We start from the raw sequence: 461,373 nt of genomic DNA, 5'->3' as shown, positions 1-461,373 counted from the left end.
ACGACGCTCCTCCCGAACTTCCAGACCCCCGCGTCGATCACCAGATGGTCGAACCCCGGTACCGGCGAGAGCCTGATGACGGTGCCCACGCTTCCGTCCGGCGCCTCCACCTCGTACCCGATGACGCCGTCACCCAGTGCGCCGTCCGTCTGTGCCTGACCCGCCCAGACCGTTTCCACGGTCACCTCCTCCTCCTGGCAGCCGGCCACTTCCGGCTGCCGGACCTTCCGTATGCCCCCGCGAGCGCAGGCGATGCGGTCCGGCCCGGCCTGATACCCGGTCGGACTCACAAAGCCATCTCGTAGGCCCCCGAAAGTGCCTCGACACGGGCCCAGACGCGCGCCGAGCGGGCCTCGTCCACGACGGGACGGCGTACCGCGGCGATGGCCCAGTCCTGCTGCTCCCCGGTCGCGGAGTCCTTGCCGTGCAGTTCGACGGCGTTCGCCGAGAAGTCGCGGACGAGCACGGAGAAGAGCTCGTCGAGCACGTCCTCGTCCAGTCCGGTCAGCCGGGCCTGCTCCAGGATCAGCTGACCGTGGACGACCAGGGCGAAGAGCCGGCCGACGGACAGCAGGAAGTCGAGGTCCCGGCTCTGCCGCTCGTCGGGCGCGACCCGGGCCACGAAGTCGCACAGCGCGTCGGCCTGTTCCCGGAAGCGGGCGACGTTGGGGACGGCGGCGTAGGCGTCGTAGGCCGGGCGCCAGTCGTGGAAGCGCACGGAACCGAGACCGCGGGCCGGTCCCTGCCGGAAGAGGAACGCGTCGTCGGCGGCGTCCAGACGTGTACCCACGGGCGCGTAGCCGGCGGGGTCCAGCAGGTGGTTGCGCATGAACTTGAGGATGAGGGCGAGGTTGACGTGGACCGTGCCCTCCAGCTTCGGCAGGCTGCGGATCTCGACGGCGGCCTGCGCGAAGTAGGTGTCCTTCTCGAAGCCCTTGGCCGCGATGACGTCCCACATCAGGTCGATGACCTTCTCGCCCTCCGTGGTCACCTTCATCTTCGTCATCGGGTTGAACAGCAGGTAGCGGCGGTCGTCGGGTCCGGCCGAGCGGAAGTAGTCGACGGCGCGGTCGCTGAACAGCTTCATGCCGACGAGCCGGACATAGGCGTCGGCGAGCTCCCGGCGCACGTGGGGGAAGGCGGTCACGGGGCGGCCGTAGAGGACCCGGTTGTGCGCGTGGGTGACGGCCTCGTACATCGCGTGCTCGCAGATGCCGATCGAGGCGGTGCAGAGGTTGAACTTGCCCACGTTGACGGTGTTGAGGGCGGCGTCGAAGGCGGCGCGGCCGGTGTGCAGGACGTCGTCGGGACCGACGGGGTAGCCGTCGAGGCGGAACTCGCTGACGTACTTGGAGGAGTCGACGACGTTCTTCACCAGGTGGTAGGCCGGGTGGCGGCTGTCCGCGGCGAAGAAGACGTAGCCGTCCGGGCCCTCGACGTCCGTGCGCCGGCCGAAGACGGAGACGAGGCCGGCGGCGTTGCCGTTGCCTATGTAGTACTTGGAGCCGGTGGCCAGGAAGCCGCCGTCGCCGTCCGGTGCCAGGAGCATGTCGGTGGAGTAGATGTCGGCTCCGTGCGCCTTCTCCGACAGGCCGAAGGCGAACACCTCGCCCTGGGAGAGGAGTTCGGCGGCGCGGTCGCGCGCGGCGGCGTTGTCGCTCTGCCAGACGGGGCCGAGGCCGAGGATGGTCACCTGCCAGGCGTACCAGTAGTCGAGTCCGTAGAACCCGAAGATCTCGTTGAGCGCGGCGATGCGGGCGGTGTCCCAGCGCCCGTCCTCACGGTCCGTGGCGGAGGCGGGGGTGAGGAAGGTGGCGAAGAGGCCCTCCTTCGCGGAGAACTCGAGGAAATCGCCCAGCCAGGCGCGTGACCTGTAGTCCTCGATGATCCGCCGCTTGCCGCGGTCCTCGAACCAGTCGATGGTGGCGCGCAGCAGCCTGCGGGTCTCGGGGTCGAAGTGCGCCGGGTCGTAGGCACGCGGGTTGAACAGCAGGGGGTCGGCCATGGCGGTACGCCTTCCGGGGGTGTGCGGACGGGGATGCGGAACGGTTCAGGTGCGCGGGTCTGCCGCGCCGAGCCTGTGGAGGGTGGCGAGTACGTCGTCGAGCCAGGCGACGGTCATGCGCTCGTACGCGATGCCGCCGCGCAGCACGACGTGCTGGAGCTCCTGACCGGCGTCGAGCGGTGCCGGGGCGTCCGGGCCGGTGAAGTCCCGCAGCTCCCCGGCGAGGTAGTGCGCGAGCCGGTCGCCGTGCACCCGGTGGTGCCGTTCGACCTCGTGGAGGAGCGCGGCCGGGTCGTCGAAGGCCGCGCCCCGGATCTTCACGGCGAGGTCGTGGCGGAGGCTCTCCGGTTCGATGGGCTCGTGCAGCCAGCCGGAGAGGGCGGCACGGCCGGGGCCGGCGACGGAGTACTCCTTCTTGTCGGGCCGGCGCTCCTGCGGGACGTCGCGGACGTCGAGCAGGCCGTCACCCTCCATGCGCTTGAGGACGCGGTAGATCTGCTGGTGGGTGGCGGTCCAGAAGTATCCGATGGACCGCTCGAACCGCCGGGCCAGTTCATAGCCTGAGCCGGGCTGCTCCAGGAGGGAGACGAGGATCGCGTGTTCGAGCGCCATGCCCTGATCGTTCTATGCAACTGGTTGCATAGCAAGCGGCGGCGGCCGGGTGAGACGCTCCTCACCCGGCCGCCGCCGTCCCGGCGTTCGTCAGCGCCCGCCCCACGGCGAGCCGTACGTCTCGGCGAGCGCGCCCGCCTCCTCGGGTGTCAGCAGCCGGGGGGTCCGCTCCCCCAGTGACAGGAGCAGCGCGGACACCTCTTCCAGTTCCACCGCGGCGTCGACGGCGCGGGCCATCGTGGGGCCCGCGAGGACGGGCCCGTGGTTCTGGAGGAGTGCCGCGCGGAGCGGGAAGGGCAGCCGGGCCAGGGCCTCCGCCTGGTCCGGGTCGCCGGGTGGGGCGTAGGGGACGAGGGGGGTCTGCCCGACCCGCATCACGAAGTACGGGGTGAGCGGCGGCAGCGCGCTCCTGGCCGACCACGGCGGGAGGCAGGACACGGCGGTGGCGTTCCGGGCGTGCAGGTGCACGACGGCCCGGGTGGCGGCGTCCCGGCGGTAGAAGGCGCCGTGCAGGGGGAACTCCTTCGACGGACGCGGTCCGTCGAGGTGGGTGCCGTCGAGACCGAGCACGCTGAGCCGGTCGGGGTCGACCTCTGCGAGGTCGGCGCCGGTGGGGGTGATGAGGATGCGGTCGTCGACCCGGACGCTCAGGTTGCCGGAGGAACCCGGGCTGAGCCCCAGGGCCGCCAGCCGGGCGCCGGCGGCGGCGAGTTCGGTGCGGGGGTCGCTCATGCCAGCGCGCTCCAGGCTTCCGTGAAGATGGCGGTGTCGCCGAAGTTGCCCGACTTCAGGGCGAGGTCCACCGTGTGGTCCTGGCCGTGGGCCCGGCCGTCGGCGCGTGCCCAGGTGACGCCGGGGGCGATGGGCGCGCCGATGGACAGGGTGCGGACCCCGAGGGCTGTGACGACGGCGCCTGACGTCTCGCCCCCGGCGACGAGAATGCGCCGGGCGCCTGCGGCGACCAGGGCGGTGGCACATGTGGCGAGGGCGCGTTCGACGAGTTCCGAGGCGGCGGGGCCGTCATCGGGCGCCGTCTGTTCGAGATCGCCGAGGTCGTCGACGGAGTGGATGAGGGGTGGTTTCCCCGGCTCGGCCTCCCAGGACCGGCGCACGAAGCCGACGAGTCCGGCGACCTCACCCGTGAAGTCGGCGCGCAGGGCGGCGATGTCGAGCTTGCGGTGCGGGAGGCGGGCGCGCGCGTGGGCGACCTGGGCCCTGGTCGCCGACGAGGCACTGCCGGAGAGGACGACGCCGGGGTCGCCGGGGCGGGACGCGGGTGTCGCACGGGCGGCTTCGGGGTGCGGGCCGGTGAGCCCGAGGGCGAGGCCCGCAGCGCCGGTGACGAGGGCGAGGTGGGTGGTGGCCGCGCAGACGGTCACCAGGTCCTCGTCGCTCACGGCGTCCACGACGACCAGGGCGTCGGCGAGCTCCGGGGCGTCGAGAGCGGCGCGCAGCGCCTCGGCGCCCTGCCGCACGGTGTCGAGGCCGACGAGGCGGACCGGGTGGCGGGTCTGCGGGGTGAGCAGCCGGCCGACGTGGGAGTCGCGCATCGGTGTGAGCGGGTGGTGCCGCATGGGGCTCTCGTCGAGGAGTTCGTCGTGGACGAAGAGACGGCCCTTGTAGACGGTGCGGCCGGTCGCGGGGAACGAGGGGACCACCACCGTGCGGCGTTCGCCCAGCTCCGCGAGGAATGCGTCGGCGACCGGCCCGATGTTGCCGCGCGGGGTCGAGTCGAAGGTGGAGCAGTACTTGAAGTAGAAGCGCTCGCAGCCGGCGCTGCGCAGGGCGCGCAGGGCCGCGAGCGACGTGCCGACGGCCTCGTCCACCGGCGAGGTACGCGACTTGAGGGCCACCACCACCGCGTCGGCGTCACGCACAGCCGCTCTCCCCGGACCTTCGGAGAGGGACTCCGGACCCACGGTCACCACGGTCCGGTGGCCCCGGGCGACGAGCATGGTGGCGAGATCGGTTGCTCCGGTGAAGTCGTCGGCGATGGCCCCGAGGGTCGGCATCGGACCTCCTTGGGTCGGTGTGCGGTGCCGGGTGGAGATCCCCGGCGTCTGATGTACCTGTGAACTTGTGTGTGAAAAAATGTTAACAGACTTTACGCAGACGATATCTGCTGGTACATCTTGTTAACACGCTCCCGTGTGGCGCTCGTGCCGTGGCCGAGACCGCGTCAGCCGGAGCCGTTGAACCGAGCCGTGCGCCCGTCTAGGAGAGCCAATGAACCTGCATCACCTGTTCGCCGGAACCGGCGACCGGATCGTGCGCTACGCACTGTCCGGAGCCGGCGGCGGCTTCGCCCGGACCCTGCTGGCGCAGACCCCGCGCATCGGCCGCCTGGCCCCCGCCGTCCTGTGCGACCGGGACGTGGAGCGGCTGCGCGACATGCTCGTCGAGCTCGGGTACCCGACGGACCGCATGGCCGTCTGCGCGGACGCCGGCGAGGTCGCGCGCGCCGCGGAGCAGGGGGCCGTCGCCCTGGTGGCGGACGGCGCACTGCTGTCCGCGGCCCCGTGGGACATCCTGGTGGAGGCGACCGGAAGCCCCGCCGACGGCTACGCGATGGCCCGCGAGGCCCTGACCGGCGGACGTCACGTCGCCATGGTCAGCAAGGAGGTCGACTCCGTCGCCGGCCTGCACCTCGCGGATCTGGCCCGCGACAACGGCGTCGTCTACACCACGGCCGACGGCGACCAGCCCGCGAACCTCATCGCACTCGTGACCTGGGCGGAACTGCTCGGCCTGGACATCGTGGCGATCGGCAAGTCCAGCGAGTACGACCTCGTGTTCGACCCCGCCACCGGCTCCGTCACCCAGCTCGACACCACGGTCCCCGCTCCCGGACTGGCCGGGCTGCTCGGCCTCGGCTCCGACGTACGCGCCACGCTCGCCGCCCGCGCGGCCGCGGTGGCCGCCCTGCCGACCGGCGCCACCGCCGACTACTGCGAGATGGCGGTGGTCGCGACCGGCACCGGCTTCCGGCCGGACGTCGAGCGCCTGCACTACCCGGTCGCCCGCATCGCCGAGCTGGCCGACGTCTACTCCCTGCGCGAGGACGGGGGCGTGCTGCACCGCACCGGCGCCGTCGACGTGTTCAGCGCGCTGCGGCTGCCGGACGAGGCCTCGTTCGCCGGTGGCGTCTTCGTCGTCGTACGGACCGGTGACCCGGTCACCTGGGAGACGCTGCGCGGCAAGGGCCACGTGGTCAGCCGGGACGGGCGCTACGCGGCGATCTACCTGCCGTACCACCTGATGGGCGTCGAGACGCCGGTCTCGCTGCTGTCCGCGGTGCTCCACGGCCGGCCCTCCGGCGGCACCGACCCGCGGGCCCACGCCGTGCTCGCCGGACGGACCGAACGCGATCTGCCCGCCGGCACCGTGCTGGACATGGGCGGCCACCACCACGACGTCACCGGCGTCCAGGCCGTCCTCCTGCGTGACGAGGACGCTCCCGCCGACGCGGCTCCGCTGTACCTCGCCGCGCACGCCACGCTCGGACGCGACGTGCGGGCCGGCGCCCTGATCACGCTCGGCGACCTCGCCGACCCGGACGCGGACCTGCTCCACGCCTGGACCTCCGGGCGTGCGTCGCGCGCCACCGGCACCCCCGTCACCCACGCGAGCCGATGATGAGCACCGACCTCCAGAACCTCCTGCTGGGCGCCGCCGCGGTCGTCGTCCTGATCCTGCTGATCACCAAGGCCAAGCTCCACCCGTTCATGGCGCTGGCGCTGTCCGCGCTCGGTCTGGGACTCGCCGCCGGCCTCGGCCCGGGCGACACCGTCGAGCACTTCCAGGACGGCTTCGGCGACGCCCTGAAGAGCACCGGTCCCACGATCGGACTGGGCACCATACTCGGCGGCATCCTGCTGGGCTCCGGCGGAGCGGACCGGATCGCCACCGTCTTCATCGGCGCCCGTCCGGTCAAGTGGATCCCCACGGCGATCACGGCCGCGGCCCTGCTCATCGGGATGCCGCATCTCTTCGACGTGAGCTTCGTGATGCTCGTACCGCTGGTGTACGCCGTCGCCAAGCGCACCGGCACGCACCTGCTGTACGTCGGACTGCCGCTGGCCGCCGGCCTCTACATCTCGCACGGTCTGCTCCCGCCGCACCCCTCCCCGACCCTCGCCGTCTCCGCGTACGGGGCGAACACCGGCCTGACCATCCTCTACGGTCTGATCATCGGCATCCCGATCGCCGTGATCAGCGGACCGCTGCTGACGAGGTTCGCCTCACGGTGGTTCGGTCCGGCCCCGGACCTGGACAAGGGCCCCATACCCGAGTCGAGCCCCGAGCCGGAGAACCGCAAGCGGCCGGCCTCCTTCACCCTGGCCCTGATCACGGTGCTGCTGCCGCCCGTCCTGATGCTGATCGGGACCGTCGGCACCGCGAACACCGCGGAGGGCTCCCTGCCCTACGCGGTCTTCGAGGCGTGCGACTCCTCGGTCATGTCGCTGCTCGCCGCGGTGGTCTTCGCCTTCTTCGCCCTGGGCCTCCGCTCCGGCTTCGGCCTGGGCCAGCTCCAGAAGATGGCGGGCAAGGGACTCGGCCCGGTCGGTGGGATCGTGCTGATCCTGGGCGCCGGCGGCGGCCTCAAGGCGATGCTCACCGCCACCGGCATCGACAAGCTGATCTCCGACTACGCGGTGGACTGGTCGATCCCCCCGCTGCTCCTCGCCTGGCTGGTGGCCGCGCTCCTGCGCATCTGCCTCGGCTCCGCGACGGTGGCCACCGCCGCCGCCACCGGAATCGTGGCTCCCCTGATCGGCGCCTATCCGGGCCTCTCCCCGGAACTGCTGGTGCTGGCGACGGCGTCGGGCGCGGTGATGCTCTCGCACGTCAACGACTCCGGGTTCTGGCTGTTCAAGGAGTACTACCAGCTCTCGGTCGCCCAGACGTTCCGCACCTGGACACTGATGCTGTCCCTGCAGTCGCTGCTCAGCCTCGGCGGAGTACTCCTGCTGAGCACGTTCGTCGGGTCCTGAACGCCGTGCCCTGTTGGGACGGTCCGGGCCCGGACGGCACAATCGAGCAGCGGCCGCGGTGGCCGCGCGAGGAAAGGTGAGAAGCAGTGGCCGACGAAGAGCAGTTGCCCCTGATCCCCGATCAACGGCGCGAGCTCCTGTTGAAGCACCTGCGGCGCGACGGGGTACTCAGCGTGCAGCAGATCACCCAGCTCTTCGGCGTCTCCCACATGACCGTCCGCCGCGACATCGCCGAACTGGAACGCCGGGGGCTCGTGTTCTCCGTGCCCGGCGGGGCCCGGATCGCCAGTCATCTCCGGAGCGAGCCCAGCTTCCAGGCCAAGTCGCTGATAGAGCAGCCGGAGAAGGAGGCCATGGCCGGTGTCGCCGCCGGCCTGGTACAGGAGGGCATGACGGTCTACCTCGACGCGGGCACGACGCTGCTGGCCATGGTGCCGCTGCTCGCACGCCACGAGTCGCTGACGGTCGTCACGAACGACTTCACGACCGTCGACCGTCTGATGGGTTCGTCGCACCTCGACGTCATACACATCGGCGGCCAGGTGGACCCGTCCAACCGTTCGAGCGTGGGCCGGCTCGCTGCCACGACACTGCGTCAGCTCGCGCTCGACATCGCTTTCATCAGCACCAGTTCCTGGGACCTGCTGCGCGGCGTGACCACCCCTTCGGCGGCGAAGGTGGAGGTCAAGCAGGCGGCGATGGAGTGCACGGGGGCGAGCGTGCTGGTCGCGGGCTCGTCGAAGTACGGGACGTTCGGCAAGTTCCGGGTGGCTCCGCTCGGCGCGTTCGACACCATCGTCACCGATGACGCCCTCGCGGAGGCCGCCGCGGAAGGGCTGCGCGCCGGAGGGGCGGACCTGCGGCTGGCAGCCGTCTGAGTGCGCTGCGACCGCCCCCGCCCTCCCACCGGGAGAGCGTGGGCGAAGTCGCGTTCAGACGGCGTCGGCGGCCGTCCCGGTGATGCGCGCCGACTCGTCCCACAGCATCCAGGCCGTGTCCATGTCCTGGCCCCGGACCGTGCCAGGGGCGAGCGCGGTGACGGCGCCTGTCCCGCTGTCGGCCCCCGTGACCACCGCGGTGGTGCCGGAGAGATCGGGCATGTCGTCGAGCGTCCATGAGTGCACACGTCCCGCCTCCCCCGCGCGCGCACCCGCACAGGTCCTTCAGCTCCTCCTGACGAGCAGTCCCGCCGCGACCAGGCCGGCGAGGCCCATGTCCGTGTCGGTGTACTCCCCGCCGAGGAGGTGGTCCGTGAAGGAGTCCGGCGCGAGGGTGAACGGCTCCACGAACTCCTCGGCGTCGGGTGTGGGTTCGGCGACCTTGCGGCAGTCCCTGGCCAACACCGCGTACCTCTCGTGGGTGGCGTAGGACGCCAGGTAGGTCTTGAGGACGACCTCGACCGTCCCCGCGCGGTACCCCGTCTCCTCCAGGAGTTCCCTCGCCGCCGCGTGCAGCACGTCCTCACCGGGCTCGATCATCCCGCCGGGAAGCTCCGCCAGCACCTTGCCGGGGCCGGGCCTGTACTGCCGCACGAGGATGCCCCGTCCCTCCTCGGTGAACGCGACGAGGGCCACCGTCGGCGAGCCCCGCAGGATGTCCCAGTCCGACTCCTTGCCGTCGGGCTGCACGTAGGTGCGGCACCGCACCGTCAGGTACCCGGCGGCCTCCGGCCGCTCGCTCTTCAGCGTCCACGTCATCGCTTCACGACTTTCCGTCACGAAACGGAGCATGTCCAGCCTTCGGTACGGCAAACGGGCGGGGACGGGCGGCGCGCTCCGCCTGTCCGTCAGCCCGGGGAGGCCGTCGGCGCGGTCCCCCCGTCCGAGCCGAGCGGAACGGTCCCGGATCCGGCGGGGGCACGGTGGAGGGCCAGCACGGCCTGGTCGTCCTGGGGCCTTCCGCCGACGTGACGGCGGACGTCGTGGATCAGCACGTCCAGGATCTGCCCCGGCGAGAGACGGCCGCCCCGCGCACGCCGGACGAACACGAGTGGCAGGCGGGCGACCGGATCGTAGAAACGTCCGGTGGCGTCACGGGACTCGGTGATGCCGTCGGTGTAGCAGAGCAGGGTCGAGCCCGCCGGGAAGGGGAAGCTGTCGACCGGGGAGGCCCAGGAACCCAGGTCGCTCATGCCCAGCGGAGGCGCCTCCTCGGACGCCTCGAGGAGCGTGGCACGGCCCAGCGCGTCCATGAGGACCGGAGGCGGATGGCCACGGTTGACCAGCCGTACGGTCTCCAGGTCCTTGGAGAACTCCGCGATCAGAGCCGTCGTGAAGCCTTCCTCCTGCTGCTGGCCGCCGCGCCGTCCGCCCTCACGCAGGAGGGCGCGTTCCAGCCGGGACACCAACTCCGGAAGATCCTCGGACTCGTCGGCCGCGTACCGGAAGGCGCCGAGGTCGGCGCTGACGGCGCTGACCGCCCCGAGGCCCTTCCCTCGCACGTCACCGACCATGACCCGGATCCCGTACGGGGTGCTCTGCACCACGTACAGGTCTCCGCCGATCAGGGCCTCGCTCTCGGCCGGCACGTACCGCGCCTCGATGTGCAGGTCCCCCAGCCGGGACGGAGGCCTCGGCAGTACGGCCCGCTGGGCGACGGCCGCGACGTGCCGGGCGCGCCGGGCGCGGTCGTCCTGGCGGCGCAGGGTGCGGTGGATCAGGACGGCGAGGGCGGTGACGGCCGCCAGGGTGAGCTGGTTGGCCACGCCCGCGCGCCAGCCGAAGGTCCCGTCGATGTGGGCGAGGAACGCGTGGACGATCATCGAGGCGACACCGACCCCGATGATCCCGCGGACGCCGAGGAGCGGTGCCGCGGCGACGGGCGCGGCCATCAGGAGCGGCGCGGATGTCACGTCGTGCGGGGTGACCAGGTCGACCACCACGGCCAGCACGATGAGGCCTACGGGGATCCACCGGGTTCTCAGCAGTTGCGACACTCCCCCAACGCTGCCCGCAAGCGCGGCACTCCGCATCCCCGGGCCACCGCTGTCCGGCGCACATGGCGGGGCTCATGACGGGCACGAGCCTCTTGTGGTCGCGTGACGGGGCGGTCGTCCACCCCAGGTGGTGCTCCCGGCTCGGCACGCCACACCTGCGGAACAATCGCATGTATTGCACATGGAAGTGCTCGTACGGAGCAGCCGGTCCTCATCCCGGGGGAACTCATGCGCCTTCAGAAGACCCGCGTCGTCATCGCCGGTGCCGCGGTGGCCGCCCTGTCGCTCACCGCCTGTACCAGCGGGAACGGCACCGGAACCGACGCGGCGGCGTCCGCGTCCGCGGCTTCCGGATCCGTGGACGCCTCGGCATCGGCGTCGGCGTCGGCGAAGGCACCGACGGGGGCGCCCTCAGGCACCGGCGGCACCGACGGCCCGAGCGCTTCCACCGGGTCCCGGAACGCGGAGGGTCCTGGCGGAGGTGACGCGCAGGCCGCGGCCTCACCCTCAGCCAGGGCGCCGTACGGTGACATCTGCCGGACCGCGGACCTCGCCTTCAGCAGTTCGGGCGGGATGGCGGAGGGCGAGGTGCTGATCAACCTGAAGAACACCGGGTCCTCGTCGTGCTCGATGCACGGCTTCCCCGGCCTCGACCTGAAGGGTGAGGCCGGGACCGTGAGCGCCGGGCGCAGCAGCGGCCGGACGATCCCGACGGTCGAACTGTCCCCCGGGGAGGGCACCAACTTCTCCCTGCACTTCCCGCCGGACACCGGCGGTGGCTCGGGTGTCACCTTCACCTCGGCGATGGTGACACCCCCGGACGAGACCCACTCGCACCGTGTGTCCCTCTCCGTCAGCGTCCCCGTGGACTCCGGCTCCGGCCCCCGCATCACGGTCGACCCGGTCGGGTCGGGCAAGTGACGACGACGGGTTCTCAGGACCGGCTCACAGGCGGCTGCTAGGGTCGGCCCGGACCTTGAATCCTCGATGAGGAGACCGGACATGGTGGGGGACGACGACATCTCCGGGTGACACCCGGATGGATGTGTGACCGGCCGACGGCAGGTGCGAAAGCACCCTGTGCCGCCCGGCCCCCGTGTGTCGTGCCCGTTTCCCGTGCCCGCCCCGGGCGGACGTCCGTCCGCCCGCATTGTCACGCGAGGTCATACCCGTGTCCGACGTACCCACAGCCCTGCTCGCACGCGACGTCGTCCGGTCCTTCGGTACCGGCCGGATCGTCGACGGCCTTTCCCTGACCGCGTCCCCCGGCCACCGCATCGGGCTGATCGGGGAGAACGGAGTCGGCAAGTCGACGGTGCTCCGCCTCCTCGCCGGTGCCGACGAACCGGACGCGGGCAGCATCACCCGACCCGCCGATCTGGGTTTCCTGCACCAGGAGATGCCCTTCGACGCCGCGGACACGGTCGCCGACGTGCTCGACGAGGCGCTGGGCGAGGTACGTGAGGGCCTCGCCGAACTCGAACGGCTCTCGGAGCGGCTGGCCCGTACCGAGGAGGGCTCCCCCGGCCACTCCGCCCTGCTGGACGCCTACGGCCGGCGTCTCGAGCACGCGCAGGAACAGGAGGCGTGGGACGCGGACCGCCGGGCCGCGGTGGTGCTGGAGGGCCTCGGCCTCGGGGGGATCCCGTGGGACCGCACCCTCGGGTCCCTGTCCGGCGGCCTCCGCGGACGGCTGGCCCTGGCCTCCCTGCTGGTCCGGCGGCCTTCGGCACTGCTGCTGGACGAGCCGACCAACCACCTCGACGACGCCGCCGCCGTGTTCCTGGAGGAGCAGGTGTGCGGCCTGCCCGGGGCGATCGTCGTGGCGAGCCACGACCGGGCGTTCCTCGACGCGGTGTGCACGGACGTGATCGACCTCGACCCGGCGGCGGAGGGGCCTGTGCGGTACGGCGGCAACTACACCGCCTATCAGGCCGAGAAGCGCGCGGAACGCGAGCGCTGGGAACGCCGGTACGCCGAGGAGCAGGAGGAGCTGGAGGCGCTGCACCGGTCGATCGGCACGACCACGCACCGGGTCGCTCCGGACCGAGGGCCGCGTGACCACAACAAGATGGGCTACGGGCTCCGGGCCGGCCGGGTGCAGAGCCAGATCTCACGCCGGGTGCGTAACGCCTCCCGGAGGCTGGACGATCTGGAACGGCACCGGATCACGGAACCGCCCCGGCCGCTGCGGTTCCGCCGCACCGCGCTCGCGGGGCCCACGGCGGACGGGACCCTCGTCTCCCTGCGCGACGTACGGGTGCCGGGGCGCCTCACGCTCGACCGCCTCGACGTGACGGCGACCGATCGCCTGCTCGTGACGGGTGACAACGGGGCGGGGAAGTCGACACTGCTGGCCGTGCTCGCCGGACACCTCGCACCGGACGGAGTCGTACGGCGCGAGGGCGGTCTCTCGGTGGGTCTGCTGACCCAGGACACCGTGTTCGAGCGGCCCGACCGCACCGTCCGGGACACCTACTCGCTGGCGCTCGGCGACGAGCGCGCGGACGCGGTGCCGCTGAGTTCGCTGGGTCTGATGGGCGAGGCGGACCTGGGAAGGCCGGTAGGTCACCTGTCCGTCGGTCAGCGCCGCCGTCTCGCGCTGGCCCTCCTGGTGGCGCACCCGCCCGAGTTGCTGCTGCTCGACGAGCCCACGAACCATCTGTCCCCCAGGCTCTGCGACGAGCTGGAGGCCGCCATGGGCGCGGGGCCAGGAGCGATCGTCGTGGCCGGCCACGACCGCTGGCTGCGGAGGCGCTGGCAGGGGCGTGAGCTACGGCTGTGACCGTACGGGAGGACGCTCGGGCAGGGACCTTCGGCGCACGCATACTGGACATCTCGTCCGCATGGCGAGACGCGCTTGCGGAGGCCCTTGCCTGCGGCGTCTCATCGCGCCTGTGCAAACCGAACAGATAACCCCTGATCAACCGGCCTCCGACGACAAGGCGGCGCGCCGCGCCGTCACGGTGTTCCCCGTCCTCGTGCTCGTGGCGGGCGTAGCCGGTCTCGTCACCCCGGGCACGTTCGACGGCTGGACGGAATCGGTTCCGTACCTGCTGGGAATCGTCATGTTCTGCATGGGCCTGACGATGACCCCGCTCGACTTCAGGGGCGTGGCGAAGCGTCCGTGGGCCGTGGCCATCGGCCTGGTCGCGCACTACGTGATCATGCCGGGACTCGGCTGGGCCATCGCCCATCTGCTCGGACTGCCGCCCCAGCTGGCGGCCGGACTCATCCTGGTCGGCTGCGCGCCGAGCGGCACGGCGTCGAACGTGGTGACGTTCCTGGCCCGTGGTGACGTGGCGCTGTCGGTCTCCGTGGCCACCGTCTCGACGCTGGTGGCTCCCCTGGTGACGCCGCCGCTCACCCTGCTGCTGGCGGGCGCGTACCTGCCGGTGGACGCGGGATCGATGATCACGGACATCCTCAAGACCGTGCTGCTTCCGGTCGTCGGCGGTCTGGTCGTACGGCTGGTCGCGGGCAAGCTGGTCGACCGGGTGCTCGGCCTGATGCCCTGGCTGTCGTCGGTGGCCGTCGCCGCCATCGTCTGCGCGGTCGTGGCGGGAAGCGCCGGCGCGATCAAGTCGGCCGCCATGACCGTGCTGATCGCCGTCGTGCTGCACAACGGCCTCGGACTCGCGCTCGGATACGGCGCGGGCAAGGTCTCGGGGCTCGGACGGCCCGCCAGCCGGGCCATGGCCTTCGAGGTCGGTATGCAGAACTCCGGGCTCGCCGCCTCCCTCGCCACCGCGCACTTCAGCCCGCTGGCGGCCCTGCCTGCCGCGGTGTTCTCCGTGTGGCACAACATCTCGGGCGCCCTGGTCGCCGCCTGGATGTCCCATCGGTCACGGCGCGAGGAGTTGGCACCGGCGGTGGCCGGCCCTGCGCCGAAGGCCGCGGTCAGCGAGGAATCCTGACGGGTACGACCCCGCGATCAGCACCCGCCCTCCCGCCCGTCACCACGGGCGGGAGGGCGGGCTCCGTTGCCGTGGCGCGCGGTTTCCGTTGCCGTGGCGCGCGGGTTCCCACGTCTGCGCGGCATCCGTGAACCGGACGGCAAAACACGACACAGGATGTCGCGTTTCGGGTCGAGCATGGTGTCGGAGACCGGCGCCGACGAAGGGCGCCGGCCGTACGCGCGCACAGAACAGGGGAACTCGATGGAACTCATGCCCGGCACATCGGCACCGGACCTCGGCGGAAGGATCGCTCTGGTCGCTGGGGCCACACGGGGAGCCGGGCGCGGCATCGCCGTACAGCTCGGCACGGCGGGTGCCACGGTCTACGTCACCGGCCGCACGACCCGGGAACGACGCTCGGAGTACGACCGGCCCGAGACCATCGAGGAGACGGCCGAGCTCGTGACGGCGGCGGGCGGAACCGGCATCGCCGTGCCGACCGACCACTTGGTGCCGGATCAGGTCCGCGCCCTGGCCGAGCGCATCGACACGGAGCAGGGACGGCTCGACGTGCTGGTCAACGACGTCTGGGGCGGGGAACGGCTGTTCGCGTTCGACAAGCCGGTGTGGGAGCACGACCTCGACGACGGACTGCGGCTGCTCCGGCTGGGCGTGGAGACCCACGCGATCACCAGCCACTTCACTCTCCCGCTGCTGGTGCGCGGGCCGGGCGGGCTCGTGGTCGAGATGACCGACGGGACGTCCGCGTACAACAGCGCGCACTACCGCAACTCGTACTTCTACGACCTGGTCAAGAACAGCGTGCTCCGCACGGCGTTCGTGCTCGCCCACGAGCTGGAACCGCACGGCGGGACGGCGGTGGCGCTCACCCCCGGCTGGATGCGGTCGGAGATGATGCTCGACGCGTTCGGGGTCACCGAGGACAACTGGCGCGACGCGCTGGCCACGGTGCCGCACTTCTGCATCTCGGAGAGCCCGGCGTACGTGGGGCGCGCGGTCGCGGCGCTGGCCGGCGACGCCGACGTCGCGCGCCGGAACGGTCAGTCGCTCTCCAGCGGCGGGCTCGCCCAGGAGTACGGCTTCACGGACCTGGACGGTTCACGCCCCGACTGCTGGCGCTACCTGGTCGAGGTCGAAGGCGCGGGCAGGCCGGCGGACCCCGCCGGATACCGGTGACGTGCCCCACGGGCGGGGGCGTGGGTCGAAGGCGCGGGCAGGCCGGCGGACCCCGCCGGATACCGGTGACGTGCCCCACGGGCGGGGGCGTCGCACCGCGTCCGCGGTGCGACGCCCGCCGCTCAGGCGGAGTCGGCGGCCATGCTCTCGATCAGGCTCTTGGGCCGCAGGTCGGTCCAGTTCCGCTCCACGTGATCGAGGCAGGCCTGGCGCGTGTCCGCCTGATGGGTGACGGTCCAGCCGCCGGGCACCTCGGCGAAGGCGGGCCACAGCGAGTGCTGCCCCTCGTCGTTGACGAGCACCAGGTAGGTGCCGTTCTCGTCCTCGAAGGGATTACTCACCGGTACTCCTCAACTTAGGTAAGGCTATCTTGATTTCCTGATCACCATACCCCGGTCACACCGGGTCGGCGTAGCGAATGCCGGAGTCACGGTCACCAGCGGTGCGCCGGGGCGCCGAGTGCCGAGTGCCGGCGCCCCGCGAGAGGTGACCACGCGTCAGCGGCCGGCGAGGGGCGAAGATCCGGACGGCCGTCCCGCCGTGGAACTGGAACCCCTCTTCCGGCAGGCGGGCGGACCGCCCGAACGCGGCTCCGCGTCCACGCCGGCGTCCGTCCCGCTGACTACTCCGGCCGCCTCCGGTGGGTCTCAGGTATGACCCGGAACCCACAAGGAGGGGGATTCGTGGAACACCCGCTCGCCCCTACCGTCTTGATCAAGGGCGGCAGCCGACAGGCACCGCCCCGGACGGTGTCGAAGACAGGCGAGACAGTGAGCGGGTGGCACGGGTGGATCAGCGCAACCGACCGACGGACAAGGCGTTCGCTCCCGAATACCAGGGAGCCCTCGGCTCGTTGTCGGTGAACTCCTCCCTCACCGACGTACTGGCGAAGGGCGTCGAGGAACTGCGGGCGGCCGAACGTGCCGGGGAACAGCGGGAGATGGCTCGCTGCGGGCTCGCCGTGGCGGAGGCTTGCCGGCGACTGGGGCGGGTGGCGGAGGCCGACGCCGCCTGGAAGTCGAGTTACCGCGCGGCACGTTCGGCCGCCGACGTCGGGGCGATGGCCTGGGCCCTGTGGAGCGGTGGGACACTCGCCCGTCAGCGGGGCTCGCTGGCACTGGCGTACCGGCTGCTGCGCCTCGCGGCCGACCTGGGCGAACGCGGCGGTGATGTGGTGGTGCGCGGCTACTCGCTCGCCGGCCTCGCGGAGACCGGGCGCATCCAGGGCGACTACCAGGCCGTCGGAGAACTGCACGAACAGCTGCTCGCCGAAGCCCGCAGGCGCGGCGAGGCCAGGCACACGGTGTGGGCACTGGAGGGCATAGCCCAGATGCACCGCAACACCGGTTCGTACGACAGGGCGCTCGCCCTCTTCGAGGAGGCGGCCGAGACCGCGGGCCGGGCGGACGACCGGCGGGGCCGGGCCTGGGCACTGCGCGGCATCGCCGATGTGGTGTCCGTGCGCGACGGTGACGTGGAGCGTGCGCTGTCGCTCCTCACGGAGGCGGAATCCCTCTGCAGTGAGATGAAGCTGTCGAGCGCGCTGGCATACAACCACAAGATGCGCGGCAACGTGCACTACCGGGCCGGGCAGTACGCGCAGGCCCGCGACACCTACACGCTGGCACTCGCGGAGTTCCGGGAGATGAACGAGCCGAGGGGAACCGCGCTGTCACGGCTGGGGCTCGCCAAGGCGCTGGCGCGCCTCGGGCGCAATCCGGCGGAGACCGTCGTGGAACTGGCGGAACTGCGCCGGGATCTGGACCGCATCGGCCTGCGGCACGCGCGGGACATGGTCGACAAGGCGACGGCCGAGCTGGGGGTGGGGCCGCTGCCCCATGCCGGGGGCCGCGTGGAGCGGGCAGTGACGCGATGACCTCCCCGACGAGCGTCTGCGCCGGTCCCCCGGCCCCCGGCTCCGCGGCCACGCCCTCGGGCGCCGGGTCGCCGGCGGTCCCGGACGGCGCCCACCGCACCCTCGCCCGCTGCCGTGACCTGGTGCGCCCCTCCCTGTCCGACGCGATCGGGCGTCTGCATCCATGGCAGGGCGAGATGGCCGCGTTCTCCCTGGGCTGGTGCGAGGTCGGCGGTGCGCCCTCCGACGGTTCACGCGAGGGCAAGGGCGTGCGCCAGGCCCTCGCCGTGCTGTGTGCCGAGGCCGCGGGGGCCCCGGGGGAGAGCGCGGTGGCCGCGGCGGTGGCCGTCGAACTGGTCCACACCTTCTCGCTGCTGCACGACGACATCATGGACGGGGACGGCACGCGGAGGCAGCGGGAGACCGTGTGGAAGGCGTACGGCACCGGTCCTGCCGTGCTCGCGGGCGACGCGCTCTTCGCCCTCGCGGTGCAGACCCTCGCCGAGGCACCGGGCCCGCTCACGGCTGCGGCCGTGGGCCGCCTGTCCGAGACGCTGAGCGGCCTCGCACGCGGCCAGGCGGAGGACCTTCTCCTCGCGGCCCGCCCCTGGACGGGGCCCGGCGCGGTGCGGACCGATGAGTACCGGGCCATGGCGGAGCTCAAGACGGGCACACTGCTGGGCTGCGCGGCGGCGCTCGGCGGGCTCCTGGGCGGGGCGCCCAGGCCTGTCGTGGCGGCGCTGGACCGCGCCGGGCGCCACCTCGGGGTGGCCTTCCAGGCCGTCGACGACCTGCTCGGCGTCTGGGGCGACCCGGAGGTCACGGGCAAGCCCGTGCACGGCGATCTGCGGCAGCGGAAGAAGACCTTCCCGGTGCTGGCAGCCCTCGCCGGTGGGGGCCCGCGCTCTGCGGAGCTCGCCGGACTCCTGGACGCGCCGATGCCCCTCGACGATGCCGGCGCCCGTCGCGCGGCCGTACTCGTCGAGGCGTGCGGGGGTCGCGAGGCCACTCTGGACGAAGCCCGTCGTCATCTGGACGGCGCCCGCGCCTGCCTGCGAAGTGTGCCCCTCGCCCCGGAAGCGGCGCGCGAGATCGAGGCCCTGCTCGGGTTCCTGCTCCACCGCCGGATGTGACCGTGCCGGCCGCTCCGCCCGGAGACTCTCCGGACTGGGGCGCGTGACCCGTGGCAGGCGGCGCCGGTGGCCGGTGTGCGCTACCCGAGGAGAGCGGCGACGGTGACCAGGGCCGGGATCGAACCGAGGGTGGACAGCAGGATGGATTCCCGGGCGAGTTGTTCGGCGACGCGGTACTGCGAGGCGTAGGTGTAGAGGTTCTGCGCGGCGGGCAGCGCCGAGGTCACGACGACGTCGAGGAGCGCCGCGCCGTGCAGGTGGAAGACGCCCGCGCCGATGCCCCAGGCGACGAAGGGCTGGACGGTCGTCTTGAGGACGGCGGACAGGACGATCGCGGGGCGGTTGTCCCCGCGGGCGGGTATGCCGCTGCCGCGCAGGGAGATCCCGAAGGCCAGCAGGACCGCGGGGACGGACATGTTGCCGATGAGGGTGAGGGGTTCGAGGGCGGGGGACGGCACGGTCCACCCGGTGGCGGCGACGGCGACGCCCGACAGCGAGCCGACGGCCATCGGATTGCGGAGGGGTGTGGTGAGGCGCTGCAGGAGGGGGCGGGGCTCGCCAGGCCTGCTCAGGTCGAGCACGGTCAGGGCGAGCGGGGTCACGACGATCTGCTGGAACAGCAGGACCGGGGCGACGAGCGAGGCGTCTCCCAGCACGTAGACGGCGATCGGGATCCCGAGGTTGCCGGCGTTGACGTAGCTGGAGCACAGGGCGCCGATGGTGAGTTGTCCCGTGCCCCAGCCGCGGAGGAGCCCCACGGTGACGAAGACGGCGGCCGCGGCGGCCGTCGCGGCCGCGGTGACCAGGAGCCGCTGGGAGAAGACGACCGACAGGTCGGCCTTCGCGAGGGTGGTGAAGAGCAGTGCGGGGGTGGCCACGTTGAAGGCCAGTCGGGTCAGGACCGTCCTGCCGTCCTCTCCCAGGTGCCCGCGGCGTCCGAGGACGTAGCCGATGCCTATGACGACGGCGATCACCGCGAATCCGGTGAGTACTCCCTGCATGGACTTCCTCGCCGATGTACCCGCTCGCTGATGCGCCGACCAGGACTCACCCTACGGTCACCGCGTGTCGGTGCTGCCTCTGGGCCGGGCGGCAGCGGCGGGGGCACGGGCGTCATCCGGACCCGGGGCCCTCCGTGCTCTCACGCAGGACCAGCCGGTGGGAGACCACGCGGTCCTGGGGTGACTGGACGCCGGAGGGCCGGGCGTCGGATGCCTCAGGCCCCTGCGCGGCTTCCTCGATGCGCCGGTGCAGAAGCTCGACGGCGACCCGGGCGACCGCCGCCTTGTCGGGTGCCACGGTGCTCAGCGTCGGCACGCTGAAGCGGCCCCCTTCCACGTCGTCGAAACCGATCACCGCCACGTCCTCGGGGACGCGGAGGCCGGATTCGTACAGGGACCGCAACGCACCCAGGGCGAGCTGGTCGTTGAGGCACAGCAGCGCGTCGGGCCGCTCTCCGGCACGCAGGGCCGCGGCCACCGCCCGGGCGCCGTCGGGCATCCTGAAGTCGTCCACCGGGAGCAGCGCCTCCGGCCGGTGGGCGATACCCGCCCGGGCCAGAGCGGCCAGGTATCCGCGGGTACGCGCCTCCGCGGTCCCGAGACCCGGTGCCTCGACGCCGCCGACCGCGAGGACGGTCCGCCGCCCGAGGCCGATCAGATGCTCCGTGGCCTCGCGCGCCGCCCTCTCGTTGTCGATGGCCACGTGGTCGGCGCCCTCCTCCAGCAGCTCCCCGAGCAGCACGGTCGGAGGCGCCCCGGCCCGGTCGCTGACGTCGTCCGCGGTGAGGGCGAGCGGGCTGAGGATGATCCCGTCGACGAAGTCGGAGCCGAATCCGGCCAGGGCGGCCAGTTCGTGCTCGCGGTCCGCCCCGGTCTGGTGGATGAGCACCGTGAGGGAGAGCCGCTCCGCCTCACGGATGACGTGCCGGGCGAGCTCGGCGAAGTACGGCACGTCCAGCTCGGGTACGACGAGGGCGATGATGCCCGTCCGGCCCTTGCGCAGGTGGCGCCCCGCCAGGTTCACGCGGTAGCCGAGATGGTCGATGGCCTCGCGGACCACACGCCGTGTCCGGTCGGAGACATGGACGTAGTCGTTGATCACGTTGGACACCGTCTTCTCCGACACCCCCGCGTGCCGTGCGACGTCCTTGATCCTGGGCCGTGCCACGCCCAACCTCCCTGGCCTCGAGCGTTGCCGAGTCTATGTCCCGGCCCGACGGAGGCAGACGGAGGCTCCCGGCCGGGATCGTGCCGGCGGTCCAGGTCTCGTCCAGCAGTACCGCCCGAACTCTTTACAGCGAATGTACATCGATGTAAAAAAAGGTGGCCGCACTGTTTCAGCCAGCGCGGCCCACCCACCTGCCGTGTGCGGTGGACCCGTCCGTGCCGGCGGTCCACCGCTGATCCGGCATGAGCGTCCGGCCGTCGAAAGGTCCGCGATGAGTTCTTCGTCCCACCCCCGTGAGGTGCCGGCGGTGCCCGGCCCCGGCCCGGCCCCCGGCATCGGGCGCCGTCGGCTGCTGCGTTACGGAGCGGCCGGTGCGAGCGCGCTGCTCGCCACGGGTCCCCTGACCGGCTGCTCCTCGCGGGCCTCCGCGTCCGACGCCTCGGCACTGAACGTGTGGGACCTGTTCCAGGGCGGTGACGGCATGCTGATGGACGACATGATCCGGGCCGTCTCCAAGGGGTCCGACGGCTTCGAGGTCGACCGCACGATCCTCGACTGGGGGCCGTCGTACTACACCAAGCTCGCCATGTCGGCCGCCGGTGGACGGGCGTCCGACGTGGCGGTCCTGCACCTGTCACGGCTCGCGGGATACGCCCCGGGCGGGCTGCTGGACCCGTTCGACCTCGACCTCCTGGCCGAATTCGGCGTCACCGAGAAGCACTTCACACCGGCCGTCTGGGCACGCACGAAGCACGACGGGGTCGTCTACGCCATCCCCCTGGACGTCCACCCGTTCATCGTGTTCTACAACCGGGACGCCGCGGACCGGGCCGGCCTCCTCGACCCGCAGGGCGAACTCGCCGCCATGGGTTCACCGAAGGCCATGCTGGAAGCGGGCAAGGCGCTGGCGGAGGTGACGGGCAAGTCCGGCATCCTCTTCGGCCACGTCACCGACACCGCACAGAACTGGCGGCAGTTCGCCGCTCTCTACGCGCAGACCGGCGCCGCCTTCACCCTGCCGGACGGTGGGCCCGCCGAGATCGACACCGACGCAGCGATCCAGGTCGTGTCGTTCATGCAGCAGCTCTTCGACGGCCGGACGAATCCCAACAACCTCGACTACAACAGTGCCCTGGCCGGGTTCCTGGGCGGTCGCGGCGGCATGGCCATGCTGGGCGAGTGGGAGCTCCCGACGCTCCGGAAGTCCGGTATCCCGCTCGGAGCCGCGCCCTTCCCCCAGGTGTTCGGCAAGCCCGCCGTCTACACCGACTCCCACAGCTACGTCCTGCCGCACCAGGCCAGTCCCGACCCGGCCCGCCGCAGGGAAGCGCACCGCTACGTCGCGGAGATCCTCAAGCAGAGCCTGACCTGGGCGAGCGCCGGACACATCCCCGCCTACCAGCCCGTGCTCGCCGAACCGGCGTACGCGAAGCTCGATCCGCAGTCCTCCTACGCCGACGCCGGAGAGGTGGCGGTGCTCGACCCGCCGAACTGGTTCGCCGGCGCCGCCTCGAACTTCCAGAACCGCATGTGCCAGCCGCTCCAGTCCGCGCTGCTGGGCAACACCTCCGCCGAGAAGGCGGTGCGGCAGATGGTCCGCGAGGCGAACACGCTGCTGCGGCAGCCCAATCCGGTGGCCTGACCGAGCAGAAGGAGTAACCGACGTGACCACCACCACGCCCATCGGGGCCCCCGCCCCGACCGGCGAGCCGCCCGTCGCCGTGTCCCCGAGGCGCGGCACCGGCCGCCGCGGACCGGGCCCGCTCTTCGTCCTTCCCTTCGCGGTCCCCTTCGCCCTCTTCCTGGTGTGGCCCGTGCTCCAGGGCATCTGGATGAGCTTCACCGACAGTTCCCTCGCGCTGCGCGCCACGTCCTTCGTGGGTCTCGACAACTACGCCGAGGCCTTCGGCGACCCGGACGTGTGGAGCAGTCTCGGCAACACCGTCTTCTTCACCGCCGCCTCCAGCGTCCCCCTGGTGCTGATCGCACTCGCCATGGCACTCCTGGTGCACAGCGGGCTCGCGGGGCAGTGGGCGTGGCGGCTCTCGTTCTTCGTGCCCTACCTGCTGCCGGTGACGGTGGTGACCCTCATCTGGACCTGGCTGTACCAGCCGGACGTCGGCCTCGGCAACGAACTGCTCGGCGCGCTCGGCCTCGAACCCGTCGGCTGGCTGTCCGACGAGTCCGTCGCGATGTGGTCGGTCGCCGCCCTCACGGTCTGGTGGACGGTCGGCTTCAACTTCCTGCTCTACCTCGCCGCCCTGCAGTCCCTGCCCACGGTCTTCGACGAGGCTGCCGCGCTCGACGGCGCGGGTGCCTGGCGGCGTCTGTGGTCCGTGACCCTCCCGCAGCTGCGGAGGACGACGGTCCTCGTCGCCATGCTCCAGATCCTCGCGTCGCTGAAGGTGTTCGACCAGATCTACATCCTCACCAAGGGCGGCCCGAACGGTTCGACCCGTCCGATCCTCGAGTACGTCTACGACGTCGGGTTCACCGGATACCGGCTGGGCTACGCCTCCGCCGTGTCGTACGTCTTCTTCGCCCTCGTCATCGTCGTCTCGCTCGCGCAGCTCCGCCTCTTCCGCCAGGAGGACTGACCGCTGTCCATCACCGCAAGCCCCGTGCGGGCCCGGCGTCTCCCGCCCCGGGAACGGCCCGGCTCCCCCCTGCTCCTCGGCCACGGCAGGCTGCCGCGTGTCCTCGCCGGCACCGCGCTCGTCGTGCTGGCGGCCGTCTGGCTGCTGCCGCTCGTCTGGGCGGTGGCCACCTCCGTCCAGAGTGAGCAGGACGTCGCCGAGCCGGGACTGTCCCCCTTCAAGGGAGCCTTCACCCTGGAGGCCTACCAGCAGATACTCGAGCGCGGGAACGTCACCGTGTGGGCGGCCAACAGCTTCCTCGTGGCCGGACTGGTCACCCTGATCACCGTCGCGGTCTCCACGCTCGCGGCCTACGGCTTCTCACGGGGCACCTTCCGCGGCCGTCGCGTCCTGCTCACCGTCACCGTCGCCGCCGTCATGGTCCCGCCGCAGCTCCTCGTCGTGCCGCTGTTCGAGCAGATGCTGATGTTCAACCTGGTCGACACCTACGCGGCGGTGATCCTGCCCCAGGTGGTGGCGCCCATGATGGTGTTCATCCTCAAGAGGTTCTTCGACGGCGTCCCCCGGGAGCTGGAGGACGCCGCCCGGCTCGACGGCGCGTCCGAGGTCAGGGTCTTCCTGTCCGTCGTGCTGCCGCTGTCCCGGCCGATCGTGGCCGCCGTGTCGATCTTCGTGTTCATCGGCGCGTGGAACAACTTCATGTGGCCGTTCATCGTCACCAACGACCCCGGCCTGATGACGCTCCCCGTGGGGCTCGCCACCGTCAAGGACGCCTTCGGCATCCAGTACGCCCAGGCCATGGCATCGGCTCTGCTGGCGGCGCTGCCGCTGGTCGTGGTGTTCCTCCTCTTCCAGCGCCGCATCGTGAGCTCGGTGGCCACCACCGGCCTCGGCGGCGCCTGACCGTCGCCCTTCCGCCCCTCCGCACCACCCGGGACCGGCCCCTCGCCGCCGGCCCGACGACTCACTGGAGCATGTGTGCCCACTCACTCCGTCCCCCGCCCGGAGTACCCGCGACCGCAGTTCGTCCGTCGCGACTGGCTCAACCTGAACGGCCCCTGGCAGTTCGAGACCGACCGGGGGGACAGCGGCCTCGAACGCGGTCTCCTCACCCGTGACCTGGACGGGCAGATACTCGTCCCCTTCCCTCCCGAGTCCGAGCTGTCCGGAATCGGCGACACCGACTTCCTCGAAGCCGTCTGGTACCGGCGCGTCCTGACGCTGCCGGCCGGCTGGGCCGGGCGCCGGGTCCTGCTGCACTTCGGGGCGGTCGACCACGACACCACGGTCTGGGCGAACGGCACCGAGGTGGCACGCCACCGTGGCGGCTTCACCCCGTTCACCGCCGACCTCGGCGACATCGCGGGCTCGGGGCAGGACGTCGTCGTCACCGTCCGGGCCCGTGATCCCCGCTCGGGTCCGCAGGCCCGTGGCAAGCAGGCGGTCAAGTACGCCAACCACGACTGCAACTACACGCGTGTCACCGGCATCTGGCAGACCGTCTGGCTGGAGCCGGTCCACGAGGCGCACCTGAGGCGTCCCAGGATCACCCCGGATCTGGCCGGCTCCGCCTTCCACCTGGAACTCCCGTTGTCCGGGAACCGTCCGGGCCAGGTGGTGCGCGCGGTACTGAGCGACGACGACGGAGAGGTGAGCAGGGCGGAGGCACGCGCCGACCTGGACCTGGCGCCGCGCCTCCACCTCCCGGTCCCGGCGGACAGGAGGCGCGAGTGGGGTCCGGACGACCCGCACCTCTACGACCTCCGGCTCGAACTCGTCGACGAGCGCGGGGCCGTGCTCGACGCTGTGGACAGCTACGCCGGGCTGCGCGCCGTCGGGCTGCGGGGCAAGGCGGTCACCCTCAACGGGCGCCCGCTCTTCCAGCGGCTCGTCCTCGACCAGGGCTGGTACCCGGACGGGCTGATGACCGCACCCACCGACGAGGCGCTGGTCCGCGACATCGAACTCGCCATGGAAGCCGGCTTCAACGGGGCCCGGCTCCACCAGAAGGTCTTCGAGGAGCGCTTCCTGTACCACGCCGACCGCCTCGGTTATCTGGTCTGGGGCGAGTTCGGCGACTGGGGCTGCGAGACGGGCGGTTCGTCGGGCGACAACCAGCAGCCGGACGCCTCCTTCGTCAGCCAGTGGCTCGAAGCCGTGGAGCGCGACTACTCGCACCCCTCGATCGTCGGCTGGTGCCCGCTCAACGAGACGTACCAGAAGCTGCACGACCGCATCACCGTGCTCGACGACGTCACACGCGCGATGTTCCTGGCCACCAAGGCCTTCGACGCCACACGGCCCGTGATCGACGCGTCCGGCTATGCCCACCGCGTCATGGAGACGGACGTCTACGACTCCCACAGCTACGAGCAGGACCCGGAGGCCTTCCGCCGGCAGATGGCCGGACTGGCCGAGGACGAACCCTTCGTCAACAGCTACGAGAACGGGGCGGCCTACTCACAGCCCTACCGGGGACAGCCGTACTTCGTGAGCGAGTTCGGCGGGATCTGGTGGGACCCGGAGGCCGCCGCCGCCCAGTCCGGTGAGGACCGGACGCTCTCCTGGGGATACGGCGAACGGGTGCGGAACGAGGACGAGTTCCACGCGCGCTTCGAGGGCCTCACCGGTGTGCTGCTCCAGGACCCCGCCATGTTCGGCTACTGCTACACGCAGTTGACGGACGTGTTCCAGGAGCAGAACGGCGTCTACCGCTTCGACCGCGGCACCAAGCTCGACGTGGAACGCATACGGGCCGCCCAGACGCGCCCGGCCGCGATCGAGGAGCAGGACGGCCGCTGACGAGCACCTGACGGAGGCCGCCCCGGACCCGCCGGGGCGGCCTGGACCCGCCGAACCGCCTCCCGCGGGGGCACGTCCATCGCGCGGCGCCGCCCCATGGTGGGGACACGCACCCCGGCGCCCCGAACTGTGGTGTCCCGCCACATACGCCCCCGACCTGCCCCTTCCTACGGTATGGCGACACGGAAACGTCCCCGCCAACTGTCCGGAAGTGGTACCCATGGCCGCCCCAGCAACCGCTCCCCCACCCCCGTCCAACCTTCGCCGCATCGTCGCGGCGAGCCTCGTCGGAACCACGGTGGAGTGGTACGACTTCTTCCTCTACGGCTCCGCTGCCGCGCTGGTCTTCAACAAGCTCTTCTTCCCCGAGTCCGACCCGCTCGTCGGCACCCTCCTTTCCTTCCTCACCTACGCCGTGGGCTTCGCCGCACGCCCCGTCGGGGCCCTGGTGTTCGGTCACTACGGGGACCGGCTCGGACGCAAGAAGCTCCTGGTGCTCAGCCTGCTGATGATGGGAGGCGCGACCTTCGCCATCGGGCTCCTCCCGACGCACGCCACCATCGGTTCCGCCGCACCCGTCCTGCTCACCGTCCTCCGCCTGGTGCAGGGGTTCGCCCTCGGCGGCGAGTGGGGCGGTGCCGTGCTGCTCGTGTCCGAACACGGCGACGCGAAACGGCGCGGGTTCTGGGCGTCGTGGCCCCAGACGGGGGCGCCCGCCGGGCAGTTGCTCGCCACAGCGGTGCTCTCCGCCCTCACCGCGCTCCTGTCCGAGTCCGCCTTCGAGTCATGGGGGTGGCGGATTCCCTTCCTCCTCTCGGGCGTGCTCGTGATCCTCGGGCTGTGGATTCGTCTCTCTGTCGATGAATCGCCTGTCTTCAAGGCGGCACTGGCCCAGGCCGAAGAGCGCAAGGCGGCCGCCGCGCCGGCGGAGAAGATGCCCCTGGTCGCCGTCCTGCGGCATCACTGGCGCGACGTGCTGATCGCCATGGGTGCCCGGATGGCCGAGAACATCAGCTACTACGTGATCACCGCGTTCATCCTCGTGTACGCCACGACCTCCGCGGAGCTGAGCAAGCAGACGGCTCTCAACGCCGTACTCGTCGCGTCCGCCGTGCACTTCGCCGTGATCCCGCTGTGGGGGGCGTTGTCCGACCGGGTGGGGCGCAGGCCCGTCTATCTGGTCGGTGCCATCGGTGTGGCGCTGTGGATGTTCCCGTTCTTCGCGCTGATCGACGGCAGGAGCTTCGGGAGCCTGCTGCTCGCCGTCACGGTCGGACTGGTCTTCCACGGTGCCATGTACGCACCGCAGGCGGCCTTCTTCGCGGAGATGTTCGCGACCAGGATGCGCTACTCGGGCGCGTCCATCGGCGCCCAGTTCTCATCGGTCGCCGCGGGCGCCCCGGCTCCCCTGATCGCGACCGCGCTCCTCGCCGACTTCGGCAGCTCGACGCCGATCTCGCTGTACGTCATCGCCGCCTCGCTGCTCACCGTGCTGGCGATCGTCTGCGCGAAGGAGACCAGGAGCCGGGACCTCACGGAGATCGAGCCGGAGGCCGGGAGGCAGGCCATGGATACCGCGACACCGCCCGCCGACGCCCGGAGCGTCTGAACCGACGCCGCCCCGAAGGGCCCGCCTCCACCGCGTTCCGGGGGAGCCGGGCCCGTCAGGCGTCCGGCGTGCGTGCGAACCAGGTGGGACCGTCGGTGAGGGACTGCTTGATCCGGAAGAGCGAGAACTCGCTCAGCGGCGGTAGGGCGTCGACGTCGAACCAGGCCACTTCCAGCGACTCGTCGTCGTTCACCCGGGCCTCGCCGCCGACGGCCCGGCAGCGGAACGTGATGTCGACGTACTGGCAGCGGTCACCGTTGGCGTACTGCACCGGCTTCAGCGCCTGCGTGAGCACGACCCGCTCGGCGACGCAGCGCACCGCCGTCTCCTCGTACACCTCGCGCTCCGCGGTCGCCGCCGGCTCCTCGCCCGGCTCACCGATGCCGCCGACGACCGACCACTTGCCGGTGTCCGACCGGCGGCCGAGCAGGACCCTTCCCCCGTCGTCGAAGACGACCGCGGTGACTCCCGGCAGCAGGAGCAGCTGGTGGCCGGCGGTGGCCCTGATGTCACGGATGAAGTCCGGTGTACCCATGCGAGGAGCCTACGCCGCGGCCGGCACGTCCCCGGGAGCGGCCTCCACGGCCTTCCGCGCCTTCCGCGTGCGCACCGACAGGGCCGTGGCCCAGCCGAGTCCGCCCAGGGCGAGCAGCACCAGAACGCCTTCCGGCAGAGCCCCCATCCGGGTCGCGGGCGTGAGCGAGGACCGCAGGGGCACCTCGTCGACCAGCGCGTCAGCGGTGAACATCTTCGTCTTCTCCACGATCGTGCCGTCCGGCCGGATCACCGCGCTGACGCCGCTGGTGACGGGCACGACGACGGACCGGCCGTGCTCGACGGCCCGCACCTGGCTCATGGCGAGCTGCTGATAGGTCATCTCGCTGCGTCCGAAGGTCGCGTTGTTGCTCGGTACGGCGATCAGCTGTCCGCCGTCCTTGACGGTGTCGCGCACGGCGTCGTCGAAGGCGGCTTCGTAGCAGGTCACGAGCCCGACCTTGGTGCCCGCGAGGTCGAACACGCCGACCTTGCCGCCCGGGCCGAAGTCCCGCTGCACGCGGTCGACGTCCTTGCTGAAGACGCGTGCGACGGACCGCATCGGCATGTACTCGCCGAACGGCTGGATGTGCCTCTTGTCGTACGTGTCCACGGGGCCGCTCTTCGGGTCCCACTCGATCAGCGTGTTGCGCAGGGGCCCGGTGTCGGGGGTGAGGACGGCGCCGATGACGGTGGGGGCGCCGATGGCCCGCACGGCCCGGTCGATGGCCTCGCGGGCGTCGGCGTTGCGGTACGGGTCGAGGTCCGAGGAGTTCTCCGGCCACAGGACGAAGTCGGGCTGGGGCACCTTCCCCGCCTTCACGTCCCGGGCGAGCTGCTCGGTCCGGTTCGCGTGGTTGTCCAGGACGGCCCGGCGCTGGGAGTTGAAGTCGAGTCCCAGGCGCGGCACGTTGCCCTGGACGGCGGCGACCGTGGCGGTGCCGTCCTCGGGCGAGTCGTCCACGAGCGGGAGGGCCGCCAGTGCCGCGGCGACCGGCGCGGCCACCGTGACGGCGGCGGCAACGACGGCGGAGCGCGGCACCACGCCCGTGGCACGGTGGCGGCGGACCTGCCGGACCGCCTCCAGGAGCCCGAAGCCGCACAGCACGACGGCGAAGGAGAGCAGCGGGGTGCCGCCGAGTGCGGCGAGCGGGAGGAACGCGCTGTCGGCCTGGCCGAAGGCGATCTTGCCCCAGGGGAACCCACCGAAGGGAACGCGGGCACGCACTGCCTCGTCGAGGGTCCAGACGGCAGCCGCCCAGACCGGCCAGTACGGGAGACGGGAGACAGCGGCGACGCCGACGCAGCCGACGGCGATGAACACCGCTTCGGCGAGGGCGAGCGCGAGCCACGGGACGGGGCCGACCTCCTCCCCCGTCCAGTGGAGCAGCGGCAGCATGAAGCCGAGGCCCGCGAGGAGACCCAGGCCCAGTGCCGCGCGCAGCCTACGCGCGGAGAGGACCCAGCCCAGCAGTGCGAAGCCCGGCAGCACCAGCCACCACAGGGGCCGGGGCGGGAAGCTCGCGTAGAGCAGCGCACCGGACAGCACGGCTGCGGCCGGCCGGGCGAGCCGCGGCCACAGCTTCCTGCTGCGGGGCGCGGGGGCGGGCGGCGGTTCGACGGTGGTGACGGTGGCGCTCACCTGCCGGATTCTACGGTGGGCCGCTGTGGGGCCGGCAGCCGCTCCGGCCCGCCGTCTCAGGGGGCCGGGGTCTTACCCGTGGCCGCGAGGTGCAGGCGGTCGCGGATGAAGCGCACGGCTGCCTCCGCGTCGTCCACCGTGACGGTGAAGGTCCTGCCGTCCCCCAGCCGGAGCACCAGTGCCTCCCCGCGGCGCACGACGACGGCCGTGCCCTTCTCGGGCCGCCAGCGGTAGCCCCAGCCTCCCCACTGGCGCGGGGTGACCCTGGGGGCGAACTCCGCGCCCACCACATGGGTGAGCAGGATCCGGCGCCTGGGGAGTCCGGCGTGACCGCAGCGCACCTCGAGGGCGTCCCCGTCGACCTTGACGGCCACGTGCACGAAGGCGAGCGTCCCGAAGAGGATCAGGAGTCCGGCGGCTACACAGCCGATGACGGACATGAGCAGGGGGGCGAATCCGCCACCCCACGCCGAGTCGACGGCCAGTTCGATGCCGAGTGCCAGGAACGCCGCCCCCACGGCCGCGAGCAGCCACTGGAAGCGGTTGGTGGCCCGTCCCGTCCAGACCGTGCTCGGGGCCTGGCTCGAACCGTGCCGCGCGTTACGGGGGTGGTCCGTCATGCCCAGCAGCGTACCCACGTTCCGCGACGCGGGGACGGGGTGCGCGGCCCGGCCAGGTGTGCGCACGGAGTCAGAGCGCGGGGCTGACGGCCCCGAGCAGCAGTCCCTCGGCGTAGGCCAGAGCGGGTACGGGGAGCCCGGCGACATGCCCCGCGAGGAGGACCGTGAGGGTGCCGGTCGGTTCGGCCGACGGAGCGGGAACCGCTCCGACACGGCGCAGCGCCTGCGCGGCGACCGCGTCGGCGGAGCCGTGCAGGACGAGCGGCGGCCGTCCGGCCCGGTCGCGCTCGACGGCGGCGCGAATGCGTTCGGCCACGAGTTCGTAGTGGGTGCAGCCGAGGACGACGTCCGTGACGTGCGACGGGGTGAGTGCCGCGGCTGCGGCCACCGCTCGGTCGATCGCCGTCTCGTCGGCGTGCTCGACGGCGTCGGCGAGACCCGGGCAGGGCACTTCGGTCACGTCCACGGCCCGCGCGAAGTCGTTGATCAGCCCGCGCTGGTAGGGGCTTCCGGTGGTCGCCGGCGTCGCCCAGATGGCGAAGGGGCCCCCGCCCGCGGCGGCCGGCTTGATCGCGGGCACCGTGCCGATGACAGGGAGGGCGGGTTCCAGTTCGGCCCGCAGAGTGGGCAGGGCGTGGACGGAGGCGGTGTTGCAGGCCACGATCAGGGCGTCCGGCCGGTGGGCGGCGGCGGCCTGTGCCACGGCGAGCGCACGCCGGGTCACGTCCTCGGGGGTACGCGGCCCCCAGGGCATCGAACCGGGGTCCGAGGACAGCACCAGATCGGCGTCCGGCCGCAGTCGGCGTACCGCGGCCGCTGCCGCGAGCAGGCCGATTCCCGAGTCCATGAGTGCGATCTTCACCCGGTCACCATAGTCGACAGCCCTTGCGGCACCGCCGGAGTGGGGCACACTTCGACGGATGAGCGCCGTTGCCTGGATCGCCGTTGGTTCGCTGGTCGTGTGGGTGTGGCTGCTGCTGGGCCAGGGGTTCTTCTGGCGGACGGACCAGCGGCTTCCCCGGCGCGGGGATCCGGAGCGCTGGCCCTCGGTGGCGGTGGTCGTCCCCGCGAGGGACGAGGCGGAGGTGCTGCCGGTGAGCCTGCCGTCGCTGCTGGCCCAGGACTATCCGGGAGACGCGGAGATCTTCCTCGTCGACGACTGCAGCGGCGACGGCACGGGGGACCTCGCCCGTGCGCTGTCCGAGCGGTGCGGAGGGCTGCCGCTGACCGTGGTGACGCCCGGTGAACCGGAGCCGGGGTGGACGGGAAAGCTCTGGGCGCTGCGGCACGGAATGGCCCTGGCCCGGCTGCGGAAGCCTGAGTTCCTGCTCCTGACGGACGCCGACATCGCTCACGAGCCGGACAGCCTGCGGGAGCTCGTCGCCGCGGCGGGCGCCGAGGGCGCGGACGGCTTCGACCTGGTCTCCCAGATGGCGAGGCTGCGGGTGACGAGTACCTGGGAGCGGCTGGTCGTGCCCGCCTTCGTCTACTTCTTCGGCCAGCTGTACCCGTTCCGCCGGGTGAACGCGAGGGGGTCGCGGACCGCCGCGGCGGCGGGCGGCTGCGTCCTGCTTCGTGCCGCGGCCGCCGAGCGGGCGCGTGTCCCGGAGTCCATCCGTCAGGCGGTGATCGACGACGTGTCGCTGGCGCGTGCGGTCCGGCGCGGCGGCGGCCGTATCTGGCTGGGTCTCGCCGACCGGGTCGACAGCGTGCGGCCCTATCCGCGGCTGGCCGACCTGTGGGAGATGGTCGCGCGCAGTGCGTACGCGCAGCTGCGGCACAGTCCGGTGCTTCTGGTCGGCACGGTCCTCGGTCTGGGGCTGGTCTATGTCGCGCCGCCCGTCACGTTGGGCGCCGGGCTGCTGACGGGTGATCCGGTGGCCGCGGTGGCGGGCGGGGCGGCCTGGACGGTGATGGCGGGGACCTACGTGCCCATGCTCAGGTACTACCGGCAGTCGCTGTGGCTTGCGCCGCTGCTGCCCTTCACCGCCGTCCTGTACCTCCTGATGACGGTGGATTCCGCCGTGCGGCACCACCGGGGGCTCGGCGCGGCCTGGAAGGGGCGTACGTACTCCCGTCCCGAGGCCGCACCGGAATCGTGAGCCCGGCCGCCGGTGCGGCGGCGGGCCCGGGGATCATTTGCGCCCGGGGGTCCAGTTCATGCCCCAGCCGTAGGCCGCGTCGATGGTCCGCTGGGGGCTCACCCCTCGCTGCGGGACGAGATAGCGGGCCTCGCGCTGCACGGTGAGGTCCCGCCCGTCACTGGTGATCAGTGCGAGCGCGCAGACGGTGGACGGCACGGTGCACTCGTCGAGGGAGAAGTCGATCGCCGCGCCGTTCTGCGGCTGCAGGGTGACCGTGGCGTGCAGATCGGCGAAGCTCCGGGCGCCCTCGTAGATGGTGACGAAGATCAGGACGCGGCGGAGCTGGTCCTTGTGGTCGAGGTTGAGCGTGAGGTTCTCGCCCGTGGAGACCGCACCGGTGCGGTCGTCCCCGTCGAGGTGGATGTAGGGCGGCTGCCGGAGGGAGCCGAAGGCGTTCCCGAGCGCCTGGACGACCCCCTTGCGCCCGTCGGTGAGTTCGTACAGGGCGCAGAGGTCGAGGTCCAGGTCGGCGTGGACGGCGACGGCCCTGCCGAGCTTCGCGCCCCAGCCCTTGAACTGCTTGCGCACCTCCCAGTTGAGATTGACGCGCAGCGCTCCGGACGTGCCGCCCTGTTTCGACAGCGACACCGAAGGGGCGTCCTTCGTCAGCGTGACCTTGGTCAGTCTCACGGCCTGTACGACCGGGGGCGCGGGTGGGGGCGAGGGGGCCGGGCGGGCGGGGGGCTGGGGAGCCATCCGTGCCGGCCGGGGTGGCGGCGCCTGCTGGGGCTCGTCGACGGAGATCCCGAAGTCCGTCGCGAGACCCTCCAGTCCGGTGTCGTACCCCTGCCCCACGGCCCTGAACTTCCAGGCGCCCTGGCGCAGGTAGAGCTCGCCGAGGATGAAGGCGGTCTCGACGGTCGCGTCGGCCGTGTCGAAGCGCGCGAGCTCGGAGCCGTTCGCCCGGTCCACGATCCTCACGTAGAGGCCTGCCACCCGTCCGAAGGTGCCGCCGTCCGCCGAGGCCGCGATCACGACGCGGTCGATCGCCGGCTCGATCCGCGCGAGGTCGACCGCGAGGGTGTCCGTGACGGCTCCCCCGGCCGTCCGCTTGCCCTCGTGGCGCACCGCGCCGGATCCGTGCGACGGCTGGTTGTAGAAGACGAAGTCCGCGTCGCTGCGCACCCTTCCCGCCACGAGGAGGAGCGCCGAGGCGTCCACGTCGGGGGTCCCGGGTGAGGTGTGCCAGCCCAGTTCGACCCGCACGGCCTCAGCCGGCACCCCGACGTTGGTTCCCTTTTGCATCGTCATGCTCGCCCCCATCACGCGTCCGGCCGGCTGGAAAGCCTGCCGCCAACCTAATCCCCGGGACCGCCGGGGCCCACGGCCCCGCGGGGAGCGTCGCCGACGGTCCGCCCGCATCCTCCCCGCGACTCCCCCTTCACACGATCACGGCGCGGTCCGGTTCCGGCCCGTTCCGCCGAGCACCCCCGCGCTCCCCGGAAACACGGTCCACGCCGGCCGCGTACCGGCATCGGCGGCGGGAGCCCGTCGACGGAGGATCAGGATCCGCCCAGGAGGAGCCCCCTGTGTCAACAGAGGCCTCACGCATGTCCAGGCAGGTCGGACCGACAAAAGCAGCGTAAACCGGATAACCCCAAGATTGGGGCTCCCCAACCAGCACATCGTGGGCTTAACTTATGTGTCATGACCTCCCCCCGCTCCACCTACGGCAGCGGCTACTACGCCGCGCCGTCGTTCCCCGACACCCCGATATACGACTCCCTGGTAGCCGAGCGGGGGACCCCGCAGATCGCGCCGATCCGGGTCCCGGCCGCCTACGACACCGGGAACAGTTACCTGCCGGCCCTGCCGTCGGCGCTGCCCGCCCTGCCCGCGGCCCCGTCGCAGCAGACCGGGTCCTACGGCTACCCGCAGCAGTCGGCGCAGCCGCAGTACCAGAGCGCCGGGATGCAGCAGTCGCCGATGATGCAGCCCGCACAGCTGCAGCACGCCCCGGCGCCGTACATCCCGCAGCAGCCGTCGGCGCCCCGCGGCTACCAGCAGCCGCAGCAGCCCCAGCGACCCGGCACCGGTTACGAGGCGATGCGTCCCGCGTCGCCCCGGCCCGCGCCCGCTCCCGTGCAGTCGCCGTACGAGGACCAGTACAACCGGCCGTACCAGAGCCGGGGGTACTGACGGGCGCTGCCGCACACCGTGGGTGACGGCCGGCAGGATGAGGGCATGCCCTCGCCCGAGCTCGGTGCCGTGTACATCCATCCGGTCAAGTCACTGGCCGCCCGTGCGTCCGACGAGGCCGTGGTCGAGCCATGGGGACTCGGCGGCGACCGCCGCTGGATGCTGATCGACGCCGAGAACAGGGTGGTCACCCAGCGTCAGCAGCCCAGCATGGCGATGCTGTCCGCCGAGACCCTGCCCGGTGGCGGGGTGGCCCTGTCCGCGCCCGGGAGTCCGTCGCTGGTGGTGGAGGTACCCGTCGCGGACGGCACCGTCGTCGCTCAGCTGCACCGGAGCAAGGTCGAGGTGGCGGTGGCCGCGGGGGCGGCGCACGCCTGGTTCGGCGCACGCCTCGGTGCGGAGGTCCGGCTCGTCCATCTCGACGCGCCGTCGCACCGCAGGCCCGTCGATCCGGAGTTCGGCCGGCCCGGCGAGACGGTCTCGCTCGCCGACGGCTATCCGCTGCTCCTCACCACGAGCGCCTCGCTGGACGCGCTCAACTCGCTGGTGGCCCTGGGGGACCATCCCGAGGAGGGGCCGCTGCCGATGGACCGGTTCCGTCCGAACGTGGTCGTGGACGGCACGGCGCCCTGGGCCGAGGACGACTGGGAGCGGATCGCGATCGGGGAGGTCGCGTTCCGCGTCGTGAAGCCGTGCGGACGGTGCGTTGTCACGACCACCGACCAGCGGACGGCGAAACGGGGCAGGGAGCCGCTGCGCACACTCGCCGAGCACCGCAGGGACGGCAGGCACCTCCTCTTCGGTCAGAACATGATCCCGGAGGGCACGGGGGCGATCAGGGTCGGGGACCCGGTGCGTGTCCTCGGCTGACCTCCCGGACCGTCCGGTGCCGGAACTCCGGCGGGCGTGGGGGGCGTTGCCGGCGTGAGGTTGCTCTCTCTTCGCCCGTCCGAGGAGGTGTTCGCCGCCCTGTCGGGTTATCACGGAAGGGAAGGGGGTGCATGACTGTGCGAGCGGTTCTGGGAATCCGGCGGTGGCGGCGCAATCCCGTGTGCCGGGCCACCGACCGTCACGAGGCCTGGGTGGCGCTCGCCGCGCTGCTGCTGATGCTGCTCGCGGCACCTGTGCTCGGCTGGAAGGCCGGTTCACTCACGGACGATTCCCTCCGGCGGACCGTGCGGGCCCAGCACGAGCAGCGCCGTCTGACACCGGCCGTCGTGGTCCGCGTGGCCCCCGGCACGTCCCGCTCCGCCCAGGACCCCGAGACGGCCGTCACGGAGGACTCCATGCGGCGTTCGGTGGTCGCCGACTGGCTCGCCCCGGACGGTACGGCACGGACGGGCACCGTGTCGACGGCCTCCACGAAAACGGCCCCCGGCACCCCGATCCAGGTCTGGACGGATCACCGGGGAGACCCGGCGATGCGTCCCATGGACATCTCCGCGGCCCACACGCACGCGGTGCTCGCCGGTATCGGCGTCGCTCTGCTCGCGGGCGGTGCGACGGAAGCGGCCCGCAGACTCGTCGTATGGCGCATGATGCAACGGCGGTACGCCCGGCTGGACCGTGCCTGGGCCGAAGTCGGCCCCGACTGGGGCAGAACGGGTACGGGCAGCTGATCTCCGGGACGCGGGTTTCCCCCTCGCACGCCTGAGGAGGCCTTTCCGTCAGCCGCCCCGTCAACTCACACCCGTCACGCGCGCTACGGTGGACCGGCCCGCCCGACTCCTCGGCAGGCGGGCCGGAGGGCTGCCGGTGGACCGGCGCCACGCGGACAGGTACGAGGCAGCGCACACGGCACGAGGTGGGGGCACAGCAGCACCATGGCACAGGGCACGGTCCAGGTGACGCACACCGGCACATCGCGATGGCGCCGCCGCACGGGCGAATACGCTTCCCTCACCGCCGCCCTGGAGGCCGCAGCGGACGGTGACGTCCTCACCATCGCCCCCGGTACCTACCGGGAGAATCTCGTCCTCCACCGCGCGGTGACGCTGCGCGGGCCCGAGGGGTCCGCCGGGTCCGTACGCATCGCCCCGGCCGACGGCGTCCCCCTGACCGTCCGCGCCTCCGCCGTGGTCCAGGACCTGCACGTGGAGGGCCAGGACTCGGCCGCCCCCGCGCTGCTGGTCGAGGAGGGCGCCCCCGAGCTCTCGGACCTGCGCATCGTGACCAGGTCCGCTGCCGGCATGGAGGTGCGGGGCTCGGCACGGCCCACCGTGCGCCGCTGCACGGTCGACAACCCTGCGGGCGTGGGCATCGCCGTACTCGACGGCGCCGGCGGGGTGTTCGAGGAGTGCGAGGTCGTCGCCGCCGGACAGTCCGGCATCGCGGTGCGCGACGGCGCCCACCCGCGGCTCGAGCGCTGCCGTGTGCACCACTCCTCGGGGGCGGGGCTGAGCGTGACCGGGGAGGGCAGCGGCCTGGAGGCGGTCGGCTGCGAGGTGTACGAGATCAAGGGCAGCGGGGTCCAGGTCACCTCCCGCGGCACCGCGCACCTCACGGACTGCACCGTGCACCGCACGTCGGCCGACGGGGTCACCCTGGACACCGACGCGGTCCTCACGCTGGCCGACTGCGACATCCACGACATCCCGGAGAACGCGGTCGACCTGCGGTCCCGTTCGGTGCTCACGCTGACCCGGTCCACCGTCCGCAGGTTCGGCCGCAACGGGCTCTCCGTCTGGGACCCGGGGACCCGTGTCGACGCCAACCAGTGCGAGATCCACGACAGTACGGGCGACTATCCGGCGGTATGGGTCAGCGACGGTGCCACGGTGATACTCGACTCGTGCCGTGTCCATGACGTGCCCGACGCCCTCTTCGTCCTCGACCGGGGCTCGCGTGCGGACGTCGTGGACAGCGATCTCTCCCAGATCCGCAACACGGCGGTCTCGGTCAGCGACGGTGCCACCGCCCAGCTCGACGACTGCAGGATCCGGGAGGCGTCCACCGGTGCGTGGTTCCGTGACCACGGCAGCGGCGGCACGCTGAACAACTGCACCATCGACTCGGCGCAGACCGGGGTCATCGTGACCAAGGGCGCCGACCCGACCATCGAGAGGTGCACGGTCACCTCGCCCGCGGAGGCCGGTTTCTACGTCTCGGCCGAGGGCCGTGGCACCTTCGACAGCTGCCGGGTCACGGGGAGCGAGGGCTACGGCTTCCACGTGATGGACGGCTGCCGGTCCACCCTGACCCGCTGCCGGACGGAGCGCTGCGCGCGCGGCGGTTACGAGTTCCCCGACGCCTCCGGCGGTGACGGCCACACGGTGGGTCCGGTCGCACAGGACTGCACCAGCGACGAGAGCGGGCTGCGCGGCGCCACTCCCCCGGCCCCGGCGGTCCTCACCGCGACGCAGACCACACCCGGGCTGCTCGGCGCCATGCCGGGTCAGCGAACCTCGGAGCCCGCCGCCGTCGCCCCCGCACCGCCCGCCGAACCGGTACGCGACGCGGGCGCCGTGCTGGGTGAACTGGACGCGCTGGTGGGCCTGGACAGCGTCAAGCGCGAGGTGCGGGCGCTGACCGACATGATCGAGGTGGGCCGCCGCCGCCGGCTGGCCGGCCTGAAGGCGGCCTCGGTGCGCCGGCACCTGGTCTTCACCGGCTCCCCCGGCACCGGCAAGACCACGGTGGCCCGGCTGTACGGGGAGATCCTGGCCTCGCTCGGCGTCCTGGAGCACGGCCACCTCGTGGAGGTGTCCCGTGTCGACCTGGTCGGCGAGCACATCGGGTCCACGGCCATCCGGACCCAGGAGGCGTTCGACCGGGCACGCGGCGGGGTGCTGTTCGTCGACGAGGCGTACGCCCTGTCGCCCGAGGACTCCGGCCGTGACTTCGGCCGGGAGGCCATCGACACGCTGGTGAAGCTGATGGAGGACCACCGCGACGCCGTGGTGGTGATCGTCGCCGGGTACACGCACGAGATGGAACGCTTCCTCACCGTCAACCCCGGTGTGGCGTCCCGTTTCTCACGGACCATCACCTTCAGCGACTACGAGCCCGAGGAGTTGCTGCGCATCGTCGGGCAGCAGAGCGACGAGCACGAGTACAGCCTGGCGGAGGGCACCGGTGAAGCACTGCTGAAGTACTTCACCGCGCTTCCCAAGGGCCCCGCCTTCGGTAACGGACGGACGGCGCGTCAGACGTTCGAGTCGATGGTGGAGCGCCATGCGGGCCGGGTCGCCCAGCTCGCCGAGCCGAGCACGGACGACCTGACCATGCTCTACCCGGAGGATCTCCCCGCGCTGCCCTGAGGGACGCCGCCCGCCTGCTGGGGCACGACGGGCGAGAGCCGTTCCAGGAGGGCGGCGCGTTCGACGGCGAACACCGGGTCGGCCTGGTAGTCCGAATGCCCGAGGATCGGTTCCGGCAGCGGGTGTTCGACGGTGCGTCCGTAGACCAGCGGGTCCTTCAGCGGGCCCCGGTCCACCTCGTGGCCGCCCGGTCCCTCGTCGGTCAGGACCGGGCCGCCGATCGGGTCCGTCGCGCGCCAGAGGTTGCGCCAGCAGTGCACGGACCTCTGGAGCCCTTCGAGGGGGACCCGGCCGAAGTAGGCCGGGAACCACCGTCCGTAGAGCCGCTCGATCGGGGAACCGTAGGTGAGCAGCGCGACCCGGCGCCGCGCGGGGTCGGGGAGCTGCCACACCGCCGCCGCGGCCAGCACGCTGCCCTGGGAGTGCCCGGAGATGACCAGCCTGCCCCGGGTGCTGCCCGTCCACGCGCACATCCGGGAGGAGAGGTCCGGGACGGCCCGCTCGGCGTAGCAGGGCGGCGCGAAGGGGTGTGCGGCGCGCGGCCAGAACGTCCCCACGTCCCAGAGGATGCCGATGGTGCGTCGGGCGGAGACGTCACGATAGGCACGGCGGCCCCAGGTGACGAACAGTATGACCCCGAATCCGGTCAGCCAGGATCCGGTCGACTGAGCGGTCTCGGCGAGCGATTCGACGATGGGCGCGGTGCCGTCCGCGGCCAGACCGGGGACCTCGCCGGTGAGCCAGGAACCGGTCACCGCCGCGATGCCGAGCAGCAGGGTGGCGGCGGAGAGCAGTCCGAGGATCCCGGGGGCGGCATCGGTGAGTGCGGCGGTGGCACGCGCGCGGGCGATCCGCCGGGTGCGTCCGGGCTGGGGGTGCTCCTCCTCGTACTCCGCCTCGATGCGGGGTCCCGTCCGGCGGGCGCGACGCAGGGTACGGACCGCCAGCCAGCCGACCGGCGGGATCAGGAGCAGCAGGAGGACCGGGATGACCGAGGCCTGCCAGCTGAGCAGGACGGGTGGTCCTCCTATGTCGGCTCCCGCACCCATTCCGGGGGTTCCTGGGCCGTCGAGCCAGTCGGCCACCCGCTGGGCGATCCCACCGGTCATCACGCCTCCGAGGGCGCAGGCGAGCATGGCCACCGCAGGGCCGCCGAGGCCCTTCAGGGTGGTGCGCGGCTCCGGGGCACGCCGGTACAGGCTCAGGGCCACCCCGGCGAGCGCCACGACGAGCAGGCCCTGGCCGAGGGCCAGGGCGCGGAACACGGCCTCTCCGGGGAGGGTGCCCGTGGACACCCAGTCGGGACGCGACCAGGCGGAGTGGACGACCGCGCAGAGCAGCAGGACGAGTGCGGTTCCCGGCAGGAAGGTGGTGACGGCCCGGTCGACCCGGTTGTCGAGGCGCCGCTCGCTGCGCCCGCGGTGGCAGACGACCGCGACGACGACGAGGCCGCACAGGACGAGGCCGACCTCGACCAGGTACCCGGTCACCGGCGGTACGGGGCTGCCGGCGGACCGGTCGTGCCGGGCTGCCGTGACCCCGACCGCCGCCGCGACCGTGAGGAATCCGGCCGCGGTGTGCGCCGCGCGCAGCCGGGCCACCAGCCTGCGTCCGTACCAGAAACCCGGCCTGCCGAGGGCCGGGCGGACCAGCGGGGCGCCGGGCCGGACGGCCGTCCCGGTGTCCTCGTCCGTGTCGGCGTCGGCGGCCGTCTCCGTGTCGGCCGGTTCCTCCCAGGTGAGGGGGCGCTGCGACTCGTAGGCGCTCCAGGTGCGGTTGGACAGGTACCAGAGCAGTCCCACCAGCGCGGTGGGCACGAGCGCGGCGACGGCCAGGCGGCGGCCGGGCTGGGAGAACCAGCCGTCCTGCCGGGCGGACAGGAAGCCGATCCAGGAACGCTGCACCGAGCACTCGGGGGTCCCGGCGCACTGCCAGGCCACCAGGTCGAGGGCGACCTCGCAGGCGGCGGCGGTCAGCAGCACGGTGAGGCTGAGGGCGAGGAGCCGCACCAGGACCCCGTAGAGCCGGACGGCCCGGGTGTGCCCCAGGGTTGCGGGCCTCATCCAATGGGCGAGGTTGACCACCATGAAGGGGAGCAGGAGCAGCCACAGGGCCCGGGAGCCGTTGCCCGAGGTGAGGTTGGACCAGCAGTAGGCCTCGGCGACGGGTCCGTCGCGGTGGCGTTCGGGGTGCTGTTCGGCTCCGACGTCCTCGGTACGGCGGTACACGGCGGCCGTGGCGTCACCGGTGATCCTGGTCGTGCGCGGGTCCCCGAGCATCTCCTGCGGGGTGGCTCCGCCGACGCCGTGGACGAGCAGTTCCAGTGCGGGGCCGCCGCTCTGCGCGGCCTCGGCCCGGGGTGCAGGGGGCAATGTCGGTGACTCGCTCTCTGGTCCGTCCGGCTCTCGGCCGGTGGGAAGGGCGCACGGGGTCTGACGTGATGCGCAGTCACCACCATCGCGGACGGGAGGGGCCCTCCGCAGCGGCCCTCACCGAATCTCCCCAGTGGGACGGCCCGTGGGGGTGCGTGGGAGGATGAGGGCGTCCCGCAGGACCGCTGCCGGACCGCGCGGACAAGGGGAAGGGCCGGGGCCCGGCGTTGAGCGACAATCAGAACCTGCTCGCGGAGCAGCGGCGCGCGCTCATCCTCGACGATGTGCGCAGGCGCGGCGGGGTCAGGGTCAACGAGCTGACCCGCAAGCTGAGCGTCTCCGACATGACCATCCGCAGGGATCTGGACGCGCTGGCACGTCTGGGCGTCATCGAGAAGGTGCACGGCGGGGCCGTGCCGGTCGTCGAGGCGAGCACGCACGAGCCCGGTTTCGAGGCCAAGTCGACACTGGAACTCAGCGCCAAGGAGGACATCGCGCGGGCCGCGGCCGCGATGGCGGTGCCCGGCAGCGCGATCGCGCTCTCCGGCGGTACGACGACGTTCGCGCTGGCCCGCCACCTCCTGGACGTTCCGGGGCTGACGGTGGTGACGAATTCGGTGCGGGTGGCCGATGTGTTCCACGGTGCGCAGCGTCCGGCGGCGACCGGCGGGACGCGGGCCGGAGCGGCCACGGTGGTCCTGACCGGCGGGGTCCGGACGCCGTCGGACTCGCTCGTGGGGCCGGTGGCGGACCGCGCGATCGGCTCGCTCCACTTCGACGTCCTGTTCCTCGGTGTGCACGGCATCTCGGTCGAGGCCGGGCTGTCCACGCCGAATCTCGCGGAGGCCGAGACGAACCGTCGCTTCGTGCGGGCGGCCAGGCGCGTCGTCGTGGTGGCCGACCACACCAAGTGGGGCACGGTGGGGCTGAGTTCGTTCGCCGCACTCGACGAGGTGGACGCGTTCGTCACGGACGCGGGTGTGCCTGACGCCGCCCGTCAGGAGATCGAGGAGCACCTTCCCGGCCTGGTGGTGGCGGGTGGGCCGCCGGACGAGTGAGTCCGCCGCCACGAGGCGCGCGCGAGTCCGCTCCGCGCACGGCGGGTGCCGGACGTCCTAGGATCGGACCGTGGCCGTATTCCGTATCGAGCGCTTCACTCCCCTCCCCGCCGCCGAGGCCTGGCGGCGGGTGACCGACTGGGAGCGGCACGGCGGGACCGTTCCGTTCACGTCGGTCACCGTCCCGGTGGGCGGGCCCACCCGTGCCGGAACGGTCTTCGTGGCCCGTACCGGCGTGGGGGCGCTGGGTTTCGACGATCCGATGGAAGTGGTGCGCTGGACCCCGCCCGCCGCCGGCCGGGCCGGGGTGTGCCATCTGGAGAAGCGGGGTTCCGTGGTGCGCGGGCGCGCGTCGATCGACGTCTGCCCGACCGGTTCGGGCTCGCACGTGATCTGGGTCGAGGAGCTGCGTGTGCGGCTGATTCCCCGCTGGGCCGATCCGTTGCTGGCGACGGCAGGCCGGCGGGTCTTCTCCCGGGAGCTCGGCGTCCTCCTGGAGGACTGACGACGGCGCTGCCGGGAGAGGACCGCGGGCCGGGTCAGGACGGCCAGGTGCCGGTGGCCAGGAAGTGGTCGATCGTCCCGGTGTACGGCCGGATGTCCAGGCCCTGCTCGCGCAGCCAGTCGTCCGAGTAGTACTTGTCGAGGTAGCGGTCGCCGGGGTCGCAGAAGAGCGTCACGACGCTTCCCGTGCTCCCCCTCTCCACCATCTCGGCCACGAGTCTGAAGGCGCTCCACAGACCGGTGCCGGTCGAGCCGCCGGCTTTGCGGCCGATGGCGCGCTCGAGCACGCGGACCGCGGCGACGCTGGCCGAGTCGGGCACCTTCATCATCCGGTCGATGGCTCCCGGTACGAAGCTGGGCTCCATCCGCGGCCTGCCGATGCCTTCGATGCGCGAGCCGCAGTCGGCGGTCGCCAACTGGTCGTTGCTGGTCCATCCGTCGAAGAAGCAGGAGTTCTCCGGGTCGGGTACGCAGATCCGCGTGTCGTACTGCATGTAGCGGACGTAGCGACCGATGGTCGCCGAGGTGCCGCCGGTGCCGGCAGTGGCGACGATCCAGGCCGGCTCGGGGTAACGCTCCAGGCGCAGTTGCTGGTAGATGGACTCGGCGATGTTGTTGTTTCCCCGCCAGTCGGTGGCGCGTTCCGCGTAGGTGAACTGGTCCATGTAGTGCCCACCGGTCTCGGCCGCGAGGGCCGCCGACTCCTCGTACAGCCGGCGGGAGTCGTCGACGAAGTGGCACTGGCCGCCGTGGAATTCGATCAGGCGGCACTTCTCGGGGCTGGTGGTCCGGGGCATCACCGCGACGAACGGCACTCCGATGAGCTTCGCGAAGTACGCCTCCGAGACTGCGGTCGAGCCGCTGGAGGCCTCGATGACCGGCTTGCCGCGCCGGATCCAGCCGTTGCAGAGCCCGTAGAGGAACAACGAGCGGGCCAGGCGGTGCTTGAGGCTCCCCGTCGGGTGCGTCGACTCGTCCTTGAGGTAGAGGTCGATGCCCCAGTGTTCGGGCAGCGGGAAGCGCAGGAGATGGGTGTCGGCCGAACGGTTGGCGTCCGCCTGGACCTTGCGCACCGCCTCCTTGAGCCAGGCCCGGTAGTCCGGGTCGCTCCGGTCGACGTCCACGGTGTCCATGACGGCACCGCCGGGTGTGTGTTCACCGATGTCCATCAGTGGTCTCCTTCGGGTGACGGCAGTCCTGCGTGGGGTACTCACGATATTCCCCCCACCTGCACAAACGTTCACTTTGACAGTCCATAGCCCTCCCTTGGCCCTGGTGTTCGAGCTTCCGGGCCCGGAGTGCGGGAACGGATCCCTGTCCCCGCCGAAATCGGTGATGAGGCCTGGTGCACGGGCCCTGTCCGCGGGCAGACTTGCAGAAGCCGGCACAAGGGGGGCGAAGTGGCCGAGACAGAGTTCAGTGCTGCGGATTTCGGTGCGCCGGAGTTCGGTGCGGCAGAGTTCCGTGCGAGCGACGTCAGGATCCAGCGGTGGGCGCGGTCGTTGACCAGAGCGGGCCAAGTCATCGTCAAGGACGGCCGGATCGCGCTGCTGACGAGCAACGGTCGGGAGATCGCCAGCGCCCCGGTGACGGCGGTGAGCGCCGGGAAGCCGTGGTTCCCGGCACCGGACTCGGCGATCGCCCGCATCGACGGGGTGCGGTACCGGCTGACCATGGGCCAGCGCGACCGCAGGCCCGGCGGCGCCGCGCCGGTCCGCAGATTCCTGGAGGCGCTGAGAAGTGCCGCGGGGCGGCGCATCTGACGCTGCGGTCCGGCACGGGCACCGCGAGTTGCGGAGCTCAACCCCCTGGGTCACGCTGGTCACACGTCACTGATGGTGTACCGGCGGTGACAGCGGAAGCCGCCCCCGCCGGGAGCCTCGCAGGGCGGACCACGCATGACCAGAAACAGCAGTCAGCCATCTGCTGGATCCGTTCCTTCGTCTTCTTCCGGACCTATTTCGGGGAGTCGCAGCCGTGATCAGCGAGCCAAGCAGGCACTGCACGGTGGAGCTCCAGGCCCTGCCGTCGCGGATCGGTCAGGTCCGCAGAATCATTTCGGCGCAACTGCGCTACTGGCATCTCGATCCTCTGATCGACCATGCGGCGCTCGGCGTCACCGAACTGCTGACCAATGTCCACCGGCATGCACAGCCGGACAAATCGTGCACCGTCGAGATCGAGCTGCTGCTCGACAGACTGACGGTCTCCGTCCACGACCACGACCCCCGGCTGCCGACCATGGGCATCGCCGATTCGTCCGCCACCTCCGGGCGCGGGCTGGCGATGATCGCCGCGGTCAGCGAGAGCTGGGGCGTACGGCCGAGTCCTGGCGCGGGGAAGGTCATCTGGTTCACCCTGCCCGCACCCTCCTTCACCACCGCCGCGCTGCACCCCCTCCCGGTGTACGGGTCGACGACCGACGGCCCGTTCGGATCGGACGCCGCCGGACCGCTGGAGCCGTCGGGGACACGGACGCGCGCCAGGTCTGCCGTCGTCGGCTGACGGGATCCGGGCCGCCCACCGCACAGGGCGCACCCGGAGCGTGAATGGGCCTACGCAAAGCCCTACCGCTCAGAGCAGGAACGACGCGACGCCTTCCCCCCTCACTGGCTGCACTCCTACAATCACCACCGCGGACACACCGCACTCGCAGGCAAACCACCCGCCAGCCGCGTCCCCCACCTCACAGGGCAATACACCTGGCGCTCGGCCATTGGGCGCTCGTGGGTCGGGCGAGGGTTGTCGGGCGCGTGCTACCGGAAGCCTGCCTCCACGTCCATCAGTGCCTTGACCAGTGGCGCGTAGCGGGAGGTCTGGCCGTTCCCGTACTCGACGACCCACACGTGAGGAGCGTGTTGATCACCCGTGCTCCGGTTCGCATCCGTGGAGTACCCCGCCACGGGACGTTCTTCCACGCAACACGAAGCCCCCTGCGCAGGGTATTCAGGTGATCGACGCAACCCGATCGGTCGTCCACACGGACGAGCGTGCGGCGGAAAGTGGGCCCCACACCGAACGGGGCCTCCGATCGCCGTCCACCTGGAACTGGGCACGGCCGCGACGGACGTGCTGGATCTGCTGTGCGGCGAGCTGGGGGTGGAACCGCGACGGGTGATCCTCGGGCACCTGGGGCGGTTCCCCGACGGCTCGCGCAGTTCGATGTGGCGCGGACGGGCGCGTTCCTGGCGTTCGACGGCCCCTCCCGCGCGCACCACGCCACGGACTGGCGGCTGCCCGAGCAGCTGGCCTCACTCATGGAGGCCGGGTTCGGCGGGCAGTTGCCGCTCGGCGGCGACACCACGGTGCCGGAGACGCCGGGTATGCCGTACCTGTTGCGTCGCCTGCGCCCGCGACTGGCGCGGTCGCTCGGTGACGATGTGCTGGACGCGGTACTCGTCGCCAATCCGGCGCGGGCCTTCGCCCTGGCCGCCGCCTGAGCGGGCCCGCACGGCGGTCGGCGGCGCACTCTCCGGCCGCCGGTCAGGCCAGCGCGGCCAGCGGGTCGTCGAGTACGGGCTGCCAGGCCATCTCGGCGGCGCCCACCAGGCTGTTGTGGTCCAGCGTGCAGGAGAGGATCGGCACGCTGCCGCTGCGGCCCCACAGGCTGCGGTCGGCGACGACGGCCCGGAGCCGCTCGGGGGCGGCCTGCAGGAGGTCGCGGTGCAGCCCGCCCAGGATGATGCGGTCCGGATTGAGGATGTTGACCAGTCCGGCGAGGCCGAGGCCGAGCCGGTCGATCAGCTCCTCCGCTGCGGCACGCACAGCGCGGTCCCCGTACTCCGTGCGCAGCAGGTCACCGGACTGCTTGAGCAGGGACTCCTCGGGGCCCGGCTCCCGGCGGGCCGCGGTCAGGAAGGCGAGGGGGTCGGTCTCGACGTCGAGGCAGCCCCGTCCGCCGCAGTGGCAGGGGCGGCCCTCGGGGTTCACCGTCAGGTGCCCCACTTCCAGGGCGAGTCCCGAACTGCCGCTGTGGAGACGGCCGTCCAGGACCAGGGCACCGCCCACCCCCCGGTGGCCGGTGGCGACACACAGCAGGTGCTGGGCGCCACGGCCGGCACCGTGCCGGTGCTCGGCCAGGGCGGCGAGGTTGACGTCGTTGCCGGTGAACGCGGGGCCGTCGATCCCCGCCGCGCGTACGCAGGCGGAGAAGATCTCCCGGACCGGCGCCCCGGCCGGCCAGGCGATGTGCAGCGGATTGAGCGCCGTCCCCTCGGGTTCGGCCACGGCGGAGGGCACCGCGAGACCGGCGCCGACACAGCGCAGCCCGCTGTCGCGCAGGAGTTGGGCCCCGGCCTCGACAACCTCGCCGAGGACCTGGGCGGGGTCGGCCATGACGGCGACGCAGCCGGGCGCGGTGGCCACGATCCGGCCGCCGAGCCCCACCAGGGCGGCCCGGAAGCCGTCGGAGTGCACCTGGGCCGCGAGAGCGACGGGCCCGCCGTCCTGTACGGACAGACGGTGGGACGGACGGCCCTGCGAACCGGCGGCGGAGCCCGGGCTGGAGTCGACCTCGATGAGCCCGAGGGCCTCCAGCTCCGCGGCCACCGCACCCGCCGTGGCACGGGTGACGCCGAGTTCGGAGGTCAGTACGGCACGGGTGGGGGCGCGTCCCGTGTGCACGAGCTCCAGGGCGGGCCCGAGCGCGCTGCGGCCCCTCTCCAACTTCGTCCGCGTGCTGGTCGGCTTGCCGTTCATGGGGGCGAGTCTCCCATGATCCGGGGGTGTTGCCGACGCTCCGGCACCCCGCACCGTTCACCTGCCCGTCACCGTGACAGCGGCCTTGCGCGCGGTGTCGGGGCCATCCTATGCTCACTTTGTGCCGCGCGTAAACAAACTGCGGACGGCCCCGTCGGGGGGACTTGGCGGAGCCACCGCCCCACTTCCGCCGGCCTGCCTCCGCACCGCCCTGACCGTGTTCTTCGCCCTCGACGGCTTCCTCTTCGCCGGCTGGGTGGTCCGCATCCCGGCCATCAAGCACCGGACGGGAGCCACCGCCTCCACCCTCGGACTCGCCCTGCTCGGCGTCTCCGCGGGCGCGGTGATCACCATGATGCTCACCGGGCGGCTCTGCCGGCGCTTCGGAAGCCATGCGGTCACCGTGGTCTGCGGCGTACTGCTGTCACTGAGCATCGCTCTTCCCGCACGGACGGGTTCGGCTCTCTCGCTCGGCCTGGTGCTGCTGCTCTTCGGCGCCGCGTACGGCGGGATGAACGTGGCGATGAACAGCGCGGCCGTCGATCTGGTGGCGGAGCTGCGCCGCCCGGTGATGCCCAGCTTCCACGCAGCGTTCAGCTTCGGTGGTATGGCCGGCGCGGGGCTGGGCGGCCTGGTCGCGGGCGGCCTCTCGCCCGCGACGCACCTCGCCGCCCTGACGTGCGTCGGCCTCGTCGTCACCGCGGTCACCGGGCCCGCACTCCTGCGCGGTGGGACCGTCACGTCTTCCTCGGGGCAGCCGGCGGCGAACGCCCCGGAGCCGCGGAAGGGGACGAGCGCCCGGGCACGCCGGATCGTGATCCTCTTCGGCGTCATCGCCCTCTGCACGGCCTACGGCGAGGGGGCACTGGCCGAGTGGGGCGCACTGCACCTCAGCCAGGACCTGGGGGCGTCCCCCGGCCCCGCCGCCGCCGGATACTCCCTGTTCGCACTGACGATGGCCGTCGGCAGACTCACCGGCACCACGCTCCTCGAACGGTTCGGACAGACCCGCACCCTCGTGGCGGGCGGGGCGACGGCCGCGGCGGGGATGCTGCTCGGCGCACTGGCCCCGGCCCTCTGGCTCGCGCTGCTCGGCTTCGCGGTGGCCGGTCTGGGCCTGGCCAACATATTTCCCGTCGCGGTCGGCAGGGCGGGCGCACTGGCCGGGCCCAGCGGGGTGGCCGCCGCGTCGACACTGGGGTACGGCGGGATGCTCCTGGGACCGCCGGTGATCGGCTTCCTCGCCGACTGGATCTCCCTTCCGGTGGCCCTCACCACCGTGACACTGCTCGCCGCCACGGCGGCGGTCCTGGGTTACTCGGCCCGCCACGCGACGAACAGCTGAGCGATTGAGTAGGCGTACTCAGGCGCCTCCGGATGCTCCGGAGCACGATGGGAGCATCAGCCATCGACGGGGAGCGGCCATGAAGCACCATCTTTCGATCTCGCGGCACCTGCGCACGCCGGCACGACTGACCTTCGGCAACACGGCTTCGCGGATCTACCTCGGCCTCGTCCTGGCGGTCGCGGTGTTCGTCGCGGTGGACACTCTGTTCGTGTCCCACGACGACGCCTCGTTCGCGGGCGTCTGGCTGTTCTTCCTCGCCGCGCCGACCGTGTTCGTCTTCCTCCTCGGCAGCGCGATGGCCGGGGCCGACGCGGGAGGCCCCGCATGGTTCGTCTATCTCGCCCTGGTGGTCTCCGTACTCGTCCAGGCCTGCGCACTCGGCTGGTTCTCCCGGCTGGTGCAGGGCCCCCGCCGGGGCCACTCGGCGCATCCTCAGGGCGCCTGACGCGGCTCCGGCACGACAGCGACGTGGAGGCCCCCGAGCGTCTCGACCGTGAAGGCGTCCTTGCCTAGGACCCTGCTCGCTGTGAAACTCCGGACATGTCACGACGCACGCAGGCTGAGCGGGACGCGATGACCGTCGAGATCGGCTACGCCTTCTTCAGCGGAGCCCTCGTGGCCGCGGCGACGTTCGCCGGGGTCTTTCTCCCTGCCATGCTCCTCGATCTGCCGAACGGGGCCGAAGGAGTCCTGCTCCGCGTCGGGGCCGTACTCGGAGCACTGGCCTTCGCCGTCCGGGTCGCCCATGTGCTGTGGCGGTTTCCCCGCACGGCAGAAGAGCGACGCCTGCCGTCCGTCCAGCCGAGCCGGCCGGGGCGGACCGGCCCCGGCTCGTAAGCCGGCACGACGAGTGGGGCCCCGCTCCTGGCTCCCGGCTCCCGGCTCCCGGCTCCCGGCTCCCGGCTCCCGGCTCCCGGCTCCCGGCTCCCGGCTCCCGGCTCGAACATCGCGCGGCTGACGTGGCGCCCTGACGGTGAGCGGGCTGACGGTGAGCCGGCGGGCGATCTCCGCGTCGGAGACCCCATGCCGACCAAGGCCATGACCTCCCGCTCCCGTCGGTCAGTTCGTCCGAGGCCGTCGTCGGCTCCGGCTCCTCGGAACGGGCCGCGAACTCGGCGCCCAGCCGACGGGTCATGACCACATTCATCAGCCGCCCGTGCGGCCGGCGGGTCGACCCAGGTCAGCGTGCGGGGCGGCCGTCGAGCAGGCCCACCGAGCGCCCGAGCTCGTGAACGGCGTGCCGGAAGAACTGTTCACGCGCCTCCACCACCCGCTCGAACTGGCCGAAGAGTTCGAAGGAGATCAGCCCGAAGAGCTGCGCCCACGCGGAGACCAGGGCCGTCACGACGGCGGGCGGAAGGCCGGGGGCAAGATCGGCTGCCATACGCACGGCCTCGGGACGCAGTTCGGCGCTCAGCGGAGGGACGGCGAGACCTTCGGCGAGGTGGGCGTCGCGCACGAGACCGATGAAGACCTGGCCCACACGGGAGGCAGGGCCGACGGTGTCCAGCGGAGCGGTGTATCCGGGGACGGGCGAGCCGTAGATCAGCGCGTACTCGTGAGGGTGAGCGAGGGCCCAGTCCCGGACCGCGCAGGCGACCGCCGTCCAGCGGGCGGGGTGGGGGCCCGTCGAACCGCCGGATGCCGTACGGGCCGACTCCGCGGCTTCGCCCACCGCGTCGTAGGCGTCGACGATGAGGGCCGTCAGCAGGTCGTCCCGGCTGGGGAAGTAGCGGTAGAGCGCGGAGGACACCATGCCGAGAGCCCGGGCCACGGCGCGCAGGGAGAGCTTCGCGGCACCCTCGGCCGCGAGCTGCTTCCTGGCCTCGTCCTTGATCGCCGCGGTGACTTCGACGCGGGCGCGTTCCCTGGCTCCTCGAATGGTGCTCATGGCCTCAGTCTGCCACGGGGCGGATCACCGCACACGAACGAGAGCACTGCTCTTGCTTTCGAGCACCGCACTCGTGCACACTGCTCTCAAGCGAGAGCAGTGCTCTCACAACGGCGGGAGCCACCCATGTCGCAGCAGCCCTACTACCTCCAGGCCGGCGCCCTCGCACAGCGTCTGAACGGCGTCATCGGCTGGCTCGCACGCCACGGCGTCAGCCTCCTCGGCTCCGCCGAGATGTCGGTGCGGGGCCGCAGAAGCGGCCGGATGCAGCGCGTCCCCGTGAACCCCCACCACCACGGCGGCGCGCAGTACCTGGTCTCCGCCCGCGGCCACTCCCAGTGGGTGCGCAACATGCGCGTGGCCGGAGGCGGAGAGCTCAAGGTGGGCCGGAAGGTCCACGCCTTCACCGCCACGGAGATCGCGGACGACGAGCAGAAGGCGCGGATCCTGCGCGCCTATCTGAAGCGCTGGGGCTGGGAGGTCAACCAGTACTTCCAGGGCGTCACGGTGAAGTCGACCGACGCCGAGCTCCTGGCCGCCTGCCCCGACCACCCGGTCTTCCGGATCACGGCCGGGAGCTGACCCGGTCCGCCCCCTGACGGTCCATCGCGTGCAGCGCGCGCTGGGCCAGCGGATGCGAGCGGACCAGCTCGGCCAGCGACGTCGTCCCCCGGGTGATTCCGGCGAAGGCGTTCCAGGCGGGGCGGAAGCCCGTCAGCACCGCGTGCAGGAGTCCGGGGCGCCGCTCGAAGAGCTTGAGCATGCGGCGTCCGACGCTCATCTCCACGCCCAGCCCTGCCTTGATCGCGAACGCGTAGTTGAGTGCCTGCCGCCGGGCGTCGACCGCGTCGTGCGACTCCGCGATCCGCACCGCCCACTCACCCGCGAGCCGCCCGGACCGCAGGGCGAAGGAGATCCCCTCCCTGGTCCAGGGCTCCAGCAGCCCGGCGGCGTCGCCGCAGACCACGACCCTTCCGCGGGAGAGCGGCGAGTCCTCACTGCGGCAGCGGGTCAGATGACCGGAGGAGATCGTCGGCTCGAAGCCCGCAAGGCCCAGCCGGCCGACGAAGTCCTCCAGGTACCGCTTGGTGCCCGCCCCGTCGCCGCGCGCCGAGATCACTCCGACGGTCAGTGTGTCGCCCTTGGGGAAGACCCAGCCGTAACTCCCGGGCATCGGACCCCAGTCGATGAGCACCCGGCCCGCCCAGTCCTCGGCGACCGTCTCGGGAACAGGGATCTCCGCCTCGAGTCCGAGGTCCACCTGGTCGAGCTTCACACCCACATGGGCCCCTATCCGGCCCGCGCTCCCGTCCGCGCCGACGACGGCGCGTGCGAGCACCGTCTCACCGCCGGCCAGCACCACGGCGACCGTGCGCCGGTCGGGCACCGCGGTGCCGTGCTGCTCGACCCGCGTCACCGCCACGCCCGTGCGCAGCTCGGCGCCCGCCTTCTGTGCCTCCTCCACCAGACCGGCGTCGAACTCCGGCCGGTTGATCAGCCCGAAGAGCATCCGCTTGGACTTGCGGGTGCGCGCCAGCTTCCCGTTGAGCGAGAAGGTGACCGCGTGGATCCGGTCCTTCAGGGGCAGTTCGAACCCGGGGGGCAGGGAATCCCGCGAGAACCCGATGATTCCGCCGCCGCATGTCTTGTAGCGCGGGATCTCCGCCTTCTCCAGCAACAGCACCCGGCGGCCTGCGACGGCCGCCGCATACGCCGCGGAAGCCCCGGCCGGACCCGCGCCGACCACGACGACGTCCCATACCGAGGACTCCTGCGGTACCGACGACGACTCATCCGGCTCACGTCCGGCGTCTGCGTTCTCGCTGCTCACGATGTGCTTCTGCTCCCGATCCGACCAGTGGCCCCAACTGCTCACGGCATCCTACGGCGCGCCGCGGCCGAACTCCGCTGTGGGAGGATCAGCCATGAATTCGTCGTACACGCAACGCCGCGACCACGGCGTCGCCCCCGGCCGCGTGCACAGCGCGCCATAGTCCTAACGTCGCACCCACGAGGAGCGTGCCCATGACCGCCCGTCCGATTTCCGAGACCGTCGCCTCGCTGATGCCCCGCGCGAAGACGGAGCTCGCCGAGCTGGTGGCCTTCCGGTCGGTGGCGGACCCCGCGCAGTTCCCCAGGAGCGAGTGCGAGGCGGCGGCCGGCTGGGTCGCCGACGCGCTGCGCGCCGAGGACTTCCAGGACGTCGCCCTGCTCGACACCCCCGACGGAACGCAGTCGGTGTACGGCTACCTGCCCGGTCCGGCCGGAGCTCCCACGGTCCTGCTCTACGCGCACTACGACGTGCAGCCTCCGCTGGACGAGTCCGCCTGGCTCTCCCCGCCGTTCGAGCTGACCGAGCGGGACGGCCGCTGGTTCGGCCGGGGTGCCGCGGACTGCAAGGGCGGCTTCATCATGCACCTGCTCGCGCTGCGCGCCCTCAAGGCGAACGGCGGCGTCCCGGTCTCCGTCAAGGTGATCGCGGAGGGCTCCGAGGAGCAGGGCACGGGCGGCCTCGAACGCTACGCCGAGGCACACCCGGAGCTGCTCGCCGCCGACACGATCGTCATCGGTGACACCGGCAACTTCCGTGTCGGGCTGCCCACCGTCACCGCCACGCTTCGGGGCATGACCATGCTGCGGGTGCGGCTGGACACCCTCGAGGGGAACCTGCACTCGGGGCAGTTCGGCGGCGCGGCCCCGGACGCGCTGGCCGCGATGATCCAGCTGCTGGCCTCCCTTCGCGCGGAGGACGGTACGACGACGGTCGACGGGCTCACGACCGACGCGGCGTGGGACGGGCTGCAGTACCCGGAGGGCGAGTTCCGCACGGACGCCAAGGTGCTCGACGGTGTGGAGCTGATCGGCACGGGGACGGTCGCCGACCGCGTCTGGGCGCGGCCCGCGGTCACCGTCATCGGCATCGACTGCCCGCCGGTCGTCGGAGCCACCCCGTCGCTGCAGGCGAGTGCCCGGGCCCAGATCAGCCTGCGCGTGCCGCCGGGCCAGGACGCGGCCGACGCCACGAAGTTGCTGACCGCCCACCTGGAGTCCCACACCCCCTGGGGAGCGCGGGTCTCCGTCGAACAGGTCGGCCAGGGGCAGCCCTTCCGCGCCGACATCACCAGTCCCGCCTACACCTCGATGGCCGAGGCCATGCGGCTGGCGTACCCGGGTGAGGAGATGCAGTCCTCCGGCATGGGCGGCTCCATCCCGCTGTGCAACACCCTGGCCGCCCTGTATCCGGAGGCGGAGATCCTGCTCATCGGGCTGAGCGAGCCCGAGGCGCAGATCCACGCCGTGAACGAGAGCGTCTCCCCCGCGGAGCTCGAGCGGCTCTCGGTCGCCGAGGCGCTGTTCCTGCGGAACTACGCGGAGTCCAAGACGGGCTGACACCTGCCGCGGACTCCGGCGTACGCGCTGAGCGAAGTCGCCCGGAGCAGATTTCCGGGCGACGGGCGGCGTGCCGTCCGTACGTTCACCGCATGGACAGCATCGAGGTACTCCCGCGGTTGCACATGTTCCGTTTCCCGATCGGCCAGGCCTACCTGTGGCGTGACGGCGCGGACCTGACCCTGGTCGACGCGGGGGATGTGAACGCGGCGGCAGCCGTCGAGGGCGGCATACGCGCTCTGGGGCTGGACCCGGCCGGGATCCGGCGGATCGTCCTCACCCACGGCCACCGCGACCACTACGGCGCCGCGCAGGAGCTCGCGGACAGGCACGGCGCCGACATCATGGTCCACCGCCTGGACGCACCCGTCGTCCGGGGCGAGGAACGCATGCCCGACCCCGTCCTGCACGACTGGGAACGGCCCCTGTACGACCACGCGCTGACGGTTCCCGAGGCGCCGCCCACCCGGGTCGACCGCGAACTGGCGGACGGCGACGAGCTTCCGTTCGGGGGCGGCGCCCGGGTGGTGCACACTCCGGGGCACACCCCGGGCTCCATCGGCGTTCATCTGCCACGCCACGACGTGCTGTTCACCGGGGACGCCGCCGCCGGGGTCGGCGGGGTGACGCCGGGGGTGTTCAACACCGACCACGCGCAGGCCGAGGAGTCCTTCCACCGCCTGACCGCACTGCGCCCCGCGGTGCTCTGCTTCGGCCACGGCGATCCACGCCGACGGAGACGCCACTCCTCCCCCGGGCTGAGCACGGCGTGACCCTGCCACGGCGCCCGGGACATGAGCGGCCGGCGGAAGTCCCTTCGGCCGGCATGCGCCAAGGCTGGTTTCCGGCCGGGTTCGACAGGCCTGGCCGGCATGTCGACGGCCGGAGTCGGCGCGGGGTGCAACCGCGAGCCCGGGGGCACCCTGCATTCCATGACCCGTGAGGGAAAGGCCTACTGCCACCTGACCGTGGAGGAGAACCCCTGCCTCTACGGCGATGCGGGCCCGGGGACTGCTCGCCTGGCCCAGGGGCGGCACCAAAGCCCTTCGGGGGATGTGGCCGGCGCAGTGGCAGATGGTTTCGCCGGAGCGTCGGGCGGAGCGGCAGCAGCTACCGCCGACCCGCTCCCGGAGGCACCCACGAAGCGTCGGCGGGGTTCTACGCCCTTTCCCGGAGTGCGGAACAGATGACGTCGGACGCTGTCAGCGGCTGAGGGCGGAAGAGGGCTGTCCCCTTCTCGCTCGCAGCAAAGGAAGGAAGTCGACATGCCTCATGTGGGATGGTTCGTGGAGCAACGGGCGGCCGTCAAGCGGTATCTCCAGTTCGGTGCCGTCTTCGCCGTCCGGATCCCGGCGTGTGCCCTCGTGATCTCCGAGTAGCACCTGCGGCCCGCCCGGGCCGTACTCGTAAGATGCGGTGCCCATGAGGTGCGCGGGAACCGCGTCGATCACCCGCGGGGGGACGTCTTGGAGGAGTTGGCCTGCGTCGCGCCGGAGATCAGGGACCGGCTCGTGGTTCGATTCGGCACCGATGTACTCGGCTGGTGTGACGGGTTGCCGGCTCTCGTCCGTGAACTCGCCGCTCGCTGGGATCTGGATCCTGTCGCGGCGGGTGGCGGAGGCACCTCGAGGGTGTTCCGCTGCGTGCGGCGGAACACCCTCGCCCCGGTCTGGCTGAAGCTCACACCGGAGCCCTTGATCGCCCGCGAGGAGGCCGAAGCCCTGCGAGTCTGGGCGGACAGACCGTCGGTCGTCACGCTACTGGCAGCGGATTTCGCCGCCGGGGCCCTGTTGCTGGAGAGCGTGGAACCTGGAGTGCCGGTGGGGCAGCTCGCCTGGGAACTGCCCGAAGTGGCGGCCCTGCTGCGAGACCTGCGGGTCTCGGCGCCTGGGCCGGGGAAGCATTCGGTACTGCGGCCGCTCTCGCACCGGATCAACTTCCTGTTCGACTTGACCGAGCGCAGGCTGGCGGCGGCCCGCGCGAACGGAGTGGTTGCTCCGACAGGACTCGGCCGGGCCCGGGCGGCGGCCCTCGGACTCGCGGCCACCGGGACCGCGGGGCTCGTGCACGGTGATCTCCATCCGGCCAACGTGCTGTCCGGACCGGGCGCCCGCATGGTGGCGATCGACCCGAGGCCGGCGTGGGGCGACCCGGACTTCGACGCTGTGGACTGGGTGCTTGAGGGGGCTTCAGGCCCAGCCGTGCTGGAGCAGAGGATCGAGGAGCTGGCGGCGCTGGTGCCTGGGCTGTCCCCTCGCCGTGTGCTGGACTGGTGCCGGGCCCTGGCCGCCCTCAACGCGGTTCCAGGACTGTGCGCGGGGCGGGACGACGCACAGACACGGTTCCTCATGACCCTGGCCGGCGGCTGACCCACTCGGTGGCCGTGGACGGATGGGCTCAGCCGTTGCCCGTGACAGGTGAGGACCGTGCCGGACCGGCCGGCGCGAGTCGGAGGTCCCGGTGCACCCCGAGCGCTACCGGCCGCCCACGGGCACCCCGGCCTCGAGGTTCAGCACGGTGGACCGCTCACGGGCCCGCAGCGCCCAGCGCAGCCGCTCGAAGCGCGTCGGCGGGAGCATCCCCGCCGCCTCCTCCTCGGTGACGAACCGCCAGCCGCGCAGCTCCGAACCCGGGAGCAGCAGCGTCGCGGCCTCGTCGCCGCGCAGACGTCCGCCGTCGAACAGGAAGCGAAGACCTCCGTACGCAGGTGGCTTCGGTGCCTCCCAGTCGACCACCAGGAGCTTGGGCACCGTGTCCAGGTGCAGCCCGATCTCCTCGGCGACCTCCCGTATCCCTGCCTGCGCCGGGGCCTCGCCGGGTTCCACCACGCCGCCGGGGAACTCCCAGCCGGGCTTGTAGGTGGGATCGACGAGGAGCACCCGGTCCTGTTCGTCGAAGAGCAGCACCCCCGACGCGACGGTCTCCGCCCGCGGTTCGGGAGTCTGCACGATGCCGCACTCCCTGGCCTCGCCGGTGCGCAGCGCCTCGGCGATCCGCTCGGCCGTCCCGTACGGGGTGAGGCCGCTGGTGTCGATCGTGTGGGCGTCCTGGGACATCCACCCGAGCGCCGCCCGGTAGGGCTCGATGTGCTCATAGGCCCACTGCCGGATCCGCTCGCTGTGCTCGGGATCGTCGGCGCGATCCTCACGTTCGGCGATCCGTCTGCGCAGGATCGTTTCCTCAGGTGAGAGCAGTACATGGCGCACCGGTATGCGCCGCGAGGCGAGTCCGCCGAATATCTCGTCGCGGTAGTCCTGTCTCAGCAGCGTCATCGGGACGACCAGCACCCCGGGGAGTTCGGCGAGAAGCGCCGCGGCGGTGTCGACCACGAGGCGCCGCCACATGGGCAGGTCCTGGAAGTCGGTCACTTCGGCGAGCTTCTTCTGGGGCAGCAGCCGGCGTAGTTCCCCGCCTGTCAGCCCGGGGTCGTACAAGGTGCTGTTCGGGATCAGATCGATCAGTTCGCACGCGGCGTCGGTCTTGCCCGCACTGAACGCACCGTTGATCCAGACGATCACGGTTCCCCCTCTTCCGTAGCCCCCTGTGGCTTGCCCGCAACACCCCGCTCCGGAAACCCGCAGGGGTCATGCGGTTGCGCCGGCGTGTCCGCCGGGGCGCTGATCGAGGAAGGGGGCGGTCGGGTGCGCTGCCGTGACGAGGGGGCGGGACCGCCCTACGGGGCGGCCACGGCTCGCACGCCGTTCGGGGCACCGGGACGGACCGTCGAGGCCGCGGCCGCCGCCCCGACCAGGCCCGCGTCGGCGCCCATCACCGCCGAGGTCACGGTGAGGCCCTGGACGAAGGAGAGCGTGGCGTAGTCGCGCAAGGACGCGCGCAGGGGTGCGAAGAGCACCTCGCCGGCGCCTGCGACTCCCCCGCCGATCACGGCGATGTCGATGTCGGCCAGGGTCGCGGTGGCTGCGATCCCGGCGGCGAGCGCCTGGGCGGCGCGCTCGAACGAGGCGGCTGCCACCGGGTCTCCCGCCCGCGCGGCGGCGGCCACCGCGGCTGCCGTGGTGTCGCCGTCCGGGCCGGGGCGCCAGCCGTTCTCCAGGGCCCGGCGTGCGATGTTGGGCCCGCTGGCGATCCGTTCGACACAGCCGCGCGCACCGCAGGGGCACGGGTCGCCGTCCAGGTCGACACTGATGTGACCGATGTGCCCGGCGTTGCCCGAGGGACCGGGGTGCAGCTTTCCGCCGAGCACGAGGCCTCCGCCGACACCGGTGGAGACGACCATGCACAGCGCGTTGTCGTAGCCGCGCGCGGCGCCGAGCCAGTGTTCGGCCGCGGTCATCGCGACCCCGTCACCGACGAGCGTGACCGGCAGGCCGCCGGTCGCCGAGGCCACTCGCGCCACCAGCGGGAAGCCGCGCCAGCCGGGGACGTTGACCGGGCTCACCGTGCCGGCCGAGGCGTCCACGGGCCCCGCGCTGCCGATGCCGACCGCACGCGCGCGATGCCACAGCGGCGAGGCGGTCAGCTCCGCCAGGACGTCGGCCACCGCGCTCATCACGGCCTCCGCGCCCTCACGTGCCGGCGTCGGCCGTTGCGCCCGCACGAGGAGGGAACCGCCGCCGTCCACCAACGCCCCGGCGATCTTGGTACCGCCGATGTCGAGCGCGGCGACGAGGTCGGTATGCATCGGCTTGGACACTCCGGAGGGGTGAGGCGCAGGACCTGCGACTTCAATCAGATGGCCCTCCTAGTCTCCATTCTCTTGACAACGTTGTCCAGGGCCTATGCTCGACGCCACAGCTACCGACCCCTCCCCGGCACCGACGGTGAGGGAGCGGAACAACCCGTTCCCGACGACAGGACAGCGCACCGTGGCCGAGACCGCCCGCCCTTCCGAGTCCCGCTACGGCAACAGGCCGACCATGAAGGACGTGGCGGCCCGCGCCGGAGTAGGCCTCAAGACGGTCTCACGCGTGGTGAACAGCGAGCCCGGCGTCACCCCCGACACCGAGCGCCGCGTCCAGGAGGCCATCGAGGCACTCGGCTTCCGCCGCAACGACAGCGCACGCGTCCTGCGCAAGGGCCGCACCGCGTCCATCGGCCTGGTACTGGAGGACCTCGCGGACCCCTTCTACGGCCCGTTGAGCCGAGCCGTGGAAGAGGTGGCGCGCGCCCACGGCGCGCTGCTCATCAACGGTTCCAGCGCCGAGGACCCGGAGCGCGAGCAGGAGCTCGTCCTCGCGCTCTGCGCCCGGCGGGTGGACGGCCTCATCGTCATCCCGGCCGGCGACGACCACCGCTATCTGGAGCCCGAGATGAAGGCGGGCATCGCCACCGTGTTCGTCGACCGTCCGGCGGGCCGGGTCGACGCGGACATGGTCCTCTCGGACAGCTACGGCGGAGCGCGCGCCGGCGTCGCTCACCTGGTCGCGCACGGCCACCGCAGGATCGGATTCATCGGGGACCAGCCGCGCATCCACACCGCCACGGAACGCCTGCGCGGGTACCACGCGGCCCTGACCGACGCCGGAATCACGGTCGAGGACCCCTGGGTATCCCTCGGCCCGACCGACCCGGCCCGGGTCAGGGCCGCCGCCGAAGCCATGCTGGCCGGCCCCGAGCCGGTGACGGCGCTCTTCGCGGGCAACAACCGGGTGACGGTGACCGCCGTCCGCGTGCTCGCCGAGTGCGACCGCCGGATCGCCCTGGTCGGGTTCGACGACATCGAGCTGGCCGACCTTCTCGGCATCACGGTCATCTCGCAGGACGCGGCCGCGGTCGGCCGCACCGCGGCGGAACACCTGTTCCGCCGCCTCGACGGCGCAGCTCACGCCCCCGCGAGGGTGGAGCTCCCGACCCGGCTCATCGCACGCGGATCCGGGGAGCTCCCGCCCGCGTGAGCGTCTACGGAGCCGTCACGGTCAGCCCGCCGCGGCGGGGGGAGGCGAAGCCGTCCAGGTCCGCGCGGGTCAGACCGGTGAGCGCCTCGACCTCCGCACCGTCCAGGGCACCGCAGTCGATGCCCCGGAGCAGATAGCCGCTGAGCGCCTTGGCGGTGGCGGGCTCGTCCATGACGTCCCCGCCGGCCCTGGCCACGTAGGCGGCGAGCCGGGACGCGGCCTGGCCGAGCCCCTCGCGGTAGAAGCAGTAGACGGCGGCGTAGCGGGTGGGCAGATGCCCCGGGTGCATGTCCCAGCCCTGGTAGTAGGCGCGGGCCAGGGCTCGGCGGGTGAGCCCGTGGTGCAGGCGCCAGGCGTCGTGGACCTGCTGGGTCGGGCCGACCGGGAGCACGTTCGTGGAGCCGTCGCAGACCCGCACGCCGGTGCCCGCGGCGGCCACCTGCATGACCGCCTTGGCATGGTCGGCCGCGGGGTGGTCACTGGCCTGGTAGGCGGGGCTGACGCCGACGCAGGCGCTGTAGTCGAAGGTCCCGTAGTGCAGGCCCGTCGCCCGGCCCCGGGCGGCGTCGATCATGCGGGCGACCGCCGCGGTGCCGTCCGCCGCCAGGATGGACTGGCTGGTCTCGATCTGGATCTCGAAGCCGAGCCGCCCGGAGGGGAGGCCGTGCGTGTCCTCGAAGGCTTCGAGCAGCCGCACGAAGGCGGTGACCTGTTCGGGGTATGTCACCTTGGGCAGCGTCAGGACGAGGCCCTCGGGCAGCCCGCCTGCCCGCATCAGCCCCGTGAGGAAGATGTCCGTGGTGCGGATGCCCCGGTCGCGCACGGCGACTTCCATGCACTTCATCCGGATGCCCATGTACGGAGCGGCGGTCCCGTCGGCGTACGCCTCGGCGACCAGCCGTGCGGCCCGGGCGGCCGCCTCGTCCTCCTCGGCGTCGGGGCGCGGCCCGTAGCCGTCCTCGAAGTCGATGCGCAGGTCCTCCACCGGCTCGCGCTCCAGCTTGGCGCGTACGCGGTCATGGACGGGCTCCGCCAGTTCCCGCGGGATCCCGAGCACGCCCGCGAGCGCGGAGGCGTCGGGTGCGTGTTCGTCGAGCGCCGCGAGCGCCTGGTCGCCCCAGGCGCGGAGAGTGGCCGGGGTGAAGGCGTCGGCGGGCACGTAGACGGTGTGGACGGGCTGGCGCGTCCCCGGGTCGCCCGGGTAGCGGCGGGCGAGTTCGGCGTCCACCGGCGCGAGGGAGGCACCGATCTCCGCACCGACCGTGCCGGCGAGGCTCGTTGCCACCTTCTCCTGCTGCCCCATGTCCATACCCTCCACGTCTTCAGCAATTCCACTTACCGGAATTTTTAATCCGCATGGTGAAGCTATAAGTCGCGCGGCTCCCGCGTCAATGGTGATCGGAAACAGCCCGGGGCCGCGCGGTGGGATCACCGCGCGGCCCCGGGCCGTCGTTCGGGCAGAGCTCCTGCCGGGTCAGCCCTTGCGGGACTTGACCTCGTCGGTGAGCTGCGGGACGACGGCGAAGAGGTCGCCGACGACGCCGTAGTCGACGAGGTCGAAGATCGGCGCCTCGGCGTCCTTGTTCACCGCGACGATGGTCTTCGAGGTCTGCATGCCGGCCCGGTGCTGGATCGCGCCCGAGATGCCCGAGGCGATGTACAGCTGCGGCGAGACCGACTTGCCGGTCTGACCGACCTGGTTGGTGTGCGGGTACCAGCCGGCGTCGACGGCGGCACGCGAGGCACCGACGGCCGCACCGAGCGAGTCGGCGAGCGCCTCGATGATCGCGAAGTTCTCCGCACCGTTCACGCCGCGGCCGCCGGAGACGACGATCGCGGCCTCGGTCAGCTCCGGACGCCCGGTCGACTCGCGCGGGGTGCGCGAGAGGACCTTGGTGCCGGTGGCCGTGGCGGAGAAGGAGACCGTGAGGGCCTCGACGGCTCCCGCGGCGGGCGCGGCCTCGACGGCGGCCGAGTTCGGCTTGACCGTGATGACCGGAGTGCCCTTGGAGACACGGGACTTGGTGGTGTACGAGGCGGCGAACGCGGACTGCGTGGCGACCGGACCCTGGTCACCGGCCTCCAGGTCCACGGCGTCGGTGATGATGCCGGAACCGATGCGGAGCGCGAGGCGGGACGCGATCTCCTTGGCCTCGGCCGAGGAGGGCAGCAGCACCGCGGACGGGGACACCGCGTCGTAGGCGGCCTGGAGCGCGTCGACCTTCGGCACGACGAGGTAGTCGGCGAACTCCGGGGCGTCGGCGGTCAGTACCTTGACCGCGCCGTGCTCGGCGAGCGCGGCGGCGGTGTCGGCGGCACCGTTGCCGAGAGCGACGGCGACCGGCTCGCCGATGCGGCGGGCGAGCGTCAGCAGCTCCAGGGTGGGCTTGCGGACGGCACCGTCCACGTGGTCGACATAGACGAGAACTTCAGCCATGGGACTTCAATCTCCTGCGTGCGAGGGAGTGCGGGGCGGTGGAGGGAACAGCCGGGGCTCAGATGAACTTCTGGCCCGCAAGGAACTCGGCCAGCTGCTTGCCGCCCTCGCCCTCGTCCTTGACGATCGTGCCCGCGGTACGGGCGGGACGCTCGGCCGCGGAGTCGACCGCGGTCCAGGATCCGCCCAGGCCGACCTCGTCCGCCTCGATCTCCAGGTCCTCGAGGTCCAGGGACTCGACCGGCTTCTTCTTGGCCGCCATGATGCCCTTGAACGACGGGTAACGGGCCTCGCCCGACTGGTCGGTCACGGAGACAACGGCCGGCAGGGACGCCTCGAGCTGCTCGCTCGCGGTGTCGCCGTCGCGACGGCCCTTGACCGTGCCGTCCTCGACCGAGACCTCGGAGAGCAGCGTGACCTGCGGGACGCCGAGACGCTCCGCGAGCAGCGCCGGGAGCACGCCCATGGTGCCGTCCGTCGACGCCATGCCACAGATGACCAGGTCGTAACCGGTCTTCTCGACGGCCTTGGCCAGCACCAGGGAGGTGCCGATGACGTCGGTGCCGTGCAGGTCGTCGTCCTCGACGTGGACGGCCTTGTCGGCACCCATCGACAGCGCCTTGCGCAGCGCGTCCTTGGCATCCTCGGGGCCCACCGTGAGCACGGTGATCTCCGCGTCGTCCGCCTCGTCGGCGATCTGCAGCGCCTGCTCGACCGCGTACTCGTCGAGCTCCGACAGCAGACCGTCGACGTCGTCACGGTCCAGGGTCAGGTCATCGGCGAAGTGCCGGTCGCCGGTGGCGTCGGGCACGTACTTCACACAGACAACGATCCTCAAGCTCACGCCGGCTCTCCTACTGCATCGTCATTTCTGGGCTGCCTTGTTGCACGCAGCATAGGCGCCTCATCGGGCGTTCTCCGGTCGGGACGACCGAGCTCCCGGTCGAATATTACTCGCCAGTACACCCAGTACGTTACCCATAAGCAAGCGCTTGGAACTGTGACGTAGCCAACGGGTCCGGTCCCGCTGCCGACTTGCTCGCCCTCAGTCTCGCAGAGCGGTGAAACGGCCTTGGTGGTAGACCAGCGGCCGGCCGCCCTCCAACGGATCACCGGTCACCACCTCGGCGATCACGATGCGGTGGTCCCCCGCCGGAATCCGGGCCACCACCCGGCAGACCAGCCACGCCACCACTCCACCGAGCAACGGCACACCCTCGGGACCGCTGCGCCAGTCGGTGGACGGTCCGAACCGGTCGGCGCCGCTGCGGGCGAACCTGGCGGCGAGCTCCTCCTGGTCCTCGCCGAGTATGTGCACGCCCACGTGCTCCGCCTCCTCGACCACGGGCCAGCTGGAGGACGAGGTGCCCACGCCGAAGGAGATGAGGGGCGGCTCGGCGGCGACGGAGTTGAGGGAGGTCGCGGTGAAACCGGCCGGACGCGCGCCCGCCGCGGTGATCACGGCGACACCGGCGGCGTGCTGCCTGAAGACGGAGCGGAGGAGATCGGGCGCAGCCGTCCGGGCGGTGCGGAGATCAGGTGAGACCGTCATCGAAAGGTCCTTCTGCGAGAGGCGTACGGGGTCCGCGGTTTCTTCAGACACCCGGACAGCGCGCACTCGCGTGGCGCACGAGGTCGACGTGCACCCGGCCGAAGAGAAGGAGTTCTGGCGGCATAACGTCAGACTGACGATGCGTGGCGTACACAGTCAAGCGCGTCCCGTCATGTGGGAGATGCGTCACGGTCCGTCACATCGCCTGCCCCAGTGCGGCGACGACATCCACCGTACGCGGCTGCCCCACCGCCCTGCGGACGATGCGGCCCTCCGCGTCGAGCACCAGGACCGTGGGGGTCCGGCTGACCCCGAGGCGGCGCACGAGCGTGAGATGCGCCTCGGCGTCGATCTCGATGTGGGCGACACCCTCCACCATCCCGGCCACCTCCGCGAGAGTGCGCCTGGTGGCGCGGCACGGCTGGCAGAACGCGCTGGAGAACTGCACCAGAGTGGCCCGATCCCCCAACTCCGCGCCGAGTTGGGCCGCGCTCAGCGTGCCACCGGTCGTCCGCCCGTCCATCCCGTCCTCCCTCTCGGAGCCCTGCGCAAGGGGTCAGCGTCCTGCGGCCTCATTACATTCCCGGAGGATTCACGTGACGAGAATCTCTCGCCCCGGGCCCTTTGGGGCTGGCCACGGCGTCGCACATGGGGCACGATCGCCACAATGCCGAAAACCTACGGCTGCGTAACTTCCGCCGGGAGAACCCTCCCCAGGCATTGAAGAAGGGTCTTCATCCAGATGGCAGAACTCGTCTATCGGCCGGTCATCGGCGCCGCTCGCACGCTGTTCAAGGCGCTCGACCTGAAGATCGACACCCAGGGTTCGGAGCACATCCCGAAGACCGGTGGCGCGGTTCTGGTCAGCAACCACATCAGCTATCTGGACTTCATCTTCACCGGGCTCGGCGCCCTGCCCCAGAAGCGGCTCGTCCGCTTCATGGCGAAGGAGTCGGTCTTCCGTCACAAGGTCTCCGGGCCGCTGATGCGCGGGATGAAGCACATCCCCGTCGACCGCGGCCAGGGTGAGGACGCCTACGCACACGCGCTGGCCTCGCTGCGCGCGGGAGAGATCGTCGGCGTGTTCCCCGAGGCGACCATCTCGCAGTCCTTCACCCTGAAGAGCTTCAAGTCGGGCGCCGCGCGGCTGGCCCAGGAGGCCGGCGTACCGCTGATCCCGATGGCACTGTGGGGCACCCAGCGACTGTGGACCAAGGGGCGTCCGCGCAATTTCCGGCGCAGCCACACCCCGATCACGATCCGCGTGGGCGAGGCCTTGGAGGCACCCGCCGATCAGTACGCGGGGGCGATCACCCGCCGCCTGCGTGAGCGTGTGCAGGAGCTCCTCGAGGCCGCGCAGCGGGCCTACCCCGTGCGCCCCAAGGACGCGTCGGACACCTGGTGGGTGCCGGCCCACCTCGGGGGTACGGCTCCGACGCCCGCCGAGGCGCGTGAGCGCGGCTGAGCACGCCGCGCCGCGGACGGACGGCTGATACGTCACACCCCGGTCCCGGCCGGCCTCGTCGCCGGCCGGGAGCGCGCCAGATCCCGCGGCGGCGTGCACGGAGGTGAGGGCGGCACGACGATGCGGCCGACCGGGAGCAACGCGTTCCCGGTCGACCGCACAGACATTCGGCTGCTACTGCCGCGCCATCTCCTCCTTGAGCGCCAGCACGAAGGCGTCGACGTCGTCCTCGCGGGTGTCGAACGCGCACATCCAGCGGACGTCGCCGGCCGTCTCGTCCCAGAAGTAGAACCGGAACCGCTTCTGCAGCCGTTCGGTCACCTCGTGCGGCAGCCGCGCGAAGACGGCGTTGGCCTGGACGGGATGGAGGATCTCCACCCCGTCCACCGTCCGTACCCCTTCGGCGAGCCGCTGGGCCATCGCGTTGGAGTGGCGTGCGTTGCGCAGCCAGAGGTCGCCCGCGAGCAGCGCCTCGAGCTGGACCGAGACGAAGCGCATCTTGGACGCGAGCTGCATCGAGAGCTTCCGCAGATGCTTCATCGCCCGCACGGCGTCCGGGTTCAGCACGACGACGGCTTCTCCGAAGAGCGCACCGTTCTTGGTGCCGCCGAAGGACAGGACGTCGACCCCGACCGTGTTGGTGAAGGTGCGCATCGGCACGTCCAGCGACGCGGCGGCGTTCGCTATCCGGGCACCGTCGAGGTGCACCTTCATGCCCCGCTCGTGGGCGTGGTCGCAGACGGCACGGATCTCGTCGGGCGTGTAGACGGTCCCGAGCTCGGTGTTCTGCGTGATCGAGACGACCTGCGGCATCGCCCGGTGTTCGTCGTCCCAGCCGTACGCCTGGCGGTCGATGAGCTCCGGAGTGAGCTTGCCGTCCGGGGTCGGCACGGTGAGCAGCTTGAGACCGCCCACACGCTCCGGCGCTCCGCCCTCGTCCACGTTGATGTGCGCGGACTCGGCGCAGATCACCGCGCCCCAGCGGTCCGTCAGCGCCTGGAGGGCGACCACGTTGGCTCCGGTGCCGTTGAAGACCGGGAAGGCCTCGGCGGTGGGGCCGAAGTGGCTGTGCATGACGCGCTGGAGGTGACCGGTGTAGTCGTCCTCCCCGTAGGCGACCTGGTGGCCGCCGTTGGCGAGGGCGATGGCCGCGAGGACCTCCGGGTGCACGCCCGCGTAGTTGTCACTCGCGAAGCCGCGTACCTGCGGATCGTGATGACGTCGCGCGTCGGTCCTTACGGTTGCGGGGTCAGCCACAGACGTTTTCCGTTCACTTCTCCGGCGGGCCGGTCCCAGACTCCGGCGATGGCCTCGGCCAGCTCCGTGACGTCCGTGAAGCCCGCGAACTTGGCGTTCGGGCGCTCGGCGCGCATCGCATCGTGCACCAGAGCCTTGACCACCAGGATCGCAGCAGCCGATGTCGGGCCCGCGTCGCCCCCCGCCTTACGGAACGCGTCCGCGAGGGCGAGTGTCCATGCCTCGGCGGCCGCCTTGGCCGCGGCGTAGGCGGCGTTGCCGGCGGTGGGGTTGCTGGCCCCTGCCGCGCTGATCAGCACGTACCGGCCCCGGTCGCTGCGCTGGAGGACCTCCTGGAAGGCCAGCGAGGTGGACTGGACGGTGCGGATCAGCAGCTTCTCCAGGAAGTCCCAGTCGGCGAGGCTGGTGTCGGCGAAGCCGGAGCCCCCGCGCCAGCCGCCGACGAGGTGGACCAGGCCGTCGACGCGGCCGAACTCCTTCTCCGTCTTGAGCGCCCATTCCCGCGCGGCCCCGGGATCCAGGAGGTCGACCGTGTCGCCCGTCACGGTCGCTCCACCGTGTGCGTACCGCGCGGCGTCGACCGCCTCCACCAGCCGCTCGGGGTTGGCGTCGGAGGCGACCACGGTCGCACCCGCCTCGGCGAGCCTCAGCAGTGTGGCGCGGCCCGCCGGCCCCGCCGCCCCGGCCACCGCGATCACAGCACCCTCGAGCACGCCGCTGTCGCTCCTGTCCGTTCCGTTCATCGCCACCGCCTCCTCAGAACCCGCGCTCACGCAGCTGCCCGCCCGGCGTCCGCCGCGGTGATCCCCTTGGTCGAGGCGATCACGTGCTTCAGCTTCTTCGAAAGCGCCTCATAGAACATGCTCAGGGGAAACTCGTCCGGAAGCACGTCGTCGACGAGCTTGCGCGGCGGCTGGGTCAGGTCCAGGGCGTCCGGGCCCTTGGCCCAGCGTGATCCCGGGTGGGGTGCGAGGTAGCTCGCGACCAGGTCGTACGCCGCGAACCAGTGCACGAGCTTCGGACGGTCGATGCCGTCGCGGTAGAGCTTCTCGATCTCTCCGCACAGCTGGTTGGTGACCTGCGGGGCGCGGGCCCAGTCGATCTTGAGGGTGTTGTCGGTCCAGCGGACCACATCGTGCTTGTGGAGGTACGCGAAGAGCAGCTGGCCGCCGAGGCCGTCGTAGTTGCGCACGCGCTCGCCGGTCACGGGGAAGCGGAACATCCGGTCGAAGAGCACGGCGAACTGGACGTCCCGGCCCTGACCGAAGCCGTCGGCCTCCAGCTTCACGGCCTCCTTGAAGGCGGTGAGGTCGCAGCGCAGCTCCTCGAGCCCATACATCCAGAACGGCTGGCGCTGCTTGATCATGAAGGGGTCGAACGGAAGGTCGCCGTGGCTGTGGGTGCGGTCGTGCACCATGTCCCAGAGCACGAAGGCCTGCTCGCAGCGCTTCTGGTCGCCGAGCATGTCGCGGATGTCGTCGGGCAGGTCGAGGCCGAGGAGGTCGACGGACGCCTCGGTCACGCGGCGGAAGCGTGCGGCCTCCCGGTCGCAGAAGATGCCGCCCCAGCTGAAGCGCTCGGGTGCCTCGCGTACGGCGATGGTCTCGGGGAAGAGCACCGCGGAGTTGGTGTCGTATCCCGAGGTGAAGTCCTCGAAGGTGATCCCGCAGAACAGCGGGTTGTCGTAACGCGTGGCCTCGAGATCGGCGAGCCACTCGGGCCAGACCATCCGCAGCACGACGGCCTCGAGGTTGCGGTCCGGGTTGCCGTTCTGCGTGTACATCGCGAAGACGACGAGGTGCTGGAGTCCGTCCGCGCGGTCGGCGGCGGGCTGGAAGGCGAGGAGCGAGTCGAGGAAGTCCGGTACGCCGAAGCCGTCCGCGGCCCAGCGGCGCAGGTCGCTGACGAGCGCACGGTGGTAGGCGTCGTCGTGCGGGAGCAGCGGGGAGAGCCGCTCGACCGCGGCGACGACGCGTTCGACGACCTCTGCGGCCGCCGTGACGGAAGGCGCGCCCTCCGCGTCGAAATCGATGGAGCCGTCCGCGGACTGCCAGGGGCGGAACTCTTCCACGGCACTCTTGAGCGCGGGCCATGCCGGGTGCTCCACGACCCTCTGGGCAGCAGCTGTCGCGCCGGTGGCGTTGGCATGCTCAAGAATTTCCGTCATAGCACTTCCTTCACAGGAGAACCTCGCGTCAAGTAACCGTATCCGCGCTCGGCTCCTTCGGACAAGTGGAGGGCAGAAAATTATCCTGCCGCTCCTCATCATCACCGTTATTTTTCCTGCCACACCTTGATGCGACCCCTTGTTCCGCCGGAATGGCAGGGCGGAGCCCGTCCTGCGCGCGCGAACTGGTTCCCTGGGGGTAGGAGCCGCAGGCGAGGCGGACACGTCGGACGGAAGCGGGAGTGCCTTGACTTTTCTCACCATCGGTCATCGCGGGGTCATGGGTGTCGAGCCGGAGAACACGCTGCGTTCGTTCGCGCACGCGGAGCGGGCGGGCATGGACGCCGTGGAACTGGATCTCCATCTGAGCAAGGACGGCGCGCTGGCCGTGATGCACGACGCCGCCGTGGACCGTACGACGGACGGGCGGGGGCTGATCGCCGAGAAGACGATGGCGGAGCTCCGCGAGCTCGACGCCGGGCAGGGCGAGCGGGTGCCCGTCTTCGAGGAGGTGCTGGACGCGATCGGTTCGCCCGTCCAGGCCGAGATCAAGGACGTGGCGGCCGCACGTGCACTCGCCGAGGTGATGCTGCGGCGCGACCTGGCCGGCCGGGTCGAGGTGTCCTCGTTCCACGACGAGGCCGTGGCCGAGATCGCTCAGCTGGTCCCAGGCGTGCGGACGGTGCTCATCGCCAGCCGCTGGGAAGGCGACGTGGTCGACCGGGCGAAGGCGGCCGGGGCGGCGACGCTCGCCCTGAACATCCGCAGGATCACCCTCGAAGTGGTCGAGCGGGCGCACGCGGAGGGCCTGAAGGTGATCGGCTGGGTCGTCAACACCCAGGACCATCTGCGCCTCGTGCGCGCGCTGGGTCTGGACGGTGCGACGACCGACTACCCGGAGATCCGGCGCGCCGGGCGCTTCACCGCCTGATCCGCCCCGGGGGAACCGGCCCGCGCCGCCGCCCCGCCCTCTACAGCTCCTTGACCAGCAGCTCGAACGCGAGGTCGTCGCGCTGCGGGACCCCGAAGCGCTCGTCGCCGTACGGGAAGGGTGTGAGCTCCCCCGTGCGGCGGTAGCCGCGCCGCTCGTACCAGGCGATCAGCTCCTCGCGGACCGAGATCACCGTCATGTGCATCTCGTTCACGCCCCAGCCCTCGCGCGCCGTGCGCTCCGCCTCGGCGATGATCACCTTGCCGAGACCGGCGCCCTGCAGCTCGGGCCTGACCGCGAACATGCCGAAGTACGCTGCCGTCCCCCGGTGTTCGAGCTGGCAGCAGGCGACCGGCCCGCCGTCCCGCTCGGCGACGAGGACCCTGCCCGAGGGGGCCGCGAGCACCTCACGCACCCCCTCCGCGTCGGTGCGCTGCCCCTGGAGGATGTCGGCCTCGGTGGTCCATCCGGCCCGGCTCGCGTCACCCCGGTAGGCGGACTCGACGAGGCGCACCAGGGCCGGCACGTCGTCCTCGGTCGCGTCGCGGAAGGTCAGTTCTGCCCGTGCCGTGGCCGGTGCGATGTCCATGGGGCTCTTCTCCGGTGGTGTGCTGTCGATGGTGCCTTCCCGAGATTAACCCGCCCCTCGACCGCCCCCGCAGGCTCTGGCGCGCTCCCCCAGTACCCCAATGCGCCCCGGTAGGGACTGCCGCCGCGGGGCATCGATCACCTCGGCATGATCGGCCGTAGGGGAGGTGCACCGTGCACGGACCGGCGCTGTCCGGCTGGCTGCTCATGGTGCTGTGCGGGGCCACGGGGGCGTACTGCCTGCTGCGGACCCGCGACGGCACGCCACGGGAACGCGGATCGGCGCGCGCCGAGGCGCTGATGGGGTTCGGGATGGCCGCGATGGCGGTGCCCCCGGCCCTGTTCACGCTTCCGGAATGGATGTGGGTGGTCTACGCGGTGCTGTTCGGCGCCGCCGCCCTGCACGCGGTGGTGCACGCCGGGGGCGGTGGCCACCTGCACCATGTGGTCGGCTCCCTCGCGATGGTCTACATGGCCGTGGTCATGGCGCCCGGCGCTTCCCACGTGGCGCCGGGGGGCCACCTGGGACACGGGGCGGAGGCCGCCGGAGGCGTACCCGCGCTGACGGGAGCACTCCTCGTCTACTACGCGCTCTACGTCCTGCGTTCGGCGGGACGGCTGATCCCCGCGCCGGCACCGGCCGGTGTGCCGGCCGGTGCCGGCGGGGTGCCGGGCCCGTCGTGGGACGCGCGGCCGGAGCTCGCGCTGGCGTGCAGGCTGGCCATGGGGACCGCCATGTTCGCCATGCTTCTCACCCTGTGAGACGGACGGCTCCCTGCCCCGTGTCCTGCGTCACTTGGCGCGCGTGGCCATACCCGTGGCCACCGCCGCCCTCATAGGCTGACGCCCATGTTGGTCTCCCTCGTGCTGCTGCTGCTCGGTGCACTGGCTGCCGTCGTGGCCCCGGGCCTGATGGCGAGGGCCCGATGGCCCGAGCGTGAGCCGGTCGTGGCCCTGTGGGTGTGGCAGTGCGTGGTCGCGGGCGTCCTGCTGTCCTTCGGGCTGTCCATGACCTTCAGCGCGGCTGCCGCGTGGCAGGCGGTGCGCGGTCATGTCTTCGCTCCCGCGCCGCACGCCGTGGTCGAGGCGTACGCCCTCGGGGCGTACGGACCGTGGTCGGCCGTCATCGCGGTCCTGCTCGCGCTCGGCGGAGTATGGACGGCCGCCATGCTCGTACGCGAGATCCACCGGGCCCGGGCCCGCCGCAGGCAGCGGCGCACCGAACTGCTGGTCCGTTCCCCGCTGATGCCGGGCGAGGAGGCCGGCGGCGGGCGTCTCGTGGTGCTGGAGGGCGAACGGCCCGACGCGTGGTGGCTGCCGGGCGCCGCTCCCCAACTGGTCGTCACGACCGCGGCACTCGGTCGGCTGAAGGGCCGTCAGCTCGATGCCGTACTGGCCCACGAGCAGGGGCACGCACGGGCTCGCCACGACTGGCTCCTGCACTGCTCGGACGCGCTCGCGACGGGCTTCCCCCAGGTGCCGGTGTTCGCCGCGTTCCGCGACGAGATGCACCATCTCGTCGAACTGGCCGCCGACGACGTGGCGTCACGGCGCTTCGGTCGACTGACGATCGCGCTCGCCTTGGTCGAACTCAACGAGGACCGCGGTGTGTTCGGCCCCGCGCCCGCCTCCGGTGCCGGGATGCCGCTCAGGGTGAACCGCCTGCTCGGTCCGGTGGAGCGGCTCACCGCCGGCCGCCGTCTGCGGCTGACCGCCGCGGCGGCACTGGTACCCGTGGTGCCGCTGCTGGTCGCATTCGTGCCGGGACTCAGCGCTCTGGGATAGCCTCACGCGCCGCTCGTGGACGAGGATCATCCCCATGCACTCCCCTCCCCTCCCTCCGCGCCCCCGGGCCCGTCTGCTGATCACGGGCCTCGTCTGCTCCTCGCTGTCCCTCGTCCTGCTCGTGCTGGTCGCTGTCCGCTGGTCGCCCCTCATGTCGCTGGACACCACGGTGGCCGAGTCCCTGCACCGCGACGCGGTGACCGAACCGGGACTGGTCCACGTCAACCGGGTGCTGACGGACTGGGTGTGGGACCCCTGGACGATGCGCGTCCTGACGGCTGTCGTCGTGATCGCCCTGTGGTGGCGCGGGTCACGGCTGCTCGCCGGGTGGGTCGCCGCGACCAGCCTGCTGGCCACGCTGGTCCAGCAAGGGCTGAAGGCCGCGGTGGGGCGGGAACGCCCCCGGTGGCTCGACCCGGTGGACTCGGCGCACTACGCGGCCTTTCCCTCGGGGCACGTCATGACCGCCGTGGTGACCTGCGGGCTCCTGATGTGGCTGCTTCGCCTGCACGGCGCGCAGCAGGCCCTGTGGTGGGGTGCGCTGGTGCTCGCCGTGATCTCGGTGGCGGGAGTGGCCTTCACACGCGTCTACCTGGGCGTGCACTGGCTGAGCGACGTGGTGGGCGGGGTGCTGCTGGGAGGGGCGGTGGTCGCGCTCTCCGCGGCCGTATACGCCCAGCGCACCCGGTGGCCGGCCGGTACCGGGGAGAGCCCCTTGTAGCTTCCCCCCGGGGCAGCGAGGATCGGCCCATGCGGATCAAAGGTGTGCTTTTCGACTTCTCAGGGACGCTCTTCCGGATCGAGCCCGTCGACGCGTGGCTGCGCGCCGTCCTGGACGCCCGGGGCACGGTCGTGGAACAGGCCGACTTCTCGCAGTACGCACGTCGACTGACCGCCGCCGGAGCGCTGCCCGGGGGCCCGGCCCCCGAGAGGGTCCCGCCGTCGCTGGCAGACGTGTGGGCCGAGCGCGACAGCGGCGCCGGGCAGCACAGGGCGGCCTACACCGGTCTGGCCCGTGAGGTGGCCCTCCCGGATCCGGGCCTGTACGACGCGCTGTACGAGCGCCACATGAGCCCCGCCGCCTGGCAGCCGTACCCCGACGCGGCGGAGGTCCTGCGCTCGCTGCGCCGCGACGGCGTCGCGGTCGGTGTACTGAGCAATATCGGGTGGGACCTGCGCCCCGTCTTCCGCGCGCACGGCCTGGACGAGCTGATCGACACGTACGTCCTGTCTTACGAACACGGCGTCCAGAAGCCCGATCCGCGCCTGTTCCGCACGGCGTGCTCGCTGCTGGGGTGCGAACCCGCGGATGTGGTCATGGTCGGTGACGACCGCCACGCGGACGCGGGTGCGGCGGCCGTGGGCTGTGACGTGCGCTTCGTCGACCACCTGCCCGTGGCGGAGCGGCCGGACGGACTCCGGGCTCTCGGGCTTCCGGGGCCAGCGGGGTGAGGGCGGGACCCGCGCCGTGCGTGAAGGATTCCGGGAGATGGTGTGAGGGATATCCCTGTCCTCGTAGGGGTCCGACGGCCCGGCAGGGGTTTAGCTTGGTGGCATGTCCCCGTACCCGAACCCGTCCCCCGTCGTCCGCACCGTCTCCGAGGTCAACGAGGAGATCCGCACGCTGTGGCAGCGTTCGGGCGGTCCGCTGTCCCCGGACGACGAGACGGAGTACCAGCGCCTGCTGGTGGAGTGGGCGGCTGTCGCGGGTACGAGTGTGCGGCCGGCCGCCTGAGCCACCGGGCTCCGCGTCCGATTCCGGCGATCCCCCGCATCGCCGGAATCGGGGCTACAGCTTCCCCCCGGGCCGTCCACGGGTCAATGAGACGGACGTGCCCCGCCGGGCGGAGATCTCCCGGCGGGGCACTCGCTCCCACCTGCGCGACGGACCCCGGGACGATCCACGGGGCGACCGCGCGACGGGCCGGTGGATCAGCGGTCGAAGTAGTCCGGCTGCGTCTGCACGTTGAGCTCCTGCAGCCGCACCTTCTTCGCCGGGTCGGTCCGCCGGTCGTCGAGCTTCAGCACGTCGAAGCCCTTGGCGATGTCGTTGGAGTAGATGTAGCCGTTGTAGTAGTACGCCGACCACGGGCCGGCCGTGGTGACCGCGTCCGTGGAGACCGGACCGCGCTCGAAGTACGCGATCTCCTTGGGCTCGGCGGAGTCGGTGAAGTCCCACACGGAGACCCCGCCCTGGTACCAGGCCTGCACCATGATGTCGCGGCCCTTGACCGGGATGATCGAGCCGTTGTGCGCGACACAGACCTCGGTGTCCGCCTGCGGGCGGTCGATCTTGAAGTAGCTGCGGAAGACCAGCTTGCGGTGGTCGCCCCGGCCCTCGATGTCGTAGACGCCGTCGGCCCCGCGGTTCGGGCCGATCTCGTCGTTGCAGGTGGCCGCGCCGCCGCCGCCGAGCTCATCGGTGAACACGACCTTGTCGGCGCCCTGGTTGAAGGTCGCCGAGTGCCAGAACGCGAAGTTCACGTTGTCCTGGACCCGGTCGATGATCTTCGGGTTCTCCGGGTCCTTGATGGAGAACAGCAGACCGTCGCCCATGCACGCCCCGGCCGCCAGGTCCTTCGAGGGCAGAACGGTGATGTCGTGGCATCCGGTGGTCTTCGAGACACCGGGGTTGGTCGGTGCGCCCGGGTTGCCACCGTCCGGGAAGAGGACCGGGAAGTTGACGATCCGGGAGTCCTCGGGGGCGCTGCGCGGCACCTTGATGACGGAGATCCCGTCGTGCGGCGGCCGGCAGTCCGGGAACGTCTCGTTCGGCGAGTACGACGAGACGTACACGTAGACGTTCTTGCGCTCCGGAATGATCGTGTGGGTGTGTGAACCACACGCGGTCTCGACGGCCGCGACGTACTTCGGGTTGCGCTTGTCGCTGATGTCGAAGACCTTCATGCCCTCCCAGGAGGACTTCTCCGTGGCCGGCTGGGTGGTGCTGGCACACGAGTTGTCACTGCGCGAGGAGTCGGTCGACAGGAAGAGCAGGTTCCCGGAGACCGAGATGTCGTTCTGCGAGCCGGGACACAGGACCTGGGCGACGGTCCTCGGCTTCTTCGGGTTGCGGATGTCGAAGATCCGGAAACCGTCGTAGTTTCCCGCGTAGGCGTAGTCGCCCTGGAACGCCAGGTCCGTGTTGAGCCCCTGGAGCGCGTCCTTGGGGACGTTCGTGAGGTGCTCGATGTTCGCGCTGTGGACGATCTCGTCCACACCGGGTATCTCGCCGCTCTCGATGGCGGCCCTGGCCTCCGCCTGTTCACTCACGGAAACACCGCTGCGTGTGGTGGCGGTGTCGCCCGGGTCAGGTGTCGCGGCCGCGGGTCCGGCCGTGAACAGCGTGGCGATGAGCCCGGCCGCGGCTGCCGCCACACCCAGACGTCTGCGCCGCACGCTGGTGGTGTGCAACGAGGTCACTGCGTCCTCCCTTGTGTCCGTTCGTCGAAGAACGGTTATCGGACCCCGGCAGTATCGTCCCTCTCATGTACACACCAACAGATGGCAACAGAGACGTAATGAAAGTTTTTGATCTTTGGCCGGTGGTAGGTGTTAGGACGGTCTGCAACACACTCATGTGCCCATGGAGGTCGCCGTGTTGATGCCCCGTCGGACCGCGCAGGTGCGCTCGGCCGCCCTCGCGGCCACGCTCGTGGCCGCTGTTGTCGCGCTGAGCGGCTGCGACGGAGGCGGCGGCGGGACGAAGGCCGGGGCGGACGAGGGTCCTTCGATCGTGGCGCCCGGGAAGCCCGGCGAGCCGGCCAGGACGCTGTCGGCCGAGGAAGCGGTGAAGGCGGCCGGGGACGACACCCCCAACTCCGCCGACTTCCGCTACGCGCGCATGATGATCGAACATCACGAACAGGCCCTTGTCCTCACCGGTCTCGTCCCCGGACGGGCGGCCTCCTCGTCGGTCGAACGGCTCGCCGAGCGCATATCGGCGTCCCAGAAGCCGGAGATCGGCGCGATGGAGGGCTGGCTGAAGAACAACGGCGGCGACGGGCGAGAGGAGACGCACGACCACTCCGCGATGCCGGGTATGGCCACCGACGAGCAGATCGAGCAGCTGCGCGCCGCCCACGGGAAGGCGTTCGACCGGATGTTCCTCGAGTTGATGATCACCCATCACCAGGGTGCGGTCACCATGGCGACCGAGGCCCTGGCGGACGGAAACAACGTCCTGGTGGAGGAGATGGCCAACGACGTCGTCGCCCAGCAGACCGTGGAGATCGACCGGATGCGCGGGCTGATGACCTGACCGGCACTCCACGGAGTCCCGGACCCGCGCGCCTCTCCCCGCCCCGCCCCGGCGGTGCCATGCTGGAGGGAGCCTGCGGGAGGAGGTGCGCCGTGCTCCGTGTCGCCGTCGTCGGTTCGGGTCCCAGCGGGGTCTACACGGCCCAGGAGCTGCTGCGGCAGTCACGGGTGCCCGATGTGCGGGTGCACGTGCTGGACCGGCTTCCCACGCCGTACGGGCTGGTCCGCTACGGCGTGGCGCCCGACCACGAGAAGATCAAGTCGCTGCAGGGCAGTCTCCGGACGGTCCTGGAGGACGACCGGATCACCTTCGCCGGCCATGTCGAGGTGGGCGGCACCGGCGGGGTGTCACCCGCCCGGCTGAGGGAGCTCTACCACGCGGTGGTCTACTGCGTCGGCGCGGCGGCCGACCGGCCGCTCTCCGTACCCGGTGAGGGGCTGCCGGGGAGTTTCTCCGCCACCGAGTTCGTCTCCTGGTACAGCGCCCACCCGGACGCGGCCGCCGGGGGCTTCGCGCTCCGGGCCCGTTCCGCCGTGGTGATCGGGGTCGGCAACGTGGCGGTCGACGTGGCCCGGATACTCGCCCGCGGCGCGGCGGAACTGCGGGGCACGGACGTGCCGCGGGCCGCTCTCGACATGCTCGGGGCGAGCCGGGTGCGTGAGGTGCACATCGTCGGCAGGCGCGGCCCCTCGGCCGCCAGGTTCACCACCAAGGAGCTGCGCGAGCTCGGTGCGCTTCCCAGGGCCCGGATGGTCGTCGACGGGACGGAACTGGCGCTCGACACGGCGTACGCCGCCGCGGCGGAGGGTCCCGGGGAGCCGCTGCCCGCCGTCGTCCGGCGCAATCTGGACGTGCTGCGCGGGTGGGCGGGTGACCCACCGCCCGCGGCGCCGGACGAGGGGCGCCGCATCCGGCTGCGGTTCTTCCTGCGCCCGGTCGAACTGCTGGAACGGGAGGGCAGGGTGGCGGGGGTACGGTTCGCGCGGACGGTGCCGGACGGCTCCGGCGGCGTGCGGGACACGGGGGCGTACGAGGACATCGAGGCGCAGCTGGTCCTGCGCGCCGTGGGCTACCGGGGGACGCCCCTGCCGGGCCTGCCGTTCGACCCGGCGCGGGGCACGGTGCCCCATGTGGCGGGCCGGGTGGTCAGGGACGGCAGGACGTCACCCGGGGAGTACGTCGCCGGATGGATCAAGCGGGGCCCCACCGGCGTCATCGGTTCGAACAGGTCGTGCGCCAAGGAGACGGTCGCCTCGCTGGTCGAGGACGCGCCGCTCCTCGTCGGCCGGGAGGTCCCCTCCGACCCACTGGGCGCTCTCCGGGAGCAGGGACTGCGGCCGGTGGAGTGGGACGGATGGCTCTCCATCGAACGCGCCGAGTCGGCGCTGGGCCGCTCGCTCGGACGCGGGCGGGTGAAGATTCCCGACTGGTCAGGGCTGCTCGACGCGGCCCGGGGCGGCCCCTGACAGCACCGCCGAGGACGCGTCGGCGCTGCCGCCGAGGCGCTCAGCCTGCAGGTCCGCTCCGCGCAGCACGCTGTCGAGCAGGCCCGGGAAGAGCGCGTCCAGGTCCTCGGTCCGTACGCAGCTCAGTTTGGCCGTGCCGCGGTAGAACTGAGTGATGACGCCGTTCTCCCGGAGCACCCTGAAGTGGTGTGTGGTGGTGGACTTGGACACCGGGAGATCGAAGCGGGAGCAGGCCTGCTCGTCGGCCGCTCCGGCCAGCTGGCGCACGATCCGCAGTCTGATCGGGTCGGCCAGCGCGTGGAGCACGCCTTCGACGCGGATCTCGTCGCGCGAGGGGTGGGCGAGCACGCGAGCGGCGTTCGTCGTCACGGTGGCTCCACTTCGGACGGGGGACTCCATTGTACGAGAGTCGTCGTAGTTTTATCCACGGGCCGCCACCACGAGCCGGACACGGGGGCTGCCGTCGGGCCTCCGGCCGAACTCCTCCAGGGGCAGCAACCGCACCGTGAATCCGGTACCCACGAGGTCGTCCACCACACCGGCGAGCGGGAACGTGCGGTAGTACATCACGAAGGGCGGCCGCCACAGCGCGTTGCGCGCCCGCATGGCCAGGTCGAAGCCGAGCAGCGACCAGTACGCCCGGGAGCCCACCGCGGGCGGGGCGCCGACCGGGAAGACGAACAGACCGCCCGGCCTCAGCGCGGCGTACACCTGGTCGAACAGCACGGGGCGTTCCCCGGGCAGGAAATGACCGAACGCCCCGAAGCTCAGGGCCAGGTCGAAGGCGTGGGCGAACGGCAGCGCCAGGGCGTCCGCCCGGACCCAGTCCACCACCGGGCCGCCGGCGGTCGCGGTGTGCGCGGCCCTGGCGACGCCGAGCATGCCGGCACTGAAGTCGACGCCGGTGACCCGCTCCCGGCAGAGCCCGCGCAGCACGCCCACGCCCGCTCCCGTGCCGCAGCAGACGTCGAGGCCCCGGCCGAACGGCCCGAGGGGCCGCACCGCGTCGGCGACGGCTTCGAGTATCCGGTCCGGAGTCCGGTAGGGCGTCAGGTCGAACTTCGGTGCGAGCAGGTCGTATCCGCGCATCGTCGAGGAGAACGCCTGCACGGCCAGTTCGCGCAACGTGGGGCCCTGGGGAGTGAACATCGCCGCTCAGCGTACCCGCGGACGCGGCATCACACCGCGTAGCCGTACGCCTCGGGCGCCCTGACCTCGCCGCCGAGCGCACGCGCGGCGTTGCGGGCGAAGTAGGGGTCCCGCAGCAGTTCGCGGCCGAGCAGGACGGCGTCGGCGCTGCCGTCGGCGAGGATCTTCTCGGCCTGCACGGGGTCGGTGATCAGCCCCACGGCCCCGACCGGGAGGCCGGTCTCCTTACGCACACGCTCGGCGAACGGCACCTGGTAGCCGGGCTCCACGGGGATCCGCGCCTTCGGCGCCAGTCCCCCGGTCGAGACGTCCAGCAGGTCGACGCCGTGCGCGAGCAGTTCGCGGGCGAAGCGGACGGTGTCGTCGGCGGTCCAGCCCTCGCGGGGATCGTCCACGTTCTCGGTGAGCCAGTCGGTGGCGGAGACGCGGAAGAACAGCGGCAGTTCCTCGGGCCAGACCGCGCGCACGGCGTCCACGACCTCCAGCGCGAAGCGCGTGCGGTTCTCGAAGGAGCCGCCGTAGGCGTCGGTGCGGTGGTTGCTGTGCGGGGACAGGAACTCACCGATCAGGTAACCGTGCGCGCCGTGGATCTCGGCGACCCGGAATCCCGCGTCGAGCGCCCGGCGCGCGGCGTCGGCGAACTGGCGCACGACCTGCTGGATGTCCTCGGTGCTGAGCTCGGCGGGCACCGTGTGGCCCTCGTCGTACGCGACGGGGCTCGGGCCGACGGGCTGCCAGCCCTCGGGGGCGTCGGCGGGGACGGGGCCGCCGCCCTGCCACGGGCGGCCGGTCGACGCCTTGCGCCCGGCATGGGCGAGCTGGATCCCCGGCACGGTCCCCTGGCCGTCGAGGAACGCGGTGATACGGCGGAACGCGTCCACCTGGCGGTCGTTCCAGATGCCCAGGTCGGCGGCGCTGATCCGGCCCTCGGGGCTGACGGCGGTGGCCTCGACGAGCACGAGACCGGTTCCGCCGGCGGCGCGCGACGCGTAGTGGGCGAAGTGCCAGTCGTTGGCCGTCCCCGCGTCGGGGCCGGAAGCCTGGGCGCTGTACTGGCACATCGGTGCCATCCAGACGCGGTTGGGGATGGTCAGCGACCTCAGGGCGTAGGGCTCGAACAGTGCACTCACTAGGGGCTCCGATTCCTCGGTAAGCGACGGGGCGAAGGGGCGGGCCCGGGCGCGCGGGGCCCGGCTCTTGGTACGAGATTCACCGTACTACGAAAATCACCGTACTACGAGATCGACCGTACTACGGCTCGCGTCGAACCATGAATCGGCCGACGGGACGCCCCTCAGTCCTCCGGTCGCAGCCGGCGCCGGAGCCGGATGGCGGCGTCGGCGTCGTACATCTGGCTCCAGCTGCGTCCGGCGCCGGAGGTCCACGTCACCTGGACGTTCGTTCCGTCCGCCCTGACGGCTTCCACCGTCATGAACCGGTCCCCGTCCCGTACGTCGCCCCGCAGCAGGTCACGCGCCTCGACGGTGACGGGCTCCGACTCCCGGGCGCTCTCCGCCTCGCCGGCCGCGGCGACGAGGGCCGCGGCGAGTGCCCTGGCGGCGGCCGGAGTGCAGGACCAGGCGGCGGGTGCCGAGGGGCCGCCGATCACGAGTGACACCTGAAGAGGCCCTTCCGCGGGTCCGGGGGTCACCTCCAGCGTCGCGCCGCGCCCCTGGGGGTCCTTGATCTCGATGCCCATTCCTGTCGCCTCCTCGTCCTGCTCCGGTCAGCTCGGCCGGAGAGTCTCCGGCCGGCCCGGACAGCCGGGGCCGATGCCGCCGTTGCCCATCACCAGGTTCTGGAGTACCACGCTCGGGTCGGCCGCCCCCGAGGCGGGTGTGTCCGAAAGTTTCGGATCCGCCCCGGCGCATCCTTCGAGGGGCACGCCGGGGCGGTCCTGCGGGGGCCCACGGCCCCGACATTCACTTCCGCGCGGCCGGCACACCGACGGACGTGGCGCAGACCATGTGGCGCCGGTGGTCGACGGTGCGCTCGGGCCCGGTGAGACGCAGCCGTACGACGTGCTTGACGTCCGCGATGTCGCTGGACGCGGCGAAGCGCAGCTCCAGGTCGCCGGGTTCGACGATCCGGCGCCCGCCGGCCCCGGTGAACGAGACCAGGTCCGGGTGGAAGCGGAAGCTGACCCTGCGGGACTCCCCCGCCGCGAGCGGCACCCGGGCGTATCCGATCAGCCGGGCCTCGGGGCGCGTGGTCTGGGCGACCGGGTCGTGGACGTAGAGCTGCACCACTTCGGCGCCGTCGCGGTCGCCGGTGTTGCGGACCGTGACCGCGAGATCGGTCTCCCCGTCGGTGGGCAGCTCGGCCGGCGCGTCCGCACCGGCCTCCCAGGCGAACGAGGTGTACGAGAGCCCGTGGCCGAAGGGGTAGAGCGGGGTCGGGTCCAGGTTGCTGACCCCGTTGGCCCGGCCGAGCGGCGGCTGCAGATACGTCCACGGCTGGCCGCCGGGACCGCGGGGGACACCCAGGGGCAGATGTCCGGAGGGGTTGACCCGCCCCGAGAGCACACCGGCGAGCGCCGGCCCGCCCTCCTCCCCGGGGAAGAACGCCTGCACACAGCCGGCCAGCCGGTCCGCCCGCCCGCCGAGCGCGTACGTACGCCCCGTCAGCAGCACCAGGACCACCGGGGTCCCGGTCGCCAGCAGCGCGTCCAGCAGCTCACCCTGGAGACCCGGCAGCGCCAGGTCGGCGGCGTCGCAGCCCTCGCCCGAGGTTCCGCGGCCGAACAGCCCGGCCCGGTCCCCGAGGACGGCCACACACACGTCGGCCCCGGCCGCCAGTGCGGCGGCGCCTTCGATCCCGGAGGTGTCCGTGCCGTCCACCTCGCAGCCCTGCGCGTGGTCGATGTCCGCGCCGGGGAATTCGTCGCGGAGCGCTTCCAGCACCGTCGGTACGACGATGCCCATGGGCGCGTCGGGGTGCTGGACCCCGACGTGGCTGGGGAACGAGTAGCAGCCCAGCATGGCCAGCGGATCGTCGGCGCGGGGCCCCACGACGGCGATCCGTCCGGTGCCGGCCAGCGGGAGGGCGCCACCGGGATTGGCCAGCAGGACGCAGGACCGTTCGGCGAGCAGCCGGGCCAGGGCGCGGTTGCCCGGAGGGTCGAGGTCCACCGTGCCGCGCGCCCGCTCCGGGTCCACCCCGTCGAGCGCGGCGGGCAGGACCTCCCGGTCCGGGTCGAGCAGCCCGAGCTCGCACTTCTGCAGCAGGACCCTGCGCAGGGCCCGGTCCACCAGTTCCTCGGCCACGAGTCCGTCGCGCACGGCGGCCACCAGCTCGTCCCCGTAACTGCGTACGGTGGGCAGCTCGACGTCCACGCCTGCCGTCAGCGCGAGGCGGGCGGCGTCGCCGCGGCCCTCGGCCACCCGGTGCAGGGTCTCGAGGAAGCCGATGCCGAAGTAGTCGGCGACGACCGTCCCGGTGAAACCCCAGGTGTCCCTGAGGAGGCCGGTGAGCAGGGCCGGGTCGGCGGCGGCCGGCACCCCGTCGATCTCGGCGTACGAGTGCATCACCGAGCGGGGGCCGCCCTCACGGACCGCCATCTCGAACGGCGGGAGGATCACGTCGGCCATCTCGCGGACTCCGGCCCGGACCGGGGACAGGTTGCGGGCCCCGGCCGACGCGGAGTAGCCCGCGAAGTGCTTGAGCGTGGCGACGATCCCGGAGGACTCCAGCCCCTGGACGTACGCCGTACCGATGGTCGCGACCAGATAGGGGTCCTCGCCGATGGTCTCCTCGACACGACCCCAGCGCAGGTCCCTCACCACGTCCAGGACAGGGGCGAGGCCCTGGTGGACACCGACCGACCGCATGTCGCTGCCGATGCGGTGCGCCATCTCGGCGACCAGCTCGGGGTCCCAGGCCGCACCCCAGGCGAGCGGCACCGGATAGGCGGTGGCGCCCCAGGCGGTGAAGCCGGCCAGGCACTCCTCGTGGGCGAGCGCGGGGACACCGAAGCGGCCCGACTCCACGATCCTGGCCTGGGCGCGGGCCAAGGAGACGGCGCCGACGCCCGGATCGACCGGGGCGGTGCCGAACGGACGGGTGAGCTGGCCGAGTCCGCGGGTGGTGATGTCCTCGAAGTCGACGGGGTCGACCATGTCGTTCTGGTGGGGTGCGACGCCGCCGCCCTCGGCGTCGGCACCCACCCAGATTCCGTACAGCTGGGCGGCCTTCTCCTCGAGCGTCATCCGGGCCGCCAGGTCGGCCACCCTCACCTCGGGATCGAGCGAGGGGTCGCGCCACGGTCCGTCGGCGGCGGGGGACGGATCGGCCTGACGGGCCTGCGGGGCAGGGTGGATTGCCATGACGGCAGGGGTTCCTCTCATGAGTGCTGTGGTCCGGGGCGGCCTCGGTGTGCTACTTGCCGCCCACCCCCATCAGTCCGTTGATCAGCGCCCGCCGGGCCACGAGGTACACGGCGAAGATGGGTATGACGGAGAGGACGATCGCTGCCAGTACCGCGGGGATGTTCACTCCGAACTGGCTCATGAAGTTGAACAACCCGAGTGTCAGCACGCGCTGCTCCTCCGACTGCGTGAGGATCAGCGGGAACAGGAACCCGTTCCACGCCTGCAGGGCCGAGAAGATCGCGACCGTGCTGATCCCCGCCCTGGAGAGCGGAACCGCCAGCTGCCACAGCATGCGTACGGGGGAGGCGCCGTCGAGGGCCATCGCCTCGTACATCTCCTCGGAGACGTCGCGCATGGTGCCGCTGAGCACGAGGACCGCGACGGGCATCGCGAAGGCCGCGGTGGGCAGGATGATCGCCCACAGGGTGTCGTACAGCCCCATTTCGCCGATCATCAGGTAGAGCGGGACGATCACCGCCTGGGCCGGGATCGCCACGCCGAGCAGGAAGGTGCGGAAGGCGAGCGAGGAGAGGCGGCTGCGGGTGCGCACCGCCACGTAGGCCACCGGGACCGAGAGCACCAGCACGATGGCCACCGTGGCCACGGCCACGATCGCGGTGTTCCCGATCAGTGTGAGGAAGCCGCTGTCCAGCACGGTGCCGTAGTTCTCGAACGTCGGATCCGTCGGGATCGCCAGCGGATCGCCGTTCAGGGCCTCGTCCTGGCGCATCAGCGACGCGGAGACCAGCGTGTAGAGCGGTACCAGGACGACGAGGAGCCAGATCAGCGAGCCGAAGCCGGCCACGGGGTTGCCGCGGGGCCCGCGCCGGCGGGCCGGGCGGCCACGACGCGGCGTGGCGGGTGTCGTGCGGTGCTGCGGCACGGCGGGGCGGGTGTCGGTCGACATCTCGTCACATACCTTCCCTGGTGGACCGCATGGATCCGAAGCCGCTGAGTCGGACCATGAGCAGCGAGACACCGGTGGCCACGACGACCAGTGCGGTGGCGATGGCCGCCGCGTAGCCGAGGTCGTAGGTCTGGAAGCCGGTCCGGTACATCAGGTAGGGCAGGATCGTCGTGTCCGTGCCGGGGCCGCCCTTGGTCATGATGAGGACGGTGTCGAAGTAGGTCAGCGAGCCGACGATCATCAGGACCGACGAGGTCGTCGCCGTGTGGCGCAGCTGCGGCAGCGTGATGTGGAAGAACTGCCGGACCATGCCCGCGCCGTCGATGGAGGCGGCCTGGTAGAGGACTTCCGGGATCTGCCGGGCGCCGCCCTGGTAGATCAGTGTGTGGAAGGGCATGAACTGCCAGCCGCCGACGAACGCCACCACGAGCAGGGCGCCGGTGGACGACCCCATGACGTCGGGATCGATGCCGAGCCAGGGGCCGATCGTCCGGATCACACCGAAGTTCGGGTCCAGCAGGGCGTGGAACAGCATCGCTATCGCGGTGGTGGAGAGCAGCAGCGGGATGAAGAAGATCGCCGACAGGAAGGCGCGGCCGCGCTGACGGCCCGCCGCCCAGACGCCCAGCAACAGGGCGACCGGGGTCTGGAAGACCCAGCTGACCGTGGTGAGCACGAGGCTCAGCCAGGCGGCCTGGCCGAACTCGGAGTCGTTGAACAGCCGGGTCCAGTTGTCCAGCCCGGTCAGGGTCGGGGAGTCGAGCCCGTCCCAGGTGCAGAAGGAGAGGTAGACGGCGATCGCCAGGGGGACGATCGCGAAGACGGCGAAGAAGAGGATGCCCGGGACGGCCCATGCGACCGGCGGGCGGCCGACGTCACCGACGGCCGCCTTCCTGTCCCCGTGCCTCTTCGCGACCGGAGTGTGGTGCGGCATCGTTACCTGGCGGCCTTCATCGCTGCGACGAACTGCTCGGGGGTCGTCTTGCCCGCGAACAGCTTGCTGATCTCCGTGAGAAGTGGCGTGGCGTACTGGGCTTCGAGTGCCTGGTCCCACGAGAGGGTGAAGTTCGGGGCCTTCTGCACCATCTCGTACTGGTCGGAGGCGAACTGCGGGTTGGGTGAGCCGCTCAGCATCGAGGCCGCGCCGGACGTGGTGGGAACGTCACCGTTGTCGACGAGGGCCTGCGCGTAGGTCTGCGACGCCATCGTCTTCAGGAACGCGACGGCGGTGTCCTTGTGCTTGGTCCGGGCGTTGACCGACCAGTAGTTGGTCGGGTTGCCCACCACGTTCGCGGGGTCCCCCACTCCGCCGGCCACCGTCGGGAAGGCGGTCCAGCCGAGGTCCTTCTTCGCGAACTCGGGGGCCTTGCCCAGCTGGGTCGAGTACTCCCACGAACCCATGAGGTGCATCGCGGCCTTGCCCTTGTTGAGCAGGGTGGGTGCTCCGCCGTTGCCGTAGTCGACGGAGTTGAAGTTCTTGCCGAAGGCGCCGTCGTCGACCAGCTCCTCGACGGTCCGTGCCGTCTCGAGCACCGCCGGGTCCCCCCACCCCTGGGTGTCACCGTCCTGGATCTTGCGGAAGACCTCGGGGCCGCCGATCCGGTCGAGCAGGTACTCCATCCACATCAGTTCGGGCCACTTGTCGGAGCCGCCGAGCGCGAACGGGGTGATCCCGGCGGTCTTGAAGGTCTTGATGGCCGCCTGGAGGTCTTCCCACGTCTTGGGCGGCTCGATCTCGTGCTCGGCGAAGAGGGCCTTGTTGTAGAAGAGCATCACGGGCTGCATGCCGCGCATGGGTACCCCGTAGATCTTTCCCTCGAGACCGCCGGCGGTCATGACCGCCGGGAGGAAGCCGTCCTTGAGGGTGGCGTCGTTCTTGATCGTCGACGTCAGGTCCACCAGGTCGTCGGAGTCGACGTACGGCTTGATGGAGCCGCCGCCCCAGTTGAAGAAGACGTCCGGAGCGCTGGGTGATCCCATGGCGCTGCGCAGCTTGTTCACGTAGTCGGTGCCGGGGACCGACACCAGCTTCACCTTGACCTTCGAGGTCTTGTTGAAGGTGTCGACCGCGGCCTGCTGAACCTTGACGGCGTCGTCCCCGTAGACGTAGGCGGTGATGGTTCCGCTGTCGCTCCCGCCGCCTCCCGAGCCGCAGCCGGCCAGCACTCCGGCCATGACCATCGCCGCACCCGCCGCTGCCCATCTCGTCGTACGTGTGCCCTGAGTGAAAATCCCCGACCGCATGACCGCACCCTCTATCGAATGTTTCGGCGTGCATCTCGAATGTTGCCGGAACCGTACGGTCGTGTTTCGGACCAGTCAAGAGGGCGGGAGCAAGGATTTACGAACCCTGTCCGCTCGCGGTCCCGGGGCGAGGGGGAAGCTACGATTCATGCATGAGCCCTGCAAAGGTCCAGCCCCAACAGGAGAAGACGTCCGTCGACGAGTCGTCGGAGAGCACCGCCACGCTGGCAGAGATCGCCCGCGCGGCCGGAGTCTCGGCTCCGACAGTTTCGAAAGTGCTGAACGGCCGCGCCGATGTCGCCCCCGGTACGCGCACGAGGGTGGAGGAACTGTTGCTGCGGCACGGCTACCGCCGCAGGCGTGGTGCCTCCCAGCAGTCCCAGCTCATCGACCTGGTCTTCCACGAGCTGGACAGCGCCTGGGCCATGGAGGTCGTCCGGGGCGTCGAGAACGTCGCCAGGGAGGAGGGCCTCAGCCTGGTCCTCTCGGAGAGCGCGGGCCGGCTCACCCCCGGACAGACATGGGTGGACGGTGTGCTGGCCCGCCGCCCGGCCGGGGTAATCCTGGTGCTCTCGGACCTCGACGCGGCACAGCGCGCCCAGTTGACCAGTCGTTCCATCCCCTTCGTCGTCGTCGATCCGGCGGGCGACCCGGGAGACGACATCCCGTCGGTGGGGGCGGCGAACTGGCAGGGCGGGCTCGCGGCAACCCGGCATCTGACGGGCCTGGGGCACCGGCGTGTCGCAATCATCGGCGGGCCGGCCCGCATGATGTGCAGTCGCGCCCGGCTGGACGGCTACCGCGCCGCGCTGGAGACCTCCGGAGTGCCGATCGACCCCGAGCTGGTCCGGGAGGGCGAGTTCAACCACGAGGACGGCTACACCGCGGCCCTGGAACTGTTGCGGCTGCCCGAACCTCCCACGGCGATCTTCGCCGGGAACGACCTGCAGGCGCTCGGCGTCTACGAGGCGGCGCGCGAGCTGGGGCTGCGGATCCCGGAGGACCTCAGCGTGGTCGGCTTCGACGACCTGCCTCTCACCCGCTGGATCGGCCCGCCCCTCACCACGGTGCGCCAGCCGCTCATAGAGATGGCCGAGACCGCGGCCCGGCTGGTCCTGGACCTCGGCCGCGGCAGGCAGCCGGCGACCACCCGGGTCGACCTGGCGACGAGCCTGGTGGTCCGCAGCAGCACGGCTCCCCCGGCACGCCGGTAGGACACGTGCGACTCCCCGCCCGCTGACCCGGACGCACGGTGGGGCCGGCTCGGAACGGGGCCCGGACCGGTGGGGCGGCCCCGCCCGACGGGCCGGGACACCCGCCCGGCCCGGTGACAAGACCCTCCACGAGCGCTGCGGGCTGCGCCGGTGTCGTCGCTACGGGCCGTTGTCAGTGGCGGGGTGCAGACTGACCCGTATCCGGCACAACGGCGTCTCGGGAGGTCCTGTCATGACCGACGTACTGCTCACCGTGGGCACCCGCAAGGGGCTCTTCCTCGGCCGCAGACGCGGCGGGGCATGGGAGTTCGGTGATCCGCACTTCAACGCCCAGGCGATCTACTCGATCGCGATCGACACCCGCGGAGAGACACCCCGGCTCCTGGTGGGCGGGGACAGCGCGCACTGGGGCCCTTCGGTCTTCCACTCCGACGACCTGGGTGCGAGCTGGGTGGAGCCGAGGCAACCCGCGGTCAGGTTCCCGCAGTTCACCGACGCCTCGCTGGAGCGGGTGTGGCAGTTGCATCCCGCCGGTCCGGAGGCACCCGACGTCGTCTACGCGGGCACCGAACCGGCCGCGCTGTTCCGTTCGGACGACCGCGGGGAGTCCTTCGAGCTGGTCCGGCCGCTCTGGGAGCACCCGACCCGGTCCAAGTGGGTGCCGGGCGGGGGCGGCGAGGGCCTGCACACCATCCTGACCGATCCGAGGGACGCCCGGGCGGTGACCGTCGCCGTGTCCACCGCGGGCGTGTTCCGCACCGAGGACGGCGGTGAGCGCTGGGATCCCTCCAACAAGGGCGTCTCCGCCGTCTTCCTGCCGGATCCCGACCCCGAGTTCGGCCAGTGCGTGCACAAGGTCACCCGTGACGCCGCCGATCCCGACCGCCTCTACCTGCAGAACCACTGGGGCGTGTTCCGCAGCGACGACGGCGGAAAGCGCTGGAGGGACATCGGCACCGGCCTGCCGTCGGACTTCGGCTTCGCCGCCGCCGCACACCCGCACCACGCGAACACGTTCTACGTCTTCCCGATCAACGCCGACGCCGACCGGGTCCCGGCCGGCCATCGCTGCCGCGTGTACCGCACACGGGACGCGGGTGAGACATGGGAGCCTCTGGCCCGTGGCCTTCCGGACGGCGACCACTACGGCACGGTGCTGCGCGACGGGCTCTGCACGGACGACGCCGACCCGGCCGGCGTCTACTTCGGCAACCGCAACGGCGAGGTGTACGCGAGTGCGGACGACGGCGACAGCTGGCAGCAGCTCGTCTCGCACCTGCCGGACGTCCTGTGCGTGCGGGCGGCGGTGATCGGCTGACGAACGGCGGACGGCGGACCGGGCGGCGGACCGGGGGCGGGCCGGGCGGTGGAGTGGGGACGGTGACAGACACGCTGCCCGGCGGGGCGACCTGTCGGGGCGGTGTCCCGCGTCCGGGCTGTTCCGCGCCCGGGAGCGCCACGAGCGCCACCCGGACGGACTCCCGTCACCCGCACGGGGCCTCCCGGATCACGGTTGCGGCGGCTTCCGCCTGTCCCGTCGGCACGGCCGGAAAAGGGTCCGGCCCCACCGGCGGGGGGGGGGTGCCGGTGGGGCCGGATGCTCGCGAAGGCACGGGAGGGGGGTGTGCCGTCAGGAGCTCGGGTCGAAGGGTCTCCTGCCCGCGAAGCGGGAACCTATGCGAGGCGCCGGACCAGGAGCCCGGTGAGTGCGCCGGTCCGTCCGGCGGCGCTCACGGCAGACGCCAGTCCACCGGCTTCTCCCCCGCGCGCTCCAGGAAGTCGTTGGTGCGGCTGAAGGGGCGCGACCCGAAGAAGCCCCGGTCCGCCGACATCGGCGAAGGGTGGGCGGACTCGACCGCGGGCAGGTCACCGAGGAGCGGCCGCACGTTGCGTGCGTCCCGTCCCCACAGCACGGACACCATCGGCTTGCCCCGGGCGGCCAGGGCTCGGATCGCCTGTTCGGTCACTTCCTCCCAGCCCTTGCCGCGGTGGGCGGCGGGTTTCCCCGGGGCCGTGGTCAGCGCCCTGTTGAGCAGGAGCACCCCCTGCTGCGTCCAGGGCGTCAGGTCCCCGTTGGACGGCCGGGGAAGACCGAGGTCGGAGTGGAGTTCCCTGAAGATGTTCTCCAGGCTGCCCGGCAGGCGCCGGACGTCGGGCGCCACCGCGAAACTGAGCCCGATGGCCATTCCCGGTGTGGGGTAGGGGTCCTGACCCACGATCAGGACGCGTACGTCGTCGAAGGGCTGCTGGAAGGCGCGCAGCACGTTCTTCCCCGCCGGGAGATAGGTGCGGCCCGCTCCGATCTCCGCACGGAGGAAGTTGCCCATCTCGGCGATGCGGCCCGCCACGGGCTCCAACGCCTTCGCCCAGCCGGGCTCCACAAGTTCGTTCAACGGTCGCGCTGCCACAGGCGTCACTCTACCGGCCCACACGGCTCCGAGTGATCATGCCGTCCCTCCAGGGTGGCACCGAGCGGTAGGGTGCCGGTCGTCGTCAGTCCTCCACTCCCCCGGAGAGCATGCATGAGGCGCGCAGGCGTTCGTCGGCCGACAGCGGTGTCCGAGACGTGCGGTGACCGAGCCTGGCGGCGGCTTCCGTGAGCGCCGGCAGGTTCGTCCTCGGCGTCGACTCGGGTGGCTCCGGGCTGCGCGTGGCCCTCGCACCGGCGGACACGGGACACGCGGCTTTCACCGCCGTCTGCGCCGAGCCGGTACGGACGGGTGCGGCCGGCATCGACGCCGGACATCTGCTGGAGCAGGTGCTGCCGGCCGTCGGCAGGCTGCTGGAACAGGCGGGCCCCGGGGCGGCCGTCGCCGCCGCGGCCGTCGGAGCGGCCGGAATGGCGACCCTCGGCGGCCAGTTGCGGGCCGTGCTGCCGCAGGCCCTCGCCGACTCCCTGGGTGTACACCGGGTGGCTCTGGCCGCCGACGCGGTGACCGCGTACGCCGGCGCCCTGGGCGGACGGCCCGGAGCGGTCGTCGCGGGCGGCACGGGCATGATCGCGCTCGGCACCGACCTGACGTCGTGGCGCAGGGCCGACGGCTGGGGGCATCTTCTGGGCGACAGCGGAGGCGGCGCCTGGATCGGCCGGGCGGGGCTCGATGCCGCGATGCGGGCCCACGACGGACGGCGCGGCGGTTCGCCGGCGTTGCTGGCCCGGCTCGAGGAAACCTTCGGCCCGGCCACCGGTCTGCCGGGCCTCCTCTATCCGCGTACGGACCGCCCCGCGCTGCTGGCCTCCTTCGCCCCGGAGGTCGGGGCCTGCGCCGCCGACGACGAGGTCGCGGCGCGGATCCTGCGGGAGGCCGCCGGGCATGTCGCCGAGGCGGCGGCCGCGGTGTGCCCCCGCCCCACCGGCTCCCGTCCCGGCGGCTACGACATCGCTCTGACCGGTGGGCTGTTCCGCATGGGCGCGCCTCTTCTCGAGCCGTTGCACAGGGAGCTGGCCCGGCAGGTCCCGCAGGCGCGTGTGGTCCCCGCGGAGGGCGACCCGCTGCACGGGGCCCTGGAGATCGCCCGGAGCCTCGCCGGCCCGGGGCTGCGGCTGCCGTCCCACCCGCAGCTGCTGTTCGTACCGGGAGTAACCTAGGCGATTCGACCGATCGGCTGTCGGGACAGAGCAGGTCAGTCACCCGCTATGCCGCTCAACAGACATATACGGACAGATAACGCCTGACCGCCCCCTCCCCGAACAGAGGGACACCCAAAACCAGTAGCATGCGGCGCCATGAGCACCCCCACTGGGCCCGCTTCCGGCCTGCCTGTACGAATGCCGCGACCTCGCCAGTCCGGACGGCACCGCCGCCCGGAGCCCGTGGTCGCACCTGAGGGCGCTGCCGCGCTCGTTCTCGCCCTTCCCGGTACCCCTTCCCCGGCCTCGCGCAGCCTGGCCGAGGAAGTGATCAGCATCGCCCGTTCCGAGCTGCCCGGTCTGAATGCGCAGATCGGCTACCTCGACGGCGACGACGCCGAATATCCCACCCTTTCCTCCGTACTGACCCACGCCGCCGCCGAGCGCACCGCGCGCTACGAGCAGGCCACCGCCGCGGGCCGCGAGGTCGCCGAGCCCTCGGGCCCGTCCGCCGTCGTGGTGCCGCTGCTCGCCGGCCCGGACAGCGCCATGGTCCGGCGCATACGGCAGGCGGTCATGGACAGCGGCACCCAGGCCGAGCTGACCGATGTGCTGGGTCCGCACCCGCTGCTCGCCGAAGCGCTGCACGTACGCCTCTCGGAGGCCGGTCTGGCCCGCGCCGACCGCGCGAGGCTCTTCACCGTGGCGACCGCGGCCGACGGCATCGTGCTGGCCACGGTGGGCGGCGAGGAGGCCGTGCAGGCCGCCGGGATCACGGGAATGCTGCTGGCCGCCCGTCTCGCCGTGCCGGTCATGGCCGCGGCCCTGGACGTGGAGGGCTCGGTCGCCTCGATCGCTGCACAGCTCCAGAACTCCGGCTCCGTGCAGCTCGCGCTCGCGCCGTACCTGGTGGGCCCGGAGATCGACCCGGGGCTGCTGGACGCCGCGGCCAAGGAGGCCGGCTGCGCGACCGCCGAGCCGCTCGGCGCCTACCCGGCCATCGGCAAGCTCGTCCTCTCGCTGTACGCGACGACTCTGGGGATCACCCCGGCGACGCCGCAGGGCGCCCAGGCGCACTGACGCGCGCCGCACATCCGCCCGGACGGCGACGGGGCGCGGACAGGCAGAACCTGTCCGCGCCCCGTCGGCGTACCGGCACCCGGTCGCGCGGGGGAGGCCGTCAGGCGAAGACCACGCAGGAGGCGGCCGGGACCTCGACGGATCCCGTGTGGGCCGGGATGCCCGTCTCCGCGTCCACGGCGAACCAGCTGACGTTCCCGGAGTGCTCGTTGGCGGCGTACAGCCACTGTCCGGTGGGGTCGAGCGTGAGGTCGCGGGGCCGGCGTCCACCGCAGCCCACGGCCGCCGCCAGGACGGGCCTCTCGGCCGTCTCGTCGAGGGTCAGGACCGAGATGCTGTCGTGCCCGCGATTGGCGGTCCACAGGAACCGGCCGTCGTGCGAGACCACGACCTCCGACGGGTACGTGCGCACGGCGCCGCCCTCGTCGTGGTCGTGCGGCAGCACCGGTGTCTCGCCGAGCGGTTCGAGTACCCCGGCGGCGGCGTCCCAGCGGCACACGGTGAGGGTCGGTTCCAGCTCGTTCAGGACGTACAGGTGTCCCCCGGCCGGGTGAAACGCGAGATGGCGCGGTCCGGTGCCCGGCCGCAGAGCCGTCTCGGCGTGCAGCCGCAGGGAGCCGTCGGCGGGGTCGAGGGCGCAGACACGTACGGAGTCCGTGCCGAGGTCCACGCTCAGCACCCACCTCCCCGAGGGGTCGGCCAGGACCTGGTGCGCGTGCGGACCCGACTGGCGCCCCTCGTCGGGGCCGCTGCCCTCGTGTGTGAGCGGACCGGCGGCAGGACCGGGTGCTCCGTCGTCCTGTACGGGCAGCACGCTGACGCTGCCGGAACCGTAGTTGGCCGTGAGCAGGTGCCCCGCGACGAGGGACAGATGCGTGGGGCTGCTCCCGCCGACCGGCCGTACCTCGCCGATCAGCCGCGGAGTGCCGTCGTCGTCCACGCCGAACGCCGCGGCGGCACCGTCCGAGGTCTCACTGACCGTGTAGAGCACGATGTCGTCCGTTCCCGGGGCGCGGCCGACCGCGAGGAAGGACGGATCGGCCACGGCGTCCGTGGAGGCGAGGAGGGTGAGCGCGCCCGTGTCACGGTCCACGGCGGCGACGGTGATGCCGCGGCCGCCCGCCGAGGTGAACGATCCTATGAATGCCCGCTGTGCGTGGTCGGCGCTCATCGCGCTACCCCTCTTCACGTCCGTCCCGATCTTCCCGGCCGACGGTAGCAGGCAGCGGTTCCCGGCCCTGACCGGAAAGGACGGCCGGGGTCAGGCGCCGATGAGCGGAGCGCGCGGGGAGCTGTGGAGGGGTGCGGCGAGCTCCGCGAGTGCCCTTTCCAGGCTGTGGAGATGGGCCAGCGCGGGTTCGGCTACATGCACGTGCGGAAGGACCGTGTCGACGGCCGCCGCCGCACGGTACCTCCGCACCCGCGACGTCAGCGCCTCCACCGACGCTTCCACGCGCCAGCAGGCAGCGGCCAGACGGGCGTCGTGCGACGCCTCAGGGTCCGCCGCGACGGAGGCGAGCCCGCGTACCTCCCGTACGCAGACGTCGAGCAGCGCGAGCACCTGCCCTGCCCGGGCCCTGCGGGCGCGGAACGGGCTCAGCGGATGCACGAGCGGACCGAGCGACAGCCGTACCCGGCCGAGGAGCGCCTCCAGTTCGGCGACACGCGGAGCGGGGTCCGCGGTCGCCGAGCCGGCGAGCCGCGCGGCGGCCTCGGCGGTGCAGGTGTGCACGCAGCGAAGGGCGCGCTGGATCCAGGCGTCGGTCGTGGCGTGGGTGGTGACCGGCAGGACGAGGAGCACGGCCACCGTCGCGCCGAGCGCGCCGACGCCGGTCTCCACGAGGCGCAGCGCGAGCAACGCGGGGTCGAGGACGCCGAGCAGTCCGTAGAGCGTCCCCGCCAGGACCGTCACCGAGAACATCATCCAGGTGTACGAGACGGCCGCGGTGTAGAAGATCCCGAAGACACCGAGCGCCACGAGCACCGCGGAGGGCAGGGCCGAGCCGTGCAGCGGAGCGATGACGAGCAGCCCGACGGGGATGCCCGCCAGAGTCCCCAGCACGCGGCGGAATCCGCGGACCAGGGTCTCGCCGCGCGACGTGGTGTTGACGAAGACCCACCAGGTGGCACCCACGGCCCAGTACCAGCGCTCCCCGGAGAGGAACTGGCCGGCGAGCAGCGCGAGGGCCCCTCCGACCGCCGCCTGGACCGCCTGCCTGGTGGTCGCCCGGGCCAGTCCCCGCGCGGCCACCGGCGCGAGGGCCGGGGCGGCGGGCAGCCGCCGCTCGTAGCACCAGAGCCCGAAGCGAACGGCGGACGCGGTGAGCAGCGAGAGCAGGACGGCGGCGTACAACTCGGGCAGCTGGCCCGGCAGGGTGTGGAGGAACTGCGTGATGAAGAACGCCATGAAGGCGAACACTCCGAGCGAGTGACCGCGCGGCCCCCAGCGCCTGGCGTAGACACCCGCCCCCATGACCGCGAGGAAGGCCAGATCGCGCGCGACGGGAAGGTCGTGCAGTACGGCGGCCAGAGCGAGGACGGGGAGCCCCACCACGGGCAGCAGGGCTGTCGTGACCGCCTGCCCGCGCACAGTGGGGTCGGTCACCGTGAAGAGGGCCAGCAGCGCCGCGAGGCCGCCGGTGACGGCACCGACGAGCGTGTGCCCGGCCAGGCCGCACGCGGCCACGGCCAGTCCGATACCGAGGACGGCCCTGGTCGCGTGGCGCAGCCGCAGCCGTCCCGGATCCGGTGCCACGAACGCCCTCTTCAGCACAGCTTCCCGCCCCTTCACATGAAAAAGGGCGCCACGGAATCCGCGGCGCCATCGACAGTGCCATCACACCATGGCACCGGCGTCTGGCTCAACAGACGACTGATGCACTGAGCCATTGGTACATCCGATTACTGTTTTCATGGGCCAGAACGCTGCCAATGGCCACCTCGGGCGCCAGGCGTCGCGCCGCGCGAGAGCCACCCGGGACGCGAGGTGCCCCACCGCCCGGGGCAGCCCTGCGCTCCGTCAGCGGCCGTACGTGGTCCGGCACAGGTCGACGACCTCGGCGGACGCGACCCCCCGGCCCGTCGCGCAGACGCTGCGCATGTCGTAGGTGTGCCGCGGCCGGGGCGGGCGGGGCACGTGCGCGCGGCGCGGCGGCTGGGGGCGAACGGGCATCGCGCGTCGTGGCTGGTTCCGTGCCTCGGCGCGGGGCGGCGGCGCCACGACGGCCGCCGGCCCGGCAGGACCACCCGCACCCGCCCCCTTCCTCCGCTTCTTCCCACCGGTGCGCTCCGCCGCCTCCTCCGCCTTCCCCAGCGCGTCATGGACGGCCGGGGGCGCCGCGGGCGGCGTGGACGCCTGCACGGCAGGGGTGTTCCCCGGATGCCCGGAGACCGCGGGTTCGGGCTTCCGCGCCTCGGACCGGACGGAGACACAGCCGGCCGTACTCAGCAGGACGACGAGCGCGAGGGACACGGTCCGCAGGTTCATGCCCTGGTCAACGACGGGCGGCGCGACCGGACACGTCGGGAGCCCCGGGTCCCGTGCGGGCTCCACCGCTCAGTCGGACAGCCCCGACCGGGCGATGTCGAGCGCCCGGTGGATCGTGCGGGTCAGGGGAACGGGGTGCGGGGCCGCACTCCACGCCCATTGCTCGACCCCGACGCGGAGCGCGCCGTTGAGGAGGGTCGCCTGCACCCGTGGTTCGAGATCATCCGGCCCGTGTCCGGTCCGCTCGGCGAAGACCTCGGCGAAGACCATCTCCGCGTCATGGTGCACCTGGAGCCACACGGCGCGCAGGCCGGGCTCCGTGCGGGTGAGCCGGACCAGGTCGCGCAGGGCCTCCGCGTCGGTGTCCGCCGAGGTGTCGGTGAGCGACGACGGCGTTCCGGCGACGGCCTCCGCCAGTGGCCGGTCGCGCGGCCACGACCGCATCAGAGCGGTGACGAAGTCGAGCGCGTGGGTCAGCAGCGGTCGGACGCAGAGCTCCTTGGAGGAGGTGTAGCGCCACAGGGTCCGCTGGGAGATCCCCGCGGCGGCCGCGATCTCGTCGGCGGTCGTCGCGGCCACACCACGGTCGGCGAACAGACGTACGGCCTCCCGGGCGATCTCGAGCCGGGTCGCGGCCTTACGGCGTTCGGTCAGCGGAGGACGCCCGGGGCGGGATCCCTCGCCGGCTGCGGCTCCGTCGGCGGCCGAGGCCCCCACGGCGCCCGGGGCGGGCTCCCGCACCCCTCCGGCCTGCATGGCTTCCACGACTTTCAGCCACCTTCCTTCCGGCTGCGCCCATCGTAGCCATTTCTTTTACGGCTCCCTCCGCCTCTTTGGCACGGCACGCCATTAAAGGTAGCGTGCTGCCCTGCCACCGAACACGAGGAGCATCACGTGAGCGTCACCGTCAGCGGCCCGGGCCGCAGCGTCATCGTCACCGGCGCGGGGTCGGGCATCGGCCGGGCCACCGCCCTCCTGTTCGCCAGGGAGGGCGCGCGCGTGGTGATCGCGGACGTCGCCGCCGCGGCCGCCCGAGCCGTCGCGGAGGAGGTGGAGCAGGCCGGCGGGACGGCCGTTACCGTGATCGGCGACCTCAGGGACCAGGCCGTGGTCGACCGGGTCGCGGAGACGGCCGTCGAGGAGTTCGGCGGGATAGACGTCCTCGTCAACAACGCCGGGATCATGGACAGCATGTCGGCGGCGGCCGACACGGGCGACGACGAGTGGGAACGCGTCATCGGCATCAACCTCACGGCCCCGTTCCGCCTGACGCGGGCCGTACTGCCCCACATGCTCGCCGCCGGGAAGGGCGCCGTCGTCTTCACCGCTTCGGAGGCCTCGCTACGGGGCAGCGCGGCCGGCGCCGCGTACACGGCGTCCAAGCACGGCATCGCCGGCCTGACCAAGTCACTGGCGGTCATGTACCGCGACAAGGGCATCCGCTCCAACGCCATCGCACCCGGCGGCACCATCACCAACATCCGGGTCGACGCCGACCGGGAGGCGCACGGCCCGGGCGCCCTCGCCCCCTACATGGGCAACGTCGGCTCGCCGGCGCGGGCGGAGGAGCAGGCGTCGGCGATCGTCTTCCTCGCCTCCGACGCGGCGAGCAACATCAACGGGGCGGTCCTTCCCGTCGACAACGGCTGGTCCGCCGTCTGACCACCCCCGTCCGCGCTTCCGGTCACATCCAGCCATGACCTCCGCGGCTGCAATATGCATTAACCACATGATGTGTACTATGCACGTCTAGGTTCGAGGGTGCCTCGCAAGTCCCCGGTGGATCGCGGTGAGTCGGTCACGCAGACCCTCGTGGCCTGCGAGACGGCCAGGTGCGCCGCCGCACCCCCGGACCGCTCCACACCCTCGGCCGGCACCGGCCGGCCGAACGGTGCCCCGCACGACGCGATGCCCCGGTCGACGCCGCACCGCCCGCGTGCCGGCGGCCCGACGACGACACCAGCCCTGATCCCGCCCCAAGAGGAATGAGGCCCTGCATGTCCACCCCCCACGCGTCACCCACGCCCGCCGGCCCGGGCCCCGTACCCGGCGCCGGACCCGGCGAACTGCACTTCGACCCGGAGGAGTTGCGCCGGAAGTACCGCGCGGAACGCGACCGGCGGATCCGGCCGGACGGCAGCGCCCAGTACCGTCGCGCCGCCGGTGAGTTCGGCTACTACGACGCCGATCCGCACGCCGACCCGGACTTCTCGCGCGAGCCCCTGCTGGACGCGGTGGACGTGGTGGTCGTCGGCGGCGGGTTCGGCGGTCTCCTCGCCGCGGCACGCCTGCGCCAGGCCGGCGTCGAGTCGATCAGGGTGATCGAGAAGGGCGGGGACTTCGGCGGCACCTGGTACTGGAACCGCTATCCCGGAATCCACTGCGACATCGACTCCTACACCTACATGCCCCTGCTCGAGGAGGTCGGCTACGTCCCGAGGTGGAAGTACGCGCCGGGTGAGGAGATCCGCGAACACTCACGCGCGATCGCGCGGCACTTCGACCTGTACGCCGACGCCTGCTTCCAGACGGAGGCCACCGAACTCCGCTGGGACGACGGCGCGTCGGAGTGGACGGTGGCCACGGACCGGGGTGACCGGATCAGGGCCCGCCACGTGGTGGTGTCCAGCGGGACGCTCAGCCAGGCGAAGCTGCCCGGCATTCCCGGGATAGAGACGTTCGAGGGCCACACCTTCCACACCAGCCGCTGGGACTACGGGTACACCGGCGGCGACCAGGACGGCGGCCTGACGGGGCTCGCCGACAAGCGCGTGGCGCTGATCGGCACGGGCGCCACGGCCATCCAGGTCGTACCCCACCTCGGAGCCGACGCCCGGCACGTGTACGTGTTCCAGCGGACGCCCTCCTCCGTGGACGTCCGCGACAACCGGCCCACCGACCCGGACTGGGCGAAGTCGCTCCGGCCCGGCTGGCAGCGGAGGCGGATGGAGAACTTCCTCCAGGTGGTCACCGGCAAGGCGGTCGACGAGGACCTGGTGAACGACGCCTGGACCAGTACGGCCCGTCTGCAGGAGAAGCTCATCCCGACCGACGCCTACGCGGACGTACCGGCCGAGGAACGCGAGAAGGCCTACGAGATCGCGGACTTCCAGAAGATGAACGAGATCCGCGCACGCGTCGACGCCGTCGTCGAGGACAGCGCGACCGCCGAGAAGCTCAAGCCCTGGTACCGCTACATGTGCAAGCGCCCGACGTTCAGCGACCACTACCTCCAGACCTTCAACCGCCCCAACGTCACGCTCGTCGACACCGCGGACAGTCACGGGGTGGAACGCATCACCCGGAACGCCGTGGTGGTCGGCGGGGCCGAGTACGAGGTCGACTGCATCATCTTCGCGACGGGATTCGAGGTCGGCGTCTCCGGGGTGATGTCGGGGAAGCTCCCCGTGTTCGGGCGGGACGGTGTCCCCCTGCTGAAGTCCTGGGCCGAGGGCCCGAAGACACTGCACGGTTTCTACAGCCACGGCTACCCGAACTTCTTCCAGCTGGGCCCGCTGCAGAACGCCAGCGCGGTCAACTACGTCCACATCCTCGACGAGCAGGCCACACACGTCGCCGAGGTCGTCGCCGAGTCGTACCGCCGCAAGGCCCTGCGCGTCGAGCCGACCGTCGAGGCGCAGGACGCCTGGGTGTCGACGATCCGCCGGAAGGCACCGAGTCTGCACGCGTTCCAGGCGGAGTGCACCCCCGGGTACTACAACAACGAGGGCAGGCCCCGGGCCCGCAGCGAGTCCTACGGCGACGGGCCGGTCGCCTTCCACGAACTGCTCAGGAAGTGGCGCGAGGGCGACGGCATGGACGACGTCCTGGTCGGGGCGGAGTGACCGTGCGCCATACGGACGAGCAGGCAGCCGCATACCCGAGCAGGTTCGACGGGACGCCGGGACGCGGGGGCCGCTACCCGGCCCCGGAGCGACTGAACCCGGCCAACCCCCTGTGGGGTTCCAACGGCATCGCGTTCGGACCGGACGGACGCCTCTACGTCGCCGAGTTCCTGGGGGGCCGGATCAGCGCCGTCGATCTCGCCGGGGGCGACCTCGACGTCGTCGTGCCGGCGGGCGGACCGGTCCGGTCGCCGGACGACCTCGCCTTCGGGGCGGACGGCTCGATGTACATCGCCGACCTGGTCCCGGGCCGCGTGTGGAGGCGCGGCCCCGGAGGCGAGTACTCGCTGGTGAGCGACGAGGTGAAGAACCCCAACGGCATCACCTGTATCGGCGACCGGCTGTTCGTCAACGAGATGAGGCCCGGCGGCCGCCTGCTGGAACTCTTCCCGGACGGCGGTGACCCGGTCGTGCTCACCGAGGGGCTCGCCATGGGCAACGCCATGCAGCGCGGGCCGGACGGATGTCTCTACTACCCGCACATGATCAGCGAGCAGGTCTGGCGCATCTCTCCGGACGGCGGTGTGCCCGAGCTGGTCGCCGATCAGGTGGACCGGCCGGTCGCGGTGCGCTTCGACCGGGGCGGCGTGCTGCACGTCCTGTCACTCGGGCCGGAGGGCAGGGTGACCCGCATCGACCTCCACGGCACCGGGTCCAGGACCGTGCTCACCAGTGGTGTGGAGGGGCTGGACAACGCGGCGTTCGACGCGGAGAACCGGATGTTCGTCTCCAGCTACGCCAGCGGGGGCATCACCGAGATGCGTCCCGACGGCCGGACCCGGGTGATCGTGCCGCGGGGCTTCGACGGCCCCTACGGCGTCACGGTCGGCGCGGCCGGCACCGTCTACGCGGCGGACCACTACCGGGTGGCGAGCCCTCCTCCTCCCGGCGGGCCTGCAACCGGGAGGTCCGGCGACGGCACCCGGGCGGAGTCCGGGGAACCCCGCAGCCACGTCCTGGCGCCCTTCGTCCACGGCATCGCCGCGGACGGCCCGTTCCTGCACCTCACCTCGCAGTTCGGGGACGTCAGGACCTACGACACCGCGCTCGGTTCGATGCGGACACGCGTGGGAGGACTGGACCGGCCGATGGGCGTCGCGGTGGGCCCGGACGGTTCGCTCGTCGTCGCGGAGACCGGCGGCGGCCGGGTGCTCTCCGTCGCCGAGGACGACGAGGTCACCGTGCTCGCGGAGGGGCTCGGCCGTCCGGTCGACGTGGCCTTCGACGCGGCGGGCCGGTGTTACGTCAGCGACGAGCGGGCGGGTGCCCTGCTCAGGCTGGAGCAGGACGCGCCGGCGACCGTGGTGGCCGACGGGCTCGGTGCGCCGCAGGGGCTGACCGTGCTCGGTGACGAGCTGTACACGGTGGAGACGGGCCGTCGCAGGGTGCGCGCGGTCTCCCTCACCACCGCGGAGAGCTGGACCGAGGCGGAGGACCTGCCGGTCGGCGGCCCGCCTGTCGACGCCCGCGAAGGGGCCGGCACCGAGGCGGAGTTGTTCGCCAACGGTCTGCCGGGGCTCGCCCGCCGCTTCGCCGGCATCGCCGCCGCACCGGACGGTTCACTCGTCCTCTCGGCAGACGGCGAGGGCACCCTGCTGCGCCTGACCCCGTCCGGGCCCCGCTGACGGCATCCTGGGCGGGCGGTCCGCGTACGGCATCCGGGGCGGGCGCGCACTCCGCCCCGGGTGCCGTACACCGCCGTCCCGCCCCGGCTACAGTCGGGCGACCGATCACCGAGCCGGGAGGAGCACAGCCGGACATGGCGGTGGACGCCCTCGACACCCGTATCCTCCGGCTGCTCATCGAGCAGCCGCGTACCAGCGTGCGCGAGTACGCACGTCTCCTCGGCGTGGCACGTGGCACCCTTCAGGCCCGGCTGGACCGTCTGGAGCGGGACGGGGTGATCACGGGAACGGGGCCCGCCCTCTCCCCCGCCGCCCTCGGTCATCCGGTGCTCGCCTTCGTGCACCTGGAGGTCACCCAGGGGCACCTGGACGAGGTGGGTGACGCGCTCGCGGCGGTCCCGGAGATCATCGAGGCGTTCTCGACCACTGGGGGCGGCGATCTCCTGACGCGTGTGGTGGCCCGTGACAACGGGCACCTGGAGGACGTGATCCAGCGGCTCATCCAGCTCCCGGGGGTGGTCAGGACCCGGACCGATGTGGCGCTGCGCGAGCGTGTCGCCCACCGGGTCCTGCCGCTGGTCGAGGCGGTGGGGCGAGCGGCGGGCCCTCCCTGACCGCCGTCGGGCATGCTGGGTGCCATGAACACCCCGCGTATCCCGGTACCGCCGGTCCTCTTCGACCTCGACGGCACCCTCGTCGACAGCGAGCCGAACTACTACGAGGCGGGACGCCGGCTCCTGGCCCGGTACGGCGTGCGGGACTTCAGCTGGGAGGACCACACCCGGTTCATCGGGATCGGTACCCGGGAGACCCTCACCGTCCTGCGCGAGGAACACCGCATCGAGGCACCGGTCGACGAGCTGCTGGCCGGTAAGAACGCCCTCTACCTGGAGCTCGCCGGGGCCTCCACCGCGGCCTTCCCGCAGATGCGCGCCCTCGTCGAGCGGCTGCACGGGGACGGGGTGCCGATGGCGGTGGCGTCGGGGTCGTCCAGGGCCGCGATCGCGGCCACACTCGCGGTCACGGGACTGGACGCGTACCTGCCCCTGTACGTGTCCGCCGAGGAGGTGGCGCACGGCAAGCCGGAACCCGACGTGTTCCTGGAGGCGGCCCGTCGGCTCGGCGTGGCTCCGGATGGGTGTGTCGTCCTGGAGGACGCCGTCCCGGGAGTCCTGGCTGCCCACGCGGCGGGAATGCGCTGTGTCGCGATTCCGGAGCCCGAAGCGACGGCGGACGCGGCGGTGTTCGGGAAGGCTGAGCTGCTGTTCCCGGGCGGGCAGGCGGAATTCACCGCCGCCGCGGTGCTCGACTGGCTCGCCGCCGGGTGAGAACAGGCCGGTCCGACGGGCCGATTGGCCGGATCAGGCGCTCCTGGCTCCGGCCGGGCGAGCGGCGCTCCGGGGGACGGATATCCTGATCATGCCGCGCACCCTGACGCTACCCACCCGAGGCGATGAGCCCGACGAGGTCGCCGCCGCGGCAGTCGGAGAGGGCCACAATTCGAGATTGGTGTGCACAGGTGCTGGTTGCTGGGCGGTACCGGCTGATATCCCCCATCGGCCGTGGCGGTATGGGTGAGGTGTGGCGCGCCACGGACGAAGTCCTGGGGCGGGCCGTGGCGGTGAAGCTGCTGCTGGGCGATCAGGCCGATGCCTCGTCGACCGCGCGCTTCCGCCTGGAGGCGCAGACGGCCGCGCGTCTGAGCCACCCCCACCTGGTGGCCGTGTTCGACTTCGGTTCCTGGGAGGACCGCTTCTACCTGGTGATGGAGCTGGTCGAGGGCAAGAGCCTCGGGGACCTGCTGGAGGCCCAGGAGTCGGTCCACCCCGAGCAGGTCGCGCACATCGCGGGCCAGGCCGCCGCCGGTCTGGCCGCCGCGCACCGGCAGGGCATCGTCCACCGTGACATCAAGCCCGGCAACCTGATGCTGGACGCCGACGGGTCCGTGAAGATCGGGGACTTCGGGATCGCCCAGTTCGTGGACGACCCCTCGACGGCGCTGACCACGGCCGGCCACATCGTGGGGACGAGCCTGTACCTGGCTCCCGAGCGGGCGCTCGGCCGTACGGCCGACTCCGCGTCGGACATGTACTCCCTCGGCTGTGTCATCTACCAACTGCTGGCCGGGCAGCCGCCGTTCCGCTCGGACACGGCCACCGCGACGCTGTACCAGCACGTGGACACGCCCCCGGTGCCCGTGAGACAGCGCGGGGTGGACATCTCCCCCGCCTTCGACTCGTATCTGATGGGCCTCCTCGCGAAGAAGCCGGAGGACCGGCCGAGCGCGCAGCAGGTCTCCGACTGGTTCCGTACGGACGCCTGGCGCGGGCGGCCCGAGCCGCTTCCACAGCACGCGCCCGCCGCCCCTCGGTCCGCCGCGCCGCGGTCCGCCGCGCCGGCCGGCCCGTCGCCGGCCCCGGCTCCCGGGGCTCCGGCCGGCGGGGGCCCGTCGACGTACCGGCTGCCGCAGGCCACGGGTCGCAGACGGGCGGCGCCCGCGCCCCGTACGTCCAGATCCGCGCCCCGGACGGGTACCACGCGCCGGATCAGCACGGGTGAGGCCATCCGGCGCCGCCCGCGCGTGGCGAGCGCCGTGGCCGGAACGGTCGCCTTCCTGGCGGCGGTCTATCTGGGCACGATCCTCTTCGCGCCGGACACCGGTGCCGCGGACACCCCGGATCCGGGCTCCACGCCGACGGCCGGGCTCGAGTCGCCCGCGGCGACCGACCCGGCGGTGGCTCCCGCCGGGGACGGCGACGACGAGGACGACTGAGCCGCGGCTCACCAGCGGGGGTGGACCTCGGCGCGGATCCGGCGGTCGTACAGGTCGCTCACCGCGTCCAGGGTGCGCCGAGGAAGCGGCGGGAGCGCGGCGGCGGACGCGTTGGCGCGGGCCTGCTCGACGGAACGCGCGCCGGGGATGACGCTGGTGACACCGGGCTGCTGGATGATCCAGCGCAGCGCGGTCCCGGCCGGGGTGGCGCCTTCGGGGGCGAGCCGGGCGAACTCCGCGGCGGCTGCCACGCCGGTCGCGTAGTCGATGCCGGAGAACGTCTCGCCCTGGTCGAAGGCCTCGCCGTGGCGGTTGTACGCGCGGTGGTCCTCCGGAGCGAAGACCGTGTCCGCGGTGTACCTGCCGGAGAGCAGGCCAGAGGCGAGCGGAACGCGCGCGATGATGCCGACCCCCGCCTCGACGGCGGCCGGGAGGACCTCTTCGAGGGGCTTCAGGCGGAACGGGTTCAGGATGATCTGGACACTCGCCACGCCGGGCCTGGCGATGGCCGTGAGTGCCTCGGCGCACGTCTCGACGCTCACGGCGTAGGCGGCGACGCGCTGTTCGGCGACGAGCGTGTCGAGGGCGTCGTACACGGCGTCCGACGAGTAGACGGCCGTGGGCGGGCAGTGCAGCTGCACGAGGTCGAGGGTGTCGACGCCGAGGTTGGCGCGCGAGCGGTCGTTCCAGGTGCGGAAGTTGTCCAGGACGTAGTTCTCGGGCACTTGGTCGGCGCGGCGGCCCATCTTCGTCGCCACGAAGACGTCCGCGTCGGGCCTGTCCTTCAGATAGCGGCCGATGAGCTGCTCGCTGCGGCCGTCGCCGTACACGTCGGCGGTGTCGAAGAAGGTGACCCCCGACTCGACGGCGGCGTCGAGGACACCGAAGGCGTCGGCCTCCCGCACCTCACCCCAGTCGCCACCCAGCTGCCAGGTGCCCTGTCCTACGACCGATACGTCACGGCCGGTCCTGCCGAGTGTGCGCTGCTCCATGCGCATCATGCTACGTCGGCCGGCCGGGCCGGCGGTGGTGGCCGCCGGCCCGGCCCGTAGCGGGTCGCCCGTACTCAGTCGCTCGTGGTCACGCGGACGTAGTCCACGACGAGTTCTTGCGGGAAGGCCGTGCTGCCGTCCGGGTCGCCCGGCCAGTAGCCTCCGACGGCGAGGTTGAGGATCAGGAAGAACGGCTTGTCGAACACCCAGGCGTTGCCGTTGAGGTCCGCGGGTGTCCTCCGCTGGTAGACGGTTCCGTCGACGGACCAGGTGATCGAGTCGGGGGCCCAGTCCACGGCGAAGGTGTGGAAGTCGTCGGCGAAGGCAGCACCGCCCGGGAGGGTGTAGCCGGCCCCGATGCCCCCCGAGCCGGAGTAGCCGGGCCCGTGCAGGGTGCCGTGGACGGTGCCCGGTTCGAATCCGACGTTCTCCATGATGTCGATCTCACCGCTGTTGGGCCAGCCGACGCTGCCGATGTCGGCCCCGAGCATCCAGAAGGCGGGCCATATGCCCTGCCCGCGCGGGATCTTCATCCTGCTCTCGACGTGCCCGTACGTCGCGGTGAACTTGCCCGAGGTGTTGAGGCGGGACGAGGTGTACTCGCATGTCCCGTACCAGCACTGGTAGTTGCCAGGGTTCTCCTTGCGGGCGGTGATGACGAGGTTGCCCTGGCCGTCGAGGGCGGCGTTGTCGTTGCCCCCCGTGTAGTACTGCCGTTCGTGGTTGTCGACGTTGTCGCCGGTCTCGGTCAGCCACTTGCCGCCGTCGACGGCGGACCCCGCGGGTCCGTCGAACTCGTCGGCGAAGGCCACGGCCTGCGCCGCCCGGGAAGCCGTGGAGGACGCAGCCGTGTGGGGGTCGGGTGCGGCCGAGGCTCCGGCGGGGAGCGCGGTCAATGCCACGGAGCAGCAGAGCAGCGAGAGGGCGGTGTACAGCGTCCTGCGGCGCCTGCGTGAAGGACGGCGCACGTGATGGTGAGGGGAAGCCACGGTCATCACATCATTTCGGGGTGGGGGGATGACACTCCTGTGGGGGGCGCCGGTTCCGCGAAGGAACCGACGGTCATGCACATGACAGATACGCGCCGAGAGGTGAACACGGGACGCGTTCACCCCACGCGAATCTTTCAACACTTGATTTAAGGCAGCGGTTCGAGGCCCCGTCAAGGATCTGGCCCGGACCGGGCCGGTACGGATGGAAGTCCTCACGCCGGGGAACGGACAACCCATGCGCATCCGTACCGAAGCAGCCCGTCCCGTCGCTTTGGTCCTGGCCCTGGCGAGCTGGACGGTCCCGCCCTGCCGGTGCCCGAAGCCGCAAGCCGTTCCCGCCTCGTGCCGGCGGGGGGAGCCGCACACGCCGCGGTACGCACCCTGGACCCGGCGGCCACGGAGCTGCGGGTGGTGGACCGGCCGACCCGTCTCCCGGCGTGGGCCCGTGCCGTCGTCGTGCGGTCCGCCCCCGACGGCGGCACAGTGGAGGCAGGGGCTGTGCGGGACTCGCGCGGACTCGGCCCGGCGGGCACGCACCGTCCGACCGCACCGGCGGAAGGACCAGTCGTGGACAGCGAGAGCACACGGCGTTTCGTGGTGCAGATCCACGACGCCCGGCGCATGCATTTCGACTTCCGGCTCGAGGTGGACGGCGTTCTGAAGTCCTGGGCGGTTCCACGCGGTCCGTCGGACAATCCCAGCGACAAACGCCTGGCCGTGCCGACGGACGACCACCCGCTGGAGTACCGCGAGTTCGAGGGCGTCATCCCGCAGGACGAGCAGGGCAGCGGCACAGTGATCGTGTGGGACCAGGGCGTCTACCGTCCGACCAGCCACGACCTGGCGGGCGCCCCCGTCCCGTTCGCCGAGTCCCTGGAGAACGGGCACGCGACCTTCTGGCTCGACGGGGCCAAACTGCACGGCGAGTTCGCGCTCACCCGCTTCCACATCGACGACGAGGACGGGACCCGGGGTCCGGAGGCCTGGCTGCTGATCAAGGCGAACGACCGGCAGGCCGTGCACGATCGCCCGGGCACCCCCGATCCGTACCACGCCCGCTCGGCCCGTACCGGCCGCACGTTGCACCAGGTCGCCGTGGCGGACCGGGAGGGCGCGGGCTGAGGGATCACGGCGCCTGCCGCCCGGCGTCGGACGCGGTGAGCCGGTCGAGGAGACCGGTGTAGCGGGAGCGCCTGTCGGGCCGGGCCCGGGCGGCGGCGTGCCTCAGTGCGGGAACCGCGGCTGGGCCCATGAGCAGCAGCCCCTCGGCCGCCTCTTCGCGGACCGTCGGGTGCGTGTGGTCGAGCAGGGCGACCAGCGCGGGGACGGCGGGTTCCCAGGCTGCGCGGCAGAGCGTTCTGATCGCCATGCGGCTGATGTCGGGCTGCGGGTCGTCGAGCAGGACGGCGGTGTGGAGCAGATGGGCCGGCCGGTCCAGCATGGTGCGCGAGATCCTGTGCGCGTGCAGGCGCACCCTGGGACGGGGATGGACCAGCAGTTCACCGATGACCTCCCTGAGAGCGGGGTCGCTGTCCGGGCCCCGCCCGCCGTGCTCCTCCGCGAGGCGCGCGAGGGCCCTGCGGATCTGCTCCGGGCCTCCCGTACGGGCGAGGCGGAGCAGCTCCGGCCGCCCGGGGCGGTGGACCGCACCGGCAGGAGGAGCGGCCCGGGGCGCGGGATCCGGCCCTGTGTCCAGGAGGAGTCCGTCGGCGAGGTCGTCACGCCCCTCCGCACGCAGCCGCTCCCGGACGCGCCTCATGTCCGTGGAGCCCAGGATCCGCAGGCCGGCCAGCAGGTCCAGGAAGCCCCACGCGCCCGCGTCGAGCCGGGGGCGCAGACGGTCCGCCAGCACATCCGCGGGCGCCGTGCGCAGAGTCCGGGCGGCTTCGGTCCGAAGGTCCGCGGGCCCGTGCTCCCACCATCCGAGCAGCAACGGGATCAGGGGCACGACGTCCCAGGGCCCGAGGCGCCCGGCCAGACGGACGACCCTGTCCGGGATGATCTGCCCGCTGTCCAGCTCCGCCGGATCGACCGTGGCCAGTGTCCGGGCCAGGCGTGCTCCTGACGGCAGGGGGATACGGCCCCGCAGGTACGCGTCGAGGACCGCGCGGGCCGGCTCCGGCTCCGGCCAGTCCAGGAGCCGGCGGGCGGCTCCCGCTCTCCGGCCGGCCTCGGGCGCGTCCAGCATGCCCAGCAGCCGGACGTACTGAGCGGCGGAGCGTGGCTGGTCGAGATCGCCGTCGCGGACGGCTTCCGGAGCGGGGCCCGCCTTCTCCGCGAGGGTCCACGGTGGCACGTCGAGGGGCTGGAGGTCCGTCATCCGGTCGAGGAGCAGGGAACGCACGCCGTCGTCGCCGGCTTCGGGGAAGACGGCCATGAGGGCCGCGAGCCCCTGCCGCGAGTCCGGCGGACACGGGTGGCCGTCGAGCCGGAACTTCTCCAGCGCGTCGCGCGTACGGAGGGCCGCGCGCAGCGCGGACCTCCAGGTCTCGGCTTCCGGCGAGTGCGGGACCGGCGTACCGAACGCCTCGTGCAGGACGGCCGTCCCGGCGTCCGGGGCGTCGGCTCCGAGGCGGGCCGCCGCCAGGGCCCGGTCCAGATCGGCTCTGACCGGGACGGCGTCGCAGGCGCGGAGCAGCCGCAGCGCCCACACGTGCTGCGGGGGTGGCAGGGCCCGTACGGCATCGGCGACCGCCATGCGTTCCGGGCCGGGCAGCCCGGGCACCACGGCCTGGATCAGGGAGAGGAGGCGCGCCCGGCGCACCGTCTCGTGCGCGAGCCCCTCCACCAGGACCTGGGCCGAACGCGCGAAGAGGGCCAGCTCGCCGGCCGTCCACGGTGCGGGGCACATCCGCAGGACGAAGCCCAGGACCCTGTCCCGGTCGCACTGTGGCAGGGACCGGGCCAGATGGAGCCAGTCCGCCAGCATCGGGCGCAGCTTCCCCAGGAGGGATTCCGGCACATCGCCCGGGGCGTCCGTCACGGACAGGGCGGCCCTGTCGTCCCAGCCGTGGCCGACCAGCGTGGCGGCACGGGATTCAGCGTCGGACGGGAGGGCCTGTGTCGCGATCCCGTGCGCGGCCGACAGCTCCGCGAGATCGGCGGCGGACCCCTCCCCGAGACGGATCCTCTGGTCAGCGACCGCGGCGATCAGGCCGGGCACGACCGGGGAGTCCTGGTCGGCCAGAGCGAGGACCGTGCGGGAGGCGAGGGTTCCGGAGAGGCCCCGCAGCAGCAGCGTGCGCTCACCCGGGTCCTGGGAGTGTTCGGCGGCGGCGAGGACCGTCGCCGTGCAGGCGTCACCCAGCACCGCCCGGAGCGCGGCGACGAGCCCGGTGCGCTGCCCCGGGTTGTCGGTGCGGCCGAGTGCCCGCAGGAGGGCGGGCACCGCGGCGGGCGTCCCGGCGCGCAGCAGGGCCGAGGCGGCGGTCTTCCTGATGTTCATGGTGGGGTGGCCGAGCAGAGCGGTGATCGCCGGCCACGCCCAGCGGGCCTCGGCGTGGCCGAGGGCCAGCAGCGCCTGCCGGACGGTCTGGATGTCGTCGGCCCTGGTCAACGCGATGAGCGTCGCCGACAGCGCCTGGGCGTCCTCGCCCGCCGTGCCGTGCGCCAGAAGCGCGATCACCTGTTTGCGTACGTGGGGGTCACGGTGGCGCAGCAGCCGGTGGACACGCGGGCGGGCGTCCGCGGACGGTGCGCGCCGGAGGACTTCGAGGAGGATCGACTGCTGACGGGCCGGCAGATCCGGCCGGTCCAGCAGGTCCAGTACGGTCCCGGCCAGCAGCGCGTCCCCCGCCTCCTGCGCGTCCCGGGCTCCGAGCAGGTGGACGGGCCTGATCCTGCGCCGCCCGTGCAGCCGGCCGCCCAGAGCGCGTACGGCGTCCACGATCTCCTGGGGGACCACGGGTTCCTCGGCCCGGACCGCTTCCGGGTCCGTCTCCACCGCCTCCCAGGACGCCGCCAGTTCGCTCACGACCCGCAGCAGCAGTCCGGTGACGGCGGGCAGCACGGCTGTGCTGCCGTGGGCCGCGAGCGCGCACAGCGCGGCGACCGGGTCACCGGGCTCCGGACCCGCCGTCAGCAGGGCGAGTTCCCGCTCGTCCGGAGCTCCGAGGTCGGCGGCCACGGCCGGAGGCAGCGCGGCGGGGTCGACCCGGGCGAGGAGGTGGCGCCGGAGGTCCGGGTCGGTGTCGAGCTGCCAGAGGAGTTCCAGCGCCCGGTGGCGTACGGGGCGGAGATAGGGGGCGACGCCTCGGCCGTCGGTGTCGGGGCCGAGCGCCTCGGTGAGCACTGCGACCGTGCGGGGTCCGCCGATGGCTTCGAGCGTGCCGAGGGCTGCCGCCGGGGCTTCGGGCAGCAGGGCGAGCACGGCCTCCTCGGCATCCGCGTGCCGTAGTTCCCGGACGGCGTCGAGGAACGGCGCGGGCCGGAGCGCGGTGGGGAGCAGGCGGGTGACGGCCTCCCCGACGGGGAGGTCCCCTGTTCCCTGCCCGGCCAGGGCGACGAGCAGGGCGAGCCGTCGCGGCCAGTCCGGGGCGTCGGCGGGGGCGTCGACGAGCAGCTCCAGCATGGGACGGCGGCAGGTGTAGAGGACGGTGGCGACCGTACGGGGGTCGATCGTGTGATCGGCCAGCGCCAGGCCGACGACGTCCGGCGTCCGGGCCGCCTCGGGGAAGTGACCGCGCCGGTGGAGTCCCCGCAGGCAGCTGACCGTGGGCCCGCCGAGCAGCAGCGGGTCCTGGGACGCGATGTCCAGCAGCGCGCCGATGTCGTCGCGTTCCGCCAGGTCACCGAGGAGTTCCATGGCCCGGCGTCGCAGGGCCGGAGGCATGCCGGGGTCCGCCGCGGTCCGCGACAGCAGGTCGCCGTGTCCGTGCCGGGCCGCTGCGACGAGAGCCGCGGTCGCTGTCGGCCCGGCTTGGGCGGAGTCGAGGAGCGGTGCGAACCAGGCCGCGGGCAGCGGGTCCACGGCCGCCCAGGGCTCAGCCAGTTCCTCCAGGACGGTGGCCGTGACGGCCGGATGCGCCGGGCGCGTGCCGAGGAGCCCCGCCAGACGGCCCCTGGCGGGACCGGGAGCGAGCAGACCTGCGTGCAGGCCCTGCCGTACCAGCCGGACCGCTTCCGTGAGGAGGGCGGGTACTCCGGTACCCACGAGTTCGGCCACCAGCAGGTCCGGGCGGGGGGCGTCCAGGGCGTCGATCGCGCGTACGGCCTGGAAGAGGGGCTCCCCGGGCTGTTCGTCCCGCAGCACCGAAGGGTTCGTGAGGAGTTCGGCGCGCAGCCAGGCGACCCGCACCCGTTGCTCCAGCGGGGCCGTACGCCAGGCGGGCAGCCGCCGGCCCGGGAGGTGGATACCGAGCCGTCCGTGGAGTCGGGCCAGGAGCAGCGACTCGTCCGGGGACCGGGGAACGTCCCGCGGCAGCAGCCGCGCCAGATCGGCCGCCTCACCGGCCGCCGCCGGGAGCCCTGCCACCCGCTCCGACAGCAGGGTGAGCCCCCGATACCTCGTACCGGCGTCCTCGTGTCCGACGAGCGGTCCGAGCTCGGAGGCCGCGCGGGGGTCCGGGGTCCTGCCGTGCCCCGGACCGCCCGTGTGTCGCTGTGATGTCCGCGCGTCGGCGGAGGTCGTGGTCACAGCCGGATGGTAGGTGCGTGCGCATCGGCTCGACCAGCGAATACCCGGTTCGCGAGCGGGCCTGCAGGCCGGACGGGGTCTGTCCGGCGGCCGTGCCGGGACAGGGCTTGCCACCGTCGGTCAGGGGCGGGCTCCGAGTGCGCCCTCAGGAGTTCTTGGCCGAGGCCAGATGGGCGAACACCACCACGTTGTCCTCGTAGTCCTTCTTCTTCTTGTCGTAGACGCCGCCGCAGGTGATCAGCCTCAGCTGGGCGGTGCCTTTGTCGGCGTACACGCGATCATCCGGGAAGTCCGCCTTGCTGAACGTCTCGACCGAGTCGACCTCGAAGGTGGCGACGACACCGTCCTCACGGGTGATGTCCACCGTGTTGCCCGCCTTGAGGGTGCTGAGCAGCAGGAACACGGCGGGGCCGGTCTTGGTGTCGACGTGGCCCGCGACCACCGAGGTACCGCGCTCGCCGGGCGTGGCACCGTCCTTGAACCAGCCCGCCAGGTTGGGGTCGCTCGCCGGCGGCGCGTCGAGCTGGCCGGAGGGGCCGACCGACAGCGGTGTGAACGGGGCGTCGACCGCGATCGACTTGATCGAGATCCGCTCGGGTTCGGACCGGGGCAGGCCGGAGGGCGCGGCGGACGTGGAGGCCGACGGGGAGGGCGCGGCAGGAGCGGAGGCCGCGGGGAGGGACACCACGGAGGGGGCCGGCGGGACCCCGGCCGACGCGTCGAAGGAGTTGTAGACGAGGAGGAAGCCCAGCCCTACCGCGATGAGGGGCCACAGGAGGGAGCGGCCGATGGCCGGGGAGGCGGAGTCTGGGGTGGACGGCTGCGGGGCGGCCATGCTCATGCTGCCTTTCGCGTGCGGGCGGGGTCTGTACGGGAAAACCGGCGAGGCCGCCGCCCGGGGAGGACGGCGGCCACGCCACGGTTCATTCAGCGGTGCGGGACGCCTGTCAGGCGGCAGTGGCACCCGAGGCGTTGCGACGGCGCAGCTTGTACGCGGCGGCACCGAGCCCGCCGAGCATCAGGACCGAACCGGCGGCCAGGCCGCTGCCGGAGAGCGCCATCGCGCCACCGCCGGTGTGGACACCGCCCTCGGGCTTCTCGTGCTTCCAGGTCTTCTCGCCGTCCGTGTCACTGCCGGAACCGGACTCCTTGTCCTTCTGCCAGTCGTCGGCCGACAGACCCGCGAGCGCGCCACCACCCGTGTGGACACCGCCCTCGGGCTTCTCGTGCTTCCACGAGTCCGGCTTCTCACGGTCGTCGTTGCTGCCGGACTCCTTGTCCTCAGCCTTGTCCTCGTCCTTGTCCTTGTCCTTCTGCCAGTCGTCGGCCGACAGACCCGCGAGCGCACCGCCACCCGTGTGGACACCGCCCTCGGGCTTGTCGTGCTTCCACGAGTCCGGCTTCTCACGGTCGTCGTTGCTGCCGGACTCCTTGTCCTCAGCCTTGTCCTCGTCCTTGTCCTTGTCCTTCTGCCAGTCGTCGGCCGACAGACCCGCGAGCGCGCCGCCACCCGTGTGGACACCGCCCTCGGGCTTGTCGTGCTTCCACGAGTCCGGCTTCTCACGGTCGTCGTTGCTGCCGGACTCCTTGTCCTCAGCCTTGTCCTCGTCCTTGTCCTTGTCCTTGTCCTTCTGCCAGTCGTCGGCCGACACACGGGCGAGCGCACCGCCACCCGTGTGGACACCGCCCTCGGGCTTGTCGTGCTTCCACGAGTCCGGCTTCTCACGGTCGTCGTTGCTGCTGGCGGAGGAGCCGCTGTCCTTGTTCCAGTCGTCCGCCGAGGTCACGGCGTATGCGGCGGGAACGGTGACCGCGAGGACGGCCGTGACGGCGGCCGATGCGAACAGGGTGCGGGCAGAGCGCATGGGTACACAGTCCTTTCGCCACGCCCGCGCTGGCCGGCTGGTTGTCGGCTCATCGGATCACGGGTGCGACGTGATCCACCGTCAGCTGAAATCCGGCGGCGCACCACTCGGGAGGGCCGCATTCGAGCGACGTCGTGGGCCCATCGTGTGACAGGGGGCCAGACGTCACCCGTTGGAAGGCACGCCACGCCGGGTGGAGGTTTGGGCAGAGATGATCTTCGGTGTAGGGGGCTCCGTGATGCTCGTAGGATCGCGGCATGAACGAGATCGCGCCCGAAAGCTGCTGCTCCCCCGGTCGCGGGGGGGCTGACGCCCCGTCCGGGACCGCTGCGACCGGCCCGGTGGCCACGGCGGGACGCGCAGGGCGGGTGGCGGGACCGGTCCCCTCCCCGCCCGCTCCGGGCGGAGCGGCCGGGGACGGCATGGTGCTGCTGCCGGGCGGGTCGTTCCTCATGGGCACCGAGGACCCCGAGGGGTTCCCCGCCGACGGGGAGGGCCCGGTCCGCGAGGTGCGGGTCCCGGCCTTCCGTATCGACGCCCACGCGGTGAGCAACCGGCGCTTCGCCGAGTTCGTCTCGGCCACCGGCCACGTGACGGAGGCCGAGCGCTTCGGCTGGTCGTACGTCTTCGCCGGGTTCCTGCCGGCCGCGCTCCGGCGCGGCGCGGGCCGTCCGGAGGGCACCCCGTGGTGGTGCGGTGTGGAGGGCGCCCGCTGGGACACGCCCGAGGGGCCCGGCAGCGGGATCGAGGACCGCGGGGACCATCCGGTGGTGCACGTCTCCTGGAACGACGCGCGCGCGTACAGCCGTTGGGCCGGAGCACGGCTGCCGACCGAGGCCGAATGGGAGTACGCGGCCCGGGGCGGCCTCGAGCAGGCACGCTATCCGTGGGGCGACGACCTGACCCCGGGAGGTGAGCACCGCTGCAACATCTGGCAAGGGCACTTCCCCACGAAGAACACCGCCGAGGACGGCTATGCGGGCACCGCTCCGGTCGACGCCTACCAGCCGAACGGCTTCGGCCTGTACAACATGGCGGGAAACGTCTGGGAGTGGTGCCAGGACTGGTGGGGCACCACACACCCGGCCGGGCGCCGGAGCGATCCGCGCGGTCCGGGCGCGGGAGACGCAAAGGTGATGCGGGGCGGCTCCTACCTGTGCCACCGCTCGTACTGCAACCGCTACCGGGTGGCCGCCCGCACCCGCAACACCTCTGACAGCACCACGGGGAATCTCGGCTTCCGCTGCGTCCGCACGGCCTGATCCCGCCGTCATTGCGGCAACATGAATATTTTTCCGGGTCATTGACTAAAAAATCGCGCGGTCATCATGCTGGGCGCCATGCACTCACACGGTGGACCTCTCTCGCGACTGAGGCGCGGGCACGAGGAACGCGTACTCGGTCTGCTGCGCCGGCACGGACCCCAGAGCCGGGCCGAGCTCGGACGCCAGGCCGGACTGTCGCGCACCACGCTGTACGACATAGTCGGGACCCTGGTCGCGAGCGGAGCCGTCGTGGCGGCGGCCGCGGAGCCCGGGCCGCGCCGGCGCGGCCGTCCGGTGGAGCACCTCACGCTCAACCCCGCCGCCGGCCAGGCCGTCGGCATCGATTTCGCCCGGCGGGCCGTTCATGTCGCCGCCGCCAACGTGGCACACGAAGTGATCGGTTCGGCGAGCCGTGCCCATCCGCCGGGGCTCTCCTGGGAGCGGCGGGTGGAACTGGCCGAGCGGCTGGTCGCCTCGCTGGCCGGGGGCACCCTCCGGTTGTCCTCGCTCGGCACCACCGGCGCGGTCGGCGTCGGCGTCGTCGGACCGGTGCGGACGGCAGGGGGCGCGCCCGAGGTGCCCTTGGCGGCCCTGGCCGGACTGCTGGGGAAGCGGTTCGGGGCCCCGGTCCTGCTGGACAACAACACCCGGCTCGCGGCCCTCGCGGAATCCACCTGGGGGGCGGCGGCGGGCAGCCAGGACGTGCTGTACCTGCGGCTTTCACACGGGGTGGGCGGCGGTCTCGTCGTGAACGGTTCGCTGCACCGGGGGGCCGACGGACTGGCCGGCGAACTCGGTCACATCACCGCCGACCCCGAGGGCGACCCGTGCGAGTGCGGGGGCAGGGGGTGCCTGGAGACGATCGCGTCGATCGGGTCCGTCCTCGCTTCCTACCGCGCGCGGGGCGGCCGGGCGGACGATGTCCCGACGCTGCTGAGGGCCGTCGAGAACGGCAGCCCGGCGGCGCACGAGGTGCTGCGGGCCGCTGGGACACGGACCGGCGTGGTGCTCGCGGGTGTCACCAACGCGGTCGGTCCGGGCGTGATCGTGCTGGGCGGTGAACTGGCCAAGGCCAAGGACGCGCTGCTGACCCCCGTACGGGAGGCACTCGACGCACACGTCCTGCCGCTGGCCCGTGGGCGCGTGACGCTGCTGCCCGCCGGGCTCGGCGAGGCGGGCGGCGCCCTCGGCGGGGTCGCCCTCGCACTCCACGAATCCCCCCTGCTCGCCCGCTACCCGGAACCGGGCAGCGAAGACCTTCCCGAGGACGCCGCATGAGTTCCACGGAGACTCCCCTGAAGCGGGCCGAACCCGTACGGGGCGGCGCGGGCGACGCCCGCGCGCCCGGGCGCAAGGGCGTCCGCGTCCCCCCGTTCGCACTGAACCTGATCGCTCTGGTGGCCGGCATCGGCCTGTGGGCGTGGCTGGCCTCGCTGGGGGTGCAGGCGCTTCCCGGACCGGTCGCGGTGGCGGGCAGGGCGGGCGAGCTGATCGAGGACGGCACGCTGGCCGACGACGCGCTGGCCAGCCTGCGGCGTGTGCTGACCGGCTTCGCGCTGGGCACCCTGCTGGCCGTTCCCGTGGGCTTCCTGATGGGCTGGTACCCGGTGGCGCGCGGGCTGCTGGAGCCGTACGTCCAGTTCTTCCGCACGGTGCCGCCGCTGGCGATGATTCCGCTGGCCATCGTGCTGCTGGGCATCGGCGAGGTGCCCAAGGTGTTCGTGATCTTCCTGGCGGCGTTCCTGTCGAGCGTCGTGGCCGCGTTCCAGGGCGTCGTGGGAGTCAACAGGACGCTCATCGACGCGGCACGGGTCCTGGGGGCCCGGGACGGGACGATCTTCCTCAAGGTGGTGGTCCCCGCCTCGGCGCCGTTCATCCTCGTCGGGATGCGGATCGGGCTGGGCTCCGCCTGGGGGACCCTCGTCGCCGCGGAGCTGATCGCCGCGCAGGAAGGCCTCGGCTTCCGGATGCAGTCGGCCCAGCTCTACTACGACCTCCCCACCATCTTCGTCGGTCTCATCACCATCGGTCTGCTCGGCCTGCTGATGGACCGGCTGCTGCTGCTCGCCGAACGCCGCCTCACCCGTTGGCAGGAGACCCGTTGAACGCCAAGATCTCCTTCCGGAAAGTCTCCCGGACCTTTCCGCTGAAGAAGTCCACCTTCACCGCTCTGGACGAGGTGTCCCTGGACATCGGTGACGAGGAGTTCGTCACCGTCGTCGGACCGTCCGGGTGCGGCAAGAGCACCCTGCTCAACCTGGCCGCCGGGCTCGCCACCCCGACCTCGGGCGAGGTCCTCGTCGACGGGCGGCCCGTCACCGGCCCCGGACCCGACCGCGGGGTGATCTTCCAGCAGTACGCGCTCTTCCCCTGGCTGACCGTACGCGGCAACGTCGAGTTCGGGCTCAAGCTGTCGTCCGTGCCCTCCGCGGAACGGAGACTGCGGGCGGAGCGCGCCATCGACCTGGTCGGCCTCACCGACTTCGCCGACGCGCTGCCCAAGACCCTGTCGGGCGGGATGAAACAGCGCTGCGCGATCGCCCGCGCCTACGCGGTCGATCCGCAGGTGCTCCTGATGGACGAGCCCTTCGGCGCGCTGGACGCGCTGACCCGGGTCCAGCTGCAGGACCAGCTGCTGGAGACCTGGAGCCGGGACCGGCGCACCGTCCTGTTCATCACGCACGACGTCGACGAGGCCGTGTACCTCGCCCGCCGTGTCGTGGTGATGGCGGCGCGGCCCGGCCGGATCCATTCGGTCGTCGACGTCGACCTGCCGTACCCCCGCACGGAGGCCATCCGCCTCTCGCCCGAGTTCGCACGGATCCGCAACGCCGTGTGGACCTCCGTGTACCACCGGACCCCGGCCGCCCAGGCCGCCTGAGCACCACCCGTCACCCGCTCCCCCAACCTCCCTAAGGAACCCAGCGTCATGCGTCTACCTCAGCGCGCCCTGACGGCGGCCGTCGCCGTGTCGGCCCTGGCACTCTCCGTCACCGGGTGCTCCGGTGACTCGTCCGCCGACGGCGGATCCACCGTCCGCTTCGGCTACATCAGCGACTTCAACGGCGCGAGCCTGCTGGCCATCGCGGACAAGCAGGGGCTGTGGAAGGAGCAAGGGCTGACCCCCGAGTACTCGACGTTCACCAACGGGCCGCTCCAGATCCAGGCGCTCGGGTCGCACGACCTCGACTTCGGATACATCGGCCCCGGCGCCATGTGGCTGCCCGCGTCCGGCAAGGCGAAGGTCGTGGCGATCAACACGCTCGCCCGTGCCGACCGGGTCATAGCCCAGCCCGGCATCACCTCCGTCGAGGACCTCAAGGGCAAGAAGGTCGGTGTGCCCGAGGGCACCTCCGGCGCGATGGCGCTCGATCTCGCTCTGCAGAAGGCGGGGATGTCGGAGAAGGACATCGAGAAGGTGCCGATGGACCCGTCCACGATCGTCTCCGCGTTCGTGTCCGGACAGATCGACGGAGCGGGCCTCTGGTATCCGCTGATCGACACCATCAAGGCGAAGGAGCCGAAGCTCAACGAGGTCGCCAGCACAGCGGACTTCAAGGACCGGGCGTTCCCCACGGCGTTCGTGGCCCCCGCGAGGAGCGACGCGAAGCTGAACGCCAAGGTCGTCGCGGTCCTCCAGAAGGCCAACGACTGGCGCGCCGCACACCCCGACGAGGCCATCGACGCGGCCGCCTCGCTCCTGAAGATCGACCGCGCCAAGGTGGCGGCGGACGCGGCCAACGTGGAGACGCTGTCCACGGCGGACCTGGTGGCCAGGACCGAGGACGGGACCGTGGACGGCTGGCTGGACGGGCTGGGCGAGTTCTTCGTGGACACGGGCCGGCTCAAGAAGGCTCCGGCGGCGGACACGTACTACGAGGGCGACCTCTACACGAAGGCGTACAAGAAGTGAACCTGCTGTTCCTGATGACCGATCAGCACCGGGTGGACACCCTGGGCTGCTACGGCAATCCGCACGTCGCCACACCGAACCTGGACCGGCTGGCGGCCACCGGCACGCGCTTCGACCGCTTCTACACGCCCACCGCGATCTGCACCCCGGCGCGGGCGAGTCTGCTCACCGGACAGGCACCCTTCCGGCACCGGCTGCTCGCCAACTACGAGCGCAACGTGGGCTATCTGGAGGACCTGCGCGAGGACGCCTTCACCTTCCCGGAGGCACTCGCCGCGCGGGACTACCGGTTGGGACTCATCGGCAAGTGGCACGGCGGGACCCGGCGCAACGCCGCCTCGTACGGTTTCGAGGGCCCCGACCTGCCGGGCTGGCACAACCCCGTCGACCATCCGGACTACCTGGCGTATCTGGAGGAGCGCGGGCTGCCCCCGTACCGCATCTCCGAACCGATCCGGGGCACGGCTCCGGGTGGGAACCCGGGCAATCTCCTGGCCGCCCGGCTGCACCAGCCGGTGGAGGCGACGTTCGAGCACTACCTCGCCACCCGCGCCATCGAGCACCTGGAGCGGTACGCGGCCGGCGAGGAGCCGTTCTTCCTGGCCACGCACTTCTTCGGTCCGCATCTGCCCTATCTGCTGCCGGACGCCTACTACGACCTCTACGACCCGGAGCTGGTCGAACTGCCGCCGTCCGTCGCCGAGACCTTCGAGGGAAAACCGCCTGTGCAGCGCAACTACAGCGCGCACTGGGCCTTCGACACCATCCCCATCGAGACGACCCGCAAGCTGATAGCGGTCTACTGGGGCTACGTCACCCTGATCGACGAGCAGATCGGGCGCATCCTCACCCGTCTCGACGAGCTGGGTCTCAGCGAGGACACCTCGGTGTTCTTCACTGCGGACCACGGCGAGTTCACGGGCGCACACCGGCTGCACGACAAGGGCCCGGCGATGTACGAGGACATCTACCGCATCCCCGGAATCATCCGGATCCCCGGGGCCGCCCCGCAGGTCAGGGACGAGCTGGTCAGCTTGACCGACTGCACCGCGACGATCCTGGAACTCGCCGGCTGCGACCCGACCCCGGCGGTGGACAGCCGGAGCCTGGTGCCCCTGGTGAAGGGTGAGGTCCCGGACTGGCCGGACGAGTTGGTCGCCGAGTTCCACGGCCACCACTTCCCGTATCCCCAGCGGATGATCCGCGACGACCGCTACAAGCTCGTCGTCAACCCCGAGTCGGTCAACGAGCTGTACGACCTGCTGGCGGACCCGCACGAGCTCGCCAACCGCTACACGCACCCCGAGTTCAGAAAGGTGCGCACCCGGTTGATGCGGCGGCTGTACGAGCTGCTGCGGGACCGGGGCGACAACTTCTACCACTGGATGACGTCCATGTACGACATCGGCGTCTCCGACTACGACCCGAGCCTCAGCGCCTTCGAGAACGACGGAGAGAACGCCGACACGACCTGGACCGCGACCGCGGGTCCGGGCGGGACACTCACGGAGACCCCATGAGACGCACGCGAAGGACCGTCCGCCCCCGCCTCCTCCCCCGGTGGGCGGCGGGGGCGGCAGCCCTGGTCTGGATGCTCACCCTCGCCTCGGCCCCCTCGCACGGCGCGCAGGCCCGGCCGGCGGCCGCGGCGACGTACACCAACCCGGTCTCCACCGGGGCCGTCGACACGTTCCCCGATCCCGCGATGCTCCGTGGCAAGGACGGCCTCTGGTACGCGTACGGCACCCAGAACCCGGTCATGCAGAGCAAGGGCGAGGACGGGGAGCGCATGCTGCCGATCCTGCGCTCGGCCGACATGGTGACGTGGGAGTACGCGGGCGAGGTGTTCACCCCGGCGGACAAGCCGGCCTGGCACGAGGGATCGCGGCTCTGGGCGCCCGAGGTGCGCTACGCCTACGGCCTCTACCACCTCTACTACTCCGTACCCGGGCGGAACACCGTCGGCCTCGTCACGTCGCCGTCGCCGACGGGCCCGTGGACCGACAAGGGTGCCGTGCTGCCCTCACCGAGCGGCTGCCCGGCGGGCAACATCGACCAGGCGCAGTTCACCGACACGGACGGCACCCCCTATCTGTACTGGGGCAGTTACGACACGATCTGCGTCGCGAGGCTGAACGCCGACCTGACCCGGACCGAGGGTGAGGTCACCCAGGTGGCCCGTGGCCGCCGGGTCGAGGGGGGCTTCGTCGTGCGGCGGGACGACTTCTACTACCTCTTCTACTCCGACGCGGGCTGCTGCGACGGCGCCTACAGCGGCTACCGGGTGAAGGTGGGGCGGTCCGCGAGCCCCACCGGTCCGTTCACCGACGACGAGGGCACCGACCTGATGGCCCTCACGAGCAAGGCGGGCGTGGTCGCCGGGGCGAACGGCAACCGCTGGATCGGCCCCGGCCACAACGCGATCCAGACCGACCTCGCGGGCCAGGACTGGCTGGTCTACCACGGCATACCCGCGGAGTCGCCGGACCTCGCACCGGCATCGAACGGCACCCTGAGGCTGACCCGTCGCCCGATGCTCATCGACCGGCTCGACTGGATCGACGGCTGGCCCGTCGTACGGGCCGGTGCGGGACCGTCGGACGGGCCGACCGCCGCGCCGGTCACCTCATGGGAGGCCGGCGGCACCTTCAACGACGGCGGTCTGAAGGGCTGGCGCGCGGAGGGCGCCCGCACCTCCGGATGGTCCACCGCGTCCGACCCCGCCGCACACGGCTACGCGCGGCACACCCCCGGAGCGTCCGGAACGGGCACCGCGTACCTCCTCGCCGGCGGGCGCGCCCCCGCCGGCCTGCGGGCCGAGGCGGACCTGAAGGTGACGTCGGAGGGCGGCGCGGCGGGGCTCACCGTCGCCTACCGGGACCCCGGCAACAGGATCGTGGCCTGGCTCGACCGGGCTCGGGGCGCTCTCGTCACCGACGTACGCGTGGGCGGCAGAAGCCGTGGTGAACAGGTCACCCCGCTGCCGTCCGGATTCTCGTGGAACACCTGGAACAACGTGTCCGTGGAGATACGCGGGAGGAGGCTGACCGCCGAGGTCACCGGTGACCGGCTGCGGGACCCGGTGGCTCTGCAGTCACGTGTCGTGCCGGCGGGGGCGGTACGCAAGGGTGCGGTCGGCGCGGCGGCGAAGGGCACCGGTGCCGCGGCGGACAACGTGGGTGCGGCAGCCCTGTACCGGCCGGTGACGAAGCGGGTGGCCGTCGCTCCGCCGGGGCGGCTGCTCCCGGACCACAGCGACGAGTTCGACACCGCCACGGTCCCGGGCACGAGTGCCCCTTCCCCCTGGCAGTGGGTACGCGGGCCGGCCGCGGGGGTCTCCATGACGGGCGGCGCACTCTCCTGGCCGACGCAGAACGCCGAGCTGTACCTGGGCGACAACACCGCCTCCGTGCTGCTGCGGGACGCGCCCGAAGGTGACTTCACGGTGGAGACGAAGCTGCGGTTCGCCCCCGACCGGGCGGCCCAGCAGGCCGGTCTCGTCCTGTACGAGAACGACGACCGGTGGTTCAAGCTCGTCCATTCCGTGCTGCCGCTCACCAACGGCAACGGGGCCGTGCTCCACGTCAGCGAGTTCGGGAAGGAGGGCGAGCGCCCCACGACGACTCCGCCGACGGCGGTGGCCAACGCCCCGATGTTCGGGGGCCCCACGGCCGACACCATGTGGCTGCGGATGGCCTACCACCGCGACGCCGCGCACGGGGAACACGAGGTACGCGCGTCCACCAGCCGTGACGGCGTCCACTGGTCCCCGGGCGGCACCTGGACCCTCCCGGTGCGTGGTGCGCTGAGGATCGGCCTGGTGTCCCACAACCGGTCCGGCGCGACGGCGGAGTTCGATTACGTACGGACGTACGCCGCCCCGTGAACCCTCCGCCAATTCCTGAACCCACGCACCGGCGCACCTCACGGACCGCCACCGAGGAGGACGATCAAGAGGGGCGGTCCCCTGGCGCAGTCATCAGTTCTTGTCGGCAACAGGCCCTGAAGCAGCTGTTGTCGCACATCTCTTGACGCGTTCGCAACAAGGGTGGAGTATCTCGCACAGCCGGAGAGAGCGCTCTCCGGCTGTGCGCGTCGTGTACCCGCCCCACGACAGAGGAGACTCCCGTGTACGCACCCCCGAACCTCCACAGACCCTTCGCGCCGACCGGAAGGCGACTCGGTGTGCTTGCCGTCGTCGCCGGCCTCGTCCTCTCGCTGCTGGCCCTGATCCCCCAGTCCCCCGCGAGCGCCGCGGCCTCACTGCTCTCCCAGGGCAAGGCAGTCACCTCGTCCAGCCAGGAGAACGACGGCACCCCCGCATCGGCGGCCGTGGACGGCAGCACCGGAACGCGCTGGTCGAGTACCTTCTCCGATCCTCAGTGGATCAAGGTCGACCTCGGGGTCTCCGCCTCGGTGAGCCAGATCGTGCTGCGGTGGGAGGCCGCCTACTCCACCGCGTACCGGATCGAGTTCTCCTCGGACAACAACAGCTGGAGCACCGCCTACTCCACCACCACCGGCCCCGGCGGCACGGAGACCCTCAACGTCTCCGGCACCGCACGCTACGTCCGGCTGACGGGCACCGCGCGTGCCACCGTCTACGGCCACTCGCTCTGGGAGTTCCAGGTGTTCGGCACGGCCGGCGGCGGCGACCCGCAGATCCCCGGCGGCGGTGACCTCGGCCCCAACGTGCTGGTCTTCGACCCGTCGACGCCCGACATCCAGGGCAAGGTCGACGAGATCTTCAAGAAGCAGGAGTCCGCGCAGTTCGGCACGGGCCGCTACGCCCTGATGTTCAAGCCCGGTACCTACAACAACATCAACGCGCAGATCGGCTTCTACACCTCCATCGCGGGCCTCGGCCTCAAGCCGGACGACACCACCTTCAACGGCGACGTCACCGTCGACGCCGGCTGGTTCAACGGCAACGCCACCCAGAACTTCTGGCGTTCGGCCGAGAACCTCGCCCTCAACCCGGTCAACGGCACGAACCGCTGGGCCGTCTCCCAGGCCGCCCCGTTCCGGCGCATGCACGTCAAGGGCGGGCTCAACCTCGCGCCGAACGGCTACGGATGGGCGAGCGGCGGCTACATCGCGGACAGCAAGATCGACGGCCAGGTCGGCCCCTACTCCCAGCAGCAGTGGTACACCCGCGACAGCTCCGTCGGCGGCTGGGGCAACGGCGTCTGGAACATGACCTTCTCCGGCGTCGAGGGCGCCCCCGCCCAGAGCTTCCCCGAACCGCCGTACACGACACTGGACACCACCCCGGTCTCCCGCGAGAAGCCCTTCCTCTACCTCGACGGAACCGACTACAAGGTGTTCGTCCCCGCCAAGCGCACCAACGCGCGGGGCGTCTCCTGGAACGGCACCCCCCAGGGTGAGTCCATCCCGCTGAGCCAGTTCTACGTGGTGAAGCCCGGCGCCACCGCGCAGACCATCAACGCCGCGGTCCGGCAGGGCCTGCACCTGCTGTTCACCCCGGGCGTCTACCACGTGAACGAGCCCATCGAGATCAACCGGGCGAACACCGTCGCGCTCGGTCTCGGCCTGGCCACGGTCATCCCGGACAACGGGGTGACCGCGATCAAGGTCGGTGACGTCGACGGCGTCAAGCTCGCCGGACTCCTCGTGGACGCCGGTACGCAGAACTCCTCCGTGCTCGTCCAGGTGGGTCCCGAGGGCGCGTCGGCCGACCACTCGGCCAACCCGACCAGCCTCCAGGACGTCTTCGTCCGGGTCGGTGGCGCGGGAGCCGGCAAGGCGACCACCGGCATGGTGGTCAACAGCGACGACACGATCATCGACCACACCTGGCTGTGGCGCGCGGACCACGGGGACGGGGTGGGCTGGGAGACCAACCGGTCCGACTACGGGCTCCGGGTGAACGGTGACGACGTCCTGGCCACGGGGCTGTTCGTCGAGCACTTCAACAAGTACGACGTCCAGTGGTACGGCGAGAACGGGAAGACGATCTTCTTCCAGAACGAGAAGGCGTACGACGCCCCCAACCAGGCCGCCATCCAGAACGGCGACATCAAGGGCTACGCCGCCTACAAGGTGGGTGACTCGGTCACGACCCACGAGGGCTGGGGCATGGGCAGCTACTGCTACTTCAACGTCGACCCGACCATCCGCCAGCAGCACGGGTTCCAGGCCCCCGTGAAGCCCGGAGTGAAGTTCCACGACCTGCTCGTCGTGTCCCTGGGCGGCCAGGGTCAGTACGACCACGTCATCAACAACACCGGGTCCCCCACATCCGGTACGTCGACCATCCCGTCCCAGGTGGTGTCCTTCCCCTGAGGCGGGGTGAGATGAGCCGGTCCGGCTCATCGGGCGGCGTGGGGCCCGGCAGGAGGACTCCTGCCGGGCCCCACGTCATGTCACCGGTCGTGCCCCAGGCTGCCGGAGGCCGCCCGGCGGCGGACGGCGTAGAGGATCCCACCGCCCGCGATCAGCGCCGCCGCCGCTCCCAGCGCGGGAAGGGCGGAGCCGGAGCCGGTCGCCGCCAGGGCGCCGGCCGTCGTCTGTGTGTCGGCCCGCCCGTGGCGGAACCACCGGACGCCGATGAGGACGCAGACCCGCCCGGGGCCGTGTCCGAGCCGCCCGACGTGGAACCGCCGGAGGCCGCCGCACCGCCGGTGGACGTGGAGCCCCCTTCCGGGGAACCGCCCGACGAGGAGCCGCCGGTCGTGCCGTCACCGGCGTCCGCCACGCGCGGGCCCGTCAGACGCCGAAGAGCCGCGCCAGGTGGGCGACGGGCACCGGCCCGCCCGCCGGAGTGGTACGCAGCCCGAGGTGGCCGTCGGGACGTACGAGGAAGACCTCGCCACCCCGCGCGCCGTACACGCGCCGGAACTCGTCGCGCGTGTCGTGGACGACGGGCAACCGCGGGGCGGGGGATCGCAGCCCGGGGGCGAGTACCGCGTAAGCGTTCAGCCGGCCGGGCGCGGTTCGCTCGGCGGAGGCCGCCACCGCGTCGAACGCCATCACCTGGTCCTCGTCGTCGGCGTAGAGCAGCAGGGTGTGCTCGCGTTCCCGGAGCAGGGTGAACAGCCGGACGGGGAAGGCCGCCAGGGCGTACGCGAGTCCGCCGCAGTCGGGCGCACGGTCGCCGGGGGCGGGGCCGTCGGGGGCGGAGCCGTCCGGTTCCACGATGGGGCTGCCCCGGTAGCCGACGAGGAGCTGGGCCTCGCGCAGCAGCGTCGTCGTGGGGTCGTCCGGATCGGTCCGGATACCGCTCCGCGCGTGGCGCAGGGTGCGCGCCACCACTTCCTCGCCGACCGGGCGGCGTTCGGCGTCGTAGCTCTCCAGCAGGCCGGCACCCGCGCGGCCACGCACCGCGGCGGCGAGCTTCCAGGCCAGGTTGAACGCGTCCTGGACGCCGGTGTTCATCCCCTGGGCGCCCGTGGGCGGGTGGATGTGCGCGGCGTCCCCGGCCACGAAGACCCGTCCGCGGCCGTACCTGTCGACGATGCGGTGGCTGATCCGGAACACCGATGACCAGCGCAGCGAGGAGGCGGTCGTGGGGCGGGGGGAGAGCCGGTCGAGCACCGCCTGGATGTGTTCGACTCCGGGTACCGGGCCGTGTTCACCGCTGAGGCCGTGCGCGACGCCGTCCGTGTCGTGCCGTGCGGCCAGGGAGAGTTCGGGCGGCGTCGCCATCGACATCCGGTAACGGCGGTCGCCGGGCAGCGGGATGCACACCAGGAGGTCGTCCGGTTGCCCGTCGACGGCGCGCGAGGCACGGATCGCGTATCCGGCCGGCAGGTCCCAGTCGACCTCGACATCCCCCAGCATGTACTCCTGGGGCAGGGCCGCACCTTCGAAGGACAGGCCGAGCCCCTTGCGTACGACGCTGTGGGCGCCGTCGCAGCCCACCAGGTAGCGGGCCGTCAGTTCCTCGGTGCCGCCCGCGGACAGGGAGAGGACCGCTCCCACCTCCCCGGAGTCCTGCTCGAAGGAGACGAGTTCGGTGCCGCGTTCGACGTGTCCTCCCCGGCGCCGGAGGAGGTCCTCGAGGAGCCGCTCGGTCTCGTACTGCGGGAGGGCGGCGAAGCCGTAGGGCACCTCGGGCGGGAGCTCCAGATCGATCCGCGGGCCTTCCCGGCCGTTGACGTAGAGGAGCTGCCCCTTGAGCGGGACTGCGCTCTCCAGTGCCTCACGGACCATCCCCATCCGGTCCCAGACCTCCAGGGTCCGGGGCTGGACGCCCACGGCTCGCGCGTAGGGAAGCCGTGCGGGGAGACGGTCGACGACGCGGCACGTCACCCCGCGCCGGCACAGTTCGGACGCGGCCGTCAGACCGACCGGCCCCGCCCCCGCGATCAGCACATCGACATCGACCACGGGTACCTCCCAGGCGCGGTGCGTTCAGTCCAAATGCACCACACGAGGGTCGGTATGTCCATTTCATGATGCTCGTGGGCCGGTGCCGGGCGAACCCTCCCGGCACCGGCCCACGAGCCCTCAGGAGACGGTGCAGGCCTCACCGCCCAGCGTGAACGCACCGGGCGCGGCGGCGGCGCCCGTCGACGTGCCGGTGAAGCCGAAGCCCGCCGATGATCCGGGCGCGACCTTGCCGTTCCAGCCGACGTCGGTCGCCGTGACCTTCGCCCCGGTCTGCTGGTGGGAGGCGTTCCACATCTGGGTGACCTTCTGGTCTCCCGGGAAGGACCAGGCCAGCTGCCATCCGTCGTAGGCCGCGCCGGCGGTGTTGGTGAGCGTCACCTCGGCCTGGAATCCGCCGGACCACTGGTTGGTGACCTTGTACGTGACCTCGCAGTCGGCGTCCGCCGGTTCCTCCGGTTCGGGATCGGTGCCGGGGTCCGTGCCACCGCCGCCGGTGTCGGAGGACTCGCCGACCTGGATGCCCCGGCCGTTGGTGGAGACGTAGACCCTGCCGTACACCCGCGGGTCCCCGGTGATCGCCGCGCCGGTCCAGGCCCACTGGTGGGCGTCGTCGTTGATCCGGGTCCAGGTGGCGCCCGCGTCCGTGGACCGGAAGATGCCGCGCACCCCGCCGATCTTCGCGCTGACGAAGACGGTCCGGTAGGCGGCCCCGGTGGCCGCCTTGCCGAAGCCGACGCTGTCGGCCTGCTGCACACCGGTGAACTTGGTGAAGCTCGTGCCGGAGTCGGTGGAGCGCCAGAGGCCGTAGGCGCCGGTGGAGGCGCCACCCGCGAGCCAGATGTCGCCCTCGGAGCCGGGCAGCGCCTTGAAGCGGACGTTGCCCTCGGCCGGGAGGCCGGTCGCCTTCGCGGTGAAGGTGGCCCCGCCGTCGGTCGACACGTAGAAGGTGCCGGCCTTGAACCCGTAGAACTTCTTCGGGTTCTTCCGGTCCGACTCGACCGTCGCCCCCGCGGGGATTCCGGTGGAGGCGGTCCAGGAGTTGCCGTAGCCGGTGGTGCGGTGGACCGCGGCGCCCTCGGGGCTCCAGACGAAGCTGCTGCCGTCCGCCGCGGCGGCGACCGTGCCCCCGCCGGTGACCCCGGAGGGTTCGGAGCCCTGGAACCAGTTGGCGCCGTTGTCGGTGGAGAACCCGATGTGCGGGGCGGCGTCGGCGTTGCCGACCCGTACGACCGTTCCGGGGGACGCCTCCGCGAAGTCCAGGCTGGTGGTGGAGTCCAGGTTCGGCGAGGTGAACATCATCGCGGGCACCGCGTCGAGGTCCGTGTGCCGGAAGCCTCCGATGTCGCCGAGGGCGCTCAGCAGCGGCGCGCCGGAGGGCGGGCTCGCCAGGTCGTTGACGGCCGTCTCCTCCAGGCCCTTGACCATGGGTGTGATCCTGAACTGGCCTCCGGAGTCCCAGGAGGTGAGGTTCTCGGTTCCGTAGACCGTCGCGCCCGTGCCGTACATCATCCGGTTCGAGTCGAACGGGTCGATCTCCAGGGCCTCCGTCATCCAGCCCAGTTTGGGCGCGGTCTCGGGCGGGGAGGGGTTCGCGCCCCAGCTCAGCCATGGCACGGAGGAGACGTCCAGGGTGTAGCGGTCGGCCCGGTTCGGATAGCTCGTGAAGTCCCAGGCCTTCGTCCAGGTGGCGCCGCTGTCCGTGGAGCGGAAGATCTGGGTGTCCGGCCACCATGAGCTGTACGCGGTCGCCATCAGGGTGCCGGGCTTCTGCCGGTCCACGGAGAGGCCGCTGAAGCCGTAGTAGGTGTCGGCCTCGGCGACGGGGCTGACGTCCGTCCACGCGCCGGTCCTGGTGTCGTACCGCCAGACCTGCCCCTTGGCGCCGTCGTACGGGCCGCCCGTGTCGCTGAGCGTCAGATAGAGGTAGCCGGTCCCGGAGTCGAGTACGCCCTTGTGGGCGAGGTATCCGGTCGGCTGGCCGGCGATCCTGGACCAGGTGCCGCCGCCGTCCGTGGAGCGGTAGACGGTGTTCTGCTTGTCGGCGACACCGACGTAGATGTCCTGGGTGGCGCTGCCGGAGCTGCCGGAGCGCTCGTCGAAGGTCACCCAGACGATGCCCTGGTTGTCGTTGCCGTATCCGCTGGTGTCGGTCGGGTCCTGCGCGTAGTCGCCGGGGTTCGGGAAGGCGGTCACCTCGGACCAGGTGACCCCCGAGTCGGTGGACCTCCACAGGCCGTTGCCGCTGGGAGCTCCGAGGAACAGCACGGAGTTCTTGTTGGGGTCCACCGCGAGCCGCTCCCCCATCCCGCGTCCCGGCATGTTGCCGCCGAGCTTGAAGGGCAGCGTGGCCGCCTTCCAGGAGGCGCCGCGGTCCGAGGAGCGCAGGACCGCTCCGTTCGTCGGGTCCCAGCTGTTGGTGTACGTCCCGACGGCGGCGTACACGTTGTCGGGGTCGGCGGTGTCGGAGGCGAGGCTCACCACCCCGGACCATCCCCACCGGTCCCAGTCCACCCAGTCCAGCAGCGGTTTCCACTGCTTGCCCGCCTGGTCCCAGCGGTAGGCGCCGCCGATGTCGGTGCGGGCGTAGGCGAGGTTCTTCTCGGCTCGGTTGAAGACGATGCCCGGCACGAAGCCGCCGCCGTCGATCCGGGCGTTCTTCCAGGTGTAGGTGTCCGCGGCGAGGGACACATCCGATGCTTCGGCCGCGGCGGGGCCCTCGTCCGAGCGTGCGACGGCCGGGGGCGCGGTGACCGCCAACCCGGCGGTGAGGGCAAATGCCGCCAGTAGGGCGGCGATCGGTCTGGCGCTCAAGCGCACGGAAACGTCCTCTCCGAGCTTGTCCGCCGCTCAGCGGCGGTACAGGACTGACACAGAGATGGGAGCGCTCCCATAGAGCATCACGATGGTAGCGCCGCGTGTCGCCCGAGAGAAGGGCGGTGCAGTCGTTTCATCGGATGAATCAACCCACCACCTCTTCGCACGGTGGCGCGGTCGCCCTCCACGACTCCTCACGGAGCACCTGCCGCCACCGGGTCCGCCGCGACCACGAAGCACACCTCCTCCACATATCCGAAGGGTCGGTGACGCGCCGGACACGCGAACCCGGAAAGTGCTTCATAAATACTCCGCCCATTCACCGGAAACACCCACAGGGAATAGAGAACCGCTCATCTTTCACGACGCCGTGAATACCGATACCTCCCGACCCTCTCCGGCATCACTTCTCACTGCGGCCCGAAGTCACGAGGCGGCCGAATCGGGGAAACCTGCACACGGCGTGCGCACACCGATCACTCCTATCGATACAGAACCCCAGGTCCGGATGGGGTACGGGGTCGATTGAGGCAGGAGTGCCCTACTTAGGGGGAGCGAAGTTGCGACGACGTCGAATTCCTCCGGTGAAGCTCGTGAAGGATCTGCCTCCATCGAGCGACCACTTCTGCACGTACATCGATTCCGGCGGGCCGATAACCGCAGATCCGCCTCACCTCGATTGGCTGTACGAGGCGAAGGCATGCTTTGATCCTGGGCCATACGGAGGCCGCGGTACGGGTTTCCGTATATAAGCAATTTCCACACGAAGGGCAGCGCTCATCATGAACTACACCCCCCAGGTCGAGACCGCCGAGATCTCCGACAGCGACCTCGACAACGTCTCGGGCGGCCTCGTGGGCGGCCTCGTGGGCAACGTCACGGGCACCGTCGAGGGCATCGTCCCGGTCTCCGGCGTCGTCGGCTCGGTCACGGGTCTCGTCGAGGGTGCCACCGGCGTGAACACGGGCGCGGTCACCGGTCTGGCCTCCGGCCTGACCGCCGGTCTCTGAGACACGCAGTACCCCGCCGAGCCCCGGAACCCATCGGTTCCGGGGCTCGGTGCCGATCGCTGACAGTGAGGGAAGTTCCGTGCAGTTCCGCCAGCAGGCCCTTTCCAAGCTGCAGTCGCCCGAACAGCTCGACCTTCCGGTGCGGTTCGCCCGCCCGCAGGGCATGCTCGTCCTCTGCGTCACCGTCCTCGTGATGGCCGCGGCCTGCTTCTGGGCCGTGACGGGCTCCGTCGCCAGCACCCTCGACGCACCCGGAATCCTCACGCACACCCGCGGCAGCTACCTCCTGCAGAGCCCGGTCGCCGGACAGATCACCGAGGTCCTCGCCGACGAGGGCGAGACCCTGCCCCGCGACTCCCCCCTGCTGAAGGTCCGCACGGACCGGGGTGAGCGCGTCGTCCGCACGATCGACGCCGGCCGGCTCACGTCCGTGACGGCCACGATCGGCGCGGTGGTCACCACCGGCGCGGACGTGGCGAGTGTCGAGCGGATCGACGGTGCCGACGACCCCCTGGTCGTCCTGCTGTACGTGTCCGGCAGCAGTGCCGCCTCGGTCCCGGTGGGCGCGTCCGTCGACCTGACCGTCCAGTCCGTGCCCGCCCAGCAGTACGGCGTGCTGCGCGGCAGGGTGGCCGCGGTCGGCAGGGCGGCGCAGACGCAGCAGCAGATCACCCGCTTCCTCGGCGACGCCCAGCTCGGCGAGCAGTTCTCCCGGCACGGCCGGCCGTTGGCGGTCCTGGTGAAGCTGGAGCGCTCCGACTCCACGAAGTCCGGCTACCGGTGGTCCTCGGCCGATGGTCCTCCGTACGCGATCGGCTCCATGACCCTGGCCACCGGCTCCGTCCGGCTCGCCGACCAGCGCCCGATCGATTGGCTGCTCCCGTGACCGCACCTCACCCGTCCCCCACCGCACAGCAGCTGCCGCCCCCGGGCCGCGGGAAGCACCGGCCGGAAGGCGGCCGGTCCGGCCGACGGCGTGCGGGCACCGCGCCGAAGTCAGGCCGGGCGAAGACGGTGCACACCCCCACGGTGCTCCAGATGGAGGCACTGGAGTGCGGGGCCGCCTCACTGGCGATGGTGCTGGGTCACTACGGCCGCCACGTGCCGCTGGAGGAACTGCGTATCGCCTGCGGGGTCTCGCGAGACGGCTCCCGCGCCAGCAACGTGCTCAAGGCCGCGCGAAGTTACGGCCTCACGGCCAAGGGCATGCAGATGGAGCCGGCTGCCCTCGCGGAGGTCCGGGCCCCCGCGATCCTGTTCTGGGAGTTCAACCACTACGTCGTCTACGACGGCATGGGACGCCGCCTCGGACGGCGGGGCGTGCACATCAACGACCCCGACAAGGGGCGCCGGTTCGTGCCCACCGAGGACTTCGACACCAGCTTCACCGGCGTCGTCCTCGTCCTCGAACCGGGGGAGGACTTCCGGCGCGGCGGGCGCAAGCCCGGTGTCATGGCCGCGCTGCCGGGCCGGCTGCGCGGCACCACGGGCACGATGCTGGCCGCCCTGCTCGCCAGCCTGCTGCTGGTGGCCGTCGGCGCCACGCTGCCGGCCCTGAGCCGCACCTACATCGACATGTTCATGATTGGTGAACAGACGTCGCTGCTGGGCGTGCTGTTCGCCGCGATGGGCTCCATGGTCGCCCTGACCGTCGTCCTGACTTGGCTGCAGCAGGCGAATCTGCTGCGCGGGCGCATCATCTCGTCCACGCTCGGCAGCGCGCGCTTCTTCCGGCACCTGCTCCGGCTGCCCGTCACCTTCTTCTCCCAGCGCAGTCCGGCCGACCTCGTCCAGCGCCTGCAGTCGAACGACGCCGTCGCCGAGACCCTCGCCCGGGACCTCACCGCGGCGGGCGTGGACGGCATCGTCGTCCTCCTCTACGCCTTCCTGCTGTGGACCTACGATCCGCAGCTGACCGTCATCGGGGTGGGGATCGCCCTGCTCAACGTGGTCGCGATGCGCATCGTCGTGCGGCTGCGGGCCACCGGGACCCAGAAGCTGCGGGCCGACAGCGCACGACTGACCAACACCTCGTACACCGGTCTCCAGCTGATCGAGACGATGAAGGCCACCGGCGGGGAGAACGGGTACTTCCGCAAGTGGGCCGGACAGCACGCGACGACGCTGGAGGAGCAGCAGCGCCTCGGGGTGCCGAGCGCCTGGCTGGGCGTCGTCGCCCCCGCCCTCGCGACGCTCAACAGTGCGCTGATCCTGTGGATCGGGGGCCTGCGGGCCGTCGAGGGGCACATCTCGATCGGTCTGCTCGTCGCCTTCCAGGCCCTGGTGACCCGCTTCACCGCCCCGGTCACCCGGCTCAACGGGGTGGCGGGCCGGGTCCAGGACTTCGCGGCGGACGTGGCCCGGCTCAAGGACGTGGAGAACTTCCCGGTCGACCCGCTGTACTCCCGCCGTGAGCCGGCCGCGAGCACCCGCCGGCTCAAGGGCCATGTGACGCTGGAGGACATCACCTTCGGCTACAGCCCGCTCGACAAGCCGCTGCTCAGCGGCTTCTCCCTCTCCGTGGGTCCGGGGCAGCAGGTGGCGCTCGTCGGGGGCTCCGGCAGCGGCAAGTCGACGGTCTCGCGGCTGATCTCGGGGCTGTACAGCCCGTGGGAGGGCACGATCCGCATCGACGGTCAGCGGCTGGAGGACATACCCCGGGGCGCTCTGGCGGCGTCGGTGTCCTTCGTCGACCAGGACGTCTTCCTCTTCGAGGGGACGGTCCGGGACAACGTGGCGCTGTGGGACCCCTCGGTCCCGGACGAGGCCGTGACCGAGGCCCTGCGGGACGCCGCCCTGTACGACGTCGTCGCCCGCCGCCCCCGGGGCATCCACAGCCGGGTCGAGCAGGACGGCCGGAACTTCTCGGGCGGGCAGCGCCAGCGCCTGGAGATCGCCCGGGCGCTCGTGCGCCGCCCCAGCATCCTGGTCCTGGACGAGGTGACCAGCGCACTCGACGCCGAGACGGAGCGGATCATCATCGACAACCTCCGGCGGCGGGGCTGCGCCTGCGTCGTGATCGCCCACCGGCTGAGCACCGTGCGCGACAGCGACGAGATCGTGGTGCTGGACCACGGGACCGTCGTGGAACGAGGCCGGCACGAGCACCTGGTGGCCGCCGGCGGCCCGTACGCCGATCTGGTCAGGGAGCACTGACATGGCATCCGTTCATCCGCTCGTGGGCGCGGAGGCCCCCGGGCAGGACCCGGTCATCGGTGCGCTGGGAGCCCTCGGCGAGCCGGTCGACTGCACCGGGCTGCGGAACCTTCCGCTGGAAGGTCCCCAGGTGCTGTGGCTCGTCGTGGGTGGTGCCCTCGACCTGTTCGCGGTGGACGCGGCGGAGCAGGGACACTGGCACTTCCTGGGCCGGCTGGAGCCGGGAACCCTCGTGCTGGGCCCGGTCGAGGGCCCGCGGCACACCCTGGTCGGGCGGCCCCTCCAGGAGTGCGTGCTGCGCCGGATCCCGCTGCGCGAGCTGTACCGGCCCGAGTACGACCAGGGGGCGTACGAGAACCAGTACCGCAGCCACTACGACACCGGGGACGCCACGCTCAGCCTGCTGGAGCACGCCTTCTCGCTCGGGGTGGGCCGCAGTCAGCGGGTGCTGTTCGAGGCGCCGCTGGACGGGCGGACCACCGTCGACGGTTCGGTGGGCGACGACGACGTCCTGTGGCTGCCCGTGTCGCCCGGCTGCGTGCAGTACGGTGCCGCGTTCAGCGCCGAGGCCGCGGGCGACCTGCTCGTCGATCCGGCGATGTGGCAGGGGATGGTCAACCAGCAGTACCGCCTGCTGTCGGCGCTGGACCGCTGGATCGAGCAGCTGGAGCGCGCCCACGAGGACAGGACCGCCGCCGGCCTGAAGGCGGGTGAAGCCGTCCGCAAGGAGGCCGACCACGCGCTGCTGACCTCGATCAGCCGTTCCGGGCGTGGCGCCCCTCCCTCGAAGGGTGCGTCGGACGATGCCGTCTACGCGGCCTGCCGACTGGTGGCGCGCGATTCCGGGATCGTCCTCTCGGAACCCGCGACGGGCGGGGCGGTGAGCGACCGGATCGACCCGGTCGAGCGGGTCGCGGTCTCCTCCCGCGTCCGCACCCGGGCGGTGCGGCTGGACGGGCGCTGGTGGCGGGAGAACTCCGGCCCGCTGGTGGGCAGCCGTGCTGCCTCCGGAGCGCCGGTCGCGCTGCTCTGGCGGCGTGGCCGCTACGAGGCGGTGAACCCGCTGACGGGCCGGCGTGCCCGTGTCGACAGCTCCTGTGCCGAGGATTTCGACGAACGCGCCGTGATGTTCTACCGGCCGCTTCCGGAGCAGCCGTTGAACAGGAGGCAGTTGCTGCGCTTCGGTCTGTTCGGCACCAGGGGCGACCTGCGGAAGCTGGTGCCGGCCGGGCTCGTGACGGTCGCGCTGGGATCGCTGGTGCCGATCGCGACCGGCCGGGTGCTCGGTGTGTACGTGCCCCAGGCGCAGAACGCGCTCATCGTGCAGGTGTCGCTGGCCGTCATCATCTCCGGTGTCGTCTCGGCGGCTTTCATGCTGTTGCAGAACCTCACGATCCTGCGGATGGAGGGGCGGATCGAGAGCACGCTCCAGCCCGCGGTCTGGGACCGGCTGCTGCGGCTGCCGACGAAGTTCTTCACCTCGCGCTCCACCGGAGAGCTGGCGAGCGCGGCGATGGGAGTGAGCGCGATCCGCCGGGTGCTCTCCGGCACCGGTCCCGTCGTGGTGCAGGCGGGCACGCTGGGGGTGATGAACCTGGGGCTGCTCCTCTGGTTCAGCGTCCCGCTGGCTCTCACCGCCGTCGCGATGCTGGTGGTCATCGCGGGGGTGTTCCTGACCATGGGCATGTGGGAGCTCCGCTGGCAGCGCCGTCTGGTCGAGCTCGGGAACAAGCTGAACAACCAGGCGTTCCAGACCCTGCGCGGGCTGCCCAAGCTGCGCGTCGCCGCGGCGGAGAGCTTCGCGTACGGGGCGTGGGCCTCGGAGTTCGCCCGCAGCCGTGAACTGCAGAAGCGGGCGGGCCGGATCAAGAACATGACGACGGTCCTCAACGCCGTCTATCTGCCGCTCTGTTCGCTGGTCGTCTTCGTCCTGCTCGCCGGTCCGGCACGGGGTTCCCTCACGGCCAGTGAGTTCCTGACCTTCAACACGTCCGTGACGATGCTGCTGACCGCTGTCACCCAGCTCACCGGGGCGTTCGTGTCCGCCGCCGCCGTACTGCCGATGTTCGAGCAGATCAAGCCGGTGCTCGACGAGGCGCCCGAGGTCCGCGGCACCAGCACACAGCCGGGGACGCTGTCCGGGGAGATCGAGGCCAGAGGAGTGTCCTTCCGTTACTCCGAAGACGGCCCCGTCGTCCTCGACGAGGTGTCGCTGAGTGTCCGTCCGGGCGAGTTCGTCGCGATCGTGGGCCCCAGCGGATGCGGGAAGTCGACGCTGCTGAGGCTGCTCATCGGCTTCGACAAGCCGGCCTCCGGCAGTGTCCTGTACGACGGTCAGGACCTGACGGCGCTCGACCCGGCGGCAGTGCGCCGCCAGTGCGGGGTCGTCCTGCAGAACGCCCAGCCGCTGTCCGGATCGATCCTCGACTGCATCTGCGGCGCCGAGGTCTTCACCCAGGAGGAGGCTTGGGAGGCCGCCGCCATGGCGGGGCTGGCCGAGGACATCAAACGGATGCCGATGGGGCTGCACACGATGATCGCCGGCGGCGGATCGATCTCCGGGGGCCAGCGCCAGCGGCTGATGATCGCCCAGGCGCTCGTCCGGCGCCCCCGCATCCTGTTCTTCGACGAGGCCACCAGTGCGCTCGACAACGAGACCCAGCGCACGGTGATCGAGAGCACCCGGTCCCTGCGGGCCACCCGCGTCGTGATCGCGCACCGGCTGTCCACGGTCCTGGACGCCGACCGTGTGATCGTCATGGCGGACGGCCGCGTCGTCCAGGAGGGCCCGCCGGCCGATCTCCTCGCGGACACGGGCGGGCAGCTCCACGAACTGGTGCGGCGTCAGATGAGTTAGGGCTCGGGCTCCCGCCCTGGTCACGGGCCGTCGGGGACCGGCGTGGCCGACGGCGGGAGCGGCGGGTACGGCGGCCGCGGCGGAAGCCGTGGCCGGGCCGGCGCCACCGTGTGGGGCGGCGGCGGGGGCCCCGAGGGCGGCCGGCTCGGCTGCCGGGGCGGACGTGGTGCCGGGGCCGGAGGTGGCGGGCCCGGCGGCGGGGGCGCAGGGGGTTCCATCACCGGCAGCAGCGGTCCCCCCGCGCGCAGCCGGGCGACGGTCAGTTCGGCGCGGCGCCGGGCGAGCGGGCCGTCGTCGCGCTCGTAGACGAGCCGGACGCCGCGGGGGCCGAGCCCCTGGGTGTCGAGCAGCCGGTAGCCGAGCGCGTGGCCCATCTCCTCGATCCGGCGCTGCCTCTGTGCTGTGACATGACCGGGCAGCAGATCGACGCGGCTACGGCCGTCGAAGCGCGCACGGATCTCGTCGTCCTCCACTTGACCCCACTCCCCCTGAGCCCGGCAGCCCTCCACCGGTGCGGTTCGATCGTCGCACAGCCGGCGGAGGCGCGGGCCGCCTACGGCCGTCGACCGCCCGGCCTGGGGGGCTCCACCGCGTCGCGGATACTGGCGCGTGCTGCCGCGGCGACGGCCTCGGGGGTGATGCCGAACTCCTCGTACAGCCGCTCGTAGTCGGCGGACGCTCCGTAGTGCTCCAGGCTGACGATGCGGCCGGCGTCACCGACCACCTCTCGCCAGCCCTGGCCGACGGCGGCCTCGACACTGACGCGGGCGCGTACTTCGGGCGGCAGCACCTCGTCCTGGTAGGACGGCGGCTGCTCGGCGAACCATTCGCGGCAGGGCATCGAGACCACCCGCACGGCCAGCCCCTCGTCGGCCAGCAGCTTGCGGGCCGCGAGGGCGATGTGGACCTCGGACCCCGTCGCCACGAGGATGACGTCGAGGGTGGTTCCGGAGGCGTCGACCAGGACGTAGGCACCGCGCGCCGCTCCGTCGGCGGACGCGTGGACGCCGTCGGTGCGGTCCAGCACCGGGAGGTTCTGCCTGGTCAGGACGAGGCCGGCGGGGCGGTCCGTGTGCTCCAGGATCGTCCGCCAGCACGTGGTGGTCTCGTTGGCGTCACCGGGACGCACGACGTCGAGTCCGGGGATCGCGCGCAGCGCGGCGAGGTGTTCGACGGGCTGGTGGGTGGGGCCGTCCTCGCCCAGTCCGATCGAGTCGTGGGTCCACACGTAGGTGGCGGGGAGCTTCATCAGGGCGGCGAGGCGGACGGCGGGGCGCATGTAGTCGCTGAACGTGAGGAACGTACCGCCGTAGGGGCGGGTGAGGCTCTGCAGGGCGATGCCGTTGAGTACGGCGCCCATCGCGTGCTCACGGATACCGAAGTGCAGGGTCCGCCCGTAGGGGCCTCCCCCGAACTCGGACGTCTGCCGGTCGGCGGGGACGAAGGAGGGCTCACCGTCCATGGTGGTGTTGTTGCTCCCCGCGAGGTCCGCGGAGCCGCCCCACAGTTCGGGCAGGACCGGCGCGAGGGCGGTGAGCACCTGGCCGGACGCCTTGCGGGTGGCCATGCCCTTCGCGTCGGCCGGGAAGTCCGGCAGGGCGTCGGTCCAGCCGTCGGGCAGTTCCTGCTCCCGCAGCCGGTCCAGCAGAGCCGCCCGGCCCGGGTTATCGGTGCGCCATTCCTCGTAGGTCCGCTGCCAGCGCTCCCGGGCGTCCCTGCCCCGCTGCCCGACCGCCCGGGTGTGGGCGAGGACCTCGTCCTCGACGGGGAAGTACGCCTCGGGGTCGAAGCCCAGGAGCCTCTTGGTGCCGGCGACCTCCTCGTCCCCCAGGGCAGCCCCGTGCGCCTTGCCGGTGTTCTTCTTCGTGGGGGCGGGCCAGCCGATGATCGTGCGCAGCGTGATCAGCGAGGGCCGGGACTGTTCCGCCTTCGCCGCCTCGATCGCGGCGAGGAGCGCGTCGACGTCCTCGACGTAGTCGCCGGTGCGGGTCCAGTCCACGGTCTGCACGTGCCATCCGTACGCGGCGAAGCGGGCCGGTACGTCCTCGCTGAACGAGATGTCGGTGTCGTCCTCGATGGAGATGTGGTTGGAGTCGTAGAACGCCACGAGATTGCCCAACTGCTGGTGCCCGGCCAGCGACGCGGCCTCGGACGCGACTCCCTCCATCATGTCGCCGTCGGAGGCCAGCACGTACACCCGGTGGTCGAAGGGGCTCGTCCCCGGTGCGGCGTCCGGGTCGAGCAGGCCCCTCTCACGGCGGGCGGCCATCGCCATCCCGACGGCAGCGCCCATCCCCTGGCCCAGCGGACCGGTGGTGATCTCGACGCCGCGGGTGTGCCGGTACTCCGGGTGGCCCGGGGTGGCGGAGTCCCAGGTGCGCAGTGCCTTGAGGTCGTCCATCTCCAGGCCGTAGCCGGCCAGGTAGAGCTGGATGTACAGGGTGAGGCTGCTGTGGCCGCACGAGAGGACGAAGCGGTCCCTGCCCAGCCACTGGTCGTCGGCGGGGTCGTGCCGCATGACCTGCTGGAACAGCAGGTAGGCGAGCGGTGCCAGGCTCATCGCCGTGCCGGGGTGGCCGTTGCCGGTCTTCTGGACCGCGTCGGCGGCGAGCACTCGTACGGTGTCCACCGCGCGCAGGTCCACGTCGTTCCACCCGGCCCGGCCGGCCACGGGCAGCGCGAGCCCGGGGTCGCGGGATGCGGTGCTGCCGGAAGAGGATCGCTCGGGCGCCATGGTGTTGTCTCCCTCGGATGTCGCTTCTCGGTACGACGGGGCCGGTCCGTGCGGCTCGCCACCCCTCGCATCCTCTGTTCCCCCGTCGCCGTCCGCACCCGGAGCGGGCCCGACGGTGCGGTGGGTTCGGCGCCGTCGGGCGCGGATGACGCCCGCGTACGCCCTGCCGTCCGGTCGCCTACCCCGGCTGGGCGGGGGCAGCACCTTCGGCCCGCTCGTCGACATGTCCTCCTCCGCGGCGTAGGGGGACACGCGCCGGAAGCCGGACCGGCTCACATCACGGCGACGCGGGAGAAGCGTGCCGCGGTGTGCAGTTCGGACTCGATGTTCCCTGCGGTGAGCCGGAGTTGGGGCAGCACCCGCTCCAGGCATTCCTCGATCGTGCGGCTGCTGCTGTGCATCGCGATGTTGATGGACGCGACCGCGCCGCCGGCCCGGTCGCGCACGGGTACGGCGATCGAGCGGAGGCCGGCTTCGAGCTCCTCGTCGACCAGCGCGTACCCGTCGGCGCGTACACCCCTGAGCACGTCCTCGAGTTCGGTCCGGCGGGTGAGGGTGTGGGGGGCCAGCGGGCGGAGCTCCGCGTGGTCGAGGAGGGATCCGAGCGCGGCGGGGGGCAGATCGGCCAGCAGGACCCGGCCCAGCGAGGTGGCGTAGGCGGGGAAGCGGGTGCCGACGGTGATGTTGACGTTCATGATGCGGCGGGTGGCGGCACGTGCCACGTACTGCACGGCGTCGTCGACGAGGACGGCCAGCGACGCGGAGTCCTGGATCCGCCCCGCCAGCGCGGCGAGGTGCGGCTCGGCGATCCGCGACAGGGTGGTGCGGGACAGCGGCGGATATCCGAGTGCGAGGACGCGCGGTGTCAGCCGGTGGTCCCGGCCGTCCACCGTGACGTAGCCGAGGTGTTCCAGGGTGATGAGGGCGCGGCGCGCGGAGGCGCGCGAGAGACCTGTCGCGTGGGCCACGGCACTCAGCGTCAGAGCCGCGCCGCGGTCGCCGAAAGCGGTGATGACGGTCAGCCCCCGGGCGAGGGACTCGACGAACTCCCGGCCCAGCTCCTGCTTCGAGGCCGCGGTCGACGACGCGAGGGCCCCGGGGGCGGCCGCGACGGCGCCCCCGGGGGGCGCGTCGCGCAGGCGTCGCTCCATCGCCGAAGCGGCGTCGCGCAGTCGGGGCAGGAGGCTTACGCGGAGGTCCTGCGCGGTGTGCCTGCTGGTGTGGCTGACCACGCTGAGCACGCACGCGATGCCTCCGGCGGGGTCGCGCAGGGGCACGGCCAGGGCGAGGAGGCCGGGCTCGATCAGCTGGTCGTCCAGGGCGCAGCCCTCGGTCCGCGCCACGTCCACGCGTTCCCGGAAGTCGCCGTCCGCCGGGCAGGGGGCCGGCGGCAGGGACGGAAAGCCGGAGCCCTCCGGGTCGGAGAGCCGCCTCTCCTCCCACACCTGCCACTCGGCGGGTCCCCAGCCGGTGGCGAAGAGTGCGCCCGGGGCGGTGCGTTCGGCGGGCAGCAGGTCCCCGATGCGAAAGCTCAGGGACATCGCGCGCCGCCGGGTCGCCTGGTGCACGAAACGGACGTCCCCGCGGTCGGGCACCGCGAGGGACACCGACTCGTCGAGTTCGTCCGCGAGGGCGTCGACCCCGTCGCCGAGCAGGCCGGGGATGCGGATCGACGACAGGTAGGCGTTGCCCAGCTCCATCAGTCGCGGGGCCAAGGTGACGGCCTTGCCGTCGACGCGGACGTAACCCGTGCGGGCCAGCGTGAGGGTGACCCGGTCGACGGTCGAGCGGGCCAGTCCGGTGGCGCGCTCGAGTTCGCTGAGGCTCAGGGTGCCGTCCGCGTCGGTCAGCCGGCGCAGGACGGCGATGCCGCGCATGAGCGGGGCGACGGCCTCCGCAGGCACCTGCGTGCCGGGCTGGGCGGTCCGGGTCGGTGACATCTCGTTCTCCGTCGAGTGGGTCCGTGCAGGAGAGACACGGTACGGCGGTGGGCGGCGTCCGACCGCCGCGGGGCGATCTCCGGCCTCCTCCCGCACCGCCGGGCCGTTGACAGGGATCCGGTCCGGGCGGCAAACTCCCGACATCCTAGTGAAGGAAACTTCACTATGCGAACACTAAGGGATGGACGGTTCCATGGACAAGGTGGTCGCGTCAGCGGCGCAGGCCGTCGCCGACGTGCCGGACGGCGCATCGGTGGCGGTGGGGGGCTTCGGTCTCAGTGGTGTGCCGAACGTGTTGATCGACGCCCTGTACACGCGCGGCGTCAGCGGACTCGCGGTCGTGTCCAACAACTGCGGAGCGATGGACACCGGCCTCGCGGTGCTGCTCTCCGCCGGCCGGATCAGCCGGGTCACCGGCTCGTACATCGGCGGGAACAAGGAGTTCGCCCGGCAGTACCTCGGGGGTGAGCTGGAGCTCGAACTCATCCCGCAGGGCACCCTGGCCGAGCGGCTCCGGGCAGGCGGGGCGGGCATCCCCGCGTTCTACACCCCCGTCGGCGTGGGCACGCAGGTGGCCGACGGCGGAATCCCCTGGCGGTACGACGGCGAGGGCGGTGTGTCCGTGGCCTCCCCCGCCAAGGAAGTACGTGCCTTCGACGGTAGCGAGTACGTCCTGGAGCAGGGCATCCGCACCGACTTCGCCCTGGTCAGGGCGGCGAAGGGCGACCGGCACGGCAACCTCGTCTTCAACAGGTCCGCGCGCAACTTCAACCCGCTCGCCGCCATGGCGGGCCGCGTCACCGTCGCCGAGGTCGAGGAACTCGTCGAGCCGGGCGACATCGACCCCGACCATGTGCACCTGCCGGGCATCTTCGTCCAGCGGGTGGTCGCGCTGACCCCGGGGCAGGTCGCGGACAAGAAGATCGAGAAGCGGACGATCACCGAGCGGGAGGCACGGCACTGATGGCCTGGAACCGGAACGAGATGGCCGCGAGGGCGGCGGCGGAGCTGCACGACGGCGAGTACGTCAACCTCGGCATCGGGCTGCCGACGCTGATCCCGAACCATCTGCCCGCGGGTGTGCACGTCGTCCTGGAGTCCGAGAACGGCATCCTGGGCACCGGCTCCTTCCCGTACGACGAGGACGTCGACCCCGACCTCATCAACGCGGGGAAGGAGACGGTGACCGTCCGGCCGGGCGCCTCGTTCTTCGACTCCGCGCTCTCCTTCGGCATGATCCGCGGCGGTCACATCGACACGGCCGTGCTCGGGGCCATGGAGGTGTCGGCCCGGGGGGACCTCGCCAACTGGGCGGTGCCCGGCAAGATGGTGACCGGCATCGGCGGGGCCATGGACCTCGTGCACGGCGCCCGCCGCGTCATCGTGACCATGACGCACACCGCGAAGGACGGCAGCCCGAAGATCGTCGAGGAGTGCACCCTGCCTCTGACCGGCAAGGCGTGCGTCCAGCGCGTCATCACGGACCTCGCCGTGCTCGACGTGACCGAAGACGGGCTGGTCCTGGTGGAGACCGCCCCCGGGGTGAGCGCCTCCGACGTCCTGGAAAGGACGGCCGCCCCGGTCCGTACGGCCGAAAGGGTCGCGTCATGAGCTTCCGCCCCCGCGACGTGTACGTCGTCGACGCCGTCCGCACCCCGATCGGCAGGTAGAACGGGGCGCTCGCCCAGTTGCGGCCGAGTGGCCCGACCTCGACGCCTCCGTACTCAATCCGCGGGGCGGGGCGATCGCGCTCGGCCACCCCCTGGGGGCCTCGGGAGCCCGTCTCGCGGGTGCAGTCGCCCACCAGTTGCGGGCCGCCGGATCCGGGGTCGGTGTGGCGACGCCGTGCATCGGCGTGGGCCAGGGCTCCGCGCTGGTACTGGAGAGGTAGCCCCCGGCCGAGGGCGCGGGCTACCTCTCTGCGAGGCGACGACGGCGAGGTACGGCGGCGGGCGGGTCCGTCCCGAGCGGCGGAACAGGCGTGCCGGATGAATGATGAACAGATGCTGTGGTGCTGCGGGAGCCCTCCGGACCTCTTCGCCGTGCGGAGCGGGGCCCGGCTCCGATCAAGAGGCGGGAGACGCGGGCGCACGACCTACCGCACCGCGTTCCCGGCGGCGGGCCGGGCGCCGCACGCCCGGTTCGCGCCGCCCGTCGGTCCTCAGTACGTGACGGCGTCGCACCAGGCCCGAGGGGTCCGGCGCCCGCGAACAGCGAGGGCCGGCCAATGAGGTCCGAGGACGGGCTGCTGGAGATCGGCTTCATGCGCACGGTGTTCGACAGCCTGGGTGCGGGGGTGTTCGTCACCGATACGAACGGCCGGCTGACCGCGTGCAATCCACGCGCCGGGCAGCTCCTCGGCCGTCCCCAGGACGGCATGCTCGGTCACGACATGCACGACCTGCTCCACCGGGGGCGGGACGGCGGCACGGTCCCACGGAGCGAGTGCGGTCTGCTGGCCGTGCTGGAGAGCGGCCGTCCGGCCGAAGACGCCGGAGGGACCGAGGAACTGTTCCTCCGGGGGGACGGCAGCCTGGTCCCGGTCATCTGGGCCGCCACTCCGCTACGGCACGAGGGGCGCTCGGAAGGCTGTGTGGTGGTCTTCCACGATTTCAGCCTGCACCGTGACGCCGCCGAGCAGACCGCTGCCTATCTCGCCGCCCTGGAGGGCCTCACCGCCAGGCTGACGATGGTGGCGGAGGTCTCGACCGTCCTCATCTCCGCGTCGGACACACCGGAGATGCTGCGCAGACTGGCCGGGCTGCTCGTACCCGACATGGGTGACTGGGCGGCGGTCGACCTGCGCACGTCGGAGCAGACGGGCGAGATGCGGCGCGTCGTCGTGCGTACCTCCGGCGACCAGGACGCGGCCGACGAGCTCACGGGCCTGCTGCCGCCGCTGCCCGAATCCACCCGGTCGGCAGCGGTCCAGGCACTGCGGAGCGCTGAACCCGTCGTGCTGGACACCGCGACCCTCGTGGAGCCACCGGACAGCCCTCTCGCCGGCGCCCACCGCGAGCTGTTCGACCGGCTGGGCGGTGTCTGCGGCGTCGTGGTGCCCCTGCACACCCGTCGGCAGGTCCTCGGCGCGCTGACGGTGGCCCGTGTGGCCCCGGACTCCTCCTACACGGAGGCCGAGGTCTTCGTGCTCGCCGACATCGCACGCCGCGCCGGTCTCGTCATGGAGGCCGCCGAACTCTTCGAGCAGCAGCGTCACGTGGCCGAGACCATGCAGCGCCAACTCCTCACTCCCCTGCCGCAGGTGGACCACCTCACGTTGGCGGCCCGTTACCGGCCCGCCGAGAGCGCCGCCGAGATCGGCGGGGACTGGTACGACTCCTTCCTCCTCAGCGACGGTGTGCTGACGATGGTCATCGGGGACGTCGTCGGCCACGACCTCAAGGCCGCCGCCCACATGGCGGAGGTCCGCAACATGCTGCGCGCCCTGGCGTGGGACCGGACGGAACCGCCCAGCCTGATCATCCGCCGTCTGGACGAGGCCATGACCCATACCAGCGACGCCCCCATGGCCACGTGCGTCTTCGCGCGTATCGAGGGCCCGGAGGGCGGGCCGTGGCAGCTCCATTGGGTCAATGCCGGCCATCCACCGCCCCTCCTGGTCACGGCCGACGGGCAGACCCGGTTCCTCGAAGCCGGTCACGGCCCTCTCCTCGGTCTCAGCTCGGCCCTGCACCTGGGGCTCCGATGGCCGGACGCCCGCGCGGACCTCCCGCCCGAGTCGACGCTGCTCCTCTACACCGACGGGCTCGTCGAGAGCCGCACGCGTGACATCGAGGCCGGGCTGGACTCCCTGCGCAGACACGCCTCGGCCCTGGTCGAACATGACATCGAGGACTTCCTCGACGAACTCCTGGAGCGCATCGATCCCAGCGGAGACGACGTCGCCCTGCTGGTCCTGCGCGTCCCACCGGCCGGCGTCGGGGCCGGTGACGACGAGGCGCCCCCGCAGCACGCGCACAACCCGGCCGCCCCCGGCCGCGGCGCCCCGGGCTCGCGTGTGGAGGACACACCCGTCAGAGACACCTCGGCATCCTGTTGAGGCACACGACGGGCCGTCCGGCAAGGGAGGGCTGGGAACACCTGCGATGCGGGGCCGGGCCTTTCTGATTCCGCACCCCGCCCCTGGAAAGGTCGTCGGTGAGTGCCCGACCGGCCCGCGGGATGCGGGCCACGACTCAGGGGGAAGTCCCATGCACCGGAGGCGCCTCGCCGCAGTCCTGCTCGCCGCCGCACTGACCGGGGCTCTCGCTCCCGTGGCGGTGGCCCGTCCCTCGGACCCGGTGCAACGGCAGCTGGATCCGCTGGTGCGGCGGGACGGCGTGCCCGGCGCTCTCGCGTACGACGGCGGGGCGACCCGCACGGCCGGGGTGGCGGATCATGTGACGGGCCGTCACATACCCCGGGAGCGCGGTCGTTTCCGCCTGGCGAGCAACACCGCGGCACGGCGACCGCCGTCATGCGACTGGTGGCGGCCGGGAGGATCGGCCTCGACGACCGCGCCGGTACCTACGTGCCACAGCTGGCCGGACGGACACACCGTCACCATAAGGCAGTTGCTCAAGCAGACCAGTGGACTGCCTGAGTACACGGCACTGGTCGACTGGTCCGCGGCCGGAGGCCGCCTCCGATCCCCCGTACCTGCGGCGGCGTCTGCTGGGGACACGGCGGCGACCTGCCCGGCAACTCCGTGGGCGGCGGCCGCGCCACGGGCGGACGGGGCACCGTGACCGTCTACACCACGACCTGGGTGGCCGAGGGCGAGAGCCTGAGCCATCTCCAGGGCGCGGTGGACTCGGCACTGTGCGGACGGAGCCGCGGGTGACCTGACGGACGAACGGGCGTGTGGGCGGCTCCGGCCACACCACCGGGCTCGCCCACGCGTTCGCGCACCGGCCGTTACCTGTCGCCGCGGCCCTTGTCCTGCAGTCGGCGCCCCTCGTCCCGCAGGCGCGGGTTCTGCAGGACCTTGCCGTCGGCTTCCATGATCCGTCCGCGCAGCGACCTGAGCGCGGAAGTCATCCTGCCCATGAAGATCTCCTCGGCATTTCGTGCGGGCCCGGTGGGGCCTGAAAGGGCACCCACCGCCCTTCAGGACACAATTTTTCCCGCCCCGCGAGGCCGCTCGCAAGTGCGGGCCGTCACGTGGCCGCCGGCCCGGTGGCCGACGCAGATTGTCCGGTGGTGACCGATCAGTCCGGGAACAGGCGTCCGCCCGCCTGAATGTTCGACCACTGCGATATTGAACATCCAGGAGACATTCACCGAGTGAATGAAACGTATCAATGCGAGGTTCGCATGGATGGTCCCCGGGCATGGCGCCCTTCCGGAAGGGCCGAGGACCGCCGCAGAGCAGGCGTGAAAGTGCCTGCGGGACGCGATGTTCACTGTGGTAGAAACGGACGATGTCAGAGGAGAACCCTGCCGAGGGAGACCACCGGAGATCGTCGATCATCACGGCGCTCCGGGAGGGAGTGCGTCGCGTCGACGACCTGGCGCGCGCCTGCGGTGTCAGCACGATGACCATCCGGCGCGACCTCCAACTGCTGGAGCAGCGGAACGAGATCCGCCGGGTCCGTGGCGGGGCTGTTCCCGTGGACGCCTGGACGTTCGATCATCGCCGCGGGCGTTCCGCCGCGGCCAAGGATGCGATCGCCGCGAAGCTGCGGCCTTTCCTGCCGGACAGGGGCGGCATCGGCTTCGACGGTTCGACGACCGCGCACAGCCTCGCCCGGCTGCTGAAGGAACGACCGGTCCACGACCTGACGGCGGTGACGACCGGCTTCGAGACCTTCCATGAGCTGTCTCGAACTCCTGGCTGCAGGGCCTACGCCACCGGCGGGACGGCTGATCCGCACACCGGGAGTCTGGTGGGCCCGCTGGCGCAGATGACGCTCCAGCAGTTCGCCCTGCACACCTGCTTCCTGTCCGCGACCTGTCTGGACGACTCCATCGGTTCGACCGAGTTCACCGCCGACGAGGCGGCGGTGAAACGCGCGATGACCGCCGTCTCGCAACGTACCGTCCTGGCGGTCGACTCCTCGAAGCTGGGCCGCCGCGCCGTGGCCAAGTGTCTGCCGCTGGAGGAGATCGACATCCTGGTGACGGACATGGATCCGCTGGACGAGCGGCTCGAACCCTACCGGGGCGTGGTCGAGCTCGTGTGAGGTCCGTCGCACGGTGGCGTCGCCCTGCCGGGCCTGGCGGACGGCCCCGGCCCCCGGCCCGCACGCTCCGGCGGCGTGCCGGCCAGGAGGCCGGGCCCTCCTCACTCCTTCCGGGCGGACGCCTTGCCTGCGCCGTCGTTGATGACGGACTGCGATCCGGGTTCGACGTCACCGTCAGCCGAACCGGTGATGGTGACCCCGGCCGGCGTCGCACTGCCCCGGGCACCTCCACGGGCAGGATTCCGGGCCCGTTGACGGAGTCGTCGATGCGCGCGTCGGAGGTCCGCGCTCCCGGCACGGAGCCGCCGCCCGATTTGAACTGGACCCGTCGTAGGTCGAGTCATGGATGCAGGTGTCGCGGATCGTGACGCCGGGGACGTCCTGGCGGGCGGCGAACAGCGTGATCGCGCCGAACTCCCGGACCTCACCCCAGAAGGCTCCGACCGGTGCGGTGGAGGGCGTTGTCGGCGATGAGCGTCTGCCCCGAGAAGGGCAGCGGGCCGTGGCCCGTCGCCGACATGATGCCCGGGTAGTTCATCGTGTCGAGAGGGCGAGGTGCGGCAGCCGGACGTCACGCGCCGCCGCCCAGAACCCGGCCGTCACCAGCTCGACTTGGTCTCTCCCGGCAGAAGGCCGGCGTGCGCCTGCTCGCGCATCCGGATCCGGGACGGCCCGAACTTCCGCGGATGCCCCCGGAGCCGTCCGTCCACGGCGTCCCCGTCGCGGGCACGCGTGGCACCGGCATCACGCGGCTGGCGCCGCAGTTCGCCGACGGCCGTCCGCCGGACCTGCTCCGCCGTCCCGGGGCTGCGGTCGTCCTCCTTCAGCTCGGCGCGCCTGGCCGCGTGGCGCGCGACCGTCGCCCTGCGCTTCCCGTTCTGCGCGATCTTGCTCTTCCTCGCCGTCAGACCTTCCCCCCGCGAGCCCTGATGCGCGCCACCGCCGCCTCGATGCCGATGGCATCGATGGTCTTGATCGCCTTGGCGCCGAGCGTCAGCCGCGCGTACCTGCCCTCGCTCGGCAGCCAGTAGCGCTTGCGCTGCACGTTCGGGTCGAACCTGCGCGGGGTGCGCCGGTGCGAGTGGGAGATCTTGTTGCCGAAGCCCGGCCGGGCGCCAGTCAGTTGGCAATGGGCGGACATGGAAGTTCCTGCCTTTCATCGACATCGGCCTCCTTATTAAAAATGGAAACCATTGCCATATAGTAGCGCCATGGCCCGCAACGAACTACGCCCGATCATCAAGCTCCGCTCCACCGCAGGAACGGGCTACACCTACGTCACCCGCAAGAACCGGCGGAACGACCCGGACCGCCTGGTGCTGCGCAAGTTCGACCCGCTCGTACGCCGCCACGTCGACTTCCGCGAGGAGCGCTGAGCCCCGGCCCCCTCCACGTCGCCCCGATCCGCAGGAACGAAGGAACTCACCATGAAGCCAGGCATGCACCCCGCGTACGGCCCCGTCGTGTTCCGCGACAAGGCCGCCGACTACGCCTTCCTCACGCGCTCCACCCTCAGCAGCGAGCGCACCGTCGAGTGGGAGGACGGCCGCACCTACCCGGTGGTGGACGTCGAGATCTCCTCGGCGAGCCACCCCTTCTACACCGGCACCGCGCGCGTCCTGGACACGGCGGGACGCGTGGAACGGTTCGAACGCCGCTACGGCCACCGCGGGGGCCAGTGATGGAGCACAGCGGGATGCCGCCCGCGATGCTCGCGACGGGCTCCACTCGGACGCCCGTCGCGAGGTGACGGAAGGGCCACTCCGCCAGGTGCCCCGAAGTGTCGCGCCGCACCACGACCTGAGCACCGCGGGCAGCGGCACTGTCCTGCGGACGGTCCGTCGGTCCCTCGCCGACAGCCACGACGCCGGCGCCACAAAAAACACGGATCCGCCGCGGAAGTTCACCTCGGACCGCGGGAAGATCCGCAGCCGCCAGGTCACCCGGATCACGGCACAGCGGCAGCGCCCGGCCGCCACCGCCGTCAAGAACGCGCGGGAGATGGCGCTGCTCCCGCGTTCCGGTCTCCCGCACGTGAACGGCGCCGGCCCGGCTCACCGGCTCAGCACGAAGCACCCACGTCCGCATCGCCTCGAACATGCGTCGGGCGGAGTGCCGCACTACCCGAACCACCAGCCATGGGTTAGGTTAGGCATGCCTAAGTAGCTGCCGATATTGTCTCCCCGCCCGCTCCTCTGGAGAACTTGGATGCGTCCTTCCAACTCCCGCGTCACACAGCCCACCCCCGCCGAACGCGTGCTGGCGATCCTGACCGCGGCCCATTCGATGACGGTGGTGAGCGACGGGCTCGACCCCGTCGAGGTGCACCGGCTCGACGGCACGGCCGCGATGGGCCACATCCATCTGCACGAACCGTCGGAGGACGGCGCCACCCCGCCGGGGGCACGCGTCCCGGTCCGGCTGGAGTTCACCGACATCGCGCCCACCCCCGTACGCGACCGCACGCGCGCCCGAGTCACGGTGACGGGCCTGCTGTCGGCGCCGTACAGCACGGAGGCGACCGAGAGCACCTGCATGGAGTTCGGCCAGGCGGTGTTCGAGGACCACAGGGGCCGCACCTTCGTCACGCTGGACGCGCTGCAGGAGACGGCGCCCGACCCGATCGCCACGAACGAGGCGGCGATGCTGACCCATCTCGTGGACGAACACGGCGAACTCGTCCCCCTGCTCCTGCGCCTCGTGCAACCACAGCCGGACAAGGGTGTGACGCGCGTCCTCCCGCTGGCGATGGACCGTTACGGCGTGACCCTGCGACTGGAGTACCCCGGCACGCACCGTGATGTGCGCCTGTCCTTCGCGAAGCCCGTGGCCCGACTCGACCAGGCCGGTCCCCAGATCCACGCCCTGCTGGCCGCCGCCCGCCGCGCCTCCCACCGCAACCAACTGCTCACCTGAGACGGGCCGGAGCACCGCAGCCGCTTGCCCCGCGCCCCGCGCCCTATGGAGCAGACCTGGCCGCGGGGTGCCGGGCTTCCAGGACGACCGCTGTCCCCACCGCGGCGGATCCAGCGGGGCAGGTCGCACAGGCGAGAGGCGGCGGAGGGGCGTCACCGACTTCTTCCAGCACCCCGAGAGCGAGCTCCCACTCGTCCTGGACGAGGTGGCCCCAGACCTCGTCCAGCGTCATGTCGTCCTCGGTGGCCAACCCTCGGGAACCAGCAGGAAGGCCGCTTCCAGCAGTTCGACGACGTCCATGCCCCCGAGATTCTGCGTCTTGCCCCCGCGAGCCACCACGAGGGGAGGGGGCCGCCGCCCGTGCGACTGCTTCCGGGGAGCGACTCGCCCACCGGCCCGGGCCGCATGCCGGCGTCCGCCTGCGACGGAGAAACGCGTCCGGGGGGTGGCTCATGCCACCCCCCGGATCCGTCGGCACGTCCTCAGGACTGGGGACGGCTGCCGTGGTTCGCGCCGTTCTTGCGGCGGGCCCTCTTCTTACGACGTCGTTTCGAGGACATCGAACCTCCTCATTCGGTAGCTTCCGCACACTGTCCACCGGATTGTCGTCTCCGGCGATCATTGAGCCCCTTACCCACCGGCGCGGCGGCAAACACCCGGCGCGAATGCAGCCGGGTGGCGTACGTCACGGCAGGCGACCGTCCGTTCACTCCGCGCGCCGGCGCCTCCGCACCCCGCCCGGATCGACCCTCCAGCTCCATGGACAGCCGCCGACCTGCTGTGATGTGATCCCTGCGGCGGAACGGCCCTGTCCGGCGCCGCCCATCGGGCGATCCCCGGGGGCGCCGCGCGAGACGAGCCACCTCCTCGTCAGCTCCCGCCACGCCGATCACCCGTGGGTCCACGCGTCGCCACGGCGAGCGCCCGGGTCCGTCCCCCATGCTCGAAAGTTCCGAACACATGCAGAAGACCAAAGCCGCCCTCTGGGAGTTCCTCCAGGGCCTCGGCAAGACGTTCATGCTCCCGGTGGCCCTGCTCGCGTTCTGCGGCATCATGCTGGGCATCGGCTCCTCACTCTCCAGTGAGGCCGTCACCGACAACCTGCCCTTCCTGAAGGCCGAGGGCTTCCACCTCGTCTTCACCTGGATGGCGAACACGGGCCTGGTCGCCTTCACCTTCCTTCCGGTGCTCTTCGCCATGGCGATCCCGCTCGGTCTCGCCCGGGAGGACAAGGGGGTGGCCGCCTTCTCGGGTTTCGTCGGCTTCGCCGCGATGAACCTCGCGGTGAACTTCTACCTCACGGCCAAGGGCGTCGACTTCGAGGACGAGCAAGCCGTCAAGCACTACGGCATCGCCGATGTGCTCGGGGTCCAGTCCATCGATACGGGACTCCTCGGAGCCGTGGCCGTTGGCATCGTTGTCAGCCTTCTCCACCAGCGCTTTCGTACGCAGCGCATGCCTGACGCCCTGGCCTTCTTCGGCGGACTGCGCTTCGTCCCGATCATCTCCGCCCTCGTCCTCAGTGTGCTGGGTCTGCTCATCCCCCTGGTGTGGCCGGCGTTCAACGGCTGGATCACCGCTGTGGGACGGGGCATCGGGCACACCGGTGTCTTCGGGCCGTTCTTCTTCGGCATGGGAGAGGTGCTGCTGCGGCCGATCGGGCTGCACCACATCCTCGTGGCCATGTTCCGCTTCACCGATGTCGGCGGTTCCGGGGCCGTGTGCGGGGACAACGTCTCCGGCGCCCTGAACATGTTCTACGCGCAGCTCGACTGCGCGGGCGCGCCGAACGCCGCCGTGACCGACGCGACGCACTTCCTGTCCCAGGGCAAGATGGCGTCCTACCTGGGCGGTCTTCCCGGCGCGGCGCTCGCGATGTACCACTGCGCGAACAGGAGGATGCGCCCGGAGATCAAGGCCCTGCTCGTGTCCGGCGTGGTGGCCTGCGTGGTCGGCGGCATCACGGAGCCGCTCGAGTTCCTGTTCCTGTTCGTCGCGCCGTGGCTGTACGCCATCCACGCGGTCCTGGTGGGGCTCGGCTTCCTCACGGCGGCCGTGCTGGGCGTCTTCATCGGGAACACCGACGGCAACGTCATCGACTGGGTGGTCTTCGGCGTGCTCCAGGGCTCGGCGACCAAGTGGTACCTGGTGCCGGTGATCGCGGCCGTGTGGTTCGCCGTGTACTACTTCCTGTTCCGCTGGGCCATCACCCGCTTCGACCTCAGGACTCCCGGGCGTGACGAGGAACCGGAGGAGGACGGCGAGGACGGCGAGAGCCCCGCTGAGGACACCGCTGAGGCACCCGTCCGCGAGCTGGTCGCGGGGAAGTACGACGCCGTGGCGATCCTCGACGCGATCGGGGGCGCAGGCAACATACGGTCCCTGGACAACTGCATCACGCGTCTGCGCATGACCGTCGAGGACGCCGCACGGGTGGACGAGGCGCGGTTGAAGAAGCTGGGCGCGGTGGGCGTGATCAAGCTCGACGGCCACACCGTGCAGGTCGTCATCGGGCCGCAGGTCCAGTCGGTGAAGGACGCCATCGCCACGATGATCCCGGTGGGCTGACCATGTCCTCCCCCTCTCCCGCCGGAACCGCTCCGGACGACCCCTACGGCTTCGGCACCCCGGTGGACCGGCACGGCACCTGGTGCACGCAGTGGGACTACGTCGAGGACCGCTTCGGGGTACCGGACCTGCTGCCGTTCACGATCTCCGACATGGACTTCGAGACCGCCCCGGAGGTCCTGGCCGCGCTCCGGGGCCGGCTGGACCACGGTGTGCTGGGCTACTCGCGGTGGCGCCAGGACGACTTCCTCTCGGCGGTCGTCCACTGGTACGCGACGCGGCACGCGACGGCCGTCGATCCCGCGTCGGTCGTCTACGCGCCCTCCGTCGTCTACCAGTTGTCGCAGCTGCTGCGGCTGTGGTCGGAGCCTGGCGACGGCGTGGTGGCCCATACCCCCATGTACGACGCGTTCCCCGCGACCGTGGCGGCCCACGGACGCCGGCTCCGGCCGTGTCCGCTCGACGACTGGGCGGAGCTGGAGCGGCTCCTGGCGCTTCCCGACACGGCCGTGCTGCTGCTGTGCTCTCCGCACAACCCGACGGGCCGGGTCTGGTCGGCGGACGAGCTGGACCGGATGGCGCGGCTGTGCGCGCGGCACGGCGTCGCCGTCATCAGCGACGAGATCCACTCGGACCTGGCGCACGCGCCGCACGTCCACCGTCCGTGGGCCCTCCATGGGGGCGACGGACGGTGGGCGGTGATCACTTCGGCGTCCAAGTCCTTCAACATCCCTGCCTTGACAGGCAGTTACGGGATCATCGGCGACCCGGCCTCGCGCGACGCCTATCTGAGGCAGCTCAAGGAGGCGGACGGGCTCTCCTCCCCCGCGGTGCTGTCGCTGGTCGGTCACATCGCCGCCTACCGGGAGGGGGCGGCGTGGCTGGACGCCTTGCGCACGTACCTCGCGGGCAACCTCGCGACGGTCGCCGAACGCCTGGAGCGGGCGTTCCCGCAGCTCGGCTGGGAACCGCCCCAGGCGGGGTACCTCGCCTGGATCGACCTGCGGCCGCTCGGTGCCGACGACGACGCGTTGCAGCGTGAGCTCGTCGAGGTGGAGAAGGTGGCCATCATGCCGGGAGCGGCCTACGGCGCCCCTGGACGGGTCCGGCTCAATGTCGGCTGCCCCCGGTCCAAGGCGGAGCGGGGGGTCGAGGCGCTGGTGCGCGCGCTGTCCCGGCTCGTCCGATCGCCTACCGGGCTGCCCCCTGCCCGCTTGGAGGCGCCTGATCCGGCCCCCGGCGGTCGTCGCGCCACGACGGGCTGAATCCCGTGTGTTGCTTATCGGCCTGAAACGTGTGTGGGCGGGTAGACGGCCCGGTGTACGAGCTGCGCGGTGCGGCTGATGTGACGGGGGATGGTCATGGGACTGCTGGCGACAACACACGGGACCGAACAGGGCAGGCCGGGGTCCGGCCCGGCTGTCGTGGCGGACAGCGCCGCGTTCGACATGGACTCGGAGCAGATCTGCCGTGCCCGTGACTTCGTCAGGCAGTTCCTCTCCGACGCGCGTTCGCGGGGCGGCCTGGACGTACCGGCGCGAGCCTCGGACATCGCCCAGCTGGTGGTGAGCGAGCTGGCCACGAATGTCTGCAAGTACGCGCCGGGCCCGTGCCTGCTGGATCTCGAGGTGGACGGCGGCATGCTGGGCATCACGATGTGGGACTCCGGCGCCGTACTGCCCGCGGCGGTCGGGGCCGACCCCGCTCGTGCGGGGCAGCACGGTCTGGAGATCGTTCTCGCGGTCTGCCAGAGCTTCGAGGTGCGCCGCGAGCCCGTGGGCAAGCGCGTCCGTGTGCGCATCTCGCTGCTCGAAGGACAGGACGCCGAACCGGCCGGCCCTACACCCTGGTGACGTCCGGCGGCAGCTCGCCGCTCGTCCGTCCGCCGGGTGACGTGCCGCGAGCACCCGGCACTCCTGGGATCGCCTCGCCCGCCTCGGTCTCCGAGACACCGAATCGGGCGTGCACGCGGCGCAGGGACCGCGGGCACCACCAGTTCGCCCTGCCCGCCAACTTCATGATCGCGGGAACCAGGAGCATTCTCACCAGGGTCGCGTCGAGAACGACCGCGAGGGTGAGCCCCACTCCCAGGAGCTTCAGCGGAGTGAGGGGGGAGGTCGCCATCGCCGCCATCGCGATGGCGAGCACGAGCGCGGCGGCCGTGAACAGCCGGCCGGTCTGCTCCAGTCCGTACGCCACGGCGGAGCCGGTGTCACCCGTCCGGCGGTGCTCCTCCATGATCCGGGACAGCAGGAACATCTCGTAGTCCATCGAGACACCGAAGGCGATGCAGAACATCAGCACGGGCAGCAGCGTGTCCGTGGTGCCGGTGACCAGGAAGTCCCCCACCAGCCACTGCAGGTGGCCGTCCTGGAAGACGTGGACGATCGCCCCGAACGTCGCGGTGAGGCTGAGCAGGTTGAGCAGCACGGCCTTGACCGGCACGAGGATGCTGCCGGTGAAGAGGAACAGCAGCGTGAAGATGACGAACACGATGATCGCGGCGGCTGATCCGAGCCGGTCGCCGACCACGGCCCTGGTGTCCGCGAGGGCCGCGGCGTCACCTCCCACGAGCGCGGGACCCGGGGCCGGCACCGCCCTTAGTGCGCGGACGAGTTCGCCGCCTTCCACGGAGAACGGCTCGGCGTCGGTGACGACCGAGAGCCATCCGCCCGCATGCCCCGAGAAGCGTGCGGACGCCGCTGCCGGAGGGGCCGACTGCCGCCCTCCGGCGTAGGAACCCGTCGCGGTGTCCACCCTGAGCACGTGGGAGGCCCGGGAGACCTGGCGGGCGTAGTCGTCGAGGCTCCTCGACGGCGTACCCGTGAGCCCGGGCAGCACGATGTTCGCCATGGACGTCGCCTGGGTGCCGAAGTCGTCGCGCATCACGTCGGTGGCCCGGTGCACGGGTGAGGCGGCACCGAGCGCGCGGTCGTCCGAGAGACCGAACTCGACGCGCTGGAAGGGAATCGCCAGGCACAGCAGCACCGGAACCACCAGGACGACGGTGAGGACCGGCCGGCGCATCACCGTCCGGGCGGTGCGGTGGAAGAGTCCTCGTCCGCCGTCCACACCGGCGGACGGTGACGGGCCACGCCTTCCGACGACCCGGTCACCGGCGACGAGCAGGCACACCGGCAGCACGAGCACGGCGGTCAGCCCTGCCAGGGCCGCGACACTCATGCCCGCGTAGGCCAGGGAGCGCAGGAAGTGGAGCGGGAAGACCAGTAGCGCCGCCATCGACAGCGTGACGGTCAGGGCGGAGAAGAACACGGTCCGGCCCGCCGTGCGCACGCTGACCAGGACCGCCTGTCGGACCTCGCGGCCCGCGGCCAGTTCCTCCCGGTGCCGGGTGATGATGAACAGGCCGTAGTCGATGGCCAGACCGAAGCCCAGCGCCGTGGTCAGGTTGACCGCGAAGACCGACACCTGGGTGAAGCCGGTCAGTGCGTGCAGCAGCGCCAGGGTGCCCACGACTGCGATGCCGCCGACGGACAGTGCGAGCAGGGCACTCAGCATGTTGCCGAAGATCCACACGAGGATGAGCAGGACGAGAGGTGCCGCGATCAGCTCCGCGCGTACGAGGTCGTGCCGGCTCTGTCTCTCCAGGTCGCGCTTCGCCACCGCCCGCCCGGCGGCCGACGCCTTCAGCGGTGCCGCACCGGTGGCGGTCTCCCGGCGGATGTCCTCGGCGGCCGCTGTGGTCGCGTGTTCACCGCCGCGCAGTCGCAGGCTGATGAGCGCGGTGCGCCGGTCGCGGGAGACCAGCGCCGGGTCGCCTTCCGGCCAGTACGAGTCGAGGTGCCGCACGCGTGTGTCGTGACGGAGCCGCTCGGTCAGCCGTCGGCCGGCGGCGGCGGCCTGCGGCTCGTCGACGGAGCCCGGCGCGCCGACGAGCAGGACCAGGTCGGGGCTCCCCGACCGGAAGTGCTCGCGCAGCAGCGAGTCCGCACGCGCGGAATCGGAGTCGTCGGGCGTCCATCCGCCACCGGAGAGCTTCCCGAACACGCCCACCCCGACGACTCCGAGACAGATCGTCACCAGCACGGTCAGCGCGAGGAACGCGTACCGCCACCTCGACAGCAGGTGCACCAGGCGTTCGGGGCGTGTCGTCGGCGGGACGGCCGGAGCGGCGGTGTCGTGCGGTGTTCCGGTCATCGCTCACCGCCGGAGCGGACGGTGACCTCGTCGCCGCTGCGGACGACCAGGACGTGGTGGAGCTGCCCGGACGCGGTGCGTGCGGACCGCAGGTCCTCGCTCACGTCCACGGTGCACGGGTGGACGCCGGCCAGGCGGCCGACGTGGTCCTTGACCGCGATGACCTCCAGATGGTCCCTTCCCCTGGAGCCCGGCGGCAGGCCCATGGCCGCGGCGACCGAGCCCCTGAGCCAGTCCACCTCGTCGATCTCGTCGGCGAGGATCACCGTGACGCCGTCGGTGCGCCTGCACAGGCCCACTCCCGCCCCGGCGCCACGACGGGTCAGGAAGTCCCGGCGTTCGACGAGCGAGGCGCCCGCGAAGGGACCGACCGGCAGCAGGATGTTCACCAGCCGCAGTGCGGCGGCGACCCGGCCGTCCACGCACATCTGGATGTCGACCGCCGACATGGGCCGGGGACTCACCCCGTCGGAGACGAAACCGGCGAACCTCGCCTCGATCTCGACCCGGCCCGTTTCCGGAGGCTCCTCGAACAGCTCCAGTCCGACCAGCCTCAGGGGGTAGCCGACGACGTCCTTACCGATCTCCGGCGACCACCGCCACAGGCCGGCGGACGGAATCACCTGGAGGAGGGCGTCCATCAGCCCCTGGTTCAGGCATCCCCTCGGCACCGCGCCACGGGAGAGGTCGGCGACTCCGGAGGATCCCGCCGTCCCGACGGCCAGCGACGTCAGGTACTGGAACACCGGTCCGTGGAACAGCTCGGCCGAGGCGTACGGATCCGGCTGCACGACGGCGTCGTGCAGCGAAGCGAAACGCTCGGGACGGTGATCCGGCCGGTCACCCGTCGGCACGGTGCCGGTGGCCACCTCCTCGAAGCGGGACAACGCCGGCGTGGCCGCCTCCCGCCACGTCAGCAGCTTCACCTCCAGCCCTGCCGCCGTGTCGGCCACCTCCGTCCGCAGCCGGACCGGGCCGGCGAGCGGGATCCAGCGCCGGAGCCGGACGTCGCGTACGGCGGCCACGGGGCGGCCGGTGTGATCGGCCGCGGCCTGCGCGAGCCGGTCGACGACGGACATCATCGGCAGCGCGGGGACCGTGAAGGTCGGACAGTGGTCGCGGGTCCAGGTGTCGACGTCGGGATCGATAGTCCACTCCGTCACCCCTGGCGGAGTCACCCCTGGCGAAGTGCCCCCCGGCGGAGTGACCCCTGACGAAGTCACCCCTGACGAGTGGCCGCCGACCGGGTTTTTCCCTGATGCGCCGTCAGTGATCGCACGGCCGAAGGGCGTTCCGACCCCGTCCGGTCCGGCGTCGAGCGCCCCCCGGACGTCCTGCGCGGACACGACACGGACACCGAGTCCGCGGGCGTGGTAGAGGCAGACGTCGTCCCCCCAGAGCCGGGCCTCGGCGACCGCGTACGGGCCACGTGCGTCCTCCGCGATCTCGGTGATCTCCAGATCGATCCTGATGAGGGCGTTGCCCGGCGTGATCTGCCCGCGGTACTTCCAGGTCACCTCGCGGTCCGGCAGGACCGGTTCGAACCGGGGACGGGGGACGCCGGCCGTGAGACCCCGCTCGATCAGACAGAACTGGAGCAGCTGGCACATGGCCTCGATGCCGAGCGAGCCGGGCTGGACCGGGTCCTGGAAGAAGTGCGCCTTGAAGAACCACTCACCGGCGTCGACGTCCTTCTCCGAACGGATCCGCCCCAGTCCCTCACGTCCGCCCTCGGGCCAGTAGCCCGTGATCCTGTCGATCATCAGCAGCATCGGGCCGGGGAGCGCCGCCGCGCCGGCGAAGTAGCGGGCCGGGCCCGTCGTGAGGTCCACCGTGCGCTCGCAAGGCTCCTCCAGCGCGGCACGACCGCCCTCCGGGACGGGCAGCCCGGTCTGGTGGTCGAAGGCCGACGGCGGGAAGAACCCGAACACCGTGGACAGTTCGAAGACCTGGACGTCGTCGGCGAAGCACCGGACCTCGAACGCCACGATGATCATCCCCGCGGTCCGCGAGAGCGAGGTCAGCTCGGCCTCGGTACGCACGGTCCGGGTGGACGGCGTGATCTCACCGGTGACCGTCCCCCTCCCGTCGAGGTTACGGAAGAGCAGATCGGTGTCGGTGGTCAGCGGACAGCCCACGTAGGCGGCCAGCCAGCCGCACGGTTGCAGAGCGGTCTCCATGAGCACCGCGAACGGCATGGTCCGCCCCCCGCTCTGCTCGAAGTACCAGACCGCGTCGGGTACGTCGTACTCGACGGCGACCCGGCTGCCCTGCTCCATGCCGCGCTGCGGACCGTGCACCGAGACGACGCGGGTCATGAAGTGGTACGGCGGCCCGGGCAGCCGCGCGATCCTGCGCGTGCCGTCGAAGATCTGGGCGGCTGCGCCGAACGCGTCGCTCGGCCTCCCCCACGCGCAGGCCAGCAAGGACGGGTAGTCGAGCACGAGTCCGTCGGCCCGCACCGCCGTACCGGGCTCGCGATGGCCGACGAGCCCGCCGAGAAGGGCCGGCGGCACCGGGGTTCCGTTCGTCTGCTCCCGGTGTCCGCCGAGCTGCCGCCAGTGCGAGAGGGGCCAGTCCGGCACAAGCCGGAGTGAGGCGTTCCTGCCGTGGAAGGCCTTGACCCCGTCGACGGTGCCGAGGATGTCGGCGTACAGCGTCGGCTCGGGGCCGGACGAGACCCCGTGCACGAACACCTCGTACACGATCCGCCGGCTGGCGGGAGTCGCCTGCCCGCGGCAGTGGGCGGTGCAGGGACGGCCGGCGACCGGCTCGAAGCGCCAGCCGTCCCGGGCGGCGGTGAAACCGAGGGCGGCCAGATGAAAGGCCATCGCCTGCAGACCGGCCTGGAGCATGAGGGTCCCCGGCATGCACGGGTCGTTCTCGAAGTGCCCGTCGAAGAACCAGTCGTCCGGCCGGACGGGGGTCTCCGCACGGAGGTAGCCGCGGCCCCACGGCCCTCCCGCCGGGTCGAACTCGGTGACCTCGTGCAGGAGCAGCAGCCGTCCGCCGTCCGGCCGGGCCGGGCGCACGTGTGACCGGGTGATGTCCCAGCCCGGTCCGAAGCAGTCCGCCGGCCGTCCGTCCGCGAAGGCCCGTACCTGTTCGGCGGTGAAGGAGGACCGTGTGCAGTGCACCGCGGGGGCGTCGAGCGGCAGGTCCGGAGCCGCTGAGGAGGTTGCGGGGTCCCAGCGGACGCCGTCGGTGTCGTCGAGTTCCGCCGCGGTGAAGAAGCCCGCCTGTCCGTCCCGGACACTCAGCCGGAGTTCGTCGCCGACGAAGCAGTCGTAGCGGAAGAAGAACAGGCGGACGCCGCCGTGCCGGGCGTGCCGGTCGATGTGGATCTCGTACCGCAGGGTCTCACCCGCCAGGGGCGGACTGCCGTGGTAGGTCAGTTCGCAGCCGAGCAGCCTGTAGGCCCGCTCCCCGCGGTTGAGCAGGTCGATCCCGAGCCAGCTGATCAGCAGCAGGTCGGCCTGCCCCGCCTCGACCATCAGGCCTGCCGGCATGCGCCCGGTGGGGTCGAGGTACCAGCTGTCGAGTCGGACGTCGGTCTCTGTACGGATGGTTCCGGTGGCGTGTTCCGGGCCGAGTTCGGCCAGGGCCGCGGGGACGGCGTCGATGCCGGTGACCCGGTCGGCGAGCAGCATCGGCGGGCCGGGCATCCTGGTCTGCGGCTCGTACGCGTCCTGCTCGGCGAACCTGGGTCCGAACAGTGCGGAGACGGGCCCCGTGGCGAGGTGTTCCAACTGCGCCCGGTCGAACACGGTCACCGGCGGGGGGCCGCCGGTCCGCCCGCTGCCGACGGTGGGGGGCGGCGGCGCGACAGGCGGCGGGAGCGGTCCGGACGGGGGCGACGCCGTCGCCGCGTGGACGAGCGCGGTGGTGAGTCCGGCCCTGGTCCGCAGGAACGTCAGGTGCGCCTGGAGGTGGAGGGCGAGGACGTCCTGGTGCAGCGCGGTCACGCGCCGGGCCTGCTGTGCGACCAGCGTGCGCAGGTCCGTCGCACGCGGTACTTCGTCGGCGAGGGGGGCGACAGGCCCCGCGACGGGACCGGCGTTCACAGGCACAGGCACCGGCACCGGCACCGGCACCGGCACCGGCACCAGCTGAGGGGCCCTGGCCATGGTGACCACCGGTCGTGCGGGTGGCGGCGAGCTGAGCGGCGGCAAGCTGATCTCCCGGCGGGCAGGGACGGTGAAGGTGGGCACGTCCTGCGTCTGGGGCGGCGCGGCGGCCCGGAGTTGCGCGAAGAGGGCCTCGGCGCGGACGGGTACGCCGGCGGCGACGAGTTCCACCACGGCGAGGTGCAGCTGCCGCAGACCCCTGCCCTCGCCGTCGAGCGCGACGGCCACGTGCGCGCGGTCGCCGAGGGTCCGTCTGATCCATCCCGTGCACAGGCCGCGTGGTCCGTGCTCGACGAACACGCGGACGCCGTCCGCCCAGGCCCGTTCGACCGTTCCCGCGAAGTCGACGGTGCCCATGCCCTGGGCCGTGACGGCGTCGGCGGCGCGCTCGGCCGTCGGGGTGTACGCCCGCGTGGTCGCCCCGCTGTAGAACCGCACCCCGGGCACGGCGTCGGTGGGGCGGTGGTGGAGGTTCCACCAGCGGTCGCGCACCTCGGACAGTTCGGGGGCGTGGGCTGCGAGGTCGTAGTCGACCGGAATGGCGTGAGCGGTCCCGAGCCGTGCCATGACACGGGCGCACGCCTGTGCTTCGCCGCCGACCACACAGACGTCGGGGGCGTTGACCGCCATCAGGTGGACGGCGCGCTCGTCCGCGATCTCCCCGCGGACCCGGTCGAGGGGTGCGGTGACGAGGTAGCTCGCCCACCGGTCACCGTCCACGCCGAGCCGCTCCCAGACGCGGCGTACTCCTCTCATTTCACCGGTGAGTTCGCTGGTGAACAGGCCGCTCTCCCGGGTGTCCCGGTGCAGGGCCTCGGCGTCGCTCCAGGCTCCCAGGCCCACCAGGGCCGCCGACTCCCCGGACGAGTAGCCGACCGCGGCGTCGGGGCTCAGCCCGAGAAGGCCCCGCGTCAGTTCGACGTGGACGGCGGCCAGCCGGGCCGCCCCCCAGATCCGGTCGAGCACCGGCTGTCCGGCATCGGGCTCCGGCCGCGGGGTGGCCTTCCCGTGCGCGACGGCTGCCGCGTCGGCGAGTGCGGGCAGGGCCAGCTGGACCTCGCGGCCCATGCCGGGGTACGCGGCAGACCCGTTGGTGAACACGAAGGCGACCTCGCCGCCCACCGGTCCGGACCGGTAGGCCGCGCCGGGCGGTTTGATCCCGCCCTCGACGAGCCAGCGGCGTACGGCCTCACGCTGCGCCCGTGGGTCGCCGTCGGACACGAAGGCCAGCCTGGCGGGTCCTTCACCGGACTCGGTACCTGACTCGGTACCGGCCTCGAGGGCGGCCAGGACCTCGTGACGGTCGCGTCCGGAGAACACGTGCAGCCGCGGCGCCGGTCCGGCTGCCCAGGCCCCGGCGTCCGCGGCCCGCAGCCGCACCCCCGTCGGAGGCGCCTCCAGCGGTGACACGACCACGTGCGCGGTGCGCGGGCCCGGTCCGGCGACCGCCGGGCCTCCCGCCCGCGGCAGCGCGCGGTGCCGCAGGACGGTCACGGCGACAGCGAGGGCCAGCAGCCCGTGGGCGGCATGGGCCCGGCCGAACAGTCCGGCCGGGTCGAAGTCCGTGTCGTCACCGTCGCCGATCACCAGGTCGGGCTCTCCGGTGGCTCCGTCGTCGAGGAGTGCGAGGACGGTGTCGCCGTCCCGGCGGGCGTCGGCGAGGCGTTTGAGTACTACCGCGACGGCGCCGTCCCCGGCCGGGGCGTCTCGTCCGAGCTCCCGAAGTGCGGCCCGGTGAACCGGTTCGCAGGAGAGGTCGACGGCGCCGACGAGCGCGGCGTCGGCCTCCCCGGCGCGGATCGCGCGCGCGGCGAGGCCGAGTGCGACCAGCCCCGAAGCCTCCTCGGCCGAGACGGTGCAGCCGGGTCCGCCGAGATCGAGCTGTGTGTTGATCCGGTTGGCCACGAGGTTGGGCAGAGTGCCCACGACACGCTCCGTGTCCATGGGGGCGGAGAAGGCGTCCCGGACGCGTTCGGCCGTTCCCGCGTCGGCGGGCCCGCCTGTCTCCTCCAGCCAGGAAGGGGCCCTCCAGCGTGCGGTGGCACGGGCGTTCTCCGTGTCCACCCCGGCTCCGACGAGGACCATGGTCCGTTCGCGCGGCAGGGTCACGTTCCGGGCGGCCTCCCGTGCGGCTTCGAGCATCAGGATCTGCTGGGGCAGCGCCCGCCCGACCGCCAGGGGCGGGAAGCACAGACCGGGAAGAGCCACATCGATGTCCGTGGCCGGACCGCTCGTACCGCGCGTGCCGCTCGGACCGCTCGTGCCGCCGTCGAGTACCGCGCGCCGGAAATCCCCGGTGCCGGCTCCCCCACCGGTCCGGACGGCCAGCGCGACGATCGCCAGCGGCTCGGCGGGCGGTCGACGGGTGCGGGGCGCCAGCGTCACGGCGTCCCCCCTGCCGTCCCAGGCGTCGACGACCAGATGGGCGTTGGCGCCACCGAATCCGAAGGCACTGACCGCGGCCCTGCGGAGACCGGGCCACGGCTCGCTCTCCCCCAGCACCCGCAACGGTGTGCCGTGCAGTGCGGGCAGCTGCTCCTCGGCGGCGAGCGTGGCGGGCCGGATTCCCGCGCGCATCGCCCCGAGCACCTTGAGCAGCCCTCCCATGCCGGCGGAGGCCAGCAGGTGTCCGACGTTGGACTTGACCGAACCGATGGGCACATCCGGGCTGTCCGCGAAGACCCGCCCCATGCTGCGGGCCTCCTCCGCGTCGCCGACGGGGGTTCCCGTCGCGTGGCACTCGACGAGCGAGACGCTGCGGGGTGCGACACCGGCCATGCCGTACGCCTGCAGCATCGCCCGCTCCTGCCCCTCCTGTGCGGGGCTGAGCAGTCCTCTGCCGCGTCCGTCGTTGGACAGCCCGATCCCCCGGACGACTCCCAGGACCGGAGTCCCCCGTGCGAGGGCGTCGCGCAGGCGCATCAGGGCGACGAACCCGGCGCCCTCGCCGGGGAGCAGCCCGTCGGCGTCGCGGTGAAAGGGACGGCTGCGGCCGGTGCGGCTCACCGCGTCGAGGCCGCAGAACCCCACGTGCAGGAACAGGTTGTCGGCGCGGTTGACCGCGCCGGCCACCATGACGTCCGCCGTCCCGTCGTGCAGGCGGTCGCAGGCGAGTTTGACCGCGTACAGGGACGAGGCGCAGGCGGCGTCGAGGGCGAAGGCGCCCGCGCCGAGCCCGAGTGCCCGGGCCGCGAAGTGCGCGGGAAGCCCTGAGGAGAAGCGGTTGCGGGCGTCGGGTCTGTTCCGTGCCGGCCCGTGCAGCAGGGAGGGTGCTCCCTCGGAGAGCCACACGTGCTCGGCGAAGGCCGTCCCCGCGCTTGTCGGGTAGGACAGGTTTCCCAGGACCAGACCCGTGCGGGGCGCCCCCTCCTCGTGTCCGGCCTCCCGCAGCGCCTGCCGGGCGCCGTACAGCACCCAGTGGAACAGCGGGTCCAGGCCGAGGATCTCCTCCGGGGCGACGCGGAACCCCGTCGGGTCGAAGACCGTCCCGAAGTCCCGTACGTAGCCGCCGGCATCGGTCCACGTGCGGTCGAGGTGGTCGTCGACGGTGCCCATGGCCCAGCGGTGCGGCAGTCGCCATCTGCCGTCGGGGACCGGTGAGATGCTGCAGCGGCGTGCGGCGATGTTGTCCCAGAAGGTGTCGGGGTCGAGCGCGTCGGGGAAGACGCACCCCCGGCCGACGACGGCGATCGGGTCGAAGCCCATTACCGGTCTCCTTTCACGGACTCGGACGGTTCCGGGTACACGGAGCGGGGGGATACGGGTCAGGAGGGCCGGCGTACGAGTTCCACGCCGAGGAGCTCGATCCTGGGCGTCCCGTCCGGGTCGATGAGCGCCGCATCGCAGCGCGCCCCCGTCTCGTGCACCTTCACGGCCCGCACCACGCACCGCACGGCGCCCTGGACGGGACCGCGCCGGTGCACCCGGCACTCCGCGACCGCCATCGGCAGGGTCGCGTCCCCGAGCGCCCTGTCCGCCCACAGGAGGGCGAGTTGCAGGGCGCCGTCCGTGGCGGCCGCGTCGAGCTGCCAGTGGTCACCGCCCCAGCCGAGTTCGGTCAGACCGGTCACCGAGGCCTCGGCCCCCTCATCGCCGATCCCGTGCACGGTGCGCAGGGCGTGGAAGCGCGGGCCGTGGAACAGCACCCGGCCGTCGTAGATCACGGTGTGCTCCGGCGCGGTGAGACCCCGCGGTGTGTCCCAGGCCGCCGCCGGCGGGGGGCTCGTCCGGAACTCCATCCGGACGCGGTGGTGCGGTGTGCCGTCCTCGCCTGCGAGTTCGGCTTCCAGGTCCGCGGGAGAGCCGGTCGCCGCCCGGCGGGCGCTCAGGGTGAGCCGATGGCCCGGACCGTCGAGGTGTGGCAGGGCGACCTTGCTGAAGACGCGCAGGTCCGTCAGCACCAGGTGGCCGGAGTCGGGCCGCCAGGCCGCGGCCGCACCTGCGAACCGGTCCAGGGCGACGGCCACGGGCAGGACGGGGACGTCGGCGACGGTGTGGTCGGCGAGGTACGGGCGGGTGTAGGCGTCGACGTGCAGCTGCGCCGCCGCCGGATCATTGCGGGCCGACATGGAGCCGAGGTCGCCCCCGGCCGCGACGACCACCCTGGTGTCGGTGTTCTCGGTGTTCTCGGCGTTCAGCTCGGCGGTGAAGGCCGCGGCGCCCCGCTCGACGGGGATGAGCGGCACACCGGACCGGCCGAAGTGCGCGGCAAGGGCGGGGGTGACCATTCCGCCGTGCCACGGACCCCAGGCGATGGACCGCACCAGGCAGTCCGGCCGCCGGGCTCGCTCGGCGGAGGCCACGTGGTTGAGCACCTCGTTGGCGACGGCGTAGTCGCTCTGCCCGATGTTCCCGAACACCGCGGCCACGGAGGAGAACAGGACGATCGTGTCGAGCGGGTCGCCTTCGGTCGCCGTGAGCAGTGCGCGCAGGCCTCCGACCTTGGTGGCCAGTACCTGGTCGAACTGTTCGTCGGTCTTGTCGGCGATCAGCTTGTCCGCCAGCACTCCGGCGCCGTGCACGATTCCGGTGACCGGGCCCCAGTCGCGGCGTACCTCGTCCAGCGCCGCGCTTACCGCGGCTCCGTCCCGGACGTCCACCGGGATGTAGCGGACCTCTGAGCCGGCGTCCCGGAGGGCGGCGACCGTGGACCGGACCTCGCGGGCCGCGAGGATCCTCCGGGCCTCGGCCCCGATCCCCGCCGGGGTGGACCCGTCGGAGCGTTCGGCGAGGGCTCGGGTGAGCGCGGGCTCGTCGGCCGCCGCCGCCAGGCCCTGGGGGTCCTCGGTGGGCTCGGTGCGGCCCAGGAGCACGATGCGGGGCCGGTGGGCCCTGGCGAGGTCGAGGAGCGCCGCAGCGGTCACCCCGCGGGCTCCGCCGGTGGCCACGACGACGGAGTCCGGGCAGATGCTCGTGGCCGGGCCGGGCACCGCGGGGGCCAGGGTCGCGACCGGGGTGGTGCGGGTGCCGTCCGCGCGCAGGCCGACCTCCGCCGCGGGACCGCCGTCGAGCAGTTCCCCGACGACGGCCTCGGCGACGGCGTCCGCGTCACGTTCCCCGCGCTCGCAGTCGATCGCCTTGACGGTGGCCGCCGTCCACTCCTTGGCAGCGGTCCTGGCCAGGGCGGCGATGCCGCCGAGCCAGGCCCGTTCCGGCCTGCTGCCACGGAGCCCGAAGTCGCCGCCGGTGTCCTGCACGGTGACGAACACCCCGCCCCCGGCGGTGAAGTGCGGCGCGATCGACCTCATGGCGACGAAGACGTCCCGCTGCACCCGCATCGCGGTCTCGGGCGAACCGGCCGGTCCGAGACCGCCGAGGTGCACGACGGCCCGCGCGTCCTCGGGGGCGCGGGGGACGACGGTCGCCGGGAAGCCGCGGCCGGTCAGTCGCGCCGCCACCCTCTCCGCGATTCCGAGGCCGTCGTCGGTCACGGCGATCGGCTCGTCGCCGAGGCCTGCCAGGGTCAGTCCCGGCGCCGGGGTGGCGACCGTGCGCACGGCGAGCCGACCGGGTTCCGCCGACGGGGCGGGCTCCTGCCGGGGCGTGGGGATCGCGTCGTCCGCGACGGACACGCCCGCGCCGGCGGTGGCGGCGGGAGCGGTCGCGGGATCGGCCGGAGCTGCGGGAGCGGCGGTCGTGGCGGTGAACGCGTCGACGATCTGCCGCAGCGTACGGAGTTTCAGGAGCTCTCCGACCTGGCCCTCCTCGTGTCCGCCGACCCGCTCCCGCATGGCGGAGAGGATCTCCACCCGCTTGATGGAGTCCACCCCCAGATCGGACTCCAGCTCCATGTCCACGTTCAGCATCGCGACCGGGTATCCCGTCCGCTCCGCCACCACGGACAGCAGCAGTTCCTCGAAGTCCTCGACGGACATGTCCTGAGGCGCGGCGGGCGCAGGCGGCGCCGGTGCGGTCGCCTCCGGAAGCACGACCGGGTCGGCGTACGTCACCCGCGTCGGGGCGGGTACGGCGGCCACGGGAGGCGCCGGGGGCATAGGGGCGGCGTACGCGGCCGGCAAGGCCGGCGCGGTGGTCTCGGGAAGGAGGGGCGGGGCGGGCGGCGCGACCGGGGCCCCCGTGGGCGTGCCGGCCTGCGCGCCCAGCATCGCGCCGAAGGTCGTCCCGGTCATCTGCAGGAACGCCATGTGGCTGTCGACCAGCATGCGCTGGCAGGCCTCGTGGGCCTGTGCCGTGTAGCGCTGCGCGTTGTCGATCACGGTGAGCCAGTCGGCGTTCGCGCCCGTCGCGACGGGCGCCCAGGCCGCGGGAGCGGGGGCCGGAACGGTGCGGGTGGTGGGCGCGGGTCCGACGGCGGCCGGGGCGGGGGCCGGAGCCGGGATGTGTGCGGCGGGCGGGGGCCTTTCGGGTGCGCGGGGCGGGTTCGGCGGGGGCAGTGCCGCGGCTCCTCCGGCGGGCGGGTAGACCCTGCCCTGGTTCCTGCCGTTGATCTGCACGGTCATCCTGGGCTTGCGCTCCTCGGCTGCTGCTGCGGGCGGCGCGTAGGGCGCCCACATGTGGTCGTGGTCGAGCGGGACGCCCCGGACGGCCAGCCGGCCGGTCGCGTCCTGCAGGGAGGTGATTCCGTTGCGGCCCCTGCGGTCCAGGCCGACGGCGAGGTGTTCCCGGTCACCGAGGATCTGCGTGACGAGTCCGGTGAGCGTGTCGCCGGGGCCGACCTCGACGAACGTCCGTACTCCCGCTGCGTACATCGCCTCGATCCCGTCGCTGAAGAGCACGGGAGACGCGAGGTGGGCGGCGATCCTGCCGCGGATCTCCTCGGGTTCGGTCGGGTACACCGCGGCGTCGGCGTTCCCGTAGACGTCGATGAGGGGCTCGGCGACGGTGATCCCGCGCAGGTGGGCGAGCAGCGGTTCGCTCGCGGGGGCGACGACCGGGCTGTGGAAGGCGGTCGCTGCCTCCAGACGCCGGGTGGTGATCCCCTCGGCGGCGAGTCTCCGCTCGACGGCCTCGACCGCCTCCGAGACTCCTGAGACCACGGTCTGGGCGGGAGCGTTGTGGTTGGCCACCCAGACGTCGGAGGCGTCGCAGCCCGCGATCACCTCCTCGGTCCGGGTCCGTCCGGCCGCCACGGCGAGCATGGCCCCGGGCGCCGCCGCCGCCTCGCGCATGAGCTCTCCGCGCCGACGGGCGAGGCCCACCAGCGCATCGGCCTCCAGGGCGCCCGCCGCGTGCAGCGCCACCAGTTCGCCGAAGCTGTGACCGGCCACGCAGTCCGGCCGCAGACCGAGACCCCGCAGCACCTCCACGAGAGCGAGGCTGTGGACCGCCAGCGCGGGCTGCGCCCACTCGGTCCGGGTCAGCAGGGCCTGCTGACCGGCCCGTTCGTCGTCGCTGAAGGCCGGAGGTGGGAACACCACGCGATGCAGCTCGCGACGGCCGAACTCCGTGGTTCCCAGCCGGTCCCACACCGCCTGGGCCGCCGGCGACAGCATCGCCACGTCCGCGCCCATGCCGACGTACTGGGCGCCCTGGCCCGGGAAGAGGAACCCGATCCGGCCGACCGTCGCGGGACCGGTGGCGTAGTGGACGCCGGTCGGCGTGGAGAAGCTCGTGTCCGGCTGCCGGCCGATCGACGCGAATGCCTGCTCCAGCTTGTCCGACAGGTCGTCGTGGTGTGCCGCGACGACCGCGAGGCGTACGGAGTCGTCCGCGCGGAAGTCCTGCTGGCTCCGCCGCGCGATCTCGGACAGCGGGCGGTCGGTGTCGAGGCGTCGCTCCACGAGGGTGGCCGCCGACGGAGCGCTGAGGAGCACCAGTTCGGTGGGGGCGGTCCGCGTGCGCCAGGCCGAACGTGCCTCGGCCCCGGCGGAGGGCGTGTACTCCTCCAGGGTGACGTGGAAGTTGCTGCCGCCGAAGCCGAAGCTGGACACGGCTGCCCGCCGCGGCCGGTCCGGCGGGTGTACCCAGGGACGCGGCAGGGTGTTCAGGTAGAACGGGCTGTCGTCTATGCCCATCGCGGGGTCGGGCCGGTCCACCTTGATCATCGGCGGGAGGACCTTGTGGTGCAGGGCGAGGACGCTCTTGAGGAGGCCGACGGCTCCGGCGGCGCCCTTGGTGTGGCCGATCTGCGACTTCACCGAGCCGAGGGCGCACCACTGCACGTCCTGCCGGCCGGACTCCTCGAACACCTGCCGCAGCGCCGCGAACTCCGCGGCGTCCCCCGCCCTGGTTCCGGTGCCGTGCGCCTCGACCAGTCCGACGGTCTCGGGGCCGTAGCCGGCGTCCTCGTACGTGCGTCGCAGGGCGCGCGCCTGCCCTTCGGGCACCGGCGCGTAGATCGCACCGCTCCTGCCGTCCGACGAGGTGCCGATCCCGCGGATGACGGCGTAGACCCGGTCACCGGCGCGTTCGGCGTCGGCGAGCCGCTTCAACGCGTACATGGCGATGCCCTCGCCGAGCATGGTGCCGTCGGCCGCGTCCGAGAAGGGACGGCAGTCGCCACTGGGTGACAGGGCGGGCGTCTTGGAGAAGCACATGAAGGTGCCGGCGTCGTTCGAGGCGTCCACCCCTCCGCCGATGACCAGGTCGGCCCGGCCGAGGGAGAGTTCGCTCACCGCCGTCGAGAGGGCCGCGAAGGAACTCGCGCATGCCGCGTCCGTGACGTGGTTGGTGCCGTGCAGGTCGAAGCGGTTCGCGATCCGGCCGGCGATGACGTTGCCGAGCATCCCGGGGAACGTCGACTCCTGCCACGGGGCGTAGTGGCCGGTGATGCTGTCGCAGACGGCCTGCGCCTCGTCCTCGGGGATCCCGTTCTCCCGGAGGGCCTTGAGCCAGACCGGGCGCTGGATCCGCGCGGTCATGTGGGTCAGCAGTTCCGTGGCACCCGCCCCGAGGATCACGGAGACACGGTCGCGGTCGGTCCCACCGACTCCGCCGATGTCGGTGAGGACCTGCTCGGCGACGGTGAGCGCGAGGAGTTGCACGGTGTCGGTGGAGGCGAGGGAGTTCGGGAGGATGCCGAAGGCCATCGGGTCGAACCCGACGCCGGACAGGAAGGCCCCTCTGCGGGCGTAGGTCTTGTCGGGCGCCGTCGGGTCGGGGTCGTAGTGGTCCTCTACCAGCCAGCGGGTGGCGGGTACCTCGGTCATCAGGTCACGGCCGTTCACGACCGTGCGCCAGAAGCCGTCGGCACCGTGCTCGCCGGGCATGAGGGCGCCGATACCGACCACGGCGATCGGGACCTGTCGGGGACGGGAGGCGGACATGCTCTCCACTTCCTTGCTGTTCGGTGCGGGACGCGTCCTCCGCTGTCGGGCGAAGGGCGTGCGGAGTTCGGTCAGGCGAGGCGGCACGGGGTGAAGGCGGACGCCGAGGGCGGCACCGGCACGCCGTAGGTGCGGAGCTGGTGCGCGCGGGTGGCCACGGCGGCGCCTTCGAGCAGGTTGAGCGCGATCTGCACCACGGTGCGCTCGGCGGGGTCCGCCAGAAAGCTGTCCGCGGTCCACCGGTTGAAGGCGCCCATGGCGGGACCGCACCAGATCTGGTAGTCACCGCGCCGGGCGGAGTCCCCGGTGATCGCCCAACGGCTGGAGTTCCCCAGGTACCAGCGGAAGACCAGGGCCATGCGGTGCCGCGGGTCCCGCTCCGCGCGGTCCGCCTCCGAAGGGTCGCGCTCCTGCCAGAAGCGCCGTGTCAGCGCCCACACCTCGTCGACCGGGGCCCGGAACACGTCCCGTTCGAGCTTGGTGCGCAGTTGCGTCGGCAACGCCTCCAGAGAGGGGTGGGCCCGGTACGCCTCGTAGAGGTGACCGGCCCGCTGGGCGAACAGGGTTCCCCGGCGCAGGACCTGGAGCCTGACGCCCGCCTCGAACATGTCGGCGGAGGGGGCCATGATCACATCTGCGATGTCGGCTTCGGCCAGCATCGCCTTCGCGTCGTCCGAGAGGCCGGCTTCCACGGCGACCTGGTTCACCGACCCCGTCACGACGTACTCCGCGCCGAGAGCGAAGGCGGCCGCCACCCCGTCCGGAGTGCCCAGCCCGCCGGCGGCTCCGATCCTGACCGCCCGGGTGTATCCGAAGTGCCGGGCGGTCTCCTCCCGCAGGCCGAGGATCCGCGGCAGCAGGGCGGCCAGGGGCCGGTTGTCGGTGTGGCCGCCGCTGTCGGCCTCCACCGTGAGGTCCTCGGCCACGGGTACCCGGACGGCCAGCGCGGCTTCCTCCGCGGTGAGTTCTCCGCTCTCGACCAGGGGGCGGAGCAGGCCGGGCGGCGCCGGCGAGAGGAAGCGTGCGGCGACCTCGGGCCGTGACACCTTGGCGAAGATCCTCGTGCGCCGCAGGATCCGGCCGTCGGGGTCGCTGCGTAGCCCCGCGGCCGAGCACAGCACCACGGCCGGGGTGAGGTCCATGTAGGCCGACGCGGAGACGCAGGGGACGGAGTGGCGCAGCAGCAGCCGGGCCACGCGGTGCTCCAGACCGGGCTCGTTCGGCGAATGGATCAGGTTCACACCCCAGTTCGGCATTCCGCCGAGCTCCGCGGCGAGTTCACGCACCGCGGTCTCGACCTCGGTGAGACCGAGTCCGCCGGCGCCGAAGAACCCGAGCATCTCGGCCCGCGCCATCGCGACGACCATGCGGGTCGTGGCGATGCCGTTCGCCATCTCCCCTGCGACGTACGGGAAGCGGACACCGTGGGCCTCGCAGAAGGTCCGTCCTCCCAGCCACTCCGGATACAGCGGGGGCAGCGTGCCGACGACGTCGCCCGGGGGCCTGGGCCCCGTCACCAGGCCCAGTTCCCGGCCGGTGGGTCCGGTGACGATGTGCGCGTGGTCCCGGATCTGCCGGACGCTGGCCGCGATCCGTTCCGGGGCGAAGGCTGAGGCGGTGACGGTCCCGTCGGGGCGTGCCAGTACGGACAAGGGTGGGTCTCCCATCAGGAGCAGGTGCGAACCGCGTGTCGGGGGTGCGGGGAAGCGCGGCGGTGCGGCTCAGCGTGCTCCGGTGGTGGAGCCGGTCCGGCTCGTGGTGATCCCGGACGTCAGGTAGTCGAGGTCGACGCGGACGCCCGACGAGTACGGGCCGAGCAGGGTGCGCACGCGGGTGTCGTCGAAACGACGCCGGTGGCTCAGATAGGGCGTGAACCCCGGGTAGAGGTCCACGGCTGCCTCCAGCCGGGCCGGGTCGTCCGGCCGCTTCCCGACGAGCCGCACCTTGACCGGCGCGATCCGCTCCACCAGGGCGGTGAGGACCGTGGTCGCGACGTCGTGGTCGTGGACGACGTGGTAGGTGTCGGCCAGCCCCGAGGGTGGCCGGCTCGCCAGCCGGACCATGACGGCGGCGGCGTGCTCCACCGGCATCAGGTTGAGGTGGCCCCGGGGGTCGCCCGCCAGCCGCACGACCGGACGTCGCCACTCGGGCACGTCCTTGCCGCCGAGCCCGCCGCCACGTGCCGAGGACTCCACGATCCGGGAGAGGAACTGCAGGGGGTGCGCGGGGAGTTCAGGACTCGGTGGCAGGTCCGTGACCAGGACGCCCGGCCGCATGACGACGACCGGCCGCCTGTGGCGCCTCGACCAGTCGCGCACCAGGACCTCTGCTTCGTACTTGGACCGCTCGTAACCGTTCTCGAAGCCGTGGGCGTCGTCCAGCTCGTCCTCGTAGACGACGCCGTCCCGTCGCGCACCGCCCACGAAGGCGGTGCCGATGTGGACGACGAGCGGCCGACGGGCCCCGGCGGCGGCCAACTCCAGGACGTGCCGGGTGCCTTCGACATTGGTCCGGCGAAGACTGCCGAGATCGTCGTCCAGATTGATGTTTCCCGCGCTGTGCCAGATCACGTCCAGCTCGTCCGCGAGACGCCGGTACTCGGCGGAGGGCAGTCCCAGTTCAGGCCGGCACAGGTCGACTTCCACGACGCGAAGCCGGGTGGGAAGCTCGGCGATCAGCCCGGCGGGCGCTCCGCCCAGCTCCATGAAGCGCGTGATCCGCCCCAGCGCACCGCCGGACCCGGCATGCCCGAGGACTGTCAACGAGGGCTGCTGTTCGAGCAGTTCGCGAACAAGGCGCAGCCCCAGGAAGCCGGTGGCCCCGGTAAGAGCGACTCGCACTTTTCAGTAGCTCCAGAGTTCAGAGATCGGACAACCGGTCGCCCTTCCGGGAACCGTGGAACGCGTGAAGTCGCCCGAAATCCCCCCGGCCGGTCTTCCGCCATGGACAACCACCGACACCCGGGCCGGGAAACGGCAGGACGGGCGGGTTCACCTAATTTCACCCGATCGGCCCCGCGAAGGAGGGCCCGCCCTCCTCGAAGTACGCCCGTGCAGAGTTTCGTTACTCATGACGACCGACCGGCTCCACCGCTCTGGTCATTAATTATGAATACATCTTGACAGGGCATCGGCCCGCGCCGACGATGAACCCACTTCACCGAGCCGCGCCCGCAGGAGCCCCCTGTCATGTTGTCGTTGCGTGTACACAAGCCGGCCGCACCGGTCTCCGGGCACCTCCCGATGGGAAGTGCCCCCGGGACCGCGCCCGGTGTGTCGGTGGACAGCCGCCGGGTGCTCCGCGGCGGCGAGGCGTGGATCCCCGTCATGGGAGAGTTCCACTTCAGCCGGTACCCGGACGCCGAATGGCGCGAGGAACTGCTCAAGATGCGCGCGGGCGGCATCGACCTGGTGGCGACGTATCTCTTCTGGAACCAGCACGAGGACAGGCGCGGCGTCCTGCGCTTCGAGGGCGGCCTCGACCTGCGCCGTTTCGTCGGGCTGTGCGCGGAGCTCGGCCTGGCCGTTGCGGTGCGCATCGGCCCGTGGTCGCACGGCGAGTGCCGCAACGGCGGCTTCCCCGACTGGCTCGCGGACACCGGCTGCGCACCGCGTACCGACGACCCGGACTATCTGGCGCTCCTGGAGCCCTACTTCGCCCGGATCTCGCACGAACTGCGCGGCCTCGCCCACGACGAGGGCGGACCGGTCGTCGCCGTCCAGATCGAGAACGAACTGTACGACCGACCCGGACATCTCGCGACGCTGCGGCGCATGGCGGAGGACGCCGGCATCCGGGTGCCGCTGTGGACCGCGACCGGCTGGGGCGCCGCCCGGATTCCCGAGGACGTGCTGCTGCCGCTGTACGGCGGCTATCCGGAGGCGTTCTGGGAGGACGCGCACGAGGGCTGGGCCCGGGGCATGCGCCGCCATTACTTCTTCACGTCCATCCGCGACGACCACGCCATCGGGGCGGACCTCAGGAACTCCGCGCCCTCGGGCTCAGGCCCGGACGACCGCCGCCACCCGTACGCGACCTGCGAACTGGGCGGGGGCATGGCCATCGCCTACCACCGCCGTCCTCTCGTGCCCGCGGAGGACATCACCGCGCTGGCGCTGGCGAAACTCGGCAGCGGCTCCGTGTGGCAGGGCTACTACCTGTACCACGGCTGCTCCCAGCGTCTGGACCTCACGGTTCCCAACCAGGAGTCCCACGCGACGGGTTACCCCAACGACCTGCCCAGGGTGTCCTACGACTTCCAGGCTCCGCTGGGCGAGTACGGGCAGGTGCGGCCGTCGTTCCACCGGCTGCGGCTCCAGCACCTCTTCCTGCGGGACTCCGGGGCCGAGCTGGCCGGGATGCCGCTCGCAGCGCCCGATGCCGGACCCGAGGGGCTCGACGACCGGACCACGCTGCGCTGGGCCGTCCGGTCCGACGGCGAACGGGGTTTCCTGTTCGTCAACAACCACCAGCCCCACGAGCCGTTGCCACGGCACGAGGAGGTGCGGTTCCGTGTCCGGCTGCACGGCGGACGCGACGTCGTCCTCCCGGATCAGCCGGTGACCATCCCCTCCGGGGCGCACTTCGTCTGGCCGGTCGGCTACGACCTGGGGGGCGGTGTACGGCTGGACTGGGCGACGGCCCAGCCCGTCACCCGGCTCCACGCCGGCGGCGTCCCCCTGACCGTGCTCGCCGCCACGGACGGTATCGCCGTGCGGCTCGCCCTCCCCGCCGGGCTGCGGGTCGAAGGCCCGGCCGAAGTGACGGCGGGTCCGGACACCACCCTGGTATCCGTGCCGGAGCCGGGCACGGACGCGGTGCTGACCGTCCACGGGCCGGCCGGCCCGGTGCACGTACTCGTGCTCGACGAGGCCGGCGCCCGGTCCGTGAACCGGGTGCGCGTCTGGGGCGAGGACCGGCTCGTGCTGTGCGACGAACTCGTCCTGGCCGACGGCCCCGAACTGCGCCTGCACACCGCACGCCCGACGGCTTCCTTCGCCCTGCTGCCCGCACCGGCGGCACTGTCCGGCCCCGGGATCGGTTCTCCCGCTGCCGACGGCGCCTTCACCCGGTGGACGCTCGGTCTCCCGCGGGAGACGTACGAGCCCGTGGTGACCTGCGTGCGGGCCGGGGCCGGTACCCCGCCCGCCAGGACCGGCGGCTCCCACCACCGCGCCTCCGCCCCGCGGGACGAGGACTTCGAATCGGCTTCGGTGTACCGGATCTCCGTGCCACGGGAAGTGTTCTCGGGCGGGGGCGAGGTACTGCTGCGCCTCTCCTTCACGGGCGATGCCGCCCGCGCGTACATCGACGGCCGGCTCGTCGCCGACCACTTCTGGTACGGCCCCGAGTGGGAGATCGGACTGCGACGGTTCGCCGCGGAGGCCGTCGAGCACGGCGTGGAGATCCGCCTGCTGCCCCTGGCACCCGGCGGCGAGGTGTACGTCGACGCCTCGGCCCGCGAGGGTCTCGACGCGGCCCTCGGGTCGACCGCGCTGCACTCGGCCCGGCTGGTACCCGTCCACCGGGCGTCCGTCCGTCGCGCCGGGGCCGGCCGTGGGTGAGCTCGGCCTCTCCGCCGGCTCCTCGAGCGCCGGTCCCGACGGCCGGCCCCGCGCTCAGTCCCCGTGCGTGGCTGCCGCGCCGGTCACGGTCTCCGCGTCGGCGCAGGCCTTGTCGAGGAGCGCCGTCATGGCGGCGTGCGCCCCTTCCGGGTCACCGGCCCGGACGGCGTCCAGAACCGCCCGGTGACTGGGCACCGGATCGTCGTCCTGGCGGTGCGTGTGCACCAGACGGTCGCGCTCCCGGAGCCCGGGCTCCAGCAGCAGGTCGAACCGGGCCAGGAGGTCGTTCCCCGTCGCCCGGAAGAGCGCGCGGTGGAAGGCGGCGTCCGCGGCGGCCGCCCCCTCGGCGTCACCCCGTGTCCGGCCCATCGCGGCCAGGGCCTCCTCGAGGGCGAGAAGGTCCCGTTCGCCCCTGCGCGCGGCGGCGTGCCGGGCCACCGCCGGCTCGATGACGGCGCGTACCTCGGCGAGGTCACCGAGCAGCTTCGCACCGTGGCCGCCCGCCACCCGCCACCGGATCACGTCGGCGTCGAGGAAGTTCCACTCCCCGTCGGGCTGGACGAAGGTGCCGCGCTTCTGGCGGGAGTCGATGAGCCCCTTGCCCGCGAGGACCTTCAGCGACTCCCTCATCACGGTGAGGCTGATGTCCATCTCCTCCGCGACGGACCGTACGTCGATGGTTTCGCCCTGCCCGATCCGTCCGGAGACGATCCGGAACCCCAGGGCCTCCACGACCTGACCGTGGATGCCCCTGCCGACGTAGGCCGCCATGGCCCGCCTCCTCGTCCTGGTGAAGCCGCACGGGCGGGTGCGCGGCGCGTCGTGGGGACCGCCACGCCCTGCCGGAACCGGCCCCGGGTGCCCGGCTCCCCGGGACCCGGGGAGCGCTGTGCGAAGCGACACCATTGAAGCACCAGGATATTTCTTATTTAATATCCGTGCTGGTGTTCCAACTGCCCTGGCCGCACCGGGATCAGCGGATCGCGGTGCCCGGTGCGGCGGCGAGCAGGCCGAGTTCGTCGCGGCGCGGCAGCCCTTCCCAGTCGCCGTCCGAGGCGACGGCGAACGCTCCGAGCGTGTTCGCGCGGGCGAGCCGCCCGGCCGGCGGGAGCCCGTCGAGCAGACCGGACAGGTAGCCGGCGCAGAAGGCGTCCCCGGCTCCCACCGTGTCACGCACGGGGACGCGCAGAGCGGGTACGGAATGCCGGACGCCCTGCCGGTCGCGGAACGCGGCACCCTCTCCCCCGCGTTTGACGACCACCTCGCGCACCCCGGCCTCCAGGAGCGCGTCCACGGCTCGCGCCTCCCCGCCGGGTGAGTCGGTGAACGCACCGGTGGCGACGGGGAGTTCGTCCTCCGACGCGATCAGGGCGGTGACGTGCGGCAGCAGCGGCCGAAGCGCCCTGCCCGCCTCCTCCGCCGTCCAGAGCCGCTGCCGGTGGTTCACGTCGAGGGCGACAGTCCAGCCGCGGGCGTGGGCGTGGGCGGCTGCCACGCGCACTGCCTCCAGGGGGCCGGCGCCGAGCGCGCAGGTGATGCCGGTCAGGTGGAGCACCCTGGCGCCGTCGCCGAGGGCGGGCTCGATGTCCGCGGGGGTGAGCAGCGAGGCCGCGGAGCCGCTGCGCCAGTAGTGGACCCGCACGAGGTCCGCGACACGCCGCTCACGGAGCATCGCGCCGGTGGGGGCGGTGGCATGGGTGGCGGCGCGGGCGATGTCGACGCCTTCCCCGCGGAGGGTGCGCAGGGCGAGGCGGCCGGGTTCGTCGTCGCCGACGAGTCCGGCCCAGGCGGCTCGGTGCCCCAGCCGGGCGACGCCGATGGCGACGTTCGACTCCGCGCCGGCGACGGTGGTGCGGGCCTGGGCTCCGACCGCCAGGGAACCGGGGAGTTGGGCGGCGAGCATGGTCTCACCGAACGTCAGGACGTCGACGGGGCCGGACGTCCGTCCCCGGGCGGCGTTCAGGCTTCCTCCCCGGTGCCGGCGGAGCACAGCGCGACGAAGCGGCGGGCGCGTTCGCGGAGGGCGGCCAGGTCTCCCCCGTGCGCGGCGTCGCCGACGAGCGGCGAGCCGACACCCACCGCGACCGCTCCGTGAGCGAGGTACTGCTCGGCCCCGGCCAGATCGACTCCGCCGACGGGCACGATCGGCATGTCCGGGAACGGGTCCCGCAGGGCCTTGAGGTAGGCGGGTCCGCCCAGCGAGGCGGGGAACAGCTTGACGGCGTCGGCGCCCGCGCGGCGGGCGGCGACGGCCTCCGTCGGAGTGAGGGCGCCGGCCAGGACGGGCAGCCCGGCCCGTACCGATGCGGCCAGGGACGCGGTGAGCGCGGGGGTGACCATCCAGCCGGCCCCGGCCTCCTGGGCGCGGGTGACGTCGTCCTCGGTCAGCACGGTGCCCGCGCCGACGACGGTTCCGGGGCCCACCTCGGCCGCGGCCCGGCGTATGACCCCGAGGGCGTCGGTGGTGTTGAGGGAGACCTCGACGAGGGCCACACCCTCCTCCGCGAGGGTCAGGACGGTGCGGAGCGCGGCGTCGGGGTCCGAGCCGCGCACGATGGCGGCGAGGCGGGTGCGCCGGAGCACACCGGCGAAGGTGTCATTGCTCAGAGGGTGCAGGGGGTGCATGTGATTCACGTCCAGAGGTATTGCTCAGCGGCTCGGTCACGCCACCGGCCGGGGCCGGGGCGAGGTCGGGATCACCATTCGGCGAAGGATCCGTCGGTGTGGCGCCAGATCGGGTTGTGCCAGTCCTCGACGGTGTCGTCGGCGGCGCGTACCGCTCGTTCGTCCACGTCGATGCCGAGGCCGGGTGCCGTGCTCCGCAGGAAGTGTCCTTCGTGGAAGTCCAGCGGTGCCGGATCGGCCAGGTAGTCCAGCGGTCCGGCGCCGACGTTGTAGTGGATGCCGATGCTCTGTTCCTGGATCAGGAAGTTCGGGGTACTGAAGGCGACCTGGAGGCTGGCCGCGAGCGAGACGGGTCCCAGCGGGCAGTGCGGCGCGAGGAGTACGCCGAAGGTCTCGGCGAGCGCGGCGATCCGGCGGACCTCGGATATGCCTCCCGCGTGGGAGAGGTCGGGCTGGACGACCGCCACTCCGGCCATGAGGGCGGGGAGCACGTCGGTGCGGGAGAAGAGCCGCTCCCCCGTGGCCAGTGGGACGGGCGATCCCGCGACCAGGTCGCGCAGCCGATGGGTGTACTCGGGGAGGACCGGCTCCTCGACGAACAGCGGGTTGTACGGGGCGAGGTGCGGCAGGATCTTGGCGGCGTTGGCGGCGGTGAACCGGCCGTGGAAGTCCACGGCGAAGTCCCTGTCGTCGCCGAGTGCCTCCCGTGCGGCGGCTGCGCGGGAGACGACCTCGTCGATGTCCCGGGTGGTCGCCAGCCGGTTCATCCGCCCGGAGGCGTTCATCTTCACGGCGGTGAATCCCGCCTCGACCTGCTCCCGCACGGCTTCGGCGATCTGCGTGGGCTCGTCCCCGCCGACCCAGGTGTAGGCCCGTACGCGGTCGCGTACCGGCCCGCCGAGCAACTGGTGCACCGGGGCGCCGTACACCTTGCCGGTGATGTCCCACAGCGCCTGGTCGAGTCCGGCCACCGCGCTGGAGAGGACCGGTCCGCCGCGGTAGAACGACCCCTTGGTCATGGTCTGCCAGTGGTCCTCGATCCGCAGCGGGTCCTGCCCGACGAGGAGTTCGGAGAGTTCCCGCACGGCGGCGCGGACCGTGGCGGCCCGGCCCTCGACCACCGGCTCGCCCCAGCCGACGACACCGTCGTCCGTCTCAACCCGGCACAACAGCCAACGGGGCGGCACCGCGAAGGTCTCGATACGGCTGATCTTCATGTCTCTCCTTGGAACGGCCGGCGGCGGACGGACCGGCCGCTCGCCGGGCACGGGAAGGCTCGGTGGAGGGCGCGGGTCAGGAGGAGGTCTTGTAGGCGCTCCACCCTCCGTCGACGACCAGTGAGGCGCCCGTGACGAAGGAGGCGTCCTCACTCAGGAGGAAGGCGGTCGCGCCGGCGACCTCCTCGGGCCGTCCGAGCCGCCCGGCCACGGTCTGCTCGGCGCTGCTGCGCCGGTCCGCCTCCCCGATCCCGTCCCACGCGCGGGTGAGCACGGGCCCGGGCAGCAGGGCGTTGACGCGTACGTCGGGCCCGTACTCGACGGCGAGTTGCCGGGCCAGTCCGGTCAGTCCGGCCTTCGCCGAGGCATAGGCGGGGCGGCCGGGCAGCCCGACGAGGGCGTGGACCGAGGAGATGAGGACGGCACTGCCGCGGGTCTCGCGAAGGTCGTCCAGGCAGGCACGGAAGCCGAGGAACGCTCCGGTGAGGGTGACGTCCAGCTGCTGGTTCCACTGGGCGAGCGTGGTGTCGTGGGCGGGAGCGACGCGTACGGCGTAGGCGTTGGAGACCAGCGCGGTGACGGGCCCGAACGCTCCGTGCACGGCGTCCATCGCCGAGGCCCAGGACTCCTCGTCGGCGACATCGGTGCGATGGAAGAGTGCCTCGCCCCCGGAGTCCCGGATCGCCCGGGCGGTGCGCCCGCCCTCCGCCGAGTCGATGTCGGCGACCAGGACACGGGCCCCCTCGTCCGCGAGGCGCCGGGCGATGGCCGCGCCGATGCCCCCTGCCGCTCCCGTGACCACGACGGCGCGACCGCCGAAGCGGCCGGCGCCGCCGGACGTCTGCGGACCTGTGGGCTGCATGGGCGGCTCCGGTGCTGCGGCCTGACGGCATGCGGACGGTCTTCGGGTACCTGGGGACACCCGACGGGGTTATTAAATATGAATTATTGACGCCCGCCAAGGGGGCCCGGGGCGCCAAGGAGAGCCGGACCGGGCCGCCGCGCGCGAAACGGCACGGCCGCACCCCTCGCCAGGGGTGCGGCCGTGCCGTGTGCTGCCGGTGCTCAGTAGGCGGAGTCAACGTTGTCGATGGAGCCGTACCTGTCGGCGGCGTAGTTGGCGGCCGCGGTGATGTTGGCGACCGGGTCGGTGAGGCTCTTGGCGGTACCGTCCACGTGGTACGCCTCGAAGGTCGGCTGGATCACCTGCAGCAGACCCTTGGAGGGCGTGCCGTTCTGCGCGTTGACGTCCCAGCCGTTCGCCGCGTGGGGGTCGCCGCCGGACTCGCGCATGATGTTGCGGTGCAGCCCTTCGTAGGTGCCGGGGATCCCCTCGGTCTTCATGATCTTGAGGGCCTTACGGATCCAGCGGTCCAGGTCGTCCGAGTCGGTGGCCTTGCTCACCTTGCTCGCCTTGTGCGCGTTCTCCGCCATGGCGTGCGCCTGCGCGGAGATCCCGGTCGCCGAGACAGCGGCGGCGGACGTGGCCACACCGTGCGAGGCCGGCTCGGCGGCCTGCGCGGGGGACGGGGCAAGAGTCAGGGCCGCTGCTGCGGCCCCGGCGGCACACAGTCCGGAAACGGAGATCCTGCGGATCCGGGCGGTGCGGGCGGCGGGGGTCAGGGACCGGGTGGACGTACGGATGGAAGCTCTCCTTGCGTCGGGGTCAGGGATGCCACGGAGCTGCGGGGCGGACGTGCGCGGGAGTCCGTACGAACGGAACACACGGCGCATCCGGCCGGCCCGGAGCGTCAGCTCCCGTGGGCTCGATCCATGGTTAGCGGCACACCGGGTCGGGGGCAACGACCGGCATTACTACGCTCGTCCGTAGAACGGGACGAAGCGGCCGCTCGAGGCGCCCCGATGCCGCCGCGCCCGGCCCATCGGCCTACTAACGCGCCTCGTATGTGACCTGCGACCTATGGGTGGGCTCACAATTTTCGCCCGGTGCGTCGGCGAGGCGTCGCAGCGAGGTTCCGGTCGCGCCGCGCCTCCGACTCCGGCTGTGTTCACGCGATCAGGGGGCGGTCGGTCCCCCGTCGGCCTGTCACGAGGTGGGCAGCCTGGGCACGCTCTCGATCAGGCGCCGGGTGTAGGGGTGCTCGGGTTCGCCGAGCACCTGGGAGGTGGCTCCCTGCTCGACCACCCGGCCGCGTTCCAGCACGGCGGTGCGCTCGCACAACGAGGCCACGACCGACAGGTCGTGGGAGACCATGACCAGCGTCAGTCCCCGTTCCTGCTTCAGTTCGGCCAGCAGGTCGACGACCTTCACCCGCGTGGTGACGTCCAGTGCGCTGACCGGTTCGTCGGCCAGGAGGACGCGTGGATCGCAGACCGTGGCGCGGGCGATGGCGATGCGCTGGCGCTGTCCGCCGGAGAACTCGTGCGGGTAGCGGTCGACGGCGTCCGCCTGGAGACCGACGCGTTCCAGCGCGGCGGCCACCTTGGGCGCAGCCGTGGAGCGGGTGTCGAGGCCGAGGGAGCGCAGGGGCTCCGCGACGATCGCGCCGACCCGGCGGCTGGGGTCGAGCGAGGAGTAGGGGTCCTGGAAGACGCACTGGACGCCGCGCCGGAAGCGGCGCATCTGCTCGCGGTCGCGCGGGTTCAGGGCGGCCCCGTCGAAGCGGACGGCACCGGCCGTGGGGCGGGCGAGGCCCAGCAGCAGCCGCAGCAGTGTCGTCTTGCCCGCGCCGGACTCGCCGACCAGCGCGAGGCTCTCGCCGGCCTCGACGGCGAGGGACACGTCCGAGACCACGTCGGCGGCGGTCCCCCGGTAGCGCACGGCGGCGTCCTTCAACTCCAGCACGGGCGTCATGGCGCGCTCCTCAGGTCCAGGGCGGACTCCAGTTTCCGGGCGCTGGCGACCAGGGTCCGGGTGTACTCCTCGCGCGGTGCGCGCACGATGTCGTGGACCGCGCCCTGCTCGACGGCACGTCCGTCCTTCATGACCAGCACCCGGTCGGTGACCCGGGACACGACGGCCAGGTCGTGGCTGACGAACAGCACGGCCATCTCCCGCTCCCGGACGAGGCCGTCGATCAGCTCCAGCATCTCGGCCTGCACCGACACGTCCAGTGCCGTGGTGGGCTCGTCGGCGACGAGCAGCTTCGGTTCGCAGGCCAGGGCCATCGCCAGCGCGACCCGCTGGCGTTGTCCGCCGGAGATCTCGTGGGCGAAGGCCCGGGCGATGCGGCCGGGTTCGGGGAGCCGTACCTGTTCGAGGGCGTCGTGCACAGCCGCGCGCAGGTCCTTGCCCTTGAGGCCGGTGCGCCGGGCGAGGGGCTCGGCGATCTGCCTGCCGAGGCGCATCAGCGGGTCCAGCGCGGTCAGCGGCTCCTGGAACACGACTGCGGCGTCGTGTCCGCGGACGGCGGTGAGGCTCTTCTCCGAGGCACCGACGGTCTGGGTCCCGGCGAGCTCCACACTGCCGGTCGAGGTCATGCCGTCGGGCAGCAGCCCGAGCACCGCGAGGGTGGTGAGGGACTTGCCGGAGCCGGACTCGCCGATGAGGCCGAGCCGTTCACCTCCCGCGACCGTGAACGACAGGCCGTCGACCAGGGTCCGTCCGTCGTCGGTCCGTACGGTCAGTCCGCGTACGTCGAGGAGAGTCACGCGCGCCTCCGCCGGGTGGCCGGGTCGAGGGTGTCACGCAGGCCGTCGGCGATGAGGTTCACGCCGATGACGAGCAGTACGAGCAGGATGCCGGGTGCGAGCGCACCGGCCGGAGCCGTGGTGAAGGTGGCCTGGGCCTCCTGGAGCATGCGGCCCCAGGAGGCGTTGGGCGGCGGTGCTCCGAGGCCGAGGTAGGACAGCCCGGCCTCGGCGAGCACGGCGAGGCCGAACTGCAGGGCGAGGTTCACCACGAGCGTCGGCCAGATGTTGGGCAGCACGTGGGAGAGGACCGTACGCGGCCAGGAGGTGCCGGAGGTACGGGCGGCGGTGATGTAGTCCTGTGCCAGCACCCGCTTGACCAGGATGCGCACCAGGCGCGCCACGACCGCGCTCTGCGCCAGGCCGATCGCCAGGACCGCCGAGCCGAGTGTCGCCGAGCGGGCGGCGACGATGAGCATCGCGAGCAGCAGGGTCGGGAAGGCGATCAGGATGTCGAGGAACGCCGAGAGCGTGTCGTCGATCCAGCCCTGGGCGTACGCGGCGAGCACGCCCAGGGTGATCCCGATGACGGCGGCGATGAGGACCGACCCGAGTCCCGCCTCGACGGCGATGCGGGAGCCGGTCATCACCTGGGTGAACAGGTCACGCCCGAGCTTGTCGGTGCCGAGGAGATGACCGTCGCCGGGTCCGGCGAGCCGTCCGCCGGAGGTGTCCTCGGCGTCGTAGGGCAGCCAGAGCAGCGACACCAGGGCCAGGAGCGCGATCAGCCCGGCGAGTACGCAGCCGACCACGAGGGTGACGGAGCGCCGGGAGCGCCGCTTCGTCGGGGCGAGCAGGTCCGTCCCGGTCATCGGGAACCTCCCGAGAGCCGGCCGCGCAGTCGCGGGTCGATGATCCGCTGGGCCAGGTCGGCGACGAAGCCGATCACCAGGACCGCGAGGGTGGACACGAACAGCACGCCCTGGATGACCGGGTAGTCGTGCTGCGCGATGCCGGTGGCGAGCATCGAGCCGAGGCCCGGCAGCGCGTACACCGACTCGACGACGACGGCCCCGAGCAGTGTCGAGGCGAGTTCGATGCCGAGGACGGAGATCACCGGCACGGAGGCGTTGCGCAGACCGTGCCGGCGCATGGCGCCGCCGAAGGAGGAGCCGAGGGCGCGTGCGGTCCGCAGGTAGTCGCTGCCGAGGACGTCGAGGGTGGCGGAGCGGACGTAGCGGATCAGGGACGCGCTCATCACGAGCGCGATGGTCACGACCGGCAGCACGAGGGAGCGGATCGCCTCGGCCGGTTCGGCCCAGCCGTCCTGCGGAAAACCTCCGGAGGGCAGCCAGCCGGCGTTGAGCGCGAACACCGCGATGAGGATCATGCCGAGCCAGAACACGGGTATCGCGATGCCCAGTTGGGAGACCCCGCTGAGCAGCGCGCCGTACCAGGTGTGCCGCTTGTACGCGGCCGTGAACCCGGCGGGGACGGCGACCAGGACGGCCAGGACGAACGCCGCCAGCGTGAGCGGCACGGTGACGTCCAGCCGGGCGGCGACCTCGGGGCCCACGGGCAGTGAGCTGACGAACGAGGTCCCGAGGTCGCCGCTCGCCAGCTGCCCGATCCAGTGGGTGAACTGTTCGGGCAGCGGGCGGTCGGAGCCGATGGCGCGGCGGGCCGCGGCTATCTGCTCGGGGCCGGCACCGACCGAGGTGAGCGCGTTGGCCGGGTCGCCCGGCAGCATGCGAAGCAGCACGAACAGCACCACGCTCGCCAGCGCCAGCGACACGGCGAGGAAGGCCAGCCGGCGCACCAGATAGCGCGCCATCAGCCCTTCTTCTTGATGTCGTAGGCGAAGAACTGGGAGTTCAGCCCGTTGAGGGGGTAGCCGGAGAGCTTGTTGTTCGCGACGACGATCTGCGGGTAGAGGTACAGCCAGTCGCTGGCCGCGTCCTCGGCGGTCTGCCGGTTGACCTTCTTCAGCAGCTCGGTCTGGTCGGCGGTGCTGGAGGCTTCCTCCGCCTGCTCGACCCACTGGGTGACCTGCGGGTTGTCGTAGCCCCAGTAGAAGTCGGGGTTGCCGTACCAGACCAGGTCGCGGTCGTTGACGTGCTCCTGGAGCGTGGCCGAGAAGTCGTGGTTCTTGTAGACCTTCGTGTACCACTCGTCAGGGGTGATCGTGTTGATCTTGACGGTGATGCCGACCTTGGCGAGCTGGGACTTGATGAAGGTCGCGGCCGTGGGGTGCGGGTCGTAGTTGGGGGTGTCGAGCGTGAAGCTGAAGCCCTTGGCGTAACCGGCCTCGGACAGCAGCTTCTTGGCCTTCGTCACGTCGTGGGCGTTGACGTCGGTCAGGTCCTCGTACCAGGGGTCGGTGGGCGGGACCATCGAGCCGATCTGCTTGCCGTAACCGCCCCAGACGGACTCCAGGAGCTTCTTGTCGTCGATGGCGGCGGACACGGCCTGGCGCACCTTGACGTCCGTGAAGGGCTTGGCCTTGTCGTTGAACGCCAGCAGCAGCTTGGTGGTGGAGTCGCCGTCGTTGACCTTGTAGGTGCCGTTGCTCTTGAACTGCTCCAGCGCGTCGGGCGACTGCTCGCTGGTGACGACGTCCACGGCGTTGGTCAGCAGGGCGTTGTTGAGCGCCGAGGCGTCCTTGTAGTAGTGGAAGACGACCTGCTTGTTGGCGGCGGCGTCCCCCCAGTAGCCCGCGAAACGGTTCAGGCTCAGCGCGGATCCGCGGGTCCACTTGTTCAGGGCGTACGGGCCGGTACCGTCCTCGGTCGTCTTCAGGTCCTTCGCCTGGGAGTTGATGATCCAGACGTAGGAGAGGTTGTAGACGAAGGAGATCGACTTCTTGGACAGCGTGATCTTCACGGTCCGCTTGTCGGGGGTGGCTATGTCCTTGACGACCTCGAGGTTGCTCTTGCGGGCCGACTGGGAGTCGTCGGCGAGGACCTTCTCCAGGCTGTACTTGACGTCCTCGCTGGTGAGTTCCTTGCCACTGTGGAACTTCACGCCGTCGCGCAGGGTGAAGGTGTAGGTGAGGCCGTCGGCGCTGGTCTCGTAGTCCTGGGCGAGGAGCTTCTCGACCTCGCCGTCGTCGGTGAGTCTGAACAGGCCCTCGTAGACGTTGCCGTTGAGGGCCTCGGTGACGCCCTGGCCGCCGCCCGCGGTGTTGTCGAGGTTCTGCGGCTCGTAGAGGGAGCCTATGTTGACGACCGCGTCCTTGTCCCAGGTGCCGCCCGAGGCGCTGGTGCCGCCGGAGCCGCCGCATGCGGTCAGGGCCAGGGCGAGAGCGGCGACGGTGGCGGTGCCGTACAGGACGTTCTTCTTGGTGCTCATGGGTCAGGGCTCTTTCGGTGCGGGGAGCTGCGGGGTGATCAGTGCTGGGCGTCGGAGCCGTCGCGGAGGACGGGGAGCTTCTCGCCCGCCTCGACGGGCAGGTGGAAGCGGTTCTGCCGCGGCGGCATCGGACAGTTGTACTGATCGGAGAATCCGCAGGGCGGCACGAAGGCCTGGTTGAAGTCGAGGACGACACGGCTCTCGTCGTCCGTGCGCCGCACGAAGAGGAAGCGGCCGGCCCCGTAGGTGGTGTCGCCGTTGGTCGGGTCCCCGAAGACGAGCAGGAGGGTCCCGTCGTCGTCGAAGGCGCTGAGCGTGTAGGCGCGTCCGTCGACGGTGAGCGTGATGTCACCCGGGACGACGAGGTCACGGCTGCCGCCGTTGTCCCGGATGTGCTCGAAGGCGATGCGCCGGGCGCCGGGGACGGGCGTGTAGGAGGCCTCCAGGACCCAGGCCGGGTCGTACGCGAAGGCGTCGACCCGGTCGAAGGCGCGGATGGCGGGCGCGTCGGCGTCCCAGAAGCGCAGGCCGTGCTCGGGTTCGCCGGTGACCATGTCGGTGCGCCGGAGCGTGGTGACGGTCACGGTGTCCGGCAGGCCCTCACTGGCCTGCTCGGCGTCCGGCACCTCGCCCGCCGGCGCCCAGCGGGTTTCGACCAGGGCGAGATTGCCGGTCGGAGAGGTGAGCGCACGGTGACGCTCGGCACGCCAGGCATCCCACTCCTCCGCCGGGGCGACGGATGAGCGGTCGGGGGACGAGTGGGACACGGCAGTACTCATTCATCTAGGCGAGGGCGGCCCTCACAGCCTGTCTGCACAGGACGTGAATAAGTGGCCAAAGCATCACCTTTATTGACCATAAGCACATCTAATGTCAAACTCTTGCGCCATATTGTGAGACGCGTCTCTCGAAAGGGATGGGGTGTGGCTCCGGCGGAGAGCTGGCGGTGCCGCCACCGCGGGCATTCGCGCACCGGACGGGAGCACCCACCCGTCGCCGGTGCGAGGGGTGGGTGCTCCCGTGGAGAGGTACGTCGCACGCCGGAGCGCCGAGGCCCCGGGCCCCTGTCGTCGGCAGGCCTACCTGACCGGGGTGAAGTCGCGGGCGCCGATGAAGTCGGGCCGGCGGATGGGGGCCGCGAAGGGTTCTTCCGCCGTGTTGTCGACGCTGTTGAAGACGATGAAGACGTTCGACCGGGCGTAGGGGGTGATGTTGTCCCCGGAGCCGTGCATGGCGTTGCAGTCGAACCAGGTCGCCGAGCCGGCCTTGCCGGTGAAGAGCTTGATGCCGTGCCGGTCGGCGAGCTTGGTCAGCACCTCGTCGGAGGGGATGCCGGCGTCCTGCATCTGCAAGGACCTCTTGTAGTTGTCCTTGGGCGTCTCGCCCGCGCAGCCGACGAACGACTTGTGGGAGCCGGGCATGATCATGAGCCCGCCGTTGGTGTCGAAGTTCTCGGTCAGGGCGATCGAGACGGACACGGCGCGCATGTTCGGCAGGCCGTCCTCGGCGTGCCAGGTCTCGAAGTCGGAGTGCCAGTAGAAGCCGGAGGCTCCGAAGCCGGGCTTGACGTTGATCCGGGACTGGTGGACGTACACGTCGGAGCCGAGGATCTGGCGGGCGCGGCCCACCACACGCTCGTCCCGCACCAGCTTCGCGAAGACCTCGCTGAGCTTGTGGACCTCGAAGACCGAGCGCACGCTCTGCGACTTCGGCTCGATGATCGAGCGCTCGTCCGCGCGGACGGCGGGATCGGCGATCAGCCGGTCCAGCTCCGCCCGGTAGACGGCCACCTCGCCCGGGGTGATCAACTGGTCGATGGCGAGGAAGCCCTCATGGTCGAAGGACCGGAGGCCCTCCGAGCTGAAGGGGCCCGGTGTGCCCGGCGCGGACCAGATGACCGGGTCCTGGCGGGGAGTGGTCATCTCGGCGGCGCCGCGCGAGGGGTACAGGTCGGCGCGTACATCGGTGGTCATGGTTCAGCCCTCCTCTGTCAGCAGTGGGTATACACCGTTCTCGTCGTGGTCCTCCCGTCCGGTGACGGGAGGATTGAACACGCACACGCAGCGGAAGTCGGTCTTCGGGCGCAGCGTGTGGTGCTCGTGCCCGTTCAGCAGGTACATCGTGCCCGGCCTGATCCAGTGGGTCTCGCCGGTCTCGTCGTTGGTGAGCTCGGCCTCGCCCTCGGTGCACAGAACGGCCTCGATGTGGTTGGCGTACCACATCGACGTCTCCGTGCCCGCGTACAGCACGGTCTCGTGGAGCGAGAAGCCCACCTTCTCCTTGGCGAGCACGATGCGCTTGCTCTCCCAGGTACCTGAAGCGGACCTGATGTGCCGGTCGGTGTTCTCGATGTCATCGAAGGATCGGACGATCACGGCGCTACGGTGCCTTTCTGACGTACCTCATGGCGGATTGGCGAGGGGGCGTGAACGGTGCCCCGGGGGATACCGGGCAGCGCTCCCGACCGCGGCGGCCCGTGTTCAGGCGGTGTCCCGCACGGCCTTGGCGACGATCTGGAGGCCTTCTTCGAGCTCGCCCGTGGAGACGGTGAGGGGCGGAAGCACCTTCACCACCTCGCTCTCCGGTCCGGAGGTCTCGACCAGCAGCCCCAGCTCGAACGCACGCCTGCAGACCGCGGTGGCACGACCGGGGTCGGAGAACTTCATCCCCCAGACCAGGCCGCGGCCGCGGACCTGCGCCTCGGCCTCCGGGTGTGCTTCCCCGATGGCCAGCAGTGTCTGTTCGACCTGTTCGCCGCGGGCCAGGGTCTGCTTCTCCATCTGGCCGTCGGCCCAGTAGGCGTCCAGCGTGGCGGCGGCGGTGACGAAGGCCGGGTTGTTGCCGCGGAAGGTGCCGTTGTGCTCCCCGGGCTCCCACACGTCCAGCTCACCCTTGAACAGGCACAGCGACATCGGCAGACCGTACCCACTGATCGACTTCGACAGGGTCACGATGTCCGGGACGATGCCGGCCTCCTCGAACGAGAAGAACCCGCCGGTCCGGCCACAGCCCATCTGGATGTCGTCGACGATCAGCAGCATGTCCTGGCGGTGGCACAGCTCCTGCAGCGCACGCAGCCACTCGGCGCGGGCGACGTTGATGCCGCCCTCACCCTGCACCGTCTCCACGATCACCGCGGCCGGCTTGTTCAGCCCCGACCCCTGGTCCTCCAGCAGCCGCTCGAACCACAGGAAGTCGGGGACCTTGCCCTCGAAGTAGTTGTCGAACGGCATCGGCGTGCCGTGCACCAGCGGGATACCGGCACCGGCCCGCTTGAACGCGTTACCGGTCACCGCGAGCGAACCCAGCGACATCCCGTGGAACGCGTTGGTGAAGGAGACCACCGACTCACGGCCCTTGACCTTGCGCGCCAGCTTCAGCGCCGACTCCACCGCGTTCGTACCCGTCGGGCCCGGGAACATCACCTTGTACGGCAGGTCACGCGGACGCAGGATGACGTTCTCGAACGTCTCCAAGAAGGCCCGCTTGGCGGTCGTGGCCATGTCCAGGCCGTGGGTGATGCCGTCACGCTCGATGTAGTCGATCAACGCGCGTTTCAGCACCGGGTTGTTGTGGCCGTAGTTCAGCGAACCGGCACCGGCGAAGAAGTCCAGGTACGAATGGCCGTCCTCGTCCGTGAGCCGTGCACCCTGCGCACGGTCGAAGACCGTCGGCCAGCCACGGCAGTAGCTCCGCACCTCCGACTCAAGACTCTCGAAGACACTCAGGGCATGCGGGTTGTTCGTCGTCATGACACGCTCCTAGTGCGCCGGGCGTCCGGGAACCGGGTATCGGCGGACGGGGCTGCCGACTGGGCCAGCGGTCCGATCCGATAGAGGTGTTCGGACGCGTGTGCGTCAGGGAAGATTCCTGCGGGGAACAGCAGCTCACGCTCCACCGACGCTCCGTGCCGTGCGGCGAAGGAGTGGAACAGCCGGTGTGACGCGTCGTTGTCGGCGCTGATCGTCGTCTCCATCTGCTGGAGGACGCCCTTGGAGCGCAGACGGGCGGTGAGGTGGTCCAGCATCGCTCCGGCCAGGCCGCTGCCTCGCCGGTGGTCGTCCACGGCGATCTGCCAGATGACGAGGCTGCCGGGTAGTTCGGGGCGGAGGTAGCCGGTCACGAAGGCGACGGCCTCTCCGCCTTCGTCGCGGGCGACCACGGAGGTCGCCGCGAAGTCACGACACCACAGCAGATAGCTGTAAGAAGAATTCACGTCGAGCACGCGGGAATCGCGCGCGATTCGCCACGCCGAAGCCCCGTCCTCGATCGTGGGCTCCGCCATTCGGTCCCTCGGCCTCACCATCGGTCCACACCTCCGTCTCACCGCAGTACACAGGGCGGGAATGTTCCCGCGAGAAACGTGTGAATCTCTTCGGATCGAGCAATGGACCAACATATATGCGAAGCGAACTAATTGACAAAAGTACTTTTCGGAAACAAAGGCGGTCGTGATGACAATCGCCTGGTCAGCAGTGTTGCGCCACCACCTCGGAGCGCCGTCCCGAATCATGTTAGACCAGCGGCCCTTTCCAGGCCACAGGAGAACTGTGGCACAAATGTCGACCGAAAGCGCGAGCGTGACGGCGCACTTGACAGGACGACTGCGGCCACTTCGGATGCCAGGCGAGTTGTTTTCACCGCCGGGACAGTTCCGACAGGAACTGAACCCGTCGACCGACTTATCGCGATCAGTACGCTTTTCGGCTCGACGGTGACTCCAGTCGGGTGAGTTTTATCAAGATTTCGAACATCAGCTCGCCTGCGGAATTCCCCCGCCGGATGCCCCTGTTTGCGGGCGTACACCTCCGGCCCTCGCCACCGGCGATCTGCCGATCGTCATGTCCGGACTCGGTCCCCGCGCGGGAGTGGTGGGCGCCGCGCTCCTGGCGAGTGAACTGGCCTCGGCGAGGCACCGGTGGCGGGGGTCGTCGAGAACGGCGAGGTCGCCGGACAGCCCGTGTCCGGTGCTGCGGCCCGAAGCTCACTGGAGCTGGGGCAGGTCTCGTGGCCGGCCCGGGGCGGCACCCGCGCCTGGACGCGGCACGAAGATCTCCGCAGTACCGCCCCGCCGCGCGCTCGCTCACTGAGCCCTGTCCCGATTCCGACGTCGTGGCATGAGATCGGTCGCCACACAGGCGGAGGAAGTGCCGGCGGACGCTCATCCCGTCCGGTCCGAAGGGCCTCGCGGGGCCCTTGGCACCAGGCGCCTCTGCCGCCCTTCGGCGGACCGGTCCCGCGCCGGTCGCGCACGGCCGACGCCCCGCACCGTCCGGTCGCGTCCGCCCCTGGCCTCGGCCGAATCCATTCGGTACCCGGACAAACATCGCGCGGCCGTGATCATCGTATCGAGTTAATGTCGACGGCTTTCCTTGGCCCGGAGGGCGGAGCGGTCATTAGTGTTCTTCTCGATCTGGACGGATTCCCCTCCGCATACCACTTTTCCCTCCTTCTGCCCGATGGCGTCCACATACGTGCGTCACCGACCTGACCAAGGAGAGCGTGCCGATGACTGTTGACTCGAACCCTGAAGTCCGGCTGGAGCTGCCCCGGCAGTCCAGCCTGGGCACGGCGGCTGCCCGTAACCTCGCCGACACCGCCAAGTCCGCCCCGCAGATGCAGGAGATCTCCTCCCGCTGGCTGCTGCGCATGCTCCCCTGGGTGGAGACCAAGGGTGGCGCCTACCGGGTGAACCGTCGCCTGAGCTACACCGTCGGCGACGGCTCTGTGGAGTTCGTCCAGGACGGCGCGGACGTCCGTGTGATCCCGCGTGAACTCGGCGAACTGGCCCTGCTGCGGGGCTTCGACGACGTGGACGTCCTGACCGCCGTCGCCGATCGGTGCGTGCAACGCGACTTCCGGGCCGGCGAGACACTGGTCGAGCGGGGCGCGCCCGCGGACAAGCTCCATCTGATCGCCCACGGGCGCGTCAACCAGACGTCCGTCGGAGGGTACGGCGACGAGGTCGTCCTGGACGTGCTGGCCGACGGCGACCGGTTCGGCGAGAACGCGCTGCTGGACGAGGACGCCCGCTGGGAGAACACCGCGACGGCCGAGACGTCGGGCACCCTGCTCACCCTGTCACGCGCGGACTTCGCGGCCGTGACCGCCACGGCGGAGAGCCTCCGGGCCCATCTCGAGGCATTCGCATCGCTCTCCCACCGGCGGCAGAACCATCGCGGTGAGGCGGAGATCGCGATGTCGGCGGGCCACGTCGGCGAGCAGGAACTACCCGGCGCGTTCGTCGACTACGAGCTGAGGCCCCGGGAGTACGAACTCTCGGTCGCGCAGACCATCCTGCGGATCCACACGAGGGTCGCCGACCTCTACAACGGGCCGATGGACCAGACCGGGGAACAGCTCAGGCTCACCGTCGAGGCGCTGCGCGAGCGCCAGGAGCACGAGCTGATCAACAACCGGGAGTTCGGTCTGCTCCACAACGCCGACTTCAAGCAGCGCATCCAGACGCACTCCGGACCGCCGACCCCGGACGACATGGACGAACTGCTCTGCCGGCGCCGCGGCACCAGGTTCTTCCTCGCGCACCCCCGGACCATCGCGGCGATCGGACGTGAGTTCAACGCGCGGGGGATCTATCCGGACCACGCCGACCTCGGCGGTCAGCAGGTTCCGGCCTGGCGCGGGGTTCCGATCCTCCCCTGCAACAAGATCCCCGTCACCAAGGAGAAGACCAGCTCCATCCTCGCCATGCGTACCGGCGAGGAGAACCAGGGCGTCATCGGCCTGCACCAGACCGGACTGCCGGACGAGTACGAACCCGGTCTGTCGGTCCGCTTCATGGGGCTCGACGAGAAGGCGATCACGTCCTATCTCGTCACCACCTACTACTCGGCCGCCATCCTCGTGCCGGACGCGGTCGGCGTGATGGAGAACGTGCAGATCGCCCGCTGGCCCAGGTAGCGGGACACGCCAGGACGGCCCGGTGCCGAAGCCCCGCGGTGTACCGAAGAGCGCCGGGACACCGCACACCCCCACCAAGGAGCCATGGATGCCCGCACCTGAGCTGCCACCACCACAGTCGAGCCTGCCGGAGGCCGCTTCCCGCTTCGGGGCGCACCTGCTCGCATCCGCGGCGGCCCGCGCGCTGGATGTCAAGGGCGTCACCGGCGGCCTGCCCGGCGCACCTTCCCCGCCCGTCCCGCCCGTGGCCTCCGCAGCCGCCCCTGGCCCGCTCTCCACGTCGGCGGCCACCGAAGCGTCCGCACGGGGCGCCGGCCTGGAACGGATCCTGCGTGGTCCCAGTGGTCTGGGCACGGCCGGCCTGCGGCTGACCCCGCGGGACGAACCGCAGTCGGCGCCGTCCGCACCGGTGGCCACGGCGGAAGGCACACCTGTCCCGGGCCTCTACCACCATCCCGTGCCCGAGCCCGACCCGGTCCGGGTCGAGGAGGTCAGCCGGAGGATCAAGGCCTGGGCACTGGACGAGGTCGCGCTGTACCCCGACGACTGGGAGGAGGAGTTCGACGGTTTCTCCGTGGGCCGGTACATGGTCGGCTGCCATCCCGACGCGCCCACCGTCGACCACCTCATGCTCGCCACACGCTTGATGGTGGCGGAGAACGCGGTGGACGACTGTTACTGCGAGGACCACGGGGGCTCGCCCGTCGGGCTCGGCGAAAGGCTTCTGCTCGCGCACACGGCTCTCGACCCCCTCCACACGACGGAGGAGTACCGGCCGGGGTGGGCGAAGTCGCTCCACGCGGACGCGCCTCGGCGCGCCTACCGCTCCGCCATGGAGTACTTCGTCCGGGCGGCCAGCGCCTCCCAGGCGGACCGGCTCCGGCACGACATGGCCCGGCTGCACATGGGGTACCTCGCCGAAGCGGCCTGGGCCCAGCTGGACCATGTCCCGGAGGTGTGGGAGTACCTGGCGATGCGCCAGTTCAACAACTTCCGCCCCTGCCCGACCATCACGGACACCGTCGGCGGCTACGAACTGCCCGCGGACCTTCATGCCCAGGCCGGCGTGCAGAAGGTCATCGCGCTCGCGGGGAACGCGACGACCATCGTGAACGACCTCTACTCCTACACCAAGGAACTCGACGCTCCCGGCCATCACCTGAACCTGCCCGTGGTGATCGCGGAACGGGAGGGCCTCTCCGACCGGGACGCCTATCTGAAGTCGGTCGAGGTCCACAACGACCTCATGCACGACTTCGAGAGCGAGGCCGCGGCCCTGGCCGGGGCCTGCCCGAGCCCCGGCGTGCACCGCTTCCTGCGGGGCGTCGCCGCGTGGGTCGACGGCAACCACCACTGGCACCAGTCCAACACCTATCGCTACAGCCTGCCCGATTTCTGGTAAAAGAACGGACTCATCTGTGACCCACACCGAACTCGCCCCCACCGCCACCGCCGCCTCGGGCTCCGTGCGGATCCCCCGCCCGGCGTCCCCCTACCAGGGGGACATCGCCCGCTACTGGGACGGCGAGGCCAGGCCCGTGAACCTGCGCCTCGGCGACGTCGACGGGCTCTACCACCACCACTACGGAATCGGTGCGGTCGACCACTCCGCTCTCGGTGACACCGAGGACAGCGCGAGCGAGAAGAAGCTGATCGCCGAGTTGCACCGGCTGGAGTCGGCTCAGGCCGACTGCCTTCTGGGGCACCTCGGTGACATCGGCCGCGACGACACCGTGGTGGACGCCGGCTGTGGGCGCGGCGGCTCGATGGTGATGGCCCACCAGCGCTTCGGGTGCAAGGTCGAAGGTGTCACGCTGTCGGCCAAGCAGGCGGACTTCGCCAACGGCCGTGCGCGTGAACTCGGCCTCCAGGACCATGTCCGCGCACGTGTCTGCAACATGCTCTCCACGCCGTTCGGGACCGGGTCGGCCGCGGCCTCGTGGAACAACGAGTCGAGCATGTACGTCGACCTGCACGACCTCTTCGCCGAGCACTCCCGCGTCCTGGAGGTCGGCGGCCGTTACGTGACCATCACCGGCTGCTGGAACCCGCGCTACGGTCAGCCTTCCAAGTGGGTGTCCCAGATCAACGCCCACTTCGAGTGCAACATCCACTCGCGACGGGAGTACCTGCGCGCCATGGCCGACAACCGCCTCGTGCCGCAGGCCGTCATCGACCTCACCCCCGACACTCTCCCCTACTGGGAGCTGAGGGCCACGTCCTCGCTGGTCACGGGCATCGAGGACGCGTTCATCAACTCGTACAGGGACGGTTCCTTCCAGTACCTCCTCATCGCGGCGGACCGCGTCTGATCCCAGGCCGCCGGGAGGGCCCGACCTTGCGGGGGTCCTCCCGGCGGCCGCACGCGGTACCGTGCGGCCGGACCGTCGCCGCGCGGTCCCACCCGCACGGCCCGCCCGCCCTCCTCCGGGATCAGCCCACGAGGTCCGGGGCGCGCAGCATCTCGGGCGGGACGCCCCAGGCGTCGACGAGGTCGACCGCGAGGGGCCGGACCTTGCGGCAGAGGTCGTTCACCTCACGGCTGATCGCCTTGGAACGCTGGACGGTCAGCCGGCCGTGCTCCATGAACCAGGCCCGGTCCGCCTCGATCGTCGACAGGGCGAACAGGTCGCACAGCAGGCCGAGCGCGACCTTGTTGCCGCCCTCGGGCTGTGCACGCACCTTGTCGACGAACGCCTCCAGCACCAGCCGTTCGACGTGCGCGTGGGCCACCGCGATGACGTGGTCCTGCACCTGCGAGAAGACGACCCCGGGGTTGCGCTTCTGGTCGATCCCGCGCTTGAGCCGCCGGGCCACACCGGCGAGCATGTGCTCCTCGCGGTAGCGGAGCATGGCGAGCTGGTACTCCGAATCGAGCAGACCGGCCTCCTGGTCCCACTCGTCGCCGCCGGGCAGCAGGTCCCGTACCCGTTCGAGCAGTTTGTGCGCCGAGGTCTTCTCGATGACGGTCTCGACGGCGAGGCCGGTGACGTGCCGGACCATGCCGAGCTGGTCCAGGTCCTCGAACTCGCTCGCGTAGTGGGTGAGCAGGCCCTTGGCCACGAGCTGCAGCAGGACGTGGTTGTCGCCCTCGAAGGTGGTGAAGATGTCGCTGTCGCTCTTGAGGGCGGCGAACCGGTTGACGGCGAGATAACCGGCGCCGCCGCACGCCTCGCGGCACTCCTGGACGACCCGGGTGGCGTGCCAGGTACCGAGTGCCTTGGTGCCGGCGGCACGTGACTCCAGCCTGCGCCGCGCGTACGCGTCGTCCTCGATGCCGGAGAAGACCTCGTGCAGGTGTGTGCGCACGACGTCCTGCGCGAAGTGCAGCGCGTACGTCCTCGCGAGGAGCGGCAGCAGACGACGCTGATGCAGGCCGTAGTCGAGGAGCAGCTGCTCCTCGGTGTCCGAGGCGGCGTCGAACTGCCGGCGCCGTACGGCGTACTTCGTGGCGATCGTCAGGGCGACCTTGGCCGCGTTGACCCCGGCGCCTCCGACGCTGACCCGCCCCTGCACCAGTGTGCCGAGCATGGTGAAGAAGCGCCGGTCGGGGTTCTCGATCGAACTCTCGTACACGCCCTCGGCGGTGACGTCCGCGAAGCGGTTCAGCAACGCCTCGCGCGGCACGCGCACCCCGTCGAAGCCGATGCGGCCGTTGTCGACGCCGTTGAGACCCATCTTGCGGCCGTCGTCCTCGATCCGTACGCCGGGCGCCACCTCTCCCCCGACGCGGATCGGCACGACGAACGCGTGCACACCCTCGGACGCCCCGTCCACCTCGAGCTGGGCGAAGACGACGGCGAGCTCGCCGTGGCGGGCCGCGTTGCCGATGTAGTCCTTGCGCGCCTGGTCGCCGTCCGTGGTGATGACGAACTCCTGGGCCGCGGCGTCGTACGTCGCGCGGGTCCCGAGCGCCTGGACGTTGGAGCCGTGCCCGGTCTCGGTCATCGCGAAACAGCCCATCAGCTTCCCGGTGATCAGGTCCGGCAGGTAGGCGTCGTGGTGACGTCCGGTGCCCAGATGCAGGATCGCCCCGCCGAAGAGTCCGAACTGCACGCCGACCTTCACCAGGACCGACAGATCGCCGAAGGCCAGCGTCTCGAACGCGGCGATCGAGGCTCCGATGTCACCGCCCCCGCCGTACTTTCCCGGGAAGCCCATACCGGTCTGACCTGTCGCGGCCATCTCGACCACGAGCTCACGCACCCGCTCGCGAAACGCGTCGACGCCGAGCTCCTCGGCCTCCTCGAGGACCGAGGCATACGTGACCAGGTTGGTCCGGACGAGGTCGCGGATCTCGGCGTACTCGCCGTCGAGCACCTCGGTCAGCGCCCGGACGTCGACCTCGGGCTGCACGTATCCGCTCGCAGCAGTGGATGTTTTGTCAGTGGCCATGCCACTTCGCTACCCCGCCCGGGGACGATCAAGCGGCCGCCCGGGGCCGTCGGAGCCGTACGGGGGAAGCACGGCGCGGCCGGGTGGGCCGGATCGTGCCGTGGCCAGGCGATCGGACGCGGCAGCGTCTGTCATGACCATTGCCGACAGTCACCCGCATCGCTATGTTAATTGCGAATCACATCGGTCGGCGTGACCGGAATCGCGAAGCATCCAGGATCAGCGGTCCGACTTAGGCGCAATACACCATCAGGTCGAGCAGGGAAGCAGGTAAGTAAATGCACAATCTCGACAGGCGAAAGGTCCTCTCCCTCGGTGTCGCACTCGGCCTCGTGGGCGCGGCAGACCCCGCCAAGGCGTGGGCGTGGGCGTCGAGGGACTCGGTGGCCGGCAGCGGCACCGGTGTCGATCCGGAGTACGTCTGGGACAGTGCGACGGACCCGCTGATGGTCTCGCTGCTACGGAACGGCCAGGTTCCGGCGGTCAACACCGCGATGGCGGGGTGGGTGAACAACGGGGACGCACTGCCCGCCGGACTGCCGGCCGAGCTGACCGCGCACCTGCGGACGGTCAACAAGCTGCCGTCCTGGGCGGATCCGGTCAAGCTCGCCCGCGCAGCCGACTTCAACAGGCGCAAGGACACCTATCTGTTCATGCTGTACGGCCTCGGCAGCGGGATCATGAGCACCGTGATCCCGCGCGAGGCCAGGAGCGTCTACTGGTCGGTGGGCGGAGCCGACATGAAGGACCGCGCGGCCAAGACGTTCACGTTCGGCTACGACCTGTCCCAGCTGGACGCCTTCAAGCCGACCGGGCAGTTCGTCGTCACCGCCAACAAGACCCGGCTGGTGCACGGCGCGGTGCGTCACCTGCTGCCTCAGTCGCCCCACTGGCGGGCGGTCACCGACCAGTCGATCCCCATCAGCGCCGCGGACATCCTGGTCACCTTCCACAGCCTGGGAACCTTCGTGCGCAGGAGGCTTCTCGACTGGAAGGTCCCGATGTCGGCCGCGGACCAGGAAGCCTTCCTGCATTCGTGGCAGGTCGCGCTCCATCTGCTCGGTGTGCCCGACGAGTACATCCCCGGGACCTGGGCGGCCGCGGAAGCGCAGTCGGCGCAGGTGCTCACCCCGATCCTGGCCCCGACGCCCGAGGGCCTCGACCTGGCCGAGGTGCTGCTCGGTCTGACGGCGGAGATCGACCTCGGTGTCACCCGCGGGTTCCTGAACGAGTTCGTGCGCTACGTCCTCAGCAACGAGGTCGGCGACTGGCTGAAACTTCCGCGCGACTACGCGGCGGCGGCCCTCGTCCGCACCGTGTGGCCGGCCTTCATCCTGTTCCGCGAGGGCCTGTCGCCCGTCATGCCCGGCACCTTCTACATGTTCGACCAGTTCCTGCGCGGCCTGGCCATGCTGTTCCTCAACAAGGGCAGTTCCACGACCACCACCCCGATCACGATCCCCACGGGGAACAGGCCGGCCGGCTGAGCCCCCGGATCCGGCCCCGCAGGTGCCGCCCCTCGGCAGTCGCGCCGGGGGCGGGACCCGGTTCGCGACCGCGCATCCGTCCCGGCCTGCCGTACGGGAGCGCCGGGCGCGCAGGGTTCAGAAGCCCAGGGCCGCCATGACCAGCGCGGTCACGGCGTCGCGGTGGCCGGGGCTGTCCTGCCACCGCAGCCCGCGGCCCGCCTCGACAGCGACGCCGAACCCCGCGTGCACCAGCACCCTGGCCTGGCGCGGGTCCAGCTCCGGACGGGCCAGCCGCAACTGCTGCTCCCAGACGGCGATGTGTTCACGCTGTGCGAGAACCAGGGACCGCCGCAGGTCCGCCGGCAGACCGACGAGCTCGGCCTCGGCGACGCTGTTGAGCGCGGTGTACTCGAAGCTGTAGGCCACGTAGGTCGCCGCCAGCGCGACGACGGCGTCGTGCGGGCCGGACACCTGGTGGAGGCTCTGGTCCACCGTCCGGGCCAGGAGCCCCGCCGCCTGGAGACACGCGGCCGCCAGGATGTCGACCTTGCCGGAGTAGTGACGGTAGAGCGCCGACGGGGCCAGCCCCACCGCCTCCGCGATCTGCCCGTTCGTGACGCTGGCGAACCCGTCCCGCGCGAACAGGGGAATGGCGGCCGCCAGGATCTCCGCGCGTCGCGTGCGCGGCACCGGGTGGACGACCACCTCGACAGCGCGGGCACTGTCACGGGCCGTCGCCGGATCGGCAGCGGTCACCCTCAGCGCTGACGCCGACAGCAGTTCCTCGGCACGGCGCTGAGCGATCGAGGTGTGATGCATGGTGATCGAGCCGATGGCGCCGAGCGCGGCCATGGCCCGCAGGCGCCCGTCCGGCAGCGGGTGCTCGCGCTGCACGGCCTCGTCCACCCGCCCGATGACGTGCCTGAACTTCGCCCTGAGCTGCCGGCGGTCCTCGTGATGGAGGTACCGGGCCTCCCACCGGTACACCCCGCCCGACGCGCGATGCGCGACGGTGACCCGGGTGACGGCGGTGAGCACATCCGCCGGCGTCGCCCCGGAGGGCACCTCGTCGACGGCGGCGACGAGCCGGTCCGCCATGACGTCGGCGCACTCGGCGAACAGCGCGTACTTGTTCGGGAAGTGCCGGTACAGGGCCGCCGCTGTGATCCCCACACCGGCGGCGATCTTCTCCATGGAAGCCATGTGGTAGCCGCGCTCGCTGAAGACCCGGCCGGCCGCCTCGACGATGAGCTGCTTGCGGTTGCGGGGCCGAGTGGCCGCGGTCGGACCGGCGGTCACAGCCGAACGGGCGGTTGCGGAGACGAGGCCATGCCGATCAGTGAACCACACGTCACCCAGGCCCTCCGCGGTCGGCCGACCAGGCACGTCGTGACCCGGCGTGACGAACGCACAGGTGAGGTTGACGAAACCCGGGGCATAAGTGGCGACAGACGAAGGGAGGTTGCCATGGATGGCAGAAATCTGGAACTTGGCGAGCTTCTGACCGCAGCGGAGTCCGCGCCGCCCGGGGAGTCCGTCGGCGTGATCGCGCACGATCTGCGCAAACGATTCGGGGCGGACCGGGTGTCGTTCCTGTTCGTCGATCTCATGGAGCAACGGCTGCTGCGCCTGACCGCGCCCACCGAGGGCGACATGGAGGACACCGAGGATCCGATCGATCTGCAGGGCACCGTCTACGACACGGTCCTCCGCAGCCAGCGGCAGCACGTGGAGACCGACGGCCAGGGCGGACGACGGGTGATCTCGCCGGTGAGCAATCGCGGCGACTGCATCGGTCTGCTGGAGGTGACGCTCGGGTACGCCGACGACACCGTGCTGGGACAGATCAGCGAAGCGGCTCACGCACTGGCCTACATCATCGTCACGGACCGCCGGTTCACCGACCTGTACCACGCCGGCAGGCGGACCACCAGGACCAGTCTGGCCGCCGAGATCCAGCACCAGCTGCTGCCCTCGTCCTCCTGCTGCGAGGCTCCCCAGTTCACCCTCGCCGCGGGCCTCGTGCCGGCCGACGACATCGGCGGAGACACCTACGACTACACCCTCGACCGGGACACGCTGTACCTGTCCATCACCGATGCGATGGGCCACGACACCGAGTCCGCGTTGTTGGCGACGCTGGTCACGGGTGCGTTGCGCGGAGCGCGCCGCACCGGCTGCGACGCGCTCCACCAGGCTCATAAGGCCCACGAGGCCCTGCTGAGCCACAGCCGCGGGCTGGCCACCGGACAGTTGCTGTGCATCCGCCTCGAAACAGGCATGTGCGAACTGGTCAACGCCGGACATCCCTGGCCTCTGCGCCTGCGGGACGGTGCTGCCGAAGCCGAGGAGGTCCCGCTCGCCGTCAACCTGCCGTTCGGTGTCGCCGCACCCACCTCCTACCGGCTCCAGGAACTTCAGCTGCATCCCGGAGACCGTCTGGTCCTGCTCACCGACGGCATGCAGGAACGCGGGGCAGCCGCTGTCGACCTCGTCCGCCTCGTGAGCGACACCCGTGCCCTGCACCCCAGGGAGGCCGTCCGCAAGCTGACCAGGGCGGTGCTGGACGCCTGCCGGGGCAATCTCAACGACGACGCGACCGTCGTCATCCTGGACTGGCACGGAACCGGCGAAGGCTTCGCTCCCTGACCGCCGCGCCGGACACGCCTGCCGGCGAGGCGGTGGAAGGAGGGGCCCGGACGGGGGGTCCGGCGCCGCGCCGGTCAGCCCGACCTGGGCGGCTTCTGCGTGTCGAAGGCGAAGAGGGTGTTCTCCGCCGCCGCGACGATCACGGCACGACCCGCGACGGTCACGCGCGGACTTGCGCCCTGCTCGCCCGTGAGGCCGTCGACCTGCGGATCCGTGGCCCACAGGGTTTTGCCGCTGTTCGGTGACAGGGCGACCACCCGGCCGGTGGCAGAGCTGAAATACAGTGCGCCGGATCCTGCCACTGGCCCGGACGCGCCCTCCACGCCCGTCTGCCGCGACCACTTCTCCCGGCCGGTCGCGGGGTCGAGCGCCGTGACGAGACCTGCCTGTCCGGCCAGGTAGACGGTGCCGTCCGCCATGCCGGGTGTCCCGGCGTATGTCCTGGCCAGCCGGGAGTACGTGACCTTCCGCGAGGCCGGGTCGATCACCGCCGTCCCGTCGTACCCGGTCAGCGCCGCTCCCTCCATGTGCTGCCGAAGGAGAACGAGCCTGCCGTCGGAGACGCCCATCGGCACGGCGGGCCCGTCGACCGCGATGGCCCGGCCCAGTGCCCCCGACGTGCGGTCGACGGTGTGGAGGACGGGACGGCGCACCTCCACGGCATCCACCTCCGCGTCCGTCGCGCACATGGCGAGGAGCTGTGCGCCCGCCGGGACGGGGGCGCACTGCGTACCCGCCGGGAACGACGTCGTCCAGGTCACGTCACCGCTGTGGGCGTCACGGGCCTCGAAACGGGAGTTGGAGGCGTCGACCGTCACCACGGCGGAGCCGACCACCAGGGCGTCCTGGCTCCGGCCCGTCACGGCGGTCGACTGGGCGCCGGACGGCACGGCCCACAGCTCACGGCCGTCGTCCGCGTCGAGGGCCACCACCTCGCTGTGCGGGTCCTGCGGGGCGTCCTCGGCGGCGAAGCGGTAACCGAGCACCGTGTCCTCGGTGGCACCCACCACATGCATGCCCTGGACGGGGACGCCCGGGCTCTTCGCCGTCCACACCCGGGAGCCGTCCATGGCCCTGATACGGGTCGCGACCACACCGCCGCCCCCGCAGAACAGCGCGTCGCCGCGGGCGACGCACCGGAGTTCGTCGGGGATGTCCTCGCGACCGCCCTGCACGGTCCTGCGCCACGGGCCGAAGCCGGTCGGGAGTGAGGCAGCCGGCGCCGCGACGCGCTCGCCCTTATCGCCGTCCGTGCCGCCTCCGGTGCTTCCCGCCCTCAGTGCGGCGACTCCCCCGCCGATCGCCGCGACGGCGACCGCGGCCGCGAGCACGGGCCGCCACCGGCTGCGCAGACGGCGGCCGACCGAGGTGCCGGCGCCGGCCGGGGCGGGGCTCGGAACAGCCGGAACCGGGGTGTCCTGGGTCACATGATGCTGAGTGACCATGTCACGGGTGCGGCCCGCACCGGCCTCGTGCACGCCGGTCCCACCGAGGTCGTCCGGAAGGTCCCTCAGGAGCACGAGGAGTTCGTCCGCCGAGGGGCGGCCCCCGGGCTCCTTGTCCAGGCACGGCTCGACGACCGCGCGCAGGGCCTTCGGCACGACGCCCAGCGACGGCTCCTCGTGCACCACCTGATACGCGGTGAGGTAGGGGCTGTCCGCGTCGAACGGCCCGTGGCCCGTCGCCGCGTATACCAGCAGCGTCCCCAGGGAGAAGACGTCGGACCGCGGTCCCACACCACGCGGCGCCTGCAACTGCTCCGGCGACATGAAGGGGGGCGTACCGATGACCCGGCCGGTCATCGTCAGCGTCTGCTGGTCCGCGGCGCGCGAGATGCCGAAGTCGATGACGCGCGGACCCTCGGGCGAGAGCACGACGTTCGAGGGCTTCAGGTCACGGTGGACGACTCCCACCCGGTGGATGTCGCGCAGCGCCTCGGCCAGCCCGATGGCGAGCCTTCTCAGCTCCGCCCCGTCCAGCGGACCCTGCTCGGCGATGCGCTGGGCGAGCGTCCGCCCCTCGATGTAGGTCGTCGCCATCCACGGCTGCTCGGCCTCGGGGGCGGCGTCGACCACGGCGGCGGTGAACGCGCCGCTCACCCTCCTGGCGGCCGCCACCTCCTGCCGGAAGCGGATGCGGAACTCGTCGTCCCCGGCGAACTGCTGGTGGATCAGTTTGATCGCGATGGGCCGCCCCGAACTCGTACGGGCAAGGAAGACCGTGCCCATGCCACCCGAGCCGAGCCGGGCCTCGAGCGGATAACCGCCGATCTCGGCTGGATCGCCCATGCGCAACGACACGCCTCCCCACCTCCCGTCCTCCGTGCGCCTCTGCCTGCACGGGCCTGCGTATCCGTCCTGCACACAAACTAACCGCTGGACGGTACGGCGGAGCAGAGAGGGTGACGAACAGGCAGTCCGGAGCCACCCGTGCCGCACGGGAGGAGGGCTCCGCCGGCCGCGTCCGCCGTCGCGAGAACCGGGCACGGACCTGGCGGTGCATCACACACGACTGTCCGGCGCAGTGGGTACGAGCCGGTAGGCATGTGCCGCCTGGTCCCGGCCGGCGCTGAGGCCGGCAACTCGGGTACACGGCCCACCGGGTACCGGACCCACCGTGCCACTCCCCTCCGGCAGGGCCGTCAAGGGCCCTCCTCCGTCGGTCCCGGGCGGCCGTCCGGGTGGCAGGGGCCGACGGTGAAACGGAACGGCAACCGGGTCCGCCGCTCGACGAGGTCGAAGCCGAGCCGTAGGAGGTGGACCGTGTCGGGGGCGCCCTCGTGGTCGGTGGTGTGCACCGTTTCGACGTGCGGGACGCAGCCTTCCGGCAGGCCGAGGTGGGCCCGTGCCTCGGTTCCGGTCCACACCACCGCGTCCGCGCGGAGTTCGGGGTACAGCCGGCTGACGAACACCTCTTCCAGCGGCACCGGGCGTTCCGTCTCCACCCCGTCGACGAGCAGCAGTTCCCCGGTGTCGCGGTGCCAGGAGAAGGCGCGGCGAAGCGCCGTCAGTCCGTGCACCTCGTAGGCGTCGGCGAGGTCGAGGGTCAGCTCCGCACCGTGCGCGTGGACGTGGAGCTCCAGGACCTCGGCCGCCCGGGCGCCGCCCGCGGACTGCTCGCGCGTGTCGACGCGTGGAACGGAGTGCGCGCGCGAGGAGGCGTGCAGGAACGTGTAGCGCGTGGCCTCGTCGAAGTACCCCTTGCGGTATTCGCCCGCGCCCAGGTCGGCGAGCAGGACCTCGCCCCTGGCCGCCAGCACGAACTGGCCGAGGTCGTTGTGGTTGTGCGGCTCGGCGTTGTGGCCGCCCTTGGCCGCGAAGGCGACGCCCTGTCCACGGTCGACCAGCCAGGCGAGGTCGGGGAGGTACGCCGTGGGGGGGCTCGGGCTCCGGCGCGGGGGCGGGGACCGGGGCGCCCCAGCGCAGGGTGCGCGAGAGGTCGGCCCAGTCCCGTGGGAGGTCCGCCCCGCCGTCGGTGGCCTCCACCGCCTCGGCGGGGACCCGGACACCGAGCCTCCGCGCGAGCTGTCCGGCGAGACCGGCGGGCACCCGGGGCCGGTCCTCCCCGTCCGAGAAGGCGGGGAACAGCCCGCCGCCCAGATGCACGGCGCCAGGAAACCTGGCGACGGCCGACACCTTGGGGTGCGCGAGCAGGTCCTCCCCGGTGAACTCCCGCAGTCCTTCGGCGAAGTAGACGAAGTGCGCGAAACCGAACACCCAGTAGCCCACCCCTTCCGCACAGCCCCCGTCGTCGCCGAAGCCACTGAGGTAGGTGAGCTGGGCGCGCCGGCACCGGTCGAGGACACGAGTCAGGCGCGGTCCCGGGTCCCACAGGGCGAGTGCCGCGAGGCCCGCGCAACCGCCGCACACGGCGGCCCAGTTGTGCGCCCAGCCTTCCCACGGAAGCGGACGTCCGTCGTCGGCGAGGAGGGACAGCACCCGGTGGTCCACCTGGTCGCGGACGCGGGCGGCGACCCGGGGGTGGAGCCGGCCGCCGCAGACCCCGACCGTCTCGGCCAGCAGCTGCGCGGTGAGCGCGGCGAACAGGTCGAGGCACTGGTCCATGCCCCGGTCGAGGTCCGTCGCATGCGCCTCGTGGGCGGGCAGCGCCCAGGTGTACTCGTCGCAGACGGACCACAACGCGTCTTCCAGGGGGCCCAGTTCGGCTGCCGGGTCGATCAGGGCCTCGGCGGCGAGAGCTGTCACCAGCGCTCTCCGCCGGAAGTACAGCTTTTCGTAGGCCAGACGGTCGCCGTCGTCGTCGAAGCGGCGGTACGCGGAGAACGGCAGGTCCGGCATCTGCGTGCTCCGCGCGGAGTCCGCAGCCGACCGGATGCGGGCATGCAGCCCGGTCAACGGGTCGGCGTCCGGGGCATGCCGCCGGTTCGGTCCCGGACCGGATGCTGTCGGTGACATCACGCCTCCCCCTCGAGTACGACCCGATCGCCCGCCACGCCTGGGTCGCTGACGGCCGCCATGACCCGGCAGTTGCGCCACACCACGAACAGCGCGCAGCCGGGCAGCACCGCGAGGCCCAGCAGCGGCGCCTGGTTGACGAGCAACAGGACCACGCTGCCCAGCACGAGGTTCATCAGGGCCGGCAGCCCGTGCCGGAGCACGGCGTACGGCGCCAGCAGGAAGAGCCTCCGTCCGACGCTCCCGCCCGCGGCCACCTGCGCGAGTGCGACCGGCCAGGCCGCGGCGGCCACCAGCGCGACCACCACCGCCATCGGCACGACCGCCGTTCCCAGCGCGGATGTCCGCAGCGCCACGACATCCACGGCTGCCACGATCACGAGCAGCACGAAGGGTGCCGAGACCAGCACCGCTCGCCGGTACAGCTGTCGGTAGGCCCGGGCGAACAGCCTCAGCGGCGCCTGCTCGTCCCCGGTCGCCGCGTCCAGGTAGGCGAACGCGGCGGCGAGGGAGGGTCCCGGAAGGACGAGCAGCAACAGCCCGAAGAACACCGGGTGCCGCCACGGCTGGTGGGTGACTTGCAGCGCGGCCAGCAGGGGCAGGTTCGCCACGGCGATGCCGAGGTTGACGACCAGCACGCGGTGGACGTGCGCCCAGATCAACCCCCATGAGTCGTATGGGACATTGAGCCGCGCTCGCGGGCTCGCCCCCGTTCTCCGCATGTCTCAGCCCTTCACGCCGGTCGTCGCGATGCCCCGCACGAAGTAGCGCTGGCCGAGCAGGAACACCGCCAGGACCGGCGCCAGTGAGAGCACGGAACCCGTCATGATCATCGCCGACTCCGCGTCGTACTGCCCGATGAAGGCGCGCAGCCCCAACTGCACGGTCCACAGCCGGTTGTCGGTCAGGTAGATGAACGGGCCCATGTAGTCGTTCCAGGTGTTCACGAACGTCAGCAGCGCGAGGCTCGCGAGCGCCGGCTTGGACAGCGGAAGCACGATCCGCGCCCAGATGCCGTACTCCGTCAGGCCGTCGAGGCGGGCCGCCTCGCTGATCTCGTCCGGGATCGTCAGATAGAACTGCCGCATCAGGAAGACTCCGAAAGCGCCGAACGCCTGCAGCAGGATGAGCGAGGTGTACGAGTTCACCAGGCCGAACTTCTGCATGATCACGTACTGCGGCACCATGTACGCCTGCCACGGCACCGCGATCGTCGCGATGTAGCCGGTGAACAGCAGATCCCGTCCCGGGAAGCGCATCTTGGCGAAGCCGTACGCCGCGAAGCTGCCGGTGAGCACCTGCAGAAACGTGATCACGATGCTCAGGAAGAACGAGTTGCCGAGGTAGGCGGCGAACGGCACCCGCGTCCAGATGGTGGCGAAGTTCTCCCATTTGAACTCTTCGGGGATCCACTGGATCGGCACCGTGAAGACGTCTCGGTCGTCCTTGACCGACGAGATCAGCATCCAGATGAAGGGCAGGAGGACCGCGAGGGCCACCACGGCGAGAAGCGCGTACAGGGCGATCTGCCCGAGGAGCGCCACCGCGCCGCCGCGGGCACGGGGCCCCTCAGGAGGACCTGCGGGAGCCGGGGGTGTGGGCGCACTGCTGTCCTTGCGCAGCACAGTGGTACTCATCGCTCGCTCCTCCGCTGCATCCGGAACTGGATCACCGTGATCACCAGGCAGATCAGGAAGAGCACCAGGGAGACCGCCGAGGCGTAGCCGAAGCGGCCCTGCGTGATGCCCTCGCGGAAGATCAGCTGGGACAGGACGAGGGTGGAGCGGCCAGGTCCGCCCTCGGTCATGACCTGCACCAGGTCGAAGACCTTGAAGCTGGAGACCGTGATCATGACAGTGACGAAGAAGGTCGTGGGCCGGAGGCCCGGCAGGGTGACGTGCCAGAAGCGCTGCCAGGCACCTGCGCCGTCCATGCGGGCCGCCTCGTACAGCTCGGCGGGGACCGTCTGCAGCCCGGCCAGGAACAGCACCATGTAGTAGCCCATGTCCCGCCACACGCTCGTGACGATCAGTGCGGGCATCGCCCAGTCCTGGGAGCTGGTCCACCCCGGTGGGTGGTCGACGCCGAGGAACGTCAGGAACTGGTTGACCGGCCCCGACTCTGGGCTGAGCAGCATGTTCCACACCACGGCGACGGCGACGAGCGAGGTGATGTACGGGAAGAAGAAGGCGGTCCGCAGGACGTGCACGCCGCGCAGCTTCTGGTTGAGCAGCACGGCGAGGCCGAGCGCGACCACGAGGGTGAGCGGGATGTGTCCTGCCGCGTAGTACAGGGTGTTCCGCAGCGCGGCCCAGAAGTTGGAGTCGTCCCACAGCCGCTGGAAGTTGTCCAGGCCCGCCCATTTCGGGGTGGAGTAGGAGTCCCAGTGGGTGAAGGAGATCGCGAGCGCGCCGATCACCGGGACGAGGGTGAGGGCGGCGAAGCCGAGGAAGTTCGGCAGGATGAACGACCAGCCGACCAGGAGGTTGCGCCGCCGCCGGCGCTTCGCGGCGGCCTGGTGGGCCGCGGAGGCGCCGCCGGGCGCGTGCTGGGTGGCGGTGGGCGCGTCGACACTCACTGGACTTCGTCCTTCACACGCTTGTCCATCTCCTTGACGCCCTCGTCCACGGACTTCTCGCCGCTCATGACCATCTCGTGCTCCTCCTTGAGGATCTGGTCGATGTCCGAGGTCTTGTCGCTGACCGGCATCTCCAGCTGCACCGTGGTCGGTTGCATCGTCCTGCGGGACAGCGCGTCCGCCGGCATGCCGTCGACAGAGAAGAAGGTGTCGAGGATCTTGTCGCTGGTGTACGCGGGCGTGACGCCGATCTTCGCGACGGCGGCGGCTCCCTGCGGACCGGAGGCCCAGGTGACGAATTTCTTGGCGGCGTCCGCGTTGCGGGACTTCTTGTTGACGGCGAACGCGGTCGGCGATCCGAAGGTGACGGTCCTGCCGTCCTTCTCGACCTGCGGCATCGGCGCCATGCCCCAGTTGATGTCGTTCTTGCCCTGTGCTTTCTCGGCGAGCAGCGCGGCCGCCCACCACGAGCCCATCGGCACCATGGCGGCCTTGCCGGTGGTCAGCTGCGAGTCGTAGGTGATCTGGTTGCTGGAGGCCGTGGAGAACGGCAGGGTCGCCTTGGCCTTCTGCAGGCCGAGGGCCATCTCGTACTGGTCCTTGAAGAACGAGTAGTCGCCGCCGAGCTGGTCGCCGCCGGTCTGCGCGGAGGAGATCGCCTGGACGACGGAGCGCCAGGTGTGCAGGTAGGTGCCGTAGACCTTGTCGGAGCCGGAGCCCTTGGTGAACTTCTTCGCCAGCTCCGCGTAGCGGTCCCAGGTCAGCCCGGACAGGTCTTCCTTGCCGACCATGTCCTTGTTGTAGAAGAGGACCCAGAAGTCCGAGCGGTAGGGCAGTGCGTAGTACTTGCCGTCGAGGTCGTAGTCGTCGAGACCGGAGTACGACGCCTTGTCCAGCCCGGCCGCCTCCTCGGTCAGCGGCAGGAGCTGGTCACGGGTGGCGTAGCGGGCGTAGTCGGTGACGTTCTTCATGGTCAGGACGTCGGTGGTGTCACCGCCCGCGAGCATGGTGGTGACCTTGTCCGGGTAGTTGTCGGCGAGGATGTCGACCGGCTGGACGTCGATGCCGGGGTTCTCGGCTTCGAAGCCCTCGATCAGGGCCTTGAACTCGGGCGTGGTCTTGTAGTTCCACAGCGCGATCTTCACGACGGTCCTGCCGTCGGACGACGAGGTGCTGTCCGTGCCGCTGGCGTCGCAGGCGGTGGCGGTGAGGGTCGCGGCCACGACCAGCGGTGCGATCCGGGCGAGGTTCTTCGTCAACTTCATTGCGGCGGCTCTCCTTCGAGCGGTTGGGAAGGGTGGGACGAGCGGGGCCGGGGTCAGGCGCTCAGGCCGAGGGCCCAGCTCTCCGCGGAGATCTCGGCCCGCAGCGGCTTGCCGGCGACCCAGCGGTCGAGTTCGTCGAGGACGTGGTCGGTCAGCCGGCCGGTCTCGGTGCCCAGGGACCCGGCGATGTGCGGCGTGATCATCACGCGTGCGAGGCGGCGCAGCGGCGAGTCGGCGGGCAGCGGTTCGGGGTCGGTGACGTCGAGGATCGCGAAGAGCCGGCGGGCTGCGCACTCGGCCGCCAGCGCGTCGGGATCGACGAGTGAACCGCGCGCGGTGTTGATGACCGTGGCGAAGTCGGGAAGCAGGCGGAGCTGCTCGGCGCCGATGAGGTGATGGGTCTCGGGCAGTTCCGGGGCGTGCACGGACAGTACGTGGACCTGCGGCAGCATCTCCTCCAGCGGTACGAGCCTCGCCCCGGCCCGTGCCACCTCCTCCGGGTCGGCGTACGGGTCGGCCACCAGGCAGGTGGTGCCGCGCAGCACCCGCAGCAGCTCGACGACCTGCCGGCCGATCCGCGAGAAGCCGACGACGCCGACGGTCCGCCGGAAGTTGGAGAGGTCACCGTAGCCGGTGACCGAGCCCCAGCCCCCGTACGCGTGCTGCTCGTCGGCGGCGAGGAACGGGACCTTCTTCCCGGCGAAGATGATCGCGGCGAGGGTGTACTCCGCCACCGGCACGGCGTTGGCGTCGGCGGCGCTGGTCACCCGGATCCCGCGGCGCCACACCTCCTGTCCGACCAGGTCGCGCACGCTGCCCGCCCCGTGCAGGACGGCCCGCAGGCGGGGTGCCGCGGCGAGCCGCTGCGGTGTGAGCGCGGGTGCGCCCCACGACGTGATCAGCACGTCGGCGCGGGCCAGGCGTTCGCGCGACCGTGCGTTGTCGAGGTCGTCCGTCCAGCAGGGCTCGTCGAGGGCCACGAGGGCGGCGAGGCGGCGCAGCCGGTCCTGATCGAAGTGTGCTTCGAAGCTGGACCTGCTCATCACGACCAGAGCGCGGGCCTTGGTCTGCATACGGTGCGGGCTCCTCTGCCTCCGGGCGCCCGCTCAAACAGCAGGTGCCATCCGTGTTTCCGGCGAGTTCCAGCCAGAAGACGCTGAGTCAGAGATAGTGGTCACCCACACAGACCCACCAGAGCTCGACCAGAGACGAAACAATCCGTTCAGACTCGAACATCGCCCGGGATCAGCTCCGGACGGGAGGGGATGCGCCATGACGTCGACACGGCTCACCGGGCCCGAGGGGCCCGCGGGATCGGCCACGAGGACGGACCAGCTCTTCGCGCTGCAACGCCGTGAACGGCTGATGGACCAGCTGCGGCTGCACGGCGCTGTTCGCGTACGCGATCTCGCACGGGACCTCTCGGTCAGCGAGCTGACGATCCGGCGCGACATCGCGGCGCTGGCCGAGCGCGGCCTGCTGACCAGGGTGCACGGCGGGGCGACACTGCCCTCCGCCCTGGAGCAGGAGCCGGTGCGCCGGAGGCGGCTCGCGATGCCTGCGTTCACGATCGGGATGGTGGTCCCCTCGCTGGACTTCTACTGGCCGCACATCGTCAGTGGCGTCCGCAACGCCGCTGCGGCGCACGGCGTCAACGTCCAGCTGCGGGGTTCCAGTTACGACCAGACGGAGGACCGGCGGCAGATCGTCCGGCTGACCGAATCCGGACAGGTGCAGGGGGTGCTCCTCGCGCCGAACCTGGAGGGCCCCGGCATGCACGAGATGATCGACTGGATCAGCAAGCTGCCGGTCCCCGTGATCTTCGTGGAGCGCGACACGCCCCACTGGACCCCGACGCCGCACCAGCTCGAATGGGTGCGCAGTGATCACGCGACCGGGCTGGAGATGGCGGTCCGGCACCTGCACGCGCTCGGCCACCGCGATATCGGGCTCGTGCTGTCCAAGGGCAGTCCCACCTCGGCGCACCTCGCCGTGGGGTGGCACCGGGCCTGTGCCGAACTCGGCCTGTCCGACGGCTTCCTGATACGCGAGAGCGTTGCCCTCGATGTCCCGGGACACCGCAGGATCATCGGTGACATCGTGGAAGGCTGCCGCCGCTCCCGCATCACGGCGCTCATCGTGCACAGCGACCCCGACGCGCTCTCGGTGGTCCAGTACCTGACCGAGCAGGGCATCCGCGTCCCCGACGACCTGGCGATCGTCAGCTACGACGACGAGGTCGCCCATCTCGCCGACCCGGCCATCACAGCGGTACGTCCGCCCAAGGCGCTCGTGGGTCGCACCGCCGTCGAGATGATGCTGGCGCGCCTGCTCGAAGGCAGTCGACGTCCGGCCCAGCGGGCGCTCATCCTCCCCGAGTTGGTGATTCGCGCCTCGTCGCTGCCGGCCGCACGCACTCCGTGACCGCGCCCCCGAAGTCGCTGCGGCACGAACCGGCCTGAGCGGCCCCGGCGAGTGTTCCGCCGGGACCGCCCGCCCCGTCGGCAGCCGTCTAGCGCGCTGCACCCTCCTCACGGGCCAACTGGCCGTACGCCGTCCGCAGTCTCCTCGCGAGCTGCTCGACGCCGATGGTGTCGAGGCCGTCCCGCCCGGCCACGGCGGACTTCCCGGCGGCGACGGCACGCGCGTACACGTCCCACGAGGCGGCTGTGTACGACGTGCGCTCCGGCGCCGCGGTCTCCGCGAGGGCACGGCGGATCGGCGTCGTGTCCACCTTGCCCTGCCCCGCGTGGGAGGCGGAGAAGGTGTTGAGGGCGTCGAGGACGAGCGTCCCCGACTTCAGGACGAACCTCACCCGGTGCCTGCCGTCCGGCAGACCGCGCAGCGTGTACGCCGCCAGACGCTTGTCGGTGGCCGCGGTCCTCACGTCCCTGGCGACGAGTACGCCGTCGACGTGGACGTCGAGGACGGCGCTGCCGTCGTTGCCGCCGATGACGTCGACTCCCGTCCCGCGGAAGGGGACGGTGAAGGACGCGCCGGCCGTCGCGCTCGTGGACGTCGAGCGGTACCAGTCCATCGCGTCGCCGTACGAGGCCTTCCGGCTCCACGCGCCCTCGTACGTGACCGCGCTGTCCATGTTGTCCAGCTGCGCACTGGCGTACGGTGTGTAGCCGTCGATCCTCTCGACCTGCAGGTTGTCGAAGCCGGTCTTCTGGAAGCCGCTCCCGAGCTTGACGCGGCCCTCGGTCTGCGGGGTCGGGTCGTCGTAGGTCGCGACCGCCTTTCCGTCGACGAAGGCGGTGACCTGCGCCCCCTTCGCCTCGACGGCGAGGCGGTAGGCGTCGGCCGCCGCGACCTCGCCCCGCGCGCGGGCCGTGCCGTACTCGTAGAACGTCCAGGCCCCGTCAGGGCCGATGCGCAGGTTGTAGGCGGCGTCGCTGATCGCCATGCCCTTCTGCTGGCGCACCCCCAGGGCCGCGAGACCGCCGTCCGGGTCGGGGAAGGAGACGTCGACGGACGCCCTGTAGTTCTCCCAGCGGAAGTCGCCGACCGTGGTGTTGGGGGTGTTCCTGTTCCAGGCGGCGGTGTCCTTCATGGACCCGTCCATGTACTGGTAGAGCACTCCGTCATCGCCCACCTCCCATGCCCCGGTCTGGTCGACCATGTAGCGGGGCTGGTTCCCGCGCGAGGCGAGGTACGGCTGGAGCGTCCCGCCGACTGCGACCTTGCCCTCCTCGTCGTACTCGAAATCGTCCGCGTACAGGTACCCGTCACGGGTGTCGGGGCGCTTGCCGCTCCTGTCGCTGTCGAGGACGGCGCGCTCACCGGACCCGGGCAGGCGCTGCTTCGTGGACGCGTCGGAGCTCTTGTCGAGCGTGGTCAGGGTGGTGACGGACCGCGGCTCCACGGTGTACGTGTACGCGCCGTCGGCATCCGGCCGGATCTCGTCGGCCAGCCGCTTGAAGTTGGCGTCGTAGCGCTGCCCGGCGCCGGCCGCCCGGGTCTCCCACACCTCCATCGTGGGGTCGCTGCCGAGCCGCAGGTTCTCGGCCTTGATCCGGTACGTCTTCGGCTGGTCGCTGTCGTTGACGACGACGGTCGAGAAGTCCTTCTTCCAGGGGTCGGCGAGTGTCATGTAGCTGGGGGCACCGTTGGAGCCGTCGACGTTCTCGGTGCCGCTCACCCCGCTGTGACTGGCTTCGGGAACCGTGCGCCAGATGCCCGCCGTGTTCGTGTCGTTCTCCCAGCCCGTCCTGGCGAATCCGGTGAAGTGCTGCATCACGTACAGCGCAGCGTCGTAGTGGAGATGTCCCGACCACGGGTCGCGTGCGCTGACGAGCTCCTTGTGGCTGTACTGGGCGCCCTCGTAGAAGGAGCCGATCGCCGGCTGGAAGATGTAGTGGGTGCGCTTGGAGTTCGCGTAACTCTTGACGAGACGGTTGGCGACGTCGAGGGCGCTCTGCACGCCGCCGATTCCGGTACTGGCACCGTTCGGGCCCTCTGTGTTGTTGACACGGTATTCGGTGTAGCCGAACGAGGCGGTGCCCTCGCTGTACCAGACCTCCTTGTCCTGGCCGTAGGTGTTGTCGCCGGTCGCCAGCTTCGTGTACGGCAAATAGGTGGGGCTGTCCACGGGCCCCTCGCGCCGGTCCTCCGTGGTGTAGTGGTAACCCGCCGCGTCGACGATCCCGAAGAGATCGGCGTCGCTGAGCATCGCCGGGCCCATGTCGAGGGTGTTGTTCTCGTCGGAGGCGACGATCTTGATGCGGTGGTAGGCCTCGGCGGCCGCCTTCCGCTTCCCCTCCGGAATCCCGTAGCGGTCGCTCGCGAAGTCCGTGTCGCTCACGACCGCGTTCTTGTACCACTTGACGAACGGGATGTCCGGCGAGCGGGTCTCGTTCTTGTCCGGGTCGACATAATCGATCATGTACCCGTACTTCTCGTAGACGTCGAGAACGGTCTCCTTGTACCAGCGGTACATCTCGTCGGTGCCGGTGCCCTTGTTCCATTCCTCCTGGACCCATCGGGGCATTTCCCAGCGCAGGATCGAGACCTTGAGCTTCGGGTTGACCGTCTTGGCGTCGGCGGCCAGTTGGAAGCCCGGGGAGCGGGAGGCGTCGGCGAGTTCGTCGCGGGTGCGCATGGTCGCCGGATCGGCGCCGGTCGAGGTGTTCGTGTCCGTCCCCATCTCGACCTTGACGTGATTGACGAGGGGGTTTCCGCCTCCGAACAGCACGCGGATGAGCTGCCAGTACCGTGCGGGGTGCTCGGCCTTGTAGTCCATCAGCAGATTGCTCGTGCTGTTGCAGCTGAGCACGCCGAGGCCCTTGTACGTCAGGCCGTTCACGTTGTCGGCACGTACGTCGTCACCGTCGACCACGACCTCGACCGGGTCGTCGACCGCGTGCGTGGGAGGTGCCGCGACCAGTCCCGTCCCCAGCGTCACGGCGGCGGCCGCGGCGAGCGCCGCCCATCTCGACTTCTTCTGTGCACGCGTCTTCATTCGCGCGCGCGTCCTCTGTGTACGCATCCAGCTTCGATTCCTTTGCCTCGTCTGCCTCGTCCTGGCTCGGGCGCGGGAACATGACACAACGGGGCCGCTCACGCTCTCTACGGATCACCCGTACACGACCACACTCATTCGCACTCGAACACCGGGGCCGGGTGCCGAGCCACTCGCTCCGTCCTTCCGAAGGGGGCGTTGTCGGTGGGTGCTGACAGGGTGCGGGCATGAGGACTGGCGAGAGTGCCCGAGTGACGCGGATCCTGAGCGGGTTGCCGGCGGCGGCTCGAGAACTGCTGTCGGGAACGAACTGGAAGTGCCTTCAGCATGCCTACGGATCCGGCGAGGACATACCGGCCTCCCTGTGCTCCCTCCTGGACGAGGATCCCGAGGTCCGGTCCGAGGCGTTGGCGGCATTGGACATGGGCGTGCTGCACCAGGGATCGCTGTACACCGTCACCGCGCCCGCGGCTCTGTTCGTCGCCGCGATCCTCGACCACCCCATGAGCCTCGCCGAGCACGAAGGACACTTCCCGTGGGACGACGGGCCGCCGCGCGGCTTGCGGGCCGCCCTGCTCGTCTGGCTGGGGCAGGTCGCCGAGTCGGCCGCCTACGGGGAGGATCCGGTGCGCGACCGAGCCGACTGGCAGTGGGCTCCCTGGCACGACGAGACGCGACGCGAGCGCGACCCGGACGAGCTCGCCGCACTGCACGCGTGCCGGAAGATACGCCCCGCCCTTTACGACGCCGTCGAACCGTTTCTCTCCAGCCCCGATCCCCACGTCCGGGAGGCCGCGCTCCGCGCCGCAGTGCCGCTCCTCTCCGCCCCAGGGCTCGCCGACCGGGTGCCGCGGGCGGCCACGCTGCTGCGGGCACGGCTGGGCGCGGTGTCGGGGCGCCGGGAGCGTGCGAGTGCGGCGCGGGCGCTCGGCGTGTGGGGGATGGACACCGCCGACCTGCTCGCCGACTCCGACCCGGCTGTGCGGGTCTGCGCCGCGCTCGGTCCCACCCATGCTGATCGGCCACGCGATCTCGCCGTCCTCCTCGATGCCCTGCGGGACCCGCGAACGACGGACGGCTGGTTCCCGGAGCCACTGCCCGGGCTCGACGGGTGGTTCCGGTTCACCGTGCTGCGCTCCGCGCTCGCCCTGGCCGAAACCTTCGAGGAGGTGGCACCGGTGGCGGTCGCCATCGTGGCCGCGGGGGGCACGTCGGTCGTCGACTTCGAACGTGGGCCGATCCTGCTCAGAGCCTTTGCTGGTGGCTACGACCCCGCCCACCCGATCTCCCCCGCCCAACGCGACCTGTTGCGGGCCTTCGTGGACACCGACGGGTCGACGGGCGGCGTCGGCGGGAACGTGTTGTGGTTCCGCGCGGCCGGGCTGCCCGACACCCGGGAGGCAATCGCTGCGTTGCTGTGACCTTGCCCGCCACCACACCGTGCGCCCAGGACACTCCCACCTGAGGGCTGAGCGTCGAAGTCGTCGGCCGAGGCCATCTACGGTGCTCGGTGCCGGCCGGCCCTCGACCACGTCGCCCGCGCACCCGACTGGGTCATGTGCGTCGCCGTTGTCCGTCGGGGCCGACCACCGCGCTCAGTCACAGCGCCGACGACGCCCACCGCCCGCGAGTGCCGCACCTGCCGTCCGTGGGAGGGGCGAACGACGAAAGTGGACAAGCACGGGTGTGTACGCGCTGGTGGAGGTCCGCACATCCCCGCCTTTGGTCGCGGAGGTGCGCGACTTTCCGGGACTGCCCCCGGGCGGGAGTGGTCGCGACGATGGTTCCGCAGGCCGGAGACGGCCGAGAGCAGGCGGCACCGGCCGGCGCGAGAGACGCGACAAGAGGAGACACCCCGTGGACACCACGCAGTTGCAGGCGGCGGAGCGATTCGTCGTGCACCAGAAGATGACCGTGATGACCAACCAGTACGTGGTGAGCTCCGCCGGTCCCGACGGGACGGCCGGCGAGGTCGTCGCCTTCGCCGAGCAGGAGCTGATGGCGTTGAAGGAACAGGTGATCGTCTACACCGACGAGTCCCGGGACCGCGTCCTGTGCACCTTCGAGGCCGACCAGGTCACGGACGTCGGCGCCGTCTACACGGTGCGGGGCGAGGACGGGAGCCCCATCGGTTCGTTCCGCGAGAAGACGCTGACCTCCCTGCTGCGCTCGACATGGGTCCTCGAGCAGCCGGGGCTGACGGAGCTCACCGGGCGCGAGCGCAACGCGGCGCTGGCCGTGCTGCGACGGATCTGGGACTACCTGCCGGCCACCGAGTTCGTGCCGTTCGCATGGCCGCGTCACTTCGACTTCACCGAAGGCGGCAGGCGCTGGATGGCGGTCGAGAGGAAGTTCGGGCTGCGCGACCGCTACCGGGTGGACATCGCGAGTGCAGGTCTCGACCGCCGTCTGGCCATCGCGCAGGCCGTCGCACTGGACGCCCTGCAGTGACCTCGCCCGGTCCGTCGGGATCCCTGGTCACCCCGAGGCCAGCTGCTCCGCTATCTCCTTGATCCAGCCGGCGCTCCTCGACGGGTCGTTGAGGCTGTCGGCCCACGCGTCCGGCTCCAGCTTGTGCTTGGCGGGGCCGGACTTGAGAGCGATGAGCAGGGCCCTGGCGGACTCCCGCATCTCGGCCGTCGTGCTGCCGCTCCCGGAGACCTCCGGACCCGCCGCCAGGGCGTAGATCTCGCGGGCCATGGCCTGGCGCTCGCCCTTGGACACCTTCTTCCAGAACTTCAGGGCGTGCTTCAGCGAATCCTTGCGGGAAGCGGCCTCCGCCGGGGTCTCACCCTCGGGTGCCCAGCGCTCGGGGTGGTGGGCCTCTTCGTAGCGCTTCGTGGCGGCGCGGAGCGCCTTGTACATGGTGACGCCGAGGACGAGGCCTGCGCCGGCGCCCGCGAGGCCCCATCCGACCGGGTTGCTCGCCAGTCCCGCGGTTCCCGCCGCGACCGCCGTCACGACACCGGCAGCGGCCTTGACGGACTCGCCCCCGCCTCCGACCGTCTCCTTGCCGATCTTGGTGAGCTGCTTCTTCTTCGCGTACCCCTGGGCCTTGCTCAGCTTTTCGACGTCTCTTTCGGCGCGCTGGAGGCTCTGGGCGGCGTCACGGGCCTCGCCCATCGCCTCCCATGCGGCGTCGATGGCCTCGGAGACGTGTTCCAGCCCCTGGCCCTCATGGTTCCAGTAGGCGTCCAGCGCGACGTAGGCCTCCGCCGCGGCCCAGTTGGCCTGTTCCCGCGACTCGTTCAGCCGGGCCAGGGATCCCGCGTGGACGAGGTGGGGATCCCCCAGCTTCTTGACCTGCTTGTACTTGCGGGCCGCTCCTCCGACACGGATGACGGACCGCATGCCCTTCACCGCGCCGACGGAAGCGCTCGCGACACCACTCACCTCGGAAGCCACCGCGGCGTCCGCAGCCTTCTGGATCTTGGTCACCTCCTTGGCGACGGCCGCGCTGTAGCTCGCCGAACCGGCGGCGCCGACCACCGTGTCGGCCCCCTTGGTCTTGGCCTTCTTCTTCGCCGTGTGGTGGCCGGCCCCGGTCTCGTGCTTCTTGGCGTCCTTCAGGTTCTTGTAGGCGTCCATGCCGTTGACCACGGTGCCGGCGGCCTCCGTCAGGAGGTTCCCGGAGGCGGCGGATGTCCCCGAGGCTGCGACGGAGTGTTTGAGGCCCTCGTTGGCCGCGACGGCGGCCTGCTGGGTGAATCCCGCGTTGGTGGGGGTCTGGAAGCCCTTGACGAAGGTGTCGATGGGCTCGAGGTTCTTCTTGAACCTGTCGAGGAGCCCGGCGATCCGGTCGCGATAGTTCTTCTTCTTCGCTGCGGCGGACGCGTCGCCGTTCTCCGCCGCACTCCCTCCTGCGGTGTCCCGGGCACGTTGCACCACCGCGGTCGCGGCCCGGTTACCGATGCGGGACTGCAACTCGAGGAATGCACGCTCCGTCGAACGAGCGGACGCGCTCCCGGCCCGCACCCCTTCCCCACGCTGCCGGGCCGACGTCAGAACGGCTGCGGACTGACGCGCCGGGGTGCGTCGGATCGGGGTGCTCATGGATGTACCTCTCCTGTGCCGGACCGGGCGAGGCGAAGGTAGCCGTGCCTGGCCAACAGAAGGGGTGCGGCAGGGAAACTCCTCACGGACTCTGCGGGGCGTGGGGTGGTGGACGTGTCGGGCGCCGCACCGCACCACCTGCCACGTCCACAGAATGCGGGCGTCCGCGCCGCGCCGTGAACAGCCCGGCCGACCCGCTCCCACCCGTCTCGGGATACGCCGTGATCGATACGCGTGATCCGTCCTCGGCCGACCGGCTGTCACCTGCGCGTCCCGGGCTGGACTGCGCACCCGCGGTCAACCACCAGCCCGAATACACTGCCGCCTGCATCACACCGGCCGCCGACCGCGCCGTCCTCGACGGGGCCGTCGCGATGGCCTGGACCGCCACCGGCCTCTCCGCGGCCTCGCGGGCGAGCAGATCGTGACGCGTGAGCGGAACCGGTGCACCGAAGGCGGGGCGCATGGCCGGTGAGAGGGCCTTCCCGAACAGCTCATGCACCGGACCTCTTCCTCGGCCGTGTGCCGGCTCCCGGCGCGGACGGTCAGCGGATCCGTATCCTGGCGCAGGCGAACGTCGTGTCCTCGAGGAGCGCAGGAGTGATGGCGACGCCGGTCAGGTGCTCTGCCAAGGCGAACGCGGCCGACGAGGACAGATCGGTCTCCGGAGCGTCCTCGTCGAAGTGGAAACCGATCTTCTGCATGACACCGACGAGCTCGTCAGGTGTGGTGCCCCACCGGTCCTCCGGGAACATCGGGTCGAAGCAGAGCCTCCGGACCCCGTTTTCGGCCCAGAGGAACGTACCGACCGCGTTGATGTTCACGAAGTGGGACACCCAGGTCGCCCCGGCGGAGGCCGGCATGGCTCGCTCCTCGGTGACCCCGAGGTAGCCGTTCGGCTCGATCAGCAGGGTCCAGGAGCCGACGGTCGTCATAGCGACCAGTTGGTGTCCGCCCTCCTCCAGGTCGTACCGGGCGAAGGCCGCGTCGGTGACCGCTGCTATGCCGCGCAAGGAGGGCTCCTCCCTCCCTTCGAACCGGGACACCACCTCAGCCGGTGTCAGACCTCGCACCAGGGTGAAGCAGTACGCCTCGGCGATGTCCGGAAAGTCTTCCTCGAACCATGCGTAGTCAGCTGCGGTCTTCGTCATACCGCAAATCATGGCTCCCCTGACTGACAGTGGAAGGGCCCCGGGTGGTCATCGGAGCGCTGGAGCGCCCGGACACGTCGTGGACCGCGACTGGGGCCGGGCCCCGGGACCGACGACGACACGGACTGCGGCTACGGCTCGGCTCGGCTCGGCTACCGCGGTGTCGCTGTCGGTCCGCTGACATATTCTTCCGGCCACCACACACCGACTCGAAGGACCAAGAGAATTGTCCGGCCTGCCTGCCTTCCCGCTGCCCTTTCACGCTTCCCGTTCCAAATCGTTCGCGACACCCCGAACGCTGCGGGAACTTCAGATGATGCGGTGCAGCTCCCACATACGGGCGAAGCCGGACTGGTTCGAGAAGATGAACGACGCAGAAATCGTCGCCAGATGGACGCGGGAAGCGCTCGCCCAAGGGCTGACTGAAGCGCAGGTTCGTTACGTACTCGCCGAACTCGCGCACTACGCCGCGCTGCGGGACGGACGAACCGGTATCGAGGTGTCCGCCGTCGATGGCGTGTGGCATTCGGACACGCTGATCGACGAGGAGCTCAATTCCCGGCTGCGCGAGGCCGTCCGGATTCTGGAAGAGGTCCCCGAAGCAGAACAGGACTGGCACCCCGGCTCCGGCGGCCAGGTGCTGGACCTGGTTCACCCCTCCCTGTTCTGCCTGGTGAAAGAGGTGAGCGGCGCGCCCGAGCGGGCCTGGCAGAACCCTACTGACCGCTACTCGAAGTACGAGTTCTCGGAGAGGTTCCAGTGGCTCCCCACGGACGTCGACGTCAGCGCCGAGGGCGATGTCGCCTTCCGTTCGTACGTCAACAACATCCATCCCGAGCGTCATCACGAACTGGCCACCGTCCTGCCGGACCTGTTCGCACGCATGCGCCCGCTGCTGGAGAACGTGCTCACCGATCTGCGCCATCCACGGCCCCTGCGGATCAAGGCCGATCCCTTCGGGTGGTACGACTCGGAGCCGGAGTATCCGGACAAGTCCTCCCACGGTGACGATGAGGCCTACACAGAAGCCCTCCACGCGTGGGAGGAGGCCATGGACAGCTGGTGGGAGACCCGTCGCCCGGTCGTCCCGGACGCCCCGGCCTTCGACCCGGCGGAGTTGCCCGATGACTCCGCCCGCGTCGACCTGCGTGGCCGCGGCCTCCAGGTCATCGTCAAGCTCGCCACCATTCGCCTCACCCCGGAGAAGCCCGAATACCCCGGCGGTTCCTGGCATGTCGAGGGGATGCTGAACGAGCGGATCGTCTCGACCGGCATCTACTACTGGGACAGCGAGAACATCACCGAGAGCCGACTGAGCTTCCGGGCGGCACTCGACGACCCCAGCTACGAACAGAATGACGACAACGGCCTGCGCGAGGTCTACGGCCTGGAGAACGAAGACGCTCTGAACCAGACGCTGGGATCGGCGTCGACTCCCGCCGGCCGCTGCCTGGCGTTCCCGAACGTCCTGCAGCACCGCGTCAGCTCGTTCCGCCTCACGGACTCCACCCGCCCGGGGTATCGCAGAATTCTCGCGTTCTTCCTGGTCGACCCGTCGGAGAGGATCGTCTCGACATCCGATGTGCCGCCGCAACAGCCATGGTCCGACACCTCGACCATGACTCTTGAACAGGCGAAGGACTATCGCGAACAGCTCATGCGGGAACGCAAGTTCTTCGTCGACGAGCACAACGAGCAGCTCTACGAGCGCGAATTCTCCCTCTGCGAGCACTGACCTCGGAATTTCGGGTCGGGCGTCATGACCTACCGGGCGGGCGGCGCCCACGGCGGGATCACCGGCAGGTGCCGAACCGCACCATGGCGGCGCCTCCAGACGTACCTGCCTCACGCAGCCTCCGACGACATCGGTGAACGCACGCCTGGGGGAGCTAACTCCACTACGCTATAGCCGAGTTGGGTCACCCGACCATGTTGACGTGAGCGCACCCCGGTGCTCTGATGATCTTGATCTACGGTCCTCGCGGTTGTCCCTGAAGGAGTATTCATGCGTCCCTCCCTGCGGCGTACGGTCACCGGTGGAGCTCTCTCGATGACGTTCTTGGGGGCCGGTCTCGTCACAGCGCCCTCGGCCGCCGCGGCGGCGGCATACAACGGCGCCTGCGGAACCGGGTACTCCGTCGTCAACTCGGCCGCGGTGGGCACAAGGGGGATGACGTACCTGACCTACAGCGCGGCCACCGGGAAGAACTGCATCGTCACCATCCGCAACACGCCGGGTGCGGGCGTCTACATCTACGCGGGATTCCAGCTCGCCGATCAGGGAGACACCGCCGTGGACGATCACGGCACGTACACCAGCTACGCGGGCCCCGTGTACATCAGTGGCAAGGGGGCCTGCATCGACTGGTCCGGCGCGATCGGCCCCGCCCCCGAGCAGTACGTCATCCGGTACGCGACGAACTGCGGCTGATCCATCGGCCTTCGTGCGCAACTGCTCGACCATGGGCCGGCTCAGCTCGATGCCGGTGACCGCGACACCCTGGGCCGCGAGCGGGACGGCCACCCGGCCCGTACCGATGGCGAACTCCAACACGGCTCCCTCGTCCGCGAGTTCGGCGAGAGTCTCTACGGTCGGCCCGAGGGCATCAGGTGCGAACATGCCGGAGCCGGGCGTGTCGTAGCTCTTGGCCGCATCGGCGTCCCAGATCTCGCCCTGTCTCATGCCGCACACGGTCCAGGACGGGCGGGGCAGGTGTCGACAGGCTTTCCCCCGCGCACCGCACGTCGCGCCGCCGCCCACCCAGGGCCGCCGCGCCGCCCTGCACAGTGAGCGTGGAGGTGCCGGGTCTCCGACCACGAACCGGAGGGCGGCACGGAGGCTGAGCTGCCGGCCGGGCGGCGTGGGTCGGTGTCCCCAGCACGCGGCCAAAGGAACCGACTGCACCTGTTGGCGGCGGCGTGTCTGGAACACGCCACGGAACTCGACCCCGAGGTCCGGGCGGAAGTGCAGCAGCGCGCCGGCGCCCTGATCCCGCCCCGCACAGCAGATCAGGCCCGAGCGCTGATCGAGGTCGGCCCGGTGGTGCTGGACCTTCTTCCGCATCCGCCGGACGCGCCACCTGAAGAGAAGCGGCCTGCCGACGAGAGGATCATCGACGAACGGTCGGACGAGGACAAGGCCGCCGTACAGCGGGTAGCCGACGAGGCGTACTTCACGGTCTTCGCCGCCACCCGTATCGCGACCGATGCGGCGATCGACGTGCTCGCCCGCTATCGCGGCTACCACGACCTACGGGTGCGCAATGAACTCGTAGGAGCCTGGAGCCGCTTCGATACCAACATCTACGGTCAGGAGGTCATCGCCCATCTCGGCCCGGATGAACTTTACTTCCCGGTCTCCAACCCGGCCGAGCTCCAAACGATCAGCAGTTTCGGCGGGCGGGCCAGGATCGTCGGCGATTTCACCACCGTCGACTTCCTCAACGGCTGCCGCCAGGCACAGCTCACTCATCTGTGGCTGACCTCGGACATCGGTGACTCCTGGAGGTGGCTGCGTGAATTTCCGCACCTTCACTCCCTGACCATCGAGACTTCGCTGCCCCACCTGGACGTGGCACCCCTGGCATCGGTGCTGCCTCTTCGCACGATTTCGCTGCCAAAGGGAGTTGCAGTCTCCGGTATGGAATCTCTGCCCTCGTCGATGGAGGTTGTGCGCCTGCAGCACGACGTGGAGTGATCGCCCGATCGCGTACCTGGCCCGGGCGGTTTGATCTGCCCGGCGTCACCACCGGGACAGCACCAAAAACACATCGGCCGTCATCGGATTCTGCGGCCTGCCGGAATGCGGTTGTCCGTTCCTTTTTCAGCGGTGGTATTGCTATGTCCGTGCAAGGCGCGCCGCAATGTGGGAGCGATGTCAGGCGCGGAGGCAGCCGACAGCGCCCAGCCGGCGGTCAGGTCTGAGTACCTCCTGGTTGCGCTCGACGAGTGCCGCCAGTTCCGCACCGGCTTGCACTTCAGCCCGGATCCCGTCACCGCCTGGCGTCGGCACCAGGGACTACTGGAGATGCTGTGCTCCCTGGATCCGTAAACCTGACGGTCTGGGTGTGAGGCGGAGGTAGTGTCTCCACACCACACGGCGCGGTAATCCCGTCAGACGCATTCGAGGATCGTGCTGCCCTCGTCCTCCTGCGCGGTGTCCTCGCCGACGGCTCAAAGCCTCCGGCGAATCTCCGTGTCCCGACCTCCCCTCCCCAGCGGCGTACGTCGGTCGTATGCGGGGGCGCGCGAGCAACATCCCTGTGATCAGCACGCCCCAAACAGCACCCGATTCAGGGAGTAGCACTCCTCACCTGCGGAGAAGGAAACGGGAAACAGCATCGATCGCCTTGTCCGTCCGGCTGGCCCTGCCGCACTCTTACCTGCGAACGCCTTCGCCTGGACGGTCGGTCAGGAGAGTCCCGTGCCACAGCCGTCCACCGGGTTCGGCGAGGAGTTGAGAAAGCGTCGTCTGGACGCAGGACTCAGCCTCACCACACTGTCCGGCGCCGTGCACTACAGCAAGGCGCAGCTGAGCAAGGTCGAACGAGGCATCAAGGCTCCCAGCCGGGATCTCGTCCGTCTGTGCGACGCCGTCCTCCAGGCCGACGGAGCACTTGTCGCCCTGGCCATCCGACCTGTCGCGGGCACACCGCTTGTGCAGACTCCCGGCGCGATCGAAGAGGAGGAGTGGACCATGCAACTGTCACCAGATGGCCCGAGCTGGTTTCAGGCCTTAGGACGGCGACAGGTCGTGGGGGCAGGCGCCGCATCGCTGATGAGATTAGGCATGGGCGCCCCGGGACCGGTCGCCCCTGCCGCAGGTGCGGGGATGCTGGAGGCATCCCGCTCTCTGTTCACGCACTACCGGCGTCTGGGGCAGAGCGTCGAGCCCGGGTACCTACTTCCCGGCCTGATCGCCCAGACACACACACTGCGGGAACTGTCCCTGCATGTCGACGACGGCACCCGCCGGGATCTGCTGGCGCTCGGCTCCCGCTACGCCGAGTACGTGGGCTGGCTGATGCAGGAGACAGGCGACGAGCACGCGGCGCTGTGGTGGACACGGCGCGCGGTGGACCTGGCAGCCGCCGGCGGCGACCACGCACTGGGCGGCTACGCATTGGTCCGCAGAGCGCTGATCACGTTGTACCAGGATGACGCGGCACAGACGATCGCACTGGCGCAGCGGGCCCAGAGCGACACGCTGCCACCGCGGATCCGCGGGCTAGCGGCACAACGCGAGGCGCAAGGCCATGCACTGGCAGGCGATCGTGACGCCTGTCTGCGCGCCCTGGACCGGGCCCGCACGCTTCTTGTCCGCAAGGAAGGCGGCGTCGAAACTCCGGTGATCGGCAGCATGCACCTGCCAGACTCGGTCGGCATGGTCACCGGCTGGTGCCTGGTCGACCTCGGCCGTCCACGGGAGGCGGCTGCGGAACTGGACCGGCAGCTTGCCCTGGTCTCTCGGGACGCGGTCCGCACCCAGGTGCGGTACGGGATACGACGGGCTCTGGCCTATGCGTCGGACGGCGAGATCGACCACGCGTGCGCTGTGACGGAACCGCTTCTTGTCGGGGTAGCCACGGTCCGGTCCGCGACCGTCACGATCGATCTTCGGCGTCTCGCCCGTCTCCTGGCTCGGCATCCCACGCACGCTGCCGTACGCCGGCTTGCTCCGCGCCTCGGCACCTTAACGCGCCCTCCCACATCCTGAAGAAAGGCTTTGAAATGACCGATGTATTCATCAACTACCGCACAGGGGACGGCGACAAGACGGCCGCCCTGATCGACCAGGAGCTCTCGCGTCGCTTCGGCAGTGGCCGGATTTTCCGAGCCTCGAAGTCCATCGCTCCCGGTCAGGCATATCCCGATGAACTGCTGACGGGCCTGCGTCGCAGTGCGGTGGTTCTGGCTGTCATCGGCCCGGACTGGACGAATTTCCAGAGCCGGCTGCACGACCCCGAGGACTGGGTACGCAAGGAGATCATGGAGGCGTTCAACTGTGAGCTTGCCGTCGTTCCCGTACTAGACGGCCGGAAGACCGACCGGCTGAACAGAGCCGACCTGCCTGACGAACTGGCCTGGCTTACAGAGATCCAGTCCGTCCCCTTCAGCACACATGACACCGAGGCAGGTCTGAAACGCCTCGGTGACGTGGTGGCCGACATCGTCCCGGGTCTGCGCGACCTGGACCGGGACGCCGTCTCCCCGCCCACACCGGACTCGGTGACCAACTCGATCGGGGACGTGAGCGGCACGGCCGTACAGAGCCGTGACTTCACCGGCGACGTTGGGGGCACCGTCATCAAAGCCTCCACCGGGCCCGTACACACGGGCCAGGGCGACATCTATCAGAATTCCCGCAATGAGTCGGGCGGCCGGCACTTCTCGGGCAACGGGATGACGTACTTCGAGGGCGATCACCACGGTGACATCAGGCACCGGTTCGGTGAAGCCCAAGAACATGAGGGCGACGACCGGTGAGCGAGCGCAGCGGCAGTACATGGGTCACCAGCACGAGCGGGGCCCTGCACAACGGCACAGGGGACATGTACGTCACCTTCGGCACCGACCAGCGGAGCTCGGACAGACTTTCCTTCCGTCGCGTCGCCGATGACCAGCTCGCGTGGCTTCGGCGCGTGCTGGTCGCTCCGCCCGGCATGGGGAACGCCCGCTTCCAACTGGCCGGCACTGGCACTGTGATTCTGGACGGCGCACCTGGCAGCGGCCGGACCTCCACGGCCCGTGTACTCCTACGCGAACACCACACGGACATCGGCGCCTTCCGGGAGCTCTTGCCAGACGAGGAAGGCGAACTGCCCCTCACCGACCCGGAGCTGGTCGGAGCCGGCGACCGCCTGCTGCTGGATATGTCGGCCGCCGAGGCCGTCAGGTGGGCCGCCGCCCAGGCCGATCTCTCCGCCCTCCGCAAGGCGGTACACGAGCAGAAGGCACATCTCGTGGTCGTCATGCCTCATGGGGGAATCATCGACTCCGACCTGCAGCAGTACAGGGTCGAGATTCAGCAGCCATGCCGCAAGCGGGTCCTGCGGCGGCACCTTCGCGTGCATGGGGTGCCGAGCGAGCACTACCTCCGCCCGGATGCCACAGTCACGGACTTCGTCCGCGAGCAGAGGCCGCTGCGAGAGATAGCGGATTTCGCCGACCTGGTACGGCGTGCGCGCGAGGCCGCCGCGTGGGACGAAGGGTTCGCGCAGTGGTGTACAAGTGCGCACAAGGCACGGGCCGACCGGCGAGAGGAGGTCGCCACCCTCGTCTCCACGTTGGGCGACAGTCCTCAGAGGGCACTGCTGATCACCGTCGCCATGCTCCACGGCGCACACGCCGACATGATCCATCACGCCGCTCAACTCCTGCTGGATACCGTGGGTCTGCCGCCCGACGATGTTCCGCTGCTGCAGCGTAAGGATCTCGCAGAGCGCTTGGCGGAAATCTCCGCCGGTGTCGGATCGGACGGTCATGTGCGGTTCGGGGAGTTGGACCACGACTCCGCCATCCGCGCCCACTTCTGGGACCACATGCCCGACCTTCGTCAGTATCTGGGCATGTGGACCGCGCGCAGTGTGGCGCTGAACGGCCCGCACATCACCCAGGAACTCCGCGACGGCCTCGTGGCAAAGCTGGCCGGAGAGTATCTACGGACGGGTCGCCCGGAAGGACTGGCGTCGCTGGCCGAAGCCTGGGGCTCGACGGCCGCGAGCAAGGCTGGGTTCGAGGCCGCCGTCCAGGCACTCACCTGTGGTCTCGGTGATCGGGTACATGCGCGGAGCTTCCGAGGCTGGATCTACCAGAGGTGCACCGGCAAGCAGCTCAAGGAGCAGTTCGCCCAGGTCCTGGTCCAGGTCTGTGCCGACGTCGTCGCAGCCGGCCACCCCGACCAAGCCATGCTCCGGCTGTACTACCTGGCTCGCCGCGAGCACAGCACCGGCAGCGCGCTGCGTGCGCTGAGCGACCTGGTGGAGACGAGCCACCGACTGCGCCGTAGATTGCTCCACCGGCTGGCACGCTCCGAACTCTCGCCGGCTGACCTCTGCATTTTCCTACGGGTCGGCGTCCCCGAGGCGCTGACCGACCCGCACGACAACGGACGCACGCTGGTGGAGGAGGAGAGCGTGCAGTCCTCCGTGACCACCTGCTGGCGCGCCGTACTGAACGGGCTGCCTCGGCCAGCATGGCAACCGTACGCGGAACACTGGATGCACGCAGCGGCTGATGACGGGCACAAGGGTGACCTCTTGCTCGAACTCCTCGTCAGCGCAGCCGCCCGGTGCGAGGGACGCGGTGCAGCCTTCGCCGCGCTCTACGCGAGCGCCCGCGACGCCGAACGCACCGCGCCCGTCGGATCCTCGCGCGCCGCGCTCACCACCGACCTGCTACTTCAGAAGATCTGCTCAGCTCAGCGCCTGAGCAGCCCGACTACACCGCCTCGCACGGAATCAACCAGGGGGACCGAACCGTGACCACCGGACACAAGACGACAACCGTCTTCTTCACCATCCTGTGCGGTCTGGTGCTGACCATTTTCGGCCTGACGGAACAGTGGCCCACATGGGCTTGGCCGCCCCTTGCGGTGATCCTCGTCGCGGCTCCGGCCGTGGCTTTCAAAATCGTCAAGCTTCGCCGCGGCTCCGTGCCAGTCGCCTTCGAGGAACACCTCACGGCGGCTCCCATCGAGCGCACGGAGCACCACGTCAGCCGGGTAGCACTTCCCAGTCGATGGGCCGACTACGACTTCCTGATCTCCGCAACCGTTCGCTGGTACGCCCTCGATGCTTCCCGTCCCGGCAGGGTACTGAACCCGGCGGGCCTCGCAGTCGAATCCGTACTGGACCGTGCCCGAGTAGTCACCGAGCAGCGGGAGCCCGGTCGGGTCTCACTCGTCCAGCACGAGCTGAGCGGTGCGCTCAGCTCGCTGCTTCCTGACAGCACAGGGCAGCTCCACGCCATGGCGGAGGATGTGCGGCTCACCCTGCACGAGCACGACCAGGAACGCCTGGACAGCCTCGCCGGGGTACGCAAGGACCAGGCAGTCTGGGAGCACCAGCGGAAGTACGAGCAGAGCAAGCGCAAGTACCTGGGCGAAGACGTGCTGAAGGACACCGGCAGCGCCGTGGTCTGGTGGCTCGCCAAGAACGACGAAAAGGTCGAGAGAACTGTGGAAGACCTCGGCTTGCTCGCCCGGCTTACTTCCGCGGCCAACAACACCGACGTTCCCGAACGACTGCGGGACCTCATCCCGCAGCCGCGTGAGGTGGAGGACGGCCAGGTGCTTGCGGATCGGCAGGCAGCCCCCTTCGGCCGAGTGCCGACGGCCGCGGACCACCTCGCGGACGCGCTGACCGCTCTCAACCTCGAGGACGCGGACACCCAAAGGCGGTTGCTGGCCAAGCAGTTCGCCGACGCCATCAGGGACCAGGACCAGCATGAGACGGCTGACGATCTGGTGCGCCGGTTCGACCCGCCGGCGGCCTTCACCCCGGACGACGGAGAGCCGCCTGAGAGCACCGGCGGCGCAACCCGACCGACATCCGGGATCTGACCCCAGGAAAGGAAACAATGGAAACCGAGTTCACCGCTCTCGCCGCCTCGGGAGCGACCACGTTGGTCTCTCTCATGGTCACCGATTCTTGGACGCAGGCGCGTGCGCTCGTCGGCCGGCTCTTGTCACGTGCTGATGCAGGCGGCACCACGATCGCCGACCTTGACGCCGCACGGACCAGGCTGCTTGCCGGCGACGCGCAAGCCACCTGTGAGATCACGGACCAATGGCACACGGACCTGCACAGGCTTCTACAGACGGCCTCTGTCACCAGCGCCGAGTTGCATGAGGTGCTGACCTCTCTCCGGCAGATGGTCAACACATCCGTGGCCCACCCGGTACCCGTATACAACAACGTCAACGGCGGAGTTCAGCACGGCCCTGTGATCCAGTCAGGCCGGATCACAGGGCTCACGTTCCATGTCCACGGCACCGGCCTCCCCGTGCAGGACTGAGATGCGCGAGCACGGGCGACGTGGTTGGCGTGTGGACCGCAGATGCCATCATCGGCTGGCCTGTCGCCCCTGGCCAAGGCTGGCTGCTCCTCGGCGACGGCAAGCTTCTGGCCGTGGCTGTCCCCGGGTAAGGCCGCCCTGGCCGACGCTTCGACACCTGCCTATCCCCCTCCACGCAACTGGCAGCGGCAGACCGCTTCGCCCACCTGCAGTAATGCACACACCGCTATAACCCCCATCAGGACCAACGCCGCGGGCGCCATTTCAGCGTCCGGGTATCGCGCAAAACCCACCGCCCGCACATAGTGCGCACGCACAGGACTGCGGATCCAGAGGCCTCGGCCTCCGATGCACGATCGCCGCGCATTCCACAACGTGCGTCGTCCGGAACACGGGGGCGATCCGGGAGGGCGCCCACCAAAGGTGGAACCACGCTCGGCGACCTGGGGACCGGCGGGCAGCCGCGCCCGCCACTCAGTTGGCGCGGCCGGACTTCTTCTCCACTGTCCCTTCCAAGCGACTCACTAACCTAGGAAGCTCAGCCGCACCTGACGGTCCGCGTTATCGACGTTCGTGTCCACCAGGCACACCGACTGCCACGTCCCCAGCTCCAGCCTCCCTCCGATCACCGGCAGCGTGGCGTGCGGGGGTACGAGTGCCGGAAGTACGTGGTCACGGCCGTGGCCGGGGCTCCCGTGGCGGTGGCGCCAGCGGTCGTCGGCGGGGAGCAGGGTCTGCAGGGCGGTGAGGAGGTCGTCGTCACTGCCGGCCCCGGTCTCCAGGATCGCGATTCCGGCGGTGGCGTGGGGTACGAAGACGTTGAGCAGGCCGTCCCTGCCATGTGCGGCGCGGGCGAGGAACTGTGCGCAATCCTCAGTCAGGTCGACGACCGTTTCGGCGCGTCCTGTGGGGACGCTCAGCATGTGGGTGGCAAAGGTGTCGGACATGGCCCCATTCTCTCGTCGCCCGGACTGATCGCCCGGACTGATCGCGCTCCGGGAAGATCCGGAGCACGGCCAGGGTTGGTAGAAACGTGAACAACTCCGGGACACGTGAGCTGGACGTGGTCGTCATCGGCGCCGGGCAGGCCGGGCTGTCCGCCGCCTACCACCTGCGTCGTGCAGGCCTGGGGCCCGACCGGGAATTCGTCGTGCTGGACCACGCTCCCCGGCCCGGCGGCGCCTGGCAGTTCCGCTGGCCCTCACTGACGTACGGCAAGGTGCACGGGATGCACTCCCTGCCCGGCATGGAACTGACCGGTGCGGATGACAGCGGGCCCTCGTCGGAGGTGATCGGCGCCTACTTCGACGCGTACGAGCAGCGCTTCGGTCTGCGGGTGCACCGCCCCGTCGAGGTGAGCGCCGTGCGCGAGGGCGCAGGTGGCCGGCTGCTCGTCGAGACCTCCGAGGGCCCGTATGCCACCCGCGCCCTCATCAACGCCACCGGCACCTGGGACCGGCCGTTCTGGCCGCGTTATCCCGGTCAGGAGAGCTTCCGCGGGCGTCAGTTGCACACCGCGAACTACCCAGGGCCCACGGAGTTCGCCGGTCTGAGCGTGGTCGTGGTCGGCGGAGGCGCGTCGGGCACCCAGCACCTGATGGAGATCGCCGAGGTGGCGTCGGAGACGTACTGGGTGACTCGGCGCCCTCCGGTGTTCCGGGAGGGGCCGTTCGGCGAGGAGCAGGGGCGGGCGGCGGTGGCCATGGTCGAGGAGCGTGTACGCCTCGGGCTGCCGCCACAGAGCGTGGTGAGCGTGACCGGGCTGCCGCTCAACGACGCCGTGCGGCGTGCGCGCGAGCAGGGAGTACTCGACCGCCTCCCCATGTTCGAACGCATCACGCCGGACGGCGTGGCCTGGTCCGACGGCCGCACGGTGAAGGCCGATGTCATCCTCTGGGCGACCGGCTTCCGGGCCGCCGTCGATCATCTCGCGCCGCTGAGACTCCGCGAGCCCGGCGGCGGCATCCGTGTCGAGGACACCCGGGCCGTGCGGGACGCGCGTGTCCATCTCGTCGGGTACGGCCCGTCCGCCAGCACGATCGGCGCCAACCGGGCGGGCCGGGCGGCGGTCCGCTCGGTGACCGGACTGCTGGACGGTGTGCCTGCCTGAGGTCACGTGGCCACCGTGGTCATGCGGTAACCGGAGTCACGCGGCCACCATGGTCATGCGGCAGCCGGAGTCACGTCACCAGCGCCGTCGCATGGCCACCGGCGTCAGGCGGCGCACCGGAGTCACGTGGCCACCGGCGTCATGGAGCCGCCGGGGACGGGGTGGCTGTCGCGGCGGATCAGGGCGGCATAGCGTCCGTCCTGCGCGAGCAGTTCGTCGTGCGTGCCACGTTCAGCCACCTGGCCGTCGTCCAGGACGACGATCTGGTCCGCGTCCCTGACGGTGGAGAGCCGGTGCGCGATGGTGAGCGTGGTGCGCCCCTTCGACAGGGCGTCGATGGCCTGCTGTACGGCGTGTTCCGTACGGGTGTCGAGAGCGCTGGTCGCCTCGTCGAGGATCAGCACGGGCGGGTCCCGGAGGATCGTGCGGGCAATGGCCAGCCGTTGCTTCTCACCACCCGAGAACCGGTAGCCGCGTTCGCCGACCAGGGTGTCGTACCCGTCGGGCAGGCCCGCGATGTGGTCGTGGATCTGCGCGGTGCGGGTCGCGGCCTCGATCTCCTCGTCGGTGGCGTCCGGCTTGGCGAAGCGGAGGTTCTCCGCGACCGAGGCGTGGAAGAGGTACGTCTCCTGGGAGACCACGCCGACGGCGCGGGCGAGGGTGTCGAAGTCGAGGTCGCGCACATCGACCCCGTCGATCGTGACCCGGCCCCCCGTGACGTCGTACAGCCTCGGGACCAGATAGCTGAGCGTGGACTTGCCCGATCCGGTGGGTCCGACGACGGCCAGGCTGTTCCCCGCGGGCACGGTCACATCGACGTCGCTCAGGGTCGGGCCGCTCTTCTCGTCGTAGCTGAAGGTGACCTTCTCGAAGGCCACCTCGCCGCGGATCTGCTCCAGGCGGACGGGCTTCTCGGGCTCGGTGATGTCCACCTCGAGATCGAGGTACTCGAAGATGCGGGCGAACAGGGCGAGGGACGTCTGCATCTGCACGCCGGTGGAGAGCAGGCTCACGGCGGGGCGGAACAGGCCCTGCTGGAGCGAGACGAAGGCGACCAGCGTGCCGATGGAGACGGCGGTGACGCCCGACTGGAGAGTGAGGCCCGCTGCCCAGTAGATGACCGCGGGCATGGCGGCCATCACGATCCCGATGGTCGACATCCTCCAGCGACCCGCCATGCTGGAGCGCACTTCCAGGTCGACCAGGCGCTCCGACTCCTCGGAGAAGTTCCGGGTGAGGGAGTCCGAGCGGCCCATGGTGCGGCCGAGCAGGATGCCGCTGACAGAGAGCGATTCGGTAACCGTGGCCGCCATCGCGGCCATCTGCTTCTGGCGCTGGGTGGTGATCTTCTTGCGTTCGCGGCCGACCCGGCGGCTGATCCAGACGAAGACGGGCAGCAGGAGCAGCGAGACGACCGTGAGCCGCCAGTCCAGGGCGAGCATGGCGACCACGGTGGCGACGACGGAGGTCAGGTTGGAGACCAGGGAGGTCGCGGTGGAGGTGACCGTCGCCTGCATCCCGCCGATGTCGTTGGCGATGCGGGACTGGACCTCGCCGGTGCGGGTCCGGGTGAAGAAGGCGAGCGGCATCCGCTGCAGCTGGGTGTAGACGGCGGTGCGCAGGTCGTGCATGACGCGCTGCCCGACCGTCGTGGAGATCAGTGTCTGCAGGACGCCGAAGACGCTGTTCAGCACGGCGGTGAGGATCATGCCGAGCGCGAGCAGCGTGAGGAGCCCCGTGCGCCCCTGGGGGATCGCGATGTCCAGGACCTCACGGAGCAGGAACGGGGAGGCGACCGACACCAGTGAGGAGGCGCCGACCAGCAGGCCCACCACGGTGAGTCTGCCGCGGTAGGGGCGGAAGAGACGGAAGATGCGGCGCAGCTCGGCGGGCGGCTGCCCGGGGTCCGCGGCTGGAGGTGTCCAGGCGGGTTCGTCGGGTTTCATGGGCTCCTTCGGGGGTGTATGAGAGACAAGCGTGTGACGGGAGAGGGGCTCGGGCCTCCGGCAGCGGACACGGAGATACCGGGAGCTGACGGGCCGGCCGACCTTTGAGAGCCTAGCTCATTGTTACCTCTCTTCACAATGAACCAGGTCCTGATATTGTTCCCTCATGGACTCCCCCGACTCCGACGGCATGCTCGCCGAGCAGCTCCTGCGACTCACGCGCCGCCTCCAGCGCATCCAGAGCCGCCAACTGGAGCCGATAGGCATCACCCCGGCCCAGTTCCGCCTGCTGCGCACGACCGCGCATTACGAGGGCGCGCCCCGGATGGCCGATCTCGCCGAGCGGCTCGACGTCGTCCCCCGGGCGGTGACCACCCTGGTCGACGGCCTGGAGGCGAGCGGCAGGGTGCGGCGCGCCCCGGATCCGGCCAACCGCCGGGTGGTCCGTATCGAGATCACCGAGGAGGGGCGGGCGGTGCTCCGTTCGATGCGCGCCGCGCGGAAGGCGGCCGCGGAGGAGATCCTGGCTCCGTTGACCGCCGAACAGCGTGAGGTGCTCGGCGGTCTGCTCACCGCTCTGGTCGACGGGATGCCGGAGCGCCGCCGCTGCTGAGGCATGCGGTGCGGCCGCCGCACCGCGCCGTCGAGGGGACACTGACATGCCGCTGCTGGAGCCGAACCCGGAAGCCCTGCGCCCTGGCACGGCACGTGCGCCGTCCCTCGATCGGGTGCCCCGCTGGAAGGGGCCGCCGACGAGCTGCTCCCCCGTCTGACGGTGTTCCGCCGTACGGGTTCCGCCGTCCTGCATCCCACCTGCTCGATGGAGCATCTCGGCGACGTCCCGCACCTGCGTACCCTGGCCGAGGCCTGCGCGGAGGAGGTCGTCGTGCCCGACGACGTGGGATGCTGCGGGTTCGCGGGCGATCGGGGCATGTTGCACGAGGAATTGACGGACTCGGCGACCGCCAAGGAGGCCGCGGAGGTCAACACCCGCGCGTACGACGCCTGTCTGTCGGCGAACCGCACGTGCGAGATCAGGATGGACCGGGCGACCGGCCGCCGTTACCACTCGGCGCTCATCGAGCTGGAGCGGGCGACGCGGCCGGCCCTCTGACGGCGACTCAGCGCCCGTCCGCCGCAGCGCAACTGACCGCCGGTGCCCGGAACTCCCGCGTCGTGGGGGGGGTGCCTCTATGTCGTTCGTCAAGGCACCCTGTCGGGTTTGGGGTGGTTCGGTGTTGCTGGGGTTATGCGGCGAGCTCGACGTTCTTGGGCGCCCGCGATTCGTAGAAGGTGCCGTCGCGGAGCATGGCGAACAGGACGCTGATGCGCTGGCGGGCGAGGCGGAGAAGGGCTTGGGTGTGGGTTTTGCCGCGGGCTCGCTGCTTGTCGTAGTAGGTCCGGGAGGCCGGATCGGCGTTTATGCAGGCGAAGGCGGAGAGGAACATGGCCCGCTTCAGCTGCCGGTTCCCGCCGCGGGGCGCGTGTTCGCCATGGATCGAGGTGCCCGAGGACTTGGTCGTCGGTGCGAGGCCGGCGTAGGAAGCCAGGTGGGCGGCGGTGGGGAAGTTGGTGCCGTCGCCGACGGTGACCAGCAGGACTGCGGCGGTCCTGACGCCGACGCCGGGCATCGAGGTCAGGACTTGGGAAAGAGGGTGGGCCTCCAGCAGGCTGTTGATCTGGGCTTCCAGGGCCCGGCGCTGTTCGTGGACGGCGGCGAGCGAGCGGGCCAGGGACGGGACCACGATGTCGAGGGTGCCGGTGCCGGGAACGGTCACGGTCTGCTCGTCCAGGGCGTCGAAGATGTCGTCGATCAGCCGTGCGGCCATGCGCGGGGCCTTGGGCCGGATCAGCTCGACGAGGCGGCGTCGGCCGGCTTTGCGCAGGGCGGCCGGGGAGCCGTGGCGTTCAAGGAGCCAGGTGACGGCTTGGTGGTCCAGGCGGGGCCCCAGGACGCGCTCCAGGCTGGGGTGGAACTGGGTGAGAAGGCCGCGTATCCGGTTGCTGGTGCGGGTGGCCTCGGCGGCCAGGTCCTGGTCGAAGCCGGTCAGCACGGTCAGCTCGGCGGTGATCTCGTCGGTCAGTTCGAGCGAGCGCAGGGTGTGCGGCATGGTCCGTGCGGCGTCGGCAATGACGGCCGCGTCCTTGGCGTCGGTCTTGGCCTCGCCGGGGTAGAGGTCGGCGATCCGGCGCATAGCCAGGCCGGGCAGGTAGGCGACGCGACAGCCGGTGTCCCGGGCGACGGCCAGGGGCAGAGCGCCGATGGAGGCGGGCTGGTCCACGATGACCAGGACGGTGCCGAACTTCGCGGTCAGCTTGTCGAACACGGCCCGCAGCTTCGGCTCGCTGTTCGGCAGCGGCTTGTCGAAGACCTTCTTCCCGGCCGGGGTGAGCCCGTGCCCGTGGTGAGCGGACTTGCCGACGTCCAGGCCGAGGAACACGCCCACGTCTTCGATCTCGAACATCGCGCCCTTCCAGGGGGTTTGACGGTGCCGGCCTCGGCTCGGGTGTCGTGCTCGCGCATCCACGTTATGCAGACCTGCCGCCCGCGAACTGTCCGGCATTGCGCCGGACCGGACGGTGGCCGGACCTCTGATCAGCGTCTCCGACGAACACCCCCGGACCCGGTGACACCACCCCCCAGGTCATGCCTTCGACAGGGGGACACAGTCATGCCGGGCCCAGAGGCCAGCGGCCCCGTTGCAGGACCGCGAAAAACATAACGGGGGCGGCGGAGGGCCGTGTCCACCTGAAACGCACGGCGTGGTGAGCTCCGCACGGACGCGGTGATCCGATCACTGCCCCTTGCGCGACACCGGCCTCACCCACCAAGGTCCTGAACGAGGTTCGGGGTCCCGCCATGTCCACGCGGGCCCCGGAACCCGTACGCGCACCGTCGAGTCCCCTCTCTGGAGGCCAGATGAATGACGACGCATCACAGGACCGGAACCCCCGGGACCAGGACCCGCAGACCACGGACGACGGCTCGCTGAGCCGTCGTTCCGTCCTTCGCACCACAGCCGGCGCCGTGGGAGTCGCGAGCACCGGGATCGGACTCGCGGCAGCCGGCGCCGGCGCCGCATCGGCCGCGGAACAGGCCCCGGCCTCCGGCCCCCTGCCCGTTCCGGCGCGTCAGGGCGCCACCATGGCCGGGGTCCGCTTCGGCCGGCGTTCGACCGTGCGCGTCGGCATCGTGGGGCTCGGCAACCGCGGCGGCGGCATGATCGACCTCTTCCTCGCCGTCGACGGGGTGCGGGTCGTCGCCGTCTGCGATCCGGTGAAGGACAAGGCCGAGCGAGCAGCCGCGAAGGTCACGGCCGCGGGCGGGCCCGCACCCGCCGTGTACACGAAGGGGGAGGACGACTACGCGAACCTCTGCGCACGCGGGGACATCGACTTCGTCTACGTGGCGACGCCCTGGGACTCCCACTTCGAGATGGCGAAGACGGCCATGCTGAACGGCAAGCACGTCGGTGTCGAGTGCCCGGTCGCGCTGCGGCTGGACCAGCTCTGGGAGCTGGTGGACCTCTCCGAGCGGACCCGCCGCCACTGCATGCAGCTGGAGAACTGCTGTTACGGGCGCAACGAGATGCGGGTGCTGCGGATGGCACACGCAGGTCTGTTCGGTGATCTGCTGCACGGGGCGGGTGCGTACAACCACGACCTGCGGGGTCTGATGTTCGACCCGGACCACTACGAGGGCCCCTGGCGGCGGCTGTGGCACACGCGGCTGCGAGGCGACCTGTACCCCAACCACGGCTTCGGTCCGGTCGCCAACTACATGGATGTCAACCGCGGTGATCGAGCGGTCAGCATCACGAGTGTCGGCACGCCCTCGCTCGGTCTCGCCGCCTACCGCAAGGAGCACGTGCCGGCCGGGGACCCGAGCTGGAAGGAGACCTACATCGAGAGCGACCGGACGATCAGCCTCGTCCAGACCGCCAAGGGCCGGGTCATACGCCTGGAACACGACGTGTCGACGCCTCACCCCTACTCGCGGATCAACAGCCTCGGCGGCACGAAAGGGGTGTTCGAGGACTACCCGGCGCGGATCTATCTCGAACCGGATCACTCGGACGACGAGTGGGCCGACTTCGGCGCGTACGCCGAATGGGACCACTGGCTGTGGAAGGAGCACTCCGACCCGCCCGGTGGCCACGGCGGGATGGACTACATGCTGGTGTTCCGGCTGATGCAGTGCATGCGGCTCGGGCTCGCCCCGGACTTCGACGTGTACGACGCCGCCACCTGGACCGCGCCCGTTCCGCTGAGCCACCTGTCGATCAAGGCAAAGGGCGCGCCGCAGCAGATCCCCGACTTCACCCGGGGCGAGTGGAGGAAGGCGCGTTCCGGCGTCGATTCCGCGCAGCCCACCGGGTAGACGGCCTACGCCCCGTCACCACGGCCGGTGGCGGGGCTCCTCACAGGACGGCGGAATCAGCCGTCACGTCGGAATAATCGGTTGCCCCGGACGAGGTCGGGAAGCGAACCTTGCACGGTTTGGTCCCCCACTGTTCCACGAGATCCACGACGGATCTCCGCTTCCGATCCTTGGGACGTCATGCAGATTCGCGATCTTCCGTACACGGATCCCGGCGATCCCGATGTACGGTCCGGCCCCCGCTTCCTGTTCTGGCTCGGGCGAAGTCAGATCCACGGCCAGCTCAAGTCCCTTGCCTGGGGGCTGCTCCACCACTGCGCGATCGCGGGCCTCCCCCTCGCCGTCGGCCTCTCGGTGCAGGCAGTCATCGACCGTTCCGGCCGGGACCTCGTGGTGGCCGGAGTCCTCCTCGTCGTCCTCGGCGTCCTCATCTCCGTCGGCGACACCATGCTCCACCGGACGGCCGTGACCAACTGGATCACCGCTGCCGCCCGGGTGCAGCAGTTGCTGGCCCGGAGGACGGCGGAGCTGGGATCCGCGCTGACCCGCAGGGTGGCGGCCGGAGAAGTGGTCGCGGTGTCCACCGGCGACGTCGAGAAGATCGGATGGTTCGTCGAGGCGCTGTCACGCTTCCTGGCCGCGGCGACCGCCCTCGTGCTGATCTGTGTGGGGCTGGTCCTCTACCTGCCCTCCCTGGGTGTGCTGGTCGCGGTCGCCACGCCGGTGCTGGCGCTGGCCGTCCTGCCGCTGCTCCCCCGGGCCACCCGCCGGGCGGATCTGCAGCGCGAGAAGGCGGGCAAGGCCACGGAGCTGGCCTCCGACACGGTCGCCGGGCTGCGGGTACTGCGGGGCATCGGCGGCGAGGAGCTGTTCCTCGGACGTTACCGCCGCGCGTCCCAGGAGGTCCGGAAGGCCGCCGTGCGCAGTGCCCGGATGTGGGCTCTCATCTCGGCGATCCAGGTGTTCCTGCCGGGAGTTCTGCTGATCTCCCTGGTCTGGTACGGGGCGACGCTCGCCCGGGACGGCCGGATCGACGTCGGTCAGCTGGTCACCGTGTACAGCGCGGCGACCCTGATGCTGTTCCCGCTGCGCAACGTGGAGGAGATCGCCATGGCGTACTCCTTCTCACGGCCGTCCGCACAGCGCGCGGTCCGTGTGCTGTCCCTGCGGCGCGGCACTCGCCCGGCGACGGCGGATGCCGAGGTGTCCGGGGGCGATCTCTACGACCCGGTGACCGGGCTGATGGCGCCGCAGGGCCTCTTCACCGCCGTGGTCTGCGGCGATCCCGACGAGGCGGGTCGTCTGGCGGAACGGCTCGGCGGCCACGCCGAGCAGGACGAGGCGTCCGGGCCGGTTGCCTCGGTGCTGCTCGGCGGGGTCCCTCTGGACGACCTGCCGCTCGACTCGGCACGGGCCGCGGTGCTCGTGCAGGACAAGGACCCGGTGCTGCTCTCCGGGACGCTGCGGGAGCTGCTGGACGTACCGTCGTCGGGTGACGTGACGGCCGGGGACGCGCTCGCCGCGGCCCGCTGCGGTGACGTGCTGGACGCCTTGGCCCAAGCGTCCGTCGACGCGGACGGCGACCCGATGAACACCCGGATCACCGAGCGCGGCAGGTCGCTGTCGGGTGGTCAGCGCCAGCGGCTCGCACTGGCCCGTTCCCTGGTGACCGACCCGCAGGTGCTCGTGCTGGACGAACCGACGTCCGCCGTGGACTCGCACACGGAGGCCAGGGTGGCCGCCGGCATCGAGCAGCTGCGCCGGGGCCGTACGACGGTGGCGTTCGCCTCGTCGCCCCTGCTGCTGGACCTCGCGGACCGCGTCGTCCTCGTGCACGGGGGCACCGTCGTGGCTGCGGGGACCCACCGGGGACTGCTTCGGCACGAACCCCTGTACCGGGCCGTCGTGACCCGTGAGACCGAGGAGGAGGCCGTGGAAGCGGCCGGACAGGACGGGCCCACCACGGTCGACGGCCTGCGGCCGGCCCGTGCGGCCGCCGAGGAAATCGAGGAGCGAGCATGATCGGCCTGGCACCACCGGAGTACGACCCGGCCGCACCGCGGTCCGCGACGACCCTGCCGGTCGGCACGCCGACGACCGTCCGGGCGTACGTGCACGCCCTGCTGCGGCGTCACCGCAGACCCTTCGCGGTACTCGTCGCGGTCAACGCCGTCGCCGTGATCGCGTCGATCACCGGCCCGTACCTGCTCGGCGGGCTGGTCGAGGACCTGTCGAACGGAGTCACCGACCTCCATCTGGAACGCACCGCCGCGGTGTTCGCGCTGGCGCTGGTCGTGCAGACCGTGTTCACCCGGACGATGCGGTTGCGCGGGGCCATGCTCGGCGAGGAGATGCTCGCCGATCTGCGCGAGGACTTCCTCGTGCGGTCGGTCGGGCTGCCGCCAGGGGTCCTGGAGCGGGCCGGGACCGGGGATCTGCTGTCCAGGATCACGACGGACATCGACCGGCTGGCCAACGCGATGCGTGAGGCCGTGCCGCAACTGGCGATCGGTGTCGTCTGGGCCGGGCTGCTGCTCGGCGCGCTGACCGTGACCGCCCCGCCCTTGGCACTCTCGGTACTGATCGCGCTGCCGGTGCTGGTCGTCGGCTGCCGCTGGTACTTCCGGCGGGCGCCCTCCGCGTACCGTTCGGAAGCCGCCGGGTACGCGGCGGTCGCTGCCGCCCTCGCGGAGACCGTGGATGCCGGACGGACCGTCGAGTCCCACCGCCTGGGGGCCCGAAGGGTGGCGTTGTCGGACCGCCGGGTCGCGGAGTGGACGGCCTGGGAGCGGTACACCCTGTTCCTGCGTTCGGTGCTCTTCCCCGTCATCAACACCACGTACGTGACGATCCTCGGCGCGGTGCTGCTGCTGGGCGGCTGGTTCGTGATGGAGGACTGGATCACCGTCGGCCAGCTGACGACCGGGGCGCTCCTGGCCCAGATGATGGTGGACCCCATCGGTCTGATCCTGCGCTGGTACGACGAGTTGCAGGTGGCCCAGGTGTCCCTGGCCAGGCTCGTCGGTGTGCGGGAGATCGAGCCCGACGCCGGGGACGACCTCGTCGACCCCGACGGCCGGGAGGTGCGGGCCGAGGAGGTGCGCTTCGGCTACCGCGCGGGCGTCGACGTCCTGCACCGGGTGTCGCTGGATGTGGCGCCGGGGACGCGCCTGGCCCTGGTCGGACCGTCCGGCGCGGGCAAGTCCACGCTGGGACGGCTGCTGGCCGGGATCTACGCGCCCCGGGCCGGTTCGGTGTCGCTGGGCGGCGCCGAACTGTCGCGGATGACGGCGGAGCGCGTGCGGACGCATGTGGCTCTCGTCAACCAGGAGCACCATGTGTTCGTGGGTTCCCTCCGCGACAACCTCCTGCTCGCCCGGACGGACGCCGAGGACGCGGAGCTGTGGGCCTCCCTCGCCGCGGTGGACGCGGACGGCTGGGCGAAGGCCCTCGACGACGGCCTGGACGCCGAGGTCGGCTCGGGCGGTCTGGCCCTCACCCCGGCGCAGGCGCAGCAGATCGCCCTGGCCCGTCTGGTCCTGGCGGACCCGCACACGCTGGTGCTGGACGAGGCGACCTCGCTGCTCGATCCCCGGGCGGCCCGTCATCTGGAGCGTTCGCTGGCGCGGGTGCTGGACGGCCGTACGGTGGTCGCGATCGCACACCGGCTGCACACCGCGCACGACGCGGATGTGATCGCGGTGGTCGAGGACGGCAGGATCAGCGAACTGGGCAGCCATGACGAGCTGGTGGCCGCGGGCGGCGCCTACGCGGCGCTGTGGCGTTCCTGGCACGGCTGAGCGGCGGTTCCCCGCTCCGCCTCCTGTGCGGCGACCCGCCGGCCGTCGCACAAGAGGCGGACTCCGTCCCCTGCGGTGAGGATGAGGGAGTGACTGGCTCCGGATACGGGGCAGGCGAGCGATGACCGCGTAAGCCCGAGAAGGGACGCACACCGTGGCACGACCCAGGATTCTCGTTGTCGGCGCCGGCTTTGCCGGGGTCGAGTGCGTACGCCGGCTGGAGCGCAGTCTCGCTCCCGGCGAAGCGGACATCGCGCTCGTCACCCCGTTCTCGTACCAGCTCTACCTGCCGTTGCTCCCACAGGTCGCCTCCGGGGTGCTGACCCCCCAGTCGGTCGCCGTGTCCTTGCGCCGCAGCCGGCGCCACCGCACCCGGATCGTGCCCGGCGGGGCCATCGGGGTGGACACGAAGGCGAAGGTCTGTGTCGTCCGGAAGATCACGGACGAGATCGTCAACGAGCCGTACGACTACATCGTGCTGGCCGCAGGCAGCGTCACCCGGACCTTCGACATCCCGGGGCTGGTCGACAACGCCCGGGGCATGAAGACCCTGGCCGAGGCCGCCTACATCCGGGACCACGTCATCTCCCAGCTCGATCTGGCCGACGCCAGTCACGACGAGGAGGAGCGCGCGTCCCGGCTGCAGTTCGTGGTGGTGGGCGGCGGGTACGCCGGCACGGAGACGGCCGCGTGTCTGCAGCTGCTCACCAGCAACGCCGTGAAGCACTACCCCAGGCTGGACCCCGGGCTGATCAAGTGGCATCTGATCGACATCGCGCCGAAGCTCATGCCGGAGCTCGGCGACAAGCTCGGTCTCAGTGCCCTGGAGATCCTGCGCAAGCGTGGGATCGAGGTCTCGCTGGGTGTCTCCGTGGCGGAGGCGGGGCCGGACAAGGTGACGTTCACGGACGGCCGGGTGCTGCCGTGCCGCACGCTGATCTGGACCGCGGGGGTAGCGGCGAGTCCACTGGTCGCGACCCTCGACGCCGAGACCGTGCGGGGACGGCTCGCGGTGACTCCGGAGATGAGCCTGCCCGGCGCGGACGGGGTGTTCGCGCTCGGCGACGCGGCCGCGGTGCCGGACCTGGCCAAGGGGGACGGGGCGATCTGCCCGCCCACGGCCCAGCACGCGATGCGCCAGGGCCGCAAGCTGGCGGACAACATCATCGCCTCCCTGCGCGGCCGTCCGCTGCAGCCGTACGTGCACAAGGACCTGGGCCTGGTCGTGGACCTCGGCGGCCGGGACGCCGTCTCGAAGCCCCTGGGCATCGAGTTGAGGGGCCTGCCGGCCCAGGCCGCGGCGCGCGGCTACCACTGGGCGGCGCTGCGGACGAACGTCGCCAAGACCCGGGTCATGACCAACTGGCTGCTCAACGCGATCGCCGGTGACGATTTCGTGCGGACGGGCTTCCAGGCCCGTAAGCAGGCCACCCTGCGCGACTTCGAGTACACCGACGCCTATCTCACGCCGGAGGAGATCCGAGCCCACACGGCGGGGGCGGACGCCCGCGGCTGAGCCTGCCTTCCCGGCCCCCTCCCCCGGCATCCGCCGGGGGAGGGGGCCGGGGGCATGCCCTGCGGAGAGGAACCTGCCGGGTCATGTCCGACGGGACAGGACCGTGCCGACCGTGTCCGCTTCCTCGGCGCTCTTGTCCTCGCGGTAGCGCAAGACGCGGGCGAACCGCAGCGTGACACCGGCCGGGTAGCGGGTGGAGCTCTGGAGCCCGTCGTAGGCGATCTCCACGACCAGTTCCGGGCGCACCGTCACCACGTGTCCGTCGTCCCTGGTGGCCAACTCCCGGAGGCGTTCGGTCTGCCAGCTGAGCATGGTGTCCGTGAGCCCCTTGAAGGTCTTGCCCAGCATCGCGAACGTGCCGTCGTCCCTGCGCGCGCCCAGATGCAGGTTGGAGAGCTTCCCGGTGCGTCTGCCGTGACCCCATTCGGCGGCCAGCACGACCAGGTCCAGGGTGTGCACGGGCTTCACCTTCAGCCAGGAGGCCCCGCGCCGGCCCGCGCTGTAGGGCGCCGCCGTGCCCTTGACCACCACTCCCTCGTGCCCGCGGACCAGGGTGTCCTCGGAGAACGCCAAGGCAGCCGACCGCCGGCGCTCGTCGGCGGGGTACTCCACGGCGACGCGCCGTACGCGCATCTCCTCGGGGACCAGTGCGGCCAGATCCCGGTGGCGTTCGGAGAAGGGGAGGTCGAGGAGGTCCCGTCCGTCCACGGACAGCACGTCGAAGAACACCGGGACCACCGGGACGGCGTCCGCCGCGGTGGCGACGTCCCGCCGGGAGCCCACCCGTCCGGCGGTCTCCTGGAACGGCCTCGGTCTTCCGTCGGCCCCCAGGGCGATCGCCTCGCCGTCGAGGATGAACCGTTCGGCGTGGAAGCGGCTCACGGCCGCGGCGACTTCGGGGAGCCGGTCGGTGATGTCGTCGAGCGCGCGGGTGTAGACGCGTACCTGCGGCCCGTCGCGGTGCACCTGCACGCGGATGCCGTCCAGCTTCTCCTCGACGACGCAGGGCCCGAGCCGGTCGATCGCCTCGAGCACCGAGCGGGCCGTGTGGGCGAGCATGGGCTGGACCGGCCGGCCGACGGTGAGCCGGAAGGAGGCGAGGGCTCCGGGGCCCTCCGCGAGCAGCGTACGGGCGACGGGACCCAGCGATCCGGCGAGCATGACCGCGCGCCGCACGTCCGCGGGAGGTGCCCCGGCGGCGTCCGCCAGGGCGTCGACGGCGACGGCGTCCAGCGCTCCCTGGCGCACCTCTCCGGTGAGCAGTCCACGCAGGAAGTACTGTTCGTCCGCGGTGGCCGCGCCCAGCAGCCGGGTCAGGCGTTCCTTGCGTGCGGCCTGCGAGCCCGGGCCGCTCAGGGCGCCGATTGCGGTGAGTTCGGCGTTCGTCCCCGCAACGGTCAGCGTGGGTTCGCCGGCGGGCGTCACCGGGACGCGCAGGGTGCTCCACCCGATCCCGAGTCGCCCCTGCGGAAGGCGGCCCGCGAGGTAAGGGATCACGACCGGGACGTCGTCCGGCCCGGCGTCCCGGAAGAGCCCGGCCAGCAGGGCGGTCTTCCGGTTCCGGGCCGAGGTCGCGGCGACCTCCAGGGACACGTGGGCGATCCTGGCGAGCAGCATGCGGCCATCGTGCTACGCCGAGGGCTTCACCGCCCCCCGGGCGCTTCGAAGGCCGTCAGATGACGTTGAGGGCCGCGGCGGCGCCCACTCCCCCGAGGATCATGAAGGCGGGCATCAGCACCTTGATCTCGACCCAGCTGCCGGCCCGGAAGCGCATGAACTTCGGCGGGCCGAGGGGGTACCAGCGCTTGCGGCCCATCGGTATGGGCCACAGGATCGGGCAGCCGGAGACCGTGAGCGCGTCACCGATGTCGTGCACGAGGGCGCCGAGGACGATGGGCAGTCCGAGCCACATGTACTCCTGGCCGGGCGCGTCGAACAGCCAGCCGGAGCCGTTGCCGGGCTGGTCCAGTACGCCCGCCAGGATCCATGCGCTGGTCGCGCCGAGCAGCCAGACCAGGACGTCGCTGGAGACGCGGGCCGCCCGCCACAGCAGCCCTTCGACGGCGAGCACGAGGTGCACGAAGAGGATGGCGAGGACCGCCCACCGGCCGCCGGTGATCGCCGCCACGGAGCATCCCGCGCCGATCAGCACGGCCCAGAGCCAGGTGTGGGTGAGGGTGCGGTGTCCGCCGGTCCTGCGGGGGTCCCCGGCTCCCTTGGTCGCCTTGTAGACGGCGTAGGAGAGCTTGTCGACGACTTCGCAGAGTGTCTTGGACACGGGGCCGAAGGCGCGGGAGATGGTGGCCGACTTGTGGTCGAGGTCCGGGGCGAGCGCCGCGCCCGCGGTGATCAGGGCTCCGACGACCAGGACGGGCCAGGGCATCGTGTGGCCCGCGGCGGCGGCCGCGGCACCCACCCCCAGCCAGGCTGCCGCCCCTGACAGTGAGTGTGCCGGTCCCATCATGGTTCTTCCCGCCCCCATCGTGATTCGGCCGGGTGTTCCGGCCGGGCCGCCGATGTCTGTGCGAGGCGGCCGAGTTGAGTGGGCAGCGTATCGTCCGTGATCTTCACCGGATGCTCCGGTTCCCTCATCCGGGCAGGAGGCAGGCAAGATGGGGGCGTGACCCTTATCGATCAGCTCCCGCCGACCGCCGACCCGGACGCCCTCTTCGAGGCCTTCTCGTCATGGACCGAATCGCAGGGGATCGCCCTCTATCCGGCTCAGGAGGAGGCGCTGATCGAGGTGGTCTCCGGGGCCAACGTGATCCTTTCCACCCCCACGGGCTCCGGGAAGAGCCTGGTCGCCGCGGGTGCGCACTTCACGGCGCTGGCCCAGGACAAGGTCACCTTCTACACCGCCCCGATCAAGGCCCTGGTCTCGGAGAAGTTCTTCGACCTGTGCAAGCTCTTCGGCACGGAGAACGTCGGCATGCTGACCGGGGACGCCTCGGTCAACGCCGACGCCCCGGTCATCGCCTGTACCGCCGAGGTCCTCGCCTCGATCGCGCTGCGTGACGGCAAGTACGCCGACATCGGCCAGGTCGTGATGGACGAGTTCCACTTCTACGCGGAGCCGGACCGCGGCTGGGCCTGGCAGATCCCGATCCTGGAGCTCCCGCAGGCCCAGTTCGTGCTGATGTCGGCGACCCTCGGCGACGTCAAGATGTTCGAGGAGGACCTGACCCGCCGCACCGGCCGTCCGACCTCCGTGGTGCGCTCGGCGACGCGCCCGGTCCCGCTGAGCTATGAGTACCGGCTGACGCCGATCACGGAGACGCTCACCGAGCTCCTGGACACCCGGCAGTCGCCCGTCTACATCGTGCACTTCACGCAGGCAGCGGCGGTGGAGCGGGCGCAGTCGCTGATGAGCATCAACATGTGCACGAAGGAGGAGAAGGAGAAGATCGCCGACCTGATCGGCAACTTCCGCTTCACCACCAAGTTCGGCCAGAACCTCTCCCGCTACGTGCGCCACGGGATCGGGGTGCACCACGCGGGGATGCTCCCCAAGTACCGGCGGCTCGTGGAGAAGCTCGCCCAGGCGGGCCTGCTGAAGGTCATCTGCGGGACGGACACGCTGGGCGTCGGCGTCAACGTGCCCATCCGCACGGTGCTGTTCACCGCGCTCACGAAGTACGACGGCACCCGGGTGCGCACGCTGCGCGCCCGCGAGTTCCACCAGATCGCGGGCCGCGCGGGCCGGGCCGGCTTCGACACGGCCGGTTTCGTCGTGGCGCAGGCCCCCGAGCACGTCATCGAGAACGAGAAGGCCGTCAAGAAGGCGGGCGACGATCCCAAGAAGAAGCGCAAGGTGGTCCGCAAGAAGGCCCCCGAGGGCTTCGTCGCGTGGTCGGAGACCACCTTCGACAAGCTGATCCAGTCCGATCCCGAGCCACTGACCTCGCGGTTCCGGGTCACCCACACGATGCTGCTCTCGGTGATCGCGCGCCCGGGCAACGCCTTCGAGGCGATGCGGCATCTGCTGGAGGACAACCACGAGCCGCGCCGGGCACAGCTGCGGCACATCCGCCGCGCCATCGCGATCTACCGGTCGCTGCTCGACGGCGGTGTCGTGGAGCAGCTCGACACGCCCGATGCCGACGGCCGGATCGTGCGGCTCACGGTCGACCTCCAGCAGGACTTCGCGCTCAACCAGCCGCTGTCCACCTTCGCGCTGGCCGCCTTCGACCTGCTGGACGCCGAATCGCCGTCGTACGCCCTGGACATGGTCTCGGTCGTCGAGTCGACGCTCGACGACCCCCGGCAGATCCTTGCCGCCCAGCAGAACAAGGCGCGGGGTGAGGCCGTCGGGCAGATGAAGGCGGACGGCGTCGAGTACGAGGAGCGGATGGAGCGGCTCCAGGAGGTCACGTATCCCAAGCCGTTGAGCGAGCTGCTCTGGCACGCCTACGACGTGTACCGCACCAGCCACCCGTGGGTCGGTGACCACCCGGTGTCGCCGAAGTCGGTGATCCGCGACATGTACGAACGGGCCATGACCTTCACGGAGTTCACCTCGAACTACGAGCTGGCCCGTACCGAGGGCATCGTCCTGCGGTATCTGGCGAGCGCCTACAAGGCCCTTGAGCACACCATTCCCGACGACCTGAAGTCCGAGGACCTGGAGGACCTGATCGCCTGGCTGGGCGAGATGGTGCGCCAGGTGGACTCCAGTCTGCTGGACGAGTGGGAGCAGCTGGCCAATCCCGAGGTGGAGACGGCCGAGCAGGCGCAGGAGCGGGCCGACGAGGTCAAGCCGGTGACGGCCAACGCCCGCGCCTTCCGGGTGCTGGTGCGCAACGCGATGTTCCGCCGGGTGGAGCTGGCCGCCCTCGACCGGGTCCGTGACCTCGGCGAGCTGGACGCCGACGCGGGCTGGGACGAGGACGCGTGGGGCGAGGCGATGGACGACTACTGGGAGGCGCACGAGGAGCTGGGCACGGGCCCGGACGCGCGCGGCCCGAAGCTGCTGAAGATCGACGAGGACCCCGGGCACGGTCTGTGGCGGGTGTGGCAGGCGTTCGCCGACCCTGCGGGGGACCATGACTGGGGAATTCGTGCGGAGGTCGATCTCGCGGCCTCCGACGAGGAGGGCCGGGCGGTCGTCCGGGTCACGGCCGTGGGCCAGCTGTGACGGCGCGCCGGCCAGGAGAGTGGAGAAGAACCGCATGACGAACCCCGCCGACAGCCTGGTCGATCTGCTGGACCTGGAGCGGATCGAGGTCAACATCTTCCGCGGCCGCAGTCCCGAGGAGTCCCTGCAACGGGTCTTCGGCGGGCAGGTCGCGGGGCAGGCGCTGGTCGCCGCCGGCCGCACGACGGACGGCGACCGTCCGGTGCATTCCCTGCACGCGTACTTCCTGCGTCCGGGCCGTCCGGGCGTACCGATCGTGTACGACGTGGAGCGGGTGCGGGACGGCCGGTCCTTCACCACGCGCCGGGTCACGGCCGTGCAGCAGGGCCGGACGATCTTCAATCTGACGGCGTCCTTCCACCGCCCGGAGGAGGCCGGATTCGAGCACCAGCTGCCGCCGGCCCGTGTCGTGCCCGATCCGGACGAGCTGCCGACGGTCGCCGACGAGGTGCGGGAGCACCTCGGCGGCCTGCCGGAGGCGCTGGAGCGGATGGCCCGGCGGCAGCCCTTCGACATCCGTTACGTCGACAGGCTGCGCTGGACGCGGGAGGAGATCAAGGACGCGGATCCGCGCAGCGCGGTGTGGATGCGCGCGGTCGGCCCGCTGGGCGACGATCCGCTCGTGCACACCTGCGCGCTGACGTACGCCAGCGACATGACGCTGCTGGACGCCGTGCGGATCCCCGTCGAGCCGCTGTGGGGGCCGCGCGGCTTCGACATGGCCTCGCTGGATCACGCCATGTGGTTCCACCGGCCGTTCCGGGCCGACGAGTGGTTCCTGTACGACCAGGAGTCGCCGATCGCCACGGGTGGCCGTGGGCTGGCCAGGGGCCGGATCTACGACCGCCAGGGGCAGTTGCTGGTGTCCGTGGTCCAGGAGGGGCTGTTCCGCCGTCTCGACGGCGCGTAGCCCGGTCCTGAGGGACGTCGGGCCGGCCTTGGGGTCAGGTGCCGGGCAGCGTGTCCTGGTCCACCTCGTGACGGCGGGTCCGGATGTCCGGGCCCGCCGGGTGCAGCTTGGCGTCGCAGGCGGGACCGAGTCCGGTACGGCGTGATGCCGCGCCGGTGAGGGGCCGTCCGCACAGGGCGCACCGCACCGGGCGGTGGGGCTCGCGGCGGCCGGCTTCCGGCTGCGGTACGGGGAAGAGTTCGGGAGGAGGCTCGGGGGATTCCACGTACGGATCCTCTCAAGCCGGTCCGACACGGCACCGAGGGCGCGGCCGTGAGCCGTGTGCGGACGACCGTGCCGCGTCCGCAGGTCGCCCACCGGACCGTGCGCCGCTGTGGGAGGGTATCGGTCCATGACCGTCCGGTATACGCCATACCCCCACGAAAGCCCCGCCCCTGCGAGCGTCCACCGACCGCTCCCCCGGTCCCGCGGAGGTGGCGTGTGGACTTGATCCATGTCCGCGCCGTCAGCCCGCCGGACCTCACCGAGCGGGTCGAGGAGTTCCTCTCCGCCGACCCGTACGTCCTGAACCTGATGGTGCGGCGGGGCGCCGCACGCCATCCCGACGGCGACTTCGTGGCATGCGACGTGCTGACGGGAGCCGCCAACGAGGTGCTGCGCGGGCTGCGGGACCTGCGGGTCGACGTCGGCGGGTCGCTCGTCATCGAGCCGGTCGACATGGCGTTCCCGGGGCGCGTGTCGGAGGCCGCAGGCCGACGGCTCGGGGCGCTCACCGGCGCACCGGTCTGGGAGCAGGTGGAGGCACGCATCCGGTCAGGGGGGAGGTACGCGCCGAGCTTCTACCTCTACCTGGTCATCGCGGGACTGATCGGCTCGGTCGGCATCGTCACCAACTCCCAGATCCTCATCGTCGGCGCGATGGTCGTCGGCCCCGAGTACGGGGCGATCGTCGCCGTGGCGCTCGGTATCGACAGGCGCGACGGCGCCATGGCCCGCCGTGGGCTGAACGCGCTGTTCAAGGGTTTCCTGCTGACCATCACGGTCACGTTCCTCTTCAGCCTGCTGATCCGAGGGTTCGGCTTCGAGTCGCGGGCCTTCAAACAAGGGCTGCGCCCCGTCTCCGACCTGATCAACACACCCAACTTCTTCTCCTTCGCCGTCGCGGCCCTGGCCGCCGTCGTCGGCATCGTGTCCCTCACCGAGGCCCGCACGAGCTCCCTGCTCGGGGTCTTCATCTCGGTGACGACGATCCCGGCGGCCGCGGCCATCAGCGTCTCCACCGCCTTCGGCAGCTGGTCCGAGGCATGGGGCTCCCTCATCCAGCTCCTGGTCAACATCGCCGTGCTGATCGTGGTGGGAGCCCTCGCGCTGAGGTCGCAGCGGGCGATCTGGCGGCGCGTGGGCCGTGGACAGGCGGCCCGGAGTCGCGGACAGGCCTGAATCCGGCCCCGGCCTCGCCGGAAGAAGGGCACGGGCCCGGGCCGAGCGGCCGGAACGGGTCCGGGCCGGGATGATGGGAAGCAGGGGCCGCCGACAGGTCCCGCACGCAGTCAGGAGGGCCGCCATGCCCCAGGAACGCACCTCGCCGCTCCGCGCCGTACCGGGCGCGACGCCCAGGGAACGGGCCGCGCTCGGCAAGGCGGCTCGACGACGGGTACCCAGGTCCAGCCACCACGCGTACGATCCGCCGGCAGGCCGCCCCGATCCGCTGGCCCTCCTGGAAGCCCAGTCCGCGGCCAGGGTGCAGGAGCTCGTCCCGATCCGGTACGGGCGGATGACGGAATCACCCTTCCGCTTCTACCGGGGCGCCGCGGCGATCATGGCCGCCGACCTCGCGGGGACGCCGGCCTCCGGGATCAGGGCCCAGCTGTGCGGTGACGCCCACCTGCTGAACTTCAGGCTGCTCGCCTCTCCCGAGCGCCACCTCCTGTTCGACATCAACGACTTCGACGAGACGCTGCCGGGCCCCTGGGAGTGGGACGTCAAGCGGCTGGCGGCGAGCCTCGTGATCGCGGGCCGCGCGAACGGCTTCTCGGACAAGGAGCGGTCCCGCGTCGTCCGGGCCACCGTGCGGTCGTACCGGGAGTCGATGATCAGGTTCGCGGAGATGCGCAATCTCGATGTCTGGTACACGAAGGTCGACGAGGACCGCCTCAGGGCCATGGCCGCCGGCAAGCTGGCGGCGGCGGGCCGCAGGCGAGTCGCCGGCGCGACGGCGAAGGCCCGTACCCGGGACAGTCTGCAGGCGTTCGCCAAACTCACCGAGGTTGCCGGCGGGCGTCTCCGCATCGCCCCCGACCCGCCTCTGGTCGTGCCGCTCGCGGACCTGCTTACCGATGACGAACGGCGCGTGACCGAGAGCCGGTTCCGCAAGCTCATCCGGGGATACGCCCGCAGCCTCCCGTCCGACCGGCGTGCCCTGCTCGCGGACTTCCGGCCCGTGGACATGGCCCGCAAGGTCGTGGGCGTGGGGAGCGTCGGGACCCGCTGCTGGATCCTCCTCCTGCTGGGCAGGGACGGTGAGGATCCGCTCTTCCTCCAGGCCAAGGAGGCGGACACCTCGGTCCTGGCGCCCCACGCGGGGGCGAGCGCGTACCGGAACCAGGGCGAGCGCGTGGTGGCGGGCCAGCGTCTGATGCAGGCGGCGGGCGACATCTTCCTGGGCTGGGAGCGGGTGGACGGGTTCGACGGGAAACGCCGGGACTTCTACGTCCGGCAGCTCCGCGACTGGAAGGGCATCGCCGAACCGGAGCAGATGGTGCCGCGCGGCATGGCCGCGTTCGGGGAGCTGTGCGGGACGACGCTGGCCCGTGCGCACGCGCGGTCCGGCGACCGCATCGCCATCGCCGCCTACCTGGGCCACGGCGATGTGTTCGACCGCGCGCTGGAGGAGTTCGCCGAGCGGTACGCCGACCAGAACGAGAGGGATCACCGGGCGCTGGTCGACGCGGTGGCCGCGGGCCGGCTTCCGGCAGCCGAACGGGGCGGGGACTGAACGGATCGGATTCGTCACTCGCGCACAGCGGGTACTTCACAGACATAACCGGACGTCGTGGTATCACCGTGTGGACCCCGGCGGCCGGCAGGCGCCCCGGCGGGACCCGACAACGAGGAGACCATGGCCATGGCGTCCGATTCGGCCGGAGCACCCGACGCCAGGACCCCGGATCCACTCGCGGTCGTCCGCACCCGGGGGTACGCGGTACTTCTGATCATGGTGGCGGCCCTCGGTGTCCCCATCTCCGCCGCGGCGTTCGGATTCCTGGCGCTCGTCCACGAACTGCAGGACCTGACCTACACGGATCTCCCGCACGCACTGGGCTTCGCGAGGACACCGTCGTGGTGGCCGTTGCCGCTGCTCGCCGTGGCGGGTCTGCTGACCGCCCTGGTGATCCGCCACCTCCCGGGAACCGGCGGACACAAGCCGGCCGAGGGCTTCAAGAACACGGGGGCGCCGACAGCCGCGGAGCTGCCGAGCGTCGCGCTGGCGGCCCTGGCCTCCCTCGGACTCGGAGCGGTCCTCGGCCCCGAGGCCCCCCTCATCGCCCTCGGCGGCGGTCTGGCGGTGTACACGGTGCGTCTGCTCAAGCCGGGCATCGCTCCGGACGCGAGCGCCATGGTGGCGGCGGCGGGGAGCTTCGCCGCCGTCAGCACCCTGCTGGGCTCTCCGCTCATCGGCGCCTTCCTGCTGATGGAGGCGTCCGGTCTCGCCGGGATGATGCTCGGTGTCGTCCTGGTGCCCGGGCTGCTGGCCTCGGGCATCGGATCTCTCATCTTCATCGGCCTGGGGTCGTGGACGGGCCTGGGGACTTACTCCCTGACCCTCCCCCACGTGCCGCACACGCCGCAGCCCACCGTCGCCGAGTTCGGCTGGGCCATCGTCCTGGGAGCCGCCGCGGCCCTCGTGGGCACCGGCGTGAAGAGGCTCGCCCTGTCCCTGCAGGAGCGGGTCGAGCCGCGGCGGGTGGTCGCGACCGTGGTGATGGGCCTCACCGTCGGCGTCCTCGCGCTGCTCTACGCCGAGAGCACGGGCAGGGAGGCGTCCGAGGTGCTGTACTCCGGCCAGGACGCCCTCGGCGGCCTGCTGGCCGAGGGCGCCACGTACACGGTCGCATCGCTCGTCGTGCTGATCGTCTGCAAGTCGCTCGCCTACGCGGCGTCGTTGAGCGCCTTCCGGGGAGGTCCCATCTTCCCTTCGATGTTCCTGGGAGCGGCGGGCGGGCTGGCGCTCTCGCACCTGCCCGGCCTGAACGCCACCTCCGGTTTCGCGATGGGGATCGGAGCCATGTGCGTCGCCATGCTCAGACTGCCGATGACGTCGGTGCTTCTGGCCACGCTGCTCCTGGGGTCCGAGGGCATCACCGTCATGCCGCTCGTGATCGTCTCCGTGGTGGTCTCGTACGTCCTGGTCCTCAGGCTCGAGCGCCCTTCTGCGGAGAGCACAGCGCCCAGATGACGAAGATGTTGATCGCGATCAGGACGATGGACCAGAACGGGTAGTACGGGAGCCACAGGAAGTTGGCGACGACCAGGAGCCCTGCCAGCAGGACACCGACAGCGCGTGCCCACAGGGCCCCGGTGAAGAGCGCACAGCCCGCCAGGACGACGACGATCCCCAGGATGAGGTGCACCCAGCCCCAGCCCGTCAGGCTGAACTTGAAGACGTAGTTGCTCGTGGTGACGAACAGGTCGTCCTTGGCGATCGCGGCGATGCCCTCGAGGACGGCCATGGCCCCGCCGAAGATCATCATCACTGCCGCGAAGACGGTCCAGCCCGACGCGGCGGTCTTGTGCCCCCCGCCGGAGTCGTGATCCGTCCGCGCTGTCGTACTCGCACTTCCAGCCATGTCGGCCTCCTCGGTTCCGCAGCCGATGCGGCACCAGAGCGTCCGCGATGCGGCTTGTATCCGTCTCATCAGACTGGCACGCCATCACCCGGTCGGCATACGGACCACCTTCCACCCTCTCTCATATCAGAGATACAATCCCTGATATGAGAGAAGCAGGTGACCCGCCTTCCGTCGACGCCCGGCTCGCGGTGCGACTCGGCCTGCTCCGCACCGAGCACGGCTGGTCGCTCGACGAGCTGTCCCGCCGCACGGGCGTCAGCCGCTCGACCCTGTCGCGTCTGGAGCGGGGCGAGCTGAGCCCCACGACCACGGTGCTCGGACAACTGTGCGCGGTCTACGGCCTGACGATGTCGCACCTGCTGATGGAGGTGGAGGCGGAGCCGCCGCAGCTGGTGCCCGCCGCCCGGCAGCGGGTGTGGCGGGACGAGCGGTCCGGGTTCGTGCGCCGCTCCGTCTCACCGCCGCACGCCGGACTGCGCGCCGAGATCGTCGAAGGGACACTCGACGCGGACGCCGACATCTCGTACGAGAACGCGCCGGTACCCGGTGTGGAGCAGCACATCTGGGTACTCGAGGGCACGGTCGAGATCACCGTCGACGAAACGGTGTACACCGTGCGCGAGGGCGACTGTCTGCGCTTCCGGCTGCGTGGTCCGTCGCACTTCCGCTGTCCGGGCCCGCAGCGGGTCCGCTACGCACTGACGATTGTCCTGCCGTGAACGTGAAAGGACCCGCTTCATGACCGAGATCGTCCCCGTGTCCGGCCCCGAACTGGTCACGTACGCCGATGAACTGGCCGCGCTGATGATCGAAGCCGTGGAGGGCGGGGCGTCCGTCGGGTTCCTCGCCCCGCTGGACCGGGCGGTGGCGGCGACCTGGTGGCGGGAGCGGGCCGCCGCCGTCGACGCGGAGAGCCAACAGGTCTGGATCGCCCGGGACGACGGACAGGTGGCGGGAACGATCGGCCTGGTAAGGACGGCCCTGCCGAACGCCCGCCACCGTGCGGAGGTCGCCAAGCTCATGGTCAGGCCCTCCGCCCGCGGCAGGGGGATCGGCCGCGCCCTGCTCGCGGCCGTCGAACGGTCGGCGGCCGCCGAGGGGCTGTCCCTGCTGGTCCTGGACACCGAGACGGGGAGCGACGCCGAACGCCTCTACCGCTCGGCGGGCTGGACTCCGTGCGGCTCCGTCCCGGACTACGCGGCGGACCCGTACGGCACGCTCCGGGCGACCACGTTCCACTACCGGGCGCTCTCCCGCCCCGAAGCCTCCGGGCAGTGACCGTCACAATGGGGGGCGACGCCACACGACCGAGGAGATCTTCCATGACGCTGCACGACATCCCGCTCCGGACGCTCACCGGCGAGCCGACCACCCTGGGCGCCTACGAGGGCTCGGCGGTCCTGCTGGTGAACGTCGCCTCCAAGTGCGGGCTCACTCCGCAGTACGCGGGGCTGGAGCGGCTCCAGAAGGAGTACGCGGACCGCGGGTTCACCGTGCTCGGGGTGCCGTGCAACCAGTTCGCGGGCCAGGAACCGGGCACCGCGGAGGAGATCCAGACGTTCTGCTCGACGACGTACGGGGTCAGCTTCCCGCTGCTGGAGAAGATCGACGTCAACGGCGAGGGCCGTCACCCGCTCTACACGGAGCTGACGAAGCTCGGCGACGCGGAGGGGGCCGCCGGCGACGTCCAGTGGAACTTCGAGAAGTTCCTGATCTCCCCGGCCGGCGAGGCCGTCGCACGGATCCGCCCGCGCACCGAGCCGGACGCGCCCGAGGTCGTGGCGGCCATCGAGGCGCAGCTGCCGCGGTAGGGGGCGGACAGCACGGGGGGCCGGACCGGCGTGCGGTCCGGCCCCCCGGTGCGACTAGCGGATCGGCATCCCCGACAGGGTGCGGGCGATCACCAGGCGCTGGATCTCGCTCGTGCCCTCGAAGATGGTGTAGATCGCGGCGTCCCGGTGCATGCGCTCGACGGGGTACTCACGGGTGAACCCGTTGCCGCCGAGGATCTGCACGGCCTGGGCGGTGACCGTCTTCGCCGTCTCGCTCGCGTAGAGCTTCGACATGGAGCCCTCGGCCGCGGTGAACGGCTTGCCGGCGCTCGCCATCCAGGAGGCGCGCCAGACGAGCAGGCGTGCCGCGTCGATCTGGGTCCGCATGTCGGCCAGCTGGAAGGCGATGCCCTGGTTGTCGATGATCGGGCGGCCGAACTGCGTGCGGGTCTTCGCGTAGTCGAGCGCGACCTCGTACGCGGCGCGGGCGGTGCCGACCGCCATGGCCCCGACGGCGGGGCGGGAGGCCTCGAAGGTGGCCATCGCCGCGTTCTTGACGCGCTCGCCCCCCGACTTCGCCCGCTCGCGGGCCCGCGCGAGGCGCTCGTCCAGCTTCTCCTTGCCGCCGAGCAGACAGTGCCCGGGCACGCGCACGTCCTCCAGGACGACCTCGGCCGTGTGCGAGGCGCGGATGCCGTGCTTCTTGAACTTCTGCCCCTGCGAGAGGCCGGGGGTGGACGGCGGGACGATGAAGGAGGCGTGGCCCTTGGAACCCAGCTCCGGGTCCACGACCGCGACGACGACGTGGACGTTGGCGATACCGCCGTTCGTCGCCCAGGTCTTGGTGCCGTTGAGCACCCACTCGTCCTTGGCCTCGTCGTAGACCGCGCGGGTACGCATCGAGGCGACGTCCGAGCCCGCGTCCGGCTCGGACGAGCAGAAGGCGGCGACCTTCACGTCGGCGGCGTCGCCGTACATCTGGGGGATCCAGGTGCCGATCTGCTCCTCGGTGCCGTTGGCGAGGACGCCGACCGCCGCCAGGCCCGTACCGACGATCGACAGGGCGATGCCCGCGTCACCCCAGAACAGCTCCTCCATGGCCATGGGGATGCCGAGGCCCGTGGGGTCGAAGAACTGCTGGGCGTAGAAGTCCAGGGAGTAGATCCCCACCTTGGCCGCCTCCTGGATGACCGGCCAGGGCGTTTCCTCACGCTCGTCCCACTCCGAAGCGGCCGGCCGGATCACCTCGGCGGCGAATCCGTGCAGCCAGTCACGGACCTGCTTCTGGTCGTCGTTGAGCTCGAGCGTGAACTCGGCCATGGTTCCCTCCATGCACGTCCGGATAAACCCGTTACTAGCGGTAACAACAGTCTGTTACCAGTAAGTAGCCTCTGTCAACCGGCCTGTGACGGATCCGCGGGTGTCCCACCAGGGTGTTACGTTGCCCGGGCGTGACGAGATCGCAGGACAGCCGGGTGGGGCGGGAGAAACGACATGGAGACCACACGAGGGGCCGCACGGCAGCGGACAGCGGCAGAACGCCGCCGCCGGGAACTGCTCGAAGCCGCGGACCGGGTGGTGCTCAGGGACGGCCCGCAGGCGTCGATGAACGCGATCGCCGCGGAGGCCGGGATCACCAAGCCCATCCTCTACCGGCACTTCGGCGACAAGGGCGGCCTCTACCGCGCGCTCGCCAAGCGTCACACCGACGCTCTGCTGAGCGCCCTGCGGGCCGCACTGGACGCACCATCCGAGCGCCGCGAACGGGTCGAGGCGACCCTGGACACCTATCTCGCGGCGATCGAGGCGCGCCCGCAGGTCTACCGCTTCCTGATGCATCCGTCGGACGACGCCGCACCGTCGCCCGAGCAGGGCTTCGACGTCGGCCGCCACTCCGCCCCGCTGCTCCGCCGTCTCGGCGAGGAACTGGGCAAGGTGATCGTGGAGCGGGTCGATCTCGGCCCGGAGAGCGAGCAGATGGCCCGGATCTGGGGCCACGGCATCGTCGGCATGATGCACGCGGCCGGAGACTGGTGGCTGGGCGACCGCCCGTGCTCACGCGAACAGTTGGTGCGCAGCCTCGCCGACCTGCTGTGGGGCAGGCTGGCCGGGGCGGCCGACCTGCCGGGCGGCCAGGGGTTCTGAGGCGCAGGTCAGCCATCGGCGGGTCTGCGCCCCCAGGGCGCCCGCCGGGCCGCGCGCAGCGCCCTGGCGCGGCGCAGTCCGGTCAGCCGGTCGGTGTAGACGCGGCCGTCGAGATGGTCGCACTCGTGCTGCAGACAGCGGGCGAACCAGCCGGTGCCGGTGATCCGCACCGGTTCGCCCGTGACCGTCCGGCCCTCGACCACCGCACGGTCCAGGCGCGGGGTACCGGATTCGAGCCCCGGGAGCGAGAGGCAGCCCTCCGGTCCGCGTACGGTGTCCCCGTCCGCCTCGACCAGGACCGGGTTGACGAGATGGCCCAGGTGCCGGACCTCGTCGTCGTCCGGACAGTCGTATACGAACACCCTGAGCGGTACGCCGATCTGGTTGGCGGCGAGCCCCACACCGTTCGCGGCGTACATGGTGGCGAACATGTCCTCCACGAGCCGGGCGAGGGACGGGCCGAAGTCGGTGACGTCGTCGCACGGGCTGTGGAGCACCGGGGCGCCGAACAGACTCATGGCACGAACGCGTCCGGAACTGCCGGGGATCGGGCGGTTTCGCATGCCCGGAAGCGTACGTTGCACGTGACCTCCACGTTCCCCGTGGTGCCGAGGTGCGGTCGGCCCCGCGGACATCGATAGGCTGGGCACGGACTTACGCAAGGAGGATCTAGGACGATGGCAGGCAACACGGAGCCGTTGTCGCCGCGGGCCAAGCTCGCCGTGACGGCGGGCAAGGCCGCGGCGGCGGTGTCGCGCGCCGCGGGGCGCGGCAGCGGATCGGTGATCGGCGGCCGGGTGGCGCTCAAGCTCGACCCCGACCTGCTCGGGCGGCTGGCGCAGCACCTGGACGTGATCCTCGTGTCCGCGACGAACGGCAAGACGACGACGACCCGGCTGATCGCCGAGGCGTTGAGGGCCGCCGGCCCCGTCGTGTCGAACGCGCTCGGGGCGAACATGCCGGCGGGGATCACCTCCGCGCTGGCAGGGGGCTCGGACGCGCGCTACGGCGTGATCGAGGTCGACGAGAAGTACCTCGCCGGCGTGGCGCGCGACACGACGCCGAAGGTGATCGCGCTGCTCAACCTCTCCCGCGACCAGCTCGACCGCGCGGCGGAGACCCGGATGCTGGCCGAGAAGTGGCGTGAGGGCCTCTCGGGATCGAAGGCCGTGATCGTGGCCAACGCGGACGACCCGCTGATCGTCTGGGCCGCTTCCTCGTCACCCAACGTGGTGTGGGTGGCGGCGGGACAGGCGTGGAAGGACGACGCCTGGTCCTGCCCGTCCTGCGGCGGTGTGATGCAGCGCCCCGGGGACGACTGGTTCTGCGGGGAGTGCGGTTTCCGCCGCCCCGCCCCCAGCTGGGCCCTGAACGGCGACTACGTCCTGGACCCGCACGGTTCCGCGTGGCCGATCCACCTCCAGCTCCCGGGCCGGGCCAACAAGGCGAACGCCACGAGCTCGGCCGCCGTGGCCGCGGTCTTCGGCGTGCCGCCGCAGGTCGCCCTGGAGCGCATGTACCAGGTGCAGGCCGTGGCCGGCCGCTACGACGTCGTGAGCTTCCTCGGGCGTGAGCTGCGGCTCCTGCTGGCGAAGAACCCGGCGGGCTGGCTCGAGACGTTCTCCCTGATCGACCCGCCGCCCACGCCGGTCATCCTCTCGGTGAACGCCCGTGGCGCCGACGGCACGGACACCTCGTGGCTGTGGGACGTCGACTACACCCAGCTCTACGGTCACCCGATCTTCGTGCTCGGCGACCGCAAGCTGGACCTGGCGGTCCGGCTCGAGGTGGCCGGACTCGACTTCCGTGTGTGCGAGACCCTGGACGAGGCCGTCCAGATGGCGCCGCCCGGTCGCATCGAGGTCATCGCCAACTACACCGCCTTCCAGGATCTGCGCCGTCGTGTCGGCAACTGACCCCCGCGCGGGCAACCCCCGGAGAGGACGAAGCATGAGCAACAACAGCCTGCGGCTGGTGTGGGTCTACCCCGACCTCCTCAGCACCTATGGCGACCAGGGCAACGCGCTGGTGGTGGAGCGCCGGGCGCGCCAGCGCGGTCTCGACGTGTCGCGCGTGGACGTGCGCAGCGACCAGCCGATCCCGACGTCGGGCGACATCTACCTCATCGGCGGCGGTGAGGACCGGCCGCAGCGGCTCGCGGCGGAGCGGCTGCGCCGTGACGGTGGACTGAGCAGGGCCGCGTCGAACGGCGCGATCATCTTCTCGGTCTGCGCGGGCTACCAGATCCTCGGCCACGAGTTCATCAACGACCTCGGCGAGCGGGAGCCCGGTCTGGGGCTGCTCGACGTCGTGTCCACCCGGGGCGAGGGCGCCCGGTGCGTCGGCGACGTGCTCGGCGACATCGATCCCAACCTGGGGCTGCCGCCCCTGACCGGCTTCGAGAACCACCAGGGCGTCACCCATCTCGGCCCGGCCGCACGTCCGTTCGCCCGGGTGCGGCTCGGCCGCGGCAACGGCACGGGGGACGGCACGGAGGGCGCGTACAACGACACCGTGTTCGGTACCTACATGCACGGGCCGGTCCTGGCCCGCAACCCGCTGATCGCGGACCACCTGCTGAAGCTGGCGCTGGACGTGAACGCACTGCCGCCGAACGACGACCGGTGGTACGAGGCGCTGCGCGCCGAGCGGATCGCGGCCGCGACCCAGCCCGCCTGACGCACCCCGTGCGGAACCGGCCCTCCCGGGGCCGGTTCCGCACGCGTGCGACCTGTGTACATCCGGTGGACGTCCAGCAGTCGGACAGTGGGTTCGGTCAGGCCACCCCGCGCCGGTAGGGTGGCGGGGATCCAACCGGACGACGTGGTCCGGCGTCGGCCCACGTTGCAAAGGTTTCCCGGGCAATGCGAATTGGTGTGCTCACCTCCGGCGGCGACTGCCCCGGCCTCAACGCCGTCATCCGTTCCGTCGTGCACCGCGCGGTGGTCGACCACGGCGACGAGGTCATCGGCTTCCACGACGGGTGGAAGGGCCTCCTCGAGTGCGACTACCGCAAGCTCGACCTGGACGCGGTCGGGGGCATCCTCGCCCGCGGCGGCACGATCCTCGGCTCCTCCCGCGTCCAGCCCGCGCATCTGCGTGACGGTGTGGAGCGCGCCAGGGGCCACGTCGCCGATCTGGGCCTGGACGCGATCATCCCGATCGGCGGCGAGGGCACCCTGAAGGCGGCCAACCTGCTCTCCGAGGCGGGTCTGCCGATCGTCGGTGTGCCGAAGACCATCGACAACGACATCGCCTCCACCGACGTGACGTTCGGTTTCGACACGGCCGTCGGTGTCGCCACCGAGGCACTGGACCGCCTCAAGACGACCGCCGAGTCACACCAGCGGGTACTGATCGTCGAGGTCATGGGACGGCACACCGGCTGGATCGCGCTGCACTCCGGCATGGCCGCCGGGGCGCACGCCATCGTCGTGCCCGAGCGGCCCTTCGACATCGGGGAGCTGACCGAAGTCGTCGGCCGGCGCTTCTCCGACGGCAAGAAGTTCGCGATCGTCGTCGTGGCGGAGGGCGCCAAGCCCCGGGAGGGCTCCATGGAGTTCAACCAGGGCAAGACGGACATCTACGGTCATGAGCGTTTCGCCGGTGTGGCGACGCAGCTCTCCGGTGAACTGGAGCAGCGCCTCGGCAAGGAGGCCCGCCCGGTGATCCTGGGCCACGTCCAGCGCGGCGGCACCCCGACCGCGTACGACCGCGTCCTGGCGACCCGGTTCGGCTGGCACGCCGTGGAGGCCGCTCACCGCGGTGAGTTCGGCATGATGACGGCGCTGCGCGGCACGGACATCACGATGGTTCCGCTGGCCGAGGCCGTGGAGACCCTGAAGACGGTCCCGGCCGAGCGTTACGCCGAGGCGCAGGTCGTGCTCTGACCTCCAGGACACTCCCCGAACCGCCCCCGGCCGCAACCGCGGCCGGGGGCGGTTCTAGTCTGGACCGGACAACCGGCACGAAACGGGGACGTCCCCAGCGGGAGTGAACAGATGGATCACAGCGGGCACGGCATGAACATGGATCTGCCGCCGTTCACGCTGGGGCGCGGGCTCGCGTTCTCCGCGGACCCGTTCTTCCTGATCGGCTGCGTCGTCGCCCTCCTGCTGTACGGCTACGGGGTGGCGCGGCTGCGCGGCCGTGGCGACCGCTGGCCGGTGAACCGGACCGTGTTCTTCGTCCTCGGTGTGCTGTCCATCGCCCTGGTGATGTGCACGGGACTCAACGACTACGGCATGGTCATGTTTAGCGTGCACATGGTGCAGCACATGGTGATCAGCATGGTGTCGCCGATCCTGCTGCTGCTGGGCGCTCCGGTGACGCTGGCGCTGCGGGCACTGCCCGTGGCGGGGCGGGACCGTACGGGTCCGCGCGAGCTGCTGCTCAAACTGCTCCACAGCCGCTACATGAAGATCATCACCCATCCGGTGTTCACGATCCCGCTGTTCATCGCGAGCCTGTACGGGCTCTACTTCACGCCGCTGTTCGACTTCCTGATGGGGTCGAAGACCGGGCACATCGCGATGATGGTGCACTTCCTGGCGGTCGGCCTGGTGTTCTTCTGGCCGATCATGGGCGTCGACCCCGGGCCGCACCGCCCCGGTTACGTGATGCGGATGCTGGAGCTCTTCGCGGGGATGCCCTTCCACGCGTTCTTCGGGATCGCGCTGATGATGGCGACCCAGCCGATGGTGAAGGCGTACGAGAACCCGTCGGCCTCGCTCGGCATCGACGCCCTGAGCGACCAGTCCGCGGCCGGCGGCATCGCCTGGGCGTTCAGCGAGATCCCGTCCGTGCTGGTGCTGATCGCGCTGGTCTTCCAGTGGTACCGCTCCGAGCAGCGGACGGCCAAGCGCTCCGACCGGGCCGCCGACCGCGACGGCGACCAGGAGCTGAAGGCGTACAACGCCTATCTCGCCTCATTGCAGACGCGCGGACAGTAGCGGTGCGCACGCCTCAGGGGTGACCATGGCTTGAACGGCCGTGCGGCCGGGTGAGGAGCGTGCGCTCATGCCTGGATCCACGAAGACGATGGGAGTGCTGACCGTCGGCGCGCTGGTCGCGGTGACGGCGTACACCGTGGCGCTGGGGAGCAACGGCTGGCTGTGGTTCGGCTGGGTGGTCCTCGGGCTGGCCACTCTGGGAATGCTCGCCACCCGCGACACCTGAGGCGCGGAACACGCGGTTCAGGGGCCGAGCCGGTCGGTGGTACGGGACAGCGAGTCGTAGGTCCGCGCGCCGGTCCACCGGCCGGTGAGCGGTGTGTCCGGCACCAGTGGCAGCACCTCGGTACCGGCCGCGGCGCCCGGGTGCTCGGCCCCGCGGCCGAGGGTGATGTGCGGGATCCAGCGCTCGGGGTCGTGGAGCGGGTTCGGGCGTCCGCTCCCCGGCGCCTCGCGCAGGGTGCGCCACACCGTCCGGTGCAGGCTCAGCAGGGCGTCGTCGGGCCTGACCGCCCAGGCCAGTACGTGCCTGCGGCCCCCGAACCGCACGAGCCCGTCGAGCGTCAGGGACAGGGGCAGTGCAGCCGTGAGCGTGTGGTCCAGCCCTGCCCGTGTCTGCGCGGGAAGGGTGTCCGCGGTGGCCAGGGTGAGGTGCGGGCGGTTGGTCGGATGCCGGTGCGCGGCCAGGCTGGGCAGCCCGGCGCGTGCCAGGCGCTCCCAAGCCTCGCGGACGGCGCGCTCGGTCGCGTGGTCGAGCAGCAGTTCCACACTGTGCACGCGGGCAGCGTACGGCACCGCGCTGCCGCGTGCCCGCCGCGTGCGGGCGTGCCCCGGCGGTGCCAGCATGGTGAGGCAGTGGCGCGGCCGTCCGGATCAGGCGTACAGCCTTCGCCGGTCGCGGGTCCCGATGTCGAGAGGTGGGTGCTTCGCATGGACAGGTCCGGGCTGATCGAGGCGGTGGGACATAGGACGGCGGGCGGGGGCGAGCTGTCGGCCGAGCAGATCGGGCTCGTCGTCGACGCCCTGTTCGGGACGGTCGCCGAGGCCGGCGCGATCGCCGAGACGCTCCGGACGGGTGGCGCGGTCACACTGGTGGGATTCGGCAGTTTCCACCAGGAGAACGGTGGGGCGGCGCTACGGCCGGGTAAGGCACTCAACGAGTTCGTCAACGACGAGGTCGGGCGAGCCGGGTAGCGGACCGATGGCGGTCATGACACTGCGTGCGTCGGGACGTGCGGAGCCCGAGGACGTCTGGCTCCGCTACGTCGACATCCGGCGCTGGCCGAGCTGGTCGCCGCAGATCAGAACGGTTCACGCCGACGGGGAGCGCGTCACCGCGGGGATGCGGGGTGAGGTCGTCTCGCTGTTCGGCGTCACGGCCGCGTTCGTGGTGGAGTCCGTCGACGACGAGCGGTGGCACTGGGTGTGGCGGGTGGCCGTCGGTCCTGTGCGGCTGCGGCTCGGCCACCGGGTGCTCCGGCGGCCGGGCGGATCGGCCACGGAACTCGTCGTCGAGGGCCCGGCGGTCGCTCTCGCCGCGTACGCGGCGCCCGCGCGGTGGGCGCTGGGCCGGTTGGTACGCGGCTGAGGCGCGGGGCCCCGTGCGGTCTCCCCCGTCCCGCCCGGTCGGGCCCTGACCGGGCGGGACCACGGCCGCGTACCGCTGCGGGGCGGACGTGATCCTCGGCCCGCGTGCGGACATCCACCGGGACCGACCGCTGCGGGGCGGACGGGAAGCGAGCGGTACGCGGGGCCCTCCGGCACGGCCTGGAGGGCCCCGCGAGCGCGCGGCAGGCAGTGAGGGGGTGCGTGAACACGCGGTCCTGCCCCGCACGACCTCGCGGGCCCACCGCCATCGGAGCTACGATCTCCGCCCGGGGGAAGCGACGAGTTCGTACACGCCGTCGACTGATGGCGCGTCAGGTGAGGTGACGGGAAGCGGGTACCAGTCCTCAGGAAGGCCGGGCCGCCCCCGGGCCGCGCCGACGAGTCGGCCGAGCGCGACAACACCATGCGTGACCTGGCAGAACGCGGCCACCAGCCCGGTCCGGAAGACAAGGAGAGAAGCCGTGTTCTATTACGTCCTGAAGTACGTCGTCCTGGGGCCCCTGCTCCGGCTGGTGTTCCGGCCCCGCATCGAAGGACTCGAACACATCCCCGACGAGGGTGCGGCCATCGTCGCGGGCAACCATCTCTCCTTCTCCGACCACTTCCTGATGCCGGCGATCCTCAAGCGCCGCATCACCTTCCTCGCGAAGGCCGAGTACTTCACGGGCCCCGGCATCAAGGGCAAGCTGACCGCGGCGTTCTTCCACAGCATCGGGCAGATCCCGGTGGACCGCTCCGGCAAGGAGGCGGGACAGGCGGCGATCCGCGAGGGGCTGGGGGTGCTGAGCAAGGGTGAACTGCTGGGTATCTACCCGGAGGGCACCCGCTCGCACGACGGACGGCTCTGCAAGGGCAAGGTCGGCGTCGCGGTGATGGCGATCAAGGCAGGGGTCCCGGTCATCCCCTGCGCGATGGTCGGCACCTTCGAGATCCAGCCGCCCGGACAGAAGATGCCGAAGATCAAGCGGGTCACGATCCGGTTCGGGGAGCCGCTGGACTTCTCGCGCTACGCCGGCCTGGAGGACCAGAAGGCCGCCATTCGTGCGGTCACGGACGAGATCATGTACGCCGTTCTCGGCCTCTCCGGTCAGGAGTACGTGGACGAGTACGCGGTCAAGGCGAAGGCGGCGCAGGCCGAGGAGTCGAAGAAGTTCCCGCGCCGGTCACGCTGAGCGGGGAATCTGCTGCGGGCCGAAATCCCTGGTCCGGCCGCCGGGGCGGCCGTAGCGTCCCTCGCATGAGCAGAGGACGGGTGTTCGTGCTGGGTGCGACGGGACAGATCGGCCGGGCCGCGGTGCGGGCCCTGTCCGGGGACGGCTGGGAGGTGACCGCCGCCTCCCTCGGCGGCGGCCGGGACGACGCCTGGGACGGCGGCGTCCGCACGGTCGCTCTCGACCGCGAGGAGGAGGGCGCCCTGTCGGCCGCGCTCGGCGACGGCTGTGACGTCCTGGTCGACACGGTCGCGTTCGGACCCGGCCACGCGGCGCAGCTGACCGGGCTGTCGGGCCGGGCCGGCTCCGCGGTGGTCATCTCCAGCGGCGCGGTGTACGAGGACGACCGGGGCCGCAGCTTCGACACGCAGGGAGAGCCGGACGGCTTTCCCGGATACCCCGTGCCGATCCCGGAGAGCCAGACGACGGTGGCGCCCGGCGACGAGACGTACGGGACGCGGAAGATCGCGCTGGAGCGTGAACTGCTGGCGGCCGGGGACGCGTTGCCCGTGACGCTGCTGAGGGCGGGCGCGATCCACGGGGAGCACTGCCGGTCACCGCGCGAGCTGTACTTCGTCAAACGTCTGCTGGACGGGCGCAGGCGGCGTGTCCTGGCGTACGGCGGGGAGAGCCGCTTCCATCCGGTCCATGTGTCCAACCTCGCCGAGCTCATCAGGCTCGCCGCTCTGGCTCCGGCGCCGCGCGTGCTCAACGCGGGGGATCCGCAGGCGCCGACGGTGGCCGAGATCGGGGCGGCCGTCGACGACGTGCTCGGTCTGGAGACCGAGACGGTGCTGGTGGCTGGTGCCCCGCCCGAGGGCGGGATCGGCGGGACGCCGTGGAGCGGCGCGCATCCCGTGGTCTACGACATGGCGGCGGCCGGACGGGAGTTGGGCTACCGCCCGGTGACCGGGTATGCCCAGTCGCTGCCGCGGACCGTCGAATGGCTCGCCGGGCGGCTCGACGGACGGGACTGGAGGCAGGCGTTCCCGAAGATGGTGCGCACCTACGGCGAGACGCTCTTCGACTACGCGGCGGAGGACGCCTGGCTGGAGCGTCACGACCGGACGACGTGAGCGGGGCTCGTCTCCGGAAGGGTGAACGGGCGGCCGCCGGAAACCATCGGCCGCCCGCTCACGTCATGGGGTGATCACGGCTTCGGTGTGGCGTGCGGGGTGCACGTCACATCGTGCCGGTCGGTCTTGCCCGTGAGCAGGTAGGTGTCCACCCGCTCGTTGACGCAGGGGTTGAGCAGGCCGGTGACACCGTGCGAGCCGGCGCCCTTCTCGGTGATGAGACGGGAGCCCTTGAAGCGCTTGTGCAGCTCGACGGCGCCCTCGTACGGGGTGGCGGCATCACGCGTGGACTGGACGATCAGCACCGGCGGCAGGCCCTTGCCGGTACGGACGTCCAGCGGCGTCTGCTGCTTGGACGGCCAGGTGGCACAGGGCAGGTTCATCCAGGCGTTGGCCCAGGTCATGAACGGGTACTGCTCGTGCAGCCGGGTGTTGTCGCGGTCCCACTTCTTCCAGCTGGTGGGCCACTTGGCGTCCGCGCACTCGACCGCCGTGTACACGGCGTTGCCGTTCTCCGAGCTGATGTTGCCCGCGGTGTCCGACAGGTCGGGTGCCGCGGCGTCGATCAGTGCCTGGGTGTCGCCGCCCAGGTAGTCGCTCCAGATCCGGGCGGTGGGCGCCCAGGCGGAGTCGTAGTACGGCGCGCTCTGGAAGAAGCCGATGAGCTCGGCGGGGCCCACGACGCCGCCGATCGGGTTCTTCTTGGCCGCGGCGCGCAGCGTCAGCCAGGCCTGCTCGACCTTCTCCGGTGTGTCACCGATGTGGTAGGCGGCGTCGTTCTCGGCGACCCACGCCTTCCAGTCGTTCCAGCGCGTTTGGAAGGCGATGTCCTGGTTGAGGTTGGCCTCGTACCAGATGTTGTCCTTCGCCGGGTTGACCACGCTGTCGACGACCATGCGGCGCACGTGCGACGGGAAGAGTGTGCCGTAGACCGCGCCCAGGTAGGTGCCGTACGAGACACCGAGGAAGTTGAGCTGCTTCTCGCCGAGCGCGGCACGGATGACATCCAGGTCGCGCGCGGTGTCGGGCGTGGTCATGTGCGGCAGCATCTCACCGCTGCGCTCGGCACAGCCGTCGGCGTACTCGGCCGCGAGCTTGCGCTGGGCACGCTTGTCGGCCTCGCTGTCCGGCACCGGATCGGCCTTCGGGGCCTTCACGAACTCCTGCGGGTCGACGCAGGAGATCGGCGCCGAGTGGCCGACGCCGCGTGGGTCGAAGCCCACGAAGTCGTACGCCTTCGCGGCCGTCGTCCAGCGCGGGTTCTTGGTGACGACGCGCTTCGGGAACGCCATGCCCGAGCCGCCGGGACCGCCGGGGTTGTAGACGAGTGCGCCTTGGCGCTCGTCCTTCGTGCCCGTGCTGACGTGCCGGTCCACCGCGAGCCTGATCTGCTTGCCGTCCGGCTTGCCGTAGTCGAGCGGAACGCTCACCCAGCCGCACTGGATGGGCGCGGTGATCGCCCAGTCGGCCGGACAGTCCGCCCAGTCGATTCCCGCCTTCGCGGCCCGGGCCGCGGCGATCTGCACGCCACGCGCTTCCTGGCCGCCGTGGTGCAGGCTGTCGGCGCCTGCGGCCGGTGCGGCCATCGCCCCTGCTATGAGCGTGCCCGCGATCAGAGTGCCGGCCGAACCGAGCACCGCTGTGCGTCTCAAGTGGAACCTCCCCCTGCGTGATGCGCCGCCGGTCGCGGCGCGTCGGTTCATGTGTCCAGGAGGATCCTTTCGTCTGTGAGGTTGCTGAGAACAAGGCGTACGCGTGTTTCTTTACCGAACCAATAACCGGTGTCGGGGTCCCGCTGAGCGAACTCAGGGCCTCCGGTGGGCCTTCGACTCCTTCAGGAGGCCTTCCAGCGCTTCGTCCAGCACCGCCCGCAGCAGCCGTGCGTCCTGTGCGAGCGCCGTCACCAGAACGGCGGGTCCGGCGAGCGGGGTGAGTACCGCTGTGGGGCCGAGCAGGCGGGGAGCGGGCATGGCCTCGTCGAACGCGGGGTCGACCACGAGCAGTTGCCCGACGGCCCGGTGACCGTCCAGCACGGCCGGACCGTCCCAGCCTCCGGGTGCTCCAGGCCCGTACGCCAACTGCTGTTCGAGCAGCGGCCGTCCGGCTCTGCGCACCGTGAGGCGGGTCGAGAGCCTTCCGGTCGGTTCGCCGTGCCGGCCCAGGATCAGTTCCTCGCGCAGCACCAGGCGGGCGGTGGGGGCGAGGTCGGCCCGGGTGGTCATGTCGAGTTCGCTGCCGCGGGCGGAGACGAGCTGTTCGGGGAACCAGCGGAGCTCGGCTCCCTCCCCCGCGCTCAGCCGCACGGCGTACGAAGCGGGGCCGGCGTCCTGGCCGGCTCCCGGCAGCGCCACGGTGGCGGCCGCGGCGTCCACCGTCATGCGGGCTCCGTCCTCGGCGCGCACCTCGATGGCGAGCCGGTCGCCGCCGAGCGGCGCGCTCATGGCGCCGACCACGGTGACGCGCGCGTACCCGGTGTCCTGGGACCTGGTCCGGCGCAGGGCGAGCGGCCCGTCGCTCTCGAGCACCGGAAGGACCGTGGAGCCCCGCCCGTCGGCGACCGCCGTGATCCGGGCGGTTGCCGTGACGCTCACGCGGCCCAGTCCGCGAGCCGCTCCCGCACCCAGTCGGCGACGGGCGCGACACCATCGGCACCGGTCAGGGAGGTGAACACCACCGGGAGTTCACCTCGCTGGTCCGCGGCGTCGCGGGCCATCCGGTCCAGGTCGGAGCCGACGTAGGGGGCGAGGTCGGTCTTGTTGATGACGAGCAGGTCGGCGGTGCTGACACCGGGGCCGCCCTTGCGCGGGATGTCGTCGCCGCCCGCGACGTCGATGACGAAGACCTGGGCGTCGACGAGTCCCCTGGAGAAGGTGGCCGTGAGGTTGTCGCCGCCCGATTCGACGAGGATCAGGTCGAGCGGCCCCACGGAGTCCTCCAGGTCCTCGACCGCTTCGAGGTTGGCGGAGATGTCGTCGCGGATCGCGGTGTGCGGGCAGGCGCCGGTCTCGACGGCCTGGATGCGCTCGGGCGGCAGCACCGCGTTGCGGAGCAGGAAGGCGGCGTCCTCGCGGGTGTAGATGTCGTTGGTGACGACGGCGATGGAGACGCGGTCGCGCAGGGCGCGGCAAAGGGCCGCGACGGTGGCCGTCTTGCCCGACCCGACCGGGCCGCCGAGGCCGATGCGCAGCGCGCGGCGGCTGCCGTCGGGGCGGGCTGCGTCGGCGCTGACAGCCGCGGGGCCGTTGTGTGTGTGGTCGAGGTGCATGGGTGCGACTCCTGGTGATGCGGTCGGGACGGGTTCCGGATTCAGGAAGCGAACAGACGGACCGGCCAGCCCGCGTGGGTCTCGGCCGAGATGTCGAGCAGCGGGGCCGAGGCGGCGGGCAGCGCGTCGATGCCGCGCCGTGCGGCCTCGGCCGCCTGCTCGGCGACCTCGTCGAGTGCGGGTGTGAGGCGGGCGAGGACCGCGGTGGCCTCGAAGGGGTCCAGGGACAGCAGCCGGACCACCGCGCTGGCGGGGCCGCTGACCGTTTCGTAGGCGACGCAGTGCGCGGCGTCCGTCGGTCCCAGGCCCGCGGCGCGGGCGGTGAGCCCGAGGACGACCGGCTGGTGGGCGCCGCGGGGCCGGGCTCCGGCGAGCGCGGTGAGTTCGGGGCTGGGCCAGGTGGCCCGTGCCGCCCTCATCAGCTGCCGGCCGAGTCTGCGGGCGACGCCCCTGAGCGCGGGCGAGGGTGTCCGGGCGTCGGCGGCCTCGTCGAGGGCGAGCGGGTCGAGGCCGTGCGCCGCGGCGGCGGCGAGGGCGGCGGAGGTGAGCCCTGTGGTGTGGAGCCGGCCGAGGCAGAAGTCGGCCAGGTCCTGTGCGTCTCTGATGTGTCCCGCCTTGACGGCCGGCTCGGCGCCACCGGAGTGGGCGTGGCCACCGGCGGGGAACCGGCCGTCGGCGAGGACGAGCAGGGCTGCGCGCGTCGTCATGAGGTGCTGTCCCGTCCTCAGAAGAGGAAGTAACGCTGGGCCATGGGGAGTTCCGCGGCGGGGGCGGGTTCGACGGGATCTCCGTCGATGGTGACGGCGAAGCTGTCGGGATCGACCTCGACCCGGGGCAGGGCGTCGTTCTCGCGCATGTCCGCCTTGGTGACGCCGCGGGTGCTGCTGATCGGCACGAACTTCTTCCCCAGTCCGAGGTGTTCCGGCAGTCCGGCCTCGATGGCGGCCGAGGAGACGAAGTTCAGGGAGTTGGCGGAGGGCGACCGTCCCACGGCGCCGAACATCGGACGGGGCATGACCGGCTGCGGTGTGGGGATCGAGGCGTTGGCGTCGCCCATCTGCGCGTACGCGATCTGGCCCCCCTTGATCACGGTCTGCGGCTTGACGCCGAAGAACGCCGGTTCCCACAGCACGAGGTCGGCTAGCTTGCCGGGTTCGACGGAGCCGATCTCCCGGTCCAGTCCCTGGGCCGCCGCCGGGTTGATGGTGTATTTGGCGACATAGCGACGTGCGCGGTGGTTGTCGGCGGCCCCGTCGCCCGGCAGCGCGCCGCGCCGCCGCTTCATCACATGGGCGGTCTGCCAGGTGCGCAGGATCACCTCACCGATGCGGCCCATCGCCTGGGAGTCCGAGGAGATGATCGAGATGGCTCCCAGGTCGTGGAGGATGTCCTCGGCCGCGATGGTCGAGGGCCGGATCCGTGACTCGGCGAACGCGAGGTCCTCCGGCACCGCGGGGTTGAGGTGATGACAGACCATCAGCATGTCGAGGTGTTCCTCGATCGTGTTGACGGTGTGCGGCCGCGTCGGATTCGTGGAGCTGGGCAGGACGTAGGGCTCCGAGACCACACTGATGATGTCGGGAGCGTGGCCGCCGCCCGCGCCCTCGGTGTGGTACGCGTGGATCGAGCGTCCCGCGACGGCTGCCAGCGTGTCGGCGACGAACCCTGCCTCGTTGAGCGTGTCCGTGTGGATGGCGAGCTGGGCGCCGGTCTCCTCGCAGACCCCCAGGCAGGCGTCGATGACGGCGGGGGTGGCGCCCCAGTCCTCGTGGATCTTGAATCCGAGCGCCCCCGCGCGCAGTTGGGAGTGCATGGCCTCGCGCGACATCGTGTTGCCCTTGCCGAGCAGCCCGATGTTGACGGGGTATCCGTCGAGCGCCTCGAACATCCGGGCGAGGTGCCAGGGGCCGGGAGTGATCGTCGTGGCCTTGGTCCCTTCGGCCGGTCCCGTACCTCCGCCGACGAGCGTGGTGATTCCGGAGGAGAGGGCCTGGTCGACGAGGGTGGGCGAGATGAAGTGGACGTGCGCGTCGATGGCGCCGGCGGTGACGAACTTGCCGTTGCCCACGATGATCTCGGTCTCGGGTCCGATGACCAGCTCGGGGTGGACACCGTCCATCGTGTCGGGGTTCCCGGCCTTGCCGATCCCGGTGATCCGGCCGTCACGGATTCCGATGTCGGCCTTGACGATGCCCCAGTGGTCGATGATGACGGCCCCGGTGATCACGGTGTCGGGGGCGCCTTCGGCGCGGGTGGTCCGCGCCTGGCCCATCGATTCACGGATCACCTTGCCACCGCCGAACACGGCCTCGTCCCCGGCCAGTCCGGGCCCCCCGGACCGGTCCTCCTCGATCTCGACGACGAGATCGGTGTCGGCGAGCCGGATGCGGTCGCCTGTGGTGGGACCGAACAGGTCGGCGTACACCGGGCGGCTGAGCTCAGGCATCGAGGGGACCTCCGGTGTCGCCACGCAGTCCGGGGACGATGCGCAGACCTGCGAGTGGGACGAGTTCGACGTCGACGGGGACACCGGGTTCGAAGCGCACAGCGGTTCCGGCGGCGATGTTCAGCCGCAGCCCGTGGGCGGTGTGACGGTCGAACTCCAGGCCGGTGTTGGCCTCGGCGAAGTGGTAGTGCGAACCGACCTGGACGGGCCGGTCGGCGACGTTGAGGACGGTGAGGCGGGTGACGGGTCGGCCCTCGTTGAGCGGCACCGGGCTCTCCGCGTACAGGATCTCTCCTGGAATCATCGATCGATCTCCCGTCAGACGATCGGCTCGTGGACGGTGACCAGCTTGGTCCCGTCCGGGAAGGTGGCTTCGACCTGGACGTCGTGGATCATCTCCGGGATGCCGTCCATGACGTCGGCGCGGGTGAGCACCTTCCGGCCGGAGGCCATGAGTTCGGCCACGGTCCGGCCGTCGCGGGCGCCTTCCAGGAGGTGCGAGGTGATCAGCGCGATCGCCTCGGGGTGGTTCAGCCGCAGTCCGCGCGCCCTGCGCTTCTCTGCGACATCGGCCGCCACGTGGATGAGCAGGCGTTCCTGTTCGTGCGGAGTCAGTTGCACGCTTCCACCCTCTTCGTCTACCGCCCGGTACCTGCCCCGGGCGCAGCGGGACCCTACCCCGGCTTCAACACTCTGTTGAACGATGAAGAGGATTCCGCGACCAGGTATTGCACGTTAGGGCGGAAGTTTTTCCGGCGCGTTAACTGGTCTTTTGCGGATCCATGGACATCAGCGCGCGCAGCCCGTTCTCCAGGACCTCGGGCTCGACCCCGCCGAAGAGAGCCTCCTGCGCGATGAATCCCTGAGCGCTCGCGATCAGGGTCCGGGCCACGTCGTCGGCCGGCACGCCGGAGGGCATGAGCCCGGCCGCACGGTAGGCCTCGACCAGCTTCGCCCAGGCCACGCGCATGCCCGCGTAGCCCTTTGAGGCAGTCGTCATGCCTGCTGCGCCGAACCGCCGCGCGGTCGCCGTCATCCCGCTCGTCCCACTGATCGTGACTCTCAGCCTCTGGGCCTTCTCGTGGCCCGCAGCCCGGATCGCCCCGCGCGATCTGCCCGTCGGTGTCGCGGGTTCCGCCCCGGCGGCCGATCAGCTCCAGAGGGCGTTCGAACGATACGGCGGCGCCTTCGAGATCCGCCGGTACGACGACGAGGAGGCCGCGCGCGGGGCGGTCGAGGGCCGGGCCGTATACGGCGCCGTCGTCGTCACCGGCAAGGGGCCGCGACTGCTCACCGCGTCGGCGGCGAGCCCTGTCGTGGCGCAGCTGCTGACCGAGGCGGTCAAGGGGGCCGCGCCCGCCGGGGCCGCCGTACCGGTCACCGATGTCGTCGCGGCGCCGAAGGCGGACCCACGGGGCGCCGCCCTCGGCGCGAGCATCCTGCCGCTGGCTCTCGCCGGGGTCGCCGCGGGTGCGCTGGTGACCGTCAAGGGGCTGCGCGGCTCCCGGGCGGCCCTGACGCTCGTCGGCGCGGCCGCACAGCTGTTCGCGATCACGCAGTGCCCGAACCCTCGAAGGCGCCCCGCGTGCGCCCGTCCCGTGCGGTACCCGCACCCGGTCGGCCCCAGATCCTGACAGAGTGCCGCCGCCGGCACCGCGAAGGCGTCAGCGATCCCGGTCCTCGTGACTCCGGTGTTCCGCGGCGATTCCGAAGCGGTGCCGTTCACCCGTGGCGGACGGCACCGAACGCAGGGACGACACCGAGCTGATCACCTGTTCCTCCACGGCCGCCTCCTGCGCCTCGGCCTCCTCGCTCTCGAGTCGCTGCAGGTCAGCGGCGGAGACCAGGGCGACCAGCGGCTTCCCGTGCCGCGTCACCACCACGCGTTCACCGCCGTAGACGACGCGGTTGATCAGTTCGGCGAGCTCCGCCCGGGCTTGCGTCACCGGAATCTCGTAGGCCATGACCTCATTCTAACCTCCTGTACATCCTGTACATTTTTGACGTACTCCGAAACGCGCAGCCCGAGGCCCAGGAGAGGCATCGCCATGATCCGTCCCGCCGCCCGCTACGTCCTGCCCGAGTTCACCGAGCGCACCGCCTACGGAACCCGGAACATGGATCCGTACTCGAAGCTGCTGTCCGAGCGGATCGTCTTCCTCGGCACTCCCGTCGACGACACCGCGGCGACCGACCTGATCGCCCAGTTCATGTATCTGGAGCACGCGGACCCCGACCGGCCGCTGTCCCTCTACATCAATTCGCCCGGGGGCTCGTTCAACGCCATGACGGCGGTCCACGACACCATGCGGTTCCTCGCCTGTGAAGTGGAGACCTTCTGCCTCGGGCAGGCGGGGGCAGCCGCCGCCGTCCTGCTCGCCGCCGGAACACCGGGACGCCGACATGCCCTGCCGGGCGCCCGGGTACTCATCCAGCAACCCGCCCTGGACGAGCCGGTGCGGGGCCAACTGTCCGATCTCGACATCCGGGCGCGCGAGTTGACGCGCGAGCGCGAGCTGCTCACGGCCTTGCTGGCCCGTTACACGGATCGTTCCACGGAGCAGATCAGCGCCGACATCGAACGGGACACCATCCTCGACGCCGAGGCCGCCTTGGCGTTCGGGCTGGTGGACCACGTCGTGGAGAACCGCACGCCGCCCCAGCCGCCGCGTTCCTCGAGGTGAACACCCGATGCTCCCGCCCCAGTTACCGCCGCTCCCCGCGCTGACCCGCGCCGAGGCCGAGTTCATCGACTGCTACCTGGAGGTGCTCGACCAGCTCGGCCGCATCAATCCCGCCCGGGGCGGCGACACGTACGGCGCCCTCCGGGCGGCCCAGGCCCTCGCCTCGCGGGCCACGGCCCTGCGCGACGCACTCGTCTCGATGCATGAGCGGGGCGAGTCGGAGATCCACGCGGACACCCTGGCCAGAGCGCTGCGACTGCTGGACGGAGAACGTCGCGCGGGGCGGGTCGCCCTGCCTCCGGCACCTTCGAGTTGAGCGGCCTCCGCTCCGACTCGCCGGTAGGGACCGCCCTTTCGGCACCGATGTGCGACACGCCCGGCGGGCCGATGAGTTCGCCTCGCTCGATCGGCGTAGACGCTCCCCCGCCCGAGGGACAGCCCAACTTGCGCATCCGGCGCGGACGCTGAACGGAATCCATGGTTCCGTCCCTGGTACGCGGCTGGTCGGGTCCGGCCGTCGCGGCTGGGCGCGGACGGCGTCCACTCGATCGGATCAGTCGTGACGACTCTCACATATCGCCACTTCGGACAGGAAATCCGGCAGCGCGTAGGTAAAGATCCCTGGGACGACAAGCCCCCGCCACCGCGGCGGGGCGGTCCGGGCGGACGCCGAGTCCTGCCGCCGTCCGGATGTCTGGTCGACAGAAGTGGATCGGCAGGAGTGGAGGACCCGAGCACAACGGGCCGGCCGGAGTTCCGGACGGCCCTCGGGGTGAAGCCGCTGCACGCGGCCGGGCAACTTCGCCAGCCCGAACCCGACAGGTCATCCTTCACAGGCGGCTGACGAAGGGTTGCGCATGACTGCGCAGGTTCATGTCCCGTCTCTGTTCGCCCGGGTCGGTACGGCCTCGGTCCTGACCTTCGCGGTGGGCACCACCGTGCTGGCCCCGGGCTTCGTGAACGAGGCCGAGGCCGCCACCTACTCGACGAAGGCGCTCAGCATCGCCGCCTCGAAGAAGGGCGCGCCCTACAGATGGGGCGCCACCGGCCCGTCCCGGTTCGACTGCTCAGGGCTCACGCTCTATTCGTTCAGGAAAGCCGGCAGGAAACTCCCCCGCACGGCGCAGCAGCAGTACAACAAGACCCGTCATGTCTCCAGGTCGCAGCGGAAACGCGGCGACCTGGTCTTCTTCCATGCGGGCCGCAGCGTGTACCACGTCGGCATCTACGCCGGCAGCGGGAGGATCTGGCATTCGCCCAAGGCCGGGGCGGTGGTCCGGCTGGAGAAGATCTGGTCCGGCAACGTCTGGTACGGGAGGGTCCGCTGACACTCCTCCCCCACAGGTTCAGTGCAGCTGGGGCCCGGTCACGAGCACGAGTCCCGGTGCGGTGAGTGCCGTGCCGCTGCCGCCCTCGATCACACGGGTGGTACGCGGCCGGCGCAGCCGGTCCACGGCCGGGAACCGCACGAGCGCCCCGGACGGGGGGGACGACCGTGTCCATCGCCCTTCCCTGGCCGGCTCCCGCGCAGGCCTGACACCCCCGCGTGGGGCGTTACGGGTGGCCGGGCCGCCCGCACCCGGCGGAGGCCCGTCCGAAGCCGCCGCACAGCGGTGCCACCGGCGTCGTCGCCGCAGCCGTGTTCCGGCCCCCCTCCGGTGCACCGCGGAGATGGTCCGCCGGAGGGGGGCCGGGGCTGACGTCGAGCCGGCCACCGTGCTCCCTGGCTGCGGCGCCCGTGTCCGGGACGGCACCAGCCGGGGGCACGCCGTACCCCCGGGAGACGGGCGCCTCCCGCGGGTCCGCAGGGTCAGCCCACCGGCAGGGGCGCCGTCGCGAGGATGGTGTCCACCGCCGTCCCGATCTGCCCCTGCGTCAGGTCGGCACGGGCGGTCAGCCTGAGCCTGGAGATCCCGTCGGGCACCGAAGGCGGCCGGAAGCACCCCACCGCCAGCCCCGCCGCCCGGCAGTCGGCGGCCCAGCGCACCGCCGACTCCGCCGAGGGCGCACGGACCGACACGACGGCGGCGTCGGGACGCACCGCGGTCAGTCCGGCCGCCACCAGCCGGTCGTACAGCTCCACGGCGACGCCCCCCGCCCTCGCCGCGCGTTCGGGTTCGCGGCGCAGCAGACGCAGTGCGCCCAGGGCAGCCCCGACGGCCGTCGGCGCGAGACCCGTGTCGAAGATGAACGTACGGGCGGTGTTGACCAGATGCCGGATGACCCGGGCGGGTCCGAGCACCGCTCCACCCTGGCTGCCGAGCGACTTGGAGAGTGTGAGCGTGGCGACGATCCCCTCGCCGCCCGCGAGTCCGGCGGCGGCGAGCGCGCCGCGCCCGCCCTCTCCCAGGACGCCGAGCCCGTGCGCGTCGTCCACGAGAAGGGGCGCGCCGGCCTCACGGCAGACCTCGGCGAGTGCGGCGAGCGGGGCGGCGTCGCCGTCCACCGAGAAGACGGAGTCGCTCACGGCGAGCGCCCGTCCGGCGTGCGTCATGAGCGCTTTGCGTACGGCCTCGGGGTCCGCGTGCGGGACGACGGCCGTGGCGGCCCGGGAGAGCCTGCAGCCGTCGACGATCGAGGCGTGGTTGCCCGCGTCGGAGACGATCAGCGAGTCGTGTCCGGTGAGCGCCGTGAGTGCGGCGAGGTTGGCCGCGTAGCCGGAGGAGAAGACCAGGGCGGCCTCGAATCCGCAGAAGGCCGCCAGTTCGCGCTCGAGTTCGGCGTGCAGCGCGGTGGACCCGGTGACGAGCCGCGAGCCGGTGGACCCCGCGCCCCATGTCCGTGCCGCGTCCGCCGCCGCCGCGGTGACTTCGGGGTGCCGGCTCAGGCCCAGGTAGTCGTTGCTGGCGAGGTCCAGCGTTTCCGTCTCCGCGGCGCGGGGGCGCAGCGTCCGGACCAGTCCGGCGTCCGCGCGGCGCCGGTCCTCGTCGTCGATCCAGTCGAACGGGGCGTAGGACATGAGCGGGTCCCTTTTTGTAGGCAGCTCACAGACCTTAGCCAAGTGCGCAACCGGCCAGGGTGTGGCAATACACACAGCATCGACCGGACGTACTGTCCGGTTCCTCCTTGGCCGATGGCGGTGCCGTACGTCAGGATCAGGGCCATGGACCTGCTGAACACGCTGGTGGACAAGGGGCTGCGGCGCGAACTGCCGACCCGGGACGAAGCGCTCGCCGTACTGGCGACCTCCGACGACGAACTGCTCGACGTGGTGGCCGCCGCCGGAAAGGTGCGCCGCCAGTGGTTCGGCCGGCGCGTCAAACTCAACTACCTGGTGAACCTGAAGTCCGGGCTCTGCCCGGAGGACTGCTCGTACTGCTCGCAGCGTCTCGGCTCCAAGGCCGAGATCCTCAAGTACACCTGGCTGAAGCCGGACGAGGCGCGGAAGGCCGCTGCCGCGGGGGTGGCCGGCGGCGCCAAGCGGGTGTGCCTGGTGGCCAGTGGCCGGGGACCGACCGACCGCGACGTCGACCGGGTGTCGCAGACGATCGAGGCCATCAAGGAGCAGCACGAGGGCGTCGAGGTGTGTGCCTGCCTCGGCCTGTTGTCGGAGGGCCAGGCCGACCGGCTGAGGTCGGCGGGGGCTGACGCGTACAACCACAACCTCAACACCTCGGAGGGGACGTACGGGGACATCACGACCACGCACACGTACGCCGACCGGGTGGACACCGTCCAGCAGGCCCAGGCCGCCGGGCTGTCGGCGTGTTCGGGTCTGATCGCCGGCATGGGCGAGACGGACGCCGACCTGGTGGACGTCGTCTTCTCGCTGCGTGAGCTGGATCCCGACTCGGTGCCGGTGAACTTCCTGATCCCCATGGAGGGGACACCGCTCGCGAAGGACTGGCACCTGACGCCGCAGCGGTGCCTGCGCATCCTGGCGATGGTCAGGTTCGTCTGCCCGGACGTCGAGGTGCGGCTCGCGGGCGGTCGCGAGGTCCATCTGCGTTCGATGCAGCCGCTCGCCCTGAACCTGGTCAACTCCATCTTCCTGGGTGACTATCTGACCAGTGAGGGCCAGTCCGGTCAGACCGACCTCGACATGATCGCGGACGCCGGTTTCGAGGTGGAGGGCGCCGACACCACGACCTTGCCCGGGCACCGCGCCCCCGCGGCCGCCGGCTGCGGCTCGCACGAGGGCGGCGCACCGGGTGCTCATGAGGGCGGCGGGTGCGGTTCGCACGGCGGTGGCTGCGGTCCGTGCGGCGAGAACGCAGGGGCGCCTGCCGTTCCGGAACCTTCGGAGGCCCTGGCGGCGCGCACCGACCTGGTGGCGGTCCGCCGCCGTGGCGCCGGGACGGACCTCGCGCCCAATGCCTGATCAGCTCCGCCCGTCGGAACTCCGTGCCCTGGACCGGGCTCACGTCTGGCACCCCTACGGCCCCATGCCGGGCCGGCAGGAGCCGCTGGTCGTGGAGTCGGCGTCCGGGGTACGTCTCCGGCTCGCCGAACCCGCCCACGGCCGGATCGAATTGGTGGACGGCATGTCGTCCTGGTGGTCGGCGGTCCACGGCTACAACCACCCGGTGCTCAACGAGGCCGCACGCGGCCAGCTGGACCGGATGAGTCATGTGATGTTCGGCGGGCTCACGCACGAGCCCGCCGTCCGGCTGGCGACACGGCTGGTGGAGATCACACCGGAGCCCCTCCAGCACGTCTTCCTCGCCGATTCGGGGTCGGTCTCCGTCGAGGTCGCGGTGAAGATGTGCCTGCAGTACTGGCGTTCGGCGGGGCGGCCCGCCAAACGCCGGCTGATGACATGGCGCGGCGGGTACCACGGGGACACCTGGCAGCCCATGTCGGTGTGCGACCCCGAGGGCGGGATGCACGAGCTGTGGTCGGGCTCGCTCCCCCGGCAGGTCTTCGCGGACGCGCCTCCGGACGGCTTCGACGCCGAACCCGACGACGCCTACGTGAGGCATCTGCGCGAGCTGGTGGCCGCCCACGCCGACGAGCTGGCGGCGGTGATCGTGGAGCCCGTGGTGCAGGGGGCGGGCGGGATGCGCTTCCACTCCCCGACGTATCTGCGGGTGCTTCGTGAGGCGTGCGACGAGCACGACGTGCTGCTGGTGTTCGACGAGATCGCGACGGGGTTCGGCCGGACCGGGCAGTTGTTCGCGGCCGGGCACGCCGGGGTGTCACCGGATGTCATGTGCGTCGGCAAGGCGCTGACCGGCGGCTATCTGACGCTGGCGGCGACGCTGTGCACCTCGCGGGTGGCGGAGGGCATTTCGAGCGGCGACGTGCCGGTGCTGGCGCACGGGCCGACGTTCATGGGCAACCCGCTCGCCTCTGCGGTCGCCTGCGCGTCCGTGGACCTCCTGCTGGGCCAGGACTGGGAGCTGGAGGTGAAGCGGATCGGCGCGGGACTGCGACGGGGCCTGGCGGAGGCCGCCGGCGTTCCGGGCGTACGCGATGTCCGGGTGCTGGGTGCCATCGGGGTGGTGCAGCTCGATCACGAGGTGGACATGGCCGCCGCCACGCGGGCCGCGGTCCGCGAGGGCGTGTGGCTGCGCCCGTTCCGCGATCTCGTGTACACGATGCCGCCCTATGTGACCGGCGACGACGACGTGGCACGGATCTGCCGGGCCGTGTGCGCCGCGGCGAAGGAGGGCTGAGATGACGATCCTCGTGGTGACCGGTACGGGCACCGAGATCGGCAAGACGATCGTGACCGCGGCGGTGGCGGCGGCGTTCCGGGACCTCCGGGTCGCGGTGCTCAAGCCGGCCCAGACGGGGCTCGCCCCGGGCGAACCGGGGGACGCGGCCGAGGTGGCGCGCCTCGCGGGCGCGCACGTCACGGCGGTCGAACTGGCGCGTTTCCCCGAGCCGTTGGCGCCCGAGACCGCGGCACGCCGAGCCGGCCTCGCCCCCGTACGCCCGTACGAGATCGCCGAGGCCGCCCAGAAGTTGACGACGGAGCACGACCTCGTGCTGGTCGAGGGTGCGGGCGGGCTGCTCGTGCGCTACGACGAGGAGGGGGCCACGCTCGCGGACGCCGCACGGCTGGTGGAGGCACCCGTGCTGGTGGTGGCGCCCGCGGGCCTCGGAACCCTCAACGCCACCGCGCTGACGACGGAAGCCCTGCGGGCACGGGGGCTCTCCTGTCCCGGGGTCGTGGTGGGCAGCATGCCGGCCGAGCCGGATCTGGCCGCGCGGTGCAACATCGACGACCTTCCGGTCGCGGCGGGCGTCCCGCTGCTCGGCGCGGTGCCGGCCGGGGCCGGGGCACTCGAACCGGCCGACTTCCGCGCACGGGCCAGGAGTTGGCTGGCACCCGAACTCGGCGGGGGCCGTCCCGCCGGATAGGGGGCCGTACGGGCCCGTGCCGCGAGGAGTCCGCGGGCCCGTACGGGGAAGAATCGAAGGAGAGCGGTATTCACGCGCCTTCCCAGGAGGCCGATCATGCGACGGCGCAGCACATCCGTCCCCCGGGACGCGGTGCACCACCCGGTATTCGCCCGTTTCTACGCCCGGCTGAGCGTGACCGCCGACCTCAAGGGAGGGCTGGCGAGCCGTCGCGGTGAACTCCTCGCCGGGCTTTCCGGCCGTGTCATCGAGATCGGCGCGGGAAACGGCCTCAATTTCGCGCATTACCCGGGGGCCGTCTCCGAAGTCGTGGCGATCGAACCCGAGCGCGGTCTGCGACGGCTGGCGGCCGGTGCGGCGCGGCACGCGGAGGTTCCGGTCGACGTGGTGCCCGGGACGGCCGAGGCGCTGCCGGTCAAGAGCGAGGCGTTCGACGCGGCGGTGGCCTCGTTGGTCCTGTGCTCCGTGCGGGACCTGCCGCGGGCGCTGGCGGAGATCAAGCGTGTGCTGAGGCCGGGCGGTGAGCTTCGCTTCTTCGAGCACACCGTGGCACCCGGAGGGGCGCTGGCGAAGACGCAACGCGCCGTGGACCGCACGGTCTGGCCGCTGCTCTTCGGGGGCTGCCACACGGCACGGGACACGGTCGCGGCCATCGAGGCGGCCGGCTTCGAGCTGGGGACGTACCGACGGTTCCGTATCCCGGAGAAGGGCGTGCGGCTGCCGAGTTCCCCGTGCGTGATCGGCGTGGCCCGCCGGTCCGCCGTGGTGGACCGCTCGGCCGGGGCGGTCTGAAGGGCCCGGTCACAGGCTCCAGCGGCGCAGCTCGTCGGCGATGGCCCGGACATCGGCCTTGCCCTCCTTCACCAGCCGGGCCAGATCGCGGACCTGCTCGGGAGAGGTGATGACCTTCAGGCCGGACGCGACGAGATAGCCGTAGGCGACGGCGGAGGCGAACATCGCGTTGGAGTGCTCGAGCGCGGGCACGTGGAGGAGCAGCTGCAGCAGGGCGGCCGCCCGGGAGTGCGGATCGCTGTAGACGGGGCTGCCGAAGATCTCCGCCTCGTGCCGGCTGACGGCTGCGACGAGCGCGCCCCAGTCGACGACCTGTGGGTCACCGGGCGTCTTGTGCTCGGCGACCATGAGCAGCCAGGAGAGGTCGATCCGCAGGTTCAACGGGTGCCTTCGCGCTCCGGGCCGAACTCCTCGGCGAACACCGACTCGTACTGCTTCATGAAGTCGGCCGCGGCCTCGACGAAGGTGTGTCCCACCTCGCCGGCATCCTGTTTGACGAGTTCCTCTATGTAGCGGTTCACGCTCATCCCCCGCTGCAGGGCACGCTGCCGCGCTGCCTCGGCGGTGGCCTCGTCCACTCGAACGTTCAGCTGCGTCTTGGGCACGCCATCACGCTAGCGCGCGCGTGCTAGCACCCGCAAGGGGAACGGAGGCAGGCACGGGGAAGCGGTCGTCCCGCCCCTGGGCCCTCGGGCTGATCAGGACGCTGACTGACCTCGCGCAGGTCCGGCCGAACACACGGCTCGCCGGGGCACGGGCCCGAGGGAGCGCGGCGGCCGGATCGCCGGGACGGTCATGGCCGGCTTCGACGGCCGGCGGCGCTCCGTGCGCCGGCGGGCCGTGCGCCCCGACCGACGCGCAGGCGCGACACGCATGGCGCTCGGCTGGCTACCATCGCGAGGACCACTGGCGGCGACGGGTCAGGCTTCTCCGAACCGGGCCATGACCGCCAGAGAACTGCCAACAGCAGCAAACCGCACGCCGGACAGGGTTTTTTGCCGATCCTTTACTATGGATCCCCGACCGTCCGACCCATTCGAAAGGTGTGAGCGTCCGCCCATGGGCGAGCCCCCCAGTAGTCGACACCGCCGACACCGCGCGATCCTTCTCCCTCTGCCCGATCATGGGACGGAGGTGAACCGATGACCGAAGTGCTCCTGCTCCTCGTGGCGCTGCTGCTCTCCCTCGTCTGCGGAGTCTTCGTGGCGGCCGAGTTCTCTCTCACCACGGTGGAGCGCGGCGAGCTCGAGGAGTCCGCCGAGCGTGGTGACCGCGGCGCGTCGGGAGCCCTCAAGGCCGTACGCAGCCTCACCTACCAGCTCTCCGGCGCGCAGCTCGGCATCACCGTCACCAACCTGGTCGTGGGCATGCTCTCCGAGCCGTCCATCTCCAAGCTCATCCAGGGGCCGGTGGAGGCGACCGGGCTGTCGCCCGGTGTGTCCTCCTCGCTGGCTCTCGTCATCGGTACCGCGCTGTCCACGGTGGTCCTGATGGTGGTCGGTGAGCTCGTCCCGAAGAACTGGGCGATCTCCTCCCCGCTGGCCGTGGCCCGGGCGGTCGCCACCCCGCAGCGCGCGTTCACGGCGGTCTTCCGGCCCTTCATCAGTCACCTCAACAACACCGCCAACCGGATCGTGCGGCGCTTCGGCCTGGAGCCGGCGGAGGAGCTGGCCTCGGCACGCAGCCCGCAGGAGCTGGTGGCCCTGGCGCGCCACTCCGCGAAGGAGGGCGCGCTCGAGGCGGACACCGCCGAGCTCTTCGTACGCACCCTCAACCTGTCCGAACTGACAGCGGAGAACGTGATGACCCCCCGCGTCCAGGTCACCGCCCTCGAGGTGCAGGCGACCGCCGAGGACGTCGCGAACGCCACACGGGCGACCGGGCTCTCCCGGTTCCCCGTGTACCGGGGCAGCCTGGACACGGTCGTGGGCGTCGCGCACATCAAGGACGTACTGGCCGTTCCCGCGGAGCAGCGGCCCCGCAAGCGGGTGTCGGACATGCTCCGCGAACCGCTGCTCGTGCCGGAGACCCTCACCGTGGACCGTCTGCTGGACCGCCTCTCCGGAAAGCTGGCCATGGCCGTCGTCATCGACGAGTACGGCGGCACGGCGGGCGTCGTGACGCTGGAGGACATCGTGGAGGAAGTCGTCGGCGAGGTACGGGACGAGCACGACCCGCACGAGACCCCCGACCTGGCGGCCGCGGGCGAGGACGCGGACGGACGCACCCTGTGGTCCGCCGACGGGGCGGCCCGCACCGACCAGCTCCGCACCATCGGGCTGCGGGTGCCGGACGGCCCGTACGAGACACTGGCCGGACTGATCGCCACGGAGGTCGGCCGCATTCCGGTGGTCGGCGACACCGTCGAGCTCACGGGCTGGCGGATCGACGTGGTGGACGCCTCGGGGCACCGCGCCGCGCGTGCCCTCCTGCACGCGCCCCTGCCCGGTGACGACGAGCCGGCGGAGGACGTACGATGACCGCCGTCCAGCTCTTCATCGGCCTTCTGACCCTGGTGGTCAACGCCTTCTTCGTCGGCGCGGAGTTCGCGCTGATCTCCGTGCGCCGCAGCCAGATCGAGCCGGCGGCCGAAGCCGGGGACCGGCGGGCCCGCAGCGTCATCTGGGGACTCGAGCACGTGTCGGCGCTCCTCGCGGCGGCGCAGCTCGGCATCACCCTCTGCACCCTGGTGCTGGGCATCGTCGCCGAACCCGCCATCGCCCATCTGCTGGAGCCCGTCTTCGACGCGGTGGGGGTGCCGCACGGGCTCGTGCACCCGATCTCGTTCGTGATCGCGCTGACCGTGGCGACGTATCTGCACATGCTGCTCGGCGAGATGGTGCCGAAGAACATCGCACTCGCCGAGCCCGCGCGCACCGCCCTGTTGCTCGGGCCGCCCCTGGTGACCCTCGCCAGGGCGCTGAAGCCGGTGATCTTCGCGATCAACGCCTTCGCGAACACCCTGCTGAAGCTGTTGCGGGTGGAGACCAAGGACGAGGTGTCCGCCACCTTCTCCGACGACGAACTGGCGCGCCTCGTCAAGGACGCCGAGGACTCCGGTCTGGTCGACGACCGCTCGGCGGACCGTCTGCGCCATGCCCTGGAGCTGGGGCGGCGTCCGGTCCGGGACGTGCTCCTTCCGGTCGACCGGGTGCTGTACACCAGGGTCGGCACGACCCCTGAGGAGTTGGAGCGGCTCTCGCACGAGTCCGGCTTCTCGCGCTTCCCGGTGATGGACAGCGAGCAGCGCATCATCGGGTACCTGCACGTGAAGGACGCCCTGGACGCCACGCCGCGCGACGTGCCGTTCCCGGTGACGGCGCTGCGGCCGATCGCCCGGGTGCGTGCGGCGACACCGCTGGACGACGTACTGACCGCGCTGCGGCGCAGCCGGACGCATCTGGCGGCCGTACTCGACGAGGACGGCAGGCTGGCGGGCATGATCACGATGGAGGACGTGCTGCGCGAGCTGGTGGGCAGGCACCAGGCCCGCTGACGCCGTCCGGCGCTGCGGGGAGGGAGGGGTGCGGCTGCGGCCGTGCCCCTTCCTCACGTCCGGCCGGACCGCCCTCGGCTCCGGATCCTTGTGCCGAACCTGCTGCGGGCCCGGCCGTGCGCCGCTGTCGCGGTACGATCGGCAGCGCCATGGAAATGAATGCCTCCTACACCAGTCTTGTCGCGGTCGGCGACTCGTTCACCGAGGGCATGTCGGACCTGCTGCCCGATGGCTCCTACCGCGGCTGGGCCGACGTCCTCGCCGGCCGCCTCGCGGCCCGCACCCCGGGATTCCGGTACGCCAATCTCGCCGTCCGGGGCAAGCTCATCGGTCAGATCGTGGACGAGCAGGTCGCGGTCGCCGCGTCGCTGCGGCCCGACGTGATCACACTCGTCGGCGGGCTCAACGACACACTGCGGCCGAAGTGCGACATGGGCATGGTCCGCGGTCGGCTGGAGGAGGCGGTGGAGGTCCTCGCGCCGTCGTGCAAGACCTTGGTGCTGATGCGAAGCCCCGGCCGGAACGGGCCGGTGATGGAGCGCTTCCGCCCGCGCATGGAGGAGCTGTTCTCGCTGGTCGGTGACCTGGCCGAACGCCATGGCGCCGTGGTGGCGGATCTGTACGGCGCACCGTCGCTCGGTGATCCACGCATGTGGGACGTCGACCGGCTCCACCTCACGGCCGAGGGCCATCGCAGGGTCGCCGAGGCGGTCTGGCAGGCTCTGGGCCTGCCGGCGGAGAGCGACTGGCGGACCCCGATGCCCGCGTCCGTGCCCGTCCGGTGGGCACAGCGCAGGATCGATGACGTCCGGTTCGCCCGGCAGCATCTGATGCCCTGGATCGGGCGGCGCCTGACCGGGCGCTCGTCCGGCGACGGCCGGGCCGGCGCGCAGTTCGACGCGGGACTCGGGAAGGCGTTCTGGATCACCCCCGAGGACGGGACCGTCCCCGGTCCGGTGGCGGGCTGGCGCCGCTTCGACGCCTGACCGCCGCTCCTCACCCTGAGCTGGGCCGGTGCCGCTCCGGTCGGCCTGGTGCTGATCCTTCTGGCTGTCACCCCGGGGCAGCCACCTCTCGCCACCCGGGAGCCACCCGTCTTCGCCCTCCATCGTTCAGCGGTCTCCGCACTGGTCCGGGACGCGGCGGACCTCCCCGGCGGCGGCACCACCGGCCGCAGGCGTCGGCAGACGACGTCTGCGTCAACGCACCAGGACGGCCTCCCCCGGCCGGGGGACCACGGCGTTCCAGCCCAGTTCACGGTCGATCCGGTCCCGCAGTTCCGCGGCGGCGTCCGCCTCTCCGTGCACCAGATAGGTGGTGTGCGGAGCAGCCGGCGCCTCCGAGAGCCAGTGGATGATCTGGCCGGCGTCCGCGTGGGCCGAGAAGTGCGGTGCGTCGAGGATCTCGGCACGGACGGGTATGTACTCGCCGAACATCTTGACGGCCCGGGCACCGTCGACGAGATCGCGAGCCCGCGTTCCCTCGGCGGCGAATCCCACGATCGCGACGGTGTTGCGTGGATGAGGCAGCAGGCGGCGCAGATGGTGCAGCACTCGTCCGCCGGTGGCCATACCCGCCGACGAGACGATCACCGCGGGCCCGTCGACATCGTTGATGGCGATGGACTCCTGCACCGTGCGAGCGGCCAGGAAGGGTTCCGGGCTGATCGCTTCCTGGCCTCGGTCGGCGATCGTTCCACGGATCTCCGGAGCTCCGGCCGTGAGCGCGTCACGGTAGACGTCGAGTGCGGCCAGTGCCATCGGGCTGTCCACGAACACCGGCACGTCGGCGCCGAGTACGCCGCTGGCGCGGAGGGACGCGAGTTCATGCAGTACCACTTCCGTCCGGTCCAGCGCGAAGGCGGGGATGAGCAGCGTTCCGCCGCGTGCGAGTGTTCGTGACAGAGCGTCAGCGAACCGGGCCTTCCCTGCATCGTCCTCGTGGCGTCTGTTGCCGTAGGTCGACTCCATCAGGAGCACGTCGGCGCCGGAGAACGGGTGGGCCGGGCGGAGCAGGGGATGACCCGGACGGCCCAGATCACCGCTCGTGGCCAGGGTGTGCCCGTCGTCGAGTGTCAGATGGGCCCAGGTGGAACCCAGGATGTGGCCGGCGCCGTGGAGACGGAGAACGGTGCCGGTCTCGATCTCGACATCGGACTCCGGCATGACGGGGTCGAAATACCGGAGGGTGCGCTCGACGTCCGTCATGTCGTACAGGGGTTTGGCCGGACGGTGCTTCGACCAGCCGTGTTCGTTGGCGTGCCGGGACATCTCGATCTGAAGACGCGCGCTGTCGCGGAGTACGATCTCCGCGAGTCCGAGGGTGTACTCGGTGGCGAGCACCGGGCCTCGGAAGCCGTGGCGGACGAGTCGCGGCAGATAGCCGCAGTGATCGAGATGTGCGTGCGTGAGGACCACGGCGTGGATGTCCGCGGCGTCGCACGGCAGGCGGTGCCAGTTCCTGCGTCTCAGATCGGACTGGCCCTGGAAGAGTCCGCAGTCCACGAGTATCCGTCCGTGATCACTCTCCACCAGGAAGCGGCTGCCGGTCACGGTTCCGACGCCCCCGAGGAAGGTGAGCAACGACGCTCGTGGACCGGAGTGTCCCGGCGCGGCGTGCTCCGGAACGGGGATGTCCATTGCCGGTTCCTCCCGTCGTAGCCCGGCCCCTCCTGCATGCTGCCACCCCGGTCGGCCGTCGGAAGGGGGCAGGAAGGGTCCTGTCAGGCGCCGACCGGCCCAAGCTTTCCGGCTTCCGCTTTGCGAGTCTGGCTTGGGGACGGCAGAGAGGGAGCGGGCCATGAAGGCGATGGTTTACCACGGCGAGGGGCAGAAGTCCTGGCAGGACGTTCCTGACCCCGGGATCCAGGACGCGGCTGACGCGGTGATCCGCGTGGAGGCCGTCACCATCTGCGGAACGGACCTGCACATCCTCAAGGGAGACGTGCCGGAGGTCGAGCCAGGCACCGTCCTCGGGCACGAGGCGGTGGGTGAAGTGGTCGAGACGGGCAGCGAGGTACGCGGTGTACGGCCGGGTGACCGGGTGCTGGTCTCCTGCATCACCGCGTGCGGACGCTGCCGCTTCTGCCGGGAGAACCGGTTCGGGCAGTGTCTCGGGGGTGGCGGCTGGATCCTGGGTCATCTGATCGACGGCACCCAGGCCGAGTACGTGCGCGTGCCCTTCGCAGACCTCTCCGTCCATCCGTTGCCCGGCGCTGTGCGCAGCGAGGACGCGGTGCTGCTGGCGGACATCTTCCCCACCGCCTACGAGGTGGGTGTGCTGAGTGGTCGCGTGAGGCCCGGGGACACGGTCGTCGTGGTGGGCGCGGGGCCGGTCGGTCTGGCCACCATCGCCACAGCCCGTCTCTTCACCCCGGGACGGATCATCGCGACCGACCTCGCGGCATCCCGGCTGGACGCGGCACGTGCCGTGGGTGCGGATGTCACCGTCAGTGCCGCCGAAGCACCCGAGCAGCTCGTCGACGACCTCACCGGCGGCCTCGGGGCGGATGTCGTGGTCGAGGCCGTCGGAGTCCCCCGGGCCTTCGAAGCGTGCACGCGGATGGTCCGGCCGGGCGGCCACGTCGCGAACGTGGGGGTCCACGGCGAACCCGCGGAGCTGCACCTGGAGAGCCTGTGGTCACGGGACGTGACCATCACCACCGGTCTGGTCGACACCTGTTCCACGCCGCTGCTCCTCGACATGATGGCGGCCGAACGGCTGCCCGCGGCTTCCGCGCTGGTCACGCACCGGTTCGCGCCCTCCCGTATGGAGGAGGCGTACGACGTCTTCTCCCGGGCCGCCGACACCGGTGCGCTGAAGGTGGTGCTGGGGCCGCCCACACACGACGAGGTCGCGCCGGCCGGGTAGGCGCCCTCGGCCGGTGCGCGGTGGGTGATGCCGAACCCGCTCGACGACGCGACGGGGGCGGAAGCCGCTCGGGCCTCAGCCGTCCCTTTCTTCCTGGTCGTGCGCCTTCGTGGCGATGACGGCGGCCTGCACGCGGCGCTCGACACCGAGCTTGGAGAGCAGGCGCGAGATGTGGTTCTTCACCGTCTTCTCCGAGAGATAGAGCCTTTTGCTGATCTGCCGGTTGGTGAGGCCCTCGCCGATCAGCTCGAGGACGGCCTTCTCCCGGTCGGACAACCCGGAGAGCCGTTCGTCCCCCTCGGAACGCGTCGACGCCGGAACACGCAACGACCGCATGAGCCGGGTGGTGGTGGCCGGGTCCAGCATGGACTGTCCGGTCGCCACGGTCCGGACGGCCGCGACCAGGTCGGTTCCCTTGACCTCCTTGAGCACATAGCCCGCCGCCCCGGCCATGATGGAGTCGAGCAAGGCGTCCTCGTCGTCGAACGACGTCAGCATCAGGCAGGCGAGACCGGGCAGTCGGGAGCGCAGTTCCCTGCACACGGTGATTCCGTCGCCGTCGGGCAGCCGGACGTCGAGCACCGCTACGTCCGGTCGCAACGCGGGGCCGCGGGCCACCGCCTGGTCCGCGGTCGCCGCCTCGCCCACCACCTCCAGGTCCGGCTCCGCGTCCAGGAGGTCACGCAAGCCGTACCGCACGACTTCGTGGTCGTCCAGGACGAACACCCGGACGGGCCGCTCACCGACTGTGCCGGCCAGCACATCAGTCATCTTCGTCCCCTGCATCCGCTGCCGGGCACCCGTCACCAGGCGCGCTACGCGTTCACGCCCAGTATCCCCCCGCAGGGAAATCCTGGCTCGGACAGTGGCCGTGCACCCTTCTGAGCTGGCACTTTCCGCCGGGCGACATCAGCATGCGCCATGTTGTGGCGCGCCATACGGTGAGAGGTGTGCAGTCGCTGTCCCGCCGCGGGAGGAAGTCGTGAGCGAAGGCCAGTCAGCGGTCGATCCCGCGACGCATGAGCTGCTGGACCAGCTCCAGGCGCGGGTGGACGCCACCGGTACGTCCCGCAAGCGCGTGCACGCGCTGCTGGAGGCGGTGCTGTCCGTCGGACGTGAGCTGGAGGTGCAGCAGGTGCTGCGCCGCATCGTCGAGGCGGCCGTCTTCCTCGTGGACGCCGAGTACGGGGCTCTGGGCGTCATCGGTGAGGACCGGATGCTCTCGGAGTTCATTCCGGTGGGTGTGGACGACGAGACGTGGGCCGCCATCGGAGCCCTGCCTACCGGGCACGGTCTGCTGGGCGAGCTCGTCCGTCATCCGGAGCCCCTGCGGCTTCACGAGTTGTCCGAGCATCCGGCGTTCCGCGGTTTTCCCCCGAACCACCCGCCCATGCACTCCTTCCTCGGAGTTCCGGTCCGGGTGCGTGGCCAGGTCTTCGGCAATCTGTACCTCACCGAGAAGCGCGGAACCGCCGACTTCGACGAGGAGGACGAAGCGGTCCTCATGACCCTGGCCGTCGCTGCGGGCGTGGCCATCGAGAACTCGCGGCTCTTCGAACGGTCCTGCCTCCGGGAGCGCTGGCTGGCCTCGGGTTCGGAAGTGACGAACAGCCTGCTGTCCGGCTCCCCGCGGGCCGAGGTGATGGCCCTGATCCTCGACCACGCGCACAAGAACGTGGCAGCGGACCTCGGACTGATCGCGGTTCCCGTGGAGGGGGCCGACAGACTGCGCATAGCCCTGGCGGCGGGCGCGGATTCCGACCGGTACCACGGTGAGTTCGTGCCCTTGCGCGAGGAGTACCTGGGGAGGGCGTTCGCGGAAGCGGCGGCAGCGGTTTCGCTCGACATCGAACACGATCCCCGGAGCGGAGCGGACTCCGCGAGGTGGGCCGGATTCGGGCCCGCGATGGCCGTGCCTCTCGGTTCCGGCACCACCGATCCACGCGGCGTCCTCCTACTCGCCCGGAGCAGAAGGTCCAGCGCGTTCTCCGCGGACGCGTTCGCGTCCCTGAAGACATTCACCCGGCAGGCGTCACTGGCCATGGAACTGGCGGAACGGCGCAAGGACGCGGTGCAGCTGGCCCTTCTGGAGGACCGCGACCGCATAGCCAGGGATCTCCACGACCTGGCGATCCAACGGTTGTTCGCCACCGGCATGACCCTCCAGGGCGCACTCCGCTTCGTGACCCATCCGCAGGCGGAGCAGCGGCTTCGCCGGGCGGTGGACGACCTCGACACGACGATCAAGATCATCCGGTCGACCATCTTCGGCCTGCGTTCCCAGCAGGACAGCGTGCTGCGGCAAGGACTACGGAGCAGGGTCGCACAGGCGGTGGAGGCGGCCACCGGCCCCTTGGGCTTCGCACCGGCCCTCCGGGTCGAGGGGCTCGTGGAGAGCCGTGTCCCGGTGGCTCTGGCGGATCACGTGGTGGCGGTCCTCGTGGAGGCACTCAGCAACGCCTCCCGCTACGCGCGTGCCACAGCGGTCGATGTGCATCTGACCGTCACGGCCGACCGCACGACTCTCACGCTCACCGACGACGGGGTCGGTATACCCGCGAACGCGCGGTTCAGCGGGATCCGGAACATGCGTGACCGGGCGCGGATGGCCGGCGGCGAACTGAGGATCAGCACTCCTCCGGGGGGTGGGACACGGCTGACGTGGTCGGCTCCGTCGGCGGAGAGCGTCTGACGGCACGTCCTGCCCTGGGCCGCCCGGGCCCGCGGAGGACCCGCTTGGCCCTGGGGCGGGGCGCGGCCCCGGTGGGACCGTGGCTGTAGGCGAAAGGTATGCGGGGAAAGGGTGTGTGAGGACGATGCGGTCTCCTGTGGTTGCCGGTGTGGACGGAAGCGAGTCCAGCCTCCGCGCCGTGGACTGGGCGGCGAACGAGGCGGTGCTGCACGGAGCGCCCCTGCGTCTGGTGTACGCCTCCCTGTGGCAGCGTTACGAGGGGGCCGCCCTGGGGACCCGTCTGTCGCGCCCCGACGGCCGGGTGATGGCAGAGAACATCGTCGGTTCGACGGCGGAGCGGGTCCGCCGTGGGGCGCCGGATCTGCAGGTCACGACCGACGTGCCGCAGGAGGAGGCGGTGAGCGCACTGCTGAGGGAGGGCGAGGATGCCTTGGCGCTCGTGGTCGGGAGCCGGGGAAGGGGCGGGATCGCCGGCCTGCTGCTGGGATCGGTGAGCCTCGCCGTCGCCTCCCGGGCCCGGTGTCCGGCCTTCGTGGTGCGTGGTGACAAAGCGGGTCTGGAGGCGGCGCACGGACGGATCGCGCTCGGTGTCGGGGACGCCGACCCGCCCGACCCGACGGCGGTCCGGTTCGCCTTCACCGAGGCGGAACTGCGTCGGTGCGGTCTCGACGTGGTCCGCGCCTGGCGCTGTCCCTCGCACGAGACGTCCGACCACCCGCTGATGACCGGCGACCCCGCGCTCTACCACGAGGAGCGGGCCTCCGCCGTGCTCGACGAGGCCCTGGCCACGGCGGAGCAGGATCATCCGGACGTGCGGGTGCGACGGGTGACCACGGAGGGGCCCGCTCACAAGGTTCTCCTGGAACGTGCCGCGGTCGCGGACCTCCTGGTCGTGGGCGCCCGGCGCCGGGAGAGCCGCGTCGGTATGCAGTTGGGCCGCGTCGCACACACCGCGCTGCACCACGCGGCCTGCCCCGTGGCCGTGGTTCCCCGCAGCGGCCCTCCGGAGTCCTCGGGAGGGACGGCGCCATGACTGCCCGGACGCCTCACCGTGTGAAGGACGTCATGACCCAGACGGTCGTCGCGGTCGGTCTGGACGCGCGCTTCAAGGAGATCGTGGAGGCCATGAACCAGTGGCAGGTCACGGCCGTGCCCGTCCTCGAGGGAGAGGGACGGGTCGTGGGCGTGATCTCCGAGGCGGACCTGATGCTCAAGGAGGAGCTGCGGGACGAGGACGCGACCATGATCGGGCAGGGGAAGCGCCTCGCGGACCACGCCAAGGCGGGGGCTGTGACGGCACGGGACCTCATGTCCTCCCCGGCGGTGACGGTCGTGGCGGACTCGCCGCTGCCGGAGGCGGCCCGCCTCATGGCCCGTCACCGGGTGAAGCGCCTCCCCGTCGTGGACGAGCGAGGCGTCCTCAAGGGCATCGTGAGCCGGATCGACGTACTCAAGGTCTTTCTGCGCACGGACGACGAACTGGCCGACGAGGTGAGGCAGGAGGTGATCGCCCCCCTCTTCCCCGTCTCCCGGCGGAACATCGGCGTGGAGGTGACCAGGGGACGTGTGACCCTCGACGGCGAGGTTCGCGACACCGCGCTCATACCGGTGGCCGAACGGCTGGCCAGAGCGGTCGAAGGGGTGGTGGACGTCCGCTGCGATCTCCACGGCCCGACCGCCGCCGAGCCGGGAACCACCCGGTGAACCGTGGCCCGTCCTCGGTTCTCGGCCCTCAGGAACGGCCGGCCGCTTTCGGCCTGACGACCACCACCGGGCAGGCGGCGTGCTGAGCGCACCGCTGGCTGACGGAGCCCAGCATGGCCCGCGCGAAACCGCCTCGTCCCCGGTTGCCGACCACCAGCAGGTCGGCTCCCTCCGACGCCTTCACCAGAACCTCCGACGGGTCGCCCCGCACCAGGATCTCGTGCACGACAGCGGGTCTGACATCGCCGAACACGGCTCTGATGCCTTCGGAGAAGCGCCTTCGGGCATCCTCCAGGTCGAAACCGGCCTCCGTGGCCGGCCCGGCCCAGCCGGCCTCAGACGGGGTCTCCCACGCGCACACCGCTTCGACCACGGCACCGGTGAGCTGGGCGTGCTGGGCCGCCCAGCGCAGAGCCTCCTGGGACGGGCCGGAGCCGTCGACCCCGACGACGACCCGTGGGTTTTCCGATTCGCTGCCCATGAACGCCTCACCATCCGTCCGGTCCCCGCACGTCCACACTGCCCGCGCCCCGGGCGCTGCGCCACACGAGACGTCCCGACCCCGCCTGAGCCTTCGGCCGCAGGGCCCGACCGGCCCGCGCGGGTGCCCTTCCGGCCCTCCTGCCGCGCGGTCGACGTGGGTGAGGCTTGGAGCAAGGCGTCCTCCCCCGGGGAGCGGGCCGTGTCCGACGTCGCCGGGTTCAGGGAGGTCGGCGCCGCCGGTGGGGTGGTTCACCGGCGGCGAAGCGCCCGCCGGGCGGCCCTGGGCCCACGCGGTCCTCGGACCGGGCCGGCCTCCTCCGGGCGGGCGCCGGGACGTCGGTACCGAACGGATGAGGGTGAGCATCATGACCGACCGATCGAGGAGTGGCGCCGACCCCGGTGGTGCACCCGTGAAGGGCGACTTCGGCAGGCGTGTGGCAGCGCGCCGTGAATACCTCGGACTGTCCCGAGGAGACGTCGCCCTCCGCACCGCGTCGGCTCCGGGATACATCGAGTACGTCGAGACGCAGCCGGGCAGCCACGGGATCGGATTCGTGGTGCGTCTGGCGCACGCCCTCGAGACGACCGTCGACGAGCTCACGGGCGGCACCGTCGACATTCCCCCCGGAGGGGGCAGCGCGGCCGGCCACCCCCGGCTGGTCGAGATCGGTCAGGACGAGTGCTGGAGACTGGTCGGCCGCCGAGGGGTCGGGCGGGTCGTCGTGAGCGATGAGCACGGCCCGGCCGTCTACCCGGTCAACTACGTGGCCGCGGAGAACCGGATCGCCTACAGGACCTCTCCGGGCTCGGGCCCCGCTCACGCCGCCGGGCGGGAGACCGCGTTCGAGGTGGACCACATCGATGACGCCTTCAGCCGGGGATGGAGTGTGCTCGTCGTCGGTGAGGCCGGCACCGTCACGGAACCCGAGGAGGTCGAGCGTCTGCGGAACGAGGCGGGGACCACGGCCCCCTGGGCGGGCGGGGAGAGGGATCTGTGGGTCGTGGTGACAGCCGGCAGGGTGACCGGGCGACGCATCGAGACCGGCGCTCCGTAGCGCCGTCGGTCTCGGTGCGTCGCCCGGTCACCCCTCTTCATCGATGTCCAGGACGTCGCCCACGTCCCGGCGAGGCGTGGGCGGGACCATGGGGCCGTATCCCAGGCGGAGCAGCATCTGGGGGAACGAAGCGGTCGCCCCGGAATGCGGGTCCCTCAACAGCCAGCGCAGTTCGGAGTGTTCGAGAGCCTGCGAGTTGAGCGACGTCGAGAGTCCGTCCGCTGTCGCCTGCAGGAGCACCCGCTCCAGCGCCTGCCCGGCAAGGAGCCAGTCCGCCGGGCGGTCCTGAGCCGTCCCCAGCACCGCTAGGCACGGTGCGTGCTCGAAGACCGCGGACCGTCGTTCCGGTACAGGCCGCCCGACCGAGAAGTCCCGCACCGGCGCCCGGCCACCGTGGCGGCGTGGCCCGAAGGCGTGGACGGGGATCCCCTCGGGTCCTCGGACTCCGGCCCCCGTCCAACGCGCGATCTCCGCACGGGCCTCGGGGGACAGCTGCTCGTCCTGTTCGGCCTCCTCCACCACATCGAGTACCGCTTCCACCTGCCAGGCGCCGAGGACCGACAGACTCGCCCCCTCCGATCTCGCCGCACCGCTGAGTGCGTCGAGCAGCGCGGCGGGAACCTGCTCCTCCGTGAACGGCTCCCGACTGCTGCGGCGCCTCCCGATCGCCGGATGCAGGACGGCAGCGGGCTCGGGGTCCGCCGCCTCCACGAATTCGACGCTCGCCAGAAGACGGGGATCAGCCGTATCGGGCAGCGGACGGATATGCGCCGACCACCCGGCGTGGGCAGCGGCCACCCTGAGATTGAAGAGCGCCGCACCGCAGCTGACGTGCATGCCGCGGTTGTCGGAATCGGTGTGCGGCATGGAACGCGTCATATCCATGTGCAGCAGGAGGCGGCCCGTCCCCGGCGCATACGTGAACTGCCAGGGCTGAGCGTTGTGCATGGACGGGGCCATGATCGCGTCGCCGACCCATGCGGTCACCGCCGCGGCATCGGCCTGTCGAGTCGACATCCGGGTTCCTTCCCGACCAGTTCACGAATTCACGGATGCGGGACCACGGCGACCGGCGACGTGGCGTGGTGGATGACCGCGTGCGCCACGTGCCCGAGCCGGGGACCGACCGGACGCGGCCGTGCGCGGCGCCCGACGATGACCAGGTCGGCATCGGGCGCCGCGTACACCAGCTCCGCTCCCGGCGCCCCCGCCACCACCGCGGTCCGCACCTCGACCTGGGGGAATCGCCGCTTCCAGGGCTCCACGACGCGCTCCAGGTTCTGTGCGATCTCCCCCGCGAGCTCATTCCCCAGACCGGGATCGGCGGTCTGGGCGTAGGCGTACATGGGTGGAAAGGACCAGGCGTGCAGTATCTGCAGCCTGCTGCTCCGTCGGGCCGCTTCCGTGAAGGCGAATTCCAGGACCGGCGCCTCGGTCTCCGTGCCTCTGAGGTCGATGCCGACGAGCAGTTGTCCCGCCGGGCTCTCCGAGCGGTTCTCCTCCTCCCCGCGGTCGGCCCGCCGGCTGCGGACGAGTACCACCGGGCACGGCGACGACGCCGCCACGGGCAGTGAGGTGGTGCCGATGACGAAGCCCGTGAAGCGGTTCAGTCCCTGCGACCCCAGTACCAGCAGGTCCATGCCTCCAGGTGTCTCGGCTTCGGCCAGGAGCGCCTTGGAGGCGAGGCCCACGCCGGTCACGTTCTCCGCTCCGACGCTCAGACCGGGGTGTGCCTGTTCGGCCTCCGTCGCCGCCCGCTCCAGCAGGTCCTCGTACCCGGGGGACCGACCAGGCTCCGAGTGAGCCGCATGGGCGGAGGGGGACGACACCACGTGTTCGGGCGGGACGGGCCAGTCCTGGATGTGGATGATCCGGAGAGGGACCTCACGCAGAACCGCCTCCTGGGCAGCCCATCTGACGGCGGCGAGACTCTCGGGCGAGCCGTTCAGCCCCACTGTCACATTGCCTGGCATTTCGGCCTCCTCGTAGCGAAGGGGTTCGCGGCGTCGTTCCGGGCGGCAGGACGGAAGCGGGCCGTCCCACCCGCTCCCGTGTCACTGCCGTCTCCGCGACCGTTCGTGGACCGGTCCGCCCGGCCCCGCCGCCGACGGTGCGTGGGAGAGGTCCGTGTCCAGCCGGCCGGCCCGGCGTGCACGACGCTGTCCGGTGTCCTCCTCGAGACGGCGGCGGACGCGCGAGGTGAGCTCCGCCAGCGGCGCGGAGACGACGGGAAGAGGCGGTTGCGGATCGTGGATCCGGCGGGCGCGGCGGGGAAGCGCAGCCAGATCCCTGAGGAACCGCTGGTGCGCCGCGGCCAGGGTGTCGGGCTCCGCGATGCGGCGCCCCGCCGACATGACCTTCCGCAACACCGGTTCCCGGCCCTCGGGCACCTCCTCGTCGGCCAGCGCGACCACGTCGTCCAGGCCGTCCGCGCGCAGGATCTGCTTACGTCCCGGCGCGGTCACCTTGGCCGCGGACAGCTTCATGACCGGCACGCCGTCGTACTCGACCAGCTTGTAGGCCGAGTCCAGGTACGGAGCGTCGGACGAGGTCCCGACCTTGGTGCCGACCGCGTACACGTCGATGGGGGCGTCGGATCGCACGAGGTGGTCGATGCGGTATTCGTCGAGGCCGCCGCTCGCGATGACGGCGACGTCGGGGAGGCCTGATCGGTCGAGGAGGGCGCGCGACCGGCGGGCGAGGTCTGCCAGGTCCCCGCTGTCGAGACGGACCGCGCAACCGTCGCCCCGCCGCAGGGTGTTCAGGACACGGGCGGCCGTCATGACGCCGTCGGCCGTGTCGTAGGTGTCCACCAGGAACGTGACCGGCCCCGGAGCACTCCGCGCGAAGGCCAGGAACGCCGCTTCCTCGTCCCCGAACGCCTCGATGTACGAGTGGGCCATGGTGCCGGACGCGCGTGTCCTCCACCGGAGCGCTCCGGCGACGTTGCTGGTGCCGGCGAATCCGACCAGGGCGCAGACCCGCGCGGCCTGCATACCCGCCTCCGGGCCGTGTCCCCTGCGCAACGAGAAGTCGATCACGGGATGGTCCGCGGCGGCCAGGACACACCGGGCCGCCTTCGACGCGACAGTCGTCTGATGGCTGACCTGGCTCAGCAGCCACGTCTCCACCATCTGTGCCTGGGGCAAGGGCGCGGTGACCTCGAGCAGCGGCTCTCCGGAAAGGACGACGCGCCCTTCGGGTACCGCCCTGACCTCGCCGTCGAAGCGAAGACCGACGAGCGGTCGCACGTCCCGTGGACCGCGTCCGAGAGCTGAGGCGAAGTCCCTCGCGTCGTCCTGCGTGACCTCGAAGTCGGCGAGGAAGTCGAGGACGGGCTCCAGCCCCGCGCTGACCAGGAAGCCGCGGCCAGGGGGCAGATCACGCACGAAGAGGCTGAACGTCGCCTGTCGGGTCATGTCCTCGCGCAGATAGGAGAGCGCCATCGTCGCTTCGTACAGGTCCGTGGTGGTGACGTGCGACATGGCCTCTCCGCTTCCCGTCGACAGGCACGGGCGTTCGAACCCGGTCCGGAGGCGCATCCTCGGTGTCAAGCGTTCCGCGGGACAGCGGCAGGTGTACAGGGCCGAGTGGGCACCTCAGGAGGTGGACGACCGCGTGTCCCCCGGGACCTTTGGTCCCCTGACCGGGCCGCCGTGGCCCTGCCGCGGCTACACCGCCGAGGACACCGTGGGGAGCGGGTACTCGTGGCCGAGGAGGACGTATGGCGCGCTCCGGCACGGGCCGGGAGATCGTGGTCGGTATCGATCCGCTCGATCCCTCGGTGCCGACGCTCGCATGGGCCGCGGACGAAGGGGACCGCAGGAACCTCTCGCTGCGGCTCGTGCTCGCCGTCCCCCCGCCGCACGACACCCGGCACATGGGCTCGGCACCTCGACTGACGTCGCTGCGGGCCAGGGGCCGGGAAGCGCTGGAATCCGCCGGTGAGACGGTCTTCCGCCTCTCCCCCGGGCTCCGTGTGGTCACGGAACTCGTCGACGGCCGGCCGGCAGCCGTGCTGTGCCGGCGCTCCGCGGTGCACGCCCGCATGGTCGTGGTCGGCTCCCGGCGGCTCAGCACCCCGGCGGAGATCCTGGGTACGCGCTCGGTTGCCGCGCCGCTCAGCGCGCATGCCGACTGCCCCGTCGTGGTCGTGCGGGCACCGGAGAGCACGGCGGATCTCTCCGCGCGTCTCGTCGTGGGGGTCGACGGCAGCGAGTCCTCCCGGCAGGCCCTGCGGTTCGCGTTCGAAGAGGCGGGCCTGCGTCGGGCCCCGGTTCACGCCGTACAGGTGTGGCAGCGCCCCGCCCTCACCCCGGCCGGGGAGGAGTCCGGCAGGGAGGAGTGCGCGCGGCTTCTTGCCGCCACCGTCGCGGAGTGGTCCGCGGATCGTCCGGACGTGAGGTGTACGCGGGAGATACGTCGCGGGCACCCGGTGGAGGAGCTCGCCCGTGCCTCCGCCGGAGCTTTGGGCGTCGTGGTCGGGAGGCGCGGGCGCGGCGGATACACGGGGATGCGACTCGGGTCCGTGACGCACGGACTTCTGCACCGGGCCGAATGCCCCGTCGTCACGGTACCGGGTGGGAGCTGACGGCTTTCTCCCCGCCGAGGGAAGGCCGCCCGTCGACCGGCCCGCCGGGGGCGAGCGTCGGCTGCTTCACGGCTGCCCGTGTGCTGCCCGTGTGCTGCCCGTGTGGCTCCTGCGGGGCGGTTGCCTCACGGCTGCCGGAGATCCAGGCGGATGTCGACGACACCTTCGATCGCCCGTACGGCGCGGGCGACGAGCGGCACCATGGCCCGGTCGGGGAGGGCTCCTCCCAGCGTGACGACTCCGTCGACGACCCGGGCCTCGAGACCGAGGGTGTCGGGGAGACCGGAGAGGACGTCCGCGGCTTCCGCCCCGATCTCCTCGTCCGAACGCAGGAAGACCTTGAGGAGATCACCTCTGCTGATGATCCCTTCCAGCAGGCCGACGCCGTCCACCACGGGCAGGCGCTTCACCCGTCGTCTCGCCATGATCCTGGCCGCCTCCGCGAGGGGCGCGTCCGCGTGCACCGTTATCGCCGGACTCGACATGAGGTCCTCCGCGCGCACGGCGTCGGCCTTGGCGACGTCCGCGGGGGTGTCACCGGGTGCCGTCCCCTCGTCGGAACGCCGCTCCTCCTTGGGCAGCAGGTCGGCCTCGGAAACCACTCCGATGACGCGTCCCTCACCGGCCAGGACAGGCAGCGCGCTGACCTGCCACTGGTCCAGGAGTTGGACGATCTCCTTGTACGAGGCCTGGCTGCCCACCGCGATGGCCGTATGTGTCATGAGGTCGCTCACGACGCGGGGCGAGGTGGTCATTGTGGTCTCCTCCTCTCGCACGCGGGCTCATGGACGCGACGTCCGGCCTGCGGCAAGCGATCACGGGCGCCGGCTCCATTCGGGTTCCACTCTGCTCCACTCCGCCTCCCAGCCCGCTGCACGGCGGCGATTGCAGACGATCCGGATGCCGATCCCGGCCACCGCGCCGGCACCGACCGCGACCGCCGCACTGCCCAGCCCTCCCACCAGGGCCGCCGCATACACGTCCTGGCCATCGGAGGGTGCTGACGTGACACGGCCCGTCCGGTCCAGCCAGACATCCACGCGCTCCCCACGTTTCGCACCGGGGACCACCTGTGCGTCCGCCGTGACGGCGGCGCCGCCGGTCCCGGTCCAGCGCACGGGCACCGGCACCAGTTCCGAACGGCCCGATTCGTCCGTCCACGGCGAGGACTTGGCGGCATCCCGCAGGATCTCCGCTCTGACGGCATGGCGCGTGGCACGCTGCTGCTCGACCACGGACTGTTCGTGGTGGAGCGCCGCCATCGCGTCGATCACTCCGAAGACGGAGGCGCACCCGACGACCACGGCGCACAGGAGGACGAGCAGCCGTGCCTCGACGATGTCGACGCCGCGCTTCAGAGCACGACTGCGCCCGGCGCTGTCCCAGTTCCCTGTGCGCATCGGATCACGGGCTTTCCGGTGTCTCGATCTCAGCGGCTATGCCGCGGGCCCACTTCGCGACGGCGTCGAGATCGCGGAAGTCGCCGCCTCGGCCCTCCTCCAGGATCACCCGTGCGATGCGGCCCTGGGCGCCGGCTTCCAGCCGGCCACCGAAGGTCACGTGACCGCGGGCGCGAACCCTCTCCATCGCTCTGCGTGCGCTCGGCACAGGCGGGATGTCTCGCTCCGAGGCCGAGGGGTCCAGAGGGCCGCTGCTGAAGGCCCACACGGCTCGTTCACGAAGGGCCTTGCGCTGCCGTCGCATCAGTCGTACGGCGTCCCTGCGCCAGCGGCCCACGTACAGGGCACTGCCGATCACCACCGCGTCGTACGTGTCCACCTCCGTCACCTCCGAAGCGGGGAGCGCCTCGGCCTCCAGCCCTTCGTCCCTCAGCGTCCGGACGATGAACCGGGCGAGTTCGGCGGTGGAGCCGTACTTCGTCGCGTAAGCGACCAGCACATGGTGGGGCACCGCGCGTCATCACCTTTCCTGTTTCCCGCACCAGAGTGGGGACCGGTGGAAAGCGGTTGAACAGCCGAAGGCCATTCCCCAGCGTCCGCAACAGCCACCGGGCGCGAAAGGGCCATCCGAGGCAGCGGGCGGGGCCGGTCGGCCCCCTCCCCCGCACCGTGCACGCGCCTCGCTCGGGGAGCTCGCCCGTAAGGGGCCGAAGGTCCCGGTGTCTTGCCCCGACCGTCTCTCGGCCGAGGTGGTCGTTCCGACCGACACTGACGTGAGGGACTGCGGCGGGAAATCCGCAGGTGTCCCCTCTTCCACGAGCGGGAGCCGGGAGGTGCCGGAGCTTCGGGCGGGAGGAGCGAGAACAGTGCACGCATTCGTTTATCAGGGGCCGGGCCAGGGTTCGTGGGAGTCCACGAGCGACCCGGAAGTGGAGCAGTCGACCGACGCGGTCGTCCGGGTGGACGCGACCACGGTCTGCGTCGGTGACCTGCACACTCTGCGGGGCGAGGCGTCCGACGTGAGTCCGGGGACCGTCCTGGGACACGAGGCCGTCGGCGAGGTGCTGGAAGTGGGGCCCGAGGTGCACAACGTGGTACCCGGGGACGAAGTGATCGTTTCGTCCATCTCCGCATGCGGACACTGCATGTCGTGCCGCCAGGGCGTTTTCGGCCAGTGCTCACAGGGAGGAGGCTGGCTCCTGGGGCACGAGGTGAACGGAACCCAGGCCGAATTCGTCAGAGTCCCGTTCGCCGACCACTCGGTCCACAAGCTCCCTTACGCCATGGACCGGGACACCGCCGTGTTGTTCTCCGAAGTCCTCCCGGCCGCCTTCGAACTCGGGGTACGCAACGGGAAGGTCCGCCCCGGCGCCGTCGTGGTGGTGGTGGGGGCGGGACCGGTCGGGCTGTCAGCACTGATCATCGCGGGCATCTACTCCCCCGCCCGCGTGATCTCGGTGGACCTCTCGCCCGAACGCCTGGCCGCGGCGGGCAGCCTCGGCGCCGACGACGCCGAGCTCCCGGGACGTCTGATCGCGGATCTGTCGGAAGGCCCCGGAGCCGACGTCGTGATCGAGGCCGCGGGAAGTTCCGACAGTTTCGTCCTGTGCACGCAGGTCGTACGTTCCGGTGGGCACATCGCGAACATCGGCATGCACGAGACACCGGTCAGTCTGCACCTCGAGCAACTGCGCCGGAAGAACATCACCATCAGCACGGGCCAGGTGGACACCTCCTCCATCTCCTGGCTCCTCGACGTGCTGACCCCGGAGCACATGGAGTCGTTCTCGCGGATCATCACGCAGAGGCGGGAGATCGGTGACATACGGAGCGCTTACGACATCGCGTCCAGCGCCACCTCGACGGACGCGCTGCGAACGGTCCTGCACCCGGCACGCCGCTGAGAGGCCCGTGCGACATGCCCTTCTGATCACGGAGGATCGGGGCGGATCGGGCCGGATGGGGGCGCGCCCGGAGAGCCGTCACCATCGTCCGTCCTCGACGTCCGAACGACACCCCGGAACCTTCTCGGCGGGACGAAAGTTGGACAAAGGGAGCGTGCTCCGTCCGACGGCCGGGGGAAGCATGACTCACTCACGCTTCCAGTCATGCCGGTAGGGGTCGAACGATGGGACATCTCACCGTCGCGGACCTGATGACGCCATCGGTCATCAGCGTCCAGCGCGGCACCACCTTCAAGGAAATCGCCCGTCTGCTCAGTGAGTCGAACGTCACCGCTGTGCCGGTCGTGGACGACGTGGGCCGTCCGGTCGGCGTCGTCTCCGAAGCCGACCTCCTGCGCAATCGCTCCGCCGGCGGCGCACGGGACGCCGGGGCGCTGATGAGCCACCCCGTCGTCACCGCTGAGCCCCGGTGGAACGTGGTGCACGCCGCGCGGGTGATGGAGGAGCACCGGGTCAAGCGGCTGCCCGTCATCGACGGCGAAGGCCGTCTGGTGGGAGTCCTGAGCCGGAGCGATCTCGTCCAGGTCTTCCTGCGCCGGGACCGCGCGATCCAGGAGGAGATCCTCGAAGAGGTGGTGACCCGGACGCTCCGGCTCAGTCCGTCCTCGTTGAACGTGGAGGTGTCCGAGGGGCTTGTCACTCTGAGCGGCACGGTGCGGAGCCGTGACACCGTTCCGGTCCTCGTGCGCCTGTGCCAGAGCGTCGACGGGGTGGTGGACGTCGTCGACCGTCTCTCGCACGAGGCTCCCGTGGAAGACGTCCGCCCCGGCGTCACCCTGGTCACGGCAGGCGAGGAGGAGACCTCCGTTCACGCGGAACGGGAGGAGCGGTCATGAGTGAGCGTCACAGCCGCTCCGTGGGCGTCCCGTGACGCCTCATCCCTCCTCGGACTCCCGGCCGGTGACGCCGAGGGCGCGTCCTGCGGGCAGCACGGTCGGGCCGGGTACCTCACCCAGGTGACGGACCGAGGCCGCCGCGTGCCCGGCCTGCTCAGGGTGCCTGCGCCGCCAGTAGGGGTTCTCGTGGGACAGGCGGCTGGTGACCCTGCCGTACATGCCGAACGTCGCGATGACCAGGCCCATGACGAAGCTGAACATCACGTTGGCCATGCCGAAATCGAGGATGTTGACGGATCGGTCCAGCACGAAGATGTGGGCGAAGCCGCTCAGGACGAACAGCCCTCCGACCGTCATGTTGAGGGTGGAGGCGAAGTTGCCTCCGATGACGGCCCCGATGAGCAGGGCCACTCCCACGACCGTGGAGATGACACTGAGCGTGGTGTTGGTGGTCATGCCCGCGACCGTGTCCCCGGCCGTGTCGAAGGGGGTGAGCGCATCGGCGAAGCCCAGTGCGGCGAAGGCGAGCAGGACGAGGCCGCAGACGGCGGCTCCGTACCGGTAGACGGTCGCCAGGTGGTGATCGACGGGAAGTTCGTCTCGAAGCTTCATGGCCGTTCTTCCGCCGGAGCCGCTCGCCCGGATGCCGACATGTCGCCATGTCACCCGAACGCGTCCCCGACCGGCCCGGCGGAGGCGGCTGCCGGACCCTTGTGGCGTCCTCATGCATCCATCGGCCTTTTCCAGGCAGAAGTACGGGTGGGGCGGGGCGCAGCAGCACGACGTACACGGCAGGAGACACCCATGCAGCAAGCGGCGACGGAACCGACACCCGTGGCTTCGGTCCCGTCACACAGCGGCGCCGCGACGGGCCGCCTCACCGTGCGGGAGCACGCCGAGCGTGAGGAGGAGCGTTCGTGAACGCTGACGGGCAGAAGACGAATGATCAGCTGAAATGCCTGGTCACCGGCGCGTCCGGGTACATCGGCGGGCGTCTCGTGCCGGAACTGCTGGAAGCGGGCCACGCGGTCCGTTGCCTGGCCCGCTCCCCCGGAAAGCTGCGTGACCATCCCTGGGCGGGCGAGGTCGAGTCGGTCGGCGGAGACGTCACCGACGCCGCGTCCGTCGCTGCGAGCATGCGCGGGATCGACGTGGCCTACTACCTGGTGCACGCCCTCGGCACCGGATCCGGTTTCGAGGACACCGATCGCCGTGCGGCACGGATCTTCGCCGAGCAGGCAGAGGCCGCGGGCGTGCGGCGGATCGTGTACCTCGGCGGTCTCACCCCCAAGGGGGTTCCGGAGCGCGAGCTGTCGCCGCACCTCCGCTCCCGTGCGGAGGTGGGCCGCATCTTCCTGGAGGCACCTGTTCCGGCGACCGTGCTGCGGGCCGCCGTGGTCGTCGGCTCGGGATCGGCCTCCTTCGAGATGCTGCGCTACCTCACCGAACGCCTGCCGGTCATGGTGACTCCGAGCTGGGTGAGCACCCGCACCCAGCCCATCGGGGTTCGCGATGTGCTGCACTACCTGGTCGGCTCGGCCACCATGCCGGCACATGTGGACCGTGCGTTCGACATCGGGGGGCCGGACGTTCTCACGTACCAGGAGATGATGCGCAGGTATGCCGAGGTCGCCGGGCTCCGGCGCCGGCTCATCGTGTCCGTACCGGTCCTGACCCCGAGGCTGTCGAGCCACTGGGTCGGCCTCGTCACCCCGGTGCCCGCTTCCATCGCCCGGCCACTGACCGAGTCGCTGCGTCACGAGGTCGTCTGCGACGAGCACGACATCGCCCTCTACGCCCCGGACCCGCCGGGGCGGCCCCTGCCGTTCGACGAGGCACTGGATCTCGCCCTGCGCCGTGTCCGTGATGCCGAGGTCACCACACGCTGGTCGTCCGCCGCTGTGCCGGGGGCACCCAGCGACCCCCTGCCGACCGACCCGGACTGGGCCGGCGGCAGCCTGTACGAGGACGAGCGGGCGCTCACGGTGGACGCGTCCCGCGAGTCGTTGTGGAAGGTGGTCGAAGGGGTCGGCGGGGACAACGGCTGGTACTCCTTCCCGCTCGCCTGGGCGGTCCGGGGCTGGTTGGACCGTCTGGTCGGCGGCGTGGGACTGCGCCGCGGACGCCGGGACGCCGAACACCTGCGCGTGGGCGACTCCCTGGACTTCTGGCGTGTCGAGGAGATCGAACCGGGCCATCTGCTGCGGCTGCGCGCCGAGATGCGGCTGCCCGGCCTCGCGTGGCTGGAGATGTACGCCGAGACGTGCGACGGGGGGATCACCCGCTACCGCCAGCGTGCCGTCTTCCATCCGCGTGGCCTGCTGGGTCATGTCTACTGGTGGGGCGTCTCCCCGTTCCACGCCGCCGTCTTCGGAGGGATGGCTCGGAACATCACGCAAGCCGCCACCAAGGGCCTGTGCGCGCACGCGAACGAAGCCCGTACAGGCCGTCGGCGGCGGCGCGCTCCCGCAAGGTCACGAACCCGCCGCTGACATCAACACCTGACGGTCGTCGAGGGGCACGACGGGCGCCCGACCCGCCTGACGGGCCCGCCGCGGCGCGGGACGACGCCTGACGGGCGGCAGCGTCCCGGCCGCGGGCACGGACCGGGGTTCACTGCGCGGCATCGCCTCGGACGTCGGGCACGGACCGGGACCGCCGGCCGCGGCCTCCGACCCCGTAGGCATCCAGCAGCGCCTCGGCCGCAGCCGCGATCGAGTACCGGCTCGTCACCACGTCCCTGCCCACGGCGGCGAGCCGGCGGCGGTCCGCCGCGGGAAGGGTCGCCATGCGGAGCAGTCCCTGGGAGAGTCTCTCCTCGGTGGAGGTGTCCAGGACCACTCCACTGACACCGTCGTGGAGGTACTGGAGCACACCGCCCTGTCCGGGGCCTGCCGTGGGCATGCCCGCCTCCATCGCCTCGAGCAGGGCGAGCCCGACTTCCTCCTCGGCGCTCGGACACACGTACCACGCGGCAGGGACGCCGCGGTTCGGGTCCGTCAAGGCGTGCTGGAGACATCGCACCGTGCGGTTGGGCAGTGCGGGCAGGACGGCCAGTCGGGAGGCAGCCGTCGGATGGCCGGCCAGCGCCGCTCGGATACGGCGCCGCATGTCCCGCTCGTACTCGTTCGCCATGGCCGGCGAGCCACCCACGAGGACCAAGGTCGACCGCATGCACAAGCCGGACGCGATCCACGCGCGTACGAGCATGTCCTGCTGCTTTACCGCGTGCATGCGGCCGACACACAGGAACAGGGGCAGGTGCCTGTCCTCGGGACCCAGTGACTCCTCCCGGTCGGCGCGCGCGAACAGGGCGGAGAGCAGTTCGGCTCCACGGCGCTGCCCATCCTCTCCGGGCCGGTACGGGGTGATCCCGTCCGCGGGGGCGGCCGGCCCGGACCCTCCGTTTATCTGTGCCAGTTGGGGGAAATGACGCACCAGCTCGTCCGTGCCGCACTGTCCCGCGACACCGATCACGCTGTCGGCACGCTCCACGAGACGGTCCCCGACGAAGATGCGGTGCAGGTCGCCGCGCAGTTGCCCGAGCTCCTCCGGCTGGTGGTCGGTGCGCTCCGCGGCGAGTCGGCCCGCCACCTGCCGGTGCGGATCAGTGGTTGCGGTGAACACCACGTGTGATCCGAGGCGTTCGGCCGCCTCGGCCACAGCGAGGCTGCCGTCGTCCACGCACCGCACATGCACCACCTGCGGCCTACGGGGAAGGGCGCCCAGGAGCCGCTCCGCCCACCAGGCGAGCGCAGGTCGGTGAAGGTGCATCTGCGAGGAATCCGGAAGGCTGCGCGCGTCCACCGGCAGGCGGAGGATCCAGTGCCCGGGTACCCGCTCGTACACGGTCCGTCCGTCGTCGGTCAGTGCGTCGCGCCCCGCCAGAACCATCGTGACCACGGACGCGATGTCGTCGAGGCCGGCCAGGTGGTCCCCCAGGCCGCCGACGAGGACACCGAGACCGCCGCTCGTCCCCTGGCCGGGCGTTTCCAGGTCGCCGAGCAGCATCGCCTGGGCCACGACCACGCCCTCCCCCACGGGTGACGGGATGTGGGGCCGCGGAGGCGCGAGCAGCAAGCGTTCGTAACCGTCCGCCGCGCTGTCGGGGCCGGGCAGGAACGCGGACCCGTCCGGCAGGGCGTGCAGGTGTCGCCACGCCGCGTGCCGCCCGGTACGGCTGCCGCAGTCCCCGGCGAGCTTCGCCGTCTCGACGGGGCTCAGGGGGCGCAGCGCCGCGGCTGTGGCCAGGTCGAACAGCAGCGCCGTGGACGGTCCGTCGATGTCAGGGCGGGTCAGCAGCGCCCTGAGCGCCGATTCGGCACGCCGTGCGCCGTAGCGATAGACCGACCCCGGCCACATCTCGGCCACTGCGGCGCCGCCTCGGAGACCGGCGCTCCGGTGGGCGAGGAGGTTTTCGGGCGCGACGGGCACGGCCAGTCGGCACGCCCGGCGCAGGGAGGCTGTCAGATGATCGGACCGGCTGAGCGTGGCAGCGCTCCCGGCCGGGCCGGGTTCGGCACCTGTCCCCGTCACGCCGAGGCCAAGTACCGCAGCCCGTGGCACGGTCGTGGACAAGTGCCCGTACTCCGCCTCCAGAAGGCGCTCCGCGTACGCGGGCTCGCCCTGCCCTCGCCCTGTGTGCTCCCCTTTCCACCCGTGGCCCGCGAAGAAGGCGGTCCGGGCGTCCACCAGAGGATTCCCTGCCTCGATGACGGGCGGGGCGGACAGATCGGAAGCGAAGGACACGGACATCTCCTGTCGAGGGGCTATGACAGTGCTTCGCTCTCTGCCCCCCGTTCGGATGCACATCGGCCGCCCGATGTTTCGGAACTGCACGGCGTGCTACGGCTGCTGCCCACAGCGGCGGCGGCCTCGTCGTGGGGTGTCGCCTACAGGGGCCGGCAGGTGCCGTAGCTCCCGGCAAGGGAGTTCGTGGCGGCTTCGGCGACATCGGACCGGGGGCTGGAGAGGCATGAGGTGAGGAAGTCGTGTACTCGTCGCCCCGTCCATCCGGCGGCGGCGACGGTGGGCCAGAAGTAGATCCCTTCGTGTGGGGATCTGGCTTCGACGAAGTCGAGGACGTCGGTCACTGTGTCCTGATCGAGGGCGAGCCGGAGCATGGCCACGGCCTGCAACCCTCCGTCCACAAGAACCTCGTCACCGGTACTCAGACACCAACGAATCGCCTCGGTGTGGGAAAGCTCCAGGTGGCTGAGCCGGACGATGGCGTCGCCCCCGGCTGTGCGAACCGCGTGGAGAGTCCCGCGCCGGAGGACGAGGTCGCGCAGGTAGGGAAGGTCGGACGAGGAGCCGCAACTGCCGAGCGCCATCGTCATCCGGTACTGGGTTTCCCAGGTCCGCGCGTCCTTCACCTCGTTCTTCAAGGCTGCGAGCAGGGCAGGACCGGCGGACCGGTCGCCGAGTTCCCGAAGTCGCTTCGCCGCCGAGCGGCGCTTGGCGGAGCTCCCGTCCTGAAGCAGGCTCATCGCCCCAGCTGCGTCGAGCGCCACGGTCTCTCCTTCTGGATACGGACGTCCCTGGACCCTATTGCGCCCCGCTGACAGTCCCACCCGCGGTCTCACCGGGCGGGGCGACCGCGCCATGAATCGACGAACGGCCGACTGGGGCCGCGGGATCCGGCACGACGAGAACGGTCCGCGCAGGAACAAATTCCCTCGTGGGAAGACACATTGCTCCCGTCTCGGACGCCTGACAGCGGACTACCTCGCTGCGAGTGACTCCACAGCCCTGACGGCCTCGGCCAGTCCTGGGGGATGCGGAATCCCCCGCGCGGTCCGGCCGGCCCAGCCGGGCCCCATGGTGAAGACGACCGGCTTCATGCGGGCACCCCGCACGCCCCATTCGATCGCGGCGACGTGCTGGGCGAGCGGTGTACTCGCGGTGGTACGGGACTGCGCCCACAGCCCGACCACCGCCGGCCCGGTTCTCCGCACCGCGGCGACGAGCGACTCGACGGGCAACGCTGCCCCGAACATGCGGACGAGCAGGCCGCGTTCGGTCAGTGCGGCGGTGAGCACCTCCAGGGGCAGCGTGTGGTTCTCCCCCGGTACACAGGCAAGGACCGTGGTGGCGCCGCGGGCGCCCGGGGCGGCCGGTGGAGCGTGGCGCCGCAGTGCTCCGGACACGTGCCAGGACAGGAAGTGCTCGACCTCGACGTACCGTTCACCCGAGGTCTCCCACTTGCGGCCGACAGCCTGCAGCGTCGGCATGATCAGCTCTGTCCAGGCGTCGACCAGACCGTGTTCCCTGATCGCCGCTCCCAGCAACTCGTCCAGGGCCACCGCGTCGAGACGCAGGGCCGCGCGGGCCATTCCCTTGCATTCCTGACGTACGCCGCCCAGCCGTAGTCCGCTGCCGGCCCGGCTCCGTCCACGCGCAGCCGGTGGTGGAACGGGTCGGCCCTCCGGCTGCGGCGAGGGCACGAGGAGGCTCGATTCGTCGAGCACCAGCCTGGCGGCCTCCGCGGGAGGCAGTCCGGCCCCGGTCAGGGCGCACATCCTCCGCAGACGCCTGAGATCCAGGGCGGTCCATCGGCGGTGCCGGCCATCGGCCCGCGTGCTGGGACCGAGCCCGTAGCGGTGGTCCCACGACCTGATCGTGGTGGGGGCGACACCGAGGCGCCTCGCGACCTCGCCGGTGGTCAGGCCACCGTCGCGCAGGGCGTCGCGGACCCCGTCCAAGACCCTGTCCGATTCCACACCGGCAGCATACGACGCACAATCGACGCATGTTGTGTGCGTCGCTTCCGCTCCCGAGACTTACGGGGGCCAGGCGGGTTCCGTCGCCGATCGCCCACCGGTCGGATCCGGCCCGGCACTGGCCCCTGGTTGCCGGGAGGAACTGGCATGAGTACGTGCACGCGATCCGACGCTCCTCCACCGCCTCCCGCACGGTCCCGGGCCGAGGACCGCTTGATCCTCGGCCCGCGCCTGACGGAGGAGGAGGCGTTCGCGGCCGTGTACCGGCGTTGGGGTTCACTCGTCCACGCGATGGCGACCCGTTCACTGGGTGACACGCACGAAGCGGAGGACGTGACCCAGCAGGTCTTCCTCGGCGCCTGGCGTGGGCGAGCGGGATTCCGTCCGGACCGGGGTTCTTTCGGCGCCTGGCTCGTCGGTATCGCACGCCGGAAGATCGTCGATGCTCTGGCAGCCCGGAACAGACGGCTGAACCTGATCGACTCGGTGGTGCACACCGTCGACCCGCACGGGCTCCAGCAAGGACCTGACGACGTCCTGGACCGCGTACTCCTGGTCGACGCGCTGTCCCGTCTGCCCGTCCACCAACGCCAGGTGCTGTGCCTGGCCTTCTACGCGGACCTGACTCAGGCCCAGATCGCCGACTTCACCGGAATGCCTCTGGGCACCGTCAAGAGCCATGCGCGGCGCGGCCTGCACCAACTGCGCGCGGGTATCGACACCGATGACGCGGACAGTTCGGACCACACCGACAGCGCGGACAGGAGCACGGCATAGGCGCGTCGGCTGAGACGGCCGAAGCCTCGGCAGGACTCCCTGTCGCCGCAGACATGCGCGGCCCGGGCCGGGCAGGCGGCCCTCAGGGGCACGGCGGGACACCCGCATCATCCTCCATGGAGGACGATGACCGGATGCTGGTCGGAGTGGAGGCGGTGCGGCAGGACCCGTCGACGCCTACGACGGTCCAGTCAACGCCTACGACGGTCCGTGTCCACTGCGCAGCGGGAACCGCGGTGGTGCTCTGGCAAGGCGCCTCGGTCCCCGTGGACGATGAGCATTCCGTCGAGTGGACAGCCGTCGAGTGGACAATCGACGAGGACATCGTCTGGGCGGGAAACACGGGACCGGCCGCTTCCTCTTCGCCGAAGCTGTCGGAGGACGGCGACCGTATCGTCTTCCGAGGGCGGATGACCCTCGAAGAAGACGGCGCGGCCTTCTTGGACGTGGGTGGGACGTTGATCTTGTTCGACCTCGCCGAGCCGTCGCCCCCGGAGGGCACTGACGGGTCATGGGTCGAGGTCCGTGTCGGAAGGAGCAACGTCAGTGTCTGGCCCTGCCGGCTTTGACGGGCGACGGACCGACCACTGATCCCACCGGCCGAGGGTGCGTTCACGGGGGGCCGGCGACTTGCCGAGTCAGCCGGTGCGTGACCTGGTCCGCAGAGGCGATCGACCCGTCGGGCCCGATCAGGGGAGAGGTGCCACTCACCCAGGGGCGAGTACGCCCGTGGCGCCCTGCGCCATGACGGCACCGGCCCCACCGAGGTCCGATCCTCCCGAAAACTGTCGGCGCGGGTCCACAGCACATGACCGGCCTCATCGAGGACGACCACTCTGCGGCACCTGGACGCCTGAGCAGTCGAACATTCCATCGAACCTACGATCGAATCAAGGTTCCGCTCAGCGTGACCCGACCGACGACGCGCCGGTGTCGCAGGCCCGCGACACCAATTGGTTCTTTGATCCTCCCGTGCGACACCTCGCCCGCAGGAGATGCAACCTGAGCAACGGACATCGTCTGACCTGGAGCTTCCTACATCAGGTGGACGGTTCGGAACCCGTATGGACGCCCGGTAAGCTCGGGACACGTGACTGCTGTGTCTGCGAAGCCTCGCATCCCCAATGTCCTGGCCGGCCGCTATGCCTCCACGGAGCTGGCCGTCCTCTGGTCCCCCGAGCAGAAGGTGAAGCTGGAACGTCAGCTGTGGCTGGCGGTGCTGCGCGCTCAGAAGGACCTCGGGATCGAGGTGCCCGACTCGGCGCCGGCCGACTACGAGCGCGTGATCGACCAGGTCGACCTCGCCTCGATCGCCGAGCGCGAGAAGGTCACCCGGCACGACGTGAAGGCCAGGATCGAGGAGTTCAACGCCCTCGCCGGCCATGAGCAGGTCCACAAGGGCATGACGTCCCGGGACCTCACCGAGAATGTGGAGCAGCTGCAGATCCGGCTCTCGCTGGAGCTGATGCGCGACCGCACGGTGGCTGTTCTCGCACGGCTGGGCAAGCTCGCGGCGGAGTACGGCGAGCTGGTCATGGCGGGCCGTTCGCACAACGTCGCCGCACAGGCGACGACGCTCGGCAAGCGCTTCGCCACCGCCGCGGACGAGCTCCTGGTGGCCTACGGCCGACTGGAAGACCTGCTGGGCCGCTACCCGCTGCGCGGCATCAAGGGCCCCGTCGGCACGGCACAGGACATGCTGGACCTGCTCGGCGGCGACGCCGGCAAGCTCGCGGACCTGGAGCAGCGCATCGCCGAGCACCTCGGCTTCGCGCACGCCTTCACCTCCGTCGGCCAGGTGTATCCCCGTTCTCTCGACTACGACGTGGTGACCGCGCTGGTGCAGCTGGCCGCCGCCCCCTCCTCGGTCGCCAAGACCATCCGGCTGATGGCTGGACACGAGCTGGTGACCGAGGGCTTCAAGCCGGGCCAGGTCGGGTCGTCGGCCATGCCGCACAAGATGAACACCCGCTCCTGCGAGCGTGTGAACGGCCTGATGGTGATCCTGCGCGGCTACGCCTCGATGACGGGCGAGCTGGCCGGCGACCAGTGGAACGAGGGCGATGTGTCCTGTTCCGTGGTCCGCCGGGTCGCGCTGCCGGACGCGTTCTTCGCGTTCGACGGTCTGCTGGAGACCTTCCTCACCGTTCTCGACGAGTTCGGTGCCTTCCCCGCGGTCGTGGCCCGTGAGCTGGACCGCTACCTTCCGTTCCTCGCCACGACCAAGGTGCTGATGGGCGCGGTTCGGGCTGGGGTCGGTCGCGAGCTCGCACACGAGGCCATCAAGGAGAACGCGGTCGCCTCTGCGCTTGCCATGCGGGAGCAGGGCGCGGAGCGCAACGAGCTGCTGGACAAGCTGGCCGCCGACGAGCGGATCCCCCTGGACCGCGCGGAGCTCGACGCACTGATGGCGGACAAGCTCTCGTTCACCGGTGCGGCGGGCGACCAGATCGCCGCTCTGGTGTCCAGGATCGAAGAGATCGCCAAGCAGCACCCGGAAGCCGCCGCCTACGCTCCCGGCTCCATCCTCTGACCGCCGGTTCCGCTGCCTGACTCCACCCGAAGAGCTCCTGCCTGCCCGCGACCGCGTCGTACCGATGTGGTCGCGGGCGGTGTGCCTGTGGTCTGCGTGTGGTGTTCGTGTGCTGTTCCACAGAATCGGTCCGACCTCATGACCGCCGCCGCGGCGCACCATTTCGCCCATCCGGGCAATCGGTTCCGGCCTCTCCTGCACTCGCCCCGGGTAACGGCGGTGGCCAGCAGTCCGGCCACCCGGGTGCGCCGGCTGGCGGAGATGACGTTGCTCTCCGAAGGAGCCATCGGAATCACGTGGGCATGAGGCGACGTCCCGACAACGTGCTGTTGACTGCGGACCAGGTCATGGTCGTCGACCGGCCTTGGGCCGCGGGCGGTACCAAGTGGTTCGACGTGCTCGCCATGGGCCCGAGCATGATCATGCAGAGTACCCGGGACACGATCGACCTCCTCGATGAGCACCTCGAGCCCAAGGTGCTCGTCGAGAGGACGTCATCACGGTCCTGATCGCCCTGGCTGGTCATTTCCTTCACCAGTCCGTCCAGGTCGCGCCGCCAGGGCTGCCAACCGTACGCGGGTTTCAGCGGGCTCAGGGCGGCGCTGCGCTCCGCTGGCTTCACCACGGACACATTGGCGGCAACGGAAGCGTCCGGCCCTCCGAAGGAGCTGCCGTGGGTATGTGGCTGGTCAAGAAGCCTCCGAGGTCGCGAGGAGGGTGATTCGGGCTGAGGACGCCCAGTTGGCCGGTCGCCCAACGCGGATGGTCAGGCGCTGCTGAACTTCAGCGTGGAGTCACGCGGACTCGCCGTAACCGGTTCGGTCTCGCCGCCGTATTTGTTGCCGACCGCGACCACGCAGGGCCCGGCGCGGTGATCAAGGTGGGTCCACCACGGTGACAACGACACCCAACTCGCAGCCCGGCCCGTCGTTCTGCAGGTAGAGCACGATGGCTGTCCAACGGCCCTCCGTCCGCCACAGCAGGAGGTACTCACAGCTCGCCACCGGTTCGGCCCAGGGTTCGGGTATCACCTCCCCCGCCATCATCCGCTCCTGCGCGCTCCACAGGCTGACCATCTGAGGTTCGCCCCAGCGCAGGGTCAGGAGCGCAAGCAGGGAGTCGTGCTCCGCTATGCATCGCGCGCGCAGTTCGAGGCGGTCCGCCTCATCTCCCTCACTCCTTTCGTCCTCGCCGAGGAGAAGCGTCGTGTGGTAGCCCGGTCCGCTGATTCCCGAGCCCGACGGAACGCGTTCCAGGGGGAAGTCCTTGGTGCGCATCCCGTCGATGAGGCGGAGGTGATGTGCGGTGGTCATACCGTCAGTAAACCTCCCTGCACTGACACATGGCGTCCCTCGCCCTGCCCCTTGCTCGCGCACGGGCAGGAATTGCGAGTCAAGGGGTACACGAAGCCGAGACACGAGAAGCCGGGCCTTCCGGCGGTCAACGGTGCCGCGCGTGCCGCACGTGCCCCACGTGCCCCACGTGCCCCACGTGCCCCACGTGCCGCACATGCCCCACGTACCCAACGTGCCTTTCACGCGTCCCTAGTCCGCAGGCTCCACCAGCCGGCCAGGAGAGCGACCGCGGCCCACGCGGCGGTGACGGTCAGGCCTGTCCACGGGCCGAGGTTTCCGTCCGGATTCTGGTGGAGCACCAATTGCCCCGCCCGGTCGGGCAGATACCGGGCCACATCCCCGGCGATGTCTCCGACCACGAAGGAGACGATCAGCAGGAAGGGTATGAGCGTGCTGAGTACGGCGACGGCACTCCTCAGCAGCATGGTCAAGCCTGCGGCGAACAGGGCGATCAGCGCGAGATAGACACCACCGCCGAATGCCGCACGGAGCGCACCGGGGTCCCCCAGGCCGATGGCGTACTCACCCATGAACATCTGTCCCACCAGGAACGTGGCGAAGCTGGTGATCAGCCCGACGGCGAGGGTGAGTCCCCCGATCACCGACACCTTGGCGGCGTAGAGAAGACCTCGTCGTGGGACGGCAGAGAGCGATATCCGGAGCGCACCGTTCACGAACTCCGAGGACATGGCGGTCGCCCCGAAACTGATGGCTGCGATCTGGCCGAAGTTCAACGCGTAGAAGGCGGAGAACAATGGCTCGTAGTCGGCGTTGGCCGCCTCCGACTGGCCCACGGTGGCCGAAGCGAGCACGGTGACGGCGAGCGTGGCTGCGAAGACCGCCATGAGGGAGAGCGAGACGGACCGCACGGATCTGACCTTGATCCATTCGGATCGCAGCACCGCAGTCATCGACATGTCCATCACGAGGCCTCCGGGTGTGCAGCGGAAGTGGTCGCGGTGAACTGCGATTCCTTCGACGTGAGATCGAGATAGGCCTCCTCCAGAGTGGCCTGCAGATCGACGAGTTCCAGCAGAGGGATCCCTTCTCCTGCTGCTGCGGTGCCCACCTCCTCCGCCGTGACGCCCTCGACCGTCCATCGCCCGTCGTCACCCAGCACAGGCCGGAGACCCCTGCGGACCAGAACGTCGTGGAGCCGTCCGGCTTCGCCTGTACGGAGCCGGACACCAGGCCGGCTGTGGGAGTCGAGGAACTCCCGCATCGGCAGATCCGCGAGAAGCCGTCCCCTGCCGAGGACGATCAAGTGGTCCGCGAAGGTGGAGGTCTCGTTCATCAGGTGACTGGAGACCAGGACGGTCCGCCCCTCACGGGCCATGCCGCGCATCAGCTCACGGATCCAGATGATGCCCTCGGGGTCCAGCCCGTTCGACGGCTCGTCCAGCATCACCACGCCGGGCTCGCCGAGCAGTGCCGCCGCGATTCCGAGACGTTGGCGCATCCCGAGAGAGAAGGTCTTGATCCTTCGTCTGCCGACCGCTGCGAGGCCGGACTCCTCGAGGACCCGCTCGACCCGGCTGTCGGCTATGCCGTTGGTTGCGGCGAGAGCGAGTAAGTGATCGCGTGCCGTGCGGGACCCGTGAGCCGCCTGGGCATCGAGCAGGGCCCCGACCCTGTGCAACGGTTTCGGCAGCGAGACGTACGACATCCCTCCGACGGTGGCGGTTCCCGCCGTGGGCCGGTCCAGCCCGAGGACGAGCCGCATCGTGGTGGACTTGCCGGCGCCGTTGGGACCGAGAAACCCCGTCACTCGGCCGGGCCTCACGCTGAACGTGAGGTGGTCCACGGCGCGTGTGGGGCCGTAGTCCTTCGTCAGTTCGTGCACGTCGATGCTGGTCATGGGCACAGCCTGGCTGGCTGCCGCCGCCTGCTGCCTCCCCCGCCCGGGTGGTTCGTCTCCCTCGCCCGGGGGAGGCCACCACCGGGCCCGCGCTGACACGATGAGTCCATGCGCCACCTTCTCGGGCCGCTGGCCGCGCCCGTCACGTACAGCCGCTGGCTTCACCTGCTCATTCCGTCAGCGGTCGTCAGCCTGTGGCTGTTCATCTCCATGGACACCCCGTGGATGCCCTGCCTCTTCGCCGTTCCCGTCGGGTTGCTGCCCTCGATGCGCCTCGCGGAGGGATTGCAGGCGCAGCTCCTCCTCACGCCCGGGGAGCACGGGACGGACTTCTCCATCTCCGCCGCACGTGCCGTCACTTGGGGGGACCGCTGGCGCACTGTGGCGTGGCTCGAGGTCAGGCTCCTGCTCACAGCCGCGGCGGGCTTCGCCACGGTCTGGCTGCCGGCGACGACGTTCGACCTTCTCGGCGTTTCGCTCGGTGCGACGCCAAGCTCGAACTGGCTGACTGGGGTCCTCCAAGCGCGGTGGCTGTGCGCTCTGTTCGCACCCTTGCCGATGCTGCTGCTTCTGGGGCTCGTCGTCCTCTGCGGCGAGGTGGCCACGGCCTCGGCACGCGGGCTCCTGGGGCCGTCGCCGACCGAGCGGATGACCGCGCTGGAGGAGCGCACCGAGCAACTTCTGGAGCGTAATCGGATAGCGCGCGAACTCCATGACTCGATCGGACATGCGCTGACTGTGGCGGTCGTACAGGCAGGGGCCGCCAGAACGGCGGGCAACCCGGAGTTCACAGCGCGGGCACTCGCCGCCATCGAGGAGACGGGGCGGCACGCGCTCGAGGATCTGGAACGAGTCCTGCGGGTGCTCCGGGAGTCGGACCTACCCGCCGGGGCGCATCCAACTCTGGCCGAGGCCGACCGGTTGCTGGAATCGGCCCGCGTATCCGGAGCCGAGATCCATGTGGACATGACCGGACCACTGGATCTGGTCCCGGTCCCGGTGTCCCGTGAGGGCTACCGGATTCTGCAGGAGTCGCTCACCAATGTGCTGCGTCACGCCGGCGCGGTTCCCGTACGGGTGAGGATCGTCGTGGTGAAGGAAAGGCTGGAGCTGGAGGTGACCAACCCGCTCGCGGGATCGAGGCGCGGTCCGGGCGGCGGCAGCGGCCTGCGAGGCATACGGGAGCGTGCGGCCCTGCTGGGCGGCAAAGCCATAACGGGCCCGCACGAAGGGGACTGGAGGGTGTACGCGAGCCTCCCGTTGGACCGCATACGCTGACCCGATGCCGGTTACCGTTCTTCTGGTCGACGACGAACCACTGGTGCGCGCGGGGCTCCGCGCGGTGCTGGAAGCACAGGACGACATCCAAGTCGTGGGTGAGGCCGCAGATGGTGCGGCGGTGATCCCGCTCGTCAACCGGCTCCGGCCCGATGTCGTGGCCATGGACGTGCGTATGCCCCTGATGGACGGCATCGAGGCGACCCGGGTGGTGCTCCGTACCGTGGCCGATCCGCCGAAGATCCTGGTGGTGACCACATTCGAGAACGACGAGTACGTGTACGAGGCACTGCGCGCGGGGGCGGACGGGTTTCTGCTGAAGCGTGCCCGGCCGGCCGAAATCGTGCATGCCGTCCGGCTCGTGGCGGAGGGCGAGACACTGCTCTTCCCAGCTGCGGTGCGGCAGCTCGCCGCAGAGTACGGCACGAGCAGGGCGCGGGCCGCGCTGGACCGGGCGGCGCTCACCGCCCGAGAAGGAGCGGTACTCCGCCTGATGTCCCGGGGCATGTCCAACGCGGAGATCGCCGCCGAGCTCGTCGTCGGCGTCGAGACGGTCAAGACTCATGTCAGCTCGGTGCTTGCGAAACTGGGAGCCCGGGACCGCACACAAGCGGTGATCGCCGCCTACGAGTCCGGCTTCGTCGCTCCGAGCTGACCGGTGTCACGGTCCGGGCAGGGGCTGTGCGCAGGTTCCGCATGCCCCCTTCCAGGCGTTGGTCGCCGCTGCAGGGGCCAGCGAGTACGATCCGGCAGACACGCGCACGACCTGGGAGGACACACGGTGGGCAGGCTGACCGGTGGGGACCCGTCTCTGCTGCGGAGGATCAATTCCGCGGTGGTGCTGCACGCCCTGCGAGGGGCGGATTCCCCCACGCTGACGGATCTGACCCGGATCACGGGTCTGTCGCGTCCCACGGTGGAAGGTGTAGTCGAAGGGCTCTTCGGCGCCGGACTCGTGGTCGAGGCACTGCCTGACGAGAGCGGGGCAAGGCGACAGGGCCGTCCCGCCAGGCGCTTCAGGTTCCGTGCGGAGGCCGGGTATCTCCTGGGGGTGGAGATCGGCTCGCACCGGGTCTCCGCCCTGCTGTCCGGCCTGGACGGCCGGATCGTCGGCGCGGGCTCGCGCGACGTCTCCGAGTCCGCGTGTGCCGATGACAGGCTCGACCAGGTCAGAGCCGTGATCGCCGATGTGCTGCGGCGCACCGGAGTGGCCCGGAGCAGCCTGCGTGCCGTCGGGGTCGGTAGCCCCGGCATCGTCGAGGCGGACGGCACGGTGCGGCTCGGTACGGCGCTGCCGGACTGGACGGGGCTCGCGCTAGGCGAGAGGCTGCGGCGCTCCTTCAGATGCCCCGTCCTGGTGGAGAACGACGCCAACGCCGCAGCGGTGGCCGAACATTGGAAGGGCGCTGCAACCGAGTCCGACGACATCGTGTTCGTCCTCGCGGGCCTGAGTCCTGGAGCGGGTTCACTGATCGGAGGGCGTCTGCACCGCGGCTTCGGCGGCGCGGCCGGGGAGATCGGCGCCTTGCATCTTCTGGGCCGCGATGTCACGCCGGAACACCTGCTCTCGACGACGGACACCCCGCTCGACCCGTTGGACGAGCCGGCAGTGGCCGCGGTCTTCGCGGAGGCCAGGGGCGGCGATGCCGGGGCACAGGCCGCCGTCGCCCGATTCATACAGCGGCTGGTGCACGATGTCGCGGCCTTGGTGCTGGCGCTCGATCCGGAGCTCGTGGTGATCGGCGGGTGGGCCGCCGGCCTGGACGGCGTTCTCGATCCGCTTCGCGAAGAGCTCGCCCGCTACTGCCTGCGACCTCCCCGTGTGGCCCTGTCGCTTCTCGGGGAGGCAGCCGTCGCCACCGGCGCGCTGCGGCTGGCACTGGACCACGTCGAGGAGCAGCTCTTCGCCGTGGAAGGAACGGTGACGGCCCGCCGCTGACAGCGACGGGCCGTACACAGTTCAGCGACGGGCCGTGCACGAGCTCAGGAGGGCGGCGCCAGGGGCACGGAACCGGTGCGGGCTCCGTCCGGAGAGGTGTCCGAGTAGGGGCGCTGCGAGTGTCAGGACGCCTGGCGTTCCCGCTCGTCGTGGCTGATCTCCAGCGAGCCGGAATCCCCGAAGGTAAGCCGGCAGGTGTCGGCCCGGTAGGTGGCGACGGACACTGCTGCCGTTCCGGCAGCGGCGAGATACCGGGTGGTGACCACCAGGACAGGAGCACCGGGAAGCCGGTCGAGCTCCTTCGCGTCGTCGGCGCGGGCCGAGCCGAGTTCGACCGACCGGTCCTGGCCGTCGAGGTCGAGACGGTGCAGTTCCCTCACCACGCTTCGGGCCCGGGCAGGCCCTGACGGCGCCTCGATGGCGGAGAGTTCGGGCACGGACGAGGTGGGAACGTACAGGAGCTCCGCGGCCACGGCCTGGCCGTGGGCGACGCGGATGCGGCGCACCACGTGCACGGGCTTCCCGGCGTCGGTGTCGAGCATGAGGGCTACTGAGGCAGGAGCGGTCGCCGTCGTGCACTCGAGGGGCTGCCATGCCTCGTCCGCGTCACTTCCCGTTCCGCCGTGGCGAGCGGTGGTGACGGCCACACCGACTCGGGGCGGGGCGACGGTGGTGCCCACACCGCGTCGTCGCTGCAGCCTGCCTTCGAGTTCCAGCTGCTCCAGTGCCTGACGGAGCGTCGCCCGGGCGACGCCGAAGCGCGCCGCCAGATCCCGCTCGTTGGGAAGCACTTCCCCCACCGCGAAGTCCGAGTCGAGTGCCTCACTGAGCACGGTCTTGAGGTGCCAGTACTTCGGCTCCTGCACCGATTCCAGCTGCGTGGTCCCCACCCTGTCCTCCGCATCCGCCCGGTGGCTTGTTTCCGCGACGTTATTTATTAAAGGTTCCTGCCTTATCGTTCAGACCTTAGGACGGCGAACCACCTTGGTCAAGACCAATCATCTCTTAGTGACGCTGCGGAACGACCTGCTGCCGCAGAGCGTTCACGGGACGTTCGCGCGACCGCGAGCCCGGGCAGCGTGAAGCCCCGGTGCCGATGCCTCCAGGCGGAGGTACCGCAGCAGCGGGGCCATGTGTTCCACAGGTCATCAGGCACAAGGCCGGCAACACCCTGCAAGCCCTGCCGACGCAGGGCCCGACCGCCGAAAGGCAGTCCTGCGACGCTCTCGTCACCGGGACGATCATGGGTCCTGCGCGTACTCAAGCGAATGCGGCGCGGGGCTGTTGGGTACGGGCCGTCTGCCGGCCACGAAGATCCTGGATCAGGGCCGTCGTCCTGGTACCACGCCGGCAGAGGGTCCCCCGCACGGGGCCGGCCGGCTCGAGGGAAAGCTGGTGGTCGCCAGCCGTTCGATGGACTCGCGGTCCACTTCGAGCCACCGTCCTGATCGCCGCCTCCGGCCGATGGTCACGAACGGACCTGGGCGGCGGGTTCCCGCACCGGCACGGGAACGATGCGTCCTCGGTGCAACGCAGACCCGAACGCCGCACGTTGACCTTACGGTCGCGCGGCGGCTTTCCAGGCGGCGGTGACACATCCTTCTTCCCAGTGCCACCACTCCTTCGTCTCGCCGTGCTCCAACAGCTCGCGGATTTTGGGCAGGTCGGCCTGTGGCGGGACATCCAGGGCCACCATCCGGAACTGTTCGATTCCCTCACCCGTCGTGCCGAGGCGGTGGAAAGCTGCCAGCACGCTCTGCCGGGCGGCGGCCGAGCCGTCGTCCTTCAGCACGATGAGCCGGATGGTGCAGTTCTGCGAGGGCTGAACCGTCTCCCCGGCCCAGAGCACACCGTCATCGTCCGGTTGCACCCTGATGACGTCCCCGGCGGCGACCCCGCGGACGAACCAAGGCGTGTTGTCAAGCCGCGCCGTACCGTCGTCGAGGTCCACAGCCCACAGGCTCTCGACACTCGCCGGCGGCCAACCTTCCTCGTCCACGTCCATACGGAAATGGACCTTCACGTGGTCGTCACTGATGTCCGTCACCGAACCATCATCCACTTCGCGTCCATCGGACCGGGCTGCGGAGTGGGAAGTGCGGAATACGGAAGACGGGTGCCTCCGGATCCCGCGGTCGGCCATGATCGCCGACGGACAGCGCCGACTGTCCGGCTGCCAGAACACCACCCGGGCCGAGGGCCGATCCCGAGCACAGAGCAACAGCCCCAGGAATCGCGGCACGAGGGACTCACAGATCGAGGCCGCCACCCGGCACCTCGACACCACCCGCCACCTCAAGTCCACCCGCCACCTCGACACCTCGACGCCACCCAACACCTCAAGGCCACCCGGCACCTCGTCGACCGGCCCAGCTCGCAGTGGGCACCCTTTCGCAGCGGGGCTGGACCGATCGGCCGAAGGACGTGTCACTCGACCCGGCGGACAGGTCCTCGCCCCAGGTGCACCGCCGCCAGCTTGTCCGGGTTACGGATGACGTAGACGCACCGGATGACTCCGTCCTCGAATTCGGCCTGGAACACCGTGTCCACCGTGCCGTCCACGCTGAACACCAGAGCGGGGCCGCCGTTGAGCTCCAGGACGTGCGCTTCCGCTGCGGTGGACCAGTCGTGCGCGACTGCGAGAAGGAAACGGCCGACCTTGTCCGAGGTCTCGATGATCCGCCGCGGTGCCTTCGCCTTGCCTCCGCTGTCGCTGACGAGGCGGACGTCCGGTGCCAGCAGGGCGAGCAGCTTCTCCAGATCTCCGCCCGAAGCCGCGGCGAGGAACCGTTCGGTGAGATCGCGCCTCACGGCCGGATCCACCTCGTACCGGGGCTTGCGCTCATCGACATGGCGCTTGGCACGGCCGGCGAGTTGCCGTACCGCGGCCTCGGACCTGTCGAGGGTGGCGCCGATCTCCGCGTACGGGAACCCGAAGGCCTCGCGCAGGACGAAGACCGCACGCTCCAGAGGGGAGAGCGCTTCGAGGACGACGAGTACGGCTAGGGACACCGAGTCCGCGAGCACCGCGCGTTCCGCGGAATCGGGTACGGCGGGGCCGAATTCGGTGACCACGGGTTCGGGCAGCCAGGGCCCCACATAGGCCTCGCGCCGGGACCGCAGGTGGCGCAGCCGGTCGATGGCGAGCCGGGTGGTGATGCGAACGAGAAACGCCCTCGATTCCCGCACGTCCTCGCGCCCGGCCGAGGACCAGCGCAGCCACGCTTCCTGCACCACGTCCTCGGCGTCGGCGGCACGGCCGAGCATGCGGTAGGCGACCCCCATGAGGAAGGGCCGGTGTTCTTCGAAGAGATCGGACACGGCGTCGGCAGTCACTCGTCCATCCCAGCCGACACACCTGAGCGTGTCCAGCGGGAATCGCGCTCCCCCTTGAACTGCAAGCTACCCCTCGGTAATCATTGTTGACGAAGTGTCTCGTTCCAGCCGCCCCGCCCCGCCAGGTCCTTCCCGAGGAGCAGCATGGCCAGCACTGTCTCGTTCGCGGTCGACTCCCCCGTAGGCCGCCGGACGGTCGAGGTTTCCTACGAGCGAACAGGTGCGGGCGCACCGCTGGTCCTGCTGCACGGGATCGGCCACCACCGCCAGGCATGGGATCCGGTCCTGCGGCTCCTGGCGGCCGAACGGGATGTCATAGCGGTGGATCTGCCCGGCTTCGGCGCCTCACCGGCGCTGCCGCACGGGCTCGCCCACGACCTGCGGACCATGGTCCCGGTGCTCGGTTCGTTCTTCGGCGCGCTCGACCTGGTGAGGCCGCATGTGGCCGGGAACTCCCTGGGGGGTCTGCTGGCGCTGGAGTTGGGCCGCGAGAAGCTGGTCCGCTCGGTGACGGCGCTGTCCCCCGCAGGTTTCTGGACGCCGAGTGAACGCCGCTATGCCTTCGGCGTGCTGCGGGCGATGCGCGGAGCGGCCCTCGCGATGCCGATGCCGCTGATCGAGCGCCTCTCGTTGAGTTCACCGGGCCGCACGGCGCTGACCAGTACCATCTACGCTTGGCCCGGGCGTCGTTCACCCGGTGCGGTCGTGTCCGAAACCGTCGCGCTGCGCGAAGCCACCGGCTTCCGTCAGACTCTCGAGGCCGGCCTGACCGTGGCCTTCACCGAGGACGTACCGGACATCCCGGTCAGTATCGCCTGGGGCAGCAAGGACCGTCTGCTCCTGCGCCGCCAGGGTGTCCGGGCCAAGCACGTGATTCCCGGCGCCCGGCTCGTCCGTCTTCCTCGTTGCGGCCATGTCCCCATGAACGACGACCCTGCCGCCGTGGCGCGCGTCATCCTCGACACGAGTCGCTGACCCACCGGGTCCACGCGGCCCGAGGATGCCCGAACCCAGTGCCACTCCGAGACCCACCAGGAGGCTCCCGGCGCCCTGACCCGTGCCGTACGCACCCGTGCCGACCAGCGGTGCGGTCAGCGCGGCCGACACGGGGATCAGCCCGGAGAAGAGCGTGGCGCGCTCGACTCCGAAGCGTCGCATGCCGCTGTACCAGCAGACGAAACCGACGACGGTGACGACGGCGGCCTGCCAGAGCAGAGCGGCCGTCTCCACCGGGGTGGGCAGCGCACCCCGCGGTCGGGGCGCAGGACAGGAAGCACACACGCACCCCGCGGTCGGGGCCTCGGACGGGGAGGGCCCAGGCACGGTCGGCCGACCCGTTGTTCATCTGCGGTTGGCGTGACCGCCGCCACCGGGGACTAGGTATGGATCCGCACTTCCGCCCGTACCGAACCGCTGTTCCGGCAGCCCCTCTCGCCCATGGAGGCGCATCGATGTCGAACCGTCCGCTGATCCCTGCCCCGGGGCGCCGCACCGTGCTGCGCGGCTCGCTCCTGGCCTCGGCCGCGGTCGCCGTGCCCGCGGCGGTCACCGCCGCGCCGGCGTTCGCGCTGTCGGGCCGGCCGAGCGCCTCGTGGGGGGTGCAGGTCGGGGACGTGACGGCGTCGACCGCCCTGGTGTGGGTGCGTTCGGACCGCCCCGCCCGGATGGTGGTGGAGACCTCCGCGACGGAGTCCTTCCGGCGCGCCAAGACGTGGCACGGCCCCCTGATCGGCGCCCGTACGGACTTCACAGGGACGACTCCGCTGTACGCGCTGCCGGCCGGCGAGCAGGTGCACTACCGGGTCACCCTCGTGGACCCGCACGACCCCCGGCGCACCGGCAAGCCCGTGTACGGGACCTTCCGCACCGCTCCGGCCGTACGCCGTGACGGGGTGCGTTTCCTCTGGTCCGGCGACATCGCGGGGCAGGGGTGGGGCATCAACCCGGACATCGGCGGCTACCGGGTGTACGACGAGATGCGGCGCCTCGACCCGGACTTCTTCCTGTGCAGCGGGGACAACATCTACGCGGACGGGGTGCTCGAGCCCAGCGTGACGCTGCCCGACGGACGGGTCTGGCGCAACATCACGACCCCGGAGAAGTCCAAGGTCGCCGAAACCCTGGACGAGTACCGCGGGAACTTCCGGTACAACCTGCTCGACGACAATCTGCGGGCGTTCAACGCGCAGGTCCCGTCCGTCGTCCAGTGGGACGACCACGAGGTGCGCAACAACTGGTATCCGGGGCAGATCCTCGACGACGCCCGCTACACCGAGAAGAACGTCGACCTGCTCGCGGCGCGTTCGATGCGCGCGTTCCGGGAGTACTTCCCGGTCTCCACCCTGCGGGGCGGCCCGCAGGAGAGGCGCATGCACCGTGTGGTGCGGCACGGTCCGCTGCTCGACGTGTTCGTGCTGGACATGAGGTCCTTCCGCAACGCGAACTCTCCCGGCCGCCGGCCCGACGACACGACGGGCATTCTCGGCGCCGAGCAGCTGAGCTGGCTGAAGCGGGAGCTCTCCCGGTCGCGTGCCACGTGGAAGGTGATCGCCGCCGACATGCCGCTGGGTCTGGTGGTCCCGGACGGATCGACGGACTTCGAGGCGGTGGCGCAGGGCGACCCGGGCGCGCCGCTGGGCCGGGAGCTGCAGATCGCCGAGTTGCTGCGCCACATCAAGCACCGGCGTATCACCGGTACCGTCTGGCTGACGGCCGACGTGCACTACACCTCTGCTCAGCATTACGCCCCCGAGCGCGCGGCCTTCAAGGACTTCGCGCCGTTCTGGGAGTTCGTCTCGGGGCCGCTGGCGGCGGGCGGATTCCCCGCGAACGCACTGGACGGCACGTTCGGCCCGGATCGGGTCTTCGTCCGGGCACCGGACCGGGCGAACGTGTCCCCCATGGAACAGCCGCAGTTCTTCGGCGAGGTGGACATCGACGGCGGGAGCGGGGAGCTGACGGTACGGCTCAGGGCCCAGGGCGGCACGGTCCTGTTCACCAAGGTGCTGCAGCCGGGCCGCACCGGTCAGTGATCTCTCGGCGGGGACATGGAAATGGTGCTGAAGGCGACCAGATCCACACGTAACCCATCGGTCACAATGCGTTCGTGATCAGGCAACACCGTTCGTCCACAGTGAAGGCATGACTGATGTGACATCCGCGAAGAGTGCCCGCCGTCCGCACCACTGGCGGCGGGACCTGATCGAACTGGCCGCCCTGTTCACCGCAGTGGCCGTGGCCGACGCGATCGCCAACCTGATCGGGCACCAGCCCGACGGCCCCTATCTGCTCGTGGCCTCGGCCGTGGCCCTGGTCGCCACGGCCGCCTTCCACACCTGGTGGGCACGGCGCCACAGCCACGCGCCCCCGCCGGACACGGATACCGGCGGCGCCGACGCGGGGCTTCCCTCCGCCGGCGCCGACGAGGCCGTGGAGACGGTGCTGTGGCGGATGCGGACGACCGTGCGGGACGCCCCCGGCACCCTGGCGGCCCTCTGCATCGCTCTCGCCCGCCACCGGATCGACATCCTGACCCTGCAGACCCACCCGCTGGCCGAGGGCACGGTCGACGAGTTCCTGCTGCGTGCGCCGGCGTCGCTGTCGGCACAGCAGCTCACCCGGGAGATCGCCGCCGCGGGCGGCTCCGCCACCTGGATCGAGCGCGCGGACGCCCACGACCTGGTGGACACGCCCACCCGGGTTCTCGGCCTGGCCACCCGCACGGCGCTCGACGCGGCCGAACTCCCGCTGGCCCTGCGCCAGCTCCTCGGCCGGTGCACCATCCACTCGCTGCCCGCACTGTCGATCACCGGCCGCCCCACCGGAGAGAGCGCCCCCGTGGAAGGGGTCCTCGAGGACACCGTGATGCGGCTGCGCGATCCGTCGGGCGGTGTCATCACCGTCGAGCGCCCCTACCTCCCCTTCACTCCGACCGAGTTCGCCCGCGCCCGGGCCCTGGTCGAGCTCGACGCACGGCTCGGCCCGCGCGTACCGCGCAGTGAGGACGTCCTGACCCTGCCCGAGGGCAACGAGATCACCGTGCGCCGCGCGGACCAGAACGATCTCGACGCCGCCCTGGCCATGCACGCCCGCTGCTCCGAGCGCACGCTCGGCCTGCGCTACCACGGTCCGGTCCGTGACGCCGACCGCTATCTGGACCACCTGCTGAGCCCCCGCTTCGGCCGCACACTCGCCGTGCAGACGCCCTCCGGCCGCCTGGTGGCACTCGGCCATCTGCTCTGGGACGGGGACGAGACCGAGGTCGCCCTCCTCGTCGAGGACGACTGGCAGCGCCGCGGGATCGGGACGGAGCTGCTCGGCCGGCTGGTGGCCCTCGCCGTCGAGGCGGGATGCGAGAGCGTCTACGCGGTGACGCAGGCCCACAACACGGGCATGGTCGCCGCCATGCGGGCGCTCTCGCTGCCTCTCGACTACCAGATCGAGGAGGGCACCCTCGTCATCACCGCCCGGCTCACCGCGGCTCCCGCGCAGCAGTCCCCGCAGCCGACGGAACCGGCGACCCGCTCAGGGGCCCCGTCGCGCCCGTCGCTCCACCGGGCGGAACCGCCGCACCGGGCAGACCGGCTTCCCCGGTCCGAGACGCCCGCCCCGGCCGAGCAGGCGGAACCGCGCCTCCGTCGCTGAGCGCCTGACACAGGTCGGCCCAGAGGTCCTCGACGTCCTCGAGGCCGACGGACATGCGCAGCAACCGGTCACCGACGCCCGCGTCCCGGCGGTCTCCCTCATCCACGATGCGGTGGCTGATGGAGGCCGGATGCTGGATGAGCGTGTCCACGCTGCCGAGGCTCACGGCGGGCGTGATCAGCCGGACGCCCGCGATGATCCTGTGGGGGTCCCCGAACACCTCGAAGGACACCATGGCACCGCCCACCTCCGGGTAGTGGACCCGCGCGACACGGGGATCGGCCGAGAGCCTCCGGGCCAGCTCGGCCGCGGAGGCGGACGCCGCGCGGACGCGTACGGGCAGGGTGGACAGGCCGCGCAGCAGCAGGTAGCCGGCCATGGGATGCAGCACGCCGCCGGTGGCGAACCGCACCTGCCGCAGGGTGGCGGCGAACTCCTCGTCGCAGGCGACGACACCACCCATCACGTCTCCGTGACCGCCCAGGTACTTGGTGGCGCTGTGCAGCACGATCCGCGCGCCGTGTTCGAGCGGCCGCTGCAGCACGGGCGTGGCGAAGGTGCTGTCGACGAGGAGGGGCACGGAGCCGGAGGAGTGCGCCACGGCCCGGATGTCGATCTCGGCCAGCGTCGGGTTGGCCGGCGTCTCGACCATGACGAGGCCGGTGTCCGGGCGGATCGCGTCGGCGATGCCCGCCGGATCCGTCCAGGTCACCTCGGTGCCCAGCAGCCCGGCGCCGAGGAGGTGGTCGCTGCAGCCGTAGAGCGGCCGCACCGCGACGACATGGCGCAGCCCCAGGCTCGCCCGGGCCAGCAGGACGGCGGTGAGCGCGGCCATGCCGCTGGCGAAGGCGACCGCGCTCGCGGCTCCCTCGAGCCGGGCGAGCGCCGTCTCGAAGCGGGCGGTCGTCGGGTTGTCCAGCCGTGCGTACACGGGCGGGCCGTCGGGCCTGGCTCCGGTGGTGGCGAAGGCGTCGATGCGCGCGGCTTCGCCCCGGGAGTCGTACGAGGGGTAGGTGGTGGACAGATCGATCGGCGCGGCGTGCAGACCCTGAGAGGCGAGATCGTCGCGTCCGGCGTGCACGGCTTCGGTGGCGAGCGCTCTGGACCGGAAGGAGGGCTGGGGTGTCAGCGGAGTGGCTTCGGTGTCCATGTCGCCAGACTGAACAGTGACCGGCGAGTAGCGCCCGGATGCCGTGCTACGTTCGCCCGATGTCTGAATCCGTCGCTCTCGATCCGGTCGATCTGCACATTCTGCGCCTCCTGCAGAACGATGCGCGGACGACGTACCGGGAGCTCGCCGCGGAAGTCGGAGTGGCCCCGTCCACGTGTCTGGACCGGGTGGCACGGCTGCGCCGGTCCGGTGTGATCCTCGGGCACCGGCTGCGGCTCGATCCGGCACGGCTCGGCCGGGGCCTGGAGGCGCTCCTGCTGGTCCAGGTGCGGCCGCACCGCAGGGAGCTCATCGGTCCGTTCGTCGATCGGATCAGAGCGCTCCCGGAGTCCCGGGCGTTCTTCCACCTCACCGGCCCCGACGACTACCTGGTGCACGTGGCCGTCGCGGACCCGACGGATCTGCAGCGTCTGGTGCTGGACGAGTTCACCTCACGCCGTGAGGTGGCACGTGTGGAGACCCGGCTGATCTTCCAGCAGTGGGAGTGCGGACCGTTGATGCCGCCCGCCGCGGACGGGCGGAATCCCGCCACGACCACGGGGGAACGTCCCGGCTCCTGAAGGCGTCGACGTACCTCGCCCGGCCGAAGTCCGGTTCCCCCGTGACGTGGAGGGCCTCGGCATAAGAGGATGTCCACATGTCAGACACATCGAGCAGCGCACTGCCGCGCCAGGTCGCCGACGCCTACGTCGACGCGTACATCGATCTCGATCCGATCACCGGTACCTATCTCGGTGTCGCGGAAAGCTCCCGCCGGCTGCCCGATTTCTCGCCCGCCGGTCAGGACGCCTCGGCCGAGCTGATCCGCAGGACGCTCGTCGAACTCGACGCCGCGGAGCAGGCGCCGGGCGCGGACACCGACGAGGAGAGGCGTTGCGCACGGCTGCTGCGCGAACGTCTCACGGCCGAACTCGCGGTCCACGAGGCCGAGGAGGGGCTCCGGGCCGTCTCCAACATCCACTCCCCGGCGCACAGCCTCCGTGAGGTGTTCACGGCGACGCCGACGGCGACGGAGGAGGACTGGGCCGCGGTCGTGGACCGTCTGCGGGCGGTGCCCGCCGCGCTGGAGGGGTACCGTGCCTCGCTCGCGCTGGGGCTGGAGCGGAAGCTGTACGGCGGCCCGCGGCCGACGGCGACGTTCATCGGTCAGCTCGGCACCTGGGCCGGGGAGAACGGCACGGGATTCTTCGAGGACTTCGTGGCCGAGGGACCCGCCGCACTGCGTGCGGAGCTGGACGAAGCAGCGGGGCAGGCGTCCGCCGGCCTGGTCGCGCTGCGGGACTGGATGAGAGATGTGTACGCCCCCGCCATCGAGGGTGCTCCCGACACCGTCGGCCGGGAGCGCTACGCGCGCTGGGCACGCCAGTTCAACGGTACGGACCTGGATCTCGACGAGGCGTACGCCTACGGCTGGTCCGAATACCACAGGCTGCTGGCAGAGATGAGGACCGAGGCGGACAAGATCCTGCCGGGCGCCGGCCCCTGGGAGGCGCTCGCCCATCTCGACGTGCACGGCAAGCACATCGAGGGCGTGGACGAGGTCCGGGTCTGGCTGCAGAACCTGATGGACGAGGCCATCGAGGCGCTCGACGGCACCCACTTCGAACTCGCGGAGCGCGTGCGGAAGGTGGAGTCCCGGATCGCCCCCGCGGGCGGCGCCGCGGCCCCCTACTACACCGGGCCCTCGGAGGACTTCTCCCGGCCGGGCCGCACCTGGCTCCCCACCATGGGTGAGACCCGCTTCCCCGTCTACGACCTGGTGTCCACCTGGTACCACGAGGGCGTACCGGGCCATCACCTGCAGATCGCGCAGTGGACGCACGTCGCCGAGAGCCTCTCGCGCTACCAGGCCTCGGTGGGTCAGGTCAGCGCCAACGCCGAGGGCTGGGCGCTGTACGCCGAGCGGCTCATGGACGAGCTGGGATTCCTGCCCGACGCGGAGCGTCGCCTGGGATACCTGGACGCGCAGATGATGCGTGCCTGCCGGGTGATCGTCGACATCGGCATGCACCTGGAGCTGGAGATCCCCGCGGACTCGCCGTTCCGTCCCGGCGAGCGGTGGACGCCTGCCCTGGCCGAGGAGTTCTTCGGCAGCCACAGTGGCCGGCCCGCCGACTTCGTGGAGAGCGAGCTGACCCGCTACCTGTCGATGCCGGGACAGGCCATCGGCTACAAGCTGGGCGAACGGGCGTGGCTGCTGGGCCGCGAGAACGCCCGGAAGGCGCACGGCGACGCGTTCGACCTCAAGGCCTGGCACATGGCGGCCCTGTCGCAGGGGTCCCTCGGCCTGGACGACCTGGTGGACGAGCTGTCCAAGCTCTGAACACGGCGGGTGGGGCCGGTGATACGGTCACCGGCCCCCTCCCCTCGACGGTCCGAAGGACGGCTTCCGCATGACCGCGCCCGGTTTCCTGTTCTGCTGCGACCCGTTGCGGCCGACGCGTCCCGATCCCCTGTTCGCCGGGGAGGAGGCCGCGGCCCGGCGCGTCGGTGCCCGCACCGCCCTGGTAGACCACGACGCGCTGCTCGCCGGGGATCCGGAGGCCGCGGTCGGCCGGGTGCGGCGGGACTCGGGGCCGTACTGGTACAGGGGCTGGATGATGCCCGCCGCCCGTTACGCGGATCTCGAGCGCGCCCTCGCCGCCCGTGGCTGCGCGCTGCTCACCGACGCGGCCGCGTACCGCACCGCCCATGAACTCCCCGGCTGGTACGAGACGTTCGCCGGGCTGACCCCGCGCAGTGTCTGGCGTGCCCTGTCCGTGGGGGAGGTTCTGCCCGGTCCCGCCGTCTGGTCCGGCCTCGCGGGGACTCTCGGGCCGGGGCCCGGCATCGTCAAGGACTTCGTGAAGTCCCGTAAGGACGAGTGGCACGAGGCGTGCTTCGTGCCGGAGCTGGAGGACGCGGACCGGCTCGCCTCAGTCGTCGGCCGGTTCGTCGAGCTGCAGGAGGAGTTCCTGGCCGGCGGAGTGGTGCTGCGCGCGTACGAGCCGTTCGTGCCGGGCGGCGAGGCGCGGGTGTGGTGGGTGGACGGCGAGGTCGCGCGGGTGACCGCTCATCCGGACACGCCGGGACGGCTGCCCGCACCGGACCTCGACTCCGTCGGCGAGGCCGTGCGCGCTCTCGGCTGCCGATGGGTGACCACCGACATGGCGCTCCGGGAGGACGGGACGTGGCGGGTGGTGGAGGTCGGCGACGGCCAGGTCAGCGGCCTGCCCGCCGGTGACGACGGCGAGGCCCTGTTCCGCGCGCTCCTCGGGCCGTCGGGCCTCTGAACGTGCGACGTTCGCCGAGCCGGCCCGCGCCGTGTCGATGTCCGCCGGCGCCGTCACGGAGCGGGTGCGCGGCCTCGAGGAGGTGGGGGATCAGCGGCCTCCACACCGGAGATCGCGGAGGCCCACCACGTGACCGGGGACGACTGCTTCGTCCTCAAGGTGACCGCCAGGTCGATGCGTCACCTGGAGGAGGTCACGGGGAGGAGGTCACGGGGAGGAGGTCACGGGGAGGATCGGCACCCTCGGCTCCGTGACCACCGGCGTCGTCCACTCCTCGCCCCTCCCCCGCCGGGCGATCAGCCGCTGAGCATGCCGGCCGTCCGGTGGACCACGGCCGATCCGCCCCGTTCCTTGACCACCTCGAGCTGGACGGGGATGCGGCGGCGCAGGTCGGCCACGTGACTGACGATGCCGACGCTGCGGTCGCGTTCCCGCAGCGAGTCCAGGACGTCGAGCACCTCGTCAAGCGTCTGTTCGTCCAGGCTGCCGAAGCCCTCGTCGATGAAGAGCGTGTCCAGGCGTACGCCGCCCGCCTCGTCCGTCACCACGTCGGCGAGGCCGAGAGCCAGGGCGAGCGAGGCGAAGAAGGTCTCTCCGCCGGACAGGGTCGCCGTGTCGCGCTCCCGTCCCGTCCAGGAGTCGACGACGTGCAGGCCGAGTCCCGCCCTGCGGCCCCCGCTGCGGTCGTCGGAGTGGACCAGCGTGTAGCGGCCCCCCGACATCCGCTGGAGGCGGACCGTCGCCGCGGCGGCCACCTGCTCGAGGCGGGCCGCCAGGACGTACGCCTCCAGCCGCATCTTGCGCTCGTTGTCCGCGGAGGTGCCCGCGGTCAGCCCGGCGAGGCGGGCCACCCGTTCGTACTCCTGACGCACCGGCCCCAGTGCGCGCACCTCGTCCTCCGCGAGGCGGGAGAGCCGGTCGAGCTCCGCGCCGCGCTCCTGCGCGGCGGCCTGTGCGGCGGCGTTCTCGCGCAGCGCCCGCACGGACAGGTCGTACGCCGCCTGTGCCTCGTCCGGCGTGGCCGCCGGCCGGCCGGCGGCGTCCTTGGCGTCCTCCTCGGCGAGACGGTCCGCGACGGTGGCTGCCTCCGTCTGCCAGGCGTCGATGCGGTGCTGGAGCTCCCGCTGCGCGGTGTCGCCGAGGATCTTCGCGGCGGCGGCCTGCGGCGTGTCGAATCCGGCCCGGAAGGCGGCGTCGGAGAGCCTGCCGTCGGCCTCCTTGAGGCGCTCGGCGGCTCCGTGTCCGGCACGGAGTGCGTCGGCGGCGCGGGCCAGCAGATCGGCTCGCCGCTCCAGCAGTGCGGCGTGCTCGGCCACCGAGGAAAAGGCGCCCCGGGCCTTGACCAGTTCGTCCTCAAGCGCCGCCTGTTCACGGTCGAGCGCTTCCCGCCGCGACGTACGGGCAGCCGTACGCCGCTCCGCCTGCTGCCGGTCGTCGAGCCTGCCGAGGTGCTCGCGCTCCGCGGAGGCCAGGGCTTCCTGCGCCGCGTGCGTCTGCGCGGCCAGGCGGTGCGCCTCCGCGTGTTCACGGGTCAGGCGGTCGACCACCGCCCGCAGTTCCGCCACGGAGGCGGGCGCCCGGCCCGCCGATCCGGACTCACCCGGGTCCGACGCCTCCGCACGCGCCGTCGCGAGGCGCTCGCGCAGGACGCCCAGCTCGCTCTCCGCCGTCGCGCGGGCGCGGTCGGCCCGCTGGTGGGCGGCGAGCGCCGCCTCCTCCGTGGCCCGGTCCACGTGACCTGCCCCCGCCCGGGCCGGCTCGGGGTGCTCGGCCGAGCCGCACACCGTGCAGGCGACGCCGTCGGCCAGCTGTCCGGCGAGTTCCGCCGCGATACCGCGGAGCCTCTGTTCGCGCAGGGCCAGCCACTTCTCGTGCGCGCCCACCGCGCTCTCCCGTGCCGCGGTCAGGGCCGCCGCCGCGGTCTCCTCCTGCTCGCCGAGTGCGTCACGCCGTCGTGCCGCGTCCAGTCTCCTGCGGGCGGGGTCGAGCCGGCCGGCCAGCTGTTCCGCGCGGGTCGCTGCGTCCCGTGCCGTCTCCACGCGTTCCCTGAGGTCCCGGTGGACGGTGTCCCAGCCGGCCAGCCATTCCGCCGCCTCCTGGATCAGTTCGTCGTCCGAGCGGGACTGCCGGTCCAGCCCTGCCCGTTCGGCGTCGATCTCGCGGCTGCGCCGCTCGGCACCGCGTGCGGCGTCGAGGGTGCCCAGCTCCGCCCGGAGCCCGCGTTCCCTGCCCGCCAGCTGGTCGAGGCCGGCCTCGGCCAGTTCGGGCGGCAGACCGGAGCGGGACCGCTCGAGCGCGGCGACAGCCGCGTGGTGGGCCCGCTCGGCCTCGTCGCGCAGGTCGAGAGCCGGGGCGACCAGGTCCGCCTTGCGCGCGCGGGCCAGCTGCTCATGGCAGCGGTCCCGCTCCGCTCGACGGTCCTCCAGCCCGGCGGCACGGCGGCGGGTCTCCTCGTACCGCTGCTGGAGCCGAGCCCGTTCACGTTCGGACTCGAAGAGGCGGCGTGCGGCCTCGCTCCGCCGCTCCGCCTCCGCCAGCGCCCGGCGGGCGATGTCGAGCCGTTCACGGGCACCGCTGCGCGCGACGGCGGCCCAGCGCAGGACCCCCTCGGCGAGCCCCGGCTCACCCGGCCGCTCCTCGGGTACCGGTTCCTCCGCCGCCGGACCGGCCGCCTGCGCGAGGCGATGGGCCAGGGCGAGGATCTTCTCGTCGCCCGTCCTGACCCGCGCCTCGGCCGCCCGTCGCAGCTCGGCCAGCCGCTCCTCGACGGCGGCGAACCGGCGGGTGTCGAAGAGGCGGCCGAGAAGCTTTCCCCGGGCCTCCGCGTCGGCCCGCAGGAATCGCGCGAAGTCGCCCTGGGGCAGCAGCACCACCTGGCAGAACTGGTCCCGGCTCATCCCGACGAGCCCGCCGATCTCCTCCCCGATCTCCTGGTGGGAACGGCTCAGGGCCTTCCAGCCGTGCTCGGGGTGGTACTCACGCAGCCAGCTCTGCGCCTTCTCGGTCGTGAATCCGCCGCCCCTCTTCTTGGGGCGGGGCTGGGCGGGCCGCCGGGTGACTTCCAGTCGGCGCCCCCCGATCGTCAGCTCCAGGCACACCTCGGTCGGCCGGTCCACCGGGGCGTGGTCACTGCGCAGCGAGCTGCCGGGGCTCTGCCGGGCACCGGGCACCGTCCCGTACAGGCCGTAGCAGACGGCGTCGAGCACGGAGGTCTTGCCCGCGCCGGTGGGGCCGTGCAGCAGGAAGATCCCGGCCGAGGACAGCGCGTCGAAGTCGACCTCCTGTGTGGCGCCGAAGGGGCCGAACGCGGTCAGGGTGAGTCTGTGCAGCCTCAACGGGACACCTCGCCGACCGCGTCGTCGACCCGCACGTCGTCGAGGACGGCACGCAGCACCGTGCGCTCGTGCTCGCTGGGTCCGCTTCCGCCGCGTACGTGGGCCACGAAATCCTCCGCCACCTGCTGGTCGTCACGTCCTTCGAGCCGCTGCGCGTAGGAGGCGAGCGGGTCCTGAGGGGCACGCTCCGGATCGAACGCCAGGCTGAGCGCGTGGGGGAAGCGTTCGAGGAGGCGGGCCATGGGCTCGTCCGGCCGCGCGGGGTCGGTGAGGGTGGCCTCCACCCAGGATTCCCGGTGCCCTTCGAGGGCCGGGTCCTCGAGCAAGGTGTCGAGGCGGCCGCGGAGCCGCGCGAGCGGGCGCGGGGCGGGGCAGTCGACGCGTTCGGCGGCGAGTTCTCCGCCGGGCGCGACGTCGATGAGCCACATCGTCTTGCGGTGCGCGTGCTCGGAGAAGGAGTAGGCCAGCGGCGAACCCGAGTACCGGACCCGTTCGGTGACCCTCTGGCAGCCGTGCAGGTGACCGAGTGCCACGTAGTCGACGCCGTCGAACACCCCCGCGGGGACGGCGGCGACACCGCCGACCGTGATGTCGCGTTCGCTGTCGCTGGGTTCACCGCCCGCCACGAACGCGTGAGCCAGGACCACGGACCTGGTGCCGTCGGGCCGGGCGGCGAGATCCGCCCGTACGCGGTCCATCGCGGCCGTGAGGACGGCTTCGTGCCCCGCCTTGGAGGCGCCCAGCGTGTCCTTGACGAGGGCCGGCTCCAGATAGGGCAGTCCGTAGAACGCCACCTCACCGTGCGCGTCGTGGAGCACGACCGGTGTGGCGCAGTCGTCGGGATCGGTACGCAGATGGATCCCGGCCCGCGCGATCAGCCCGGCACCGACTCCGAGCCGGCGGGCCGAGTCGTGGTTGCCGGAGATCATGACCGTCGGCACCCCGGCGGCGGCGAGGCGGTGCAACGCGTCGTCGAACAGCTGCACGGCCGACAGCGGCGGAACGGCCCTGTCGTAGACGTCACCCGCCACCACGACCACGTCGACGGCGTTCTCCCGCACCGTCTCGACGAGGTGGTCGAGGTAGGCGGCCTGGGCGTCGAGCATCGAGACGCGGTGGAACGATCTCCCCAGGTGCCAGTCCGAGGTGTGGAGAATCCTCACGACGCCACTCCCACGACCGCGACCCCCATGGTCCGTTTCCTCCGCCCCCGGGCTCCGCCACGGCCCCCTGTGACCGTGCGGGGACGGGCGCTCCCTTCCCCGCACAGCTCATCCGGTTCAGACATCCCCGTACGCCTCGCCGCCCAGTTCGAGTGTCGCGGCGCCCGCGGTGGCGTCCGCCAGCCAGGCCCTGAAGTCTTCCACGCCGGCGTCCGGCAGCCCGATCGCGATGGTCACCGCCTCCGCGTAGGTCACCTCGTGCACGGCCACACCGGTGGCGCGCAGATCGTTCTCCAGCTTGCCCGCGCGCTGGTGGTCCACCGTGACGGCGGCGAGGCGGAACCGGCGGCGGGTGGTCGTGCCCAACGCGTCGAGCGCCTCACCGACCGCTCCTCCGTACGCCCGGATCAGTCCGCCCGCGCCGAGCTTCACGCCGCCGAAGTAACGGGTGACGACGGCGACGGCGTACCGCACCTCCCGGCGCATGAGCATCTGCAGCATGGGGACGCCGGCGGTCCCGCCGGGTTCCCCGTCGTCACTGGCCTTCTGCACGGAGGCGTCGGCGCCGATGACGTAGGCGAAGCAGTTGTGGTTGGCGGTGGGGTGCTCCTTGCGGACGCGCGCGACGAACTCCTGCGCCTCCTGCTCGGTGGCGGCGGGGGCGAGCGCGCAGAGGAAACGCGACCGGCTGACCTCGGTCTCGTGCACACCCGCGCCGGCGACTGTCCGGTACTCCTCCTGCATCCGTCCACCCTATGCGCCGGTCCGCCCGGCACTTTCACCCTCCCGTGGGGAATGGTGGGGCGGGACCGTCCGTTGTCCGGGCATGTACGCAGACGACGATACGGTCCGCAGGATCCTCCGTGACACGGGCGACACCTGGGCGGTGGTGGGGCTGTCCGGCAACAGGTCCCGCGCGGCCTACGGAGTGTCCGAGGTCCTCAGGCGCTTCGGCAAGCGTGTGGTGCCCGTCCATCCCAAGGCGGAGACGGTACACGGCGAACAGGGGTACGCCTCCCTGGCGGACATACCCTTCCCCGTCGACGTGGTGGACGTCTTCGTCAACAGCGACCTGGCGGGCGCCGTAGCCGACGAGGCGGTGGCAGCCGGGGCGAAGGCCGTCTGGTTCCAGCTCGGCGTGATCGACGAGCAGGCGTACGAGCGCACCCGTGCGGCGGGCCTGGCGATGGTCATGGACCGCTGCCCGGCGATCGAGATACCCCGCCTGAGCCCCCTCCGCTGAGTCCTGCCTGGGGAGGCGTGGTGTCGCGGAGGACCCCGGGCGGGGAGAATGTCCGCCGTGACCCGGCATCTTCTGCCCGGCGGTGAGCGCGCCGCCACCCAGTTGTGCGAGCTCGGTGTGCGGCGGGGCGGTGCCCTGCTGGTGCACGCCTCGATGCGCGCCGCGGGCGGGGGCGCCGGGGACATGGCGCACGCGCTGCGCCGGGCTCTGGGACCGGCGGGGACGCTGGTCGTCCCTTCCTTCACTCCGGAGAATTCCGACACCTCCCGCGCCTATCTCGACAGGGTCCGCGGCCTGAGCGAGGAGGCCGCGGCGGCGGTGCGCGCGCGGATGCCCGCGTTCGATCCGGCGGTGTCTCCCGCGCCCACGATGGGCGCTCTCGCCGAGGTGGTGCGGCTGGCACCGGACGCGCGGCGCAGCAGCCATCCGCAGACCTCGTTCGCCGGGCTCGGCCCGGCGGCCGTGCGGCTGCTCACCGGCCACCGCCCTGACTGCCACCTGGGCGAGGACTCCCCCCTCGCCCGGCTGTACGAGGCCGACGCTCAGGTCCTGCTGCTGGGCACGGGCTTCGACCGCTGCAGCGCCTTCCATCTCGCGGAGTACCGCCGCCCCGCACCGCCCCGCCGCCTGTACCGCTGCGTGATGGCGTCGGGGGAAGGCCGTCGCTGGTGGGAGTACGAGGACGTCGCGCTGGACGACAGCGACTTCGCCGGGCTCGGGGAGGACTTCGTCCGTGCCCGGCCCGGAGCGGTCAGCAGCGGCCCGGTGGGGGCGGCGTCCGGCCGGCTGTTCCGTCTCCGCGCGGCCGTGGACTTCGCCGTGGGCTGGCTGGAGGAGCGTCGGGCCGCCGGCTGCTGAGCGTACCCGGCGGGTGATCGCCGCACCGCACCCTGTGCCGGGGCCCTGCTCGCTCCGGCGGGCAGCCCTTCTCAGACCCCGAGGCCTTCCAGCAGGACGGCTCCCGGCAGCGCGGCCAGCGCCTTGCCCGGGACGATGAGCTTGCCCCGGCGGCGGCCGCTGCCGATCAGGACCCACTCCGTGTCCGCCACCGCCGGGTCGATGAGGAGGGGCCAGGCCGCGGGCAGACCGATGGGGGTGATGCCGCCGTACTCCATGCCGGTCCCACCCACCGCCACGTCCATGGGGGCGAAGGACGCCTTACGGGTGCCGAGGTGCTTGCGCACGACCCCGTTGACATCGACACGGGTGTGCGAGAGCACCACGCACGCGGCCAGGGTGGTGTCGCCGCCCCGCTTGCCGGCGACCACCACGCAGTTGGCGGACGCCTCCAGCAGCTCGGGGCCGTGGTGCTCGACGAAGGCGGCCGTGTCGGCGATCGCGGGGTCGGTGTCGACGAAGACGACGGACTCGGCGGGGGTGCCGCCCCAGCCGGCCGCGATCGCCTCGGCGACGGGCGGCGTGAGCAGGTCCAGCCGGTCGGCCGCGGGAGAGGCGTCGGTGAAGTCGCCCAGTGGTGCGCGCATGCCGCTCACGCTACAGCCGAACTCGGGGCGGCCTGAGCGGGGTCGGGGCGGCGTCACGCTTCGCGGGCGGCCGCCCGCGAACAGCTCATCCGCCTTCTCCGCGGACGGGAGGGATCGACACCGCCATCGTCAGGCAGGCGGGGTCGGAACCGTCGTTGCGGTAGACGTGAGGAACATGGGCCTCGAACGTCGCGGAGGTGCCGGCGGGCACCGCGTGGGCCTCACCGTCGACGACCAGCGTCAGCTCACCCGATGTGACGTGGAGGAGCTCCACCGTTCCCTCGGGGTGCGGGTCGGAGGCGCTGCTGTCGCCGGGCATCAGGTGCCAGGACCAGAGCTCGAGCGGACCGCGGGCCTCTGTGCCGACCAGCAGCCTCGCCGAACTGCCGGCCTCCGTCGACCACAGGCGCACCGCCTGGCTCCCGGGCACGAGCCGGACCTGGGACCCCTGTTCGTAGTCGAGCAGTGTCGTGATGCTGACACCCAGGGCGTCCGCGAGTTTGACGGTGGTGCCGACGCTCGGGTTCGTTCGCGCCTGCTCGATCTGGATGATCATGCCGCGGCTGACCCCCGCCCGGGCCGCGAGAGCATCCAGGGTGAAACCGCGCTCACCTCGCCAGCGCTTGAGATTCCGCGCGAGTGACTGGGTGAGCTGATCGAGGTCGGTCACATTCCGTCCAATATTCTGGATGTCGAGATCGAAAGCAGTGCACTACGGAGCGGTGCGCCCACCAGATCACCGCACTGTACTGCGAGGCACCGGGCGCAGCGCTGCCCGCCCATGACATGAGCCCGCCGACGACAGGGCGAGCGGCGACGGGGCGAGCGGCATCAGGCCGAGCGGCGTCGGGCACACCGCCGACGACGAGATCAGCTCTCGGACGGGTCCTCGAGCAGGCGAGCCACTGCGGCCAGCTGCTCTGGCGTGACCCCGTCGGGGATCGGCACGGGTGCGGGGGTGCGCAGCGGCGGCTGCCAGCCCTTCTCGGGGTCCCAGCTCCGCACCACCCTGGCGGGCGCTCCCGCCACCACCGCGTGGTCGGCGACCTCGCCGCGTACGACCGCTCCCGCCGCGACCACGACGTTCCGGCCCAGCCTCGCCCCCGGCAGGATCACCGCTCCGGTGCCGATCCAGCATCCGGGCCCGATCACGACGGGCTCCATGCGCGGCCACTGCCTGCCCACCGGCTCGTCGGGATCGTCGTAACTGTGGTTGGTGGAGGTGATGTAGACGTACGGACCGCAGTAGGTGTCCGACCCGATCGACACCGAGGTGTCGGCGATGACGTGGCTGCCCCGGCCCAGCACCACACCGTTGCCCAGGGTCAGGATGGGATCGGCCCCCAGATCCAGATCGGGCATCAGGCCGGCCGTGAGTGTCACCTGCTCGCCGATCACGCAGTGGTCGCCCAGCTCGATCCACCGCTCCCCGAAGACCGTGCCCTGGGGGAAGGCGAGCCGGGTTCCGGCGCCGATGCGGCCGAACCGCAGCCGCCCGGGGTGCGTCGCGGTGACCGCCCCGGCCTCCTGCGCCCACGCCCAGACGCGGTGGACGGCGCTGGAAAGGACCTCACGCCGCCGGAGGGCCAGGGAGGAGAACAAGTTCCGGTTCTTCGGCACCCGCTCACGGTAGTCGGCCCGGCCGGAACGGACCGGCGCCACGGCTGTGATGTTCACCCCACCCCGCCGGGACACGAGGACCGTCGATTACGGTTCGTGCGGCGCACGGGGTGCCGGGCGCAGCACACCGCACCGGAGGAGAAGGCGATGGCAGAGCAGGCATTGGTCACCGGCATCGGCGGCAAGGAGCCGGACATCGACCCGGACGCCTTCCTCGCGCCGACCTCCGTCGTCATCGGCGAGGTGTCGATGGCCGCGGGCTCGAGTGTCTGGTACCACGCCGTGCTGCGTGGCGACGGCGGCCCGATCGCCCTGGGCCCCGACAGCAACATCCAGGACAACTGCAGCGTGCACACCGACCCCGGCTTCCCGCTGACGGTGGGCGCCAGGGTCTCGGTCGGGCACAACGCCGTCCTGCACGGCTGCGTCATCGAGGACGACGTGCTGGTCGGCATGGGCGCCACCGTGCTCAACGGCGCGCACATCGGCGCGGGTTCCCTGATCGCGGCGCAGGCCCTCGTACCGCAGGGGATGCGGGTGCCGCCGGGCTCCCTCGTCGCCGGTGTGCCCGCCAAGGTCAAGCGGGAGCTGACCGCCGAGGAGCGTGAGGGGATCGCCCTCAACGCGGCCGGTTACGTGGAGCTGGCGAAGGCCCACCGTTCGGCGCACCAGGAGGGCTGACGGCCCACCGGCGGGCACCGGGCACCCGGTGCCCGCCGGAGATCAGTCGGCTGCGGGGACCGCCTCCGGCTCGGGCGCCGGAACGCCGGCCTGTTCCGCAGCCTTCTTGGCGCGGTTCTTCAGCACCAGCATCGAGATCACACCGATCAGCACGGCGGCCACGAGCCCCAGCCACGAGAAGCGCTTGAGCCATGCCTCGGCGACGACGCCCACCGAGTAGATGACGGCGGTGGTGCCGCCGGCCCAGAGGATGCCGCCGAGCACGTTGGCGATCAGGAACTTCCAGTACGGCATGCGCAGGACGCCGGCCAGCGGACCGGCGAAGATCCGGAGCAGTGCGACGAAGCGGCCGAAGAAGACGGCCCACATGCCCCACTTCTCGAACGACCGCTCGGCAAGGGCGATCTGGGGTGCCCCGAAGTGTTTGGGGAACCTGCCGCCGAGCCAGGCGAGCAGCGGGCGCCCTCCCCTGCGGCCGATGGCGTAACCGATCGAGTCGCCGATGATCGCTCCGGCCGTCGCGCAGGCGCCGAGCACCACGGGGTCGATGTCGCCGTGCTGGGAGGCCAGGAGCGCCGAGCTCACGAGGATGATCTCACCGGGCAGCGGGATGCCCAGGCTCTCGAGTCCGATGACCACCCCCACCAGGAGGTAAATGCTGACCGCGGGTACGGTCTCGAGCCACTCCTGGACGTGCATCGCCGGGTCCTCCCGTGAGAAATCTGCCGCCGCGCACCACAAGGGTGCACGGCGGGCAGCCTACCGGGCCGGACGGGTGGGGAGGTCGCCGCGGCCCCCCGTCCGGGGTCCGCGGGACCGGCCGGCGGTCAGCGGTTCGGGCGCAGTGTCCAGACCACGCTCATCTCACTGGTGACGGCGCCGTCGGCGCGACGGATCTCGACGCTCACGGGGAACTCCGGGCGCTTCCCCTCGTCCAGTTCTGCGACGACCTCGGCCGCCGGGCGGCCCAGGACCGCGGTGGCGGTGAGACCGCCCATGGCCACCTTCTTGAAGGCCATCTCCGTCGTCACGGGCAGCGGGACGGCCCGGGTCATCTGGTCGCCGAACGCGGCGACGACGATCGCGCCGCTCGCCGACTCGGCGAGCGTGAACATCGCTCCGGCGTGCGGGCCGCCGAGGTGGTTGTGGTACTCGGCGCGGTCGGGGAGCGAGAGGACGGCGCGCTCCGCGGTCGTCTCGAGGTATTCGATGCCAAGGGTCCGGACCATCGGGACGCTCGCGGACAGGATCTCGCCGACCGTCATCTCTTCAGTGCTCATGGCGGCGATGTTACTTGTCAGTAGCAGGCTTTGGCCATCCCCTCACAGGGGCGCCCGTAGCAGAGGGGGCCCCTCCCCTCTATGGTTACTGGCCATGTGGCCAGGACAGCAGCCGCCCGGGGGCGAGCAGAACCCGCAGGACCAGAACCAGAACCCGTACCAGCAGCCGGGGTACCAACAGCCGAATCCCTACCAGCAGCCGGGATATCAGCAGCAGGGTCAGCCAGGGCAGCCGGGTTACCCGCAGCCCAACCCGTACCAGCAGCCCACCGTGCCGCAGTACGCCGTACCCGGCGGGCCCGGCGGCCCGCAGCCGGACGACAAGAAGAAGACGACGATCGTCGCCGTCGTCGCGGCGGCCGCCGTCGTCGTCGCGGCCGTCGTCACCGGTGTCGTCGTCATGAAAAAGGACGACAAGGGCGGCTCGGACGTGGCCGACGACAAGACGTCCTCCTCACCGTCCGCGAAGCCGTCCGACACCGCCTCCTCGCCGGCGGCGAACCCGCGGGGCGGCGAGGACGCGGCGCCCACGGTCCCGGGCTGGAAGGTCGTGACCAACCCCAAGTGGGGCACGCAGTTCGACGTACCGGGCGACTGGGAGGTCTCCGGCACCAGCGTGATCTCCGGCTTCGAGGACGTGAAGGACCCCACGGGTCCTCCGGCGGTCGGCTTCTCCGCTCCCGCGTACCTCAAGACGAAGTGGTGCAGCGACGACACGGACAAGGACGGCAAGCAGGAGGACACCGGTCTGGCCGGTGTCGGGACCAAGGGTGCCAAGGGCGCCAAGAACACGGATGAGGCAGCCACGAACGAGGCGGCCAACTGGGTCTGGGCCGCCTACGCCCAGGAGGACCCGAAGGAAAAGGTCAAGACCGGCAAGCCCGAGCAGTACACGACGAAGTCGGGTCTGTCGGGCAGCGTCGTCAAGGCCACCGCCACCGGGCTGGCCAACAAGAACAAGTGCGACACGGACGGCAAGTCGATCGCGTTCAGCTTCAAGAACGCCAAGGGCGACTACTCGTCCTGGATCCTCTACGCCAACGCCGGCGTCGACGACGAACTCCCGGACGCCACGATCCAGAAGATCCTCAGCACGGTACGCCTGGCGGAGGGTGTGGAGCCCGCTTCCTGAGCCTGAGGAGCGTACGGCCGGGACCGCCCGTTTGGCGGGATGGGGCGGCGGCAGGGATAGTCCCTTGGTGACTACCGCCCCCGCCTCCCCCTCTCCGGCCCCGCGCTCCGTGCCGGCGGGCCGCAATTTCGGCCTGCTGACCGCCGCCGCGATCATCACGAGCCTGGGCACCAACGGCGCTCTGATCGCGGCGGCGTTCGCGGTTCTGGAGTCGGGCGGCGACAGCGGTGACGTCGGACTGGTGGCCGCCGCTCGCACGGCGCCGCTGGTGCTCTTCCTGCTGATCGGCGGCGCGGTCGCGGACCGGCTGCCACGTCACCGCGTGATGGTGGCCGCGAACACACTGAACTGCGTCTCTCAGGCGGTCTTCGCCTGGCTGGTGCTGACCGGTGGCGCCGAGCTGTGGCAGATGATGCTGCTGACGGCTCTCTGCGGCACCGGGCAGGCCTTCTTCGGCCCGGCCGCCGAGGGCATGCTGATGTCCAGCGTCGACGGTGAGCAGGCGGCCCGCGCCTTCGCCTTCTTCCGGATGTCGATGCACGGCGCGGCCATCGGCGGCGCGGCGCTCGGCGGCGCCATGATCGCGGCCATGGATCCGGGCTGGGTGCTCGCGATCGACGCGGCGGCGTTCGCCGTCGCCGGTGTGCTCAGGGCCTTCCTCGACGTGAGTCACATCCCCGCGCGCCTGCCGGGCGGCGGGCTGCTCGCCGATCTCCGTGAGGGCTGGCAGGAGGTCGTGGGGCGTCCCTGGCTGTGGGCCGTCGTACTGCAGTTCTCGGTGGTCGTGGCCGTCGTGGGGGCCGCGGAGGCGGTCTACGGACCGCTGGTGGCGCGGGACGAGCTCGGAGGCGCCCGCCCCTGGGGCTTCGCCCTCGCGGCCTTCGGCGTCGGCACACTGGGCGGGGCGCTCCTGATGACGCGGTGGAAACCCCGGCGGCTGCTGCTGGCCGGCACCCTCTGCGTGTTCCCGTTGGCCCTGCCGTCCGCGGGGCTCGCGATCCCGCTGCCGGTGGTCGGCCTCTGCGCGGTGATGTTCGTGACGGGAGTCGCCATCGAGGTGTTCGGGGTCTCCTGGATGACGGCTCTCCACCAGGAGATCCCGGAGGAGAAGCTGTCGCGGGTCGCGGCGTACGACTGGTTCGGCTCGGTCGCGATGGTGCCCCTGGCCACGGCGGCCGCCGGTCCGGTGGAGACGCTCGTCGGCCGCAGCGAGGCCCTGTGGGGCTGTGCCGCTCTGATCGTGCTGGTGACCGCGGGCGTCCTGCTCGTTCCCGACGTGCGGAATCTGACGCGCCGCAGCACCGTGAAGCAGATCGGCGCGCCGGAGCCGGCCCCCACGTCAGCCGATGCCGAAAGCCCCGTCGGGGGGCTCGGGTGAGGCCACGGCCTCGCTGTCGCGTACCGGCTTCGCACCGCCGATGAACCGGGTGAGCGCCGCACCGTGCTCGACCCGCGCGGGGAACACGTCGGCCGCGCAGAGCCGCGTGAGCGGTGCGATGTCGAGGGGGGCGCGCGAGGCCAGCAGCACGGCGTTGCCGAACCGCCGGCCGCGCAGGACGGCCGGTTCGGCGATGAGGGCCAGCTCCTCGAACACCTCCGCGAAATTGGCCAGTTGTGACCGAAGGAAGGTGAACGGAGCGCCGTCGGCCAGATTGGCCGCGTAGACGCCGTCACCGCGCAGGACCCGTCCGGCGGCCCGCGCGTACTCGACGGAGGTGAGCTGCGCCGGTACCCGCGAGCCGCCGAAGACGTCACCGATCAGAAGGTCGGCGGAGCTGTCCGGCGCCTTCTCGATCCACGCCCTGGCATCGGCGGCGTGCACGGTGACATCGGCCCCTCCGGGCAACGGCAGGTGCTCGCCGACCAGTTCGGTGAGCCCGTGGTCCGCCTCGACGACGTCCTGCCGCGAGCCCGGGCGGGTGGCGGCGAGGTAGCGGGGCAGCGTGAGCGCGCCGCCGCCGAGGTGTACGGCGTCCAGCGGCGCACCCGGTGCCCCCACCCCGTCCACCACGTGGCCGAGCCGCCGTACGTACTCGAATTCGAGGTGCTCCGGTTCGTCGAGGTCGACGTACGACTGCGGGGCGCCGTCGACCGTGAGCAGCCAGGCCCGTTCCCGGTCGACGTCGGGCATCAGCCTCGCGGTGCCGCAGTCGGTGTCGCGGATGACGGGTATCTGCTCGTTCACTCCCCCATTGTGACGGGCTCCGGGCCCTCTCCCCGCCGGGTCAGCCGTTCCACAGCGCGGCGACCGCCTCGGTGTGGTCCGTGGACTGGGCGAGGCCGGCCCGGGCCGCCGCGGCACGCCGGGCGGGGTCCAGGGGATTGCGCCCGATGGCCTTCCGGGTGGGCGCGTCCGGGGTGATGACCTCGACCCTGGCACCCGCCGCCTCCAGCAGGGCGGCCTGCGCGCGGGGAGAGGCGATCACCTTGTTCCCGGTGGCGGTGGGCGCGATCACGACGACGCGGTCGTAGCCGGAGGCCAGCTGGGCGTTGGCCGGGGAGTGCACTCCGCCGTCGATCCAGTTCCGGCCCCCCGCGCTGACCACGGGCCAGACCACGGGGACCGCGCAGCTGGCGGTGACGGCGTCGGCGAGCGCGACCGTGCCCGTCCGGTCGAAGGTGTGCAGCGCGCCCGTGGCGGCGTCCACCGCCGTGACCAGCAGGTTCCGTTCGGGCCATTCCGACGAGGGGAGCAGGCTCGCGATCATCTCCCGCCGCTCGTCCGCGGTCGCCACGGGCCGGCTGTCCCGGGCCAGGGCCCCCAGCCTGCGCCCGTAGTCGTCCGGCGTACGGGAGGAGAGCACGGCTCTGGCGTAGCGCAGCACGGTGACGGGTCCGAGACGGCCCACCGGCCCGTTCGCGCTCTCCGGAGCGGCGAGCTGACGCTCGTAGAGATCGTCGACGCCGGCGGGCCCGAAGGCGAGCTGTGCCCCGACGATGGCACCGGCGGAGCTCCCGACGATCAGATCGGCGGTGGAGAGGTCGACGCCCGCCTTGGCGAGCCCGTGCAGGATGCCGCTTTCCCAGGCGGTGCCGGTGACGCCTCCGGCACCCAGTACGAGAGCTGTGTCTGCCATGGCCCCCAGTCTGCCGCAGCCGGCGTGGCCCGCCTCCCCGGGGTCGGGGAGGCGGGCCACGCCGGTCCGTCAGAGCAGGCCGGTGACGGTGCCGGCGCCGACCGTGCGGCCGCCCTCGCGGATCGCGAAGCCGAGGCCGGACTCCAGCGGGACGTCACGGCCGAGCTCGACGGTCATGGTGACCGTGTCACCGGGCCGCGCGACCGCCGCCTCGCCGAGGTCGACGTCCCCGACGACGTCGGCCGTACGGATGTAGAACTGCGGCCGGTATCCGGTGGTGACCGGTGTGGTCCGGCCCCCTTCCCGGGCCGACAGGACGTACACCCGCGCGGTGAAACGCCGGCTGGGCGTCACACTGCCCGGCGCCGCGACCACGTGGCCGCGGCGGACGCGGTCGCGCTCGACCCCGCGCAGCAGCAGGGCGACGTTGTCACCGGCCTCCGCGGACTCCATCGGCTTCCCGAAGGTCTCCAGACCGGTGACGACGGTCTCGACGTCCGCGCCGAGCACCGACACACGGTCCCCGACGCGCACCGTGCCGCGCTCCACGGCTCCCGTGACGACGGTGCCGCGGCCGGTGATGGTGAGGACGTTCTCCACGGACAGGAGGAACGGCGCGTCGGTGTAGCGCACCGGCATCGGTACGTACGTGTCGACGGCGTCCAGCAGCCCCTCGATGGACGCCGTCCAGCGCGGGTCCCCTTGGAGCGCGCCGAGCCCCGACACCCGTACGACGGGCACGGTGTCCCCGCCGTATCCGTGCGCGGAGAGCAGCTCACGGACCTCCAGCTCGACCAGGTCGGTGAGCTCGGGGTCACCCGCGTCGGCCTTGTTCAGGGCGACGACGATGTGGTCGACGCCGACCTGACGGGCCAGCAGGACGTGCTCAGCGGTCTGCGGCATGATGCCGTCGAGCGCGGAGACGACGAGGATCGCTCCGTCGAGCTGCGCCGCTCCGGTGACCATGTTCTTGATGTAGTCGGCGTGTCCGGGCATGTCGACGTGCGCGTAGTGCCGGGTGTCGGTCTCGTACTCGACGTGCGCGATGTTGATGGTGATGCCGCGCTGGGCCTCCTCGGGGGCCCGGTCGATCCGGTCGAACGGCACGAAGGTGCCGGTCCCTCGGTCGCTGAGCACCTTGGTGATGGCGGCGGTCAGGGTGGTCTTGCCGTGGTCGACGTGGCCCATGGTGCCGATGTTGAGGTGCGGTTTGGTGCGCACGTATGCCGTCTTGGGCATGGCTCGTCCTTGGTGTTCGAAGCTGAGAGAGAAGACCCCAGGGCCCCGCCGACCCTCCCCTTACGGGGTCCGCCGGACTGTCGGGGGAGGGTCAGCTTCGGGCGCCGCCGAAGGGCGCCGCCGCAGCGGCGAACGCTGCGTCGGTTGCTGCTGCCGCGACAGCGGTCGCAGGGCTCACGGCAGCCTTCGGCGTGTCCGCGACTGCGGACTGCGCTGCGAGGAAGGCGTACCGGAACATGCCCCTGAGCATGGCGGAGCGGCGCGGCGGCGTCGAATGGTTTTCGCACGGAAGTCGCCTGCGGCACGGCGGGGTCAGGCCGGAGTCACTGTGCGGCGGACGAGCCGGAGAGGCCGCCGACATGATGGGGAGACCTCACACGGCGACAAGGAGGACCGGTGCACCGAAGATCCGCCCTGCGACCACACCTGCTCGCGGCCCTCGGGGCCGCGCTGCTGCTCACCTCCTGTTCCCCTGCCGGCGCGGACGATCGCCGCACGACGGACGGCCGCGCCCCGCACTGGGAAAAGGGCACGGGCGCCCCTGAAGCGGCCACGTTCATGAAGGTGGCGGTGCCCGAGAGCGCGACGGAGGTGAAGGGCGCCGTGCAGATCAATCCGCAGGAGGACATCCACCTGCTCTCCTTCGTCACCGACGAGAGGACCGCTGTACGGATCGGGGAGGACCTGCGTTCCGAGGAGCCCTTGCGCACCAGGAACCAGGCCACTCCGTCCCCCTCCGAGCTCTTCGGGCATCTCGGCCTCACCGAGCCCGGGAGCGAGAAGGGCGTCCGCTGGGCCGGGGTCTGCCCGCCCTGCGTGGGTGACAACCGTCGGAGCAAGGTCCAGTGGATCGAAATCCACGTGGTCGTACTGGGCGCCGACAGGACCCGGGTGTACCTGCAGGCGTTCTGACCGTCGCGAGAGCCGTGCAACGCCTCGAAGCTCGACGCCCGGCCCCCGGGCTTCGAGAGCCGGGAAGCGCGGCTCACCCTGCGGAACGGGGTCGTGCGTCGGTCCGATGCTGCTCGCGAACGGGCCTGGTTCAAGAGCAGTTACAGCGGTGCCGAGGGGGCGACTGCCTCGAGGTGGCGAACGCACCCGCAGCCGTGCACGTACGGACTCGAACGACCTCGCGGGGCCGGTGCTCACTCTGAGCCCGGCAGCCTGGAACGGCTTCATCGGTCTCGCTTCGGGGCGAACAGCCTGATACCGGTGCCACACCATTTCACTTGGGAGCCCCGCCACTTCGAGGCGGGCGGCGGGGCTCCCACGCGCTGTGCGAGCCCCTCCGCGGTGGGCGCTCCGGGCCGCCGAGCGCTCAGACCACCACCCCGGACGACGAGTGACGTGTCTCCGACCGCCCGCGCATTACGACGATCACACACACGTTTCAGTTACGCTCCCCAAATGTTCGACCCCGTCCCCGCAACACGGCCCTCCGGTGGCCTCGCAGTGCGCTGTACGAGGGCGCTGCTCGCCCCCTGGTCCCGGTTCTCCCTGCTCGTGGCGGTCCTGCTGGCCGCCGCCGTCACCATGCTGCTGTTCGAACCACAGCGGCTGCTGGCCTCCGGCTGGCCGCCTCAACTGACCGGTTCCGCGGCGGCGATGCTGTTCGGGCTCGCGTACGGCGTGTGCACCGTGGCCTTCGTGCCACGCCCGCTGCTCAATCTTGCCGCCGGCGCGCTGTTCGGCACCCAGGCCGGTCTCGCGGCGGCGCTGGCCGGCACCGTCCTCGGCGCGGGTGTCTCCTTCCTGCTCGGCAGGGTGCTGGGCCAGGACGCACTCCGGACGCTGCTGCGCGGCAAGTACCTGAAGGCGGCGGACGGACTGCTGAGCCGGCACGGATTCAGGTCCATGCTGGCGCTGCGGCTCTTCCCCGGGGTGCCGTTCGCCGCGGCGAACTACTGCGCGGCGACGTCGCGCATGAGCTACCCGCCGTTCCTGCTGGCCACCGGGATCGGCTCGATCCCGAACACCGCCGCGTACGTCATCGCGGGGAGCTCGGCCTCCTCGCCGACGTCGCCGGTGTTCCTGGCGGCGATGGCCTTCATCGTGCTGTCCGGCGCGGCGGCGGCCGTGGTGGCCTGGCGCAGGCGGCACCGGCTGGCCGGGACGGAGACCGTCCGGCCGGAGGCAGGCGGCGCGGCCTAGCCCGGGGCAGGCGGCGGTCCGTTCACCCACAGACGATACGCTGCCCGCAACCGACAGAGGATGTCCGGGACCGTGGCGTCCCGTCTCCCTTTCTGACCGCATCCGCACGTTGCCGACGGCCTTCGCGTCCGTCGGCCGTTGCTTGAGTACCTCCGGGATGGCCTAAGCCCCATGAGCTGGTTCGAATCATTCGTCCTGGGCCTCGTTCAGGGACTGACCGAGTTCCTGCCGATCTCCTCCAGCGCGCACCTGCGGCTGACCGCGGCCTTCGCGGGCTGGCACGACCCGGGAGCCGCGTTCACCGCGATCACCCAGATCGGCACCGAGGCCGCGGTCCTCATCTACTTCCGCAAGGACATCGCACGGATCATCTCGGCCTGGTTCCGGTCGCTGACCAATTCCTCGATGCGCAGCGACCACGACGCCCAGATGGGCTGGCTCGTCATCATCGGGTCGATTCCCATCGGTGTGCTGGGCGTGACGTTCAAGGACCAGATCGAGGGCCCGTTCCGCGACCTTCGCCTGATCGCGACGACTCTGATCGTCATGGGTGTCGTCCTCGGCATCGCGGACCGGCTCGCGGCCCGCGACGAGACCGGCGGCAAGCACCGCGCGATCAAGGAACGCAAGTCGCTCAAGGAACTGGGCGTCAGGGACGGTCTGATCTTCGGCTTCTGCCAGGCGATGGCACTGATCCCCGGTGTCTCCCGCTCGGGTGCGACGATCAGCGGTGGTCTGCTCATGGGGTACACCCGTGAGGCGGCGGCGCGCTACTCCTTCCTGCTGGCGATTCCGGCGGTACTCGCATCCGGCGCGTTCGAGCTGAAGGACGCGGGCGAGGGACACGTCTCCTGGGGCCCGACGATCTTCGCGACGATCATCGCCTTCGCGGTCGGTTACGCCGTCATCGCCTGGTTCATGAAGTTCATCACCACGAAGTCCTTCATGCCATTCGTGATCTACCGAATCCTGCTCGGAATCCTGCTGTTCGTGCTGGTGGGGGCAGGTGTCCTGAGCCCGCACGCGGGTGAGTCCGGCGGCTGAACCAGGCCCGTACAGGTAGCGCTGTCGAGCATTTCCCAGCGCCTGATTGCAGCACCACGCCATGATCAGGAATGCCGCTTCCAGTGGTCCGAGGGAAGCGGTCCAGCTACCTGTGCCCACACTCCGGGGGGCGCCTCAGGGGAGTCACGCACCCAGCAGCGGGTTCGCAGTCGCGTCGGTCGTCGCTGATCCGGGCGGGCCGCTGCTGGCCGATGTCGAAGGAGACCACGGTGGTCAGGGCCGCCTTGTGGACGTCATCGCCGCAGTTCGATCAGCCCGAGTCCAGCTGCCCTGGTGCTATGCGGTGGCGTAGGGGTTGATGATGCGGTGCGGTCGGCGGGAGGTCGCCATGACGTTCTGCGGGAAGCGGGGGCCGGCCACGTAGTGGCGTCCCTTCGTCTGCCCGATCGCGGTGAGCACGTCGCCCTTCGTGAGGGCCTGCAGGTCCCGGGTTGCCTGCTGGGTGTTGATCGCTTCCTGCCGCTCGTAGCGCGAGCGGCGCACCCGGCCCACCATGGCGACCTCGTGGAGGGCAGTCACTTGCCGCTCGCTGATCCCGTTGGCGTCTGCGTGCTCCATCAGCTCGATCCAGACCTGGTTCGAGCGGTCGACCCGGTGCTGCACCCGCTGAGCCTGCTCGTGGTAGGCGCGCAGGTTGAACTTGATCCAGGGCAGCGTGTCGCGTTCGGGCGAGTACACCGGCCCGCCGACCTCCCGGAGCACCTTGTAGTACTCCCAGGTGTTGCCGGGCATCCCGAGCCACTCCTCAATCGAGGAGAACTCCGGTGCGAGAACGCCGCCGCGGGCAATCAGCAGGGTCTGCAGGGAACGGGACATACGGCCGTTCCCGTCGGACCATGGATGGATCTTCACCAGGTTCAAGTGCGCCATCGCCGCCCGGATCAGGACGTGAGCTTCGGTGTCGCCGTCATTGAGCCAGTCCACCAGCTCGGCCGTCAGGCCGGGCACGAGCTCCTGGTCGGGTCCTGGACGAGCTCGGCGAGGACACCACCCTGGTCAGCCTCAGCACCGGAGGCAACGACTCAGGTTTCGCGTCGACCATGCTCAGCTGTCAGTACTCCACCCAGTCGGCCTGCGAGAGAGCCCTGAGGACCGCCGGGGCGTACGTCGTGAACGAGCTGCCGGGCGAGCTGGACAGCCTCTACGCGGCCGTCCGCGCGCGGGCACCCCACGCCGAGGTCGTCGTCGGCTACCCGCACCACTACAAGGAGGGCGGCCTCTGTCCGGGAGGGCTCAGCTCCGCCAGGCGCTCGGCGGTCAATCAGGGTTCCGATCTGCTGAACGAGACGATCTCGGGCCGTGCCGAGGCCGCCGGGTTCACGTTCACGGACGGCCGGCCTTCGCCGGGCACGAGATCCGCACGGGCGACGCGTGGATCAGCGGCACGAACGTCCACCCGACGGCCGAGGGCCACGCGTCCGCGTATCCCCCGGCCTTCAGCGCGGCCGTGTCGGCGAGCTGATCTCAGTACACGTCGCGGACGTACCGTTTGTCCGCCGCGAGCTGCTTGACGTAGGCGGTGGCGGCGTCCTCCTGGAGGCCGCCGTGGGCCACGGCGATGTCCCGCAGGGCCCGGTCCACGTCCTTGGCCATCCGGGAGGCGTCGCCGCAGACGTAGAAGTGGGCGCCTTCCTGCAGCCAGGACCACAGTTGTGCGCCGTGTTCGCGCATCCGGTCCTGGACGTAGACCTTGGCCCGCTGGTCGCGGGAGAAGGCCGTGTCCAGCCGGGTCAGGGTGCCGTCGCGGCGCAGGGAGTCGAGCTCCTCGCGGTAGTAGAAGTCGGTGGCCCTGCGCTGCTCGCCGAAGAACAGCCAGTTGGCCGCCCGGTGGCCGAGGGCACGGCGTTCGTCGAGGAATCCGACGAACGGGGCCACCCCTGTGCCGGGACCGACCATGACCATGGGTGTGGCCGGGTCGGCCGGCGGGCGGAAGTGCGGGGCGCTCTGCACGAAGACGGGGACGGGGCTGCCCGCGTCCGCGTCGGCGAGGAAGGTGGAGGCCACGCCCTTGCGGACGGCCCCGCGCCGGTTCTCGTACCGGACCACGGAGACGGTGAGACTCACCAGGCCGGGGTCCGTGAGCGGACTGGAGGATATGGAGTAGAGCCTCGGCCGCAGGCGTGTGAGTGCCCCGGCCCACTCGGCCGCGGTGGCGCGGGCGGAGTGTTCCGCGAGCACGTCGACGGCCTGCCGGCCCCAGGTGTACTGGGCGAGTTCGCCCTTGTTGTCGGGTCGGAGGAGCTTTTTGAGGGTGCGGTCATGGGTGCGGTCGGCGACCAGGCGCAGCAGTCCGGGAGTGATGCGGGCGATGTCCAGGTGCCGGTGGAGTGCTTCGTCCAGGGGCACGGTCCCGGCTCCGGGCACGTCGACGGGGTCCGCGGGGTCCAGTCCGGTGACGGCGAGCCATTCCGCCACGAGCGCGGGGCAGTTGCGCGCTTCGACGCCGAGCGCGTCGCCGGTCTCGTACGTGAGCGGGACGGCGCTGTCCCGCGTGTCGAAGGTGAACCGGCGCACCTCCTTGGTGGCGCCGGGGAGGCTGAGCAGCTCGTTGCCGACGAGTCGCCCGGTCGACGCCGTCCGGGAGGAGCGTCCCGTGCCGGAGGCCACGACGGGCGGCGGAGCCGCGACGGACGGACCGGGGCCGGGCGGGGCGCCCAGTGCGGCGAACACCTCGTCGAGCCACTGCCCGGCCGGCTCCTCGTAGTCCGGTTCGCAGTCCGTACGAGGGACGAGCCGGACGGCGCCCAGCTCGCCGAAGCGTTCGTCGAGCCGTCTTCCGTGCCCGCAGAAGTCTTCGTAGGAGGAGTCCCCGAGGGCGAGTACCGCATAGCGCACACCGTCCAGCCGGGGCGTGTCGGGCGCGTTGAGCGACTCCCAGAACCCGGAGCCGTTGTCAGGTGCGTCGCCGTCGCCGAACGTGCTGGTGACGACGAGCAGGTCGGCCGCGCGCGGGAGGCTCTCCAGGGGCCTGTCGTCCATCCCGAGGAGGGTCGCCGTCCGCCCTTCCGCGGTCAGCCGCCGGGCCGCCGCCGCGGCGACCTCCTCGGCGTTCCCGGTCTGCGACGCCCAGAGCACCACCACCTGGCGGCCGGACGCGGCGCCGGCAGCGTTCGGCAGGGGGTCCGAGCCGTGGGCCGCGTCGCCGGGCGCACGGGAGAACATGCCGGCCAGCACGCCGTTGACCCACAGGGCGTGGTCCGGTTCGAACGGCGCGCCGGCCGGCAGTACGGGTGTCCCGGTGGGCCGGGTCCCGAGCCCCGCGACGAACCCCGACAGGTAGCGCCGCTCGTGTTCGGCCAGGACGGGCGGTGCCGTGTCCGCGATCCCCAGCACCCCGGCGAGGGCGGCGACGGGTGCGGCCGAGGCGGACGGGACCGCGGCCTCCACGGACACGGGCGCGGCGGCCGGTACGACGGCCGCGACCTTCACGAGCGTCACCGCACAGACCTTGAACTCGGGCTGGAGGGAGACCGGGTCGACGGCGTCGTTGGTGACCGCGTTGACGCTGAGGTACTCGCCGAAGAGATCGTTCCAGTGGAACGGCGCGAAGCAGTCCCCGGGCCGCACCCGGTCGGTCACCACGGCCGGCAGCACGGCCCGGCCGCGCCGTGAGGCGACCTCGACCGGGTCGCCCTCCGTGATCGACAGAGCCGCCGCGTCCCGCGGGTTGATCTCCACGAAAGGGCCGGGGTTCAGCCTGTTGAGCTTGGCGACCTTCCCGGTCTTCGTCAGGGTGTGCCACTGGTGCTGCAGGCGGCCGGTGTTGAGGACGAAGGGGAAGTCGTCGTCGGGCATCTCCGCCGGGGACATGTGCGGGCGGCCGAAGAACACGGCCCGGCCGCTCGCCGTGGGGAAGGCCAGCCGGGGCACGCCCCCGTCGGGGCGTACGGTCAGGGTCTGGCTGACGCCGTCGTTGAGGTAGCGGACCGGGTTGCGGTCGGGGCCGTCCGGGGCGGCGCTGGGCCACTGGACGGGGGTCCGGCGGAGCCGCTCGTAGGTGACTCCGCGCAGGTCGTATCCCGTCCTCGGGTTGTGGGCCCGCCTGATCTCCTCGAAGACCTCCTCCGCGTCGGTGTAGCCGAAGGCGTCCTCGTAGCCCATCTCGCAGGCGATCCGCGCGATGATCCGCCAGTCCGGCCAGGCCTCGCCCGGCGGGTCGGCGGCCTGCGTGGCCAGGGTGAGGTTGCGCTCCGAGTTGACCATGACGCCCTCGGCCTCGCCCCACAGTGCGGCGGGCAGGGCGACGTCGGCGTACGCGTTCGTCTCGGTGTCGGCGAACACGTCCTGGGTGACGACGAACTCCGCCGCTTCGAGGCCCTCGATGACGGTCCGGCGGTTGGCCACGGACGCCACCGGGTTGGTGCAGATGATCCAGGCCGCTTTGATCCGGCCGTCCGACATCTGCCGGAACATGTCGATGGTTCCCGCGCCCGCCGCGTCCGTGCGCAGGCTCCCCGGCTCGATGCCCCACAACTCCTCGACGCGGGCGCGGTCGTCGTCGGACTGCAGGACGCGCTGGCCCGGGAGGCCCGGTCCCATGTAGCCCATCTCCCGGCCGCCCATGGCATTGGGCTGGCCGGTCAGCGAGAACGGGCCGCTGCCAGGGCGGCAGATGGCTCCGGTGGCCAGGTGCAGATTGATCAGGGCGTTGGTGTTCCAGGTGCCGTGGGTGCTCTGGTTGAGTCCCATGGTCCAGCAGCTCGTCCACTCGCCCGCCTCGCCGATCCAGCGGGCGGCGAGGCGGATGTCCTCCTCCGGGATGCCGGTGATCTCCGCGACCGTCGCGGGCGGGTAGTCCCGCAGGAAGCCGGGCATGGCCTCCCAGCCCTCGGTGTGCTCGGCGATGAACTCGGGGTCGGTGTGGCCGTTCTCGACGAGCAGGTGCATCAGGCCGTTGAGCAGGGCCAGGTCCGTTCCCGGGCGTATCTGCAGGAACAGGTCGGCCTTGTCGGCGGTGGCGTTGCGGCGCGGGTCGACCACGATGAGTTTCGCGCCGGCCTTCACCCGCTCCAGGAGGCGGAGGAAGAGGATGGGGTGGCAGTCCGCCATGTTCGAGCCGATCACGAAGAAGGCGTCGGCGTGCTCGAAGTCCTCGTACGATCCGGGCGGACCGTCGGCGCCGAGGGAGAGCTTGTAGCCGCTGCCCGCACCGGCCATGCAGAGCCGGGAGTTGGACTCGATCCAGCTCGTGCGCACGAAGCCCTTGGCCAGCTTGTTGGCGAGGTACTGCGCCTCGAGCGTCATCTGTCCGGAGACGTAGAGGGCGAGCGCGTCGGGCCCGTGCTCGTCCACGATCGCGCGGAGGCGGCGTGCGGTCTCCTTGACCGCCTGCTCCATGGGCAGCGGGGCGGGCTCCTGGCTGCGGTCCTCCCGCACCAGGGGTGTCGTCAGCCGGCCGGGGGCGGCGAGCAGGTCGGCGCTCGTCGCTCCCTTGGTGCAGAGCCGCCCGCCGTTCGTGGGGTGCGTCCTGTCGCCCGTGGCCTTCAGGACCGTACGGCGTCCGTCGGGCCCCCTGCCGACGTCGAGGACCATCCCGCAGCCGACCCCGCAGTACGAGCAGACCGTCCGCACCTGGGCGGGGGTGTCCGGCTGTGGATTCGCCACGGTCATGGACGGCCTTTCCTGGGGAACGCTGATGTCGCGACGGTACGAAACGCCCGTTTCCCGGGTGTCACACCGGACGATCGGCCGTGGTTACGTTGCCTGCACAGTCGTCCGCGTGCGCCGGTGAGGCCCGGCGGACCTCATGGGCACGCGGTCGGGTCATAATCGCAGTTCGGGCGATCATGGCCCCGCCCGGGAGACTCCGACGGCCCAGGAGGCCCGCATGACCACCGACGACCTGCCCGTGATCGCAGCGGTGGACGGTTCCGCGCACAGCTGGGAGGCGCTCGACTGGGCCGTGGACGAGGCGGTGCGCCGCAGGCTGCCGCTGCTGGTCGTGCACGTCCGGCCGCGCGCCGGGCACGGGGAGGAGGAGAAGGGACTGCGGGAGGCCGGGGAACTGCTCGCGCAGGCCGTGCTGCGCGTCTCCGGGCGGGCGCCCGAGCTGCCCGTCTCGACGCTGGCCCCGCTGGACTTCCCCTCTGCGGCGCTGGTCTCGCTCAGCCGTGACGCCTCGCTGGTGGTCGTCGGGTCCCGCGGGCTCGGCGGTTTCCGCTCCCTGATGACCGGATCCGACAGCCTGGCCACCGCCTCGATGGCGCGGTGTCCGGTCGTCGTCGTCCGGACGGGCCGGACGGACGGGAGCGATGCCGAGCCGGCGGCCACCTCCCTGGACGTGGTGGCGGGGGTCGCCGCGGACGAGAGCAGCGGAGCGGTCCTCGATTTCGCCTTCGAGGCCGCCGCCGCCAGGCCGGGTGGCCGGCTGCGGCTGGTGCACGGGTGGACGATGTTCTCCTCCATCCTGTCCGGCGGACCGGTCTTCGACAGCGAGGCCGCGGCGGAATCGGCGGAGCGGGCGCTCGCCGAACTCACGGCGGGCCGGGACGAGAAGTACCCGTCGGTGGAGGTCGTGCGTGAACCCGTCCGGGGCTCGGCGTCGCGCACCCTGGTCACGGCGTCGGCCACCGCGGCACTGACGGTGGTCGGACGGCGCAGGGGCGGTGAGTCCCTCGGGCTCGGCCTCTCGCCCGTCGCGCAGACGACGGTGACGCACGCGCTCGGTCCGGTCGTCGTCGTGCCCAGCTGACACCTTGCCTCACGGCGCACCCGGGACCGGAACGCCCCGACCGGGCGGAGAGGCGCGGCCCGGCGGCTGCGGCACGCCCCCTGTGCGCTCCTGATCTTCTGCACCACACTGGGACCAGGCACTGGACCGGCGAGGAGGAGACGCATGCCGATGCGGGTCGGGCGGCATCCCGCCGTGCGGGCGGACAAGGGCGGCGGACGGCCGTTCGAACGGCTGCTGCGTTCGCGTACCGGCCGCGGTGCCGTGGCTCTCTGCGCGGGCGCCCTGCCCGCCCTGGCCTTTCCGGCGCCGTCGCTCTGGTGGTTCGCCTACGTCGCCCTGGTGCCCTGGCTGCTGCTGATCCGGTCGGCGGACACGGGACGCCGTGCGGCGGCCGACGGGTGGCTCGGCGGCATGGGCTTCATGCTCGCCGTGCACCACTGGCTCATGCCGAGTCTCCATGTGTTCATCGTGGTCCTCGCCGCTCTGCTGGGACTGCTCTGGGCTCCCTGGGGTCTGCTCGTGGCGCGGCTGCTCGGTGGCTCACCGTCCGTGCGCCGCGCGGTGGCCGCCGTGGCCGTGGTGCCCTCCGGGTGGCTGATGATCGAACTGGTCCGGTCCTGGGAGGGGCTCGGCGGCCCCTGGGGTCTGCTGGGCGCCAGCCAGTGGCAGGTGGCGCCCGCGCTGCGGGTCGCCTCCGTGGGAGGGGTGTGGCTGGTCAGTCTGGGTGTCGTGGCCGTGAACACCACGATCGTGCTGCTGCCGGCCGTGCCGACGGCGCGCAGGGCCGCGACCGCCTGTCTGGCCTCGGTCGCGGTCGGCGTGGGGGCGACGGTGATCTGGGCGCCGCGGCCGGAGGAGACCGGCTCCGTCCGCGTCGCCGTCGTGCAGCCGGGCGTGGTCGAGGGCCCCGGCAGTGTCGAGCGCCGGTTCACCCGCAGCGAGGAACTCACCCGGGGTCTCGCGGGCCGGGACGTGGACCTGGTGCTGTGGGGGGAGAGCAGTGTGGGCGTCGACCTGTCGCGGAGCCCGGGAACGGCGGACCGGGTCACGGCGCTGTCGCGTCTGGTCGGGGCCGACGTGCTGGTCAACATGGACGCCCGGCGGACGGACGACCGCCCCGGCCGCACCGGAATCTACAAGTCCGCGGTCCTGGTGGGCCCGCAGGGTCCGACCGGGGACCGCTACGACAAGATGCGCCTGGTGCCGTTCGGTGAGTACGTCCCGGCCCGCGCGCTGCTGGGCTGGGCGACCTCGGTGGGCAAGGCGGCGGGCGAGGACCGCCTGAGGGGCAGCGGCCCCGTGGTGATGGACCTGCCGGACGGGCTGCGGGTGGGCCCGCTGGTGTGCTTCGAGTCGGCGTTCCCGGACATGAGCCGGCAGCTGGCGAAGGACGGGGCCCAGCTGCTGGTAGCCCAGTCGTCCACCTCGACGTTCCAGCACAGTTGGGCCCCCGCGCAGCACGCCTCGCTCGGTGCGCTGAGGGCGGCGGAGACGGGCCGTCCGATGGCGCACGCCACGCTCACGGGCGTGAGCGCGGTGTACGGACCGCTGGGCGAACGGGTGGGACCCGTACTCGGCACCGGCGCGAGCGAGGCTGCCGTGTACGACGTGCCGTTGGCACGGGGCACCACCCTGTTCGTCCGGCTGGGCGCCTGGCCGGTGTACGGCGCTCTGGCGGTGCTGGCCGTCTTCTTCGGTGCGCTGGGTCTGCGGTCCCTCAGGACGCCTGCTCCGAGGCGTCCCTGATCACCCGCTCGCACAGGCGATGGGTCTCCAGGGCGTCCCGCGCACTGAGCAGTTCCCCGGAGCGCACCGCGTCCAGGAAGGACAGGACGCTCTGTTCGATCCCGCGCTGACGTGCGACGGGCACCCAGTCGCCGCGCCGCCGCAGGGTGGGCTGTCCCTTGTGGTCGACGACGTCCGCGAGGTTGAGTACCTGCCGCTTCGTGTCCTGCCCGGAGACCTCGAGGATCTCCTCCGTCGATCCGTTGAGCCGGTTCATCATGCCGATCGCGGTGAATCCGTCGCCGGACAGCTGGAGCACCACGTGGTGCATGAGCCCTTCGGCGATCCGCGCCCGCACGACCACGCTCGACACAGGCCCGGGGACCAGGAAGCGCAGGGTGTCGATGACGTGGATGAAGTCGTCGAGCACCATGGTGCGCGGGTCCTCGGGCAGTCCCACCCGGTTCTTCTGCAGGAGGATCAGCTCGCGCGGGTGCTCGGCACACTGCGCGTAGGACGGGGCGAGCCGGCGGTTGAACCCGACTGCGAGCGAGACGCCGCGCTCCTCGGCGAGGGCCACCAGCCGCTCGGAGTCGGCGAGTTCGTAGGCGAGGGGCTTGTCCACGTAGGTGGGGACGCCCGCTTCGAGCAGCCGGCCGGTGATCTCCGCGTGCGCGGCGGTCGGAGCGTGCACGAAGGCGGCGTCGAGCCCCTGGGCCAGGAGCGAGCCGAGGTCCTCGTGGCACTGCGCCGCGGGGATCCGGTGTGCCCCGGCCACCGCCGCGAGGGTGGCCGCGGTGCGGGTCTGCAGATGCAGTTCGACGCCCGGCAGGGTCGTGAGTACCGGCAGGTACGCCTTCTGCGCGATGTCGCCGAGCCCGATGCAGCCGACCTTCACGAGGTTCTCCCTGTCGCCTTGACCAGGGCCTTGTCACGGTCGCGTGCTCTGCCCTTCCCTGGTCCCGGCAGCATACGTGCGCTGTGGGGGCCGCCAGTCGCAGATGCCGTCGAAGGTCCTCAGGACGAGGCCGGGGCCGAGCCGGGAGACCGCGGACATCAGTCCGTTCCTGAGAGCGACGGCGGGTGCCGAGGACAGCGCCGTCATCCGGGAGACCCGCGCCGCCTTGCGGACCATCGCGGTCGTACGGGGCACCCTGGCCGCGCTGTAGGCGGCCAGGCCCGCGCCCAGGTCACCGTCGGGCGGGAGGTGGTGGGCGAGGACGACGGCGTCCTCGATGGCCTGGTTGCCGCCTTGTCCGAGGAAGGGCACCATGGCGTGCGCCGAGTCGCCGACGAGCACGGTGCGGCCCCGGTGGAAGGACGGCAGCGGGTCCGCCAGCTGGTACACGTCGTGGCGCAGGACCTGGCCGGGCCCGACCGAGGAGATGATCCCGGGGATCGGGTCGTGCCAGTCTCCGTACCTGCGCAGAAGCTCCGCCTTCTCGTCGTCTGCGGCCCGCCCTCCCGCCGGGACGGCTGCCGCCGCGTAGGCGTAGATCCCGCCGCCCTTCAGCGGGTGGCTGCCCCACAGCGCGCCGCGGCCCCAGGTCTCGTGCGAGCCGAAGGTGCGGCCGAGGCCCGGCGAGATGACCCGCCAGGTGGTGAATCCGCTGTACGCGGGCCCGGGGTGGCTCGGGTAGAGCGTGGCGCGAACCGCCGAACCGATGCCGTCGGCACCGATCACCAGATCGGCCTCGATGTCCTTTGAGGGGGTCCGGACCACCGCCCGGCGCCCGTCCGCCTCACCCGGTGCGACGAGTGTCGCCGGTGTGCCGGTGTGCAGGGCGGACTCGGGGAGCCGGGCACGGAGCAGGCCGATGAGGGCGGAGCGGTGCAGCAGCACGAGCGGCCCGCCGAACCGTTCGGCCGCGGCGGCGCTGTCCGTGCGGGCGAGCCAACGCCCGGACGGCGTGCGCATACCGCCGTCGCCCTGCCAGGCGGCGAGGGACCTGACGTCGTCGCCGAGTCCGATGACGTCGAGGGCGCGCTGGGAGTTCGGGGCGAGACTGATGCCCGCGCCGACGGGTTCCAGCGAGGCTGCGCGCTCCAGCACCGTGACCTGCCAGCCGCTCCGGTGCAGCGTGGCGGCGGCGGTGAGCCCGCCGATGCCGCTTCCGATGACCACCGCTCGCGATGTCGCCATGACTGGACCTCCTGGGAACTACACCTGTAGTAACAGCCTCACCGTACTACAGGTGTAGTGACAGCGGTAGATTGGCTCCATGCCCACACGCACCACGCCCGCAGCCGGCGCCCGGCCGTCCGGGGCGTCCCGCGCCGATCTGATCGCCGACGCCGCGCTCGCGCTCCTCGCGGAGCGCGGCATGAGGGGCCTCACCCACCGGGCCGTGGACGAACGGGCCGGACTCCCCCAGGGGTCGACGTCGAACCAGGCCCGCACCCGGGAAGCCCTGCTGGAGGCGGCCGTGCGCCGGCTCGCCGAGCTGGAGGGGCGGGTGCTCACCCTCGGGGAACCACCCTCGGACGCCGGACCGGACCGGATGGCGGAGGGGCTGGCCCATGCCCTGCACCGCTATCTGACCGGCAGTACCGAACTCCTGGTCTGCCGCTACGAACTCGCCCTGGAGGCCACCCGGCGGCCCGCGCTCCGTGCCTTCTACGACGAGGCGGGCAGGCGGTTCCGTGAACCTCTGGTCGCTCTGATGGCCGCGGCGGGGTCGGCCGAGCCGGAACGTCACGCGCTGTCTCTGGTGGCGTGGGCTGAGGGGATGATGTTCGCCTGCGCCGTGGGTTCCTACCACCGGGCCGTACCGACGGAGGCCCAACTGCGGGCAGGCTGCGCCGAACTGCTGCGGGGCATGCTCGGCACCGGGGCCGGACAAGCCGTCGCGGCGGTGATCGCCGGTGCGGGACGATGACTGCCATGACGACTGACGAACGCTCCACGCCCGCCCTCGACGCCGCCGAGCGCACGATGCTGGAGGGGTGGCTCGACTACCACCGCGCGACCCTGGCCATGAAGTGCGCGGGCCTCACCGACGCCCAGCTGCGGGAGGCGTCCGTACCCCCGTCGGAATTCACCCTGCTCGGCCTCGTGCGGCACCTGGCCGAGAACGAACGCGGCTGGTTCCGCGAGGTACTGGCCGGCGAGGAGCTGCCGCCGATCTACGGGACGGACGAGGACCCGGACGGGGAGTTCCACCTGACCGAACAGGACACCTGGGAGGAGGCCAGGACGACCTGGGAGGCGGAGATCGAGGCCGCCCGGGCGAACGCCGCGAAGCTCGGACTCGACGATCTGTCCGCCGGCGTGGGCAGGGCGGGCAAGCCCTTCACCCTCCGCTGGATCTACACGCACATGATCGAGGAGTACGCCCGGCACAACGGCCACGCCGACCTGGTGCGGGAACGGATCGACGGCGCGACCGGCGCGTGACGGGAGCGGGCCAGGCCCCTGCGGGGGCCCCGGCCCGCGTCATCCCCCGCCGCCGCTCCCCCGCATGCGCTGCTCCATACGCCCGATGGCCGCCCGCACCCCGCCGCCGTACCCGTCGTCGTCCAGCACCGCGACGGCGTCCCACGCCCGGTCCAGGTGGATCCGGGCCGCCTCGAAGCGCTGCAGCTTCAGATAGCTCCGCGCCAGATCGAGGTGGAGCGACGGGACCAGGGCCCGCACGGCGGTCACGTCCCGGTGCTCCGGGTCCGCGCGCGCCGCCCCGGTCAGGCCCTCCGCGGCCGTCAGCGCCCTGAGGCCCCAGGCCAGCCCGTCCCCGGGATCGTCCTGGGTGCCCGCCATGTAGTGGGCGAGGGTGCAGCGGTGCAGGGCGTCCCCGCGCTCACCGATCTCGGACCAGATGACCCCGAACCGGTTGCGGGCCTCCTCCCTGTCCCCCGCGTGGAGCAGCATGACCGCCTGACCGATCCTGGTCATGACGACGTCCCCCGGCACTTCCCGCCGCTCCACCGCAGAGGTCTCCCCTGATCACCGCCGGCCTGTTCCGGTGGCTCAGACGCTAGCCGCAGCCACCGGCGATCCCGCTCAGGCGCGGGCCGCGGCCTTCGGACGGGTCGCCGGGATGCCCAGGTCCGGGATCCGCCAGTCGATGGGCTCGTGGCCCTGCGCGGCGACGGCCTCGTTGATCTGGGTGAAGGGGCGGGAACCGAACCACTTCTTGGCGGAGAGCGGCGAGGGGTGCGCGCCCTTGACCACCACATGGCGGTCCTGGTCGATCAGCGGGACCTTCTTCTGGGCGTAGTTGCCCCAGAGGACGAAGACGGCCGGGTCGGGCCGCTCGGCCACCGCGCGGATCACCGCGTCGGTGACCTTCTCCCAGCCCTTCGCCTTGTGGGAGTTGGCCTCGCCGCCGCGGACCGTCAGCACCGCGTTGAGCAGCAGGACGCCCTGCTCGGCCCACGGCATCAGATACCCGTTGTCAGGGACGGGCAGGCCGAGCTCGTCGTTCATCTCCTTGTAGATGTTGCGCAGGGACGGCGGCGTCTTCACACCCGGCTGGACCGAGAAGCACAGGCCGTGTCCCTGGCCCTCGCCGTGGTACGGGTCCTGGCCGAGGACGAGCACCTTCACCTGGTCGTACGGTGTGGCCTCCAGCGCGGCGAAGACCTGCTCACGCGGCGGGTACACCGGCCCCCTGGCCCGCTCCTCCTCGACGAAATCCGTGAGCTCCTTGAAGTAGGGCTTCTGCAGCTCTTCGCCGAGGACGCCGCGCCAGGACTCGGGCAGCAGGTCGGTGTCGGTCACGTCCACAACCTCCGGTAAGCAATCGGTTCTTGATGACAGAACCTACCGGGGACCACTGACAGCCGACCCGCCGAGCCCGTCGGCTCCACTCCTACCAGCTGGTCTTGCGGTACAGCTCCCACATCTGCATGACCGTCTGGGGATCGAGCGCGCGCTCGCCACCGCCGATGTCCTCGCCGGCCGCCACGTAGAGCTTGCCCTGCCACAGGGGCAGCAGCCGGACGTCCTTGACGAGGATCTCCTGGGCCCGCTTGAACTGGTCGGAGACGGCACCGCGGTCGCTCTCCTTGCGGGAGGACGGCAGCAGCTCACGGGTGATCTCGTCGCTCAGGTACGGGGTACCGGTGACGCTGTCCTGGCCGACGAAGGGGGCGATGAAGTTGTCCGGGTCCGGGAAGTCGGGGAACCAGCCGCGCCCGAAGACCGGGTAGGCACCCTTGTTGAAGCCTTCCTGGAAGGACTTCCACGGCGCGCTCCTCAATGTGATGCGGAAGAGGCCGGACGACTCGAGCTGGCGCTTCAGCTCGGCGAACTCGGGAGCGGTGGAGGAGCCGTAGCGGTCGGTGGTGTACCAGAAGGTCATCTTGACCGGCGCGGTGATCCCCGCCTTGGAGAGCAGGGCCTTGGCCTTCGCCACGTCCCGGTCGCCGTAGAAGTCGAAGAAGCTGGTGGCGTGTCCCGCGATGCCCTTCGGGACCATGGAGTAGAGCGGCTCGGCGGTGCCCCGGTAGACCTTGGCGACGAGCGCGTCGCGGTCCACCAGCTGGGCGACGGCCTGCCGGACGGCGAGCTTCCCGGCGGCCGGGTCCTTGGGGTTGAAGACGAGGAAGCGGATGTCGGCGCCCACCGACTCGACGATCTGCAGACCGTTGTTGTCCTTCTTGTTGTCCTCGAGGCCGATGACCTCCTCGGCTGTCAGACCGCGGTAGGTGGCGTCGATCTCCTTGTTCTTCAGCGCCTCCACCATGAGGGTGGAGTCGTCGAAGTAGCGGATCGTGACCGCGTCGTTCTTCCGGTCGGCGAACCCCTTGTAGCTGGGGTTCCTGGTCAGCTCGGCCTGCTTGCCCTGCTCGTACGAGTCCAGGACGTACGGCCCCGAGCCGGTGACCTTGCCGTCGTCGCGGATGCCGTCCGCCGGGTATTCACCGGGCGGGACGATCGACATCGCGGGAGTGGCCAGGATGAAGGGGAAGGTCGCGTCCGCCCTGGCGAGGTGGAAGATGATCTCGTGGTCGCCCTTGGTCTCCACCCGGTCGAGAGATCCGAGGAGGCCGGCCGGACCACCCTTGACCTTGATCGTCCTGATCCGGTCGATGGAGTACTTCACGGTCTCGGCGTCGATCTTGTCGCCGTTGGAGAACTTCAGGCCCGACCGGAGGGTGCACCGGTACTCCACGCTCGTGGAATCCGTGAAGCGGCATTCGCGGGCCGCGTCGGGCTCGGGGCTGGTGCTGCCGGTCGGGAAGCTCACCAGGGTCTGGTAGACGTTCCTCATCAGCTCCCAGGAACCGTCCCAGGCCGCCGCCGGATCGAGGGTCGAGGGCGAGCTCGTCGTTCCGACCGATATCCGCTGTTCCGTCTTCGAACCGCTGTCGGACAACAGACCACAACCGGCCAACAGAGAAAGGGAAGCAAGGGCTGCAGAGGCCTGCAGACTGGCCCGGTAGAACACGCGCACGCTCCTCGATCGGCCTTGGGGTCGGCAGACCATACCGCAGCGCCTCGCCGGGACAACCCACAAACCCGGCGAGGCACTTCAGCCAATCAGGACCGAACTGGATCAGGCCAGGTCAGCCCACGCCGGCGTTCAGGAAGATACCGCCGTCGACCACCAGCGTCTGCCCCGTGACCCAGGCGGACTGCTCCGAGGTGAGGAACGCCGCCGCACCGCCGATGTCCTCGGGAACACCGAGCCGGCCCAGCGGGTAGGCGGCTGCCGCCTCGGCCTCGCGGCCCTCGTACAGCGCCTCCGCGAACTTGGTCTTCACCACGGCCGGGGCGATCGCGTTGACCCGCACGACCGGAGCGAACTCGTGCGCCAGCTGGAGGGTCAGGTTGACCATGGCCGCCTTGCTCATGCCGTAGGCGCCGATGAACGGGGACGCGGAGACGCCCGCGACCGAGGCGATGTTGACGATCGCCCCGCCGTTCTCCCGCTGCCAGGCCTTCCAGGTCTGCTGGGCGAACCCGAGCGCGGAGATCACGTTGGTCTCGTAGACCTTGCGGGCCACGTTGAGGTCGAGCTCGGCCATCGGCCCGAAGACGGGGTTCGTACCCGCGTTGTTGACCAGGTAGTCGACCCGGCCGAACGCCTCCATGGCACGCTCGACGGCCGCCGCCTGGTGGGCCTCGTCGTGCGCCTTGCCCGCGATGCCGACCGCCCTGTCGGCGCCGAGCCTCTCGACGGCCTCCTTCAGCGCGTCCTCGCCGCGGCCCGTGATGACGACCCGGTCGCCGCGGGCGACGAGCGCCTCGGCGATGCCGTAGCCGATGCCCCGGCTCGCGCCCGTGATGAGCGCGACCTTGCCACTGTCCTGCACAGTCATGGTGTCCGTTGCCCTTCCGGGGTCAGTTGAGCGGTCCGCCGGCGACGTACATGACCTGCCCGGACACGAAGCCCGCGTCGTCGCCCGTGAAGAACGCGATGGCGTTGGCGATGTCCTCGGGGTGCCCCACGCGCTGCACGGGGATCTGCGTGGCGGCGGCCGCCTGGAACTCCTCGAAGCCCATGCCGACCCGGGCCGCCGTCTGGGCGGTCATCTCGGTGACGATGAAGCCGGGGGCGACGGCGTTCGCGGTCACGCCGAACTTGCCGAGCTCCTTGGCGAGCGTCTTGGTGAAGCCCTGGAGGCCGGCCTTGACCGCGGAGTAGTTCGCCTGGCCACGGTTGCCCAGCGCCGAGGAGGAGGAGAGCGAGACGATGCGGCCGAACTTGGCCTCCACCATGTGCGACTGGACGGCCTTGGCCATCAGGAACGCACCCTTGAGGTGGACGTTCATCACGAGGTCCCAGTCGGACTCGCTCATCTTGAACAGCAGGTTGTCGCGGAGCACGCCCGCGTTGTTGACGAGGATCGTCGGTGCGCCGAGCTCGGCGGCCACCCGCGCGACGGCGGCCTCCACCTGGGCACTGTCCGACACATCGCAGCCGACGGCGAGGGCCTTGCCCCCGGCGGCGGTGATCTTCTCGACCGTGTCCTTGCACGCCGCCTCGTCGAGGTCGAGTACGGCGACGGCGCGGCCCTCGGCCGCCAGGCGTACGGCGGTGGCGGCGCCGATGCCCCGTGCCGCTCCCGTCACGATGGCGACGCGCTGCTCGGTGGTGGACATGCTTGGTTCTCCTCGCCCTTGGATCGCGGCTCAGCGGACGTCAGGAAGTTCCCGATAACTGAGCAACCGCTTAGTACCTTCAGCAGACGAGACGCTAGAAGCCCTCGCACCCGGTGTCAACGGCACACGGGGGCGTGGGCGCATGTCACACCGGACGGCGCCGTGGCCGCGTACCTCGCGGGCGGCGCCGCCGGTGCCGGAGTCAGCGCACCAGCAGGTCGAGCAGCCGCTCGATCTCGGCTTCGGGGTCCAGGGTGAGTCCACTGTGCACGGTGCCCGGCTGGACGACCGTGGAGCGCGGAGCGATCAGCCAGCGGAAGCGCCGGCCGGGGTCGTCGCCGGCCGCCTGACCGGCCGCGTCGCCGCCGCCGCAGACCCCCTCGACCGCGCGGAGGGCGGCCTGGACACCCCTCACGTCGGCGTTCGGGTCCAGCGCCATGAGCTTGCCCTCGTCCAGTTGCGTGCGCGCGCCGACGAAGGACTTCGCCCGGCAGTAGACCAGTACGCCCGCGTTGAAGCACTCGCCCCGCTCGACCCGGGGCACGACACGAAGGACCGCGTACTCGAAGACATCGCGTGTGCTCATCGTCCGCTGTCCTCGCTGTTCCGTCCGCTGTCCGCCCGGGCGGCACGGTCCTTCTTCGCGGCGTGCGGCTGCGGGGCGAGACGCTCCGAGAGCCAGCCGGGGGCCTGGGAGCGCTGCGCCTTCGTGGGCTCCCCCATGGTGATCCGCTCGTGGATGCTTCCGGCGCGCGCCAGCAGCGGCTCCACGTAGGCCCGCCGCAGCAGGTCAGTCGTCCCGAATCCGGGCTCTCCGGTCAGCCACTCGTCCGGCACCTCGGCGGCCACCTCGGTGAGCAGTTCCTCGGTGACCAGCGGGGCGAGCTCGGCGGCGGCGGCCGCGATGTCGGGACCGAACGGCGCGAGGACGTGGTCGGAGGCGTTGTACGGCTTCGCGGCGGAGGCCTGGGCGCCCGGCCAGTTGTGGTGCCAGATCATGGTGGCCCCGTGGTCGATCAGCCAGAGATCGCCGTGCCAGACCAGCATGTTGGGGTTCCGCCACGAGCGGTCCACGTTGTTGATCAGCGCGTCGAACCAGACGATCTTGCCGGCCTCCGCCGGGTCCACCTGGTAGGCGAGCGGGTCGAACCCGAACGAGCCGGGGAGGTAGTCCATGCCGAGGTTCAGCCCGCCGCTCGCCTTGAGGAGTTCCTGCACCTCCTGGTCCGGCTCGGCGAGACCGATGACGGGGTCGAGCTGCATGGTGACCAGCTCCGGCACCCGCATCCCGAGCCTCCGGCCGAGCTCACCGCAGACGACCTCGGCGACCAGGGTCTTGCGCCCCTGTCCCGCGCCGGTGAACTTCATGACGTACGTGCCCAGGTCGTCGGCCTCGACGATCCCGGGCAGCGAGCCGCCTTCACGCAGGGGCGTGACGTAGCGGGTCGCTACGACCTCTCTCAACACTTCCAGGCCACCCATCTCTTCGACCGCGCAATCCACGGACCGCCCCGTGCGGTCCCTCGACGGCACCGCGCCTCTCACCACCGGCCACCGGCACCAGGTGAGCATAGTCACCGAGGGTGATCGCGGGCGCAGGGTGTCCGGGTGATCCGGCGGGGTCGACGTGTGGCTCACACACCGCGGCCGCCCCCACGGCCAGGGTGCTCGTCCGGGCTCCCGAGCCGCGGATCCGGGTGCCGCGCGGCCCCCTACACTGGGAACCTTCGGGCCCGACCGCGCGGCCCACGCCGGACGGGAGAGCGATGGTGGCAGCAGGGGACCCCGACGATCCGCCCGCCGAGGTGCTGGCGGACGCGGCTGCGGCGTTCGGGCTGCTGGCGTCGCCACCGCGTCTGCACATCGTGTGGGCCCTGGCCGAGGGCGAGAGCGATGTGAGCGGACTCGCCCAGCGCGTGGGCGGAGCCCTGCCCGCGGTGAGCCAGCATCTGACGAAACTGAAGCTCGCCGGTCTCGTACGCTCCCGGCGGGAGGGGCGGCGCCAGGTCTACTTCGTCGACGACGCCGACGTGGTGACGGTGGTCCGGCTGATGATCGGCCAGCTGACCGACCGGGCCGCCCATGCTCCGGTCCCCCGCCTCCGTGACCTCGGTGCCTGAGACCGCAGCGGCCTGCGGTACCGATCCTGCGGGTTCCGGGGAGCGCTGGGCGGGGCACCCGGCGGGCACGGCCCCCCGGCCGGACGACGGACCACCGCCCTGGCACGGCCTCACCTCGCTCCAGGTGCTGCGGCATCTGGCCAGCGGGCCCCGCGGACTCGTCGAGGCGGAGGCGGTGGAACGGCTCGCCGCCTTCGGCGAGAACACGGTGCCCCCATGGCGCACGGCTTCCTGGCCCCGCCGCCTCGCCGTAAGCCTGCGGGACCCCTTCACCGCGGTGCTGCTCTGCCTCGGACTGGTGTCGGCCGCCGTGGCGGCCTGGGGCACCGCGAGCGTGATCCTCTCCCTCGTGGTGGTCAGCTGCGTCCTGCGGGCGGGCGGGGAACGCCGGGCCGACCGGTCCGTGGCCGCGCTGCGGAAGCTGGTGGCGACCACGGCGACCGTGCTTCGGCGCCCGGCGGAGCACGAGGCGCCCACGTCACGGGAGATGCCGGTCGACGAGCTGGTACCGGGCGACGTGATCCGTCTCGGCCCCGGTGACCTGGTCCCCGCCGACGTACTGCTCCTGCGGGCGAGCGGCCTCACGGTGCACCAGGCAGCGCTGACGGGCGAGTCGGCGCCGGTGGCCAAGCACGCCGTCGACGCGCCGGATCACCGGGGCGGACCGTTCGACGCGCCCCAGTTGTGCTTCCAGGGCAGCAGCGTGGCGTCGGGCAGCGGTACCGCGGTCGTCGTCTCGACCGGGTCGCGCACCCGCTTCGCCGCCACCCGCGGCGGCCCGGGGCAGCACGTGGCCAGTGCCTTCGACCGGTCGGTGCACGGGATCTCCTGGGTCCTCATCCGGTTCATGCTGCTGACCCCGCCCCTGGTGCTCATGGCCAACGCGGCGCTGCGCGGCAGGGGGTTCGAGACGCTTCCCTTCGCGGTGGCGGTCGCCGTGGGGCTCACCCCCGAGATGCTGCCGGTCATCGTCACCACCGCCCTGGCCCGTGGGGCGTCCCTCCTCGCCCGTGACCACCGGGTGATCGTCAAACGGCTGCCCGCACTGCACGATCTCGGGGCGGTGGACGTGCTGTGCCTCGACAAGACGGGCACCCTCACCCAGGACCGTCCCGTCGTGCACCGCACGCTGGACGTGCGGGGCGGCCATGATCCCGAGGTACTGCACTGGGCCGGTGTCAATGCCTGGTGGACGCTCCAGCTCGCCGACCTGCCGGTCCCGGACGCCCTGGACGAGGCGATCCTGGACGCCGTCGAGGGGGACGAACCACTGGAGTACGACGGTGTGGCGGCGATCCCCTTCGACCCGGTACGCCGCCTCTCCACCGCAGTCGTACGCCGCCCCGGCCGTCTCGGTCTCCACACGCTGGTCGTCAAGGGATCGGCACAGGACGTCATCGAGCGCTGCGCCCTCACCGAGGAGGAGCGGGCCCGGCTGCTCGCGCTGGCCGCCGGGGAGGCGGCGAGCGGTCTGAGGGTCCTCGCGGTCGCCATCTCCGAACGGCACGCGCGCGACCGCGGCTACACCCCGGCCGACGAGCGCGGCCTGACCCTCCTCGGGTTCGTCGCCCTGCGCGACACCCTCGCGCCGACCGCGGCGGAAGCCCTGGAGGTCCTCGCCGACCAGGGTGTCACCGTCAAGATCCTCACGGGTGACCACCCGGGAACGGCGGCCCGCGCCTGCAGGGATCTGGGGCTCGATCCCGGCGTCGTCCTCGCCGCCGACACCCTCGAGGGCCTGACGGACGGCGAACTCGCGGCGCTCGCCCGCCGCACCACCGTCTTCGCGCGCTGCGCTCCCGAGCACAAGGCCAGGATCATCTCCGTGCTGCGCGCCGACGGGCACACCACCGGGTTCCTCGGCGACGGTGTCAACGACCTGCCCGCGCTCCACGCCGCCGATGCCGGCATCTGTCCGCGCGACGCCGTGGACGTCGCCCGCGAGAGCGCCGACGTGGTCCTGGCCGACAAGGACCTCACCGCGATCTCCCACGCCATCACCTCGGGCCGGCACAGCAGCGTCAACATCGCCACCTACCTGCGCATCACGCTCTCGTCCAACCTCGGCAACGTGATCGCGATGCTGGTGACCGGTCTGATGCTGCCCTTCCTCCCGATGCTGCCTGCCCAGATCCTGGTCCAGAACCTGTGCTTCGACGCCGCTCAGCTGGCCTTCGCCTTCGAACGGATCCGTCCCGCCGCGCTCCGTGCGCCGACGGTGCTGCAGCCCCGCTACTTCCTCCGCTTCATCACCGGCTTCGGACTGCTGGGAGCCACCGCCGACCTGGCGACCTTCGGCGTCCTCGCACTCGCCCTGCACGAAGCGGCCGGATCCGGCCAGGCCGCGTTCCACTCCGGGTGGTTCACCGAGAACCTCCTCACCCAGGCGCTGGTCATGCTTCTGCTGCGCACCGGCCGCCGGACCGCCGAGGGCGCCACCGCGAGCCCGGTCCACTGGGCCGCCGCCGGCCTGGCCGTCATCGGCATCCTGCTGCCCCTCTCCCCGCTGGGGCCGGTGCTGGGCATGACGGCGCTGCCGGCCCTGTACTACCCGCTGCTCGCCGCGGTCCTCGCGCTGTACACGGTGGCTCTGGCGGCAGCACGGTCGCGTTACGACAGGCCCGGCGCCGAGCGGTAGGGACCTGCGTGGCGGTCCGGCCGCCACCCGCGCTCCTTCCGGATCATCCGTACGACAGCGCGGCGCAGAGGTCCTCGTCCGCGGTGCGCGCCCCCTCGGCGACCTCGGCCGGCACTTCCGAGGGCGCCGAGGACGCGTTACCCGCCCCGGAGGGAGTACCGGCCGCCCGGTCCGCGTAGGACTGCCCGAGCACGACGTCCAGGCCACCGGAGGTGGAGCGGAGCTCCCCGGTGCCGAGGATGCGGGCGAGCGTCTCCGCCTCCGCCCTCCGGCCGGGTCCGTACTCGATCACCGTGGTGCGCCGGTCCTGGCCGCTCGCCGTCGCCGTGCCGGTGACGGTGACACCCGATGCCTCCAGGGCGGCGGCCGCCCGCGCGGCGAGTCCGGTGACCCGCGTGCCGTTGCGGACGGTGACGGAGATGTCCTCGGCCGGGACCTGCTCCTCGGCGTCGGGCGAGGAGCCGGTGGGCTTCGGGGAGTCCGTGCCGTCCGGGTCCGCGTCGCTCCCGCCGCCCGCGTCCCCGCCGTCGAGGGTGCGGTCGGCCTTCAGAGCCGCCCAGAGCGCCCCGGCGTCCGGCTCGACGATCGCGACGCGGGCGCCCTCGTACCGCCAGGGGACGGTGACGAACCTGGTGTCGTGCAGATCGATGTCCTTCAGCGACATGGCGAAGGAGACCAGTTTGTCGGCCGAACCGAGGCCGGGGTCGACGGTCATGGACGTCGTCGCCGCGTCGGCGAGCGGCAGCAGCTTCGTGGGGGTGAACCCGTCGCTCTTCACCTTCTTGACCAGGCTCCCGACGAAGGCCTGCTGCCGTTTGATGCGGCCTATGTCGGAGCCGTCACCGATGCCGTGCCGGATGCGTACGTAGTCCAGGGCCTTCTGGCCGGAGACGGTCTGTACCCCTTGGGTGAAGAGGCGTTCGCCACGCGTGGCCCGGCCCGGGTTCAGGTCCTTCTGGTAGATGTCCTGCGGCACGCACACCTCCACACCGCCGACGACCTCCGTCAGCGCCGAGAAGCCCTTGAAGTCGACGACCACAGTGTGGTCGACGCGCAGGCCGGTGAGGTTCTCGACGGTGTTCTGGGTGCAGGCGGGGTTGCCCTCGGCCGTGCTGCCCACGGTGTACGCCTCGTTGAACATGGCCTGGTGCCTGGTCTCGGTCCAGCTGCCGTCGGGCAGCTTGCACGGTGGGATGTCGAGCAGGGTGTCACGGGGTATGGACACCGCGACCGCGTGCCGGTGGTCGGCGTAGACGTGCAGCAGGAACGCGGTGTCGGAGCGCCCGATGTCGTTCGTGTCGCCGCCGCCCAGCTCGCTGTTCCCGCCGGTCCTGGCGTCCGAACCGATCACCAGGACGTTCTGCCCGGCCGAGGACGCGGCGGGCCTGTCGTCGGATATCCCGTCGGCACCGAAGGTGTCGATGGTGCCGTTGAGCTTCAGGTACGCCCAGCCCGCGCCCGCCGTCACGAGGACGAGCAGCGACACCGCCGTGGCGAGGACGATCCGCATCCGGGGACGACCGGGCCGCCGGCCCCGGTCCGCGGCCCTGGCGCCCTGGCGGGTGGCCGCCGCCGCTCGGTGGCTTCCTGTCATCTGCGCACCCTCATTCGTCCGGATCCGGCGGAGGGGACGACTGGACCCACCCCATGCTTGTACAGTTGCGCAATCTAGCAATCTTTGAAGCGTGCGTCGCACCATCGGGTGCGCACACCGGCACCGGCGAGAGAAAGGACGTGGTGGAGATGCTCCGCAACGGACTGGAACCCTGGCACCTGCTGATCCTGGCGATCGTGGTCATCATGCTGTTCGGGTCGAAGAAACTGCCGGACTCCGCGCGCGCACTGGGTCAGTCGCTGCGGATCCTCAAGAGCGAGACGAAGGCCATGAAGGAGGACGGCGCGACGCCAGGCACCACCCCCGGCCCGGCCTCCACCGGACCGCTCACCACCGGGACCGCGCGATCCGCACCCGGCGACACTCCTCCGGCCCGGCCGACCGGCCCGGAGGGCGGCACGCGGGACCACTGAACGGCCTCGCCGGCGGGCACGTCAGGGACTGGCCGCGTCGAAGCCGTAACGCAACGACCCGTCCCGCACCCGCGGTTCGCGGCGGTAGACGTACAACGCGTCGACCCGCACCCCGGACGACGGCGCGTCCAGCTCGCAGGGGCAGGTCACCTGGACCACCCCCGGCCGGTCGGCGACCCTCACCCGCAGCCCGTCGGCGGGCCCCCCGTCGAGCACAGCGACTTCCCACAGCGTCGTACCGTCTCCGTTCATGCACAACACTTTAATAGTTGCGCATGTTCTGAAGTGTCGTGAAGTCCGTCACGCGGGAGAACCCGACCCCAGGATTTCCGGCACCTTCTCGACCGGGAGCAGCGGCACACAAGGGTGCCGGCCTCGCCGAGGGTCGGAACGTCGTCCTCACGCCACCGCCCTGACGGGTCAGGTGGCGTCGGGGTCCACCGCCGGACCGCCCCCGCCCTTGCGCGGGGAGAGCGCGCCCTCGCCGGGCGCGGGCGGGGAATCTAGTCCAGGCCCGGCGTCGACAGCGTCACGCACGACGTCCACGGCCCCCTTCAGTTCAGGCCGGGGATCCAGAGCGCCGCGGATCGCCTCCAGCCCCACGCCGTCACCGTCCAGGACATGCTTGCGCACGAAGGTCCGCGGGTTCAGGTCCTCGAACTCGAAGTCCTGGAAGTCCGGACCCAGGCCTTCCCGGACCTCCCGCTTCGCGCTCTCGGAGAACTCCCGGTACTTCCGGACGACCGCGGACACGGTTTTGATCGCTTCAGGCAGTTTGTCCGGCCCGTACAGAACGAGGGCGAGGACCACGATCGTGGCCAGTTCCAGCACACCCACATCGGAGAACACGCCGCCACCTTCCGGGCTGTCGTGATCCGCGTACCGTCAGAGGCTCCGCAGCCGGCATCCATAGTTACGAACTTGCGCAACCATGGAACCATAGGGGCCGCTCCGGCGTTGGACCGGATGACGACGCCAACCACAGCAATGGAGGAACACTCGTGGGAGTCAGCCTGTCCAAGGGCGGAAACGTTTCGCTCAGCAAGGAGGCCCCCGGCCTCACCGCGGTGACGGTCGGACTCGGCTGGGACGTGCGCACCACCACCGGTGCCGATCACGACCTCGACGCCAGCGCCCTGCTGTGCACCGAAGCCGGCAAGGTGGTCTCCGACCGGCACTTCGTCTTCTACAACAACCTCAACAGCCCCGACGGTTCGGTCCAGCACACCGGCGACAACCTCACAGGCGAGGGCGAGGGCGACGACGAGTCCATCAACGTGGACCTGGCGTCGGTGCCCGCCGAGGTCTCGAAGATCGTCTTCCCGGTCTCCATCCATGACGCGGCCGCGCGCGGCCAGAGCTTCGGCCAGGTCCGCAACGCCTTCATCCGGGTGATCAACCGCTCCGACAACGTCGAACTGGCCCGCTACGACCTGAGCGAGGACGCCTCGACGGAGACCGCCATGGTCTTCGGCGAGCTCTACCGTCACGGCAGCGAGTGGAAGTTCCGCGCGGTGGGCCAGGGCTACGCCTCCGGCCTGGCGGGCATCGCCGCCGACTTCGGCGTCAACATCTGACGCCGTAGCGAAGCAGCCGCACGAGGGACGGACGAAGGCGGGCCCGGGGAGTTTCCCCCGGGCCCGCCTTCCGTCCCGCCGGCCGGGGCGGGATGCCCGCGGTCCTCGGACCTGGCGGGGCTCTGTGCTCTACGCTGCCCATGTCCCCTGTCCCGCAGGCGAGTTCGATGCGCTTCCGGAGCCTTCGTCCTCTCGTGACCGCCACCGTCCGCCGATCGGACGCGCCTGCTCGCCACTTGCCCTGGAGCCCAGTTGAACACCTCACCGGCGAATCCCGGGCCTGGCCGCCCGTACCGCATGGACCCGGCCGGCGGTTGCCCGCACGTGGCCAACGCGCGTTTGCTGGCGCGGGGTCCGGTCGCCCCCGTGGTCCTGCCTGGTGAGGTGGCGGGTATGGCGGTTCTGGGGCATGCGGCCCTCAAGGAGTTCCTGGGGCATCCCGATGTGGCGAAGGACGCGCGGCATTTCACGGCGCTGGAGTCGGGCGCGATCCCGGAGGGCTGGCCGTTGGGGGCGTTCGCGACCGTGCGGGGGATGACCACCGCGGACGGGGCCGATCACCGGCGGCTGCGGGCGTTGGTGAGCAAGGCGTTCACCGCACGCCGGGTGGAGGAGTTGCGTCCTCGTGTCGAGGCGTTGACGGTTTCCCTCCTGGACGGGCTCGGCCGTGCCGCCACCGCCGGGAGCGGTGTCGCCGATCTGCGTGCGCATTTCGCGTTGCCGCTGCCGATGGGCGTCATCTGTGAGCTGCTGGGGGTGGAGGCCGCACATCACGACCGGCTGCACACGCTGTCCAACCGCATCGTCGCCACCGACGTGGGGCCCGCGGAGTCGTTGGCGGCCAACAGGGAGATGGTGGAGGTGCTGAGCGCGGTGGCCGCCGCCCGGACGAAGGAGCCGGGGGACGATCTGATCAGCGCGCTGATCGCCGCCCGCGAGGAGAACGGTGACCGGCTCAGCCCCCAGGAGCTGATCGGCACGCTGATGCTCACCGTCATCGCCGGCCACGAGACCACGCTGAACCTGATCACGAACGCCGTGCGTGCCCTGTGCACCCACCGCGATCAGCTCGGCCTCGTCCTGGCGGGAAGGGCGAGCTGGGCGGACGTGGTGGAGGAGACCCTGCGCTGGGACAGTCCGGTCAGCTACTTCCCGTTCCGCTACCCGACCCGTGACCTGACCCTGGCCGGCACGGTGATCCCCAAGGGGACCCCGGTACTCGCCGGCTACTCGGCCGCGGGCCGGGACGAGAGCGCCCACGGCCCCGACGCCGGCCTCTTCGACATCACCCGCACCGCCGAGACCCGGCACCTCTCACTCGGACACGGCACGCACTACTGCCTGGGCGCCCCCCTGGCCCGCATGGAGAGCACGGTCGCACTCCGCGAACTCTTCACCCGCTACCCCGACCTCCAACTCGCCGTCCCGGAGTCCGAGCTGCAACGCCACGCCTCATTCGTGGGCAACAGCGTGCGCACCCTCCCCGTCCGCCTCCAAGGCTGACGCCGGGGCCTCGGGCGGCCGGAAGCCGGACCGACGGCGCCGAGGCGAACGCGCCTGGCGGGGAAGGCCTTCGGTGCGGGTGTATGAACAGAGGGCCACGCGGATCCGTATGCACTGATGACGTCCTTCCACCTGACGTCTCGCCGATGAAGGGAATGCCGGCATGAACGCATCGCAGGAGAGCCAGGTCCGCCTCGGGCGGCGCACCGTCGTCACGGCGGGAGCCGCGGGACTGGCCGCCGCCCTCACCGCGTGCGGAGGCGGGCCGAAGGACACCGGCGGCTCCGACACGGTCGAACCGGCAGGGGAGGGCGGCGGCGCGAACGCCGGCGCGCCGCTCACCGCGACCGCTGACATCCCGGAGGGCGGAGGAATGGTCTTCGCCGACCAGGAGGTGGTGGTGACACAGCCGAAGGCCGGTGAGTTCAAGGCGTTCTCGTCGAAGTGCACCCACCAGGGCTGCGCGGTGAAGGGGATCGCCGACGGCGTCATCACCTGCCCGTGCCACAACAGCACGTTCGACGCGGCGACCGGCGCGGTGACGGGCGGCCCGGCGACCCAGCCGCTGCCGGAGAAGCAGATCCGGGTCGAGGGAGGCTCCATCACCCTGGTGTGAGAGGGCGGACCATTGCGCGACCACGGCAGAGGGCCCATGCTTCCGGAACCGGCCGGACACTTCCAGGAAGGGCGTCCCGTGAACGCTGCCCAGCGCCATGGCCGTCGGATCATGATGACCGACGCGGAGCGGGACGCCTACCTCGCCGAACAGCGCACCTGCAGGGTCGCCACGGTCTCGGCCGAGGGCATGCCGCACGTGGCGGCCCTGTGGTTCGTGTGGGACGGCACCTCCCTCTGGCTCTACTCGCTCGTCAGGAGTCTGCGCTGGTCGCAGCTCCGCCACACCCCGAAGGCCGCCGTGGTGGTGGACGACGGGGTGGAGTACGGCGAGTTGCGCGGGGTGGAGCTCCGTGGCGAGGTCTCCTTCGTCGGCGAGGTCCCCCGCACGGGCCTGGACTGCGCCGAGCTGGTCGTCCCGGAGAGGCTCTTCTCGGCCAAGTACTTCGGGCTGGACTCCCTGCCGCACGACGAACGGCACGCCTGGATCCGGCTCACGCCGCAGGCGGTCAGGTCCTGGGACTTCACGAAGCTGTCCGGGCCGGCCTGACGGAGCGTGCGCCGGAAGCGGAACCCGCCAGGGCCGAGAGCACGAGGGGTGAATGGAGTCAGCCGCCTGGCGACACCAGTGCTCCAGGCGGTCGAGGCGGACGGGACGGCCTGGGACGATCCGTCCGGTGATCAGTTGCACGACCTGCCGGCCCGTCGCGCCACCGGAGCCGGACCGGGCGGCGGGGACGCCCTCAGCACCGTGGCCACCGGGCCGGTCAGCCGTAACTGACCGGGCGGGCGGGCGGCGCGGCCGCCGCCACCGCGTCCGCCAGGGGCCCGATGTCCGCGGCGGACAGCGTCGAGACGGTCAGCCGCACCCCCGGCGGCGAGGCGATCCGGAACCGCGCCCCGGGGGCCACCGCCCAGCCGGCGTGCAGCAGCCTGGCGACCGCGCCGGTCTCGTCGCCGACGGGCACCCACACGTTCATCCCGGTCCGCCCGTACGCCTCGATGCCACGCTCCCTCAGGGCCCGGACCAGCGCGTCCCTGCGCTCCCCGTAGGAGCGGGCGACAGCCGGCGTGTCGACCGCCCCCGTCGCCCACAGGTGCGCGACGGTCCGCTGCAGCAGTCCGCTCACCCAGCCGGGCCCGAGCCGCTGGCGCCCCGTCACCCGGTCCACGGTCAGTCCGTCCCCGGTGAGCACGGCGAGCCGCAGATCGGGTCCGTACGCCTTGGACACGGACCGCACGAAGGCCCAGCGTTCCGTGACACCAGCGAGGGGACGCACCGGCAGGTCGACGATGGCGTGGCCGTGGTCGTCCTCGATCAGGAGCACACCGGGATGCTCCGCGAGAACGGACCGCAGCTCCTCGGCCCGTCGGTCCGTCACCGTCGCGCCCGTCGGGTTCTGCGCCCGGTCGGTGACCACCAGGGCACCGGCCCCCGCGCGCAGGGCTCGCTCCACCTCGCCCGGCAGCGGACCGTCCTCGTCCAGCGCCACCGGCAGGACGCGCATGCCGAGGGCCGGGACGAGGTCCAGCAGAGCCCCCCAACCCGGATCCTCGACGGCGACCGCGTCACCCGGCCTGAGGTGCGCGGTCAGCACCCTTTCGATCGCGTCGAGGGATCCGGAGGCGACGGCCACCGGCCCGCCGGGCACACCGTCCGCGTCCAGCTCAGCCCTCGCGATCTCCGCGAACCGGGGGACCACTGTCGCGTCGCCGTAGAGGTGCGGCTGCCGGCCGTACGCCGCCGCGGCCACCGCCAGGGCCTCCCCGAGACCGGGCAGCAGCGCGGGGTCGGGATTGCCGTCACCCAGGTCACGCACGCCCGGAGGTGCCTCCACCCGGAGCGAGCCGCGTGCCGTGCTCGCGGGACGCGGCCGCACCCGGCTCCCCCGGCGCCCGGCGGTCTCGATCACCCCGCGCTCGCGGAGGGACCGGTAGGCGGCGGCCACCGTATTGGGATTCACGCCGAGGAGCGTCGCCAACTCCCTCATGGGCGGCAGCACATGACCGGGCGCGAGGTCACCCGAGGCGACCCCGCGCTCCACACTCGCGGCGATCTCGGATGCACGCCGCCCACTGATCCGATACTCTCCTAGCACAAAAGACATTATGCACTAGTGCAATGGAGTACGCAATGCCGGACACTGACACGCCCGACAGCACCGGCCTCCCCGGGGACGCCTACGAGCCGACCGGGCGCACGGTCCCCAGCCGCGCCAGGCAGCGCGCCTCGTACGACAAGGAGACGGTGCACTCGATACTCGACACGGCCTACCTGTGCCATCTCGGCTTCGTCCGCGACGGCGCACCGGTCGTGCTGCCCACACTGTTCGGCCGGATCGACGACCGGCTGTACGTCCACGGCTCGACCGGTTCGCGTCCGCTGCGCGCGACCGCTGCGGCCGATCCGGGCCTAGCCGTATGCCTGACCGTGACGCATGTGGACGGCCTGGTACTGGCGCGTTCCGCCTTCCACCACTCGATGAACTACCGCTCCGTGGTGGTCCACGGCATCGCACGGACGGTGACCGACCCGGAGGAGCGGCGCGTCGCACTCGACGCGATCGTCGACCAGGTGGTTCCGGGCAGGTCCAGGGACTCGCGCCCGGCGGACACGAAGGAGCTCGCCGCCACCGCGGTGATCCGCCTGGACCTCGACGAGGTCTCCGCCAAGATCCGTACGGGCGGCCCGAACGACGACCCGGAGGACCTCGCACTGCCGCACTGGGCGGGCGTGATCCCGGTGTCACGGAGCTACGGGGCACCACTGCCGTCCGACGACCTGGCCCCCGCCGTCCCGGTGCCGGACTACCTCACCGCACTCCACGGCGGGCTGCCCGCCTGAGCCTGCGGACCGGGCTACGGCGAGGCCGGAGGCCGAGACAGCTCGGCCCCTGTATCCGCCGGCTCATGGGCGTCCGCCGCCCCGACCGCCACCGCCCCCGGGCCCGACGCCACGGGGCCCGACGGCGGCCTGGGGGCGGACGACTGCGCGATGAAGGCTCCGATCAGCACGACACCTCCTCCGACCAGTTGGGGCAGGGAGAGGTGCTCACCGAGGAGCACCCAGGCAAGCACGGTCGCGATGACCGCCTCGAGGCAGGCGACGACGCCTGCGACCTGCGGCGAGAGCAGGCGTACCGACACCACACCGGTCGCGTAGGCCAGCACGGTCGCGAGCAGCACGATCCAGCAGAGCAGCAGCCACGCGGGCACGTCGTGCCCGTTCATCTCCGCGCTCCCGCCGAGGACCGCCCAGTCCATGGCCCAGGGGGCGGCCACCACCGTGAGCACGGCCGCGCCGGCCAGCAGCCCGTACGCGATCACGCCCACGGGGTGCGGAGGCCCGGCGTCCGTCGTGTCACCGTGCCCTGCGCCCTGGTCCGACAGGACGAAGTAGCCCACCTGACAGCACGCCGCGCCGAGCGCGAGCAACAGCCCGACCGCGTCGAAGCTCAACCCGGCCCACACCTCGACGACGCAGGCGAGTCCGCCGACCGCCAGCACGACACCCGCGGCGGCGGCGCGGGTGACGGGGCGCCGTTGCACGAAGCGCACCCAGCCGAGGACCAGCGCGGGCGCCAGATACTCGATGAGGAGTGCGACGCCGACCGGGATACGTGAGATCGAGGCGAAGTAGAAGGCCTGCACCCCGGCCACGGCGAACAGCCCGAAACCGGCCAGCAGCACGGGCCGTTCCCTGACGAGATTCCGGTGCCGCCAGGCGATCGGCAGCATGACCAGGGCGGCACCGGTCACCCGTAGCCACACCACGTGCAACGGGTCCAGGCCCGCCTCGATCAGCGGCTTGGCCGCCACCCCTGAACCGCCGAACGCGAAGGCCGAGACAAGGGCCAGGCCCAGACCGGCACTTCTCCCCTGAGACACGTGCATCGGCACATCATGGCAGCAGGCGTCAGCAGCGTCACCCCCGTCGCACCTGTCCACCGCGTGTCCGCGATCACCCCTGCGGATCCCGTGCGGCCCGGTCCGCCGCACGGACGCCCAGCGGCTCGGCGGCGACACCGGCCCGGCGCAGCACCTCCACCGCACGGCAGCGCGGATCCGCGACCAGCGCGGCCAGCAGATCGAGGCCGTCGGCGTGGAGGTCCCCGCGCCGGAGCGCGCTACGGGCGGCACGGTCCATCGCTGCCGACGCCGAGGGCGACCACCCCTCACCCGCGGGTTCCGGCACGGCCGGGAACCTGCCCGAATCCTCCTGCGTCCTCTGCCAGCGGAGGCCGTACCCGATGGTGCGCTGCACCAGGTACCCGAGCACCTTGGCCAGTTGCGGACCACCGTCGAAGACCTCCCTGACGGCGGGATCGGACTCGACCAGGGAGTGCAGGAGATGCGCCGTGTCGACGTGACGGTCACCGTCCCGCACAGCTCGCCTGCGCGCGCCGGTCACCACGGCGGTCATCGCCGGACTCGGCCCGGAACCGGCCCACGGGTGGTTCGGCGGGGCTTGCTCGGGGATCCCTGATGTCCGGATGTGCACATCTCCACCCCATCAGTCCCAGGGAGCGGAAACATCCCCGGAGCGGCCCATCCGCCATCCCGCAGAAGTCGGGGGCGGCAGGCGGCTCCCTCATCCTTGCGGATGAGACCACGCCGCACCGTGCGGTACGCGGCGGTCGCGCCGGAGGGCGGCGGACAGAAGGAGGGCCCCACGAGGGAGCCTTCCTCCGCGTGCGCGTGCCGCACCGCTCAGTCCTCGTCGGCGAGGATCAGGTACAGCTTCTTACGGGCGTCGTTGATCACCGTGAGGGCCTTCTGCCGCTGGTCGGCCGAGCCGGTCTTCCAGACCTGGCCGAACGCCTCCATCAGCCCGAAGCCGGCCTGACGGATCTCGTTCACGCCCTCCCAGTCGACACCGCGCCCTGCCTCTTCCCAGGGGGCGTCGGGGCCGGACTCGGCCTCGCTCCGTCCCAGGTCGGTGAGGGTGAACAGCTTCTTGCCACCCTCGCTGGCGCTGACGATCAGGCCCTCGTCCTCCAGCAGCTGGAGGGTGGGATACACCGAGCCGGGGCTGGGCTTCCAGGCCCCGCCACTGCGCTCGCCGATCTCCTGGATCATCTCGTAACCGTGCATCGACCGGTCCTTGAGCAGGGCGAGGATCGACGCGCGCACGTCACCGCGCCTCGCCCTCCCCCGGCCGCCTCCCCGGCCGCGGCCGCCGCCGAAGGGCCCGCCGCCGAACGGCCCACCTCCGAAGGGCGGTCCGAACGGTCCGAACGCGGCACGGCCGCCTTCGAAGTCTCCCCTGCCGGCGCCGCGGCGCCCGGGTCCGCATCCGTGGTCGTTCCCATGTGAACGCATGACGCGCTCCTCTCGTCATCGTGATTCTGCGACTCTTCATTGAACTGTCGCGATGCCTCAACGATATATCGGAAGCTATCGCGTGACAAGGCTCCGTGTCTGCGGCCGCCCCACGGCGTCGGCCGAGGAGTGTTGCCGCGGGACGGCGGGGGCGCACCGCCGGAGCGGCGTCCAAGGCCGTCCGCATCACCGAGCCCAGCCATCTCAGCGCCGTCCGCGATTTCCGCCGCCACCGCCGCCGCCGCTACGCCGAACGCGTCAAACCCCCCTGTGGAAAGGACCCGTTGCCACGCGCGATGCTGTCCACGTTCGCCGAACTCGTACGGACCGCCGGACTCGGCCCCGTCGCGGATGCCGGGTACGGACCCGGGAAGGTCACGGCACGTCCTGCGTCCGGCGCAGGCGTACGGAGGGACATCCGGTGTCCTACGCGTCCCATCCGGTCCAGCCGGACCGGATCCCCCGCCCTCCGGGCGAGGCCGGTCTCGAGGTCACCGCGCATCTGCTGCAGGAGCCCGGCGAAGGGACGAACAGGCGGGCCGCCACGTTCCTGGCCCGCAAGCCCGGACGGCTGTGAACCGCGAAAGGGTCCCACCGGGCCGCGCGTCCGGAATTGGCCTTGGACCGCACTCCGAGGACCCGCCTACCGTCGGCCCCATGAAGATCCGCATCGTCGACGCGTTCACCGACCGCCCGTTCGCCGGCAATCCCGCCGGAGTCGTGATCCTGGACTCCGGCGCGTTCCCCGACGACGAACGCCTCCAGACCGTCGCCTCCGAGGTCAACCTCTCGGAGACCGCGTTCGCCCATCCGCTGCCGCCGGGCGGTGAGGCCGACTGGGCGCTGCGCTGGTTCACGCCGGCCGCCGAGGTCGATCTCTGCGGGCACGCGACGCTCGCCGCCGCCCACGTCCTGCACACCACCGGGGCGGCGAGCGGCACGGTGCGCCACGCGACCCGCTCCGGCGTCCTGCGCACCACCACCCACGACGACGGCACCCTGACGCTGGACTTCCCCACGGCGCCCCTGACACCGGCGTCCGCCCCTCCCGGGCTGGCCGAGGCGCTCGGTGCCGCACCGCTCTCCCTCCACGACACGGGCGAGCACGTCGGTGACCTGCTCGTGGAGCTGCCCGACGAAGCGGCCGTACGAGCCCTGCGGCCCGACTTCCGTGCGCTCGCCGGCTGTTCCCACAGGGGGGTCATCGCGACGGCGCCGGCCGACGACCCCACGCGTGGGTACGACTTCGTCTCGCGCGGCTTCTTCCCCGCGGTCGGCATCGACGAGGACCCGGTGACCGGAAGCGCCCACACGGCCCTGGCGCCGTTCTGGGCGGCCAGATTCGGCCGCGACGACCTCGTGGGCCTTCAGGCCTCAGCCCGCTCGGGCCTGGTGCGCACCTCGCTGCGCGGGGAACGCACACTGCTGACGGGCGGCGCCGTCACGGTGATCGACGGGGAACTGCTCACCGGGCTGTGAGAGGGACGTGCGCGGGCCGCCCGCTCACGGGGTGGGCAGCCAGCCCACCTTCCCCGCGAGCAGCGCGTATCCGACGAACGCCCCGATGTCGAGCAGGGCGTGCGCGACGACCAGTGGCCCGACCCGCCCCCAGCGCCTGTACAGCAGGACGAAGACCACGCCCATGACCATGTTCCCTATGAAGCCACCGATCCCCTGGTAAAGGTGGTAGGAGCCCCGCAGGACGGAACTCGCCACCAGGGCGGCCATCGGCGTCCATCCCAGCTGCCCCAGCCGTCGCAGCAGATAGCCGACGACGATGACCTCCTCCACGAGCGAGTTCTGCACCGCGGAGAGGATCAGCACGGGGAGCTTCCACCACACGTCCGGCAGCGACTCGGGGACCACGGTCAGGTTGAACCCGGCCGCCCGCGCCACCAGGTAGAAGGCCAGCCCGGCGCTGCCGATCCCCGCCGCGATCAGGGTGCCCCGGCCCAGATCCGGCCCCGGCCTGGTGCGGTCGAGGCCGAGGGTCCGCAGACCCGCGCCTTCGCGGATGAGCAGGTGCGCCACGAGCGCGACCGGCACCAGCGCCGAGGCGATGCCGAACAGCTGCCAGGCCAGGTCCAGCCACGGCCGCCCGGGGGCGTACGACCCGTTCAGCGTCGCCGCCTGGTCCTTGAGACCGCCGGGTCTGGTCAGCGACCCGATGAAGCTGATCAAGGCGGACACCCCACTGGCCCCGAGCGAGAGAGCCAGCACGAGCAGCGTCTCCGACCGCAGGATCCGCCGGGACACCTCCTCGTGAGGAATGGATTCAGCCACGCGCCCCGCCTCCACCTGTACGGCTGCCGTCAGCCGTGCGTCGTCCTAGCTTGCCCGACGTGAGAGGGGCGGCGGGACACGGGGCGGCGTCCTCCTCAGGGGGCGGGGAACCCGACGGGCCAGGTGTGCACCGGCTCCCCGGCCTGCATCAGCTCGCCGTAGCGCCGGGTGGTGGCGGCGAGGGCGCCTTCCCGTTCGAGGCCCGCCTCCAGGGCCCGGTGGTAGGTGTCGACCTGCCAGGACGCGCCGTTCACACCGCGCCTGCAGCGCTCCTCGATGACGCCGAGGTAGCGGTCACGGTCCGCGGGTTCGATGTTCCAGGCGTCGAGCCCGGCGGCCGCGAGCGGCAGCAGTTCGTCACGTACGAGTTTCACGGCCGGCACCCTCGCCACCCCGCCCGAGCGGCCGGGGCGCGGCCAGAGCAGCTCGGCTTCGATCCCGTGGCGGCAGGCGGCGTCGAAGTTCTCGGCCGCGGCTTCGAAGGGCAGCTTCGACCACACCGGCCGGGACTCGTCGGCGAGCGCGCGCACCAGTCCGTAGTAGAAGGCGGAGTTGGCGATCACGTCGACGACCGTGGGGCCGGCGGGCAGGACCCGGTTCTCGACCCTCAGATGGGGGACGCCGTCCGCCAGCCCGTACACCGGGCGGTTCCACCGGTAGACCGTGCCGTTGTGCAGGACGAGTTCGGCGAGTGACGGTACGCCGCCCTCGTCGAGGACCCGCAGCGGATCCTCCTCGTCGCAGATCGGCAGGAGGGGCGGGTAGTAGCGGACGTTCTCCTCGAAGAGCTCGTACGCCGAACCGATCCAGCGCTCCCCGAACCAGGTCCTGGGGCGCACCCCCTGGTTCCGGAGCTCGGGCGGCCGCACGTCGGTGGCCTGCTGGAACAGCGGCGGCCTCGACTCGCGCCACAGTTCCTTGCCGAACAGGAAGGGCGAGTTGGCCCCGAGGGCGATCTGCACGGCCGCGATGGCCTGGGCGGCGTTCCAGACGTCCGCGAAGCGGTCCGGCGTCACCTGCAGGTGCAACTGGACCGATGTGCAGGCCGATTCGGGGGCGATCGAGGCGGAGGTCGCGACCAGCCGCTCGACGCCCTCGATATCGAGCACGAATTCCTCACCGCGGGCAGCCGCCATTTGGTCGTTCAGGAGCATGTAGCGGTCGACGTCCGACAGGTTCGCCGAAACCACGTCCTCCCGGCCGAGGGTCGGCAGGATGCCGATCATCACGATCCCGGCATCGACCTCCGCGGCCTTCCGGTGGGCATAGGCGAGCCCCGTACGCAGCTCCTCCGCCAGCTGATCGAATACCCGGCCGCTCAGCCGGTGGGGAAGAATGTTCACCTCCAGATTGAACATCCCCAGCTCCGTCTGGAAATCCCGGCTGGCGATGCGCTGGAGCACCTCAGCATTCCGCATCCTCGGCATGCCGTCCGAACCCGCGAGATTCAGCTCGATCTCCAGCCCCATGAGATTCCTGGGGCGATCGAACCTCCGCTCCGACAGGAGCCTCTCCAGCCCGTTCAGGCACTGGGTCAGCTTCTCGCGGTACGCCTGCCGATCGGACGGGGCGAACGCGTCCGCCACGACCTTCTCGCCCATCGAAGGGTCCCTCCTCGAGTGGGCGGCCCGCGGCCCAGGCCGCTCGTATCACGATCGATAATGCCCCGACGAGATGATCCGTAACGCCCCCACGGCCGACGAGCACCCAGTAGTCTGGTGACCGGAGCCGGAGGCACATTCCTAAGGCATGGGGCATATGCAGTTGCACCGCCGGGTCGCGCAGTGGGAAAACCGATGCGTTTCAGCCTACCGCCGCATCGGGAAAGTACCTGGCGACGGGTGTCGGGCGCGGTTCGAATCCACAGATACGGCACAATCCAAAGACTCGAATCCGCCTTGCGCGCAATACGCGGGCCGAGTAGTCGAAACATAGTGTGAACATTTGTCGTATAAACTCTGCGCACGAGGCAGAGAGTTGACGCACCGGCTCGGCCGCCCGTCACCGGCCTTCCTCTGGCCCCGCACGCCGACAGCGCCGTCTGCACCCGCCCATGCACCACCGTGTCTCCGAAGTGAGAGGCGACCCACCATGCCGCTGCATGTTTCCCCGGCCCCAGCGCCCGCACTGCGCAGCGTTCTCGCGGCACTCGGTTCTCCCACCGCAGTCCGCGAGGCCCACACGCCCGCTCTCCGGTCCGTCCAGGGATCGCTGAGTCCCGAACTCCCGCTTCCCGTCCACGTGCTGGACCGGATCGTGCCGAACGAGGCCGCACCGCGTACCCGCCTCGCCGGCTGGCGCTTCCTGGTCCGCAGCGGTGAGCGCGCCGTCGCCGCAGCGGACACCATGCTCACCGCCGATGGCTGGACCTTCTCGCACTTCTTCGAGGGTCCTTACATCGTCTCCACCGAACTCGCCGTGCGCCAGGCGGAGTCGACGGCGACGCACTACCAGCCGCGCCTGCTGTCGGTACCCGAGCTCTACATGTTCACCCTGTGGCTGCATCACGACGTCGAGGCCGACGCCGGTGCCGGCACGCTCGCACCGTCCGACGTGCTGGTGCCGCTGGCCCCGGCTCCCCCGGGCATCACGGCCTACCGTCCGCACCGGGTCGCGGACCTGCTCCCGGTCATGACCCTGCGGGTCACCCCGGCACCTCTTCCGGAGCTTCCCGGCCTCCTCGGATCGCCCGCCTGACCGCCCGTCGCCCACGCGCCCCTGCCGAGATGACCGGCGGGGGCGCGCCCTTACCCGTCCGGACTAGTCCGGTCAGGTCACCCCGAACCATCCGAACGGACAGTGCAGTTGCGTTGAACCGTCCGGCCGGGTGACGCGTCAGAGGAGGAAGAGGAGCAGCTGCCGCGAAATCCCTGCGGAAAGACGCCCGCGGGGCAACACTGGGACCGGACCGACCTGATACGGGGACGGTCATGAAGATCTCGTCCAGCCGCAGAACACTCGAATCGACGCAGCGAAAGAACACATCCATGTGCCAGCACCAGCCACCCTGTCCGACCGCTGAATCCAACGACCGTGAAGCCGCCCGCCTGATGGCTCACCACCCGGAACAGGGCTGGAGCCTGCTGTGCAACGGCGTCCTGCTCTTCGAGGACACCGGCGAGTTGCTCCCCGACGGTCAGATCATCGCCCCGCACCGTCCGCTGAGGAGCGGCCGGGTGATGAAAGCCGCCTGACCGCAGGCGGACGAAGCACAGGGGCCGGCCCGGAGAAAGTCTCCGCACCGGCCCCGAAACGTGTCCGCGTGCCTCTTGGCCGTACGCGTGCCTCTTGGCCTTACGCGTCCCTACTGGTCGTACGCGTCCAGAGGCGGGCAGGAGCAGACCAGGTTGCGGTCACCGAACGCGCCGTCGATCCTGCGCACCGGCGGCCAGTACTTGTCCGCCGGGCTGACCCCTGCCGGGAAGACCGCCTCCTGACGGCTGTAGGAGTGGGTCCACTCCCCGCCGAGTGCCGCGGCGGTGTGGGGGGCGTTGCACAGCGGGTTGTCGTCGGCGCTCCACTCCCCCGAGGCGACCTTGTCGATCTCGGCGCGAATGGCGATCATCGTGTCGCAGAACCGGTCGAGCTCGGCGAGGTCCTCGCTCTCCGTCGGCTCGATCATCAGGGTTCCCGCCACCGGGAACGACATGGTCGGCGAGTGGAAGCCGTAGTCGATGAGCCGCTTGGCGATGTCGTCGATGCTGACGCCGGTGGCCTTGGAGATGGGCCGCAGGTCGACGATGCACTCGTGCGCGACCAGACCGGCCGGGCCGTTGTACAGGACCGGGAAGTGCGGTTCGAGGCGCTTGGCGATGTAGTTGGCCGCGAGTACGGCGACCTGCGTCGCACGCTTCAGCCCCTCGCCCCCCATCAGGCGTACGTACGCCCAGGAGATCGGCAGGATCCCCGCGGAGCCCCACGGAGCGGCCGAGATCGGGCCGATACCGGTCTCCGGGCCCGCCGCGGGCTGGAGGGGGTGGTTGGGGAGGTACGGCGCCAGGTGGGCGCGCACCCCGACCGGGCCGACGCCGGGGCCGCCGCCGCCGTGCGGGATGCAGAAGGTCTTGTGCAGGTTCAGGTGGGACACGTCGCCACCGAAGTGGCCCGGCTTGGCGAGACCGACCAGCGCGTTGAGGTTGGCGCCGTCCACGTACACCTGGCCGCCCGCGTCGTGCACCTCTCCGCAGATGTCGGCGACGTGCTCCTCGAAGACACCGTGCGTGGAGGGGTAGGTGATCATGAGGACCGCGAGCTCGTCACGGTGCTTCGCGATCTTGGCCCGGAGATCCTCTATGTCGACCTCGCCGTCGTCGGCGGTCTTCACCACGACGACCTTCATGCCGGCCATGACGGCGCTCGCGGCGTTGGTGCCGTGCGCGGAGGACGGGATCAGGCAGACGGTGCGCCCGTGCTCCCCGTTGGCCCGGTGATAGGCGCGGACGGCCAGCAGCCCGGCGAACTCACCCTGCGAGCCGGCGTTGGGCTGGATGGAGACGGCGTCGTAACCGGTGACCTCGGCGAGACGCTCCTCCAGCTCGCGGATGAGGGTGAGGAAGCCCTGCGCCTGCTCGGCCGGCGCGAAGGGGTGCAGCGCGCCGAACTCGGGCCAGGTGATCGACTCCATCTCGGCGGTCGCGTTGAGCTTCATGGTGCAGGAGCCCAGGGGGATCATGCCGCGGTCCAGCGCGTAGTCGCGGTCGGCGAGCTTGCGCAGGTACCGCAGCATGGCCGTCTCGGAGCGGTGCTGGTGGAAGACCGGGTGGGTGAGGACCGCGTCGGTGCGCAACAGGCCCTCGGGCAGCGCGTCGGCGGTCGCGCCGTCGAGCGCCTCGACGTCGCCACCGGCTCCGAAGGCGGCCCAGACGGCGGCGATCCGGGTGCGGGTGGTGGTCTCGTCACACGCGACGGACACGTGGTCGGCGTCGACCAGACGCAGGTTCACCCCGCGCTCACGTGCGGCGGCCACCACACCCGCGGCCGCACCGGGCGCGCGGACGGTCAGGGTGTCGAAGTACGCGTCGTGCACGACCTCGGTCCCGGCGGCCCGCAGCCCCTCGGCCAGGATGGCGGCGAACCGGTGGGTGCGCCGGGCGATCGTCCGCAGCCCGTCGGGGCCGTGGTACACCGCGTACATGCCGGCCATGACGGCGAGCAGCACCTGCGCGGTGCAGATGTTGCTGGTCGCCTTCTCACGGCGGATGTGCTGCTCGCGGGTCTGCAGTGCCAGCCGGTAGGCCTTGTCACCGTCCGCGTCGACGGACACGCCGACGAGGCGGCCGGGAAGGCTGCGGGCGAACTTCTCCCGTACGGCCATGAAGCCGGCGTGCGGCCCGCCGAAGCCCATGGGGACACCGAATCGCTGCGTGGTGCCCACGGCGATGTCCGCGCCCAGTTCCCCCGGGGAGGTGAGCAGGGTCAGAGCCAGCAGGTCGGCGGCGACGGACACGATCGCGCCCAGCTCGTGCGCCTGCTCGATGACGGGCTTGATGTCGCGCACGGCACCGGAGGCGCCCGGGTACTGGAGCAGCACACCGAAGACGCCGCGCTCGGCGATCTCCGTGGGGATGCCGTCGGAGAGGTCGGCGACGACGACCTCGACACCGGTCGGCTCGGCGCGGGTCTCGATGACCGCGACGGTCTGCGGCAGCGTGTCGGCGTCGACCAGGAAGACGCCGTCCTTCACCTTGCCGACCCGTCGTGCCAGGGCCATGGCCTCGGCGGCAGCCGTGCCCTCGTCGAGGAGTGAGGCACCCGAGGTCGGCAGCCCGGTGAGGTCGGCGACCATCGTCTGGAAGTTCAGGAGGGCCTCGAGGCGGCCCTGGGAGATCTCCGGCTGGTACGGCGTGTACGCCGTGTACCAGGCGGGGTTCTCCATGACGTTGCGCAGGATCACCGGCGGGGTGAAGGTGCCGTAGTAGCCGAGACCGATCATCGGTGCGAGCACCTGGTTGCGGTCGGCGAGGCTGCGCAGCTCGGCCAGGACCTCGGCCTCGGTACGCGCCTCGGGGAGGTTCAGGGCCTCGGCGCTCTTGATCACGTCGGGAACCGCGGCGGCGGTGAGCTCGTCGAGGGAGCCGTAGCCGACCTGGGCGAGCATCTTCGCCTGCGCCCCGGCATCGGGCCCGATGTGGCGCTGCTCGAACGGAATGCCCTGCTCCAGCTGGGAGAGCGGAGTGCGACGGGGGGTCATGATGGAGGCCTCCTGGTCTGCCACGACCTGCGAGGGGCGCCACGGCGTGGCTGCCCGAACGGCCTCCCCCTCTGTCATCTCGACCTGAGAGCTTCACCGGCGCGCCGTGGGGCGTGCCGGTTTTCACCGTCGGTGAGGGCGGGACCAGCACGGCACGTGCCGCACGGATTCCGTCCTGCTTTCCAGAGTGACCTCGTCCGTGCGGTACGGGGGCCTGAGAGATTCCGGGGAGGAGTTGCTCCTTCGGCGCCCCCGGATCGCTCCGGAGGACTCTCCCGCACAGGGTCAGCAGCCGTGTTCCAGCCTACCAGCGGGGTCGGCGCGGGCCGTCTCGAGTGGCCGACGGCCACGATGTGGCCTTTCGTAGAGCCTGTGGAGCAGCCGCGACCACCCGATGCAGTCGTGACCAGTGGGAGGCACCGTGCAGACCGACATCGATCCGCGCAGCCTGATCGGCCGCAAGGCCTTCGACCGTCAAGGTGCCAAGATCGGAACGGTGGACGAGGTCTACCTCGACGACGCCACCGGGGTGCCCGAGTGGGCCGCCGTACGGACCGGCCTCTTCACCAGGGACGCGTTCGTCCCGCTGGAGCCGAGCGAATTCGTCGACGGCGCGCTTCTGATCCCCTTCGACCGGACCCTGATCAAGGACGCGCCCGACTTCGGCGTGGGCCGCCACCTGTCCCCCGAGCAGGAACTGCAGCTCTACCGCCATTACGGGCTGGACTCCTCCCCCTCCGCCGAAGCGGGTCCCGACAGGGACTTCGGCAGGCTGGCGGGCCAGGAGGAGTAGTCCTCCGGGTCGCGCACCAGGGGCAGTGGGTCGGCGGGCCGCAGTGCCGGGTCGTCGACGCGGAACGTGCGCACCCGTCCGGGCGGCGTCCACGGTTCCTCGAAGCGCACGGTGACACGGCCGACGCCGCTGCCCTGCACCCAGCCGTGCCCGTGGACGTCGTGCCGTACGTCGTGTCCGGCCGGCCAGCGCCGGGACGCCAGTCGCTCCTCGCTCTCCCGCTCGTCCGCGCCCGCCGCCTCCCCCGCGGCACCGTCCCGTTCGTCCGGGGCGGTGCCGGCGGCCGCGGATTCCTCTGCGGCGTGCTCCGCGTCGGCGGCCTGTGCGAAGAGGTCCTCCTGCGTGAAGTCCGCCAGCCCCGTGACACCGACACCGAGCAGCCGGACGCCGCCGGTCGTGTCGACGGCCTCCAGAAGCCGTGCGGCGGCCTCCCTGACCACCGTGGGGTCGTCGGTGGGGCCGCGCAGTGTCTCGGACCTGGTGAGCGTCGAGAAGTCGTAGCGACGCACCTTGAGGACGACGGTGCGCCCGGAGCGTCCCGCGCCACGCAGTCGCCGTACGCATCGGGCCGCGAGCCGCTCCACCTCCGTCCTGACCCGCACGCGGTCGTGCAGGTCCACGTCGAAGGTGTCCTCGACCGAGACGGACTTGGCGTCCCGCTCGGCGACGACGGGACGGTCGTCGTGGCCCAGTGCCATGCGGTGGAGCGCGACGCCGTGGGCCCTGCCCAGCAGCCGCACGAGCTCCGCCTCCCCCGCCTCCGCCAGGTGGCTGACGAGGGTCATGCCCGCGCGCCGGAGGTGGTCACCGGTGGCGGGGCCCACGCCCGGGAGGGTCCGCACGGACATGGGGGCCAGGAGCTCCCGCTCGGTGCCCGGCTCGATCAGCAGCAGTCCGTCCGGTTTCGCCTCCTCGGACGCGATCTTGGCCAGCATCTTGGAGCCGGCGAGGCCGACCGAACCACTGAGTCCGGTGACGGCCCTGATCACGGTGCGCAGCTCCTCACCGATCGCACGGGCGGACGCGGAGTCGTCCGCGACCCCACCTGCCTCGAGGTCGACGAACGCCTCGTCCAGACTGAGCGGCTCGACGAGCGGTGACATCCGTCCGAGCAGCTCCATCACCTGGTCGCTCACCGACCGGTAGAGGGCGAACCGAGGGACGAGGTACGCCGCGTTGGGCGCGAGCCGCCTCGCCTGCGCCATGGGCATCGCCGAATGCACACCGAGGCGCCGCGCCTCGTACGACGCGGTGGCGACCACGCCGCGCATCCCCAGGCCGCCCACCACCACCGGCTTGCCGCGCAGGCTCGGCTTCGCCGCCTGCTCCGCAGAGGCGTAGAAGGCATCCATGTCGAGATGCAGGATGGTGGGCGCGGCTCTCACACGGACCGATGCTGCCCTATGCCACTGACAACCGCTCCGCCCGGCACCCGCGCCGCGCCGTCCCGCCCCGGCGGCTCAGCCCGCGCGATTGCGCCGCCGCGCCAGTTCGTCAGCGGGGTTGTGGCCGATCAGGGTCTCCCCGGTGTCGACACGCTCCCCGTGGAGCTGGGACAGCGCCGCGTCGACATCCCTCCAGACGACACCGACAGCGATACCGAAGACCCCCTGGCCGCCCTGGAGCAGACTGACCACCTCGTCGGGCGATGAGCACTCGTAGACCGTCGCCCCGTCACTCATCAGGGTCATCCGCTCGAGATCCGTGAACCCGCGTGCCCTGAGGTGCTGGACAGTGGTGCGGATGTTCTGCAGAGCGACACCCGTGTCCAGGAACCGCTTCACGATCTTGAGGAGCACCACGTCCCGGAAGCTGTAGAGGCGCTGTGTTCCCGACCCGTACGCCGGACGCACGCTCGGCTCCACGAGCCCCGTGCGCGCCCAGTAGTCGAGCTGCCGGTAGGTGATCCCCGCAGCCGCACACGCTGTCGGCCCCCGGTAGCCGATGTCCCCTGTCCCTGCCACACCGTCCGCTGCCACCACAGCCGGCTGAACCGGCTGTCTGATGGAGTGGTCGGCCGCACCACCGTGCTGCCGGTACGGCCCACCCGCAGCCGTACCGTCGCCGCTACTTCTCACGCCGACCTCCGTCCTAGACCTGCCACCTCGAAGGTAGGCAGTCACCAGGGGTGCGTCAACGATCGCCACACTCGGCACGCCGAGTGATAATCACCCTGAGGGTGGTTTCCCGTGACTGGATTCCGGGAACGGCTTGTCGGATGCGCTGACACCGCCCCCGTCGGACGGTCACTGGCTGTTGGTACCGAAGTCCTCCGGCGAGATCTGGTCGAGGAACTCGCGGAACTTCTCCACCTCGTCCTCCTGCTCGTCGGGGATGGCGATGCCCGCGTCGTCGAGCACCCCGTCACTGCCGTAGATCGGCGTGCCGGTGCGCAGGGCGAGCGCTATGGCGTCGGAAGGACGCGCGCTCACCTCCACCCCGCTGGCAAAGACCAGCTCCGCGTAGAAGACCCCTTCCCTGAGGTCCGTGATGCGGACCTCGGTGAGCTCCTGGCCGACGGCCTCGAGCACGTCCTTGAAGAGATCATGGGTCAGCGGCCTGGCCGGAGCCATGCCTTGCTGGGCGAAGGCGATCGCGGTCGCTTCCCCAGGGCCGATCCAGATAGGGAGGTACCGGTCGCCTCCCACTTCACGCAGGAGCACGATCGGTTGGTTGGAGGGCATTTCCACCCGGACACCCACAACGTCGAGCTCGTTCACACAGCAACCCTAGGACGTGCCCGCCATGTTTGGATAGTCGGGATCCTCCGACCTCAGTGGAAGCCGGCCTTGAGGGCCGTCTGCACGAGCGCGGCATGGAGCCGGACGGAGAGGTCCGCGAGCTCCCTCGCGGTGGCCTCCGCATGTGCTCTGGTCTGCGGATTCCTGTGCCGCCGCAGGGGAGCGACCACCTGTTCGACGAGTCCGGCCTCACGCTCGGCGGCCGCCTTGACGGCCCGCAGATGCCGAGGTTCCAGACCGAATCTGCCCAGATCCGCCACCAGGCGGGCCACGGTCACCGCCTCCGCGTCGTAGCTGCCACCGGAGGCGGCCACGATCAGCCCGTACGACTCCCACTCGTCGAGCTGCTCCTCGCTGGCCTCGGCGGCGGCCAGGAGCTCTGCACGTCCGATCCGGGACGCGGTGGCCTGCCCCGGCTCCTGGTCCCGCAGCGGGTCGTCCGACCCGCCCTGACCGCCGCCTGACGGCAGTGCGGCCTTCTCACCGCGGGCCAGGGCGTCCAGGTGCTCACGGATGACCTTGAGCGGCAGATAGTGGTCCCGCTGCATCCGCAGCACCTGGGCCAGCCGCTCGACGTCGCCGGGACTGAACTTCCGGTATCCCGACGGCGTGCGTTGTGGCTCGATGAGCCCTTCCGCCTCAAGGAAGCGGATCTTGGAGATGGTGACTTCGGGGAATTCGTCGCGCAGCTGCAGGAGCACCGTGCCGATGCTCATCGCGCGCTGACCCGCGGAGGCGGTGCCGTGACCGGCACCGCCTGTCGATGTTCGCAGCATGGACCTTCCTGGGGTCCCCCCGGACGGTGTCCGGGGGAGGGTCACACGCCCCGCTGGCTCGCGTAGAAGACCAGCCGGTACTTTCCGATCTGGACTTCGTCGCCGTTGGTCAGCGCGACGGAATCGATGCGCTCACGGTTGACGTAGGTGCCGTTGAGACTGCCGACGTCGCCCACGGTGAAACTACCTTCCGGACTCCTGTGGAACTCCACATGACGCCGCGACACGGTCACGTCGTCGAGGAAGATGTCGCTCTGCGGGTGACGGCCGGCCGTGGTCAGGTCGCCGTCCAGCAGGAAGCGGCTCCCCGAGTTCGGGCCGCGTCGGACCACCAGGAGCGCGGAACCCGCCGGCAGGGCGTCGACCGCGGCCTGGGCCTCCGGGGAGAGCGAGGGCAGGGCGGTCTGGCCCGTCGCCTCGGCCTCGTACGCCTCGATACCGGAGATCGAGATGGTCGAGGTCGTCTCCGAGGCGCGCTCGGGGACCCCGCCCCTCAGCGGCGCACCGCAGTTGGAGCAGAACCGGCTGGCCTCGGCGTTTCGATGCCCGCACCTCGTGCAGACCGGCATGGACGAGCCCTCCGGAGCGGGGGCGAACCCTCCACCCGTACTCGAGGTCGATGACTCCCCGAAACCTATGCGCCCTGCACCGCCGGGGTCAACGGACGACGCGCCGGACCCACCGGCGACCTCGTCGCGGAAGAGCGGGCGCTCCGAGCCCTGCTCCTCGGCGCCCTGACCCTGGCGCGGAGCGCGATGACGGGCAGCGTTGTTGCTGTCCTCGCGTGCGCTCTTTCCGAACAACTTCGCAAACAACTTCACGGGCGTTTCCCCTTGACCGAAATAGACCCGCCCGTGGGGCAGGACGAACCCTGAATGAACACACCTGCCGACCCGGACATCCTCACAACGTCCGTATCCACTCGACAGTTTCCACCACGCGTCACCGATCCGTTGCGCCGACCCCCCGCAACGTGGTGCCCGAGTCCTTCGAGCACCGCGTGCCGACGCCTCACCGTGACGACGACCGAGCGTAATCAGGCTGCTTCGCCGGTCGCAAGGCGTCCACGACGATGTCGTCGGCGCGCGCGACCTCCGCCGTGGCCTGCTCCTTCTCGAGCGTCTGCACCACACCACCGGGGATGTTCAGAGCCGGTTCAAGGTCCTGCGGCTTGCCGATGACCTTGAACTCGTACGGCGCCTCGATCTTCCGGCCGTCCACTCTCAACTCTCCCCCGTCACCGGAGAAATACGTGTTCGCCACCACCCGCACACCGTTGATCTCGATCGCCTCGGCACCCGCGGCGCGCAGCTCCTGGATCGTGTCGAGCAGCATGTCGGCCTCCACCGCCCCGCTCGGATCGCTGATGGTCAGCGTGATGCCGGGGCCGTGCGCCGCGACCGTGCCCGCCAGGATACCGAGCTGCCGTTCCTTCTCGAGCGTCTGTTTCCGGGCCTCTTCGGCCTGGTCGGAGCTGTTCTCCAGCTCCGTGCGCTGGGCGTCGAGGCGCTGCTTCTCGTCCTCGAGGCGCTCGGTGCGGTTGTCCAGTTCGTCGAGGATGCGGACCAGGTCCTCCTGACGGGCACCGCGCAGGGCGCTGTTGTCACTGTTCGACCTGACCTGGATGGCCAGCCCCAGACCGAGGACGAACAGCAGAAGGGCGACGATCAGTTGGGCACGGCTCACCCTGGGCGGCCAGAGGCCCGCCCGGAGCCGCTGACGGCCGGTGACCTCCTCGGACGCGGCCGTGCGGGGCGGGGCGGGTGCGGCCGCCTCGGGGGGCAGCGCACCGCCGTGGCGCCGGTCCTCGTTCGGGTTCTGTCCGTTGCTCATCGGCCTCACGCCCGGAAGACGTGCCGGCGGATGGCCGCGGCGTTGGAGAAGATGCGGATGCCGAGCACGACCACCACACCGGTGGACAGCTGGGCTCCCACACCGAGCTTGTCGCCGAGGAAGACGATCAGCGCGGCCACCACGACGTTCGACAGGAAGGACACCACGAAGACCTTGTCCACGAAGATCCCGTCGAGCATGGCCCGCAGACCGCCGAACACGGCGTCGAGCGCGGCCACCACGGCGATCGGCAGGTAGGGCTCGACCACCGCCGGCACTTCGGGCCGGACCAACAGTCCGACCACGACTCCCACGACGAGGCCCAGTACGGCGATCACGATGTGCCCTTCCCTGTGTCGGCCGCACCACTGCCCGTGTCTGCGGCCTGAGGCTCTGCTGTACGTACGATCAGGCTGGGCGCGGCCGGAAGGCGCACCTTCTTCTGTTCGGCGATGCTGGTGCCGATGTCGAAGCTCTCGTGCAGCGCCTGAAGATACTGTCCGTCCGCGCTGTCACGGAAGGCCGCAGCGAGCTTCTTCCCGTCCCCCACCGCGAGCACTGTGTACGGCGGCACGAGCGGCCGGTTGTCGACCAGTATGGCGTCGCCCGCCGCACGGATCGCCGAGAGGGCCGTGAGCCGCTGCCCGTTGATGGCCACCGCCTCGGCGCCCGACTGCCACAGGCCGTTGACCACGCGCTGCATGTCCCGGTCGCGCACGCGCCCGGTGTCGGCGAAGCCGGTGGACTCACGGGGTCCGCCCCCGCCCTGGTCGGTGTCCTCGGCGTCGTCCACGACCAGCTTGATCCCCGGCCCCTGGACGGGAGTGGCCCCGGAGAGGAGCGCCACCAGACCCCCCTGGTCCCCGCCGTGCTTCTGGAGCGCCTTGCGCTGCCGCTCGCCCACGTCCTTGCGCAGTTCCTCGACGTCGGCCTCGAGCGTGTCCGCCGTCGAGGTCTCGGCGTTCACGCGGTCGATGAGCTCCTCGCGTTCCTTGGCCACGACCGGTGCGGCGACCTGGGCCTCGGCGGCACCGAGCGTCACCACGAGAGCGGCCAGAACGAGCCCCGCGGCAAGGCCCAGTTTCGCCTTCAGCGTGCGGGGCATGCCCTCGCTGCCCTCGGACCGGCGACGTGCCGAGGCCTCGGCGTATCCCTCGTCGAGGCTGTGTTCCATCACGGTGGTCAGCAGCGACATGGACGCGTCGGGGCGAGGGCGCGTCGGGGCGCTACTCCGATCGGGGGGCGGCTGCGACATGCCGCACATCGTCGCACGTCATGCCCGCTGCCGCCGAATGGCCCCACCGCCGGTCCGGAAGCCGTGACAGGCGGCTCCGGACCGGGGCTCGCCGGCTCAGTCCCCCGCGCTGTCCACGACCGCCGCCCACTCGTCCAGCAGCGCCTGTGCCGAGGCGTCGTCGGGCCCTTCCGCCCACAGGTGTGTGACCGCCTCCGACGGGTCTGGCAGCACCATCACCCAGCGGCCGTCGGTCTCCACGACCCGGACACCGTCGGTGGTGTCCACGCTGCGCTCTCCCGCGGCCTCGACGACCCGGCGCATCACGAGTCCCTTGACCGCCCACGGTGTGGCGAGATCGCGACGCAGGACGTGGGCACGCGGGATACGGGCGTCGATCTGGCTGAGAGTGAGCTGTGTCCTGGCGACCAGACCGATGAGCCTGACGAAGGCCGCCGCACCGTCGAAGACGCTGCTGAACTCGGGGACGATGAAGCCGCCGCGTCCGTCGCCGCCGAAGATCGTGGTGTCCTCACGTCCCACCCGCGTCAGGTCGTCGGGCGAGGTGGTCGTCCATTCCACCTGCGTACCGTGGTACGCCGCGACCTGTTCGGCGACGCGCGTGGTCGTCACGGGCAGGGCCACGCGTCCGCTCCTGCGCTCCGCGGCCACGAGGTCGAGCAGGACCAGCAGCGCCCGGTCGTCCTCGATGATGCGGCCTCGCTCGTCCACGAGGGACAGCCGTTCACCGACGGGGTCGAACCGCACACCGAAGGCGGCGCGCGCGGACGACACGATCTCGCCGAGCCGCACCAGACCCGCCCTCCGGGACTCGGCCGACTCGGTGGGCCGGGACTCGTCGAGTCCGGGGTTGATCGTCAGCGCGTCCACGCCGAGGCGCCCGAGCAGGCTGGGCAGGACGAGCCCGGCGCTGCCGTTCGAGGCGTCCACGACCACCTTCAGGCCCGCATCGGCGATGCCCGCCGTGTCGACGTTGCGCAGGAGCGAACCGGTGTAGGAGTCGAAGACGCTCGACGGGAAGTGCAGGTCCCCGATCTCGCCGGGGAAGGCCCTGCGGTACTCCTGACGGGCGTAGACCCGGTCGAGCTTGCGCTGCCGTGCCTGGGAGAGGTCGGCTCCACGCTCGTCGAAGAACATGATGTCGACCGAGTCCGGAACGCCTGGGGACGTACGGATCATGATGCCGCCGGCGCTGCCCCGCGCGGTCTGCTGGCGGGCCACCGGGAGTGGCACGTTCTCCAGGTCCCTCACGTCGATGGCACTGGCCTGCAGGGCCGAGATGACCGCCCTCTTCAGCGCACGGGCACCGCGGGAGTGGTCCCGGGCGGTGGTGACCGTCGCGCCCTTCTTCAGGGTCGTCGCGTACGCGCCGGCGAGCCTGACGGCCAGTTCTGGCGTGATCTCGACGTTGAGGATCCCAGAGACACCACGGGCGCCGAAAAGATGCGCCTGGCCGCGCGACTCCCAGATCACGGAGGTGTTGACGAAGGCGCCGGCCTCGATGGTCTTGAACGGGTAGACCCGGACGTTGCCCTGGATGATCGATTCTTCACCGATCAGGCACTCGTCGCCGATCACAGCACCGTCCTCGATGCGGGTAGCCCGCATGACGTCGGTGTTCTTGCCGATCACGCAGCCGCGCAGGTTGCTGTGCTGCCCCACGTAGACATTGTCGTGAACGACCGCACGGTGCAGGAACGCGCCGGATTTCACGACGACGTTGGATCCGACCACGGTGTGTTCGCGGATCTCGGCGCCGGCTTCGATCTTGGCGTAGTCACCGATGTACAGCGGCCCGCGGAGCACTGCGTCGGGGTGGACCTCGGCACCTTCCGCGACCCAGACGCCGGGAGAGATCTCGAAGCCGTCGAGTTCGACGTCGACCTTGCGCTCCAGCACGTCGGCCTGGGCCTTCACGTAGCTTTCGTGGGTGCCGACGTCCTCCCAGTAGCCCTCGGCGACGTAGCCGCAGATCAGCTTGCCGTCCTTCATGAGCTGAGGGAACACGTCGCCGGACCAGTCGACCGAGGTGTCGGCCTGGACGTAGTCGAAGACCTCGGGCTCCATGACGTAGATGCCCGTGTTCACCGTGTCGGAGAAGACCTGGCCCCAGGTCGGCTTCTCGAGGAAGCGCTCGACCTTTCCGTCCTCGTCCACGATCGTGATGCCGAATTCAAGAGGGTTCGGCACGCGGGTCAGGCACACGGTGACGAGTGCGCCCTTCTCCTTGTGGAAGGCGATGAGGTCCGTGAGATCGAAGTCGGTGAGGGCGTCGCCGGAGATGACCAGGAAGGTGTCGTCCTTCAGGGCCTCCTCCGCGTTCTTCACGCTTCCCGCGGTACCGAGTGGCTTCTCCTCGTTGGCATAGCTGAGCTCCATTCCGAGTTCTTCGCCGTCGCCGAAGTAATTCTTGACGAGAGAGGCAAGGAACTGGACAGTGACAACGGTTTCGTTGAGCCCATGCCGTTTGAGCAGCCGTAGCACATGCTCCATGATCGGCCGATTGGCCACGGGCAGAAGCGGCTTGGGCATGCTTGAGGTCATGGGGCGAAGGCGGGTGCCTTCACCGCCTGCCATCACGACGGCCTTCATGTCGGAAACGTCCTCCTCGAAGAGACGACGGTCTTGCCGACTTCGCCCGTCGGGGCAACACCAAAACTTCCGGTGCGGGCCGGCGACTCTGCACGGCGCCACGTCAACGAGCTAATCGGCTACTTGATCCGCCTTGACCAGACGGCGGACCTGGACCACGTATAGGATCCCTGCCCACCAATAGAGGGTTGTACCCCATCCAGCGAACGCCCATCCGAAAATGGTGCCCAGCGAAGCCAGCCAACCACTTCCGTCGCTGAGCAGCAACAAGGGGAAGGCGTACATCAGGTTGAAGGTTGCAGCTTTCCCGAGGAAGTTCACCTGGGGCGGCGGATAGCCGTGCCTGCGCAGGATTCCCACCATGACGAGGAGCATCAGCTCACGTGCGAGGAGCGCGGCGGTCAGCCAGAGCGGAAGGATCTCCCGCCAAGTGAGCCCGACGAGCGTCGAGAGAATGTACAGCCGGTCCGCAGCAGGGTCCAGAAGCCGGCCGAGGCTGCTGATCTGGTTCCACCGGCGGGCGAGCTTGCCGTCGAGGTAGTCACTGACACCGCTCAGCATCAGGACCAGCAGGGCCCAGCCATCACTGTTGGGCCCACCGAACACGGGGCGAAGAATCAGCCACAGGAAGAGCGGTACGCCGACGAGGCGAGCCATGCTGAGGATGTTGGGGATGGTGAGTACTCGGTCCGTCTGAACTCGAGTCTCCTGGACCTCCACCCGGGGGCCTCCTGTGAAGAACGTGCCAATGATGCCTCCTGACCTTACCCTCAGTCCCCGAGCATCGGTGCACAGGGGTGCGAGACCACATCCCGTGAACGCAGAAAAGCCCCGTGCCACAAGGGCACGGGGCTTTCCCGGAATAATTGTTCGGCGGCGTCCTACTCTCCCACAGGGTCCCCCCTGCAGTACCATCGGCGCTGAAAGGCTTAGCTTCCGGGTTCGGAATGTAACCGGGCGTTTCCCTAACGCAATGACCACCGAAACACTATGAAATTAACCAACACCGGGCAAAAACACGGCCGTTCGTTATTTCAGAACTAACACAGTGGACGCGAGCAACTGAGGACAAGCCCTCGGCCTATTAGTACCAGTCAGCTCCACCCGTTACCGGGCTTCCACATCTGGCCTATCAACCCAGTCGTCTACTGGGAGCCTTAACCACTCAAGGTGGTGGGAATACTCATCTCGAAGCAGGCTTCCCGCTTAGATGCTTTCAGCGGTTATCCTTTCCGAACGTAGCCAACCAGCCATGCCCTTGGCAGGACAACTGGCACACCAGAGGTTCGTCCGTCCCGGTCCTCTCGTACTAGGGACAGCCCTTCTCAATATTCCTACGCGCACAGCGGATAGGGACCGAACTGTCTCACGACGTTCTAAACCCAGCTCGCGTACCGCTTTAATGGGCGAACAGCCCAACCCTTGGGACCGACTCCAGCCCCAGGATGCGACGAGCCGACATCGAGGTGCCAAACCATCCCGTCGATATGGACTCTTGGGGAAGATCAGCCTGTTATCCCCGGGGTACCTTTTATCCGTTGAGCGACAGCGCTTCCACAAGCCACTGCCGGATCACTAGTCCCGACTTTCGTCCCTGCTCGACCCGTCGGTCTCACAGTCAAGCTCCCTTGTGCACTTACACTCAACACCTGATTGCCAACCAGGCTGAGGGAACCTTTGGGCGCCTCCGTTACTCTTTAGGAGGCAACCGCCCCAGTTAAACTACCCATCAGACACTGTCCCTGATCCGGATCACGGACCCAGGTTAGACATCCAGCACGACCAGAGTGGTATTTCAACGGCGACTCCACAACCACTGGCGTGGCTGCTTCAAAGTCTCCCACCTATCCTACACAAGCCGAACCGAACACCAATATCAAACTATAGTAAAGGTCCCGGGGTCTTTCCGTCCTGCTGCGCGAAACGAGCATCTTTACTCGTAGTGCAATTTCACCGGGCCTATGGTTGAGACAGTCGAGAAGTCGTTACGCCATTCGTGCAGGTCGGAACTTACCCGACAAGGAATTTCGCTACCTTAGGATGGTTATAGTTACCACCGCCGTTTACTGGCGCTTAAGTTCTCAGCTTCGCCGACCCGAAAGTCAGCTAACCGGTCCCCTTAACGTTCCAGCACCGGGCAGGCGTCAGTCCGTATACATCGCCTTACGGCTTCGCACGGACCTGTGTTTTTAGTAAACAGTCGCTTCTCGCTGGTCTCTGCGGCCACCCCCAGCTCAGGAAGCAAGTTCCCTCACCAGTGATGGCCCCCCTTCTCCCGAAGTTACGGGGGCATTTTGCCGAGTTCCTTAACCATAGTTCACCCGAACGCCTCGGTATTCTCTACCTGACTACCTGAGTCGGTTTAGGGTACGGGCCGCCATGAAACTCGCTAGAGGCTTTTCTCGACAGCATAGGATCATCCACTTCACCACAATCGGCTCGGCATCAGGTCTCAGACTTTATGCACGACGGATTTGCCTACCGTGCGTCCTACACCCTTACCCCGGGACAACCACCGCCCGGGCTGGACTACCTTCCTGCGTCACCCCATCGCTTACCTAGTACAAGTCTGGTTCGTCGGCTCCACCACTACCCTCAACTCCGAAGAGATCGGGCCGGCTTCACGGACTTAGCATCGCCTGATTCAGTATTGGGCGTTTCAAAGCGGGTACCGGAATATCAACCGGTTGTCCATCGACTACGCCTGTCGGCCTCGCCTTAGGTCCCGACTTACCCTGGGCAGATCAGCTTGACCCAGGAACCCTTAGTCAATCGGCGCACACGTTTCTCACGTGTGTATCGCTACTCATGCCTGCATTCTCACTCGTGAACCGTCCACAACTCGCTTCCGCGGCTGCTTCACCCGGCACACGACGCTCCCCTACCCATCCACACAGGCGTTGGCCCTATATGTGTGAATGACACGACTTCGGCGGTACGCTTGAGCCCCGCTACATTGTCGGCGCGGAATCACTTGACCAGTGAGCTATTACGCACTCTTTCAAGGGTGGCTGCTTCTAAGCCAACCTCCTGGTTGTCTCTGCGACTCCACATCCTTTCCCACTTAGCGTACGCTTAGGGGCCTTAGTCGATGCTCTGGGCTGTTTCCCTCTCGACCATGGAGCTTATCCCCCACAGTCTCACTGCCGCGCTCTCACTTACCGGCATTCGGAGTTTGGCTAAGGTCAGTAACCCGGTAGGGCCCATCGCCTATCCAGTGCTCTACCTCCGGCAAGAAACACACGACGCTGCACCTAAATGCATTTCGGGGAGAACCAGCTATCACGGAGTTTGATTGGCCTTTCACCCCTAACCACAGGTCATCCCCCAGGTTTTCAACCCTGGTGGGTTCGGTCCTCCACGAAGTCTTACCTCCGCTTCAACCTGCCCATGGCTAGATCACTCCGCTTCGGGTCTAGAGCGTGCAACTCAATCGCCCTATTCGGACTCGCTTTCGCTACGGCTTCCCCACACGGGTTAACCTCGCTACACACCGCTAACTCGCAGGCTCATTCTTCAAAAGGCACGCAGTCACGACTGTTGCTCCGAAGAACAACAGCGACGCTCCCACGGCTTGTAGGCACACGGTTTCAGGTACTATTTCACTCCGCTCCCGCGGTACTTTTCACCATTCCCTCACGGTACTATCCGCTATCGGTCACCAGGGAATATTTAGGCTTAGCGGGTGGTCCCGCCAGATTCACACGGGATTTCTCGGGCCCCGTGCTACTTGGGTGTCTCTCAAACGAGCCGTTGATGTTTCAGCTACGGGGGTCTTACCCTCTACGCCGGACCTTTCGCATGTCCTTCGCCTACATCAACGGTTTCTGACTCGCCTCACAGCCGGCAGACTGTGAAAAAGAGATCCCACAACCCCGCATGCGCAACCCCTGCCGGGTATCACACGCATACGGTTTGGCCTGATCCAGTTTCGCTCGCCACTACTCCCGGAATCACGGTTGTTTTCTCTTCCTGAGGGTACTGAGATGTTTCACTTCCCCTCGTTCCCTCCACACTGCCTATGTGTTCAGCAGCGGGTGACAGCCCATGACGGCTGCCGGGTTTCCCCATTCGGAAACCCCCGGATCAAAGCTTGGTTGACAGCTCCCCGGGGACTATCGTGGCCTCCCACGTCCTTCATCGGTTCCTGGTGCCAAGGCATCCACCGTGCGCCCTTAAAAACTTGGCCACAGATGCTCGCGTCCACTGTGCAGTTCTCAAACAACGACCAGCCACCCATCACCCCACCCTTACAGGTGAGTGCACTGGGGCCGGCAACCGAAGGCGACCATGACGGCCGTACCTTCAGATACCCAACAGCGTGCCCGACCCGATCAACCCAATCCTGTGTTCCACGCCGAAGCAGTACTAACAAAACCGTGCTCATCGTGCCGAATAGTCAACGTTCCACCCTTGAGCAACCACCGTCGAACATTTGCCGACGAAATGGCCTCTGGACTCCCCGAAGAGAATCTAGATGCTCCTTAGAAAGGAGGTGATCCAGCCGCACCTTCCGGTACGGCTACCTTGTTACGACTTCGTCCCAATCGCCAGTCCCACCTTCGACAGCTCCCTCCCACAAGGGGTTGGGCCACCGGCTTCGGGTGTTACCGACTTTCGTGACGTGACGGGCGGTGTGTACAAGGCCCGGGAACGTATTCACCGCAGCAATGCTGATCTGCGATTACTAGCAACTCCGACTTCATGGGGTCGAGTTGCAGACCCCAATCCGAACTGAGACCGGCTTTTTGAGATTCGCTCCGCCTCGCGGCATCGCAGCTCATTGTACCGGCCATTGTAGCACGTGTGCAGCCCAAGACATAAGGGGCATGATGACTTGACGTCGTCCCCACCTTCCTCCGAGTTGACCCCGGCAGTCTCCTGTGAGTCCCCATCACCCCGAAGGGCATGCTGGCAACACAGAACAAGGGTTGCGCTCGTTGCGGGACTTAACCCAACATCTCACGACACGAGCTGACGACAGCCATGCACCACCTGTATACCGACCACAAGGGGGGCACCATCTCTGATGCTTTCCGGTATATGTCAAGCCTTGGTAAGGTTCTTCGCGTTGCGTCGAATTAAGCCACATGCTCCGCTGCTTGTGCGGGCCCCCGTCAATTCCTTTGAGTTTTAGCCTTGCGGCCGTACTCCCCAGGCGGGGAACTTAATGCGTTAGCTGCGGCACCGACGACGTGGAATGTCGCCAACACCTAGTTCCCAACGTTTACGGCGTGGACTACCAGGGTATCTAATCCTGTTCGCTCCCCACGCTTTCGCTCCTCAGCGTCAGTAATGGCCCAGAGATCCGCCTTCGCCACCGGTGTTCCTCCTGATATCTGCGCATTTCACCGCTACACCAGGAATTCCGATCTCCCCTACCACACTCTAGCTAGCCCGTATCGAATGCAGACTCGGGGTTAAGCCCCGAGCTTTCACATCCGACGTGACAAGCCGCCTACGAGCTCTTTACGCCCAATAATTCCGGACAACGCTCGCACCCTACGTATTACCGCGGCTGCTGGCACGTAGTTAGCCGGTGCTTCTTCTGCAGGTACCGTCACTTGCGCTTCTTCCCTGCTGAAAGAGGTTTACAACCCGAAGGCCGTCATCCCTCACGCGGCGTCGCTGCATCAGGCTTTCGCCCATTGTGCAATATTCCCCACTGCTGCCTCCCGTAGGAGTCTGGGCCGTGTCTCAGTCCCAGTGTGGCCGGTCGCCCTCTCAGGCCGGCTACCCGTCGTCGCCTTGGTAGGCCATTACCCCACCAACAAGCTGATAGGCCGCGGGCTCATCCTTCACCGCCGGAGCTTTTAACCCCGCCCCATGAGGGACAGAGTGTTATCCGGTATTAGACCCCGTTTCCAGGGCTTGTCCCAGAGTGAAGGGCAGATTGCCCACGTGTTACTCACCCGTTCGCCACTAATCCACCCCGAAGGGCTTCATCGTTCGACTTGCATGTGTTAAGCACGCCGCCAGCGTTCGTCCTGAGCCAGGATCAAACTCTCCGTGAATGTTTTCCCGTAATCGGGATCACAACACGAGAGCGGAACAACCAGGTCGGAATATGACCGGTTGTTCACAGCGTCCTCGCTGTTGTTGCCTACCCGACCCGAAGATCGTGCAGGACTTTTCAAAGGAACCACCAACCTGCGTGATGCAGGCCGGGGTATCAACATATCTGGCGTTGACTTTTGGCACGCTGTTGAGTTCTCAAGGAACGGACGCTTCCTTCGGTCCCGTTTCACCGGGGCCCTCCGGGCGCTTCCCTTCGTTCTTGCGTTTCTGACTCTATCAGACTCTTTCGTGTCCGATTCCCGGCCGAAGCGGGTTACTGCGGTACTACTTTTCCGCTTTCCAGTTCTTCGCTTTCGCGTTTCCCTTTCCGGCGAGTCCGACTCTATCAGGCCTTTTCCGTGTCCCTTACCGGGGTCCTCGCGAGCATGCGAGAGCACCGATCAGAGTTAGAGTCTGGGCTTGGGAGTCGCTGCCGATCCCGGACTCGAAGTCGTGTTGGGGTCAGGCAGGGGTACGACAGTACAGGCCGCTGTGAGACGAGGCAAATCGTTTCCGGTGCGCCCCTAGGTCGGCCAACCGGTAGCTCTCGGGCGGAACCGGGACTTCATATGACTTACGCTGCTGATCAGTACGCCGCCCCCGATCAGCCGTGGCGGTGACCATCAGGATCCCCACCCCTGGGAGGCTCTCCATGACCACAGTGACGTCCCCTCTTGCCGGCCGCGCCATCGGTCTCACCGCGGTTCCCGACCCCGTCTTCTCCGGAGCGATGGTGGGTCCCGGTACCGCCATCGACCCCGTGCGCGAGCCCTCTGAGGCCGTCTCCCCGGTCGACGGAATCGTGGTCTCCCTCCACCCGCACGCCTTCGTCGTCGTCGACGACCAGGGACACGGAGTGCTCACGCACCTCGGAATCGACACGGTGCAGCTCAACGGCGAGGGCTTCGAGCTGCTCGTGAACAAGGGTGACACGGTCACCCGCGGTCAGGGCATCGTCCGCTGGGACCCGGCCGGCGTCGAGGCTGCCGGCAAGTCCGCGATCTGCCCGGTCGTAGCCCTGGAGGCCACGGCCGAATCCCTTTCCGACGTGCGCGAGGACGGCGACGTCAAGGTCGGCGAGACGCTGTTCGGCTGGCAGTGACACCCTCGGCACTGTAGTGAGCCAGTCGGGTATCCACCGCGGCGGTGCGACCGCCGCACAATCGGAGACGAGTGCAATGGAGACAACGCTGCGAGGCGTCGGCGTGAGCCACGGGGTGGCGATCGGCGAGGTTCGGCATATGGGAACGGCCGTGCTCGAGCCCCCGGCCAAACAGATTCCCGCGGACGAGGCGGAGCGCGAGCAGGGGCGTGCCCGCCAGGCCGTGGAAGCCGTTGCGGCCGACCTCATCGCGCGCGGCAACCTGGCGGGGGGCGAGGCCCAGCATGTGCTCGAGGCCCAGGCCATGATGGCGCAGGACCCCGAACTGATCGCCGATGTCGAGCGTCGTATCGCCGTCGGCAGCACCGCCGAGCGCGGTGTCTACGACGCGTTCGCCGCGTACCGCGCCCTGTTGGCCAATGCCGGGGAGTACCTGGCGGGACGGGTCGCCGACCTCGACGACGTCCGGAACAGGATCGTGGCGCGGCTGCTCGGAGTCCCGATGCCGGGCGTGCCCGACAGCGACGAGCCGTACGTGCTGATCGCGCGTGACCTGGCTCCCGCCGACACCGCGCTGCTCGACCCCACGCTGGTCCTCGGCTTCGTCACGGAGGAGGGCGGACCGACCAGTCACAGCGCGATTCTCGCGCGGGCACTCGGAGTGCCGGCCGTGGTGGCTCTCCCCGGTGCCGGCGAGATCGCCGAGGGCACGGTCGTGGCGGTGGACGGAAGCACGGGTGAGATCTTCGTCGAGCCGAGTCAGGAGAAGCGCGCCGAGATGGAGAGCGCGTCTGCGGCCCGGAAGGCGGCGTTGTCGGCAGTGACCGGTCCCGGAGCCACCTCCGACGGTCACAAGGTGCCGCTGCTCGCCAATGTCGGTGGTCCCGGTGACGTTCCGGCGGCCCTGGAGGCGGGTGCCGAGGGCGTCGGGCTGTTCCGCACGGAGTTCCTCTTCCTGGACGACAGCAAGCAGGCGCCGTCCGAGGACAAGCAGGTCGAGGCCTACCGCGCGGTGCTGGAGGCGTTCCCCGAGGGTCGTGTCGTGGTACGGGTGCTCGACGCCGGTGCGGACAAGCCACTGGACTTCCTGACGCCCGCCGACGAGCCGAACCCCGCGCTGGGTGTGCGGGGGCTGCGTAGCCTGCTGGATCACCCGGACGTTCTGCGGACCCAGCTGACCGCCCTGTCGCGGGCGGCCGAGGGCCTTCCCGTGTATCTCGAGGTCATGGCCCCGATGGTGGCCGACCGTGCCGACGCGAAGGCGTTCGCCGACGCCTGCCGTGAGGCCGGGCTGGAGGCGAAGTTCGGAGCGATGGTGGAGATTCCGTCCGCCGCGCTCCGTGCCCGCTCGATCCTGCAGGAGGTGGAGTTCCTGTCGCTGGGCACCAACGACCTGGCGCAGTACACCTTCGCGGCCGACCGTCAGGTGGGGGCCGTGTCCAGGTTGCAGGACCCGTGGCAGCCCGCGCTGCTCGACCTGGTCGCGCTCTCGGCCGAGGCCGCCGGGGCGGAGGGCAAGAGCTGTGGTGTCTGCGGTGAGGCCGCTTCGGACCCGCTCCTGGCGTGTGTGCTGACCGGTCTGGGTGTCACCTCCCTGTCGATGGGTGCGGCGTCCATTCCCTATGTGCGGGCGACGCTGGCGAAGCACACGCTCGCGCAGTGCGAGCGCGCGGCCTCCGCCGCGCGGGCGGCGGACTCCGCCGACGAGGCGCGGCTCGCGGCGCAGGCGGTGCTGTCGGGCGAGTGAGGACGCCCGCCGTACGCGGTCGGATGTGAAGGGGTTCCCGTCGGTCGTGGCGGGAACCCCTTCGGTCTGTCAGGGGTCAGTGATGGGCCTCCGGTGCGTCGGTGCCGAGGTCGAACCCCGCGCAGTACTCGACGCCGGATTCCGGGGACACGGGTTCGCCGGTGTCGGCGTCGGTGCAGTAGGCGCTGAACACCTCGCCGGCCGTGAGCGGGACGAGGCTCCCCCGGTGCAGGCGCCAGCCGTGCACCCGGTCCGGGGTCTCGGGAGCGGTGGTGCGCAGTACGACGCCTCCCTGTGTCTCGAGCGCGACTCCCACGGCGAGCACGGTGGCGAACTCCGCCCCCTCCGAGGTGGAGAGGCGTGCCGGGCCGTCCGCGTCCTGCGCGGTGTGGAGGACGGCGAGGAGCTGTTCGTTGTCGGTGGGCGTGCTGCAGACGACGTGGTGGGTGCCCGGCCCCGCCGTCTCCAGCAGACGCATCAGGAGGTGGGACGCCCGGTCGAAGGCGGCCCTGCCGACGTCCTGCCCGCAGTCGGCGCAGTCACCGAGACCGGAGAGCAGCATCGTGGCGTACTCCCATGTCGCGCGGCGGACGGCACGCGAGACGAGGAGCGGGATCAGCGTGTCGATGGGCTGGCCGGTGTAGGCGACAGTGGCGCCGGCCGCGGCGATCTCGGCGGTGAAGCGGCTGCGGCTCGTGCGTTCGTCGGGATCGAGGCCCGATTCGGCACAGAACTCCGCGTAGTCTTCGGGGTCGAAGAGGGCGACGGTGGTGTGCATGCCCTGGGCCGTGAGCGTGCGCAGCAGTCCCTCGACCTGTCGCAGGTAGACCTCGTGGTCGTCGAAGGTGAAGCTCCGGTAGTGGCGCATGGCCGCGAAGTCCTCGGCGTCGACCAGGAGGCCGACGGTGCTGGGTGCTTCGCGGCGCAGTGCGCGTCGCATGGATGGTGCGGAGCGCCGCCGGCTTCGCCCGCTCTGTTCGATGTGCGCCATGAGTCCCCCTGTGCGCTGTGGATCGTTGCTCACTCAGAGTAATCAGGGGGACTGACAGCGGCTGCCGACGGCCCGATCAGTGGCGTTCGCGGGCCAGGTCCTCGTAGAAGTGGAGGAGTTCGAGGTTGTCGACGGATCCCGGGTTGACCGCCTTGGCCAGGGCTGTTCCCTGGAGGAGTCGCTTGACCGGAACCTCGATGCGCTTGCCGGTGAGGGTGTGCGGGATGCCGGGGACCTCGATGACTTCGTCCGGGACATGACGGGGTGAGAGGTTCTCGCGGATCGTCCGCTTGATGCTGTCGCGCAGCTCGTCGTCGAGCGTGGCCCCCTCGGTGAGGTGGACGAACAGGGGCATCCAGTAGCCGCCGTCCGGCTCCTCGATGCCGATGACGAGGGACTCGCGGATCTCGGGGAGCCGCTCGACGGCCTCGTAGATGTCGGCGGATCCCATCCGTACACCCTGCCTGTTGAGGGTGGAGTCGGAGCGGCCGTGGATGACGACCGAGCCGCGCTCGGTGAGGGTGATCCAGTCTCCGTGGCGCCAGACGCCGGGATACATGTCGAAGTAGCTGTCGTGGTAGCGGCGGCCGTCCGGGTCGTTCCAGAACCGGACGGGCATGGACGGCATGGGTGCGGCCACGACGAGCTCGCCGACCTCGCCGGTGAGCGGTTTGCCCGCGGGGTCCCAGGACTGGAGGTCGGTGCCGAGACAGGGGGCCTGGAGCTCGCCGATGTGGACCGGCAGGGTGGGTACCGCGCCGGCGAAGCAGCTGCAGACGTCCGTGCCGCCGCTGACGGAGGCGATCCACAGGTCGTCGGCCACCTCGTCGTGCAGCCAGCGGAAGCCGTCGGGTGGGAGCGGGGAGCCGGTGGTGGCGACGCACTGGACGCGGCTGAGGTCGTGGTCGCGGCCCGGGTGGACCCCTGCTTTCCGGCAGGCCATGACATAGGCGGCCGACGTGCCGAAGAGGGTCGTGCCGGTCTGTTCGGCGACGCGCCACTGCGCGCTGACGTCGGGGTGGCCGGGACTGCCGTCGTACAGCACCACGGTGGTGCCGGTGAGCAGGCCGGAGACGAGGAAGTTCCACATCATCCAGCCGGTGGACGTGTACCAGAAGAAGCGGTCGTCGGGGCCCAGGTCGCAGTGCAGCCCGATCTGCTTGAAGTGTTCGAGGAGGATCCCGCCCTGGGACTGGACGATCGCTTTCGGAAGGCCGGTCGTGCCGGAGGAGTACAGCACCCACAGGGGGTGCGCGAAGGGGACCTGCTCGAAGTCCGGTTCGACGTCGGAGGCGGTGAGCTCCGACCATTCGAGGGTGCCTTCGGGGGCTTCCGTGCCGAGGAGCGGGATGTGGACGACCGCGCGCAGGGTGGGGAGTTCGCGCCGGAGTTCGGCCACGGTGGCGGTGCGGTCGTGTTCCTTGCCGCCGTAGCGGTAGCCGTCGACGGTGAACAGGACGACGGGTTCGACCTGCTGGAACCGGTCCAGGACGCTGCGGGCGCCGAAATCGGGGGCGCAGGAGGTCCAGACCCCGCCCACCGCGGCGGTCGCGAGGAACGCGACGACGGCCTGTGGGATGTTGGGGAGGTATCCACTGACCCGATCGCCCGGGGTGACGCCGAGCGCTCTGAGTTCAGTGGCCAGCGAGGCGACCTGGCGCCGGAGTTCGGACCAGCTGACCGCTGCCTGGGTGTGGGTCTCGTCGACGTACAGCAGGGCGGGGGCGTCCGCCCGGAGCGGGTCGTCGGCGGTGCGCAGGGCGTGCTCGGCGTAGTTGAGGGTGGCGCCGGGGAACCACTGGGCACCGGGCATGGTGCGGTCGCCGATGACGGTTTCGTACGGGGTGGAGAAGCGTACGTCGAACCAGTCGGCCACGGCCTTCCAGAAGGTGTCGAGCTCGTCGACCGACCAGCGGTGCAGTGCCGCGTACCCGCCGTCGGCGGGCGCTCCGTGGTGCTCGGCCGCCCATCGCTGGAAGCGGGTGACGGCGGCGGCCTCGACGCGTTCGGGCTGGGGCTGCCAGAGGGGGGCTTCGCCGGCTGCTGAGGTCATGGAGGCTCCCTGGCCTTTCGGGGTGTACGCGGGGTGTGCGTGCGTCGCGCACGGGCTGGGGTGTGCGCGTGAACGGCTGTCACGGACGATGCCACGTGATCGTCTTGCGCACCAGGGTCCGCCTGCCATGGTTGCGTGTCCGGCTGTGTGGTGGAGCCACAGGTGAACGGAAGCTGAACGGGGCACGCTTCCGTCCGGGCGGATGGCAAGGTGGCCGCATGGATGGTCGTGACCTGATGCGCTCGGTGAGAATGGTCGGTTCCGTACAGGGGATGCGTGCGGTGCGCTCGGCCTGGCGGCACCGGCGTGCGGATGTCCGGGGGCTGGTGCCTCGCGGTGCGGAGCGGGCCCGTGTGCCTGGTCTCCTGGTCGGCGCGGAGCCGGGGCCCGGCGGTGGCGTGGTGCGGTTCGCCCGCTCGGAACTGGTGATCCGGGTGGCGGTGGGCGGAGCGGTGTTCTGGTCGTGGGACGGCGTCGGGCCGCTTCCCTCGTACGCCTTGCCGGGTGCCGCGCCGGAGGCAGATCCGCGGGCGTGTCTGGAGCCGGACACGAACGGCGGCTGGCAGGTGGTGTCGGAGCGGCTGACGGTGGTCGTTTCGCGGCTCGGGGCGGTGGAACTGCGTACGCCGGGTGGGGTGCTGTTGCGCCGGGAGCTGCCGCCGCGCTGGTGGGAGCCGGTGGAGGGCGGTGGGGCGCGGTGGGTGCAGCGCTCCGAGGTTCCGGCCGACGCGCGGTTCTTCGGGCTGGGCGGGCGTTCCGGGGGGCCGAGGCTGCGGGAGGGCACGTACCGGCTGTGGAACACCGATCCGGGCGGGCGTTTCGGTCCGGGGGACGATCCGCTGTACCTGACGATGCCGGTGCAGGTCGTGGTCTCCGACGCGGGGACGCATCTGGTGTTCCACGACAACTCGTGGTCGGGCGGGGTGACGCTCCGGGAGGGCGAGGAGGGTGCCGGTTCGGGGCACGACCGGCCCGGTACGTGTGAGGTGCGGATGGACGGGGGTCCGCTGCGCTGCTGGGTGGTCGTGGGTACGCCTGCCCGGGTTCTCCAGGGCTGGACGGGACTGACGGGGGCACCGGCGCTGCCGCCGTCGTGGGCGCTCGGTCCGCAGCACGCGCGATGGGGGTTCGGGAGCGAGCAGGAGGTGCGGCGGATCGTCGCGGGATACCGGGACAGGGGGTTGCCCCTGTCGGTGCTGCATCTGGACATCGACCACTACGACGCGCACCAGGTGTTCACGGTCGACCCGGAGCGGTTCCCCGGTCTTCCGCGGCTGGCGAAGGAGCTGCGTGAGGAAGGTGTGCGGCTGGTGTCGATCGTCGACCCGGCCGTGCGGGCGTCGGCGGGCAACGCGGTGTTCGACAGCGGCATGGAGGTCGGTGCGGAGGGTGCCTTCGTCCGGGATCCGCAGGGCCGGCCGGTGCTGGGTGAGGTGTGGCCGGGCGAGTGCGTCTATCCGGACTTCACCGATCCGCTGGTGCGGGAGTGGTGGGGCGGGCTGTACGAGGAACGGCTCGGCCAGGGGTTCGCCGGGGTGTGGCACGACATGAACGAGCCGGTGTCGTTCTCGGCCTTCGGGGACCCGTCGCTGCCGCGTTCGTCGAGGCACGCGCTGGAGGGGCGGGGCGGGGACCACCGGGAGGCGCACAACGTGTACGCCCTGGCGATGGCGAGGGCCGGGTACGAGGGGCTGCGGCGGCTGCGGCCCGAGGAGCGGCCGTTCCTGTTCTCCCGTTCGGGGTGGGCGGGCATGCAGCGGTACGGCGGTACCTGGTCGGGAGATGTGGCCACGGGGTGGCCCGGGCTCCGGGCCTCGCTGGCCCTGGTGCTGGGGCTGGGACTCTGCGGGGTGCCGTATTCGGGGCCCGATGTGGGCGGGTTCGACGGTTCGCCGTCTCCCGAGCTGTATCTGCGCTGGTTCCAGCTGGGCGCGTACATGCCGTTGTTCCGCACGCACGCGGCCATCGACGCGGGGCGCCGGGAGCCCTGGGAGTTCGGGCCGGAGGTGCTCGTGCACGCCGGGCGGGTGCTGGAGGAGCGGGAACGGCTGCTTCCCTATTTCGTGACGCTGGCGCAGCTGGCCCGGCTGACGGGTGCGCCGTATGTGCGGCCGCTGTGGTGGGGTGCGTCGGGGGACCGCGAGCTGCGGGACTGCGAGGACGCATTCCTGCTGGGTGACGCGCTGCTGGTCGCCCCGGTGCTGGAGGAGGGAGCCGTCCGCAGGTCGGTGCGGCTGCCGCGCGGGCGCTGGTACGACACGGCGACGGGACGGGCGTTCGACGGCCCTGGTCAGGTGGTGGTGGAGGCGCCGCTGTCACGGATCCCGGTGCTGGCACGGGCCGGGGCGGTGATCCCGGTGCGGAGCCCGGAGGGGGCACTGGAACTGGAGGTGTGGGCTCCGGCTGCCGGGCGTGCCGGGGGCGGGCTGGTCGTGCGGGACGTGGGTGACGGGTGGGAGCGGGCTGAGGTGGAGCGCTACACCTCGCGCATCGGTGCCGGGCGTGTGGTGGTAGAGCGGGACGGCGAGGAGGAGTCGGTGCCGTATCCGGTGCGTGTACGGGGGCTGCCGGGCGCCGCTCAGCCGTAGGCGCCGGAGAACCAGGCGTGTACGGCCCGGGTGTGCAGGGGGAAGGCGAGTTCGCCCGGGGTGCGCAGTACGTCGTATCCCGAGGTCTCGTCCGTCGGTGCGGAGGGCGGTAGTTCGGAGGCGGGCCGCGGCGGGAGCAGTCCGAAGAGAAGCAGGTGGCCGTCCGGGGAGCTCAGGGCGTCGGCGAGGCGTACGTCGGCCCCGTGGGCCCGGATGCCCGTCTCCTCGCGCAGTTCGCGCACGACGGCGTGGCGCCAGTCCTCGGTCTCGTCGATGTAGCCGCCTGGCAGCGCGGTTCCGCCCCGGTGCGGTGGGATGGTGCGGGTGATGACGACGAGGCCGGTGCCCTGTGCTTCGGTGACGGGCAGCAGGGCCACGGCGACGGGGAGAGGGTTGCGATAGGCGGTGCGACCGCATTCCGTGCAGGTGCGCGGCCAGGTGCCGGAGGCGTACGGGGACCCGCAGTAGCCGCAGTGGGAGTCCTTCACGGGCGGACTGTATCCGATCGCTCTTCTCCTGCGGCGCCGAAGCTGATAGACGGTGTGCCCATGACAGGAATTGCTCGTACCCTCCGCGCCCTTGCCGCCGCCGGCGCCGCTCTGCTCGCCGTGACCGCCGCCGCCCCGGCCGCCGCGGCCAGGCCCGAACCCAAGGCTCCGCCGGAGTTCGTCGACCTGCGCTCCGTCGATCCGACGATCATCACGGAGATGCGCTACACGACCGCGCACAACTTCATGGGTGAGCCGGTGGACGGCTACCGGCAGCCCGTCTGCATCCTGACCAGGCCCGCGGCTCTCGCGCTGCGCACGGCCCAGCGGAGCCTCCTGCGTCAGGGCTACTCGCTCAAAGTGTACGACTGCTACCGGCCGCAGCGCGCCGTCGACCACTTCGTGCGCTGGGCGAAGGACCTCGACGACCAGGCCATGAAGGACGAGTTCTATCCGCTGGTCGACAAGACGCGGCTGTTCGAGGACGGTTACATCGCGGAGAAGTCCGGACACAGCCGGGGCGGCACGGTCGACCTCACCCTGGTGAAGCTGCCGGCGCTGCCGACCCGGCCGTACGAGCCGGGCGAGGAACTGGCACCGTGCTACGCGCCGAGGAGCGAGCGCTTCCCGGACAACTCGGTGGACATGGGTACGGGGTACGACTGCTTCGACACCCTGTCGCACACGGACGACCCCCGGGTGCAGGGGGCGCAGCGCGCCAACCGGCAGTTCCTCAAGTCGACGCTCACGGGCCTGGGTTTCGTGAACCTCGCGGAGGAGTGGTGGCACTTCACCTACAAGCCCGAGCTCTTCCCCGACACGTACTTCGACTTCCCGGTGGCACGGCGCTCCGTCGCGGGGCACTGAGACCCGGCGGACGAACGGGCGACCGGGACCACCCCCGTGGGCTCCGGCCGCCCGTTCTCCTTCTCCGACGCGGAACTGCCGTGTCCGGTTGCCGGCCCAGCCGTTACGGTGCCCTCATGTCTCAGCAGACGTTCGATTCGTATGAAGAGTTCTGGCCGTACTACGTCGCCATGCACTCGAGGGCGGCGACCCGGTGGATCCATCTGACCGGGACCCTGACCGGCCTCGCGGTCACCACGTACGGTCTGGCGCGCGGCCGCAAGCGGTACGCCCTGGCCCTGCCCCTGATCGGGTACGGGACCGCGTGGCCGGCGCACTTCCTCATCGAGAAGAACAATCCGGCGACGTTCGGGAACCCCGCGTGGTCGCTGCGCGGCGACGTGCAGATGATCCGGATGATGCTCACCGGCCGGGACGCCGAGCTCGCCGAGACCGCCGCCGAGTGGCTCGCCGAGAACCGGTGACCTCACGGTGCGCGCAGGGTTGACGGGTCGTCACCCCGGGTGAAGACTCCTTCCACGTCCGCCCCCCGCACCGTACGCGCGGTCCGTACCCCGGTCGGCGGGGGTACGGGCCGCGTCCGGTGCGGATCTCAGGTCCCGGCGGGCTCCCGGACCCGGTCGGCACGCACCAGCGCGTGTTCCACGACCGCGACGAGTACGTCCCGCACGGAGGCCTTGTCGCGCGCGTCGCAGATCAGCACGGGCACCTCGGGATCGAGGTCGAGCGCGGCCCGGACCGTCTCCGTCGGGAACCGCTCGGCGCCCTCGAAGAGGTTGACGGCGACCGTGAACGGGATCGACCGGCGCTCGAAGTAGTCGACGGCCGCGAAGCAGTCCTCCAGCCGCCGGGTGTCCGCGAGGACCACCGCGCCCAGGGCGCCTTGGGCCAGCTCGTCCCAGAGGAACCAGAAGCGGTCCTGGCCGGGGGTGCCGAACAGATAGAGGACGAGGTCCTCGCGCAGGGTGATGCGGCCGAAGTCCATGGCGACGGTCGTGGTGCTCTTGCCCTCGACCCCGGCCACGTCGTCGACGGGACGGCCCGCCTCGCTCAGCCTCTCCTCCGTGCGCAACGGTCTGATCTCGCTGACCGCTCCCACCAGCGTCGTCTTGCCCACTCCGAAGCCGCCCGCCACCAGAATTTTCAGGGTAACGGGCTCGACGGGCCGCTTCCGGCGGCTAGAGCGCCCGAAGGCCATTGATCACCTCGCGAAGAATGCTCACATCCGGCAGCTCGGCCGGCGGAACGGGACGGGTGACGTGCACCAGTTCGTCCTCGACGAGGTCACCGACCAGGACCCTGACCACCCCGACGGGGAGGTCCAGTCCTGAGGCGAGTTCGGCGATCGACTGGGGCATGTCGCTGCACAGTTCGACGATCTCCACGTGTTCCGGGGAGAGCGTCTGGTCCCGGCCGGGATCGTCGGCCACCGGTTCCGGGACGACGAGCGCGATCAGGTCGAGACGATGGCGGGACGCGCTGCTGGTACGCCCCCGGGTCATCGCGTAGGGCCGGACCACCGGACCCGCTTCGGCGTCGTACCAGCGCGAGGAGCCCGCTTCGGCGGAAACGGGCGGTGATCCGGGCGCGGTGTCCCGGACGGAGTCAGCGCTCATCCCCTCGCCTCACCCTCCGGCGGGCAGACCGGTGGTCCGGGGGGCGTTGGCCAGGTGGACCCCCACGCGCTTGACCATCAGGGTCATCTCGTAGGCCACCTGTCCGACGTCCGAGTCCGACTCCGCCAGGACGGCGAGGCAACTGCCGTCACCCGCAGCCGTGACGAAGAGGAAGGCCTCGTCGAGTTCCACCACCGTCTGCCGGACGCGGCCGGCGTCGAAGTGGCGGCCGACCCCCTTGGCGAGGCTGTGGAATCCGGAGGCGACGGCAGCCAGGTGCTCGCTGTCCTCGCGGGTCAGGTCCTGGGACGTTCCGGTGGCGAGGCCGTCGCTGGAGAGCACCAGCGCCTTGCGGATGCTCGCGACGCGCTCGACCAGTTCGTCGAGGAGCCAGTTGAGTTCGCCTGAGCCCTGGCGTGCGGCGTTGTGTGCTGCTGCGTTCGGTGCGGTCATCGACCGTCCCCTCCCGGAGTGGTTCCTGGTGCTGTCTCGCCGGGGCCGGTCACGTCCTCGGCGTTCTGCCGACGGCCGCGCTGCCAGCCGCGTTGTAGCGAGGCCATGCGATTGCGTACTTCGTCCGCGTCACGTTCGAGGTCGTCGTCGGTGTCCGCGGGGGCCTGGCCGGAAGTCCGGCCAGCGGAGTCCTCCCGGAGCTGTGGGGCGAGACTGGCCTGCCGGACCCTGCGCGGGAGGCCGCCCACCGTGTCCGACGCCGAGAGCCGGGACGCGGGCCTGAGCCGCACCGGGGCCTCGTCGGATGTGGACGCTCCCGGGCCCGGCTCCGTCGTCCCGCCCGAGCCGGCGGCCGGGGGGAACCCCTCGGGTGTGCCGTGGTGGGAACGGCCCGCGTCGCCGATGCGGCGGCCCTGGTCGCTGACGAGCGTCGGCGGCTTGCGGCGCGGCAGGGGGACGGGCCCTGCGGGCCGCATCGGCCGGACGTCCGCGGAGCGGCCGTCGGACGCGTCGAAGGCCTGCTGGTGCTGCTCCCTGTCGGCTTCCCTGCGCAGGTCGCGGGCCCGGAAGATGCCGCCCCGCTCGCTCTCGGTGTCCTCCAGGTCGGACACACCGTCGAGGACGGGGCCGAGAGCCGGATCGAGCTCCCTGTCCCGTGCCGGGTCGGTGAACCCGAGTGTGCCCACCGGGCCTTCGAGTTCGACGGGACCGTCCAGCACGGACGGGTCGGTGAGGCCCGTGGGGACCGGGGAGAGTCCGGAGGGCCTGCCCGGGACGTCCGGGGCCGCGATGCCGTCCCTGCGGGCCTTGTCGCTGCCGGGCGCGTCCCTGCCCGGCCTGCCGCCGCCGATGGCCTTCTCGGCCCGCCGGTCGAGACGGAAGCCGGTGCCGTGCGTGTCGGGGGCCTCGGTGAGCAGCTGCGCCGGGATGAAGACGACCGCGGTCGTCCCTCCGTACGGTGAGGTCTGCAGCGACACCCTGACGTTCTGCCGCTGGGCGAGCCGGCTGACGACGAAGAGGCCGAGCCGGTCGGTGTCGGAGAGTTCGAAGTCGGGTGTCTCCGCGAGCCGCAGGTTGGCGTCCAGGAGGACTTCGGGCGCCATGCCGAGGCCGCGGTCGTGGATCTCCAGGGTGAAGCCGTTGGCGACCCGTTCGCCGTGCACCTGGACCGCGGTGTGCGGGGGCGAGAACACCGTGGCGTTCTCCAGCAGTTCCGCGATCAGGTGGGTGAGGTCGGCGACGGCCGGACCGCCGACACCGATGCGGGGCAGGCGGCGGACCTCGATGCGCTCGTAGTCCTCCACCTCCGCGACCGCCGCGCGCACCACGTCCATCAGCTGGATCGGCTTGCGCCACTGCCGGGACGGGGCCGCCCCGGAGAGGATCACGAGGCCTTCGGCGTGACGTCGCATGCGGGTGGTGAGGTGGTCGAGGCGGAAGAGGTCGGCGAGCTCGTCGCCGTTCTCGGTGCGCCGCTCCATGCTGTCCAAAAGCGTCAGCTGACGGTGCAGGAGCACCTGGTTGCGTCGTGCCAGGTTGACGAAGACCTCGGACACCCCGCGGCGCATGTCCGCCTGCTTGACCGCGGCTTCGACGGCGGCCCGCTGCAGGGTGTTGAGCGCCTGCCCGACCTGGCCGATCTCGTCGCGCTCGTAGCTGAGGTGGGGGGCTTCGGTCTCGACGTCGACCTGCTCGCCCGCGGCCAGCCTGCGCATCACGCTGGGCAGCCGCACCCCGGACACCTCGTGGGCGTCCTTGCGCAGCCGGGAGAGGTCGCGGATCAGCTCACGTCCCACGCGCACGGACACGAAGACGGAGACGAGCAGGGCGACGAATCCCAGGACTCCGGCGACACCGGCCTGGATCAGGACGCGGTAGCCGGCGGGTTCCGCGCGGTCCTGGAAGCGGTTGGACATCTCGGTGCCGTCGTTGGCCAGGTGCTCCAGGACCGGCGGGGCCACTTCCTCCCAGCGCTCGGAGTCCACGGCACCCGGCTCGGTGATCGGCCCCGCGGCGATGAGCTTCCGCTCCGTGGTCCGCAGCGGCTCGGTCTCGGGGCTGTCCCAGTACTGCTCCATGCGCTCGCGTTCACTTGCCGGCAGGAGCTCGAGGTTGACCTCGTAGAGGAGCGTGCGGCTGGCCGCGAGGTCGGAGACGACGCGGAGTTCGGGGGCGCCGAGGCGTCCCGCGATCAGGCCCGACGCGATCAGGGCGTCCTCGCGGGAGAGCATCTCCCGGGCCCGGGAAATACCGACCAGGGCCCGGACCTGCTTGTCCATCGAGACGTTCTCCATCGAGTGGAGACCGTTCAGGAAGCGGTAGCAGGGGTCGACGAGACCGTTGTAGAAGGCGAGGGCCCTCGTCCGGTCGATGGTGCGCTTCTCGACGGACCCCCGCAGCGCGTCCAGGCCGTCGATCTCGTTGAGTATCGAGTCGAGCTGGGCCTCCGAGTCCGGGCTCAGCCTGTCCCGGATGTCCGTGCTCTTCGCGCTCTGCCTGACGTCGGCCACGACCCTGTCGGTCACGGCGCGCCGGCGGCGCAGAAGGGGGAGGGCGTCCGAGGCCCGGGGATCGGCGAGGAAGACGAGCGTCTGGCGGCGTTCGCCCTGGACGGCACGGATGGTGTCCTCCAGCGGGTGGCCGACCTGCTCCACGATGGCGCCTGCACCCATCAGCTCGCCGGCCTCACGGCCGGTGACGTAGGTGGCGAAGACCCAGAGGCCCGTCAGGGACGCGAGCGGCACCAGGAGCAACGCCACGATCTTCCTGCGGATGGACTTCCCGCGAAAGCGCATGGCCTCCCCCAGCTCGGCCCCGCACCGCGGGGGTGTTCGTGTCGGCGTTCCGGGTGGTTCCGGCTGCCCGGTCTTCCTGGTCGTTCCGGCGTTCCTGCCGCGGTGCACCGGGCGTCCGCCCGTGTTCCGTCAACAAACGGCGCGAGCCTACTACTGACTCCCTGGTAACTCGAAGGCGTGTCCGGACGATTTCCGGCCGCTCTTTCCTGAGTTGTTCACCAGTTGTCCCGGTATTCCCAGCGAAGAAGTTCGCGAAAGCGACAGAGAATCGCTGGCCGAACGCGGTTCATCCTCACACGGCAGTTGGCTGGAATTCTTCGTTCCCTGACCTTTCGGGGCCGGTTGATGCCTCTCGGCGGGAATCTTCACGGCCTTGCGTTCGTCCGTACGTACGGGGCAGAAGAACCTCACGGGGGTACGTGCGACAGGCGAACGCCTCGGTCCGCGTAGAACGGGCGCGAGGCGGGAAGCCACCCCTGGTGTCGGACACTGATGGGGAGTTGAGGTCCTTGGACACGGATGAGCGCCGGGGGACGACGGGATCGTCGGCGGCCGGCGCGTCACCGGCTGCCATGGCCGGTGCCCGGATCCCGCGGCAGTTGTGGGTCGAGGAACCCGCGGTGCGGCGGAGAATGCCGGATCCTGTGAGGACCGCCGCCGTGCGAGCCGTTCTCGTCATGTCGCTGACCATCATTCAGGCTCTGGTGGCCTTCCTGTGCACACTGGCCGGGTCCTGGCTCGCCTTCCCGATGGTGCTGGGCGGTGTGGCGAGCACCGTGGTGGCGACGTGGTCGGTGCTGGACGTCTGGGTCACCCGTCAGGTGTGGAACCAGCGCAACGGCGTCGTCTCCGTGCCCAGCAGCACGGCGCGGCAGATGCGCCGTGAACGGCGGATCGCCAAGCGCACCGCCCGGGCCCGGGCACGCCGGGAGGCCCGGATACGGCGCCGGGGCGAAGGCAGGCTCTCCCGGGCCTGACCGCCTTTGCCCCGGCTCCCCTAGTGCCTGTCCGAGGCCGGTGCGGAATCCGTGTGCGCATCCGTGCGCGTCTCCGTACGCATCTCCGTACGCATCTCCGTACGCATCTCTGTGCGCATCTCCGGGACGGCGGTCGCCGGTGCGCTGCCGGGCGCTTCCCCGGTCCGCCTGAACATGCGGGTCGCGGTGATCTCGCCGTGGACGGTCTCGCCCTCCGGGTCCTGCTGCGGCAGTCCCGGCCGGAGGTGCTCCTCCACACTGATGTACTTCAGCCCGGCCCGCAGGTCCGCGTCGTTGCGCAGGCGGATGACGAGCGGGAACTCCGCGAGTGCCGTGGTGTCGAACAGCCCGGTCGTGTACAGCAGCTGGACGCCCAGGGCATCGGAGACCGCGCGCTGCAACTCCAGCAGGTACGTGGCGTTGGCGCGGCCGATGGGGTTGTCGAGGAAGAGCGTGCCGGCGTGCCGGTGCCGGTCGCGGCCCCTGTCGTTGCTGCGCAGGGCCGCCATCGTGCAGTACAGGGCGATCGCGGCGGTGAGCAGCTGGCCGCCCGAGAAGACGTCGCCCATCTGCCCGACCGGGACGCGCTCGGCGCGGAGCACCGCGTCCGGCTTGAGGATCTCCACGGCGATGCCCTTGGGCTGGAGTGCCGCCTGCACACCGCGCAGCAGGAGGGACATGCCGTCCCTGCGCAGGTCGGAGTTCTTCTTGAGGGCCGCGTGCGTGGCCTCGTCGATGACCTCGCCGAGCCTCTCGGTGAGCGTGGCCTGGTCAGGTTCCTCGAAGCGGATCCGCAGGAATTCCTGGCCGGACCACTCCCCCAGCCCCTCGGGAAGCTGCGAGAGCCTCTGCGCTGAGCGGAGCGTCGTGAGGGCCGACTCGACCAGGCCGCGGAGCCGGTCGACGATGGATTCGCGGTTGCGCTCCAGCTGGGCCAGTTCGTCGGTGAGCACCCGCAGCCTGGGCGCGAAGGCAGCGGCCCACTTCTCGGCGTGGTCCGGCAGGGCGGCGGCGGGGAGCTCCCGGATCTGCTGGCGGGCCGGAGTGCGGACCTGTTCGTAGCGGGTGGAGTTGGCGTGCCGTACGAGGACGTCGCTCGCCTCGCGTACGGAACTCTCCGCCGCGGACAGGTCGGTGGCGCAGCCCCGCAGTGAACGGCGCGCTTCGGCGGCGGACTGCCTGGCCTCCTCCAGAGTGCCCGCGTAGGGGTCGGGCGACTCGGTCTCCTCCTCCTGACCGTGGTCCCTGAGCAGGTCGCGCAGGAGGGCGGCGGTCTCGTCGAAGCCGCTCGCGGAGTCCTCGGCGGTGCGGTGGGCGCGCAGCAGCTCGGCGTGGGCCGCGCGGGCGGTCTCCAGCGCCTCGGTGGCGGAGGCGAGTTCGGCCGTCGCCGTACGGAGCCGGGTCTGCGCCTGGTCGGCGTCGGCCGGGGCCAGATCGGCGGGCAGCTCGGTGTGATGGGGCGCCTCGTCGGCGGGGGCGAGCCGTTCGGCCTCACCGCGCAGCCGGCCGAGCTGCTCGCTGGCCGTCGACGCGCGCGTCTCCAGGAGCTGGACCAGCGACTCGGCGCGGGCGGACGCCGCCTGCCGGGAGGGCCCGTCGGCTCCGTCGGTCCCTTCGAGGAGCTGGGCCGCGCGGGTACGGACCTTGTTGGTGAGGCGGTCGAGTTCGGCGAGCGCGGCGCTCTCGTCGCTCTCGGCGCGGGCCTGCTCGGCGCGCAGGTCCGCGCCGACCCCCACCTTCTCGTACAGCTGGGAAGCCGCCCGGTACGCCTCGCGGAGGGCCGGCAGGGAGGTGCGTACGGCGGAGGCGTCCGGTTCCGGCAGGGTTTCCGGGGCGCCCGCGATCTCGGCGCGCTCGGCGCGCAGGGCACGGGCGGTACGGTGCGCGTCGTCAGCGGCACGCTGAGCGGCCCGGCGGTCCTCGTCGGCGGCGCGTGCCCTCTCGAGGTACGCCGTGGCGCGTGCCTCGGACTCGGCCGCCTCGTCGGTCAGTTCCCTCAGCCTCGCCTGCCAGCCCGCACGGTCGCGGAGCCGGTGCGCGAGTCCGGCGAGCGCGTCCGCGGCGCGGCGGGCGCGCTGCGCCGCCTCCTGCCGTTCGTCGCGCACCCGCGCGGCGTCGGCGGCCGCCTCGTCGGCTTCCGCGCGCACGGTGCGGGCCTCGGCGAGTGCGGCTTCCGCGGCCTCCGCGGAGGCGCGGGCCGTGCGGGCGGCCTCACCGAGCTCGCCGAGCATCCCGGGCGGGCAGTCGGCGCGCCAGGAGCCGATGCGGGCGGCGAGGGAGCGGTCTGCGGTGAGCCGGGACGCGAGCGCCCTGATGTCCTCGTCGCGTGCCGCGGCCCGCTCCCTCAGTGCCTGGCGCTCCTCGTCGGCGGCGTGTTCGTCGTGCATCGCGGGGTTGGGCGGGACGAGGAACACGTCGTCGGCGCCGGCGCCGCCGGGCGTCGGCACGGGTGCGAGGAGGGCCGCGGTGGTGCCTACGGCCACAGCCGACCGCGGCAGCAGGGCGGCTGCGGCCAGGACCTCTCGGGCTCGGTTGTGCGCGTCCGGGTCGGTGATGACGACGCCGTCGACGAGTTCGGGCCGCGCGGCCAGGACCGCCGCGTGGTCGGCGGGGTCCACGGCCTGCGCCAGGTAGCGCCAGCCGGGCAGGGCCGGGATGCCGTGCTCACCGAGGAATTCGACGGTGGCGAGGACGTCGGGCCCGGGGGGCAGCAGTCCCCCGTCGCCGAGGGCGCCGAGGATGCGGGAGTCGTCGGCGGCCGCGGTGCGCAGATCGAAGAGCCTGCGTTCGGCGGCGGTGACGCCCTGGTCGAGGAGTTCCCTCAGCTGGTCGGCACCCGCGTCGAACTCCTCGGCCGTGAGGGGCTGTGCGTCGCCGGGAGCCGCTTCGTGCGCGCCGCCCCCGGTGTCGTCCGTCCCGGCGGCGGCGCGGCGGGGCCGTGGGACGCCCGCTCCGGCTGCGGTGGGCAGGCCCAGCAGGTCGGTGAGCCTGCGTTCGGCGGCGATCGACTCCGCGGCCCTGCGCTCGGCCTCGTAGGACTGTTCCGCGGCCTGTGCGGCGTCGGCGGCGCGGGCCGCGGCGAGCTCGGTGCGGCTCTCCGCGGCCCCTGCTTCCCGGGCCGTGTCGGCGGTGGCGCGGGCGGCTTCCCGCGCGGTGTCCCAGGCGGCGACGGCGGCCTGTTCGGCGTCGTTCGCGGCGAGGGCCGCGCGGGCCGGGTCGGCGTCCGGCGCTGTGTCGTCGAGCCAGCCGGCCTGTACGGCCTCGGCGGTCTCCTGCTCGACCTCGGCGAGGCGCTGGCGCAGGTGCCCGGCCTCGCTGCGGGCGCGCTGCGCCTCGGTGGCGGCGGTGGTGGCGTCCCGGTGTGCCGTTTCCCCGGTGGACTGGAGGGTCGCCGAGCGCTCCTCCTCCTCGTCGGCCACCCGCTCCCCCGCCTCGGCGGCGGTGTGCAGGGCTCGTACGAGGTCCGCGGCGGCCGTGGCGCGTGCGGCGAGGGCGGGGGCCGCGTCGCGCTCGGCCTCCCGGATGGCGACGGCGACGCGGGCGGAGCGGTCCGCGGCGGCCCGGTGGCGCAGGACCGCTTCGGCGGCCTGCCAGGCGGAGTGCAGGGTGCGTGCCTCGCCCAGCTCACGGCGCTGGGCGGCCGCGCTCTTCTCGGCGGCGGTCAGGGCCAGCGAGGCGTGCCGGTAGGCCAGTTCGGCCGCGATCAGGTCCCGGTGGCCACGGGTGGCCTCGGCCTCGGTGACGGTGTGGGCGGCGGCCGTGACCTGCTGGGCGAGCTCACCGGTGCGGCCGCGTTCCTCGGCGGCCCGGCCGGAGAGCCTGCGGGCGAGGGTGCGGGTGCGCCGCTCGGCACCGGCGTGGACGTCGCGGCTGCGTGCCCTGGTCGCGGTGGCCTCGACGATCCGGCCGAGCAGGTCGACGGAACCGGCGGTGAAGTCGCGTTCGGCCGTGAGCTCGGCGCGGCGGCCTAGCTTGTTGCCGAAGCCGCTGACGAGGTCGGCGAGACCGTCCGTGTCGCGGGTGTCGGTGACGGCCCGCAGCAACAGGTCGGTGAAGTCGGAGTCCTTCTTGACGGCGAAGAGACCGGCGGCCTCACCCTCGTCGGCGTTCATCTCCCGCTGGTAGCGGAAGAGTTCGGGGTCGAGCCCGAGGTCGCCGAGGTGTTCGTTCCAGCGGTCGTGGATCTCCTCCCAGTGCACGTCGAGGTGCGGGTAGAACTTTCCGGCGTCCGTGAGGGCGTCGCGGAAGCCCTTCATGGTGCGGCGCCTGCCCCGCGCGGCCGACACCCCTTCGGCGGGCCGGCCCACCGCGCTGGCCTCGGCGACGGGGAGGCTGTCGAGGCTGAGGCCCGGCCCCGGGCGGAAGCTGTACCAGGCCTCGGCGAACTTGCGCGGGTCGTTGGAGACCTGACGGCCGCGCCATTCGCTGACCTTGCCCACGACGACGCATTCGCCGGTGAGCGTGTGCTGCCACTCCAGGGCGACGTGCCCGCAGTCGTCGGCGAGGAGGAACTTGCGCAGCACGCCGGAGCTGGCTCCGCCCAGTGTGTTGCGGTGCCCCGGCAGCATCACCGAGAAGATCAGCTTGAGCAGGACGGACTTGCCGCCGCCGTTCTCGAGGAACAGCACACCGGCCGGCGCCGGTCGGCGCGGCGGGCCGACGGGCTCGTCCTCGAAGAACTCCGCCTGGGCCGGGGCGGGCCTGGGCACGGGCTCACCGACTCCGCGCAGGTCCAGCACGGTGTCGGCGTAGCGCGCACCGGCGGGCCCGATGGAGTAGAGGCGGACCCGGGACAACTCGTACATGGCGGCGGACTCTCGTCGTTCAGGCGGGGCGGGCGGGAAGGCGGGCGGCTGCGGCAGCCGTTGCGGTTCGGGGCCGGGCGGTTCAGGAGTGGAAGGGGAGGCCCGCGTCGGCGGCCAGTTCCAGGCCTTCGGTGTCGGGCGGGGGAAGCAGGGTGGCCGAACCGTCCGTGACGGGGACGACTCCGAGCTCCAGCAGTTCGGCCATGGCGGCGCTGCCCGCCATGTCGCGCACCTGGAGCTGGTAGCGGGCCGTGGTGCGGTAGGCGCCGCCCGCGTCGTCCCCGGTGCGCTGGAGGAAACCCGAGTCGGTGAGGAAGGCGACGGCCTTGCCGATGATGCCGGTCGTCGAACCGGCGAGCCTGCGGGCGTCCTTGGTCGCTCCGGTGGAGCTGCGGCGGGCGTAGACCCGCCACCCCGCTTCCAGGCCGGGGGCGTCGGTGGCGGGGTCGGTGTTGTCGCCGTGTTCCTCCGCGCGCTCCTCCAGGCGGTGGCAGGCCTGCCGGACGAACGCGTCGACGCCGTTCACCGTGATGCGGCCGATGTAGGAGTCGTCGGCGAGGTCCTCGGGCCGGGGGAAGGCCATGGCGGCTACGGCGAGATGGGCGAGGCCGTGCAGGAAGCGGTCGGCGGAGTCGGAGGAGGCGCGGCGGGCGTAGTCGCCCATGCGGACGGCGAAGACCGAGTCCTCTCCGGCGGTCACGGCCATACCGGCGCGGGTGGAGACCTCCAGGACGACGAGCCCGAGGCCGGTGGCGACGGCGTCGGCGAGCCGGGCGAAGGCGGTCTCCTCCCGGTAGCGGCGGAGCAGCTCGGTGTATTCGGCGTCGCGGGCGGGCATCAGCTTCGGCTGCAGTCCGAAGGAGACCAGACGGGCCGCGTCGGCCGCGTCGGCCGGGGTGACAGCGGCGGGAGCGGCCGGCCGTGCGGCGTCGGCCGCGTGCGTGGGGTACGGGTCTCCCCACGCGTCGGTGTGCTCGGCGTGCTGCTCGCTCAACTCTGTGACTCCTCGGTACGGGTGCCGCTCTCCGGCGGCAGGGGGTGGGTGGTGCCGTGGAAGCTCACGAGGCCTCTTTGCGGTCCGCGGCCATGCCCGCCGCGTCCAGCAGGGCCATGCCCACTATCAGGTCGGCTCCGCCGAACTCGTGGTCCTCGAGCGGGGTGCCGTCGTCGACGGCGAAGAGCAGCCGGCGCTCGCCCTGGCGGTAGGCCGTGCCGACCGGCGGGCTGGCGGCGTGGACGGCGAGCAGCGCGACCAGGTAGGGGAGCTCGGGGTCGCGCAGCCGGGCCTCGGCGAGCAGTCCGGAGAGCCGCCGCGGGACGTCGTGGTCCAGATCGAGCAGCTCCATGGCGGCGGCCAGCTGCTCCTCGCTGAACCTGCTGTCGTCCGGGGTCGCGATCAGGTCGGGCTCGGGCATCTCCGCGCCCAGGTGCTCCCGCTCCACCGGGGGCATGAGCAGCAGGTCGACGAGGTCGCCGACACGGACCGAGGTGGGGGTGCGCAGTCCGGCGCCGTGTGCGAAGAAGGCGTCGGTCGCCCGGGTCGCCTGTTCGAGGGGGAGCGGCAGCAGCGGTACGACGAGCTGGCCGTACAGGTCGAGACCCGCCCGCGCGGTGGGGGTGGCGAAGGCCTGCCGGTCCTGTTCGGCCCGGAACAGCGGTCCGGCCTCCAGCAGCCGGGACTGGAGCTGGGTGTGGCGGCGGATGCAGTCCTTGACGATGTCGACGAGTTCGGCTGCGCGGCGCTTGTTCTCGGGTTCCTCGGCCTCGTCCCTGGCCTTGCGGATGTTGGTGAGGATCGCGTTCTCGTGGCGGTAGCGGTCGGCGACGTGGTCGAGGGCCTCCGCGATCATGTCGGGGACGGCGTTGAGCCAGTCGACGGCGCGGACGTTGCGCCGGGTCGCCTCCAGCGTCCTGCGGAGCGTCTCGGCGTACTGCACGGTGCGGTAGCGGGCCTGTTCGGCGGCGAGCTGCGCGTCCGCGAGGCGGCCCCTGCTGACGAGGACCTCCAGCTTCACCTCGGCGGCGATCTGGGCGCTGGTGACGTCCGTGTCCAGGGCGCCGACCAGGACGTTGACCGCTTCGTCGGTGGCGCGGAGGTAGACGGTCCCGCCGTGGCCCGGTACCTCCTCGACGAGTTTGAAGTCGTAGTCGCGGCGGACGTAGACCCCGTCGGGCCCGAAGGTGCCGTAGACGGCGCGGAAGCCGCGGTCCACGCTGCCGACGTTGATCAGGTTCTCCAGGACCCAGCGCGCGACCCGTTCGTGCTCGGTGACGGGCCGGCCGGGTGCCTGGGCGGCCACCCGCGGGAGGAGCCTGGCCACTATCTGGTCGTGGTCGGCGCCGGTGTCGAAGTCCATGTTGAGCGTGACGAGGTCGATGGCGGCGAGGGCGACTTCGGCCATGGCGTAGACCGTGTACTCGCCGGCCAGGTTTGCCTTGCGCACGTCGAGGTCGTGCAGGGGGGCGGTGCAGGCGAGCGCGCGCAGCCGACGCGAGAGCCCCTCATCGGCGGCGGGTCCCGGAGCGGGCCTCGGTCCCGCGCTGAGCTGGGGCGCAGCGGTCTGGGTGTCGGCAGGCGAAGTCACGCTGCACAGATTAGGTCCTCGCACCGACAACGGTCGAAACGGCGCAGAAGCGACCGGTCACGGACGCCCGTAACCGCCGCCTCCGGGGGTGCGCAGCACGAGGACGTCCCCGGTGTCGAGTGCGGCGGTGTCGCAGCCTTCGAGGGGGGTCACGGTCCTGCCGTCGGCGCGCTCGACGTACTGCTCGCCGAGGGCTCCGGCGGCGCCTCCCGCCATGCCGTAGGGCGGGACCCTGCGGTGTCCCGACAGCAGGGCCACGGTGACGGGTTCCAGGAAGCGGATCCTGCGTTCCACCCCGCTGCCGCCGTGCCAGCGGCCCGTACCCCCGCCGGCGTCCCGTACCCCGAAACTCTCCAGCAGCACCGGGTAGCGCCATTCGAGGATCTCGGGGTCGGTGAGCCGGGAGTTGGTCATGTGGGTCTGGACCGCGTCGGCACCGTCGAAGCCGTCGCCCGCGCCGGAGCCGCTGGCGACGGTCTCGTAGTACTGGACCCGGTCGTTGCCGAACGTGAGGTTGTTCATGGTGCCGGATCCCTCGGCCTGGACCCGCAGTGCCGCGTAGAGGGCGCCGGTGACGGCCTGGGACGTCTCGACGTTGCCCGCGACGGTCGCCGCCGGGTGGACGGGTGCCAGCATCGACCCTTCCGGGACGCGGATGCACAAGGGCTTCAGGCAGCCGCTGTTGAGCGGGATGTCCTCCTCCACGAGGGTCCGGAAGACGTAGAGGACGGCGGCCATGACCACGGACCGTGGGGCGTTGAGGTTGCCGGTCTGCTGCGGGGAGGTCCCCTCGAAGTCGATGACGGCGCTGCGGGCGTCGCGGTCCACGGTCACGCCCACCGCGATGACCGCCCCGTTGTCGGTCTCGTAGCGGCAGGTGCCGTCGTGCAACCCGGCCACGATCCGGCGTACGGACTCCTCGGCGTTGTCCTGGACGTGGCCCATGTAGGCCTCGACGACGTCCTGGCCGAACTGCTCCGTCATGCGGCGCAGTTCGGTGATGCCCTTCTCGTTGGCCGCGATCTGGGCGCGCAGGTCGGCGAGATTGGTGTCCGGGTCGCGTGAGGGGTGGGCGGCGGCGGTGAGCAGGTGCCGGGTCTCCGCCTCGCGGAGCGTGCCGTCGCGCACCAGGAGCCAGTTGTCGAACAGGACGCCCTCCTCGTCGACGGTGCGGCTGAAGGCGGGCATGGAGCCGGGGGTGATGCCGCCGATCTCCGCGTGGTGGCCACGTGAGGCCACCAGGAAGCGCAGCACGCCCTCCCGGCCGTGCCCGGGCTCGTCGAACACCGGCGTCACGACGGTCACATCGGGCAGATGTGTACCGCCGTGGTAGGGATCGTTGACGGCGTAGACGTCGCCAGGGCGCAGGGAGCCCCGGTTGCGCCGGAGCACCTCCTTGATGGACTCCCCCATCGACCCGAGGTGCACGGGGATGTGGGGCGCGTTGGCCACCAGGTCGCCGTCGGCGTCGAACAGGGCGCAGGAGAAGTCGAGCCGCTCCTTGATGTTGACGGAGTGTGCGGTGTTCTCCAGTCGCACGCCCATCTGCTCGGCGATCGACATGAAGAGGTTGTTGAACACTTCGAGCATGACCGGGTCCACGCGGGTGCCGACGGCGGTCCGCCCCGGTCTCGGCCCGGTCCGGGTCAGCACGAGGTGTCCGGCCGGCCCCGCCGTGGCCTGCCAGCCGAGGTCGAGGACGGTGGTGGCGTCGTCCTCGGCGATGACGGCCGGTCCGGTCACGACGTCCTCCGCGCGCAGTGTCCCGCGGCGGTGCAGCCCGGCGTCCCGCCATCCGTCCCCGGTGAACATCCGGACGGTTGCGAGGGGTTCGGGCGGCTCCTCCCCCGTACGCACGCCGGTCCGGGGCGGGGTGTGCGGGCCGGCGGTCCCGGTGGCCTCCACTGATACGGCCTCGGCCACCAGGGGTTTGTCCGTCGTGAACCCGTACCGGGCGCGGTGGGCCTCGGTGAACTCCCGGGTCATGGCGGTGACGGTGCCGTGGGCCACGGGCAGTGCGGCGTCCGTCCCCGCGTACCGCAGGAGGATCCGCGTCCGGGTGCCGATGGCGCTGTCGGGGATGCCGTCGGCGCGGAGTTCGGCGCGGGTGCGCTCCGCCAGGTCGTCGACGACCGCGCGCACGCGCCGTCCCGTGTCCTCGTCCAGGGGTGCCTCGACGGACTGTTCGCGCATCGCGGTGGCGTCGGCGAGACCGATCCCGTAGGCGGAGAGGACGCCGGCCAGCGGCGGTACGAGGACGGTGTCGATGCCCAGGGCGTCGGCGACGGCGCAGGCGTGCTGTCCTCCGGCGCCGCCGAAGGAGGTGAGGGCGTAGCGGGTGATGTCGTGGCCCCGTTGGACGGAGATCTTCTTGACCGCGTTCGCCATGTTCAGCACGGCGATCTCCAGGAAGCCCGCGGCCACCTCCGCGGCGGTGTGCCCGGTCCCCGTGGCGGCCGACACCTCCTCGGCCAGGGCGTCGAAGCGCTCGCGGACGAGATCCGCGTCGAGCGACTCGTCGCCCCCGGGGCCGAACACGGCGGGGAAGTGCTCCGGGCGGATGCGGCCGAGCATCACGTTGGCGTCGGTGACGGTGAGCGGCCCGCCCCGGCGGTAGCAGGCGGGGCCAGGGTCTGCCCCGGCCGAGTCGGGACCGACCCGGTAGCGCCGTCCGTCGAAGTGCAGGACGGACCCTCCGCCCGCCGCGACGGTGTGGATGCTCATCATGGGCGCGCTCATCCGCACCCCTGCCACCTGGGTGCCGAGTTCGCGTTCGAACTCGCCCGCGTAGTGGGAGACGTCCGTGGAGGTGCCGCCCATGTCGAAGCCGATGACCCGGTGGTGGCCGGCCTGGGCGGAGGTGCGCACCATGCCGACGACGCCGCCGGCGGGGCCGGACAGGACGGCGTCCTTGCCCCGGAAGTGCGCGGCCTCGCGCAGCCCGCCGTTGGACTGCATGAACATGAGCCGGATGCCCGCGAGTTCGCCGGCCACCTCCTCGACGTATCTGCGCAGGATCGGCGAGAGGTAGGCGTCCACGACGGTGGTGTCACCGCGCGGGATCAGCTTGATCAGCGGACTGACCTCGTGCGAGCAGCTGATCTGGGTGAGACCAGCCTTTGCCGCCTCCTCCGCCACGGCTCTCTCGTGCTCCGGGTACCGGTAGCCGTGCATGAGCACGACGGCGGCGCTGCGGATGCCGTCGGCGGCGGCGGCCCTGAGCCGCCCGGCCACGACGGCGCGGTCGAGGGGTCTCACGACCACTCCCCGGGCGTCGGTGCGCTCAGGGACCTCGATGACCCGGTCGTACACGGCCTCGGGTAGCAGGATGCGGCGGTCGAACAGGCGGGGCCGGTTCTGGTAGGCGATCCGCAGGGCGTCCCGGAAGCCTTCGGTGATGACCAGGACGGTCGGCTCGCCCCGCCGTTCGAGGAGCGCGTTGGTCGCGACCGTCGTGCCCATCTTGACGCCCGCGACCCGGTCGGCTGGGACCGGGTCGTCGGGACCGAGACCGAGCAGCAGACGGATCCCGGCCACCGCGGCGTCGCGGTGGCGTCCGGGGTCGTGCGACAGGAGCTTGCGGGAGATCAGCCGGCCTCCGGGGTCGCGCCCCACCACGTCCGTGAAGGTACCGCCGCGGTCGATCCAGAACTCCCAGCGTCCGGTCATCTCCCCATTCTCGCGTGGGGGACGGACCCCCGCAGAGAGGGCGCGGGGTGGTCGTCGGGCGCGTCGCGCACGGCCCGCTCCGACCGCGCCTCGTGCCGCGCGCCCCCGGCGCGCGGCGTCCGGGCTCCGCCGGTGGGGCGCCGGTTCAGACGGCCGGTGCGTCCGGTCCGATCCTGCTGCGTACGGCGGTCTGGACCTCGGCCTCCTCGGCCGGGTCGGCGGCGAGCCGCCTCAGCCGCTCGGCGACCCGGATGTCCCCGGTCTCCGCATGGTGTGCGGCGAGCTCCCGGGTGGTCTCCTCGCAGTCCCAGAGGCACTCGACGGCGAATCCGCTGGCGAAGGACGGGTCGGTGGCGGCCAGGGCCCGGGCGGCACGTCCGCGCAGGTGCGAGGAGGACGTCTCCCGGTACACGTGGCGGAGGACGGGAGCGGCGCAGGCGATGCCCAGCCGGCCCGTGCCGTCGACCAGGGTCCACAGCCGCGGGGTGTCGGGGCCCTCGCCCCGGACCGCCTCGCGCAGCGCGGCGAGGACGAGCGGGGCGTCCTGCGCGGTCCCGCGGCAGGCCAGGACTCCGGCCGCCGAGGCTCCGAGGGCGTCGGGCCGGTGGGCCCAGCGCCGCGCACGACGGACCGCTGCCTCTCCGCACATGCGCTCGAAGGCGGCCACGGCCGCCTCGGCGACGGTGCCGGAGGGGCCGGCGACGGCGTGTTCGACGAGATCGAGCACGGCGGGGTCCCGGGCCTCGGCGAGATAGTGCAGGGCTGCGCAGCGCGCGCCCTCCGGGCCGCTGCGGGCGGCCTCGACGATCAGGGGACGGTCCTCGGACCCGGCGACCGCCGACAGGCACCGTGCCGCGGGAACGTGGAGCGCGCTGCCGCGCTCCAGCCCTTCCTGGGCCCAGTCGAAGACGGCCTGGACGCTCCATCCGGGACGCGGCCCGCCCGGCCTCATCTGCCGCTGCCACCGGTCGAAGGAGCCCTGCTCCGTCGCCGCCCTGACCCGGGCGCCGACCGTCTCACGCGGGTCGTCGGCCCAGAGCCGCCAGGGACGGGGCTCGAAGGCGTCCCGCACGGTGGCGGCCAGCTCGGCGGCGCCCTCCGGGGTGGCGGGGAAGCGGGCGAGCACCGCCTCGGCGAGGGAGCGCAGCCCGGTGTCGTCGTCGCGCAGGGCCAGCTCGTCGAGCGCCCAGGCCCAGTTGGCCCCGGTCGCGGCGTACCGGCGCAGGAGCACGAGGGCGTCGTCGCGGCCGTAGGAGGCGAGGTGCCCGAGCACGGCGAGTGCGAGACCCGTGCGTGAGTCGTCGGTGTCGAGGTGGTCCTCGGGGTCCCACAGGTGGCGCTCGATCTCCTCGGTGCCACCGTCGAGATCGAGGTACAGGCGGGCGTAGTAGAGGGAGCGGTTCTCGACCTGCCAGTCATGACGCGGATCGCTCAGGACGCAGTGGTTGAGAGCCGCGAGGGCCTCGGAACGGGGGGCGGCGAGCGCGTGGAGCGTGCCGTCGCCGCGGCCCCTCTGCAGCAGGCCGAGCAGTGTGCCGCTCGGCGCTATGAACGGATCGAACATGAAGAAAGCCTCACATCAAGCTGTCGACGCAACCGGGACTGTGCTGTTCCATGTGCCGGGGTGACATCCCCTAGGCCGCGCAGCAACATGATCGGCCGACCGCCGTCTTCTGCCTGGTGCTCATCTTCCTCTGCCTCTCGTCGGTGGCCCGATTCGGACCCGCGACGTCATGATGCCCCGGCCATTTCGCCGACGCGACCACATTTACGACGGACCGGCCGGGCTGCGGTCCGGGCCGCCTCTCAGCGCGCACCGAAGAGTTCCAGCAGGTCGTCCTTGCCGAACATGCGCGCGGTGTCCACGGCGGAGGGGGTTCCGGCGGCCGGATCGGCCCCCGCGGCGAGCAGTGCGTCGATCACTTCGCGCTCGCCCTTGAAGACGGCTCCGGCCAACGGGGTCTGTCCCCGGTCGTTGGCCCGGTCCGGGTCGGCGCCGCGGCCCGCGAGCGCCACGACGGCGGGGGCGTGGCCGTGGTAGGCGGCGAGCATGAGCAGGGAGTCGCCCCGGTCGTTGGTGAGGTTCGCGGGGACCCCCGCGTCGACGTAGGCGGCGAGCGCGTCGGTCTCGCCCCGGCGGGCCAGGCCGAAGACCTTCGTCGCCAGCTCGACCACCTCGGGATCGGGGGTTTCGCTCATGGGGACGGACCGCCTTTCATGGCCTCCGCGGCCGTGGTCGGCCTGGTGGGGGGTACGGCGGAGGACCGTACGAGTGAATCGACAGAGTACTGCTCGGGGCGGTCGTGAGCCTTCCCCGGAGCGGCGGAAGATCACGGTGCCGGGGCCACTTCTCCGGCGGGGACAGGGCCGACGCGGTGCACGCGGGCAGGTGGGCGGAGGCTCTCCGCCCACCGGTCGGGTGAAATCCACCCCTCATCACTCAGTTGCACCTTTTATCGTATAGATACATCTTGTGATCCTGGAAGTACTCATGGTGACTGTCCCCTCAACCAGGAGAACCGCTCATGATCCTCTCCATCTCGGGCGTGGTACTGCTCGGCATCATCGTCTTCCTGTTCTTCAAGAAGGACGGGCTCAAGGCGTCCCACGGCCTCATCTGCGCTCTGTTCGGCTTCTACCTGGCCGGCACAGCCATCGCGCCGAGCATCACCGCCGGCGGGGCGAGCCTCGCCAGCATGCTGGGCGGAATCAAGTTCTGACGTCCCGAAACCGCTCCCACCTCTTCAGGAGACCGACGTGGCCCGGCGACCACTCCCCCGCATTCTCGAGCGCGGCACCGCTTCGATCACCCGCAGTCGCGAGATCGCGCGCACGGCCGCCGACAACGCCACGGACGTCCTCCATCCGCTGATCACGGTCACCCGTGGCATGCGGCTGCTGGCGGGAGCGGGACGGCAGAAGTGGGCCGCGACCCCCCGGGACCGGCGCGGACACGTGCTGTTCCTCGTCGCGGCCTGCGTACTGGTGGTGGCGCTCATCCCCTACGGGCCGCTGCTGGCCCTCATCTCGGTGATGGGCGCCGCCGCGTGGCTGGGGCGCGACCGCGCCCCCGCGAAGACCGGCCCCGACGAGGCGGAGACCGCACGGCTCCGGGCTCTGTACGAGGCACTGGTCCCGCACTTCTCCGTGCCCGAGGACCCCGGCCCGCTGTTCTCCCACGGCGGCGACTGGGAGAAGGCCTTCGGCACGTCGTACGCCTTCGACGGCAACGGCCGCCTCACCCGGCTCCAGGTGAACTACCCGGCGTACTTCACCGACGGCGATCCTGCGGCCCGCGCCCGGGTCGAGCAGGTGCTCCACGCCAAGTCGGGCCGGGGCCGCGAATACCACTTCGCCTGGGACGAGGAGAGCAACCACCTCCTCATGACCGTGCTCGATGCCCTGCCCACCACCATCGCCGCCCAGCGGTTCGTCACCGCCCCCGGCGAGACCGTGCTGGGCTTCACCGACGCCGACGCGGTCCGGCGAACCGTTCCGGTCCAGGACGGCGACGTGACCCGGGACGCCTCTCCGGTGATCTGGCGGACCGGGGCCCGGTCGACGGAGCCGCATCTGCTGATCGCCGGGCACCCCGGCAGCGGCACCACGACCCTGATGCGCTCGCTCGCCCTGCAGGCCCTCCAGTACGGCGACGTCCTCGTGGTGGAGGGCGGCGGCACCGGTGAGTACGGCTTCCTGACCGGCCGGGACGGCGTCCTGGCCGTGGAGTGCGGTCTGGCAGGGGCTCTCGCGACACTCGAATGGGCCGCTCACGAGACCGAGCGGCGGCTCATCGCCGCCAACCGCGCCCGCCAGGCCGGGCAACCCGAACCCGAGGACGTCAGACGGCCGCTCTGGATCCTGCTCGACCGCCCGAGCGCGTTCGGGCACCTGGCGGCCGCCGACAACAGGCAGGATCCGCAGGAGTTGCTCCGGACTCCGCTGCGGCACGGCCGCGCCGCCGGGGTCACGGTCGTCGTCGCGGAGCAGTTCGACAGCCTGGACGCCCTCGACGAGACCGTACGGATCCACACCAGGGCACGCGCCGTCCTCGGCCCGGCGGACCGCGAGGAGGTCGAGGCGGTACTCGGCGCTCAGCCGCACACCACACCCACCCCCGACGTCCCGCCGGGCCGCGGGTACACCCGGCTGGGCAGCGGACCCGTCCTGCGCCTCCAGGTCCCGGCCACCCCGGATCCGCACGACGACGCCACCAGCGAGGCGCACCGCGCGGCGGTGCTCGACCTGCTGCCCGGCGGGGTGCCCGCCGTGGAGCAGACCCCGCAGGAAACCCGCCCGGAGCCCGAGCCCGCCTCCGAGCCGGAGCCCGCGTCCGAGCCGGTCTCCGCGCACAAGGATCAGCTGATCGGGGCGCCGGCCACCGCCGACGGGTGAAAAACGGGCGCCTCAGGCGACGAAGGTGCGGGGGGCCTCGGCCCCCACTCCCGCCCCGGAGGCGACCAGACCGGCGGCCGTGGCGAGTCTCTGCGCCGCTTCGTCCGCCACCGCGCCGCCCACCGTGAAGGGCAGCCGCACATAGCCCTCGAAGGCCCCGTCGACACCGAAACGGGGTCCCGACGGGACGCGGACGCCGACCCGCTCGCCCGCCACGGCCAGCCGGGAGCCGGAGAGTCCGCCGGTGCGCACCCAGAGCGTGAGGCCACCGCGCGGCACCTCGAACTCCCACGCGGGGAGCTCCCGGCGCACCGCGCGCACCAGGGCGTCCCTGTTCTCCCGGGCCTGCTCGCGCCGGACGGCCACGGCCTGCTCCCAGCCCCCGGTCCGCATCAGCCAGTTGATGGCGAGCTGCTCCAGAACCGGGGTGCCCATGTCGGCGTAGGCGCGCGCCGCGACCAGGCTGCGGATCACGTCCGGCGCGGCACGCACCCAGCCGATCCGCATGCCGGCCCAGAACGCCTTGCTGGCGGATCCGACGGTCAGGACGGTGCTGCCCGCGGGATCGAAGGCGCAGACCTTGCGCGGCATGTCGTCATCGGCGTCCAGGTCCAGTTCGCCCATGGTCTCGTCGACCACCAGGACCGTGCCCGCCGACCGCGCCGCCTCGACCAGGGCGCGGCGCTGCTGCTCGTCGGCCAGAGCACCCGTGGGGTTGTGGAAGTCCGCGACGACGTAGGCCAGCCTCGGCGCGGCGTCCCGCAGGACCTGCCGCCACCGGTTCATGTCCCAGCCGCCGAGCCCCTCCTCCATCGCCACGGGCACCAGCCTGGCACCCGTCTCCCGCATGAGCTGGAGGATGTTGGCGTAGCTCGGCGACTCCACGGCGATGCGCTCGCCGCGCCCCGCGAAGAGGTGGCAGATGGCGTCGATGGCGCCCATCGCGCCGGTGGTGACCATGATCTGTTCCGGCATCGTGGGGATGCCGTACCCGGTGTAGCGGTCCGCGATCATCTGCCGGAGGGCGGGCAGGCCGGCCGGGTAGTCGCCGTGGGTGTGCGCGTACGGCGGCAGCTCCTCCAGCGCGCCCTGGACGGCCCGGGTCAGCCACGGTTCCGGGGCGGGCAGGGCGGCGCAGCCGAGGTCGATCATCGAGCCGAGGGACTCCGGGGGCAGCGGTTCGAGGCCCCGGGCCGGCAGCGGGTTCCCGGCCGGGACTGCGGTCCAGCTGCCCGCCCCGCGGCGTGACTCGAGGAAACCCTCCGCCCGCAGCGCCTCGTACGCGGCGGCGACGGTGGTGCGGCTGAGGGACAGGGCGAGGGCGAGCTCCCTCTCGGCCGGGAGCCGGGCGGCGACCGGGACCCGGCCCTCCAGGACGAGCAGACGGACGCCGTCGGCGAGGGCGCGGTAGGCGGGCGGTTTGCGGGTGCCCGGCGCCAGGGGACGGGCCTGCTGGCCCTGGAGCTGGCGGGCGAGTTGCGCCGCTCCGACGGTCGAGGTCCACTGCACCATGCGAATCAGTCCACCTTCCTCGGATTGGCCATAGTTGGCAGCCAATCCCCTGCCACAGAGTGACATGCAGCAGTCCACCACCACCACACAGGGGGCATCACCTTGTCCGATCCCACCGCCCCGAGCGGCACCAGGCTCACCCGGCGGCTGACCCATCTGTATGTGGGTCTGGCCCTGTACGGGGCCAGTTCGGCGCTCCTGGTGCGCGCCGGACTCGGACTCGAACCGTGGGGAGTGCTGCATCAGGGACTCTCCGAGCGGACCGGCATCTCCATCGGGGTCGTCTCGATCATCGTCGGGGCGGTCGTCCTGCTCCTCTGGATACCGATCAGGCAGCGCCCCGGGCTCGGCACCGTCTCCAACGTCTTCGCCGTCGGGATCGCGATGGACGCCACCCTCGCCCTCGTACCGGACGTGCACGGGCTCGGGGCGCGGATCCCGGTGATGGTCGCGGGCATCGCGCTCAACGGCGTCGCCACCGGCCTGTACATCTCCGCGCGGTTCGGTCCGGGGCCCCGCGACGGCCTCATGACGGGTCTGCACCGGATCACGGGCCGCTCCATCAGGCTGGTGCGCACCGCGATCGAGGTCGCCGTGGTCGTGACCGGCTTCCTTCTCGGCGGGTCACTCGGCGCCGGCACCGTCCTGTACGCCCTGGCCATCGGACCGCTCGCCCAGTTCTTCCTGCGCGTCTTCGACCTTCCCGCGCCGGATGCCGGCACCGCGCCCGTTGCCGGGCGGTCACCCCGAGAGGCGATACTGCCGCGGTGACCGCAACGACATCGGGGCGCCACCCCTACCTGGACCATCCTTCGACGATCCCCTTCGCCCATCGCGGAGGGGCGGCGGACGGCTCGGAGAACACCGCAGCCGCGTTCCGCCGGGCGGCCGACGCCGGCTACCGCTACTTCGAGACCGATGTGCACGCCACGGCGGACGGGCGCCTGGTGGCCTTCCACGACCCGACGCTGGACCGGGTGACGGACGCCCGGGGCCGGATATCCCGGCTGCCCTGGGACGAGGTGCGCCGGGCGAGGGTGGCGGGCAGCGAACCGCTGCCGCTGTTCGAGGAGTTGCTGGAGGAGTTCCCGGACGCCCGCTGGAACGTGGACATCAAGGCGGAGCCCGCCCTCGCACCGCTCGTCGAGCTGATCCGCAGGACCGACGCGTGGGACCGGGTCTGCGTGGGCTCGTTCTCGGAGTCGCGGGTGGCCCGGGCGCATCGCCTCGCGGGTCCGGGGCTGGCCACCTCCTACGGGGTACGCGGCGTGCTCGCGCTGCGACTGCGCTCGTACGGCATCCCGGCGGCGCTCCGGGCGGGAGCCGTCTGCGTGCAGGTCCCTGAGAGCCAGGGCGGCATCCGTGTCGTCGACCGGAGGTTCGTCCGCGCGGCGCACGCGCACGGTCTGCAGGTCCACGTCTGGACGGTCAACGAACCGGAACGGATGGGGGCGCTCCTGGACCTCGGCGTGGATGGCATCATGACCGATCACATCGAGACGCTGCGCACGGTGCTGGGCGAGCGGGGGGCCTGGTCCTGACGCCGGGACCTGCCGCGTCCACACGGGAGAGACGAGGGGGCGCGGTGTGAGCACCGGTACCACAGGGACCGCGGATCCGGCCGGGACCGCCGAACGCAGGCGGGAACAACGCGGCTGGTACTTCTACGACTTCGCGTGCTCCGTCTACTCCACCAGCGTACTGACGGTGTTCCTCGGTCCGTACCTGACGTCGACAGCCAGGGCGGCCGCCGACGCGGACGGGTTCGTGCACCCGCTGGGCATACCCGTCCGGGCGGGGTCGCTCTTCGCGTACTCCGTGTCCGTGTCCATCGTCGTGGCGGTCGTCGTGATGCCGGTCGTGGGTGCGGCGGCGGACCGCACGGGGCGCAAGAAGCCCCTGCTCGCCGCGGCCGCCTACACGGGCGCGACGGCGACGGCCTGCATGTTCTTCCTGGACGGCGACCGCTATCTCCTGGGCGCCTTCCTGCTGATCGTGGCGAACGCGTCGATCTCCGTGTCGATGGCCCTCTACAACGCCTATCTGCCCCAGATCGCCACCCCGGAGGAACGCGACGCGGTCTCCTCGCGCGGCTGGGCGTTCGGCTACACCTCGGGCGCGTTCGTCCTCGTCCTGAACCTGGTCCTCTACACGGGACACGACTCCTTCGGACTGTCGGAGTCCGACGCGGTCCGGATCTGCATCGCCTCCGCCGGTGTGTGGTGGGGCGCCTTCGCCCTCGTACCGCTGCGGCGGCTGCGCGACCGGCGGGTCGTGGCCGGCGGCGACGGAGCGGTCGGCTCCGGCTGGCGGCAGCTGCGGGCGACGCTGCGCGACATGCGCCGCCATCCGCTGACGCTGTCGTTCCTGCTCGCCTATCTGGTCTACAACGACGGCATCCAGACGGTGATCTCCCAGGCCTCCCTGTACGGCTCCGAGGAACTCGGCCTCGATCAGACGACCCTGATCACAGCGGTGCTGCTCGTGCAGGTGCTCGCGGTGGCCGGGGCCCTGGGAATGGGGCGACTCGCCCGGGTGTACGGAGCGAAACGCACGATTCTGGCGTCGCTGGCGGTCTGGACCCTGATCCTCGCCGCGGCGTACGTACTGCCCTCCGACGCGCCGGTGTTCTTCTATGTCCTCGCGGCCGCGATCGGGCTCGTGATGGGCGGCAGCCAGGCTCTCTCGCGGTCGCTGTTCTCGCACCTGATACCCCGTGGGAAGGAGGCGGAGTACTTCTCCGCCTACGAGATGAGCGACCGGGGACTCAGCTGGCTGGGGCCCCTGGTCTTCGGTCTCGGGTACCAGCTCACCGGCAGTTACCGGGATGCGATCCTGTCCCTGGTGCTGTTCTTCGCGGTCGGCTCGGCCCTCCTGGCGAGGGTGCCCGTGCGGGCCGCGGTGGCCGCCGCGGGCAATCCCGTTCCGGAACGGATTTAGACGTCGAAGTGAAAGGCCGGTAGTGTACGCCTTTGGCCTGCCCGGAGGACCGTTACTGCGAGAGGAAGACGTCGAACCGTTGGGTGACAACGTCGGCCAGAGGTGACAAACCGGGCACCGATGGGTAAGCAACCCAGACCAAGCAGCGGCACGACGGGCGACGCATGACCGGCAACGGGAATCTTTGCCGCCGACCGGACGTTGACCGGATGACGACGACAGCGACACCTGTCCTGTGGGCGACAAGCCCGGGAGGCACGATTCATGAGTGAGCGAGCTCTCCGCGGCACGCGACTCGTGGTTACCAGCTACGAGACGGACCGCGGCATCGATCTGGCCCCGCGCCAGGCGGTGGAGTACGCATGCCCGAACGGACATCGATTTGAGATGCCGTTCTCGGTAGAGGCGGAAATTCCGCCGGAGTGGGAGTGCAAGGCGTGCGGCGCCACGGCACTCCTGGTGGACGGGGATGGCCCCGAAGAGAAGAAGGGCAAGCCTGCGCGTACGCACTGGGACATGCTCATGGAGCGGCGCACCCGCGAGGAGCTGGAAGAGGTGCTGGCCGAGAGGCTGGCGGTTCTCCGCTCCGGTGCCATGAACATCGCCGTGCACCCGCGGGACAGCAGGAAGTCCGCCTGACCGGCTGACACCGCACATTTCAAGAGCCGCGGGCCGCGACACAGCACATGTGTCGTGGCCCGCGGCTCTTGGTGTGTCCGGTGGGTCCCGCCGCTGTCTCCCCGGTGCCGGAGGAGACAGCGGCGGGACCCGCGCTCAGGGGATCAGCGGCGGTCGGTCCGAGCCCGGGCCGTCGTCCGGACGGGGACGCGCGGGTGCGCCGTCCTCGCGGATGACCTCACCCTGGACGACCTTGCCGTCCGGCCGGTGGATCCGGGCCTGCTGGAAGACGTCCGAGAGCCCTCCGGGCGTCGCCGAACTCATCCGGCGGTCCAGGGAGCGCTCCGCGAGGCGTCCGAGCAGGGTGCGGACCGGGGGCAGCAGGAGCAGGAGCCCTGCCGCGTCGGAGATGATGCCGGGGATCATCAGGAGGAGGCCCCCCAGCATCAGGAGGCCGTTGCCCTTGCTGCCGGCCGGAGCCTCGGCCGGTCCTGCCGGAGCGCCGGGTTGTCCGGGCATCCGCTGAAGGGTCTCGGTGAGGTTGCGGAAGGCGCGCCGGCCCGCCCGCTTGATCACCGCGGCACCGAGCACGGCGCCGGCGACCAGGATCAGCAGCACGACGAAGCCGTTGGCCGCGCCGGCCACCACGGTCAGCAGCCAGATCTCCAGCACCAGCCAGGCGGCGATGCCCAGCGGCAGGAGGGTACGGGCGCGTGAGCGCCGTGGACGGGTCGGAGGCGGTGTGCCGGTCGTCATGCCCCCAGTGTGCCTGTACGGGCGTGCAGGCGGCGTAAGGGGGTGATCATGAGGATGCCCGCGGCCCCGCCGGGCCGGTCGGGCCCTGCGGCGAGGCGGCCGGGCCGGTCAGGGGGCCTTGCGGCCCAGCACCTTGTTGGCCCGGCCGGTGATGCCCCAGCCGGTGACCCGCCACAGAGCCTCCACGAGGATGTCGCGGCTCATCTTGGAGTCACCGATCTCGCGCTCCATGAAGGTGATCGGCACCTCGACGACGTGGTAGCCCGCCTCGACGGCCCGCCGGGCGAGGTCGACCTGGAAGCAGTAACCCTGCGAGGCGACCTCCTCGAGGCCGAGGCCGTCCAGGGTCTCGGTGCGGAAGGCCCGGTAACCGCCGGTGACGTCCCGGACGGAGAGGCCCAGCAGCATCCGGGAGTAGAGACTGCCGCCGCGGGAGATCATCTCGCGGTGCCGGGGCCAGTTGACCACCCGGCCGCCGGGCACCCAGCGCGAGCCGAGGACCAGGTCGGCGCCCTTCAGGGCGGTCAGGAGGCGGGGCAGCTCCTCCGGCTGGTGCGAGCCGTCCGCGTCCATCTCGACCAGGACGCCGTAGCCGTGCTCGGAGCCCCAGCGGAAACCGGCCAGGTAGGCGGCGCCGAGCCCTTCCTTGCCCTTGCGGTGCAGGACGTGCACGTGGCTGTCCCCGACCGCCAGCTCGTCGGCGACCTTGCCGGTGCCGTCGGGGCTGTTGTCGTCGGCGACGAGGATGTCCGCTTCCGGAACGGCGGCGCGCACCCGGGCGACGATGAGCTTGACGTTCTCGGCCTCGTTGTAGGTCGGAATGATCACCAAGACTCTGCCGAGCGGGCCGAACTGCCTCTGACCGCCGTCGTTCACTACTGCCCCTTAAAGTCCGTACGCAGGAGCACACCATATCCAGCACGGGGCGGCGCGGCTCCGACACGGTGCGGGGTGGCGTACGCCCGCGCGGACAGAAGCGTGGAACTGCGGACAGAAGGGCAGCACTGCGGGTGGGGGCCCGGCGTCCTTCGGGCCGACCTGGGATCCGCTGGCTGCGGGTCGACCGAGAGCCGTTGTCTACTGAACCTCCGGGCCCCACCCGGGTCTCACCTGCCGTCCGGACGGAACCTTCCCTCGCCCCCGAGGCGCGGGCGCTGAACCTGGCTGTCAGCGGTGGTGCGCCGGTGCGGCACACCACCCCACATGACCCAGCGGCGTTCGACGACTGCGTGAAGGTCTGACCGGTCGGACGTCCAGTGGTGGACCCGGCCGAACCTACCGGCCCGTGGGCGCTTCCTGTCAACAGTCGCCCGACCTGCCATTTCTTCGGAAAACGCCTGGTCAGCACTGCGGACGGGCAGGTCGGGGCGGAGTCCCCGCGCCTTCGATCGGCGGTACTGAATTCCGCGACGTCACTCGTTCGGCCGTACGTAGACATTTTGTCCGAACACCACAGTGCGGAGACAGACCGGAAGGTCGGCTCCGGGGGTGAGATCGGGCAGGCCGGGGGTGCCGGAGCGCGGGTCGGTCGACCAGCGCGCCACCCGGTCGTCGGGGGCCTGGACCAGCAGGTCGCCGGTACGCCAGACGGCGTAGTCGGCCGGTGCTCCCGGGACGAGCACGCCCCCGTCGTCCCGACCGACGGCCCGCCAGCCGCCCCGCGTGTGCGCGGTGAAACCGGCGCGCACGGAGACCCGGTGCCCGGGTGTGCGGTGATGGGCGGCGGCCCGCACGGTCCCCCAGGGGTCCAGCGGGGTGACCGGGCTGTCCGAGCCGAAGGCGAGGGGCACACCGGCGCGGAGCAGGGCGGCGTACGGGTTGAGCGTCGCGGCGCGCTCCACGCCGAGGCGCCGGGCGTACATGCCGTCGGCGCCGCCCCAGGCCGCGTCGAAGGCGGGCTGGACGGAGGCGGTGAGACCCAGCTCGGCGAAGGCGGCGACGGTCTCCGGGGTGAGCATCTCGGCGTGCTCCACCCGGTGCCTGGCGGCCCGGATCCGGGCGAGCCCGAGGGACTCCGCGGCGGTCCGGACACCCGCCACCACGGCGGAGACCGCCGCGTCGCCGATGGCGTGGAAACCGGCTTGGAGTCCCGCCTCGGTGCACGCCGTCACGTGTGCGGCGATCCGTGCGGCGTCGAGCCGGGCGCTGCCGGTGTGCGGGGCGTCCGCGTACGGCTCGTGCAGGAGGGCGGTGTGCGAGCCCAGGGAACCGTCCACGAAGAGGTCACCGGCCGCGCCCACGGCGCCGAGCTCGCGGATCCGCCTGGCGTCCTTCGCGTCCTCGACGGGCTCGGCCCAGTAGCCGAAGACCCGGGGCCCCGGCCGCTCGGACGCGAGCTCCAGGAGCGCGGTGAAGTCCTCCTCGTCCGAGATCTCGGGGCCCGCGCACTCGTGCACGGTGCCGATCCCCAGCGAGGCGGCGTGCGCGAGCGCGGCACGCTGGGCCCGGGCCCTCTGCGCCGGGGTGACCGCGCCGTGGGCCGCCGCACGCACCGCGTGGTGGGCGTCGCCGGTCAGGGCGGCGTCGGGGTGGTAGCCGGCCATCCCGGTGACGCCCGGGACCAGGTCGAGGAGCGCCGTGGTCACGACGGCCGAGTGGACGTCCACCCGGGGCAGGTAGAGGGGCCTGCCTCCGGCCGCCTCGTCGAGCTCGCGGCGCGACGGGGGACGCTGTTCGGGCCAGCGGGCCGCGTCCCAGCCGTGACCGAGGATCACCCCGCCGTCCGTCCGGCCGTTCGCGAACGCGCGCACGAGCCCGAGGGCCTCGGGAAGCGTGCGCGCCCCGGAGAGGTCCAGCCCGGTGAGGGCCAGTCCGGTCGACGTGGTGTGGACGTGGGAGTCGGTGAAAGCGGGGGTGACCAGGGCCCCCTCCAAGTCGATCACCACGTCGACACCGCTCGCGAAGGCGTCGGCGGCCCCCTCCGACCCCACCCAGGCGACATGGCCGCGTTCGACGACCATCGCGGTGGCGAACGGATCGGCGGGGCTGTGGACGTCTCCACCGCGCAGCAGCACGGTGCGGTGTTCGCTCTGGGGGGCGGCGCTCTCGGTCATGGGACCAGTCTCGCGCCTGCCGGGACCGGCCCCTCCCCCGGCCCCCTCCCCGGCGCCGGGCGGGACGCCTCAGATGCGCGGCGGCCGGGCCTCGTACGGCGTGGAGAGGACGACGGTCGTACGGGTGGAGACGCCGGCCAGCGTCCGGATCCGGGTGAGCAGGTGCTCGAGCTCCAGGGGACTGGCGACCCGCACCTTGAGGATGTAGTTCTCGTCGCCCGCGACGCTGTGGCACGCCTCCAGCTCCGGCACACCGGCGAGCCGTTCGGCGATGTCGTCGGGTGCGCTCGGGTCGAAGGGTTTCACCGAGATGAACGCGGTGAGGGGCAGGCCGACGGCCTCGGGGTCGACGACCGCGGCATAGCCCCGGATCACCCCGCGCTGCTCCAGCCGGCGGACCCGCTGATGTACGGCCGACGTGGAAAGGCCCGTGGCCTTGCCCAGGTCGGTGTAGCTCATCCGCCCGTCCTTGACGAGCAACTCCACGATCTGACGGTCCAGCTCCTCCATGCGGATCAACCTATGGCCACAGGGCTCTCCAGGCACAGTCACGAGGGCCCCGGAAGGGCACGTTCGAGGGGCATGTGACCAATGCCACATGTTTACGGGTGGGTAGCCGACGGCCTCGCGGTTACGGGCGACTTCTGACGGGCAGTGCTTGCTGTGGCCGAGGCCGTGGCGCCATGCCGGCCCACCCGAGGGGGGAAAGACCCATGCAGAGCCTGAAGCTCACCGGACGCACCGAAGCTGAGCCCGATACGGACGCGGTGAACGACGCGTTCACCGCTCCGGACGAGGACACCGTCCTCGACGCGTACGACACCTTCGAGATGTACCGGGTGATCTGCCCGGACTGCTCCCAGCCGATCGCCCTGCTGGCGGACGAGGACGTGCTCCCCGAGCACGCGCTGTGCGCCACGCCGTGGAACCCGTTCGTCCTCACGGTCTGCCCGGGAACGAACCGCGACGCCTCGCTGGCGCGCCCGGCGGACGAGTCGCTGGAGGTCCAGGAGCAGGAGACAGCACTGCTGCTGACGCTCCCTCAGGGGCTGGACTGGCGGATGCAGCCCTTCTCGCACGCCGGCGGCCCGGGTTCTCGCCCCCTGCGGTACGTGCCGCAGTCGCGACGGCACGCCGCCTGACGTCCCCGCGCCCGAGGGCGCGTCCCGCGCGCACCACGACGGCCGGGCCGGCGTGGTGCGGCAGTACACCGGGCGGCCGGTGGCCGCGGCACCCGAGGAACGGGCGCGCGAATCCTCCGGACAGTGACCCCGGACCGCGTGACGGCGTTGGCTCTGTATGACCACGCTGCATTCAACGGCCGGCCCCGCCCGCCGCCGTCTCGCCGCACCGACGCCCGGAGGACCGGTTCCCCGGTCCGGTCCGTCGTCCCAGGAACCCGCACGGCAGTCCGTGCCGCACAGCACCGACCCGCCCATCTACCGGGCCATGCTGCGCCATTGGGAGAGCACGGGCCGGACCCTGCCGGGCCGCCATGACCAGGAGTGGAACCGGATCATGACGACACCGGTCTGGTCCGACCGGCCCCTCCGGGTCAGCGCGTCTCGGGACCCGCGAGGTGACGGGCGATGACCATGCGCTGGATCTGATTGGTGCCCTCGACGATCTGGAGCACCTTGGCCTCGCGCATCAGCCGCTCGACCGGGAAGTCGAGGGTGTAGCCGTAGCCCCCGAGCACCTGGACCGCGTCGGTCGTCACCCTCATGGCCGCATCGGTGCAGAAGAGCTTCGCCATCGCCGCCTGCCGCGAGAACGGCAGGCCCGCGTCGCGGAGCCGTGCCGCCTCCAGATAGAGCGCCCGGCCGGCCTCGATCTGGGTCGCCATGTCGGCGAGCATGAACCGCAGCCCCTGGAAGTCCGCGACGGGACGGCCGAACTGCCGCCGGTCGGTGGCGTATCCGACCGCCTCGTCCAACGCCGCCTGGGCCACACCGACGGCACACGCGGCGATCCCGAGGCGCCCCGAGTCGAGTGCGGACAGGGCGATGGCGAACCCCTGCCCCTCGTCGCCGATACGGCGGTCGCCGGAGATCCGTACGCCGTCGAAGTGCAGTTGGGCGGTGGGCGAGCCCTTCATGCCCATCTTCTTCTCGGGCAGGGCCGCGCCGAGGCCCTCGGCGTCACCGGGGACGAGGAAGGCGGTGATGCCCCGGGGGCCGTCCTCCCCGGTACGCGCCAGCACCGTGTAGAAGTCGGCGATGCCGCCGTGCGTGATCCACGCCTTGGTCCCGGTGAGCACCCAGTCCTCGCCGTCCCGGACGGCTTTCGTGCGGAGGGAGGCGGCGTCGGAGCCCGAGGACGGCTCCGAGAGGCAGTAGGCGCCGAGCAGGCCGCCGGCGAGCATCGCCCGGAGGTGGGCGGCCCGTTGCTCCTCGGTTCCGTATCCGGCGAGCGCGTGGCAGGAGAGGGAGTGGACGCTGACTCCGAGGCCGACGGTGAGGCGGGCGGCGGCCAGCTCCTCCAGGACCTGGAGGTAGACCTCGTACGGCTGGTCACCGCCACCGTGTGCGGAGTCGTACGGCAGGCCGAGCAGGCCGGCTTCGGAGAGGAGGGTGAAGAGCGGGCGCGGGAAGAGCCCCGCTTCCTCCTCCTCGGCCGCCCGTGGAGTGATCTCCTTCGACACGATGTCGCGTACGAGCTCGACGAGCTGCCGGGACTCCTCGCTGGGCAGACGGCGTTCCACCGGCTGCGGGGCACGGTCGGACATGACGGCGCTCTCCTCCCTGTCGGGCGTGACGGCGGTCGCGCGGGGTGTGCGCGGCACCGCCGGGTGGTCCCGGGCGACGCCCGGAAATGTACGGCTCCGCAGCCGATCCTGCCTTCCCGGATCACGGGAGGCGCTGGCCAGCGGCTGTGGCGCGTTGAGTATGCCCGATCGGAGCGCATGCGTCACCGGGTGGCGGGAGCCGCGATCAGGGAAATTGGTCCGAACCATTGACCCAACTGGTCTAGTCCTTCTACGGTCTGCCCCAATGCCTCATCGCGTCCATGCCAATAACAGGTGGACGGGGCAGGCCCCCCACACCCAAGCCCTCCCCCACGAGGAGCCACAATGACCGGACTTCACCGTCCCCGGGCCCGTCTCCGGGCACTCGCCGCCACCGTCTGCACCGCCGCGCTGGGAGCCGCGCTGCTCGGCGTCGCGGGTACGTCCTCCGCCGGTGCGACCCCCGCCGCCTCCGCCCCGCCGGCCGTCGAGGCCGCCCCGGCCGCGGCCGGCGACAAGGTGGTCGGATACTTCACCAACTGGGGTGTCTACCAACGCGATTACCACGTCAAGAACATCGAGACCTCGGGCTCGGCCGACAAGCTGACGCACATCAACTACGCCTTCGGCAACGTCCAGGGCGGCAAGTGCACCATCGGGGACAGCTACGCCGACCACGAGAAGGCCTACACGGCCGACCAGTCGGTGGACGGCGTCGCGGACACCTGGGACCAGGAACTGCGCGGGAACTTCAACCAGTTGCGCAAGCTGAAGAAGCTGCACCCCGACCTGAAAGTCATCTGGTCCTTCGGTGGGTGGAGCTGGTCCGGCGGCTTCGCCGAGGCCGCGAAGAACCCGGCCGCCTTCGCCGACTCCTGCTACAGCCTGGTCGAGGACCCGCGCTGGGCCGATGTCTTCGACGGCATCGACATCGACTGGGAGTACCCGAACGCCTGCGGCCTGACCTGTGACACGAGCGGACGCGACGCGTACGGGGAGCTCCTGTCCGCGCTGCGGTCGAAGTTCGGCACGGACAACCTGATCACCTCGGCGATCACCGCGGACGGATCCGACGGCGGCAAGATCGACGCGGTGGACTACGCGGGGGCGGCCCGGTACCTCGACTGGTACAACCCGATGACGTACGACTTCTTCGGCGCGTTCGCGGCGCAGGGACCGACGGCTCCGCACTCGCCGCTGACCTCCTACCCGGGCATCCCCACGGAGGGCTTCGACAGCGACGCGGCGATCTCCAAGCTCAAGGTCCTGGGCATCCCCGCGGAGAAGCTCCTGCTGGGCATCGGCTTCTACGGTCGCGGCTGGACCGGCGTCACCCAGTCCGAGCCGGGCGGCACGGCGACCGGGGCGGCCCCGGGGACGTACGAGGCGGGCATCGAGGACTACAAGGTCCTGAAGGACAGCTGCCCGGTCACCGGCACGGTCGCCGGCACCGCGTACGCCCACTGCGGGACCAACTGGTGGAGCTACGACACTCCGGCCACCATCGCCACGAAGATGGACTACAAGAACCAGCAGGGCCTGGGCGGCACCTTTTTCTGGGAGCTCAGCGGCGACACGGCGAACGGTGAGCTCATCAAGGCCATCAACTAGCCCCGGCGGGGTACACGCACCGCAGGGCGGGTCAGGGGTGGGGTGCCGGGCGGGCGCCCCACCCCACCCGTCGTGAGCGGGGAGCGCGCGTCACATCGGCCGCCCGTACGCCGCTTCTCCGCCGCCGCCACGGGATCCGCCGGAGCGGGACGGCACGGCACGGGCGCCCGCTGTGGCGGCCGCCACGTACCCGGCGGCCGGCGGGAGAGTGTCCAGGCCGTCGTCCCTGAGTGGAGGATCCGGTCCGGCCTCCACGGATCCCGCCGCGCGTTCGCCACGCCGCCCGCCCGGTGACAGGCTGGTAGGACGAGCCCGGCGCGGAAGCGCCCCTGCGCACGACCGTGACGGGTGCCCAGGACAACGAGAGCGGATCACCCGTACCCCTCGCCGCCAGGGGCGGCGCATCGGTTCGGCCGGGTGGCCGGAAAGCGTGGCTCGGCATGAAGGCAGTGGTGTACAACGGCCCGCACGACGTCAGCGTCAGCGAGGTCCCCGACGCGAGGATCGAACACCCCAACGACATCATCGTCCGGATCACCTCCACGAACATATGCGGATCGGATCTGCACATGTACGAGGGGCGTACGTCCTTCGAGCAGGGGCGCAGCCTCGGGCACGAGAACATGGGCGAGGTCGTGGAGGTCGGTTCGGGGATCAGCAAGGTGAAGGTGGGAGAGTACGTCGTCCTGCCCTTCAACATCGCCTGCGGGTTCTGCAAGCAGTGCGAGCGGGGGCTGACGAACTACTGCCTCACCATGCAGCCCGATCCGGCCATGGCCGGCGCGGCGTACGGGTTCGCCGAGATGGGACCGTACGCCGGTGGCCAGGCGGAGTACCTGCGCGTCCCGCACGGTGACTTCAACGCGCTGCGGCTCGGCGAGGACGCCGTAGAGCGGCAGAAGGACTACGTGATGCTCGCCGACATCTTCCCGACGGGCTATCACGCGACCGAGATGGCGGGCGTGAAGCCGGGTGACCAGACCGTGGTCTTCGGGGCCGGGCCCGTCGGGCTGATGGCCGCGTACTCCGCCGTGCTCAAGGGCGCGGGACGCGTGTGGGTCGCCGATCACCAGCCGGACCGGCTGGCGCTCGCGGAGCAGGTGGGCGCGATCGCGATCGACACGAGCAAGGAGAACCCGGCCGAGGTGGTCAAGGAGGCCACACTCGGACTCGGAGCGGACAACGGCTGCGAGTGCGTGGGCTACCAGGCCCACGATCCGCAGGGCCAGGAGGACGCGTCCCTCACGCTCAACCAGCTCATCGACTCGGTGCGCTTCACCGGCGGACTCGGCGTCGTCGGTGTGTTCCTGCCCGAGGACCCGGGCGGTGAGGAAGCGCAGAACGCGCTGCAGGCCAAGGGGAAGATCCCGTTGGACTACGGGCTGATGTGGTTCAAGGGTCAGACGATGGGAACCGGCCAGGCTCCGGTCAAGCGCTACAACCGGGCCCTGCGCGACCTGATCGCCGGTGGCGAGGCGGAACCGTCCTTCCTCGTCTCGCACGAGCTCACGCTCGACGAGGCGCCCAGCGCCTACGAGAACTTCGACACGCGGCAGGCGGGGTGGACGAAGGTAGTGCTGCATCCGGAGACGGTCCCCGCCTGAGGTACGCGGCGGTCACGGCTGCCCAGGTCATGCGGCGGGCCCGATCGTCGGGGTCGTGACCGAGGATGGCGGCGCGGTCCAGCAGCGGGGCGCCCTCGGCGTCGGCGCCCCGCGCGGCGATGCGCTGTCCGGCCCCGGCTTCCCCGCGCAGCAGGACGGCCGAGCCGCCGGACCCCGACCGGGCCTGGGTCAGGACGCGGTCGAGCAGGGCTCGCTCCCCGTGCCGACCGACGAGTTCACTGCCGGCCATGGCGTCGGCCCTCCTCACGTGCCCGGACACGCGGCGCGTGCGGGCTGAAAGACGGCATATCGACCGTTTGTCCGAGTAGACGGCCGGTTGCCGCGGGCCGTCCGGCATCGGCTCACGGCGCGGGGAGGCGGGCCCCGGCCGGGGAGTACGCGGCCCGACCGGGGGCCACGCATCTTCTACAAGGGCGTAGAAGCATAGAGTTGCGCCTGTGGACCGGGGCGCGGGCCGTGCGCCCGGTGGCCGGGAACGTGGTTCCGGTCAGAATCGTTGTGTGTGTGCACGCCTAGATGAGGAGCCCTCGCTTGTCCGCCAGATCGACGGACCCTTCGGGATACGGTCCCCGGCCGTCCCGCCCAGCGCTTCCTGAGCACGGCACGCGGCGGGGTGGTGTCGGATGAGTGCCGTGCAGGCGTGGCTCGGCGTGCTGTCCGTCTTCGTGCTGACCGCGGGTACCGGCTACTTCGTCGCCCAGGAGTTCGCGTACGTCTCCGCCGACCGGCTCGCCCTCGCACGGGAGGCCGAGGCAGGTGACAGGAAGGCGGCGCGGGCGCTGACCGTGCTCGGACGGTTGTCGTTCATGCTGTCGGGCGCCCAGCTCGGTATCACCGTGACCGGTCTGGTCGTCGGATTCATCGCCGAGCCCTCCGTCTCCGCGCTCCTGCGTCCGGCCCTGTCCGGTCTCGGCATCCCCGAGGGCGCCCTCGGCGGAATCTCCGTGGTGCTCGCGTTCGTCCTGGCCACGGTGGTGCAGATGGTGCTGGGCGAGCTGGCCCCTAAGAATCTGGCCATCGCCGTCCCGGAGCGGCTGGCGAAGTCGCTCGCCGGCTCCACGCTGGCGTATCTCAAGGTCGTCGGCCCGGTGGTGCGGATCTTCGACGGGGCGGCGAACAAGCTGCTGCGGAAGGTCGGCATCGAGCCGGTCGAGGAGCTGCACCACGGTGCCACCCTGGAGGAGCTCGGCCACCTGATCGGCGAGTCGCACGAGCAGGGCCAGCTGCCGCGCGGTACGGCCGAACTGCTCGACCACGCGCTGGAGTTCTCGGAGCGGACCCTGCACGCGGTGATGGTGCCGCGGGCCGACGCGGTCTTCGTCCGCAGGGACGCCACGGCCGCCGAGGCGATCGGCCTCATCGGCAGGCACGGCCACTCCAACTACCCGGTCCTCGGCGACCACCCCGACGACGTCGCGGGCGTGCTGGGCGTGCGGGAGCTCATGGCGCTGCCCGCGGGCCGGCACACCGCAGCGACCGCCGGTGCGGTGGCACGCGGGGCGCTGCTGCTGCCGGACACCCTGCCGCTGCCGGCTGCCGTGGAGCGGATGCGGGAGCGGGACGACGAGTTCGCGGTCGTCCTGGACGAGCACGGCGGCGTCGCCGGGGTCGTCACGTACGAGGACATCGCCGAGGAGCTCGTGGGTGACATCGCCGACGAGTCCGACACGGTCACCGAAGTGGCCGTCGCCGACGGCGGCGGATGGATCGTGGACGCCGGGCGCCGCCTGGACGAGGTGGCGGAGGCCACCGGGATCGAGCTGCCCGCCGATGAGGACTACGACACCGTGGCCGGCCTGATCGTCGACCGGCTCGGGCGCTTCCCGGCCATCGGCGACCGTCTCACGGTGCCGCTGGCCCACGGGGCGGTCGCGGCCATCGACGTACGCGCTCTTGACCGGCACGTGCCGGAGCGCATCCGTATCGAGCGTCTGGCCGACCGGCCGGAGGAGCAGGCATGAGTTTCCCGATGGCGCTCTTCGTCACCGTGCTGCTGCTGGTCGGCAGCGGTTTCTTCGTGGCGGCCGAGTTCGCACTGGTCGCCGCCAGACGGCACCGCATGGAGAAGGCCGTGGCCGAGGGCCGGCGCGGCGCCAAGGCGGCGCTGGCCGGAATGCGCGAGCTGTCACTGATGCTGGCCGGCGCCCAGCTCGGCATCACGGTGTGCACGCTGGGCCTGGGTTCGGTCTCCAAGCCGGCGATCTCCCACGAGCTGGACCCGCTGCTGCACGACCTGGGGCTTCCCACCGCGCTCAGTTACGGCGTCGCGTTCGCGGTGGCGATGATCGTCGTGGTCTTCCTGCACATGGTGCTCGGTGAGATGGCGCCCAAGTCCTGGGCCATCGCCCACCCCGAGCGCTCCGCGATGCTGCTCTCCCCGCCCTTCCGGAGCGTCGTGAAGACGGTGCGCCCGCTGATCTGGGTCCTGAACAGGATCAGCAACGCACTGGTACGGATGTGCAGGGTCACCCCGCGCGACGAGCTGACCTCCGTCCACAACCGCGAGCAGCTCACACATCTGGTGGAGGAGTCCGAGCGGCTGGGCCTGATCAGCGAGACCGACTCCGAACTGCTGACGCGCTCTCTCACCGAGCCGGACACCCCGGTGCGCGACCTGCAGGTTCCCGCTTCCGGCATCTCCGCCGTCGACGGCGACGCGGACGCGGAACAGATCCTGCGCCTGGCGGCCGACACCGACCGCACACGGCTGCTGGTCCTCCGGCAGGGGACCGTCCTGGGCTCGGTGCACGCCCGGGACGTCCTCGTCGCGCGCGCCCAGGGACGGGCGGCCTCGGCGCGTGAGCTGGCCCGGCCCGTGCCCGAACTGACCGGGGACGCCACGGTCGCC

Annotated in this window: 388 protein-coding genes, 3 rRNA genes, 13 pseudogenes and 2 riboswitches (2 of these 406 running past the window's edge); of the genes and pseudogenes, 200 read left to right on the top strand and 204 right to left on the bottom strand. The window is 71.2% G+C overall.

From position 1 onward, the window contains the following. The 5 genes from LWJ43_RS30460 to otnK all read right to left on the bottom strand — a co-directional run. On the bottom strand, positions 1-185 hold the 5' portion of the coding sequence (locus LWJ43_RS30460) for a hypothetical protein (RefSeq protein ID WP_277335387.1). Its footprint begins 178 nt before the window's first position; the window shows 185 of its 363 coding nt (coding positions 1-185); it begins with the start codon at positions 183-185; the stop codon falls past the left edge of the window. A 101-nt stretch (positions 186-286) separates the two neighbouring features. Beyond that, positions 287-2,005 carry an acyl-CoA dehydrogenase family protein gene (locus LWJ43_RS30455; RefSeq protein ID WP_277335386.1) on the bottom strand — a complete coding sequence of 573 codons (1,719 nt, stop codon included), beginning with the start codon at positions 2,003-2,005 and terminating at the stop codon, positions 287-289. Positions 2,006-2,050: 45 nt separating this feature from the next. Next, a complete protein-coding gene (locus LWJ43_RS30450; RefSeq protein WP_277335385.1) occupies positions 2,051-2,617 on the bottom strand; it encodes a PadR family transcriptional regulator in 567 nt (188 codons plus the stop codon). Between the two features lie 90 nt (positions 2,618-2,707). Beyond that, on the bottom strand, positions 2,708-3,349 hold the full coding sequence (locus LWJ43_RS30445) for a class II aldolase/adducin family protein (RefSeq protein ID WP_277335384.1): 642 nt from the start codon (positions 3,347-3,349) through the stop codon (positions 2,708-2,710). Next, complete coding sequence (gene otnK, locus LWJ43_RS30440) at positions 3,346-4,629, bottom strand: 3-oxo-tetronate kinase (RefSeq protein ID WP_277335383.1); 1,284 nt, start codon at positions 4,627-4,629, stop codon at positions 3,346-3,348. The genes LWJ43_RS30445 and otnK overlap by 4 nt, the downstream gene beginning before the upstream one ends. Before the next feature lie 214 nt (positions 4,630-4,843). Between otnK and LWJ43_RS30435 the strand changes: the two genes are divergently transcribed. The 3 genes from LWJ43_RS30435 (at position 4,844) to LWJ43_RS30425 (ending at position 8,489) form a co-directional block, all read left to right on the top strand. Continuing rightward, entirely contained in the window at positions 4,844-6,253 is a 1,410-nt protein-coding gene (locus LWJ43_RS30435; protein ID WP_277335382.1) for a homoserine dehydrogenase, read from the top strand. Further along, positions 6,253-7,611, top strand: a complete 1,359-nt coding sequence (locus tag LWJ43_RS30430; protein ID WP_277335381.1) for a GntT/GntP/DsdX family permease — start codon at positions 6,253-6,255, stop codon at positions 7,609-7,611. Before LWJ43_RS30435 ends, LWJ43_RS30430 begins: the two co-directional genes overlap by 1 nt. A gap of 86 nt (positions 7,612-7,697) precedes the next feature. Then, positions 7,698-8,489 carry a DeoR/GlpR family DNA-binding transcription regulator gene (locus LWJ43_RS30425; RefSeq protein ID WP_277335380.1) on the top strand — a complete coding sequence of 264 codons (792 nt, stop codon included), beginning with the start codon at positions 7,698-7,700 and terminating at the stop codon, positions 8,487-8,489. Between the two features lie 122 nt (positions 8,490-8,611). Here LWJ43_RS30425 and LWJ43_RS30420 read toward each other — a convergent pair. From LWJ43_RS30420 to LWJ43_RS30410, 3 genes and pseudogenes are all read right to left on the bottom strand, one after another. After that, positions 8,612-8,735: pseudogene (locus LWJ43_RS30420) on the bottom strand (short-chain dehydrogenase); the annotation flags it as partial. A 39-nt stretch (positions 8,736-8,774) separates the two neighbouring features. Further along, the gene (locus LWJ43_RS30415) at positions 8,775-9,329 is read right to left on the bottom strand and encodes an NUDIX hydrolase (RefSeq protein WP_277335379.1); all 555 of its coding nucleotides are present in this window, start codon (positions 9,327-9,329) and stop codon (positions 8,775-8,777) included. A 68-nt stretch (positions 9,330-9,397) separates the two neighbouring features. Next, the gene (locus tag LWJ43_RS30410) at positions 9,398-10,582 is read right to left on the bottom strand and encodes a PP2C family protein-serine/threonine phosphatase (RefSeq protein WP_462100919.1); all 1,185 of its coding nucleotides are present in this window, start codon (positions 10,580-10,582) and stop codon (positions 9,398-9,400) included. A 192-nt stretch (positions 10,583-10,774) separates the two neighbouring features. Between LWJ43_RS30410 and LWJ43_RS30405 the strand changes: the two genes are divergently transcribed. From LWJ43_RS30405 to LWJ43_RS30390, 4 genes are all read left to right on the top strand, one after another. Then, complete coding sequence (locus LWJ43_RS30405) at positions 10,775-11,467, top strand: DUF4232 domain-containing protein (RefSeq protein WP_277335377.1); 693 nt, start codon at positions 10,775-10,777, stop codon at positions 11,465-11,467. A gap of 250 nt (positions 11,468-11,717) precedes the next feature. Further along, entirely contained in the window at positions 11,718-13,331 is a 1,614-nt protein-coding gene (locus LWJ43_RS30400; protein WP_277335376.1) for an ABC-F family ATP-binding cassette domain-containing protein, read from the top strand. A gap of 112 nt (positions 13,332-13,443) precedes the next feature. Beyond that, on the top strand, positions 13,444-14,463 hold the full coding sequence (locus LWJ43_RS30395) for a bile acid:sodium symporter family protein (protein WP_277335375.1): 1,020 nt from the start codon (positions 13,444-13,446) through the stop codon (positions 14,461-14,463). Between the two features lie 243 nt (positions 14,464-14,706). Continuing rightward, positions 14,707-15,642 (top strand): SDR family oxidoreductase, encoded by a 936-nt coding sequence (locus LWJ43_RS30390; protein ID WP_277335374.1) that lies wholly within the window; start codon positions 14,707-14,709, stop codon positions 15,640-15,642. Positions 15,643-15,764: 122 nt separating this feature from the next. Here the strand turns inward: LWJ43_RS30390 and LWJ43_RS30385 are convergent, their stop codons facing one another. Further along, positions 15,765-15,983 carry an MbtH family protein gene (locus LWJ43_RS30385; RefSeq protein WP_277335373.1) on the bottom strand — a complete coding sequence of 73 codons (219 nt, stop codon included), beginning with the start codon at positions 15,981-15,983 and terminating at the stop codon, positions 15,765-15,767. 437 nt (positions 15,984-16,420) lie between these two features. Here LWJ43_RS30385 and LWJ43_RS30380 point away from each other — a divergent pair, with 437 nt between their 5' ends. After that, a complete protein-coding gene (locus LWJ43_RS30380) occupies positions 16,421-17,518 on the top strand; it encodes a tetratricopeptide repeat protein (protein WP_277335372.1) in 1,098 nt (365 codons plus the stop codon). Then, positions 17,515-18,630, top strand: coding sequence for a polyprenyl synthetase family protein (locus LWJ43_RS30375; protein WP_277335371.1), 1,116 nt, complete (start codon positions 17,515-17,517; stop codon positions 18,628-18,630). The genes LWJ43_RS30380 and LWJ43_RS30375 overlap by 4 nt, the downstream gene beginning before the upstream one ends. Before the next feature lie 80 nt (positions 18,631-18,710). Here the strand turns inward: LWJ43_RS30375 and LWJ43_RS30370 are convergent, their stop codons facing one another. Both LWJ43_RS30370 and LWJ43_RS30365 read right to left on the bottom strand, forming a co-directional pair. Then, positions 18,711-19,631: an AEC family transporter gene (locus LWJ43_RS30370; protein ID WP_277335370.1), complete on the bottom strand. Its 921-nt coding sequence runs from the start codon at positions 19,629-19,631 to the stop codon at positions 18,711-18,713. Positions 19,632-19,743: 112 nt separating this feature from the next. Beyond that, entirely contained in the window at positions 19,744-20,799 is a 1,056-nt protein-coding gene (locus LWJ43_RS30365; RefSeq protein WP_277335369.1) for a LacI family DNA-binding transcriptional regulator, read from the bottom strand. A 271-nt stretch (positions 20,800-21,070) separates the two neighbouring features. Between LWJ43_RS30365 and LWJ43_RS30360 the strand changes: the two genes are divergently transcribed. From LWJ43_RS30360 to LWJ43_RS30340, 5 genes are all read left to right on the top strand, one after another. Further along, positions 21,071-22,441, top strand: a complete 1,371-nt coding sequence (locus tag LWJ43_RS30360; RefSeq protein ID WP_277335368.1) for an extracellular solute-binding protein — start codon at positions 21,071-21,073, stop codon at positions 22,439-22,441. Between the two features lie 22 nt (positions 22,442-22,463). After that, positions 22,464-23,396 (top strand): carbohydrate ABC transporter permease, encoded by a 933-nt coding sequence (locus LWJ43_RS30355; RefSeq protein WP_277335367.1) that lies wholly within the window; start codon positions 22,464-22,466, stop codon positions 23,394-23,396. Positions 23,397-23,399: 3 nt separating this feature from the next. Beyond that, on the top strand, positions 23,400-24,299 hold the full coding sequence (locus LWJ43_RS30350) for a carbohydrate ABC transporter permease (RefSeq protein ID WP_277336034.1): 900 nt from the start codon (positions 23,400-23,402) through the stop codon (positions 24,297-24,299). A 75-nt stretch (positions 24,300-24,374) separates the two neighbouring features. After that, on the top strand, positions 24,375-26,198 hold the full coding sequence (locus tag LWJ43_RS30345) for a glycoside hydrolase family 2 protein (protein WP_277335366.1): 1,824 nt from the start codon (positions 24,375-24,377) through the stop codon (positions 26,196-26,198). A gap of 220 nt (positions 26,199-26,418) precedes the next feature. Continuing rightward, on the top strand, positions 26,419-27,807 hold the full coding sequence (locus LWJ43_RS30340) for an MFS transporter (protein WP_277335365.1): 1,389 nt from the start codon (positions 26,419-26,421) through the stop codon (positions 27,805-27,807). 55 nt (positions 27,808-27,862) lie between these two features. Here LWJ43_RS30340 and LWJ43_RS30335 read toward each other — a convergent pair whose 3' ends face one another. The 4 genes from LWJ43_RS30335 to LWJ43_RS30320 form a co-directional block, all read right to left on the bottom strand. Beyond that, positions 27,863-28,342, bottom strand: coding sequence for an NUDIX hydrolase (locus tag LWJ43_RS30335; RefSeq protein WP_277335364.1), 480 nt, complete (start codon positions 28,340-28,342; stop codon positions 27,863-27,865). A 9-nt stretch (positions 28,343-28,351) separates the two neighbouring features. Further along, positions 28,352-29,983 (bottom strand): apolipoprotein N-acyltransferase, encoded by a 1,632-nt coding sequence (gene lnt, locus LWJ43_RS30330; RefSeq protein ID WP_277335363.1) that lies wholly within the window; start codon positions 29,981-29,983, stop codon positions 28,352-28,354. Between the two features lie 56 nt (positions 29,984-30,039). Next, complete coding sequence (locus tag LWJ43_RS30325; RefSeq protein WP_277335362.1) at positions 30,040-30,603, bottom strand: hypothetical protein; 564 nt, start codon at positions 30,601-30,603, stop codon at positions 30,040-30,042. 70 nt (positions 30,604-30,673) lie between these two features. Further along, the gene (locus LWJ43_RS30320; RefSeq protein ID WP_277335361.1) at positions 30,674-31,465 is read right to left on the bottom strand and encodes a glutamate racemase; all 792 of its coding nucleotides are present in this window, start codon (positions 31,463-31,465) and stop codon (positions 30,674-30,676) included. 58 nt (positions 31,466-31,523) lie between these two features. On the opposite strand from LWJ43_RS30320, the gene LWJ43_RS30315 reads away from it, so the two are divergent. Beyond that, positions 31,524-32,705 carry a glycosyltransferase gene (locus LWJ43_RS30315; RefSeq protein WP_277335360.1) on the top strand — a complete coding sequence of 394 codons (1,182 nt, stop codon included), beginning with the start codon at positions 31,524-31,526 and terminating at the stop codon, positions 32,703-32,705. A 33-nt stretch (positions 32,706-32,738) separates the two neighbouring features. Here the strand turns inward: LWJ43_RS30315 and LWJ43_RS30310 are convergent, their stop codons facing one another. Then, positions 32,739-34,010, bottom strand: coding sequence for a TerD family protein (locus LWJ43_RS30310; RefSeq protein ID WP_277335359.1), 1,272 nt, complete (start codon positions 34,008-34,010; stop codon positions 32,739-32,741). A gap of 384 nt (positions 34,011-34,394) precedes the next feature. Between LWJ43_RS30310 and LWJ43_RS30305 the strand changes: the two genes are divergently transcribed. The 4 genes from LWJ43_RS30305 to LWJ43_RS30290 all read left to right on the top strand — a co-directional run bounded on the left by LWJ43_RS30305 (position 34,395) and on the right by LWJ43_RS30290 (position 39,145). After that, complete coding sequence (locus LWJ43_RS30305) at positions 34,395-34,886, top strand: DUF6643 family protein (RefSeq protein ID WP_277335358.1); 492 nt, start codon at positions 34,395-34,397, stop codon at positions 34,884-34,886. Positions 34,887-34,931: 45 nt separating this feature from the next. Continuing rightward, complete coding sequence (locus LWJ43_RS30300) at positions 34,932-35,756, top strand: MOSC domain-containing protein (protein WP_277335357.1); 825 nt, start codon at positions 34,932-34,934, stop codon at positions 35,754-35,756. A 131-nt stretch (positions 35,757-35,887) separates the two neighbouring features. Continuing rightward, a complete protein-coding gene (locus LWJ43_RS30295) occupies positions 35,888-36,505 on the top strand; it encodes an Rv1733c family protein (RefSeq protein ID WP_277335356.1) in 618 nt (205 codons plus the stop codon). 204 nt (positions 36,506-36,709) lie between these two features. Further along, on the top strand, positions 36,710-39,145 hold the full coding sequence (locus LWJ43_RS30290) for a right-handed parallel beta-helix repeat-containing protein (protein WP_277335355.1): 2,436 nt from the start codon (positions 36,710-36,712) through the stop codon (positions 39,143-39,145). Here the strand turns inward: LWJ43_RS30290 and LWJ43_RS30285 are convergent. Beyond that, entirely contained in the window at positions 39,115-41,517 is a 2,403-nt protein-coding gene (locus tag LWJ43_RS30285; protein ID WP_277335354.1) for a hypothetical protein, read from the bottom strand. The genes LWJ43_RS30290 and LWJ43_RS30285 overlap by 31 nt on opposite strands. A gap of 227 nt (positions 41,518-41,744) precedes the next feature. Here LWJ43_RS30285 and LWJ43_RS30280 point away from each other — a divergent pair, with 227 nt between their 5' ends. Further along, the gene (locus LWJ43_RS30280) at positions 41,745-42,575 is read left to right on the top strand and encodes a DeoR/GlpR family DNA-binding transcription regulator (protein ID WP_277335353.1); all 831 of its coding nucleotides are present in this window, start codon (positions 41,745-41,747) and stop codon (positions 42,573-42,575) included. A gap of 70 nt (positions 42,576-42,645) precedes the next feature. After that, a complete protein-coding gene (locus LWJ43_RS30275) occupies positions 42,646-43,080 on the top strand; it encodes an SRPBCC family protein (RefSeq protein ID WP_277335352.1) in 435 nt (144 codons plus the stop codon). A gap of 34 nt (positions 43,081-43,114) precedes the next feature. Here the strand turns inward: LWJ43_RS30275 and cds1 are convergent, their stop codons facing one another. Next, positions 43,115-44,248, bottom strand: a complete 1,134-nt coding sequence (gene cds1, locus LWJ43_RS30270; RefSeq protein WP_277335351.1) for an L-cysteine desulfhydrase Cds1 — start codon at positions 44,246-44,248, stop codon at positions 43,115-43,117. Between the two features lie 231 nt (positions 44,249-44,479). Here cds1 and LWJ43_RS30265 point away from each other — a divergent pair, with 231 nt between their 5' ends. From LWJ43_RS30265 to LWJ43_RS30250, 4 genes and pseudogenes are all read left to right on the top strand, one after another. Continuing rightward, a complete protein-coding gene (locus LWJ43_RS30265; protein WP_277335350.1) occupies positions 44,480-44,842 on the top strand; it encodes a hypothetical protein in 363 nt (120 codons plus the stop codon). 214 nt (positions 44,843-45,056) lie between these two features. Then, positions 45,057-45,584: an ATP-binding protein gene (locus LWJ43_RS30260; RefSeq protein ID WP_277335349.1), complete on the top strand. Its 528-nt coding sequence runs from the start codon at positions 45,057-45,059 to the stop codon at positions 45,582-45,584. 6 nt (positions 45,585-45,590) lie between these two features. Beyond that, positions 45,591-45,782: pseudogene (locus tag LWJ43_RS30255) on the top strand (IS481 family transposase); the annotation flags it as partial. 303 nt (positions 45,783-46,085) lie between these two features. After that, positions 46,086-46,519 (top strand): annotated as a pseudogene (locus tag LWJ43_RS30250) (phosphotriesterase family protein); the annotation flags it as partial. A gap of 43 nt (positions 46,520-46,562) precedes the next feature. On the opposite strand, the gene LWJ43_RS30245 reads toward LWJ43_RS30250, so the two are convergent. Continuing rightward, positions 46,563-47,777 (bottom strand): ROK family protein, encoded by a 1,215-nt coding sequence (locus tag LWJ43_RS30245; RefSeq protein ID WP_277335348.1) that lies wholly within the window; start codon positions 47,775-47,777, stop codon positions 46,563-46,565. 121 nt (positions 47,778-47,898) lie between these two features. On the opposite strand from LWJ43_RS30245, the gene LWJ43_RS30240 reads away from it, so the two are divergent. From LWJ43_RS30240 to LWJ43_RS30230, 3 genes are all read left to right on the top strand, one after another. Further along, complete coding sequence (locus LWJ43_RS30240; protein ID WP_277335347.1) at positions 47,899-49,122, top strand: MFS transporter; 1,224 nt, start codon at positions 47,899-47,901, stop codon at positions 49,120-49,122. A gap of 79 nt (positions 49,123-49,201) precedes the next feature. Beyond that, the gene (locus tag LWJ43_RS30235) at positions 49,202-49,570 is read left to right on the top strand and encodes an SCO4225 family membrane protein (RefSeq protein WP_277335346.1); all 369 of its coding nucleotides are present in this window, start codon (positions 49,202-49,204) and stop codon (positions 49,568-49,570) included. A gap of 95 nt (positions 49,571-49,665) precedes the next feature. Continuing rightward, the gene (locus tag LWJ43_RS30230) at positions 49,666-49,962 is read left to right on the top strand and encodes a DUF6332 family protein (RefSeq protein WP_277335345.1); all 297 of its coding nucleotides are present in this window, start codon (positions 49,666-49,668) and stop codon (positions 49,960-49,962) included. A 343-nt stretch (positions 49,963-50,305) separates the two neighbouring features. On the opposite strand, the gene LWJ43_RS30225 is transcribed toward LWJ43_RS30230, so the two are convergent. Continuing rightward, positions 50,306-51,016 carry a TetR/AcrR family transcriptional regulator gene (locus LWJ43_RS30225; protein WP_277335344.1) on the bottom strand — a complete coding sequence of 237 codons (711 nt, stop codon included), beginning with the start codon at positions 51,014-51,016 and terminating at the stop codon, positions 50,306-50,308. A gap of 126 nt (positions 51,017-51,142) precedes the next feature. Here LWJ43_RS30225 and LWJ43_RS30220 point away from each other — a divergent pair, with 126 nt between their 5' ends. Further along, on the top strand, positions 51,143-51,598 hold the full coding sequence (locus LWJ43_RS30220; RefSeq protein ID WP_277335343.1) for a nitroreductase family deazaflavin-dependent oxidoreductase: 456 nt from the start codon (positions 51,143-51,145) through the stop codon (positions 51,596-51,598). On the opposite strand, the gene LWJ43_RS30215 is transcribed toward LWJ43_RS30220, so the two are convergent. After that, positions 51,582-52,847 (bottom strand): geranylgeranyl reductase family protein, encoded by a 1,266-nt coding sequence (locus LWJ43_RS30215; RefSeq protein ID WP_277335342.1) that lies wholly within the window; start codon positions 52,845-52,847, stop codon positions 51,582-51,584. The genes LWJ43_RS30220 and LWJ43_RS30215 overlap by 17 nt on opposite strands. Positions 52,848-53,041: 194 nt before the next feature. On the opposite strand from LWJ43_RS30215, the gene LWJ43_RS30210 reads away from it, so the two are divergent. From LWJ43_RS30210 to LWJ43_RS30200, 3 genes are all read left to right on the top strand, one after another. Continuing rightward, positions 53,042-54,406 (top strand): dipeptidase, encoded by a 1,365-nt coding sequence (locus tag LWJ43_RS30210; protein WP_277335341.1) that lies wholly within the window; start codon positions 53,042-53,044, stop codon positions 54,404-54,406. 92 nt (positions 54,407-54,498) lie between these two features. Beyond that, positions 54,499-55,179 carry an MBL fold metallo-hydrolase gene (locus tag LWJ43_RS30205; RefSeq protein WP_277335340.1) on the top strand — a complete coding sequence of 227 codons (681 nt, stop codon included), beginning with the start codon at positions 54,499-54,501 and terminating at the stop codon, positions 55,177-55,179. Between the two features lie 654 nt (positions 55,180-55,833). Beyond that, on the top strand, positions 55,834-56,775 hold the full coding sequence (locus LWJ43_RS30200; RefSeq protein ID WP_277335339.1) for an aminoglycoside phosphotransferase family protein: 942 nt from the start codon (positions 55,834-55,836) through the stop codon (positions 56,773-56,775). Between the two features lie 105 nt (positions 56,776-56,880). Here the strand turns inward: LWJ43_RS30200 and LWJ43_RS30195 are convergent, their stop codons facing one another. Beyond that, positions 56,881-57,924: an NUDIX hydrolase gene (locus tag LWJ43_RS30195; protein WP_277335338.1), complete on the bottom strand. Its 1,044-nt coding sequence runs from the start codon at positions 57,922-57,924 to the stop codon at positions 56,881-56,883. Between the two features lie 155 nt (positions 57,925-58,079). Continuing rightward, complete coding sequence (locus tag LWJ43_RS30190) at positions 58,080-59,048, bottom strand: ROK family protein (RefSeq protein ID WP_277335337.1); 969 nt, start codon at positions 59,046-59,048, stop codon at positions 58,080-58,082. A gap of 184 nt (positions 59,049-59,232) precedes the next feature. Between LWJ43_RS30190 and LWJ43_RS30185 the strand changes: the two genes are divergently transcribed. Further along, a complete protein-coding gene (locus LWJ43_RS30185) occupies positions 59,233-60,261 on the top strand; it encodes a LacI family DNA-binding transcriptional regulator (RefSeq protein ID WP_277335336.1) in 1,029 nt (342 codons plus the stop codon). A 4-nt stretch (positions 60,262-60,265) separates the two neighbouring features. On the opposite strand, the gene LWJ43_RS30180 is transcribed toward LWJ43_RS30185, so the two are convergent. From LWJ43_RS30180 to LWJ43_RS30160, 5 genes are all read right to left on the bottom strand, one after another. Continuing rightward, a complete protein-coding gene (locus LWJ43_RS30180) occupies positions 60,266-61,564 on the bottom strand; it encodes a DUF6986 family protein (RefSeq protein ID WP_277335335.1) in 1,299 nt (432 codons plus the stop codon). Between the two features lie 171 nt (positions 61,565-61,735). Further along, the gene (locus LWJ43_RS30175) at positions 61,736-62,698 is read right to left on the bottom strand and encodes an electron transfer flavoprotein subunit alpha/FixB family protein (protein WP_277335334.1); all 963 of its coding nucleotides are present in this window, start codon (positions 62,696-62,698) and stop codon (positions 61,736-61,738) included. Between the two features lie 58 nt (positions 62,699-62,756). After that, positions 62,757-63,542, bottom strand: a complete 786-nt coding sequence (locus LWJ43_RS30170; RefSeq protein WP_277335333.1) for an electron transfer flavoprotein subunit beta/FixA family protein — start codon at positions 63,540-63,542, stop codon at positions 62,757-62,759. Between the two features lie 201 nt (positions 63,543-63,743). Continuing rightward, entirely contained in the window at positions 63,744-64,250 is a 507-nt protein-coding gene (locus tag LWJ43_RS30165) for a flavin reductase family protein (protein ID WP_277335332.1), read from the bottom strand. 196 nt (positions 64,251-64,446) lie between these two features. After that, a complete protein-coding gene (locus LWJ43_RS30160) occupies positions 64,447-64,773 on the bottom strand; it encodes a TlpA family protein disulfide reductase (RefSeq protein WP_277335331.1) in 327 nt (108 codons plus the stop codon). A gap of 219 nt (positions 64,774-64,992) precedes the next feature. Here LWJ43_RS30160 and LWJ43_RS30155 point away from each other — a divergent pair, with 219 nt between their 5' ends. After that, entirely contained in the window at positions 64,993-65,715 is a 723-nt protein-coding gene (locus LWJ43_RS30155) for a lysophospholipid acyltransferase family protein (RefSeq protein ID WP_277335330.1), read from the top strand. A gap of 174 nt (positions 65,716-65,889) precedes the next feature. Here LWJ43_RS30155 and LWJ43_RS30150 read toward each other — a convergent pair whose 3' ends face one another. From LWJ43_RS30150 to LWJ43_RS30140, 3 genes are read right to left on the bottom strand one after another with little or no spacing between them, the layout of a single operon-like run. After that, a complete protein-coding gene (locus tag LWJ43_RS30150) occupies positions 65,890-66,972 on the bottom strand; it encodes a threonine aldolase family protein (RefSeq protein WP_277335329.1) in 1,083 nt (360 codons plus the stop codon). After that, the gene (locus LWJ43_RS30145; protein WP_277335328.1) at positions 66,951-67,715 is read right to left on the bottom strand and encodes an SDR family NAD(P)-dependent oxidoreductase; all 765 of its coding nucleotides are present in this window, start codon (positions 67,713-67,715) and stop codon (positions 66,951-66,953) included. Before LWJ43_RS30145 ends, LWJ43_RS30150 begins: the two co-directional genes overlap by 22 nt. Positions 67,716-67,741: 26 nt before the next feature. Further along, complete coding sequence (locus LWJ43_RS30140; protein WP_277335327.1) at positions 67,742-69,139, bottom strand: DUF6421 family protein; 1,398 nt, start codon at positions 69,137-69,139, stop codon at positions 67,742-67,744. Between the two features lie 280 nt (positions 69,140-69,419). Here LWJ43_RS30140 and LWJ43_RS30135 point away from each other — a divergent pair, with 280 nt between their 5' ends. Then, on the top strand, positions 69,420-70,070 hold the full coding sequence (locus LWJ43_RS30135; RefSeq protein WP_277336033.1) for a glycerophosphodiester phosphodiesterase: 651 nt from the start codon (positions 69,420-69,422) through the stop codon (positions 70,068-70,070). A gap of 40 nt (positions 70,071-70,110) precedes the next feature. Here LWJ43_RS30135 and LWJ43_RS30130 read toward each other — a convergent pair whose 3' ends face one another. Then, positions 70,111-70,659, bottom strand: coding sequence for a GNAT family N-acetyltransferase (locus LWJ43_RS30130; RefSeq protein ID WP_277335326.1), 549 nt, complete (start codon positions 70,657-70,659; stop codon positions 70,111-70,113). A gap of 173 nt (positions 70,660-70,832) precedes the next feature. Between LWJ43_RS30130 and LWJ43_RS30125 the strand changes: the two genes are divergently transcribed. From LWJ43_RS30125 to LWJ43_RS30105, 5 genes are all read left to right on the top strand, one after another. Further along, entirely contained in the window at positions 70,833-71,420 is a 588-nt protein-coding gene (locus tag LWJ43_RS30125; RefSeq protein ID WP_277335325.1) for a DUF5134 domain-containing protein, read from the top strand. 87 nt (positions 71,421-71,507) lie between these two features. Beyond that, positions 71,508-72,443: a M56 family metallopeptidase gene (locus LWJ43_RS30120; RefSeq protein ID WP_277335324.1), complete on the top strand. Its 936-nt coding sequence runs from the start codon at positions 71,508-71,510 to the stop codon at positions 72,441-72,443. Between the two features lie 34 nt (positions 72,444-72,477). Continuing rightward, a complete protein-coding gene (locus LWJ43_RS30115) occupies positions 72,478-73,164 on the top strand; it encodes a phosphatase PAP2 family protein (RefSeq protein WP_277335323.1) in 687 nt (228 codons plus the stop codon). 29 nt (positions 73,165-73,193) lie between these two features. Beyond that, entirely contained in the window at positions 73,194-73,895 is a 702-nt protein-coding gene (locus LWJ43_RS30110; RefSeq protein ID WP_277335322.1) for an HAD family hydrolase, read from the top strand. Between the two features lie 103 nt (positions 73,896-73,998). Continuing rightward, positions 73,999-74,178 (top strand): hypothetical protein, encoded by a 180-nt coding sequence (locus tag LWJ43_RS30105; protein WP_277335321.1) that lies wholly within the window; start codon positions 73,999-74,001, stop codon positions 74,176-74,178. Between the two features lie 197 nt (positions 74,179-74,375). Here LWJ43_RS30105 and LWJ43_RS30100 read toward each other — a convergent pair whose 3' ends face one another. After that, entirely contained in the window at positions 74,376-75,866 is a 1,491-nt protein-coding gene (locus LWJ43_RS30100; RefSeq protein ID WP_277335320.1) for an LVIVD repeat-containing protein, read from the bottom strand. Between the two features lie 181 nt (positions 75,867-76,047). Here LWJ43_RS30100 and LWJ43_RS30095 point away from each other — a divergent pair, with 181 nt between their 5' ends. Together LWJ43_RS30095 and LWJ43_RS30090 are read left to right on the top strand one after the other, a co-directional pair. Beyond that, positions 76,048-76,704: a DUF305 domain-containing protein gene (locus tag LWJ43_RS30095; protein ID WP_277336032.1), complete on the top strand. Its 657-nt coding sequence runs from the start codon at positions 76,048-76,050 to the stop codon at positions 76,702-76,704. A 92-nt stretch (positions 76,705-76,796) separates the two neighbouring features. Further along, a complete protein-coding gene (locus LWJ43_RS30090; RefSeq protein ID WP_277335319.1) occupies positions 76,797-78,170 on the top strand; it encodes an FAD-dependent oxidoreductase in 1,374 nt (457 codons plus the stop codon). Here LWJ43_RS30090 and LWJ43_RS30085 read toward each other — a convergent pair. The 8 genes from LWJ43_RS30085 to LWJ43_RS30050 form a co-directional block, all read right to left on the bottom strand. Beyond that, positions 78,135-78,569, bottom strand: a complete 435-nt coding sequence (locus LWJ43_RS30085) for an ArsR/SmtB family transcription factor (protein ID WP_277335318.1) — start codon at positions 78,567-78,569, stop codon at positions 78,135-78,137. The two genes, LWJ43_RS30090 and LWJ43_RS30085, sit on opposite strands and share 36 nt — an antisense overlap. 21 nt (positions 78,570-78,590) lie before the next feature. After that, positions 78,591-79,319: a class I SAM-dependent methyltransferase gene (locus LWJ43_RS30080; RefSeq protein ID WP_277335317.1), complete on the bottom strand. Its 729-nt coding sequence runs from the start codon at positions 79,317-79,319 to the stop codon at positions 78,591-78,593. Between the two features lie 29 nt (positions 79,320-79,348). Further along, the gene (locus LWJ43_RS30075; RefSeq protein WP_277335316.1) at positions 79,349-80,449 is read right to left on the bottom strand and encodes an NADH:flavin oxidoreductase/NADH oxidase; all 1,101 of its coding nucleotides are present in this window, start codon (positions 80,447-80,449) and stop codon (positions 79,349-79,351) included. Between the two features lie 164 nt (positions 80,450-80,613). Then, positions 80,614-81,018, bottom strand: a complete 405-nt coding sequence (locus LWJ43_RS30070; protein ID WP_277335315.1) for a hypothetical protein — start codon at positions 81,016-81,018, stop codon at positions 80,614-80,616. A 223-nt stretch (positions 81,019-81,241) separates the two neighbouring features. After that, entirely contained in the window at positions 81,242-83,644 is a 2,403-nt protein-coding gene (locus LWJ43_RS30065; RefSeq protein WP_277335313.1) for a beta-xylosidase/alpha-l-arabinosidase, read from the bottom strand. A 52-nt stretch (positions 83,645-83,696) separates the two neighbouring features. Next, positions 83,697-84,596 (bottom strand): carbohydrate ABC transporter permease, encoded by a 900-nt coding sequence (locus LWJ43_RS30060; RefSeq protein WP_277335312.1) that lies wholly within the window; start codon positions 84,594-84,596, stop codon positions 83,697-83,699. 4 nt (positions 84,597-84,600) lie between these two features. Continuing rightward, positions 84,601-85,530, bottom strand: coding sequence for a carbohydrate ABC transporter permease (locus LWJ43_RS30055; RefSeq protein ID WP_277335311.1), 930 nt, complete (start codon positions 85,528-85,530; stop codon positions 84,601-84,603). A gap of 2 nt (positions 85,531-85,532) precedes the next feature. Next, on the bottom strand, positions 85,533-86,777 hold the full coding sequence (locus LWJ43_RS30050; protein WP_277336031.1) for an extracellular solute-binding protein: 1,245 nt from the start codon (positions 86,775-86,777) through the stop codon (positions 85,533-85,535). Between the two features lie 215 nt (positions 86,778-86,992). Between LWJ43_RS30050 and LWJ43_RS30045 the strand changes: the two genes are divergently transcribed. After that, positions 86,993-88,054, top strand: coding sequence for a LacI family DNA-binding transcriptional regulator (locus LWJ43_RS30045; RefSeq protein WP_277335310.1), 1,062 nt, complete (start codon positions 86,993-86,995; stop codon positions 88,052-88,054). Positions 88,055-88,286: 232 nt separating this feature from the next. Beyond that, positions 88,287-89,372 (top strand): WD40/YVTN/BNR-like repeat-containing protein, encoded by a 1,086-nt coding sequence (locus LWJ43_RS30040; RefSeq protein WP_277335309.1) that lies wholly within the window; start codon positions 88,287-88,289, stop codon positions 89,370-89,372. A 412-nt stretch (positions 89,373-89,784) separates the two neighbouring features. Here the strand turns inward: LWJ43_RS30040 and LWJ43_RS30035 are convergent, their stop codons facing one another. Continuing rightward, positions 89,785-90,462, bottom strand: coding sequence for a uracil-DNA glycosylase (locus tag LWJ43_RS30035; protein WP_277335308.1), 678 nt, complete (start codon positions 90,460-90,462; stop codon positions 89,785-89,787). 188 nt (positions 90,463-90,650) lie between these two features. Between LWJ43_RS30035 and LWJ43_RS30030 the strand changes: the two genes are divergently transcribed. Together LWJ43_RS30030 and LWJ43_RS30025 are read left to right on the top strand one after the other, a co-directional pair. Beyond that, positions 90,651-91,643 carry an N-acetylglucosamine kinase gene (locus tag LWJ43_RS30030; protein ID WP_277335307.1) on the top strand — a complete coding sequence of 331 codons (993 nt, stop codon included), beginning with the start codon at positions 90,651-90,653 and terminating at the stop codon, positions 91,641-91,643. A 138-nt stretch (positions 91,644-91,781) separates the two neighbouring features. Continuing rightward, positions 91,782-92,705: a sirohydrochlorin chelatase gene (locus tag LWJ43_RS30025; protein WP_277335306.1), complete on the top strand. Its 924-nt coding sequence runs from the start codon at positions 91,782-91,784 to the stop codon at positions 92,703-92,705. Positions 92,706-92,805: 100 nt separating this feature from the next. On the opposite strand, the gene LWJ43_RS30020 is transcribed toward LWJ43_RS30025, so the two are convergent. The 4 genes from LWJ43_RS30020 to LWJ43_RS30005 form a co-directional block, all read right to left on the bottom strand. Continuing rightward, positions 92,806-93,876, bottom strand: a complete 1,071-nt coding sequence (locus LWJ43_RS30020) for a lactonase family protein (RefSeq protein ID WP_277335305.1) — start codon at positions 93,874-93,876, stop codon at positions 92,806-92,808. Between the two features lie 90 nt (positions 93,877-93,966). Beyond that, a complete protein-coding gene (locus LWJ43_RS30015; RefSeq protein WP_277335304.1) occupies positions 93,967-95,478 on the bottom strand; it encodes an FUSC family protein in 1,512 nt (503 codons plus the stop codon). A gap of 246 nt (positions 95,479-95,724) precedes the next feature. Further along, complete coding sequence (locus LWJ43_RS30010) at positions 95,725-96,192, bottom strand: hypothetical protein (RefSeq protein ID WP_277335303.1); 468 nt, start codon at positions 96,190-96,192, stop codon at positions 95,725-95,727. A gap of 69 nt (positions 96,193-96,261) precedes the next feature. After that, entirely contained in the window at positions 96,262-96,948 is a 687-nt protein-coding gene (locus LWJ43_RS30005; RefSeq protein WP_277336030.1) for a TetR/AcrR family transcriptional regulator, read from the bottom strand. A 138-nt stretch (positions 96,949-97,086) separates the two neighbouring features. On the opposite strand from LWJ43_RS30005, the gene LWJ43_RS30000 reads away from it, so the two are divergent. The 6 genes from LWJ43_RS30000 (at position 97,087) to LWJ43_RS29975 (ending at position 104,495) form a co-directional block, all read left to right on the top strand. Further along, on the top strand, positions 97,087-97,854 hold the full coding sequence (locus LWJ43_RS30000; RefSeq protein WP_277335302.1) for an SDR family NAD(P)-dependent oxidoreductase: 768 nt from the start codon (positions 97,087-97,089) through the stop codon (positions 97,852-97,854). A 335-nt stretch (positions 97,855-98,189) separates the two neighbouring features. Next, the gene (locus tag LWJ43_RS29995) at positions 98,190-100,037 is read left to right on the top strand and encodes a flavin-containing monooxygenase (protein ID WP_277335301.1); all 1,848 of its coding nucleotides are present in this window, start codon (positions 98,190-98,192) and stop codon (positions 100,035-100,037) included. Positions 100,038-100,039: 2 nt separating this feature from the next. Then, positions 100,040-101,722, top strand: a complete 1,683-nt coding sequence (locus LWJ43_RS29990) for an NHL repeat-containing protein (RefSeq protein WP_277335300.1) — start codon at positions 100,040-100,042, stop codon at positions 101,720-101,722. 134 nt (positions 101,723-101,856) lie between these two features. Then, positions 101,857-102,336, top strand: coding sequence for an Lrp/AsnC family transcriptional regulator (locus tag LWJ43_RS29985; RefSeq protein ID WP_277335299.1), 480 nt, complete (start codon positions 101,857-101,859; stop codon positions 102,334-102,336). A 24-nt stretch (positions 102,337-102,360) separates the two neighbouring features. Then, on the top strand, positions 102,361-103,050 hold the full coding sequence (locus LWJ43_RS29980) for an HAD family hydrolase (RefSeq protein ID WP_277335298.1): 690 nt from the start codon (positions 102,361-102,363) through the stop codon (positions 103,048-103,050). A 242-nt stretch (positions 103,051-103,292) separates the two neighbouring features. Beyond that, positions 103,293-104,495 (top strand): serine/threonine-protein kinase, encoded by a 1,203-nt coding sequence (locus LWJ43_RS29975; protein ID WP_277336029.1) that lies wholly within the window; start codon positions 103,293-103,295, stop codon positions 104,493-104,495. Positions 104,496-104,503: 8 nt separating this feature from the next. Here the strand turns inward: LWJ43_RS29975 and LWJ43_RS29970 are convergent, their stop codons facing one another. Both LWJ43_RS29970 and LWJ43_RS29965 read right to left on the bottom strand, forming a co-directional pair. Next, positions 104,504-105,496, bottom strand: a complete 993-nt coding sequence (locus LWJ43_RS29970) for an aldo/keto reductase (RefSeq protein WP_277335297.1) — start codon at positions 105,494-105,496, stop codon at positions 104,504-104,506. 65 nt (positions 105,497-105,561) lie between these two features. Continuing rightward, the gene (locus tag LWJ43_RS29965; RefSeq protein ID WP_277335296.1) at positions 105,562-106,482 is read right to left on the bottom strand and encodes a glycoside hydrolase family 16 protein; all 921 of its coding nucleotides are present in this window, start codon (positions 106,480-106,482) and stop codon (positions 105,562-105,564) included. Positions 106,483-106,977: 495 nt separating this feature from the next. On the opposite strand from LWJ43_RS29965, the gene LWJ43_RS29960 reads away from it, so the two are divergent. Beyond that, positions 106,978-107,601, top strand: coding sequence for a DNA polymerase ligase N-terminal domain-containing protein (locus tag LWJ43_RS29960; protein WP_462100961.1), 624 nt, complete (start codon positions 106,978-106,980; stop codon positions 107,599-107,601). 4 nt (positions 107,602-107,605) lie between these two features. On the opposite strand, the gene LWJ43_RS29955 is transcribed toward LWJ43_RS29960, so the two are convergent. The 3 genes from LWJ43_RS29955 to LWJ43_RS29945 all read right to left on the bottom strand — a co-directional run bounded on the left by LWJ43_RS29955 (position 107,606) and on the right by LWJ43_RS29945 (position 113,979). Further along, on the bottom strand, positions 107,606-112,114 hold the full coding sequence (locus LWJ43_RS29955; protein ID WP_277335295.1) for a HEAT repeat domain-containing protein: 4,509 nt from the start codon (positions 112,112-112,114) through the stop codon (positions 107,606-107,608). A gap of 145 nt (positions 112,115-112,259) precedes the next feature. Next, the gene (locus LWJ43_RS29950) at positions 112,260-112,949 is read right to left on the bottom strand and encodes a class F sortase (RefSeq protein ID WP_277335294.1); all 690 of its coding nucleotides are present in this window, start codon (positions 112,947-112,949) and stop codon (positions 112,260-112,262) included. A 112-nt stretch (positions 112,950-113,061) separates the two neighbouring features. Further along, positions 113,062-113,979, bottom strand: coding sequence for a hypothetical protein (locus tag LWJ43_RS29945; RefSeq protein ID WP_277335293.1), 918 nt, complete (start codon positions 113,977-113,979; stop codon positions 113,062-113,064). A gap of 257 nt (positions 113,980-114,236) precedes the next feature. On the opposite strand from LWJ43_RS29945, the gene LWJ43_RS29940 reads away from it, so the two are divergent. From LWJ43_RS29940 to LWJ43_RS29905, 8 genes are all read left to right on the top strand, one after another. Next, on the top strand, positions 114,237-115,241 hold the full coding sequence (locus LWJ43_RS29940; protein ID WP_277335292.1) for a formylglycine-generating enzyme family protein: 1,005 nt from the start codon (positions 114,237-114,239) through the stop codon (positions 115,239-115,241). 66 nt (positions 115,242-115,307) lie between these two features. After that, a complete protein-coding gene (locus tag LWJ43_RS29935) occupies positions 115,308-116,522 on the top strand; it encodes an ROK family protein (protein ID WP_277335291.1) in 1,215 nt (404 codons plus the stop codon). Further along, on the top strand, positions 116,519-117,349 hold the full coding sequence (locus tag LWJ43_RS29930) for an ABC transporter permease (protein ID WP_277335290.1): 831 nt from the start codon (positions 116,519-116,521) through the stop codon (positions 117,347-117,349). Before LWJ43_RS29935 ends, LWJ43_RS29930 begins: the two co-directional genes overlap by 4 nt. After that, on the top strand, positions 117,346-118,125 hold the full coding sequence (locus LWJ43_RS29925) for an ABC transporter ATP-binding protein (RefSeq protein ID WP_277335289.1): 780 nt from the start codon (positions 117,346-117,348) through the stop codon (positions 118,123-118,125). Before LWJ43_RS29930 ends, LWJ43_RS29925 begins: the two co-directional genes overlap by 4 nt. A 48-nt stretch (positions 118,126-118,173) precedes the next feature. Continuing rightward, complete coding sequence (locus LWJ43_RS29920) at positions 118,174-119,157, top strand: aliphatic sulfonate ABC transporter substrate-binding protein (RefSeq protein ID WP_277335288.1); 984 nt, start codon at positions 118,174-118,176, stop codon at positions 119,155-119,157. Then, on the top strand, positions 119,154-120,677 hold the full coding sequence (locus tag LWJ43_RS29915; protein WP_277335287.1) for a sulfatase-like hydrolase/transferase: 1,524 nt from the start codon (positions 119,154-119,156) through the stop codon (positions 120,675-120,677). The genes LWJ43_RS29920 and LWJ43_RS29915 overlap by 4 nt, the downstream gene beginning before the upstream one ends. Continuing rightward, the gene (locus LWJ43_RS29910; protein ID WP_277335286.1) at positions 120,674-123,043 is read left to right on the top strand and encodes a family 43 glycosylhydrolase; all 2,370 of its coding nucleotides are present in this window, start codon (positions 120,674-120,676) and stop codon (positions 123,041-123,043) included. Before LWJ43_RS29915 ends, LWJ43_RS29910 begins: the two co-directional genes overlap by 4 nt. A gap of 242 nt (positions 123,044-123,285) precedes the next feature. Beyond that, on the top strand, positions 123,286-125,463 hold the full coding sequence (locus tag LWJ43_RS29905) for a discoidin domain-containing protein (RefSeq protein WP_277335285.1): 2,178 nt from the start codon (positions 123,286-123,288) through the stop codon (positions 125,461-125,463). Between the two features lie 423 nt (positions 125,464-125,886). Here the strand turns inward: LWJ43_RS29905 and LWJ43_RS29900 are convergent, their stop codons facing one another. Next, a complete protein-coding gene (locus LWJ43_RS29900) occupies positions 125,887-127,509 on the bottom strand; it encodes an FAD-dependent monooxygenase (RefSeq protein WP_277335284.1) in 1,623 nt (540 codons plus the stop codon). Between the two features lie 120 nt (positions 127,510-127,629). Beyond that, a complete protein-coding gene (locus LWJ43_RS29895) occupies positions 127,630-130,329 on the bottom strand; it encodes a cellulose binding domain-containing protein (protein ID WP_346772005.1) in 2,700 nt (899 codons plus the stop codon). A gap of 779 nt (positions 130,330-131,108) precedes the next feature. Here LWJ43_RS29895 and LWJ43_RS29890 point away from each other — a divergent pair. The 4 genes from LWJ43_RS29890 (at position 131,109) to LWJ43_RS29875 (ending at position 137,349) form a co-directional block, all read left to right on the top strand. Beyond that, positions 131,109-131,336, top strand: coding sequence for a hypothetical protein (locus tag LWJ43_RS29890; RefSeq protein ID WP_014157700.1), 228 nt, complete (start codon positions 131,109-131,111; stop codon positions 131,334-131,336). Between the two features lie 79 nt (positions 131,337-131,415). Next, positions 131,416-132,222 (top strand): HlyD family efflux transporter periplasmic adaptor subunit, encoded by an 807-nt coding sequence (locus LWJ43_RS29885; RefSeq protein ID WP_277335283.1) that lies wholly within the window; start codon positions 131,416-131,418, stop codon positions 132,220-132,222. Beyond that, positions 132,219-134,492 carry an NHLP family bacteriocin export ABC transporter peptidase/permease/ATPase subunit gene (locus tag LWJ43_RS29880; protein WP_277335282.1) on the top strand — a complete coding sequence of 758 codons (2,274 nt, stop codon included), beginning with the start codon at positions 132,219-132,221 and terminating at the stop codon, positions 134,490-134,492. Before LWJ43_RS29885 ends, LWJ43_RS29880 begins: the two co-directional genes overlap by 4 nt. Position 134,493: 1 nt before the next feature. After that, complete coding sequence (locus tag LWJ43_RS29875) at positions 134,494-137,349, top strand: NHLP bacteriocin export ABC transporter permease/ATPase subunit (RefSeq protein WP_277335281.1); 2,856 nt, start codon at positions 134,494-134,496, stop codon at positions 137,347-137,349. A 20-nt stretch (positions 137,350-137,369) separates the two neighbouring features. Here the strand turns inward: LWJ43_RS29875 and LWJ43_RS29870 are convergent, their stop codons facing one another. The 3 genes from LWJ43_RS29870 to LWJ43_RS29860 form a co-directional block, all read right to left on the bottom strand. Next, the gene (locus tag LWJ43_RS29870) at positions 137,370-137,822 is read right to left on the bottom strand and encodes a hypothetical protein (RefSeq protein ID WP_277335280.1); all 453 of its coding nucleotides are present in this window, start codon (positions 137,820-137,822) and stop codon (positions 137,370-137,372) included. 80 nt (positions 137,823-137,902) lie between these two features. Further along, complete coding sequence (gene tkt, locus LWJ43_RS29865) at positions 137,903-140,083, bottom strand: transketolase (protein ID WP_277335279.1); 2,181 nt, start codon at positions 140,081-140,083, stop codon at positions 137,903-137,905. Between the two features lie 272 nt (positions 140,084-140,355). After that, positions 140,356-142,023, bottom strand: a complete 1,668-nt coding sequence (locus LWJ43_RS29860) for an IclR family transcriptional regulator domain-containing protein (RefSeq protein ID WP_277335278.1) — start codon at positions 142,021-142,023, stop codon at positions 140,356-140,358. 193 nt (positions 142,024-142,216) lie between these two features. On the opposite strand from LWJ43_RS29860, the gene LWJ43_RS29855 reads away from it, so the two are divergent. The 4 genes and pseudogenes from LWJ43_RS29855 to LWJ43_RS29840 all read left to right on the top strand — a co-directional run bounded on the left by LWJ43_RS29855 (position 142,217) and on the right by LWJ43_RS29840 (position 146,083). After that, positions 142,217-142,987 (top strand): CoA transferase subunit A, encoded by a 771-nt coding sequence (locus LWJ43_RS29855; protein WP_277335277.1) that lies wholly within the window; start codon positions 142,217-142,219, stop codon positions 142,985-142,987. Then, positions 142,987-143,634: a CoA transferase subunit B gene (locus LWJ43_RS29850; RefSeq protein WP_277335276.1), complete on the top strand. Its 648-nt coding sequence runs from the start codon at positions 142,987-142,989 to the stop codon at positions 143,632-143,634. The genes LWJ43_RS29855 and LWJ43_RS29850 overlap by 1 nt, the downstream gene beginning before the upstream one ends. Positions 143,635-143,716: 82 nt before the next feature. Further along, positions 143,717-143,914, top strand: a pseudogene (locus LWJ43_RS29845) (3-oxoadipyl-CoA thiolase); the annotation flags it as partial. Positions 143,915-144,250: 336 nt separating this feature from the next. Continuing rightward, positions 144,251-146,083, top strand: a complete 1,833-nt coding sequence (locus tag LWJ43_RS29840; protein ID WP_277335275.1) for a SpoIIE family protein phosphatase — start codon at positions 144,251-144,253, stop codon at positions 146,081-146,083. An 857-nt stretch (positions 146,084-146,940) separates the two neighbouring features. Here LWJ43_RS29840 and LWJ43_RS29835 read toward each other — a convergent pair. Next, complete coding sequence (locus tag LWJ43_RS29835; RefSeq protein ID WP_277335274.1) at positions 146,941-147,072, bottom strand: hypothetical protein; 132 nt, start codon at positions 147,070-147,072, stop codon at positions 146,941-146,943. A 374-nt stretch (positions 147,073-147,446) separates the two neighbouring features. Between LWJ43_RS29835 and LWJ43_RS29830 the strand changes: the two genes are divergently transcribed. Then, on the top strand, positions 147,447-148,208 hold the full coding sequence (locus LWJ43_RS29830; protein ID WP_277335273.1) for a DeoR/GlpR family DNA-binding transcription regulator: 762 nt from the start codon (positions 147,447-147,449) through the stop codon (positions 148,206-148,208). Between the two features lie 101 nt (positions 148,209-148,309). Here the strand turns inward: LWJ43_RS29830 and LWJ43_RS29825 are convergent. The 3 genes and pseudogenes from LWJ43_RS29825 to rpmB form a co-directional block, all read right to left on the bottom strand. Then, positions 148,310-148,752, bottom strand: a pseudogene (locus LWJ43_RS29825) (CARDB domain-containing protein); the annotation flags it as partial. 55 nt (positions 148,753-148,807) lie between these two features. Continuing rightward, a complete protein-coding gene (gene rpsN, locus LWJ43_RS29820; RefSeq protein ID WP_277336026.1) occupies positions 148,808-149,116 on the bottom strand; it encodes a 30S ribosomal protein S14 in 309 nt (102 codons plus the stop codon). Further along, complete coding sequence (gene rpmB, locus LWJ43_RS29815; protein WP_277335272.1) at positions 149,113-149,349, bottom strand: 50S ribosomal protein L28; 237 nt, start codon at positions 149,347-149,349, stop codon at positions 149,113-149,115. The genes rpsN and rpmB overlap by 4 nt, the downstream gene beginning before the upstream one ends. Positions 149,350-149,419: 70 nt before the next feature. Here rpmB and rpmG point away from each other — a divergent pair, with 70 nt between their 5' ends. The 4 genes and pseudogenes from rpmG to LWJ43_RS29795 all read left to right on the top strand — a co-directional run bounded on the left by rpmG (position 149,420) and on the right by LWJ43_RS29795 (position 151,124). Then, the gene (gene rpmG / locus LWJ43_RS29810; RefSeq protein ID WP_033303001.1) at positions 149,420-149,584 is read left to right on the top strand and encodes a 50S ribosomal protein L33; all 165 of its coding nucleotides are present in this window, start codon (positions 149,420-149,422) and stop codon (positions 149,582-149,584) included. 51 nt (positions 149,585-149,635) lie between these two features. After that, the gene (locus LWJ43_RS29805) at positions 149,636-149,890 is read left to right on the top strand and encodes a type B 50S ribosomal protein L31 (RefSeq protein ID WP_277335271.1); all 255 of its coding nucleotides are present in this window, start codon (positions 149,636-149,638) and stop codon (positions 149,888-149,890) included. Between the two features lie 145 nt (positions 149,891-150,035). After that, a pseudogene (rpsR, locus tag LWJ43_RS29800) lies at positions 150,036-150,230 on the top strand (30S ribosomal protein S18); the annotation flags it as partial. A 186-nt stretch (positions 150,231-150,416) separates the two neighbouring features. Continuing rightward, positions 150,417-151,124 (top strand): DUF2470 domain-containing protein, encoded by a 708-nt coding sequence (locus LWJ43_RS29795; protein WP_277335270.1) that lies wholly within the window; start codon positions 150,417-150,419, stop codon positions 151,122-151,124. Positions 151,125-151,167: 43 nt separating this feature from the next. Here the strand turns inward: LWJ43_RS29795 and LWJ43_RS29790 are convergent, their stop codons facing one another. Continuing rightward, the gene (locus LWJ43_RS29790) at positions 151,168-151,356 is read right to left on the bottom strand and encodes a hypothetical protein (RefSeq protein ID WP_277336077.1); all 189 of its coding nucleotides are present in this window, start codon (positions 151,354-151,356) and stop codon (positions 151,168-151,170) included. A gap of 250 nt (positions 151,357-151,606) precedes the next feature. Beyond that, positions 151,607-151,684: a 50S ribosomal protein bL37 gene (locus LWJ43_RS33145; RefSeq protein ID WP_374104540.1), complete on the bottom strand. Its 78-nt coding sequence runs from the start codon at positions 151,682-151,684 to the stop codon at positions 151,607-151,609. 400 nt (positions 151,685-152,084) lie between these two features. Here LWJ43_RS33145 and malX point away from each other — a divergent pair, with 400 nt between their 5' ends. From malX to LWJ43_RS29775, 3 genes are all read left to right on the top strand, one after another. Then, complete coding sequence (malX, locus tag LWJ43_RS29785; RefSeq protein WP_277335269.1) at positions 152,085-153,692, top strand: maltose/glucose-specific PTS transporter subunit IIBC; 1,608 nt, start codon at positions 152,085-152,087, stop codon at positions 153,690-153,692. Positions 153,693-153,694: 2 nt separating this feature from the next. Beyond that, positions 153,695-154,957 carry a MalY/PatB family protein gene (locus LWJ43_RS29780; RefSeq protein WP_277335268.1) on the top strand — a complete coding sequence of 421 codons (1,263 nt, stop codon included), beginning with the start codon at positions 153,695-153,697 and terminating at the stop codon, positions 154,955-154,957. A 96-nt stretch (positions 154,958-155,053) separates the two neighbouring features. Next, positions 155,054-155,545 carry an ATP-binding protein gene (locus LWJ43_RS29775; protein WP_277336025.1) on the top strand — a complete coding sequence of 164 codons (492 nt, stop codon included), beginning with the start codon at positions 155,054-155,056 and terminating at the stop codon, positions 155,543-155,545. On the opposite strand, the gene LWJ43_RS29770 is transcribed toward LWJ43_RS29775, so the two are convergent. From LWJ43_RS29770 to LWJ43_RS29750, 5 genes are all read right to left on the bottom strand, one after another. Continuing rightward, entirely contained in the window at positions 155,532-157,850 is a 2,319-nt protein-coding gene (locus tag LWJ43_RS29770) for an MMPL family transporter (RefSeq protein WP_277335267.1), read from the bottom strand. The two genes, LWJ43_RS29775 and LWJ43_RS29770, sit on opposite strands and share 14 nt — an antisense overlap. Next, entirely contained in the window at positions 157,847-165,682 is a 7,836-nt protein-coding gene (locus LWJ43_RS29765; RefSeq protein WP_346772004.1) for a beta-ketoacyl synthase N-terminal-like domain-containing protein, read from the bottom strand. The genes LWJ43_RS29770 and LWJ43_RS29765 overlap by 4 nt, the downstream gene beginning before the upstream one ends. A 59-nt stretch (positions 165,683-165,741) precedes the next feature. Continuing rightward, positions 165,742-171,702 (bottom strand): type I polyketide synthase, encoded by a 5,961-nt coding sequence (locus LWJ43_RS29760; RefSeq protein ID WP_277335265.1) that lies wholly within the window; start codon positions 171,700-171,702, stop codon positions 165,742-165,744. Between the two features lie 71 nt (positions 171,703-171,773). Then, on the bottom strand, positions 171,774-173,354 hold the full coding sequence (locus LWJ43_RS29755) for a PfaD family polyunsaturated fatty acid/polyketide biosynthesis protein (protein ID WP_277335264.1): 1,581 nt from the start codon (positions 173,352-173,354) through the stop codon (positions 171,774-171,776). 69 nt (positions 173,355-173,423) lie between these two features. Beyond that, a complete protein-coding gene (locus tag LWJ43_RS29750) occupies positions 173,424-174,542 on the bottom strand; it encodes an SDR family oxidoreductase (protein ID WP_346772003.1) in 1,119 nt (372 codons plus the stop codon). Between the two features lie 348 nt (positions 174,543-174,890). Here LWJ43_RS29750 and LWJ43_RS29745 point away from each other — a divergent pair, with 348 nt between their 5' ends. After that, entirely contained in the window at positions 174,891-177,266 is a 2,376-nt protein-coding gene (locus LWJ43_RS29745) for a beta-galactosidase (RefSeq protein ID WP_277335263.1), read from the top strand. 54 nt (positions 177,267-177,320) lie between these two features. Here the strand turns inward: LWJ43_RS29745 and LWJ43_RS29740 are convergent, their stop codons facing one another. The 16 genes from LWJ43_RS29740 to ectA all read right to left on the bottom strand — a co-directional run bounded on the left by LWJ43_RS29740 (position 177,321) and on the right by ectA (position 192,356). Continuing rightward, the gene (locus LWJ43_RS29740; protein WP_277335262.1) at positions 177,321-178,037 is read right to left on the bottom strand and encodes a FadR/GntR family transcriptional regulator; all 717 of its coding nucleotides are present in this window, start codon (positions 178,035-178,037) and stop codon (positions 177,321-177,323) included. A gap of 202 nt (positions 178,038-178,239) precedes the next feature. Beyond that, a complete protein-coding gene (locus LWJ43_RS29735; RefSeq protein ID WP_277336024.1) occupies positions 178,240-179,229 on the bottom strand; it encodes a sugar kinase in 990 nt (329 codons plus the stop codon). Further along, on the bottom strand, positions 179,226-179,891 hold the full coding sequence (locus LWJ43_RS29730; RefSeq protein ID WP_277336023.1) for a bifunctional 4-hydroxy-2-oxoglutarate aldolase/2-dehydro-3-deoxy-phosphogluconate aldolase: 666 nt from the start codon (positions 179,889-179,891) through the stop codon (positions 179,226-179,228). Before LWJ43_RS29730 ends, LWJ43_RS29735 begins: the two co-directional genes overlap by 4 nt. Before the next feature lie 71 nt (positions 179,892-179,962). Beyond that, positions 179,963-181,108 (bottom strand): galactonate dehydratase, encoded by a 1,146-nt coding sequence (gene dgoD / locus LWJ43_RS29725; RefSeq protein WP_277335261.1) that lies wholly within the window; start codon positions 181,106-181,108, stop codon positions 179,963-179,965. 76 nt (positions 181,109-181,184) lie between these two features. Next, complete coding sequence (locus LWJ43_RS29720) at positions 181,185-181,970, bottom strand: SDR family NAD(P)-dependent oxidoreductase (protein ID WP_277335260.1); 786 nt, start codon at positions 181,968-181,970, stop codon at positions 181,185-181,187. 203 nt (positions 181,971-182,173) lie between these two features. Further along, complete coding sequence (locus tag LWJ43_RS29715) at positions 182,174-182,842, bottom strand: transglycosylase SLT domain-containing protein (RefSeq protein WP_277335259.1); 669 nt, start codon at positions 182,840-182,842, stop codon at positions 182,174-182,176. 313 nt (positions 182,843-183,155) lie between these two features. After that, complete coding sequence (locus LWJ43_RS29710; RefSeq protein ID WP_277335258.1) at positions 183,156-183,923, bottom strand: ABC transporter ATP-binding protein; 768 nt, start codon at positions 183,921-183,923, stop codon at positions 183,156-183,158. Next, positions 183,920-184,720: an ATP-binding cassette domain-containing protein gene (locus tag LWJ43_RS29705; protein ID WP_277335257.1), complete on the bottom strand. Its 801-nt coding sequence runs from the start codon at positions 184,718-184,720 to the stop codon at positions 183,920-183,922. The genes LWJ43_RS29710 and LWJ43_RS29705 overlap by 4 nt, the downstream gene beginning before the upstream one ends. After that, positions 184,717-185,571 (bottom strand): ABC transporter permease, encoded by an 855-nt coding sequence (locus LWJ43_RS29700; RefSeq protein ID WP_277335256.1) that lies wholly within the window; start codon positions 185,569-185,571, stop codon positions 184,717-184,719. Before LWJ43_RS29700 ends, LWJ43_RS29705 begins: the two co-directional genes overlap by 4 nt. After that, entirely contained in the window at positions 185,568-186,533 is a 966-nt protein-coding gene (locus LWJ43_RS29695) for an ABC transporter permease (protein ID WP_277335255.1), read from the bottom strand. Before LWJ43_RS29695 ends, LWJ43_RS29700 begins: the two co-directional genes overlap by 4 nt. Next, positions 186,533-188,050, bottom strand: coding sequence for an ABC transporter substrate-binding protein (locus LWJ43_RS29690; RefSeq protein ID WP_277335254.1), 1,518 nt, complete (start codon positions 188,048-188,050; stop codon positions 186,533-186,535). Before LWJ43_RS29690 ends, LWJ43_RS29695 begins: the two co-directional genes overlap by 1 nt. Before the next feature lie 38 nt (positions 188,051-188,088). Beyond that, positions 188,089-188,829, bottom strand: coding sequence for a DUF1684 domain-containing protein (locus tag LWJ43_RS29685; RefSeq protein ID WP_277335253.1), 741 nt, complete (start codon positions 188,827-188,829; stop codon positions 188,089-188,091). Between the two features lie 300 nt (positions 188,830-189,129). Then, positions 189,130-190,023, bottom strand: a complete 894-nt coding sequence (gene thpD / locus LWJ43_RS29680) for an ectoine hydroxylase (RefSeq protein WP_277335252.1) — start codon at positions 190,021-190,023, stop codon at positions 189,130-189,132. A gap of 3 nt (positions 190,024-190,026) precedes the next feature. Next, the gene (locus tag LWJ43_RS29675; RefSeq protein ID WP_277335251.1) at positions 190,027-190,425 is read right to left on the bottom strand and encodes an ectoine synthase; all 399 of its coding nucleotides are present in this window, start codon (positions 190,423-190,425) and stop codon (positions 190,027-190,029) included. Between the two features lie 105 nt (positions 190,426-190,530). After that, positions 190,531-191,802: a diaminobutyrate--2-oxoglutarate transaminase gene (gene ectB, locus LWJ43_RS29670; RefSeq protein ID WP_277335250.1), complete on the bottom strand. Its 1,272-nt coding sequence runs from the start codon at positions 191,800-191,802 to the stop codon at positions 190,531-190,533. Beyond that, positions 191,799-192,356, bottom strand: a complete 558-nt coding sequence (gene ectA, locus LWJ43_RS29665) for a diaminobutyrate acetyltransferase (protein ID WP_277335249.1) — start codon at positions 192,354-192,356, stop codon at positions 191,799-191,801. Before ectA ends, ectB begins: the two co-directional genes overlap by 4 nt. A gap of 1,202 nt (positions 192,357-193,558) precedes the next feature. On the opposite strand from ectA, the gene LWJ43_RS29660 reads away from it, so the two are divergent. From LWJ43_RS29660 to LWJ43_RS29650, 3 genes are all read left to right on the top strand, one after another. Further along, the gene (locus LWJ43_RS29660) at positions 193,559-194,971 is read left to right on the top strand and encodes a family 2B encapsulin nanocompartment shell protein (protein WP_277335248.1); all 1,413 of its coding nucleotides are present in this window, start codon (positions 193,559-193,561) and stop codon (positions 194,969-194,971) included. Positions 194,972-195,059: 88 nt separating this feature from the next. Next, positions 195,060-196,373, top strand: a complete 1,314-nt coding sequence (locus LWJ43_RS29655; RefSeq protein WP_277335247.1) for a family 2 encapsulin nanocompartment cargo protein terpene cyclase — start codon at positions 195,060-195,062, stop codon at positions 196,371-196,373. 16 nt (positions 196,374-196,389) lie between these two features. After that, positions 196,390-197,283, top strand: a complete 894-nt coding sequence (locus LWJ43_RS29650) for a geranyl diphosphate 2-C-methyltransferase (RefSeq protein ID WP_277335246.1) — start codon at positions 196,390-196,392, stop codon at positions 197,281-197,283. A gap of 121 nt (positions 197,284-197,404) precedes the next feature. On the opposite strand, the gene LWJ43_RS29645 is transcribed toward LWJ43_RS29650, so the two are convergent. Next, on the bottom strand, positions 197,405-199,366 hold the full coding sequence (locus LWJ43_RS29645) for an acyl-CoA dehydrogenase family protein (protein WP_277335245.1): 1,962 nt from the start codon (positions 199,364-199,366) through the stop codon (positions 197,405-197,407). 278 nt (positions 199,367-199,644) lie between these two features. On the opposite strand from LWJ43_RS29645, the gene LWJ43_RS29640 reads away from it, so the two are divergent. Continuing rightward, on the top strand, positions 199,645-200,853 hold the full coding sequence (locus LWJ43_RS29640; RefSeq protein ID WP_277335244.1) for an oxygenase MpaB family protein: 1,209 nt from the start codon (positions 199,645-199,647) through the stop codon (positions 200,851-200,853). A gap of 117 nt (positions 200,854-200,970) precedes the next feature. Here LWJ43_RS29640 and LWJ43_RS29635 read toward each other — a convergent pair whose 3' ends face one another. Then, on the bottom strand, positions 200,971-202,134 hold the full coding sequence (locus tag LWJ43_RS29635) for a TetR/AcrR family transcriptional regulator (protein ID WP_277335243.1): 1,164 nt from the start codon (positions 202,132-202,134) through the stop codon (positions 200,971-200,973). 168 nt (positions 202,135-202,302) lie between these two features. Between LWJ43_RS29635 and LWJ43_RS29630 the strand changes: the two genes are divergently transcribed. After that, positions 202,303-203,484 (top strand): PP2C family protein-serine/threonine phosphatase, encoded by a 1,182-nt coding sequence (locus LWJ43_RS29630; RefSeq protein ID WP_277335242.1) that lies wholly within the window; start codon positions 202,303-202,305, stop codon positions 203,482-203,484. 74 nt (positions 203,485-203,558) lie between these two features. Here the strand turns inward: LWJ43_RS29630 and LWJ43_RS29625 are convergent, their stop codons facing one another. Together LWJ43_RS29625 and LWJ43_RS29620 are read right to left on the bottom strand one after the other, a co-directional pair. Then, on the bottom strand, positions 203,559-205,784 hold the full coding sequence (locus tag LWJ43_RS29625) for a serine/threonine-protein kinase (RefSeq protein ID WP_277335241.1): 2,226 nt from the start codon (positions 205,782-205,784) through the stop codon (positions 203,559-203,561). 341 nt (positions 205,785-206,125) lie between these two features. Further along, entirely contained in the window at positions 206,126-206,992 is an 867-nt protein-coding gene (locus tag LWJ43_RS29620) for a heparinase II/III domain-containing protein (protein ID WP_277335240.1), read from the bottom strand. A 373-nt stretch (positions 206,993-207,365) separates the two neighbouring features. On the opposite strand from LWJ43_RS29620, the gene LWJ43_RS29615 reads away from it, so the two are divergent. Then, positions 207,366-207,896: a hypothetical protein gene (locus LWJ43_RS29615; protein ID WP_277335239.1), complete on the top strand. Its 531-nt coding sequence runs from the start codon at positions 207,366-207,368 to the stop codon at positions 207,894-207,896. Between the two features lie 2 nt (positions 207,897-207,898). Here LWJ43_RS29615 and LWJ43_RS29610 read toward each other — a convergent pair whose 3' ends face one another. The 5 genes from LWJ43_RS29610 to LWJ43_RS29590 form a co-directional block, all read right to left on the bottom strand. Then, positions 207,899-208,561, bottom strand: coding sequence for a DUF624 domain-containing protein (locus LWJ43_RS29610; protein WP_277335238.1), 663 nt, complete (start codon positions 208,559-208,561; stop codon positions 207,899-207,901). Between the two features lie 63 nt (positions 208,562-208,624). Next, entirely contained in the window at positions 208,625-209,536 is a 912-nt protein-coding gene (locus tag LWJ43_RS29605) for a carbohydrate ABC transporter permease (RefSeq protein WP_277335237.1), read from the bottom strand. Beyond that, a complete protein-coding gene (locus tag LWJ43_RS29600) occupies positions 209,533-210,477 on the bottom strand; it encodes a carbohydrate ABC transporter permease (RefSeq protein WP_277335236.1) in 945 nt (314 codons plus the stop codon). The genes LWJ43_RS29605 and LWJ43_RS29600 overlap by 4 nt, the downstream gene beginning before the upstream one ends. Continuing rightward, the gene (locus LWJ43_RS29595; protein ID WP_277335235.1) at positions 210,474-211,742 is read right to left on the bottom strand and encodes an ABC transporter substrate-binding protein; all 1,269 of its coding nucleotides are present in this window, start codon (positions 211,740-211,742) and stop codon (positions 210,474-210,476) included. The genes LWJ43_RS29600 and LWJ43_RS29595 overlap by 4 nt, the downstream gene beginning before the upstream one ends. 53 nt (positions 211,743-211,795) lie before the next feature. Next, positions 211,796-212,815 (bottom strand): hydroxyacid dehydrogenase, encoded by a 1,020-nt coding sequence (locus LWJ43_RS29590; RefSeq protein WP_277335234.1) that lies wholly within the window; start codon positions 212,813-212,815, stop codon positions 211,796-211,798. A 199-nt stretch (positions 212,816-213,014) separates the two neighbouring features. Here LWJ43_RS29590 and LWJ43_RS29585 point away from each other — a divergent pair, with 199 nt between their 5' ends. Then, positions 213,015-214,166, top strand: coding sequence for a substrate-binding domain-containing protein (locus LWJ43_RS29585; RefSeq protein WP_277335233.1), 1,152 nt, complete (start codon positions 213,015-213,017; stop codon positions 214,164-214,166). A gap of 88 nt (positions 214,167-214,254) precedes the next feature. Here the strand turns inward: LWJ43_RS29585 and LWJ43_RS29580 are convergent, their stop codons facing one another. Then, the gene (locus LWJ43_RS29580; protein WP_277335232.1) at positions 214,255-217,206 is read right to left on the bottom strand and encodes a GH59 galactosidase; all 2,952 of its coding nucleotides are present in this window, start codon (positions 217,204-217,206) and stop codon (positions 214,255-214,257) included. A 251-nt stretch (positions 217,207-217,457) separates the two neighbouring features. Here LWJ43_RS29580 and LWJ43_RS29575 point away from each other — a divergent pair, with 251 nt between their 5' ends. Together LWJ43_RS29575 and LWJ43_RS29570 are read left to right on the top strand one after the other, a co-directional pair. Beyond that, the gene (locus tag LWJ43_RS29575; RefSeq protein WP_277335231.1) at positions 217,458-218,627 is read left to right on the top strand and encodes a hypothetical protein; all 1,170 of its coding nucleotides are present in this window, start codon (positions 217,458-217,460) and stop codon (positions 218,625-218,627) included. Positions 218,628-219,063: 436 nt separating this feature from the next. Further along, positions 219,064-219,657 (top strand): LURP-one-related/scramblase family protein, encoded by a 594-nt coding sequence (locus LWJ43_RS29570; RefSeq protein ID WP_277335230.1) that lies wholly within the window; start codon positions 219,064-219,066, stop codon positions 219,655-219,657. A 27-nt stretch (positions 219,658-219,684) separates the two neighbouring features. On the opposite strand, the gene LWJ43_RS29565 is transcribed toward LWJ43_RS29570, so the two are convergent. Beyond that, the gene (locus LWJ43_RS29565; protein ID WP_277335229.1) at positions 219,685-221,259 is read right to left on the bottom strand and encodes a hypothetical protein; all 1,575 of its coding nucleotides are present in this window, start codon (positions 221,257-221,259) and stop codon (positions 219,685-219,687) included. A gap of 221 nt (positions 221,260-221,480) precedes the next feature. Between LWJ43_RS29565 and LWJ43_RS29560 the strand changes: the two genes are divergently transcribed. Beyond that, positions 221,481-221,687 (top strand): hypothetical protein, encoded by a 207-nt coding sequence (locus LWJ43_RS29560; protein ID WP_277335228.1) that lies wholly within the window; start codon positions 221,481-221,483, stop codon positions 221,685-221,687. Between the two features lie 117 nt (positions 221,688-221,804). Here LWJ43_RS29560 and LWJ43_RS29555 read toward each other — a convergent pair whose 3' ends face one another. Beyond that, positions 221,805-222,410: a DUF6461 domain-containing protein gene (locus tag LWJ43_RS29555; RefSeq protein WP_277335227.1), complete on the bottom strand. Its 606-nt coding sequence runs from the start codon at positions 222,408-222,410 to the stop codon at positions 221,805-221,807. A 226-nt stretch (positions 222,411-222,636) separates the two neighbouring features. Between LWJ43_RS29555 and LWJ43_RS29550 the strand changes: the two genes are divergently transcribed. Continuing rightward, positions 222,637-224,145, top strand: a complete 1,509-nt coding sequence (locus LWJ43_RS29550) for a DUF4246 domain-containing protein (protein ID WP_277335226.1) — start codon at positions 222,637-222,639, stop codon at positions 224,143-224,145. Between the two features lie 270 nt (positions 224,146-224,415). After that, a complete protein-coding gene (locus tag LWJ43_RS29545) occupies positions 224,416-224,841 on the top strand; it encodes a spore-associated protein A (RefSeq protein ID WP_277335225.1) in 426 nt (141 codons plus the stop codon). 3 nt (positions 224,842-224,844) lie between these two features. Here LWJ43_RS29545 and LWJ43_RS29540 read toward each other — a convergent pair. Further along, positions 224,845-225,093, bottom strand: a pseudogene (locus LWJ43_RS29540) (class I SAM-dependent methyltransferase); the annotation flags it as partial. 282 nt (positions 225,094-225,375) lie between these two features. Here LWJ43_RS29540 and LWJ43_RS29535 point away from each other — a divergent pair. From LWJ43_RS29535 to LWJ43_RS29510, 6 genes are all read left to right on the top strand, one after another. Then, positions 225,376-226,107 (top strand): hypothetical protein, encoded by a 732-nt coding sequence (locus LWJ43_RS29535; RefSeq protein WP_277335224.1) that lies wholly within the window; start codon positions 225,376-225,378, stop codon positions 226,105-226,107. A 726-nt stretch (positions 226,108-226,833) separates the two neighbouring features. Next, entirely contained in the window at positions 226,834-228,126 is a 1,293-nt protein-coding gene (locus LWJ43_RS29530) for a helix-turn-helix domain-containing protein (protein ID WP_277335223.1), read from the top strand. 14 nt (positions 228,127-228,140) lie between these two features. Beyond that, on the top strand, positions 228,141-228,896 hold the full coding sequence (locus LWJ43_RS29525; RefSeq protein WP_277335222.1) for a toll/interleukin-1 receptor domain-containing protein: 756 nt from the start codon (positions 228,141-228,143) through the stop codon (positions 228,894-228,896). A 65-nt stretch (positions 228,897-228,961) separates the two neighbouring features. Then, positions 228,962-230,893 (top strand): hypothetical protein, encoded by a 1,932-nt coding sequence (locus LWJ43_RS29520; protein ID WP_277335221.1) that lies wholly within the window; start codon positions 228,962-228,964, stop codon positions 230,891-230,893. Beyond that, complete coding sequence (locus tag LWJ43_RS29515) at positions 230,890-231,972, top strand: hypothetical protein (protein ID WP_277335220.1); 1,083 nt, start codon at positions 230,890-230,892, stop codon at positions 231,970-231,972. The genes LWJ43_RS29520 and LWJ43_RS29515 overlap by 4 nt, the downstream gene beginning before the upstream one ends. 17 nt (positions 231,973-231,989) lie before the next feature. Continuing rightward, positions 231,990-232,427, top strand: coding sequence for a hypothetical protein (locus tag LWJ43_RS29510; RefSeq protein ID WP_277335219.1), 438 nt, complete (start codon positions 231,990-231,992; stop codon positions 232,425-232,427). Between the two features lie 524 nt (positions 232,428-232,951). Here LWJ43_RS29510 and LWJ43_RS29505 read toward each other — a convergent pair. Further along, complete coding sequence (locus LWJ43_RS29505; RefSeq protein ID WP_277335218.1) at positions 232,952-233,374, bottom strand: secondary thiamine-phosphate synthase enzyme YjbQ; 423 nt, start codon at positions 233,372-233,374, stop codon at positions 232,952-232,954. 86 nt (positions 233,375-233,460) lie between these two features. Here LWJ43_RS29505 and LWJ43_RS29500 point away from each other — a divergent pair, with 86 nt between their 5' ends. Further along, positions 233,461-234,537, top strand: a complete 1,077-nt coding sequence (locus LWJ43_RS29500) for an NAD(P)-binding domain-containing protein (protein ID WP_277335217.1) — start codon at positions 233,461-233,463, stop codon at positions 234,535-234,537. A gap of 122 nt (positions 234,538-234,659) precedes the next feature. On the opposite strand, the gene LWJ43_RS29495 is transcribed toward LWJ43_RS29500, so the two are convergent. Further along, positions 234,660-236,483 (bottom strand): ABC transporter ATP-binding protein, encoded by a 1,824-nt coding sequence (locus tag LWJ43_RS29495; RefSeq protein ID WP_277335216.1) that lies wholly within the window; start codon positions 236,481-236,483, stop codon positions 234,660-234,662. A gap of 166 nt (positions 236,484-236,649) precedes the next feature. On the opposite strand from LWJ43_RS29495, the gene LWJ43_RS29490 reads away from it, so the two are divergent. Both LWJ43_RS29490 and LWJ43_RS29485 read left to right on the top strand, forming a co-directional pair. Beyond that, on the top strand, positions 236,650-237,096 hold the full coding sequence (locus tag LWJ43_RS29490) for a MarR family winged helix-turn-helix transcriptional regulator (RefSeq protein ID WP_277335215.1): 447 nt from the start codon (positions 236,650-236,652) through the stop codon (positions 237,094-237,096). A 132-nt stretch (positions 237,097-237,228) separates the two neighbouring features. Then, positions 237,229-237,597 (top strand): annotated as a pseudogene (locus tag LWJ43_RS29485) (heterodisulfide reductase-related iron-sulfur binding cluster); the annotation flags it as partial. Between the two features lie 133 nt (positions 237,598-237,730). Here LWJ43_RS29485 and LWJ43_RS29480 read toward each other — a convergent pair. Next, positions 237,731-238,948, bottom strand: a complete 1,218-nt coding sequence (locus LWJ43_RS29480; protein WP_277330547.1) for an IS110 family RNA-guided transposase — start codon at positions 238,946-238,948, stop codon at positions 237,731-237,733. 455 nt (positions 238,949-239,403) lie between these two features. On the opposite strand from LWJ43_RS29480, the gene LWJ43_RS29475 reads away from it, so the two are divergent. The 4 genes from LWJ43_RS29475 to LWJ43_RS29460 all read left to right on the top strand — a co-directional run bounded on the left by LWJ43_RS29475 (position 239,404) and on the right by LWJ43_RS29460 (position 246,180). Continuing rightward, positions 239,404-240,864, top strand: a complete 1,461-nt coding sequence (locus LWJ43_RS29475) for a Gfo/Idh/MocA family protein (RefSeq protein ID WP_277335214.1) — start codon at positions 239,404-239,406, stop codon at positions 240,862-240,864. A 180-nt stretch (positions 240,865-241,044) separates the two neighbouring features. Continuing rightward, positions 241,045-242,886: an ABC transporter transmembrane domain-containing protein gene (locus LWJ43_RS29470; RefSeq protein ID WP_277335213.1), complete on the top strand. Its 1,842-nt coding sequence runs from the start codon at positions 241,045-241,047 to the stop codon at positions 242,884-242,886. After that, the gene (locus LWJ43_RS29465; protein WP_277335212.1) at positions 242,883-244,664 is read left to right on the top strand and encodes an ABC transporter ATP-binding protein; all 1,782 of its coding nucleotides are present in this window, start codon (positions 242,883-242,885) and stop codon (positions 244,662-244,664) included. Before LWJ43_RS29470 ends, LWJ43_RS29465 begins: the two co-directional genes overlap by 4 nt. 154 nt (positions 244,665-244,818) lie before the next feature. Further along, positions 244,819-246,180 carry an NAD(P)/FAD-dependent oxidoreductase gene (locus LWJ43_RS29460; RefSeq protein WP_277335211.1) on the top strand — a complete coding sequence of 454 codons (1,362 nt, stop codon included), beginning with the start codon at positions 244,819-244,821 and terminating at the stop codon, positions 246,178-246,180. 81 nt (positions 246,181-246,261) lie between these two features. Here the strand turns inward: LWJ43_RS29460 and LWJ43_RS29455 are convergent, their stop codons facing one another. Then, positions 246,262-247,797: an ATP-dependent DNA ligase gene (locus LWJ43_RS29455; RefSeq protein ID WP_277335210.1), complete on the bottom strand. Its 1,536-nt coding sequence runs from the start codon at positions 247,795-247,797 to the stop codon at positions 246,262-246,264. 55 nt (positions 247,798-247,852) lie between these two features. Beyond that, a complete protein-coding gene (locus LWJ43_RS29450) occupies positions 247,853-248,644 on the bottom strand; it encodes a metal-dependent hydrolase (protein WP_277335209.1) in 792 nt (263 codons plus the stop codon). Positions 248,645-248,800: 156 nt separating this feature from the next. Here LWJ43_RS29450 and LWJ43_RS29445 point away from each other — a divergent pair, with 156 nt between their 5' ends. After that, positions 248,801-251,314 carry a DEAD/DEAH box helicase gene (locus LWJ43_RS29445; protein WP_277335208.1) on the top strand — a complete coding sequence of 838 codons (2,514 nt, stop codon included), beginning with the start codon at positions 248,801-248,803 and terminating at the stop codon, positions 251,312-251,314. Positions 251,315-251,348: 34 nt separating this feature from the next. Then, positions 251,349-252,224: an acyl-CoA thioesterase gene (locus LWJ43_RS29440; protein WP_277335207.1), complete on the top strand. Its 876-nt coding sequence runs from the start codon at positions 251,349-251,351 to the stop codon at positions 252,222-252,224. A 34-nt stretch (positions 252,225-252,258) separates the two neighbouring features. On the opposite strand, the gene LWJ43_RS29435 is transcribed toward LWJ43_RS29440, so the two are convergent. Next, positions 252,259-252,489 carry a DUF6011 domain-containing protein gene (locus LWJ43_RS29435; protein WP_277335206.1) on the bottom strand — a complete coding sequence of 77 codons (231 nt, stop codon included), beginning with the start codon at positions 252,487-252,489 and terminating at the stop codon, positions 252,259-252,261. A gap of 215 nt (positions 252,490-252,704) precedes the next feature. On the opposite strand from LWJ43_RS29435, the gene LWJ43_RS29430 reads away from it, so the two are divergent. The 3 genes from LWJ43_RS29430 (at position 252,705) to LWJ43_RS29420 (ending at position 256,680) form a co-directional block, all read left to right on the top strand. Beyond that, a complete protein-coding gene (locus LWJ43_RS29430; RefSeq protein WP_277335205.1) occupies positions 252,705-253,664 on the top strand; it encodes a DUF389 domain-containing protein in 960 nt (319 codons plus the stop codon). 124 nt (positions 253,665-253,788) lie between these two features. Beyond that, the gene (locus LWJ43_RS29425) at positions 253,789-255,219 is read left to right on the top strand and encodes a DUF2252 domain-containing protein (RefSeq protein WP_277335204.1); all 1,431 of its coding nucleotides are present in this window, start codon (positions 253,789-253,791) and stop codon (positions 255,217-255,219) included. Between the two features lie 129 nt (positions 255,220-255,348). Then, on the top strand, positions 255,349-256,680 hold the full coding sequence (locus LWJ43_RS29420; protein ID WP_277335203.1) for a chloride channel protein: 1,332 nt from the start codon (positions 255,349-255,351) through the stop codon (positions 256,678-256,680). Here the strand turns inward: LWJ43_RS29420 and LWJ43_RS29415 are convergent. Then, positions 256,637-257,071 (bottom strand): DUF7144 family membrane protein, encoded by a 435-nt coding sequence (locus tag LWJ43_RS29415; protein ID WP_277335202.1) that lies wholly within the window; start codon positions 257,069-257,071, stop codon positions 256,637-256,639. The genes LWJ43_RS29420 and LWJ43_RS29415 overlap by 44 nt on opposite strands. A gap of 146 nt (positions 257,072-257,217) precedes the next feature. On the opposite strand from LWJ43_RS29415, the gene LWJ43_RS29410 reads away from it, so the two are divergent. Genes LWJ43_RS29410 through LWJ43_RS29400 form a run of 3 tightly spaced genes read left to right on the top strand, consistent with a single transcriptional unit; the run spans position 257,218 to position 258,885 of the window. Further along, a complete protein-coding gene (locus LWJ43_RS29410) occupies positions 257,218-257,793 on the top strand; it encodes a helix-turn-helix domain-containing protein (protein WP_277335201.1) in 576 nt (191 codons plus the stop codon). Positions 257,794-257,812: 19 nt separating this feature from the next. Further along, entirely contained in the window at positions 257,813-258,352 is a 540-nt protein-coding gene (locus tag LWJ43_RS29405; protein ID WP_277335200.1) for a GNAT family N-acetyltransferase, read from the top strand. Positions 258,353-258,396: 44 nt separating this feature from the next. Then, a complete protein-coding gene (locus tag LWJ43_RS29400) occupies positions 258,397-258,885 on the top strand; it encodes a glutathione peroxidase (RefSeq protein WP_277335199.1) in 489 nt (162 codons plus the stop codon). A 54-nt stretch (positions 258,886-258,939) separates the two neighbouring features. On the opposite strand, the gene LWJ43_RS29395 is transcribed toward LWJ43_RS29400, so the two are convergent. Continuing rightward, positions 258,940-260,166: an acyl-CoA dehydrogenase family protein gene (locus LWJ43_RS29395; RefSeq protein ID WP_277335198.1), complete on the bottom strand. Its 1,227-nt coding sequence runs from the start codon at positions 260,164-260,166 to the stop codon at positions 258,940-258,942. Positions 260,167-260,340: 174 nt separating this feature from the next. Here LWJ43_RS29395 and LWJ43_RS29390 point away from each other — a divergent pair, with 174 nt between their 5' ends. After that, positions 260,341-260,991: a TetR family transcriptional regulator gene (locus LWJ43_RS29390; RefSeq protein WP_277335197.1), complete on the top strand. Its 651-nt coding sequence runs from the start codon at positions 260,341-260,343 to the stop codon at positions 260,989-260,991. 8 nt (positions 260,992-260,999) lie between these two features. Here the strand turns inward: LWJ43_RS29390 and def are convergent, their stop codons facing one another. Beyond that, positions 261,000-261,554, bottom strand: a complete 555-nt coding sequence (gene def / locus LWJ43_RS29385) for a peptide deformylase (RefSeq protein WP_277335196.1) — start codon at positions 261,552-261,554, stop codon at positions 261,000-261,002. A gap of 114 nt (positions 261,555-261,668) precedes the next feature. Here def and LWJ43_RS29380 point away from each other — a divergent pair, with 114 nt between their 5' ends. The 5 genes from LWJ43_RS29380 (at position 261,669) to LWJ43_RS29360 (ending at position 266,169) form a co-directional block, all read left to right on the top strand. Further along, a complete protein-coding gene (locus LWJ43_RS29380) occupies positions 261,669-262,907 on the top strand; it encodes a Mur ligase family protein (protein WP_014157625.1) in 1,239 nt (412 codons plus the stop codon). A 34-nt stretch (positions 262,908-262,941) separates the two neighbouring features. Next, a complete protein-coding gene (locus LWJ43_RS29375; protein ID WP_277335195.1) occupies positions 262,942-263,670 on the top strand; it encodes a type 1 glutamine amidotransferase in 729 nt (242 codons plus the stop codon). A 185-nt stretch (positions 263,671-263,855) separates the two neighbouring features. Next, entirely contained in the window at positions 263,856-264,881 is a 1,026-nt protein-coding gene (locus LWJ43_RS29370) for a 6-phosphofructokinase (protein WP_277335194.1), read from the top strand. A gap of 111 nt (positions 264,882-264,992) precedes the next feature. Continuing rightward, positions 264,993-265,943: a cytochrome c oxidase assembly protein gene (locus LWJ43_RS29365; RefSeq protein WP_277335193.1), complete on the top strand. Its 951-nt coding sequence runs from the start codon at positions 264,993-264,995 to the stop codon at positions 265,941-265,943. 67 nt (positions 265,944-266,010) lie between these two features. Beyond that, a complete protein-coding gene (locus LWJ43_RS29360) occupies positions 266,011-266,169 on the top strand; it encodes a hypothetical protein (RefSeq protein ID WP_107103313.1) in 159 nt (52 codons plus the stop codon). A 17-nt stretch (positions 266,170-266,186) separates the two neighbouring features. Here LWJ43_RS29360 and LWJ43_RS29355 read toward each other — a convergent pair whose 3' ends face one another. Then, positions 266,187-266,720, bottom strand: coding sequence for a 2'-5' RNA ligase family protein (locus LWJ43_RS29355; RefSeq protein ID WP_277335192.1), 534 nt, complete (start codon positions 266,718-266,720; stop codon positions 266,187-266,189). 180 nt (positions 266,721-266,900) lie between these two features. On the opposite strand from LWJ43_RS29355, the gene LWJ43_RS29350 reads away from it, so the two are divergent. The 4 genes from LWJ43_RS29350 to LWJ43_RS29335 all read left to right on the top strand — a co-directional run bounded on the left by LWJ43_RS29350 (position 266,901) and on the right by LWJ43_RS29335 (position 269,838). After that, positions 266,901-267,137, top strand: a complete 237-nt coding sequence (locus LWJ43_RS29350) for an HU family DNA-binding protein (protein WP_277335191.1) — start codon at positions 266,901-266,903, stop codon at positions 267,135-267,137. Positions 267,138-267,153: 16 nt separating this feature from the next. Continuing rightward, positions 267,154-267,531 carry an SRPBCC family protein gene (locus tag LWJ43_RS29345; protein WP_277335190.1) on the top strand — a complete coding sequence of 126 codons (378 nt, stop codon included), beginning with the start codon at positions 267,154-267,156 and terminating at the stop codon, positions 267,529-267,531. A gap of 481 nt (positions 267,532-268,012) precedes the next feature. Beyond that, on the top strand, positions 268,013-268,723 hold the full coding sequence (locus tag LWJ43_RS29340) for a lysophospholipid acyltransferase family protein (RefSeq protein ID WP_277335189.1): 711 nt from the start codon (positions 268,013-268,015) through the stop codon (positions 268,721-268,723). Positions 268,724-268,809: 86 nt separating this feature from the next. Continuing rightward, complete coding sequence (locus LWJ43_RS29335; RefSeq protein WP_277336022.1) at positions 268,810-269,838, top strand: NAD-dependent epimerase/dehydratase family protein; 1,029 nt, start codon at positions 268,810-268,812, stop codon at positions 269,836-269,838. 74 nt (positions 269,839-269,912) lie between these two features. Here LWJ43_RS29335 and LWJ43_RS29330 read toward each other — a convergent pair whose 3' ends face one another. The 8 genes and pseudogenes from LWJ43_RS29330 to LWJ43_RS29295 form a co-directional block, all read right to left on the bottom strand. After that, a complete protein-coding gene (locus LWJ43_RS29330) occupies positions 269,913-271,490 on the bottom strand; it encodes an alpha/beta hydrolase (protein ID WP_277335188.1) in 1,578 nt (525 codons plus the stop codon). Positions 271,491-271,643: 153 nt separating this feature from the next. After that, positions 271,644-272,429 (bottom strand): urease accessory protein UreD, encoded by a 786-nt coding sequence (locus LWJ43_RS29325; protein ID WP_277335187.1) that lies wholly within the window; start codon positions 272,427-272,429, stop codon positions 271,644-271,646. Then, a complete protein-coding gene (ureG, locus tag LWJ43_RS29320; RefSeq protein WP_277335186.1) occupies positions 272,426-273,103 on the bottom strand; it encodes an urease accessory protein UreG in 678 nt (225 codons plus the stop codon). The genes LWJ43_RS29325 and ureG overlap by 4 nt, the downstream gene beginning before the upstream one ends. A 41-nt stretch (positions 273,104-273,144) precedes the next feature. Beyond that, positions 273,145-273,810: an urease accessory protein UreF gene (locus LWJ43_RS29315; RefSeq protein WP_277335185.1), complete on the bottom strand. Its 666-nt coding sequence runs from the start codon at positions 273,808-273,810 to the stop codon at positions 273,145-273,147. A gap of 17 nt (positions 273,811-273,827) precedes the next feature. Next, entirely contained in the window at positions 273,828-275,549 is a 1,722-nt protein-coding gene (locus LWJ43_RS29310; RefSeq protein WP_277335184.1) for an urease subunit alpha, read from the bottom strand. Beyond that, the gene (locus LWJ43_RS29305) at positions 275,542-275,853 is read right to left on the bottom strand and encodes an urease subunit beta (RefSeq protein WP_277335183.1); all 312 of its coding nucleotides are present in this window, start codon (positions 275,851-275,853) and stop codon (positions 275,542-275,544) included. The genes LWJ43_RS29310 and LWJ43_RS29305 overlap by 8 nt, the downstream gene beginning before the upstream one ends. A gap of 14 nt (positions 275,854-275,867) precedes the next feature. Further along, positions 275,868-276,170, bottom strand: a complete 303-nt coding sequence (locus LWJ43_RS29300) for an urease subunit gamma (protein WP_277335182.1) — start codon at positions 276,168-276,170, stop codon at positions 275,868-275,870. Between the two features lie 139 nt (positions 276,171-276,309). Continuing rightward, positions 276,310-276,534: pseudogene (locus tag LWJ43_RS29295) on the bottom strand (TetR/AcrR family transcriptional regulator); the annotation flags it as partial. 13 nt (positions 276,535-276,547) lie between these two features. Here LWJ43_RS29295 and LWJ43_RS29290 point away from each other — a divergent pair. Beyond that, positions 276,548-277,087: pseudogene (locus LWJ43_RS29290) on the top strand (ABC transporter permease); the annotation flags it as partial. Between the two features lie 126 nt (positions 277,088-277,213). Here LWJ43_RS29290 and LWJ43_RS29285 read toward each other — a convergent pair. After that, positions 277,214-277,513, bottom strand: coding sequence for a type II toxin-antitoxin system Phd/YefM family antitoxin (locus LWJ43_RS29285; protein ID WP_277335181.1), 300 nt, complete (start codon positions 277,511-277,513; stop codon positions 277,214-277,216). Positions 277,514-277,597: 84 nt separating this feature from the next. Here LWJ43_RS29285 and LWJ43_RS29280 point away from each other — a divergent pair, with 84 nt between their 5' ends. The 3 genes from LWJ43_RS29280 (at position 277,598) to LWJ43_RS29270 (ending at position 279,561) form a co-directional block, all read left to right on the top strand. Beyond that, on the top strand, positions 277,598-278,233 hold the full coding sequence (locus tag LWJ43_RS29280) for an ATP-dependent Clp protease proteolytic subunit (protein ID WP_277335180.1): 636 nt from the start codon (positions 277,598-277,600) through the stop codon (positions 278,231-278,233). A 7-nt stretch (positions 278,234-278,240) separates the two neighbouring features. After that, positions 278,241-278,549, top strand: a complete 309-nt coding sequence (locus tag LWJ43_RS29275) for a hypothetical protein (RefSeq protein WP_277335179.1) — start codon at positions 278,241-278,243, stop codon at positions 278,547-278,549. A gap of 373 nt (positions 278,550-278,922) precedes the next feature. Next, a riboswitch (cyclic di-AMP (ydaO/yuaA leader) is annotated at positions 278,923-279,087 on the top strand. Between the two features lie 3 nt (positions 279,088-279,090). Beyond that, positions 279,091-279,561 (top strand): C40 family peptidase, encoded by a 471-nt coding sequence (locus tag LWJ43_RS29270; protein WP_277335178.1) that lies wholly within the window; start codon positions 279,091-279,093, stop codon positions 279,559-279,561. A gap of 18 nt (positions 279,562-279,579) precedes the next feature. Here the strand turns inward: LWJ43_RS29270 and LWJ43_RS29265 are convergent, their stop codons facing one another. Together LWJ43_RS29265 and LWJ43_RS29260 are read right to left on the bottom strand one after the other, a co-directional pair. Further along, a complete protein-coding gene (locus LWJ43_RS29265; RefSeq protein ID WP_277335177.1) occupies positions 279,580-279,702 on the bottom strand; it encodes a hypothetical protein in 123 nt (40 codons plus the stop codon). Between the two features lie 341 nt (positions 279,703-280,043). Next, positions 280,044-281,192, bottom strand: a complete 1,149-nt coding sequence (locus tag LWJ43_RS29260; protein ID WP_277335176.1) for an 8-amino-7-oxononanoate synthase — start codon at positions 281,190-281,192, stop codon at positions 280,044-280,046. A 144-nt stretch (positions 281,193-281,336) separates the two neighbouring features. Between LWJ43_RS29260 and bioB the strand changes: the two genes are divergently transcribed. The 4 genes from bioB (at position 281,337) to LWJ43_RS29240 (ending at position 285,334) form a co-directional block, all read left to right on the top strand. Next, complete coding sequence (gene bioB / locus LWJ43_RS29255) at positions 281,337-282,554, top strand: biotin synthase BioB (RefSeq protein ID WP_277335175.1); 1,218 nt, start codon at positions 281,337-281,339, stop codon at positions 282,552-282,554. Beyond that, positions 282,547-283,851: an adenosylmethionine--8-amino-7-oxononanoate transaminase gene (locus LWJ43_RS29250; RefSeq protein WP_277335174.1), complete on the top strand. Its 1,305-nt coding sequence runs from the start codon at positions 282,547-282,549 to the stop codon at positions 283,849-283,851. The genes bioB and LWJ43_RS29250 overlap by 8 nt, the downstream gene beginning before the upstream one ends. A 1-nt stretch (position 283,852) precedes the next feature. Further along, the gene (gene bioD / locus LWJ43_RS29245) at positions 283,853-284,542 is read left to right on the top strand and encodes a dethiobiotin synthase (RefSeq protein WP_277335173.1); all 690 of its coding nucleotides are present in this window, start codon (positions 283,853-283,855) and stop codon (positions 284,540-284,542) included. 96 nt (positions 284,543-284,638) lie between these two features. Then, the gene (locus LWJ43_RS29240) at positions 284,639-285,334 is read left to right on the top strand and encodes a class I SAM-dependent methyltransferase (protein WP_277335172.1); all 696 of its coding nucleotides are present in this window, start codon (positions 284,639-284,641) and stop codon (positions 285,332-285,334) included. A 9-nt stretch (positions 285,335-285,343) separates the two neighbouring features. On the opposite strand, the gene LWJ43_RS29235 is transcribed toward LWJ43_RS29240, so the two are convergent. Both LWJ43_RS29235 and LWJ43_RS29230 read right to left on the bottom strand, forming a co-directional pair. Next, positions 285,344-285,715: a fic family toxin-antitoxin system, toxin component gene (locus LWJ43_RS29235; protein WP_277335171.1), complete on the bottom strand. Its 372-nt coding sequence runs from the start codon at positions 285,713-285,715 to the stop codon at positions 285,344-285,346. Beyond that, positions 285,712-285,939, bottom strand: coding sequence for a hypothetical protein (locus LWJ43_RS29230; RefSeq protein ID WP_014157595.1), 228 nt, complete (start codon positions 285,937-285,939; stop codon positions 285,712-285,714). The genes LWJ43_RS29235 and LWJ43_RS29230 overlap by 4 nt, the downstream gene beginning before the upstream one ends. Positions 285,940-286,476: 537 nt before the next feature. On the opposite strand from LWJ43_RS29230, the gene LWJ43_RS29220 reads away from it, so the two are divergent. The 3 genes from LWJ43_RS29220 to LWJ43_RS29210 all read left to right on the top strand — a co-directional run bounded on the left by LWJ43_RS29220 (position 286,477) and on the right by LWJ43_RS29210 (position 289,816). Continuing rightward, positions 286,477-287,814 (top strand): hemolysin family protein, encoded by a 1,338-nt coding sequence (locus LWJ43_RS29220; RefSeq protein ID WP_277335170.1) that lies wholly within the window; start codon positions 286,477-286,479, stop codon positions 287,812-287,814. Then, positions 287,811-288,830 (top strand): hemolysin family protein, encoded by a 1,020-nt coding sequence (locus LWJ43_RS29215; protein ID WP_277335169.1) that lies wholly within the window; start codon positions 287,811-287,813, stop codon positions 288,828-288,830. Before LWJ43_RS29220 ends, LWJ43_RS29215 begins: the two co-directional genes overlap by 4 nt. A 149-nt stretch (positions 288,831-288,979) precedes the next feature. Further along, positions 288,980-289,816, top strand: a complete 837-nt coding sequence (locus tag LWJ43_RS29210) for an SGNH/GDSL hydrolase family protein (protein ID WP_277335168.1) — start codon at positions 288,980-288,982, stop codon at positions 289,814-289,816. A 213-nt stretch (positions 289,817-290,029) separates the two neighbouring features. On the opposite strand, the gene LWJ43_RS29205 is transcribed toward LWJ43_RS29210, so the two are convergent. Further along, positions 290,030-291,469, bottom strand: coding sequence for an MBL fold metallo-hydrolase RNA specificity domain-containing protein (locus LWJ43_RS29205; protein ID WP_277335167.1), 1,440 nt, complete (start codon positions 291,467-291,469; stop codon positions 290,030-290,032). A gap of 160 nt (positions 291,470-291,629) precedes the next feature. Between LWJ43_RS29205 and LWJ43_RS29200 the strand changes: the two genes are divergently transcribed. Next, on the top strand, positions 291,630-292,700 hold the full coding sequence (locus LWJ43_RS29200) for an alcohol dehydrogenase catalytic domain-containing protein (protein WP_277335166.1): 1,071 nt from the start codon (positions 291,630-291,632) through the stop codon (positions 292,698-292,700). 75 nt (positions 292,701-292,775) lie between these two features. Here the strand turns inward: LWJ43_RS29200 and LWJ43_RS29195 are convergent, their stop codons facing one another. Beyond that, complete coding sequence (locus LWJ43_RS29195; RefSeq protein WP_277335165.1) at positions 292,776-293,471, bottom strand: response regulator; 696 nt, start codon at positions 293,469-293,471, stop codon at positions 292,776-292,778. A gap of 211 nt (positions 293,472-293,682) precedes the next feature. On the opposite strand from LWJ43_RS29195, the gene LWJ43_RS29190 reads away from it, so the two are divergent. From LWJ43_RS29190 to LWJ43_RS29180, 3 genes are all read left to right on the top strand, one after another. Next, entirely contained in the window at positions 293,683-295,392 is a 1,710-nt protein-coding gene (locus LWJ43_RS29190; protein WP_277335164.1) for a sensor histidine kinase, read from the top strand. A gap of 115 nt (positions 295,393-295,507) precedes the next feature. Beyond that, on the top strand, positions 295,508-296,425 hold the full coding sequence (locus LWJ43_RS29185) for a universal stress protein (RefSeq protein WP_277335163.1): 918 nt from the start codon (positions 295,508-295,510) through the stop codon (positions 296,423-296,425). Next, complete coding sequence (locus tag LWJ43_RS29180) at positions 296,422-297,096, top strand: CBS domain-containing protein (RefSeq protein ID WP_277335162.1); 675 nt, start codon at positions 296,422-296,424, stop codon at positions 297,094-297,096. The genes LWJ43_RS29185 and LWJ43_RS29180 overlap by 4 nt, the downstream gene beginning before the upstream one ends. A gap of 28 nt (positions 297,097-297,124) precedes the next feature. Here LWJ43_RS29180 and LWJ43_RS29175 read toward each other — a convergent pair whose 3' ends face one another. Further along, on the bottom strand, positions 297,125-297,577 hold the full coding sequence (locus tag LWJ43_RS29175) for a universal stress protein (RefSeq protein ID WP_277335161.1): 453 nt from the start codon (positions 297,575-297,577) through the stop codon (positions 297,125-297,127). A 367-nt stretch (positions 297,578-297,944) separates the two neighbouring features. On the opposite strand from LWJ43_RS29175, the gene LWJ43_RS29170 reads away from it, so the two are divergent. Continuing rightward, on the top strand, positions 297,945-298,634 hold the full coding sequence (locus LWJ43_RS29170) for a helix-turn-helix domain-containing protein (protein WP_277335160.1): 690 nt from the start codon (positions 297,945-297,947) through the stop codon (positions 298,632-298,634). A gap of 27 nt (positions 298,635-298,661) precedes the next feature. Here LWJ43_RS29170 and LWJ43_RS29165 read toward each other — a convergent pair whose 3' ends face one another. From LWJ43_RS29165 to LWJ43_RS29155, 3 genes are all read right to left on the bottom strand, one after another. After that, positions 298,662-299,651 carry an Acg family FMN-binding oxidoreductase gene (locus LWJ43_RS29165; protein ID WP_277335159.1) on the bottom strand — a complete coding sequence of 330 codons (990 nt, stop codon included), beginning with the start codon at positions 299,649-299,651 and terminating at the stop codon, positions 298,662-298,664. A gap of 29 nt (positions 299,652-299,680) precedes the next feature. Beyond that, positions 299,681-300,607, bottom strand: coding sequence for a universal stress protein (locus LWJ43_RS29160; protein WP_277335158.1), 927 nt, complete (start codon positions 300,605-300,607; stop codon positions 299,681-299,683). 81 nt (positions 300,608-300,688) lie between these two features. Next, on the bottom strand, positions 300,689-302,119 hold the full coding sequence (locus LWJ43_RS29155; RefSeq protein ID WP_277335157.1) for a nicotinate phosphoribosyltransferase: 1,431 nt from the start codon (positions 302,117-302,119) through the stop codon (positions 300,689-300,691). Between the two features lie 239 nt (positions 302,120-302,358). On the opposite strand from LWJ43_RS29155, the gene LWJ43_RS29150 reads away from it, so the two are divergent. Continuing rightward, positions 302,359-303,225, top strand: coding sequence for a universal stress protein (locus tag LWJ43_RS29150; RefSeq protein WP_277335156.1), 867 nt, complete (start codon positions 302,359-302,361; stop codon positions 303,223-303,225). Between the two features lie 125 nt (positions 303,226-303,350). Here LWJ43_RS29150 and LWJ43_RS29145 read toward each other — a convergent pair whose 3' ends face one another. The 3 genes from LWJ43_RS29145 to LWJ43_RS29135 are packed head-to-tail and all read right to left on the bottom strand — an operon-like array spanning position 303,351 to position 305,136. Next, positions 303,351-303,980 carry a CBS domain-containing protein gene (locus LWJ43_RS29145; RefSeq protein WP_277335155.1) on the bottom strand — a complete coding sequence of 210 codons (630 nt, stop codon included), beginning with the start codon at positions 303,978-303,980 and terminating at the stop codon, positions 303,351-303,353. A gap of 60 nt (positions 303,981-304,040) precedes the next feature. Continuing rightward, on the bottom strand, positions 304,041-304,625 hold the full coding sequence (locus LWJ43_RS29140) for an Rv1733c family protein (RefSeq protein ID WP_277335154.1): 585 nt from the start codon (positions 304,623-304,625) through the stop codon (positions 304,041-304,043). 4 nt (positions 304,626-304,629) lie between these two features. Then, on the bottom strand, positions 304,630-305,136 hold the full coding sequence (locus LWJ43_RS29135; RefSeq protein ID WP_277335153.1) for a flavodoxin domain-containing protein: 507 nt from the start codon (positions 305,134-305,136) through the stop codon (positions 304,630-304,632). A gap of 355 nt (positions 305,137-305,491) precedes the next feature. Here LWJ43_RS29135 and LWJ43_RS29130 point away from each other — a divergent pair, with 355 nt between their 5' ends. Both LWJ43_RS29130 and LWJ43_RS29125 read left to right on the top strand, forming a co-directional pair. After that, positions 305,492-306,529, top strand: coding sequence for an alcohol dehydrogenase catalytic domain-containing protein (locus LWJ43_RS29130; RefSeq protein ID WP_277335152.1), 1,038 nt, complete (start codon positions 305,492-305,494; stop codon positions 306,527-306,529). A gap of 224 nt (positions 306,530-306,753) precedes the next feature. Beyond that, positions 306,754-307,425, top strand: a complete 672-nt coding sequence (locus LWJ43_RS29125; RefSeq protein WP_277335151.1) for a CBS domain-containing protein — start codon at positions 306,754-306,756, stop codon at positions 307,423-307,425. 39 nt (positions 307,426-307,464) lie between these two features. Here LWJ43_RS29125 and LWJ43_RS29120 read toward each other — a convergent pair whose 3' ends face one another. Then, entirely contained in the window at positions 307,465-308,037 is a 573-nt protein-coding gene (locus LWJ43_RS29120) for a DUF4383 domain-containing protein (protein WP_277335150.1), read from the bottom strand. A 305-nt stretch (positions 308,038-308,342) separates the two neighbouring features. Here LWJ43_RS29120 and LWJ43_RS29115 point away from each other — a divergent pair, with 305 nt between their 5' ends. After that, positions 308,343-309,917 (top strand): SDR family oxidoreductase, encoded by a 1,575-nt coding sequence (locus LWJ43_RS29115; protein ID WP_277335149.1) that lies wholly within the window; start codon positions 308,343-308,345, stop codon positions 309,915-309,917. 121 nt (positions 309,918-310,038) lie between these two features. Here the strand turns inward: LWJ43_RS29115 and LWJ43_RS29110 are convergent, their stop codons facing one another. From LWJ43_RS29110 to LWJ43_RS29100, 3 genes are all read right to left on the bottom strand, one after another. Then, complete coding sequence (locus tag LWJ43_RS29110; RefSeq protein ID WP_462100918.1) at positions 310,039-312,180, bottom strand: glycosyltransferase; 2,142 nt, start codon at positions 312,178-312,180, stop codon at positions 310,039-310,041. Positions 312,181-312,317: 137 nt separating this feature from the next. Further along, positions 312,318-312,938 (bottom strand): HEAT repeat domain-containing protein, encoded by a 621-nt coding sequence (locus tag LWJ43_RS29105; protein WP_277335147.1) that lies wholly within the window; start codon positions 312,936-312,938, stop codon positions 312,318-312,320. Positions 312,939-313,148: 210 nt separating this feature from the next. Continuing rightward, entirely contained in the window at positions 313,149-314,147 is a 999-nt protein-coding gene (locus tag LWJ43_RS29100; RefSeq protein ID WP_277335146.1) for a MerR family transcriptional regulator, read from the bottom strand. Positions 314,148-314,294: 147 nt separating this feature from the next. Here LWJ43_RS29100 and LWJ43_RS29095 point away from each other — a divergent pair, with 147 nt between their 5' ends. From LWJ43_RS29095 to LWJ43_RS29080, 4 genes are all read left to right on the top strand, one after another. Next, a complete protein-coding gene (locus tag LWJ43_RS29095) occupies positions 314,295-314,924 on the top strand; it encodes an RNA polymerase sigma factor (protein WP_277335145.1) in 630 nt (209 codons plus the stop codon). Between the two features lie 116 nt (positions 314,925-315,040). Continuing rightward, positions 315,041-315,493, top strand: coding sequence for a hypothetical protein (locus LWJ43_RS29090; RefSeq protein ID WP_277335144.1), 453 nt, complete (start codon positions 315,041-315,043; stop codon positions 315,491-315,493). Between the two features lie 521 nt (positions 315,494-316,014). Beyond that, positions 316,015-317,457 carry an adenylosuccinate lyase gene (gene purB, locus LWJ43_RS29085; protein WP_277335143.1) on the top strand — a complete coding sequence of 481 codons (1,443 nt, stop codon included), beginning with the start codon at positions 316,015-316,017 and terminating at the stop codon, positions 317,455-317,457. A 302-nt stretch (positions 317,458-317,759) separates the two neighbouring features. After that, entirely contained in the window at positions 317,760-317,966 is a 207-nt protein-coding gene (locus LWJ43_RS29080; protein WP_277335142.1) for a hypothetical protein, read from the top strand. Between the two features lie 366 nt (positions 317,967-318,332). On the opposite strand, the gene LWJ43_RS29075 is transcribed toward LWJ43_RS29080, so the two are convergent. From LWJ43_RS29075 to LWJ43_RS29065, 3 genes are all read right to left on the bottom strand, one after another. Continuing rightward, on the bottom strand, positions 318,333-318,770 hold the full coding sequence (locus LWJ43_RS29075) for a hypothetical protein (protein ID WP_277335141.1): 438 nt from the start codon (positions 318,768-318,770) through the stop codon (positions 318,333-318,335). A gap of 221 nt (positions 318,771-318,991) precedes the next feature. Beyond that, positions 318,992-319,735 (bottom strand): ABC transporter permease, encoded by a 744-nt coding sequence (locus LWJ43_RS29070; RefSeq protein ID WP_277335140.1) that lies wholly within the window; start codon positions 319,733-319,735, stop codon positions 318,992-318,994. Continuing rightward, the gene (locus tag LWJ43_RS29065; RefSeq protein ID WP_277335139.1) at positions 319,735-320,670 is read right to left on the bottom strand and encodes an ATP-binding cassette domain-containing protein; all 936 of its coding nucleotides are present in this window, start codon (positions 320,668-320,670) and stop codon (positions 319,735-319,737) included. The genes LWJ43_RS29070 and LWJ43_RS29065 overlap by 1 nt, the downstream gene beginning before the upstream one ends. A gap of 108 nt (positions 320,671-320,778) precedes the next feature. Here LWJ43_RS29065 and LWJ43_RS29060 point away from each other — a divergent pair, with 108 nt between their 5' ends. The 3 genes from LWJ43_RS29060 (at position 320,779) to LWJ43_RS29050 (ending at position 323,887) form a co-directional block, all read left to right on the top strand. Further along, positions 320,779-321,948 (top strand): sensor histidine kinase, encoded by a 1,170-nt coding sequence (locus LWJ43_RS29060; protein WP_277335138.1) that lies wholly within the window; start codon positions 320,779-320,781, stop codon positions 321,946-321,948. A 4-nt stretch (positions 321,949-321,952) separates the two neighbouring features. Beyond that, positions 321,953-322,603 carry a response regulator transcription factor gene (locus tag LWJ43_RS29055; RefSeq protein WP_277335137.1) on the top strand — a complete coding sequence of 217 codons (651 nt, stop codon included), beginning with the start codon at positions 321,953-321,955 and terminating at the stop codon, positions 322,601-322,603. A gap of 126 nt (positions 322,604-322,729) precedes the next feature. Continuing rightward, a complete protein-coding gene (locus LWJ43_RS29050; RefSeq protein WP_277335136.1) occupies positions 322,730-323,887 on the top strand; it encodes an ROK family protein in 1,158 nt (385 codons plus the stop codon). Between the two features lie 122 nt (positions 323,888-324,009). Here the strand turns inward: LWJ43_RS29050 and LWJ43_RS29045 are convergent, their stop codons facing one another. From LWJ43_RS29045 to sigJ, 3 genes are all read right to left on the bottom strand, one after another. Beyond that, positions 324,010-324,777 (bottom strand): GntR family transcriptional regulator, encoded by a 768-nt coding sequence (locus LWJ43_RS29045; RefSeq protein WP_277335135.1) that lies wholly within the window; start codon positions 324,775-324,777, stop codon positions 324,010-324,012. Positions 324,778-325,445: 668 nt separating this feature from the next. After that, complete coding sequence (locus tag LWJ43_RS29040) at positions 325,446-325,892, bottom strand: DUF4265 domain-containing protein (protein ID WP_346772018.1); 447 nt, start codon at positions 325,890-325,892, stop codon at positions 325,446-325,448. Positions 325,893-326,314: 422 nt separating this feature from the next. Beyond that, positions 326,315-327,223, bottom strand: a complete 909-nt coding sequence (sigJ, locus tag LWJ43_RS29035) for an RNA polymerase sigma factor SigJ (protein WP_277335133.1) — start codon at positions 327,221-327,223, stop codon at positions 326,315-326,317. 144 nt (positions 327,224-327,367) lie between these two features. On the opposite strand from sigJ, the gene LWJ43_RS29030 reads away from it, so the two are divergent. Further along, positions 327,368-328,198, top strand: a complete 831-nt coding sequence (locus tag LWJ43_RS29030) for an alpha/beta fold hydrolase (RefSeq protein ID WP_277335132.1) — start codon at positions 327,368-327,370, stop codon at positions 328,196-328,198. A gap of 48 nt (positions 328,199-328,246) precedes the next feature. Here the strand turns inward: LWJ43_RS29030 and LWJ43_RS29025 are convergent. After that, a pseudogene (locus tag LWJ43_RS29025) lies at positions 328,247-328,453 on the bottom strand (EamA/RhaT family transporter); the annotation flags it as partial. 221 nt (positions 328,454-328,674) lie between these two features. Here LWJ43_RS29025 and LWJ43_RS29020 point away from each other — a divergent pair. Together LWJ43_RS29020 and LWJ43_RS29015 are read left to right on the top strand one after the other, a co-directional pair. After that, positions 328,675-330,255 carry an alkaline phosphatase D family protein gene (locus LWJ43_RS29020; RefSeq protein ID WP_277335131.1) on the top strand — a complete coding sequence of 527 codons (1,581 nt, stop codon included), beginning with the start codon at positions 328,675-328,677 and terminating at the stop codon, positions 330,253-330,255. Positions 330,256-330,364: 109 nt separating this feature from the next. After that, positions 330,365-331,747: pseudogene (locus LWJ43_RS29015) on the top strand (GNAT family N-acetyltransferase); the annotation flags it as partial. Here the strand turns inward: LWJ43_RS29015 and LWJ43_RS29010 are convergent. Next, the gene (locus tag LWJ43_RS29010; RefSeq protein WP_277335130.1) at positions 331,695-333,017 is read right to left on the bottom strand and encodes a trans-sulfuration enzyme family protein; all 1,323 of its coding nucleotides are present in this window, start codon (positions 333,015-333,017) and stop codon (positions 331,695-331,697) included. The pseudogene LWJ43_RS29015 and the gene LWJ43_RS29010 overlap by 53 nt on opposite strands. A gap of 59 nt (positions 333,018-333,076) precedes the next feature. Here LWJ43_RS29010 and LWJ43_RS29005 point away from each other — a divergent pair, with 59 nt between their 5' ends. The 4 genes and pseudogenes from LWJ43_RS29005 (at position 333,077) to LWJ43_RS28990 (ending at position 336,617) form a co-directional block, all read left to right on the top strand. Beyond that, positions 333,077-333,598, top strand: coding sequence for an Lrp/AsnC family transcriptional regulator (locus LWJ43_RS29005; protein ID WP_277335129.1), 522 nt, complete (start codon positions 333,077-333,079; stop codon positions 333,596-333,598). Between the two features lie 77 nt (positions 333,599-333,675). After that, positions 333,676-335,361 (top strand): DUF885 domain-containing protein, encoded by a 1,686-nt coding sequence (locus LWJ43_RS29000; protein WP_277335128.1) that lies wholly within the window; start codon positions 333,676-333,678, stop codon positions 335,359-335,361. Between the two features lie 70 nt (positions 335,362-335,431). Beyond that, complete coding sequence (locus LWJ43_RS28995; RefSeq protein WP_277335127.1) at positions 335,432-336,310, top strand: ATP-grasp domain-containing protein; 879 nt, start codon at positions 335,432-335,434, stop codon at positions 336,308-336,310. Beyond that, positions 336,258-336,617, top strand: a pseudogene (locus LWJ43_RS28990) (Lrp/AsnC ligand binding domain-containing protein). The gene LWJ43_RS28995 and the pseudogene LWJ43_RS28990 overlap by 53 nt, the downstream one beginning before the upstream one ends. Here LWJ43_RS28990 and LWJ43_RS28985 read toward each other — a convergent pair. From LWJ43_RS28985 to LWJ43_RS28975, 3 genes are all read right to left on the bottom strand, one after another. Next, entirely contained in the window at positions 336,607-339,645 is a 3,039-nt protein-coding gene (locus LWJ43_RS28985; RefSeq protein WP_277335126.1) for an AAA family ATPase, read from the bottom strand. The pseudogene LWJ43_RS28990 and the gene LWJ43_RS28985 overlap by 11 nt on opposite strands. Continuing rightward, a complete protein-coding gene (locus LWJ43_RS28980; protein ID WP_277335125.1) occupies positions 339,642-340,808 on the bottom strand; it encodes an exonuclease SbcCD subunit D in 1,167 nt (388 codons plus the stop codon). Before LWJ43_RS28980 ends, LWJ43_RS28985 begins: the two co-directional genes overlap by 4 nt. 117 nt (positions 340,809-340,925) lie before the next feature. Beyond that, positions 340,926-341,552, bottom strand: coding sequence for a YigZ family protein (locus tag LWJ43_RS28975; protein ID WP_277335124.1), 627 nt, complete (start codon positions 341,550-341,552; stop codon positions 340,926-340,928). Positions 341,553-341,634: 82 nt separating this feature from the next. On the opposite strand from LWJ43_RS28975, the gene LWJ43_RS28970 reads away from it, so the two are divergent. Both LWJ43_RS28970 and LWJ43_RS28965 read left to right on the top strand, forming a co-directional pair. Then, on the top strand, positions 341,635-342,051 hold the full coding sequence (locus tag LWJ43_RS28970; protein WP_277335123.1) for a CoA-binding protein: 417 nt from the start codon (positions 341,635-341,637) through the stop codon (positions 342,049-342,051). A 48-nt stretch (positions 342,052-342,099) separates the two neighbouring features. Further along, positions 342,100-342,909: an AAC(3) family N-acetyltransferase gene (locus LWJ43_RS28965; RefSeq protein WP_277335122.1), complete on the top strand. Its 810-nt coding sequence runs from the start codon at positions 342,100-342,102 to the stop codon at positions 342,907-342,909. A 71-nt stretch (positions 342,910-342,980) separates the two neighbouring features. On the opposite strand, the gene LWJ43_RS28960 is transcribed toward LWJ43_RS28965, so the two are convergent. The 3 genes from LWJ43_RS28960 to LWJ43_RS28950 form a co-directional block, all read right to left on the bottom strand. Beyond that, positions 342,981-343,535 carry a YbaK/EbsC family protein gene (locus tag LWJ43_RS28960; RefSeq protein WP_277335121.1) on the bottom strand — a complete coding sequence of 185 codons (555 nt, stop codon included), beginning with the start codon at positions 343,533-343,535 and terminating at the stop codon, positions 342,981-342,983. A gap of 85 nt (positions 343,536-343,620) precedes the next feature. Further along, positions 343,621-344,205 (bottom strand): helix-turn-helix domain-containing protein, encoded by a 585-nt coding sequence (locus tag LWJ43_RS28955; protein WP_277335120.1) that lies wholly within the window; start codon positions 344,203-344,205, stop codon positions 343,621-343,623. A gap of 200 nt (positions 344,206-344,405) precedes the next feature. Then, positions 344,406-345,155, bottom strand: coding sequence for an acyltransferase (locus tag LWJ43_RS28950; RefSeq protein WP_277336021.1), 750 nt, complete (start codon positions 345,153-345,155; stop codon positions 344,406-344,408). Positions 345,156-345,302: 147 nt separating this feature from the next. Between LWJ43_RS28950 and LWJ43_RS28945 the strand changes: the two genes are divergently transcribed. After that, positions 345,303-345,836: a gamma carbonic anhydrase family protein gene (locus LWJ43_RS28945; RefSeq protein ID WP_277335119.1), complete on the top strand. Its 534-nt coding sequence runs from the start codon at positions 345,303-345,305 to the stop codon at positions 345,834-345,836. A gap of 42 nt (positions 345,837-345,878) precedes the next feature. Here LWJ43_RS28945 and LWJ43_RS28940 read toward each other — a convergent pair whose 3' ends face one another. Then, complete coding sequence (locus tag LWJ43_RS28940) at positions 345,879-346,535, bottom strand: DedA family protein (protein ID WP_277335118.1); 657 nt, start codon at positions 346,533-346,535, stop codon at positions 345,879-345,881. A gap of 128 nt (positions 346,536-346,663) precedes the next feature. Further along, entirely contained in the window at positions 346,664-347,101 is a 438-nt protein-coding gene (locus LWJ43_RS28935) for a DUF4442 domain-containing protein (RefSeq protein WP_277336020.1), read from the bottom strand. A 109-nt stretch (positions 347,102-347,210) separates the two neighbouring features. On the opposite strand from LWJ43_RS28935, the gene LWJ43_RS28930 reads away from it, so the two are divergent. Together LWJ43_RS28930 and LWJ43_RS28925 are read left to right on the top strand one after the other, a co-directional pair. Beyond that, positions 347,211-348,248 (top strand): hypothetical protein, encoded by a 1,038-nt coding sequence (locus LWJ43_RS28930; RefSeq protein ID WP_277335117.1) that lies wholly within the window; start codon positions 347,211-347,213, stop codon positions 348,246-348,248. Positions 348,249-348,315: 67 nt separating this feature from the next. Next, complete coding sequence (locus tag LWJ43_RS28925) at positions 348,316-349,626, top strand: MFS transporter (protein WP_277335116.1); 1,311 nt, start codon at positions 348,316-348,318, stop codon at positions 349,624-349,626. Here LWJ43_RS28925 and LWJ43_RS28920 read toward each other — a convergent pair. From LWJ43_RS28920 to tuf, 3 genes are all read right to left on the bottom strand, one after another. After that, complete coding sequence (locus LWJ43_RS28920; protein WP_277335115.1) at positions 349,588-350,433, bottom strand: spermidine synthase; 846 nt, start codon at positions 350,431-350,433, stop codon at positions 349,588-349,590. The two genes, LWJ43_RS28925 and LWJ43_RS28920, sit on opposite strands and share 39 nt — an antisense overlap. Before the next feature lie 40 nt (positions 350,434-350,473). Beyond that, positions 350,474-351,325: a patatin-like phospholipase family protein gene (locus LWJ43_RS28915; protein WP_277335114.1), complete on the bottom strand. Its 852-nt coding sequence runs from the start codon at positions 351,323-351,325 to the stop codon at positions 350,474-350,476. A gap of 69 nt (positions 351,326-351,394) precedes the next feature. Beyond that, complete coding sequence (gene tuf / locus LWJ43_RS28910; protein ID WP_277335113.1) at positions 351,395-352,564, bottom strand: elongation factor Tu; 1,170 nt, start codon at positions 352,562-352,564, stop codon at positions 351,395-351,397. Between the two features lie 396 nt (positions 352,565-352,960). Here tuf and LWJ43_RS28905 point away from each other — a divergent pair, with 396 nt between their 5' ends. The 3 genes from LWJ43_RS28905 (at position 352,961) to LWJ43_RS28895 (ending at position 355,759) form a co-directional block, all read left to right on the top strand. After that, positions 352,961-353,476, top strand: coding sequence for a hypothetical protein (locus tag LWJ43_RS28905; protein WP_277335112.1), 516 nt, complete (start codon positions 352,961-352,963; stop codon positions 353,474-353,476). A gap of 495 nt (positions 353,477-353,971) precedes the next feature. Further along, a complete protein-coding gene (locus tag LWJ43_RS28900; protein WP_277335111.1) occupies positions 353,972-354,715 on the top strand; it encodes a TVP38/TMEM64 family protein in 744 nt (247 codons plus the stop codon). A gap of 171 nt (positions 354,716-354,886) precedes the next feature. Further along, positions 354,887-355,759: an undecaprenyl-diphosphate phosphatase gene (locus LWJ43_RS28895; RefSeq protein WP_277335110.1), complete on the top strand. Its 873-nt coding sequence runs from the start codon at positions 354,887-354,889 to the stop codon at positions 355,757-355,759. A gap of 297 nt (positions 355,760-356,056) precedes the next feature. On the opposite strand, the gene LWJ43_RS28890 is transcribed toward LWJ43_RS28895, so the two are convergent. Beyond that, positions 356,057-356,728 (bottom strand): Fic family protein, encoded by a 672-nt coding sequence (locus LWJ43_RS28890; RefSeq protein WP_346772002.1) that lies wholly within the window; start codon positions 356,726-356,728, stop codon positions 356,057-356,059. Positions 356,729-356,745: 17 nt separating this feature from the next. Here LWJ43_RS28890 and LWJ43_RS33140 point away from each other — a divergent pair, with 17 nt between their 5' ends. Then, positions 356,746-357,291, top strand: coding sequence for an SGNH/GDSL hydrolase family protein (locus LWJ43_RS33140; protein WP_462100960.1), 546 nt, complete (start codon positions 356,746-356,748; stop codon positions 357,289-357,291). Here the strand turns inward: LWJ43_RS33140 and LWJ43_RS28885 are convergent. Next, complete coding sequence (locus tag LWJ43_RS28885; RefSeq protein WP_277335109.1) at positions 357,245-361,390, bottom strand: bifunctional nitrate reductase/sulfite reductase flavoprotein subunit alpha; 4,146 nt, start codon at positions 361,388-361,390, stop codon at positions 357,245-357,247. The two genes, LWJ43_RS33140 and LWJ43_RS28885, sit on opposite strands and share 47 nt — an antisense overlap. A 217-nt stretch (positions 361,391-361,607) precedes the next feature. On the opposite strand from LWJ43_RS28885, the gene LWJ43_RS28880 reads away from it, so the two are divergent. Further along, positions 361,608-362,471 (top strand): universal stress protein, encoded by an 864-nt coding sequence (locus LWJ43_RS28880; protein WP_277335108.1) that lies wholly within the window; start codon positions 361,608-361,610, stop codon positions 362,469-362,471. A gap of 144 nt (positions 362,472-362,615) precedes the next feature. Further along, positions 362,616-364,199, top strand: a complete 1,584-nt coding sequence (lnt, locus tag LWJ43_RS28875; RefSeq protein WP_277335107.1) for an apolipoprotein N-acyltransferase — start codon at positions 362,616-362,618, stop codon at positions 364,197-364,199. Here the strand turns inward: lnt (LWJ43_RS28875) and LWJ43_RS28870 are convergent. Further along, positions 364,171-365,076 carry a Gfo/Idh/MocA family protein gene (locus LWJ43_RS28870; protein WP_277335106.1) on the bottom strand — a complete coding sequence of 302 codons (906 nt, stop codon included), beginning with the start codon at positions 365,074-365,076 and terminating at the stop codon, positions 364,171-364,173. The genes lnt (LWJ43_RS28875) and LWJ43_RS28870 overlap by 29 nt on opposite strands. Positions 365,077-365,109: 33 nt before the next feature. Further along, the gene (locus LWJ43_RS28865) at positions 365,110-366,321 is read right to left on the bottom strand and encodes an FAD-dependent monooxygenase (protein ID WP_277335105.1); all 1,212 of its coding nucleotides are present in this window, start codon (positions 366,319-366,321) and stop codon (positions 365,110-365,112) included. Between the two features lie 79 nt (positions 366,322-366,400). Between LWJ43_RS28865 and LWJ43_RS28860 the strand changes: the two genes are divergently transcribed. After that, on the top strand, positions 366,401-367,057 hold the full coding sequence (locus tag LWJ43_RS28860) for a TetR/AcrR family transcriptional regulator (RefSeq protein WP_277335104.1): 657 nt from the start codon (positions 366,401-366,403) through the stop codon (positions 367,055-367,057). 5 nt (positions 367,058-367,062) lie between these two features. Further along, on the top strand, positions 367,063-367,575 hold the full coding sequence (locus LWJ43_RS28855) for a DinB family protein (RefSeq protein ID WP_277335103.1): 513 nt from the start codon (positions 367,063-367,065) through the stop codon (positions 367,573-367,575). A gap of 39 nt (positions 367,576-367,614) precedes the next feature. Here the strand turns inward: LWJ43_RS28855 and LWJ43_RS28850 are convergent, their stop codons facing one another. From LWJ43_RS28850 to LWJ43_RS28820, 7 genes are all read right to left on the bottom strand, one after another. After that, positions 367,615-368,070 carry a hypothetical protein gene (locus LWJ43_RS28850; RefSeq protein ID WP_385454228.1) on the bottom strand — a complete coding sequence of 152 codons (456 nt, stop codon included), beginning with the start codon at positions 368,068-368,070 and terminating at the stop codon, positions 367,615-367,617. Positions 368,071-368,178: 108 nt separating this feature from the next. After that, positions 368,179-368,898 carry a uracil-DNA glycosylase gene (locus LWJ43_RS28845; protein ID WP_277335101.1) on the bottom strand — a complete coding sequence of 240 codons (720 nt, stop codon included), beginning with the start codon at positions 368,896-368,898 and terminating at the stop codon, positions 368,179-368,181. A 91-nt stretch (positions 368,899-368,989) separates the two neighbouring features. Next, the gene (locus tag LWJ43_RS28840; protein ID WP_277335100.1) at positions 368,990-370,570 is read right to left on the bottom strand and encodes an ABC transporter substrate-binding protein; all 1,581 of its coding nucleotides are present in this window, start codon (positions 370,568-370,570) and stop codon (positions 368,990-368,992) included. 118 nt (positions 370,571-370,688) lie between these two features. Then, positions 370,689-371,444: an SDR family oxidoreductase gene (locus tag LWJ43_RS28835; RefSeq protein WP_277335099.1), complete on the bottom strand. Its 756-nt coding sequence runs from the start codon at positions 371,442-371,444 to the stop codon at positions 370,689-370,691. A 22-nt stretch (positions 371,445-371,466) separates the two neighbouring features. Then, positions 371,467-372,228, bottom strand: a complete 762-nt coding sequence (gene fabG, locus LWJ43_RS28830; RefSeq protein WP_014157515.1) for a 3-oxoacyl-ACP reductase FabG — start codon at positions 372,226-372,228, stop codon at positions 371,467-371,469. 202 nt (positions 372,229-372,430) lie between these two features. Then, complete coding sequence (locus tag LWJ43_RS28825) at positions 372,431-372,814, bottom strand: DUF3037 domain-containing protein (protein WP_277335098.1); 384 nt, start codon at positions 372,812-372,814, stop codon at positions 372,431-372,433. Continuing rightward, positions 372,811-373,695 carry a HipA family kinase gene (locus tag LWJ43_RS28820; protein ID WP_277336019.1) on the bottom strand — a complete coding sequence of 295 codons (885 nt, stop codon included), beginning with the start codon at positions 373,693-373,695 and terminating at the stop codon, positions 372,811-372,813. Before LWJ43_RS28820 ends, LWJ43_RS28825 begins: the two co-directional genes overlap by 4 nt. A gap of 299 nt (positions 373,696-373,994) precedes the next feature. Between LWJ43_RS28820 and LWJ43_RS28815 the strand changes: the two genes are divergently transcribed. Then, entirely contained in the window at positions 373,995-374,348 is a 354-nt protein-coding gene (locus LWJ43_RS28815; RefSeq protein WP_277335097.1) for an ArsR/SmtB family transcription factor, read from the top strand. Further along, positions 374,311-376,986, top strand: a complete 2,676-nt coding sequence (gene mgtA, locus LWJ43_RS28810; protein ID WP_462100917.1) for a magnesium-translocating P-type ATPase — start codon at positions 374,311-374,313, stop codon at positions 376,984-376,986. Before LWJ43_RS28815 ends, mgtA begins: the two co-directional genes overlap by 38 nt. A gap of 43 nt (positions 376,987-377,029) precedes the next feature. On the opposite strand, the gene LWJ43_RS28805 is transcribed toward mgtA, so the two are convergent. After that, positions 377,030-378,580 carry an LCP family protein gene (locus tag LWJ43_RS28805; protein ID WP_277335095.1) on the bottom strand — a complete coding sequence of 517 codons (1,551 nt, stop codon included), beginning with the start codon at positions 378,578-378,580 and terminating at the stop codon, positions 377,030-377,032. Between the two features lie 149 nt (positions 378,581-378,729). On the opposite strand from LWJ43_RS28805, the gene tatA reads away from it, so the two are divergent. Further along, positions 378,730-379,014: a Sec-independent protein translocase subunit TatA gene (gene tatA / locus LWJ43_RS28800; RefSeq protein WP_277335094.1), complete on the top strand. Its 285-nt coding sequence runs from the start codon at positions 378,730-378,732 to the stop codon at positions 379,012-379,014. 21 nt (positions 379,015-379,035) lie between these two features. Here tatA and LWJ43_RS28795 read toward each other — a convergent pair whose 3' ends face one another. Further along, positions 379,036-379,266, bottom strand: a complete 231-nt coding sequence (locus LWJ43_RS28795; protein WP_277335093.1) for a hypothetical protein — start codon at positions 379,264-379,266, stop codon at positions 379,036-379,038. 168 nt (positions 379,267-379,434) lie between these two features. Next, the gene (locus tag LWJ43_RS28790; RefSeq protein WP_277335092.1) at positions 379,435-379,863 is read right to left on the bottom strand and encodes a sec-independent translocase; all 429 of its coding nucleotides are present in this window, start codon (positions 379,861-379,863) and stop codon (positions 379,435-379,437) included. 152 nt (positions 379,864-380,015) lie between these two features. Here LWJ43_RS28790 and LWJ43_RS28785 point away from each other — a divergent pair, with 152 nt between their 5' ends. The 5 genes from LWJ43_RS28785 (at position 380,016) to LWJ43_RS28765 (ending at position 383,490) form a co-directional block, all read left to right on the top strand. Beyond that, a complete protein-coding gene (locus tag LWJ43_RS28785; RefSeq protein WP_277335091.1) occupies positions 380,016-380,591 on the top strand; it encodes a TerD family protein in 576 nt (191 codons plus the stop codon). Positions 380,592-380,888: 297 nt separating this feature from the next. Then, positions 380,889-382,094: a cytochrome P450 family protein gene (locus LWJ43_RS28780; protein ID WP_277336018.1), complete on the top strand. Its 1,206-nt coding sequence runs from the start codon at positions 380,889-380,891 to the stop codon at positions 382,092-382,094. A gap of 163 nt (positions 382,095-382,257) precedes the next feature. Beyond that, positions 382,258-382,710: a Rieske (2Fe-2S) protein gene (locus tag LWJ43_RS28775; RefSeq protein WP_277335090.1), complete on the top strand. Its 453-nt coding sequence runs from the start codon at positions 382,258-382,260 to the stop codon at positions 382,708-382,710. A 78-nt stretch (positions 382,711-382,788) separates the two neighbouring features. Further along, complete coding sequence (locus tag LWJ43_RS28770) at positions 382,789-383,259, top strand: pyridoxamine 5'-phosphate oxidase family protein (protein WP_277335089.1); 471 nt, start codon at positions 382,789-382,791, stop codon at positions 383,257-383,259. A gap of 48 nt (positions 383,260-383,307) precedes the next feature. Further along, positions 383,308-383,490, top strand: a complete 183-nt coding sequence (locus LWJ43_RS28765; protein WP_277335088.1) for a hypothetical protein — start codon at positions 383,308-383,310, stop codon at positions 383,488-383,490. Here LWJ43_RS28765 and LWJ43_RS28760 read toward each other — a convergent pair. After that, positions 383,477-384,808: an aminotransferase class I/II-fold pyridoxal phosphate-dependent enzyme gene (locus LWJ43_RS28760; RefSeq protein WP_277335087.1), complete on the bottom strand. Its 1,332-nt coding sequence runs from the start codon at positions 384,806-384,808 to the stop codon at positions 383,477-383,479. The genes LWJ43_RS28765 and LWJ43_RS28760 overlap by 14 nt on opposite strands. A 35-nt stretch (positions 384,809-384,843) precedes the next feature. On the opposite strand from LWJ43_RS28760, the gene LWJ43_RS28755 reads away from it, so the two are divergent. Next, positions 384,844-385,554, top strand: coding sequence for a pyridoxamine 5'-phosphate oxidase family protein (locus LWJ43_RS28755; RefSeq protein WP_277335086.1), 711 nt, complete (start codon positions 384,844-384,846; stop codon positions 385,552-385,554). Between the two features lie 14 nt (positions 385,555-385,568). Here LWJ43_RS28755 and LWJ43_RS28750 read toward each other — a convergent pair whose 3' ends face one another. From LWJ43_RS28750 to LWJ43_RS28740, 3 genes are all read right to left on the bottom strand, one after another. Next, the gene (locus LWJ43_RS28750) at positions 385,569-386,603 is read right to left on the bottom strand and encodes an EamA family transporter (protein ID WP_277335085.1); all 1,035 of its coding nucleotides are present in this window, start codon (positions 386,601-386,603) and stop codon (positions 385,569-385,571) included. Positions 386,604-386,670: 67 nt separating this feature from the next. Continuing rightward, positions 386,671-387,210, bottom strand: a complete 540-nt coding sequence (locus tag LWJ43_RS28745) for a Clp protease N-terminal domain-containing protein (protein WP_462100916.1) — start codon at positions 387,208-387,210, stop codon at positions 386,671-386,673. 209 nt (positions 387,211-387,419) lie between these two features. Then, positions 387,420-388,031, bottom strand: a complete 612-nt coding sequence (locus LWJ43_RS28740) for a PadR family transcriptional regulator (RefSeq protein ID WP_277335083.1) — start codon at positions 388,029-388,031, stop codon at positions 387,420-387,422. 421 nt (positions 388,032-388,452) lie between these two features. Here LWJ43_RS28740 and LWJ43_RS32940 point away from each other — a divergent pair, with 421 nt between their 5' ends. Together LWJ43_RS32940 and LWJ43_RS28730 are read left to right on the top strand one after the other, a co-directional pair. Beyond that, positions 388,453-388,608 carry a hypothetical protein gene (locus LWJ43_RS32940; RefSeq protein WP_346772001.1) on the top strand — a complete coding sequence of 52 codons (156 nt, stop codon included), beginning with the start codon at positions 388,453-388,455 and terminating at the stop codon, positions 388,606-388,608. 80 nt (positions 388,609-388,688) lie between these two features. Beyond that, positions 388,689-389,510, top strand: a complete 822-nt coding sequence (locus LWJ43_RS28730; protein ID WP_277335082.1) for a PhzF family phenazine biosynthesis protein — start codon at positions 388,689-388,691, stop codon at positions 389,508-389,510. 24 nt (positions 389,511-389,534) lie between these two features. Here LWJ43_RS28730 and LWJ43_RS28725 read toward each other — a convergent pair whose 3' ends face one another. Both LWJ43_RS28725 and LWJ43_RS28720 read right to left on the bottom strand, forming a co-directional pair. Beyond that, on the bottom strand, positions 389,535-390,314 hold the full coding sequence (locus tag LWJ43_RS28725) for a CPBP family intramembrane glutamic endopeptidase (protein ID WP_277335081.1): 780 nt from the start codon (positions 390,312-390,314) through the stop codon (positions 389,535-389,537). A 95-nt stretch (positions 390,315-390,409) separates the two neighbouring features. Next, on the bottom strand, positions 390,410-391,915 hold the full coding sequence (locus LWJ43_RS28720) for a glutamate-cysteine ligase family protein (protein ID WP_277335080.1): 1,506 nt from the start codon (positions 391,913-391,915) through the stop codon (positions 390,410-390,412). A gap of 490 nt (positions 391,916-392,405) precedes the next feature. Between LWJ43_RS28720 and LWJ43_RS28715 the strand changes: the two genes are divergently transcribed. Both LWJ43_RS28715 and LWJ43_RS28710 read left to right on the top strand, forming a co-directional pair. Then, positions 392,406-393,011, top strand: coding sequence for a hypothetical protein (locus LWJ43_RS28715; RefSeq protein WP_277335079.1), 606 nt, complete (start codon positions 392,406-392,408; stop codon positions 393,009-393,011). A gap of 290 nt (positions 393,012-393,301) precedes the next feature. Beyond that, entirely contained in the window at positions 393,302-393,508 is a 207-nt protein-coding gene (locus LWJ43_RS28710; RefSeq protein WP_277335078.1) for a DUF5999 family protein, read from the top strand. Between the two features lie 110 nt (positions 393,509-393,618). Here LWJ43_RS28710 and gcvP read toward each other — a convergent pair whose 3' ends face one another. Further along, complete coding sequence (gcvP, locus tag LWJ43_RS28705; RefSeq protein WP_277335077.1) at positions 393,619-396,504, bottom strand: aminomethyl-transferring glycine dehydrogenase; 2,886 nt, start codon at positions 396,502-396,504, stop codon at positions 393,619-393,621. A 192-nt stretch (positions 396,505-396,696) separates the two neighbouring features. Beyond that, positions 396,697-396,792, bottom strand: a riboswitch (glycine riboswitch). A gap of 133 nt (positions 396,793-396,925) precedes the next feature. Here gcvP and LWJ43_RS28700 point away from each other — a divergent pair. Then, a complete protein-coding gene (locus tag LWJ43_RS28700) occupies positions 396,926-397,297 on the top strand; it encodes a PRC-barrel domain-containing protein (protein ID WP_277335076.1) in 372 nt (123 codons plus the stop codon). Here LWJ43_RS28700 and LWJ43_RS28695 read toward each other — a convergent pair. The 13 genes from LWJ43_RS28695 to LWJ43_RS28635 all read right to left on the bottom strand — a co-directional run bounded on the left by LWJ43_RS28695 (position 397,219) and on the right by LWJ43_RS28635 (position 412,508). Beyond that, positions 397,219-398,682, bottom strand: coding sequence for a DNA polymerase IV (locus LWJ43_RS28695; RefSeq protein WP_277335075.1), 1,464 nt, complete (start codon positions 398,680-398,682; stop codon positions 397,219-397,221). The two genes, LWJ43_RS28700 and LWJ43_RS28695, sit on opposite strands and share 79 nt — an antisense overlap. Before the next feature lie 75 nt (positions 398,683-398,757). Continuing rightward, a complete protein-coding gene (locus tag LWJ43_RS28690) occupies positions 398,758-399,375 on the bottom strand; it encodes a MerR family transcriptional regulator (RefSeq protein WP_277335074.1) in 618 nt (205 codons plus the stop codon). A 168-nt stretch (positions 399,376-399,543) separates the two neighbouring features. After that, positions 399,544-400,017, bottom strand: a complete 474-nt coding sequence (locus tag LWJ43_RS28685; RefSeq protein ID WP_006123076.1) for a bifunctional nuclease family protein — start codon at positions 400,015-400,017, stop codon at positions 399,544-399,546. Between the two features lie 53 nt (positions 400,018-400,070). After that, entirely contained in the window at positions 400,071-400,814 is a 744-nt protein-coding gene (gene ftsR / locus LWJ43_RS28680; protein ID WP_277335073.1) for a transcriptional regulator FtsR, read from the bottom strand. A 41-nt stretch (positions 400,815-400,855) separates the two neighbouring features. Continuing rightward, a complete protein-coding gene (locus LWJ43_RS28675; RefSeq protein WP_277335072.1) occupies positions 400,856-401,635 on the bottom strand; it encodes an FHA domain-containing protein in 780 nt (259 codons plus the stop codon). A gap of 190 nt (positions 401,636-401,825) precedes the next feature. Beyond that, positions 401,826-402,647: a DUF881 domain-containing protein gene (locus LWJ43_RS28670; RefSeq protein WP_277335071.1), complete on the bottom strand. Its 822-nt coding sequence runs from the start codon at positions 402,645-402,647 to the stop codon at positions 401,826-401,828. Between the two features lie 5 nt (positions 402,648-402,652). Continuing rightward, positions 402,653-402,985: a small basic family protein gene (locus LWJ43_RS28665; RefSeq protein ID WP_003970459.1), complete on the bottom strand. Its 333-nt coding sequence runs from the start codon at positions 402,983-402,985 to the stop codon at positions 402,653-402,655. After that, entirely contained in the window at positions 402,982-403,902 is a 921-nt protein-coding gene (locus LWJ43_RS28660) for a DUF881 domain-containing protein (RefSeq protein ID WP_277335070.1), read from the bottom strand. Before LWJ43_RS28660 ends, LWJ43_RS28665 begins: the two co-directional genes overlap by 4 nt. Before the next feature lie 96 nt (positions 403,903-403,998). Further along, a complete protein-coding gene (locus LWJ43_RS28655) occupies positions 403,999-406,494 on the bottom strand; it encodes a mannose-1-phosphate guanyltransferase (RefSeq protein WP_277335069.1) in 2,496 nt (831 codons plus the stop codon). A gap of 111 nt (positions 406,495-406,605) precedes the next feature. Continuing rightward, positions 406,606-407,214 carry a CDP-alcohol phosphatidyltransferase family protein gene (locus LWJ43_RS28650; protein WP_033301245.1) on the bottom strand — a complete coding sequence of 203 codons (609 nt, stop codon included), beginning with the start codon at positions 407,212-407,214 and terminating at the stop codon, positions 406,606-406,608. A gap of 148 nt (positions 407,215-407,362) precedes the next feature. After that, positions 407,363-407,479: ribosomal RNA gene (gene rrf, locus LWJ43_RS28645) — 5S ribosomal RNA — on the bottom strand. Between the two features lie 79 nt (positions 407,480-407,558). Continuing rightward, positions 407,559-410,683 (bottom strand): 23S ribosomal RNA (locus LWJ43_RS28640). A gap of 299 nt (positions 410,684-410,982) precedes the next feature. Next, positions 410,983-412,508: ribosomal RNA gene (locus tag LWJ43_RS28635) — 16S ribosomal RNA — on the bottom strand. The 16S, 23S and 5S rRNA genes sit together here, the layout of an rRNA operon. A gap of 695 nt (positions 412,509-413,203) precedes the next feature. Here LWJ43_RS28635 and LWJ43_RS28630 point away from each other — a divergent pair. Both LWJ43_RS28630 and ptsP read left to right on the top strand, forming a co-directional pair. Further along, positions 413,204-413,653: a PTS sugar transporter subunit IIA gene (locus tag LWJ43_RS28630; protein WP_033304207.1), complete on the top strand. Its 450-nt coding sequence runs from the start codon at positions 413,204-413,206 to the stop codon at positions 413,651-413,653. Positions 413,654-413,729: 76 nt separating this feature from the next. Continuing rightward, a complete protein-coding gene (gene ptsP / locus LWJ43_RS28625; RefSeq protein ID WP_277335068.1) occupies positions 413,730-415,400 on the top strand; it encodes a phosphoenolpyruvate--protein phosphotransferase in 1,671 nt (556 codons plus the stop codon). Positions 415,401-415,476: 76 nt separating this feature from the next. On the opposite strand, the gene LWJ43_RS28620 is transcribed toward ptsP, so the two are convergent. After that, positions 415,477-416,391 (bottom strand): hypothetical protein, encoded by a 915-nt coding sequence (locus LWJ43_RS28620; RefSeq protein ID WP_277335067.1) that lies wholly within the window; start codon positions 416,389-416,391, stop codon positions 415,477-415,479. A 76-nt stretch (positions 416,392-416,467) separates the two neighbouring features. Then, positions 416,468-418,444, bottom strand: a complete 1,977-nt coding sequence (locus LWJ43_RS28615) for an acetoacetate--CoA ligase (protein WP_277335066.1) — start codon at positions 418,442-418,444, stop codon at positions 416,468-416,470. Positions 418,445-418,662: 218 nt separating this feature from the next. Here LWJ43_RS28615 and LWJ43_RS28610 point away from each other — a divergent pair, with 218 nt between their 5' ends. Then, positions 418,663-421,032 (top strand): glycoside hydrolase family 31 protein, encoded by a 2,370-nt coding sequence (locus LWJ43_RS28610; RefSeq protein WP_277335065.1) that lies wholly within the window; start codon positions 418,663-418,665, stop codon positions 421,030-421,032. Here the strand turns inward: LWJ43_RS28610 and LWJ43_RS28605 are convergent. Further along, positions 421,023-421,520 carry an NUDIX domain-containing protein gene (locus LWJ43_RS28605; protein ID WP_277335064.1) on the bottom strand — a complete coding sequence of 166 codons (498 nt, stop codon included), beginning with the start codon at positions 421,518-421,520 and terminating at the stop codon, positions 421,023-421,025. The two genes, LWJ43_RS28610 and LWJ43_RS28605, sit on opposite strands and share 10 nt — an antisense overlap. 60 nt (positions 421,521-421,580) lie before the next feature. Between LWJ43_RS28605 and LWJ43_RS28600 the strand changes: the two genes are divergently transcribed. After that, positions 421,581-422,387 (top strand): M15 family metallopeptidase, encoded by an 807-nt coding sequence (locus LWJ43_RS28600; protein ID WP_277335063.1) that lies wholly within the window; start codon positions 421,581-421,583, stop codon positions 422,385-422,387. Between the two features lie 116 nt (positions 422,388-422,503). Further along, positions 422,504-422,851 (top strand): Mpo1-like protein, encoded by a 348-nt coding sequence (locus LWJ43_RS28595; RefSeq protein ID WP_277335062.1) that lies wholly within the window; start codon positions 422,504-422,506, stop codon positions 422,849-422,851. A 128-nt stretch (positions 422,852-422,979) separates the two neighbouring features. Here the strand turns inward: LWJ43_RS28595 and LWJ43_RS28590 are convergent, their stop codons facing one another. The 4 genes from LWJ43_RS28590 to LWJ43_RS28575 are packed head-to-tail and all read right to left on the bottom strand — an operon-like array spanning position 422,980 to position 427,251. Next, positions 422,980-423,585 (bottom strand): GTP-binding protein, encoded by a 606-nt coding sequence (locus LWJ43_RS28590; RefSeq protein WP_277335061.1) that lies wholly within the window; start codon positions 423,583-423,585, stop codon positions 422,980-422,982. Next, positions 423,566-424,003 (bottom strand): DUF742 domain-containing protein, encoded by a 438-nt coding sequence (locus LWJ43_RS28585; protein ID WP_277335060.1) that lies wholly within the window; start codon positions 424,001-424,003, stop codon positions 423,566-423,568. Before LWJ43_RS28585 ends, LWJ43_RS28590 begins: the two co-directional genes overlap by 20 nt. A gap of 9 nt (positions 424,004-424,012) precedes the next feature. Further along, positions 424,013-424,456: a roadblock/LC7 domain-containing protein gene (locus tag LWJ43_RS28580; protein ID WP_277335059.1), complete on the bottom strand. Its 444-nt coding sequence runs from the start codon at positions 424,454-424,456 to the stop codon at positions 424,013-424,015. Continuing rightward, the gene (locus tag LWJ43_RS28575; protein WP_277335058.1) at positions 424,453-427,251 is read right to left on the bottom strand and encodes a sensor histidine kinase; all 2,799 of its coding nucleotides are present in this window, start codon (positions 427,249-427,251) and stop codon (positions 424,453-424,455) included. The genes LWJ43_RS28580 and LWJ43_RS28575 overlap by 4 nt, the downstream gene beginning before the upstream one ends. 509 nt (positions 427,252-427,760) lie before the next feature. Between LWJ43_RS28575 and LWJ43_RS28570 the strand changes: the two genes are divergently transcribed. Next, complete coding sequence (locus tag LWJ43_RS28570; RefSeq protein WP_462100915.1) at positions 427,761-428,228, top strand: hypothetical protein; 468 nt, start codon at positions 427,761-427,763, stop codon at positions 428,226-428,228. Between the two features lie 20 nt (positions 428,229-428,248). On the opposite strand, the gene LWJ43_RS28565 is transcribed toward LWJ43_RS28570, so the two are convergent. The 6 genes from LWJ43_RS28565 to LWJ43_RS28540 all read right to left on the bottom strand — a co-directional run bounded on the left by LWJ43_RS28565 (position 428,249) and on the right by LWJ43_RS28540 (position 441,486). Continuing rightward, positions 428,249-433,033, bottom strand: coding sequence for a coiled-coil domain-containing protein (locus tag LWJ43_RS28565; RefSeq protein ID WP_277335057.1), 4,785 nt, complete (start codon positions 433,031-433,033; stop codon positions 428,249-428,251). Between the two features lie 82 nt (positions 433,034-433,115). Next, positions 433,116-434,027 carry a hypothetical protein gene (locus tag LWJ43_RS28560; protein ID WP_277335056.1) on the bottom strand — a complete coding sequence of 304 codons (912 nt, stop codon included), beginning with the start codon at positions 434,025-434,027 and terminating at the stop codon, positions 433,116-433,118. Between the two features lie 64 nt (positions 434,028-434,091). Further along, the gene (locus tag LWJ43_RS28555; protein WP_277335055.1) at positions 434,092-435,618 is read right to left on the bottom strand and encodes a hypothetical protein; all 1,527 of its coding nucleotides are present in this window, start codon (positions 435,616-435,618) and stop codon (positions 434,092-434,094) included. A 57-nt stretch (positions 435,619-435,675) separates the two neighbouring features. After that, positions 435,676-439,287, bottom strand: coding sequence for a hydantoinase B/oxoprolinase family protein (locus LWJ43_RS28550; protein ID WP_277335054.1), 3,612 nt, complete (start codon positions 439,285-439,287; stop codon positions 435,676-435,678). Between the two features lie 145 nt (positions 439,288-439,432). Then, complete coding sequence (locus LWJ43_RS28545) at positions 439,433-440,851, bottom strand: HEAT repeat domain-containing protein (RefSeq protein WP_277335053.1); 1,419 nt, start codon at positions 440,849-440,851, stop codon at positions 439,433-439,435. Between the two features lie 242 nt (positions 440,852-441,093). Further along, on the bottom strand, positions 441,094-441,486 hold the full coding sequence (locus tag LWJ43_RS28540; RefSeq protein WP_277335052.1) for an ankyrin repeat domain-containing protein: 393 nt from the start codon (positions 441,484-441,486) through the stop codon (positions 441,094-441,096). Positions 441,487-441,812: 326 nt separating this feature from the next. Between LWJ43_RS28540 and LWJ43_RS28535 the strand changes: the two genes are divergently transcribed. Together LWJ43_RS28535 and LWJ43_RS28530 are read left to right on the top strand one after the other, a co-directional pair. Beyond that, positions 441,813-442,007, top strand: coding sequence for a hypothetical protein (locus tag LWJ43_RS28535; protein ID WP_277335051.1), 195 nt, complete (start codon positions 441,813-441,815; stop codon positions 442,005-442,007). Positions 442,008-442,044: 37 nt separating this feature from the next. After that, on the top strand, positions 442,045-443,682 hold the full coding sequence (locus tag LWJ43_RS28530; protein ID WP_277335050.1) for a P-loop NTPase family protein: 1,638 nt from the start codon (positions 442,045-442,047) through the stop codon (positions 443,680-443,682). 12 nt (positions 443,683-443,694) lie between these two features. Here LWJ43_RS28530 and LWJ43_RS28525 read toward each other — a convergent pair whose 3' ends face one another. Continuing rightward, the gene (locus LWJ43_RS28525; RefSeq protein WP_277335049.1) at positions 443,695-445,194 is read right to left on the bottom strand and encodes an SCO1417 family PLP biosynthesis transcription factor; all 1,500 of its coding nucleotides are present in this window, start codon (positions 445,192-445,194) and stop codon (positions 443,695-443,697) included. Between the two features lie 102 nt (positions 445,195-445,296). On the opposite strand from LWJ43_RS28525, the gene yczE reads away from it, so the two are divergent. The 4 genes from yczE (at position 445,297) to LWJ43_RS28505 (ending at position 448,773) form a co-directional block, all read left to right on the top strand. Next, positions 445,297-445,965: a membrane protein YczE gene (gene yczE / locus LWJ43_RS28520; protein WP_277335048.1), complete on the top strand. Its 669-nt coding sequence runs from the start codon at positions 445,297-445,299 to the stop codon at positions 445,963-445,965. Beyond that, entirely contained in the window at positions 445,962-446,735 is a 774-nt protein-coding gene (locus LWJ43_RS28515) for a glycerophosphodiester phosphodiesterase (protein ID WP_277335047.1), read from the top strand. The genes yczE and LWJ43_RS28515 overlap by 4 nt, the downstream gene beginning before the upstream one ends. Before the next feature lie 46 nt (positions 446,736-446,781). Next, the gene (locus tag LWJ43_RS28510; protein ID WP_277335046.1) at positions 446,782-448,134 is read left to right on the top strand and encodes an MFS transporter; all 1,353 of its coding nucleotides are present in this window, start codon (positions 446,782-446,784) and stop codon (positions 448,132-448,134) included. A 264-nt stretch (positions 448,135-448,398) separates the two neighbouring features. After that, positions 448,399-448,773, top strand: coding sequence for an RNA polymerase-binding protein RbpA (locus LWJ43_RS28505; RefSeq protein ID WP_014044757.1), 375 nt, complete (start codon positions 448,399-448,401; stop codon positions 448,771-448,773). Positions 448,774-448,908: 135 nt separating this feature from the next. Here LWJ43_RS28505 and fxsA read toward each other — a convergent pair whose 3' ends face one another. The 4 genes from fxsA to LWJ43_RS28485 form a co-directional block, all read right to left on the bottom strand. Beyond that, entirely contained in the window at positions 448,909-449,508 is a 600-nt protein-coding gene (gene fxsA / locus LWJ43_RS28500; protein ID WP_277335045.1) for an FxsA family membrane protein, read from the bottom strand. Positions 449,509-449,616: 108 nt separating this feature from the next. Next, positions 449,617-450,384, bottom strand: coding sequence for a polyprenol monophosphomannose synthase (locus LWJ43_RS28495; RefSeq protein WP_277335044.1), 768 nt, complete (start codon positions 450,382-450,384; stop codon positions 449,617-449,619). A gap of 536 nt (positions 450,385-450,920) precedes the next feature. Continuing rightward, positions 450,921-452,561: an amidohydrolase gene (locus tag LWJ43_RS28490; protein ID WP_277335043.1), complete on the bottom strand. Its 1,641-nt coding sequence runs from the start codon at positions 452,559-452,561 to the stop codon at positions 450,921-450,923. Positions 452,562-452,630: 69 nt separating this feature from the next. Beyond that, positions 452,631-453,071 carry an Lrp/AsnC family transcriptional regulator gene (locus LWJ43_RS28485; RefSeq protein ID WP_277335042.1) on the bottom strand — a complete coding sequence of 147 codons (441 nt, stop codon included), beginning with the start codon at positions 453,069-453,071 and terminating at the stop codon, positions 452,631-452,633. 203 nt (positions 453,072-453,274) lie between these two features. Here LWJ43_RS28485 and LWJ43_RS28480 point away from each other — a divergent pair, with 203 nt between their 5' ends. Beyond that, a complete protein-coding gene (locus LWJ43_RS28480; RefSeq protein WP_277335041.1) occupies positions 453,275-453,703 on the top strand; it encodes a hypothetical protein in 429 nt (142 codons plus the stop codon). Between the two features lie 413 nt (positions 453,704-454,116). Here LWJ43_RS28480 and LWJ43_RS28475 read toward each other — a convergent pair whose 3' ends face one another. Further along, the gene (locus LWJ43_RS28475) at positions 454,117-455,289 is read right to left on the bottom strand and encodes an acyl-CoA dehydrogenase family protein (protein WP_277335040.1); all 1,173 of its coding nucleotides are present in this window, start codon (positions 455,287-455,289) and stop codon (positions 454,117-454,119) included. Positions 455,290-455,634: 345 nt separating this feature from the next. Between LWJ43_RS28475 and LWJ43_RS28470 the strand changes: the two genes are divergently transcribed. The 5 genes from LWJ43_RS28470 to LWJ43_RS28450 all read left to right on the top strand — a co-directional run. Then, positions 455,635-456,900, top strand: coding sequence for a glycoside hydrolase family 18 protein (locus tag LWJ43_RS28470; RefSeq protein ID WP_277335039.1), 1,266 nt, complete (start codon positions 455,635-455,637; stop codon positions 456,898-456,900). Positions 456,901-457,340: 440 nt separating this feature from the next. Next, positions 457,341-458,504: a glutathione-independent formaldehyde dehydrogenase gene (locus LWJ43_RS28465; protein ID WP_277335038.1), complete on the top strand. Its 1,164-nt coding sequence runs from the start codon at positions 457,341-457,343 to the stop codon at positions 458,502-458,504. A gap of 55 nt (positions 458,505-458,559) precedes the next feature. Beyond that, positions 458,560-458,802: a hypothetical protein gene (locus LWJ43_RS28460; protein ID WP_277335037.1), complete on the top strand. Its 243-nt coding sequence runs from the start codon at positions 458,560-458,562 to the stop codon at positions 458,800-458,802. Between the two features lie 346 nt (positions 458,803-459,148). Beyond that, positions 459,149-460,486: a hemolysin family protein gene (locus LWJ43_RS28455; RefSeq protein ID WP_277335036.1), complete on the top strand. Its 1,338-nt coding sequence runs from the start codon at positions 459,149-459,151 to the stop codon at positions 460,484-460,486. After that, positions 460,483-461,373: the 5' portion of a hemolysin family protein gene (locus LWJ43_RS28450; RefSeq protein ID WP_277335035.1), read on the top strand. 129 nt of this gene lie beyond the right edge of the window; the window shows 891 of its 1,020 coding nt (coding positions 1-891); the start codon lies at positions 460,483-460,485; its stop codon lies beyond the right edge, outside the window. The genes LWJ43_RS28455 and LWJ43_RS28450 overlap by 4 nt, the downstream gene beginning before the upstream one ends.

It is taken from the genome of Streptomyces sp. JH34 (assembly GCF_029428875.1).
Classification (GTDB): domain Bacteria; phylum Actinomycetota; class Actinomycetes; order Streptomycetales; family Streptomycetaceae; genus Streptomyces.
This window is presented reverse-complemented; position numbering and strand designations above follow the sequence as displayed.

Bases quoted from the DNA above. Each gene is read 5' to 3' on its own strand.
- LWJ43_RS30455 (WP_277335386.1), bottom strand. From the start codon at position 2,005: ATGGCCGACCCCCTGCTGTTCAACCCGCGTGCCTACGACCCGGCGCAC.
- LWJ43_RS30450 (WP_277335385.1), bottom strand. From the start codon at position 2,617: ATGGCGCTCGAACACGCGATCCTCGTCTCCCTCCTGGAGCAGCCCGGC.
- LWJ43_RS30445 (WP_277335384.1), bottom strand. From the start codon at position 3,349: ATGAGCGACCCCCGCACCGAACTCGCCGCCGCCGGCGCCCGGCTGGCG.
- otnK (WP_277335383.1), bottom strand. From the start codon at position 4,629: ATGCCGACCCTCGGGGCCATCGCCGACGACTTCACCGGAGCAACCGAT.
- LWJ43_RS30435 (WP_277335382.1), top strand. From the start codon at position 4,844: ATGAACCTGCATCACCTGTTCGCCGGAACCGGCGACCGGATCGTGCGC.
- LWJ43_RS30430 (WP_277335381.1), top strand. From the start codon at position 6,253: ATGAGCACCGACCTCCAGAACCTCCTGCTGGGCGCCGCCGCGGTCGTC.
- LWJ43_RS30410 (WP_462100919.1), bottom strand. From the start codon at position 10,582: ATGCGGAGTGCCGCGCTTGCGGGCAGCGTTGGGGGAGTGTCGCAACTG.
- LWJ43_RS30405 (WP_277335377.1), top strand. From the start codon at position 10,775: ATGCGCCTTCAGAAGACCCGCGTCGTCATCGCCGGTGCCGCGGTGGCC.
- LWJ43_RS30390 (WP_277335374.1), top strand. From the start codon at position 14,707: ATGGAACTCATGCCCGGCACATCGGCACCGGACCTCGGCGGAAGGATC.
- LWJ43_RS30375 (WP_277335371.1), top strand. From the start codon at position 17,515: ATGACCTCCCCGACGAGCGTCTGCGCCGGTCCCCCGGCCCCCGGCTCC.
- LWJ43_RS30370 (WP_277335370.1), bottom strand. From the start codon at position 19,631: ATGCAGGGAGTACTCACCGGATTCGCGGTGATCGCCGTCGTCATAGGC.
- LWJ43_RS30360 (WP_277335368.1), top strand. From the start codon at position 21,071: ATGAGTTCTTCGTCCCACCCCCGTGAGGTGCCGGCGGTGCCCGGCCCC.
- LWJ43_RS30340 (WP_277335365.1), top strand. From the start codon at position 26,419: ATGGCCGCCCCAGCAACCGCTCCCCCACCCCCGTCCAACCTTCGCCGC.
- LWJ43_RS30335 (WP_277335364.1), bottom strand. From the start codon at position 28,342: ATGGGTACACCGGACTTCATCCGTGACATCAGGGCCACCGCCGGCCAC.
- LWJ43_RS30325 (WP_277335362.1), bottom strand. From the start codon at position 30,603: ATGACGGACCACCCCCGTAACGCGCGGCACGGTTCGAGCCAGGCCCCG.
- LWJ43_RS30315 (WP_277335360.1), top strand. From the start codon at position 31,524: ATGAGCGCCGTTGCCTGGATCGCCGTTGGTTCGCTGGTCGTGTGGGTG.
- LWJ43_RS30310 (WP_277335359.1), bottom strand. From the start codon at position 34,010: ATGGGGGCGAGCATGACGATGCAAAAGGGAACCAACGTCGGGGTGCCG.
- LWJ43_RS30305 (WP_277335358.1), top strand. From the start codon at position 34,395: ATGACCTCCCCCCGCTCCACCTACGGCAGCGGCTACTACGCCGCGCCG.
- LWJ43_RS30300 (WP_277335357.1), top strand. From the start codon at position 34,932: ATGCCCTCGCCCGAGCTCGGTGCCGTGTACATCCATCCGGTCAAGTCA.
- LWJ43_RS30295 (WP_277335356.1), top strand. From the start codon at position 35,888: ATGACTGTGCGAGCGGTTCTGGGAATCCGGCGGTGGCGGCGCAATCCC.
- LWJ43_RS30290 (WP_277335355.1), top strand. From the start codon at position 36,710: ATGGCACAGGGCACGGTCCAGGTGACGCACACCGGCACATCGCGATGG.
- cds1 (WP_277335351.1), bottom strand. From the start codon at position 44,248: ATGGACATCGGTGAACACACACCCGGCGGTGCCGTCATGGACACCGTG.
- LWJ43_RS30245 (WP_277335348.1), bottom strand. From the start codon at position 47,777: ATGAACGGCAAGCCGACCAGCACGCGGACGAAGTTGGAGAGGGGCCGC.
- LWJ43_RS30235 (WP_277335346.1), top strand. From the start codon at position 49,202: ATGAAGCACCATCTTTCGATCTCGCGGCACCTGCGCACGCCGGCACGA.
- LWJ43_RS30230 (WP_277335345.1), top strand. From the start codon at position 49,666: ATGTCACGACGCACGCAGGCTGAGCGGGACGCGATGACCGTCGAGATC.
- LWJ43_RS30225 (WP_277335344.1), bottom strand. From the start codon at position 51,016: ATGAGCACCATTCGAGGAGCCAGGGAACGCGCCCGCGTCGAAGTCACC.
- LWJ43_RS30220 (WP_277335343.1), top strand. From the start codon at position 51,143: ATGTCGCAGCAGCCCTACTACCTCCAGGCCGGCGCCCTCGCACAGCGT.
- LWJ43_RS30210 (WP_277335341.1), top strand. From the start codon at position 53,042: ATGACCGCCCGTCCGATTTCCGAGACCGTCGCCTCGCTGATGCCCCGC.
- LWJ43_RS30205 (WP_277335340.1), top strand. From the start codon at position 54,499: ATGGACAGCATCGAGGTACTCCCGCGGTTGCACATGTTCCGTTTCCCG.
- LWJ43_RS30190 (WP_277335337.1), bottom strand. From the start codon at position 59,048: ATGCATACCGACCTCGTCGCCGCGCTCGACATCGGCGGTACCAAGATC.
- LWJ43_RS30180 (WP_277335335.1), bottom strand. From the start codon at position 61,564: ATGGGGCAGCAGGAGAAGGTGGCAACGAGCCTCGCCGGCACGGTCGGT.
- LWJ43_RS30175 (WP_277335334.1), bottom strand. From the start codon at position 62,698: ATGGCTGAAGTTCTCGTCTATGTCGACCACGTGGACGGTGCCGTCCGC.
- LWJ43_RS30165 (WP_277335332.1), bottom strand. From the start codon at position 64,250: ATGACGGTCTCACCTGATCTCCGCACCGCCCGGACGGCTGCGCCCGAT.
- LWJ43_RS30160 (WP_277335331.1), bottom strand. From the start codon at position 64,773: ATGGACGGGCGGACGACCGGTGGCACGCTGAGCGCGGCCCAACTCGGC.
- LWJ43_RS30155 (WP_277335330.1), top strand. From the start codon at position 64,993: ATGGCAGAACTCGTCTATCGGCCGGTCATCGGCGCCGCTCGCACGCTG.
- LWJ43_RS30145 (WP_277335328.1), bottom strand. From the start codon at position 67,715: ATGAACGGAACGGACAGGAGCGACAGCGGCGTGCTCGAGGGTGCTGTG.
- LWJ43_RS30140 (WP_277335327.1), bottom strand. From the start codon at position 69,139: ATGACGGAAATTCTTGAGCATGCCAACGCCACCGGCGCGACAGCTGCT.
- LWJ43_RS30135 (WP_277336033.1), top strand. From the start codon at position 69,420: ATGGGTGTCGAGCCGGAGAACACGCTGCGTTCGTTCGCGCACGCGGAG.
- LWJ43_RS30130 (WP_277335326.1), bottom strand. From the start codon at position 70,659: ATGGACATCGCACCGGCCACGGCACGGGCAGAACTGACCTTCCGCGAC.
- LWJ43_RS30120 (WP_277335324.1), top strand. From the start codon at position 71,508: ATGTTGGTCTCCCTCGTGCTGCTGCTGCTCGGTGCACTGGCTGCCGTC.
- LWJ43_RS30115 (WP_277335323.1), top strand. From the start codon at position 72,478: ATGCACTCCCCTCCCCTCCCTCCGCGCCCCCGGGCCCGTCTGCTGATC.
- LWJ43_RS30110 (WP_277335322.1), top strand. From the start codon at position 73,194: ATGCGGATCAAAGGTGTGCTTTTCGACTTCTCAGGGACGCTCTTCCGG.
- LWJ43_RS30105 (WP_277335321.1), top strand. From the start codon at position 73,999: ATGTCCCCGTACCCGAACCCGTCCCCCGTCGTCCGCACCGTCTCCGAG.
- LWJ43_RS30095 (WP_277336032.1), top strand. From the start codon at position 76,048: ATGCCCCGTCGGACCGCGCAGGTGCGCTCGGCCGCCCTCGCGGCCACG.
- LWJ43_RS30085 (WP_277335318.1), bottom strand. From the start codon at position 78,569: ATGGAGTCCCCCGTCCGAAGTGGAGCCACCGTGACGACGAACGCCGCT.
- LWJ43_RS30080 (WP_277335317.1), bottom strand. From the start codon at position 79,319: ATGTTCACTCCCCAGGGCCCCACGTTGCGCGAACTGGCCGTGCAGGCG.
- LWJ43_RS30070 (WP_277335315.1), bottom strand. From the start codon at position 81,018: ATGGGCATCGAGATCAAGGACCCCCAGGGGCGCGGCGCGACGCTGGAG.
- LWJ43_RS30065 (WP_277335313.1), bottom strand. From the start codon at position 83,644: ATGGCAATCCACCCTGCCCCGCAGGCCCGTCAGGCCGATCCGTCCCCC.
- LWJ43_RS30060 (WP_277335312.1), bottom strand. From the start codon at position 84,596: ATGTCGACCGACACCCGCCCCGCCGTGCCGCAGCACCGCACGACACCC.
- LWJ43_RS30055 (WP_277335311.1), bottom strand. From the start codon at position 85,530: ATGCCGCACCACACTCCGGTCGCGAAGAGGCACGGGGACAGGAAGGCG.
- LWJ43_RS30050 (WP_277336031.1), bottom strand. From the start codon at position 86,777: ATGGTCATGGCCGGAGTGCTGGCCGGCTGCGGCTCGGGAGGCGGCGGG.
- LWJ43_RS30045 (WP_277335310.1), top strand. From the start codon at position 86,993: ATGAGCCCTGCAAAGGTCCAGCCCCAACAGGAGAAGACGTCCGTCGAC.
- LWJ43_RS30040 (WP_277335309.1), top strand. From the start codon at position 88,287: ATGACCGACGTACTGCTCACCGTGGGCACCCGCAAGGGGCTCTTCCTC.
- LWJ43_RS30025 (WP_277335306.1), top strand. From the start codon at position 91,782: ATGAGCACCCCCACTGGGCCCGCTTCCGGCCTGCCTGTACGAATGCCG.
- LWJ43_RS30020 (WP_277335305.1), bottom strand. From the start codon at position 93,876: ATGAGCGCCGACCACGCACAGCGGGCATTCATAGGATCGTTCACCTCG.
- LWJ43_RS30010 (WP_277335303.1), bottom strand. From the start codon at position 96,192: ATGAACCTGCGGACCGTGTCCCTCGCGCTCGTCGTCCTGCTGAGTACG.
- LWJ43_RS30005 (WP_277336030.1), bottom strand. From the start codon at position 96,948: ATGCAGGCCGGAGGGGTGCGGGAGCCCGCCCCGGGCGCCGTGGGGGCC.
- LWJ43_RS29995 (WP_277335301.1), top strand. From the start codon at position 98,190: ATGTCCACCCCCCACGCGTCACCCACGCCCGCCGGCCCGGGCCCCGTA.
- LWJ43_RS29985 (WP_277335299.1), top strand. From the start codon at position 101,857: ATGGCGGTGGACGCCCTCGACACCCGTATCCTCCGGCTGCTCATCGAG.
- LWJ43_RS29980 (WP_277335298.1), top strand. From the start codon at position 102,361: ATGAACACCCCGCGTATCCCGGTACCGCCGGTCCTCTTCGACCTCGAC.
- LWJ43_RS29975 (WP_277336029.1), top strand. From the start codon at position 103,293: ATGGGTGAGGTGTGGCGCGCCACGGACGAAGTCCTGGGGCGGGCCGTG.
- LWJ43_RS29970 (WP_277335297.1), bottom strand. From the start codon at position 105,496: ATGATGCGCATGGAGCAGCGCACACTCGGCAGGACCGGCCGTGACGTA.
- LWJ43_RS29965 (WP_277335296.1), bottom strand. From the start codon at position 106,482: ATGACCGTGGCTTCCCCTCACCATCACGTGCGCCGTCCTTCACGCAGG.
- LWJ43_RS29950 (WP_277335294.1), bottom strand. From the start codon at position 112,949: ATGGCCGCCCCGCAGCCGTCCACCCCAGACTCCGCCTCCCCGGCCATC.
- LWJ43_RS29945 (WP_277335293.1), bottom strand. From the start codon at position 113,979: ATGCGCTCTGCCCGCACCCTGTTCGCATCGGCCGCCGTCACGGCCGTC.
- LWJ43_RS29940 (WP_277335292.1), top strand. From the start codon at position 114,237: ATGAACGAGATCGCGCCCGAAAGCTGCTGCTCCCCCGGTCGCGGGGGG.
- LWJ43_RS29935 (WP_277335291.1), top strand. From the start codon at position 115,308: ATGCTGGGCGCCATGCACTCACACGGTGGACCTCTCTCGCGACTGAGG.
- LWJ43_RS29930 (WP_277335290.1), top strand. From the start codon at position 116,519: ATGAGTTCCACGGAGACTCCCCTGAAGCGGGCCGAACCCGTACGGGGC.
- LWJ43_RS29920 (WP_277335288.1), top strand. From the start codon at position 118,174: ATGCGTCTACCTCAGCGCGCCCTGACGGCGGCCGTCGCCGTGTCGGCC.
- LWJ43_RS29910 (WP_277335286.1), top strand. From the start codon at position 120,674: ATGAGACGCACGCGAAGGACCGTCCGCCCCCGCCTCCTCCCCCGGTGG.
- LWJ43_RS29890 (WP_014157700.1), top strand. From the start codon at position 131,109: ATGAACTACACCCCCCAGGTCGAGACCGCCGAGATCTCCGACAGCGAC.
- LWJ43_RS29875 (WP_277335281.1), top strand. From the start codon at position 134,494: ATGGCATCCGTTCATCCGCTCGTGGGCGCGGAGGCCCCCGGGCAGGAC.
- tkt (WP_277335279.1), bottom strand. From the start codon at position 140,083: ATGGCGCCCGAGCGATCCTCTTCCGGCAGCACCGCATCCCGCGACCCC.
- LWJ43_RS29860 (WP_277335278.1), bottom strand. From the start codon at position 142,023: ATGTCACCGACCCGGACCGCCCAGCCCGGCACGCAGGTGCCTGCGGAG.
- LWJ43_RS29855 (WP_277335277.1), top strand. From the start codon at position 142,217: ATGGACAAGGTGGTCGCGTCAGCGGCGCAGGCCGTCGCCGACGTGCCG.
- LWJ43_RS29850 (WP_277335276.1), top strand. From the start codon at position 142,987: ATGGCCTGGAACCGGAACGAGATGGCCGCGAGGGCGGCGGCGGAGCTG.
- LWJ43_RS29840 (WP_277335275.1), top strand. From the start codon at position 144,251: ATGAGGTCCGAGGACGGGCTGCTGGAGATCGGCTTCATGCGCACGGTG.
- LWJ43_RS29835 (WP_277335274.1), bottom strand. From the start codon at position 147,072: ATGGGCAGGATGACTTCCGCGCTCAGGTCGCTGCGCGGACGGATCATG.
- LWJ43_RS29830 (WP_277335273.1), top strand. From the start codon at position 147,447: ATGTCAGAGGAGAACCCTGCCGAGGGAGACCACCGGAGATCGTCGATC.
- rpmB (WP_277335272.1), bottom strand. From the start codon at position 149,349: ATGTCCGCCCATTGCCAACTGACTGGCGCCCGGCCGGGCTTCGGCAAC.
- rpmG (WP_033303001.1), top strand. From the start codon at position 149,420: ATGGCCCGCAACGAACTACGCCCGATCATCAAGCTCCGCTCCACCGCA.
- LWJ43_RS29805 (WP_277335271.1), top strand. From the start codon at position 149,636: ATGAAGCCAGGCATGCACCCCGCGTACGGCCCCGTCGTGTTCCGCGAC.
- LWJ43_RS29795 (WP_277335270.1), top strand. From the start codon at position 150,417: ATGCGTCCTTCCAACTCCCGCGTCACACAGCCCACCCCCGCCGAACGC.
- LWJ43_RS29790 (WP_277336077.1), bottom strand. From the start codon at position 151,356: ATGACGCTGGACGAGGTCTGGGGCCACCTCGTCCAGGACGAGTGGGAG.
- LWJ43_RS33145 (WP_374104540.1), bottom strand. From the start codon at position 151,684: ATGTCCTCGAAACGACGTCGTAAGAAGAGGGCCCGCCGCAAGAACGGC.
- malX (WP_277335269.1), top strand. From the start codon at position 152,085: ATGCAGAAGACCAAAGCCGCCCTCTGGGAGTTCCTCCAGGGCCTCGGC.
- LWJ43_RS29780 (WP_277335268.1), top strand. From the start codon at position 153,695: ATGTCCTCCCCCTCTCCCGCCGGAACCGCTCCGGACGACCCCTACGGC.
- LWJ43_RS29775 (WP_277336025.1), top strand. From the start codon at position 155,054: ATGGGACTGCTGGCGACAACACACGGGACCGAACAGGGCAGGCCGGGG.
- LWJ43_RS29770 (WP_277335267.1), bottom strand. From the start codon at position 157,850: ATGACCGGAACACCGCACGACACCGCCGCTCCGGCCGTCCCGCCGACG.
- LWJ43_RS29765 (WP_346772004.1), bottom strand. From the start codon at position 165,682: ATGGGCTTCGACCCGATCGCCGTCGTCGGCCGGGGGTGCGTCTTCCCC.
- LWJ43_RS29760 (WP_277335265.1), bottom strand. From the start codon at position 171,702: ATGTCCGCCTCCCGTCCCCGACAGGTCCCGATCGCCGTGGTCGGTATC.
- LWJ43_RS29745 (WP_277335263.1), top strand. From the start codon at position 174,891: ATGTTGTCGTTGCGTGTACACAAGCCGGCCGCACCGGTCTCCGGGCAC.
- LWJ43_RS29740 (WP_277335262.1), bottom strand. From the start codon at position 178,037: ATGGCGGCCTACGTCGGCAGGGGCATCCACGGTCAGGTCGTGGAGGCC.
- LWJ43_RS29730 (WP_277336023.1), bottom strand. From the start codon at position 179,891: ATGCACCCCCTGCACCCTCTGAGCAATGACACCTTCGCCGGTGTGCTC.
- dgoD (WP_277335261.1), bottom strand. From the start codon at position 181,108: ATGAAGATCAGCCGTATCGAGACCTTCGCGGTGCCGCCCCGTTGGCTG.
- LWJ43_RS29720 (WP_277335260.1), bottom strand. From the start codon at position 181,970: ATGCAGCCCACAGGTCCGCAGACGTCCGGCGGCGCCGGCCGCTTCGGC.
- LWJ43_RS29715 (WP_277335259.1), bottom strand. From the start codon at position 182,842: ATGCGCCGTGTGTTCCGTTCGTACGGACTCCCGCGCACGTCCGCCCCG.
- LWJ43_RS29710 (WP_277335258.1), bottom strand. From the start codon at position 183,923: ATGACGCCCGTGCTGGAGTTGAAGGACGCCGCCGTGCGCTACCGGGGG.
- LWJ43_RS29700 (WP_277335256.1), bottom strand. From the start codon at position 185,571: ATGACCGGGACGGACCTGCTCGCCCCGACGAAGCGGCGCTCCCGGCGC.
- LWJ43_RS29695 (WP_277335255.1), bottom strand. From the start codon at position 186,533: ATGGCGCGCTATCTGGTGCGCCGGCTGGCCTTCCTCGCCGTGTCGCTG.
- LWJ43_RS29690 (WP_277335254.1), bottom strand. From the start codon at position 188,050: ATGAGCACCAAGAAGAACGTCCTGTACGGCACCGCCACCGTCGCCGCT.
- LWJ43_RS29685 (WP_277335253.1), bottom strand. From the start codon at position 188,829: ATGAGTACTGCCGTGTCCCACTCGTCCCCCGACCGCTCATCCGTCGCC.
- thpD (WP_277335252.1), bottom strand. From the start codon at position 190,023: ATGACCACCGATGTACGCGCCGACCTGTACCCCTCGCGCGGCGCCGCC.
- ectB (WP_277335250.1), bottom strand. From the start codon at position 191,802: ATGACGACGAACAACCCGCATGCCCTGAGTGTCTTCGAGAGTCTTGAG.
- ectA (WP_277335249.1), bottom strand. From the start codon at position 192,356: ATGGTGAGGCCGAGGGACCGAATGGCGGAGCCCACGATCGAGGACGGG.
- LWJ43_RS29660 (WP_277335248.1), top strand. From the start codon at position 193,559: ATGACTGTTGACTCGAACCCTGAAGTCCGGCTGGAGCTGCCCCGGCAG.
- LWJ43_RS29655 (WP_277335247.1), top strand. From the start codon at position 195,060: ATGCCCGCACCTGAGCTGCCACCACCACAGTCGAGCCTGCCGGAGGCC.
- LWJ43_RS29645 (WP_277335245.1), bottom strand. From the start codon at position 199,366: ATGGCCACTGACAAAACATCCACTGCTGCGAGCGGATACGTGCAGCCC.
- LWJ43_RS29640 (WP_277335244.1), top strand. From the start codon at position 199,645: ATGCACAATCTCGACAGGCGAAAGGTCCTCTCCCTCGGTGTCGCACTC.
- LWJ43_RS29630 (WP_277335242.1), top strand. From the start codon at position 202,303: ATGGATGGCAGAAATCTGGAACTTGGCGAGCTTCTGACCGCAGCGGAG.
- LWJ43_RS29605 (WP_277335237.1), bottom strand. From the start codon at position 209,536: ATGAGTACCACTGTGCTGCGCAAGGACAGCAGTGCGCCCACACCCCCG.
- LWJ43_RS29595 (WP_277335235.1), bottom strand. From the start codon at position 211,742: ATGAAGTTGACGAAGAACCTCGCCCGGATCGCACCGCTGGTCGTGGCC.
- LWJ43_RS29590 (WP_277335234.1), bottom strand. From the start codon at position 212,815: ATGCAGACCAAGGCCCGCGCTCTGGTCGTGATGAGCAGGTCCAGCTTC.
- LWJ43_RS29585 (WP_277335233.1), top strand. From the start codon at position 213,015: ATGACGTCGACACGGCTCACCGGGCCCGAGGGGCCCGCGGGATCGGCC.
- LWJ43_RS29580 (WP_277335232.1), bottom strand. From the start codon at position 217,206: ATGAAGACGCGTGCACAGAAGAAGTCGAGATGGGCGGCGCTCGCCGCG.
- LWJ43_RS29565 (WP_277335229.1), bottom strand. From the start codon at position 221,259: ATGAGCACCCCGATCCGACGCACCCCGGCGCGTCAGTCCGCAGCCGTT.
- LWJ43_RS29555 (WP_277335227.1), bottom strand. From the start codon at position 222,410: ATGACGAAGACCGCAGCTGACTACGCATGGTTCGAGGAAGACTTTCCG.
- LWJ43_RS29545 (WP_277335225.1), top strand. From the start codon at position 224,416: ATGCGTCCCTCCCTGCGGCGTACGGTCACCGGTGGAGCTCTCTCGATG.
- LWJ43_RS29525 (WP_277335222.1), top strand. From the start codon at position 228,141: ATGACCGATGTATTCATCAACTACCGCACAGGGGACGGCGACAAGACG.
- LWJ43_RS29520 (WP_277335221.1), top strand. From the start codon at position 228,962: ATGTACGTCACCTTCGGCACCGACCAGCGGAGCTCGGACAGACTTTCC.
- LWJ43_RS29510 (WP_277335219.1), top strand. From the start codon at position 231,990: ATGGAAACCGAGTTCACCGCTCTCGCCGCCTCGGGAGCGACCACGTTG.
- LWJ43_RS29505 (WP_277335218.1), bottom strand. From the start codon at position 233,374: ATGTCCGACACCTTTGCCACCCACATGCTGAGCGTCCCCACAGGACGC.
- LWJ43_RS29495 (WP_277335216.1), bottom strand. From the start codon at position 236,483: ATGAAACCCGACGAACCCGCCTGGACACCTCCAGCCGCGGACCCCGGG.
- LWJ43_RS29490 (WP_277335215.1), top strand. From the start codon at position 236,650: ATGGACTCCCCCGACTCCGACGGCATGCTCGCCGAGCAGCTCCTGCGA.
- LWJ43_RS29480 (WP_277330547.1), bottom strand. From the start codon at position 238,948: ATGTTCGAGATCGAAGACGTGGGCGTGTTCCTCGGCCTGGACGTCGGC.
- LWJ43_RS29475 (WP_277335214.1), top strand. From the start codon at position 239,404: ATGAATGACGACGCATCACAGGACCGGAACCCCCGGGACCAGGACCCG.
- LWJ43_RS29470 (WP_277335213.1), top strand. From the start codon at position 241,045: ATGCAGATTCGCGATCTTCCGTACACGGATCCCGGCGATCCCGATGTA.
- LWJ43_RS29465 (WP_277335212.1), top strand. From the start codon at position 242,883: ATGATCGGCCTGGCACCACCGGAGTACGACCCGGCCGCACCGCGGTCC.
- LWJ43_RS29455 (WP_277335210.1), bottom strand. From the start codon at position 247,797: ATGCTGCTCGCCAGGATCGCCCACGTGTCCCTGGAGGTCGCCGCGACC.
- LWJ43_RS29450 (WP_277335209.1), bottom strand. From the start codon at position 248,644: ATGATGGGACCGGCACACTCACTGTCAGGGGCGGCAGCCTGGCTGGGG.
- LWJ43_RS29440 (WP_277335207.1), top strand. From the start codon at position 251,349: ATGACGAACCCCGCCGACAGCCTGGTCGATCTGCTGGACCTGGAGCGG.
- LWJ43_RS29425 (WP_277335204.1), top strand. From the start codon at position 253,789: ATGCCCCAGGAACGCACCTCGCCGCTCCGCGCCGTACCGGGCGCGACG.
- LWJ43_RS29420 (WP_277335203.1), top strand. From the start codon at position 255,349: ATGGCGTCCGATTCGGCCGGAGCACCCGACGCCAGGACCCCGGATCCA.
- LWJ43_RS29415 (WP_277335202.1), bottom strand. From the start codon at position 257,071: ATGGCTGGAAGTGCGAGTACGACAGCGCGGACGGATCACGACTCCGGC.
- LWJ43_RS29410 (WP_277335201.1), top strand. From the start codon at position 257,218: ATGAGAGAAGCAGGTGACCCGCCTTCCGTCGACGCCCGGCTCGCGGTG.
- LWJ43_RS29405 (WP_277335200.1), top strand. From the start codon at position 257,813: ATGACCGAGATCGTCCCCGTGTCCGGCCCCGAACTGGTCACGTACGCC.
- LWJ43_RS29400 (WP_277335199.1), top strand. From the start codon at position 258,397: ATGACGCTGCACGACATCCCGCTCCGGACGCTCACCGGCGAGCCGACC.
- LWJ43_RS29395 (WP_277335198.1), bottom strand. From the start codon at position 260,166: ATGGCCGAGTTCACGCTCGAGCTCAACGACGACCAGAAGCAGGTCCGT.
- LWJ43_RS29390 (WP_277335197.1), top strand. From the start codon at position 260,341: ATGGAGACCACACGAGGGGCCGCACGGCAGCGGACAGCGGCAGAACGC.
- def (WP_277335196.1), bottom strand. From the start codon at position 261,554: ATGCGAAACCGCCCGATCCCCGGCAGTTCCGGACGCGTTCGTGCCATG.
- LWJ43_RS29380 (WP_014157625.1), top strand. From the start codon at position 261,669: ATGGCAGGCAACACGGAGCCGTTGTCGCCGCGGGCCAAGCTCGCCGTG.
- LWJ43_RS29375 (WP_277335195.1), top strand. From the start codon at position 262,942: ATGAGCAACAACAGCCTGCGGCTGGTGTGGGTCTACCCCGACCTCCTC.
- LWJ43_RS29370 (WP_277335194.1), top strand. From the start codon at position 263,856: ATGCGAATTGGTGTGCTCACCTCCGGCGGCGACTGCCCCGGCCTCAAC.
- LWJ43_RS29365 (WP_277335193.1), top strand. From the start codon at position 264,993: ATGGATCACAGCGGGCACGGCATGAACATGGATCTGCCGCCGTTCACG.
- LWJ43_RS29360 (WP_107103313.1), top strand. From the start codon at position 266,011: ATGCCTGGATCCACGAAGACGATGGGAGTGCTGACCGTCGGCGCGCTG.
- LWJ43_RS29345 (WP_277335190.1), top strand. From the start codon at position 267,154: ATGACACTGCGTGCGTCGGGACGTGCGGAGCCCGAGGACGTCTGGCTC.
- ureG (WP_277335186.1), bottom strand. From the start codon at position 273,103: ATGCACCTCGACCACACACACAACGGCCCCGCGGCTGTCAGCGCCGAC.
- LWJ43_RS29315 (WP_277335185.1), bottom strand. From the start codon at position 273,810: ATGACGACGCGCGCAGCCCTGCTCGTCCTCGCCGACGGCCGGTTCCCC.
- LWJ43_RS29310 (WP_277335184.1), bottom strand. From the start codon at position 275,549: ATGCCTGAGCTCAGCCGCCCGGTGTACGCCGACCTGTTCGGTCCCACC.
- LWJ43_RS29305 (WP_277335183.1), bottom strand. From the start codon at position 275,853: ATGATTCCAGGAGAGATCCTGTACGCGGAGAGCCCGGTGCCGCTCAAC.
- LWJ43_RS29285 (WP_277335181.1), bottom strand. From the start codon at position 277,513: ATGGCCTACGAGATTCCGGTGACGCAAGCCCGGGCGGAGCTCGCCGAA.
- LWJ43_RS29280 (WP_277335180.1), top strand. From the start codon at position 277,598: ATGATCCGTCCCGCCGCCCGCTACGTCCTGCCCGAGTTCACCGAGCGC.
- LWJ43_RS29275 (WP_277335179.1), top strand. From the start codon at position 278,241: ATGCTCCCGCCCCAGTTACCGCCGCTCCCCGCGCTGACCCGCGCCGAG.
- LWJ43_RS29270 (WP_277335178.1), top strand. From the start codon at position 279,091: ATGACTGCGCAGGTTCATGTCCCGTCTCTGTTCGCCCGGGTCGGTACG.
- LWJ43_RS29260 (WP_277335176.1), bottom strand. From the start codon at position 281,192: ATGTCCTACGCCCCGTTCGACTGGATCGACGACGAGGACCGGCGCCGC.
- bioB (WP_277335175.1), top strand. From the start codon at position 281,337: ATGGACCTGCTGAACACGCTGGTGGACAAGGGGCTGCGGCGCGAACTG.
- LWJ43_RS29250 (WP_277335174.1), top strand. From the start codon at position 282,547: ATGCCTGATCAGCTCCGCCCGTCGGAACTCCGTGCCCTGGACCGGGCT.
- bioD (WP_277335173.1), top strand. From the start codon at position 283,853: ATGACGATCCTCGTGGTGACCGGTACGGGCACCGAGATCGGCAAGACG.
- LWJ43_RS29240 (WP_277335172.1), top strand. From the start codon at position 284,639: ATGCGACGGCGCAGCACATCCGTCCCCCGGGACGCGGTGCACCACCCG.
- LWJ43_RS29220 (WP_277335170.1), top strand. From the start codon at position 286,477: ATGACCGAAGTGCTCCTGCTCCTCGTGGCGCTGCTGCTCTCCCTCGTC.
- LWJ43_RS29215 (WP_277335169.1), top strand. From the start codon at position 287,811: ATGACCGCCGTCCAGCTCTTCATCGGCCTTCTGACCCTGGTGGTCAAC.
- LWJ43_RS29210 (WP_277335168.1), top strand. From the start codon at position 288,980: ATGGAAATGAATGCCTCCTACACCAGTCTTGTCGCGGTCGGCGACTCG.
- LWJ43_RS29205 (WP_277335167.1), bottom strand. From the start codon at position 291,469: ATGGACATCCCCGTTCCGGAGCACGCCGCGCCGGGACACTCCGGTCCA.
- LWJ43_RS29200 (WP_277335166.1), top strand. From the start codon at position 291,630: ATGAAGGCGATGGTTTACCACGGCGAGGGGCAGAAGTCCTGGCAGGAC.
- LWJ43_RS29195 (WP_277335165.1), bottom strand. From the start codon at position 293,471: ATGACTGATGTGCTGGCCGGCACAGTCGGTGAGCGGCCCGTCCGGGTG.
- LWJ43_RS29180 (WP_277335162.1), top strand. From the start codon at position 296,422: ATGACTGCCCGGACGCCTCACCGTGTGAAGGACGTCATGACCCAGACG.
- LWJ43_RS29175 (WP_277335161.1), bottom strand. From the start codon at position 297,577: ATGGGCAGCGAATCGGAAAACCCACGGGTCGTCGTCGGGGTCGACGGC.
- LWJ43_RS29170 (WP_277335160.1), top strand. From the start codon at position 297,945: ATGACCGACCGATCGAGGAGTGGCGCCGACCCCGGTGGTGCACCCGTG.
- LWJ43_RS29165 (WP_277335159.1), bottom strand. From the start codon at position 299,651: ATGTCGACTCGACAGGCCGATGCCGCGGCGGTGACCGCATGGGTCGGC.
- LWJ43_RS29160 (WP_277335158.1), bottom strand. From the start codon at position 300,607: ATGCCAGGCAATGTGACAGTGGGGCTGAACGGCTCGCCCGAGAGTCTC.
- LWJ43_RS29155 (WP_277335157.1), bottom strand. From the start codon at position 302,119: ATGTCGCACGTCACCACCACGGACCTGTACGAAGCGACGATGGCGCTC.
- LWJ43_RS29150 (WP_277335156.1), top strand. From the start codon at position 302,359: ATGGCGCGCTCCGGCACGGGCCGGGAGATCGTGGTCGGTATCGATCCG.
- LWJ43_RS29145 (WP_277335155.1), bottom strand. From the start codon at position 303,980: ATGACCACCTCGCCCCGCGTCGTGAGCGACCTCATGACACATACGGCC.
- LWJ43_RS29140 (WP_277335154.1), bottom strand. From the start codon at position 304,625: ATGCGCACAGGGAACTGGGACAGCGCCGGGCGCAGTCGTGCTCTGAAG.
- LWJ43_RS29125 (WP_277335151.1), top strand. From the start codon at position 306,754: ATGGGACATCTCACCGTCGCGGACCTGATGACGCCATCGGTCATCAGC.
- LWJ43_RS29120 (WP_277335150.1), bottom strand. From the start codon at position 308,037: ATGAAGCTTCGAGACGAACTTCCCGTCGATCACCACCTGGCGACCGTC.
- LWJ43_RS29110 (WP_462100918.1), bottom strand. From the start codon at position 312,180: ATGTCCGTGTCCTTCGCTTCCGATCTGTCCGCCCCGCCCGTCATCGAG.
- LWJ43_RS29095 (WP_277335145.1), top strand. From the start codon at position 314,295: ATGAGTACGTGCACGCGATCCGACGCTCCTCCACCGCCTCCCGCACGG.
- LWJ43_RS29090 (WP_277335144.1), top strand. From the start codon at position 315,041: ATGGAGGACGATGACCGGATGCTGGTCGGAGTGGAGGCGGTGCGGCAG.
- LWJ43_RS29080 (WP_277335142.1), top strand. From the start codon at position 317,760: ATGAGGCGACGTCCCGACAACGTGCTGTTGACTGCGGACCAGGTCATG.
- LWJ43_RS29075 (WP_277335141.1), bottom strand. From the start codon at position 318,770: ATGACCACCGCACATCACCTCCGCCTCATCGACGGGATGCGCACCAAG.
- LWJ43_RS29070 (WP_277335140.1), bottom strand. From the start codon at position 319,735: ATGGACATGTCGATGACTGCGGTGCTGCGATCCGAATGGATCAAGGTC.
- LWJ43_RS29065 (WP_277335139.1), bottom strand. From the start codon at position 320,670: ATGACCAGCATCGACGTGCACGAACTGACGAAGGACTACGGCCCCACA.
- LWJ43_RS29060 (WP_277335138.1), top strand. From the start codon at position 320,779: ATGCGCCACCTTCTCGGGCCGCTGGCCGCGCCCGTCACGTACAGCCGC.
- LWJ43_RS29055 (WP_277335137.1), top strand. From the start codon at position 321,953: ATGCCGGTTACCGTTCTTCTGGTCGACGACGAACCACTGGTGCGCGCG.
- LWJ43_RS29040 (WP_346772018.1), bottom strand. From the start codon at position 325,892: ATGGACGTGGACGAGGAAGGTTGGCCGCCGGCGAGTGTCGAGAGCCTG.
- LWJ43_RS29030 (WP_277335132.1), top strand. From the start codon at position 327,368: ATGGCCAGCACTGTCTCGTTCGCGGTCGACTCCCCCGTAGGCCGCCGG.
- LWJ43_RS29020 (WP_277335131.1), top strand. From the start codon at position 328,675: ATGTCGAACCGTCCGCTGATCCCTGCCCCGGGGCGCCGCACCGTGCTG.
- LWJ43_RS29010 (WP_277335130.1), bottom strand. From the start codon at position 333,017: ATGGACACCGAAGCCACTCCGCTGACACCCCAGCCCTCCTTCCGGTCC.
- LWJ43_RS29005 (WP_277335129.1), top strand. From the start codon at position 333,077: ATGTCTGAATCCGTCGCTCTCGATCCGGTCGATCTGCACATTCTGCGC.
- LWJ43_RS29000 (WP_277335128.1), top strand. From the start codon at position 333,676: ATGTCAGACACATCGAGCAGCGCACTGCCGCGCCAGGTCGCCGACGCC.
- LWJ43_RS28995 (WP_277335127.1), top strand. From the start codon at position 335,432: ATGACCGCGCCCGGTTTCCTGTTCTGCTGCGACCCGTTGCGGCCGACG.
- LWJ43_RS28975 (WP_277335124.1), bottom strand. From the start codon at position 341,552: ATGCAGGAGGAGTACCGGACAGTCGCCGGCGCGGGTGTGCACGAGACC.
- LWJ43_RS28970 (WP_277335123.1), top strand. From the start codon at position 341,635: ATGTACGCAGACGACGATACGGTCCGCAGGATCCTCCGTGACACGGGC.
- LWJ43_RS28965 (WP_277335122.1), top strand. From the start codon at position 342,100: ATGTCCGCCGTGACCCGGCATCTTCTGCCCGGCGGTGAGCGCGCCGCC.
- LWJ43_RS28960 (WP_277335121.1), bottom strand. From the start codon at position 343,535: ATGCGCGCACCACTGGGCGACTTCACCGACGCCTCTCCCGCGGCCGAC.
- LWJ43_RS28945 (WP_277335119.1), top strand. From the start codon at position 345,303: ATGGCAGAGCAGGCATTGGTCACCGGCATCGGCGGCAAGGAGCCGGAC.
- LWJ43_RS28940 (WP_277335118.1), bottom strand. From the start codon at position 346,535: ATGCACGTCCAGGAGTGGCTCGAGACCGTACCCGCGGTCAGCATTTAC.
- LWJ43_RS28935 (WP_277336020.1), bottom strand. From the start codon at position 347,101: ATGACGGTCGGCGAGATCCTGTCCGCGAGCGTCCCGATGGTCCGGACC.
- LWJ43_RS28930 (WP_277335117.1), top strand. From the start codon at position 347,211: ATGTGGCCAGGACAGCAGCCGCCCGGGGGCGAGCAGAACCCGCAGGAC.
- LWJ43_RS28915 (WP_277335114.1), bottom strand. From the start codon at position 351,325: ATGGCAGACACAGCTCTCGTACTGGGTGCCGGAGGCGTCACCGGCACC.
- tuf (WP_277335113.1), bottom strand. From the start codon at position 352,564: ATGCCCAAGACGGCATACGTGCGCACCAAACCGCACCTCAACATCGGC.
- LWJ43_RS28900 (WP_277335111.1), top strand. From the start codon at position 353,972: ATGTTCGACCCCGTCCCCGCAACACGGCCCTCCGGTGGCCTCGCAGTG.
- LWJ43_RS28895 (WP_277335110.1), top strand. From the start codon at position 354,887: ATGAGCTGGTTCGAATCATTCGTCCTGGGCCTCGTTCAGGGACTGACC.
- LWJ43_RS28885 (WP_277335109.1), bottom strand. From the start codon at position 361,390: ATGACCGTGGCGAATCCACAGCCGGACACCCCCGCCCAGGTGCGGACG.
- LWJ43_RS28880 (WP_277335108.1), top strand. From the start codon at position 361,608: ATGACCACCGACGACCTGCCCGTGATCGCAGCGGTGGACGGTTCCGCG.
- lnt (WP_277335107.1), top strand. From the start codon at position 362,616: ATGCCGATGCGGGTCGGGCGGCATCCCGCCGTGCGGGCGGACAAGGGC.
- LWJ43_RS28865 (WP_277335105.1), bottom strand. From the start codon at position 366,321: ATGGCGACATCGCGAGCGGTGGTCATCGGAAGCGGCATCGGCGGGCTC.
- LWJ43_RS28860 (WP_277335104.1), top strand. From the start codon at position 366,401: ATGCCCACACGCACCACGCCCGCAGCCGGCGCCCGGCCGTCCGGGGCG.
- LWJ43_RS28855 (WP_277335103.1), top strand. From the start codon at position 367,063: ATGACGACTGACGAACGCTCCACGCCCGCCCTCGACGCCGCCGAGCGC.
- LWJ43_RS28850 (WP_385454228.1), bottom strand. From the start codon at position 368,070: ATGACCAGGATCGGTCAGGCGGTCATGCTGCTCCACGCGGGGGACAGG.
- LWJ43_RS28835 (WP_277335099.1), bottom strand. From the start codon at position 371,444: ATGACTGTGCAGGACAGTGGCAAGGTCGCGCTCATCACGGGCGCGAGC.
- fabG (WP_014157515.1), bottom strand. From the start codon at position 372,228: ATGTCCACCACCGAGCAGCGCGTCGCCATCGTGACGGGAGCGGCACGG.
- LWJ43_RS28825 (WP_277335098.1), bottom strand. From the start codon at position 372,814: ATGAGCACACGCGATGTCTTCGAGTACGCGGTCCTTCGTGTCGTGCCC.
- LWJ43_RS28815 (WP_277335097.1), top strand. From the start codon at position 373,995: ATGGTGGCAGCAGGGGACCCCGACGATCCGCCCGCCGAGGTGCTGGCG.
- mgtA (WP_462100917.1), top strand. From the start codon at position 374,311: ATGCTCCGGTCCCCCGCCTCCGTGACCTCGGTGCCTGAGACCGCAGCG.
- LWJ43_RS28805 (WP_277335095.1), bottom strand. From the start codon at position 378,580: ATGACAGGAAGCCACCGAGCGGCGGCGGCCACCCGCCAGGGCGCCAGG.
- tatA (WP_277335094.1), top strand. From the start codon at position 378,730: ATGCTCCGCAACGGACTGGAACCCTGGCACCTGCTGATCCTGGCGATC.
- LWJ43_RS28795 (WP_277335093.1), bottom strand. From the start codon at position 379,266: ATGAACGGAGACGGTACGACGCTGTGGGAAGTCGCTGTGCTCGACGGG.
- LWJ43_RS28780 (WP_277336018.1), top strand. From the start codon at position 380,889: ATGGACCCGGCCGGCGGTTGCCCGCACGTGGCCAACGCGCGTTTGCTG.
- LWJ43_RS28775 (WP_277335090.1), top strand. From the start codon at position 382,258: ATGAACGCATCGCAGGAGAGCCAGGTCCGCCTCGGGCGGCGCACCGTC.
- LWJ43_RS28755 (WP_277335086.1), top strand. From the start codon at position 384,844: ATGCCGGACACTGACACGCCCGACAGCACCGGCCTCCCCGGGGACGCC.
- LWJ43_RS28750 (WP_277335085.1), bottom strand. From the start codon at position 386,603: ATGCACGTGTCTCAGGGGAGAAGTGCCGGTCTGGGCCTGGCCCTTGTC.
- LWJ43_RS28740 (WP_277335083.1), bottom strand. From the start codon at position 388,031: ATGCGTTCACATGGGAACGACCACGGATGCGGACCCGGGCGCCGCGGC.
- LWJ43_RS28730 (WP_277335082.1), top strand. From the start codon at position 388,689: ATGAAGATCCGCATCGTCGACGCGTTCACCGACCGCCCGTTCGCCGGC.
- LWJ43_RS28720 (WP_277335080.1), bottom strand. From the start codon at position 391,915: ATGGGCGAGAAGGTCGTGGCGGACGCGTTCGCCCCGTCCGATCGGCAG.
- LWJ43_RS28715 (WP_277335079.1), top strand. From the start codon at position 392,406: ATGCCGCTGCATGTTTCCCCGGCCCCAGCGCCCGCACTGCGCAGCGTT.
- LWJ43_RS28710 (WP_277335078.1), top strand. From the start codon at position 393,302: ATGTGCCAGCACCAGCCACCCTGTCCGACCGCTGAATCCAACGACCGT.
- gcvP (WP_277335077.1), bottom strand. From the start codon at position 396,504: ATGACCCCCCGTCGCACTCCGCTCTCCCAGCTGGAGCAGGGCATTCCG.
- ftsR (WP_277335073.1), bottom strand. From the start codon at position 400,814: ATGCTGCGAACATCGACAGGCGGTGCCGGTCACGGCACCGCCTCCGCG.
- LWJ43_RS28670 (WP_277335071.1), bottom strand. From the start codon at position 402,647: ATGAGCAACGGACAGAACCCGAACGAGGACCGGCGCCACGGCGGTGCG.
- LWJ43_RS28660 (WP_277335070.1), bottom strand. From the start codon at position 403,902: ATGTCGCAGCCGCCCCCCGATCGGAGTAGCGCCCCGACGCGCCCTCGC.
- LWJ43_RS28655 (WP_277335069.1), bottom strand. From the start codon at position 406,494: ATGAAGGCCGTCGTGATGGCAGGCGGTGAAGGCACCCGCCTTCGCCCC.
- LWJ43_RS28630 (WP_033304207.1), top strand. From the start codon at position 413,204: ATGACCACAGTGACGTCCCCTCTTGCCGGCCGCGCCATCGGTCTCACC.
- ptsP (WP_277335068.1), top strand. From the start codon at position 413,730: ATGGAGACAACGCTGCGAGGCGTCGGCGTGAGCCACGGGGTGGCGATC.
- LWJ43_RS28620 (WP_277335067.1), bottom strand. From the start codon at position 416,391: ATGGCGCACATCGAACAGAGCGGGCGAAGCCGGCGGCGCTCCGCACCA.
- LWJ43_RS28615 (WP_277335066.1), bottom strand. From the start codon at position 418,444: ATGACCTCAGCAGCCGGCGAAGCCCCCCTCTGGCAGCCCCAGCCCGAA.
- LWJ43_RS28610 (WP_277335065.1), top strand. From the start codon at position 418,663: ATGGATGGTCGTGACCTGATGCGCTCGGTGAGAATGGTCGGTTCCGTA.
- LWJ43_RS28600 (WP_277335063.1), top strand. From the start codon at position 421,581: ATGACAGGAATTGCTCGTACCCTCCGCGCCCTTGCCGCCGCCGGCGCC.
- LWJ43_RS28595 (WP_277335062.1), top strand. From the start codon at position 422,504: ATGTCTCAGCAGACGTTCGATTCGTATGAAGAGTTCTGGCCGTACTAC.
- LWJ43_RS28590 (WP_277335061.1), bottom strand. From the start codon at position 423,585: ATGGCCTTCGGGCGCTCTAGCCGCCGGAAGCGGCCCGTCGAGCCCGTT.
- LWJ43_RS28585 (WP_277335060.1), bottom strand. From the start codon at position 424,003: ATGAGCGCTGACTCCGTCCGGGACACCGCGCCCGGATCACCGCCCGTT.
- LWJ43_RS28580 (WP_277335059.1), bottom strand. From the start codon at position 424,456: ATGACCGCACCGAACGCAGCAGCACACAACGCCGCACGCCAGGGCTCA.
- LWJ43_RS28575 (WP_277335058.1), bottom strand. From the start codon at position 427,251: ATGCGCTTTCGCGGGAAGTCCATCCGCAGGAAGATCGTGGCGTTGCTC.
- LWJ43_RS28565 (WP_277335057.1), bottom strand. From the start codon at position 433,033: ATGTACGAGTTGTCCCGGGTCCGCCTCTACTCCATCGGGCCCGCCGGT.
- LWJ43_RS28550 (WP_277335054.1), bottom strand. From the start codon at position 439,287: ATGACCGGACGCTGGGAGTTCTGGATCGACCGCGGCGGTACCTTCACG.
- LWJ43_RS28545 (WP_277335053.1), bottom strand. From the start codon at position 440,851: ATGTTCGATCCGTTCATAGCGCCGAGCGGCACACTGCTCGGCCTGCTG.
- LWJ43_RS28540 (WP_277335052.1), bottom strand. From the start codon at position 441,486: ATGAGCGAAACCCCCGATCCCGAGGTGGTCGAGCTGGCGACGAAGGTC.
- LWJ43_RS28535 (WP_277335051.1), top strand. From the start codon at position 441,813: ATGATCCTCTCCATCTCGGGCGTGGTACTGCTCGGCATCATCGTCTTC.
- LWJ43_RS28525 (WP_277335049.1), bottom strand. From the start codon at position 445,194: ATGGTGCAGTGGACCTCGACCGTCGGAGCGGCGCAACTCGCCCGCCAG.
- LWJ43_RS28505 (WP_014044757.1), top strand. From the start codon at position 448,399: ATGAGTGAGCGAGCTCTCCGCGGCACGCGACTCGTGGTTACCAGCTAC.
- fxsA (WP_277335045.1), bottom strand. From the start codon at position 449,508: ATGACGACCGGCACACCGCCTCCGACCCGTCCACGGCGCTCACGCGCC.
- LWJ43_RS28490 (WP_277335043.1), bottom strand. From the start codon at position 452,561: ATGACCGAGAGCGCCGCCCCCCAGAGCGAACACCGCACCGTGCTGCTG.
- LWJ43_RS28485 (WP_277335042.1), bottom strand. From the start codon at position 453,071: ATGGAGGAGCTGGACCGTCAGATCGTGGAGTTGCTCGTCAAGGACGGG.
- LWJ43_RS28480 (WP_277335041.1), top strand. From the start codon at position 453,275: ATGCAGAGCCTGAAGCTCACCGGACGCACCGAAGCTGAGCCCGATACG.
- LWJ43_RS28475 (WP_277335040.1), bottom strand. From the start codon at position 455,289: ATGTCCGACCGTGCCCCGCAGCCGGTGGAACGCCGTCTGCCCAGCGAG.
- LWJ43_RS28470 (WP_277335039.1), top strand. From the start codon at position 455,635: ATGACCGGACTTCACCGTCCCCGGGCCCGTCTCCGGGCACTCGCCGCC.
- LWJ43_RS28465 (WP_277335038.1), top strand. From the start codon at position 457,341: ATGAAGGCAGTGGTGTACAACGGCCCGCACGACGTCAGCGTCAGCGAG.
- LWJ43_RS28455 (WP_277335036.1), top strand. From the start codon at position 459,149: ATGAGTGCCGTGCAGGCGTGGCTCGGCGTGCTGTCCGTCTTCGTGCTG.